Origin of the sequence: Ralstonia mojiangensis (genome assembly GCF_023955645.1) — a bacterium.
Taxonomy (GTDB): Bacteria; Pseudomonadota; Gammaproteobacteria; order Burkholderiales; family Burkholderiaceae; genus Ralstonia; species Ralstonia mojiangensis.
On record NZ_JAMXHU010000001.1, the window covers coordinates 452832 to 905854 of the forward strand.

Below are 453023 nucleotides of genomic sequence, written 5' to 3' on the forward strand. Positions count from 1 at the left end.
GCAAGGTCGTCCTGGCCGTGCCGGCAGCCGATGCCAAGGCGGCCGCCGTGGCCGCAGCGCGCGGCGCTGCCGTCGCCAACGGCATGGACCTTACGCGTGATCTGGGCAACCTGCCGTCCAACATCTGCACGCCGACGTACCTGGCCAACACCGCACGCCAGATCGCCAAGGACTTCAAGCTCAAGGTGGAAGTGCTCGGCCGCAAGCAGATCGAAGCCTTGAAGATGGGCGCCTTCCTGGCCGTGACAAAGGGCAGCGTGGAGCCGCCGGCCTTCATCGTGCTGCGCTACGAGGGTGGCCCGGCCAAGCAGGCCCCGGTGGTGCTGGTTGGCAAGGGCATCACGTTTGATACGGGTGGCATCTCGCTCAAGCCGGGTGAGGGCATGGACGAGATGAAGTACGACATGTGCGGCGCCGCTTCGGTGCTGGGCACGCTGCGTGCTGTGGCCGAAATGGGCCTCAAGCAGAACGTCATCGCCGTGGTGCCGACCTGCGAGAACATGCCTAGCGGTGTCGCCACCAAGCCGGGCGACGTGGTGACCAGCATGTCGGGCCAGACCATCGAAATCCTGAATACCGACGCCGAAGGCCGCCTGATCCTCTGCGATGCGCTCACTTACGTGGAACGCTTCAAGCCGGCAGTGGTGATCGACGTGGCAACGCTCACGGGCGCCTGCATCATCGCGCTTGGTCACATCAACACCGGCATGTACGCCCGCAGCGATGCGCTGGCGGGCGCGCTGGTGGCGGCCGGCAAGCAATCGCTCGATACCGCGTGGCGCATGCCGCTGGATGAGGAATACCAGGAGCAGCTCAAGTCCAACTTTGCCGACATGGGCAACATCGGTGGCCGTCCGGCCGGCAGCGTGACGGCTGCCTGTTTCCTGGCGCGCTTTACCGAAAAGTATGACTGGGCCCACCTGGACATCGCCGGCACCGCTTGGAAGAGCGGCGCGGCCAAGGGTGCCACGGGCCGCCCGGTGCCGCTGTTGACGCGCTTCCTGATGGACCGCGGTTGATTGGCAGAGGCAAAGCACCGTATGACTCGCGTCGACTTTCACAGCAACGTGCCCGGCAAGCTGGCGTATGCCTGCCGGCTGGTGCGCAAGGCCTACGGCGCGGGCCAGAAAGTGATCGTGGTCGGAGATCAAGCTGCGCTGCAAGCGTTCGACACGCAATTGTGGACGTTCAGTCAGCTCGATTTCCTGCCGCATTGCGGCCTGCGGCATCCGCTGGCTGCGCAGACGCCCATCCTGCTGGCCGATGCATCCGAGCCGCTGGACGACGCGCCACATCACGACATCCTGGTCAACCTGTCGCCCGAACCGCCGGCGCTGTTCGCGCGCTTTAGCCGATTGATCGAGATCGTTGGCGATGACGATGCCGATCGTGCCGCTGCGCGCGATCGCTTCCGCTTCTACCGCGATCGCGGCTATCCGATCCAACATCACGACGTGGGGCGCGCATGACCGACGGACGCTATCCCGGGTCCCACGCGGACAACAACATCCCGGTTCTGACGGAGATTGTCGAACTGGAGGACACAGCACCCGCGGCAGCGCCCGCCGCGACGCCGCCTGCGCCAGCAGAAACCCCCCACGTGGACGTCCCGCCCGCATTGCGCGAGCAAGGCCTGACGCCCACTTCAGCCATGCCTCCCGCAGGCACCGATGCCGCCCGCGTGATGGGCGACGTGATGTGGCGTTTCCAATCTGAGTGGCCGGCGTTGATCGAAGCGCAGTGCCGCGCAGCCATGGAATCGCGCCTGTCGCTGTTGAGCGAACAGCTTGCAGCTGAGCTGACCCGCACGCTGGAGGCCCGCCTGATGGATTGGCTGGGCGCGGCGCTGGACGATGCGCTCGCCGCGCAGCACAAGCCCCCGCAGCGCTGATCGCACAAAGAAAAACCCGCCGTCTGGCGGGTTTTTTGTGGGTGTCGCCAACTACTCAATCCGTCACAGCACCCTTGCTGGCCGTTGCCGCCAATTTCGCAAACTTCGCCAGCACGCCGCGCGTATAGCGCGGCGCCGGTTGTTTCCACGCGGCGCGGCGGCGGGCAAGCTCGTCGTCTGGCACGTTCAACTGCAGCAGGCGCTGGTGTGCGTCGATGGTGATCGAATCGCCTTCGTGCACCAAGCCGATCGTGCCGCCCACGTACGCTTCCGGCGCGACGTGGCCGACCACCATGCCCCACGTGCCGCCCGAGAAGCGTCCGTCGGTAATGAAGCCGACCGACTCGCCCAGGCCCTTGCCGATGATGGCTGAGGTCGGCGCCAGCATCTCCGGCATGCCGGGGCCGCCCTTCGGTCCTAGATAGCGCAGCACGAGGATGTCGCCGGCCTTGATCTGGTCGCTCAGGATCGCGCTCATCGCGCTTTGCTCGTCGTCGAACACGCGCGCCGGGCCCGTGATGACGGGGTTCTTCAGGCCGGTGATCTTCGCCACGGCGCCTTCCTCGGCCAGGTTGCCTTTCAGGATGGCGAGGTGGCCTTCCTTATAGAGAGCTTTGTCGATCGGCAGGATCACGTTCTGGTCAGCGCGCGGCTGGTCGGGCACGTGCGCGAGTTCTTCTGCCAGCGTTTTGCCGGTGATGGTGATGCAATCCCCATGCAGCAGGCCGGCATTGAGCAGCAGCTTCATCACCTGCGGGATGCCGCCGGCCTCGTGCAGGTCGGTCGCCACGTATTGGCCCGACGGCTTGAGATTGCAGATGACGGGCACGCGCTGGCGCACCCGCTCGAAGTCATCGATGGTCCATTCCACTTCTGCCGCGTGGGCGATGGCCAGGTAGTGCAACACGGCGTTGGTGGAGCCGCCGGTGGCCATGATCACGGCTACGGCGTTCTCGATGGATTTGCGCGTGATGATGTCGCGCGGCTTCAGGTCGCGGCGCACGGCTTCGACCAGCACGCGGGCGGATTCAGCTGCGCTGTCGACCTTCTCCTGATCGGGATTGGCCATCGTCGATGAATACAGCAGCGACATGCCCAACGCTTCAAACGATGAGCTCATCGTGTTGGCCGTGTACATGCCGCCGCACGAACCGCTCGACGGGCAGGCGTTTTTTTCGATTCCTTCGAAGTCTTCTTCGCTCAGGCGGCCTGCGGTGAATTCGCCCACGGCCTCGAACGACGAGACGATCGTCAAATCCTTGCCCTTCCAGTGGCCCGGCTTGATGGTGCCGCCGTACACATAGATGCCCGGCACATTCGTGCGCGCCAGGGCAATCATGCCGCCCGGCATGTTCTTGTCGCAGCCGCCGATGACGACGACGCCATCCATCCATTGGCCGTTGACGCAGGTCTCGATGCAGTCGGCAATCACCTCGCGCGAGATCAGCGAGAACTTCATGCCTTCCGTGCCCATCGACATGCCGTCAGAAATGGTGGGCGTGCCGAAAGTCTGCGGATTCGCGCGGGCGTCCTTCACGGCAGCCACCGCGGCATCGGCCAGCTTCTGCAGGCCCGAGTTGCACGGCGTGATGGTCGAATGACCGTTGGCCACGCCGATCATTGGATTGTTGAAGTCGTCTTTCGTGTAGCCCAGCGCGTAGTACATCGAGCGATTGGGCGAGCGCGCCACGCCCTGTGTGATGTGCTGGGAACGCTTGTTGTCTGGCATGAGGGTCTCCGTGGGGTCGCACTATCGTTGTAGTCAACAGCCTGGCGCCCAGCATGCGCTTGGCGAAATGGCGCGTCAAATATATTATTGACAGATTATTGAGTCGAAAAAAATATCAATCGCCGATATGGATCTGCGCCAGCTTCGCTACTTCGTGACCGTTGCCGAGGAACTGCATTTCGGACGCGCAGCCGAGCGGCTTTCGATGACGCAGCCGCCGCTGTCGCAGCAGATTCGCGCGCTGGAAGACGAACTGGGCGTCACGCTGTTCCATCGCACGCAGCGCTCCGTGGCGCTGACGGCCGTCGGCGCGCGCTGGCTGGTCGAGGTGCGGCGTGTGCTTGCCGATGCGAATGCGTTGCCCGGCCTCGCGCAGCGGCTGGCGCGCGGGGAGGTCGGCTCGCTGTCGCTGTCCTTCGTCAGCACCGCCGATTACGGCATCCTGCCCGCCTTGCTGCGGCATTTTCGCGACGCGCGGCCCGATGTGCAGCTTCTGCTGCGCGAGGCCACCAGCGATGTGCAAATCGAAGCGCTCCTGGCCGGCGACGTGGATGCCGGCGTCGTGATTGCGCATCACGCGGGCTCGGTGCCTGGAGAGTTGGAATACCGCCCGCTCGTACGCGAGCGCCTTGTGCTGGCGGTGCCCACATCGCGCGCGGCGCAATGGGGGGTGGCGCAGGGTCAGCCCATTGCGCTGCCGGATGCGGCAGCCGAACCGCTCATCATCTTCCCGCGCCGGTCCGCGCCCGCGCTGTATGACATCATTACCGGCTATCATGCCGCGCACGGCGGCCGGCCCGGAGAATCTGGGGCTGCCACGCGCATCGGCCAGGAAGCCATCCAGATGCAGACCATCGTCAGCCTGGTCTCCGCCGAGATGGGCGTCGCGCTGGTGCCGGCATCGCTATGCAACCTCCAGCGGACTGGCGTGGTCTATCTCGAACTCGCCGCGCCGAGCCCGATCATCGAGACCGGGCTGGTGTGGCGACGCGATGCCGCTTCGCCGGTGCTGCCGTGGTTCGTGTCCAGTGCCGAAGCCGTTGCCAAGCTGCAAGAAGACAACCAAACCTGAAACCCACAGGATTCATGCTCATCCATCCGCAATTCGACCCCGTCGCCCTGCATCTGGGGCCGCTCGCCATCCGCTGGTACGGCCTGATGTATCTGGCGGCGTTCATCATGTTCCTGTGGTTCGGGCGCCTGCGCACGCGCCAGCCACACATCGCCGCCGAAGGCTGGAGCGGCCGCGACCTTGACGACATGCTCTTCTACGGCGTGCTCGGTGTGATTCTCGGCGGGCGCCTGGGCTACGTGCTGTTCTACAAGCCCGACTGGTATTTCGCCCACCCGCTCGACATCTTCAAGGTCTGGGAAGGCGGCATGGCCTTCCACGGCGGCTTCCTCGGTGTGGTCGTGGCGATGATGCTGTATGCGCGCATGCGCGGTCGATCGTGGATGCAGGTGACTGATTTCATCGCGCCGATGGTCCCGTGCGGCCTCGCAGCGGGGCGCCTCGGCAACTTCATCAACGGCGAGCTGTGGGGCCGTGTGTCGTCGCCCAATCTGCCTTGGGCGATGATGTTTCCGCAGGCACAGGGCGAAGACCGGGAGTGGCTGCTTTCGCATGCGCAAGAAGCCGTCACCAGCGGCGTACAGGCTGTGTTCGATCAGTACCACATGCTGCCGCGCCACCCCTCGCAGATCTACCAGTTCCTCGGCGAGGGTGTGCTGTTCTTCATCCTGCTGTGGCTATATGCGCGCAAGCCGCGGCCGATGGGCGCGGTGTCTGGCGCATTCCTGCTCGGCTACGGCGTGTTCCGCTTCATTGCGGAATTTGCCCGCGAGCCGGACAACTTCCTCGGCCTGCTCGCAGCGAACCTGTCGATGGGGCAGTGGCTGTCGCTGCCGATGATCCTAATCGGCATCACCATGCTGGTCTGGTCCTATCGTCGCGCAGGCAACGGTACAAAAGACCAGGCACACGCCTGACGTTGCAACCGTGCAAAGAAAAAGCCACCGAAGTCCGGTGGCTTTTTTCATGGCGCGGCTCGCTGCTTATTTCAGCATCTGCACGGCGCCGGAAACGGTCACTGTCACTTGAGCCTTGCCGCCCTCGATGGGCACCGGCGCCGAATCGTAAGATGCGGGAGCCGCTGCCATGCGCATCATCGGACGCGGGCCCGGGTTGTTGCTGCCCTCGCTCACATGCACGTCGCGGATCGTGTAGCTCGTGTAGCCGAACAGCTTGGTGGTCGTCAGTGCCTTGTCACGGAACGAATTCACGGCTTGGTCGATCAGCTTGGCTTCCGCCGCCGTGCGCGCCTCGCGCGAGAGCGTGAAATTCACGTTCTGCACCTGCATCTGGTTGGCCAGTTGGCCCGCCAGCTTGGACGCCGCTGCAAAGTCCTTCGACGTGATGCGCACCTCCGCGCGGCCGCGCCAGACGCTGATCTTGCCGTTGCGATCGGTGTTCGGATAAATGTTGAAGCCACCCGTTTCTGCCTGCACGCCGGATGTGCGCTTTGCCTGGTTGATCACCTCATCGGCCTTGCGCGACAGGGCCGTGGAGATTGCGCCCGGGTCCGCGCCTTCCTGCTCGGCCCCCAGGGTGAGCGTGACGGTGTCGGTCGGCACTTCGGCCACGGCCTGCGCATCCAGCGACAGTACGCCCGAATGATTCGTTTCAGGAGCGGCTTGTGCGAAAGCAGTCGTCATCATTGCAGTCCCTAAAATAGTTGCGGCCAGGACAGATTTCATTGTGTTCTCCCAAAAAAGCAATGTGATGCGTCTGACTGGTCGTTACGCGCATCGTTCATCACGTTTGTAACAATTCCCTGCCGATGCCAACCATTCACTCAGGGTCACGCATCAATTTGGCGGTGATGTAACGCCACTGCGCGGGCGTGACGGGTGTGATCGACAGGCGATTGCCGCGTTGCAGCACCGTCATGTCGGCGAGCTGTTCGTGCGCACGCAATGTCGGCAGATCGATCAGCGCGCATTTGCGCACGAACTTCACGTCGACGAGCATCCAGCGCGGCGCTTCCGGCTTCGATGCGGGGTCGTGGTAATGGCTCTTGGCGTCGAACTGCGTGGGATCTGGATAGCTGGTCGAGCACACTTCCGCCAGCCCCGCGATGCCGGGCTGCGGACAGGACGAGTGGTAGAACAGCACGCCGTCGCCGATGCGCATACGGTCGCGCATGAAGTTGCGTGCCTGATAGTTGCGAACGCCCGTCCAGGGCAAGGTGCCTTCGGCGTGCAGCGTATCGATGCTGGCTTCGTCGGGCTCGGACTTCATCAACCAGTACTGGGTGGCCATCGTGTGGGCGCGCGGGCGACGTGCGGGGAAGTGACGGTGTGCGCAGCATAGCAACACGGCCACGGCCTCGCCATTGGCGGTGCGGTAATGACGGGTGTATGGAGGATCGGCAAAGAAAAAGGCGGTAGCGCACATGTGCACTACCGCCTTTTGTTGGGTCCCCACCTTGGCCGCTAGACCCGCATCCTGAACCCAAGTGAGGTTCAGAGTGGCAGCGGAAGCCGCATTTTGGGTACATCACCGGCGCAGGGAGCCCACGACTTGCGTCGCACGCTATGCACTGGAAGACGCGCTCGCCCACACGGCATATCCCGCACCAAGCAATGCTTATCGGTTCAAGGAATTAATGGCCATGGCGAACCAGGCAGGGAAACTGTCAGACGCATCATCACGCTGTGTTTTGAGCGCATGGCGATGCGTCTGAAAGATTCATCGCAGGCAACCGTTTTTCTCTACTCTGTAGTCGCTAAAGCCTTATGTTGTAAGGGTTTGCGGGAGATCTTGGAAGCCATTGGGTGACACTATACACCCGTTCGCATCCGAACCCAAGCCCGGATGCGATCCGGTTACAAACACATTTTGACCTTCGCTAAATGACTTCTCCGTACTGGCGCAGCGCCTCGTCAGTGCGGGCGTTCAGGTCGGCCAGTTTGGCGCGAATCGTGTCGATCGGCAGGGCGGAATCGGACGCGGCCTGGCGTTGCATCGACAGCAAATCCGACGCGATGCTGATGGCGGCCATCACGGCAACGCGCTCGATGCCCTTGGTGTTCGAGCCGTTCTTGATGCGCGTCATCTGGTTGTCGACCATGGCTGCGGCTTCACGCAGGGCTGCTTCGTTATCGACCGAGACGGCAAACTTGTAAGGCTGCCCGGCGATGTTCACTTCAATTTGCTTGCTGCTCATGCTTAGGTCTCCGAATGCGGGGCGGGGGCGGCCGTTGTTTCATCGGCGCCTGCGGCCTGGCCGAGGAGGTCAAGCTGGCGCGCGTCGGTGGCCGTGGGCAGCTTGTCGAGAATCGATTGGATGCGCAGTTGCGCTTCTTCGATCTTGGCATTGAGCACGCTGCGGTCGGCGACCATCGCGTCGCGCTCGGTCTTGGAGGCCTCGGCTTCCGCCTGAAGCCGCTCGACTTCGGCGCGCAGGCGCTGGTTCTCGGCGGCTAGCGCATCGGCGTGACGCAGCACGCGCGTGATCTTGCCGGCAAGTTGTTCGAGTTCGTTCAGCATTGGGTGTCAATCAGAATCGAGTGGGGGGATTTTAGCCGATCATGAGCGTCGCGCCTGTCCTCCATACGGATGCGCAATAGGCGGCGGCTTGAGGCGACGCAGCGGGCACAACGTGCGGAGGGTGTGTTTTTACCGCGACTGGGGCGGGTTTGGCGTGCCTTTTCCGTTAAACTTCGCGGCGTCCTGGTGCCCGCAGCACCATCTGCAGTTAAACGGGAAGCAGGGAGCGCGCGCCCCAAGCGATGCGCCAACCTGCGCTGCCCCCGCAACGGTAAGCGAACGCCGCGTGTACCCGCCATCTCGCAAAGAAGATGGGTGCCGCGCGGTCTGTCCATATGCCACTGTTCCTTTGGGAATGGGAAGGCGGACAGGCCGCTTCGCCAGCCCGGATACCGGCCAGGACGGTGGATCTCAGAGCCGATGTGAAACCCTGGAGGGAACCGCATCGAGATCCTGCTGCCAGCGACCCGCGGGGGAACGGGTCCGGCTGACGCTTCTTGTCTTTTCAACATGAGCTTGACTACAAAGCGGCCACTCCGGATGCCCCGGACGGCCATGCGCGCGCTTGCCAGCGCACTAACGGGGGTCATGGCAGGTGCAGTCGCGCCAGCCTGGGCACAAAGCAATACACCGGTAGCCAGCACGCCAGTGGGTGAACTGAATCCGACGGTGGTGACGGCCTCGCGCAGCGAGCAGCCCCTGTCGGATGCACTGCCGCACACGACGGTCATCAGCCGCGCCGATATTGAGCGCTCGCAGGCGCCGGATGCGGTGACGCTGCTACGCCGCGAGGCCGGCATCGAAATCACACAGAACGGCGGCCCCGGCACCAGCGCCAGTCTTTTCATGCGTGGCGCCAGTTCCAGCCAGACGCTGGTTCTGATTGATGGCGTGCGGGTGAGTTCCGCTACGCTGGGCGCCACGCAGATCGATCAACTGATGGCCGACCAGATCGACCATATCGAGGTCGTGCGCGGCAATGTGTCGGCGCTCTACGGTTCCGACGCGATTGGTGGCGTGGTGCAGATCTTCACGCGCAGCGGCAAGGGGCATGCCCCGTTGGCCAACGCAGAGATTGAGTACGGCGCACGCAACACCAAGCGCGCGCAGGCGGGTATCAACGGCTCGCTGGGCGAGCGCGGCGATACGTCGTTCGCGGTGTCGGTGTCGGAGTTCAAGACCGACGGATTCTCTGCAATCAATCCGCTGCAGGCCAAGAATGCCAACCCGAACGACAACCCCTACACGAACAAGAGCGTGTCGGCGCAGTTGTCGCATCGCTTTTCCGCGGATTGGCAGGCAGGGCTGACGTACTTCCAGACCTGGGGCGATGTCAGTTACGACAGCGGCTTCGGCAGCCCGACCGATATCAATATCGCGCATAACCAGGTGCGGTCGATGTCGGCGTATGTGGACGGCAAGGTGACGCAGGACTGGAAGACGCGCGTGACGCTCTCGCAAGGTGACGATAAAAACCTGAACTTCCTGAACGGCGCGCAGAACGGTCGTTTCAACACGCGCAACCAGCAGGCGAGCTGGCAGAACGATTGGGCCTTCATGCCGAATCAGTTGTTCAAGGTGGGCCTGGAGCATCTGCAGACCAGCATCGACAGCGATGCCTACAACGTGCCCACGCGCAACGTCGATTCCGCTTACATCGGTTACGAAGGCAAGTTCGGTCCGCACCAGTTGCAGTTGAACCTGCGCCGCGACCGCTACTCGGACTTTGGTGGCGCCAACAGCTATTACGCCGGCTACGGCTTCGCGTTCAACCCCCAATGGAAGGCAGTGGCGAGTGTGAGCAACGCCTTCCGCGCGCCGAGCTTCAACGAGCTTTACTACCCGTTTTTCGGTAACCCGAACGTGCAGCCTGAGAAAGCACGCTCGGTTGAGGGCGGCGTGGAATACAGCAGCGCGATCGGTTTGGTGCGCGTAACGGCGTTCGAGACGGACTACAGCAACCTGATCACGGCTGTATGCGACGCAGATTTCAATTGCTCCGCAGCCAACGTCAACCGTGCGCGTGTGAACGGGCTCGAGACGTCGTATCGGGGTTCGATCTATGGCGTGGACCTGCGTGCGAGCTTTACCATGCAGAACCCGCAGGACTTGTCGGCCAACCAACTGCTGTCGCGCCGTGCTCGGCATTTCGGCAGCGTTTCGGCGTACAAGACGTTCGGGCCGTTCTCGGCGGGCGTGGAGTGGAATGCGGCGGGTGATCGTCAGGATTCGACCAAGACGCTCGGCGGCTATGGCTTGCTGAACCTGGTCGGCCGCTACCAGATCACGCCTGACTGGGCGGTGTCGGCACGTGTTGAAAACGTGACGAACAAGAACTACCAGTTGATCTATCCGTACAACACGGCGTCGCGTGGGGTGTTCTTCACGCTGTCGTGGCAACAGCACGAACCGAAGCGATGACAACACCTGCACTGCCCGCACGCGGTTTTGCCTGGCGACTGTGGTCGCTGCTGGCGCTTGCGTGCGTGGTGGTGCTGGTGGCGTCATTGATGCTCGGCAGTGTGAAGCTGTCGCCCGCTGAAGTCTGGCGGGCCCTCTTTTTTGGCAATAGCGGTGGCGATGGCCTGGCAGCAGGCATCGTCAACGAATTGCGCCTGCCGCGTGCGGGCGCTGCATTTGCTGCCGGCGGGCTGTTGGCCTTTGCCGGGGCGCTCATGCAGATGCTGCTGCGCAATCCGCTGGCCGATCCGTATGTGCTGGGCGTGTCCGGCGGCGGGGCAGTGGCGGCCCTCACGGCGATGTTGTTTTCGCTGCCGTGGTGGGCGGTGCAGACGAGTGCCGGAGTCGGAGCCCTGCTGTCGATGGCGCTGGTGGCGGCGCTGGCGCGTCAGCACCTGTGGCGTGGCGAGCCCGGCGAGGCCAATGCCCGCTTGCTGCTCGGTGGCGTGGTGATGGCCTCCGGCTGGGTCGGTCTGATCACGCTTATCTTGACGGTTGCGCCTGAGAACAAGCTGCGCGGCATGATTTTCTGGATGGTCGGTGACCTGGGTGGCGCCGATCGTTATGCGGGTGCGTTGGTGGCGCTCGTGGCGGCGATTGCTGTGGTGTTGCCGCATGCGCGCGACCTGAACGTGCTGCTGACCGGTGAAACCCGCGCCCGCGCGCTGGGTGTGCCGGTGGCGCGTGTGCGCGCGTTGATCTACGTGGTAGCGTCGCTGTGTACGGCGGTGGCGGTCACGATTGCAGGCTCGGTCGCGTTTGTCGGCCTGCTGGTGCCGCACATGGTGCGCCTGGCGTGGACCCGCGACGTGCGCATCCATTTGCCCGCTACGGCGATGGCCGGCGGGGGCCTGCTGATGCTGGCCGACCTGATTGCCCGAACGCTGATCGCCCCAACGCAACTGCCCGTGGGCGTGATCACCACCCTGCTCGGGGTGCCGACGTTTCTTTACCTGCTGATGCGGAGCGCGCGATGAGTTGGTGGCGCCGCCCAAGTCCAGCACCGGATGCGTTTGCCCACTTGGACACAGCGCCGGAACTTGCGCTGCACGATCTGCGGGTGACCATCGATGGGCGCGTGCTGATCGAGCGGTTATCGATGACGGCCACCGCGGGCCAACTCTGGTGCGTGATCGGGCCGAACGGCGCGGGCAAGTCGACATGGCTTTCCGTGCTGGCAGGCTTGCGCTTGCCGGACGGCGGCAGCGTCACGCTCGATGGTGTCCCGCTCGCCGATTGGCCGGCGCTGGCGATGGCACGCCGTCGCGCGTTTCTGCCGCAGACCTTGCATGACACCTTCCCCATCACCGTTTACGACGCCGTGATGACAGGCCGCCACCCGCATCTTGCACGCTGGGAATGGGAGGGCGACGCCGATGCCCGCGCCGTCGATGCGGCGGTGTCAGCGCTGCAGTTGCTGCCTCTGGCACAACGCGATGTGCGGACGCTTTCTGGTGGTGAACGTCAGCGCGTGGCGATGGCTGCCGTGGTGGCGCAGGAGGCGCGCGTGCTGCTGCTCGATGAGCCCGTCGCGCACCTCGATTTGCATCAGCAGGTTTCCGTGCTTCGCCTGCTGCGCGAGGGCTGCCGCAAACACGGCTGGCTGGTCGTGCTGACCGTGCATGACTTGAATCTCGCGCGCCGCTTCGCTACGCACGCGCTGCTGATGGATGGCGCCGGGCACACCACCGCAGGCATCGCGGCCGATGTGCTCACGCCCGAGCACTGCGCGCGCGTGCTGCGCACCCCTATTGCCGAGGTGGCCGACGGCCGCCTTACGGCCTTGATTCCTGATGATTCCGATGACGACTGAAGACAACAATGACGCGCTGAACGAGCGCCACCGCTCGCGCATGCAGCGCAAGAAGGCCGTGGTGGATGCCAAGATCGCCGCCGCCACCGACGTGCGCGGCGTGCTGCTTGTCAATACCGGCAACGGCAAGGGCAAATCCAGCTCCGGCTTTGGCATGGTGATCCGCGCCATGGGCCATGACATGCAGGTCGGCGTGGTGCAGTTCATCAAGGGCGCGATCCCGACCGGCGAGGAGCGTTTCCTGCGCCGTTTTCCCGAACAATGCAGCTTTCACGTGATGGGCGAGGGCTACACGTGGGAGACGCAGGACCGCACGCGCGACGTTGAAAAGGCGCAAGCCGCATGGGCCTGCGCACGCGAGCTGCTAAGCGATCCGACCGTCGGCCTCGTGCTGCTGGATGAATTGAACATTGCACTCAAGTACCACTACCTTGACGTGCAGACCGTACTGGCCGATTTGCGCGCCCGGCCGCCAGCGCAGCATGTGGTGATTACCGGGCGCGGTGCGCCCCCTGAACTGATCGACGCGGCAGATACCGTGACCGACATGACGCTCGTCAAGCACGCATTTTCCCAAGGCATCCAGGCGCAGCCAGGAGTCGAACTGTGATGAATCAAGCCATACACATTCCGCCATTTGATGACGCGCTGCGCGTGCGTCTGCAGGCCGCAGTCGACAGCAAGACCAAGCCGCTCGGCGCACTGGGCCGGCTTGAATCGCTGGCCGTGCAGATCGGCCTGATCCAGAACACCGACACCCCGCAGCTGACGCGCCCCGCAATGGTGGTATTTGCCGCAGACCACGGCATCGCCCACGCTGGCGTGAGCGCGTTCCCTCAAGCGGTGACCGCCCAGATGGTGCTCAACTTCATCGCGGGTGGCGCGGCTGTCAATGTGTTCTGCCGCCAGCATGGGTTTGCATTGGAGGTGGTGAACGCCGGTGTTGCCGCACCGTTGTGGATGGCGGATACGCCGGGCCTGGTCGATGCACCTGTCGGTCCCGGCACGCGCAACTTTGCCGACGAGGGTGCTGCGCAAGCCGCCATGACCGCCGACGAGCGTGACCGCGCCATGGCCCTCGGCGCGCAGCGCGTGGCGCACCATGCGGCACTCGGCACCAACGTGATCGCGCTGGGCGAAATGGGCATTGCCAACACGGCGTCTGCCGCGTGTCTGATGGCGCGGTTATGCGATTTGCCGGTCGCGCAGTGCGTTGGCCGCGGCACTGGGCTTGACGATGATGGCCTCGCCCACAAGCGTGCCGTGCTGGAGGCGGCAATGGCCAAGCATGCAGATGTACGTGAGCCGCTGGACGTGCTTGCATGCTTCGGTGGCTTTGAGGTCGCGGCGATGGTGGGTGCGGTGCTTGAAGCTGCGCAGCGGCGCATGGTCATCCTTGTCGACGGGTTTATCGCGACGGCCGCTGTGCTGGTAGCGGCTCAGGTGGCGCCCGACGTGCTGCGCTATTGCGTGTTCGGGCATGTGTCGGACGAGCGCGGTCATCGTGCGCTGCTGGAGGTGCTCGATGCGCGGCCGCTGCTGTCACTGTCGTTGCGGCTGGGCGAGGGCAGCGGTGCGGTGCTGGCCTATCCGGTGGTCGTGTCGGCCGTGGCGTTCCTGCGCGAAATGGCGACCTTCGCCAGCGCAGGCGTGAGCGAGCGCGCATAGCCATGAACGCCTTGCGCGAACATTGGCAGGCGCTGTGGACGGCGGTCGGGTACTTCACCCGCGTCCCTGTGCCGGCGTCGGTCGGTTTCTCGCAGGCGGGGTTGAATCGCGCGGCGCGCTACTTTCCGCTGATTGGCTGGCTGGTGGGCGCCGTAGCAGCAGCGGTGTATTGGCTCGTGTCGCGCCCGGTGCCCGCGCCCGGTGTGGCGGTGGCCGTGTCGATGGTGGCCACGCTGTTGCTGACCGGTGCGTTTCATGAGGACGGTCTCGCCGATTGCGCAGACGGCTTTGGCGGGGGCTACACGCCTGAAGACCGGCTGCGCATCATGCACGATTCGCGCATCGGCGCCTTCGGGGCGATTGCCGTGTGCATGGCGTTGCTGCTGAAGTGGCAATTGCTGAGCGCGATGGCGCCGCATGGTATCGCCATCCTCGTGGCAATGGTGAGCGCGCATGCTGCAAGCCGCGCGGCGGCCGTCAGCTACCTGCTCACCCACGACTACGTGCGCGCTGAAGGCAAAGCCAAGCCAGTGGCGCAACGCATGCGATGGAGCGATGCGTTGTGGGCCGGCGTGTTCGGCATCGCCCCTCTTCTATGGTTCGGGCCGATGTGCACGGCGCTCGTTGTCGTCGGGTTGATCGTTGCGCGCTGGCTGCTGGGTCGATATTTCGTGCGCCGCATCGGCGGCATCACGGGTGATTGTCTTGGGATGGCGCAGCAGATGTTCGAGCTGCTGATTCTGTGGGGGTTGCTGGCATGGATGTCATCCTGATCCGCCACGCGCGGCCCGCCATGACGGCGGGTCTCTGTTATGGCCGCACCGATCTGGAGCTGGCTTCGCCGATAGACCCCGAGCCTTCGGCCATCGTCGAGAAACTCAGCGCCCACACCCCGCATCGCCTGCTGGCGAGTCCGTTGCAACGCAGTCGCCTGACAGCCGAAGCCTTAGCGCAAATAGCTCAACTTCCCACGATCGAAATCGATGCGCAATTGATGGAACTCGATTTTGGCGCCTGGGAAGGCCGCCAGTGGGAGGACATCCCGCGCGCGGAAATTGACCAGTGGGCGCGCGATCTTGTGCACGGCAATCCGCATGGCGGGGAATCTGCAGCAGATTTGCTGGCGCGCGTGACGACCTGGGCCGAGGCGACAAGCGCGACGCCCGCGTCTTGCGTGTGGGCGGTGACGCATGCCGGCTGCATGCGCGCCCTGGCGGCACACTGGTTGCAGCGGCCATTGGCCGAGACGCTGCAATGGCCGCTGCAATGGGGGGCTGCCTGCGGCTTTCGTGTGCAGCCCGACGCGTTGCCGGTGTTGCTGTTCTGGAACCGCTGACCAGCGACGCGATTCAGCGACCCAACCCGTTGGTGGTTTGAGAACCCAGACGCCGCATGCGGGCTTGCTCCAAGTCTTCGCACAACAGCGTTGCGGCTTCCACCAGGCGCGGTCCAAAGCGGTTGATCAGGTCGCCATTGATGCTGAAGAGGTTGCCGCGCTGCACGGCCAGCAATTGCGGCCAGCGCTTCCACGCGTCGAGCGTATCGATCGGGCGGCTGCCTTGCGTGGCCCCCATGCTGGCGGACAGCAGCACTTCGGGGTTGGCTGCAATCACGGCCTCGGGCGAAACGGTCGGCACCAGCAAGGGCTCGCCGGCAAACACATTGCGGCCGCCGCAAAGCGCCAGCATGTCAGAGAAGATGTGCTGGCCGTTGAGCGTCATCAGCGGCTGTTCCCATACCTGATAGAACACCGAAACCGGCGGGCGGCTGGCGTAGCGCTGGCGCAGCGTATCGGCGCGTTGGCGGAATTGCTGGGCCGCGTCGTGCGCGCTGGCACGGGTGTCGAGCAGCGTGCCGAGCGCCTCGATCGAGCGCGGAATATCGCTCATGCGATGCGGCTCGGAGAAGAACAGCGGAATGCCCAGCGCACGCAGCCGGTCGATCTGCTTCTGCGCGTTGCCGTGGCGCCAGACCACCACCAGATCGGGCTTGAGGGCAGCGATGCGTTCCAGATCGAGCGAGCGGTTATCGCCCACGTGAGGAATGTCGCGTGCGGGTGGCGGGTAGTCGCTGTAAGCCACGGTGCCGATGATGCGTGCACCGCCGCCGGCCGCGAACAGCAGCTCGGTCGCATGCGGGGCGAGGCTGACGATGCGTTGCGCGGGGCGCTGCAGCGTAACGGTGGCGCCGCTATCGTCCGTGACGGAAATGGTGGCAAATGCCGGTGCGGCTGCGATCGTGAGCGCAAGTGCGAAGAGGCCGCGTGCGCACAGGCGACGGGCGAGACAAGAGAGACGAACGGGCATCGGGGGGGAGGGCAGGTCAAGCGGAGTGCGACAGCGATGCTAGCGCATCGGCAAGACGTTGCCATCCGGTTTCATCCGGGGGCAGGCCGAAGCGCAAGCCGCTGAAGGGCGCATCAAACAGGCGGGTCCAGATGCCGAGGCGCGCTAGGCCTGCATGCAGCGCCCGCGCATGTGGGCCGTGTGCCCAGGCAAACAGCGGTGTGGCGGCATTCGGCAGGCCGTGGCGATCCAGCAACGCCGAGAGCCGCGCCCCCGCATGCCGCAGTTGCGCGCGCGTTGAAACTTGCCAGGCGATATCGGCCAGCGCTGCACGCACCACGGCACGGGCTGGGCCGTTGACTGTCCAGTGCCCCAGCGCCTCGCGCAGCGCAGACACCAGATCAGGCGCCGCCAGCGCAAAGCCGATGCGGGCGCCCGCCAGCCCGTAGAACTTGCCGATGGAGCGCAGCACCACGAGCCCCGGCACGCCAGCCAGGGGCGCCAATGTGGGGCCATCGTCGAACGCCTCAATAAAGGCCTCGTCCACGATCAACGTGCCGCCGCGTGCGTGCAGAAGCGTGTGCCAATCGCGCAGGGTCTCTGCGGGCAGCACGCGCGCCGTTGGGTTGTTCGGGTTGACGACAACCAAGTGCTGCACGTCGTTGGGCAGGTCACCGAGGAAGGCGGCTTCGGGCAGTGCCACGACGTCGTGGCCGGCGCGTGCAAAGGCGGGTGCGTATTCGCTGTAGCCGATCTGCGCGATGCCGGCACGCCCGCGCGGCAGCAGCGTCGGCAGCGTGCGGATCGCCGCTTGCGACCCTGCAACCGCCAGCACGGCGCGCGCGTCGATCACGCCGTAGTGCGCGGCGGCCAGCGCTTCGAGGCCGTCGTCTTCGGGCAGGCGCAACCAGGCGTCGGGCGGGATCGGCGGGATGGGGTAGCCGTGCGGGTTGATGCCTGTGGACAGGTCAAGCCAGCCGCCGGCAGGCTCTCCGTACAGCGCGCGTGCGGCCGCGAGATTGCCACCGTGGACGATGGCGTTCACGACAGGCCCCACGCCAACGCCCCGATCAGGCCCAGTACGCCGAGCCACAACCACAACGTGCGCGACACGAGCGTCAACGCCCGCGCGATATCTGCTGCGGTCGCCGGCTTGCCAGTGCCGAGCGAAGGGCGCGCTTCTTCCACGCCTTCGTAGCGTGCTGCTCCGCCGAGCTGAACGCGCAGGCTGCCCGCGCCCGCGGCCATCACCGGGCCTGCGTTCGGGCTCGACCATTGCGGAGCCTGCGTGCGCCAGCAGCGCAGCGCATCGGCGGTGTGGCCAAGCAGCGCGTAGCTGATTGCCGTGAGGCGGGCGGGAATCCAGTTGAGCACATCGTCGATGCGCGCAGCCGCCCAGCCAAAGCCGGTAAAGCGCGCATTGCGGTAGCCCCACATTGCATCGAGTGTATTGGCCAGCCGATACAGCACCACGCCCGGCGCGCCCGCCACCACAAGCCAGAACAGCGGCGCGAAGACGGCATCGCTGCCGTTCTCCAACGCAGATTCCACGGCGGCGCGCGCAATGGGCTCATCCGCGGCTTGTGTGAGGTCACGCGAGACGATGCGCGAGGCGAGGGTGCGTGCACGGGGCAGATCCGCATCGCGCAGCGCAAGCGCGATCGGCGCGATGTGGTCATGCAGGCTGCGCGCTCCGATAGCGAAATAGAGCGCGATTGCATCGAGCGCAACCACCAGCCACGGCGACACATCACGCGTCATGACGGCGAGCCATCCCGCCAGCAGCGCGAACGGCAGCACGGCGCCAGCCCATGCAACGAGACCGACGATGCGCGACCACGCCAACGCAGCCGGTGTGCGGTTCATGCAGCGCTCAATCGCTTTGGCGATGCGTCCGAAGCCAACGAGCGGATGCCAGCGCGGCACCTCGCCGAAGAGCCGATCGAGCAGCACGCCCGCGATCGCGGCCAGCGTCACGAGCGGCCAGCCAAGATCGAATACGCCACCCGACGACACGCTCACGTGGCAGCGCCGAGTGACGGCCCTTTCACCGCCATCGGAATACCGGCCACCAGCAGATGCACGTTGTCGGCCAGCGCGGCTAGACGCTGGTTCAGCCGGCCCAGCTCATCCACGTAGAAACGCGTGACGGCGCCCATCGGCACCACGCCCAGGCCGATCTCGTTGCTTACGAGGATGACCTCGCCAGGCAGCAGCGGCAGCGCGGTGAGTAGCGCATCGATCTCGGCGGTCCAGGCTTCGGGTGGCGTGACGAGGCCTGTCTCGGGATATTCGTGGTGCTCTGAGAAGAGCAGATTGTTGAGCCACAGCGTCATGCAATCGACCAGCACGCAGCCACCGTGCTGCGCGTGCGTGTAGAGCGCTTCGGCCAGTCGCACGGGCTCTTCGACCAGCCCCCAGTTGGCTGGGCGTCGCGCGCGGTGGAGGGCCACGCGCAATTGCATCTCTTCGTCGCCCTCGCCGGCGGTGGCGACGTACGTGACCGGCCCCGCGCATTGCAGTGCGAGCTGTTCGGCGTGGTGGCTTTTGCCCGAGCGGGCACCACCGAGGACGAGGGTGAGGTGGCGTGACATTCCAGCATTTTAGCGAGGGCGCGGCGGTCAGGCGCGACAAGGTGGGTGCGATAATCCGCGCATGTCGAAAGCTCCATTTCCTGTGCCGCCGGACTCGCTTCGGGGCACGCTGATGATCCAGGGCACCACGTCCGATGCCGGCAAGAGCACGTTGGTGGCCGGCTTGTGCCGCGTTGCGCATCGTGCGGGTGTGCGCGTGGCGCCGTTCAAGCCGCAGAACATGGCACTCAACAGCGCCGTCACCGCAGACGGTGGCGAGATCGGCCGCGCCCAGGCGTTGCAGGCGCAGGCGGCGGGCGTTGCCCCCACGGTCGACATGAACCCCGTGCTGCTCAAGCCCAACAGCGACACCGGCGCGCAGATCATCATCCACGGTCAGCCGCGCTTCGACCTCGATGCCCGCGCGTATCACGACTACAAGCCCACCGCCATGGCCGCCGTGCTCGAATCGCACACACGGCTGCGCGCGCAGTACGACCTCGTGCTCGTGGAGGGCGCCGGCAGCCCGGCGGAGGTCAACCTGCGCGACCGCGATATCGCCAATATGGGCTTTGCCGAAGCCGTCGATTGCCCCGTCGTGCTCGTTGCCGACATCGATCGCGGTGGCGTGTTCGCCCACCTTGTCGGTACGCTCGCCTGCCTGTCCGAGAGCGAGCGCGCACGCGTGGGCGGGTTCATCATCAACCGGTTTCGCGGCGATATTTCACTGCTGACGCCCGGGCTCGACTGGCTGACCGCGCAGACGGGCAAGCCGGTGTTGGGTGTGCTGCCGTATCTGCACGGCTTGCATCTTGACGCGGAAGACGCGGTGCAGACCGCGCAGCGCGCAGCCTCAGCCGATGCGCTGCGCGTCGTCATTCCAGTGTTGCCGCGTGTGTCCAACCACACCGATTTCGACGCGCTGCGCGCGCACCCGCAGGTGGACGTTCGACTGGTCGGCCCCGGCCAGCCGATTCCGCCTGCCGACCTCATCATCCTGCCCGGCAGCAAGAGCGTGCAGGCCGATCTCGCCTGGCTGCGCGCCAATGGCTGGGAAGCGGCCATCGCACGGCATCTGCGCTACGGCGGCAAGCTGATCGGCATCTGCGGCGGCATGCAGATGCTGGGGCGGCGTTTGCATGATCCGCAGGGGCTGGAAGGCGCAGCTGGCAGCGTCGAGGGTTTCGGCTATCTCGATTTCGAGACCACGCTTGAGGCCGCCAAGCAGTTGCGTCAGGTGCGCGGCACCCTGGCGGAGGGCGGTGCGGCCATCGCCGGCTATGAAATCCACATGGGCGTGACCGAGGGGGCAGCTCTCGCACGCCCCGCCGTGCAACTCGACGATGGCCGCACAGATGGCGCGATCTCCGCCGACGGGCAAATCCTCGCGACTTACCTGCACGGCTTGTTCGACGCGCCCGAGGCGTGCCGCGCGTTGCTTGCCTGGGCCGGTGTGCGCGATGCGCAGGCGCAGGACTACGCCGCATTGCGTGAGGCATCGCTCGAACGTCTTGCCGACACGTGCGAAGCGCATCTGGATCTCGCCACGCTGTTCCGAACGCTGCCACGTGCAGGCTGAGCCATAATTACCGGATGGACAGATCTGCCGAGTGACTAATTCGGCACACATGATTCGACGAGCGCAAGGAGGCAGGCATGCCGGTGGCCGTTGTAGCGAATCCGAAGGGCGGAGTGGGCAAAAGCACGCTGGCCACCAATCTGGCCGGCTACTTTGCGGCGCGGGATCACGCCGTGATGCTGGGCGACACCGATCGCCAGCAGTCGTCACGCGAGTGGCTGGCCTTGCGCCCGGAAACCGCCAAGCCCATCCGCACGTGGGAAATCAACGCCGACCACATCGCCAAGCCGCCCAAGGGTACGACGCACGTGGTGCTCGATACGCCGGCGGGCCTCCACGGCTGGCGGCTGGGGGATCTCGTCAAGATGTCCGGCTACGTGATCGTGCCGCTGCAGCCTTCCATGTTCGACATCCTCGCCACGCAGGCCTTCCTGCGCAAACTGGCTGATGAAAAGCCGGTGCGCCATGGCGAGGTCAAGCTGGGCGTGGTCGGCATGCGCGTCGATATGCGCACGCGTGCCGCTGAACAGCTCCAGCGTTTCGTGCAGGGGCTGGAGGTGCCAATCCTGGGTTATCTGCGCGATACGCAGAATTACGTGCAACTCGCCGCGCACGGCCTGACGCTGTGGGACGTGGCGCCCTCGCGGGTGGCCAAGGACGTGGAGCAGTGGAGTGGCATTCTCGACTGGCTGGGTGAATCGCCCACGCAGGCGAGCGTTACCGACACGTCGGCGGCGGCATGAAAAAAGCCCGGCAGTGCCGGGCTTTTTCGCGGGACGAGGCTGCGTCGCTCAGATTTCGAGGTTATCGATCAGGCGCGTCTTGCCGAGTTTGGCGGCGGTCAGCACGACCAGCGGCTCGCCTGCTGCGATGTTCTCGGGCGTCGGCTTCTGCAGGTCGGAACGGCGGCGCACGGCCACGTAGTCGGGCTGCCAGCCGCGGCCACGCAGGTACTCCATCGCCTTGGTGGTCACTTCTTCGTGCGAAGCCTGGCCTTGCAGCACGGTTTCCAGCACGTCCTGGCGCACCTGGTGCAGCGTGCGGTACAGCTCGGGTGCTTCTGCGCGCTCTTCGTTGGTCAGATAGACGTTACGCGACGATAGCGCCAGGCCGTCATCCGCACGCACCGTTTCGGCGGGGATGATATCGACCGGCAGCGCAAACTGATGTGCCATGCGGCGTACGATCATCAGCTGCTGGTAGTCCTTCTTGCCGAACACGGCCACGCGCGGTTGCACGCAGCAGAACAGCTTCATCACCACCGTGCACACGCCCTTGAAGAAGCCGGGGCGGAATTCGCCTTCCAGCGTGTCGCCCAGGTCGTGCGGCGGGTCGACGCGGTATTCCTGCGGCTCGGGGTACATGTCGCGCTCGGTGGGCGCAAACAGCACGTACACGCCTTCTTTCTGCAGTTTTTCGATGTCGTCCTGCAGCGTGCGCGGGTATTTGTCGAAATCTTCGTTCGGGCCGAATTGCAGGCGGTTCACGAAAATGGACGCCACCACCGGATCGCCATGCTGGCGTGCCAGGCGCATCAGGCTCAGGTGGCCCTCATGCAGGTTGCCCATGGTCGGCACGAAGGCGACGCGGTTCTGGCCGCGCAACTGGTCGCGCAATTCCTGGATCGACGAGATGACTTTCATAGTTGTTGTGTGATTCGGCCCGGGTCAGGTCGGACGAATTACGTCGGAGAATAGGCGAGGCGCACGTAAATGGGTGCGTATGGTTCGGCCTGTGTGATTTCGAGCAGCGATTCGCGCGAAAGCTCGAGCATGGCGACAAAGTTGACGACCACGATTGGCGCGCCCTTGCCGGACTGGATCGCTTCTTCGAACAGCTCGGTGAACTCCATGAACCGCGCGTGCTGCAGGCGGCGCAGGATCTGGCTCATGTGCTCGCGCACCGATAGCTCTTCGCGCGAGATCTTGTGGTGCTGCGTGAGCTTGGCCCGGCGCAGCACGTCGGCCCAGGCGACACGCAGGTCGTCGGAATTGACGTCGGGGTAGCGCGGCGCGAGGCTTTGCTCGATATAGACCTGCGCGCGCAGGAAATCGCGGCCAAGTTGCGGCACGGTATCGAGCTTCTGCGCGGCGAGCTTCATCTGCTCGTACTCGAGCAGGCGCCGCACCAGTTCGGCGCGCGGGTCTTCGGGCTCGGTGCCTTCGTCGGTCTTCTTGACCGGCAGCAGCATGCGCGACTTGATCTCGATGAGCATGGCCGCCATCAGCAGATATTCAGCAGCCAGTTCAAGATTCGTCGTGCGGATCTGCTCGATGTATGCCAGATACTGCCGTGTGACTTGCGCCAGCGGAATGTCCAGCACATTGAAGTTCTGGCGGCGGATCAGGTACAGCAGCAAATCCAGCGGCCCTTCAAATGCTTCGAGAAAGACCTCGAGCGCATCGGGCGGGATGTAGAGATCCTGCGGGAGCTTGAACAGCGGCTCGCCGTAGAGCCGCGCAAAGGCGAGGCCGTCGACCTGCGCGGGCGTGGAATCCTGATCGGGCGCCACGCTTGGCAGCTCGACGGGCAGTGGCAGCTTGTCCTGCGCGGAAGTGGTCATGCGGCGGTGAGCCTGGCGGGCCGAGGGCCGGTCGGCCGATCAGTCCAGCGAGTAGACGTACGGCTTTTGCGGCACGCGGGCGGACTTGGCACGCGCGCGCTCTTCCAGGTCGATCGGGTCCTTGTCCCACAGCAGGGACCGGCCTTGGCGCTGCTGCGCTTCCAGGTCGGGCTTCTGGGTCTTGAGTTCTTCCAGGAACTGGGTGATCTCGGACTTGTAGAGGGCCATGGCGGTATGTGATGTTGGATGATCTTGCCCGCACGGAAAGCTCCCGGGCGGAAAACCGGCGCATTTTACCGTATTGGCCGGCGTAAAGGCCTTGGGCACGGCACGTGCGAAACCCTGTCGGCCGATTCGGAAGGCCGCGTTCGTTGCAATTGCCTGGGCACCGGCGGGGGGCGGTATGGTCAAATACGCCTTTCCTTCGACTCAGCCTGCCCGTGGGGCGGCGCCACGCTTGCCACGATGACCGGCTCCAATCGACCATCGCGACCGTCACGACCACCACGCTTTTGTTTCCTGGGTTTGCCCGCCGCCGCGCTGGCGGCCGGCTTTGTGCTGTCCCTCGCCTGCGTCCCGGCGCACGCTGAATACGATGTCAAGATCGATGCGCCGAAGTCCATTCGCGACTTGCTTGAGCGCCATCTGGACCTGTCGCGTTACAAAGACCGCAAGGACATCACCGACGACCAGCTCCAGTACATGGTCGAGACCATTGGCGACCAAGTCACCAAGCTGACGGCCACCGAGGGCTATTTCGTGCCGAAGGCGACCGCGAAGTTGGACGGCCCGCCGGACCACCGCGTGGTCAACGTGAAGGTCGAGCCCGGCCCGCGTACCACCATCGATACCGTGGCGCTGGACTTTACCGGCGCCATTACGCAAGACGCCAAGCGCATCGACGAATTGAAAAAGTCGTGGAGCCTGCAGCACGGCATGGCGTTCCGCCAAGCGGGCTGGGACAAGGCCAAGGACGACGGTCTGGCCGCGCTGCAGAGCAAACGTTATTACGCGGCCAAGCAGATGTCGTCGCAGGCGCGTGTCGATCCGGATGAAAGCAAGGCGGACCTGTCGGTGGGCTATGACAGCGGTCCGGCCTACACGCTGGGGCCGCTCGATGTGCAGGGTTTGTCGCGCTACCCGATCAGCATCATCAATCACGTGAATCCGCTGCGCGTGGGTGAGGACTACTCCGCCGATCGTCTGCAAGCGTTGCAGGCCGCCATCCAGGGGCAACCGTATTTCTCCAACGCCATCGTTGACCTGGGCGACGACCCGAAGAACCCGGTCAACGCGCCGGTGCGGGTGCGCGTGCGGGAGTACCCGCCCAACCGCATCACCAGCGGTGTGGGTTACGGCACGGACACAGGCGCCTCGCTGGAAGGGCGTTATCAATATCTGAACCTGTTCAGCAAGGCTTGGGTGCTCGACACGCAGGCCCGCATCGAACAGCGCCGCCAGTACCTGTTTGCCGGCGTGACCGTGCCGCCCGACGACAAGCAATACGTCAATAGCCTTTACACCAGCATGGACCGCACCGACACCTCGGGCACCGAGACGCGCAGCTATCGGTCCGGCTTCAAGCAGACGCGCGTGCGCGGCATCTATGAGACGTCGTTCACCGTTGATTTCTACTACGACGACCTGCGGCCCGATGGCGCCGAGCGCCAGTTGAGCAAGGCGCTCGTTCCGGGTTTCGCCTGGACGCGCCGCGATGTGGACGACCCGCTGTTCCCGCGCCGCGGGAACATCATCACCACCCAGATCGGCGCGGCAGTCAAGGGCGTGCTGACGGACCAATCATTCGTGCGGTCTTACAGCCGCATTCGCCAGTTCGTGCCGGTGGGGCAGCGCGATATCTTCGTTGCGCGCGGCGAGTTGGGCGCGGTCATCACGTCCGGTTCCGGCGATGGCGTGCCGGCCACGCTGCGCTTTCGCACGGGCGGCACGCAGTCGGTGCGCGGCTACGACTTCCAGAGCATCGGTAACGACGTCAACGGCAGCACCTTGCCGACCAAGTTCCTCGTCACGGGCGGGCTGGAGTATCAACGCTGGTTTCTGCCGCAATGGGGTGCCGCCGTGTTCTGGGATACCGGCACCGCCACCGACAACTGGTCGGAGCGCCGCTGGTTCAACGGTGTGGGTGTGGGCGTACGTTGGAAGAGCCCCGTGGGGCCGATCCAGCTCGACATGGCCTATGGCATCCAGCAGAAGCAGTTCCGGCCGAGCGTCTCGCTGGGCATCGCGTTCTGAATATGACGATGACCGATCAGCAAACGCCTGAACCCAAGCAACCCAACGCACCACGCTCCGAACGTGCCAAGCGCGGCTGGGGCCGCCGCACGCTGCGCTGGTTCGGCGCCTTTGTTGCCCTTGTGCTGGTGATCGTGCTGGGGCTGGCCGGTTGGCTGGTTTGGGCCATCCATTCGCAATCGGGCACGGCGCAGTTGTGGTCGCTCGCTACGCGCTTTGGCAACGCTTATGTGTCGGGCAAGCTGGAAGGCGGCACGGTGCGCGAGGGCCTGTCGCTGCGCGATCTGCACGTGCGCGCCGGCAGCACGGAAGTGCGCATCGACCATGTGGAGGGCCGCTGGGCCATCACGCGTGGCCCGTGGCATGCGCACTTCGCGTATCTCCGTGCCGGCAATGTCGAGGTAATCCTGCATCCGACGCCGCCCACACCGCCGAGTGGTCCGCCCAATTCGCTGGTGCTGCCGCTGGCACTGGATGTGGACCGCCTCGCCGTCGAGCGGCTTGCCATCCGGCAGGGCACGTCGACCACCGAACTGAAATCGATTGCCGGCAGCCTGCACACCGATGGCACGCACCACAACGTGCTGCTCGACGGCATGGAGACGCCCGCAGGCAAGCTCGCGGCCACGCTGCGTATGACCGGTACGCGCCCGTATCCGCTTACCGGGGCTGCCACGCTGGCCACGCAGTTCGAGGTGAACGGGCAGAAGCAGGATGCGTCGGTGTCGGCGCAACTGTCGGGCTCGCTGGAAGCGCTGCATATCGAGGCGACCGGCACAGGCGCCAAGCTGACCGCGCAGGCGCTGATTGACGCCACGCCGTTCGGCGCGTTGCCGTTGTCGCGCGCAGTTGTGTCAGCGGAGCACGTGAACCCGCGTGCGTTTGCGCCGGGCGCGCCGGAAGCATCGTTGTCGATCCATGCGGACCTGCGCCCCGACGAGAAGGCCAAGACGCTGACGGTCGCCGGCCCCATCCAGATCGACAACGCGCAGCCCGGCACGCTCGACAAGCAGAAACTGCCGCTGCAATCGCTGCGTGCACAGGTGCGGCTGAACGAAAACGATCAGCAACTCACCGGGCTGGATGTGCGGCTGCTGGGCGGCGCGGTGCTCACGGGTGGCGCCGATGTGCAGAAGGGGCATGGCGCACTGCGCGTGGATGTGCGCCAGCTCGATCTGCAGGCGCTGCACGCATCGCTGGAGAAGACGAAACTCGCTGGCCCCATCACCGTCGATTTTGCGGGCGGCACGCAGCATGTGGCGCTCGATCTGGCGGGCGGGGACATGCGTGCGCAAGCGAAAGCCGTGCTGGATGCGGCGCAGGTTGCGGTGGAGAGCGCCCAGGTGTCGCTGGGGCGCTCGCGGCTGACGCTGGCGGGCACGCTCAAGCACGACGATGCGCAGTCGTTCGCCTTCAAGGGCAACCTGGCGGAGTTCGATCCGTCGCGGCTGGCCAAGGTGGCCAAGGGCCGCATCAATGCCGAGTTCGATGCGCGCGGCACGCTCGGTGAGCCGATCGACGCCGCCGTCAAGTTTGCAGTGCGCGATAGCGATTACGCTGGCTTGCCGATGACCGGCGACGGCAACGTCCACGTGCGCGGCGAACGCCTGCTGCCCAGCGACGCCAAGCTCGACGTGGCCGGCAACAAAGCCAGCCTGCGGGGCAGCTTTGGCGGGGCGGGCGACCGCATGCATGTCGACATCGATGCGCCGCAGCTCGCCCGCCTGCAGCTTGGGGTGAGTGGGGCGCTCACCTTGTCCGGCGATGTCTCCGGCACGATCAAGCGCCCGCAGGTGGATGCCACGTTCCGCGCCAATCAGCTTGCCTATCAAGGGAACAAGATCGACACCGCCAACGGCCGTGCGCAGATCCGCGACGGGCTCGATGGCCCATTGTTGTTCGAGCTGACCGCGCAGCGTGTGACGGGGCCGAGCCTGTCGTTGCGAGAAGTGCATGCCACGCTGGACGGCACGCGACGCGCCCACCGCTTCCGCGCCGACGCCGACGGCAACGTACGCAACCAGCCGTTCAAGTTCGCGCTGGCAGGCGACGGTGCGCTGACACCCGGCAAGGATGGTGATGGTTGGGATGGCACGATCTCCACGCTGTCCGCGCAGGGCGAGCCCAACCTGCAGCTCAAGGCTCCGGTGAAGCTTTCGGTGGCACCGGGCCGCCTGATGATGGGCCGTGCAGACCTGACGCTGGACCAGACGCCCATCCACGTCGAGCGTGTCGAATCGGCCCAGGGCCACGTGCGCAGCGCCGGCCGCATTGACGGTTTGCAGATTGCGAGGGTGCTGGAGCTGGTGCGCACATGGACGGGCCAGGCTCCGCCGGTGCGCACGGATCTCGTCGTCGACGGCCAGTGGGATCTGGATCTCGGCAGCACAGCCACCGGCACGGCGCGCATCGCCCGGCGCAGCGGCGACCTGTCGATCAACGCCGGCCGTGGTTTCACGCCGCTAGGCTTGACCGAAGCGACCGTCGAAGCGCGCGGCGAAGGCATGCGCCTCGGGCTGCGCGGCACTGTGCAATCAACGCGCGTCGGCAACCTTTACCTTGATGCGGGCGTCGGGCTCGTGCGTGATCCTGGCCCGGGCACGTTGGCGCTTATGGCGCCCTCGTCGCCGCTTTCCGGCGGTTTGACGATCAGCCTGCCGCATCTCAAGAGCATTGGAGATCTGCTTGGGCCCGACGTCGCAACGGACGGGCAGCTTGCGGCCAGCCTGACGTTTGCGGGCACCGTGGGCGCACCCAAGGTGAGCGGCTTCATGACCGGCCAGGACGTCGAGGTGGCGCTGTATGACCAGGGCATCCGCCTGACCAAGGGCGTCGTGCGTGTGGCGCTCGACCAGAACGTGGTCGACCTACAAGAGGTGGTGTTCCACGGCGGCGACGGCACCGTGCGCGCGCAGGGCCGCGTGCAGCTTGGCGAGGCGAACCCGAATCTGGCAGGCTCCATCGTTGCCGACAAGCTGCAGCTCTTTGCCGATCCGGATCGCACGCTGGTGCTGTCGGGTCAGGCGCGCATCGCCAACGACAATGACCGCGTGGCCATTACCGGCAAGTTCAAGGTCGACCGGGGCCTGTTCGATTTGCCGAAGGACGGCGCACCGTCGCTTGGCGACGATGTGGTCATCGTTCGTCGTGCCGACGCCGCCCGCAACCAGGCCGAACGCGGCGTCAAGCGCGAAGAAAAGCCGGCTGGCCGCTTCAGCCCGGTGGTGGATGTCGATGTCGATTTTGGCGACAACTTCCGCTTCAAGGGTGCCGGTGCAGACCTCTCACTTGGCGGCCAGATGCACGTGCACAGCGAACCGCTTGTGCCCCTGCGCGGCACCGGCACGATCTACGTGCGCGAGGGCAGCACGTACGAAGCGTTCGGCCGTAAGCTGGCCATCGAACGGGGCGTGCTGAACTTCGTGGGGCCGATCAACAACCCGTCGTTCAACATCACCGCAATGCGGCGTAACCAGGAAGTCGAAGCCGGCGTGCAGGTGACCGGCACGGTGCGCCAGCCGCGCGTCAAGCTCGTCTCCGAGCCCAACGTGCCCGATGAAGACAAGCTCTCCTGGCTGATGTTCGGCTACAGCGCATCAAACGCTGGCCTAGGCCAGCAGCAGGCGATGTCCGGTGCGGCACTCGGCCTGCTGGGCAACGTGGCAGGCAAGAATGTGGCACGGCGCTTCGGGCTCGACGAGTTTTCGATTGGGCCATCCACCGCTGGCCTGACCGACCCGCAGGTGGTGAGCCTGGGCAAGGCAATCTCGGAGCGCATCACGGTTGGCTACGAGCAGAGTCTCTCGACGGCCGATTCCATCGTCAAACTGACGTGGCAGTTTTCGCGGCGGTGGTCGGTGGTGGCACGCGGCGGTACGATCAACGGCGCGTCGGTCCTGTTCAACAAGCGTTGGTAATCGGTTGGCCCGGCTGCCAGAATGGCGGCGGATACATGTTTCGCACGAGGAGTTCCATGCCGCATCTTCGTCAACTCGCACAAGTGGGAGTCACCATGGGCGTTCTGGCTTCATTGCTGGGGCTGTTCGGCTGTGATCAGCAGAAGGTCGACCAGGCTGTGGATCGCGTGGGCGATGCCGCCAAGCGGGCATGGCAATCGGCCAAACCGGACAACCTGCTGTTTAAGGGCATCGTGGCAGGGCAATCCACCGAAGACGATGTCAGGGCCACCGCCGGTCAGCCCGAGATGATTTGGGAGAACGAAGGCGGCACGCGGCAGCTTGAGTATCCGCGCGGGCCGGAAGGGACTTCAACGTGGATGGTGACGATCGGGCCTGACGGGCACGTGCAGAAGATCGAGCAGGTGTTGACTGCCGAGAATTTTGGGCGCGTGCGGGTGGGGCAAACGAAAGACGACATCCGCCGGATGCTGGGCAAGCCGGGGAAGGTTGAGGTGTTTAAGCTGAAGCAGGAAGAGGTTTGGGGGTACCGGTGGATGGAAAGTGTCACCGAGCGGGCGTTCTTCAATGTGCACTTTGGGGCGGATGGAAGGGTGACTACGACGTCGCGGAGTGATAATCGGTTGAACGGGGCGTAGCTGATTGCGGTTTGGGCCTTCGCCATGAGGATGTTCTTGTGGTGCATCTCTTGTTTCATCCCCTGCCGGGGCTGACTCACTTTCTTTGGTCTTGCCCAAAGAAAGTAAGCAAAGAAATGCGCGCCCAAGATGGCGAAAGACTCCTTGAATTTATGTCGCAGGGAGGGGAAGGGAAAAACTCGCTTCGCTCAGACAGTTTCCCTTCCTTTTTCCTCCCTGCAACAGAAATTCAAGGCGCCATCTAGGGCAGGAAAGTCAAAAGACAGAAGCCAAACCTTCTGGGTGCCAGCCCAAACGACAAAGGCCAACCATGCGACGGGTTGGCCTTTTTCTTTTGACGTTGAGCCCTTGATGGCGCCTTGAATTTTTGTGAGCGGGCGGATCAAGGAAGGAGGCTGTCTGAGCGCAGCGAGTTTGCCTCCTTCCCCGCACGGTCACACAAATTCAAGGGGAAGTCGCCATCTCGGGCGCGCCTTTCTTTTGCTTACTTTTCTTTGGCAAGACAAAGAAAAGTAAGTCGGTCCCGGCAGGGAACGAAAGGGAGGTGGACCACCAAGCCCAACTCCCCATCAAACCAAATCAACGCACCCGCATCCCCGGCACCGCCCCAGAATGCGGCTCAAGAATATAAAGCCCAGGCTGAGCCTTCTCATCAGCAGCCGAAGCCGCCAACACCATCCCTTCCGACATCCCGAACTTCATCTTGCGCGGTGCCAGGTTGGCAACCATCACGGTCAGCTTGCCCACGAGATCTTCCGGCGCATATGCCGACTGGATGCCAGAAAACACATTCCGCGTCTGCCCTTCACCCACATCCAGCGTGAGCTGGAGCAGCTTGTTTGATCCCTCCACGCGCTGGCAGGCGACGATCTTGGCCACACGCAGGTCGATCTTGGCGAAGTCGTCGATGGTGATGGTCTCGGCCATCGGCTCGATGGCGGCAGCGCCGTTGGCGGTAGCAGCCGGGGCATCGGCGGTGGCCTGCAGCGACTGGCGATTTGCCTCCACCAGCGCATCCACCTGCTTCTTGTCCACGCGCGTCATCAGGTGCGAGTACGGCTGGATCGGCTTGGCCGACGAGAGTTGCGAATCGATCGAGCGCCACGTCAGCGGCTCAACGTTGAGGAACGCTTCGATGCGCTCAACCGTGGTCGGCAGAATCGGCTTGAGATACACGGCCAGCAGGCGGAACGCTTCCAGCGCGACCGAGCACGCGGCGTGCAGCTTTTCGCGGTTGGCTTCGTCCTTGGCCAGGTCCCACGGCTTTTCGGTGTCGACAAACGCGTTGACGGCGTCGGCCAGTTCCATCACGGCACGCAGTGCCTTGCTGTACTCGCGCTTTTCATACAGATCGGCGATTTGCGGGGCCGCTTCGCGCAGTTGCACCATCAGCGGGTGGCCCAACGCGGCGTCGCTCACGCGGCCTTCGAAACGCTTGACCAGGAAGCCCGCCGAGCGGCTGGCGATGTTGACGAACTTGCCCACCAGATCGCTGTTCACACGGGCGATGAAATCGTCCATGTTCAGGTCCAGATCTTCCATCGTCGCGTTCAGCTTGGCGGCGAAGTAGTAGCGCAGCCATTCCGGATTCAGGCCGGTGTCGATGTAGCTCTGTGCGGTGATGAACGTGCCGCGTGACTTGCTCATCTTGGCGCCGTCCACGGTCAGGAAACCGTGCGCGAACACGTTGGTCGGCGTGCGGTGGCCCGAAAACTTCAGCATCGCCGGCCAGAACAGTGTGTGGAAATACAGGATGTCCTTGCCGATGAAGTGGTACTGCTCGGTGGTCGAGTGTTCGTTGATCCACGCGTCGAAATCGAGACCGCGCTTGGCGCACAGGTTCTTGAAGCTGGCGTAGTAGCCGACCGGCGCATCCAGCCACACATAGAAGTACTTGCCCGGCGCGCCCGGAATCTCGAAGCCGAAGTACGGCGCATCACGCGAGATGTCCCAGTCCGACAGCTTGGCCTCGCCTTCGTCGCCGAGCCATTCGCGCATCTTGTTGGTCGCTTCGGGCTGGGCCAGGTCGGCCACCCACTCACGCAGGAAGTTTTCGCAGCGCGGGTCAGACAGCTTGAAGAAATAGTGCTCCGACGACTTGCGCACTGGCGTCGCGCCCGACACCACGGAATACGGATTCTTCAGATCGGTCGGCTGGTACGTCGCGCCGCACACTTCACAGGAGTCGCCGTACTGGTCTTTCGCGCCGCACTTGGGGCATTCGCCCTTGATGAAGCGGTCCGGCAGGAACATCTCCTTGACCGGGTCGTAGAATTGCTCGACCTCGCGCACGTCGATCAGACCGGCGTCCTTGAGCTTGAGGTAAACGCTCTGGCACAGCTCCTTGTTTTCGTCGGAGTCGGTGCTGTAGTAGTTGTCGAACGAGACGAGGAAGTTGTCGAAGTCGCGTTTGTGTTCCGTCCAGACGCGTTCGATCAGTTGGCGCGGTGTCAGGCCTTCCTTCTCGGCGCGCAGCATGACGGGCGTGCCGTGCGTGTCGTCGGCACCCACGTAGTAGGTCTCATGCCCCCGCATGCGTTGGAAGCGCACCCAGATATCGGTCTGGATGTACTCGACCAAGTGGCCGATGTGAATCGGCCCGTTGGCATAGGGCAGGGCGGAAGTGACGAGGATGCGACGTTCGGACATGGGCAGGCCAGAAAAGTGCGGGCGGGCCGCAAACAATGCGCGGCGCGCGGAGAAACGCATATTTTAGCGCGCCCGGCGGCGGCGAGCCTGTCCGGGAGCAATCTGCGGAATCGCGGGTGTCATCGTTGGATTGGCCCATGCGTCACGATGCCGCGCCTGGTGTGACCCAAAAAAAAGCGCCGGTCAGAGCCGGCGCAGCTTTCCACAACGGAAAAGGAGGAGAAATCAGGTACCGCCCGGGAGGTCAGCCACGCATCGCGAGCCAGCAACGTGTGGCAAGCGGCACCTGTTTTCTATGACAGGGTTAGCCCTGAATTGGTTTCAAATAAATTTCGACGCGGCGATTTTGGGCGCGGCCGGCCTCCGTGGCGTTGTCGGCAACGGGCTGGTTCTGGCCGCGGCCTTCAGACGAGAGACGGTTGCGGGCCACGCCACGGTCGGTCAGGTAGCTCGCCACGCTCTGCGCACGCTTTTGCGACAGCGTCATGTTGTAGTTCGGGTTGCCGGTGCTGTCCGTGTGCCCGACCACATTGGCGGCCAATTCCGGATGTTGCGTGAGCGTTTGTGCCACGCTATCCAACGGGCCGCGGAACGACGGCTTGATCACCGCGCTGTCGGTGTCGAACGAAACCTGGCTCGGAATGTTCAGCTTGAGCGAGCCGTCGGGCTGCTCCGAAATTTGCGTGCCGGTACCGGCGGTATCGCCAGCCAGCTTGGACTTGATGGCGCCCCAGTTGTAGCCGACGGCTGCACCGGTTGCCGCGCCCAGCGCACCGCCAATGGCGGCGCCCTTGCCGTTGCCGACCAGCGCGCCGATGCCAGCGCCCACGGCCGCGCCAACGCCGGTGCCCATGGCGGTCTGGTTCTGCTGTTCGGTCGCACAGCCTGCGGCCAGCAGGGCGATCAGCGAGACGGAAATAAGCTTGGCTTTCATGGTTTCTCCTACGGGTAACGGGATCGGTTCTTGTGAGTTTGCCGATATCCGGCGCATCAGAGGGATATTGGGGGAGGAATCGGACGAACGACGCGCCGGCAAAATACAATAGCAAAACAGTACGTAGAGTGGCCAGGGCGCCGCAAAGTTCATGCCGCGTCACCGTTGGCCCGTCCCCCATTCGCATTAGATTTGTGGAGCAAATGTTGAGCGTAACCATCGAACAGATCACCGAAGCGCTGCGCGGCGTGGTGGATCCCAATACCGGGCGCGACCTCGTGTCGTCCAAATCGGCGCGCAACATCCGGGTCGATGGCGGCGAGGTGTCGCTCGACGTGGAACTCGGCTACCCCGCCAAGAGCCAGTTCGAACCGATCCGCAAGCTGGTGATCGGGGCGCTGCGCCAGGTGCAAGGTGTCGAAAATGTGAGCGTGCAGGTGTCAATGAAGATCGTCGCGCACGCGGTGCAGCGTGGTGTGCACCTGATGCCGAATGTGAAAAACATCATCGCCGTGGCTTCGGGCAAGGGCGGGGTGGGCAAGTCGACGACTGCCGTGAACCTCGCGCTGGCGCTGTCGGCGGAAGGCGCCAATGTCGGTATTCTGGATGCCGATATCTACGGTCCGAGCCAGCCGATGATGCTGGGCATCCAGGGCCAGCCCGAGTCGGCCGACGGCAAGACGATGGAGCCGATGGAAGGGCACGGCCTGCAGGCCAATTCGATCGGTTTCCTGATCGAGCAGGACAACCCGATGGTCTGGCGCGGCCCGATGGTGACCTCGGCGCTCGAGCAACTGCTCAAGCAGACCAACTGGCGCGACCTGGATTACCTCATCGTCGACATGCCGCCGGGCACGGGCGACATCCAACTCACACTGTCGCAGAAGGTGCCTGTGACGGGCGCGGTGATCGTCACCACGCCGCAGGACATCGCGCTGCTTGACGCCAAGAAGGGCCTGAAGATGTTCGAGAAGGTGGGCATTCCCATCATCGGCGTGGTCGAGAACATGGCGGTGTACTGCTGCCCGAACTGCGGCCACACCGAACACATTTTCGGCGCCGGCGGCGGCGAGAAGATGTGCGAACAGTACAACGTGCCGTTCCTGGGCAGCCTGCCGCTCAATCTGTCCATCCGTGAGCAGGCCGATTCGGGCCGTCCGACCGTGGTGGCCGACCCCGACGGCGCAATTGCTGGCGTCTACAAGCAGATCGCGCGCCGCGTCGCCATTGCCGTGGCCGAGAAGGCGAAGGACATGACGAGCAAGTTCCCGTCGATCGTCGTGCAGAACACCTGAGCGAAAAACCATGGATGCCAGCGAGCCGTTGCCCAACGATTGTCAGACGGAGCGCCCGTCCGTACGGGTAGCGGTGGTGCTGTGCCGCCGCCCGACGGCCAACCGCTGGCAGCCGTTCCAGTGGCGGCTGGAGGCTGTTGTGCCTGACCTGGGCGAATACGGCACCGCACCGCGCTGCCTGGATCACGCCGACGATGAGAAGGGCGACGAGCGTTGGCTTACGCCCGGCTTCTCCGTCACGCTGTTTCGCGACGAGGCTGAGGGTTATTACTTGAACGTGACCTCCGCCGCGCCCTGCTGGTTTGTGCTGTGGCGCCTGGGCGAATCGGGCACCGCTGACGAAGGCCGCGCGATTCCGCATACGGTTTCGCTGAGCTACAACGAGGCTGGCCGCTGGCTCGACGGTGGCGAGACGGTCGAAAACGTGCCGTTGGACGCCGCGGCGCTGGAGTGGCTGCAGGCGTACGTGGCCGAAAACTACCGGCCCGAGCCGAAGAAGCGGCGCCGGCCGGAGTCGTTCCTGCCGCCGGAAGACCGCGCAAAGTTCTGAGCGAAGCTGCCGTGAGCGACGAACCTTTCCTCTCGCGCTGGTCACGCCGCAAGGCCGCCGAGCGGCGCGGCGAACCCGAACCGGAAACGGCCCCGCCCGCAGAGCCGGCGCCCGCCGTCGTGCCCGAAGTGTCGCCGCCCGAACCCACGCCCGAGGCGCCACCCCCGCTCACGCTGGAAGACGCCGCCAAGCTGACGCCATCCGATGATTTCGCGCCCTTCGTCGCGCACGGGGTGGACGAAACCGTCAAGCGCGCCGCGCTCAAGAAGCTCTTCGCCGATCCGCACTTCAATGTGATGGACGGGCTCGATACCTACATCGACGACTATTCGCAGCCCGACCCGATCCCACCTGAGATGTTGCGCGAACTGCGCCATACGGCGGGATTGCGGTTGTTCGAGCCGCTGGAAGAGGATGTGGCGACGCCGACAGGAATCGAACCGGTGTCGGACGCTTCGCCCGCCTCGCCCGCTGTGACCGGCGAGATTCCGCGGGAACCTGCCGATGCCGAATCGCCCCTCCTGGACGACCCCGCCCAGGCAACCCCGCATGGCGGTGCTAAGCCGCCGTCCGTAGAATAAAAAAGAAGACCGCGCGGCAAAGACCGTGCGGCCATGTCTCCACAGCCCGCGCCATGCACGTGGGCGCTCACGCACAAATCCATGCCGACGCTGCTCTGCAGTTGCAATCACACCATGCCGATCGATGCCGATGCGGTGGGCGACGCCTTGCGCGCGTCCGACGCCGCCATCGATGCGCCAGGCAAGACGCACCACCTGCTGTGCCGCCGCGAGATCGGCGCGTTCACACAGGCGCTGGAGGGCACGGAAGACGTCATCGTCGCCTGCACGCAGGAAAAGGCGCTGTTTGCAGAAGTGGCCGCGCAGCACGAGGGCGTGACCGCGCCGATCCATTTCGTCAACGTGCGCGAAACGGGCGGGTGGTCGGCGGGGGCCAAGCGCGATGCGCACGGTTTCCGTGCCAAGACTGCGGCGCTGCTGGCCGTGGCAGGGTTGCCGGCGCCGGACCCGGTGCCCGTGGTCGACTACCGCTCCGACGGCAACGTGTTGATCGTCGGTCCTGCCGAGCGTGCGATGCCGTGGGCCGAACGCCTGGCCGACCAACTGAGCGTGACGGTGCTCGTCACCGGGCGTGATCGCGCAAAGGGTCTGCTTGTCCCGCCGATGGAGCGCCGCTGGCCCGTCCACGCGGGCGAACTGCAGGAGGTGAAGGGCTGGCTTGGCACGTTCGAGGTGCAGTGGCGCAACCGCAATCCGATCGATCTTGACCGCTGCACTCGCTGCAACGCCTGCATCGATGTCTGCCCCGAAGGCGCCATCGACGCGCTTTACCAGATCGATCTGGACGCATGCCGCGACCATCGCGCGTGTGTAAAAGCATGTGGCGATGCGATGGCCATCGATTTCAGCCGCCTGGAAGCGCCGCAGGCGTTATCGGGCCAATTTGACCTGATCTTCGATTTGAACGATGCGCCAGCGTTTGCGCAGCATCAGCCGCCGCAGGGCTATTTCCACGCCGGCGCAGACGCAGGTCGTCAATTGACGGCATCGCTGGCACTGCTGCAAATGGTGGGCGAGTTCGAGAAGCCCAAGTTCTTCCAATACAAGGAATCCATCTGCGCGCACGGGCGTAATGGCCAGGTGGGCTGCGATGCTTGCGTGCAGGTATGTTCTGCGTCGGCTATTGCGTCGCAGTGGAAGGATGGCCGCGGCAGCGTGCACGTCACGCCCAATCTGTGCGTGGGCTGCGGTGCGTGTACGACCGCGTGCCCGACCGGCGCGATCACCTATGCGTATCCCAGCGCGCCGTACCAGGGACGCAAGCTGAAGACGCTGCTGAGCACCTATGCATCGGTGGGCGGGCGTGATGCCGTGGTTCTGCTGCATAACGGTGGGCGCGGCCGCACGCTGATCGAGCAACTTGGCCGGGCCGCCCGTATCGGCAAGGCGCAGGGCGTGCCGGTGAATGTGCTGCCGGTCGAGGTCTTCCATGCGGCATCGACGGGATTGGACCTGTGGCTTGCTGCGTTGGCTTACGGCGCCGCGCGCATCGCCATTCTGCTGACGGAAGACGACGCACCGCAGTACCGCGCGATGCTCGCCGAGCAGGTTGCCGTGGCGCAGGCCCTGCAGCAGGGGCTTGGCGAGCCGGCGGACGAGGCGGGCGTGGTGCTGATCGACGTGGCGGATGCGGCTGCGCTCGACGCGCGCTTAGGCCGCGCTGACGTGTCGGGCCCGCTGCGCGGCTTTCGCCGTGACATGCCGGCCGCCACGTTTGCGGTGGCCGCCGCCAAGCGCGAGACGCTGGATTTCGCGCTCGACCATCTTGCGCGTCACGCCAAGGCCACCGAGGCCGTCATCCCGCTGCCGGCAGGGGCACCGTTTGGCGCCATCACCGTGAACCGCGAAAGCTGCACGCTTTGCATGGCCTGCGTGGGCGCGTGCCCGTCGCAGGCGCTGCGCGATCAGGCCGAGCGCCCCGTGCTGGCCATGATCGAGCGCAACTGCGTCCAGTGCGGCCTGTGCGAAACCACGTGCCCCGAAAGCGCCATCGCCCTCGTGCCGCGTCTGAACCTGTCGGCCGAAGCTCGTCAATCGGTCACGCTTAACGAAGCCCAGCCGTTCCACTGCATCCGCTGCAACAAGCCGTTCGGCACCGCGCAGATGGTCACGACGATGCTGGCCAAGCTGGGCGCGCACCCGGCGTTTTCGGGCGCCGCCGCCGAGCGCCTCAAGATGTGCAGCGACTGCCGCGTGATCGACATGATGCAGCACGGCGAACGCCCCGGCGCCCCGCACTGAAAACCGCGCATTGAAGCCGCGCATTCAAGCCGATCTCTGATCCCATGACCGACGCCCAGCCCCTGCAATTCCAGCCCGCCGCCACGCCTGCCGACAGCGCCGAGGATCTCGCCCGTGCAGACCTGTACGGCCTGCTGGCCACGCTGTTCTTCCAAGCGGCAGACGCCGATTTGCTGCAGCGCATTGCCGCCGCGCCGCTGGACCCGATAGGTGACGACGATATCGCCCCGGCAGATGCGGAAGCCGCCGCCAGCAGCGCACTCACCCAGGCGTGGCGAAAGCTTGTCGCCCGCGCCGGCAAGACGACCGCCGTGCAGGCCGACGACGAATACACCGAGCTCTTCATCGGCGTCGGCAAGCCGGAGGTGTTCTTGTACGGCTCGTACTACCAGGCCGGTTTCATGAACGAAAAGCCGCTCGTTGTGCTGCGCGATGATCTGCGCCGCTACGGCCTGGCGCGCGCCGAGGGCGTCACAGAGACGGAAGATCACCTCGCTACGCTGTGCGAGGTCATGCGCTACCTCATCGCCGGGGACGATGTTGCCGTTGCGCGCATCGAAGAGCAGCGCGCTTTTTTCCAGCGCCATCTGGCCCCGTGGGTCGATACGGCTTGTGATGCTGTATTGCACCATCCGCGCGCCGCGTTTTATGCCGACGTGGCGGGATTGGCAAAAGCGTTTTTTGACGTCGAGCGGCTCGCGCTTGAATTGGCGTGAAGCCATCCCTTGGGTGCCTAAAAATCAAGCGGCAGGCCAAGAGCCACGCCCCGTCGGCGTCATGGCGGACCGGTTCAAACCGTACTCATTGAAAAAATTCATCGGTAAATCGTCAGGAAAATCCCGCGGTGAGGGGTTTTGGGCATGGTTTTCTCATGCCGTTACTCCTAAAATGTGTTCAAAAATTCCTATTACATTCGGTCATCGGTTTGAATGAGCCGGGGAGCATCGAAATGCCAGGTCCGAACACCGTCCCTCACGCCCGCCCCGAGGCAGATTCCGCTGAATCCGCCCCCACACGCCGCCGCTTCCTGATGGGCGCCGCCGTGGCCGCTGCCGCCGCAGGCACAGCCGCCACGGCCGGCCATCTGGTGCAAGCGCCCGCCGCCAGTGCCTCGCCCCCGGCTGACACCGCGGATGACGGCGCCACCGGCTACCGGCTGAGCGAACACATCCGCAAGTACTACAAGACGACGTGGATCTGATGCGGCTGCACGCGCGCCGCTCCTGCTCCATCGTCATTGCACGCACCCCACATCCTCAGGTGACCTCATGCTTCTGACCCGCAAACCGGCGGTACAGGACACCAAAGCCGCACTCGGCCGACGTTCAAACGGCCAGGGCGCCGCATCGCTTGCCGGCAGTCTGGCGCGCAGCCTGGCCGGCGCACTGCCGACCATGGACCGCCGCACCTTCCTCAAGCGCTCCGGCATCGGCGTGGGCGCAGGGCTGGCCGCGACGCAACTCTCGCTGGTGAAGAAATCGGTGGTGGGCGAGGCCCAGGCCGCCGAAGGCAAGGGCGACATCGTCGTGCGCCGCACGGTGTGCTCGCACTGTTCGGTCGGCTGCTCGGTGGATGCCGTCGTGCAGAACGGCGTGTGGGTGCGGCAGGAACCGGTATTCGACTCGCCGATCAACCTGGGTGCGCACTGCGCCAAAGGCGCTGCCCTGCGCGAGCACGGTCACGGCGAATACCGCCTGAAGACGCCAATGAAGCTCGTCGACGGCCGCTACCAGCGCATCAGCTGGGAGCAGGCGCTCAACGAGATCGTTGCCAAGATGAACACGATCCGCCAGGAGACCGGGCCGGATTCGTTCTTCTTCGTCGGCTCATCCAAGCACAGCAACGAGCAGGCGTACCTGCTGCGCAAGTGGGTGTCGTTCTTCGGCACCAACAACTGCGACCACCAGGCACGCATCTGCCATAGCACCACCGTCGCCGGCGTGGCCAACACGTGGGGCTACGGTGCGATGACGAACTCGTACAACGACATGCAGAACGCCAAGTGCGCGTTGTACATCGGTTCGAACGCGGCCGAGGCGCATCCGGTGTCGATGCTGCATCTGCTGCATGCCAAGGAAACGGGTTGCAAGGTCATCGTCGTCGACCCGCGCTATACGCGTACGGCCGCCAAGTCGGATGAATACGTGCGGATCCGTTCGGGCACCGACATCGCCTTCCTGTTTGGCGTCCTGTATCACATCTTCAAGAACGGCTGGGAAGACAAGCAGTACATCCACGACCGCGTCTACGGCATGGACAAGGTGCGCGAAGAAGTGCTCGCCAAGTGGACGCCGGACAAGGTCGAGGAAGTGTGCGGCGTGCCTGAGGCGCAGGTGCACAAAGTCGCCGAGATGATGGCGATGAACCGTCCAAGCACGCTGGTTTGGTGCATGGGCCAGACGCAGCACACCATTGGCAACGCCATCGTGCGAGCCTCGTGCATCGTGCAACTGGCATTGGGCAACATCGGCAAATCGGGCGGCGGCGCCAATATCTTCCGGGGTCACGACAACGTGCAGGGCGCGACCGACGTCGGGCCCAATCCGGATTCGCTGCCCGGCTATTACGGCCTCGCTGCGGGTGCGTGGAAGCATTTCGCCTCCGTGTGGGGCCTTGATTACGACTGGATCAAGGGCCGCTTCGCCTCGCAGGCGATGATGGAAAAGTCGGGCACCACCGTCTCGCGCTGGGCCGACGCGGTGCTCGAGAAGAATGACCTGATCGATCAGGACAACAACGTTCGCGCGGTCTTTTACTGGGGCCACGCACCGAATTCGCAAACGCGCGGGATGGACATCAAGCGAGCGCTCGACAAGATCGACCTGCTCGTGGTGATCGACCCATACCCATCAGCCACGGCGGCCATGGCCAACATGCCCGCCGCCGACGGCACGCCGCCCAATCCAAACCGTGCCGTCTACCTGCTGCCGGCCGCCACGCAGTTCGAAACGTCGGGTTCATGCACGGCATCGAATCGGTCGCTGCAATGGCGCGAGAAGGTGATCGAGCCGCTGTTCGAATCGCAGCCCGACCACGTGATCATGCAGGCGTTTGCCGATCGCCTCGGCTTCGGCAAGGAGCTGTCGAAGAACTACAAGATCACCGAATACAAACGCGCCGGCATGACGTGGCGCGAGCCGGAGATCGAATCGATCCTGCGTGAAATCAATCGCGGCAACTGGACGATCGGCTACACCGGGCAATCGCCGGAACGCCTGAAGGCCCACATGCGCAACATGCATCTGTTTGATGTGCGCACGCTGCGCTGCAAGGGCGGAAAGGATGCCGAAACCGGCTACGACCTCACCGGCGATTACTTCGGCCTGCCTTGGCCGTGCTACGGCACGCCGGAACTCAAGCATCCCGGCTCGCCCAACCTGTACGACACCAGCAAGCATGTGATGGAAGGCGGCGGTAACTTCCGCGCCAACTTTGGCGTGGAGCGCGACGGCGTCAACCTGCTGGCCGAAGATGGCTCGTTCTCGCTCGGCTCGGAGTTGACCACCGGCTACCCCGAGTTCGATCACGTCTTCCTCAAGAAACTGGGCTGGTGGGACGACCTGACCGACGCCGAGAAGAAGGCCGCTGAAGGCAAGAACTGGAAGACCGATTTGTCCGGCGGCATCCAGCGCGTGACGATGAAGCACGGCTGCCACCCGTTCGGCAACGCCAAGGCCCGCGCGATCGTGTGGAACTTCCCAGACGGCATTCCGCAGCACCGCGAGCCGCTGTATTCCACACGGCCCGACATGGTCGCCAAGTACCCCACGCACGACGACAAGAAGGCCTTCTGGCGCCTGCCCACGCTGTACAAGACAGTGCAGCAGCGCAATATCGAAAACAAGGTCTACGAGAAATTCCCGATCATCCTCACCTCCGGCCGCCTGGTGGAGTACGAGGGCGGCGGCGAGGAGACGCGCTCCAACCCGTGGCTTGCCGAGCTGCAGCAGGAGAACTTTGTCGAGATCAACCCAAAGGCCGCAGCCGACCGCGGTATCCGTCACAACGACTTTGTCTGGGTCAAGACGCCGACCGGCGCCCAGATCAAGGTGCGTGCGCTGGTGACGGAGCGCGTGGGCGTCGACCACGCCTTCATCCCGTTCCACTTCTCAGGCTGGTGGCAGGGCAAGGACCTGCTCGATTACTACCCGGAAGGCGCCCACCCGATCGTGCGTGGCGAGGCTGTGAACACGGCCACGACCTACGGCTACGACTCGGTGACGATGATGCAGGAAACGAAAACGACGGTCTGCCAGATCGAGCGGTTCGCATAAGGACGGGGAGATCAACATGGCACGCATGAAATTCATCTGTGACAGCGAGCGCTGCATCGAATGCAACGCCTGCGCCACTGCCTGCAAGAATGAACACGAGGTGCCCTGGGGCGTGAACCGGCGCCGCGTGGTCACGATCAACGACGGCATGATCGGCGCGGAGAAATCCATCTCCGTGGCGTGCATGCATTGCTCCGATGCGCCGTGCATGGCGGTCTGCCCGGTCGACTGCTTCTACCGCACCGAAGATGGCGTGGTGCTGCACGACAAGGACGTCTGCATCGGCTGTGGCTACTGCTCCTATGCCTGCCCGTTCGGCGCGCCGCAGTTCCCGAGCCAAGGGACGTTTGGCGTGCGCGGCAAGATGGACAAGTGCACGTTCTGTGCTGGCGGCCCCGAGAAGAACGGTAGCGAGGAAGAATTCGAGAAGTACGGTCGCAACCGCCTGGCCGAAGGCAAGCTGCCGCTGTGCGCGGAAATGTGCTCTACGAAGGCGCTGCTGGGCGGAGATGGCGATGTGATTTCCGACATCCTGCGCAATCGCGTCATGAAGCGCGGGAAGGGCGCGGAGTTGTTCGGGTGGGGCACGGCTTATGGCGGTGCGCAAGGTAAGGGCAGCCAAGCAACGCCGGCTACCCCGGCCGCGCCCGCCGCGCCTGCTTCAACGCCGGGAGCGCAATCATGACCGCCCGAGCCCGATCGACCAGTCTGCTGATCGCCCTTGGCGCTGCGCTGTTGCTCGGTGCCTGCGGTGAACGCTCGCAAACCGCATTTGCCTCGCACCGCAAGGACGATGCGCCAGCCTACAAGGGTGCGGAAGGCGATCCGTTCATGGCCAAGAACTGGACACCCGGTGACCGCACGAGCTGGGAAAACCAGATCCGCGCGCGCGGCCAGTACCAGAACGAGTACAACAAGACGCCGTGACGCCATGACACGTACGAGCGGAGGTTCGTCCATGGGCACTTCCTGGAAACATCTCGTGATGGCCGTGTTGCTCGGCGGCGCAGCAGCGTTGGCGAGCGCGCAGCAGCCGGCCAGTGCGCCGGTAGCCAACAACGCGCCCGTCAATCCGGCCGTACAACCGGCGCAGCCGTTCTCCAACATCGTCTCGGAGAACGTGTTTGATCTGCAAAAGCGCGATCTCGCCAAGGAGGCGCACGACCAGACCGGCCGCCGCACCACGCAACCCGGCAACAACGCGCCTGTCTGGCGTGAGGTGAACTCTGATCAGGCGCATTACGCCAGCATTCCCGGGCTGGAAGCCGGCGTGCTGATCCAGCGCACCGGGCAGAAATGGCGGCTGTTCCGCAATGGCGTGATCACCGTGTGGGGCGGTTGGCTCGTGGTGCTAGTGCCGCTGCTTGTCCTGGGGTTCTTCCTGTGGCGGGGCACGATTCCACTGAAGGAAGCGCCCACCGGCCGCAAGATCGAGCGCTTCACACCCACCGAACGCTATGTGCACTGGACGATGGCCATCTCGTTCGTCACGCTGGGCGTGTCAGGCATCGTCATGCTGTGGGGCAAGCATTTTCTGCTGCCTATCCTCGGTCACCAGTTGTTCGGCTGGCTGACGTACGTGCTGAAAAATCTCCACAACCTGGTGGGGCCGCTCTTTACAGTCAGCATCATCGTGGCCTTCGTGATGTGGGTGCGGGACAACCTGCCGCGCAGCGGTGATTTGAAATGGCTGCTGAGCCTGGGTGGCATGTTTGCCGGCGAACACGGCGCCGAAGTGCCGTCGCACCGTTTCAACGCCGGCGAGAAACTCTGGTTCTGGGGCGGGCTCGTCGTGTTTGGCCTAATCCTGTCGGCCTCGGGCTGGACACTCGATCGCATCGTCCCGGGCGTGGATTACTACCGCAGCACGATGCAACTCGCCGAGGTCATTCACGCGATCGCGGCGGTCGGCATGATCTGCATGTCGCTGGGCCACATCTACATGGGCACGATCGGCATGGAAGGCGCTTACCGCGCCATGCGTGATGGCTATGTCGACGAGGCCTGGGCGAAGGAGCACCACGAGCTTTGGTACGACGACGTCAAAGCCGGCAAGATCCCCGCGCAGCGGTCGCAACCGCCAGCGCCGCCAGCGCCGAGCGAGCAGCCCGCCAAGTCATGACGCCATCGACCGCCACCGATTCAAGGAATCTCACCATGCATGCATCCGCTCTGAGCCGCGCCGCAGGTATGGCACTTGCTGCCGCCATGCTGAGCCTGACAAGCGGACTGGCCAGCGCCAAGCTGCCGGCACCGACGGAAGAACAGAAGGCACAGGCAGACCTGGCGAAGGCCAAGGCAGCCTGGGGTGACAAGGTGGCCGCGTTCCAGACGTGCAAGGCCCAGGACAAGGTGGCGGCGTCCTACCAGGCCGGCGGCAAGGCTGCGCATACGCAACCGGGCGCGCCGTGCGTTGATCCGGGGCCGTTTGTTGCGCCGGTGCGTCCAGCATCTGCACCGGCGGCCAAAGGGTGAACCGTTGTTGCCAATGTTGCGTGTTCATCATCCGGCAGTACAATCGTCCGCTCCCCGAGTGAACCCTGACTGGAGGTGACACATGAAGCAACTCGTGATTGCACTCGCCGCGATCGGCCTGATGGCTGGCTGCGCATCGAATACCGCATCGACGGCCAAGGCGGCCGATTCGGGCATGGCGGCCTCGGCCGTGCTGGCGCCCAAGAGCGGCAGCACCGTGCAGGGCAGCGTGAAGCTGGCGCAGCAGGGCGACAATCGGGTTGCCATGGCTGTGGATATTTCGGGCCTGCCGGCCAACGGCATGTTCGGTTTCCACGTGCACGAGAAGGGCGATTGCTCGTCGGCGGATGGCAATAGCGCCGGCGGCCACTTCAACCCGACAGGCCAGCAGCATGGCGATCCGCGTAGCGGCGCGCACCATGCTGGCGATATCCCGATGCTGCAATCCGATGCCAACGGCAAGGCCGTCGGCTCGATCGTTCTTTCCGGCGTGACGCTGTCGCCTGGGCCTACCAGCCTGGTCGGCCATGCGCTGATCGTCCACGCAGGCAAGGACGACTACATGACCCAGCCCACCGGCAATTCCGGCGGGCGCATCGCCTGCGGCGTGATCGTGGCGAACTGATCGCCCGCACGCGGTACCTGCTCTGCGCGGGTACCGGCCGCACCATGCGCACGCTTGCCGTGCGCATTTTTATTTGAACGAAGACATTGATGCCGCTGCGCCCCGAACTGACCAACGCTTCCGTTCCACTGCTCGACGAGGTTGAAGTGCTCGACGAGCTGGGCCGCGCACGCAATGTCTACATCCCCGGTGAACGCCCGCTCACCGTCTACCTCGACAAGCGCGAACTGGTCACGCTGATGACGCTGGGCGGCGCGCCTGAAGCGCTCGTACTCGGTTATCTGCGTAACCAGCGCCTGGTCAGCAGCATCGACGACATTGCCTCCATTCAGGTCGACTGGGAAACCGAATCCGCTGCCGTCACCACGCGCGGCGGCATTGCAGACCTGGATGAGAAGACCGCCCGCCGCACCGTGACCACCGGTTGCGGGCAGGGCACTGTGTTCGGCTCGCTGATGGACGAAATCGACGCCATCTATCTGCCACCCGACGCGCGCATGACGCAGACCACGCTGTATCGCGTGGTCGACACCATCCGCCTGCAGCAGTCGATCTACAAGCAAGCGGGTTCCGTGCATGGCTGCGCGCTGTTCGATGCGCAGGGCGGGCTTCTGCACTTCATCGAAGACGTGGGCCGCCACAATGCCGTGGATGCCATCGCCGGTCTCATGTGGCTTGAGGGAATGGGCGGCGGTGACAAGATCTTCTACACCACCGGCCGCCTGACCTCCGAGATGGTGATCAAAGGCGCGCAGATGGGCATTCCGTTCCTGCTGTCGCGCTCGGGCGTCACGCAGATGGGCCACCAGATGGCGCAGCGGGTCAACCTGACGCTGTTTGCGCGGTGCACTGGGCGGCACTTTCTGCTCTACACGGGGCGCGACCGTTTTGTGGCGGAGCCGGAGGTGGCCGGCGCGGTCGGGCCGCGCGGAGAACTGCCGCAGCCAGCGGAATCCGGCCGCTAATCTGCCCGGTTTGTTCGGATAAAGGCCATCGCAAGCCATCGGCCGCCACGGGGTTTTCCGTCACAGGTTTGGGAGTACAATCCGCGTTCCAAACCGGCCCCAGCCGCGGGCTGGCCCGCTGGCGTGACCAAATGGGGACAGTTTTCGCATCGCGAAGGCTGCCCCCATTTGTTCATCCAAGGTATCTGGACGCTCCATGAGCATCAAATCCGACAAGTGGATCCGCCGCATGGCCGAGCAGCACGGCATGATCGAGCCGTTCGAGCCCGGCCAGGTGCGTGAATCCGACGGCCGCCGCATCGTCTCCTACGGCACGTCGAGCTACGGCTACGACATCCGCTGCGCCGACGAATTCAAGATCTTCACCAACATCAACAGCACCATCGTCGATCCGAAGAACTTCGACGAGAAGTCCTTTGTCGACTTCAAGGGCGATGTGTGCATCATCCCGCCGAACTCGTTCGCGCTGGCCCGCACGATGGAGTATTTCCGCATCCCGCGCACCGTGCTGACCGTGTGCCTGGGCAAGAGCACGTACGCGCGCTGCGGGATCATCGTGAACGTCACGCCGTTCGAGCCCGAATGGGAAGGCTACGTGACGCTGGAGTTTTCCAACACCACGCCGCTGCCCGCCAAGATCTACGCCGGCGAAGGCTGCGCGCAGGTGCTGTTCTTTGAGAGCGACGAGGAATGCGAAACCTCGTACAAGGATCGTGGTGGCAAGTATCAGGGCCAGCACGGTGTGACGCTGCCCAAGACCTAGTTTTTGTAGTCCGTTTCCGCGCGTTCAGGCGTATCCGGAGCGGTGCCTTTAGCTTCATCCATAAGGAACCACGATGAAATTCCGTTTTCCCGTCATCATCATTGACGAGGACTTCCGCTCCGAGAACATCTCCGGGTCGGGCATTCGCGCGCTGGCCCAGGCCATCGAGCAGGAGGGGATGGAGGTGACTGGTCTCACCAGCTATGGTGACCTGACCTCGTTCGCCCAACAGTCGAGCCGCGCGTCCACCTTCATCGTTTCGATCGACGACGATGAATTCATCAACCCGGACAACGACAAGCCCGAACCGGAGGCGGTTGAAAACCTGCGCGCCTTCGTGGCCGAGGTGCGTCGCCGCAACGCCGACATTCCCATCTTCCTGTACGGCGAAACGCGCACCTCGCGCCATCTGCCGAACGACGTGCTGCGCGAGCTGCACGGCTTCATCCACATGTTCGAGGACACGCCCGAGTTCGTGGCCCGACACATCATCCGTGAAGCGCGCAACTACCTGGATTCACTGCCGCCGCCGTTCTTCAAGGCGCTGATCGACTACGCGCAGGACAGCTCGTATTCGTGGCATTGCCCGGGGCACTCGGGCGGCGTGGCGTTCCTGAAGAGCCCGGTGGGGCAGGTGTTCCACCAGTTCTTCGGCGAGAACATGCTGCGCGCCGACGTCTGCAACGCTGTGGAAGAACTGGGCCAGTTGCTTGACCACACGGGCCCGGTGGCCGCGTCTGAGCGCAACGCCGCGCGCATCTTCGGCTCCGATCACATGTTCTTTGTGACCAACGGCACGTCGACGTCGAACAAGATGGTGTGGCACGCCAACGTGGCGCCCGGCGACATCGTGGTGGTGGACCGCAACTGTCACAAGTCGATCCTGCACGCGATCATGATGACGGGCGCGATCCCGGTGTTCCTGATGCCGACGCGCAACCACTTCGGCATCATTGGCCCGATCCCGAAGAGTGAGTTCGAGCCGGAAACGATCGCCAAGAAGATCGCGGATCACCCGTTCGCCAGCCAGGCCAAGAACAAGAAGCCGCGCATCCTGACCATCACGCAGGGCACGTACGACGGCGTGCTGTACAACGCCGAGATGATCAAGAACATGCTGTCGACCGAAATCGACACGCTGCACTTTGATGAAGCGTGGCTGCCGCATGCGTCGTTCCACCCGTTCTACGAGGACATGCACGCAATTGGTCACGGTCGCCCGCGCAGCAAGGACGCGCTGGTGTTTGCCACGCAGAGCACGCACAAGCTGCTGGCCGGCTTATCGCAGGCCTCGCAGATCCTCGTGCAGGACTCCGAGACGCGCAAGCTCGATACGTATCGCTTCAATGAGGCGTATCTGATGCACACGTCGACGAGCCCGCAGTACTCGATCATTGCTTCGTGCGACGTGGCCGCGGCGATGATGGAAGCGCCGGGCGGCACTGCGCTGGTGGAAGAAAGCATTGCTGAAGCGCTGGACTTCCGTCGCGCCATGCGCAAGGTGGAGCAGGAATACGTCGGTACGAATGGCGGTAATGGGCGCGGCGACGACTGGTGGTTCAAGGTCTGGGGCCCGAACGACCTGTCCGACGAAGGCATCGAAGACCGCGAAGCGTGGATGCTGAAGGCCAATGAGCGCTGGCACGGCTTCGGCAACCTGGCCGAAGACTTCAACCTGCTTGATCCGATCAAGGCCACCATCATCACCCCGGGCCTGGACGTGGACGGCAAGTTCAGCGATTCAGGCATCCCGGCCGCCATCGTGACGCGTTATCTGGCTGAGCACGGCATCATCGTCGAGAAGACCGGTTTGTATTCGTTCTTCATCATGTTCACCATCGGCATCACCAAGGGCCGTTGGAACTCGATGGTGACCGAGCTGCAGCAGTTCAAGGACGACTACGACAACAACCAGCCGTTGTGGCGCGTGTTGCCGGAGTTCGTGCGTCAGTATCCGCAGTACGAGCGCATCGGGCTGCGTGAGCTGTGCGACAGCATCCACAGCGTCTACCAGGCCAACGACGTGGCCCGCGTGACGACAGAGATGTATCTGTCGAACATGGAACCAGCGATGAAGCCGTCGGACGCCTGGGCCAAGATGGCACATCGCGAAACCGAGCGTGTGGCGATCGACGACCTGGAAGGCCGCATCACCGCCATCCTGCTGACGCCGTACCCCCCGGGCATTCCTCTGCTGATTCCTGGTGAACGCTTCAACAAGACGATCGTGCAGTACCTGCAATTCGCACGCGAATTCAACAAGCTGTTCCCAGGCTTCGAGACTGACATTCACGGTCTGGTCGAGGAAGAAGTCGACGGCAAGATGGGGTATTTCGTCGACTGCGTGCGCTGAGTTTCAGTCACACAAAACAAAAACGCCGCACTGAATCAGCGCGGCGTTTTTGTTTTCTGGAGCGTGCGGCAAACTACGCTTCGTCTACCCGCCCGAGTTGCGGCGCAGGCTTCTTCTGCTTCAGTGGTGCTTGACAGGGTTGTCTACCTACTAGTAGATTGGCGTCTGCTCGCAGCGTATTGCAGAGCGCGCTTGAGGATGCCTAAATTTTGCCGGTCGGTTTGATGCAACCCTGTTATGAACGTTGAGCTCTCCCCGAAGGCTGCTGAAATCGTCGCACATGCACGATCATTGCTTGAAGCTGGCGGTTACAACAGCTTCAGCTATGCCGATATCTCTGCTCGGGTGCATATCAGCAAGGCGAGCATTCATCATCATTTCCCGAGCAAGACAGAGTTGGTGCGGGTTGTGGTCGCGCGGTATCGCGAGGAAGCGCGGGAGGGCATGGCGGCACTCGAACAGCAGCTTGCTGATCCATTGGCAGAACTCAATGCCTACGCGGATTATTGGTCTACGTGTATCCGTGGGGGCACGTCTTCGTTTTGCATTTGCGCGATGTTGGCCATGGAGTTGCCGACAATCCCCAGCGAGATTGCCGATGAAGTTCGGCAGCATTTTCAGGATCTGACTGCGTGGCTCACCACCGTCCTTAAGAGGGGGAAGGCTAAGGGTCAATTCCACCTGCAAGGTAGTCCAGCGATCGAAGCCAAAGCTTTCATGGCGGCAGTGCATGGAGCAATGCTGGCTGCGCGAGGTTCCGATGATCCCCAAGCCTTCGAGACGCTCGTTCGATTGTCGATCGACAAGTTGACCTCGGCAGCCTGAGCTGCCTTGGGGAGTTCAATGAGACCGAGGGTTGTCTCATTTTTTTGGATCACGTTGTCTACCAACTAGTAGATAGAATTTTGCCGCATGGAGGCCGGTTCGCGACATCCGAACTGCGACCAGTTTTCCGGCACCGCGGACACGGTGCTGATTTTTTGTCAGCGATTTTTGAGAGAGGTATCCCATGACGCATCCCATCTCGCCTCTAGGCGCGGTCCATACCGTTATCAGCTTGGTTCCCATCATTGCGGGCATCTATAGCTTTGTCTGTCATCGCAAGATCGACACGACGACGCGCTCCGGCAAGATTTACCTCATAGGTTTAGTGCTGTCGGTAATCACGTCCTTCGGCGTGTCGAGCACGGGTGGCCTGAATCCCGGACACGCGTTTGGCATCGTGATTCTTCTTATCGCCCTCGGCGGCATATTCGCGACCAAACGAACCTTCCTGGGAAGGCTTCGCCCGTATCTGTCTGTATTCGGACTCTCTTTCAGCTTTCTCTTATCGCTGGTTCCTGCCACAAACGAAACGCTGACCCGAGTGCCGTTCTCGCACCCACTCGCCGATGCGCCTCTGTCGCCACCGGTACTGCACACCTTGCTGGTCTGGTTTGGACTTTTTCTGGTGGGATTTGCCGCGCAATGTTGGTTGATCTATTCGCGCAACCGGCGCATGGCGCCCACATCCATCTAGTTGAACCGGGTTACTGAATCGCTCCAAACTGGGTGATGTGCTACGTCGGCACAATGTCTGCGCCCCTCCCGACAGGGCTCGTTGGGAGGCAGCGGCCGCCACAAAGCAAAAACGCCGCGCTGGGTAGCGCGGCGTTTTTGTTTGAAGCGTGCAGCCGATTATTCAGCCAGCGCGGCCCGTGCGAACGCAATGGCTTGCTTCACCTGCTCCGGCGCTGTTCCGCCGATATGGTTGCGCGAGGCGACCGAGCCTTCCAGCGTCAGCACGGCGTGCACATCGTCGCTAATGAGGTCGGACTTGTCGCCCAGGCCGCAGATGTCACGCAGTTGTGCGACGGACAGGTCTGCCAGATCACAGCGCAGGTCGTCGCAGGCGCGCACGGCGTGGGCCACGGCTTCGTGTGCATCGCGGAAGGGCAGGCCACGCTTGACCAGGTAGTCGGCCAGATCGGTGGCGGTGGCGTAGCCTTGCAGCGCAGCTGCACGCATGGCGTCGGCCTTGACGGTGATGCCCGGCACCATGTCGGCAAAGATGCGCAGCGTGTCGACCACGGTATCCACGGTGTCGAACAGCGGTTCCTTGTCCTCCTGGTTGTCCTTGTTGTACGCCAGCGGTTGACCCTTCATCAGCGTGAGCAGACCGATCAGGTGGCCATTGACGCGGCCGGTCTTGCCGCGCGCCAGTTCCGGCACGTCGGGATTCTTCTTCTGCGGCATGATCGAGCTGCCGGTGCAGAAGCGGTCGGCAATGTCGATAAAGCCCACGCGCGGGCTCATCCACAGCACCAGCTCTTCAGAGAAGCGCGAGATGTGCGTCATGACGAGCGCGGCGGCGGCGCAGAATTCGATGGCGAAGTCACGGTCGGACACGGCATCCAGCGAGTTGCGGCACACGCCGTCAAAGCCGAGTTGCTGCGCGACGAATTCGCGGTCGATCGGGTAGCTCGTGCCAGCCAGCGCGGCGGCGCCCAGCGGCAGGCGGTTGACGCGCTTGCGGGCGTCGAGCATGCGCTCGGTGTCGCGGGTGAACATCTCGACGTAGGCCAGCAGGTGATGGCCGAACACCACCGGTTGCGCGACCTGCAAGTGCGTGAAGCCCGGGACGATGGTGTTGGTGTGCTGCTCGGCCAAGTCCAGCAGCGCGCTGCGCAGGGCCTTGAGCAGACCGACGATGTTGTCGATCTCGCTGCGCAGCCACAGGCGGATGTCGGTGGCGACCTGGTCGTTGCGCGAGCGGCCCGTGTGCAGGCGCTTGCCGGCGTCGCCCGCCATGGCAGTCAGGCGCGCTTCGATGTTCAGGTGCACGTCTTCCAGGTCCAGCTTCCACTCGAACGTGCCGGTCTCGATCTCCTGGCGGATCTGCGCCATGCCCTTTTCGATGGCGGCGCGGTCGGCTTCGGCGATGATGCCCTGCTTGGCGAGCATGGCAGCGTGCGCCAGCGAGCCCTGGATGTCGAACAGTGCGAGGCGCTTGTCAAAGAACACCGACGCGGTATAGCGCTTGACGAGATCGGACACCGGCTCGTTAAAGCGGGCGGACCACGCTTCGGCCTTCTTGGCGAGTTGGGAGGTCATGGGCGGACAGCTGGAGGAGCGCGGCCGGCGAGGGTGCCAGCCGCAAATTCAGGAAACCGCGATTATATCGCCCGCCGGGCCTTTCAGCCCCCGCGCCAGGGCCGGCTACAGCGTGCTGTCGATCAGCGCGCCCTTGAAGACCACCGGCCCGGTCGGCCCCTCGGGGTTGGGTGAGCCGCCACGCGGTTCCACGCTGATGGCCAGCGCCGGCACCTGCCGCAACGGCTGCGCCACCGTCAGCCGCACCGCGCGCTGGTGCCCGATCACCCCAAGTGACTGAGGATGCCCGCCCGGCGGCAGCGCCCAGAGCTGCAAGGCCTGTTCAGTGTTGAGAGGTGTTGCGTCCAGCCGCTTGAGCGATAGCGTGCCGGTACGCGCATCCCAGGTGACGAGGACGGCCGCCTGGGCTTGCGCGTCCTGCAGCACGGCCACCGCGTTGGCGACAGGCGCCTCGCGCAATTGCTGCGCCAGCCGCAGGTTCAGCCCGATCGCCACCGCCGCAACCACCGCCGCGACTGCTGTGGCGCCGCGCCAGAAGCCCGCGCCTTGCCAGAGCCGCTGCCAGAGCGCTTTTCGCGGTGGCGCCGGCTCGCGCCAGCCGAGTTGCACTTCAACGCGGCACAAAATCTCCGGCAGAGGCGCCGTGGCAGGCTGAAGCGCGGGCAGGTCGGCCAGATAGCGTTGCCAGCGTTCGACCGTGGCGCGCACGGCGGCGTCGTGGCGAATGATCTGCTCGAACCGGCGGCGTGCACCGGCGCGCAATGTGCCGACCGCATATTCAGCGGCCAGCTTGTCGACGAGTTCGGGGTGGCGGCGCGGGTCCATCACGGTGCTCCGAGGCATTCGCGCAGGCGGTCCAATCCGCGCCGCATCCAGGATTTGACGGTGCCCAGCGGCAGTGACAGCGCTTGCGCCAGCTCGCTATGCGACAGGTCTCGCAGATAGGCGAGCGATATGACTTCGCGCTGCTTCGGGTCCAGGCGCTTGAGGCATTCGGCCAGCGCGCGGGCTTGCTGGCCGGCCAGCGCGAGGTCGGCGGGGCCAGGGGCGTGGTCGGCCAGGACATCGGCGTAGGTGTCGTCCAGCGGCACGGATTCCTGCACGCGCTCGGCATGCTGCCGGCGCAGGCAATCGAGTGCACGGTTGCGCACGATCGTGGTCATCCACGTCATGGGGGCGGCCATGTGGGGGCGGTAATCGCCGGCATGGCGCCAGATGTTGACGAAGCTTTCTTGCAAGACGTCCTCGGCCCAGTCCTTCCTGACCAAGATACGCAGCGCGAGCCCAAACAGTTTCGGTGCACAGCGCGAATACAGCGCACGCAGGGCGTCGCGGTCGCCCAGGCCGATGCGCTGCAGCAATGCCGCCAGCTCTTCCGCGTCGGCGCTTTGAGGGCGAGCCGCCGCGGCCGCCGTCGGCGGATCGGTGTCTTGCGCGGCGTGGTCGTCGGCGGTGCGCTGGAAGGTGAGCACGTGGGCAGTTTTTTGTGGACGGTTCTGCCCAAAGTGTAGGTAGAAACCGTGGTTGCCGGGGGAATTCACGTGAAAGGTGCTGAGGTATTTGCATCCAGTTGGATGCGCCCTTCGTATAAGCGGTCAGGCGCTGAACAAACGCCCGCGATTCGCATCACGCACCGCACGGATCGCGCTCTTCCCCACATATGCAAGGAGACCGACGATGGACACAACCAAAGAGATGGATCAGTTGGAGAATGACGGCCCGCGCATCGACGCGCGCCGCCGCGTGCTGCTGCGCGCGCCGGGGCTGATGGCGCTGGGCTCGCTGGCGGCGGTGTCGTTGGGCCAGTCGATGCCGGCCTGGGCGCAAACCCAGTCGGGCAGCGTGAAAGACGACATCAACATCCTGAACGTCGCGCTCGGGCTGGAGTACCAGGCCATCGCCGCCTATCAGGTGGGCGCAGAAAGCGGCTTGTTGCAAAAGCCCGTGCTGGCGACGGCCGTGAAGTTCCAGGGCCACCACAAGGCACACGCGTCGGTGCTGGCGGGAACGGTGTCCAAGCTGGGTGGAACGCCGGTCATGGAGAAGACGGTGGCGGAATACAACTTCCCGGTCAGCCAGCTCAAGACGCAGGCCGACGTGCTGCGTTTTGCCGCCGGGCTGGAAAAGGGCGCCACTTCGGCCTACTTGGGCGTGCTGCCGAATTTCTACACGCGCGACCTGACCAAGGCCGCCGCCAGCATCCTGGGCGACGAGGCGATGCATTGGGCGGTGCTGCTCTCGGTGCTGGGCGAGGACCCGGTGCCTGTGGCGTTCATCAGCTGACGGGTTTGTTGGGCCGCCACACCGGCCGCTCGTTTACGGTGTGGCGGTTTTTTTGTGCGCGTCGAACGCTTCGACGATGCAATCGAGCAAGGCCCGCACGCGCGCGGTCTTGTGCAGATCGGCGTGCGTGACGAGCCAGACGTCTTGCATGCTCCGGCGGTTTGGCAGTACGCGCACCAGTTGTGGATACGCTTGCGCGCGGCGGCAAACCAGTTCGGTGATCCCAATGCCTGCGGCCACCGCCTCGAACAGCGCTAGCGCCGAGTTGCTCTGCAAGACGACACGCCCGCGCGTGATGGGCTCTCCGCAAAGGTCTTCCCACATCCATGGCACTTCATTGCGCGGATACAGCACGAGGTCGTGCCCCGCAAAGGCCGTCCCTTCCTCCGGCTCGCCGCGCGCCGCAACGTAGCTGCGGCTCGCATAGATGCCCGTTTCCATTTGTCCGATGCGCCGCGCAATGAGGTCCGGCGAATCCGGCCGCAGCGTGCGCACGGCCACGTCGGCTTCGCGCTTGGTCAGGTTGGCAATGCTCTTGGACGCCATGCAGACAACGTCGATGCCGGGATGCCGTTGCCGCAGCGTCGCGATAGCCGGCAACACAAAGGTGGCCGCCATGGTGTCGGTCGTGGCCAGGCGGATCGTGCCGGCGAGTTGCTCGTCGATGCCGGCCACGCGGCGCTCGATGGTGTGTGCCGCCTGCTCCATCGCTTCTGCCGGGCCGATCAGCGCTTCGCCGGCAGGTGTGAGCACCAGCGCGGTCGACGTGCGCAGGAAGAGCTTGGCCGATAGCTCGTCTTCCAGCGCGGCGATGCGGCGGCCCACCGTGGCCTGATCCACGCCCAGGCGCTGTGCCGCGCCGCGCAGCGTGCAGGTGCGCGCCACGGCCAGGAAGAAGCGTCCGTTGTCCCAGTTCACATCGGGCTCCGAATATTTGTAGATGAGTGATGCAAATTTGCAGCGTTGCAATGCAAAAACGCTGCTTTTTTGCATGCGCTCTCCAGCCTACACTTGGCTGCATGAAATTGCCAAACGGTTCCGCCATGTCTTCCTGCCACGCCAATACCTTGGGCGCCAGTCCCCGAGCTGACTTGCAACCCGATCTCAGCCGGTGGCGCCGCAACGCCACGCTGGGCATTCTCACGTCGGGTGTGTTCATGGCGGTGCTCGATACGACCGTGGTCAACGTGGCGCTCATCGCTATGCGCGACAGCCTGCACAGCAGCGTCGCAGAACTCGCCTGGATTGTTGACGCTTACACGCTGGCCTTTGCCGCTTTCATCCTCACAGGCGGTTTGCTGAGCGACCGCATTGGCGCTCGCACCGTGTTCATGGCGGGGATGGCGGTGTTCATCGTGGCCTCCGCCGGCTGTGGGCTGGCGCCTTCAGTGACCACGCTGATTGCCGCGCGCATTCTGCAAGGCGTGGGCGCGGCGATGTTTCTGCCGAGTTCGCTATCGCTCATTCGCTGCACGTTTGAAGACCCGCGTGAGCGGGCCTGGGCCATTGGCCTGTGGGGCGCAATTGTCGCGACGGCTGCGGCCGTGGGCCCTGCGCTCGGTGGCGTCCTGGTTGACACATATGGCTGGCGCAGTGCCTTCCTGATCAACGTGCCGCTGGGCGTGGTCGGCATGCTGGGCACGTGGGTCATCGTGCGTCACGTGCAGCCTGCACGCGCCAAGCCGTTCGACTGGGCAGGGCAGGTGACGAGCGCGGTGATGCTTGCGGCGCTGTGTTTTGCCGCGATTGAATGGCCGGTGCGCGGTGCGCAATCGCCGTGGGTGTGGGGTACCGCGCTGCTGACGGTGGTGGCCGGGGCGCTGTTCGTTGTGGCCGAACGCCGTGCACGTGCGCCGCTGGTGCCGCTGGCCTGGCTGGGGCATCGCACGCTGGGCGCGGTCAACGGCGTGGGGTTCCTGCTGAATTTCGGCTATTACGGTGCCCTGTTCGTGCTGAGCCTGCATTTGCAGAACGTCGAACATCTCAGCGCGCGCCAGACCGGCCTGGTCATGCTGCCAATGGCGGTGAGCCTGTCGGCGGGCAACATCTTCGCGGGCAAGCTGATGGCACGTTTTTCTACACCGACGATGATGCTGAGTGGTCTCTTGATCGGCGCCGCGGGTTTGCTGGCAACGTCGGCTGCGCTGACCGGGCAAGTGCACATCTGGGTGGTGAGTGCAACGATGATGGCTTACGGCGGCGGCACCGCGCTGGCGATCGCGCCCATGACGTCGACCATCCTGTCTGCGGCACCGGGCGAATTGGCCGGCACGGCGTCGGGCTTGCTCAACGCCGCTCGGCAGACCGGCAGTTTGCTGGGCGTGGCAGCGGCGGGCGCGGTCGTTACGGTGGTGCCCGGTCTGGCGCATGCCTCGCCGCTGGTATTTGGCCTGATGACGCTGTCGTACGCCGGCGCGATGGCGATGGCGTGGATCAGCCGTCGCCCGGCCGCCACCGCGCTGGCTGCCTGATCAGCCGCTGTTGCGAAGGCCTGCGGCAATCCCGTTGATCGACAGGTGGATGCCGCGTCGCACGCGCGCATCGTCACTGCCGGCCTTGCCCGAGCGGAAGCGCTTGAGCAGTTCGACCTGCAAGTGATTCAGCGGGTCGAGATACGGGAAGCGGTTCTTGATGGAACGCGCCAGCAGCGGGTTGTCGGCCAGGCGCTCCGATTGTCCCGTGATGGCTGCCAGCATCTGCTCGGTCAACGTGAACTCCGCCGAGATGCGCGAGAACACCGCGTTACGCAGCTTGCGATCGTCGCAGAGCTGCGCGTAGCGCGACGCCACGTTCAGATCGGCCTTGGACAGCACCATGTCCATGTTCGAGAGCAGGTTCGCAAAGAACGGCCACTGCTTGTGCATGCGCTTGAGCGTGGTCAAGCGCGCGGCGCGGGCCTTGGCGTTGCCAGCGTCATCGAGCCAGCGCTGCACCGCGCTGCCAAAGCCGAACCAGCCCGGCAGCAGCAGACGGCATTGGCCCCACGAGAAGCCCCACGGAATCGCGCGCAGGTCTTCAATGCGGCGGTGCTTCTTGTCCATCAGCTTGCGCGAGGCCGGGCGTGAACCGAGGTTCAGATCGGCAATCTCGGTGATTGGCGTGGTGGCGAAGAAGTAATCCTTGAAGCCAGGGGTTTCGTAGACGAGATTGCGGTACGCGGCAAAGGCGTTGTCCGACAGCGCCTGCATGGCAGCTTCGTAATCTTCCAGGCCCTTCGGACGGTTGCGCGTGGGCAGCAGCGTCGCTTCCAGCGTGGCGGCGACGATGGTTTCCAGATTGCGCCGGCCGATCTCGGGATTGGCGAACTTGCTGGAGATGATCTCGCCCTGCTCGGTCAGGCGGATCTGCCCGTTCACCGTGCCCGGCGGCTGCGACAGGATGGCCTGATAGGTCGGGCCGCCGCCTCGGCCCACGGTGCCTCCGCGGCCGTGGAACAGGCGCAGGCGCACGCCCTTGCGCTCGAACAGCTCCACCAGCGCCAGCTCGGCCTTGTACAGCTCCCAGTTGGAGGTGAGGAAGCCGCCGTCCTTGTTGGAATCCGAATAGCCGAGCATCACTTCCTGCTCGTTGCCCTGCGCTGCGAGCACGGCATCGAAGCCAGGCAGGGCAAGCAGGTCGCCCATGATCTCGGGGGCGTTGCGCAAGTCTTCGATGGTTTCGAACAGTGGGATCACCATCACGTCCAGCGCGGCGCCGCCGGTGCCGCTGCCATTGGCGCCCGTGCGGAACATGCCGGCTTCCTTCTGCAGCAGCATCACTTCCAGCAGGTCGGATAGCGTCTCAGTGTGCGAAATGATGTAGTTGCGCACGATGCGGTTGCCGTAGCGGGCACGCACTTCGCGGGCGGCGCGGAAGATGTCGATCTCCGACGTGGTCTGCTCGCTGTATGCGTGGAACGGCAGCGTCAGCACGCGCGGCTGTTGCAGCTCGCGCAGCAGCAGCGTGCGCTTGTCGGCTTCGGACAGCGCCGCATAGGCGCCTTCGACACCTGCCACCTTCAACAACTCGGCGACGGTCGCTTCGTGCACGTCCGACACCTGCCGCAGGTCGATCGATGACAGGTGGAAGCCGAACACATCAATCGCGCGCGCCAACGATGCCAGTCGTGCATCGGCCAGCACCTCGCCGTGGTGCGCCGCCAAGGAGTCGATCACGATCTGGATGTCGGCACGCAGTTCTTCTGCATTGTTGTAAGCCGGAGCGGGGCCGACGGCGTGGCGGCCTGCGTCTTCGCCTGTCAGCTCATGGCACGTGGCAGCCAGGCGCGCATAGACGCCAATCAGCGCGCGGCGGTACGGCTCGTCCACGCGGTGTTCGGAATGGTCGGGCGAGCGCTCGGCCAGCGCTTGCAGCTCCGCGCTCACATCCACCAGCGACGTCGACATCGACAGTTCCGCACCCAGCGCGTGGATTTCTTCCAGGTACCACGCGAGGATCACGCTCGCCTGCTTCCGTGCAGCGTCGCGCAACGTCGTTGCCGTGACGAAGGGGTTGCCGTCGCGGTCGCCGCCGATCCAGGAGCCCATCTGGAAGAAGGGCGGCAGCGGTGTCGGTTCGCCGCGTGCGCCGCGACGCGGGAACGCGGTCGCGATGTCTTCTTCAAGCTCGCGGTACAGCGCGGGAATTTCGCGCAGGAAGGTGGTTTTGTAATACGACAGCGCGTTCTCGATCTCGTCCGCCACCATCAGACGCGTGGTGCGCAGCATGCGCGTTTGCCACAGCTTGGTGACATGGGCACGCAGCAGCGCGGTGTTGCGCTCGCGCTCGCGCGTGGTGAGCGGCGCGTCGCGCTCGGCCAGCAGGCGGGCGATTTCACGTTGTGCGTCGAGCGTGCTCTTGCGCTGCACCTCGGTCGGGTGGGCGGTCAGCACCGGCACGATCAGCGCAGTTTCGAAGAATCGGCGCAGCACGTCGCCCGACAGGCCTTCATCGGCGGCCGACAGCAGCGCGCGCATCAGGCTGCCCGGCTGCGGCGGCGATCCGGCCAGCGCATGCACGCGGCGGCGGCGATTGTGGTGCTGGTCTTCAGCGATGTTCGCCAGGTGCGAGAAATAGCTGAAGGCGCGCACCACCGACGTGGTTTGGTCGCGCGAGAGGGTTTTCAGCAGCCGGTCGAGATCCTGCTCGGCCTGGCGGTCGCCGTCGCGGCGGAAGCGCACGGCGGTCTGGCGGATGGTCTCGACCGTTTCGAAGACGGTGCCGCCTTCCTGGTCACGCAGCACGTCGCCCAGCAGGCGCCCGAGGAAGCGGATGTCTTCCTTCAGCGGCTGATCCTTGGCCGCGGCGCTGCCCGACGAGCGTCGGGAAGTGGGGCCGAGTGATGCGCCGTTGGCTTCGTCCGCCCCATTGGCCTTGACCACCGGTTTGGCGGCGGGCTTGGCAGTCTTGACTGCCTTCGAGGTTTTGCTGGTCTTGGCGGGGGCGGCTGAAGCCTTGCGGGCGGGGGTCGCGCGCGAGGAAGCGCGGCGCGCGGCGGGCTGCGTCATGGTGTCTCCTAGATTGGGTAGGTAAGGTGCCTGAACGGCCCTCTTTTCTGCATCACTTCAACGTGATAGCCGGACTGTCGCGAAAATGCTGCGTGCTACCATTGCCGCATGCCTTCCAACGCCCGCCCGACTTCCCGTCAATCCCAGCTTGCAACGACTCCTGCAGCCCAGGCGCCGACCAAGCTGGTCATTGCCTCGCGCGAAAGCCGGCTTGCCCTCTGGCAGGCCGAACACGTGCGTGCTGCATTGCAAAAATACTATCCCGCGTGCGACGTGTCCATCCTTGGAATGACCACGCGCGGCGACCAGATTCTCGACCGCTCCCTCGCGAAGGTGGGGGGCAAAGGTTTGTTCGTAAAAGAACTGGAAGTCGCGTTGGCCGAGGGGCGCGCCGATCTCGCCGTGCATTCGCTCAAGGATGTGCCGATGGAATTGCCGGAAGGCTATGCGCTTTCGGCCATCCTCGAACGCGAAGACGCGCGCGACGCCTTTGTTTCCAACGACTACGCCGATCTGGCCTCGCTGCCGGCCGGCGCCGTTGTGGGCACGTCCAGCCTGCGCCGTGAGGCTTCGCTGCGGGCGCGCTTCCCGCATCTGGTCATCCAGCCTCTGCGGGGCAACCTCGATACGCGCCTCGGCAAGCTCGACCGTGGCGACTACGCCGCCATCATCCTGGCTGCTGCCGGGCTTAAACGCCTTGGCCTGGCTGATCGTATCCGCTCGACCATCGCGCCGGAAGAATCGCTGCCAGCAGCAGGGCAGGGCGCGCTCGGCATCGAGATTCGCGCCGATCGTGCAGACGTGCGAGCGTGTCTTGCGCCGCTGCACGATGAGCCCACAGCGCTGGCCGTGACTGCTGAACGCGCTGTTTCGCGCATTCTGGGCGGTTCCTGCCAGGTGCCACTGGCCTCGTTCGCGCAGTGGTCGGACGCCGGCACGCTGCGCCTGCGCGCCTTTGTCGCTTCGCAGGATGGCACGCGTAAACTTGCTGCAGATGGCGAGGCCACGCCATCCACGCTGGCCGAAGCCGACGCACTGGGCGTGCACGTCGCCCAGCAGATGCTGGCCGGCGGCGCGCGCGACATCCTTGCCATGCTGGGCGCCGACGCCCCACCCGCTACCTAACTCCCACGGCTCGCCATGGACGACCACTTGCCACCGCGCTTGTCACCATCGTCGCCCGCATCCAGCACGCCGCCTGCTCAACCGGCAACCCCGCCCGTGGTGGTGGTGACGCGTCCGCGCGCGCAGGCGCCCATGCTGGTGGCGGCGCTTGAGCGCCACGGCCTGCGCACGCACCAGTTTCCGCTGCTCGACATTGCACCGACGCCCAATCTTGACGACTTGCGTGCCGCGTTGGGCGATCCTTCGCGCTATTCGCTGGTCGTGTTCGTTAGCCCCAATGCCGTGCAGCAGGCATTTGCCGCTATGCCGGAAGGCTTCCGCTGGCCGCAGGAGGTGCCTGTAGCGGTGGTGGGCCCCGCGAGCGCACTGGCGCTTGCCCAGCACGGCGTTGCGCCGCCCGCGCACCGTGTGATCCAGCCTGACACGCATGCCGACGACGCTCGCCAGGATTCCGAAGCGCTGTACGCGAGGCTGGATGTGCCGTCGTTGAGCGGTCGTGAAGTTCTGATCGTGCGCGGCAATGGCGGCCGCGAATGGCTGGCCGATCAACTGCGCGAAGCCGGTGCATCGGTCCGTACAGTGGAAGCGTATCGCCGCAGCGTGCCGGTGCCCGATGCCGCCGCGTGGCTCGCGTTGCGTGCCGTGCTTCCGGCCCGCCATGCCTGGACGCTCACCAGTTCCGAAGCTGTCCGCAATCTCGATGAGCTGGCCCGCGCCAATCTGTCGCCCGCCGATCTCGACACGCTGCACGGCGCGCCATGCTTTGCTTCGCATGCCCGCATCGTCGAACAGGCCAAATCGCTGGGCTTTCGCGACGTGACGCTCACTGGCGCCGGCGACGACCGCCTCCTCGCCAGCGTGCTCGCGTGGGCCGGGCCGGTATCGGCGCCCGAGCATGCCCCGGCAGCGGTGTCGGCTGAATCAAAATCGTCTACTTCTTCTTTCACCGTGACGCAGACTCCTGTTCCCTCGGCGGCTCCCGCTTCTGCCCCCGCTTCGACACCAGCGCCCGCATCTGCGGCAGCCAAGCCGAGCCCGGCCCCTGCGCCTGCTGCTCCGCCGGCTGCGTTTGCGCCCACCATGACGGTCAACCATGCGCCGCGCCGTGGCGGTTGGCTGATCTGGGTGGTGCTGGTTGCGGTCGTGGCGGCGGTGGCCGCGCTGCAGGTGCGCAATGAGCGCCTGGCACGCGAGATCCGCCAGCATGCCCAGACAAACGAAGCGCTGGCGCAGGAGATGCGCGTGCTGTCCCGTGCAGACCAGGATTCGGTTTCCCAGCTGCAACAGAAATTCGGGGCGCTGGACGCCCGCACCGCTGAAACGCGCGATCGCCAAGCCGCGCTGGAGCAGGCCAACCAAGACCTTCTGCGCAACCGTGATGACTGGCAGCGCGCCGAGATCCAGCGCTCGCTGGAGGTCGCCGCCGAGCAACTGCAGCTGACCGGCAATGTCGCCGGTGCCCTGGCTGCGCTGCAAACGGTCGACGCGCGCCTGGCCACGCTCGACAAGCCGCAGTTCAACGCCGTGCGCCGGGCGGTATCGCGCGACATGGCCAAGCTCAAGGCGATGCCGTCGTTTGATCTGGCCGGTGCGGCGCTGCGGTTGGATGACGCCATCAACGCTGTAGACACGCTGCCGCTCATCTCGTCGGCCCAGCCGCTGGAGGCGGAACAGGCTGCGCAGGCGCCGCATGCTGCCGCAAAGCCCACGAAGAATGCCAAGGCGCATGCTGCGGCCGCGTCGGCGCCGGCTGCATCGACGCCGCCAAACGCCGGATGGTCGGTGGGTGTGCGCGCCTGGTGGGCCCGCCTGTGGAACGACGTTCGCGACGAGCTCGGCCAGATCGTACAGGTGCGCCGCGTCGATCAGACCGAAGCGCTGCTGCTGTCTTCCGACCAAGCGTGGTTCCTGCGCGAAAACCTCAAGCTGCGCTTGATGAATGCGCGCCTGGCATTGCTCTCGCGCAATGACGCCGTGTTCCGTGCCGACCTGGGGCGCGCCGATACGCTGCTCGCGCGCTACTTCGATACGCAGTCTTCGCGCGTGACCACGGTGCAGAATCAACTGTCGCAGGTGCGCGCGACGGCCGGCACGCTGCAGGTGCCGACGCTGGCTGACAGCCTTGCCGCCGTGCGCGGTTCGGGCAAGGAGTGAGCATGCGCTGGGTATTCTGGGTCGCGCTCCTGTTTGCCGCCGCCGTTGGGCTGGCGCTGTTCACTGAACTCAACCTGAGCAACGTCGTGCTGTTCTACCCGCCGTACCGGGTCGAGATGTCGCTCAATTTCGTGCTGGCTGCGCTGCTGGCGACGTTCGTGGTGCTGCATCTTGTGATGCGCCTTTTCCACCACGTAGCCGGCATGCCGGCGCGTGCTGCGGCGTATCGCGAGCGCAACCGCATCCTGAAGGCATCGGCCGCGCTGCGTGAGGCAATGGAAAGCCTGTTTGCCGGCCGCTTCGGTCACGCGGAGCGCCAGGCGCGCGAAGCGCAGGCCTGGGAGCCGCAGCGCGAGACGGCCGCGCTGATCGGCGCCCGTGCCGCACACCGCATGCAGGAGACCGAGCGCCGCGACGCCTGGATGGCCGAAGTGTCTTCGCCCGATCGTGAACAGGCGAAACTCGTGTCGATGGCCGAATTGCTGGTCGACGCCCGCGATGCGGAAGGTGCGCTGGAGAAGATCGCGCAGCTGCAATCGCAGGGCTCGCGGCAGATTCAGGCGCAACGCATTGCCCTGCGTGCGCATCAGCATCTGAAGAACTGGAGCGAGGTGCTGCGCCTCACGCGCGCCCTGGAAAAGCGCAACGCCATCCATTCTGTGCTGGCCGCGCGTCTTAAGCAGATGGCGTGTGAAACGCTGCTGGCCGAGCGCCGCCACGACGCCGATTCGCTGAACAGCTTCTGGCGCGAACTGACCACGGAAGAGCGCCGCTCGCCGCGCATTGCCTCGCAGGCAGCGCTGTATTTCGCGCAGCTTGGCCGCACCGATGACGCCAAGCGCATCGTCGAAGACGGTCTGAAGACGCATTGGGATAGCCGCCTGATCCGCCGCTACGCCGATTGCGCAGTGCCGGGCAAGGCGCTGCCGCTGATCCAGCAAGCCGAGAAATGGCTCGCCCAGCATCCGGTGGATGCCGACCTGTTCTACACGCTCGGCATGCTGTGCTTCAAGGAGCAGCTCTGGGGCAAGGCGCAGTCGAACCTGGAGTCGGCATTGAAGTACGCCGATGCCGATCACTCCGGCAACCTCCGCGCCCATGCGCATCTGGCGCTTGCACAGATGTTCGAGCAGACGGAGCGCATGGAAGACGCGCAGCGCCACTACCGGCAAAGCGCATTGCTTGCCGTGAAATGAAAAAGGCCGGGATGATCCCGGCCCTTTTTTTCTTGGCGCTGACGGCGCCTATTTGTTCACCATCCGTGCCGGCACGGAAAGCGTGAGGATCGCACCCAGCACCATCGACGCGGCCAGCATGTACATGCCCGAATCGGTGCTCTGCGTGGCGTCTTTCAGCCAGCCGACGGCGTAGGGGCTCAGGAAGCCCGCGAGGTTGCCCAGCGAATTGATGAGCGCAATGCCGGCGGCGGCGCCGGTGCCGGCCAGGAATGCAGTCGGCAGGCTCCAGAACAGCGGCAATGTGGTCAGGATGCCCATGGTGCCGAGAGTGAGGGCGGCCATGGCCAGTGTGGTGTCGGTGTGCCACACGGCCGACAATACGAGCCCGACCGCGCCCACCACCGCGGGAATCGCGATGTGCCAGCGACGCTCACGCAGGCGGTCAGCGCTGCGGGCCACCAAGACCATGGCGACGACTGCCGCGCCGTACGGAATCGCCGTCAGCAAGCCCACCGAGAACGGATCGGCGACGCCGGTCTGCTTGATCAAGGTCGGCAGCCAGAAGCTCACGCCATACAGACCCATCACGAAGGTGAAGTAGATCAGGCTCATCAGCCACACGCGCGGGCTGGCCATGACGGTGCGGATGGGCGGGTCTTCCTTCTCGGCGTCTTCGGCGGCGATGTTGCGGGCGAGCAGGGCTTTCTCTTCGTCCGTCAGCCACTTCGCGTGGCTGATGCGGTCGTCCAGATACGCCAGCACGAAGATGCCGACGATGATCGACGGAATGCCTTCGATCAGGAACATCCACTGCCAGCCGGCCAGGCCGTAGACGCCGCCAAACGCCTTCATCGCCCAGCCCGAGATGGGGCCACCGATCACGCCCGACAGCGCAATCGCCGTCATGAAAAAGGTGGTGGTGCGCCCGCGCCGCTGCGCCGGATACCAGTACGTGAGGTACAGGATGATGCCCGGGAAGAAGCCGGCCTCTGCCAGGCCCAGCAGAAAGCGCATCACGTAGAACATGGCCGGCGTGGTCACGAACATCATGGCCGCCGAGATGATGCCCCACGAAATCATGATCCGCGCGATCCAGATGCGCGCGCCCACGCGGTGCAGAATCACATTGCTCGGCACTTCAAAAAGGAAGTAGCCGATGAAGAAGATGCCGGCGCCAAGGCCGTAGATGGTCTCGCTGAACTTGAGATCGTTGAGCATCTGCAGCTTGGCAAAGCCCACGTTGACGCGATCGAGATACGCAACCACGTAACACAGCAGCAGGAACGGAACGAGACGCCACGTCACCTTGCGGTAAGTAGCTTCTTCAAATGCGCTTGTGGACTGTGGCGGCAGCGTGCCTGCGCCGCCAACCGGTGAGGTGGGAGGGGTGGTGATGGCCATCGGGTCTCCAGAGTTATTGTGAGTTCAGGCCGAGTGCTCCTCGTTACCTACCTCGGCCTGGAAAACCGCCACAGCATTCTGCGCTTCTCAGGCGGGCGCGCCAAGACGCCCGCCGGCAGGGTTTATACGCAGCGCCCGCCGTCCACTTCCAAACACGTGCCGGTAATGAACTCCGCTTCGTCCGATGCCAGATACAGGCATGCGTTGGCCACATCCTGCGGCGTGGAAAGCCGCCCCATCGGGATCGTCGCCAGGAAGCGCGCGCGGTTCTCGGGGGTGTCAGGTACGCCCATGAACTGCTCGATGAGGCCCGTGGCACCCATCACCGGGTTCACGCAGTTCACTCGGATCTTGTCTGGGCCCAGTTCGGCCGCCATCGCCTTGCTGGCCGTGATGACGGCGCCCTTGCTGGCGTTGTACCAGACGAGCCCCGGCCGCGGCCGGATGCCCGCCGTGGACGCCACATTGACGAACACGCCGCCGCCGCGCTCCCGGAAGTGCGGGACGATGTGATGCGCCGTCCAGTAAATGCTCTTCACGTTGACGGCCATCACGCGGTCGAACTCGTCCTCGGTGATCTGCAGCAGCGGCTTGTTCTTGTGCGTGGTGCCGGCGTTGTTCACGACGATGTGCAGATCGCCATAGCGCGCCAGCGTGGCGCCCAACAACTTGGCGACGGAGTCCCCATTCGACACGTCGGCGTGCACGAAATGCGCATCGCCGCCGGCCACGCGAATGGCGCTGGCCACGCGTTCGCCGGCCTCCGCATTCAGGTCATTGACGACGACGCGCGCGCCTTCGCGAGCAAAGGTGTTGGCGATGCCTTCTCCAAAACCCGAACCCGCGCCCGTGACGATGGCAATTTTGCCGGCAAGCCGCATGGTGTCTCCTCGTGTTGTGGGTGGATGTTGCGTTGTGCCTTAGCCGTGACGGATCGCGATGGTCTTGAGCGTGGTGAAGCCGTAGAGCGCTTCGAAGCCCTTTTCGCGCCCGTGGCCCGATTGGCCCGTTCCGCCGAAGGGCAGTTCAACGCCGCCGCCAGCGCCGTAATTGTTGATGAAGACCTGGCCGGCCTTGAGCTTGCGCGCGAGGCGCATCTGGCGGCCACCGTCGTTCGTCCACACGCCGGCCACCAGGCCGTACGGGGTGCCGTTGGCCAAGGCCAGCGCCTCGGCTTCGGTATCGAATGGCATGGCGGCCAGCAGCGGGCCGAACACTTCCTGCTGCGCGAGGCGATGCGTGTGCGGCACGTCACGCAGCAGCATCGGTGCCTGGTAGTAGCCTGTCTCGGGCGCCTCGGGCACCACCTGGCCCTGCGCCATCACCGGAATGTTGGCGTGCTGCGCATCCGAGACGAAATCCCATACGCGCTGCTGCTGCTTGGGGTTGATGAGCGGGCCGCAATCCAGATCCAGCGACGAGGGTCCGACCCGGATGGATTCGAACACCATGGCCAGCCGGTCCAGCATCGCCTCGTACACGCTGCGCTCAATCAGTACGCGGCTGCCGGCGGAGCACGTCTGCCCCGCGTTCTGAATGATGCCGTTCACCACGGCCGGAATGGCCGCTTCCAGATCGGCATCGGCAAACACGATCTGCGGAGATTTGCCGCCCAGTTCCAGCGTCACGGGCACGTGGTTTTCAGCGGCCGCTCGCACAATGGCCTTGCCCGTTTCCGGTGACCCGGTGAACGACACATGATTGATCCCGGGATGCGCCACCAGGGCGGCACCCGCTTCGTGGCCATAGCCGGTCACGATGTTGAGTGCGCCATCAGGCAGGCCCGCCTCGGCGGCCAGCTCGGCCACGCGCAGGACAGACAGGCACGCGTCTTCCGCCGGCTTGACCACGCACGCGTTGCCCGCTGCCAATGCAGCCCCCACGCTGCGCCCGAAGATCTGCATCGGGTAGTTCCACGGGATGATGTGCGCAGTCACGCCATGCGGCTCGCGCACGGTCAGCACGGTGGTATCGGCCGGATAGGGGATGGTTTGCCCGTGCAGCTTGTCGGCCGCACCGGCGTAGAACTCGAAGTAGCGGGCCACGGCGCGGGCGTCGGCGCGCGCCTGGCGCATGGGCTTGCCGGTGTCGCGGGCTTCCAGGCGGGCGAGCTCTTCTTCGTGATCGGCCAGGCGCAGGGCCACACGCATGAGCACACGGCCGCGCTCGGCTGGCGGCAACTGTCCCCAGACGCCCTCGAACGCACGCCGGGCTGCGTGCACGGCCACGCTGATGTCGGTGGCGTTGCCGCGCGCAATCTCGGCAAAGGATTGGCCGTCGGACGGATCGAACACCTTGATGCGCATCCCCGAGTCGGGCGACATCAGACGGTTGGCGATGAAGTGCTGGGCATGCATGGGGGGTTCCTGCAAAAGATCGGCAACGCGCGATTTTCGCACGGCTGCGGGGCGGGTAGAGCAAGCGGCCTGATGTGAGGGCTATAATGCCCGCCGACAGTTTTTCACGCTTCTTTCTAACCATTTGCGTCGCGTTTTTACGCACTTCGCGCATTCCGGAGCATTTCCATGAGCTTCAACAACGTCTCGCCGGGCAAGGACATCCCCAACGACTTCAACGTCATCATCGAGATCCCGGCGCAGAGCGACCCGGTCAAGTACGAAGCCGACAAGGAAACCGGTCTGCTGTTCGTGGACCGCTTCGTTGGCACCGGCATGCGCTACCCGGCCAACTACGGCTTCATCCCGCAGACGCTCTCGGGCGACGGTGACCCGGTCGACGTGCTGGTCGTCACGCCGTTCCCGCTCATCCACGGTTGCGTGGTGCGCTGCCGTGCTCTGGGCATGCTGAAGATGACGGACGAGTCCGGCGTGGATGCCAAGCTGGTTGCCGTGCCTGTCAACAAGCTGAGCCCGGCCACGGCCCATATGGCCGACCTGTCGGACATCGGCCAGAACCTGCTGGATCAGATCAAGCACTTCTTCGAGCACTACAAGGCGCTGGAAGCCGGCAAGTGGGTCAAGGTCGAAGGCTGGGGCGGCATTGAAGAAGCCCACAAGGAAATCGCCGACGGCGTTGCCAACTATAAGAAGTAAGCAATTTCAGGATTTTGCCGTACGGCATGTCTGACAAATCCCGGCCTCCGGATGGAGCGCCGGGATTTTTTCTTTGCGGCGAGGTCATGAGCGTCATGCGCGCGGATTAGTCGACACGCGTCAGAGCGCCATCTGCTCTGTTGTATGCGTTTCATGATGTTTTTCATGAATTTCGCATACTTACCGCCCGGTAGTTCTGCTACACAGAGATTTAAGAAACGCTCATTTGCCCACCGGAAACGACCCCTCTAGACTCCCCGTCAAGTTTGACTCCACCCCTTGGTACTGCGATGTTGAACAAGACCGTTGTCGTTCCCGTGCTTTCCGCTGTGGCCATGGCTGCATTCACCGTGTGGGCGCTGCTGGTGGGGCCGCCGGACGCAGCTCACGCTGGCGAGCGTGCCGTCGCATCGGCCACCGTGGCTGTCGATTCGAACGCCGCACACTGCGTGATCGCCCAGCAGCAGCCTCCCGCGCACTAAGCTTCACCTCCGCGTCCGCCGGTCGTGCGGACGCTGTCTTTCCCGCCTCCGCTGCTTCCCACTGCTAATCCGATTCGGGTCGTTGCCTGAACGGCGAGCGCTCTGTCAGTTCGTCGAGATACGCTTCCATGCCGGCCGTTTCCCGATCGAGAAACCTGCCTACCGCATCGGCAAATGCCGGGTGCGCCAGCCAGTGCGCCGACAGCGTCGCCACCGGTTCAAAGCCGCGCGCCATCTTGTGCTCGCCTTGCGCCCCACCTTCGAATGTGCGGATGCCGTGCGTGATGCAGTACGTCAGCGGCTGGTAATACGCCGTCTCAAAGTGCAGGCAGGGGTGATGCTCGATCGCGCCCCAGTAGCGGCCGTACATCACGGACGCTTCGGGCCGCGTGTCGATGACCAGCAGCGCGCTGGCGATGTCGTTGCCCTCGCGCGAGGCGATCACCAGCAGCAGGTTTTCCGGCATCGTCTGGCCGATCTGGCGGAAGAACTCCAGGTTCAGATACGGCGACGAATGATGCTCGCGGTAGGTGGTGCGATAGCAGCGGTGGAAGAAGCGCCAGTCCGCGTCCGTGGCCGCTGCGCCGGGCACGTGGCGGAACGTAATGCCAGCCTCGTGCACGCGACGGCGCTCGGCGCGGATATTCTTGCGCTTCTTCTGTTCCAGCGCGGCCAGAAAGTCGTCGAAGCTGGCAAAGCCTGGATTGCACCAGTGGAACTGCACCCCTTGCCGCAGCAGCATGCCAGCCGCATGCATTTGCTCGGCCTCGCCGGCGGTGGGAAAGAGCACATGCAGCGATGACAACTCGCTCTGCCGCGCAACCGCCAGCAACGTGTCGAGCAGCGCCGCGCGCGCAGCCGCATCCCGCGCCAGCAACCGCGCGCCCTGCACCGGCGTAAAAGGGATGGCCGACAGCCATTTCGGGTAGTACTCGAGCCCGTGCTGGGCGTACGCATTGGCCCATGCCCAGTCGAAGACGTACTCGCCATAGGAGTGGCCCTTCACATACAGCGGTACGGCCGCAGCGAGCACTTCGCCATCGGGGCCGTCTTCCCACAGCGTCAGGTATTGCGGCGTCCAGCCGGTGTCGGGCGATGCGCTGCCGCTCTCATGCAGGGCGTGCAGGAAATCGAAGCGTAGGAAGGGCGTTGCCTCGGGCTGCAGGGCGAGCAGGGCGTTCCACGCATCACGGCCGATGTCGCGCAGATCGGTCACAAGTCGCGTGCGATAATCGGCCAATTCGTGTCGCGAACCAGCGCGCGCTTGGGGCTCGGGAACAAGGGGGCGAGAGGTCATGCCGCCGATTCTAATTCCAGCTTCGGATGCCGCGCTTGCAATCCACATTGCCCCCATGACCGTCTCTGTCGCTCTCGCCCAGATCAACTGCACCGTCGGCGATTTCGCCGGCAATGCTGCCCGCATCGTCGCCGCCGCGCGCGAAGCGCACCAGGCTGGTGCGCGCATTCTGCTCACGCCCGAACTGTCGCTCACGGGCTATCCGCCCGAAGACCTGCTGCTGCGCCCGGCCTTTATCGATGCCAGCGCGCGTGCGCTCGACGCGCTTATTGCCGAGTTGGCGGCCTTCCCGGGTTTGCACGTGCTGATTGGGCACCCGCAACTCTCGCTGGAAGCCCCGGCGCCCGGCCTGTTGCCCAAGCCCACGAACAGCGCCACAGTGGCCGCGGACGGCCGCGTGGTCGGCCGGTACAACAAGCTCGAACTGCCCAATAACGAGGTCTTTGACGAGAAGCGCTACTTCCAGCCCGGCGCCGAGCCCTTCGTGTTCGAGGTGGACGGCACGCGCTTCGGCGTCGTCATCTGCGAAGACGCCTGGTACGCCACGGCCACGGCCTATGCCAAGGCTGCCGGCGCGCAGGTCGTGCTGATCCCCAACGCCTCGCCGTATCACCTCGACAAGGAAGACCTGCGCGAGCGAATCATCGGTGACCGTGTAAAGGAATCGGGCTTGCCGCATGTGTATGCGAACCTCGTCGGCGGGCAGGATGAGCTCGTGTTCGATGGCGGCTCGTTCGTGCTTGATGCCGAAGGCAACGTCGTCGTGCGGATGGGGCAGTTTGTGGAGGGCGTCGGCTACGTGCAGTTCGACGGCGGCCGCGCACTGCCGGGCGCGATCGTGCCGGAGCCTTCGCTGGAAGCCCAGGTGTACGAGGCGCTCAAGCTGGGCGTGCGCGATTACCTCGGCAAGAACGGCTTCCCGGGCGCGATCATCGGCTTGTCGGGCGGTGTCGATTCAGCGTTGGTGCTGGCGATTGCCGTCGACGCGCTGGGCGCGGATCGCGTGCGCGCGGTGATGATGCCCTCGCGCTACACGGCCGACATCTCGTGGGTTGACGCGCGCGATATGGCGGCCCGCCTGGGCGTGCAGTACGACGAAATCGCCATCAGCCCGATGTTCGACGCCTTCAAGGGCGCGCTGGCGGAGGAGTTCCGCGGGCTGCCGGAAGATGCGACGGAAGAAAACATCCAGGCGCGCATTCGCGGCACGTTGCTGATGGCGCTGTCGAACAAGAGCGGTCGCATCGTGCTGACGACCGGCAACAAGAGCGAAATGGCGGTCGGCTACTGCACGTTGTACGGCGACATGGCGGGCGGTTTTGCCGTCATCAAGGACATCTTCAAGACGCTGGTCTACAGGCTGTGCCGCTATCGCAATACGTTGTCGGAAGTGATTCCCGAGCGCATCCTGACCCGCGCGCCGTCGGCCGAGCTGCGCGAGAACCAGACCGATCAGGACAGCCTGCCCGAATACGATGCGCTCGACGCAATCGTGCAGCGCTACATGGAGCAGAACCAGCCGGTGGCCGACATTATCGCGGCCGGGTTTGCCGAGGCCGATGTGCAGAAGATCGTGCGCCTCATCAAGATCAACGAATACAAGCGGCGTCAGGCGCCAGTGGGCATTCGCGTGACGCAGCGTGCGTTCGGGCGCGACTGGCGGTATCCGATTACGTCGCGCTTCAAAGAGTAAGCCGCCGCCATGCTCGACTACTACGCCAAGCGCGCCCCCGAATACGAGCGCATCTATACGAAGCCCGAGCGGCAGGGCGATCTGGCGTGGTTGAAGGCGCGTGTGCGCGATCTGACGCGCGGCGCGCGGGTGCTGGATTTGGCGTGCGGCACCGGTTTCTGGACCGAAGCGATGACGGACGCGCGCAGCGTTGTCGGCGCGGATTTCAACGACACCGTGCTGCGCATCGCGCGCGACAAGGGCATCCCCGGAGCATCGTTTGTGCGTGCCGACAATGACGCGCTGCCGTTCGCGCCGGGCACATTCGACGTGATGACGGCAGGGTGCTGGTGGTCGCATGTGCCGCTGCAGGGCTTGCGCCAGCACGTCGAAGGTCTGCACCGCGCGCTCGGGCCCGGCGTGCGTGTCCTGTGGTTCGATAACCAGTATGTGTTCGGCTCAAGCACGCCCATTGCCTACAACGACGAACATGGCAATACGTGGCAGCGCCGCCCCCTGCGCGACGGCAGCGAGCACGATGTGCTGAAGAACTTTCCGGACGATCCGACGCTGCTGCAAACGGTGGCCGGCATCGCCCAGGATGTGCGCATTAACCGGCTCCAGTATTATTGGACGCTTGAATACTTCACCAACTAGTGAGCGAGACACCCATGAAACAGATCACCGCCATCATCAAGCCCTTCAAACTGGACGAAGTGCGCGAGTCGCTCGCCGACGTGGGGGTGACCGGCCTGACCGTCACCGAGGTCAAGGGCTTTGGCCGCCAGAAGGGTCACACCGAGCTGTATCGCGGTGCGGAATACGTGGTCGACTTCCTGCCGAAGATCAAGATCGAGGTGGTGGTCGCCGAGAGCCAGGTCGAAAACGTGATCGACACCATCGTCAAGGCCGCCAAGACCGGCAAGATCGGCGACGGCAAGATCTTCGTGATGCCGGTGGAGCAGGTGATTCGCATCCGCACCGGCGAGAAGGACGAAGCAGCGGTCTGAAGCCGTTGTCGGCGGCCGGCGCACTCGCGCCGGTCAGCGCTGATCAACGCGGCAGGGTGATGTTCCAGCGCAGCGTTGCCAGCCGCCCGATCACAATCGCCAGCGTGGCGATCACCACGGACACGCTCGGCAGCAAGTCCGTTTGCGTCAGCCCGACGTAAAGGAAGCACCCGAGAAACGCGCACGTTGCGTACGGGTGATTGTCCCGCAGCAGCATGGGCACTTCATTACAGACCACATCGCGCAGCAGGCCGCCAAAGGCCGACGTGATCACGCCCATCATCACCGACACGAAGATCGGCATGCCTGCATCGAGCGCCAGTTGCGTGCCGAGCACGCCAAAGAGCCCCATGCCGATGGCGTCGGCCACGATCAGCACGCGATCGGACACCAGTTGGCTCACCAGCCGGATCACCCAGTTGGCGAACAGGCTCATCACGAACAGCGCGAGCAGGTATTGCTCGTGCTCGATCCAGTAGAAGGGCCGTCGATCCAGGAGCAGATCGCGCAGCGTGCCGCCGCCGAACGCGGTCAGGAACGCGACGATGAACGCGCCCACGGCATCGAGCCGACGCCGTTTGGCCTCCGCCAGCCCTGAGATGGCAAACGAGAAGACCGCGAGGATCTCCACCCAGTGCATCACCAGCTGCAGGCGGGTCACGTGCATATGCGTGTTGTTCTTGTGATAAGCGGGCGAATGGAAGGACAGCGCTTCAGGAACCGTGTGGCTGGCGCAGCAGCACCAGTACCGCGCCAGCGCCGCCGGCCGTGTTGCGCGGCTCGACAAAAGCGATCACTTCTTCCTTCTGCACCAGCCACGAGCGCACCTTGCCCTTGAGCACGGGCGTTTTGTCGGGCGAGCCTAGGCCCTTTCCGTGGACCACGCGCACGCAGCGGATGCCACGCTGCACGGCACGGCGCAGGAAGGCGGCCAGCGCCTCGCGGGCTTCTTCGCGGCGCATGCCGTGCAGGTCGATCTGGTCTTGCGTGGCCCACTCGCCGCGGCGCAGCTTCTTGAGCACGTCGTCGCCAATGCCGGGGCGACGGTAGGAAAGCGTGTCGTCGGTTTCCAGCAGGTTGTCGACGTCGAATTCATCCGATAGCGAATCGCGCAGCACGGTTTGCTCTTCGGCACGCGAATGCACGGGGTCGGGCGCGGGCGGATTGCGTGGATGCTCGACGCGCTTGTTCTGGCGCAGCGCGCTTACCTCGCCGATGCTGGCACGAAACACGTTGGCTTCTTCTGAGGCCTTGCGTGCCGCGGCTTCGGCGCGCTGGCGTTCGGCTTCGCGTGCTTCTGTCTCGTGCTTGAGCTGGTCACGCAGGCTGGCCAAGTCGGTCAGGCTGAGCTTGTTGGCGGGGGAGGGGGCGCGTTTCATGGTGAAGGGCAGGCGAGCACATCGAGGTGGAGCGTGTGTCGATTATACGAAGGTGCCGCACATGACAAAACGGCCGATGGTCACCCATCGGCCGTGTTCTTTGCGCCCGGAAGCCCCGGCGCGATGACGCTTATTCCAGGCTTTCCAGGTAGCGCTGGGCATCCAGCGCGGCCATGCAGCCCGTGCCGGCGCTGGTGATGGCCTGGCGGTAGATGTGGTCCTGCACGTCGCCCGCGGCAAACACGCCCGGGATGTTGGTGGCCGTGGCCATGCCATCCAGGCCGCTCTTCGTGCGGATGTAGCCCGTGTCGTTCATGTCGAGCTGACCGCGGAAGATGTCGGTGTTCGGCTTGTGGCCGATGGCGATGAACACGCCCGCTACCTTGAGCTCTTCGGTCTTGCCTTCGTTCTCGTTCGTGCCCTTCAGGCGGGCGCCCGTTACGCCGGAGTCGTCGCCCAGAATCTCGTCAAGCACCATGTTGGTCTTGATCTCGATCTTGCCTTTCTTCTCCTGCTCATGCAGGCGGTCGATCAGGATCGGCTCGGCGCGGAACTTGTCGCGTCGGTGGATGAGCGTGACCTTGCTGGCGATGTTGGCCAGGTACAGCGCTTCTTCCACGGCGGTGTTGCCGCCACCCACCACGGCCACTTCCTGGCCCTTGTAGAAGAAGCCGTCGCACGTGGCGCAGGCAGACACGCCGCGGCCCGCGAAGGCTTCTTCCGACGGCAGGCCCAGATATTGGGCCGAAGCGCCGGTGGAGACGATCAGCGCATCGCAGGTGTATTCACCCGAATCGCCCACCAGGCGGATCGGCTTTTCATTCAGATGCGCGGTGTGGATGTGGTCGAACAGCACTTCGGTCTTGAAACGCTCGGCGTGCTCCAGGAAGCGCTGCATCAACTCGGGGCCTTGCAGGTGCTCCTTGTCAGCGGGCCAGTTTTCCACGTCGGTGGTGGTCATGAGCTGGCCGCCCTGCGCCAGACCGGTGACCAGCACGGGGTTCAGGTTGGCCCGGGCAGCGTAAATCGCGGCCGTGTAGCCGGCGGGGCCGGAGCCAAGGATCAGCACTTTTGCGTGTTTTGCCATGATGCGTTCTGTGTGTGCGCGGCACGAGGGGTGTAGCGCCGTCGTGCAGGCTAGGTGAGGGTGATGGGCGCCATTATAAAGTGGCACCCCCTCGTCCGCCCGGTTGTAAATTCCAATGGCGATGATAGGGCCGCGTTACAATCCTCGGCATCGTATTTGTGCTGTCCCAAGCCGCGCGGCCTTGCCCAAGCGGCGCACCCGTCTCCCGCATGGCTCGAGCTTCCACCACTCCGACAACCCGTACCGATCCCTCCGCACTGCCGTCCCGCATTGGCCGGCTGCTGGGGGAGGTCCGCTGGTTCCTGTTGCTGGCGGTGACCATCGCCTTCCTGATCATTCTTCTGTCATACAACCGGGCCGACCCCGGTTTCACCCACGCCAGCCAGGTCGACGAGATCCGCAACCTGGGCGGCCGCGTGGGCGCGTGGCTGGCCGATCTGCTGCTGTTTGTCTTTGGCGCGTCCGCCTACTGGTGGGCGGTGCTGCTGGTGCGCAAGGTTTGGCGCGGCTGGCGCGAGCTGATGTCGGACGAGCGCCTGCCGCGCACGGCCATGCCGCGCGTTGACGCCAGTGTCACGTGGATCGGCTTTGCACTCATCTTGGCTTCCAGCATGGGTCTGGAAGCCATTCGCATGTACTCGCTGCACATGAAGCTGCCGCGTGCGCCTGGCGGCGTGCTGGGCGACGTGATCGGCGGGGCGATGCAGCATTCGCTGGGCTTTACTGGCGGCACGCTGGCGCTGCTGTTTACGTTCCTGGTCGGGCTGTCGCTGTTCTTCCATTTTTCGTGGCTGAATTTGGCCGAGCAGATCGGCGGCGGGGTCGAGATGCTGTTCGTCGGCTTCAAGACGCGCCGCGAGAGCAAACAGGACCGGGCAATTGGTGAGGCAGCCAAGGTCGAGCGCGAGGAAGTGGTCGAGACCCGCCGTGTGCGTATTGAAGAATCGCCGCCTGTGCAGATCGTGCGCCCGACCGCCGTGGTCAAGAGCGAGCGCGTGGAGCGCGAGAAGCAGCAGCCGCTGTTTGTCGACATTCACGATTCCGACCTGCCGCCGCTCGCGCTGCTCGATCCGATCCCGCCGGTTGTAGAAACCGTGAGCGCCGAGACTCTGGAATTCACCTCGCGCCTGATCGAGAAGAAGCTGAAGGACTTCGGCGTGGAAGTGCAGGTGGTGGCGGCCTATCCGGGGCCGGTCATCACGCGTTACGAGATCGAGCCCGCCACAGGTGTGAAGGGCAGCCAGATCGTCAACCTCGCGAAGGACTTGGCGCGTTCGCTGTCGCTGGTGTCGATCCGCGTGGTGGAGACGATTCCGGGCAAGAACTGCATGGGTCTGGAGCTGCCGAATCCGAAGCGTCAGGCGGTGCGCCTGTCGGAGATTCTCGGCTCGCAGGTCTACAACGAGAGCGCTTCGCAGCTCACGCTGGCGCTGGGCAAGGACATTGCCGGCAAGCCGGTCGTAGCCGATCTGGCCAAGATGCCGCACTGCATGGTGGCCGGTACCACGGGTTCCGGTAAGTCGGTCGGGATCAACGCGATGATCCTGTCGCTGCTGTACAAGGCCAAGGCCGACGCGGTGCGCCTGATCCTGATCGACCCGAAGATGCTGGAACTGAGCATCTACGAAGGCATTCCGCATCTGCTGTGCCCCGTCGTGACCGACATGCGCCAGGCCGGCCACGCGCTGAACTGGGCCGTGGGCGAGATGGAACGCCGCTACAAGCTCATGAGCAAGATGGGCGTGCGGAACCTGGCGGGCTTCAACAAGAAGATCGAAGAAGCCGCCGCGCGTGAAGAGAAGATTCCCAACCCGTTCAGCCTGACGCCGGACGCGCCGGAGCCGCTCGACAAGCTGCCGATGATCGTCATCGTGATCGACGAACTGGCCGACCTGATGATGGTGGTCGGCAAGAAGGTCGAAGAGCTGATCGCGCGGATTGCGCAGAAGGCGCGTGCGGCCGGCATCCACCTGGTGCTGGCGACGCAGCGTCCGTCGGTCGACGTGATTACGGGCCTGATCAAAGCCAACGTGCCGACGCGGATCGCGTTCCAGGTCAGCAGCAAGATCGACTCGCGCACGATTCTCGACCAGCAGGGCGCCGAAGCGCTGCTGGGCATGGGCGACATGCTGTATCTGGCGCCCGGCACGGGCTTGCCGGTGCGCGTGCACGGCGCGTTCGTGTCGGACGAGGAAGTCCACCGCATCGTCGATAACCTCAAATCGCAAGGCGAGCCGAACTACATCGAAGGCATTCTCGAAGGCGGTGTGGCCGATGGCGAGGGTGGCGGCGATGGCTTTGGCGGCGGAGCGGGCCTTGTCGGTTCCGGTGGCGGCGAGGCTGACCCGCTGTACGACCAGGCTGTCGACGTGGTGCTCAAGAACCGCCGGGCCTCGATCTCGCTCGTGCAGCGTCACCTGCGGATCGGCTACAACCGCGCCGCACGTCTGCTCGAGGACATGGAAAAGGCAGGCCTTGTGTCGGCCATGTCCGGCAACGGCAACCGCGAAATCCTGGCGCCCAACCGCAACGGCAACGTCGTCGAAGAGGAATGACGCTGCCCGCACGCTGCGCGTATTTGCCGTTACATCGCGTTACCGCGCCGGCGGAATGTTCCGGCGCGGCCGGCCACTAACAACAAGATCAACTGAAACCGGAATTCCTATGTTTGTGTTGAAAGCACGTCACCTGATGGCCGCCGGGCTGGTCTCGCTGGCGGCGTGGTCTGCCGGCGCCTATGCGGGCGCCGTCGAGCAGCTCAACGCCTTCGTGAGCAACGTCAGCACCGCGCGCGGCGAGTTCGTGCAGCGACAAGTGAAGGGCGGCACCAACGGCAGCCCGCTGCGGGTGGCCGGTACCTCCAGCGGCGATTTCGTCTTCTCGCGCCCGGGCCGCTTCGTCTGGCGCTATGTGAAGCCGTACGAGCAGCAGCTCTCTGCCGATGGCCAGACGCTCTACATCTTCGACAAGGACCTGAACCAGATCACGGAGCGCAAGCTCGATGCGTCGCTGGGCTCCAGCCCCGCCGCCATCCTGTTTGGCAGCAACGATCTGGCCAAGAACTTCACGCTCAAGGAAGGCGGGACCAAAGACGGCATCGACTGGGCCGAACTCACCCCCAAGGCAAAGGACACCCAGTTCGAGCGCATCGCCATCGGCTTTCGCAGCGGCGAGCTGCAGGGGATGGAGTTGCGCGACGCCTTCGGGAACACCACTTTGCTGACGTTCTCGAACATTCAGAAGAATCCGCAACTGCCGGCCAACGTGTTCCGCTTTACGCCGCCCAAAGGGGCCGACGTAATCAAGCAATGACGCGTGCAGGCCGGTTTTCGACAAGGAGACCGACCATGCCTTTGCCGTTCACCACGTCGCTGCACCGAGCAGCCGCTGTTGCTGTCGCAGCGTCAGCGGCGGCCGTTTTTGCGGGATGTGCCTCCACTGGTGCGTCCCGTTTTGATGTTGATTCCTTCCTCACCGCGCCAGACACCGTGCTGGCCGAAGCCTTGGTCAACAAGGATTTCCTGCACGCGACCGAGCTGCCTGGCGCCGAGTGCAGCGCATTGGTGAAGGGGCACGCCGGGCAGGTTGTGCCGATCCAGGCGCCCGCTGATCCGCGCCTGCCCGAGGCTTCCGCGCGTCAGCCGTTCGTGATTCAGCCGCCAGCCAGCGAGAACGTCTGGCTGCTCCTGCGCGCGTCCAACGGTGCGCAGTCGTGCCATGGGCCGTTGCCGGCCAAGGCGTTCATGGGATTGGTGCAGCGCGCGTCAAATTGACCGCGCGTCGCGCAGAGGGGCGCCAGGGTTGCGCCCGGTTTCTGCGACAATCCCCGGATGAACGCTTCCGCCTCTCTCTTCCCGGACGCGCCCGCCCACATGCCGCTGGCCGAGCGCCTTCGCCCGCAGTCTGTCGACGAAGTGATCGGCCAGCAGCATCTGCTGGGGCCGGGCAAGCCGCTGCGCGTGGCTTTCGCTTCCGGCGAGCCGCATTCGATGATCCTCTGGGGCCCGCCCGGCGTTGGTAAAACGACGCTGGCCCGATTGATGGCCAATGCGTTCGATGCGGAATTCATCGCGCTGTCGGCTGTGCTCTCCGGCGTCAAGGACATCCGGGAGGCCGTCGAGCGCGCAGAGCAATTCCGCGCCAATGGTCGCCGCACGCTCGTGTTCGTCGACGAAGTTCATCGCTTCAACAAAAGCCAGCAAGACGCATTTCTGCCGCACGTGGAAAGCGGGCTGTTCACCTTCATCGGCGCAACGACGGAAAACCCCTCGTTCGAGGTGAACGGTGCATTGCTGTCGCGGGCCGCGGTGTACGTGCTCAAGAGCCTGTCGGATGACGAGTTGAAGCAGCTTGCCGAACGCGCACGCCAAGAGCTGGGCGGGCTGGAATGGAAGCCCGCCGCACTCGACGCCATCGTCGCCTCGGCCGATGGCGACGGCCGCAAGCTCCTCAACAACATTGAAATCGTCACCCGTGCCGCGCGTTCGCAGGCCGAGGGCGATACCGTTCCCGTGGTCGACGAGGCGCTGCTGGCATCGGCGTTGTCGGAAAACCTGCGCCGCTTCGACAAGGGCGGGGACGCGTTCTACGACCAGATCAGCGCACTGCATAAATCCGTGCGCGGTTCCGATCCCGACGGCGCGCTGTACTGGTTCTGCCGCATGCTCGACGGGGGTGCCGACCCGCGCTATCTCGCGCGCCGCATTGTCCGCATGGCGTGGGAAGACATTGGGCTGGCCGACCCGCGTGCTGGACGCATCACGCTGGATGCAGCGGAAACGTACGAGCGCCTGGGCTCGCCGGAAGGCGAGCTGGCGTTGGCCCAGGCCGTGATCTACCTCGCCATCGCGCCCAAGTCGAATGCCGGCTACAACGCGTACAACGCAGCGCGCGCCTTCGTCAGCCAGGACAAGTCGCGCAACGTGCCCGTGCATCTGCGCAATGCGCCGACCAAGCTGATGAAAGAACTCGGCTACGGCCACGCCTACCGCTACGCGCATGACGAGCCCGAGGCCTACGCCGCTGGCGAAACCTACTTCCCCGACGATCTGCCTGCGCAGAACTGGTACGTGCCAACGCCGCGTGGCCTGGAAGGCAAGATCGGCGAGAAGCTGCGGCACCTGCGCGAGCTGGATGCGCAGTGGCACGCCGAGCAGGACAAATCCTCCCGCAACAAATAAGCCCCACGGGGCCGGTGCGATAAAATCGGCCTTTTCGATCATTCAGATCGCTCGCAATCTTCGGTTTTCCCTTTTTTTCCCACCATGCTTGATATCCAACTGCTGCGCAAAGACATCGACGCCGTCGCTGCGCGCCTCAAAGATCGCGGCTACGTGCTCGACGTGGCCGGCTTTGCCGCGCTCGAAGCGGAACGCAAGGCCATCCAGACCCGCACGGAAGAGCTGCAGGCGCGCCGCAACAGCCTGTCCAAGCAAATCGGCATGCTCAAGGGCAAGGGCGAGGATGCATCGGGCGTGATGGCTGAGGTGTCGGGCATCGGTGACGAGCTGAAGGCGTCTGCCGCGCAACTCGACGTGGTGCAGGCCAAGGTGCAGGAGTTGATGCTGTCGATCCCGAACCTGCCGCACGAAAGCGTGCCGGCCGGTCGCGACGAAACGCAGAACGTGGAAGTGCGCCGCGAAGGCACGCCGCGTACGTTCGACTTCCCCGTCAAGGATCACGTGGACCTGGGCGCCGCGCTGGGGCTGGATTTCGATGCGGGCGCCAAGCTGTCGGGCGCGCGATTCACCGTCCTGAAGGGGCAGGTGGCGCGTCTGCATCGCGCACTCGCGCAGTTCATGCTCGACACGCACACGCTGGAGCACGGCTACACCGAGGCGTACGTGCCGTACATCGTCAACGCAGCGTCGATGCGTGGCACCGGCCAGTTGCCGAAGTTTGAGGAAGACCTGTTCCGCGTGCCGCGCAAGATGGGGCACAGCGCAGAAGAGGAAGACGGCGAGCGCGTCGAAAACTTCTACCTGATCCCGACCGCCGAAGTGCCGCTCACGAACCTCGTGCGCGATGAGATCGTTGCCGCCGATGCGCTGCCGATGATGTTCGCCGCGCATTCGCCGTGCTTCCGTTCGGAAGCCGGTTCGTACGGCAAGGACACGCGCGGCATGATCCGCCAGCACCAGTTCGACAAGGTTGAGATGGTGCAGATCGTGCAGCCCGAGACCTCAGCCGCCGCGCTCGACGCCATGACCAACTGCGCCGAGAACATCCTGCGCAAGCTCGAACTGCCATTCCGCACCGTCGTGCTGTGCACGGGCGACATGGGCTTCGGCAGCACCAAGACGTACGACATTGAGGTGTGGATTCCGGCGCAGAACACGTACCGCGAGATCAGCTCGTGCTCGAACATGGGCGACTTCCAGGCGCGCCGCATGCAAGCGCGCTTCCGCAACGCACAGGGCAAGCCGGAACTGGTGCACACGCTCAACGGTTCGGGCCTGGCCGTGGGCCGTACGCTGGTCGCCGTGCTGGAGAACTACCAGAACGCGGATGGCTCGGTCACGGTGCCGGCGGTGCTGCGCCCGTATCTGGGCGGCCAGGAAGTGCTGAAACCGGCAGTTTGACGAGTTGTGCCGGCCCTCTTGATTTGGCCGGAAAAATTCTGTTATAGTCGCGGTTTCGCGATTCAGCGACCCAGTTACCGGAGAGGTGGCAGAGTGGTCGAATGTACCTGACTCGAAATCAGGCGTACCGGCGACGGTACCGTGGGTTCGAATCCCACCCTCTCCGCCAGCAGTAGCAAAAGCCCCTTGGTTTTACGACCAAGGGGCTTTTTGTTTGGCTTAGATTTTGTCTGGCGAAAAAACGTCGACACCGGCGGTCACGCCGCGCGGCTGGCCGCCCGCGCCAACATGTTTTCGATCTGCTGATCCTTCTCTTCCCAGAGCTGGGCGAGCCAGCGGTGGAAATCGCTACGGAAGGCGGCATCGGTGCTGTAGTCGTGCGTGCAGAAGTCCGGCGGGATCGGCAGCTCGCGGATATGCACCATCACCCGGCCGGCTTGGCCGCTGGCCAACTGCCAGAAGCTTGGTGTGCCGTCTGGGTAGGCAATGCTGATATCGAGCAGCGATTGGAACCGCCCACCCATGGCATTGAGCGTCAAGGCCAGCGCGCCGGCCTTTGGCTTGAGCAGATGGCGATAGGGCGACGACTGCTTCCGGTGTTTTGCGGGGGTGTACCGCGTGCCTTCGGCAAAGTTCATGACGCTGGTCGGCACGTGGGCGAACTTGGCGCAGGCGCGACGCGTGGTTTCGCGGTCTTGATTGCGCAACTCGGGGTGTTTGCGCAGCGCTGCTTTGGAGTGCCGACGCATGAACGGGAAATCCAGCGCCCACCAGGCCAGGCCGATGACCGGCACGTAGATCAACTGCTGCTTGAGGAAGAACTTCAGCAGCGGGATGCGTCGGTTCAACACCCGCTGCAGCACAAAGATGTCCACCCACGACCGATGGTTGCAGTTGACCAGGTACCAGCCCGCGTAGCGCAGGTTGTCGGCACCTTCAACGCTCCACGGCTCGCGTTGCAGCACGCCGATCCAGGCGTTGTTGCAACCGATCCAGCACGTGGCGACCCAGTTGAGTATGGGATCGATCCGGCGGCGGACTGCCGCTGCCGGCACCAGCAGCTTGAACGCCGAGAGCGTGAACAGCGGCACGCTCCAGAACAGTGTGTTCAGGGCCAGCAGAATTGAGCTAAGCGTGCCCAGTACAAAGGCAGGCAGGACGCGAATCAAGGCTCCTCCAATGAGCGCCCCCGGGTGGTCCCGGCAGGCAGAAATCGTGATGTTGACGATACGCGAGCGTAGCGCGGATCGGCCGTCCAGACCATGCGTTGCGTCAGGATTCATGCTTCGCATCTGAGGGGCGTAAAAAAACCCTTGGTGTGGGCCAAGGGTTTTTCTCTGCTCAGGTACGGCTCAGAACGAATGCTTCAGCCCCACACCCGCCAGCACCGTCTTCGCGCCCGGCGCCGTGCCGCCCGCAACGATGGACGTCTTGAGGCTCTCCAGCGGATCGGCCGTGCCCACCGCGCCCGCATTCACGTACACGAGCTGCGCATACAGTGTGGTCCGTTTGGAAAATGCGTAGTCGTTGCTCAGCACGACCGACTTGGTGGAGCTGTCGTGCGCGCTGCTTTCGTACTTGCTGTAGTAGCCGGCCAGCGAGGCAGTGTTGGCGGGGCTCCACTTGTAGTCGAGCCCGACGCCGATCGATTTGACGTCCGACACGCGTTGGCCGCTCGGCGCGTTGTTGGTCACGCCAATGTAGTTCACTCGGCCCGTGAAGGCATCGAACGGCACGGCCACGCCTGCGCTCCACAAGCGGCTGAGGGTCTCGCCCGTGCCGCTGTCCGCCGTTGACTGATAGCCGAGGCCGACTGTGACCGGGCCCGTGTACGTGGCGCCCAGCGAGAGTTCGTTGCCGCGCTTGAAGCTGCCGGCGGTCTCGCCAAATGAGTACGCAACGCCTAGCCACACGGGGCCGAAGTTGTTGGAGTACTGCAGTGCATTGCCAATGAACACGCCGACGTCGTTGCCGGGGTTGGTGCCGGCGCCCATCGCGTTGCCCGGTGCGGGCAGTTGGTTGTAAGCCCAGCCGTACAGATTCGAGAACTGCTCCTTGAAGCCGCGCGCTTCCGTGCCGATCGTGCCGATGAGCGCAGGGCTGTACTGGCGCCCCAGCGTGACCGCGCCCCAGTTGCCGCTGAGCCCGACGTTCGCCTGCCGGCGGAACAGCTCGGAGCTGAAGCCGGGGCCGGTGGTGAGCGTGCCGGTGTCGCTGCTGAAATGCCCTTCGAGGTTGAAGTTGGCCTTCAAGCCGCTGCCCAGGTCTTCCGATCCCTTGAGGCCCCAGATGCTTGGGCTGATGCCGCCCGAATGCATTTCCGTGATGCTGCCGCCGGCTGCGCTGCGGTTTTGATACTGGAGTCCGGCATCGACTGTGCCGTAGATCGTGACCGACGATTGTGCGATGGCGCCGCTCGCTGCGCAGCCGAGGGCGGCTGCAATGGCGGTCAGGACGCAGGGTCGAAGGCGTGTGTTCTGCATGTTGTCTCCGTATTGTCGTTGTGTGATGCGTCCATTGAATTGGCTCGAACGCATGCGGTGTTGGCGCTAAACACGCAGGGCGCGCGCTCAACGTCGGCGGGACTTTGCAATATGCATACCACGGCGTTCGCGGCGCATTGCACGCAGTTGCAAGCAGTTGATTAACGTTTGCGGACGCAGGCACCTGTGCCGGCGATGTGGCGTGGCGGGACAGTTGATGCAACACATGTCCGCCGTCTGTTCAGCAATGGAGCAGCGGCGATCAGGCGCTCGGCGCGCTTTGCATCCAGCGATCTTCGAGCTCGCGCCACGCACGTCCGACGTTCAGCGCATGGCGGGGGTGGAAGTTGCGCCAGTCGCGATAGGCGTCGCCCGGGACGTACGCGAGCGCGCGAGCTGCATCGCCACCGGCTTCAATGGCGCGCGTGATCGCGCTGTCGAGCATGTCGAGATAGGCCAGCGTCGGTTGCAGCATCTGCGCCGGTGTGCCGATGGCGGTGCCGACGACGATGTTGGCCGGCAGTTGCGCAAGCGCCTGCAATGCTTGGCGCCAGCCAAGCAGCGACCCGTCCTGCAGGTCTGGAATGCGCTGCCGATATGCGAGGCCACCGGTGCACAGCACGCCGCGTTGCGGCGCGTACAGCACCGTGTCCGATGCGCTGTGCGCCGCCGTGCAGACGTGGACTTGCCAGGCTGTCTTGCCGGTGTGCAGCCAATCGCCATCGCGCAATGCGGGCTCGGGATAGACGATCTGCGTTTCGTGCATGACGCGCGCACCGAGCAGGGCAGTCAACCGTGCCAGGCAGGTCTGGCAACGCTGGCGCATGAGGTCGGCGGTGGCGGCCGATGCCAGAAAGGCAGGGCGCGGCTGCAGTTGCGCGAACGCCGCGTTGGCAAGCACGTGCTCCGGGTGCGCATGCGTGTTGACCACCCAGCGGATGGGTTCCGCCGTGATGTGCCGGATGGCCGCGATCAGATGGTGTCCCCATCGCGCGTGCGGGCCAGGGTCCACCACGAGCACGCCGTTGCCGGTCGTGTGCACCAGTGTGGGCACAACCTCTCCGGCATTACCCCGCGAGGCTTCTGCGTTGACGGCGCGCGCAGCGTACAGGCCATCCTGCAGGCGCAACAGCGTAACGCGGGCAGGTGCCGCAGATGTCGTCGGCGCCGGATTGATCAGGGTCGCGAGCATGATCCGCATCCAGCGTCGCCGCACGGGGTCTGGCGCCATGTCAGGGCGCCAGCGCGGCGTTCTCGTAGCGTGGGTAGAAGCGGGTCACGTTGCGCACGTACTCCGCGGGCATTCCGCCCCATTGCGCGTAGGGCGCGTCAACCGGCATCGCAATCACCTCGGCCAGGTCGCGTCCTTCCGCCGCAGCGCGACGCATGCGCGCATCGAGCCACTGCAGGTACTGGCGTGTCTGTGCGATGGCGTCTGCGTGGCCGAGCGCGGGCCCGTGGCTGGGGATCAACACGCGCGCCCTGCTATCCGCAACGATCTTCTGCAAAGCGTCCAGGCTAGCCAGCCAATGCGCAATGTTGGCGTGCGGCGTGGTGGGGATCCGGTCTCGAAAGGCAATGCCGCCGGCGAAGACGACACCGCTGGTCCGGTCCACCAGGACGAGATCGTCGTCGGTATGCCCGTCGAGCCGGATGAGGTCGATGCGGTGGCTGCCCATGGTGCGTGCGCCGGGCGTCAATGGCACGCCGGGCGGTGTGGATACCGTGTTCTGCATCCACGCGCCGCAGATGCGGTAGAGATTGTCGGCATAGGCCGCGCCTTCGCGTTGCGCGCCGGCAATGGTGCCGGGCAGCGCCTGGGCGCCGACATCCGCATAGGCCTGGTTGCCGAAGAAATAGTCGGGATGCAGGTTGAGGTTGAACACCCAGCGCACCGGCGCCGATGTGACCGTGCGGATGGCCTGGCGCTGCTGTTCGCCGTACAGGAGCGACGGCCCTGTGTTAATGACGAGCACGCCGTCGCCCGTATCGATGAAGCCGGTGTTGATGATGTTGCAGCCGTTGCGCGCCGAGAAATCTGCGTTGGCGCCTTCCAGCACCCAGACGCCGGGCGCAATTGCGTGCGGTACGAGGTGGTAGTCGGGGCCCTCTGCGCGTGCGAGGCCGGCCAACATCGCGAGGCAGAGCAGGAAGCCAAACCGTTGGTGCCGTCGGCTCATCGTGTCACCTGTGCGCGGATGCGGTTGCCGTTGTTGTCGACGCCGGCCACGCTGATGCCGCGTTCAACAGGGCCATCCAGATCGAACGAGAAGATCGGGTTTTCAGCCACGGGTTCGTACAGCTTCAGTTCAAGCATGGGCTGACGCCGGGCATCGAGCAGATTGAGCTGCTCGATATGGAAGGACGGAATGCCCGCCACCAAGCCCGTGTCCATCGGATGCATCACGCGCAGGCGGATGCGGCTGCCCGCGCCGTTGAAGCCCGGAAACACGCGCGACTCGACCTGGTTCAGCGTGGTGCTCCACGTGGCGTCCTGGCGTGTGGCCCCGGGCAGCGTGCAGCCGCCGCCGGTGGCATCCACCTGGAAGGTACCGACATGCCAGACACCGTCCTGCGTGCGCGCCGCCACGCGCACCGCAGAGGCCTCCTGCAGCTTGAACCGGAACGACAGCGCCGGGCGCACGTGCATGGGCGCGAATTCCAGCACCTTGCGGATCGGGTTGCGGTCGACCACGACGACGATGCGCTCCACCTTGCCGAGCGCTGACGCGTCAAACGCAATCGGCACCTGCATCGGGTCTTCCGCAAATGCCGGCCCGGTGATCCTGATGCGGCTGTCGAACGTTGTCCGCGCCGCGCCAAACACCTCCTGCTGAATCGTCGGCCAGAGCGGCGAGGCCGCCGGGTCGATATTCGTATCGGCGCAGGCCGGCCAGGACAGGCACGCGACGGCCAGCGCGGCAGCGGCAGCATGGAGTGAAGCCGTTCTCATCGTGTGCCTTGGCAGGTTCAGATGAAAGGCCCGTGTTGCGAAAGTCATGCCATGCGTGCTTGGTGTCCGCACGCGCGTCCATCGGGTGTTCAGGTGATGGGGCGTTGAGCTTTGCAACACCTGTTGTTCCATTCTGGAGCACTCTCGCAAGCCGATTGGCGTGAACAGTCGATGCGGAGTGGATGCAGCATCCGCCGCAGGGGATGGCCCGGGTTTTGCAGATGACGACCGGACACAGCGCAGACAACGACGCTGCGGTCATCACTCAAACATCAGGAGACAACCCATGCGTTACGCTCATCCCGGCACTCCCGGCGCCATCGTTTCGTTCAAGCCGCGCTATGGCAATTTCATCGGTGGCGAATTCGTGTCGCCGGTCAAGGGCCAGTACTTCACCAACACCACGCCGGTGACGGGCGAGGTGATCGGCGAGTTCCCGCGCTCGACCGCGGAAGACATCGACCGCGCGCTCGACGCCGCCCATGCTGCCGCTGACGCCTGGGGTCGTACCTCAGTGCAGGACCGCTCGCTGATCCTGCTGAAGATCGCCGACCGCATCGAGCAGAACCTCGAGCTGCTGGCCGTGACCGAAACGTGGGACAACGGCAAGCCCGTGCGTGAAACGCTGAACGCCGACATCCCGCTGGCTGTCGACCACTTCCGCTACTTCGCTGGCTGCATTCGCGCGCAAGAAGGTTCCGCTGCCGAGATCAACGAGCACACCGTGGCGTATCACATCCACGAGCCGCTGGGCGTGGTCGGCCAGATCATCCCGTGGAATTTTCCGCTGCTGATGGCTGCATGGAAGCTGGCGCCTGCACTGGCTGCCGGCAACTGCGTGGTGCTCAAGCCGGCTGAGCAGACGCCGCTGGGCATCTGCGTGCTGATGGAACTGATTGGCGACCTGCTGCCGGCGGGCGTGCTCAACGTCGTGCATGGCTACGGCAAGGAAGCCGGCGAGGCCCTGGCTACCAGCAAGCGCATCGCGAAGATCGCCTTCACGGGCTCGACGCCGGTGGGCTCGCACATCATGAAGTGCGCGGCGGAAAACATCATCCCGTCGACGGTGGAGCTGGGTGGCAAGTCGCCCAACATCTACTTCGAAGACATCATGCAGGCCGAGCCGAGCTTCATCGAAAAGGCTGCCGAAGGCCTGGTGCTGGGCTTCTTCAACCAGGGCGAGGTGTGCACGTGCCCGTCGCGCGCGCTGGTGCAGGAATCCATCTACAGCCGTTTCATGGATGCGGTGATGACCAAGGTGGCCGCCATCAAGCGCGGTGACCCGCTCGACACCGACACGATGGTTGGCGCGCAGGCTTCGGAGCAGCAGTTCTACAAGATCCGCAGCTACCTGGAGATCGCGCAGGAAGAAGGCGCCGAATGCCTGGTCGGCGGCGACGTGGAAGTGCTGCCCGGCAATCTGTCGAAGGGCTATTACATCAAGCCGACGCTGCTCAAGGGCGACAACAGCATGCGCGTGTTCCAGGAAGAGATCTTCGGCCCGGTGATTGCCGTGACGACGTTCAAGGACGAAGCACAGGCGCTGCAGATTGCCAACGACACCGATTTTGGCCTGGGCGCCGGTCTGTGGACGCGCGACATCAACCGCGCGTACCGCGTGGGCCGCGCCATCAAGGCGGGGCGCGTGTGGACGAACTGCTACCACCTGTATCCGGCGCACGCAGCGTTCGGTGGCTACAAGAAGTCGGGCGTGGGCCGCGAGACCCACAAGATGATGCTCGACCACTATCAGCAGACCAAGAACCTGCTGGTGAGCTACGACACCAAGCCGCTGGGCTTCTTCTGATGGTGTAGCAGGACGGCTGGCGCATGGTCATCGACACCCGTGCGCCAGCCGCTGACCTGCGAGGCAAAGACCTCGCCGGCGAAAAAAGAAGAGGAGACATGGCCGTGTGCCAACCATTTGCCCTGCCGCAACGCGCGCAGGTGTCTTCCCCATTGCCGCTGACTCCCTGCCGGGATTAGCCACCGCCACGCCGTTCTCCGGGATGCGTCATCGAGACCCGCGCCCCGAGAACCGCGAGCGAGAACATCAGGGAGACACTTCGTGCATTCGAATACCAGCCGTTCGGGGAAGGGCGCCCGCCGTGCGCGCAATGCCGCGCTGCGCCTTGCTGGCGGGGTCGCTGCGCTCGCTGCCGTGGGCTCTTGCTCGCCCGCGTTGGCCGAAGACCAGATCGTGGCGGTGGCATTGCCGACCGCGCAGGTCGTGGGCTCTACCCCGATCGACAGCATTGGCGTGCCGCTGTCGCAGTTCCCTGCCAATGCGCAGCGCATTAGCGCAAAGGATGCGCGCGAGCAACGCAGCTCGAATCTGGCGGACCTGCTGAACGACAACCTCGGCCAGGTCAGCATCAGCAATGGGTCAGGCAATCCGTACCAGAACGACATCAACTACCGCGGGTTTCAGGTGTCGTCGCTGCTGGGTGTGCCCATTGGCGTGTCGGTCTACTTTGACGGCGTGCGGATGAACGAGCCCTTCGGCTCCATCGTGAACTGGGATCTGATTCCCATGAACGCGATGTCCAGCGTCAACATCCTGCCGGGCTCCAATCCGATGTTCGGCCTCAACACCCTGGGCGGCGCGCTGGTCGTCAACACGAAGAACGGCAAGGACAACGCAGGCACGTCGATCGAGGCACTGGGCGGGTCGTTTGGCCGCCGTGCGCTGAGCTTTGAGACCGGTATCGTCGACAAGGCACACGGCACCGATTACTTCGTCGCCGGCAACGTCGACCGGCAAGACGGCTTTCGCGATCACTCGGGTTCGAACGTCAAGCAACTGTATGGAAAAGCGCGGTGGCACGGCAACGACGGCGCTACCCAGCTGGAGCTGTCGGCCGCACTTGCAGATACTTCGCTGAGCGGCACGCAGTCGTTGCCGATGGACATGATGGCCAACCGCAGTGCCGCCTATACGTGGCCCGACACCATCTCAAACCGGATGGCGCTGCTGAACCTGAAGGGCAGCCATTGGCTGAACGACACCAACCAACTGGCCGGCAGCGTCTACTACCGCAAGGCCAGCCTTCACAACGTCAACAGCAATGCGCAACTCGACGACGGCTGTTTCAACGACGACGGCTCGCTGGCAACGACCACCGCAGGCGGCATCACCACGTACAAGTGCGCGAACAAGGCGCCCAATGGCACGGCAGTGAATGCCGTGACGGGCGCGAATGCCCTGGCGCTCGGCTACGGCCGCTGGACCAACGCCATCAACACGAGCATCGTCGATTCCGCCACGCATGAAGACACGGTAGGTACGTCCCTGCAGTGGTCGAATTTCAGCCAATTGGCGGGACGCAACAATACGTTCACCTTCGGTGGTGCGTTCGACCATTCGCGCATCACGTACGACCAGACCACATATCTGGCACGTTTGATCAACTATCAGGCGGTGGTGATCCCGAATCAAACGTACGGATTCACCGCCGATGGATCGGCGCCGTCGGCATCGAACCCGGCTTTGTTCACAGGCAGCAACGTGATCGGTTCGGTCAACCTGTCGTCCAACGTCAACAACTTCAGCGCGTACTTCACCGATACGTTCAGCGTGACGGACAAGCTGAGCGTGACCGCATCCGGAAGCTTCAACTACACCACGCTCAACCAGGGCGGTGCCAACAACAGGTATCTGAACGAAGACGGCGGTTACGCCTGGACGGACGACGTATCGGGCGTGTCGTATTACAACCCCGGCTACGCGAACGCCTACCGGTATTCGAACGCCGGATCGGGTGCGGCATCCGCCCCTAACGGTGTGCCGGCCGGCGCAGTGGCCGGCCCGGAAACCAATAGTCTGGCCGGCTCGCATCACTATCACCGGTTCAACCCGGCATTGGGATTCAACTACGACCTCGGGGCCGGGCAGGGCATCTTCGGCAGCTATAGCGAATCGATGCGCGCGCCGACATCGATCGAGCTGTCTTGCGCCGATCCAAACAGCCCGTGCTCGCTGCCGACCGGGTTCAACGGCGATCCGGACCTGAAAGCCGTGGTGGCCAAAACCATCGAGTTTGGCGGTCGCGGAAAGCTGGGCAAGTCCACCTACTGGAGTGCGTCGGTCTATGACTCGCGCCTCAGCAATGACATCCAGTTCATCGCCACGTCAAACACGTACGGCTACTTCGCCAACGTCGGCAAGACGGAGCGGCGTGGCTTTGAGCTGGGCGCCAGCACGAAGATCGACAAGTGGTCGTTGTCGGCCAACTTTGGTTATGTCGATGCGATCTACAAGTCGGCATTTACCACGGCCAGTGGGCAGAACGTGGTCAGCGGCAACAAGATCCCTGGCATCCCCGCAAAGACGCTCAAGCTTGGGCTCTCGTACGCCTTCAGCCCGAACCTGTCGATGGGCGGGAATGTGATTCTGGTCAGCAAGCAGATCGCGCACGGCAACGAAAGCAATGCCGACCCGAACGGCCAGGTGGCCGGCTACGGCCTCGTCAATCTGAACCTGCACTACAAGCCGACAAGCAACCTCGAAATCTCGGCGTACATCAGCAATCTGTTCAACAAGCGCTATTCCACGTATGGCCTGTCGGGCATGCGGAGCATCTACACGCTGGCGACGCAGCAGTTCATGACGCCTGCGCCGCCACGCGCAATCTGGATTGGCCTGACGTATTCGTTTGGAGGCAAAGCCTCCGGTGCCGACAAGGACTGAGCCCCCGTAGAAGAGACGATCATGAATGCATTGACCTACTACATCCGGATTGCCACGTTGATCAGCGTGGGTTTGGTATCCACCCTCCAGGCGGTAGCAGAGGTGCCGGACCCCGTCGCCTATGTCACGAATCAGGGCGGCGGCGTGACCGTGCTGAATGCACGCACGCTCAAACGGGTTGACGAGATTGCCGTGGGCAAGGACCCGCGCGGCCTTGCCGTCACCCCCGATGGCCGCTGGCTGCTGACGGCCAACCAGGGCAGCGCCGATGTGTCGGTGGTTGATACGGCCACACGCAAGGAGATCAAACGCATCGCAGTCGGCAGGAATGTCGAATTCATGCGCATCTCGCCCGACGGGCGCCGGGCGTTCGTCACCTACGAGCCTTCGTCGGAAGGTGGGCCGCCGGCCAAGAACGACAGTGCCCGGAAAGACGAAGGCGAGAAGGACGAAGCCCCCGCCGAAGTCGCGATTATCGATCTCAGCCAGTGGGCCGTGGTTGGCCGCATCAAGGCTGCACGCGAGACCGAAGCCATCGAGTTTTCACCGGAGGGCAAGTTGCTGCTGGTGGCGAACGAGGGTGACAACACGGTCGGTGTCTATGAGTTGTCCACGCTCAAGCAGATCCGGCGGGTGGATGTTGCGCCGTTCGGCAATCGGCCGCGCGGCATCAAGATCGCGCCGGATGGCAAGACCTATGTGGTGACACTCGAAAACTCGAACAACCTGTTGTTGCTCGACCCCGCTTTCAAGCCGATCAAGACTGTGCCCACAGGGCAGGGACCGTACGGCATCGCGTTTGACCGCGAGGGCCGATACCTCTGGGTGGCCGCCAGCCGCGCAGATCAGCTGCAGGTGTTCGATGCCCGCACCTTCGCGCCGGTGGCCGCCATTCCGGTCGGCAAGCGTTGCTGGCATTTCAGCTTCACGCCCGGAGAGCAGAAGCTGCTGCTCGCCTGTGGCCGGTCGAACAGTGTGCAGGTGATCGACGCGCAGAAGCGCGAGGTCGTCGATACGCTCCCGGGCTACAAGCTGCCCTGGGGTGTGGTGACCTATCCAACTTCAGTGGGCACTCTTGATGCGCCGCGCTGATCGCCCCTCCGCCGCACCGGCGCCGGCCTACGCGGGCCTGCCGATCGCTTTGCATTGGGCGAGCGCCTTGCTGCTATGCGGGCTGTTTGCGCTGGGCTACTACATGACGGGCCTGGCCAAGGGCGCGCCCGGAAAGGCCGCCTGGGTGAATCTGCATAAGTCGCTCGGCCTGACGGCGGCGCTGGTGATTGCGTGGCGCGTGGCCGTGCGCATACGCCGTGCTGCGCCCCCGTCAATTCCGGGGCTGCATTGCTGGGAGGCGGAGCTGGCGCGTATCACCCACCGCCTGCTCTACATGTGCATGGTCGTCATGCCGCTGTCGGGTTACGTCGGGTCTTCTTTCAATCAATACGGAACGCGCTTCTGGGGCGTGCCATTGCCGCGCTGGGGTTGGGTCGACAGCGCGCTGCAGCACATGTTCTACACGGTACACAGCACGACGGCCGACCTGCTGCTCTGCTTGGTTGCCTTCCACGTTGCCGGGGTGATCAAGCACCAATGGCTCGACGCACAGCGGTGCGTGCAGCGCATGTTGCCGGGCCGGCGCTCGCGCGCGCTGTAAGCCGCGGTCGTCGCGTGCTGCGTTCATTGCGCTGCTCCATTTCGCAACAGAACACACGATGTGTTGCGGTATGGCACGCAACACCGCACTGCAAGCTGGTTGAAACCGTGATTTCACGGTGTTTTTTGATGGCACGGGATTTGCCCTGAGTCCCACCGGTGTGACATCACACTGCCGGACCTGGACCATAAATAGAGGTAGAGGAGACAAGAATGAGGACACTACGAGTGATTGCACTTGCGGCTGCCATGGCGGCAGCAAGTGTTGCCGTGCACGCGGCAACGCCCCCCGTTACCGATGCCATGATCGAGAACGACGCGAAATCGTCGAACGACGTGCTGACCTGGGGCATGGGTACGCAAGGGCAGCGCTTCTCGACACTCACCAAGATCAACACGAAAAATGTCGGCCAGCTCGTGCCGGCTTGGTCGTTCTCGTTTGGCGGTGAGAAGCAGCGCGGGCAGGAAGCCCAGCCGCTGATCTACAACGGCAAGATGTTCGTCACGGCGTCGTACTCGCGCATCTATGCGATCGACCTGAAGACCGGCAAGAAGCTGTGGAAGTACGAGCAGCGTCTGCCCGAGGGCATCATGCCGTGCTGCGACGTCGTCAACCGCGGTGCTGCGCTGTACGACAATCTCGTCATCTTCTCTACGCTGGATGCGCAACTGATCGCGCTCAATCAGGACACCGGCAAAATCGTCTGGAAAGAGAAGATCGAAGACTACGCCGCCGGCTACTCGACGACCGCCGCACCGCTGATTGTGAAGGGCATGGTGCTGACGGGCGTGTCGGGTGGCGAGTTTGGCGTGGTAGGTCGCGTGGAAGCGCGCGATGCCAAGACTGGCCAGTTGATCTGGTCGCGTCCGACCGTCGAAGGCCACATGGGCTACAAGTACGACAAGGACGGCAACAAGACCGAGAACGGCATGACGGGCACGCTCAACGCGAGCTGGCCAGGCGAGACGTGGAAGACCGGTGGCGCATCGACGTGGCTGGGCGGCACGTATGACGCGCAGACCAACCTCGTCTACTTCGGCACCGGCAACCCGGGGCCGTGGAACAGCCACCTGCGCAAGGGCGACAACCTGTATTCATCGTCGACGCTGGCCATCGACCCAGACACTGGCAAGATCGTCTGGCACTACCAGAACACCCCGAACGACGGTTGGGATTTCGACGGCGTGAACGAGTTCGTCACGTTCGACTTGGACGGCAAGCGCGTCGGCGGCAAGGCTGACCGCAACGGCTTCTTCTACGTGAACGACGCAAAGACCGGCAAGCTGCTCAACGCGTTCCCGTTTGTGAAGGTCAACTGGGCCACCAGCATCGACCTCAAGACCGGCCGCCCGAACTACGCACCGGACCACCGCCCGGGCGATCCGGCGCAGGCCACGGGTGAAGAGAAGAAGGGCAAGGCGGTGTTTGCCGAGCCCGGCTTCCTTGGCGGCAAGAACCAGATGCCGATGGCATACAGCCCGCAAACCGGCCTGTTCTACGTGCCCGCCAACGAGTGGGGCATGGACATCTGGAACGAGCCCGTCAGCTACAAGAAGGGCGCGGCCTACCTGGGTGCCGGCTTCACCATCAAGCCGCTCAATGAGGATTACATCGGCGCACTGCGCGCGATCAACCCGAAGACCGGCAAGATCGAATGGCAGATCAAGAACAACGCGCCGCTGTGGGGTGGTGTGATGACGACTGCCGGCGGCCTGGTGTTCTGGGGCACGCCCGAGGGTTACCTGAAGGCGGCTGATGCCAAGACCGGCAAGGAGCTTTGGGAATTCCAGACCGGCAGCGGCATCGTTGCGCCCCCCGTCACCTGGGAAGACAACGGCGAGCAATTCGTGGCCGTGGTGTCGGGCTGGGGTGGTGCAGTGCCGCTGTGGGGCGGTGAAGTGGCCAAGCGCGTGAACTTCCTGGAGCAGGGCGGTTCGGTTTGGGTGTTCAAGCTGCACAAGAACTGACGTGCTGAGTTGAGCGCTGTGCGCCCCGTGCGGCGCACAGCCTCTCGCACAGCTTCATGGAGTTTCAGATCGTGATCATGCGTAATGGAGTGTTTTCGTTGCTGGCGGTAGCGTGCGCAGCAATTGGAGCGGCGCCCGCCCAAGCCGCGCCCGACATGCAGGCCCTGGCCGACAAGAGCGGCTGTTTCTCGTGCCACAGCATGCATGCCAAGATCGTCGGCCCAGCCTTTGCCGACGTGGCCGCGAAGTACAAGGGCGATGCTGATGCGCCGACCAGACTGGCGCAGAAAGTACGCGACGGCGGCAAGGGCACGTGGGGCCGCATTCCAATGCCTCCGCATCCCAATCTCAAGGAAGACGAGGCGAAGCAATTGGTGGCCTGGGTGCTAAGTTCGGGCTCGTAAGTTTCTACGTTGCTTGCAAGGGAAGAGGGCCGGCATTGTCCGGCCCTTCTTTCTTCTATGACCGCGCTCTACGGCTGTGTGAGCCGGCGCGAATTAGCATCGGTCCGGAACATGATCGGCACTTCACCGGTACGGGTGTCCCGCATCTGCCCGAAGCCGTTCATCGCAGCCATCCGGCCTTGCAGCACCACCTTCTGCAGCGCGCCGTGATCTGCAGACTTTCCGCACACCGGGTCGGTGCGCGTCGCATCGCCCGTCAGCAGATACGCCTGACAGCGGCAGCCGCCCGCATCTTCTTCGCGCGATTCGCATGACTGGCACGGCTCCGGCATCCAGTGCGTGCCGCGAAAGCGCTGAAAGGCGTCGCTGCTTCGCCAGATGTCGCGCAGCGGCTGGCTGAGCACATTGGGCAGCTCCAGCCCCGGCAACATGCGCGCGGAATGGCAGGGCAGCGCAACGCCATCCGGCGCGATGCCCAGGAATGTTGTGCCCCAGCCGTTCATGCACTTCTTCGGGCGCTGCTCGAAGTAATCCGGCACGACGTAAAGCAATTGGCATCGGTTGCCAATGCGGGTCCGGTAGTCATTTACGACGGCCTCGGCATCGCGCAGTTGCTCCAGGGTCGGCATCAGCGCCAGGCGGTTCTCCCATGCCCAGCCGTAGTACTGCGTGTTGGCAAGCTCCAGGTATTCAGCGCCGATCTCCAGCGCCATGTCGATGATGGCGCCCACGTGCGGCAGGTTGTGCCGGTGCATCACGCAGTTCATCACCATCGGATAACCATGAGCCTTGATGAGATCGGCCACGCGGCGCTTCAGGTCGAAGGTGCGCGTGCTCGACAGAAAGTCGTTCATCTCGCGCGTGGAGTCCTGGAACGACAACTGAATATGGTCGAGCCCCGCAGCGCGCAACGCCCCAAGACGCGCGTCGGTCAGGCCCACCCCGGACGTCACAAGGTTCACGTAGAACCCGAGCCCATGCGCATGCGCCACCAGCGTTTCAAGATCCTTGCGCAATAGCGGCTCGCCGCCCGACAGGCCAAGCTGCACCGCGCCCAGCGCGCGCGCCTGGGTGAATACGTCGCACCACTGCTCCGTGGTGAGTTCCTGATTGTGCCGTGTGTAGTCGACCGGGTTGGAGCAGAAGGCGCAATGCAGCGGGCAACGGTAGGTCAGCTCGGCCAGCAGCCAGAGCGGCGGACCAGGCATCGGCGCAGCTGCCGGCGCCAGCAGCGATTCGGCTTCAAACGAGCCAGCCGCGTTCAAGTGCATGTTTGACAAAGGCGTGGACCTCCGGAGCGATGCCCTGCACGCCAAAGGCGGATTGCAGGTCATCGATCAGCATGTCGAGGGTATGGGCGCCGTCGCAGCGCTGCAGGATTGCGGCCGCGCTGTCATTGAGCGTGACCATGCCCTCGGGATACAGCAGCACCCAGCTCTGCTGCATGTCTTCCCATTGCAGCCGGAAGGTCCGGTGCAGCATGGGGTGGGCCGGATCAGGCAAGGGAGGGCTCATGTGCGTGGGCCTGTTGGATGGCATCGAGCATCGACCAGAGGATGTCGAGCTTGAACTGCAGGATGTCCAGCGCACGCTGTTGTTGCTCGGGCGTGCGGAAGTAGTCGAGGGTCACGCGCAGGCCGTGCTCGACATCGCGCGAGGCCAGCGGAATGCGCGAGCGGAAGTACGCCAGCCCTTCTGGCTGCACCCACGGATAGTGATCGGGCCAGCCGGCCAGCCGCTCCTTGTGGATGTCCGGCGCGAACATCTCCGTGAGCGAGGAGCACACCGCCTCCTGCCACGGCGCTCGGCGCGCAAAGTTCACATACGCATCCACCGCAAAGCGCACGCCCGGCAGCAGATACCGGTGAGACCACAGTGCGTCGCGCGTCAGCCCCACGGCTTCGCCCAGCCGCACCCAGCTTTCGATGCCGCCAGGGCGTGTCTCGTCACCGTCGTGATCATGAATGCGGACGATCCACTCGCGCCGCGTCGCCCGGTCAGGGCAGTTGGACAGGATGGCGGCATCCTTGAGCGGGATGTTGACCTGGTAGTAGAACCGGTTCGCAACCCACGTGCGGATTTCCTCCGGCGTGCATTCGCCGGCGCGCATGCGCAAGTTGAACGGATGATGGATGTGATAGCCCGCCTGCTTCGCGCGCAACCGCGCTTCGAAGTCTTCGGCCGTCCACGCAACAGGATGTGTCATAGCGAGATTTCCATGCCGTCGTAAGCCACCTCGATGCCGTGCGCCTCCAACTCGCGGCGCTGCGGCGAGTCTTCATCGAGGATCGGGTTGGTGTTGTTGATGTGGATGAGCACCTTGCGCGTTGCCGGCAACTGGTCGAGCACTTCAATCATGCCGCCCGGGCCCGATTGCGCGAGGTGGCCCATGTCGCCTGCCGTCTTGGTGGAAAAGCCAAGGGCGAGCATCTCGTCGTCCTGCCAGCAGGTGCCGTCCACCAGCACCACGTCGGCCGCGCCCATCTCGTCGAACACATGCGGTTCGACGCGCGCGAGACCCGGCGCGTAGAACGCCCGCCGACCGGTCTTTCTGTCGACGATGCGCAAGCCGATGTTGTCGCCCACGCGGCGCGCGTTGCGGCTGGGCGAATAGGGCGGCGCCTTGCTCTCCAGCGGGATTGCCGTCAACGCCACGTCGTCGAGCGGAGGCACTGAGAACGCCGTGCCGTCCAACGCGAGCGCGCGCGTGTCGAGACCGCAGTAGTGCGACAACATGCGTGTGAGCGGGAAAGCGGTGGACAGATCGCTGATGACCGCCGCGCTGGCATAGACGGGCAGCGCTTGCCGATGCTCGCGCAGCATCAGCAGGCCGGTCACGTGGTCGATCTGCGCATCGATCAGCACGACGCCAACGATGCCCGTATCACGCGGCGCGCGCGCGGGTTGCAGCGCCGGTGAACTGCGCAGCTGCGCGAGGATGTCCGGCGAGGCATTCACCACGATCCAGTTGTGTTGGCCGTCGCCGAGTGCGATGGACGACTGCGTGCGCGGGGTGGCACGCACGGTGCCGCGCCGCACGCCATCGCAATTGCGACAGTTGCAGTTCCACTGTGGGAAACCGCCGCCGGCGGCCGAGCCGAGAACCCTGAGTATTGTCATGATGCAGATCCAACGTGTCGGGCGGATTGAGCAAGAAGTCGGCCAGGGGATAGCGAGAAAGCCTGCGAGCCGCGAGCCGAAAAAAAACCCGCCGTGAAGAACCGGCGGGCCTGTGGAGCCTTGCGTGCTCAGCCGTGCAGCATCAGCGGTTGGCGATGTACATGGTGATCTCGAACCCGAGTCGCAGTTCGGTGTAGGCGGGCGTTGTCCAGTTCATGTCTCCTCCTTGAGGGTTGGCATAGTTAGTGAGTGCACTGCATTGTTCAGCGATTGCGCAGGCGTTTGCCGAACGCAGCCGCATCGTCATCAAGGCAACATCCATGCCCACTTCCGACTGGCCAACCACATCCGCCCGCTTCAATCTGCGCACGCCGGACGGCCATTGCCTGCATGTGAGCCAATGCGGGCCCAACAGCGGCGAACCATGGCTGGTGCTGCATGGCGGCCCCGGCAGCGGCTGCGCGCCTTCAATGGTCGCGTGGTTCGATCCGCTGCTGCATCGCGCCGTGCTGCCGGACCAGCGCGGTGCCGGGCGTTCACGGCCGGCCGGCACGCTACGGCGGAACACGGTAACGGCGCTGCTGGCTGATCTTGAGCAACTGCGCATTGCGCTCGGCATTGAGCGTTGGGGCGTGGTCGGCGGCTCATGGGGCGCAGCGCTGGCGCTGGCCTACGCCGATCGTTTCCCCGATGCCGTATCGGCACTCGTGCTGCGCGGCGCTTTCCTCACCGGTTTCGACGATGTGCAGGCGCTGTTCAACGCGCGCGGCCCCGGCCGTGATCTCTTGCGAAGCATCGACGGGCGAGTCGAGGGTTTTCCCGCGGCCCGTGGTCGCCTTCTCGTTGCAACAGACATGTTGCAGCTTGGTACAACTGTTCAGAAATTGAACATCGCCAGGGCGTGGCAGCGTGCGGAACATCGTTTGTTGGGTCTGCAGCCACAGGCACGTCGCCAAACCTGGCAACAGCGCATGGCCCTGGTGCGCAAGTACCGCTTGCAGGCGCATTACCTGTATCGGCGGGCGGGGCTTGGGAAATCAGCGTTGCTGCGGGCGGCTGCGCGTATCGGCGCGAGGGGATTGCCGGTGACGCTGCTGCATGGGCGGGAAGACAACGTTTGCCGCCCCCGGAATGCGCTGCGATTGTCTGCAGCGATACCGCATGCGCGGTTGGTGTGGGTGCCGGGCGGGCACTTGGCGGTGGGGGAGATGGCCAAAGCGCTGGGCGCCGCCATCCGTGCGTCGGCGTGGTCAGTCGGTGTCTGAGGGCAAGCCGCCTGCCTCATCGATCCTGCGGTAGATCGTGTTGCGTGAAATGCCGAGCGCCTTGGCAGCGGCGGAGATGTTGCCGTTGTGCGCCTTCACGGCCGCCATGATGGTCATGCATTCCACATCGGCAAGCCGCTTGGGCTGCGTGCCGCCACCGGCTTGATGCGTGGCAGGCGGCACAGCTACTGCCGGCGCCACGACATTGTTCGCAGCCGGCTGGTCGCCATGGCGCGCCTGCCAGTCTTCAAGAAAATCGTCCGGCAGATGGTCTTCGGTGATCTCCGGCGCGCCTTCGGCCATCAGCCGTGCGGTGCGCAGCAGATTGCCGAGCTGGCGGATGTTGCCGGGCCAGTGATAGCTGCGGAACATCTGCATCACGGCTTCGCTGATGGGGGGCGCGTCGGCCTGTTCGAGCTTCAGCAGCTTGTCGGCCACGACGTCCAGGTCGGTGCGCTCGCGCAATGCGGGCAGGCGCACGACCAGGCCGTTCAGGCGGTAGTAGAGGTCTTCGCGGAACTGTCCGCTGGCGACCATCTCGCGCATGTTGCGGTGCGTCGCGCACACGACCGTCACATCCACCTGGATCAGCTTGTTGCTGCCCAGCGGCGAGACTGCCCGCTCTTGCAGGGCGCGCAGCAGCCGGGCCTGCAGGTGCAGCGGCATGTCGCCGATCTCGTCGAGGAAGAGCGTGCCGCCGTTGGCCAGCACCATCTTGCCGATGCCGCCCTTCTTGCGCGCGCCCGTAAAGGCGCCTTCTTCGTAGCCGAACAGTTCAGATTCAATGAGCGCTTCCGGAATCGACGCGCAATTCACGGCGATGAAGGGGCCGGCGTGGCGCGGGCTGTCGGCGTGGATGGCGCGCGCGAGCAGTTCCTTGCCGGTGCCCGTTTCGCCCAGGACCATGACAGGGATGTCCTTGCCGATGACCTTGCGCAGCTTGCCGATCACGGTCTGGATCTGCGCGTCGCCGGTATCCAGCGCCTCCAGGCTGGCCGGTTGCCGGGATGGCTCGATGTAGGCCCGGCGCGGTGCCGTGTCGCGGTCGATCGAAAGATCGGCGCCCATCGCGCCGCCCACCATGTGGTTGGCCGGCCGTTTCCATTCGACGCGCGCAAACACCTTCACGCCGCTGGGCAACTGCAACTGCACGATGCCTGCCGCTGCGGTGCGTTCCCGGTCGATCAACTGCGACATCGACAGCCCGAACAGCGAGGAAAAGGTGTGTGCATGCAGCGCGCGGATCGACAGGCCAAGCTGGAATTCGCCGCTGCGGTTGGCCGACAGGAAGCGCCCCGCTGGGGTGAACGCCGCAATGCCCTCGACCAGCGTGCCGATGAATTCAGGGCGCGAGTGGAAGTGGATGCAGACCACGTCCTGGAACGTGTTGGCAAACAACTGGTTCTCGATCATCTGCGCCGACATGCGCACCAGCGCCATAGTGTGCTTGTGGAAGCCACGATGATCACCCGTCACATCGAGCGCACCCACGGTGGCGCCGTACGGATCGAAGATCGGCGCACACGAGCAGGTGAGGAACTGGTTGGCCTGCAAGTAATGCTCGGAGCCGTGGACCAGCGTGGGTTTGCTCTCGGCCAACGCCGTGCCGATGGCGTTGGTGCCGCGGCTCGCTTCCGACCACAGCGCGCCGGGCTGCAGCGCCACCTTGCTGGCCTGAGCGAGGAAATCATCGTCCCCCATCGAATGCAGGATCAGGCCCGACGTGTCGGTCAGGATCACCATGCTCTGCGTGTTGACGATCTGGCTGTAGAGCGTCTCCATCACGGGCAGCGCATGCGTGAACAGCGACTGGCTGCGCTCGATCTCGGTTTTTAGCTCGTTGTGCAGCACCGGGCAAAAGTCGGGCGACTCATAGGGCCGCAGGCCGTACGACTTGGATCGCTCGTGGGACTGCGCGATCAGTTCGGGCTGATCGTTCGGGGCATCACCGAGCGCGGCTGAGGCGTTCTCGGAAGCGCGCGGGTCGGCTGCCGCGTGAGGGGTCATGGTGTGTCTCCTTAAACCTCGCCCGCAATCTGTGTGCGGGTCGCCCGGATCGCCTCATTTGAGCAGGATGCGAACCGGAAGTGTTGCGCCATGAAGCAAGACCCTTGCCAGGGTGTTGCATTCCTGAGCACCTGTGCCAACCGATGCATCCGAGATCCGGAGCGTTTGGCGGATGTTGGCCGTGTCCTCCGGCAGGTTTGCGCCTTGGTATGGCTCTTGCAGAAATGCCTCCCAAAAATCGTTTCAACGACAACAAGGAGACACTCTTGAAAACGCCTCGCAACTTGCTCGCGCTGCTTTCTGCCTGCGCACTTCTGGCCGGGGGATTGCCCACAGCCACATCCGCTCACGGCGATGTCACGCCTCAGGCCGTAGACACGCACACCTTACCGCAACTCGGCGCCGATTGGCGTCAGGACAATCCATACCGGACAAGTCCCGCACACGACGAAGCGCTGCGCATCGGCTCCTCCGCGTTCAACCAAAACTGCGCCCGCTGCCACGGGCTGGAGGCCATCTCCGGCGGGATCGCGCCCGACCTGCGCAAGCTCGACACCGACTGCATGTCGTTGGCCGACGCCAAGAAGAAGGAAGCCTGCTATGGCGAGGTGTCGCAGTACTTCACCGCCACGGTCCGCCACGGGCGCACCCGCGATGGCCGCGTCTACATGCCGCCGTTTGAAGGCGTGCTGACCCAGGAAGCGGTCTGGTCAATCAAGACGTACTTGGAATCGCGCCGCGTACAGGAGTAGGTCGGCCTGCCACAGTTGGCAGCTTGGCGAGCCGGTGCTGTCGCTGCCTTCGTGTGCATCGGCTCGCTCATTTTTTTCCGCCTGGAGATGTCTCATGAACGCCCGTTCTCGGTTGGCCGCGGCCGGAGCTTTTCGCCGCCTTGCCAGCCTCCTGCTTGCCGCGACAGCCATGGTGGTGAGCGCCGTGCCCGCACACGCCGACATGGCGAAGATCCGCCAGAGCGGCGCCCTGAAGGTCGCGCTGTACAAGGGCCTGCCGCCGTTCTCCGACAACGTTGGTGGGCAATTCAGCGGCATCGACGTGGCGCTCGCCAATGCGCTCGGCAAGCAGATGGGGCTGTCGGCATCGCTGCTGCCCTTTGATGCGGATGACGACGGCATGTCGGGCGACCTGCGCAACATGGTCTGGAAGGGGCATTACCTCGGGTACGGCCCGGCCGACGTGATGCTGCATGTGCCGGTCGACCCGAATTTCATTCGCCAGAATGGCCAGGTGCTGATCGTCGCGCCGTACCTTCGCGAAGGCTATGTGCTGGTGTATGACAGCGAACGCGTCCACAGGGTCAGCAGTTTCGAAGATCTCGCCGGCCAGGCGACCGGCGCCGAGCAGGGATCGGGTGGTGCGAGCGCGCTGCTTTCCAGCGCCAACGGTGCCCTGCGCGACAAGGTGAAGATCTATCCGGAGGCCAACGAAGCCCTGCGCGCGCTGTTTTCCGGCCAGATTGCCGCGGCAATGGTGACGCGGGCGCAATATGAAAGTGCGCTGAAGGCGCAGAACCAATCTGCCACACGCTTTGTGGCGACCGAACTGCAGTCGCCGCTGCTGCCAGCACGTGGCTGGGCGATCGGCATGGCCGTCAAGGCGGATCAGCGTGAACTGGCGCAGGCGCTGGAGAGCGCGCTCAATGCACTGCGCGCCAGCGGCGAGCTGCAGCGCATCTTTGCGCAATACGGCGTGTCGATGGTGGCACCGTAGGCGCCACCACCTGCCCACGGAGTCGAACGTGTCGACGTACCTGATGCGCTGGCGGTGCGGGCTGGCCGCCCCGGCCAGCTCCCGTGCTACGCCTTCTCCGCCGCGGCGTGCTTGGAGGGCAACGCGCTCACGTTGTCATCAAACTCCGAATCCACAGGGATCTTCGAGAAGTGGTGGATCTTCGGCGCGTGCGAGTCGTCGACCTGCGCGTCGTGCGGGTCGATGAACGACATTGCGGTGCGGCGCTTGAGCAAGTGTGAGTCGCGCGATTGCGATTCGCGCCACAGCTCGGCCGTGAACTTGAGGCCGGCGCGCAATGCGTGGGCGCTTTCCTGCTTGCCCTTGCGCTGGTCGGAGACGCGCTCGATGCCCTTCTTGACGACGTCTTCCAGGAACGTGATACGGGCGCGGTAATAGTCCGCGTGCATTTGTGCATCCATCACGCGCTGCTCTGCCTGGTACAGCTCCATGCGCAATTCGCTTAGCGCGCGTTCGGCCTGCTTCTCGGGAGAGGGTGCGTGGCTCAAGGCCCAGTTTGCAATCCACCGCAACATGGTCAAGCCCTCCTGTCTTGCGGTGTCCGCCGCCGGTGGGAAGACACCGTTCACTGCCCGCGCATTGATCGGAAGTGATCGCCGCTTGCCAAACAGACTAGCAAAAAAACCAGGGCGATTGCGCTAGTCCACGTGCATGCCTGTTGTGAAAAGGAAGCATGGTCCGTTTGGCTGAGAGGCGCGCAGGCCAAGTTCTGGTCTTATAGGCGGATTGCCTCGTGCATACAGTTTGCGAGGCAAACGTCACCTGCCTGCGCAAGCGATTGCGCACATGGCGGCGCCCTTTTTTTGCGCGCGACGTCAGCGGAACCGGTACGTAAGCGAAGCCATGGCCGTGGTCTGCTGGCGGCGCTGCGTGATTGGGCTGTCGGCAGCATCTCCTTGCAACCGCGCAACCGTGAGCGAGCCATTGGCCGTCCACCGGTCATCCAGCTTGCAGGTGACGATGGCATTGAAGTGGATGTCGCGCAGCCCCGCATGCGTGGCAAATACCGGCAAGCCCGAACGGGCGCTCTGCCCATCGTCCACGCCAAAGAACGTACGCATGTACTGACCGTTCGTCCATGACACGCCGGTGCCAAGGCTGAACAGCCAGCGGCCGAGCGGCGCGCTTGCGTAGACATCGGCGTTGGCGATCAACCCCTGGCGGTTACCGAGGATGTCCTGCTCCGCATCGGTGGACAGCGTGAGGAACGACACCGTGTACTGCGCGAATGCCTTTGCGCGCACCGTGGCATTGACGTTGCCCAGACCGTTCAGGCGCGCGTCGTCATGCGCATGGCGCCAAGTCGGGTCGAACTGGAAGTTGCCGCCCACCTGCCACGTGTCGTTGTTAGCCAGGTACACGCCCGCAAAGTCCATCCCCTTGGAAAAGAACCGGTGCTTGTATTCGATCTCCTGATCGATCCACGGAAACACGAAGCTCGATTTCGCGCCTGGGTACTTGGGCGACATGTAGATCGCTGGGCCGACAGCAATGCTCCAGTCGCTGGCTTCGGCGCTGTTTTTTGCGCTGACGGCAGGTGCGGTCTGTGCCTGGGCAGCGCTGGTTAACCACCCGCTAACCACGACCAAAGAAAGACGGACCAGAAGGTGGAGCAGGGCACGCGAAGGCAGCGGCATGAGCGAACGGAAATCGAGAGAAAAGCGATTGGATGGAACGGCGGGCACGCCATTCTAGTGGAACCGCCCGAACGGTTGACGATGGTGCAAACGTTGGCTCATCCGGCCAGCGGATCGAGCGTTACATTTGTCATGCAAGCGACACGGGTGGGTCGTCGAGCAGACATACAGCGAGGCTAGCGTGACCGGGCCGCCTGATGGCGGTAACCCAGAGGAGAAGCCCGTGTCCCCCCAGAAAACTCTTGCTGTTGCCGTGCTTTCCACGCTGGCATGTGGTCTGTCGACGCATGCTTACGCCGATGACGATGATGCGCACCACGCGCACGCCAGGCATGTCCTGCTGATCTCGGTCGATGGCTTGCATCAGGCGGATCTTGACTGGTACGTCGGCAACCATCCGGGCTCCACGCTGGCGCGCCTCGTGCGCCAGGGCGTGAGCTACCGCAATGCCCGCACACCGTTTCCGTCTGACTCGTTTCCGGGCATGGTCGGCCAGGTGACCGGCGGCAACCCCAAGACCACCGGCATCTACTACGACGACGCTTACAGCCGCAGCCTGCTCCCGGCCGGCACGACGGCCGCCAACTGCCACACCACCAAGCCGGGTGCTGAAGTTTTCTATGCCGAAGTCATCGCGAAAGACCCGAGCCGCCTCGACAGCGGCCAGGGCATCGCGGGCCTGTATGCTGATCTCTCGAAGATCTCGCAGCTGACGAGCCGCGCGCAGGACGTGATCGATCCGGCTCTTCTACCGGTATCGCCCGTTACCTGCGCGCCGGTGTATCCGCACCAGTATCTGAAGGTCAACACGGTGTTCGAAGTGGCGCGCAAGCATGGCTTGCATACGGCCTGGTCGGACAAGCATGCCGCGTACGAAATCCTCAACGGACCGAGCGGCCAGGGTATCGATGATCTGTTCGCGCCGGAGATCAACAGCTCCGTGACCGACCCGTCGCTGCCGGCCGGCCCAGGAGCCGACTGGACGAAAGACAATACAAATACGCAGCGTTACGACAGCTTCAAGGTGCAGGCCGTGTTGAACTGGCTCGCCGGCCACGACCACGCCGGCAACGGCAAGCCGGGCGTGCCCGCCATTCTAGGCATGAACTTCCAGGCCGTATCGACCGCGCAGAAGCTGAACAAGTCGGCGTATTACCCGGACCCATCCAATACTGCCAACAAGGTGTCGGGCGGCCTGGGTGGCTACACCAACAATGGCACGGTGCCGGGCGTGGTCCTGCAAAGCGCGCTCACCTTCGTCGACAACAAGCTGGGCGAGCTGGTCAAGGCGGCCGACCCATCCAACACGGTGGTGATCGTTTCGGCCAAGCACGGCCAGTCACCTAACAGCCGCGCAGACCTTACGATTGTCAACGACGGCGACATGATCGACGCGCTCAACTGCGCTTGGGAAAAGTACGCCGCGACCTGCAAGGATGCGACCAAGCCGCACCTCGTGGCACACGCGATGGACGACGACGGCATCCTGCTGTGGTTGAACGACCGCTCTGCGGCCGCGCTGCAGTTTACGAAGCAGTTTCTGCTGGGCTACTCAGGTACAGGCGTGGGTTCGGATGCGGCGGGCAATGCCGTCGCCAAGCCTTTTACGCAGGCCGGCGCGAGCCGCTTTGTGGTGGGCGAGGAAGTGGCCGACTTCTTTGGCGTGAAGCCCAGCGATGACCGCGATCCGGATGTCGTCGGTATCGCGCAGCAGGGCACGGTGTGGGCCGGCAGCAAGCTGTCGAAGATCGCGGAGCACGGCGGCTTCCGTCCGGAAAATCGGCACGTCCCGATCGTGGTGTGGGGTGCAGGTGTCAACGCTGGCATCGTGGACGAACGCGTCGACACCAACCAGATCGCCCCGACGATCCTCAGCGAGCTGGGTCTCAAGCCGCACGAACTGCAAGCCGTGCAGATCGAAGGCACGAAGCGTCTGCCGCATCTGCACTGATTCGGTTCGCGCTAGAAAAAAACGCCGGGAGTGTCCCGGCGTTCTTTATGGCGCGACTGCCTTATTGCTTGGCGGGCGCATCAGCCTTCGGCGCCGAAGCGTCGGTCTTGGCTTCCGACTTGGCTGCAGCCTTGTGGGCCTTCTTGTGAGCGTGCTTCTTCTCGTGCTTGGCTTCAGCCTTCGGTGCCGAAGCGGCATCGGTGGTCGTCGCTGCAGCGGTCGCAGCCGGTGCAGGTGCCGCGGCCGGTGCGGAGGCGGTGCCAGCTGCGAACACGGGGGCTGCGAAGGCACCAGCAACGATCAGAGCGGCCAGAGATTGAGCGACTTTCATGTGAGACTCCTTAATCAGATACAAGCGGGATGTTGGGACTCCAGATACATGGATCTCGTCCCATTTGCGATCCATGCCTCCAAAAACGTCTCACATTGAGAGCGCGCTGACCGCCGTTTGTAAGCGTTCTGCCCACGGTGTAAGCGCGCGTAACAAGGCACGTTTCGCGGCTACCGAAAAGTCTGTTGCGATTGGGTTGAGACACATCAAGGCCATGCCGCGCGCATGGGCGTACTGTCAGGCTTCGGGTGGACAACCGGTAGGGCCTACACCACACTGCGTGGTGATGCGCGGATCATTTCGATGTCGAGCCGCGCATTGCACAGCAGGCGTGGGAGCGCATTGGGTCCCGCTCCACCCGATACCGGAACGCGCCACAAACCAGTCTCTTCTATAAGGACAACACGATGAACAAGCTCCTGGCTGCCCTCGTGGCTACAGTCTTCAGCGCCGGCGCATTTGCGCAGGCTTCCGCTCCGGCGGCATCCGCTGCGCCGGCCGCCGCTGCGCCGGCACCTGCAGCATCGGCACCGGCCGCAGGCGAGAAGAAGGCACAGCACCACAAGAAGAAAAAGAAACGCGACCACCGTCCGAAGCAGCAGGACAAGAGCGCGTACGGTGTGGGCGGCTGATCCACGGCGGTCCGCCAGTTTTTCTGCACACCACGGCGCCGGCCTCTCACAAGGGGGTCGGCGCTTTGTTTTGTGCGGTCCGGAAAAAGTCGCGTAAAGTCGCTTGACTTAGAGTGCACTCTAACTTCTAAGCTCCGTTCATGACCACATTCCTGACCATCGCCCAAGTTGCAGAAGCCACTGGCCTGTCGACGCATACGCTGCGCTATTACGAGCGCATCGGCCTGCTCGACAGCGTGCAGCGGCGCGATAACGGCCATCGTGTCTTCCGCGCCGAAGACATGACGTGGCTTGAGTTCCTGCTGCGTCTGCGCGATACCGGCATGCCGATCGCGCAGATGCAGGAGTACGCCGCGCTGCGGCGGCAGGGCGACAGTCTGGAGAGTGTGTCGGCGCGCCAACGCCTGCTGGAATTGCATGCTGCGGCGCTGGAAGCGGAGCTGCGCGCGCGGGCCGAAACGCTGGCCGTGCTGCGCGTCAAACTCGTCGTCTACGACGGCATCCGGGCTCGGATTGAAGCCGTGGAAAACGCGTCAGGCTCTGCTTCCTCATCTTCCAAATCGAAACGCCAGCCGAAACGCCAACCGAACGAGGACGCGCATGACACCGAACACGCACACCGCACAAGCCGCAAACCACGCCAACCTGCAGGACGACCGTTACGCACGGGGCTGGCAAAAGCTGAAGGAAGTCGATGATGTGGCCGGCGAACGCGTGGTCGAGGCCATGGCCGACATCTCGCCCGACCTCGGCCGCTACATCGTCGAATTCGGGTTTGGGGATGTGTACTGCCGTCCGGGCCTGACGCTGCGCGAGCGCGAGATCGCCACCATTGCCGCGCTCACGGCGCTGGGCAACGCGGCACCGCAGTTGAAGGTGCACATTGCGGCCGGGCTCAACGTGGGGCTCACGCGCACGGAAATTACCGAGACGATCCTGCAGATGGCGCTATACGCGGGCTTTCCGGCGGCGCTCAACGGCATGTTTGCCGCCAAGGAAGTATTTGCCGCTCACGACGCCGAGGGCACGGCCCCTGCCGGTGGATCGATGCGTCGCGACACCAGCAACTGATCGATCCGGTGGTTGTCGATATCGAGCACTTCAATATGCAGCGGCCCGATGTCGACGGTTTCACTCTTCTTGGGAATGCGCTTGAGGGCGTAGATGACCAGCCCGGCAAGGGTTTCAACGTGGTGTTCGCCGGGCAGGTCGTCGAGGTCGAAGGCGCGTTTGACGTCGCCCAGCGGCGTGACACCATCGATCAGGCATGAGCCGTCATCGCGGCGCACGATCTGCTCGTCTTCGCCCAGATACAGGATGTCGCCCATCACCGCACCGACAATGTCGTCGAGCGTCACCACGCCCACCACCAGCCCGTATTCGTTGACCACCGCGCCAAAGCGCTCGTGCATCTCGCGAAAGCGCGTGAGCGCCTGAGACAGGTTGAGCGTGTCCGGCAGCACCAGCAGATTCTTGTCGTAATGCTTGCTGATGTTGCGGATCACGGCGGAGGACTCTTCCGACAGGATCTGCTGCAGGATGTCCTTGGACGCGATGAAGCCGAGCACCGAGTCGATGTCTTCGCGGCAGACGAGATATTCCGCGTGCGGCTGCGCGATGATCTTCATCTTGATCGACTCCACCGGTTCGTCCACCGTGAAGTAGATCACCTCGTCGCGCACGGTCATCACTGAGGTGATGGTGCGCGATTCCAGCTCGAATACGTTTTCGATCATGGCCAGTTCGTGCTTGCGCAGCACGCCGGCTTCGGCACCTGCGCCCACCATGGCGGCGATGTCTTCGGTGGTGATCTGGTCGACGCGGTGCGTTGGCACGCCAAACAGCTTGAGGAACATGTCGGCCGCCCCATTGAACAGCCACACCACCGGCCGCAGCGCGCGCAGGCACGACTGCATCGGGCCGATGATCGACATCGCGCAGCGCTCGGGGTAAAGCACGGCCAGGCGCTTGGGCAGCAGGTCGGCAAAAAGAATGAACAGCCCCGTCACGATGATGAAGCCGACGATGCTGGCGATCCGTTCCGCGCGGGCAGCTGGCAGCCAGTCGCTCAGCGCCGCGGCGAGCGGCCCCGAGATCTGGCTGTCGCCGATGACGCCGGCCAGGATGGCGACCGCATTCACCCCGATCTGCACCACGGTAAAGAAGTTGCCCGGCATGTCCTTGAGTTGCAGCACGCGCAGGGCGCGGGTGTCCCCGTCGTCGGCCAAGGTTTGCAGGCGCGTGCGCCGCGACGCCGTGAGGGCGATTTCGGAAGCGGAAAAAAAGGCGCTGATCAGGATCAGCAGGGCAAGGATGAGGGCGGACATGGTGGCGGGGCCGTCCGGGCAAGTCGCGGCGTTGCGCAGCGACAACTGCCCGGTCGCGTGAAATGTGGCTTCAACTGATCATGGTGCAGCCCCAATCGCTTTGTCAAACCACGGCGTGCGCGGCTGATCTCAAACAATTGTTTATGTCCGAGGGGGGTGGGCGGCCATCAAAAATGTGGTTTGCCGTGTACCCATGGCATCGGCGATACTTCACCTTCGGACACATTGTCTCGGTATGCCTTGCGGGGCCTGCGTTTGCGGGCGGCGGCCGGGAAGAAAAATAGCGGTTCCGTACGGCGTTATGAGAGGCGCCGATCTTCAGTGCCGGCGCAGATCGGCCTAATTAATGCACATAGTTGCATAGCGGAGTGCCAGTTCATGTGGGTTCTCAGCCGTTTACAGCGGCGCACCGGGGGGAAACGGGGGAATACGGCAGGGACGATCGCACGGTTGGCAGGGCTTTTTGTCGCCGCCATCGTGTCGATGCCTTGTACGGCGTTTGCGCAGCAAACGTCTGCCACCACCGGGTCCGGTGTGTCTGCGGTTGCATCTTCGGTCTCGGCCAGCGCGCCGAACATCGCGTGGTACTACGGCGACAAACCGCCCGTGGCGCAGTTGCGCGCCTTCGATGCGGTCGTCGTGGAGCCGGGCCACGGCTTCGACCCGTCGCAATTCAAGACGCCCAGCACGCAATGGTTCGCCTACGTGAGCCTGGGCGAGGTCACGCCCGACCGTAGCTGGTTCAAGGAATTGCCCAAGTCATGGTTGCTTGGCGACAACGCCGCGTGGGCCTCCCGCGTGGTCGACCAGGCCCAGCCCGAGTGGCCGGCATTCTATGTCGAACACGTTATCAAGCCGCTGTGGGACAAGGGCTACCGCGGCTTTTTCCTCGATACGCTCGACTCGTACCAGCTCGTAGCCAAGGACGACGCCTCGCGCGCGGCCCAGGAAGCCGGCATGGTGCGCGTGATTCGCGCGATCAAGGCGCGCTACCCCGACGCCAAGCTGATCTTCAACCGCGGCTTCGAGATCCTGCCGCAGGTGCACGACCAGGCGTATGCAGTAGCGTTTGAATCGCTGTATCGCGGCTGGGACCAGGGCGCCAAGCAATACAAGGAAGTGAGCGACGCCGACCGCGACTGGCTGATGGGGCAGGCGCGCAAGATTCGCGACGAATACCACCTGCCCGTCATCTCGATTGACTACTGCCCGCCGGCTGACCGTGCCTGCGCGCGCAATGCCGCCAAGCGGATCAAGGCGCAGGGCCTGATCCCCTACGTGACCGATCCGGCGTTGTCGACCATCGGGGTGGGCCGGATCGAGGTGCTGCCGCGCAAGGTGCTGATCCTGCAGGAGCGTGCCCCGCGCACCACCATCGAGACCAGCGAGGGCGTGCGCTTTGTCGCCATGCCGCTCAATTTTCTTGGCTACGACGTCGAATACGCCGATATCAATCAACCGTTGCCCGCCGACGTGCCGCCCGACCGCTATGCCGGGGTGGTGGTGTGGGTGAACACGAGTCCGGTCAAGCAGGTTGCGGCGCTCAATGCGTGGGTGCGCGCCCGCATGCGCGACGGCGTGCGCATTGCCTTCATGAACCGCTTTGGCCTGCCGGTGGACGGCAGCCTGGCCGACATGCTGCACCTGCAGTACGTGCGTGGCATGGCCAATACCGGCAGCAGCAATGGCGGGCCGGTGTCGGTGGTGTCGCAAGACAGGATCATGGGCTTCGAGATGCCGCCTCGGCCGCTGGCGCGCGAGACGGTGCCCATCCGGGCCGGTGCCACCGCGCAGTCGCTGCTGCGCTTGAAGTCCGGCAATCAGGAGTTTGACGCCGCCGCCATCACCGACTGGGGCGGCTACGTGATGTACCCGTTCGCGGTGTTCTCGCTGGAGACCATCGACCAGGCGCGCTGGGTGGTGCAGCCCATCGAGTTCCTGCGCCGCGCGCTGGCGTTGCCCGACATGCCTATCCCCGACGTGACCAGTGAAAACGGCCGCCGCCTGATGCTCGTGCATGTGGATGGCGACGGGTTTGCCTCGCGTGCGGAATTCCCGGGCCCCGAATATTCGGGCGAGGTGCTGCTGCAGGAGGTGTGGGACAAATACCGTATTCCGACCACGCTTTCCGTCATTGAAGGCGAGGTGGGCCCGACGGGCCTGTATCCGAAGATTTCGCCGCGGCTGGAAGCCATTGCCCGCAGGATGTTTGCGCTGCCGTATGTCGAGCTGGGCTCCCATACGTATTCGCACCCGTTCGACTGGAGCCGCACGGTGCAGAGCCCGACGGCGGGGCCTGGCAAGGACGCGGGCGGCGGCGATACCGCCTTCGCGCTGACCATTCCCGGCTACAAGTTCAGCCTCAACCGCGAGATCGCCGGCTCCATCCGCTACATCGACGAGCGTCTGGCACCCCCCGGCAAGCGCGTGAAGGTCTTGCAGTGGTCGGGCGACTGCCGCCCGCCCGAAGTGGCCGTGCGTATGGCGTGGCAGGCCGGTGTGGTCAACATCAACGGCGGCGATACCGTCATCACGCGCAGCTCGCCATCATGGACGGACATTGCCTCCATCGGCATCGACAAGGGCCCCGGCGCTTACCAGGTGTTTGCGCCCAATCAGAACGAAAACGTCTATACCAATGACTGGACCGGGCCTTACTACGGCTTTGAACGCTTGATTGAAACGATGCAGATGACGGACGCGCCGTACCGATTCAAGCCCATCAACATCTACTACCACATGTATTCGGGCACCAAGCTTGCGTCGCTCAAGGCCTTGAAGAAGGACTACGACTATGCGCTCTCGCAACCGGTGTTTCCCATCTACTCCACGGAATACGTCGCCAAGGTGATGGACTTTCGCGACATGGCCGTCGCCCGCGATGACGACAACTGGATCGTTCGTGGCAACGGCGACTTGCGCGAACTGCGCTGGATGACACCCGGCACGCCCCGCCTGGCCGATGCCCAGGGCGTGGTCGGCTACGACAAGGCGCCCGGCGGTATCTACATCCACCTGGACGATGGCGCCGCACGCTTTGCCATGGCGCCCGCCGGCGAGCCCGCCAAGTCTGCCTACATTGCTGAAGCCGCGGCCTTTGTGCGTGATTTCACGCGCAGCGGCAACGGCCTGTCGTTCGAAGCCGGTGGCTATTACAAGCCGTTTGTCCGTCTGGCCAACGTGGGCGCCTGCCGCGTGAAGGTCAACGGCGCGCCGGCCCATACCACCCGTGCACAAGGCGATACGGTGCGCGTTGACTTGAACGGCGCTGCCGCCCAATCCGTGACCTACCAACGTATCGATGTGGTCTGCTGACCTGACACCGCGCGAACGGCTGCTTCCGCCCTGGCTGATCGGCACGCTTGGCGCGCTGATCGGGCTGGCGCTCGCCCTGATGTTCCCGCGCGAGCGGCTGGAAGCACGCCTGCTGGAAGGCGGCAAGGTCGATGCCCTGTCGGTGGCGTACCTCGAAGCCTGGCTACGCGTGCGCCCGAACGACGGCGAATTCCTGAGCGTGCTGGCCGCGCAATACGTGCGCACCGGCCGCCTGGAAGAAGCCGAGGCCATGCTCAACCGCATGCGCGCGCTGCACGACAAGTCGCTCGAACGCGAAGCGCTGCTGCTGGATATTGCGATTCGCGAGCAGCGTGCCTATGCGTTGCAGCCGAACGACCCGCGGCGCGCGTCGATCCTGAATGACTTGCGCGGCTTGCTCAAGCAGGCGCTCGACTACCGCTGGACCGCCGCCGAATTGGAGATCCTGGCCGGCAAGGCGCGTGCGTTGGACCAGGGTGCGATTGCCGTGCAGTTCTATCAACGCCTGGCCAGGCAGGACGTGGCACGCGCCGCGCAATGGCAGGCGCGCACCGCCGAGATTGCGCTCGGCGTGGGCGAATACCGCGCTGCGGCCGCGGCCAACTTTGCCGCGCAGGCCAGCGCCAAATCGCTCGACGAACAACGCCGCTACTTCATCGCCGGGCTCAAGGCGCTGCAAGGCGGCAACCTGCTCGACGATGCCATGACCGAAGCGCAGCGCCGCGCGGGTCCGCTCCTCGACGACACCGAAACGCTGCGTTTCCTCACGCGCCTGGCCCTGGCGTGCAACCGGCCCGATCTGGCCGATCAGTACGCGCGCCGCCTGCTGCATCTGTCGTGGCGGCAAATGGGGGAGGGCACTGCCCTGGCCGCAGGCGCAACCCGGCAGGACTGGACATTCGCGGGCCGGCCCGAGCCGTTGCCATCCCCGGCGGACGCGGTATTCATGGATGGGCCCGAAGGGCTCGCTCGGCGTCAGCGCCACGCTGCACGCATCCGGCGCGTGGCGGACAAGGTGAACGATTCGGCCGCACCCGCTGCACCCGCCGCCCAGCCCACCGGCACCGAAGCCATCGCGCGCGGTATCGCGCCGTTCAATGCGGACGATTACGACCTCGCATACCGCGTCTTCATGAGCAGCGGCAACCTGAACGACGCCATGCGCGTGGCCGAGGCCGCCGTGCGCCAGCGCCCGGACCTGAAGATCTGGACCGAGCGCGCCGCGCAGGTATCGGAGTGGAACCGCCAGCCGATGTCTGCGCTGAAGTACTGGCTGGCCTACGCGCAGTCGACCGGCGACGATGCGGCCTGGCAGAACGTGCTGCGCCTGGCGCCCGCGCTCAACGAAGACCACGCCTATCTGGCCGGCCTGCGCTATCAGGCCAGCCGCCAGCCCGGCGACATGAAGCTGCTCGATCAGGTGATTGCCGCGTACGAGCGGTTGGGCGAGCCGGTGGAAGGCCTGGCCTATCTGAACAGCATTGCGCGGGGCCCGCATCGTCAGGCGATTCTCGAGCGCTACGCCATGCTGGCCGAGCGCGCCGGCAAAGACGACCAAGCCTACGACACGTACGTGCGCCTGCAGAAGGAGTTCGGCCCGAACGCGCGCTACGCGCTCAAGCTCGCCAACATGCTCTACGTGCGGGCGCAGTTCGAGCAGGCGCTCTCTGCCATGGAAGTCGCCAGCAAGGTGGCGTCGCCCACGGACGATCTCTACTGGCGCACGTTCGCGCAGCTCGCACGCCTGAACCAGCGCGACGACCTCTCTCGCGAGGCATATCGCCAGCTGCTGATCGGCGGCAATGCACAGCCCGACGACCTGTCGGCCATGATCGATTTCTACGATGCCAGCCCGATCGACGCCGGCCGCCTGGCCGAACTGGCCTTCCGCAAGAGCGGCACGATGGCCTCGTTGCAGCAGGCCATCTACTACTACACGCGCGCCCGTGCCTTCCGCCGCATCGACGGGCTGCTGGCCTCGCTGACGCTGGAACAACGCCGCGCCGCCGAGCAATCGCCCGGCGTGCTCGGCGCCCGCGCCGAGTACTACCGCCAGAGCGGCCAGTGGGATCTCGGCATGCGCGATCTGCGCCGCGCTGTCTCGTTGCCCGATGCCGGCAGCGACGTGAAAGCCGCCTTCCTGTGGGGCCTGCTCGATTCCGGCCAGAACGATGAACTCAAGCGCGCGCTGACCCTGTGGCGCGGCGAGGCCGAAAACGATTCCGCGTACTGGAGCGCGTACGCTGCCGCCGGTCTGCAACTCTTCGATGCCAATCTCGCGTTGCGCTTCCTGGGCCGCCAGGGCAATTCGATGCGCAACGATCCGCTCTGGCTGCTCGCCTATGCCGATGCGCGCGAAATGGCCGGGCAAGCCGACGCGGCCTGGCGCCTGCGCCGCGAGGCTTGGTGGCTGCTGTGGCGTGCCGAGGGCGCTGACGGTGCCGACGGTGTGGATGCTGCAACCGGCAAGGACAAGGCCTCGGCCAACCGCCGCGTTGGTACGCGTGTCGTCGTGGGCAGTAACGCTGCAAACAACGACGCCTTACCGCTTGAAGATGGCGCTCGCACTGAACTGCGCGCCCGCCGCATCGCGCTGGCGCAGACGTTTGGCTCGGGCGATCTCGCGCAGCGCTTGCTGATCGAACTGCTGCGCGATGACCGCCGCGCCACACAGCAGGCCCGCGAAGGCGGCAGCGCCACCGTGCACAAATCGGAGCTGGGCGACATCGATACGTTGCCACCGGAGCCGCCCGAAGCCCCCGCAGACAAGCGCAAGAACGCCCGCGTGAGCGACCAGCTTGTCTCTGCCGTGGCCAAGGAAGCGGCGCTGGGCTGGGCGCTGTCGCGGGAGGCGAACGATCTGGCGCGCGCGTGGCTGCTGCAGCAATACACACGCCGCATGACGCGGCCGGCCTATGCCGAAATCTCCATCGCCCTGGCCGAGCGCGACCTGCAAACGCTCAACCGCCTGCTGGACGACACGCCCGACCGCATCCCGCTCTACAACCGCATCGATGCAAACACGCTCACCGACCGCCTGGGTGAGGCGCAGCGCCTGTCGTTCGAAGGCCTGACGACCGCACCCGACGACGAGCAGATCCACCAGCGGCTGCAGGAAACCCTGCTGACGAACGCGCAGGCGCTGGAGCCGCGCGAAACCTGGTTCAAGCAGGCGCCGCTCACTTACTTTGAAAGCAGCGCTGCCGCCGGTATCCGCCTGACCGATCACTACAGCATGCTGGTGCGCGCCACGCAGCGGAACCAGCGTTCGACCGATGAGACGCAACTGACGGGCGTGCCCGCGCAGGACCGCCGCGTCGACTGGATCTCGCAGTACCAGACGCAAGACAGCCAGTGGAAGGGCACGGTGGGCTGGCGCCAGGGGCTGGCGTCGTTCTACGCGTTCCGGCTGGATGGCTTGCTGGGGCAGACCGGCCCGTTTGGCACCGAGCTGTCGGTCGGTCGCAACCAGCCGGCCGACGAAACCACGCAATTGCGCGTGGGCGGCGTGAAGGATCTGGTGTCGATCGGCGGCAACTGGCGCCTGACGCAGCGTGAATACATCCGCGCGCGCATCGAGGGCAACCGCTTCTACGGTCAGGACCGTTCGTTCCTCGGCAGCGGCATGGTGTTCGACGCCGAAGCCGGCTACCGCTTCCGCGTGGAGTACCCCGATTACACGATCCGCGTGGTCGGCACGCGTGCGAACTACAGCGCCTCGGGCTCGCCAAGCGCGTTGCTGGGACGGCTCTTGCCTGCAGCGGCCACCGGCGATACGGCGCCCGATGCCACCGCCTTCATGCCGCAGTCGTTTACGCAGTTCGGGCTGCTGTTCGGCTTTGGCACGGACTACCTTGATCGCTATACGCGTGCGTGGCGCCCGTTCATGGATGTCGGGCTGCTGCACGACAACCGCGAAGGGTGGGGCACGCAACTCCAGCTGGGGGTGGCCGGCAGCGTGTTTGGCAACGACCATCTGGCGCTGGTGTTCAGCCATGCCTCCATCACGCGCGCCGGTACCGCGCCCATGACGGAGATCGGCCTGCGCTACCGCTGGCTGTACTAACGACAAGCAAGAACAAGACAACGGGGAAGAAACGACATGAAGCACACAACGGAAGACTCCAGGGAGAACGCGATGACACCCTTGATCAACAAGATGAAAGCCGGCCGCCGGCGCTGGCTGGCGCTGGCAGCGGGCGTTGGTGCGGCGCTGGCGTTGTCCGCCTGCGCGGTGGTCGACAGCGCACGTGCGCCGGCGACCAGCGCGTCGGATGCGTGGGTGGTGCTGCCCATCGTCAACTACACCGAAACCCCGCAGGCCGGCCTGCGTGCGGAGACGATTGCCGCAAGCATCCTCAAGGCGCGTGGTTTCACCAACCTGAAGCAGTATCCGGCCAACCTGAACAGCGAGTCGCTGTTCGAGCCCGCCGAGCGCGAGGCCGTATCGCGCGCGCTGGATTGGGCGCGCGGCGAGAAGGCCCGCTATGCCCTTACCGGCGCCGTGGATGAATGGCGCTACAAGGTCGGCGTGGATGGCGAGCCCGCCGTCGGCATCACGCTGCAGGTGATTGACGTGCAGACCGGCAACGTGATCTGGAGTGCAGCGGGCAGCCGCACTGGCTGGAGCCGCGATGCCGTGTCGGCGGTGGCGCAGAAGCTGCTGCGCGAGCTGCTTTCGCCGCTGGGCCGAGGCTGATGAAAACCGGGTCGGCAGGATCCGCTCAATCGGCCGGCCGCGCCGCCGCCGATACGCGCGGCCAGGGTGGGCGAACCGAGCGCCGGCGCAACGCGCAGGGCATTGGCGCGTCGACCTGGTATGGGCGCCTGATTGCGCCCGCCGTGTCCAGCCCGAGCGCGGTGCTTGAAACGCTGGGCGCGGTGGTGGTGGCCATTGGCGTCGTCTGGTTGTTCGTGCCGGACAACCCGCTGCTGCTCGGCCATGGCTTTCCGTGGATCTGGCTGGTGCCGCTCATCCTGGCGCTGCGCTACGGCACGCTGCTCGGCGCGCTCGCAGCGCTGGTAGTGCTGGGCGCCTGGGCCGTGTTCTACGGACAGACGGCCGCTGCCGGCAGTTTCCCGCGCATGTACTTCCTGGGCGGGCTGATGCTCGTGCTGATCGGCGGGCAGTACGGCGACATCTGGGGTGCGCGGTTGTCGCGCGCTCGCACCGTCAACGGTTACCTGAACGACCGGCTGTCGGCGCTCACCAAGAACCACTTCCTGCTGCGCCTCTCGCACGAGCGTCTGGAGAACGACCTGCTGGCCAAGCCGACCACGCTGCGCGACACGCTCACGCAGCTGCGCAATATCGCGCTGGCCGCGCGCGAGCACGGCACGGGCGACAACGCGCCTGACGTGGCGCAACTGCCCGGCGCCGAGCCGTTCCTGCAATGGACGGCGCAGGCTTGCCAACTGGAAGTGGCGGCCATGGTGCGCGTAACGGGCAACCGCATCGATACCGAACCGGTGGCCCGCGTGGGCACGCCGTTCGACATCGTTGCCGATGATCCGTTGATCCGCCATTGCATCGACACCCACACGCTGGGCCACCCACAGGCGCCCGAGCTGCGGAATGTGAACAACCCCGAAGACGGCTCACGCTACGTGGCGTGCGCGCCGGTGCTCTCGGGCGCGGATGAGCTGATCGGCCTGGTGGTCGTACAGCAGATGCCGTTCCTCTCGCTGTCGTACGAAAACCTGCAGTTCCTGCTTGTGCTGCTTGGCTACTACGCCGACGGCGTGCGCCACCTCACCGTCAGCTCCGAGATTCTGGATCTCGTGCCCGACGCGCCGTACGAGTTCGCGCTCGATCTCGGCCGGCTGGCGCGGCTGCATCGCGATACCGGCATCGATTCGTCGGTGGTGGCGCTCATCTTCGATCAGGACGAGACCAGCGACGCGCTGTTCGAGAGCGTGGTGCGCAGCCGCCGTGCGCTCGACGTTGTGTGGCAGGCGAGCGGCAAGAACCGTCGCGCCATCATCACGCTGATGCCGCTGTCGGGCGCGGGTGCCGTGTCGGCGTATCTGGTGCGTATTGAAGACAGCTTGCGCGCGCAGTTTGGCGTGGATTTCGAGGGCGGGCGCATCAGCGTGCAGACGTTGCATGTGACCGGCGAGCATCCGGGCGAAGCGCTGCAGCGCTTCCTCGCGCGCTGCCATCTCGAGGGATAGGGGCGGACGGCCATGCAGGTTGACCATGTTTAAGCTCACGCTCGGCGGCATCTCGGCCCAGATCGCGGCAGTGGTGATGGCACTGCATGCCGGCAACAGCCTTGCGCTGCTGCTGTCGTGCCTGATGCTGCAGGGCACCGCCGCGGCGCTGATTGGCCTGGCAGCCTGGCGCCTGCTGCCGCGCCGCTACCGCGTGCCGTTCGTGTGGACGTATGGCTACCTGACGGCGCTGTGCTTTTTCGTGCCGGTGGCGGGTTCCCTGCTGGTGCTCGGCAGCCTGCTGCTCGCCAAGCTGTTCCCCAGGCCCGAAGACGACAAGGACATCGCCGATGTGGGCCTGCCGGTGTTTGTTGCGCATTTGATCTCGCGCGTAACGCATGGCGGCGGCGCGCGGCTGCGTGCGCAGCTCAACAACGAGCGCGCGCCGGTGCAAAGCCGCATGACCGCGCTGGTGGCCATGCAGTCGATGCCCACGCGCACAGCCAGCCCCGTGCTGCGCGACCTGCTGGCCGATCCGGTGGACGATATCCGCCTGCTCGCCTACGGCATGCTCGACAACGCCGAGAAGGTGCTCACGCAAAAGATCCTGGCCGAACTGCCGCGCCTGGAAGAAGCCACCACGCCCGAGGCGCGTTACGACATCAACAAGCGCCTGGCCGACCTGTATTGGGAACTGATCTACCAGAACCTCGTGCAGGGCGACGTGTACCGCTACACCGCCGAGCAGGTCGAACGCTACGCCAGCGCCGCGCTCGATATCCAGCCCGACAACGCCGCGCTGTGGTACATGCGCGGCCGGCTTGCCCTGTCGCGCCGCGAGCCCGATGTGGCCGAGTCCCACCTGCGCCGTGCGCAATCCCTCGGCTTCCCGCGTGACCGCCTGCTGCCTCCGCTGGCCGAAGCCTGCTACCTGCGCGGTGACTATGCCGGCGCGCGTGCGGCGCTGGCGCAGTTCTCCAGCCGTTCTCCGCTGCCGTTGCTGCGCCCGCTGTTGCGCTACTGGACATCATGAGCAACGACCACTTTCCGCGCGCCCAGTCTGCCGACGTTGCGCTGCTGCTCGAAGGGACCTTTCCCTACGTGAGCGGCGGGGTGTCGAGCTGGGTCAACCAGATGATCCGGGCGTTTCCGGACATCCGCTTTGCCATCGTCTTCATCGGCAGCCGCCGTGAGGATTACGGCAAGCCCGTCTACGCCATTCCCGACAACGTGGTGCACCTGGAGTGCCACTACCTGTACGACTTTCCGCCGCCGCCGCTGGTGCAGGCCAGCGGCGGTGATACCGCAGCGTTCGAGCGCTCGCGCAAGCTGCACGACGCGTTGCGCAATCCGGCCAACAAGGAAGAGACGGCCGAGTTGATTCGCGCCTCGATTGCCGACCTGCGCGACGATGGCCCGCTGGCCGAGGAACAGTTCCTCTACAGCCACCGCGCCTGGGACATGATGACGGACTACTACCGGCGCTATTGCACCGACCCGTCGTTCACGGACTACTTCTGGACCGTGCGCATCATGCACAAGCCGCTGTGGCAGCTCGTGCGCATTGCCGAAAACCTCATCCCGGTGAAGGTGTTCCACACCATCTCGACCGGCTATGCGGGTTTCCTGGGCGCGCTGCTGCGCTACAGGCGCGGGCGTCCGCTGCTGGTGTCGGAGCACGGCATCTACACCAAGGAACGGAAGATCGACCTGTTCCAGAGCCAGTGGATTCGGGACAACCGCAGCATCTTCGAAAAGGACATCGCGCAGATCAGCTACTTCCGCGATCTGTGGGTGCGCTTTTTCGAAACCATGGGCCGTGTCTGCTACGACGCGGCCGAAGACATCGTCGCGCTATATGAAGGCAATCGGCAGCGGCAGGTCATTGACGGCGCACCGGCAGAGAAGACGCGCAGCATCCCGAACGGCATCAACCTGCCGCGCCTGGCTGCGCTGCGCGAGAAGCGACAGGTCAGCGTGCCGCGCGTGATGTGCCTGATCGGCCGGGTGGTGCCGATCAAGGACGTGAAGACGTTCATCCGCGCGATGTTGACCATCACGCGCGAGATGCCCGATGCGGAAGGCTGGATTGCCGGCCCGGAAGACGAAGACCCGGAATACGCGCAGGAATGCCACAGCCTGGCCGAGAGCCTGGGCCTGGGCGACCGCATCAAGTTCCTGGGCTTCCAGAAGATCGACGACATCCTGCCGAAGGTGGGCGTGCTGGTGCTGAGTTCCATCAGCGAGGCGCTGCCGCTGGTGGTGCTGGAAGGGTTTGCCGCGGGCGTGCCGTCCGTCACCACGGATGTGGGTTCGTGCCGGCAACTGCTGTTCGGCCTGGACGGTGAAGACGCGGCATTGGGCGCGGCCGGCGCCGTGGTGCGCATTGCCGATCCGGCCGCCCTGGCGGCTGAAGTGCTGACGCTGCTGCGTGATGAAACGCGCTGGCATGCAGCGCAGGCAGCCGGCATCGCTCGCGTCGAGCGCTACTACACGCAAGAGATGATGGTCGGCAGCTACCGCGAGCTGTATACGCGCCTGCAGACGTTGCCCGACCTGAGTACCGAGCACGGCGCCAAGGCCGCTTCTGTCGCTGCGGCGGCCTGCCCGCACCACGCTCAGCAGAACAAGCCAGATGAGGGAGCCCGCTAATGGCCGGCATTGGTTTTGAGCTGCGCAAGATGCTCAAGCGCGACAGCCTGCTCGGGCTGCTGCGCGCCTACACCTACGCCGGCATCATCAGTTCCGGGCCGTGGATTCTCTCCATCGTCGGGATTCTGCTGATCGGTATCCTGAGCCTGCCGTTCGTGATTCCCGGCTCGCTCATCACGCAGTTCCAGGTGTCGGTCACCTACCTGATTGCGGTCAGCCTGATCCTGACGGGGCCGCTGCAGCTTGCCTTCACGCGCTTTACGTCCGACCGTCTGTTCGAGAAGCGCGACGACCTGATCCTGCCCAACTACCACGCTGTGTCGCTCGTGATGACGCTCGTCGCGGGCGGGTTGGGGCTGCTCGTCATCGTGTTTGCGTTTCCGCAGCAATCGGCCATCTACCGGCTGCTGATGCTGGCCGGTTTCGTGGTCATGGCCAACATCTGGATCGCGGTGATCTTCTTGTCGGGCATGAAGCAGTACAAGGCCATCGTGTGGATCTTCCTCGTCGGCTACACGCTCACCGTGCTGCTGGCGCTGCTGTTCAACCGGCTGGGGCTGGAAGGGCTGCTGCTGGGCTTCGTCACGGGGCAGCTGTGCCTGCTGATCGGCATGGCCGCGCTCATCTACCGCAACTTCAGCGGGCGTCGCTTCCTGTCGTTCGAGGTGTTCGACAAGCGGTTTGCGTATCCGTCGCTCATGTTGATCGGGTTGCTCTACAACCTCGGCATCTGGCTCGACAAGTTCATGTTCTGGTACGCACCGGGCACGGGGCAGCAGGTGATCGGGCCGCTGCACGCGTCGGTCATCTACGACATTCCAGTGTTCCTGGCGTACCTCGGCATCATTCCCGGCATGGCGGTGTTCCTGGTGCGCATCGAGACCGACTTTGTCGAGTACTACGACGCCTTCTATGACGCCGTGCGGGGCGGGGCATCGCTTGAGCACATCGAAGACATGCGCAACACGATGGTGCAGACCATTCGCGCCGGCCTGTACGAGATCGTGAAGATTCAGGCGATGGCCGCACTGGTGCTGTTTGCCGTGGGTGCGTCGGTGCTGCGCGCGCTGCAGATTTCCGAGCTGTATCTGCCGCTGCTGTATGTCGACACCATTGCCGCGAGCTTGCAGGTGGTGTTTCTGGGCGTGGTGAACATCTTCTTCTACCTGGACCGGCGCCGCGTTGTGCTGGCGCTGACGGCGGCGTTTGTGGCGCTCAACGGCGTGTTGACGTGGATGACGTTGCAGCTCGGGCCGGCCTGGTACGGATACGGATTTGCCGTGTCGCTGCTGTTGGTTGTGATGGCGAGCCTGGTGATCCTCGACCGGAAGCTGGATCGGCTGGAGTACGAGACGTTCATGTTGCAATAAGGCTGGCCGACAGCCTCCGCTGCCGTCCGGAACCCGGCCCGCGACACCTCAACCCCCGTTCACGACCCTTCAAGCCTCGCGCACCGCGCCCCAAGCGCCAGCCGCGAGGCTTTTTGCTCTGCGCGTGCTGCTTTTTGCAGCAACACCATGAAGCTTTTTGCTCGGCGGATGGAGCTTTGAGCTCGACGGCTGAAGCTTTTTGCTCGGCGGATGGAGCTCTGAGCTCGACGGTCGGAGCTTTTTGCTCGGCGGATGGAGCTCTGAGCTCGACGGTCGGAGCTTTTTGCTCGGCGAATGGAGCTCTGAGCTCGACGGTCGGAGCTTTTTGCTCGGCGGATGAGGTTCTGAGCTCGACAGCCCGAGCCTTTGACTCGGGCGATGGAGCTCTGGAACCGGCGGTCGGCAGCCGCACTCAGTGGCGTGGCTCAAACGCGAGTTTCAGCCCCAACCCGATCATGACGATGCCGCTCGTCCGGTGCACCCGTGCAAGGAACCGCGGATTATGGCGAAACCAGTTCGAGAGCAGCCCCGCGAATATCGCCACCGGACCTTTGACAAGAAATGTCAGGCACGCAAACGCAAGACCCAGCGTGAAGACGGAAAGCGTTGGTTGTGCCGCATCGGCGGGAACGAACTGCGGCAGGAAGGCGAGATAGAACAGCGCGATCTTGGGATTCGACATGTTGGATAGCGCGCCTTGAGAGAACGCGCGCAATGCCGATTCCGGCGCACCGTGACTGTGCGCAAGCGCAAGCTCGCCCGATGAGCGGAACAGCGCGATACCCAGATAGAGCAGGTAGAGCGCGCCGACCAGCTTCAGTGCGGTAAATACCCATTCGGATGCCTGGAGCAGGGCGCCCAAGCCAAGCGTGGCCAGCACGGTGTGCACCGTCAGCCCGACGCTGACACCCGCTGCGGTGACAAGGCCGGACCGTGTTCCGTGGGTGAGCGTGCGTGACATCACGAGCACCATATCCTGCCCCGGCGTCAGGATGATGAGCAGGGATGTTGCCACGAACGGCAGCCATGACAGATGCGACATAAGCAGAGCTCCTGAGTGAAGTAGGCAGACGTTGCGCCGCGCATGTCTGCGACGTGGCCGTGCTTGCGGGCCGTCCGCGCCCTCAAATTATGGGGACATCGCGGTAGAGATTGGCTGCATATCTAGCTATTCTTGCCAACCAAATTGGAGTAAATGTCTACAAAAAAGGTAATAGATAGCCAAATATGGAAGCCAAGCTTGATGCGATCGACAAACGCATTCTTCGATCTCTGCAACGCGATTCGAACCAGACGAATGCCCAGCTCTCAGAACAGGTGGGGCTCTCGGCAACGCCCTGCCTGCGCCGGGTTCATCTGCTAGAACAGCACGGTGTCATCGCCGGCTACGTTGCACTGCTGAACCCGGCAGCCGTCGATCTGAAGTTCACGGCGTTTGTCAGAGTCACCCTGGAGCGTCAGGACAAGGCAACGGTTGAGCACTTCGCACGCGAGATCGAGAATGCGCCCGAGGTGCTCGAATGCCATTTGATGGCGGGCAGCTATGACTATCTCTTGCGCGTGATCGCCCGGGATCTCGATGACTATCAGCGCTTCCAGATGGAGACGCTGACGAAGATAAAAGGGGTGCGCAACGTGGAAACCGAGATCCCGCTCAAGCGCATCAAGCAGACGACGCGTCTGCCGATCTAGGCGATCTGTCGTGTCCCGGGCATCTCCCCGAAGTTGTCTGAGCGGACACCGTCCGCTAGACGTGGGTTCAGATTCTCCACTTCGATCCGATAGAGAGAAGGGCCGCTTTGAGGGGATGGTTGCTCGCGGCCCTCAGCCCGATCAAGATTTCTTGGCCGATTTGTTTTCTCTATTGCGCATCGCTTGGCTGCCGCTCCGGCGCTGAATTCACCACCGGACTGCTATACAGCTGACGAAGCATCGGCGGAGAGCGTCAGCAGACCAAGTGGCCACGCGGGTGGCGAAGGGAACGGAACAGAATGCAGCTCATCAGGAACATGGGAATCGGCAAGCGCCTTGCCTTCGGATTTGCCGTTGTGCTGGCGTTTTCCGTCGCCATCACCGCCATTGCCATCTGGCGTCTGGACAATGCCGCGACAGCCACGCGGGCCATGATGAATGAGCCGCTGCTCAAGGAACGCCTGATTGGCGATTGGTATGCCAATCTGGTCGTCGGCATCCGCCGCACGATTGCGGTTGCCAAGAGCGCCGACCCCACACTGGGGCCGTATTTTGCGCAAGAGGCGGCGGCTTCATCAAAGGCATCGGGCGAGTACCAGAAGAAGGTGGAAGCGCTGCTGTCCACCGAGGAAGAGAAGACGCTGTTTGCCAAGATCGGCGAGCTGCGCAAAGGCTATCTGACCGCGCGGGATGCCATCAACGCGGCCAAGGCGGCGGGCAATCCAGACGAGGCTCAGCGGGTGCTTGACCAGGTCTTCGTGCCAGGTTCCAACGCGTACCAAGACATCATGCGTCAGCTGCTGGAAGTGCAGCGCCGCACCATCGACGATATCGCGAAGGACATCGACGCCAGCGCCGCAAAGAGCCGCACGTTGCTGATGGTGCTGGAAGGGCTGATCTTGGTGCTTGGCCTTGTCTTTGCCTATTTCCTGACCGTGAGCATCACGCGGCCATTGCATGTGGCGGTTGGTATCGCAAGCCGTGTGGCAGCAGGGGATCTGTCGAGCGTGGCCGCTGCCAACTCGAAGGATGAGACGGGCAAGCTGTTGCAAGCCCTGGCTGACATGACGCAGCAACTGGTGGGTACGGTGGGAAGTATCCGCAGTGCAACCGAGTCGGTGGCGGGCGCCGCAGGCCAGATTGCGGCAGGCAACATGGATCTGTCCACGCGCACCGAGCAACAGGCGGCTTCGATCGAGGAGACGGCAGCCAGCACGACGGAGCTGACCGAGGCAGTCAAGCGGAACGCCGATAACGCGCGTCAAGCCACGTCGCTCGCGGCAAGCGCGAGAGAGATGACGGAAGCCGGACGCGCTGAAGTCACCGCGATGGTGCAAACGGTTAGCGAGGTCAGCACGGCCTCCAAGAAGATTGCCGAGATCACCGGCTTGATCGAGGGTATTGCGTTCCAGACCAACATCCTGGCACTCAATGCCGCCGTGGAGGCCGCGCGTGCCGGCGAACAGGGCAGGGGGTTTGCCGTGGTGGCAGGCGAGGTGCGATCGCTGGCGCAACGCGCATCAGGGGCTGCGAAGGAAGTGAAGGAGCTGATCGAGGCATCCACCGGAAAAGTTGAACTCAGCTCCGAGCAGGCGTCGGGCGTGAATGCCGCGATGGCCCGCGTGAGTGTGGCCATTGAAGGCGTGTCGAGCATCATTGCTGAAATTGCGGTGGCGTCGGACGAGCAAAGCCAAAACCTCGAGCAGGTGAGCCAGGCAATCAGTCAGATTGACCAGGTGACGCAGCAGAACGCAGCGCTGGTGGAAGAGTCCGCCGCCGCAGCGCAAGCGATGCAGGAGCAGTCCGGGAACCTGCGCCGCGCAGTGAGCGTCTTCAGGCTCGGGGCGAGCTAGCGGCAAGCAAGCGGCGCTGCGTCACCCGCCGCTCACGCACGGAACTTCGCCCGGCGGACAAATCAATCCCCGCATCCGGCGTGCGTTGCCTACCACGCACACGTCGGCCCACCGCCGGTTTGGCCTTTGACGTTCCTGCCCTAGATGGCGCCTTGAATTTCTGTTGCAGAGAGGAAAAAGGAAGGGAAACTGTCTGAGCGAAGCGAGTTTTTCCCTTCCCCTCTCTGCGACAGAAATTCAAGGAGTGGGTCGCCATCTCGGGCGCGCCTTTCTTTTGCTTACTTTTCTTTGGCAAGACAAAGAAAGGTGAGTCGTGCCCGGCAGGGTACGAAACCGGGATGGACCACCCAGTCCAAAAAAAAACCCAACCAAAAACCCATAGCCCCACAACATCCCCCCCAACAACTCCGCATTTGCCCAACCCCTGCCGGGCTCCTTAAGCTGCACCGACATTCCAAAATACGCAGCTTCTTCATGCAAATAGCAGTAGTCGGCGCCGGCATCATCGGCATCAGCACGGCCTATGCGCTGGCTCAGGAAGGCCATCAGGTCACCTTGGTCGAGCGTCATCCAGGCCCGGGCGAGGGCACCAGTTACGCCAACGGCGGCCAGTTGAGCTACAGCTATGTGGCGCCGCTGGCGGGCCCCGGTGTGCTGTCGCATGTGCCGGGCTGGCTGCTGCGCCGCGATTCGCCGCTGCGGCTGAAGCCATCGCTGGACCCGGCGTTGCTGCGCTGGGGGCTGCGCTTTATTGCAGCTTGCAATCGTGACCGCGCCGACCGCACCACGCGTGAGCTGCTTGCGCTGTCGTTCTACAGCCGCGCACGCATGGAAGCGCTGCGGGATGCGCTGCCGGACTTGGCGTTCAGCTTTGCGCGTCGCGGCAAGCTGGTGGTGCATCGCGATGCTGCGGCGTTTGAATCGGCCCGCGCGCAGGTCGGCTATCAGGCCACGCTTGGGTGTGAGCAGCATGCGTTGTCCGCCGATGAGGCGGTCGCCCACGAGCCTGCGCTTGCCGGCGTGCGCCACCAGATCGTCGGCGCCATCTACACGCCCGACGAAGACGTGGCCGATTGCCACCAACTTTGCGTCGGCTTGTTCAACCGTCTGCGCGCGATGCCGAACGTGACGCTGCGCTCCAATACCGGCGTTGAAGCGTTGTGGACCGAAGGGCGCCGTGTGCGCGGCCTCAAACTGGCCGATGGCGAGCAAGTTGCCGCCGATGCGGTGGTGATGGCCGCGGGCGTGACCAGCGCCAGGCTGCTCAGCCCATTGCGCATCGACCCGGGCCTGTATCCGCTGAAGGGTTACAGCATCAGCCTGCCGCTGGGCGAGGGCGATGTTGCCCCCGTGATCAGCGTGACGGATGCTGCGCGCAAGATCGTCTATGCGCGCATCGGGCAGACGCTGCGTGTGGCGGGCATGGCTGACCTGGTGGGCTGGTCGACGGCGCTGGACACGCGCCGTGCGCAGACGCTGTATGACGAAACGCGCGCGCTGTTTCCGGGCGCCATGCGGGCGAATGATGGGGGTGCAGATGCCGCCCCCTGGGCTGGCATGCGGCCTGCGACGCCTACGGGCGTGCCCGTGGTGGGCGCATCGCCGGTGGAAGGGTTGTGGTTGAACGTGGGCCACGGCGCACTGGGCTTTACGCTGGCGCTGGGTAGTGCAGGTTTGTTGACCGATCTGATTGCCGGCCGCAAGCCCGCGATTTCCCCAGTGCCGTATGCGCTGGCCGTGTGACACAAGAACAAGATTCAAAAGACCGAGCGCGCTGGCTTGATGATGCGTATCTGGCCCGTGCCAACTGGTAACCCAAGCAGTCTGGAGCGAACACACCCATAGGAGGGGAAGCATGAAGACCTTGCATTCGACCAAACGTATTCTGTGTGGCCTGACGCTGGCTGCGGCCGGCGCGCTGGCAGTGCTGTCGACCGGCGCCCAGGCGCAGTCGAACGACACGCTGGCCAAGATCAAGCAATCGGGCGTGATCTCGGTGGGCTATCGCGAGTCATCGATTCCGTTCTCGTACCAGGCTGACGCCAACACGATCACGGGCTACTCGCAAGAGATCTCCAACATGATCGTCGCGGGTGTGGAAAAGACGGTGGGCAAGAAGCTGCAGGTCAAGCTCACGCCGATCACGTCGCAGAACCGCATCTCGCTGTTGCAGAACGGCACGATCGACTTCGAGTGCGGCTCGACCACCAACAACCTTGAGCGCCAGAAACAGGTGGCGTTCTCGAACAACATCTTCATCTACGGCATGCTGATGCTGGTGAAGAAAGACTCGGGCATCAAGGACTTTCCCGATCTGAAGGGCAAGACCGTGGTGACTACCGCCGGCACGACCGAAGACCGCATCCTGCAGAAGATGAACGGCGAAGCCAAGGACGCCGACAAGATGAACCTGATCCTCGCGAAGGATCACGGCCAGGCGTTCCTGACGCTGGAATCGGGCCGCGCTGTGGCCTTTGTGATGGACGAGCCGCTGCTGTATGGCGAGCGCACCAAAGCCAAGAACCAGGCTGACTGGGTTGTCACGGGCAAGCCGCTGCAGACTGAAACCTACGCTTGCATGATGCGCAAGGACGATCCGGCGTTCAAGAAAGTGGCCGACGACGTGATTGCCGACCTGATGAAGTCGGGCAAGGCGAACGATCTGTACAAGAAGTGGTTCCTGTCGCCGATTCCGCCGAAGGGCCTGAACCTGAACTACCCGATGACGGCCGGCATGAAGGATCTGTACGCACACCCGAGCGACAAGGCGATCCAATAACCCTGCCCACGATCCTACTGCGCGGTCCGATCTTGGTCCTGTGATGCTCGCCGTACCCATGTACGGCTGCGCTTCTCGGGCCAACCCCGGACCGCTCGCTACGGATCGTGAACAGGGTTAAGCAAGCGGCAAAGAAAAGCGGGGGACATCGTCCCCCGCTTTTCTTTGCGCGCCGCCTTGGTTCAGGCCGGTTCGCTCCACGGCGAGCGGATGTCTGCCAGGAAGCGCTGCGCTCGCGGGTGCTGCGGGCGCTGGAAGAAATCTTCGGGCGTGGCGCGCTCCAGCACCTGTCCCTGGTCCATGAACAGGACGCGGTCGGCCACCTCGCGTGCGAAACCCATCTCGTGCGTGACGCAGACCATGGTCATGCCGTCGCGGGCCAGGTCCTTCATCACCAGCAACACCTCGTTCACCATCTCCGGGTCCAGCGCGGAGGTCGGCTCGTCGAACAGCATGACGGGCGGCTTCATGGCCAGGGCACGCGCAATGGCCACGCGCTGCTGCTGGCCGCCCGACAGCTCGCCGGGGTAGGCGCCGGCCTTGTGCGGCAGGCCCACGCGTTCGAGCAGGCTCATTGCAAAGTCCTTCGCTTCCTGCGGCGCCATGCGCTTGAGTTGCACGGGCGCGAGCGTGCAGTTCTGCATGACGGTCAGGTGCGGGAACAGGTTGAACTGCTGGAACACGAAGCCGATGCCGCTGCGCAGCAGGTTGACGTCCACGCCGGGCGCATGCACCTCGTGTCCGTTCACGACGATGCGGCCTTTCTGAATGGCTTCGAGCCGGTTCAACGTGCGGATGAGCGTCGACTTGCCCGAGCCCGACGGGCCGCACACGACCACCACTTCGCCCTTGGCAACGGTTTCGTTGATGTCGACCAGCGCGTGGTAATCGCCGTACCACTTGTCGACGTGTTCGATCGTGATCATGTTCATGGTTTGGTCGGGGCGCTAGCTGCAAGGCGGCGCTCAAGGTAGAACGCCACGCGCGTGAGGCTGAAGCACATGATGAAGTAGCTGATGCCGAGCAGGCCGTACACCTCGGCGGACTTGACCATCACGGCGGTGCTGATCTGCCCCGCCACGAACGACACCTCGGGCAGGCTGATGATGTAACCGAGCGAGGTTTCCTTGATGGTCGAGACAAGCTGGTTGACCAGCGACGGCAGCATGTTGCGCAGCGCCTGCGGCAGGATCACCCGGCGCATGGCCTGCATGTACGACAGACCGAGCGAGCGGGCGCTCTCCATCTGCCCGCGCGGCAACGCCTGGATGCCCGCGCGCACGATCTCCGCCAGATATGCGCCGTCGAAAATCACCAGCGCGGTCAGCATGGTGCTGAACTGATCCGTGCGCTGGCCGGTGACGGAAGGCAGCAGGAAATACGCCCAGAAGATCACCATCAGCAGCGGCGTACCGCGCACCACGTAGACGAGCGCGGTGGCCGGCCAGCGCAGCGCGGCAATCGGGCTCACGCGGCACAGACCCAGGATGATGCCCATCGGCAGCGCCAGCACGAGGCCGGCGGATGCCAGCAGGAACGTCAGCGCCAGCCCGCCCAGCGGCCCGTTCGGGTACTGGCCGATCAGGTAATAGATACCGTAGGTTTGAATGAGATCGAGCATGGCTACAGCGTCCGGACGGGGTAGCGATGCTGATACCAGGCGGAGAACACCGTGATCGCAATCGAGATGGTCAGATAGGCGGCAGTGGCAAACGCAAACGCCTCAAAGCCGCGGAAGGTGGCGGACTCCACCTGCTGCGCCTGGTACATCAATTCGGCCACGCCGATCACCATGGCGATGCTCGAGTTCTTCCACAGGTTCAACGTTTGGCTGACCAGCGGCGGTACCGTCACGCGCAGCGATTGCGGCAGCACCACAAGGCGCATGGCCTGCAGGAACGAGAGTCCGAGCGCGCGGCTGGCCTCAAGCTGTTCCTTCGGGATCGAACGGATGCCGCTGCGGATGTCTTCCGCCATATACGCGGCCGTGTAGAGCACGAGCGCAATGACGGCGCTGGCGGCCTCGTAGTTCATGCTGTAGAGCCAGTCCCGGATGAACTCCGGCAGGATCTGCGGCGCGCCGAAATACCAGAACAGCATGTGGGCGAGCAGCGGCACGTTGCGGATGGCTTCGACATAGGTCTGGCCAATGCCGCGCAGCGGCGCGGCGGGCGCCAGGCGCAGCAGCGCCACGACGATGGCAAGCGGCAGCGCCAGCACGAAGGCCAGTACAGAAAGCTTGATCGACAGGAAAAAACCGCTGACGAGCCATTGGTGATACTGCCCAGAGAGCAGCATCGACAAATCAAAATGGGGCATGGAGATTCACCGCCCAGAACGGCGTCTGGGCGGCCCGACCTTTAACGATTAATCGATCTTGTCGGTGGAAATCTTGAAGGTACGCTGCGGGAAGGCCATCTTTGTATTCGGGCCGAACCACTTGTCGAACAGCTTCTGCGCCTCGCCGCTCTTTTCCATGCCGAGCAGCACGTCGTCGACCTGCTTCTTGAAGGCCGGCTCGCCCTTGCGGATGCCCAGTGCGAGGTGTTCGGTCGACAGGTTTTGCGGCAGGAGCGCGTAATCCTTGGCTGCCGGGCCCATCTTGGCCATGTTGCCGATCAGCGTGGTTTCGTCGTTCACGTAGGCGACGCCCTTGCCTTGCTGCAGGGCCAGCAGCGCCTGCGGGCTGTTGTCGAACGAGACCACATCGGCGTTCTTGATGGTCTTGGCAATGTTGGCTTCCATGGTCGAACCCTTGACCGTCAGGAGCTTCTTGCCATCAAGCTGGGCGAGCGACGTGATACCGCTGCTCTTCTTCACCATGGCCTTCTGGCCGGTGATGAAGGTCGACACCGAGAAGTCGATCTGCGCTTCGCGTTCCTTGTTGTGCGTGAGCGAGGCGGCCAGCAGATCGACACGGCCTTGCTGCAGTTCTGGCAGGCGCGCGGCCACAGCCAGTTGCTTGAGCACGGGCTTGACGCCCAGGCTCTTGGCGATGGCGTCGCACATGTCGACGTCATAGCCGACGATCTCGCGGCTCATCGGGTCTTTCAGGAAGCTGAACGGCTCGTCGGTGCCGAGCACGCCGCAGACAAGTTCGCCTTTCTTCTTGATGTCGGAAACTTGATCGGCGTGCGCAGTGGCGGCGACCAGGGTGGCTGCGGCCAGGATGGCGGCACCCGCAAATTGCGTCAGACGTCGGTTTGTTTTCATCGGATTTCCTCCTTGACGACTTGGGTGGTGAACAGTGTGCGAATCGAGATCGGATCGGGGATCGCCCGCGAGCATACCGGTGTATGCGCGATCTGCATGCGCGGACTTCGGATAACCATATGACGGCGAGCGGAACGCCCAACTATAGTCCATGCCGACGCGGCGCAGATGGCGGATGGCAAGCAGGGCGGGGTGCAGTGCACGGGCGGGATGTTGGGGTTGCCGGGTTGCGCGCGTGCAGCCCGGTAAGGCTGGCGCAGCAAGGCGGGGGCCCGGCAGACGTTGGACGAAATGAGACTTTGTCTGCCATTAATGACATGGCAGCCGACTGCACTCCATCAGGGGATTCCCGGGGCAGGGCGTGGGCTTACAGCGCGCCGCAGATCGATTCGTTAATGGGCACGTCGCCCACGGTCTCGTGATCGTTGCCGCGATAGCGGTAGACCAGGCTGAGGCCGAGGCGCGTGAGGATACGCACGTCGCCGTTATTGCAGATGTTCTTCTGCAGGATCGGCACGAAATTCAGCCGAAAGCCCTGCGAGGCGGCCGAGTGCGCTGCGTAGTTGGTCAGCGTGATGACGAAGACGAGGTTCTTCTTCTGCGCCAGCGAGCATTGCGCCAGGGAGGTTTCGCGGTCGAGCGGGACGGGGGTGAAGCGGTTGATTTCAGCGCAGGCCTGCGCGAGGGCACGGTCTGCATTGCGGGCAGGGCCCGTGAGGGCAGGCACACCGGCTGCGGCCGTGCTGCGACCCGTGGCGGCGCCCACCAGCATGCGGGCCAGTGGCGTCAATTCCTGCATGGCCGTCGCCAGCGACGTCGATTGGGCCCACACAGGGCAGGACAGCAACGGCAGGGCAAGCGCCAGGATGCACGAAGCACGCGCCCGGCGTTGGCGGCCTTTCACATCCAGACCGGTGTGAATGGCGGTGTGTTGAGTCACAGACATCCTCTTTGCCCACGGAGCCACAATTTTATTGAAAAAACTGTCGGGATGCGAGGCGCGCAGCGCACTGGGCGCTGCCGCCTTTAACTCAGGTCAGGTCCGTACCCGCACCATGGCAGAAATGCGCTCGGCCGCCTGCTGCAGCGGGCCGAGAAACTGCTTCGTCATCTGTTTGCCGGAAGTCCGGTTGGCCTGGCCGCTGATGTTCATGGCGGCGATGATATCCCCCGCGCGATTGCGGATCGGCGCCGACAGCGAAATCAGCCCTTCCTCAAGCTCCTGGTCGACCAGCGCCCAACCCTGTTGGCGCACGCCGGCAATGATCTCCTTCAGTGCGTCGACGTCCGTAATGGTGCGCTGCGTGCGCGCCCGCCGGTCCGACTCGCGCAGTGCAATGTCGAGCTGGTCCTCGGGCAGGCCCGACAGCAGCACGCGGCCCATCGATGTACAGAACGCCGGCAGGCGGCTGCCGACCGACAGGTTCAGCGCGATGATTTTCTGCGTGGGCACGCGCAGAACGTAGACGATTTCAGTCCCATCCAATACCGAGGCAGAGCAACTTTCGTGCACCGTCTGCACGAGTTCTTCCATCACCGGCTCGGCCAGGTTCCAGAACGGCATCGACGTGAGATAGGCGAACCCGAGATCGAGGATCTTGGGCGTGAGGCGGAAGAGGCGGCCCTCAAAGCTGACATAACCCAGGCTGACCAGCGTGAGAAGGATGCGGCGGGCGCCGGCGCGGGTCAGCCCCGTGGCCTCGGCGACTTCGGAGAGCGTTTGCTCGGGACGCTCGGCATTGAACGCGCGGATGACCGACAGGCCCCGTGCAAAGGACTGGACGTAGGAATCGCTGGGTTTTTCGGTGGGCAGTTCGGCAGCGGACATGCAAAGAAAGATGAAAGCGGTGCAGTGGCCTCAAGCCTACTGGCATTACCCCGATTTCGCTACTCGAACGCTTGATCGGTATGCGTACGCCTTGACACGCTCAGGAAGGCAGGCGTAGATTAGTTCTTGGATCGAACTTGAGTTCGCGTAGCGAACAAACATAGAAAGATAAGCGTGGGCCGGACAGCAAAGGCCTGTGTCGATCCGATCGTCAAACAGGAGACTCGCACGCCGCCCGGTTGCGGCTCGGCCATGTCCGGCCCCCGCGATGCTCCGAACCGCGCCAGCCATCGAGAATGTGTGGCGCCCTTGCCGGAGAATGCACGTGATCAACAAGCTTTGTTCGTCTGTGGAGGCCGCCCTGACCGATATCCCGGACGGTGCCACCATCATGATTGGCGGGTTCGGTACTGCCGGCATGCCATCGGAACTCATCGACGGGCTCATCGCGCATGGCGCGCGTGAGCTGACCATCATCAACAACAACGCCGGCAATGGCGAGACGGGCCTGGCCGCGCTGCTCAAGGCCCGCCGCGTGCGCAAGATCATCTGCTCGTTCCCGCGCCAAGCCGATTCGTATGTGTTCGATGCGCTGTATCGCGCCGGCGAGATCGAGCTGGAACTGGTGCCGCAAGGCAACCTGGCCGAGCGCATCCGCGCCGCAGGTGCCGGTATTGGCGGCTTCTTCTGCCCGACTGCCTATGGCACGCAATTGGCCGAAGGTAAAGAAACGCGCATCATCGACGGCAAGCCGTACGTATTCGAATTGCCGCTGACCGCCGACTACGCCCTCATCAAAGCCCTGCGTGCAGACCGCTGGGGCAATCTCGTCTATCGCAAGACCGCTCGCAACTTCGGGCCGGTGATGGCCATGGCGGCCAAGTGCACCATCGCACAGGTCGGCGAGACGGTGGAGTTGGGCGAGCTGGACCCCGAGCACATCGTCACGCCCGGCATTTTTGTGAAGCGCGTCGTGAAGCTCGTCTCCGCGCAACCCGCTAAGGAGGCCGCATGAGCGCCGAAACCACCACCAAGATTCACCGCTGGACGCGCGATCAGATCGCTACCCGTGTGGCACGTGATATTCCCGACGGCTCGGTCGTCAACCTGGGCATCGGTCTGCCGACGCTGGTGGCGAACCAGCTGCCGGCCGATCGCGAAATCATTCTGCATACCGAGAACGGTCTGCTTGGCATGGGCCCGGCGCCCGCTCCCGGGCAAGAAGACGAAGACCTCATCAACGCCGGCAAGCAGCCGGTCACGGTCAAGCCTGGCGCATCGTTCTTCCATCACGCCGATTCGTTTGCCATGATGCGGGGTGGCCATCTCGACTATTGCGTGCTCGGCGCCTTCCAGGTGTCGGCCACGGGTGACCTGGCCAACTGGCACACCGGAGCACCGGATGCGATTCCCGCCGTGGGCGGCGCGATGGACCTGGCTATTGGTGCCAAGCGCGTCTTCGTCATGATGGAGCACCAGACCAAGCAGGGCGAAAGCAAGATCGTGCCGTCGTGCACGTACCCGCTGACGGGGATCGGCTGTGTCGATACCATCTACACCGACCTTGCCGTGATCGACATCACGCCCGAAGGACTGGTGGTGCGTGAGATGGCCGACGGCCTCGATTTCGATACGCTGCAGTCGATGACGGCGGCGCCGTTGCGTCGAGCCTAGAACTATTGGAGACAGAACAATCATGACCGAAGCCTTTATCTGCGACGCCATCCGGACCCCCATCGGCCGATACGGCGGCAGCCTGTCTGCCGTGCGCGCGGATGACCTTGGCGCGGTGCCGCTCAAGGCGCTGATGGCGCGCAACCCGCAGGTCGACTGGTCGGCCATCGACGACGTGATCTTCGGCTGCGCCAACCAAGCAGGGGAAGACAACCGCAACGTGGCGCGCATGTCGCTGCTGCTGGCCGGGCTGCCCGACAGCGTGCCGGGCTCCACCATCAACCGCCTGTGCGGCTCGGGCATGGACGCGACCGGTACCGCCGCGCGCGCCATCCGCTCGGGGGAGACCGCGCTGATGATCGCGGGCGGCGTGGAGAGCATGAGCCGAGCGCCGTTCGTAATGGGCAAGGCGGCCAGCGCCTTCTCGCGCGATGCCGCCATCTACGACACCACCATCGGCTGGCGCTTCGTCAACCCGCTGATGAAGGCGCAATATGGCGTCGACTCGATGCCTGAAACCGCCGAGAACGTCGCCACCGACTACAAGATCAACCGCGAAGACCAGGACCGGTTCGCGCTGCGCAGCCAAGCCAGCGCCGCGCGTGCGCAAGAAGACGGCACGCTCGCTCAGGAAATTACTCCGGTAACGATCCCGCAGAAGAAAGGCAATGCCATTGTGGTGGACCGGGATGAGCATCCCCGCGCCACCAGCATGGAAGCGCTCGCCAAGCTCAAGGGCGTGGTGCGTCCGGACGGCACCGTGACCGCCGGCAATGCGTCGGGCGTAAACGATGGCGCCTGCGCGCTGCTCCTCGCCAATGAAGACTCCGCCAAGCGCTTTGGCCTGACCCCGCGTGCGCGCATCGTCGGCATGGCCACCGCGGGCGTGCCGCCGCGCGTGATGGGCATTGGCCCTGCACCGGCGTCGCAGAAGCTGCTCAAGCAACTGGGCCTGACGATTGATCAGATGGACGTGATCGAGCTGAACGAGGCGTTTGCTGCGCAGGGATTGGCAGTGACGCGTCAACTGGGCGTGCGTGATGACGACCCGCGCGTCAATCCGAATGGCGGTGCCATCGCACTTGGCCACCCGCTCGGCATGAGCGGCGCGCGCCTGGTGACGACGGCGATGTATCAGCTGCAACGCACGGGCGGACGCTATGCACTGTGCACGATGTGCATCGGCGTGGGGCAGGGCATTGCGCTGGTGATCGAACGCGTTTGATACGGCCATGACCAGCGGACTGCTCGATCGCGCATTCTCCACACCGGCCATGTTGGCGGTGTGGTCCGATGCGGCCACCGTGTGCGCGATGCTCGATGTGGAGGCCGCACTCGCCCAGGCCGAGGGCGCGGTTGGCGTGATTCCGGCGCAAGCCGTGGCGCCGATTCGCGCGGTGTGCGCCAACGTTACGTTGGACTTGGATGCGCTGGGCGCCGCCGCTGCCAGCGCTGGCAACCTGGCGATCCCGCTCGTCAAGCAACTGACCGCCGCCGTCGCGCAGCACGATGAAAACGCCGCGCGCTACGTGCATTGGGGCGCGACCAGCCAGGACATCATCGATACCGGTCTGATGCTGCAGTGGCGGCAATCGGCGGAGTTGATCGAAGCGGATTTGCAGAAGCTGGCGGATGCGCTTGCCGCGCTGGCGCAACGTCATCGCAATACGCCGATGGTGGCGCGCACATGGTTGCAGCAGGCGCTACCGACAACGTTCGGGCGCAAGGTTGCGGGCTGGCTGGAAGCGGTGCATCGCGCGCAGGATCGTTTTGCCGCGTTGCGCGCGCATGTGCCCGCGCTGCAGTTTGGCGGAGCGGCAGGCACGCTTGCCAGCCTGGGCGAACATGCACGTGCCGTCGCTCAGACGCTGGCGCACGAGCTTGACTTGCCGCTGCCGGCGCTCTCCTGGCACGGCGAGCAAGATCGAATCGCCGATATTGGCACCACGCTCGCACTGCTGACCGGCGCGCTGAGCCACTTCGCGCGCGATCTCTCGCTGATGATGCAGACCGAGGTCGGCGAGGTTGCCGAGCCGTCCGGTGCAGGCAAGGGCGGCTCTTCCACCATGCCGCATAAACGCAACCCGGTCGGTTGCGCGACGGTGCTGGCGGCGGCCACACGGATGCCGGGGTTGGCGAGCACGCTGCTGTCTGCGCTGCCGCAGGAGCACGAACGCGCGCTCGGCGGTTGGCAGGCGCAATGGGCGACGTTGCGCGAGATGGCTTGCCTCGCGGCCGGCGCGCTCGATCGCATGCGCGAGATTGTTGAAGGTTTGCATGTTGATGCCGCTCGCATGCGCGCGAATCTGGACCTCACGCACGGCCTGATCCTTGGTGAAGCCGTGATGCTGGCGCTCGGCGCAGATCTTGGTCGCCTGCAAGCGCACCATGTGGTCGAAGCGGCCAGCCGCAAAGCCGTACAAGAGAGCAAAACGCTGCATGACGTGCTGGCCCAAGACGCCGACGTCCTGCGCATCTGGGGCACCGCCACGCCGCAACGGCTGAGCGCGCTGCTCGATCCCAATCATTATCTTGGCGATGCGGGCGCCGCAGTCGACCGCGTGCTTGCGGAACACGCTCGCCGCCATCCCTGAACCCGCATTCCACGGAGATACCATGCCCTGGCTTGAACACGACAACGTCCGCCTGTATCACGAATTCGATGATGGGCCCGCCACGGGTAAGCCGGTGCTGGTGCTGTCGAACTCCCTGGGCACCAACCTGGGTATGTGGGAGCCGCAGCTCGAAGCGCTGCGTCAGCACTTCCGTCTCTTGCGCTATGACCAGCGCGGCCACGGCCAGTCGAGCGTGCCCGACGCGCCGTTCGGCGTCGCGCAGCTTGGCGGGGATGTGCTTGCGTTGCTCGACCACTACAACATTGATCTTGCGCTGTTCTGCGGCCTGTCGATGGGCGGCCTGACTGGCCTGTGGCTGGCCGCGTATCACGGCGAGCGCTTCCCGCGCATGGTGGTGACGAACACTGCCGCACTGATCGGTACGCAGCAAAGCTGGAATACCCGCATCGCGCAGGTCGACCAAGGCGGGATGGCCAGCATTACGGAAACCGTGCTGGAGCGCTGGTTCACGCAGGGCTACCGCGATACCAACGCAAGCCGCGTCGACATCGTCAAGGCGATGCTGCTGTCGACGCCGGACGCGGGCTACAACGGCAACTGCGGCGCGATTCGCGATGCGGATTTGCGTGCGCAATTGCCGAGCATCCGTGTGCCGATGCTGGTGATTGGCGGCACGCACGATATCTCAACCCCCGCCGCGCAGACCAAACTCATTGCGGACGGTGTGCCCGGTGCGCAATACATAGAACTTTCCGCCGGCCACCTCGCCAACTGGGAGCAGGCTGACGGCTACACAGAAGCGTTGGTCAGCTTTTTGACGACCGGCGTTGCGCGCGAGGTCGCTCATGGATGATCGCGAACGTTACGCTGCGGGCATGGAAGTGCGGCGCGCTGTGCTGGGCGATGCCCACGTCGACCGTGCCAACGCCGCGCAGACCGAGCTGACCGCTCCGTTTCAGGATCTCATCACGCGCTATGCCTGGGGCGAAATCTGGACACGCCCCGGTTTGCCGCGCCACACGCGCAGTCTGCTGACGATCGCCATGATGGTCGCCCTGGGCCGCGACGGTGAGTTGCGCCTGCACCTGCGCGCTGCCGCCAACAACGGCGTCACGCGCGACGAGATTCAGGAAACGCTGCTGCAGACCGCCATCTACTGTGGCGTGCCGGCAGCCAACCATGCGTTCCATCTGGCGCAGACGGTGTTTGCGGAGATGGACGCGGAGGCAGCTTCCAAGACGTAGACGCAGGATCCACCGTCTCCGGGAGACGCCACGCAACACACCGGGCAAACCGGCCGCCGAGCTGGAAAAGGAAGCCCAAGGAGGAGACCCATGCTCAGCGCATTGGGTGTGTTGTTCGACGGGCTGGCCTACGGCAGCCTGCTGTTCCTGATCAGCATCGGCCTGTCGGTCACGATGGGTCTGATGAACTTCATCAACCTCGCGCACGGCGCGTTCGCCATGGCGGGCGGCTATGTGTGCGTGGTGCTGATGAACCGCTTCGGCGTGCCGTTTCTGGCGACGCTGCCCATCGCTTTCATCGTCACCGCGGGTATTGGCTTTGTGCTGGAGCGCACGCTGTACCGGCGGCTCTATCGCGCGAGCCCGCTTGATCAGGTGCTGTTCTCCATCGCGCTCGTTTTCATGGCGATGGCGGGCGCGACTTACGTGTGGGGGCCGTCGCAGCAACCCGTTGAGCTGCCGGAGATGCTGCGCGGGCAATGGCGGGTGTTCGATAGTGCGTTGGAGGTCGGGCGCTACCGGCTCTTCCTGATCGGCGTGGTGATTGCGCTGACGGCGCTGCTGGCGTGGCTGATCGAGCGCACGCGCTTTGGCGCCCAGGTGCGCGCGTCGGTGGATCACCAGCAGGCGTCTGCAGGGCTGGGCATCAACGTAAGTCTGGTGTTCTCCGTAACGTTTGCGCTGGGTTCAGGGCTGGCAGGATTGGGCGGCGGATTGGGCATCGATGTGCTCGGGCTCGATCCTGCGTTTCCGATCAAGTACATGGTGTACTTCCTGCTGGTGGTGGCAGTCGGGGGCGCGGGCTCCATCAAGGGCGCGTTGCTGGCTGCGCTTGTGTTGGGAGTGTTCGACGTGGCGGGCAAGTACTACGTGCCGGACGTGGGCGCGTTCGTCATCTACGGGTTGATGGTGGTGCTGCTCGTGTTTTTCCCGAGCGGTCTGCTGGGGAGGCGCGCATGAGTGTGCTGCAGCAACTGAGGCGGGCTGCGCAACCGGTTGAGCGCTCGCCCGCGCATGGCTTGCCGGGCGCGCGCTGGTCGCTGTTCGAGATCGTGTTCTGGTGCATGCCGATCGCGGTGTTCTTTCTTCTTCCCGATTACCTCGTCTTTGGCAGCCAGGTGCTGATCGTCGGGCTGTTTGCGTTGTCGCTGGATCTGGTGCTGGGCTATGCGGGCATCGTGTCGCTCGGGCATGCAGGTTTCTTTGGGCTCGGCGCTTATACCGCCGGACTGCTCGCGGCGCATGGCTGGGGTGAGCCGCTCACCGGCCTGGCGGCGGCCGCCATCGTCGCGGCGCTGGGCGGTTTCTGTGTGAGTTTCCTCGTCGTGCGCGGGCAAGATTTGACGCGATTGATGGTCACGCTCGGCATCGGCCTGATGCTGTATGAAGCGGCCAACAAGATGGCGTTTCTTACGGGCGGTGTCGATGGCCTCTCCGGTGTGACGATGCACAACCTGCTCGGCACCTTTGAGTTCGATCTGGAGGGGCGCACCGCGTACGTTTACAGCTTGGTCGTGCTCTTCTTGGTGTTTGTGGCGCTGCGTTGTCTGGTGCGCTCGCCGTTCGGGCTGTCGCTGCGCGGCATTCAGCAGGGGCCGAAACGCATGCCGGCCATCGGTGCGGATGTCCGCATGCGGCTGGTGGCGGCGTTCACGGTGAGCGCAGCGATTGCCGGGGTTGCAGGCGGATTGCTCGCGCAGACCACGCAGTTTGTCGGGTTGGATTCGCTGGGTTTTTCGCGCTCTGCAGAGCTATTGATCATGCTGGTGCTGGGCGGCGCAGGCCGGCTGTACGGTGCGCTGATCGGCGCGGCGGTATTCATGGTGGCGCAGGACGTGTTGGCCGGCATCAATCCCGTCTACTGGCAGTTTTGGATCGGCCTGTTGCTGATGGTGATCGTGCTATTTGCGCGTGGCGGAATTCTCGGTGGGCTGGAAGCTGCCGTATCCGCGGTCAGAGCGCGTGGTGCTCGCAAGGGAGGTGCGGCATGACTGTGCCGACGATGCATCCAGCGCCCACATTGAGCACGCGAGGCCTGTCCAGACGCTGGGGCAGCTTTCACGCCAATTCCGATATCTCGCTGTCTTTTGCGCCCGGTGCGCGCCACGCATTGATCGGTCCCAACGGCGCGGGCAAGACCACCTTCATCAACTTGCTCACCGGCACGCTGGAGCCCACTGCGGGCCAGGTGCTGCTGGACGAGGAAGACATCACCCGGCTGCCCGCACACCAGCGCGTCAAGCGAGGCATCACGCGCACATTCCAGATCAACACGTTGTTTCCGGGATTGACGGTGCTGGAATCGGTGATGCTCGCGATCTTCGAACGCACCGGCGCGTCGTGGCATTGGCACCGCACCGTCGCATCGCACAAGGATGCACGCGACGAGGCGATGGCGTTACTGTGCCGCTTGCAGCTCGGCGACGATGCGCTGTCGCCGACGCATGCGTTGCCGTACGGCAAACAACGGCTGGTGGAGATCGCCTTGGCGCTGGCCACGCAGCCTCGCATCCTGCTGCTCGACGAGCCAGCCGCCGGTATCCCGAGCGGAGAAAGCACCGAGCTGTTCGAGGTGATCGCCAGCCTGCCGCGCGATATCACCATCCTTTTCATCGAGCACGACATGAACCTCGTCTTTCGCTTTGCCGAGCGGATCAGCGTGCTGGTGGCTGGCCGCGTGCTGGCCGAAGGTACGCCGCAGGAGATCGCGACTGACCCACGCGTGCGCGAGGTCTACCTCGGGGAGACGGAGCATGCCTGAACTGTTGTCGTTCGAGAACGTCACGGCCGGCTACGGCAACGCCGTGGTGCTGGACGGCGTGTCGTTCGCGCTGGAGGCAGGTGGCAGCCTCGCGCTGCTGGGGCGCAACGGCGTTGGCAAGACCACGCTCCTGACCACGCTGATGGGCTTTACGCGCATGCATGCCGGGCGTATCCGCTGGCAGGGCGCGGACATCGCGAAGGTGCCGCCGCATCGACGCGCGAGGGCTGGGCTTGGCTGGGTGCCGCAGGAACGGTGGATGTTTCCCTCGCTGACGGTGGAGGAACACCTGAGCGCCGTGGCGCGACCCGGCCCCTGGGATGTGGCGGGCGTCTACAAGACGTTTCCGCGCCTGCAGGAGCGGCGCCGCAACCTTGGTAATCAGCTGTCGGGTGGGGAGCAGCAGATGGTCGCCATCGCGCGCGCGCTGATGACAAATCCCGCGCTGCTGCTGTTGGATGAACCGATGGAAGGCCTCGCGCCGATCATTGTGCAAGAGCTTGGTCGTGCCATCCGCGCGCTCGTTGATGAAGGCGGCATGGCGGTGATCCTGGTGGAGCAGCATGCGCGTCTGGCGCTGCAACTCACACAGCGCGCGCTGGTGCTTGATCGAGGGCGGATCGTGCATGCATCGGCCAGCGCGGATTTGCTGGCCGATGCGCCGTTGCTGCAGCGCCTTGTGGCGGTTGCGTAGGGCTTATTTGCCTGGGTCCTTCACGTCGGCAAATTTGTCGAACTCGACGTTGTACAGCTCGTTGCCAACCTTCTCCACCTTGCGGATGTAGACGGTCTGCACCACATCACGCGTGGCCGGATCGATGGTGATCGGCCCGCGCGGGCTGTCGATCTTCATGCCCTTGAAGGCCGCCATGGCTTTTTCCCCGTCGATCTTGCCGCCGAGCTTGTTGATCACGTTGTAGATCGCACCGATGCCGTCATACGCGGCAACCGCCATGAAGTTCGGGCGGCCCGCACCGGGGTTGGCCTCGGCAAAGGCTTTCAGGAAGGCCTTGTTCTGCGGCGAGTCGTGCGCGGCCGAGTAGTGGAACGACGTGATGACACCCAGCGTCGAGTCGCCCATGGCCGGCAGCACGTGGTCGTCTGTCAGGTCGCCCGTCGCGATGACCTTGATCCCGGCCTGCGCCAGACCGCGCTCACGAAAACCCTTCATGAACGCCACGCCTTGCTCGCCAGCCGGCAGGAAGACGAACACGGCTTGCGGCTTGCTGTCTTTCACGCGCTGGATGAACGGCGCGAATTCAGGATTGCGCAGTGGCACGCGCACGGCTTCAACCACCTGGCCGCCGCCGGCAGTGAACGTCTGCTTGAACGCGTTTTCTGCATCGAGGCCGGGCGCGTAATCGGCCACCACGGTCGCCACCTGCTTGATGCCGTTCTTCAGGGCCCACGAGGCGATGGGCGTGGAGACTTGCGGCAGCGTCATCGATACGCGCGTCACATAGTCCGACTTGGTGGTGATCGACGACGATGCTGCATTGAAGATCACCATCGGCTTCTTGGCCTGCTGCGCGATGGGCGCCACCGCCAGTGCTTCTGGCGTGAGGCCGAAGCCCGCCAGGAAATCCACCTTGTCTCGCACCACCAGTTCCTGTGCGAGACGCTTGGCGACGTCCGGCACGGGGCCAGTCGTGTCCTTCACGATGATCTGCACCTGGCGCCCACCGGCGGTCGTGCCGTGCAGCTTCTGATACGCCTTGATGCCGTCTTCCATCTGCTTCCCATAGTCGGCAAAGGGGCCGGAGAAGGGCGCGATCAGGCCGATCTTGATCGGCTCGTCCGCAAAGGCGGGCAGGCCGGTCATCAGCGCACCAGCAACGGCAGTCAGCAGCAGCACACGACGTTTCATGAAGGTCTCCAAAGGTTGATCGGCAAGCGTGAGCCGAAAGAAACCACAACGGCGTCGCCTGCGCGTGCCGACGATCCTAAAGGCTCCGTGTTCGCATTGCAATCGAGTGTTCGGATTGTGAACATTCGGGGTGGGTCGATTACTTCGTGTTCTTGCGTTTCGCGGGCCGATGGCCGGGTTCGCGCCATTCATCCGCCTCGTCGTTGAACAGCGACGACACCAGCGCGCGGAACCATTGGCTGCGTGTGTCGTTATGGAATTTGCGATGCCAGTGCTGCTTGAGATCGAAGCTCGGCAGCTCCAGGGGCGGCTGCATCACGCAGATGTTGGCGTGCGACTGCATGAACGACAGGCCCACCGCGTGCGGCACCGTCGCAATCAAGTCCGTGCGTGCGAGGATGAATGGAATGCTCATGAAATGCGGCGTGAGCAGCGTCGGCGTACGTCGGATGCGCTTGCGTTCCAGAAAGCGCTCGTACAGTTCCTGGCTGCGTCCCTCCGCGCGCACCACGGCGTGCCCGTATTCCAGAAACTGCGCCATCGACAGCTTTGTGTTGCCGCCGTGCGTGACGGGATGATCGGCGCGCACGATGCATGTGAAGTAGTGCGTAAACAACCGCTGCTGGAAGAAATTGTTCTTCTTCAGGTCGGGGAAGTAACCCACGGCCAGGTCGAGCGAACCGGTTTCCAGCGCACGTTCGATCTGCGCCGGGGGCAGGGAGACGGATTGCACCGATGCCCGCGGCGCCTGCCGCGCCATCGCCTCGACAATGCGCGGCAAAAACACCATCTCGCCCACGTCCGACAACGAGATCGAGAACGTGTGCGTGGTCGTGGCCGGGTCGAACGCGCCGGTTTCCAGAATGCCCTGCTGCACACGCGCCAGCACATCGCGTGCTGCAGGAATGAGCGCCAGCGCTCGCGGCGTCGGCTCCATGCCGCGCGAGGTGCGTACGAATAGCGGGTCGTCAAACGCAGCACGCAGCTTCCCCAGCGCAGTGCTCACGCCAGGCTGGCTCATACCAAGCTGTTGCGCGGCCATGCTTACGCTGCGCGCGTCATGCAGCGCCAGCAGGATCGGCAACAGGTTCAGGTCAAAGTCGGGCAGGGTCGACATGGCAAACGCACTATCTCAATTAGCGATAAAGTTTATCGCCAATATTGCATTGTGCGATATCAAGGCACGCGCCAACAATGGTTGCCAGAACGATTCCAAATCATCTGGAGACAACCACCATGCGCACCCAGGTCGCCATCATTGGCGCAGGCCCGGCAGGCCTTCTGCTCGGGCAGCTTCTGCACCGCAACGGCATCGATGCCGTCATCCTCGAAACCAAGAGCCGTGCGTACGTTGAAGAGCGCATCCGCGCCGGCGTGCTGGAGCAAGGCACGGTCGACGTGCTCAACGAAGCGGGTGTGGGCGAGCGGATGCGCCGCGAAGGGCTGGTGCACCACGGCATCGACCTGCTGTTTGGCGGCAAGCGCCATCGTATTGACCTGACGGCGATGTCGGGCGGCCGCTCAATCACCGTGTATGGGCAGCACGAGGTGGTCAAGGATCTGATTGCGGTGCGCGTGGAGCAGGGTGCGCCGCTGTTGTTCGATGTGAGCGAGGTGTCGGTGCACGACATCGAGTCCGCCACGCCTTCGGTGCAGTTCGTCCACGACGGCGTGCCGCAGACATTGCAATGCGATTACATCGCCGGGTGCGATGGCTTTCACGGCATCTGCCGGCAGGCGATTCCGGCACAGCGGCAAGCGGTGTTCGAACGCGTGTATCCGTTTGCCTGGCTTGGCATCCTGGCGGAAGCCGAGCCGGCGGCGGAAGAGCTGATCTACGCGAGCCACGATCGCGGCTTTGCGCTGTTCAGCATGCGCTCGCCCAAGATCACGCGCCTTTACCTGCAATGCAAGCCCGATGAGAACCTGGCCGAATGGTCCGATGCGCGCATCTGGGATGAACTCCACACGCGACTGGAGAACAACGACGGCTGGCGCCTGAAGGAAGGCACGATCCTACAGAAGAGCGTTACGCCGATGCGCAGCTTTGTCTGCGAAACGATGCAGTATGGCCGCCTGTTCCTGGCGGGGGATGCCGCGCACATCGTGCCGCCCACCGGCGCGAAAGGCATGAACCTGGCCGTGGCAGACGTTCGCGTGCTGGCTCAGGCGCTGACCGCGCGCTACAAGCAGGACGACACCGCCCAGCTTGCAAGCTACTCCGAACGCTGCCTGCAACGCGTCTGGCGCGCCGAGCATTTCTCGTGGTGGATGACGTCGATGCTGCATCGCTTTGACGACCACACGCCGTTCATGCAAAAGCTGCAGCGCGCCGAGCTGGACTACGTGACCAGCTCGCCGGCCGGGGCCCGCGTGCTGGCCGAAAACTACGTTGGCCTGCCGTTTGTCGATGCGCCAGCCGGTGCGTCGTTGAGCGTGGTCAGTAACTCCAAGGCGGCGTAGTCGTCGGCTTGGACAGCGCAATGCGCGAGACCAGCGGGTGGAAACCTTGTCCACGCGAAGCCGTGTAGACCTTCTGCGCGTTGGTGGTCTTCAACGCGTAGTCGATCGTGAAGACGGGTACGTTTCCGGCACAGTATTTCTGGAGTTGGTCGATCGTCCATTGCGTGTCATCTGCGCTGGCGGCCTTGTCGCCGCCAGAGGCGCTGCCCCATGCTGCGCCGGCACTGCCGCCGAACCACGTGTCTTCCTGCGAGATGCCATCGATCGTTGCCAGCAGCGTTGATCCACCGCCGTCGTCAATCAACGAGGGTGCGTTTTGCTGGATTACCGCGAACTGCGGATTGATGGCGCGGCCCGCCGCGCGGATCTTGGCGATGAAATCCACCATGGCCTTGGCCGGATCGATGCCAGCCGCCTGGGCCGCGTCTGCCACAGAAGGCTCGGCGTACGCCTCGACCCAATCCAGATAGACGCCATCGAACCCTTCGCGCGCCAGTTGTGCGATGGCGCCATTCGGCCCGAGCCAGAGCGCTTGCCAGCGCGGATCCCAGAACGCGACGGGGTAGTCACCGGCCCAGCCATCGGGGTCAGCCTTGATGATGAAGTCGGGCGTGCCGGGGCCATCGGCTGTCGGTGCCTTCCAGCTCGACGTCCAATAGGTGCGGAAGTCTTCGGCCTCGCCAATGTCGATGTAAGCGAGCACCTTGCGCGCGGAGCCGTCGGGCTTGGTGCGCAGGCGCGTCACCATGTCGACGGTGTTGAAGTTCTCCAGCCCCTTGACGGTGTTGTTGGCCTCGATGACCAGCATGTCGTACGGCTGCGCGTCCAGCGCTTCGATCTGCGCGCTGGTGGTCATGCCTTGCAACTGATACATCCACGTTTGCACGCCTGCCAGCGGTGAAGCGCCGTTGAGACCGCACGCAGGTGTGGTGGCCGCGGCAGTAGTAGCTACCGTTTTCGACGCAGTCGCGGTATCGGAAGCAGCGCCGGCTTGCGGGCTCAATGAGGAACCGCCGTCGCCACCACCACAGGCAGACAGCATCAGCCCGGCGCACGCCAGGGCAATCGGAGAGATCAGGCGCATCGTCATTCTTGAAAAGGTTGGGGTTGGGTGCTTTGCTCAGCGCGTACGCATCCGTTTGGATGCCACGGCAAGCATCAATCCACGCTAGCACAATCGGATTGCGCTGCACCCTGCCGAGGAGGGGTGACGTTCTGAAACTTCTTTAGACCAGCATTCGTCACCGCTCCGGAAGTCTTTGCGGCGGCGACGTGCCCGCGCCCGCTGTGCCGTGCCCGAAGTCAAACGTTGCCGTCGCTTTCATCGCCATGCAAAACACACGGGTGTATAGTCAGACAGCACTCGACGTTCAAGAAGGGGGCATTTCAGATGGACACTTCGCCGGCGGGCCAATACAAAGGCTTTGACATTTATCCGTTGGCTTTCCAACATGAACGCACGGCACGCTGGCCCGAGGCCAGGGAAGACCGCAGCTACAACGCGGCCGTGATGATCTGTCGGGCGGGGGAGTCGCCCGAGCCGGGGCAGACTCAGGTCTTCCGCCTCTCGGGGGACCGCCAGTTCAGCAATGTGGGTGCTGCGCGCATTGCAGCCCTGCGCTTCGCTGAGAGCATCATCGATGGCGACGTGCCTGAACTGTCGCTTCCTGCCGACGGCGCCTGAAACCGCGGAATCTGCCCGTGGTAGAATAGCGGGCGAATCCGGCTCGCCGCCGCGCCAATCATGGCCGGTGGCGGCTGAGTCCAGCACCGGGGAATACCCCGCGCCGAGTCGGGCGGCGCGCATCTGCGACCGCCACCCATCCTCGCTCTCGCTTGCACGAAACGGCGCGCGCCATTGGCGGGCGCGATTTGTGTTTCGTGCAACTCGGTACCCCCCCAGGCCCGCTGTCCGGGCAGATGATCGCGGCGCACTGCTGCATGCCGCTCAAGGCGTGTGGCGTGGTTCGGGTGGGTCATCACATCATTGCAACCATCGGCGCAGCCGCGTGCTGCATACAAAGGAACGAGTTTGGCCAAGGAAGAACTGATTGAATTTGAAGGGGTGGTGTCTGAAGCACTACCCGACAATCGTTTTCGCGTGCAGTTGGAAAACGGCGTGGAAATCTGGGCTTACGCATCGGGCAAGATGCAAAAGCACCGCATCCGTATTCTCGCGGGCGACCGTGTGAAGCTGGAAATGTCGCCGTACGACCTCACGAAAGGTCGCATCAACTACCGGCACAAGTAAAAACGGCTGTGCCGCCAAGACGTCCATCCCGTGGGCGTTTCGAAGAAACCGCGTGTCCGCTCGACCCGCGGTTTTTTTATTATTGCTGCGTAAGCAGCATTAAATTTCGTTGATCTCCCGGCAACATCCGGTATCATGCCGCTTGGCTGCCAACGGGGGGAACGCGGTTGGCAGTCAACTGAAGTGCAGGGCTTGTCACATAGTTCAAGCCGCGTGCTGCCCTCGGGCGAGCTCGCGCCAGCTGTACCAGTCCACTCAATAAGCGCACGGCCGTTGATCGATCCATCGACTCAGCAGGACCTCTAATCGCGCATCCATTCGCCGACCGGGGCGTCATCTGACGCTCGCACCCGTTCGGTGTTCAGTGTGTCAAAGGAGTCACACCACATCGGGATACCGCACAGGTAGGACGGCGCTTGTCCATCGCAGTACTGGGCGTAACGTTTTTTGCGTCCGAGGGAATAGAAAATCACAATGTTGGAAACCAAAAAAGCAGCACAGAGGGCGGCGCGCATGAGCCTGCGCGCTTTGGTGGGTCTGGCGGCAGCAACAACGCTGACAGGCCTGGGAATACAAACCGCCTCGGCGCAGGCCACGCGCCCGAAGGCTCCCATCTACGGCGTCACACTTGATGACGTCAGCAAAATCAATGCGATCGTGGCGTCGCTCACGCACCTGCCGTACAAGCCGACCGTGCGCGTGGTCTTTGACCCGGGTACATCAGCCGCCGACTATTACGCACCGCTGGTCAAGCTTCATCAAGTCGCCTACGTGATGGGCGAAGTGATGGATTCGTACTATTTCCCGGTGGACTCGACGACCTACAGCGCACGCACCAACGAGTTGGTGAGCACGCTGAAGAATGTCGTGGACGTATGGGAAATCGCCAATGAAATCAACGGCGAATGGCTGCGTGCCAATCCGAGTGGTCCGACCACGACGGCGACGTCGCAGGAACAGCAGATCGGTCAGATGGTGGGCAACGCCTACGACATCGTGAAGGGCGCGGGCGGTCTTGTGTCGGTGACGATGTACTACAACGACGACGGCAAGGGCACCAACTGCTACGAGTTGCCGATGGATTCGTGGCGGACCTGGGCGACCAACTTCCTGCCCTCGCGTGTGCGCCAGGGTGCGGACTACGCGTTGTTCAGCTACTACCCGTACCAGGACTGCCCCGGTTTGAGTCCGTCGTGGGCAAACGATTTCAAGTTGCTCGAAAGCATCTTCCCGGTGGCAAAGGTGGGCTTTGGCGAGATCGGTACGTCCAGTACGTCGGCGCCGCTGTCGGTGCAGCAGAATCTGATCAAGTCGTACTACCCGATGGGTACCACCTCGATGGCTGCGGATCCGCGGTTCATCGGGGGTTACTTCTGGTGGAATTACGTTGAACAGATGCTGCCGTACAGCACGAGCTCGTACTGGAGCCTGCTGAACAACACCATCAAGCCGTTGGCAGCTCCGCAATAAGAAGAGGCCGCAGCCTCTCCTCGCAAAAGGGTGGGACTCCGCGCCGGACGGACGGGACACGATCCGGCAACAAAAAACCCGCGTCAGCTCACGCTGCGCGGGTTTTTTCTATAGCGACGCGCCTATTGGCTCAGCCGCGTGCAGCCAGATAGGCTCGGAAGTCGTCAGCGACTTCCTTGTGCTTGAGCGCCAACTCCACCGTTGCCTTCAGGTAGCCCAGCTTGCTGCCGCAGTCGTAACGCACGCCCTTGTAGCGGTAGGCCAGGACTTGTTCGGCAGACAATAGCGATTGGATGGCGTCCGTCAGTTGCAGCTCGCCGCCCGCGCCCGGTTTGAGGTTGCGGATGTGATCAAAAATGCGCGGCGTCAGGATGTAGCGGCCGACCACGCCGAGGTTGGACGGCGCGTTCTCCGGCGACGGCTTCTCTACGATGGCCGACATCTTGATCACGCTGCCGTCTTCTTCCCACGGGCGGCCGTCGACCACGCCGTATGAACGACTCTGCTCGCGGTCGATCTCTTCCACGCCGATCACCGAGCAGTTGTAATGGTCGTACAGGTCGACCATCTGCTTCATCACGGGCGGCTCGCCGTCCAGCAGGTCGTCAGCCAGGATGACGGCGAAAGGTGCATCGCCGACGAGCTTTTCAGCGCATTGCACGGCGTGGCCCAGACCCAGCGCTTCAGGCTGGCGCACGTAGAAGCAATCCACGTGCGACGGCTTGATCGAGCGCACGACTTCGAGCAGGGCGGTCTTCTGCTTGGCTTCGAGTTCAGCTTCCAGCTCGTAGGCCTTGTCAAAGTGGTCTTCAATTGCGCGCTTGCTGCGGCCGGTCACGAAGATCATCTCCGTGATGCCGGCGGCCATGGCTTCTTCCACCGCGTACTGGATCAGCGGTTTGTCCACGACCGGCAGCATTTCCTTCGGGCTGGCTTTGGTGGCCGGCAGAAAGCGGGTTCCGAGCCCCGCGACGGGGAAAACGGCTTTGGTGACGCGTTGCATCGTGGTTTCCTTGATATCGATTGTTCTGGGCGCTCAGGCAGCCTGTACCGGCAGCCGTGCAATTTGGGCTTCCAGTTTGGCCAGCGTGGCTTTGAAATCGGTCACACGCTTTTGTTCCTGTTCCACCACGGCAGCCGGCGCGCGGGCGACGAACGATTCGTTGCTGAGCTTGGCTTCGCACTTGGTGATCTCGCCGCGCAGGCGGTCGATTTCCTTCGACAGGCGCGCATGCTCGGCAGCCACGTCGATCTCGATTTTCAGCAGCAGCTTGTTCTCGCCGATGATCGCGACCGGTGCGCCAGCGCCATCCTGCTCCATGGCAGCGGCATCCGTGTAGACCTTCACCTCAGACAGCTTGCCCAGCGCTTGCACGTACGGCGCCGCCACCTGCAGGAACTCGGCTTCGCCGTTGGCGTACAGCGGCACGCGTTGCGCGGGGGAGATGTTCATCTCGCCGCGAAGATTGCGGCAGGCGTCCACCAGTGCCTTCAACTGCTGAACCCATTGCTCGGCTTGCTCGTCGATCTTGGAAAGCGCGGCGCGCGGGTACTCCTGCAGCGCGAGGCTTTCGGTGCCGTCGCCCTTGGCACGGCCGGCCATCGGTGCAACCTTCTGCCAGAGCTCTTCGGTAATGAACGGAATGATCGGATGGGCCAGGCGCAGCACGGTTTCCAGCACACGCAGCAGCGTGCGGCGCGTGGCGCGCTGCTGAGCCGGCGTGCCGGTCTGGATCTGCACCTTGGCCAGTTCCAGATACCAGTCGCAGTACTCGTCCCAGACGAACTTGTAGATGGCGTTGGCGATGTTGTCGAAGCGGTAGTCGGCAAAGCCTTTCTCCACTTCGGTTTCCACGCGCTGCAGCAGCGAGACGATCCAGCGGTCAGCCTGCGAGAAGTGCAGGTAGCCTTCGGGGCCGCAATCGCCGACGCATTCCTGCATGCCGCAGTCCTGGCCTTCGGTGTTCATCAGCACGAAGCGCGTGGCGTTCCAAAGTTTGTTGCAGAAGTTGCGATAGCCCTCGCAACGGCCCGGGTCAAAGTTGATGCTGCGGCCCAGCGTGGCGAGCGAGGCGAACGTGAAGCGCAGCGCATCGGCGCCGAACGCGGGAATGCCTTCGGGGAATTCCTTGCGCGTGCGCTTTTCGACCTTGGGTGCGTCTTTCGGGCGGCGCAGGCCGGTCGTGCGCTTGGCCAGCAGCGGCTCCAGCGCGATGCCGTCGATCAGGTCCACCGGGTCAAGCGTGTTGCCCTCGGACTTGCTCATCTTCTTGCCTTCCGAATCACGCACGAGGCCGTGCACGTAGACAGTGTGGAAGGGCACTTCGCCGGTGAAGTGCAGGGTCATCATGACCATGCGCGCCACCCAGAAGAAGATGATGTCGTAGCCCGTGACCAGCACGGTCGACGGCAGGAAATGCTTGAGTTCTGGCGTATCGGCCGGCCAGCCCAGCGATGAGAACGGCACCAGCGCCGACGAGAACCACGTGTCGAGCACGTCGTCGTCACGCGTGAGTGTGCCGGTGTAGCCCTTGGCCGCCGCTTGGGCTTTGGCTTCCTCTTCCGTGCGGCCGACGTAAACGTTGCCCGCTTCGTCGTACCACGCCGGAATCTGGTGGCCCCACCACAGTTGGCGCGAGATGCACCAGTCCTGGATGTTGTTCAGCCACTGGTTGTACGTGTTGACCCACTGCTCGGGCACGAGCTTGATCTTGCCGCTCTGCACGGCGTCCAGCGCGACTTCAGCAATGGAGCGGCCCGGGAAGCGCGTGCCTTCCGGCGCCGGTTTGCTCATGGCGACGAACCACTGATCCGTCAGCATCGGCTCGATGACGACGCCGGTACGGTCACCGCGCGGCACCATCAGCGTGTGTTTCTTGACTTCAGCCAGCAGGCCCTGCGCTTCGAGGTCTTCGACCATCTTCTTGCGCGCGTCGAAGCGGTCCATGCCGGCATAGGCGGCCGGCGCATCGGCAACGATCTTCGCGTCGAGCGTCAGGATCGACAGCTGGGGCAGCTTGTGGCGCTGGCCCACGGCGTAGTCGTTGAAGTCGTGGCCCGGGGTGACCTTGACGACGCCGGTGCCGAATTCGCGGTCGACGTATTCGTCTGCAATCACCGGGATCTTGCGATCGGTCAGCGGCAGGTGAACGAACTTGCCGATGAGGTGGGCGTAGCGCTCATCCTCGGGGTGCACCATCACGGCCGTGTCGCCGAGCATCGTCTCAGGACGCGTGGTGGCAACCGTCAGGTGGGTCAGGCCGCCAACGGCGTCCGGTTCGGCCAGCGGATAGCGGATGTGCCACAGCGAGCCTTCTTCCTCTTCGCTAACCACTTCCAGGTCGGATACGGCAGTGCCGAGCACCGGATCCCAGTTGACGAGGCGCTTGCCGCGGTAGATCAGGCCCTGCTCATACAGTCGCACGAACACGTCGCTGACTGCGCGCGACATCTTCGGGTCCATCGTGAAGTATTCGCGCTCCCAGTCGATCGAGGCGCCCATGCGGCGCACCTGGCGCGTGATGGTCGAGCCCGATTGCTCCTTCCATTCCCACACCTTCTCGACGAATTTCTCGCGGCCCATGTCATGGCGCGACACGCCTTGGGCATCCAGCTGGCGCTCGACGACGATCTGCGTGGCGATGCCGGCGTGGTCGGTGCCGGGCACCCACAGCGTATTGGCGCCGGCCATGCGGGCGTGGCGCGTCAGGCCGTCCATGATGGTCTGGTTGAACGCGTGGCCCATGTGCAGCGTGCCCGTCACGTTAGGCGGCGGGAGCTGGATACAGAAGTCGGGCTTGCCGGCTTCGAGCGTCGCGCGGGAGACGCCCATCGCTTCCCACGCCGCGCTCCACTTCTGCTCGATGGTGGCGGGTTCGAAACTCTTGGCGAGGGACTGGTTTTGATCGGTCATGCTGACAGGGCGCGCAATCGGCGTAAAAAGGCGTTTGGCCCAGGAAAATGGCGGGCGAAAGCTTGGAATTATACGGCGTGTCGATGTCCGGCACGGGCGAAGCGGCGAATGCGGCCGGTATAATTTCGGGATTCTGCCGAGGCTCCTCCCGCATGTCCGACCTGCTCGCCAATCTGAACCCCGAACAACGCGCTGCCATCACGCTTCCCGATGAATCGGCGCTGATCCTGGCGGGGGCAGGCAGCGGCAAGACGCGCGTGTTGACCACCCGCATCGCGTGGCTGATCCAGAGCGCTCGGGTATCGCCGTCGGGTGTGCTGGCCGTCACGTTTACGAACAAGGCGGCCAAGGAAATGACGGCCCGCCTGCAGGCCATGCTGCCGATCAACACGCGCGCCATGTGGATCGGCACGTTCCACGGTTTGTGCAACCGGTTACTGCGCGCGCATTTCCGGGATGCCGGCCTGCCGCAGACGTTCCAGATTCTGGATACGCAAGACCAGCTCTCCGCCGTCAAGCGCCTGCTCAAGTCGCTCAATATCGACGACGAGAAATTCCCGCCCAAGAACGTCCAGTACTTCATCAACGGGGCCAAGGAGCAGGGCCTGCGCGCGGGCGATCTGGAAATCGCCAACGAGTACGACCGCCGCATGGCCGACCTCTACGCCGCTTACGACGCGCAATGCCAGCGCGAAGGCGTGGTCGATTTTGCTGAGCTGCTGCTGCGCTGCTACGAACTGCTGCGATACAACGACGCCATCCGCGCGCACTACCAACGGCGCTTCAAGCACATTCTGGTCGACGAGTTCCAGGATACGAACAAGCTGCAGTACGCCTGGCTGAAGATTCTGGCCGGCCTGGGCGAGCCCGGTGTCACGCCCAACGCCATCTTTGCCGTGGGCGACGATGATCAGAGCATCTACGCGTTTCGTGGTGCCAACGTTGGCAATATGGTCGACTTCGAGCGCGAATTCCGCGTTGAGCACCGGATCAAGCTGGAGCAGAACTATCGTTCGCACGGCCACATCCTCGATACCGCCAATCACCTGATTTCGCACAACACGCGTCGGTTGGGCAAGAACCTGCGTACCGATGCCGGCCATGGCGAGCCGGTGCGTGTCTACCAAGCCGCGACGGACGGGCAGGAGGCCGGTTGGATCGTCGATGAGATCCGCGACCGCATTGCCACCGGCATGTCACGCTCGGAAATCGCCATCCTGTATCGCAGCAACGCGCAGTCGCGGGTGATCGAGCACGCGCTGTTTTCGGCCGGTATCGCCTACAAGGTGTACGGTGGCCTGCGCTTCTTCGAGCGCGCGGAAATCAAGCACGCGCTGGCGTACATCCAGCTGCTGGAGAACTCGGATAACGATGCTGCGTTTGGCCGCGTGGTGAATTTCCCGGCGCGTGGCGTGGGGGCGCGTTCACTGGAGCAACTGCAGGATGCGGCGCGGCTGTACGGAATTTCGCTCGCGGCGGCGGTGCCGTATCTCACGGGCGCGGCGGGCACCAAGTTGTCGGCGTTTGTGCGCCTGATCGAACAGATGCGTGCGGACACGCGCCAGATGACGCTGCCCGAAATCGTCCAGCACGTTATTCACGCCAGCGGCCTGATCACGCATTACCAGGGCGAGAAGGAAGGCCAGGACCGCATCGAGAACTTGCAGGAACTGGTAACCGCTGCCCAAGCCTTCGTTGCCGAAGAAGGCTACGGTGTCGACGCGATTGCAACCGCGCTGCCGGTGCGCCACGACGCCATGCTGCGCATCGAAGGCGGCGAGATCGATACCGCCTCTGAACTCGTGACCGACGAGACACCCGCGGAGATGACGCCGCTGGTCGCGTTTCTTACGCACGCCTCGCTGGAAGCAGGCGACAACCAGGCCCAGGCCGGCCAGGATGCCGTGCAGATGATGACCGTGCATGCGGCCAAGGGGCTGGAATTCCACGTCGTCTTCATCACCGGGCTGGAAGAGGGCCTGTTCCCGCACGAAAACAGCCAGATGGAGAAAGACGGCCTGGAGGAAGAGCGCCGCCTGATGTATGTGGCGATCACCCGTGCGCGCGAACGGCTGTATCTATCGTTTGCGCAAAGCCGCGTGCTCCACGGCCAGATCCGCTACCACATCCGCTCACGCTTCTTTGATGAACTGCCCGAAGAAACGCTGAAGTGGCTGACGCCCCAGCACTCGGGCTACCAGGCGACGCGCCGTGTGCAAGGCGATTCCGCCTGGGGCAAGGACTGGTTCAAGCGTCCCGAGCGTGGTGATGATGACGCCTACACTGGCCGCCCGACCGGCGGCATGGACACCGGCAAGAATTACGCCGATGCCAAGCGTGCAGAGGCCACGGGCTTCCGCGTGGGCCAGTCGGTGTTCCACAACAAGTTCGGGGAAGGCGTCATCACGACGCTGGAAGGCGAGGGCGCCGAGGCGCGCGCCCAGATCAAGTTCAACCGCCACGGGGTGAAAACGCTGGCGTTGGGTATCGCCAAGCTCGACCCAATCAACTGAGCGTCGATCGGGCCATCGGGCCGATCAGGCCGCCGTGTCAGTCGTCTGGCCGGCGGCTTGCGTCACGTTGAAGCAGCCGCGGTACGTGGCGTAGAACGAGCAGTACAGCACCGCCATCACCAGAATCCGGTACGGCGTGGCGATGATCGGGGCGATGTTGTTGGCGCCGCTCGATGCGAACAGCGCATCGATGAACAGCGGCACGGCGATCAGCAGGATTGCAACCAGCACGCCATACACGATGAAGGCCGCCCGGTTGCGCCACACGACCATCCAACTGAAGAACAGCGCCTTGCCCACCGGGACACCGTGCCATGCCACCAGCAACGGCGCAAACCAGAACAGCACTGCCACCGGGATGTACAGCACTGAGCCCATCACCATGGCAAGGTAGAACTCGCGGATGGCCTCGGTCGTGAGCGGCTTGTCGCTGACCACGGTCATGAGCGTATCAACGTCCACCATCGTCATCAGCACGCCGCTGACCACCAGTACCAGCGCGCCATAGATGCCGCCGAGCTTGAGCAGGCCGCGCATTGCGTCCTTGCCGTAGGCGCGAAAACCCGCGATGAGCGATGCCGGGCCGACGCGCTTGCCCGCTACCGTATCGCGGCAGGCCGACATGAAGCCCACGAAGATGGCCGGATTCACCAGCAGGATGGCGAACACGCCAATCGGCGGCACCAGCAGCATCAGCAGGTTGACCGCGAACAGATAGATGAACAGCAGCAGCAAGAAACCAATCGGGTTCTTGCGAAACAGCCACGCACCCTGGCGCAGCCAGACGTAGCCTTGCTTGGCCGGTACTTCAATCAGTTGCATGGTTGGGGAAGATCCAGAGTCAGGGCGCCCGCGCCAACCCGTTCACGGAGCACGCGCTCGAAGTGGGTGGGGTCATGCGGCTTGAGCAGTTCGGCGTCGCGCGGCAGATAGAAATCCCACAGGCGCGAGACCCAGAAACGATAGGCTGCGGCACGCAGCATGTCTTGCCAGTGTCGCGATTCGGCGTCTGTGAACGGACGCACGGCGTGATAGGCGTGGAGCATGGCCTGTGCCCGCTCGGCATCCAGCGCGCCCGTGGCCAGGTCGATGCACCAGTCGTTCACGGTGACGGCCACGTCGAAGAGCCACTTGTCGACACCGGCAAAGTAAAAATCGAAGAAGCCGCCCAGGCGTTCCGGCAGGCCATCGGCCGCTGGCTCGAACAGCACGTTGTCGCGGAAGAGGTCGCAATGGCACGGGCCTTCGGGCAGTGCGGCGTAGTCGGCGCTGGCGAAGAAGCGTTGCTGATGCGCGAGTTCGTTTTCCAGCAGCGTGCGTGTGTCGCCGTGCACGAAGGGCACGACGTCGGGCACGACTTCGTTCCACCATGGCAGGCTGCGCAGGTTCGGTTGATGGCGTGGATAGTCACGCCCCGCCAGATGCATGTGCGCGAGCATGTCGCCGACGATGCCACATTCCGACACCGTGGGCGCCAGGTTTGAGCGACCCGCCAGACGCGTCACGATGGTCGCCGGCTTGCCGTTGAGCGTGCGCAGAATCTCGCCGTCGCGTCCCGGAATTGGCGCCGGCACGCTGATGTCGTGTTGCGCCAGATGCTGCATCAGATACAGGTAGAACGGCAGTTGCTCGAACGTCAGCCGCTCGAACAGGGTGACGACGTATTCGTGCGTCTGCCCATCCTTTTCCGTGGTCAGGAAGAAGTTGGAGTTTTCGATCCCGGAGGGGATGCCGCGAAATGCGCGCACGGCGCCCACATCGTATTGATCCAGCCAGAGAGCGATCTCTGCGTCGGAGACCGGGGTGAAAACAGCCATGCTTCAGGAACGGGAAACGGGTGGAGGGAAAGCTGGCCGGTCCACCGAGGAGCCGGCCTGCAGGCGCCGCGGTTGCGGCACAGGCTTAGAACTTCAGGACGTTGACCGACGGCACCCGGTCGATATCGCCACGCTCGCGGATACGAGGCGAGCTGTCTTCCGGCTTGCTCAGGTTGTAGGACGTGCCCATGCCGGACTTGACATGGATATCCGGCGCCTGGCCCTTCTGGAACCGGTATTCCTCGACCTGCGTACCGTCGTTGTCGCGGTAGTCGAAGCTCGGCTTGACGCGCTCGTTGTGGATCGCGCCGCGGGTCGGCTTGGAAATCGGCTGATTGTTGATCGCCTTGACGTCCGGCAGGTCCAAGCCGGCGCTGTCGGAGGTCACCTCGGCGTGCGCGGGCAGGGCGAGGCAGAAAACGGCGCCTGCCAGCAGCCCAGCGTGGCGCATCAGGCGCGCGGCATTGGCAAAGCCGGAGTGGACGGGGGCGGACGGGTGAAGCAGCGAATCCATCATGGACTCCGGCGGGTGATCTTAGACCCTACATTCTAGCAGTCCAGCCTCCCGCCATCGTCCGTTCGCGTGGCGCCAAATGCCACACCCAAGATTACAGATAGAACATTTCTTCCTTGGGCGGAATCGGCGAGGTGCCTTCGCGCTTTTCGTAGAACTCGTAGACGGCATCGAGCGCGTCCTTGGGTTCGTCGACGATGCGCATGATGTCCAGGTCGTGCTCGGCAATCAGGCCCATCGGCAGCAGCGTAAAGCGGAACCAATCCAGCAGGCCCTTCCAGAAATGGCTGCCGAACATGACCACCGGCACACTGCGCGACTTGCCCGTCTGGACGAGCGTGAGCACTTCAGCCAGTTCATCGAGCGTGCCAAAACCGCCGGGCATGACGATGAACGCATCCGAATTCTTCACGAAGGTGACCTTGCGCGTGAAGAAATGGCGGAAGCGCATCGAGATGTCCTGGTATCGATTGCCTTGCTGTTCGTGCGGCAGTTCGATGTTCAGGCCGACGCTGGCCGACTTGCCGGCGTGCGCCCCCTTGTTGGCCGCTTCCATGATGCCGGGGCCCCCGCCGGAGATGACGGCGAAGCCCGCATCCGAGAACAACCGGGCGATTTCGATGGTGCGTTCGTAGTACGGCGAATCCTCGCGCAGGCGCGCGCTGCCGTAGATCGAGACGGCCGGACGGATCTCTGAAAGGTACTCCGTCGCCTCGATGAACTCTGCCATAATCGTGAACATCTGCCAGGAGGCGCGCGCTTTCTTTGCGGTGGCGCGTTCTTCGTCGGCGAGTGCCCGCAAGCTGGGGATCATCTTGCGCTCGGTACGGCCGTGTGCCGCGTCAGCTTTGGGCTCGTGTTCAACGCCCACCGTCACGTTGACGTCCATGTCGGCCGTGGTGGCCTGGCGCGAGGGGCTCACTCCGGTCAGTTCAGCCGCCGAAATCTCCGTCGCGGAAGCACCTGCAGCCTGCTTTGCCACGCCGTCTTCAGCAGAAGCGCCATTATCGGAAACGCCTTTTGGCGTTCCAGTCACTTTAGAGTCCATGGGAATGTCGGAAAGTCAAGAAACGCTGTTGCTCGTCGATGGCTCGAGTTATCTGTACCGTGCCTATCACGCACTGCCCGACTTGCGAAACGGAGAAGGGTTTCCTACGGGGGCCATCTACGGCATCGTGAACATGCTGCGCAAACTGCGCAACGACTACCCGGCCAAGTATAGCGCTTGCATTTTCGACGCCAAAGGCAAGACCTTTCGCGACGACCTCTATCCGGCCTATAAGGAGCACCGCGCACCCATGCCCGATGATCTGCGCGCGCAGATCGAACCGATCCACGAAGCCGTGCGGGCATTGGGCTGGCCCATTCTGGTGATCGAGGGTGTCGAGGCCGACGATGTGATCGGTACCCTGGCTGAACGGGCTGCTCGCGAAGGCGTCCGGACCATCGTCTCAACGGGTGATAAGGACCTCGCCCAACTGGTGAATGACCACGTCACGCTGGTCAACACCATGACCAACGAAACGCTCGACCCGGCCGGCGTGCAAGCCAAGTTTGGCGTGCCGCCCGAGCGCATCGTCGACTATCTCTCGCTGATTGGCGACACCGTGGACAACGTGCCAGGTGTGCCCAAGGTCGGCCCGAAGACCGCGGTGAAATGGCTCACGGAGTTCGGCTCGCTCGACAACGTCATCGCGCGTGCAGGCGAGATCAAGGGCGTGGTGGGCGACAACCTGCGCAACACGCTTGAGTGGCTACCCAAGGGCCGCGAGCTGCTGACCGTGAAGCTCGACTGCGACCTCAGCAAAGAAGTGCCGGCATTCGATGCGCTGATCGACGGCGGCGAAGATAAATCCAAGCTCGTCGATTTCTTCTCGCGTTACGGTTTCAAGACGTGGCTGCGCGAGGCTTCCGGGGAAGCGCTGCCCGACACGCGCAGCGTGGGCGCCGCGCGCAAGGCCGCGACGCCAGTGAAGAATTACGCCGGCGAGGCTGCGCAACTGCAAGCCCAAGCCAACCTGTTCGATGTGGAAGCGCCGCCCGACGAGATCAAGTATGAGACGGTGACGACCGAAGCGCAGCTCGAATCATGGATGCAGCGCCTGGATGAAGTGGACCTCGTCTGCATCGATACCGAGACGACATCCATCGACCCGATGCTTGCGCAATTGGTTGGCATTTCGCTGTCGGTCAAGCCGGGCGAGGCTTGCTACATTCCGGTGGCGCATCGCGGCCCCGATGTGGCCGGGTTTGATGCAGCGGCGCAGCTCTCAAGGGACACCGTGCTCGCGCGCATGAAGTTGTGGCTTGAAGATGAATCGCGCAAGAAGGTCGGCCAGCATCTGAAGTACGACGCGCATGTGTTTGCCAACCACGGCATCGCGCTGCGCGGCATCGAGCACGACACGATGCTCGAATCGTACGTGCTCGAATCCCACCGCAATCACGGCATGGACGCCCTGGCTGAGCGCGTGCTGCACTTGAAGACGATCACCTACGAAGCCGTGTGCGGCAAGGGTGCATCGCAAATCGGCTTTGACGAGGTGTCGCTCGATCGCGCGACCGAATACGCGGCGGAGGACGCCGATATTACGCTGCGTTTGCATCGCACGCTGTTCCCCAAGGTGGCCGAAGACGACAAGCTGCGCTACGTCTACGAGCAGATCGAAATGCCGACGTCCATCGTGCTGCAGAAGATGGAACGCAACGGCGTGCTGATCGATGGAGACCGCCTGGCCAAGCAGAGCAACGAGCTGGGCCTGCGCCTGATCGATCTGGAAGCCGAGGCGCACAAGCTTGCCGGGCAGCCGTTCAATCTTGGCTCACCCAAGCAGATCGGCGACATCTTCTTCAATCAGATGAAGCTGCCGGTCATCAAGAAGACCGCGAGCGGCGCGCCGTCGACCGACGAAGAAGTGCTGCAGAAGCTGGCCGAAGACTACCCCCTGCCGAAGCTGCTGCTCGATTACCGGGGCCTGGCCAAGCTTAAGTCCACCTACACCGACAAGCTGCCGAAGATGGTCAATCCGCGCACTGGCCGGGTCCACACCACTTACGGTCAGGCGACGGCAGTGACGGGGCGTCTAGCCTCGACCGATCCGAACCTGCAGAACATTCCAGTGCGCACGGAAGAAGGGCGGCGCATCCGCGAAGCGTTCATCGCGCCGGAGGGCAGCGTGATCGTGTCGGCCGACTACTCGCAGATCGAATTGCGCATCATGGCGCATCTGTCGCAGGACGAAGGCCTGATGCGTGCGTTCCGTGAGGGTCAGGACGTGCACCGCGCTACGGCCGCCGAGGTGTTCAACGTGACGCCGCTGGAGGTGTCACCCGACCAGCGCCGCGTGGCGAAGGTCATCAACTTTGGTCTGATTTACGGCATGAGCGCGTTCGGGCTGGCCAGCAATCTGGGCATCGGGCGTGACGCTGCCAAGCTTTATATCGATCGCTACTTCGCCCGCTATCCCGGCGCCGCGAGCTACATGGAAGAAACCCGCCAGAGTGCGCGCGAGCAAGGCTATGTGGAGACCGTCTTCGGTCGTCGCCTGTGGCTGCCCGACATCAATGGCGGCAACGGCCCGCGCCGTCAGGCTGCCGAGCGCGCCGCCATTAACGCGCCGATGCAAGGCACGGCGGCTGACCTGATCAAGCTGTCGATGCTGGCTGTGCAAGGCTGGCTCGAAGCCGAAGCGATGCGCTCGCGCCTGGTCATGCAGGTGCACGATGAACTGGTGCTGGAAGTTCCGCAGGACGAACTGGCCGTGGTGCGCGAGCGCCTGCCGGAGTTGATGTGTAGCGTGGCAACGTTGCGCGTGCCTCTGGTGGCCGAAGTTGGCGTGGGTACCAACTGGGAAGAGGCGCACTGACGCAATCGCTTGCCGCGTGCGCGCCACACCGCAAAACAACGCGTGGCGCCAGTTTGCCTGCCGAGGCAGCCTGCGGATGGCCTTGGCATGCGCCTGTCATGATTCGCCATATCCATGCGTGCGGGGTTGCGGTGAATTTTGCGTTGCAGCAGACTGCACCTGACAGATCACGTGATCGAAAAGATTCAACGGCTCCAGGAGAGGCACATGGCAGGGCAGACGGATGGCGCAGGCGCGGCGAACGGGCCGCGCATTGTGGTGGTCGGCGGGGGCGCCGGCGGGTTGGAACTTGCAACGCGGCTGGGCGACAAGCTCGGCAAGCGCGGCGCAGCGCAGGTCATTCTGGTCGACCGTAACCCCACACACATCTGGAAACCGCTGCTGCATGAAGTTGCCGCCGGCAGCATGGATCCCAACACGCATCAACTCGAATATGCGGCGCAGGCGCGCTGGCATGGCTTCGAATTCCAGCAGGGCGAGCTGAAGGGCCTCGATCGCGTCGCCAAATCCATCATTGTTTCCGGATGCGTTGACGCCGACGGCACCGAGGTGCTGCCCGAGCGCGCCATTGCGTACGACACGCTGGTGCTGTCAATTGGAAGCGTGACGCATTTCTTCGGTGTGCCGGGCACGGCCGAGCACGCCATCGCCCTCGACACCGCATGGCAGGCCGAGCGCTTCCGCCGCAAGCTCATCGCAGCGTGCATGCGCGCACAGAACGGTATGGGCGATGCGCGTCCGCAGGTGGATATCGCCATCGTTGGTGCGGGTGCCACGGGCGTGGAGCTCTCAGCAGAGTTGCGCAATACCGCCCACGTGTTGGCCGCTTATGGGCTGCACAAGCTGGACCCGCGCCACGACATCCGCATCCATTTGATCGAGGGCGGCCCGCGCATTTTGCCGGTGCTCAAGGAGCGCATTTCGGCTGCGACCACCGAGCTGCTGCACAAGCTCGACGTCGACGTCATCACCAGCGAACGTGTGACAGAAGTCACCGCCAGCGCTGTCAACACGGCCAGCGGCAAGTCCATTCCGGCAGATCTGACCGTGTGGGCTGCAGGCATCCGTGCACCGTCGGTGCTGGGCGAGTTGGGGCTGCCGGTGAACAAGCTGGGGCAAATTGTCGTCTCGCGCACGCTGCAGGTGGAAGGCGACGATTCGGTCTACGCCTTTGGCGATTGCGCAAGCTGCCCGTGGCCCGAGGCGTCGACCAGCGTGCCGCCGCGTGCGCAGGCCGCGCATCAGCAGGCCACTTATCTGTTTGACGCGTTGCGCAAGCGCATGGATGGCAAGCCGGTCCAGCCGTTTGCGTTCAAGGATCTCGGGTCGCTGGTGTCGCTTGGCCATTTCAGCGCGGTCGGCAGCCTGATGGGCGGGCTGATCGGCGGATCGATGTTCATCGAAGGCCTGATGGCACGGCTGATGTACACGTCGCTGTATCGCATGCACGTGCTAGCGCTGCACGGTTGGGTGCGCATGTCGGTGGATACGGTCATGCACTGGCTGCGCAGCAAGACGAATCCGCGGGTCAAGCTGCACTAGACGGTTCCTCGTACTTGCGCCGGACGCCTGGCTCGGCAGCAATGCATCCGCTTCGGTAGACTAGCCGCTTCGTTCACCGTAACCGCCCGTGGGCGCGAGGAGAGTGCGATGCAGCTTGATGCAGAAGTGGAGAGCCTGGTGCCCGGCCGCAGCTTTGACCGTCGCGGCTTCATGAAGACGGCACTGGGCTCGGCCTTTGCGGCGGCGGTGCTACCGGTGTCGGCGCAGACCATCCATACCGATTTCAACGGGCTGACGGCTGGCGAGGTGACGGTGCCCGTGGGCGATTTCAAGATGCCGGCCTATCGCGCCCAGCCGGAGGGCAAGACGAAGCTGCCGGTGGTGATCGTCGTCAGCGAGATCTTTGGCGTACACGAATACATTGCCGATATCTGCCGACGCTTTGCCAAGCTCGGGTATCTGGCGATCGCGCCTGAGTTGTTTGTGCGCCAGGGCGATCCGCGTGCTTACGGCACGGTTCAGGAAACCGTCGCCAACGTGGTCTCCAAGGTGCCGGATTCCCAGGTGGCGGGCGATATCGACGCCACGATCGCCTGGGCCAAGGAGAACGGCGGAGATGCGGCGCGTATCGGCATCACCGGTTTCTGCTGGGGTGGGCGTCAGGTCTGGTTTGCCGCGGAGCGCAATCCCAGCATCAAGGCTGCAGTCGTGTGGTACGGGCCGCTGAAAGGCAATCCGAATCCCTTGCAACCGGTTTCGCCAATCGACAAGGTTGAAGAACTGAAGGCGCCCGTGCTGGGCCTCTACGGCGCGAAGGACACCGTGATTACGGAGGACGTGCGCGACACGATGAAAACTGCGTTGGAAAAATCCAAGAACCCCAAGGCGCACGCATCGCGCATCATCGTGTACCCGAATTCCGGCCACGCGTTTCATGCCGATTACCGCCCAAGCTATGTGAAGGCTGACGCGGAAGATGGCTGGAAGAAGTGCCTCGCCTGGTTCAAAGACCACGGCGTGGTGTAGCGGCTCAACGCGTCGAACACAAAAGGCCCCCAGTAACGACCTCGGGCCTTTTCTTTTTGCCTGTACTGGCAAAGGTTGATAAAGCGGCATACAATTCGCCCTTCTTGCAACTCTGTTGCGTTTATCGGCTTCCGCTGCGTCACCTCCGCATGACCTTCGATACCACCTTGTTAGGCATCCTTCTCGCCACCGCGCTGTCCGGCATCGGCAGCATGGCGGGCGCCGCCGTGCTGTCATTGACGGTGCTGTCGCGCATGGTCGATCGGATGGTCAGTTTCTCTGTGGGCGTGCTGCTGGCCACGTCACTGCTGCATTCATTGCCGGAGGCGTTCGAAGCGCATCGAGGCATCGAGCCCAATACGCATGCGCTGTTCGCCACGTTGCTGGCCGGGTTGCTGGGTTTCTTCCTGCTGGAAAAGATCTCGCTGATCCGCCATTCACACCACCACGAGGGCGATGGTCACGGACATCACCATGGCCATGACCGACAGGAAGCGGGCCGCAGCGGCCTGATGATCCTGGTGGGTGACGGCCTGCATAACTTCTCGGACGGCATCGTCATTGCCGCGGCGTTCCTGGCGGACACGAAGGTTGGCATCGTCACCGCGCTGGCGATTGCTGCACACGAGATTCCGCAAGAGATCGGCGATTTCATGGTGCTGCTCAACGCCGGGTTCTCCAAGACCCGAGCCTTTGTCTACAACCTGCTCTGCAGTGTTTGCGCGCTGGTGGGCGCGGTGCTTGGCTATTACTTGCTGGACCGCCTGACGTCGTGGATTCCATACGTGCTGGTGGTGGCGTCGAGCAGCTTCATTTACATCGCGGTGTGCGATCTGATGCCGCAGATGAAGCGCCGGCCACGCTGGCAGGAATCGGCGGTGCAGGTCGCGTTGATTGCAGCGGGCATCGCGATGATCTTTTTGCTGACCGAAGGTTTGCACGGTCACGCCCACTGAGGCGCCGCATCCGCTTCAAGAAAAAAGCCCGGTCGATGCCGGGCTTTTTGCTGAGCGTCAGATTCGCGGATTACGGATTCGGTCCAGTCGCCACGGGGCGCGATGGGTCGCTGCACCACTCGCTCCATGAGCCGGCGTAGAGCGCTGCGCCCGTCAGGCCAGCGATCTCCATGGCCAATGCGTTGTGGCAGGCGGTCACGCCAGAGCCACATTGCAGCGTCGCGTCTTGCGGTCGGGCTCCGGCCAGCACGCCATCAAACTCGGCGCGCAACTGTTCCGCAGGCTTGAACGTGCCGTCAGCCTGCAGGTTGTCGCGGAAGAACCGGTTGCGCGCGCCCGGGATGTGGCCGCCGACGGGATCGAGCGTTTCATTCTCGCCCCGGTAGCGGTCGGGGGCGCGGGCATCGACGACGGGTTTGTCGGCGTGGCCCAGGTATTTCTGCACGATATCCGCAGTCACCATCTGCACAAGCGAAGGCTTGCGCGTGATGTTGCCGGGCGTGGCGTTGAGCTGCGGTTCTTCGGGCACGACCTGTTCGACGGGGAAGTGCGCGGCTTCCCACGCCTGCAGGCCCCCATCGAGCACGGCCGCATCGGTATGGCCGACCCAGCGCAGCAGCCACCACAGGCGCGCGGCATACATGCTGCCCTGCCGGTCATATGCGACGACTTGCGTGTCATCGTTGACGCCCAGTGCCTGCAGGCGCGCGATCAAGGCCTCTGCATCGGGCAGCGGGTGGCGGCCGTTCGTGCCGGTTTTCGGGCCGGATAGCTCGTTGTCGAGATGCATGTAGAACGCGCCGGGCACATGGCTGGCGTGGTATGCATCGCGCCCAGCGGCAGGGTTGGCGAGGTCAAAACTGCAGTCAATGACGACCACCGCATCGGGCGCGCTCTGCTGCAATGCGGCCAGTTGCGGTGCGGTGATGAGGGTGGCGTAGTGAGCGTGTTCGCTCATGGCGGAAATCTCCAGGGTCGATCAAACTTCTGGGTGAATCTCGGCTTCCGGGCCGGACACGGCTGTCTGCGGCGTCGGATGCTCGGTGCCCGACTGACGGGCGCGCATGACGGTAGTCACGATGCCGCTGCCGATAATGAGCGCCATGCCCGCCCACGACAGCGCGTTCAGGTGGTCATTCCACAGCAACATACCCCACCCGCTCGCAAAGACAATGCCGGTGTATTGCAGGTTAGCAGTCAGTAGCGTGTTACCCCGCTTGTAGGCGCGCGTCATGGCGGTCTGGCCCAGCGTGGCCAGAAGCCCGACCGCCAGCAACAGGCCAGCGCTGTGCCACGTATGCGGCTGCGCGCCGCCGATCAGCATCCAGACGCCGCCGGCAATTGCGCTCACCAAAGAAAAATAGAACACGATGCGTGCCTCGTTCTCGCCCAGGTCGCCCAGTTGGCGGACCTCCACATAGGCGAGGGCGGTGAACACGCCGGAGACCAGTCCGACCATGCCTCCGGCCAGCTGAGATGGCCCGCTACCCACGCTGGGCTGCAGCAGGCACAGCACGCCGACAAACGACATCAGGATCGCCGCCACCATCTTCTTGTCGGCACCCGCTGCCTTGCCGGCCATTGCCGCGCCCGCGCCGATGATCAGCGCAATCCACACCGGTGACATGTAGTTCAGCGTCATGGCGGTCGCCAGCGGCAGCAGGCTGATCGACGTGAACCACAGCAGGAGAGACGTCACGCCGAACACGCTGCGCTTGATGTGCGCCATGAGGTAGGGCGTGCGGATGCCCGCGCCGGTCTTGGCCAAGATGGCGCCCATCAGCGTCATGCCGATCACGCTGCGGTAGAACACGATCTCGCCGGTGCTGTAATGCGCCGAGGCCAGTTTTACGCACACGCCCATCGCCGAGAAGGCAAAGGCAGCGAGGATCATCCACAGCGATTGGCGGGAAGAGCTGTCGGCCGTCTGGGCGGCAGTCTGAGCAGCAGTTGCAGTGTCGGCAGGCATGGCGAGGGAGGGGCGAGGGCGAAAAAAAAACGGTGCGGCCTGTGAGGGCTGCACCGTTCCTATTGTGACGCGGAAGGCGGCGGATGCCTACCTTCAGCCGTCGCTTAGTAGTCCATCACGCGTCGATACCACTCGTGGAAGTGCTGCATGCCGTCTTCCATGGGCGACTGGTACGGGCCGACTTCGCTCGTGCCGCGCTTGAGCAAGGCGAGGCGCCCGGCATCCATGCGTTCGGCAATTTCGTCGTCCTCGATGCACGTTTCCATGTAGGCGGCGCGCTCGGCTTCAACGAATTCGCGCTCAAACAGCACGATCTCTTCTGGGTAGTAGAACTCGACCACGTTGCGCGTCTTGGTCGGGCCCAGCGGATGCAGCGTCGACACCACAAGCACGTTCGGATACCACTCGACCATCACGTTCGGGTAGTACGTGAGCCACACCGCGCCGTACTTCGGCATCTCGCCGTTGTTGAAGCGCAGTACGGCGTCATGCCACTTCTGGTAAGCGGGTGTACCAGGCTTGCGCAAATTGGCGTGGATGCCGACGGTCTGCACGCTGTGCCACTCGCCAAATTCCCATTCCAGGTCGTCACACGAGACGAACTGGCCGAGGCCGGGGTGGAAAGGCACGACGTGGTAGTCCTCGAGGTACACCTCGATGAACGTCTTCCAGTTGTAGTTGCAGTCGTGCACCTCGACGTGATCGAGCATATAGCCCGAGAAGTCGAGATCGCGCGCCACGCCCAGGCGGGCAAGGTCTTCGCGCACATCGCGCTTGCCCTCGAACAGCAGGCCGTTCCAGTTCTGCAGCGGCGAGCGCGACAGATGCACGCACGGTTGCTTCTCGAAGTGCGGAGCGCCCAGCAGGTCGCCCTGCAGGTCGTATGTCCAGCGATGCAGCGGGCAGACGATGTTCTGGGCATTGCCGCGCCCATTGAGCATGATTGCCTGCCGGTGTCGGCACACATTGGAGAGCAGTTCGACGCCGTTTGGATTGCGCACCAGCACGCGGCCTTCGGCCTCGGCAGCAAGCGTGTGATAGTCGCCCACTTCCGGGACCATCAGCTCATGGCCGACGTAACCGGGGCCATGTTTGAACAGACGTTCGATTTCAGCTTGATACAGCGCCTCGTCGAAATAAGCAGAGACGGGCAACTGGGTTTCAGACGGCACTAGATTCAGTGCAGCGCTGAGATTGGACATTATCCCCACTCCCAATAACGGTGAAAGCAGTGAACAACCCAACCATCGACAAGATCGATTTGGGAAAGGACGCCATCGGCAGGTGGCCTAGGGTCTGTTGAGGTAGGAAACGAGCGCTTGCTGGCCCCCGCTTGGGCCAACGACCATACGTTCAATGGGCCAACAGACCCAAACCATCGTGCGGAGCGGCGTAAGCCGGCCCGGCCTTTGGAGGAAAGGGGGGGATTGTACCCCAGGGGAATTGATAAGTCCCTGATTTTCGAACCCTTTCCGCCGCCTTCCATGGGGCCTCCGAGCGGATGATGCCCGGCCCGGCGGCCGCGCACCGCTACCCCACAGCTTGCGGGATGTGCGCAGAGCGCATGCGGAATTGCCGTAAAATGCCAGATTGTCCTTTTCTGACCGCAACCGGCATGCCCCGTGCCTCAAACGACGCCTCCAGCAGCGCGTCTGCCACTCCCTCTGCTACGCCGGCTTCCTATGAAGCGGCCATGGCGGAACTCGAAACCCTCGTCGCTAGCATGGAATCCGGTGAATTGCCGCTGGAGGCCTCGCTTGCGGCGTATCGACGCGGAGCCGAGTTGGTCAAGTATTGCCAACAGGTGCTGGAGCGCGTCGAGCAGCAGGTGCGCGTGCTTGATGGCGATGCCCTGAAGCCGTTGGGCGACGACGGCAACGCGAACGAGCAGGGCGACGCATGAGTGATTTCGCCCAGTGGATGGCGTCCGTCGTCACGCGGACGGAAAGCGCGCTCGAGCGCGGGCTGCCTGCCGATACCGTCTCGCCACAACGTCTGCATGCCGCGATGCGCTATGCCACGCTGGGTGCGGGCAAGCGTGTGCGCCCATTGCTGGCGCACGCCGCCGGTGCGCTGGGTGACGCCTCGGGTGAGGCGCTCGACGGCGTGAGCTGCGCGGTGGAGATGATCCACGCCTATTCACTCGTCCATGACGACATGCCTTGCATGGACGACGACGACTTGCGCCGAGGCCGCCCCACCGTGCATCGCGCCTATGATGAAGCGACGGCCCTGCTCGTAGGTGACGCCTTGCAGACGCAGGCGTTCATCGTGCTGGCTGAGTTGGGCGCGGTGAATCCGGCGACGCGTGCAGTGTTGGTGGCTGAATTGGCGCGCGCTTCCGGTTCGCTCGGCATGGCGGGCGGCCAGGCGATCGATCTGGAAAGCGTCGGTATTGCGCTGTCTCAGGACGAATTGGAGGCAATGCATCGCATGAAGACCGGTGCGTTACTGCGGGCCAGTCTGCGCATGGGCGCGCTCTGTGCTGGCGTGAATGCCGCTGCCTTGGAGCATGTCGATATTTATGCGGGTGCTGTCGGACTCGCGTTCCAAGTGGTCGACGACATCCTCGACGTGACGGCCGATACTGCAACGCTGGGCAAAACTGCCGGCAAGGATGAGGCCAACGACAAGCCGACTTACGTGTCGATCCTCGGGCTGGACAAGGCCAGGGCACTGGCGGATGAACTGCATGCCGCAGCGGGTGCGGCGGTCGCGCAACTTGCCCGCGAACTGGGCAAAGCCCGTACCGATCGATTGGTCGACATGGCCGACCTGATCGTGCGGCGTGGCCACTGAACAACATTGCATAGACGGTAGAAGTCTTTGCCAAAACGCCTGAGCGGCGGTCCCACATGACGTACGAACTTCTGAACACCATCGACGATCCGGCCGACCTGCGCCGACTGGACCGCCGCCAACTCGGGCCGCTGGCCAACGAGCTGCGCGCCTTCGTGCTCGATTCCGTCTCTCAAACGGGCGGCCATCTGTCGTCGAACCTGGGTACGGTTGAACTGACAATCGCGCTGCATTACGTCTTCAACACGCCGGAAGATCGCATCGTGTGGGACGTCGGCCACCAGAGCTATCCGCACAAGATCCTGACGGGCCGCCGCGACCAGATGGGCTCGCTGCGCCAATTGGACGGCATCTCCGGCTTTCCGCGTCGTAGCGAGAGCCCGTATGACACCTTCGGCACCGCGCACTCGTCCACGTCGATTTCGGCCGCGCTGGGCATGGCCCTGGGCGCCAAGACCAACCATGAAGACCGTGTCGCCATTGCCGTGATCGGCGACGGCGCGATGAGCGCCGGCATGGCCTTCGAGGCGATGAACAACGCGGGCGTCTATAAAGACCTGCCGCTGGTGGTCGTGCTGAACGACAACGACATGTCCATCTCGCCGCCGGTGGGGGCGCTGAACCGCTACCTTGCGCGGCTGATGAGCGGGCAGTTCTACGCAGCCACCAAGAAAGGTGTGGAAAAGCTGCTGTCGGTGGCGCCGCCGGTGCTCGAGTTTGCCAAGCGCTTCGAAGAACACACCAAAGGCATGTTCGTGCCGGCCACGATGTTCGAGGAGTTTGGCTTCAACTACATCGGCCCGATCGACGGACATGATCTCGAATCGCTCGTGCCGACGCTGCAAAACATCCGCCAGCGTGCACGCGAAGGCGGCGGCCCGCAGTTCCTCCACGTCGTCACCAAGAAGGGCCAGGGCTACAAGCTGGCCGAGGCTGATCCGATCCTCTATCACGGCCCGGGCAAGTTCAATCCGCAAGAGGGCATCAAACCATCCGGGCGCCCGGCAAAGGTCACGTACACGCAGGTGTTCGGCCAATGGCTGTGCGATATGGCGGCGGCCGACAAGCGGTTGGTGGGCATTACGCCGGCCATGCGCGAAGGCTCCGGCATGGTGGAGTTCGAACAGCGCTTTCCGGACCGCTATTACGACGTCGGCATCGCCGAACAGCACGCCGTCACCTTCGCAGGCGGCTTGGCGTGCGAGGGGCTGAAGCCTGTTGTGGCCATCTATTCGACGTTCCTGCAGCGCGGCTACGACCAACTGATTCACGATGTGGCGCTGCAGAATCTGCCGGTGGTGTTTGCGCTGGACCGCGCCGGTCTGGTCGGCGCAGACGGCGCCACGCACGCCGGTGCCTACGACATTGCCTACCTGCGCTGCATCCCCAACATGATGGTGATGACGCCGGCCGATGAGAACGAATGCCGCCAACTCCTCAGCACAGCCTTCGCACAGGATTGCCCGACAGCGGTCCGCTATCCGCGTGGTGCCGGCACGGGCGTGGCGGTGCAGCCGACGCTGGAGCCGCTGCCGCTGGGCAAGGCCGAAGTTCGCCGCGCTTCCACGGCCCCGGCTGGCCAGCGTGTGGCGATTCTGGCATTTGGTTCGATGGTTGCCCCGGCTTCAGCAGCGGCTGAGCGCTTGGACGCGACCGTCGTCAACATGCGCTTCGTCAAGCCGCTCGACGTGGCCTGCGTGCTGGAAATGGCTCGCACGCACGATTACATGGTCACGGTAGAGGAAGGCTGCGTGATGGGCGGTGCCGGCAGCGCTTGTTTGGAAGCTCTGGCTGCCGCTGGTGTCGCAACGCCGGTGCTGCAGCTCGGTCTGCCCGACCGCTTTATCGATCATGGCGATCACGCTGCGCTGCTGGCGCAATGCGGGCTCGATGCCAACGGCATCCTCGCCTCCATCCGCGAGCGCTTTGCCGTACAGCCGCGCGCTGCAGCCCCGCGCGTCGCCTGAGTCACCTGTGGCTTCGGGCCATAGGCAGAATCAATCACCCGTATTGCATCCACGGGTATGAGTAGTTGACTGCAGAGGTAGGAAATTTCTTTTACACTCCGCCAGTCTTATTTCTGAATTGTGTGCGCAGTCGCGGGATGGGCCGATTCGATCACTTGAGGGGTGGTCACCGTCAGCCAGGTTCCGCGGTTTCACACTCGTTGCGTACCGGCCGACTGCGATGGCCGGGCGACCGTAGAGGAAACCGATCATGAACGATATGAACCCGGCTTTTGCGATGCCGGACGTGCAGTCCAGCCACGATACCCGCCAGATTCCCATTCAGCGCGTTGGCGTGCGCGGCGTGCGTTACCCGATGTCGCTGCAGACCCCCTCGGGCGTGCAGAGCACCGTTGGCACGTACAACCTCGATGTGCATCTTCCGGCCGACCAGAAGGGCACGCACATGTCGCGCTTCGTGGCGCTGCTCGAAGAAGAGCGCGAGCCGCTGAATCTGGCGCAGTTCCAGTTGCTGCTGGAAAAGATGCTGGAGAAGCTCGAAGCCGACGCCGGCCGCATCGAAGTCCACTTCCCGTATTTCGTCAGCAAGACCGCTCCGGTGTCGGGCGTGCAGTCGCTGATGGACTATGAAGTGACGATGATTGGCGAAGTGCGCGACGGCCACACCAAGGTCCGCGTCAAGGCGCTGGTGCCCGTGACGAGCCTGTGCCCGTGCTCGAAGAAGATCTCGCAGTACGGCGCGCACAATCAACGCTCACACATCACGATCGACGCCGAGCTGGCGGCCGATACGCCGGTCGAATCGCTCATTCGCATGGCCGAAGAAGAAGCATCGTGCGAACTGTGGGGCCTGCTCAAGCGCCCGGACGAAAAGTTCGTGACCGAGCGTGCGTACGAAAACCCGAAGTTCGTGGAAGACCTGGTGCGCGATATCGCCATGCGCCTGAACCAGGACGACCGCATCGTCGCCTACACGCTGGAAGCCGAAAACTTCGAGTCGATCCACAACCACAGCGCCTATGCGCTGATCGAGCGCGACAAGCGCACCGATAAGTAGTCGACGCTGCGTCCAAAGAAAAAGCCGCTCAACCGAGCGGCTTTTTTCATGCTGGCTGGATACGGATGTCTTCGAGGTCCCAGCGTGGCGTCACGCCGTAGCCGTAGCCGTCCTGCACCTGAGTGGGGTCTGCCTGCAGCCGCATCGCGCCGGCAAAAGCGATCATCGCGCCGTTATCGGTGCAGAACTGCAGGTCGGGGTAATAGACGCGCAAGCCGCGCTTTTTGCCCTCGGCGTTCAGGCCATCGCGCAACTGGCGGTTGGCGCCCACGCCACCGGCTACGACGATGCGCTTGAGGCCATGCTCGCGTGCCGCGCGCAGCGTCTTCTTGACGAGCACTTCAACGATGGCGTCTACAAACGCGCGAGCAAGGTCGGCGCGTGGCTGGTAGCAGGTCTCGCTGTCGGTCAGGTTGAGCTTGCGCACCTGCGTGAGCACCGCGGTCTTGAGGCCCGCGAACGAGAAATCGAAGTTGCCCGAATGGAGCATCGGCCGAGGCAGGTCGAATACGCCCGGGTTGCCGAATTCGGCCAAGCGCGACACGGCAGGGCCGCCCGGATAGCCGAGGCCGAGCAGCTTGGCGGTCTTGTCGAAGGCTTCGCCGGCGGCATCGTCGAGCGTCTCGCCGAGCAGCGTGTACTGGCCGACGGCATCGACGCGCATCAGCTGCGTATGCCCGCCCGAGACGAGCAGTGCCAGGAACGGAAACTCGGGCCGCTCTGCCTCCAGCAGGGGCGAAAGCAGATGCCCCTCCAGGTGATGCACGCCTACCAGCGGTTTGCCGAGCGCAAATGCCAGCGCATTGGCCACCGAAGCGCCCACCAGCAGCGCGCCGGCAAGTCCTGGCCCTTTTGTATAGGCAATGGCGTCGATGTCCGCGCGCGTGGCGCCGGCGTTGCCGAGCACCTCTTCGAGCAGCGGAATTACGCGGCGGATGTGATCGCGCGAGGCCAGCTCGGGCACCACACCGCCGTATTCGCGGTGCATGGCGATCTGCGAATACAGCGCATGCGCACGCAGGCCAGCCGCCGTGTCGTACAGGGCGACGCCGGTTTCGTCACAGGAGGATTCGATGCCGAGGACCAGCATGGCAAGCGGGAGTGAGGAATTGCAATGGGAAGGCCGCCGAAGATAGCACAAGTTAAAATGCGCGGTTTCTTCAAGAATAAGGCGGCGCAGCCATCATGATGCGGTGCGATGTAGCGGTGATCGGCGCGGGCGCGGCCGGGATGATGTGCGCGGCTGTGGCCGGGCAGCGCGGCGCCCGCGTTGTGCTGATCGATCACGCAACGAAACTGGCCGAGAAGATTCGCATCTCTGGCGGCGGCCGCTGCAACTTCACCAACATCAACGCGGGGCCGGCCAACTACCTGTCGAACAATCCGCACTTCAGCCGTTCGGCGCTGGCGCGGTACACGGCCCAGGATTTCATCAGTCTCGTTTCCAGCTACCGCATTCCGTATCACGAGAAGCACAAGGGCCAGCTCTTCTGCGACGACAGCGCGGAAGACATCATCCGCATGCTCGAAACCGAATGCGAGCGGGGCAACGTGATCTGGCGAACCGGCTGCTCCATCGCTGAAATCGGCAAGGACGGCGAGGCATATCGTCTGTCGACCAGCGCAGGCGAGATCATCGCCAACAAGGTGGTGATCGCCACGGGCGGCCTGTCGATTCCGAAGATCGGTGCGACGGATTTCGGGTATCGCATTGCGCGGCAGTTTGGCTTGAAGATCGTTGAGACGCATCCGGCACTGGTGCCGCTCACCTTCAATGCCGAGCATTGGGCGCCATTCTCGGCATTGTCCGGCGTGTCGATGGAGGTGGACGTGACCGTGGCGCAGCCGTCGGGCAAAGCTGGTCGCAAGGGGGGCGCGACGACGTTCCGCGAAGACTTGCTGCTGACCCATCGCGGGCTGTCGGGACCGGCCATTCTGCAGATCTCCAGTTTCTGGAATTCGGGCCAGCCGCTTGTCGTCGATCTGCTGCCGGACGCTGACGCGGCGCAGTGGCTGTGCGGTGAGAAGTCGGGTTCACGCAAGCAGCTCGGGACGGTGCTGGCGCAGCGCTTGCCGGAACGCGTCGCGCAGGCCTGGTGCGCCACGCACGGTGCCAACCCGCATACGCCGATTGCCGAGTTGCCGGACAAGGTGCTGCGCGTGCTGGGCGCCGCGCTCAACCGCTGGGAGCTGACACCGTCCGGCAGTGAAGGCTATCGCAAGGCTGAAGTCACGCGCGGCGGGGTCGACACGCGGGCGCTGTCATCGGCCACCATGGAGGCCCAATCGGCGCCCGGCCTGTACTTCATCGGCGAGGTGGTCGACGTGACGGGCTGGCTTGGCGGCTACAACTTCCAGTGGGCGTGGGCGTCTGCCGTGGCGGCAGGCGAGGCTGCCTCCGCCTGCTAATCCCCCACGGATCGGTCCTGGAACTGTTTGGGTTCTGTGCTACGATCAGTGATCCATTTTTCAAAGTTTGCAACCCGCTGGGCCCACCGTCCAAGCGGGTTTTGCCGTTTATCGGAGTTCGGAATGTCGCAGTTGTCCCTCAAGGCACAGATCACGGAAGACATGAAGGCCGCAATGCGCGCCAAGGAAACGGATCGTCTGGGCACGATCCGCCTGTTGCAGGCCGCCATCAAGCAGCGCGAGGTGGATGAGCGCATCGAACTGGATGACGCTGCCGTGCTGGCCGTGATCGACAAGATGCTGAAGCAGCGCAAGGATTCCATCACCGCATTCGAGCAAGCCGGCCGTGACGATCTCGTCGCCAAGGAAGCGGCAGAGGTGGCCGTGCTACAGGTCTATATGCCTGCACAACTGTCGGAAGCCGAAGTCGACGCCGCGGTGCGTGACGCCGTGGCCAAGGCCGGCGCAACTGGCCCGCAAGACATGGGCAAGGTGATGGGCATCCTCAAGCCGGCCCTGGCCGGCCGCGCCGACATGACGCAAGTCTCGGCACGCGTGAAGGCCGCCCTGACCGGCGCCTGAATCCCCTCCACACTCGTAGCATCCAAGGGGCGCACCCCGCGTGATCCCGCAGCCGTTCATTGACGACCTGCTCAACCGCGTCGATATCGTCGACGTGGTGGGCCGTTACGTGCAGTTGAAGAAGGGCGGTGCCAACTTCATGGGGCTATGCCCCTTCCATAACGAGAAGTCGCCGTCGTTCTCGGTGTCGCCCACCAAGCAGTTCTATCACTGCTTCGGCTGCGGCGCGCACGGCTCGGCCATTGGCTTCCTGATGGAGTTTTCTGGGCAGTCGTACGTCGAGGCCATCAAGGACCTCGCGCAGTCCGTCGGCATGGTGGTGCCCGAAGAACGCGGTGGCTTGCCGCCCGCTGCCCGCGCCGAGCAGCAAGCCAAGACCGTCGCACTGGGCGACGTCATGGCCCGCGCCTGCGAGCACTACCGCAAACAATTGCGAAGTGCACCCAACGCCATCCAATATCTCAAAGGCCGGGGCCTGACCGGCGAGATCGCCGCGCACTTTGGCCTCGGCTATGCGCCGGACGACTGGCAATCGCTCGAAGCCGTGTTCGGTCCGTATCGCGAAGACGCCACCGCTGGACCGCTCATTGAGGCCGGGCTCGTCATCGAAAGCGAAAAGACCAGCGCCGATGGCTCGCACCGCCGGTACGACCGCTTTCGCGATCGCATCATGTTCCCCATCCGCAATACCAAGGGCGTGGTGATCGGCTTCGGCGGCCGGGTGCTGGGGCAGGGCGAACCGAAATATCTCAACTCTCCCGAAACGCCGCTGTTCAGCAAGGGAACCGAGCTGTACGGCCTGTTCGAGGCGCGCAACGCCATCCGCGAGTTCGACTATGTGCTGGTCGTGGAAGGCTACATGGACGTCGTCGCGCTGGCGCAGCTCGGGTTTGCCAATGCGGTGGCGACGCTGGGCACGGCCTGCACGCCCGTCCACGTGCAGAAGCTGCTGCGGCAGGTCGATACCGTCATCTTCTCGTTCGACGGGGACAGTGCGGGGCGCCGCGCTGCACGTCGTGCGCTCGAAGCGTGTCTGCCGCACGCTACCGACAACAAGACGATCAAGTTCCTCTTCCTGCCCTCCGAACACGATCCGGACAGCTTCGTGCGGGAAGAGGGCACCGAAGCCTTTGCCCGTGAAGTGCACAACGCCATGCCGCTGTCGCGCTTCCTGCTGCAGGCCGTGACCGAAGACCTCGACCTGCGTCAACCCGAGGGTCGTGCTCGCGCCCAATACGAAGCCAAGCCGCTGCTGAGCGCCATGCCCGCCGGCGGCCTGCGCCTGCAGATCGTGCGTGGCTTGGCCGACATGACCGGCACCACGCCCGCCGACATCGAAGCGCTATGTGGCCTTCGCAGCGACCCGGCCCAAGCAGGCCGCATGACGCAGAAGCGACCCCGCGTGGCGCGCACAGCACCCACTGCGCTGGAGCAGAAGGTGCTGCGCCTCCTGATGCGCTATCCCGCACTGGCCGCACGGCTCGACGCTGATGCCCGCACCCAGTTGACTGCGCCGCAATTGCCCCAAGGTGAGGTATTGGCGGGGCTGCTGGCAGAATGCGACGCTGTGGGTCCGGAAGTGCACTTCGGAGCCTTTGTCGAGCGCCTGGAACAGACGCCCTATGCCGAAGCTTTTGCCGGGCTGCGCACCGCCGTGCTCCAGGATGACATCGAGCTGGAGCCGGCCATTTCCGAATTCGATACCGCCGTGCAAAAGATGCTGGCCGAGCCACTTAAGCGCGAGCTGGAATTGTTGCAGCGGAAGATGGAAGCCGGCCATGCCGGCGATGACGACAAGGAGCGCATGCGCTGGCTGGTGGGCGAAATCAGCCGCCGTCGGCAGCTTGTGTAGCGCATAAGCCGCAGCGCCAAGCTCCAAGCGGGGCGGGCAATTGCGGGTAGCCCCTTGATTTTTCAGGCGAAAACCCGATTTTCGTTTAGACCGGCTTGGTCTGGCGTGCTAGAATAGCCGGTTTGGATTGCAAGTCCTTTTTCCCATTTTTGGGGGAGTGAGCGTGCCCATGGTGAAGGTGAAGACCTCCGCGAAGGCCGGTTCCAAGGCCAGTCCTGCTTCTGTTTCTGCCAAGCGATCCTCATCGGCGCGCGGCTCCGGAGGAGGAAAGACACCAGCGGGAACGGCGAAAGTCGCGAATGGTCGGACCCATATAGGGCAGGCAGGATCGACAGGGGTGAAGGCCACTGCGCCGGCAAAGACGGGGAAAACCCAGCCGCGCCAGACCGCCGATATCGCCGTCGCTGCCAAGACTGTCAAACCGACAGCGCGCACAAAGGGCGCGATCCAATCTTCAACCTCAGGCAAGGTCTCGACGTCGATGAGCACGAGCGCCAGACCTGGCGGCACAGCCGCTTCCGTCGCACTCAAGGGCAAGACAACCACCGTGGCGAAATCGAAAGTTACCGAAGTCGAGAGCAAGCAGACCACTGCCAGCGCAAGCGCAACCAAGACGGGTACCGCTCGTACCAGCACCGCAGCCAAGCCAGCTAAGGCAACCGCGGAAGACACCAAGCGCACCGCCCAGGCAGAGGCCACCCCCACAACTCCTCCTGCGCCCCGCGCCGAGGCAGCAGCCGAGCCCAAGAAGCGCGGCCGCAAGCCCAAGGCAGAGACGCAGGCAGACGACGACAGCAGCACGGACGTGACTGAAGAATTTGACACCCCCGCCGCTCCGGCACCGAAAACCGAAAAGCTGAAGGCCCGTGACCGCAAGGCCAAGGAAAAAGCCCTGCTCAAGGAATTCGCTGCCTCGCAGCAAGGCGGTTCGGAAGAAGAGCTCGAGGCCCGCCGCCAGAAGCTCAAGGCGCTGATCAAGCTGGGCAAATCGCGCGGCTACCTGACCTACGCCGAAATCAACGACCACCTTCCCGACGACATGGTCGACGTGGAGTCGCTGGAAACGTTGGTCGCCACGCTCAACGACATCGGCGTTGCCGTGTACGAGCAGGCGCCGGACGCTGAAACGCTGCTCCTGAACGACAACGCACCTTCCGTGACCACGGAAGAAGAGGCTGAAGAAGAAGCTGAAGCCGCGCTGTCGACGGTTGATTCCGAATTCGGCCGCACGACCGACCCGGTCCGCATGTACATGCGCGAAATGGGCACGGTCGAGCTGCTGACGCGCGAAGGCGAAATCGTGATCGCCAAGCGCATCGAAGCCGGCCTGAAGGACATGGTCATGGCGATCTCGGCGTGCCCGGTCACCATTTCCGAAATCCTCGCCATGGGCGAGCGCGTGGCCAACGACGAAGCCAAGATCGACGAGTACATCGATGGCTTGATCGACCCGAACGCTGAAGCCGATGCAGCCGCTGCTGCTGAGGAAGAAGAGGAATTCGAGGAAGAGGAAGCCGCAGAAGAGGGCGACGAAGAGGAAGACGAGGACGATGAAGGCGCCGGCGCTGCCGCAGCCTCGGCCCGTCAACTCGAAGAGCTCAAGCAGGCTGCGCTGGTGAAGTTTGGTGTGATCGGCGAGCAGTTCGACAAGATGCGTCGTGCTTTCGAGAAGGAAGGCTACAAGTCCAAGCCTTACGTGAAGGCACAGGAAGCCATCCAGGCCGAGCTGATGACGATCCGCTTTACGGCACGTAACGTCGAGCGCCTGTGCGACACGCTGCGCGGCCAGGTGGACGAAGTGCGCAAGCTCGAGCGCGCCATCCTGAACATCGTGGTCGACAAGTGCGGTATGCCGCGCGGCGACTTCGTTGCGCGCTTCCCGGGCAACGAGACGAACCTGAAGTGGATCGAGACCGTGGTGGCTGACGGCAAGCCGTACAGCACCATCGTTGAGCGTAACGTGCCGGCCGTGCACGAACTGCAGCAAAAGCTGATCGACCTGCAGGCGCGCGTGGTGCTGCCGCTGACCGAGCTGAAGGACGTCAATCGCAAGATGTCGGAAGGCGAGCGCCGTGCCCGTGAGGCCAAGCGTGAGATGACCGAGGCCAACCTGCGTCTGGTGATCTCGATCGCCAAGAAGTACACGAACCGCGGTCTGCAGTTCCTCGACCTGATCCAGGAAGGCAACATCGGCCTGATGAAGGCCGTGGACAAGTTCGAATACCGTCGCGGCTACAAATTCTCGACGTACGCCACGTGGTGGATCCGCCAGGCCATTACGCGTTCGATCGCCGATCAGGCGCGCACCATCCGTATTCCGGTGCACATGATCGAGACGATCAACAAGATGAACCGCATCTCGCGTCAGATCCTGCAGGAAACCGGCAACGAGCCGGATCCCGCAACTCTGGCCGAGAAGATGGAGATGCCGGAAGACAAGATCCGCAAGATCATGAAGATCGCGAAGGAGCCGATCTCCATGGAAACGCCGATCGGTGACGACGACGACTCCCATCTGGGCGATTTCATCGAGGACACGAACACGCTGGCCCCGGCCGAAGCGGCGCTGCATGGCTCCATGCGCGGCGTGGTGAAGGACGTGCTCGATTCGCTGACGCCGCGCGAAGCCAAGGTGCTGCGCATGCGCTTCGGTATCGAAATGAGCACCGACCACACGCTGGAAGAAGTCGGCAAGCAGTTCGACGTGACCCGCGAGCGTATCCGTCAGATCGAAGCGAAGGCACTGCGCAAGCTGCGTCATCCGAGCCGTTCCGACAAGCTGAAGAGCTTCCTGGAAGGCAGCTGATTCTGTAGCGAAGCAGGCGATTTTCCGAGTGGGCTTGCGCCCACTTTCAGGTAAAATCCCGCACCAGGCCCGGCCTAAGCGCCGGGTCTCTTTTTTTTCCCGTTTCACGGGGCCGGACGCCGTGCTGGTTGCAGGCAGCGGACTCATAATCCGCCTCCGAAAGGACACCGTGGGTTCGAATCCCACCCGGCCCACCATCTTTTCCTTTCCCGCCTTTTTCCCTTCATCCGCGTTTGCGTGCCGTTTTTTATCTGGCGGCTTTCTCTCGCCTTTGCGCGCGCTATTGTCGCGGGATCGTATTTTGCTACCTAGGTGGGTTTTGGCGAAATATATTCATTTCGAAATAATTGAATAACGCCGTATTGCGCCGTCATTCCCCCCAACCGGAGGGGGGAGTTTAAAACGCTTCAAACGAAACCGTTTCATTCCCTCGTTTGAAAAACCGTCAGACCGCGCCGCGCCTGCTTGCGCGGGGGATTGCAGCCGCTGTTTTGAATGAAATCTCTATTTACTTCATACTCTGAGCGGACCATAGTTTCGGCCATAACGATAAGCAAATAGCCAGTAGCGTATCCTTCGGAGACACAGGATGTTACGCATTCAAAACGGGCCCTTCCAGCATTCCGCTTCTGCGCGTGCCCCCGCGCGTCATCGCCATCGTTGTCACTGCAGCAGCGGTGGCGCGGCTCGTTCACGCTAGCAGCGTTACCTCGATTTCTTGGGATCGGCACCCAGCCGATCTGCGTGATACCCGGCAAACCATCGGGTAACGCAACCAAAGCTCGTCCGTCGCTTTTGTAGTTCGCAAGTCGATCTGCCGACGGGGCAGGTCGTGCGCTGTCGGCTGTCGTTTGCCGACAGGCGGGGGTATTGACCGGCTGTTGCACACATTCGCCGGCCCAAAACACAACAAGTTCCAAAACGTGAGGAGACAACCATGGGTAGTCGACGTCATCTTTTTGTTGTCATGGCAACCAGTTGCATAGTGGCCATGCCATTCATTGGCGGGTGCGGTGGGGCGGACGACCCCGGCTCGTCGGATGTTGCGCAGTGTTCGGGCAGTTCCTGCCCGCCTAGTGGAGCGGTCACCACACCCAGCACGCCGACCAGTCTGTGCCCGGCGGCGCTGGACTACACGACCACGTACACCGGCGGCTCGGGCAGCGGTGAGTACATCAAGGTCAAGTTCGACACGAGCAAGAACACGTACCAGATGCAGTTCCTGGAGTCGTCGGTGCCCACATCGGCGGGCCAGGTCAATACGACGCGCAAAGGGTTGACCATCGACGGTACGTTCGTCCATCCGACCAACTTGCCGACCCCTGAGCAGAACCGCTGCGCTTTCGTGCTCCAGTCGGGCAAGACGGCCGACAACAGCTACGCGATCACCGTCAATCCGCAAGACCCGCCGATGCTGTTTGTTGGCCAGGGCATTGTGGGTGGCGGCATTCCGGGGGCCACCATCCAATTTGCCGGCATTCAGCCGATTCCAGGCGTCGTGATTGGCGCAGTGCCGTCGCGCACGTTCGATTTCTATCCGTTCCTGGGCTTCTCCGAGACAGTGACGGATTTCTCGCAGGTGGCGGGGCGCTACAACCAGGTCGGTGTGCATGTCACGCCCACGGGTTCGGGCAGCCAGACCTCGGCGCCGCAAGGCTGGCAACCTGATGCCGTCAACTGGACGCAAACGTTGAATGCCGATGGCACGTGTACTGCGGAAGGTATCGATTACTCCTGCCATACGACGGGCACCCCATGGACGCTGCGTCAGAACGCCGACGGCTCGCAGGACAACGTGTTTGTCAGCAACCCGACGAGCGGCAGCGTGCCGTATCCGTATGTCGGCCAGGTCTCGCCGCTGGTGCTGCTGGCGCCAAGCCAGGCCAAGGGCATTCTCATCGCAGGCAAGCTGAACGGGCAGGTGGTGCCGGTGGTGATCCGTGTCGGCTACTCGCATAGCGATGCGACGAACCTGCTGGCTTCGGTGGCGGATGACCAGATCGGTATCTCGATCCTTTCGCCCGCGACGGCGATCCCGGCCAACGCGCTCAAGGGTGGCTATGTTGGGGCGACCAGCGGCTCGGCTTGCGGCGTGGTCACCAACAATGGTCCGAGCGGTGCGCCTGCCAGTGGCAACGGCTTGAACGCGACGATCGATCACCCGGAACTGTCGGGCTCATTTAGCGGTGGCTTCTTCCACGCCAATGCCGGCAACTGCAGCGATGGCACGGCCGTGTCGACGCTGGCCGCCAACTACACCTCCACGCTGTTCCAGAACGGCACCGCGGCCTTCATCAACCCGCTCACCTCGCGTGTGACGGCGCAGTTCGGCCTGGACTACACGCAAACCTCGCCGGGCAAGCTGATCGTGACCGCGCAGAACGACTTCAACGCGCAAGGCGCCAGCGGCAACGTCGCGTTGTTCAAGGCGGGCGACACCGGCGTGGCCGTCAAGGTGGGCAACGTGTACGCAATGCTCATGAACAACAACAAGTACAACCCGTTCTTCACGGTCGGCGCATTCGTCCAGTGAAGCGCGCAGCTACGAAACCACATGCGGCGGCGTGCGTGACGTGTGCACGCTGCGCTGCCGCGGCTGAACAACAACATGGAGGAGACGCAAATGCAATGGCGTAAATGGTTGGTCGTGCTCGCGTGCGCGCCGATGGTGACAGCTTGCGGAGGTGGCGGAGATGATTCGCCGGCTCCGGTGATCCAGCGCCTGTGTCCGCAGGCCATCGACTACAACACCGTGTTCACCGGTGGGTCGGGCTCGGGTGAACTGGTGAAGGTGCAGCTCGACACGACGAAGATGACGTACCAGATCACGTATCTGGCCTCGCCGATTCCGGTCAAGACGGGCACCGTCGCTCCCACGCGCGATACGGCCCCCAACAACGTGCAGACCGGCACGCTCACGCAAGAGACGGCGCTGCCCACCGAGAAGCTGAACCAGTGCGCATTCCGCCTGAATAACGCAAGCCTTGATCCGAGCCGGCCTGCACGGTTCTTCCTCGGTCAGGGCGTGCTGGGCGGCACGATCCCGGGAGCGACGATCCAGTTCGACGGCATCGTTGGCGTGGGCAAGATTCCGCAAACTACGTTCCCGTATTACCCGTTCATCAGCTTCTCGAACACCGAGACCGATCTGAACAAGATCGCGGGCAACTACAACCAACTCGGCTACCACCAGGTGCCGTCGCAGAGCTTCTCGCAGCAGGCGGTCGACGCGCGTTTCACCATCAACGCGGACGGCACCTACACCGAGTGCGACAACCTGGGCGTGAAGAATGGCGGGGCCTGCCTGACGTCAAGCGCGACGGTCAACCAGAAGCTGACGCTGCGCGGCGATGCGCCGGCCTTCACCACGCTGAACTATCAGCCGCAGGTGCCGGCAACGGTGTCGTCGCTCGATCCGGCCAAAGCGGGCAAGGGCGTGATGATCGTGGGCAAGTTGTATGGCCAGCTTGTGCCGATCTTCATTCGCGTGGGCGCAGCCAACTCCGATCTGACGGCTGGTCCGCCGGTGGCGGACGACGAGTCCGGCATCTCGATGATGGCGCCGGTCGGCAACATCGCGCAGGGCTCGCAAGACGGCGAATACACCGGTGTGGACAGCACGTTCAACTACCGCGCGACGGCGCTGGTGGGTGCGCAGGCCACGATGCTCGATCCGTTCAACGCATCGCAGGCAGCGCTGACGCGACCGCTAAACCTCGACTTCACGCAGACCGTCCTGGGCGTGATCCGCACCACGCAGACCAGCGCACCGGCCGGCTCGGCCCCGACGGGCAAGCTGATCTTCACCGGCAAGACCTTCGGCTTCCTGGATATGAGCGATACGAAGAACCCGTACTTCACGGTGGGCGCCTTCGTGCAGTGACGTTTTCGGAATAACACGCCACGGGGCGCGGCACAGACCACCGCGCTCCGCTCAGAACAACAGGAGGAAGCATCATGAAGAAACTGACTGTCGCATTGGTGGCGGCCTGCGCATCCGCAGGGGCCATGGCGCAGCAGGCCGGTGACAACGTGGCGACGGTGGGCTGGTTCCACATCATGCCGCAGGACTCGAGCAACAACCTGACCACCAGCGTGATCAATGCGCCGATCAATGATCCGCTGCGCTTGCCGGGTAGCTTCACGTCGCCCAACAGCGGGCTGCGGGTGAGCAACGCCAACACGCTGGGCCTGACGCTCACGCATTTCTTTACCGACAACATTGCGCTGACGACGATTGCCGGCGTGCCGCCCGAATTCAAGCTGACCGGGCACGGCGTGATCCGCGCGCCCGGGCCCGCAGGCGCACTCGGTCACGTCGATCTGGACGATCCATCCAATCAGCCGGCCGTGCGCAAGGCGCGCCAATGGAGCCCGGGGGTCATCCTGCAGTGGTACTTCGGGCACGCGCAGTCGACGTTCCGTCCGTTCGTTGGTGTGGGTGTGGTCTACAGCTTCTTCACCAACATCGAGCTGAATCCGTACTTTGCGGCGGCGGTGAATCGCGAACTGGGTAGCGTGCTGGCAGCGGGGGCGGGCAAGCCGGGGCCGACGTATGTGGAAGGGAAATCGTCGTCGTCGTGGGCGCCGATCTTCAACCTGGGGGCGAGCTACGCGATCAACAAGCAATGGGCATTGACGGCAACGGTCTCGTATCTGCCACTCAAGACCGAAGCGGCAACCGTCATCAAGGCGGCGGACGGGACCACGCTGGCGACCACCAAGACCACGCTCAAGGCCAATCCGATCATCACGTTCGTCGGGGTGTCGTACAAGTTTTAGCTGGGTGTCGGCTGTCTGCGCCTGGCTAATTGGCGCGGCGTGAATCGAGCGGGAACCGGTTTGCGCCGCATTCTTAAGGCGGTTTCTACCGTCAGTTCTAGTGAGGCAATAAATGAGCACACGTAAAGTCGTATCTCTTGCAGTTGCACTCGCACTTGCCACCGTAGCAGCCACACCCGCACTTGCCGTCACCGTTTCGCGTGTCGATGGTCAACCGATGAACCCGAATGGCGAGCCATTCTCGGTCACCGGCCAGACCACGTTGTCCAAAGGCTCCATCAGCGCCAATTGCACAGCGACCTTCACCGGTACGATCACGCCTTCGGGCATCGTCAACATCACGTCCACATCGTTTACCGGCGGTGGGACGTGCGGCCTTATCTCGGGAACGACCCCGTGGACCGGCCAGGCCGACAGCACCACCCAGCTGTCGATCAACAACGCAGGGGTCAGCGTGTTCCTGCTGGGCAGCTGTGGCCCCAGCAAGGTCGTGACCGCCTGGAATGACCCGAACTCGTCGCTCACGTTCACCAACGCACTGCTCACACCGGACTGCACGGTGAGCGGCACGGTGGTATCCACGCCGAAGTTCCACGTGCAATAAGCACGTACCCGGTTAACGGCCGGTTGCGCAGCCGCCGTCGATTGGTCTGAAGCATGGGCCCGGCATGTCGGGCCTTGTTTCTTTTGGGGCACGTATTTCTCTCTGGGCAATACCCCTGTCGCCAATGGCGGCAATGCAAAGTGCTGCGGCGGTGGCATGATCCGGCTTTTGCCGCTGCACCGGGGCAGCGGTCTTTCCCAGGAGCCAAGACATGCGTTTGCTCACCTCTGCCGCCGTGGCCGCCGCGATGGCGGCGTCTATCGGATTTGCCCACGCCCAATCTGCATCAGGCGTAGCCGCCCCCGCTACGCAACAACGCACCCAGGTGCCCGGCTATTACCGCATGGCGCTGGGCGATGACGTTGTGACCGCCCTCTACGACGGCTACACCGATCTGCCGGCCAAGACCTTGATTGGCCTGAATGCGCAATCGGTGCAGAGCCTGCTGGCGCGGATGTTCGTATCGAATACGCCGGGCATGCAGACGGCGGTGAACGGCTTCCTGATCGACACGGGCGCCAAGCGCATCCTTGTCGATACGGGTTCTGGCACGTGCTTTGGCCCGACGATGGGCGGCCTGGCGGGCAACGTCCGTGCGTCCGGTTACCAGCCGGAGCAGATCGACGCCGTGCTGCTGACGCACTTGCATCCGGACCACGCGTGCGGCCTGTTGACGCCGCAAGGCCAGCCGGCCTTCCCGAACGCGCAGGTGTATGTGGCCGCGCCGGAAGCCGATTTCTGGCTGAGCGAAACGATTGCCGCTTCCAAGCCGACCGACATGCAACCGTTCTTCAAGATGGCGCGCGACTCGGTGGCGCCATATGCCGCCGCGGGTAAGCTCAAGCAATTCAAGCCGGGCGACGAGGTCGTGCCGGGCGTACGCTCGGTGGTCGCCAACGGGCATACCCCAGGGCACAGCGGTTACCTGTTTGCATCAAAGGGACACAGTCTGCTAGTGTGGGGCGACATCGTGCACAGCCACGCCGTGCAGTTCCAGCACCCGGAGGTCGCGTTCGAATACGACGTCGACAAGAAAGCTGCTGTTGCCTCGCGCCGCAAGCTGTTTGGGGAAGCCGCGCGGGACAAGCTTTGGGTGGCAGGCGCACATCTGCCGTTCCCGGGCCTGGGGCACGTGCGCCGCGACGGCAACGCCTTCGCCTGGGTGCCGATCGAGTACGGTCCGCTGCGCACGGACCGCGCTGACTGATCGTCGATTGGTCCGTCAGGCGCCTGCCGGTCGCTTCATCTTGCAAGTGGTCGGCAGGTCCAGGTCTTTGGCCGGGGTTGCGCTCTCGGTTTTGTGGCCCCATTGGGTGCCGTCGTAGCCAACCTTGACGGTCTTCCCGTCCACCGGTGCGATCGTCGATACCACCTGCGGCAGCAGCAACTGGTGATCGACCTTGCGCATCGTGACGTCGCCGAGAAAGCTCTGCTTCTGCATGCCTTCCAGCGCGAGCGCAATCTTCAGCGGATCGGTGGAATTGGCTTTGCGGATGGCGTCCGTCAAGAGTTCGACGGACAACACGGTGCGCGGGGCGAAGTGTTCGCCGGCGGGCGTCTGCCGCACGCGCGCATCCATCTGCATCAGTTGCGCGTTGCCGTTGCCGGGCGTCCATTCCGAAACCCACGTCACCTTGCCGATCTTGGCCTGCGACACTGCCAGCACGGTGCCCGGGGCGCCCGCGCCGCTGTGGTTCAGATAGCGCACGTCGTAGCTCATGTCGCCAGCAGCCTTGATGAGCAGGTTCAGGTCTTGCCCCCAGTTGCCGGTGAGGAGTGTGTCAGCGCCCGTCGCCTTGGCCTTCGAGACGTAAGGCGCGAAGTCCTTCACCTTGCCGATCGGGTGCAGCGTCTCTCCGGTGAACTGCACGTCGGGCCGCGCGGCCGAGATCATCTGCTTGCCCAATGATGCCCACAGCCGCCCGTGCGCGTAGTCCTGGTTCAGCGAGTAGACCTTGCGGATATCGGGCTGCGTTTTCACAAAATTGGCCAGTGCGCGCATCTTCATCGCGGTGTTGGCTTCGGTGGCGAAGTGCCAGAAGCTGCAATGCGCGCCGGTCAGGTCGGGATCGATCGACGCGTAATTGATGATCAGCACGCGCTTGGTTGGATTGCGCTCGTTGTGCTTGGTGGCGGCATCCACCATGGCGGCCACCACGGATGAGCCCGAGCCGCCGGTGAAGACGATCTTCGCCCCCGCGTCGATGGCGCTCTGCAGGGCCGACAAACTGTCTTGCGCCGACAGCTTGTTGTCATAGGTCGACAGCTCGTAGCGGGCACCGTTCAGCACGCCCTGCGGTTGTGCGTTGGCGTCGTCGATGCCGAGTTTCAGATTCGCCAGAAACTGCTCGCCCACATTCGAGAGCGGCCCGCTCAGTTGATCGATGAACGCTACCTTGATCGGGGCCGGGTCGACGGCGTAGGCCAGTGGTGCGCACGAGAGCGCACCTGCACAAGCCAACGCGGACAAGGGACGGGCAAAGCGGATCACTGCGGGCATGTCTCCTCCTTGTGTGTGTTCTCGTCTACCAGGTGTCGATGAAGCGGCGCGTGGCTGGGTCGCGCGCGTGCCGCGGCTGCGCAGGCGGTGTCGATTGCAGCCCGCGCAACAGCCAGCGACGCGTATCGGCCGGGTCGATCACGGCGTCGATTTCGAGATAGCTGGCGATGTTGAGCGCACGGCCTTCCTCGTAGGCGGCATCGACCATCTTGCGGAACAGCGCCTCGCGCTCTGCCAGGTCTTCCACCGCTTCCAGCTCTTTGCGGTAACCCAGCCGGATGGCGCCTTCGATGCCCATGCCGCCAAACTCGCCGCTGGGCCACGACGCGGTGAAGAACGGCGCGTGGAAACCACCTGCCGCCATGGCCATCGCCCCCAGGCCGTAGCCTTTGCGCAGCACGACGGTGAAGAAGGGCACGCGCAGGTTGCCCGCCGTCACGAACATGCGGCTGACGTGGCGTACGGTGGCCGTCTTTTCCGCCTCCGGTCCGACCATGAAACCTGGTGTGTCGCACAGCGAGACGATGGGCAGGTCGAATGCGTTGCACAGCTGCATGAAGCGCGATGCCTTGTCCGCCGCTGCAGAATCAATGGCGCCGCCCAGGTGGCGCGGGTTGTTGGCGATGCAGCCGAAGGCGCGGCCTTCGATACGGATCAGCGCGGTGATGATGCCCACGCCAAAGGCTTGCCGCAATTCCAGAACCGAACCTGTGTCGGCCAACGCATCGATCACGGAGCGCATGTCGTAGCTGCGCATGCGGTTTTCGGGAATCGCGTGGCGCAGGTGGCGCACGTCGCCGGCTTCCCAGTGGGCGAGCGGGCCCTGGAAATAGCTCAGGTAACGGCGTGCGACATCCACGGCTTCGGTTTCGTTTTCGACCAGGACATCGATCACGCCATTGGGCGCCTGCACGCTCACGGGGCCGACCTCTTCGGGCGCATAGACACCCAGGCCGCCGCCTTCGATCATGGCCGGACCGCCCATGCCGATGGTGGCGTCGCGCGTTGCGATGATCACGTCAGCGCAGCCCAGCAGCGCGGCATTGCCCGCAAAGCATCGGCCCGACACGATGCCGACCGTCGGTACCAGCCCCGAGAGGCGCGCGAAGTGAATGAAGGTGGGGCAGTCGAGGCCGCTGACGCCGCGCTTTTCGGTGTCGCCCGGCCGGCCGCCGCCGCCTTCGGCAAACAGCACAACGGGCAGCTTCCATTGCTGCGCCAGCTCCAGCGCGCGGTCGGTCTTCTTGTGGTTGAAGGTGCCTTGCGTGCCGGCCAGCACGGTGTAGTCGTACGCGAGCACCATGCAGCGCGCGTCCTGATCCGGGAAGTGCGCGCCGTTGACGGTGCCAATGCCGGTGATGATGCCGTCAGCCGGTGTGGCGCGAATCAAGTCATCGAGCGCGCGGCGTTGACGTTGCGCGGCGATGGCGAGCGCGCCGTACTCGATGAATGAGCCGGCGTCGCACAAGTGGTCGATGTTCTCGCGCGCGGTGCGCTGGCCGGTCTTGCGACGGCGGGCAACGGCATCCGGGCGGTTCGCGTCGAGGCCGAATGCATAGCGGTCGATGACGGCCTGCAGGTCGGGGCGAATGTGGTCGAGGTCGATCTCTGCGTCGGCTGCGGCGTCGTCGTGTTGGGCTTCGCCAAGCTGGAGCACGGCCAGCGGCTGGCCCTCGCGCACCGTTGCGCCCGGCTGAGCGCAGACCTGCAACACGCGTCCGGCCGCGGGCGCGATGATGACGTGCTCCATCTTCATTGCTTCGATCACGGCCAGCACGTCACCGCGCGCAACCACGGCGCCGGCTTCCGCGTGGATCTGAATGAGCGCGCCATCCATTGGCGCGGTGAGGATTTCCGCATCGTCAGGAAGCTCGTCGACGAATGATGTTGAGGGCGTGAGGTCGGTGGTTGCGACCGATGTGGCGTGCAGCGCGGGATGGGCTTCGCCATTGCCAGCGGCCAATTCGGCGAGCTTCGCATCGAGGAACTGTGTGTGCACAGCGTTGGCCTGCACGTCGGCGTCGCGCAGCAAGTCTTGCAGCAGCCGCTTGTTGGTGGCCAGCCCTTCGATGCGGAATTCGCACAGCGCGCGATACGTCTGTGCCAGCGTCTGCGCATATGTGCCGTGCGGCGCGTGGACGATCAATTTGGCCAGCAGCGAATCAAAGCGCGGGTTCGGACGGTAGCCCGCATAACCGCAGGTGTCGACGCGCACGCCAGGGCCATTGGGTGGTTCGAATGCGGTGAGCGTGCCGGTAGACGGATGCGGCTGTCCGGATGCATCAATCGTCTCGGCATTGATCCGCACTTGCACGGCGTGGCCGCGAGGGGCGATCGGCCGGGCAAGCCCCAGATCGGCGAGCGAAGCACCTTGCGCCAGGGCCAGTTGCGTCATCACCAGGTCGACGCCCGTCACCATCTCCGTGACGGTGTGCTCGACTTGCACGCGCGGGTTGGCTTCCATGAAGTAGAACGTGGCGTGCGGCGTGCCCGCGCCTTCCACGAGGAACTCGAATGTGCCAATGCCGGTGTAACCCGCCGCTTTGGCGAGCGTGACGGCAGCGTCAGCGATGCGCGTGCGCAGGGCCTCGTCCAACGCGGGGCTGGGCGCGATCTCGATCAGCTTCTGGTGACGGCGCTGCAGGCTGCATTCACGCTCACCGAGGTGCACAACGTGGCCATGTGCGTCTGCAACGATCTGGATTTCGATATGGCGCGGTGCGGGCACGAGTGCTTCCACATAGACGTCGCCGCCACCACCCGCGGCGGTGGCTTCCGAGACGCAGCGGGCATACGCGTCGGCAATCGCTTGCGCATCGTGCACGGCGCGCATGCCGCGTCCGCCGCCGCCGGCCACGGCCTTGATCATCATGCCGTGCGAGGGCGGCAGCGCGGCGAAGAAGGCGCGCGCATCTTTAAGCGTGGTCGCGCCTTGCGTGCCGCTGACGACGGGAACGCCGGCCTCGTGCGCAAGTGCCCGCGCGCGTGCCTTGTCGCCAAAGAGATCGAGCACGCGCGGTGACGGTCCGATGAACTGCATGCTGGCCTGCGCGCACTGGCGTGCGAAGGCAGCGTTCTCGCTCAGGAAGCCATAGCCGGGATGCACCGCATCGGCGCCGACAGCGCGTGCAGCAGCGAGGATGTCCGCACCGTCGAGATATGCGCGCGGACCGGTGCCGGGCAAGGGCACAGCTTCATCGGCGCGCAGTGGATGCAGCGCGTCGCGATCGTCTTCGGAATAAACAGCGACGGACGGCAAGCCTATCGTGGCGGCTGCGCGGGCAATGCGAATGGCGATCTCGCCGCGATTGGCGATCAGCAGTTTGCGAAACGTCATGGAGCGGGCGTGGGTTAGAGCTGTTCAGCGAGTGGTGCGAGGTCCTGCTTGCGCACCTTGCCGGTGGCCGTGAGTGGCAGGGCGTCGACGATGCGCACGATGGGCACCTTGTAGACGGCCATGTTCTCGCGGCACCAACTGGTGAGGGCGGCGTCATCCAATGTGCCGACGGCCTCGGGCCGCAGCATCACGAAGGCGACGGGAAGCTGGCCGCGTTGTTCGTCGGCGCGGCCCACCACGGCAGAACCGAGGATGGCCGGATGCTTGCCGAGCATGGCTTCGATCTCGGCCGGAAACACGCTCATGCCATTGACCTTGAGCATCTCCTTGCGGCGGCCCAGATAGTGGACATAACCCTGTTCGTCGATGCAGCCGATGTCGCCGGTGTGGAACCAGCCGTTGCGCAGGGTTTGCGCGGTGGCGTCTGGCTTGTTCCAGTAGCCTTTGAGCAGCGTCGGCGTGCGCACGCAGAGTTCGCCTTCGGCGCCGATCGGCATCAATTCGTGCGTGTCGAAATCGCAAATCTTGAAGTCGGTGCCCGGCACCGGCAACCCGACGAAAATCGGTTGCGATCGCAGGTCGAAATCGTCGTCCTGCATGCCGACCGTGAAGCTGTTGCAGGTCTGCGTTTCCGTCATGCCCCAGGCGCTCTCGGCCATCATCGAGCCGGTCAGTTCACGCCACGCTCGGCGGTATTCGGGGTTGAGCTTTTTCACGAATGACGACACGCCCGTATGCCGCAGCGAGCGTAAGTCGTACGCATGCACACGCGGATGTGCCATCACCTCGGCCGCGCTGTCGACAAGCATCGAGCCATTGGTCACGCGGTAGCGCTGCACGCCAGCCATGAAGGCCTTCGCATCCCATCGAGCGAGCAACACCAGCGGCACGCCAAGGAAGGCAGGGAAGATCAGCCCCGTGTTCTCACCGGCAATCCAGAATTGCGGATAGAAGCTGAGCATGACGGTGTCGGCATCCGCGCGCAGCGACACGGCTGAGAACGCGGCAGCCATATCCACCATGTCGCCCTGCGTATGGATGCAGCCCTTGGGCAGCCCCGTCGTGCCGCCGGTGTAGTTGAGCGCGGCAACTGCATCGAGTGAGGCAGGAGGCAAGGGGATCGGCGTGGTCTGTGCCAATGTGGGCAACAAGTCGATTGCATCGTCGCAGGCCAGCGGCGGCTCGGTCAGCATTGCCGGGAGCGGCAGCGTCGGCTGTACGGGCAGCACGTCTGCGTAACGGGTGACGAAGATGTGCTCGATCGATGTTTCGGCGCGCACGTCACGCACCAGCGGCATGAGGCGATCGAGCGTGACGATGGTGCGCGGTGTCGCGTCGCTCAGCGCATGCATCAACTCCGCCCGCTGCGACAGGGGGCTGATCGGCACATACACTGCGCCCAGCTTGAGAATGCCGAAAAACACCGCATTGAATTGCGGGCAGTTCGAAAGGAACACCGCAACGCGGTCGCCCGCGCCAATGCCGTGTTGCGCGAGCAGCGCGGCGAAGCGGTCGGAGAGATCGTCGAGCTGGGCGAACGTCGTGTCGTGCCCATAGAAGTGGATGGCCGGCTTGTCTGGCGTGGTGCGCGCCCAGTGCCGTAGATAGTCGGTGAGGGCGGCGCGCCCGATCGGGTAATGCGGCTCGCGGGGGGTATCGACCGGCCATGCGCGCGCCCAGAGCGCGCGAACGCGGCCGAGATACTCGGACTCGTCCATCGCCAAAGCTTGTCTCCGTTGGGTTGTGCAGTGCGTGCGCACGGCGGCGCCGCACTATCTATACTGGAAAGTAATTTTTTATACCAACGGGTAAGAATATAGAAAGCGTTCTTTGATGCGTCAAGCATTTGAGACAGTGATGTCGCCAAGATGCGTGTATGCGACGGCGCATACGCGGGCGACATGCGAAAATATGCGCCATGTCCACCGTCCGCAAACCTGCCGTTCCCGACGTGCAACCGCCTGCTGAAACCGAGGCGCCCGAAGCTCCCGGCGTCACACCGCCGGCCACGCGCCCGCACATCGCCGAGCGGCAAGAGGCCCGCCGCCGGCAGATTCTCGACACAGCCGCGCAGCTCTTCTTCACCAAGGGCTATGCCGGCATGACGATGAGCGACCTGTGCAACGCGCTCGGCGTGACCAAACCGGCGGTGTACTACTACTTCACCGACAAGTACGAGATCTTCGACATTCTGTGTCGCGAGGCCGCACAGGTGTGCCTGTCGGCCATCCGTGAGACCGCCGACCCGGCTCTACCCGTGCGGGAGCGTCTGCAGGCGTGTCTGCTGGAAATGGCGCGTCGTTGCATCGACTGCCACTACGCCGCGGCGCTGACGTATCGCGATCGGCAATACCTGCGCCCCGAAACGGTGGAGTGGCTGCACGGCATGTCGCGGGCGTATTACCGCGATCTCTATGCGCTGCTCGACGAGGGAAAACGCGCCGGCGTGTTCGACTTTGGCGATGCGCGCGTCGCGGCGCACTCGATGGGCGGCGTGATGGGGTTCATGTATACGTGGCACGATCCGTCGCGCATCGACGCCGGCGTGCTGGCGCACGAGCTGTCGAGCGCCATGATGAAGATCATTCTGCCGGCCGCTCCGGCATCTGGCGTTAAACGCGCGTCTTGAGCGTCGCGCCGGCCGGCGCCTTCGGTAACGCAGGCAGGCGGAAGACTTCGGGCGTCATCAAGTCGATGCCGCAGTCGAGCGTCTCAACCCAGTCGATGAACCGGTTGACCATGGCTTTGCCATGGAAGGCTTGGCCATGCTGCGGCACGATCCATTCAATATCGAGCCCCCGCACCATCTGCGCCCACAGCCGGCACACGCGGTTGCCGCTCATGTAGCGACGGTGGAAGGGCGCCATCAGCGGCAGGTGCGCATCAAAATCTTCCACGGGCTTGGCGGCCACATTGGCGTGCACCATCGACGCCCCCAGATCGCCTGAGAACAGGATGCGCGACACCGGATCGTAGAACTGGAAATTGCCTTCCGAATGCAGGAAATGCGCCGGCACCGCCAGCAGATGCGATTGCCCCAGCGGAATCGCCATGCCCGTGTCCGGAATCGGCACGATGCGGCCTTCGGTCTTGCCGACGCTGCAGAAGTGGGGCAGAAAGCGTTCCCACACGCGCGAGATCAGGATGTCGCAGCTCGAGCTCGTTAGCCACCTGCCCGCCGAGGCGACGATGTCCGGGTCTGCATGCGAGGCCAGCACGTAGTCGAGCTGCTTGGGCGGAAAGTACCGGTTCATCGCCAAAAACAGCGCGTTGTAGGTCATCTGACCGCCCGGATCGATCAGCGCGCCGTGGCCGTGATCGACGATGAGGAACTGGTTGGTCTGCACAGGCAGGTCATCGTGATCGTCGACCAGGTCAGAAAACATCAGGCAGACGTGCTCGGGCGTTTCATAGAGCGTGGTGACCATGGGAGAGCGCAGCCGAGGTTGGAATGCTCCGATGGTCGCGCAGTGCGGGGCGGCCACACTTGATCCGTGTCAAGGCAGGTGTGACGCCGGGGTTGGCCTGGGTGGCCGATCATCCGGCCCGGGCTGAGTCTCACGTGATAAACTCTTGATCTTTAACGCTTTGCGCGAGCCGCACGCGGGTTTTCCGCTTGGGTCTGGCGCGCCGCCATGCCAACCGGCATGCCGCATCTCCCCCTATGAATACTGCAACGATGTCTGAAGCGTCAGAAGCGCCGGCCAATGAATCGGTGACATTCGACAGCTTCGGCCTGCATCCGGACGTCCTCCGCGCGCTGACCGAAAGCGGTTACACCAAGCCCACGCCCATTCAGGCGGCCGCCATTCCGGTGGTAACTGCCGGTCGCGACGTCATGGGCGCGGCGCAAACCGGCACCGGCAAGACCGCCGGTTTCTCGCTGCCGATCATCCATAACCTGCTGCCCGACGCCAACACGAGCGCGTCGCCGGCGCGTCATCCGGTGCGGGCGCTGATTCTCACGCCTACGCGCGAGCTTGCGGACCAGGTGTACGACAACGTTGCCAAGTACGCGAAATACACGGCGCTGCGCAGCGCCGTCGTGTTCGGCGGTGTCGACATGAACCCGCAGACGGAGCAACTGCGCCGCGGCGTGGAAATCCTCGTTGCCACGCCGGGCCGCCTGCTCGACCACGTGCAGCAGCGCAGCGTGAACCTGTCGCAGGTGCGCATGCTGGTGCTGGACGAAGCCGACCGCATGCTCGACATGGGCTTCCTGCCCGACCTGCAGCGCATCATCAACCTGCTGCCGGCGCACCGCCAGACGCTGCTGTTTTCGGCGACCTTCTCGCCCGAGATCAAGAAGCTGGCCGCGAGCTACCTGCGTCATCCGCAAACCATTGAAGTGGCACGCAGCAACGCCACGGCAGAGAACGTCCGCCAGGTCATCTACACGGTGCCGGACAACCACAAGCAAGCGGCGCTCGTGCATCTGCTGCGCCAGCGAGCAGAGCAAGGCCTGCCGCGCCAGTGCATCGTGTTCTCCAACAGCAAGATCGGCTGCTCGCGCCTGGCGCGCGCGCTGGAGCGCGAAGGCATCAACGCCAACGCCATCCACGGCGACAAGACGCAGACCGAGCGCATGCAAACGCTCGAAGCCTTCAAGCAAGGTACCGTGGATGTGCTGGTCGCCACCGACGTGGCAGCGCGCGGTCTCGATATCTCGCAGATGCCGTGCGTGATCAACTTCGACCTCCCGTTCAACGCAGAAGACTACGTGCACCGTATCGGCCGCACGGGCCGTGCCGGTGCTTCGGGTGATGCGCTGTCGCTGTTTGCGCCGGGTGATGAGCGTTTCCTGGCCGACATCGAAAAGCTGATCAAGCGAAACCTGCCGCGCGAGCAACTGGCTGACTTTGATCCGACCGGCGAGCAGGCGCGTGACCGTGAACGCCGTGAGCGCGACGAAAAGCGTGCCCGCGGTGAGGTCCGCCGCGCCCGTGAGCGGGACGACCGCAACGGCGCCCGCGTGTTGGATCACACGATCGTGCGCCCGCCTTTCCGGCCATCGGACGACCCGTTCTTCAATCGCCCGTACGAATCGTCTCTGCCAGCGGAATCGGCAGAAGCCGCCAAGCCGGCGCAAGCGACCGGGCATCCGCGTACCGCCAAGCGCCCGATTGCGGCGCTGCTCGGTGGCGTGCCGCGCAAGCGTTAAGTCAGTCTGCTGAAAACGGCGGCAACTATGCCGCCGTGGTCAATCGTGCAAGACGATTGGCCCAGGCCGGGACTGCGTCTCGGTAGAACTCATCTACATCGCCCGCACGAATGTCCAACCCGAGGTGCCGTGCCGCTTCCGTTAGCGCGGCCAGCGGTTGACTGCGGTTGATGGCGCGCGCGCCTGTCTGCTTGCTCAGTTTCTCGCCCTCGGGGTTCACCACCACGGGCACGTGCAGGTAGCGCAACGCGGGCAGCCCGAGCAACTGCTGCAGATAGATCTGGCGCGGCGTCGAGTCGAGCAGGTCGGCGCCCCGCACGACGTCCGTGATACCTTGCGTGGCATCGTCTACCACCACCGCAATCTGGTACGCCCACATGCCGTCCGCGCGCTTGAGCACGAAGTCGCCTACGGCTTCAGCCAGGTTCTGGCATTGCGTGCCTTGCCAGCGATCGTTGAAGCAGATGGTGGCGGCATCGGCATCCGGCACACGCACGCGCCAAGCGCGCGGCGGACGGCCGTGCAGCCCGTTGCGGCACGTGCCGGGATAGATCAGGGTCTGGTGACGCACATGCCCATTTGCGTCGATGCTGGTGACGGAGTCCGCAATCTCGCGGCGCGTGCAGCCGCACGGGTAGAGGCTGCCGTTCGCCTGCAGTTGCTCCAGCGCCTGCTCAAAGCGTGACAGGTGCGTGCTTTGCCACTGCGGCGCCTCGTCGGGAATGAGTCCGAGCACATCAAGTGTGGTGAGGATATCGCGGTCGGCGCCGGGCACGTTGCGCTGGAAATCGATGTCTTCAATGCGCACGAGCCATGTGCCGCCGTGCACGCGCGCATCCAGCCAGCTCGCCAGCGCAGTGACCAGCGAGCCGATATGCAGCGGCCCCGTTGGCGAGGGCGCAAAGCGGCCGCGGTATTGGCCGCGCGATGACGTAGTGGATTCCGGGAAATCGAGATTGGCTTGGGACAACGCAACGCTCCAGGCGCAGAGGTCGATGGCGCTATTGTGCGCGATTTATCAGCCCCGGGGCGCCTACTGCATCATCAGGGCCTGCCCCAGACGCGGGTCTTCCAACTTGTCGACCCACCATTGCAACGCCTTGCCGCGCATGTTGTTGCGCCAGGCAACCTGAAACGTGCCGGCGCGCTTGTCTTCGGTGGTTTCCTTGGCGATCAGCACGCCGGAATCCAGATACGGCTGCGCCAGTGGCACGGGCAACCAGCCGCAGCCCAAGCCTCGAATCTGCGCCTGCACCTTGTCAGCCATGGACGGCACCACCAGCGTGTCCTGCCCGGCCATCACGCCGATGGTGCGTGCGGGCAGATTGCGAGACGTATCTCCCACAGCAACGATGCGATGTCGCGTGATGGCGGTGGCAGGCAATGGCTCCTCCATTTGCGCCAACGGATGATGTGCCGCCACCGCAAACACAAAGGGAATGCTGCCTACCGTGCGCGTCTGAATGCCCTGCACCTGCATCACCTGCGCGGGCCCAATCAGGAGATCCGCGCGGCCGGAGAGCAGTGCATCCCACGTGCCGGCTAGCACCTCGCGGCAAAAGCGTAGTCGCGTGGCGGTATTTTCGGCGTAGAAATCCTGGATGACGGGCATGAGTGCGCGAAAGTGCACGAGATCGTCAACTACGATGGTCAGCGTGGCTTCCCACCCGGTGGCGAGGCGCTTGACGCGGCGCGCGAGTTCGTCGGCGGCCTGCAGCAGGTGGCGGCCTTCGTCGAGCAATGCGCGGCCGGCGGGCGTGAGTTCCGCTCGATGGCGGCGGCGGTCAAACAGCAGGACATCGAGGTCGTCTTCCAGCTTGCGCACCACATATGTGAGCGCCGACGGCACTTTGCCGAGCTCGTGCGCCGCGGCGGCAAAGCTGCCCTTGCGTTCAATCGCGTCGAGTACTTCGAGAGATTCCAGCGATAGCGCCATATTCAGAATTTTTGATGTATTGAGTCAAAGCCGTACCCCGAAACTATAGCCAATCTGCGTACCATTCACACATCGACGCAGTAATTTGGATAGGAGATTCATCAAAATGATTGAAATCCGCCCCTCTCAAGATCGCGGCTACGCAGACCACGGCTGGCTCAAGTCGTATCACAGCTTTTCGTTTGCCGATTACATGGACCCGGAACACGTTCAGTTCGGGCCGTTGCGTGTCATCAATGAAGACCGCGTCGCCGCTGGTATGGGTTTTGGCACCCATGGCCACCGCGACATGGAAATCATCAGCTACGTGCTGGATGGCGAACTGGCGCACAAGGACAGCATGGGCAACGGCAGCGTGCTGCGCCCGGGCGACGTGCAACGCATGACGGCTGGGACAGGTGTGCGTCACTCCGAGTTCAACCACGCGCAGGACCAGACCACGCATTTCCTGCAGATCTGGGTGCTCCCCGCGCAGTTGAATCTCACGCCGGGCTATGAAGAACGTCATTTCGACGAGGCTGCCAAGCGCGGTAAGCTCGCCCTGATCGCCAGCACCGATGGTCGTGACGGTTCGGTGAAGGTGCACCAGGACATGGCGCTCTACGCCGGCAAGTTTGATGGCGCAGAAACTGCGTCCTTGGCCATCGCAGAGGGCCGCCGTGCTTATGTGCACGTGGTTCGCGGCAAGGTGAGCGTCAACGGTCGCACGCTGGTTGGCGGCGACGCAGCCAAGCTGACGCAAGAAGAGGCGGTGACGCTCTCTGGCGGCGAAGACGGCGAAGTGCTGGTGTTCGATCTGCCGTAATGTTCGTGGCGCACCCTGTGTGCGCCATTTTTCTTTTCCGTTGTTCCCTGCGGTACCCCAACCCCAAGAGGATTCCCATGGCACGAGTTGCAGTCGTTTATCACAGCGGTTATGGCCACACCAAGAAGCAGGCCGAGGCCGTGTTTGCAGGCGTGCAAGGCGCCGGCGCCGAAGCACACCTGATTTCGGTCACAGACGTCAACGATGACACCTGGGCGCTGCTGGCGGGCGTCGACACAATCGTCTTTGGCGCGCCGACCTACATGGGCGGCGTTTCGGGCGACTTCAAGAAGTTTGCCGATGCATCGTCCAAAGCATGGTTCACCGGCGCGTGGAAGGACAAGATCGCCGCGGGGTTCACGAATTCCGCATCGATGAATGGAGACAAGTACGCGTCGATCCAGTACCTGTGGACGCTGTCGCAGCAGCACGGAATGATCTGGGTCGGCACGGGCATGATGCCGGCCAACAGCAAGGCCGCCACGCGCAACGACGTGAATTTCCTGGCGGGCTTTGGCGGCGCGCTGGCGCAATCGCCGTCTGATGCGAGCCCTGAAGAAGGCCCGCTGCCTGGCGACCTGGAAACCGCCAAGCTGTTCGGCGAGCGCATTGTTGCCATCACCAATCAGTTCGTGCGCGGCCGTCAGTAAAGCGAGTCGGTCAAAGAAAAACGCCGGCATGTCCGGCGTTTTTTGTTGGTGCGCTGTTAGGGCTCAGAAGCGCGTGCCTGCTCCGCAGAAGACGCCGCGGTTCGAGCCACCCTCGCAGCTCGTCGCGCAAGCAGCCAATGCGACAAGGCATAGCGTGCCGACGAGGATGGCGGCCGCAAGGCGTTTCATGCAGCGGCCCGCGTTTGGCTGCCCGCGCAATGCGGGCAGCGCTGGCCGGGGATGTAGTCGGGTGACTGCTGTTCTTCCGGCGTCACCACAGCGCGGCATGCAAAGCACTGCTTCGGTCCCGCCGGCAGCAGTTCGGGGTTGAGCGCTGTGCGGTGGTCGAACACGAAGCAATCCCCGTCGTAATGGGCTCCGCCCACTTCCTCGAAATATTTGAGGATGCCGCCTTCGAGCTGATAGACGCGCTCGACGCCGATCTCCTGCATGTGGATCGCCGCCTTTTCGCAGCGGATGCCGCCGGTACAGAACGACACGACCGTCTTACCGGCAAAGTCGTCCTTGTGCGCGGCAATGGCGGGCGGGAATTCGGTGAATTTCTTGAGGTTGTATTCGACGACGTTCCTGAATGTGCCGACGGCGACTTCATAGTCATTGCGCGTGTCAACCATCACCACGGGGCGGCCCTCGTCGTCGTGGCCCTGATCGAGCCAGCGCTTGAGGTCCGGCGGCGCAACCGAGGGCGCGCGGCCGTCTTCGGGGCGGATCAGAGGGTGGCGCATGGTGATGATTTCTTTCTTCATGCGCACCAGCAAGCGGCGGAATGGCTGGTGGTCTGACAGGCTTTCCTTCGGTGCCAGGTCAGCAAAACGGGGGTCGGCACGCAGCCAGCCGACGATGCCATCAATGGCTTCACGCGAGCCGGCCAGGAAGATGTTGATGCCCTCTGGTGCCAGCAGCACGGTGCCCTTCAGCTCGCGCGCTTGGCACTCGGCCAGCAGGGCGGGGCGCAGGGTCTCGCGGTCATCGAGGGTGACGAATTTGTAAGCGGAAATATTGACGATCTGCATGTGCTGCCGCGCCGTTTTTGGCGCCTTGGGTAACCCGTTGATTCGTAAGCCGAAATTATAGCCGCCCGAACAGCCGCGCGGGGTTGTCGATGGTCAACCGGACGCGCTCGGAATGCTTTACGGCAGGTGTCACCCGGTACAATACGCGGATGAATTCGCCGCGCTTCGTCCACCTCCGTCTCCACTCCGAATATTCCGTCGTCGATGGCAACGTCCGTCTGGACGATGCGGTCAAGGCTGCCGCCAAAGACGGCATGGGCGCCTTGGCGCTGACCGATCTCGCCAATGCCTTCGGGCTGGTGCGCTTCTACAAGGAAGCGCGCGGCAAGGGCGTCAAGCCGATCGTCGGCGCCGACGTGTGGATCACCAATCACGACGAACGCGACAAACCGACACGCTTGTTGTTGTTGGTCCGTGACAAGCAGGGTTACCTGAACCTGTGCCAGTTGCTGGCCCGTGCTTGGCTCTCCAACCAACATCGCGGCCGCGCGGAAATCGCCCCGGAATGGTTCGACGAGCCGGGCGTGGAGAATGCCCCATTGGCCACGGGCCTGCTGGCGCTTTCCGGCGCCATGGGCGGCGATATCGGCATGGCGCTGGCCAATGGAAACGAGGCGCTGGCGCGCAAGCTGGCGACGAACTGGTCGCGCGTGTTTCCGGGCGCCTTCTACATCGAACTGCAACGCGCCGGGCAGACTGGTACCGAGGCCTACATCCAGCAAGCCGTGAAGCTCGCATCGGCCATGCAGTTGCCGGTGGTTGCCACGCATCCGGTGCAGTTCATGACGCCGGACGATTTCACGGCCCACGAAGCACGCACCTGTATTGCGGAGGGCGAACTGCTCGCCAATCCGCGCCGTGCCCGCCGTTTCACGACCGAACAGTATTTCAAGACGCAGGACGAGATGTGCGCGCTGTTTGCCGACATCCCGTCCGCGCTGGCCAACGCGGTGCAGATCGCGCAGCGCTGCAACCTCAAGCTGGAACTGGGCAAGCCCAAGCTGCCGCTGTTCCCGACGCCCGATGGCATGTCGCTGGATGACTACCTCGTCCAGCTTGCCAAGGAAGGGCTGGAAAAGCGCATGGAAGTGCTGTTCCCCGACGAGGCGGTGCGCGAATCCAAACGCGCTGAGTATTACGCCCGCCTGGAATTCGAGACCGGCACCATCATCAAGATGGGCTTCCCGGGCTACTTCCTGATCGTTGCGGACTTCATCAACTGGGCCAAGAACAATGGTGTGCCGGTGGGGCCGGGCCGGGGTTCCGGTGCCGGTTCGCTGGTGGCGTACGCGCTCGGCATTACCGATCTGGATCCGCTCAAATACAACCTGCTGTTCGAGCGTTTCCTGAACCCGGAGCGGGTGTCGATGCCCGACTTCGACATCGACTTCTGCCAGCACGGCCGCGACCGCGTCATCCAGTACGTGAAAGAGAAGTACGGCAAGGACGCCGTCTCGCAGATCGCCACCTTCGGCACCATGGCTGCCAAGGCTGCGGTGCGCGACGTGGGCCGCGTGCTCGATCTCGGCTACAACTTCGTTGACGGCGTGGCCAAGCTGATCCCGTTCAAGCCGGGCAAGCTCGTCACGCTGGAAGAGGCCAAGAAGGAAGAACCGCTGCTGGCCGAACGCGAAGCCAACGAAGAAGAGGTCAAGCAGCTCCTGGAGCTCGCCCAGCGCGTGGAAGGCATGACGCGAAACGTCGGCATGCACGCGGGCGGTGTGCTGATCGCCCCGGGCAAGCTGACCGACTTCTGCCCGCTCTACACGCAAGGCGGCGAAGATGCCGGCGTCGTCAGTCAGTACGACAAGGACGACGTGGAAGCCGTCGGCCTGGTCAAGTTCGACTTCTTGGGCCTGACCACGCTGACGATCCTCGACTGGGCCGAGCGCTACATCCGCATGCTCGATCCGTCCAAGGCGGATTGGAACTGCAGCCACATTCCGCTGACGGACAAGAAGGCGTTCGACATCCTGAAGACGGCCAACACGGTCGCTGTGTTCCAGCTGGAAAGCCGCGGCATGCAGGGCATGCTGAAGGACGCCAAGCCCGACCGCTTTGAGGACATCATCGCCCTGGTGGCGCTGTATCGCCCGGGCCCGATGGACCTGATCCCCAGCTTCTGCGCGCGTAAGCACGGCCGCGAGAAGGTGGAATACCCCGACCCGCGCGTTGAGCCGGTGCTCAAGGAGACCTACGGCATCATGGTCTACCAGGAGCAGGTGATGCAGATGGCGCAGATCGTGGGCGGTTACTCGCTTGGCGGCGCTGACTTGCTGCGCCGCGCGATGGGTAAGAAGAAGGCCGAAGAAATGGCCGAGCACCGTGCGCTGTTCCGCGCGGGCGCAGCCAAGGACGGGCTCTCCACCGAAAAGGCCGATGAAATCTTCGACCTGATGGAGAAGTTCGCGGGCTACGGCTTCAACAAGTCGCACGCGGCCGCGTATGCGCTGCTGGCGTACTACACGGCTTGGCTCAAGGCGCATCACCCGGCCGAATTCATGGCAGCCAACATGTCGCTCGCCATGGACGACACCGACAAGGTGAAGATCCTCTACGACGATGCCCGAGGCAAGAACGGCCTGACCGTACTGCCGCCGGATATCAACGCGAGCCAGTATCGCTTTGCGCCAACCGACGCCAAGACCATCCGCTACGGCCTGGGTGGCGTGAAGGGCAGCGGTCAGGGTGCGATCGAAGACATCCTGCGCGCACGCGAAGACGGGCCATTCAAGGACTTGTTCGATTTCTGCGAGCGTGTTGACCGCCGCCAGGTGAATCGCCGCACGATCGAAGCGCTCGTGCGTGCCGGCGCCTTCGACAGCCTCAACGACAACCGCGCTCAGCTGCTTGCCTCGATCGGTTTAGCCATGGAAGCCGCCGAGCAGAAGGCAGCGGCAGCCAACCAAGTGTCGCTGTTCGATCTGATGAGCGGCGACGACGCCGAGCAGCATCGCCCCGAACTCATCGACGAGCCGGCGTGGTCGACCAAGCGCAAGCTGCAGGAAGAAAAGCAGGCGCTGGGTTTCTACCTTTCTGGTCACCTGTTTGATGAATGCCGTGACGAGGTGCGCCGCTTTGCGCGTACGACGCTGGCCGACCTGGCTCGCGAAGTGACCGACAAGGGCAATGGCGGCGGCTACGGCAATCGCGACGCGCGTAACAAGACGGTGGCGGGCGTGATCGTCGGCCAGCGCACCCAGATGACGCAGCGCGGCAAGATGCTGATCGTCATGCTCGACGACGGCTCCGCCAGCGAAGCCACCGAAGTGACGGTCTTCAACGAAGTGTTTGAAGCCAACCGCGCGCTGTTCAAGGAAGACGAAGTGCTGATTGTGCAGGGAAGTGCCCGGCACGACATGTTCACTGGCGGCGTGCGCGTGACAGCCGAGTCGGTCATGGACATGACGCAGGCGCGCGCCAAGTTTGCGCGGGCGATCCGTCTGTCGATGAATGGAGATTCAACGGCGGCCAAGCTACGTGACTTGCTCTCGCCGCATGTAGCGGCGGATGGCAATGGCGTCTCGGTGCGCATCAGCTACGTCTGCGAGCAGGCCCGCTGCGAAGCCGTGCTTGGCGACGCCTGGCGCATTGTCCCGAGCGAAGCGGCAATCGCCGCGCTGCGTCAGGCGCTGGACGCCGAGAACGTGGCAACGGTGTACGAGTAGTTCGAAGATGGCGCAGGGGGCGCCATCGCCGGGCAGCACAGGCTCGGCACGACTGCAGTCTCAATACGATTATTACTAGAGCATCCATGAACGTCGGAATCTCGTGCAACGCGCTGGGCTACAGCGGCGGCAGCGAGCGCTACGCGATGGACCTGGTGCGCGGCCTGCATGAGCGCGACATCCGTCCCGTGTTCTTCGCCAAGATGGTGGACAAGGCGCTTCCCGAATACCGCCAGGTCAAGGCCGTTGCATTGCCCACACGCAAGCTGCCGGGCAAATTGAACGACCACGCGTTTGGCTGGCTGGTGCGCTATCTGGCCAAGCGTGAGCACATCGATCTGATGATCGGCTGCAACCGCACGGGGGCATCGGATATCGCCATTTGTGGCGGTACGCACGTCGGCTATCTCAAGAGCTTTTCCAAAGAGGCTGCCTTCTGGGACCGCCAGCAGATCGCGCTGGAGCGCCGGGACTACGTACGCTCGCACGTTGTCGTTGCGCATTCGCGGTTGATGGCGCAGGAAGTGCTGGACTATTACGACATTCCGGCGGCCAAGGTGAAGACGGTGTACCCGCCGGTGAGCGAGACGAAGTTCTCGCCGGTGGACGAGGCCGAGCGTCAGCGCCTGCGCGATGAGCTGGGCTTTGCGAAGGATCGCGTCACGTTTGTGTTCCCATCGTCAAGCCACAAGCGCAAGGGCTATCCGCTGCTGGAGGCGTTTTTCTCTAAGACGGATTTGCCTGTGCAGCTGGCGGTGATTGGACGGCCGGTGTCGTCGTCCTCGCCCAACATCCGCTACCTGGGATACCGCAAGGACATCGAGAACGTCTACCGCGCGGCGGACTACACGATTCTCGCTTCGCACTACGAGCCGTTCGGGCTGATCGGGGTGGAGTCTGTGCTGTGCGGCACGCCTGCCGTACTGGCAGCCAATATCGCCTGCACCGAGGTGATCTCGGAAGAAGGTGCGCCCACCTTCGATCTGAACGATCCAGCTACGCTGGCACGGACGATCGAGGCGGCTGTTGCCCGCGCGCAGGCCGGCCAGGCGCGCCTGGCGAATCCGCGTGAACACCTGCGCTATGACCCGAGCATCGCTGCGCACATTGATGCACTGCTGGCGCTTGCACCTGGCGCGGGGACATTGCGATGAGTGGCTTGATGCAACGTGGCCGGACGCTGATATCCAGTGCGCCGGCGGCCCTGGCCGTGTTTGGAATTGCCATCCTCCCGGCTTTCATGCTGTCGGTGCGCGGCGCAGCATTCCTGTCGTTCTTGCTCTTACTTGTGTCCGCGATCTGGTCGATGCTGGCCGCGCCTGCGGAGGTTATGAACCGACTGAGAGCGATGTGGCGCGAATATCGCTGGCTGATTCTGGCAATGGCCGCCATGCCGACTGCGATGCTGATCAGTGCGCTATTGAATCCTGCCGCGCCGCGCAATGTGCCTTTTGCCTATGGGAGGCTCTGGTTGTTCGGCTTGGCGCTGTTTGCGCTGTTGCAATTGCGTCCTAAACAGTTGGAAAGTGTGCAATGGGGTTGTGTTGCGGGCGCGCTGGCCTCGGTAGTGTGGGCTTATCTCGAACTGCGTATCGGACGGCCAGACAAGATCGGCGCATTTGCCAATACCATCCCCTTCGGCAATCTATCGCTGTTGATGGGCTTGTTCTCGCTGATTTCCATTGGTTGGTCCAATCGTGACGGCTGGCCGCTTATCATTTTACGCCTGGTGGCAGGCGGCGCGGCACTCTATGTGTCGTATCTGTCGCAGTCGCGGGGCGGCTGGATTGCAATCCCCATACTGCTGCTGATCGCCGTGGCGACGCTACGGCATGTGAGCTGGAAGAAGCGAGCGACTGCCTTGCTGGTGTTCTTAGCGCTGTTGGTGACCGTATGCGTGTCGTCGAGTATGGTGCGCACCCGCTTTGGTCAGGCGATGGAGGACATCCATGCCTATCGGGCTGGTCAGACCAACACCTCGGTCGGCATCCGCTTCCAACTTTGGAAGGCGGCCACGCTAATGTTGACGCGCCACCCACTAGCCGGTGTGGGAAGAGGCCAATTCGAGCCCGCTCTCAAGGCGATCCACGCGGAAGGATTGATCACACAGGAAGCGACTGCCTTCGAGCATGCCCACAACGAGTTTCTATACAATGGCGCCACGCTTGGCGTGTTGGGCATAGGCGCATTACTGGCGCTGTATCTGGTGCCTGCCGTGTACTTTCTGCGAGCCGCCTTGTGCGACGATCGTGTTCTCCGTACCACGGGGGCGATGGGCCTCACGTTATGCGTCGGCTTCGTACTGTTCGGTCTGACCGAGGTGATGCTGATCATCGCGCAGACGGTCGTGTTCTACAGCGTGATGGTGGCCGTATTCACCGCGCATATTCATCGACGCCGGCAGCAGCTTGGCGCCGCTCCTGTTCTCTAAGATCGCTTTCGCATGTCCGCATCCAATCGAGCAACGCTCGCTGTCATCATCGTCGCCAAGAACGAAGCCGCTGATATCGGTGACTGCATCCGTTCCGTGCGCGACTGGGCGGACGATGTCATCGTCTTCGATTCCGGCAGCACGGACGGCACGCAGGACATCTGCCGCCAACTCGGTGCGCGCGTGTTCGAGACCGACTGGCCCGGCTACGGCGAGCAGTCCAACCGCGCTCTGCGCGAAGCCCGTACCGACTGGGTGCTCTCGCTGGATGCCGACGAGCGCATTAGCCCCGAATTGCGTGCCGAGATGATCGCCGTACTCGAATCGGGCAGCTCGCACACTGTCTATTCCATGCCGCGCAGTTCCAGTTTTTGCGGCCGCTTCATGAAACACTCGGGCTGGTGGCCGGACCGCATTCGTCGTTTTTTCAAGCGTGAGCAGGTCACGTTCTTCGACGCACCGGTGCACTCGCACCTGGTCTTCGAGGGGACGGTGGGCGACTTCCGCGCGCCGATCATTCACTACTCGATTCCGGATCTGCGGGCTGCGCTCGATAAGGCCAACGATTATTCGACCGCCGGTGCGGCCGCAGCCTATGCCAAGGGCAAGCGCGCGTCGCTGGGCAGCGCGATTGGTCATGGGTTGTGGGCGTTCATCCGTACGTACATCATCCAGCGCGGCTTCCTCGATGGCGCGGAGGGCTTCATGCTCGCCGTGTCGAACGCCGAAGGCACCTATTACCGCTACATCAAGCTGATGATGCTGCATCGTCATGGCAAGCGCTGAGCAGCCGCGTCGCATCGCCCTCATCGTTACGACGTATAACCGCCCGGACGCGCTGGCTCGCGTACTGGCCGGCTGTGGGGCACAGACCGATCGCGCATTTGACGTCATCGTCGCCGACGACGGTTCGCGCGATGACACACGCGTGGCGGTCGAAGCCGCTGCCAAGGTCGCGCCGTATCCGCTGCGCCATGTCTGGCACCCAGATGACGGCTTTCGTGCTGGTGAGATCCGCAACCGCGGCGTGCTGGCGACGGATGCCGATTACCTTGTTTTTCTCGATGGCGATTGCGTGCCGCGTCCGGATTTTGTGGCCCGCCACCGCGCGTTGGCCGAGCAGGGGCGCCTAGTGTCTGGCAGCCGTATCCTGCTGAATGAAACGATGACGCATGAAGTCGTTACCCGGCAGATCGATATCCACCTGAAGGACCGCGCGTATTGGTTTGCCGCTTGGCGTGCGGGCCGCATCAACAAGTTCCTGCCGCTATTGGTGCCAGGTTTGCCGGTGCCGCGCACGTTCAAGGACACCAGCCTGCGCGGCATCAAAAGCTGCAACCTCGGTGTGTGGCGCAGCGATTTCGAGCGCGTGAACGGCTTCGATCAGAGCTTTGTCGGGTGGGGCCATGAAGACGCCGATCTGGCGGTCCGCCTGTACAACGCCGGCGTGCGGCGCAAGCGCGGCTTCTGTGCGACCGAAGTCTTCCACCTATGGCATCGCGAGCAATCGCGCGAGCAGGAAAGCCCCAACTATCAACGCATGATGGCTCGGCGCAATACCGACATCATCCGCGCAGACGTCGGGCTTGCAGAACTGCGAGAGCAGGGCGCCTGAGCGGGCGCTGCCTGCTCACCAAGTCTTCTTCTGCTTAACGATGCCGAGGAATGGCCGCACGAAGATCTGATAGAGGAACTTGCGCACAAAGATCTGGTGCAGATGGTGGCCGATACCGAGTCGGTTGTCGGCTTCGCGGCTTTTGATGGCGCGATCGGCTTCCAGGTTTGAGCCGCTATCGAAGTTCTGCACCCCAATCACATAAGGTACGACTGCACGCATCTGCACGATGCCTTCACGCTCGAACTTGTACCAATAGTCTGCGGCCAGCCACACGGGATAGAGCTGCTCGACCATCCGTTTGGCTGCGGCGTGCGTGACGAAATAACCATGCGCGAGCCACTGGTAGTTGGCAAGTTTGACCGTGCGGTGCTCAGCTGTCAGTTGCCGGGCGCTACGTTTGTAATAACGGTCGATGTGCGTGAGCAGCGTGACGACCGGTTCGTCGGGTGACACGCTCTGTGCCAGCGCGTCGAGCACGGCGGGCACATCTGGCCCGAGTTTCGCGTCGTCTTCCAGAATGAGCGCGTAGGGCAAGTCCTGCTCGATCATTGCTTGGTAAACGCCAAGGTGGCTCAGCGCGCAGCCGACTTCACCGACGGTCAACTCTCGGCTTTGGCTCGTAGCGCGTGCGTGGTCATAGTGGCGCGCAAGTTCGTCGGCGGGAAGTGTCTTGCCGTACACACCGGGGAAGCGGCTATGCGGCAGGCCAAGCGCATCGAGCTGGCGTTCCAGTGCCTCGCGGCGACCGGCGTCGTGGTCAAGATTGATGAAAAACGTGGGAACGCGCGAACTCATTGCGGAAGCGTCAGATGATGCGTCGGTCCGTCTTGACCGGGGATTGCGCAGCAGGATGGGCCGGGTGGTGGATTGCCGCTAAAATGCCGGGTCGCCCGTCTGTCGGATGACAGCCGCTGCAACGCACTTGATGTCGGCAGAGCCGATCGCCATGCGACGCAAGCTGCCCACCCTCATTTGAAAACGCCGTGAGTATACAAGCAAAGTCTGATCACCCAGCGCCCGCCAAGCCGATGCTCAAGCGGTTGTGGGGCTACCTGCGCCCCGAATTGACCGCTTTCATCCTGGCAATGGTTGCCATGGGCGTGGTGGCAGCCACGGAGGGGATCATCCCCAAAGTCGTGAAGGATTTGCTGGATCAGGGCTTCGGCGGCGAATACGCCGGCAAGCTGTGGCAGGTGCCTGCCATGTTGGTGGGTATTGCCGTGGTGCGCGGCATCGCGCAATTTGCATCGACGTATCTGTTGAGCCTCGTGTCGAACAAGGTGCTGCTGAATCTGCGGATGAAGATGTTCGAGCGCCTGCTGCAGGCGCCGGCCTCGTACTATCAGCGCAATACGGCGGCGTCGATCATCAACGCGGTCATCTTTGAGGTCAACCAGGTGCTGCAGGTGCTGACCGGTGTGTTCATCACGCTGGTGCGCGATTCAATGACGGTGCTGGCGCTGTTGATCTTCCTCTTCTACACCAACTGGCGCCTGACGCTGGTGGTGGCAGTGATCCTGCCGATCATCGGGCTGCTGATGTCGCGTATCAACCGCCGCCTGCGCTCGCTCAACCGCGAGAGCCAAAACCTGACCAACCAGGCCGCCTATGTGGTGGAAGAGGCCGTGGGCGGTTACAAGGTCGTCAAGCTGCACGGTGGCGAGGCGTATGAATCGCTGCGCTTCAATGCCATGACGAATCGTCTACGTGGTTACGCCATGCGCGTGGCCGTGGCCGGTGGCCTGAACCAGCCGGTGACGCAGTTTCTGGCCGCGCTGGCGCTGTCGATCATCCTGGCCATTGCCATGATGCAGGCGCAGGCCAATCAGACCACGGTCGGCGGCTTTACCGGCTTTGTGATGGCGATGCTGTTGCTGATTTCGCCGCTCAAGCACCTGACCGACGTGAATCAGCCGCTGCAGCGGGGCCTGACCGCCGCCGAGTTTATTTTCGGCCTGATCGACACGCCGATTGAACCGCAAGAAGGCGGCAAGAAGATCGATCGCGCCCGCGGCGATGTCCGCTTCGATAACGTCACCTTCCGTTACGGCGAAGATGGTCGGGCGGCGCTCGACAACGTGAATCTGCACGTCAAGCCGGGCGAGGTCGTCGCGCTGGTCGGGCCGTCGGGCAGCGGCAAGACCACGCTGGTGAACCTGCTCCCGCGCTTCTTCGATCCGACCTCGGGCACGATCTCGCTCGATGGCGATGCGCTGGCGGATCTGGCGCTGTATGACCTGCGCCGTCAGATCGCTTTTGTGAGCCAAGATGTGGTGCTGTTCAATGACACCATTGCTGCCAACGTGGCCTATGGCGCGCGCGACGCCTCTGAGATCGACATGGCCCGCGTGCGCCGTGCGCTGGAAGCGGCCTACCTGACCGATGTGGTCGACAACCTGCCCGAGGGCATCGATACCAATGTCGGCGACAACGGTTCGAAGTTGTCCGGTGGCCAGCGCCAGCGCCTGGCGATTGCCCGCGCGATCTACAAAGACGCGCCAATCCTGATCCTGGATGAAGCGACTTCCGCGCTGGATTCGGAGTCTGAGCGCCAGGTGCAGGCCGCGCTCGAACGGCTGATGGAAGGCCGTACGACGCTGGTGATCGCGCACCGTCTGTCGACCATTGAAAACGCCGACCGCATCATCGTGCTGGAGCACGGCAAGATTGCCGAAGCCGGAACGCACCGCGAACTCATCGAGCGCGATGGGTTGTATGCTGGACTCCATCGCATCCAGTTCGCTACCCAGTAAGCCTTGCCTTTCGGGCGGCGTGCTCAGGATGCTCAAATCAAAGGAGACATCGTGACGACCACCACGCCGCCCATTAGCCGGTTCCCTGTTCCTGAGCTGGCCGACATTCCCGAAGACATCCGTGCGCGCATCCTGGAAGTGCAGGAGAAGAGCGGCTTTGTGCCGAACGTCTTCCTGGCGCTTTCACATCGGCCCGACGAATGCCGCGCCTTCTTCGCGTACCACGATGCGCTGATGCTGCGCGAAGGCAGCAGCCTCACCAAGGGCGAGCGCGAGATGATCGTGGTCGCCACTTCCGCCACCAACCAATGCCTGTATTGCGTGGTCGCGCACGGTGCCATCCTGCGCATCTACGAGAAGAATCCGCTGGTGGCCGACCAGGTTGCCGTCAATTACCGCAAGGCCGACATCACGCCGCGCCAGCGCGCCATGCTCGACTTTGCGATGAAGGTCTGCACCGCTTCGCACACCGTCAATGACGCCGACTATGAAGCGTTGCGCGCGCACGGTTTCGATGACGAGGACATCTGGGACATCACCGGCATCACCGCGTTCTTTGGCCTGTCGAACCGCATGGCGAATGTAATTTCGATGCGGCCCAATGACGAGTTCTTCCTGCTCGGCCGCTTGCCGCGCGAGAAGAAATAGGGCGCAACGGGCCTACGCCGTCAGCTCGCGCAGCGCTTCGAGCAGCTTGACGGCGGGACTCGGCAGGATGCCGTGTCGACGCCGGAACGCCGTGAGGGTGCGGCGCGCCACCAAGCCGGGAATCGGCAGCGGCTCGATCACGCCGGCGCGGCGCTCCGCATCGATCATCGGTTCTGCCATCCAGCTCAGGAATCCGGAGCGCGCCACGAGGCTCTTGAGTGCCGTCACCGAGCGCGTTTCCACCACGATGTTCGGCAAGCCAAGTCCGGCTGCCTCGAATATCTGACGCATGTGCTCGTACGGGCCGGTGCCGCGCGGCGGAACGGCCCAGAATGCCTCCAGCGTATCGGCCAATGTCAGGCCAGGGCGATGGCGTAGCGAATGCTCCGGCGATGCGACCACGAAACTCGCATCCTCCCAGCGGCAATCCGCGATAGCGATGATTTCGTCGGTATCTGGCATCGCCATCGACAACGCGAGATCGATTTCGTGCTTGACCAGTCCTTCGGCCAAGCGATCCCACACGCCTTCGAGAATTTCCACGCGCAGGTTCGGCCACCGTGCGACCAACGTGCCGACGGCCAGCGGCAACACATAGCTCGCAATGCTCCCGACCGCGCCCACGCGGATGGTGCCCTTGGCAAGCCCACGCATCGCGTCGATCTCTTCCTGTGCGTAATCGGCCTCGCGCTGCAGCAGCGACGCGTGCGGCAGGAGCGCCTGCCCGATGGCGGTCAGTTGCATTCCCTTGGAATGCCGCTCGAATAGCGGGGCGCCCACTTCGTCTTCCAGCCGCTTGATGATGCGGCTGAGCGCCGGCTGCGTGACGTGGAGAACCTCTGCCGCACGCCCAAGGCTGCCCGCAGAAACGATGGTGGTAAAGGCGCGTAACTGGCGCAGATCGAAAGTCATGCCAAAAGGTAATGACTTTGGCGAAATAATTCAATATCGCGTTAAGAACTACGGGTTCCATACTGGCAGCCTGTTCCAAGGAGGCTGCCCGTATGACCCGCACTTCGCTCGCGCTGACCACCGTGCGCGACGCCACCATCGAGCTGCTGCGCCGGCTCGGCATGACCCACGTGTTTGGCAATCCGGGCTCGACCGAGCTGCCGATGTTTCGCGATTTTCCGGAGGATTTTCGCTACATCCTGGGGTTACAGGAAGCCGTGGTGGTGGGCATGGCGGACGGATTCGCACAGGCCACAGGCAATGCCGCGCTGGTGAACCTGCACTCGGCGGCCGGTGTTGGCAACGCCATGGGCAACATCTTTACGGCCTTCAAGAATCGCACGCCGCTGGTGATCACCGCCGGACAGCAGGCGAGGTCGATCCTGCCGTTCGACCCGTTCCTCGCTTCCAACCAGGCGACCGAGTTGGCCAAGCCGTACGTCAAATGGAGCATCGAGCCCGCGCGTGCGCAGGACGTGCCGCTGGCGCTGGCTCGTGCGTATCACATCGCGATGCAGGAGCCGCGAGGCCCCGTTCTGGTGTCGATTCCGGTGGATGACTGGGATCAGCCGACGGAGCCCGTTGCCGTGCACGAAGTTGCCACCGCGGTGCGGCCCGATCCTGCCACGTTGGCGCGTATCGGCGACCTGCTTGACGCGGCGCAGCGGCCGGCGTTCGTGGTGGGGGCAGCAATTGACCGCGCTGGCGCGTGGGACGCCGTCGTGCAACTCGCCGAGAGGCACAACGCGCGCGTGTTCACCGCACCAATGGCCGGGCGTGGCGCGTTTCCCGAAGACCACCGCCTGTTCGCCGGTTTCCTGCCCGCGATGCGTGAAAAGATCGTCAGCCTGTTGCAGGGGCACGACGTGGTGTTTGCACTCGGCGCCCCGGCGTTTACGTATCACGTGGAAGGCCATGGGCCGCATGTGCCGGTCGGTGCGAAGCTCGTGCAGTTGATCGACGATCCAGCGACCGCTGCGTGGACGCCTGAGGGCATTTCCGCCGTTGGCAACATCCGCTTGGGTGTGCTGGATCTGCTCGCCCGCCCAGCGCCACCGGCACGGCCGCTGCCTGCGCCACGCGTCAAATCGCCGCGAGCCGAGCCGGGCTCGCCCATGTCGGCTGCCTTTGTTCTGCAGACGCTCGATACGGTGCGCGGCCCGGCAGACATCGTCGTCGAAGAGGCTCCGAGTGCGCGCTCAACCATGCAGGCTTACTTGCCGATGCGACGTTCGGGAGCGTTCTACACGATGGACAGCGGCGGCTTGGGCTACGGCATGCCGGCCGCGGTCGGCGTGGCACTCGCCAAACCTGGCGCTCGCGTGATCGGCCTGATTGGCGATGGATCCAGCATGTATTCCATCCAGGCGCTGTGGAGCGCAGCGCTGCTCAAGTTGCCCATGACATTCGTGATCCTGAACAACCGCCGCTATGCTGCCCTGCAGGATTTCGCGCCGGTGTTCGGCTTTGCGCCGACCGACGCCGTGCAGGGCACGGATCTGCACGGCATCGATTTTGTCGGCCTGGCCCGCGCGATGGGCTGCGCAGGCGAGCGCGTGAGCGACCCGCATGCGTTGGAAGCCGTACTGCGTACAGCCCTGCATTCCGCCGGACCAACCTTGATTGAAGTGGAGATCGCTTGATGACAAACACGAACATTGCCCCGTCGGATGCGGTTCAGTCCATCTCGATGCTGATCAACGGCGAGAGCGTGCAAGCCGCCAGCGGCGCCGTCTTCGAGCGGCGTAACCCGCTCGACGGCACCGTGGCTACGCGTGCACCCGCCGCCACGCCGGACGATGCGCGCCGCGCCGTCGATGCCGCTGCAGCCGCATTCCCGGCCTGGGCGGCGATGGGCCCGACTGAGCGCCGTGCGTTGCTGATGCGCGCTGCGCAAGCGCTCGAAGCCAAGGGCGATGCTTTTGCTGCGGCGATGGCCGCGGAGACGGGCGCCTCCGCGCTGTGGGCGGGTTTCAATGTGCATCTCGCTGCGAATGGTTTGCTGGAAGCCGCCGCCATGGTCACGCAGATTGCGGGCGAGATCATTCCATCTGACGTGCCGGGCAGCCTCGCGATGGGCGTGCGCCAGCCGGCAGGCGTGGTGCTGGGCATTGCACCGTGGAACGCGCCAGTCATCCTCGCTGTGCGCGCGATTGCGTTGCCGCTGGCATGCGGGAACACCGTCGTATTGAAGGGCTCGGAAATTTCGCCCGCCACGCACGGGCTCATCGTCGAAGCCTTGCAAGAGGCTGGCTTGCCAAATGGCGTCGTGAATTTCGTGACGAATGCTCCGGCCGATGCGGGCGCGGTAGTGGAAGCGATGATCGCGCACCCGGCTGTGCGGCGCGTCAACTTTACGGGTTCCACGCGTGTGGGTCGGATCATCGCGCAGACCTGCGCGACGTATCTGAAACCTGTTGTGCTGGAGTTGGGCGGCAAGGCGCCGCTGCTGGTGCTGTCGGATGCGGATATCGATGCCGCGGTCGATGGTGCGGCGTTTGGCGCATTCGCCAATTCTGGCCAGATCTGCATGTCCACCGAGCGCATCATCGTCGACGAAGCCATCGCCGATGCGTTTGTCGCCAAGCTGGCAGCCAAGGCTGCAGCGCTGCCGCTGGGCGATCCGCGCAAAGGGCCGGCGGTGCTTGGCTCAGTGGTCGACATGAGCACAGTCGACCGCTGCAATCACCTTATCGACGACGCCCTCGCCAAGGGCGCGAAACTGCTGTGCGGCGGCAAGGCCACCAGCACGTTGATGCCCGCCACGCTGCTCGACCACGTCACGCCTGACATGCTGATCTACGCGGAAGAATCGTTCGGCCCGGTCAAGGGCATCGTACGCGTGAGCGGTGACGATGCCGCCGTCGCCTGTGCGAATGACAACGCATATGGTCTGTCGTCCGCCGTGTTCAGCCGCGATGTAGCCCGCGCGATGAACGTAGCCCGCCGCATCGAATCCGGTATCTGCCACATCAATGGCCCCACCGTGCACGATGAGGCGCAGATGCCGTTTGGTGGCGTCAAGGCAAGCGGCTTCGGGCGCTTCGGCGGCCGCGCTGGCGTGGCGGAGTTCACCGAGTTGCGTTGGATGACGGTGCAGACCACGCCGCGCCATTACCCGTTCTGAGCTGAGATGCCAATGAAGATCGCGATCCTCGGCGCGGGTGCGATGGGCTCGTTGTTTGGCGGGCTGCTGGCCGAAGCCGGCCAGCACGTCACGCTGCTCGACATCAACGATGCGCATCTGCACGCGATTGCCGCACACGGTTTGCGGCTGGAAACCGACACCGGCGACCGCCACGTCCGCAATCTGCAGGCCCTGCGTCCAGGCGACGCGACAGACGTACCTGACTTGGTGATCGTCTTTACCAAGTCGATGCACACGCGCGCGGCACTTGCGAGCGTGCGTCACCTGATGGGTGAATCGACGCATGTGCTGACGCTTCAGAACGGGCTGGGCAACGTGGAGGCGCTGGCTTCGTTGGTGCCGCGAGCGCGCATCTTTGTTGGCGTCACGACGTGGCCCGCAGATTTGGCTGGCCCGGGTCACGTGTGTTCTCACGGCGCGGGCGTGATTCGCCTGATGAGCGCAGACGGCGAGCGGCCTCCGATACTCGCACGCGTGGTGGATACGCTATCCGCCGCCGGTCTGAACTGTCAGGCCGATGACAACGTGTGGGGCGCCGTGTGGGAGAAGGTCGCCTTCAATGCCGCGCTCAATCCGCTGTGCACGGTGCTGAACCAGCCAGTCGATGCGCTAAGCGCGGTGGAGGACGGCCCAGCCTTGGCGCTGACCATCGTGGACGAAGTGCTGGCCGTGGCGCGCGCCAGCGGCATCAACGTCGATGTCACCAAGGTGAGCGACAACGTGCGACACGCCATCGTCGCGCATCGCGGACACAAGCCGTCGATGCTGCAGGACATGCTGGCCGGGCGGCCGACCGAGATCGAATCCATCAATGGCGCCGTGGTGGCAACAGCGCGGCGGCATGGCGTGCCCGTGCCGCACACCGAAACGTTGATGCAATTGGTGCGGTTGGTGCAGGCGCGGTCCGTGCCTCAGCAAGCCCCCTAGCTGGCGGAGATACCCAGGGTTTTATTCGATGGCGCGCAGACGCCACCTCAACGGAGACAACCACATGAAGTGCAATTCCAGATTACCGAGCGCGGCGTCCAAACGGGGGCCGGTATGAACGGAAACCAGACCACGGTCGATATCGGCACGGTCCTTGATGATGGGCCGTTTTCCCTCGCACAGAAGATGGCGGTGCTGCTTGCGGCCTTCGCCATCGTCATGGACGGCTTTGACGGCCAGTTGATCGGTTTCGCCATCCCCGTGCTCATCAAGGAGTGGGGCATCACGCGCAATGCGTTCGCCCCAGCGGTGGCGGCGGGCCTCATCGGCATGGGGCTGGGCAGCGCGTTGGCGGGCCTGTTTGCCGATCGCTTTGGGCGACGCTGGGCGTTGATCGGCAGCGTGTTCGTGTTTGGCGTAGCGACGTGCTCGATCGGTTTCGCACCCAATGTGGCGACGATTGCCGCGCTGCGATTTATCGCAGGCCTGGGAATTGGTGGCGCGCTGCCAAGCTCCACGACGATGACGGCGGAGTTCACGCCTGCGCGTCGTCGCACGCTGGCCGTGACGGCCACGATCGTATGCGTGCCGCTGGGCGGGATGCTGGCAGGCCTGTTTGCCGGCCACGTGCTGCCACTTTATGGCTGGCGAGGGCTGTTCTGGATTGGCGGTGCGCTGCCGCTCGTGCTTGGATTTGTGTTGGTGGCCGCGCTGCCTGAATCGCCGCGCTTCCTGGCGCGACGTCAATCGCACTGGCCGCAACTGGCGCATCTGCTATCGAAGATGGGGCGCGATGTGCCCGCCAATACCGCGTTTGCCGATGTCGCTGGCCAGAAGGTCATTCAGCACGCGAGTTTCCGCTCGCTTTTTTCCCCCGGGCAGGCGCGCGATACGGTGGCGCTTTGGGCGGCCTTCTTCATGTGTCTGCTCGCCGTGTACGCGGCGTTCAGCTGGCTGCCGACGATGCTGGCTTCAGAAGGTTTGAGCGTGAGCGTGGCGGGCTCGGGGCTGACGGCGTACAACCTTGGCGGGGTGATCGGCGCGTTGGTCTGCGCGGTCACCATCGCGCGCTGGGGTTCACGTTGGCCAATGGCGCTGTGTTGCGTGGGCGCTGCCGTGAGCGCCTTTGCGTTGCAGGGTGTCGATGCCAAGCTCAACACGAACTTGCTGATCGTCGGCCTTGGGCTGCACGGGCTGTTCGTCAACGCAGTGCAATCGACGATGTATGCGCTGTGCGCCTACGTTTATCCGACGGCCGTGCGCGCGACAGGCACGGCATCGGCGGTGGCATTTGGGCGGCTGGGGGCCATTCTCAGCGCGTTTGCCGGCGCAATCGTCATCACCGCTGGCGGCTCCGTGGCCTATCTGGCCATGCTCGGAATCGTGATGTTGGTGGTGTTGGCCGCGCTGCTCGCCATGCGCGAGCAAATTCCGCGTCTGACGGAGCGTGCGCGAGCATCCATGGCAGCCGCGCCGGTTTCGCACGGCAGCCCGGCCAAACCGTAGCTGCCGCGCTGGGAGCAGTGCTACATCAGGATGATGTCGTATTGCTCCTGGCTGGCCGCCGACGATTCCACCTGCAGCGAAATCGGCTTGCCGATGAAATCGCCCAGCATCGCAAGGTGCTGGCTTTCTTCTTCCAGGAACAGATCAATCACCGATTGTGAAGCGAGGATGCGGAATTCGCGCGGATTGAACTGCCGCGACTCACGCATGATTTCGCGCAGGATGTCGTAGCACACCGTGCGCGGCGTCTTCACCTGACCCTTGCCTTGGCACACCGGGCATTGCTCGCACAGCACATGCGCGAGCGACTCCCGCGTGCGCTTGCGCGTCATCTCCACCAGCCCGAGCTGCGAGAAACTGTTGACGGTGATGCGGGTGCGGTCGCGTGACAGCGCCTTGCGCAGTTCTGCCAGCACCGCGTCGCGATGCTCGGCCGACTCCATATCGATGAAGTCGATGATGATGATGCCGCCCAGGTTGCGCAGCCGCAGTTGCCGCGCAATGGTGTGGGCCGCTTCCAGGTTGGTCTTGAAGATCGTGTCGTCGAAGTTTCGTGCGCCCACGTAACCGCCGGTGTTGACGTCGATCGTCGTCATCGCCTCGGTCTGGTCGATCATCAGGTAGCCGCCCGATTTCAGGTCGACCCGGCGCGATAGCGCGCGCTCGACTTCCGCCTCGATGTTGTACAGATCGAAGATCGGCCGTTCGCCGGTGTAATGCGTCAGGCGCTCGACCACGGCGGGCGTGTATTCCTGCGCAAACTCGACGAGCTTCTGGTGGTTCTCGCGCGAATCGACCTGGATGCTGCGCGTTTCGTCCGTCACGAAATCGCGCAGCACGCGCTGGGCGAGGTTGAGGTCCTGATACAGGATCGACGGGGCGGGCAGGGTGGTCGCGTTGTGACGGATGGTCGCCCAGATCTTGCGCAGGTAAGCAACGTCGTTGGCCAGTTCTTCGTCGGTCGACTCTTCGGCGATGGTGCGCACGATGAAGCCACCGCGTTCCTCAGTGGGCACCATGGCGGTCACGCGCGCGCGCAGCGCCTCACGCTCGGCCTCGTTGCCGATCTTCTGCGAGATCCCGATGTGCGGGTCTTGCGGCAGATACACCAGCGTGCGGCCGGCAATGCTGACTTGCGTGGACAGCCGAGCGCCCTTGGTGCCGATCGGATCCTTGATGACCTGCACCATCAGCGCCTGGCCTTCGAAGAGCGTCTTCTCGATGGCGACCTGCGGTGTGGGCGGCGCGTCCTTGGCGTCGCGCGGGTGCCAGATGTCGGCCACATGCAAAAACGCCGCACGCTCCAGCCCGATATCGATAAAGGCCGATTGCATGCCGGGCAGCACGCGCACCACTTTGCCAAGGTAAATATTGCCGACCAAGCCGCGCGTCAGTGTGCGCTCGATGTGAAGTTCTTGAACGGCGGCTTGCTGGACGATGGCCACGCGCGTTTCTTGCGGCGTGATATTGACGAGGATGTCTTCGGACATGGAGAGGTACCAAGAGAGCGGGTTTCAGCACCCGCCTCAGGGCTTGATCGTATGCGCCCGAAGCGTGTCTTGAAACCGGCCCTCGCACGCTGTCCGGTGCGTGCTTCAGCGGCCGGTCAGGGGCGAGTTATAGCGTGATGCTCGCCTGTGCGAGCAGTGCGGCGGTCTCGAACAAGGGTAGACCCATGATACCCGAATAGCTTCCCGAAATATGGGCCACAAAGGCGGCCGCGCGACCCTGGATGCCGTACGCGCCCGCCTTGCCGAAGGGCTCGCCGCTGGCGATGTAGCGGGCGATGTCGTTGTCCGTCAGCACGGCAAAGCGCACGTCCGAAATGGACAGCGCATGCATGGGCGTGCCGTCGGCCTTGACGACGGTGACGGCGGTCAGCACCCGGTGTTCGCGGCCCGACATGGCGCGCAGCATGCGGTGGGCATCGGCGGCGTCGGTCGGTTTGCCGAGGATCTCGCCGCCCAAGCAGACCGTGGTGTCAGACGTGAGGATCGGCAGGGCAGGGAGGTTGCGTGCAATGCGGCGGCGCACCGCGGCCTGTGCCTTCAATGCGCAGACACGCTGGACGTAGTCATCGGGCGTCTCGCCCGGGAGCACGGCTTCCAGCGCTTCGGCATCTTCATCGTCGTTGGCCAGCAGCAGATCGAAACGCGCGCCGATCTGGCGCAACAGTTCCTGCCGGCGCGGGCTCTGCGAGGCGAGATAGAGGTGTGGCGCGCCGGGTGCATCCATGGTCATACGCGGTGGTACGGGTGGTTTTGCGTGATGCTCCACGCGCGGTAGAGCTGCTCGGCCAGCAGCACGCGCACCATGCCGTGCGGCAGCGTCAGGCTCGATAGGCGGATCAGCGTACGAGCCTTGGCCTTGAGCGCCGGGTCCAGCCCGTCCGCGCCGCCGATCACGAAGGCGATGTCGCCGCCTTCCTGTTGCCATCCGGTGAGGGATTCTGCGAGTGCGACTGTGGTGAGGTCTTTGCCGCGCTCATCCAGTGCGATCATCCGGCAGCCCTTCGGCAGCGCGGCTTCAATGCGCGCTGCTTCAAGTTGCATGACGGTGGCGGCGGTGCGGCTGCCGGAGCGCTGCTCAGGCTTGATTTCGCGCAGTTCGATGCGCAGTTCGGGCGGCATGCGCTTGGCATATTCAGAGAAGCCGTCCTCGATCCAGGACGGCATCTTGTGCCCCACGGCAACGATCAGCAACTGCATGGCGAGACTGCGTGCTCGACGTTACGCTGCGCGTTTCTTGGCCGGAGCGCGCTTGGCTACCGTCTTGGTTGCCGTTTTTGCGGCGGTCTTGGTGGCGGTCTTGCCAGCACCGGTTGTCCGCTTGGTGGCGGGTTTCTTGGCGGGAGCCTTCTTGGCCGGTGCGGCGGCCTTGGTCGGGCGTTCGCCTGCCAGCTTCGGCTTGGTGGTGCGGCGCTTGGCCGGCGTGACCTCTTCGGCCTCGTCTTCCTCGTCGTCGTAACCTTCGCTGGCCTTGGGCAGGCCGCGCTTGCCGGTGCCGCCCAGTTCGATGCGCACCGGCTTGTCGCCCCAAATCTCTTCGAGGTTGTAGTACTGGCGAAGTTGCGGCTGCATGATGTGGACCACGGCGTCGCCGCAGTCGACCAGCACCCATTCGCCCACGTCTTCGCCTTCCACGGCGATGATGTGGCCGCCGGCTTCCTTGACGGCGTCACGCACCGATGCGGCGAGGGCCTTCGTTTGGCGATTGGACGTGCCGCTGGCGATGACCGTGCGGTCGAACAGTTCGGTCAGATGGGTCGTATTGAAGACCTTGATGTCTTGCGCCTTGACGTCTTCGAGCGCGTCGACGATCACGCGTTGTAGTTTGCGAATATCCATACTGAGTGAGAAGAACGTTTAAAGGGCGAGAAAAAAGGTCAGAAAAAGCGCGTGAATGTGGTCAATCACGCGGTCAAGCACTGACCGTGCCATTGGCACGGCGGTACAGCGAATGCGATTGGATCAGGTCGGCCACACCAGCGGGCAGGTCGGCGTCGCAGCGCGCACCAGTGGCAAGTTGCTGGCGCAGGCGGGTGGATGACAGGTCGACAGCCAGGGTCTGGTCGATCCACATATGGCCGGCGGGTGCGCATTGTATCAATGCTGTGTCGCCCCGGCGCACATCGAGTTCGCGTTGCACCGGCGCATGCAGCGCCTGAAGGTCGAAACCGGGGCGCGTGGCGACGCACAAGTGGACGTATTCGAACAGGTCCTGCCAGCCGTGCCAGGTGTCCAGGCCGACAAGCTGGTCGGCGCCCATGAGCCACGCCATGGAGGTATCCGGGCCGTAAACACCGCGCAATTCACGCACGGTGTCGATGGTGTAGCTGGGGCCGTGGCGGTCGACTTCCATGCTGCTCGCGTGGACTCGGGCGCGGCCGCCGCGGACCGCGTTGGCGGCCAGTTCGGTCATGGCAAAGCGCAACGGCGCGGGTGTGATGTCAGCGGCTTTCTGCCAGGACACGCCGGTCGGAATCCACAGCAGCTCATCCAGGTCGAGGCGGGCAATGCACAGCTCAGCCAGGGCGATGTGGCCGACGTGCGGCGGATCGAACGTGCCGCCCAGCAAGCCAAGCCGGTAGGGGCGATCGAGATCGGGACGCGCGAACGTGGGAAGCGTCATACCCAATCGCGCGCCGGCAGGAAATCGGTGTACAGCGCGGCCTCCGGCGAACCCGGTTCCGGCTGCCAGTCGTAACGCCAATTCGCCACCGGCGGCATCGACATCAGGATCGATTCCGCGCGGCCGCCGCTTTGCAGGCCAAACAGTGTGCCGCGGTCGAATACCAGGTTGAACTCGACATAGCGGCCACGGCGATAGGCCTGGAAGGCGCGCTCGCGCTCACCGTAGGGCGTGGCGTGGCGTTGCTCGGCGATGGGCAGCCAGGCCGGCAGGAAGGCGTCACCCACCGAGCGCATCATCTCGAAGCTGCGCTCGAAGCCCAGCTCGGCAAAGTCGTCGAAGAAGATGCCTCCGACGCCGCGCGCTTCCTTGCGGTGTTTGAGATAGAAATAGTCGTCGCACCATTGCTTGAAGCGGGGGTATAGCTCATCGCCGTAAGGTGCAAGGGCGCCCTGGCAGGTACGGTGGAAGTGAGAGGCGTCTTCGGTGAAGCCGTAGTACGGCGTGAGATCCATGCCGCCGCCGAACCACCAGACGGGCTCGGCGTCGGGTCGCACGGCGACGAAGCAGCGCACGTTCATGTGCACCGTCGGCACGTACGGGTTGCGCGGATGGAAGACCAGCGACACGCCCATCGCCTCGAACCCGCGCCCGGCCAATTCGGGCCGGTTGGCGGTTGCCGACGGGGGGAGGGTGTCGCCCATCACGTGCGAAAAACCGACGCCGCCGCGTTCAAGCAGCGCGCCGCCTTCCAGAATGCGGGTGCGACCGCTGCCGCGCAGGCGCTCGGTGGGCGGCTTCTCCCAGGCGTCGGTGACGAACGTGCCGCCGTCCAGCGCGCTGGCGGCAGTGGTGATGCGGTCCTGCAGGTCCAGCAGGTAGGCGCGGACGGCTTGGGTATCCATGCGATCAGAAAGGGGCCGCTCGTAAGGGCGAGTCGTGCCGAGTCATACGGTTGTCACCATTGTAGCGGGCGGGCCGCCGGGGCAAGTTGGGGATCACCCGGGGTGACGGATGCCGCGCCTGCCCCATGGTGGGGCACCAGCGCGGCTGGCTGTCGCTCAATGGCGGATGGCGCGATGGCCGATATCGGTCCGGTACTGGGCGCCGTCGAAGTGGATCTGCTCGATGGCGTTGTACGCCGCACGCTGGGCCGCTTTGACGGTATCGGCCAGGCCAACCACGCACAGCACACGGCCGCCGTTGGTGGTCAACATGCCGTCCTTGAGTGTGGTGCCGGCGTGGAAGGTGACGCTGTCTTCGGTTTCCTTCGGGATGCCGGTGATGACGTCGCCTTTGCGCGGCGTGTCCGGGTAATTGTGCGCGGCCATGACCACGCCCAGCGCGGTGCGGCGGTCCCAGTCCAGCTCCATGCCGTCGAGTTTGCCGTCGATGGCGCGGTCGAGCACGTCGTACAGGTCGGTCTTCATGCGCGCCATGATGGGCTGCGTTTCCGGATCGCCCATGCGGCAGTTGAATTCGAGCGTCTTGGGGTTGCCTTCCGCGTCGATCATCAGGCCGGCATACAGGAAACCGGTGTACGGAATGCCGTCCTTTTCCATGCCGCGGATGGTCGGCATGATGATCTCGCGCAGCGCGCGGGCGTGCAGCGTGGGCGTGACCACCGGCGCGGGCGAGTAGGCGCCCATGCCGCCCGTGTTGGGGCCGGCGTCGCCGTCGAGCAGACGCTTGTGGTCCTGGCTGGTGGCCAGCGCCACGACGTTCTTGCCGTCGCACACGACGATGAAGCTGGCTTCTTCGCCAGCGAGGAATTCTTCGATCACAACGCGTGCACCGGCGTCACCCAGGCGGTTGTCGGCCAGCATCATGTCGATGGCGTTGTGCGCTTCTTCGGCGGTCATTGCCACGACCACGCCCTTGCCGGCGGCCAGGCCATCGGCCTTGATGACGATCGGTGCGCCTTCCTGATCAACGTACGCATGTGCCTGCGCAGCATCGCCAAAGGTCTGGTACTTGGCGGTCGGAATGCCGTGGCGGTGCATGAACGCCTTGGCGAAATCCTTCGACGATTCGAGCTGCGCGGCGGCCTTGGTCGGCCCGAAGATACGCAAGCCTTTGGCGCGGAACAGGTCGACGATGCCGGCGGCCAGCGGAGCTTCCGGACCGACCACCGTGAAGTGGATGCCTTCGCGCTCGGCAAAGGCGGCCAGCACTTCCGGATCCGTGATCGGGAGGTTCTGCAGGCGCTTGTCGAGCGCCGTGCCGCCGTTGCCGGGGGCCACGTATACCACCTGCACCTTGGGCGAGCGTGCCAGCTTCCATGCCAGGGCGTGCTCTCGACCGCCCGAACCGACCACCATCACTTTCATGCTGTACCTACTCAAAAATTCGAAATCTGGAAAACAAAAACGGCGATCGTGAGGTCGATCGCCGTTATGCGCGTGTCCGGGACTTACTCCCCGATGACCGCGTTGGTGAAGACTTCCTGCACGTCGTCCAGGTTTTCCAGGACGTCGAGCAGCTTCTGCATCTTGACCGCGTCTTCGCCGGTGAACTCGACTTCGGTCTGCGGCTTCATGATGACTTCGGCCAGTTCCGCCTTGAAGCCGGCGGCTTCGAGCGCGGTCTTGACCTTGGTGAAATCGTGCGGCGGGCAGATGACTTCGAGCGAGCCGTCTTCATGCGTGACGACATCGTCGGCGCCGGCTTCCAGCGCGGCGTCCATCAGCTTGTCTTCGGGCGTGCCGGGGGCAAAGATGAACTGGCCGATGTGGTCGAACAGGAACGCGACGGAGCCCGATGTGCCCATGTTGCCGCCGTACTTGTCGAAGCCGTGACGGACTTCAGCCACGGTGCGCGTGCGGTTGTCGGTCAAGCAGTCGACGATTATGGCTGCGCCGTTGATGCCGTAGCCTTCGTAGCGGATTTCTTCGTAGTTCGCGCCTTCCAGGCCGCCCACACCGCGCTGGATGGCGCGGTTGATGTTGTCCTTGGGCATGTTCGCGTCGGTGGCCTTGTCCATGGCCAGGCGCAGGCGCGGGTTGGAGTCGGCATCGCCGCCGCCCAGACGGGCCGCCACGGTGATTTCCTTGATCAGGCGCGTCCAAACTTTGCCGCGCTTGGCGTCGGCAGCGGCTTTCTTATGCTTGATATTGGCCCATTTGGAATGACCGGCCATGAAACTCTCCGAGCGGAATGCAGTGGAATCTGGCGCCCAGATGGCGGTTTGACGCCACCTGCACGCTCTATAATCAGTCGCGGATTTTAGCATGCTGCACACGCCCGCCGCCCCGTCCATCCGGTCGACTTGCTGGTGTGTCATCCCCCCAGATTGATCCTCGTCCAAACGCCATGACCGATCCCATCCTGATTGCCAAGAACGCCAAAGCGGGGTTGGTGCTGCTGCCCCAGCTCGCCAACCGGCATGGCTTGATCACCGGCGCCACCGGCACCGGCAAGACCGTCACCCTGCAAACGATCGCGCAGGGCCTGTCGAAGATCGGCGTACCGGTTTTCCTGGCCGACGTAAAAGGTGATCTGACCGGCATTTCGCAAGCTGGTCAATCCAACGACAAGCTCAAGGTCCGCCTGCAGGAACGTGGCCTGGAAGAGCCGCAATGGGCTGGTTGCCCCGTCACGTTGTGGGATGTGTATGGCGAACGCGGCCATCCCGTTCGTGCCACCGTGTCCGACATGGGCCCGCTGATGCTCTCGCGCATGCTGGAGTTGAACGACATCCAGACCGGCGTGCTGAACCTCGTCTTCAAGATTGCGGACGACTCGGGCCTCGCGCTGCTCGACATGAAAGATCTGCGCGCGATGCTCCAGCACGTTGGCGAGCACTCGTCGGACTACACGAACAAGTACGGGAATATCTCGTCGGCCAGCATCGGGGCCATCCAGCGCAACCTGATCGCGCTGGAAGAGCAGGGCGCCGACCAGTTCTTCGGCGAGCCGATGCTCGACATCAATGACCTGATGCAGACGGTGCGCGGCCAAGGCGTGATCAACATCCTGGCGGCCGACAAGCTGCTCAACGCGCCCAAGTTGTACGCGACGTTCCTGCTGTGGATGCTCTCCGAGCTGTTCGAGCATCTGCCCGAGGTGGGCGACGTGGACAAGCCCAAACTCGCTTTCTTCTTCGACGAAGCGCACCTGCTGTTTAACGATGCGCCGCCGTCGCTGCTGCAGAAGGTGGAACAGGTGGTGCGGCTGATCCGCTCCAAGGGCGTGGGCGTTTACTTTGTGACGCAGAACCCCGCCGACGTGCCGGACACGGTGCTCGGCCAGCTCGGCAACCGCGTGCAGCACGCGCTCCGGGCGTTCACACCGCGTGACCAAAAGGCCGTGAAGGCGGCGGCCACCACGATGCGCGCGAACCCGGAGTTCAGCATCGAAGAGGCCATCGGCGAACTGGCCGTGGGCGAGGCGCTGATTTCCATGCTTGACGAGGGTGGTCGCCCGGAGGTTACGCAGCGTGCGTTTGTCGTGCCGCCCGCATCGCGTATCGGCCCGATCTCGGATGACGAGCGCCGCGAACTGATGAGCAATTCGCTGGTGGCGGGCCGCTACGACACAGCAATCGACCGTGAATCGGCGTACGAGATCTTGAGCGGCCGCGTGGCGAAGGGCGGGGCGGCATCCGTGCCCGCACCGGGTTCCATCGGTACGGATTTCGGTGCATCGACAGGTTCAGCACCGGCGCCAGCGCCAGCGCAACAGGAGAGTGGCGGCTGGCTTGGCGATGTCGGCGCAATCCTCACGAAGGGTACGGGCCGCAGCGGCCGTGGCGATTCGATTGTCGAAACGTTGGCCAAGTCGACGATGCGCACCATCGGTTCGACGGTCGGGCGCGAAATCGTGCGCGGCGTGCTGGGCAGCATTCTGGGCGGGTCGAAGAAGCGCTGAGCGCCTCCGACGTACCAAAGACAACAGCCGGCATTGCCGGCTGTTTTTGTTTGCGCTGAGCGCTTGCGCGATCAGTTTTTCGTGCCGAACAGGCGGTCGCCTGCATCGCCCAGGCCCGGGATGATGTAGGCGTTTTCATCCAGGTGCGAATCGAGCGACGCGACGAACAGCTTCACGCCCGGATGTGCCTGCTGGAACACCTCCACGCCTTCGGGCGCCGCGACGAGCGCCAGGAACAGGATGTTCTCGTCGGGCACGCCGCGTTTCTTCATCACGTCGACAGCGTGGACGGCCGAGTAGCCGGTCGCGACCATCGGATCGCACAGGATGAAGGTGCGGTCTTCCAGGTCCGGCAGGCGCACGAGGTATTCCACCGGGCGGTGTTGCTCGTCGCGGTACACGCCGATGTGGCCGATACGCGCCGACGGAATCAGTTCCACCAGCCCGTCGCTCATGCCCACGCCCGCGCGCAGCACCGGCACCACGGCCAGCTTGCGGCCCGCGATGACGGGCGCTTCCATCGGGCCCATCGGCGTGTCGATATGGCGGCTGGTCAGCGGCAGGTTGCGCGTGATTTCATAGCCCATCAGCAGCGTGATCTCACGCAGCAGCTCGCGGAACGTGCGCGTGGACGTGTCCTTGTCGCGCATGTGCGTGAGCTTGTGCTGGATCAGCGGGTGATTGAGGATGAACAGGTTCGGAAAGCGCGGATCTTGTTTCATGGCGGCAAGGGATTCTCAGATGGGGCGCATTGTACCGGCGCGCCCCGTGCCGATTGTGGAGGCGCTCAGCGGCGCCCGCGCATCAGGATCACGTACACGACGGCCGAAATCGCGAGGCCCACGAACCATGCATACGTGTACAGCGCTTCGAATACGCTTGGCACGCTGGCGACAAACCCGGCCTGCTTGAAGAAACCCGGCAGATTGGGCAGCACACCGATGATGAGCGCGACGATGGCGCGGCCGTTCCAGCCGTTGCCGTAACCGTACGGGCCGTCTACGCGGAACAACTCGCCGGTCTTGAGTACTGTGCGGCGCACGAGGAAGTAATCGACCATCATGATGCCGGCCACCGGGCCCAGCAGCGCGCCGTAACCGACCAGCCACGTGAAGATGTAGCCCTTGGTCGTTTCCAGGATCTTCCACGGCATCATCGCCAGGCCGATGCCCGCCGTGATGTAGCCGCCGATGCGGAACGAGATGCGATGCGGCGCCAGGTTCGAGAAGTCATACGCCGGCGAAACCACATTGGCGGCGATGTTCGTCATCAGCGTGGCGGTGATCAGCGCCAGCAGGGCCACGATGACCGACGGGCCGGTCATCTTGCCGGCCAGCGTGACCGGATCCCAGATGGCCTGACCGTAGATGACCACCGTGGACGACGTGACGAGCACGGCCACCAGCGCCAGCAGCCCCATCGGCAGCGGCAGGCCGATCGCCTGTCCGACGAGCTGATCGCGCTGGCTGCGCGCGAAGCGGGTGAAGTCGGGAATGTTCAGCGCGAGCGTGGCCCAGTAGCCGACCATGGCGGTGAGGGACGGCCAGAAGAAGCCCCAGAACTCGCCGGCGCGCTTGCCGCCTGCCGAAAACGCCGACGGCGCCGACAGCATCGGGCCAAAGCCGCCCGCATTGATATACGCCCACCAGACCAGGCCAAATGCGGCGAGGATCAGCAACGGGGTGGCCAGCGCCTGGAAGCGCTTGATCGATTCGAGCCCCTTGGTGATCAGCCAGATGTGCAGCGCCCAGAACAGCAGGAAGCAGAATCCCTGGCCCGGGTTGATACCCAGCCCCGGAATGTTGCTGCCCACCAGCATGTTGTCGGTGACGACGTTGAGGATCGTGTAGATCGCCTGACTGCCCAGCCACGTCTGGATGCCGAACCAGCCGCACGCCACGATGGCCCGCAGAATGGCCGGCAACTGCGCGCCGCGCACGCCGAACGAGGCCCGTACCAGCACGGGGAAGGGAATACCGTACTTGGTCCCCGCGTGGCCCACCAGCACCATCGGCACCAGCACGATCAGGTTGCCGAGGAACACCGTCAGCACGGCCTGCCACCAGTTCATGCCCTCGCTCATCAGGCCCGACGCCAGCATGTATGCCGGCACCGATACCACCATCGACACCCACAGCGCAGCGTAGTTGGTGGCTGTCCAGGTGCGGGCGGCGGGCGGGGTCGGGTTGAGATCTTCGTTCCAGAGGGTCGGGTCGGGTGCCCCGGCGGCGTCCGCAGAGAACGCGGAAGAGGTGGTTTGGCTCATGTCGATGTGGAATCCGTTGTCGTTGTAGATATTCGGAATGCAGGCGCGATTGTACGGCGGTCCCGTGCGCCCCAAAGCGAAACCCGTGCCACGTGCGGCGCACCCTGCATCGGAACGTTTTCTTGAATTCCAATACAATCGACGACGCTCTCCAACGCTGCCCGCATCTCCCTCGCGCCCCGCTGTGACCACCGCGTCCTCTGCGTCTTCCACGCCCGCAAGAACCACCGACACCGGCGGTTTGCTGCTTGCTTCCGCGGGCGCCGTCCTGTTTTCCGCCAAGGCCATCGTCGCCAAGCTGATGTACCGCTATCAGGTGGACGCGGTCATGGTCATCACTCTGCGCATGCTGCTGGCCGCCCCGCTGTTCATGGCGATGGGGTGGTGGCAGTCGCGCCGTGCGGAGCCGCTGACCGTGCCAGACCGCTGGCGCATCGTCGGCTTGGGGCTCATCGGTTATTACCTCTCCAGCTTTCTCGATTTCCTCGGCCTGCAATACATCACGGCGGGGCTGGAGCGGCTGATCCTGTTTCTGACACCGTCGTTCGTGCTGCTGATTACATCGACAGTATTCAAGCGGCGCATTACCGGCTTGCAGTGGGTGTCGCTGGCGCTGGCCTACGCCGGCATCGTGCTGGTGTTCGCGCATGACCTGAACCTGGGCGGCAACAACGTCTGGCTGGGCGGCGGATTGGTGCTCGCCAGCGCCATCAGCTACGGTATCTACCTGCTGGCCAGCGGTGAGCTGGTCAAGCGTGTGGGTTCGATGCGGCTGGTTGCCTATGCGATGTGCGTGTCGACCGCAGCCTGTATCGTCCAGTTTCTCGTGTTGCGGCCGGTGTCGGCGCTGGTGTTGCCCTGGCAGGTGTATGGGCTGTCGGCCATCAACTCGGTGTTCTGCACGGTGGCGCCGGTCACGATGACGATGATGGCCGTGGCGCGCGTGGGTGCGCCGGTGGCGTCGCAGGCCGGCATGATCGGTCCGGTGTCAACGCTGCTGCTTGGCTGGTGGCTGCTGGGCGAGCCGATCACGATTTGGCAGATTGCCGGCAGTGCGCTGGTGCTTGCAGGGATGGCGCTGCTGTCACGCCGTCGCGGCTGACAGGCGGCCAATCCAGATAACAATCACAAGGAGTCAGACAGGATGGACTTGGGGCTGAAAGGCAAGCGTGCGCTGGTGTGCGGCGCAAGCAAGGGACTGGGCTTTGCGTGCGCCGACGCGCTGGCCGCCGAAGGCGTGGACGTGGTGATCGTCGCGCGCGGTGCCGAAGCGTTGTTGGCAGCGGCCGAGCGCATCCGCACGGCGCACGGCGTGCGCGTGGAAGCCGTCGCCACCGACATCACCACGCCGGAAGGCCGCGCCGAGGCGCTGCTCGCATGCGAGCGACTGGGCGGCTCGCCCGACATTCTCGTCAACAACGCGGGCGGCCCGCCACCGGGCAACTTTCGCGATTGGGACCGCGACGCGTGGAATGCCGCGCTCAACGCCAACATGCTCACGCCCATCGACCTCATCAAAGCCACCGTCGACAAGATGATCGAGCGCCGCTGGGGCCGCATCGTCAATATCACCAGTGGTGCGGTGAAGGCTCCGATTGACGTCCTGGGTTTGTCCAATGGCGCGCGCTCTGGGCTGACGGGCTTCGTGGCGGGTCTGGCGCGTGAAGTCGCCAAGCATGGCGTGACCATCAACAACCTGCTGCCGGGCCAGTTCGAGACCGACCGCCTGACCAAGACGCTGGAAGCGGGCGCCAAGGCTGCCGGCATCAGCGCAGAAGAGAATTTCGACCGCAAGCGGCAGGGCAATCCGGCCCGACGCTTCGGCCAACCGGCCGAGTTTGGCGCCGTGTGTGCCTTCCTGTGCAGCCAGCATGCTGGCTACGTGAATGCGCAAAACATCCTCATGGATGGCGGCAGCTTCCCTGGCACCTTCTAAGCCAATCACGATGACCACTCTTACGCCCGAAAGCGCAGCCCGCAAACGCCGCGTCGCCCTGATCGCACACGATCACAAGAAAGACGACATGGTCGCTTTCGCACAAACGCACCAGGCCTTCCTGTCGCAATGCGACCTGCTGGCGACCGGCACCACCGGTGGCCGCTTGGAGAAAGAAGTCGGCCTGACCGTGCAGCGCATGCTGTCCGGCCCGTGGGGCGGCGACCTGCAGATTGGCGCGCAATTGGCCGAAGGCCGTGTCGACGCCGTCATTTTCCTGCGCGACCCGATGACGCCGCAGCCGCACGAACCGGACATCAACGCGCTGGTTCGCGCCTGCGACGTCCACAACATTCCCTGCGCCACCAACCTGGCGACCGCCGACCTGGTGATGTCCGCCCTGCAACGGGTGGCGCCCGATCCGAAGGAGATCCACGCATGACACAAGCGAAAGCCATCCGCATCTTCGAGACAGGCGGTCCGGAAGTGATGCAGTACGTCGATGTCGACGTGCCCGCGCCCGGCCCCGGCGAGGTGACGGTCAAGCAGCACGCCATCGGTCTGAACTACATCGACGTCTATTTCCGCACCGGGCTGTATCCCCAGCCGCTGCCGGGCGGCATCGGCATGGAAGCGTCGGGTGTGGTGGAAGCAGTGGGCGAGGGCGTGACGCACGTTAAGCCCGGCGACCGCGTTGCCTATGCCGGCCGCCCCACCGGCGCCTACGCTGCGGTGCGCACGATGCCGGCCGACATTCTCGTGCGCCTGCCGGATGCGATCGACTTTGAGACCGGCGCAGCGATGATGCTGCAGGGCATGACCGCGCAATACCTGATCCGCGACAGCTACCGCGTGCAGCCCGGTGATACGGTGTTGTTTCACGCAGCCGCTGGCGGTGTGGGTTTGATTGCGTGCCAGTGGCTCAAGGCGCTCGGCGCCACCGTGATCGGCACCGTCGGCAGCGATGCCAAGGCTGAACTTGCCCGCGCGCACGGCTGCGATCACATCATCGTCTACACGCGCGAGAACTTTACCGAGCGCGTGCGCGAAATCACGGGCGGCAAGGGCGTGCCGGTGGTCTACGACGGCATTGGCAAAGATACGTTCACGGGCTCGCTGGATTGCCTCGCACCGCGCGGGATGATGGTCACCTACGGCAACGCATCGGGCCCGGTACCGCCGGTTGACCTCAGCGTGCTGAGCGCGAAAGGCTCGCTCAAGATCACGCGCCCGACGCTGATGACCTACACGGCGCGGCGCGAGCTGCTGGAACCGATGGCGGCTGAGTTGTTTGATGTGGTGAGCAGCGGCAAGGTGAAAATCGAAATTCACCAACGCTACGAACTGCAGAACGCGGCGCAGGCGCACCGCGATCTGGAATCGCGCAAGACGACCGGGTCGACGATCCTCTTGCCGTAAGGCGGAAAGTTACCGCCCGGTGGGCTTCACACGCCGGGCGGCGGCAAAGCGTGCATCCTCGCGCACACGGTCGGGCAGGCCACGCAGCAGCATGTGCAGCGCCAGCGGCACCAGCACGATGTCGTCCACCCAGCCGATCACCGGGATGACATCCGGAATCAGATCGATCGGCGATACCACATAGCCCACCAGCAGCAGCGCGGCCGGCGCGAGCCACCACGGCTTGTCCGGATGGCGCAGCGCAAACCACAGCAGGCGCGCGTCGTTGCGCACCACGCTCCACAGGCGGAAAAGTCGTCCGAACATCGTGGGCTCCCCTTGATGAAAAGCCGGCGTCACATGAAAGCGGTTGACCGGCAAACCATCGTATCAGCTTGGGGAAACGGCCCGGTTTTCAAGGTGAGGTGTGATTGCCCATGAAAAAAGCCGGCCCTCTTGCGAGGTGCCGGCTTTTTGCCGAGGCGGGGTGAATTTAACCCGGAATCTTGCCTTCCACGCCTTCTACGTAGAACTTGATGCCATGCAGGAAGCCGTCGTCGGCGACCTTGTCGGCGGGCAGGACTTCCTTGCCGGTGTTGTCCTTGAGCGGACCCTTCCAGATCGGTGCCGAGCCGTCGATGATGCCCTTCTTGCGGGTCTCGACCAGGGTCTTCACGTCTTCCGGCACCACGGTGTTGTACGCGCCCAGATCGATCGCGCCTTCCTTCAGGCCCCACCACACGGTTTCCGGCTTCCACTTGTTTTCAAGCACGTCGCCGATGACCTTGGTGTAATACACGCCCCATTTGTTGATCGAGGCAGCCAGGTGGGCCTTCTCGCCAAACTTGGTCATGTCGCTGTCCCAGCCGATTGCGTAAACGCCTTTCTCTTGCGCGGTTTGCACGACGGCTGCGGAGTCGGTGTTCTGCATCAGCACGTCAACGCCTTGGCCGATGAGGGTGGTGGCAGCCTCGCGCTCCTTGCCTGGATCGAACCACTTGTTGACCCACACCACGCGGGTGGTGGCCTTCGGGTTGACGCTGCGCGCGCCCAGCGTGAACGAGTCGATGTTGCGGATCACCTCGGGGATGGGCACCGAACCCACCACGCCAAGCTTGCCCGACTTGCTCATCTTGCCGGCCACAACGCCTGCCAGATATGCGCCTTCATACGTGCGCACGTCGTACTGGCCGAGGTTGTCGGCAGTCTTGAAACCCGTGGCGTGCTCGAACTTCACGTCCGGGAATTCCTTGGCGACCTTGAGCATCGATTCCATGAAACCGAAGCTCGTGCCGAAGATGACCTTGTTGCCTTGAGTGGCCAGGTCGCGGAACACGCGTTCGGCATCCGCGGCGCTTTCGGGAACGCTTTCAACGAAGCTGGTCTTCACCTTGTCGCCGAACTTGGCTTCGACTTCCTTGCGGCCGTCGTCGTGAGCGTGGGTCCAGCCTGCGTCGCCCACAGGGCCGACGTAGACGAACGCGATCTTCAGCGGCTCATTGGCCGGAGCCGGTGCGGCAGCGGCGGGGGCCGAGGATGCGGCCGGCGCGGCATTGCCGCCAGCGTTGTCGTTGGACTTGCCGCAACCCCAGAGGGTCAGGGCAGCGCCGGCGGCCAGGGCGGCCAGCGTGATCCTGCGGGTAACGTTCATCGATTTCTCCTGTTGTGTGGCTCGTTGACTGTTTTGAAGCTTGAAGCAAAAGACGGGAATGCAGAAGGCTCACGCTGCAGTTTAGGCAGCCCCGGGGCGGAACGGCTTGCCAAGCGACGCGGGCATGTTCAGGCGAATCCAATCCGGATTGCGCGAGATGATGGCCAGCACGACGATGGTGGCGGCAAACGGCGCCATCGACAGAATCTGCGACGGCACCGACACGCCCATCCCCTGCAGGTGGAACTGCAGAATCGTTACGCCGCCGAACAGCAGCGCACCGAACAGGATGCGCAGCGGGCGCCAGGTGGCAAAGGTGGTCAGGGCGAGGGCAATCCAGCCGCGGCCGGCGACCATGTTTTCGACCCACATCGGCGTATAGACCAGCGACAGGTACGCGCCCGCCAGCCCGCAGCATGCGCCGCCAAACAGCAGCGCGCCAAAGCGGATGGTGCGCACCGGGTAGCCTAGCGCGTGCGCCGATTCCGGCGATTCACCGATCGCGCGCAGCGTGAGGCCCGCACGCGTCTTGAACAGAAACCAGGCAATCACGCCGCAAAGCAGCAGGCTGAAATAAACCATCCAGTGGTGCGCGAACAAGGCGGGGCCGACGAACGGAATCGACTCCAGCCCCGGGATGCCGTGCGCCTGCGCCGGCAGCGACATGCCGACAAAGCGCTGGCCCATGAAGGCCGACAGCCCGGTGCCGAAAATCGACAGGGCGAGGCCCGTGGCGACCTGGTTGGTGACGAGCACCAGCGCGAGCCATGCAAACAGCGACGCCATCACCATGCCGGCAATCGCTCCGGCAGCAAAACCCAGCAGCGGAATCTGCGTCTGGTAGCCGACCATGAAACCGACCACGGCGGCCACCAGCATCATCCCTTCGGCACCGAGGTTGAGCACGCCGGAGCGCTCGTTCATCAAGAGGCCAAGGGCGGCCAGCAGCAGCGGGGTGCCGGCGTTGATCGACGCGGCGATCAGGGGAGCAAGACTTTCCATGTGTGCGGCCTGATCAGTGATGCGCGCGCCAGCGCAGGCGGTATTCGATGAGCGTGTCGCAGGCGAGCAGGAAGAACAGCAGCATGCCCTGGAACACCCCGGTAATGGCCGACGGCAGGCCCAGGCGCGATTGCGCAAGCTCGCCGCCGATGTAGAACAGCGACATCACGATCGCACCCAGCACGGTGCCGACCGGATTCAAACGCCCGACGAATGCCACCACGATGGCGGCAAAGCCGTAGCCAGGAGAAATGGACGGCAGCAGTTGCCCAATCGGCCCCGTGACCTCAAAGGCGCCCGCAATGCCCGCCAGGCCGCCCGACACCAGCAGCGCCGTCCAGAGCGCCGCACGCGACGAGAAACCCGCGTAACGGGCCGCTTGCGGCGCCAGCCCGCCCACTTGCAGGCGGTAGCCGGCGAAGCTGCGGAAGACGAACAGCGTCATCGCCGCGGTCATCACGAGCATGAACAGAAAGCCGACGTGCAGACGCGTGCCGGCCACGAGCGTCGGCAGAACAAATGCACTGTCGAACACGATCGACTGCGGGAAGTTCATGCCGTTCGGGTCCTTCAACGGCCCGTTGACCACGTACAGCAGCAGCAACTGCGCGATGTACGTGAGCATGAGCGAGACAAGGATCTCGTTGGCATGAAAGCGATCGCGCAGCAGCGCCGTAATCGCCGCCCAAAGCGCACCACCGATGACGCCGGCGACGACGGCCAGCACCAGCGCAAAGCCGCCGGGGATGGCGGGCGCGGGCGTATCGAAGTAAATGATCGTGGCCGCCGCGAAAATGCCGCCCACGATCAGTTGCCCCTCCGCGCCGATGTTCCACACGTTGGCGCGATAGCACACCGACAAGCCGAGCGCGCACAGCACCAGCGGCACGGTCTTGAGCAGCACTTCGCCAATCGCCCGCTTGCTGACCAGCGGTTCGACCAGGAACACGCGCAGGCCCGCCACCGGGTCTTTGCCCAGCAACGCGAACAGCAGCAGACCGAACACCATCGTCAGCACCAGCGCGATGAGCGGCGAAGCGTACGCCATGGTGCGCGACGGGATCGCACGCAGCTCCAGCGAAACCGGCAGCGCCAGGCGGCTGCCATGCATGACGTCAGCCATGGGCCACCTCCGAGGTTGCTGCTGCCGAAGCCGCTGCTTTGTCCCACATGCCGCTCATCCACAGGCCGATCTGTTCGCGGTCGGTGGCGTGCGTGGGCGTGGAGGGGGAGAGGCGCCCGTTGGCGATCACGTGCAGGCGATCGCACAGCGCAAAAAGTTCGTCGAGTTCTTCCGACACGATCAGGATGGCGCAGCCCCCGGCCTTGAGCGCGAGGATTTCATTGTGGATCTGGGCCGCCGCGCCCACGTCCACGCCCCAGGTCGGTTGCGCGACGATGAGCACGCGCGGCGCGCATTCGATTTCGCGGCCGACGATGAATTTCTGCAGGTTGCCGCCCGACAGGCTCTTGGCCAAGGCATCCGGGCCACCGGCCTTCACGCCAAATCGGCTGATGATGCTGGTGGCCAGTTTGGCCGCAGCCTTCTTGTCGATGAGCCCGCCACGCACCTGCGGCGCACGCTGATGCGTCAGCAGCGTATTGGCGGCCAGCGACAGCGATGGCACAGCGCCGCGCCCGAGGCGCTCTTCCGGTACGAAAGAGAGCCCTCGCTTGCGGCGCGCACGCGGGTCGAGCTTTGCAACCGGCTCCTTGCCGATGCTGATGGTCTGTGCGGGCGCGCGGGTGTCTTCGCCAGACAGGGCGGCCAGCAGTTCCTGCTGCCCGTTGCCTGACACGCCCGCGATGCCCACGATCTCGCCGCTGCGCAATTGCAGTGCGATATCACGCAGCTCCGTCGCAAAGGCGTGTGCCTTGGGCAGCGACAGGCCGGCCACTTCCATGCGCACCTCGCCCGGTGTGGTCTGCGGGCGCAACTCGCGCGGAGGCTCGCCGCCGATCATCATGCGCGACAGCGACGCCGCCGTTTCCCGGCGCGGGTCGCACACGCCAGTGACCTTGCCCATGCGCATCACCGTGGCGGTGTGGCACAGGGCCTGGATCTCGTCGAGCTTGTGGCTGATGTAGAGGATGCTCGTGCCTTCTGCCGCCAACTGGCGCAGCGTCACGAACAGCTTTTCGACGGCCTGCGGCGTCAGCACCGAGGTCGGCTCGTCAAGGATCAGCAGACGCGGCTTGGTGAGCAGGGCGCGCACGATTTCCACGCGCTGGCGCTCGCCCACGGAAAGCGTATGCACATGGCGATGCGGCTCCAGCGGCAGGCCGTATTTCTCGCCCGTGCTGCGCACCTGGTCAGCCACGTCGCGCAAATCGGTGCCTGCGGGCAGGCCGAGCAGAATGTTCTCGGCCACCGTGAGCGTGTCGAACAGCGAGAAGTGCTGGAACACCATGGCGATGCCCAGCGCGCGGGCCTGGTGCGGATTGGCGATCTCGACGCGCTGGCCGTCGAGCAGCATCTCGCCAGCGTCGGGCTGCACGGCGCCGAAGATGATCTTCATCAGCGTCGACTTGCCCGCGCCGTTTTCGCCCAGCACGGCATGGATCTCGCCCGGCGCGACAGTCAGGCTGACGCCGTCGTTGGCGACCACGCTCGGGTAGCGCTTGGTCATGCCCGTCAGCGACAGGCGTGGTGGGAGTGGTGTCACAACAGTTGGCTCGTGGTTTCCGTGCCGCTCACCGTGCAGGGTATGCAGCGGAGGCGGTCTCTTTTTGGGTGTTGACGACACTTCACAGCAGGTCACGCCGACGCAGATTCGCGCCGACGCATCGCAGCAATCATCATGGGTGGCTGATGCTCGCCATCAAATGGGAATTATATCGTTCGACATTCGTGCCAAACCGCGATTTCGGCCCGCTGGCGACTGCCTCGTACGAGGGGTGGCGGAGTGCAAATCCCGTGCCGGGCCCATCGGGGCCATTTGCCGGTTCCAGCTTGTCATGCCGACGTATGCAGGTGGCACGCGCAGCCCTTGGGTGGGGCGCTCGGACTGTCTTGCACCGGGCCGGTGCGCACGCGTGGTTTGCCGCTTTGCGCTAAAGTTCTCGGTTTGCTCCGGCGCGGGCAGCACGTCAGCGCCGCGTCTCGTTCTCCCTTCATGACTGCTCCCGCTCCCGCACGATCCCGCATGCCCGGCCCGATTCCAGGCTGGCTCCTGTTGCTTGGCGCGCTCACGGCCATTGGCCCGCTGTCGGTCGACATGTATCTGCCCAGCCTGCCGACCATCGCGCGCGATCTGAATACGTCGTCGGCCGCGGCGGGGCTCACGCTGACCGTCTTTCTGATCAGCCTGGCGATTGGCCAACTGATCTACGGCCCCGCCAGCGATCGCTTCGGCCGCAAGCCGCCGCTTTATATCGGTCTGGCGATGTACGTGGCTGCATCCATTGGTTGCGCGTTTGCCACGGATGCCACGATGTTGACCGTGCTGCGTGGCGTGCAAGGGTTTGGCGGCTGCGCAGGCATGGTCATCGCGCGTGCAGCCGTGCGCGATCGCATGGACCCGGGCGGCGCCGCACAGGCGTATTCGACGCTGATGCTGGTCATGGGTGTAGCGCCCATCCTGGCGCCGATGATTGGCGGCGCAGTGCTGCAGTTCGCAACGTGGCGGGTCATCTTTGCCTTGCTGACGGCATTTGGCGTGCTGTCGCTGGTGGCGGTGCATTACCTGATGCGCGAGTCGCTGGCGCCCGAGCAGGCGCGCAAGCTGGCAGTCAGCCACGTGCTGCGCGACTACTGGGAACTGCTGCGCGATCACCATTACGCCGCCTATATGTGGTGCGGCGCGGTGTTCCTGTCGGGCATGTTTGCGTACATCACCGTGTCGTCGTTCGTGCTGATCGATGGTTATGGCCTGACGCCGTCGCATTACGCCTGGGTGTTCGGCAGCAACGCGGCCGGGATGATCGCAGCCTCGCGCGTAAATGTGCGATTGGTGCGCAAGTACTCGCCGGCGCGCGTACTGCGGCGCGCGCTGTGGGTGCCAGCCATCACCAGCGTGCTGGCTGCTGCGGCCGCCGCTGCGGGTTTTACGCCGCTGCCGCTCGTGCTGGCAGCGCTGTTCTGCTACGTCGCGTCGATCGGCTGCATCTCGCCCAACACCGGCGCGCTGGCAATGGCGGGGCAGGGCGCGCGTGCGGGCACCGGTTCGGCGCTCATGGGCGCTATGCAATTCGGTCTCGGCATGGTGACCGGTACGGTGGTCGCCGCCATCGGCCAGACCGCGCTACCGCTGCTGAGCATGATGGCCGTATGCGCTATCGCCGCGCTTGTTCTCGGCCTGCGCATCACGCGCGAAGAGCCCGCCGCCTGACCCCTCCGTTTCCGGTCTCCTCTACGCCTCTTGTTCTAGAGGCGTCTTCATCCTTTCATATGCCTTTGGCATAACATGCCTGTCACGCTGATCGTGTCCGGCACCTATGATTGGTGCAGTTGGACCGCGTTCGGCCGCGACTTGGCCCTGAGCGACTAAGGGTTACTTCTTATACAGAATTTATCGACAATTTATTAACGTATCGCTTTCATTTTCAATCGCGCATCGTTTTGCCGGGATCTCCCCGCCAACGGTGCACCCGAGACGGGGGGTTAAGTTGCAGTGCACGATTCACCGGCTGGGCGAACTGGCGCTGTTGTGCGAAGTGCCGCCGCCGGCCACCCTGAATTGCCAGCAGCGCATCTGGGCGATGGCTTCGCGTGCGTCCAACTGGGCGGGCGTGGTCGACGTGGTGCCCGGCATGAACAACCTCACGCTCGTGTTTGGCCCGCTGGCCGATGCGCAGCGGTTGACCGCCCAACTGCGCGAGGCCTGGGAAGAAAGCCAGGCGCTGGTGGCCGACGGCAAACTCGTCGATATCGAAGTCGCCTATGGCGGTGACGAAGGTCCCGACCTGCGCGAAGTCGCCAAGCACACCGGCCTGAGCACGGCCGAAGTCGTGCGCCGTCACACCGCGCCCGAATACATCGTCTATTTCCTAGGCTTCCAGCCCGGTTTTGCCTACATGGGCGGGCTCGACAAGTCGCTCGCTACGCCGCGCCGCGCTGAGCCGCGCATGGCCGTGCCGGCCGGTTCGGTCGGCATCGGCGGCGAGCAGACCGGCATCTACCCGGCCGCGTCCCCCGGTGGCTGGCAATTGCTGGGCCGCACAGACGCGGCGCTCTTCATGCCGCAGCGCAATCCCCCCACGCTGCTCTCGCCTGGAGACCGCATCCGATTTGTTGCCTCGAAGGTGCGCGCATGAGTTCGAAACCCCAACCCATGATCGAGATTGTGCGGGCCGGCGTGCTGGCCTCCGTGCAAGACCTGGGCCGCACCGGCTATCGCCGCTTTGGCGTGTGCACCTCCGGCGCGCTCGATCCGCTGTCGCTGTATGTGGGCAACCGCCTGGTTGGCAACCGCAGTGATGCCGCGGGCATCGAGTTCACGCTGGGCAACGCCACGCTGCGCTTCCACGCCAATGGCTTGGTCGCGCTGACGGGCGCCGATTGCCGCGCCACGCTTGACGGCGCGCCGGTGCATGCATGGCGCGCCATCCCCGTGCAGCGCGGTCAGACGCTGACCTTGCGTGTGGCGCAGGGCGGTGTGCGCGCGTATCTGTGCGTGGCCGGCGGCGTCGATGTGCCCGAGATGATGGGCTCGCGCAGCACCGATCTGAAAGCCGGCTTCGGCGGCCTCGAGGGGCGCCCGCTGAAGGACGGCGACAGGTTGTCGGTGTTGCCAGCAGACACGACGTACGCTCCCGACATCAGCGGCGACACCGTTGCCGTGAAGGCGGCCCGCTGGACGTTCGATCGCGCGCAGAAGGACACGCCCGTCATGCGCGTGCTGCCTGGTCCCGAATACGACGATTTCGTTGCCGACGCACAAGCCGCGTTCTGGGAATCCGACTGGACGCTTACGCCCAACAGCAACCGCATGGGCTTTCGCCTGCAAGGGCCGGAACTCAAGCGCAAGAAGCAGCGCAGTGGCGATCTGCTCTCGCACGGCGTGGTGCCGGGCGTGATCCAGGTGCCGCCGTCGGGCCAGCCCATTGTGCTGATGGCCGATGCGCAAACCACGGGCGGCTATCCGAAGATCGGTTCGGTCATCCTGGCCGACCAATGGCGGCTGGCGCAGATTCCACTCGGCACGCGCGTGCGCTTCGAGCGCGTGACGCTGGAGCAGGCCGAAGCCGCCCGCGCCGACGTGGCACGGTATCTGCAGCAAATTGAAACCGCGCTGGATTGGCAGCGCCAGGGCATTCTGTCGAGCGCGCACCGCACCGCCAAGACGCGACTGAACGCCTGATGCACCGGAAGACAACACCATGACTGCAATTGATCTGAACGCCGACCTTGGCGAAGGCTGCGATACCGACGAGGCGCTCCTTACGCTGGTGAGTTCCGCCAACATCGCCTGCGGCTGGCACGCTGGCGACGTCAACACGATGCGCCAGACCGTCGGCTGGGCGCTGCGCCAGGGTGTGTCGATCGGCGCGCATCCGAGCTTTCCCGATCGCGAAAACTTCGGCCGCACCGAGATGCACCTTCCGCCCGATGAAATCTACGCGGGCGTGCTGTTCCAGATCGGCGGCCTGTCTGCCATCGTGCGTGCGCAGGGCGGCAAGCTGGCCCACGTGAAGGCGCATGGCGCGCTGTACAACCAGGCCTCGCGTGACCGGCCTCTGGCGGTCGCCATCGTGCGCGCGATCCGTGATTTCGATCCTTCGCTGGTCGTGTTCGGCCTAGCCGGCGGTGAACTGGTCAAGGCAGCGCGCGAACTTGGTCTGCAGGCCAAGGAAGAGGTGTTTGCCGATCGCGGTTACAACGCAGACGGCTCGCTCGTCAAACGCGGCACCCCGGGAGCCCTGATCGACAGCGAGGAGGCTGCGCTCGACCAGACGCTGACGATGGTGCGCGAGCAACGCGTGAAGGCCATCGATGGCACGTGGGTTCAGATCCGCGCGGAAACGGTTTGTCTGCACGGCGACGGCGCGCATGCGCTGGCGTTCGCGCGACGCATTCGGGAACGGCTTGGCAGCGAGGGCATCGCTGTTCGCGCCGGCGCCTGAGCCATGGCCCCGTTTTCCAGCGGGGCTTTTTATTAACTTGGGGGGAAGCACCACATGGGTACGGCAGTGAATCTATGGCCGCTGATCGGGGTGGTCGTCATCATCGCGGGGTTCATCCTGCGATTCAATCCGATGCTGGTGGTGGCTGTGGCCGCCATCGCTACCGGCTTTGCGGCATCGATGTCCATCGACCAAATCCTGACGGCGATCGGGACGGGCATCATCAAGACGCGGACGTTGCCGCTGATCATCCTGCTGCCGCTCGCGGTGGTGGGTTTGCTCGAGCGTCACGGCTTGCGTGAACACGCGCAGAACTGGATCTCGCGCATTCAATCGGCCACGGTGGGCCGCCTGCTGATCGTCTACCTCGCCGTGCGCGAGCTGACGGCTGCTGCAGGTCTGACGAGCCTCGGCGGGCATCCGCAGATGGTGCGTCCGCTGCTGGCCCCGATGGCCGAAGGCGCCGCTGAAAACCGCTTCGGCAAGCTGCCGGCGCCGGTGCGCGAACGCCTGCTGGCTTTCTGCGCCGCCACCGACAACGTCGGCCTGTTCTTCGGCGAAGACATCTTCGTGGCCTTCGGCGCCATCGCGCTGATGCACACGTTCCTGCTCGGCTCGGGCATCGACGTGGAACCGCTGCACATCGCGGTGTGGGGCATCCCGACGGCGGTCTGCGCGTTCCTGATCCACTCGGTGCGCCTCAAGCGCCTGGACGGCTGGCTTGCCCGTGAGATGGGCACCGCCGCAAACACCAACGCCGCCACGGCCAAGCAGGGGTAAGCCATGATTCTGTCGATCAACTATCTGTACTGGCTGGCCGGGATCATCCTGACGATCACCGCGCTGATGACCTTTGCCGACAAGAACCACCCGCGCCGCTGGACCACGGGCCTGTTCTGGGCGATCTTCGCCGTCATCTTCCTCGTTGGCGACAAGCTCCCGCCGATCGTGGTGGGCGTGGGTGCCGTGGTGATGGCACTGCTGGCTGGGACGGGCGGCGTGACGCTGGGCAAGCACGGCGAACTGCCGGCAGAAGAGCGCCGCGCATCCGCCAAGCGCCTGGGCAACCGCCTGTTCATCCCGGCGCTGACCATTCCGCTGGTCACCGTCATTGGCAGCGTGTTCCTGAAGGACATCAAGATCGGCGGCGATTTGCTGCTGGATCCGAAGAACCAGACCTTCGTCTCGCTGGGCCTGGGCTGCATCATCTCGCTCGCGCTGGCATGCTGGTTGACGCGCGACACGCCGGTGCAAGCCATGCGTGAATCGCGTCGACTGACGGAGTCGCTCGGCTGGGCCCTGGTGCTGCCGCAGATGCTGGCCATGCTGGGTCTCGTCTTTGCCGATGCCGGTGTGGGCAAGGCCGTGGCGCACCTGACTACCGCTTACATCAACATGGACTATCGCCTCGTTGCGGTCGTCGTCTATTGCGTGGGCATGGCGCTGTTCACCGTCATCATGGGCAACGGCTTTGCGGCCTTCCCGGTCATGACGGGCGGGGTGGGGGTGCCGATCCTGGTGGGCGTGTTCCATGGCAATCCGGCGGTGATGGCGGCCATCGGCATGTTCTCGGGCTACTGCGGCACGCTGATGACCCCGATGGCGGCCAACTTCAATATCGTGCCGGCTGCACTGCTGGAGCTTTCCGATAAGAACGCTGTGATCAAAGCGCAAGTCCCCACCGCGCTGCTGTTGCTTACAGCCAATATCGTGCTCTTGTACTTCCTGATGCTGCACTAATCGTGTTTAATGCGTCGCGTGCGGTGTGCGCCACGCCGGCGGGTCTTAGCCGGTGGACGCCACCCAGCGCGATCGCTGCCCGAGAGACAAGGGTATGTGGTCGTGTCGACCTCGCATCGTGCTCTTCTCCGGGGGGATTCATGAGCAGCCAGATGACGAGCGGCCGTTCCATGTCGGGACGCCGCTTTTTTTGTGTTCTCGCAGCCAGCGCGCTGTCGTTGATTTCCGCCGCGCAAGCCAGCGCGGAAACGCTCCGAGTGGCCACGCCGTATCCGGCCCTCAATTTCCATACGCAAAACCTGCAGGCCTTTGCCAGCGCTGTCAGCAGCGCCACCAATGGCGGGCTCAAGCTCGAGGTCTATCCGAACGGCACGTTGCTCAAGCCGGCCGCCATCTTTGACGGCGTCAAAGACGGCAAGGCCGAAGCGGGCGAAGTGATGCTGTCGACACTGGCCCAGCGCGATCCGCTGTTCGGCGTGGATTCGATTCCCTTCGTGGTATCGGGCTACAACGATGCGCGCCTGCTGTGGGACGCCTCGCGCAGCCACATCGAAGCGCTGATGAAGGCCAACGGATTGCGTCTGCTGTACGCCGTGCCCTGGCCGCCGCAGAACCTGTATTCCGAAACACCGATTGCCCGTTTGTCCGACCTGAAGGGACATCGTTTGCGCACGTATAACGCGGCGCAAAAGCGCATTGCCGAGTTGTATGGCGCGCAGGCCGTGCAGGTGGAAGCCGCCGATCTGACCGCGGCGATTGCCGGCGGCCGGATCGACACGATGGTCACCTCGCCGTCCACTGGTCTGGAGACGAAGGCTGGCCAGCGCATGACCTATTACTACAAGGTCAATGCGTGGATCCCGAAGAACGCCGTGTTCATCAACGAGGCGCGCTTCGCCAAGCTGCCGCCCGCGATGCAGCAGACCGTGCTCAAGCTCGCCAAGGATTACGAGACGCGCGGCTGGGATTCGAGCCGCCAGACCTACGAGCGCGATGAAGCCGAACTCGCCAAGACCGGCGTGCGCGTGCTCAATCCCGACGTGACCCTGCAGGGCGACATGCGCCGCCTGGGCGAGCGTCTGACGCGCGAATGGCTGCACACCGCGGGCACGGAAGAAGTCGACATCCTGTTGAACTTCGAGAACAAGCGCAGCAAGGCAAACTGACGCCGCAACGCGCTTGGGCATGATGTTCGACGGACGTTTATCATCGTTTTTGTCTTACGCAGCACGCAGGAGAACGTCATGCCTACCGTCCTCGTCACCGGTTTCGATCCGTTCGAGAACGAACCCATCAATCCGTCGTGGGAAGCCGTGCGCACCCTCGACGGGCAGGGAATCGCAGGCGCCGATATCGTCGCGCGCCAGTTGCCGACCATCTTTGGTGAATCCAACAAAGTGCTCGGCAAGTTGCTGCAGACGCTGAAGCCGGATGTGGTGATCGCCGTCGGGCAGGCCGGTGGCCGTGCCGAGATGGCGATCGAGCGCATCGCCATCAACGTCGACGACGCACGCATTGCCGACAACGCCGGCAAACAGCCCATCGATATCGCCATCGCGAGTGACGGGCCGGCCGCGTATTTTTCAACGCTGCCGATCAAGACCATCGTGCGTGAGTTGCGTGCGGGTGGTGTTCCTGCGTCCGTCTCGCAGACAGCGGGCACCTTTGTCTGCAACCACGTCTTCTATGGGTTGATGCATGCCATCGCCCGTCACAAGCTGCCGACGCGCGGCGGTTTTATCCATATCCCGTATCTGCCGTCGCAGGCTGCCAAGCATCCGGGGCAACCGAGCATGGCGCACGACACCATCGTCACCGGTCTGCGCATCGCCATCGAAACAACGTTGCGCACGTTGCACGATGTACGCGAAACGGGCGGCCAACTGCACTGAGCCGGCGTGGCGACACGCGCTCTGGTCAGTCCGTGAAGCGCGTATGCCGTTGCAGCTCGATGCGCACCGGCGTGCCCGGGGCCGCATAGCCTGAAGCGATTGGCGCCGTGTAGATCGGTGCCGGCTCGAATTCGATGAACGCAGATTCCTCGTCGAGCAGTACGGCCGGCCTTTCCAACGCGTGCGTCGGTGCTGGCTCGACGGCCCGCACAGGCATGCGCGTCCGGATCGATTTCGCCGGCAATTGCGTCACCACCGGCGATGCAGCAGCAATGACCGGCCTAATGACTTCCGCATCGTCCAACGCCATGTCGCGAGCACGCGCGACCGCCGTTGCGGCTGCGATAACGGTTTCGGATTCCTCGGGCTCTTGGGTTTGCGCTGACGCGACGGGCTCGGCAGGAGGGTTCTCGAGCAGAACGATCGGTGTGGTCGGCTGGGCGACGGCGGCCACGATGGCCTGATCCGGCTCCACCGCCTGCTGCCGATGCTGGCCAGTCTGCCAGCCAAGCAGCGCAGCGGCCAATGTGCAGGCCGCGCCAGTTGCGAGCGCGGTCATGCGTTGACGCCATTGCCCACGGGTGGCTGTGCCGGCCACTCCGCACGTTCTGGCGGCAGGATCGACGGACGCACTTACCTGCGTGTCAACACTGGTCTGCGCGCTGTCGAGTGGCAGCCCGAAAGGCGGCGGCATACGCACCAGACCTGGTAGGCGCAGGTGTCCGTCGATGATGAAGTTGGGGGATTCCAAGTCCGTCTCCGCTGATGGCCGCAGCGGACGTCAAGGCAAAGCCGGCCGCGCAAGCAGGCGCCATGCTAAGCGGTGGATGGACGGTGGTCGATCAGATTGCTCTTAAGCCGAAGCGGGCTGCATCGAAGGCAGGGAGGTCGCTGGCCTGCCGCTTTTGCGCCAGGCCAGGAAGGTGAATGTCGCGGACCTTTACGGTGCCGGCGACCAGTGCGGATCGTTGAGCTGCTTTTCCAGCAGGCGGATCTGCTGCTGCAGCGATTCGACCTGGGTTTGATACGCGCGGCGCTCGATGTCCAGCGCCTTCGTCTCCTGACGCATGGTCTGCTGTTCGGTCAGCATTTTCTGGCGCTGCGCCTGCATGATGCGCACTTCCTGGCTGAGCGATGCGGCGCGCTGCTGAGCTGCCTGGGCTTCGCGCTCCAGTTGTGCCTTCTGGCCCGCCGTGACGGCGCGGCGCAGATCATCTTCAGCCCACGTCCGGGTCTGACTGGCCAGCGTCTCGTATGCGCCTTCGGCCGGAGCGACCGACGCAAATTTGTACACACGCCACAATTCTTTGCGATACGACAGCGCGACGTAGGCCGTGGTGTCTTCGTTGACCAGCAGCAGGCTCGTGCCGTAGTCGCCGTTGTAGGTCGTGCGCAGTTCTGTCAGGCGCTTCTGCGCCAGCAACTGCTGCAGTTCAGCGACGGTGCCGCCCGATGCAGCCGTGGACGCTGCAGGGGCTTGCGGCGCACTGGCTTGCGCGTGGACGAGGCCGGCGCCCGCAACCGAAGCTGCGGCAACGAACGTGAGAACGGTTCGGCGGAGTACGAGAGACATCGCAAAGTTCAGAAATCGGAGGCGACGCGACTATATCAGCTTTGTGCGCCCGGCCCCGCAGCGAGCGTACCGATTTGACCTTCCGTCGCCTTTGAATCATGGCGGCGTCGCGCCTCGGCCACGATGCACTGCCATTCGCTGAAAGAAACGCGCTCGCGGAACATCTCGATCAGAAAGTCGCCGACGTCCTGATGCCGCTTCGACGTGCCAAGCGCGGCTTTCAAGCGGCGCAATTCTCTCTGCAAACGCGTGACACGGGCCCGCGCGTTGGCCTGTCGCAATGAGCCAATGGGAAATGTTCTTACGGATGCTTCGGCCGCTGCCAACGCTCCCACAAGATCAGCACGCTGCTGTTGAAGCGATTCAAGTCCGTGCTTGCACTTGGGGGTCGTGTCTGAGTCTGAGGATTGCGTCTGGTCAACGCGAGCGGGCGCTTGGCGCACAGTGCACCTCCTTTGTCGGGTTTGGTTAACCCGGCGCCCGACGCCAATCGGGTGGCCGGGCACATGGCAAGGTTGGCGTACCGGTGACAAAGGAAACCGGCGAGCGCAAGCGCTCCCCCACCAAGGCCCGACCGTAAGGGCACTTGATACGGGCGTAAAAAAACCGCCGGTCGGCGGTTGCCCGCCTTTGTCATTCTCGGACGCCAATCCGAGGTCACGTTGTGTGCGTGACGGGCGGCAGTATAGCGCAGGGGGCACGCGCTATTTGTGCCAGATGGTGATGCGACGGTGCTGTGATGCAGAGCGGGTATCAGCGGCTTTGCATCTCTTTGAGCCAGAGGCTCATCAGCCCAGCGCGGCCACGCACGCCGAACTTGCGATAGACGTTCGTGATGTAGGAATGCGTGGTTGAAATGGCAAGGCCGAGCTGTTCCGCAATCTGTTTTTCTGCGGCTTCAGTCAACAACAACTGCAAAACCCTGGATTCGTGAGGCGCCAGACGCGCTTGCAGTTGCGCCAAGGGGCTCAGTTCTGCCAGCGTTCTCGTTGCGGTGACGTTACGGGCCACGCCGATGCGCAATCGGTGCTCGACGCTCCACTGTGCCGACCATGACAAATGCACATCGCTGCCAAGCTGGTGCCGATAGCGATTCTCGAATCCGGTGCATTTTCCACCTGCCTGAACGCGACCCGCTTGCCTTTGCGTTCTGTCGCGGTCGTCCGGCGCCACGAGTTCGAGCATGGATTGCCCCAGCAGCTCGGACGGCCGATAACCGAGAATGTCTTCCCACGCTGCATTGGCGTGACGGATCCGCCCACGCTCGTCGACCAGAAAGACGCCATCTGGAAGACTATTGGCCAGAGCGATCGCGCTCACATCATTGAGGACTTCCATGGTCTGCCGCGTTTAGTTGCAATACAAAAGACCCGGTGGCCAGGCGCCGCACGCGCATTACCGATGCTTGGTCGCAATCCCAGATTGCGACGAACGGTTGCACACGGTTGTGATCATGACAACGCTGCCAGCAACTTGCCGCGCCCGCTGCACCAAAAGGCAGCCTGCACGAATGGCGTCTGCTGGCGGGTTCATACCTCTAATTAGCAGGGTGCCAGTCAGAATAGCGTCTGCTATCGTTCCCGACAATATGCGGTGTCAGCATCATGCCTAATAAGAATGTTCAGCACCTGTGCGGTCCCATGGGGCTAGCGCGGGGCGAGTAACGGGGAAAACAGCAAGTCGTCTGGCCGTCTCTGGCCAAACCCGATTCGTAGACACGGGGTGAGCGGATTCTCCCTGGCCTTTGCGAGTCGGCGTTCCGTGACATTGCTTCGGCGTTGATGCGCAGGCCCTCACCAATAAGATCGGTGAGGGAACAACATAAAAACGAGTCGTACCTTTTTTGAAGAGCGGGAAAGAGTCTTCATGCGCTCGACCAACCCCAAGCCCGGGGGGGCTTGGGGCGGCGCTTGCGTCCTTGGCTTGGGAAGCGACGCGCAGCAGAGGCTGTCAGTTATTCCATTCGAGAAAGGAATAATCAATAAGCCGGTTTCGATTTAGCGCCCGAATAATATGGATTTGATTTGCAAGGTAAGGTTGTATCAAGATCGCGGACGCTATTTCGCGGTGTTGGTCGCGCCGGACACGATGTGCTCCAGCACAGGGCGAGACGCAGCCGAAGCTTTGACAAACCTAGGCCGGTCAATGGCCGAGAATCCTCTCCCTCAGTCTGCCGATTTCCCGGTAGAGCCGAAGGAGGGCAAGACGAAAAGTCCGGTCGCAGGCCCCACGCCCCATCCGCGCGAATTTCCCCGCACCGTACCCACCGTAAAACGCCTACTCAACGAGCGTTTCGGCAAGGCCACCTTGCGCGAACTCTCAGAAAAGCTGGGCCTGGACGACGTCACTCCGCAATTGCTGTCTTCTTCCATCGCGGGCAATGGGGCAAAGCGCGTTCGGCTGGCCATTGCAAAGGCGCTTGGAGAAGATCCTGATGCGCTTTGGCCAATGGCGCGGCACTAACACAGCATGCGCTGTTGAAGACCTGGAACTGGCAAAAGCGGAAATGCCCGCAGAACGGCGTTGTTATTCGACGCGGCGAGGGAGTGCGGGGGAAATTGGGAGTGCCTTGGAACAAGGACTGGCGGAAGCGGTGAGATTCGAACTCACGGATGGGTCACCCCATCGGCAGTTTTCAAGACTGCTGCCTTAAACCACTCGGCCACGCTTCCTTCGTGCTGCGCTGCTCGTTGCGAGCAAGGGCGCCATTGTAACGGCACATGGCGCACTTTGGCACCGGTTACCGTCAGTTTTCGTCGTCGGCCAAGAACAATTCCTGCAAATCGTTGAGGAATCGCTGACCCAGCTCGGTGGGCCGGATGGCGACATGGTCGCGCGTCAGCAGGCCGCGCTGCTCGGCGGCGTCGAGTTGTCGCTCAATGGAGCGCAGCGGCAGGCCGGTGCGCTCCTGGAACAGCGTGACCGGGAAACCGTCGGTCAGACGCAGCGCATTGAGCATGAATTCGAACGGCAGGTCGGCGACGTCGACTTCGCGCTGCTCCTGCATGACCGCCGCACCGCCGGCCGTCTCGGCCTGACGCAGATACGTGTCGGGATGCTTGTGCCGCATCTCGCGGATAACCCGGTGCGGAAAGCTCAGCTTGCCGTGCGCGCCTGGCCCGATGCCCAGGTAATCGCCGAATTGCCAGTAGTTCAGGTTGTGCTTGCAGCGCTTGCCCGCCTTGGCATACGCCGATACCTCGTAGTGCTCGTAGCCTGCTGCTGCCAGCCGCGCGTGAATCCAGTCCTGCATCGCAAATGCGGCGTCGTCATCCGGCAGCGCGGGCGGGTACTTGGCGAAGTACGTGTTCGGCTCCAGTGTCAGGTGGTACAGCGACACATGGTTCGTATCGCACGACAACGCGGCCTCCACATCAGCCTCGCATTCGGCGAGTGTCTGGCCCGGCAGGGCGAACATCAGGTCGAGGTTGATGTTGTCGAAATGCGCGCGGGCGATGTCGATCGCGGCGCGCGCTTCGGCGGCACTGTGGATGCGGCCAAGCGCCTGCAGGTGCACGTCGTTGAAGCTTTGGATGCCAATCGACAGGCGGTTCACGCCGCTGGCGCGGTAGCTGCGGAAGCGTTCTGCCTCAAACGTGCCCGGGTTGGCTTCCATCGTGATCTCGGCATCGGCGTCGACCGGCAGCAGCATGCGGATGTCCGACAGCAGGCGGTCCAGCCCTTGCGCCGATAACAAACTGGGCGTGCCGCCCCCGATGAAGATCGTATGCACATGCCGGCCCCACACCATCGGCAGCGCAGCTTCCAAATCTTGCCGCACGGCAGCGAGAAAGCGCTCTTCCGGGATGCCCTGTTCCGGCTCCGCATGCGAGTTGAAATCGCAGTACGGGCACTTGCGCACGCACCACGGCACGTGCACGTACAAGGACAGCGGCGGCGAGGCGGGCAGGCTGATCTTGCCCGGCTGCAGGAAGACGGAGGTGACCTTGTCACCGGTCTCAGCGGCGGTCGCGGAAGGCGTCTTGGCTGCGCCGGCGGGGTGAATCGGGATCATCGAAACTTCAGGCTTTTTCAAAGGTGCGCAGCCGTTCGACGAGCTGCGCAAGGGCTTGTGCACGATGGCTCACGCTGTTCTTCTCGGCTTTGGTCAGCTCGGCGGCGGTTTTGCCGAGACCAGGTAGCAGGAAGTGTGGGTCGTAACCGAAGCCGCCGTCGCCGCGCGGTGTGTCGATCACCTCGCCAAACCAGTTGCCTTCGGCAATGATCGGCTGCGGGTCATCGGCATGGCGCACGTAGACGAGCACGCAAACATAGTGTGCGCCGCGATCGGCCTTGCCGGCCAGTTCGCGGACGAGGCGGGCGTTGTTGGCGGCATCCGATTTCGACTCACCCACCAGTTGCGCATAGCGCGCGGAATATACGCCCGGCGCGCCGCCCAACGCATGCACGCAGATGCCGGAGTCGTCTGCCAGCGCAGGGAGGCCGGACGCGCGGCTCGCATGGCGTGCCTTGGTGAGCGCATTTTCAACGAACGTCGCATAGGGCTCTTCCGCCTCGGGAATGCCGAGCTCGCCTTGCGGCGTCACGTCGAACCCGAGGGTGCCCAGCAACGCGTTGAACTCGGCCAGCTTGCCGGCGTTGTTCGATGCGAGAACGATCTTGCGCATAGCAATGCCGATCACAGGCCCAGCGCTTGTTTCTGCAGGCCGATCAGCGTGCGGATGCCTTGGTCGGCCAGGTTCAGCAGTGCATCCATTTCGGCGCGCGAGAACGGCGTGCCTTCCGCCGTGCCTTGCACTTCCACAAAGCCGCCGCTGCCCGTCATGACGACGTTCATGTCGGTATCGCAGGCGGAGTCTTCGGGGTAGTCGAGGTCGAGCACCGGTACGCCATCCACCACGCCCACCGATACGGCAGCCACGAAGTCGCGGACCGGGTTGCCCACCAGTTGGCCCTTCTCGCGCATGACAGAGACAGCGTCATATGCCGCGACGAACGCGCCGGTAATGCTGGCCGTGCGTGTGCCGCCGTCGGCCTGCAGCACGTCGCAGTCGAGATGCAGCGTGTGCTCGCCCAGCGCGCGCAGATCGAACACCGAGCGCATTGCGCGGCCGATCAGGCGCTGGATCTCCTGCGTGCGGCCGGTCTGCTTGCCGCGCGCCGCCTCGCGGTCGGAGCGCGTGTGTGTCGAGCGCGGCAGCATGCCGTATTCGGCGGTCACCCAGCCCTCGCCGCTGCCTTTCTTGTGAGGCGGCACCTTGGGCAGCACGCTGGCCGTGCAGAGCACTTGCGTGTCGCCAAAGCACACCAGCACCGAGCCTTCGGCGTGGCGCGTGAAGTTGCGGGTGAGGGTGACGGGGCGGAGTTGGTCGGGCTGGCGGCCGCTGGGTCGCATGTGGGGTCTCGCTGAAGAAAACGGATAGCCCGACATGATACCGGCCCGCGCTGCGCTTAGCAGGGCGGGCCGGATGGAGACGGTGTGACGGCGTTTAGCGCGTCAGATTGCTTGTCTTGTCGATAGCGGCGCGGATTTCAGCGATGGAACGCTCGATTTCCTCTTCCGACATCAGCCCCGATTCGCTTTGCGGTGCGTCCAAGATGGACGTGGTGAAGGCGTTCAGGGGGAGGGTGTCAGTCTGCACCGAATCCTGCGTGGTGGTCACCGCGTCCAGCTCCCACATCATGGAGATGGCGGTGGTGTTGTCGGCGGTGTCGCCGGCATTGCGCAGCGCGCGGGCAATCAGTTCAGGAATCGCCTGCGTGACCGAGAAACTGGTGCAGGTGTCGACCAGCTCGTCTTCCTGCACACTGCCCCACAGGCCGTCGGAGCACAGCATGGCAACGTCGCCCGGCTCCAGGTTGACCGGTCCGCCGATATCGATCAGCGGCAGATTGGGCGAGCCCAGGCAGTTGTAGATCTTGTTGCGCTCCGGGTGGTGCGCGACCTGCATTGGCAGCACACGGTCCTGTTGCAGCAGGTTCTCGATCTTGGAGTGATCGCGCGTGCGCGTCACCAGTTCGCCCTTGCGCATCAGGTACATGCGCGAATCGCCGGCGTGCGCCCAGTGCAGCGAGCCGCGCTGGGCCAGCGCGCAGACGATGGTCGTGCGCGGCGCATCGGGCAGGCCGTTCGTCTCGGCATAGCGATGGATGTCACGGTGCGCGAGCATGATGCTCTCGTGCAGGAAATCACGCGGATTGCGAATCGACGGACGTGCGTGGCGCTGGAACTGGCGCGCCATGGTCTGCAGCGCTTGTTGGGCGGCAACTTCGCCCAGGGAATGCCCGCCCAGGCCGTCGCACAGCACCATCAGCATGGCATCGCGCGTGAAGCAGTAGCCCATGCGGTCCTGGTTGACGCGTCGCGCGCCTTTTTTGCTTTCTTGATAAACCGAGAATCGCATTGCGGCTAGATGAGTATTCGATGTGGAGATGCGGTGCAGCGGCAAGTCCTGCCTAGTGTTGCACCGTTTTGAAATCATACTCCGCCTATCGGCGGCGACTTGGCTGTCAACTGTCCCGGCGGCGCAACAGGCGGCTCATGAAACGTGTCGTCAACGCCTCTTTTTCTTCAGGCACCGGGCCACCCTGGGTGATGGCGGTCAACGCCTGCAGTTCGGTCAGCGCGTTGCTTTCTTCACGCAGCACTTTTTGCAGGCGGAACACGCTCTGGGGGCGCTCTTCCGGCTTCATCTTCAGGCACCAGCCAACCAGATCGATCAGGCTGGCCGTATAGACCTTGCGCAGGCGCTCCAGGCCTTCTTCCAGCTTGTCGTCTTTCTCACGCTGCGTGGCTTCCTGGGGCGGCGTGCCGGCCATGCAGGCATAGATGGTGGCGCCGATGCTGTAGATGTCCGTCCACGGGCCCAGCTCGTTGTGCTTGCGGTACAGCTCCGGCGCGGCAAAGCCCGGCGTGTACATCGGCTGGAAGCGCGAGGCCTCGGCGGTGAGCGTCTGCCGCGCGGCGCCAAAGTCGAGCAGGATCGGCGAAAAGTCTTCGCGCAGGTAGATGTTGCCGGGCTTGATGTCGAGGTGCAGCAGCTTGTGGATGTGGACTTCGCGCAGCCCGCTCATCAGGTCATGGAAGACCTGGCGAATGAAGCGTTCACGCAGCATCTTCAGCTTGCCTTGCTGACGCGCGGTGAGGATGTGCTCCTGCAGCGTTTTACCCTGCTCATACGTCATCACCATGTAGACGGTGCCATTTTCCCGGAAGAAATTGAGCACGCGCACGATGGCAGGGTGGGAAATCTTGGCCAGCGACCGGCCTTCTTCAAAGAAGTATTTGAGCCCGAGCCGGAATGCACTCGCGCTTTCTTCGGGGACGACCGGAATCAATTCGCCCGGCGCACGACGCGCCAGCGAAGACGGCAGGTATTCCTTCACGGCCACCGGCGTCCCATGTTCGTCGGTCGCAAGATAGACGAAGCTGAACCCCCCGCTGGCCAACTTCTTTACAATACGATAATTGGACAGCAAGGTGCCGACCGGCAACGGGGCACTGCGTGGCTGTCCTGAGCCTTTTGACTCTGTCATGGGTTTGTGTGGCGAAATGGCTGTCGGATTCTCCCTGACCAGTCCACACGTTGTAAAGCGACAAAAGGTGGGGGATTCCCCGCCAATTCCGGGCGTTAAATAACCGCCGCCGGATTTCCTGATTCGATCAAGAACAACACACCACGACTCCATGATCTACAGCATGACCGGCTACGGCGTTGCGACGCGCCAGGCAGCCTTTACCGATGCCCATGGCGCACCCAGCGGGAGCGTCGCCACTGTCTCGGTCGAATTCCGCACCGTCAACTCGCGCTTTCTCGATCTACTGTTCCGGGCGCCGGAAGAGTGCCGCGCCTTCGAGCCGGCCCTGCGCGAAATGCTGATGAGCGCACTGTCGCGCGGCAAGCTGGAGTGCCGGATTAACCTGCAGCGACAGGAAGCCGCCAGCGATGTTGCGGCGCTCAATGTGGACCTGCTGCAACAACTCGCCAAGCTGGAGCAGGCGGTCACGCGCCACCTGCCGGCATCGGGTTCGCTGCGCATGGGCGAAATCCTGCGCTGGCCCGGCGTCCTGGCCGAGCCACAACTGACACAGGACGCGCTGCGCGATGCCGTGATCGAGGCTGCCAAAGAGGCGCTCACGCAACTTCTGGAATCACGTCGCCGCGAAGGCGATGCGCTCAAGGCCGTGCTGCTTGACCGTGCTGACGCAATGCTCGCCATCGTCGACAAACTCACGCCGATGGTGCCGGTCCTGATCCAGCAGCATCAGGACAAGCTGACCGAGCGCCTGCGCGAGGCGTTTGGCCTGGCTGCGCCGGAAGGCACGCCGGCATTGACGCGCGACGAACTGTCCGAGCGCATTCGCCAGGAAGCCACCGTTTATGGCATCCGCATCGATATCGCAGAAGAACTCTCGCGCCTACAGGCACATCTGCGCGAGACGCGCCACATCCTGGAGAAGGGCGGCCAGATCGGCAAGCGCCTGGACTTCATGATGCAAGAGCTGAACCGCGAGGCGAATACGCTCGGCTCCAAGGCGGCCGCCAAGGAGTTGGCGGATGCATCGATGGAACTCAAGCTGCTCATCGAGCAGATGCGCGAACAGGTCCAGAACCTCGAATAACTCGAAACCATAGAACTAGAACATGCCATCCTCTCAAGCGCACTCTGCCGTCGATACGCCCATCGAGAATCATTTTCCGGGCAGCCTGTTCATGGTCGTGGCACCGTCCGGCGCCGGTAAGTCGACGCTGGTGAATGCGCTGCTGGCGCAGGATTCCTCGATCCGCCTGTCGGTCTCCGCCACCACGCGCAAGCCGCGTCCGGGCGAGCAGCACGGCCGTGAATACAACTTCATGACCGTCGAGGAGTTCAAGGCTTGCCGTGATCGCGGCGAGTTTCTCGAATGGGCCGAGGTGCACGGCAATTACTACGCCACTTCACGCGTGTGGATCGAAGAGCAGATGCGTGCCGGCACCGACGTGCTGCTCGAGATCGACTGGCAGGGCGCTCAGCAGGTGCACCAGCGTTTTTCCAATGCTGTCGAAATCTTCATCCTGCCGCCATCGCTCACAGCGCTGGAAGAGCGCCTGAAGAAGCGCGGCCAGGACGAGCCCAACGTGATCGTGCGTCGCCTCCTCGCGGCCGGCTCCGAGATGGCGCACGCACCCGAAGCCGACTACGTGATCATCAACGAAGTGTTCGATACCGCATTGGCCGAGCTGCGCACCGTGGTGCAGGCAACGCGTCTGCGCTTCGGTGCTCAAAAGGCGCGCCACGGCGAGCTGTTCGTCGAGCTGGGCATTCATTGAGCAAGCAGCGCATTCGCGTTTTTCAGCGCGATTGCGAAAGTGTGGTAGCGCCTGTGCCCCAGTGTTGTCCGAAGTGAGTGCTGCGCTGCTGCTAAAATATCGAGATCAACAAGATTTGCCACCAGGTGGAGTTTTCATGGCGCGTATTACCGTCGAAGATTGCTTGAAACAGATTCCGAATCGCTTCGAACTGGCATTGGCCGCAACGTACCGCGCCCGTCAGTTGGTGCAGGGCCACACGCCCAAGGTCGATGCCAAGGACAAGCCGACCGTGACCGCATTGCGCGAAATCGCATCGGGCCAGGTCGGTATCGAGATGCTCAAGAAGGTTCCGTCCTGAGCTGAGGCGCGTTACCTGGCATTACCTGGCGTGGTACGCTGCCTCGGTCATTGATCGTTCTGGCGATCTTTCATGGATTTGAAAGCCGCGAACGCACTAGACCCCGGCATGCCTACCTCGCCCGCTTCTTCGCCCAGGACCCAACATTCCGCCACGCACGGCAACAACGTGCCGTCGGTGGAATCGTCCGCGAGGTCGTCCGGTTCTGCGCCGGGCGTCTCCACGGGTCCTTCTGGGTCTTCCACCGTTTCCATCGTTTCCATGCCGTCCTCCGCTTCCGGCTCCGGCCCTGCGTCGCCTCGTACGGGCGCGCCGAACTTGCCTGATCCGCGTGGTGCCGACCTAGTAGGGGAGCGGGCAGCCCTGCCGCCAAAATCGCACAAGGGCGCAAGCGCCGACGCGCCCGAGCAGACAGCGATGCCCGAGGGTGCCGACACGCTCTTTATCGATGCGGTGTTGGAGCAGACCTATCGGCATCTGTTTGGTCCGACCTCGCAGCCCGCGGCACCGCCTCGCCAGCAGGTCGTTTCCATTTCGGGGCTGACCGAAAAGCTCTCGTATCTGAAGCCGGCTGATCTCAAGCTGGTGAAGGAAGCGTTCCACTTCTCCGATGAGGCGCACCTCGGGCAGTACCGCCAGAGCGGCGAGCCTTACATCACGCATCCCGTGGCCGTGGCAGAGATCTGCGCAGGCTGGAAGCTGGATGTGCAGTCGATCATGGCGGCGCTGCTGCATGACGTGATCGAAGACCAGGGCGTGACAAAGAGCGAGCTGGCCGAGAAGTTCGGCCCCAAAGTCGCAGAACTGGTCGACGGCCTGACCAAGTTGGACAAGCTCGAATTCCAGAGCCGCGAGCAGGCGCAGGCGGAGAGCTTCCGCAAGATGCTGCTCGCGATGGCGCGCGATGTGCGCGTGATTCTCGTCAAGCTCGCCGATCGTACGCACAACATGCGCACGCTCGACCACGTGCCGCCGGAGAAGCGCCGGCGCATTGCGGGCGAGACGATGGAGATCTACGCGCCGATCGCGCACCGCCTCGGCCTGAATACGACATACCGGGAGCTGCAGGAGCTGAGCTTCCGCATCGGCTCACCGTTCCGGTACGCTACGCTTGAGAAGGCGGTGAAGGCCGCGCGCGGTAATCGACGCGAGGTCGTGAGCCGCATTCTTGAAACGGCCCAGCGTGCGCTGACCGATGCGGGCATCCCGGCCGAGATGACCGGCCGGGAAAAAACGCTGTACAGCATCTACCGCAAGATGCACGACAAGCAGTTGTCGTTCTCGCAGGTGCTGGATGTGTATGGCTTCCGTGTGGTGGTCGACACGCAGATGCAGTGCTACATGACGATGGGTGCGCTGCACAGCTTGTACAAGCCGATGCCCGGTAAGTTCAAGGATTACATCGCCATCCCCAAGATCAACGGTTATCAGTCGCTGCACACGACGCTGGTGGGCCCGTTCGGCACACCGGTCGAGTTCCAGATCCGCACGCGCGAGATGAACCAGATTGCGGAAGCCGGCGTGGCCGCGCACTGGATGTACAAGCAGCACCACGACGAGCCCGATCGCGCGCAGCAACAAGCGCATCAGTGGCTGCAATCGCTGCTCGATATTCAAAGCCAGACGGGGGATTCGCAGGAGTTTCTTGAGCACGTCAAGATCGATCTGTTTCCGGATGCCGTCTACGTGTTCACGCCCAAGGGCGAGATCCGTGCTCTGCCGCGCGGCGCCACGGCGCTGGACTTCGCCTACGCGGTGCACAGTGACCTGGGCAACCAGTGCGTGGCGGTCAAGATCAACAACGAGCTGCTGCCGCTGCGCACGGAGCTGAAGAACGGCGATATCGTCGAGGTGGTGACGGCGCCGTATTCGAAGCCGAACCCGGCGTGGCTCACCTTCGTACGCACCGGCAAGGCGCGTGCGGCGATCCGACATTTCCTCAAGACGGCCAAGCTGGATGAGGCGATCCAACTTGGCGAGCGTTTGCTCGAGCAGGCGCTGCGTCAGATCGGCATCGACATGAAGGCCGTGTCTGCCCAGGTGTGGGAACGCATCGTGCAATGGACAGGCAACAAGGCGCGTGAAGACGTCTTCGCGGATCTCGCACTCGGCCGGCGAGTGGCCGCCGTGGTTGCGCGCCGCCTCGAAATCCTTCTGCAGGAAGGTGGCCACGACGGCGACGAGGCGTTGATGGCGGCCGTACACACCTTTGCTGGCGAAGAAGCGCCCGCCGTCACCGTCAGCGGCGACGAAGGCATGGCGATGGTGTTCTCGTCATGCTGCCGCCCCATTCCCGGTGACCCGATCGTCGGCTATATCGGCAAGGGCGAAGGCTTGCAGATCCACGTGCAGGAATGCCGCGTGGCCAAGCGCCTGCATGGCAAGGATCCGGAGCACTGGATTGACGTCATGTGGGCTGAACATACGACGCGTGCGTTCGACGTGTCGATCAAGGTGCTGGTGCGCAATACGAAGGGCATTCTTGCGCGCGTAGCAGCGGATTTGACTTCGGCTGACGCCAACGTGGCCCACGTATCGATGGAGCAGGAGGGCGATCAGGAGGCGACGTATATGACGTTCCTGATCCAAGTGCACGACCGCGTGCACTTGGCCGATGTGATGCGCGCGCTGCGGCGCAACCCGGATGTGATTCGCATTGCGCGAGATCGCGGCGGAGATTGATGCTCCACGCAAAAACAAAAAGGCGAGGCCAGAGGGCTTCGCCTTTTTTGTTTGTGGTCCGCTTGCCGCGCACACACTAGAGCGCTTTGACGCAGCGCTGCATGCGAGTTCGGCACGGACAAAAGAAAAGGGCTTCCATTTCTGGAAGCCCTTTTCGTTCTCGTATTAGGTTGGCGCGGCTGGCAGGATTCGAACCCACGACCCCTTGGTTCGTAGCCAAGTACTCTATCCAACTGAGCTACAGCCGCAACCGAGAAATGAGATTATACAGAGATTTTTCGTCTTGTGAACCCCCTTCTTCACTTTTTCTTCGAGAGGGACCAACTTTCTATAATGGAGCCTTGATCCACCGTGGCTTCCATCATGAACAAGGCTTTCGTCCGGGAAGATTCCGGCGATGACGAAGACGACCTGCCCGAGGGCGCTGCGCCCTTGCCGCCGGGTTCCAAGAACTACATCACGCCAGCGGGCTACGAGCGCTTGCGCACTGAGCTGATGCACCTCATCGACACCGAGCGGCCTGAGGTGGTCGGCATCGTGTCGTGGGCCGCATCCAATGGCGATCGCTCTGAAAACGGCGACTACCTTTACGGCAAGAAGCGCCTGCGCGAGATCGATCGCCGCATCCGCTTTCTCACGCGCCGTATCGAGAAGGCCGAGGTGGTCGACGCCAGCTTGCAGGGCGACAACGATCAGATCTTCTTTGGTGCGACAGTCACCTACGTCAACCAGCGTGGTGATGAGACTACCGTCACCATCGTCGGCATGGATGAGGTCGATCTGGACATCGGGCACGTGAGCTGGATCTCGCCGATTGCGCGTGCGCTCATCAAGGCGCGCGAGGGGGACACTGTGCCCCTGCGCACGCCGACGGGCGTCGAGCAGATCGATATCCTCGAAGTCAAATATCCGCCGCGCGCAGCTTGAGTGTGGACTCAGGCCGGGTGCCCCAGACAGTAAGCACCGAAGGCGATCACTGAGCAGGCCGACAGGCGCCGCGCTGTGAGTGACTCCTTCAGGAACAGTCGGCCTAGCAGCGCGGCAAACACCACCGACGTTTCGCGCAGGGCTGAGACGGGCCCCATCGGCGCGAGCGTCACAGCCCAGATGACGATGCCGTAGGCGATGAGCGAGACCACGCCGCCGCCAAACGTCTTGAGCGTGTTGGCGTCGCGCAGGTCGATGTTCAGCGGGCCTTTCCACGCGCGATAGAGCAGCACCATCGGCAAGCCGTCGAGCATGAACAGCCATGCCGAGTATGCATTTGCATTGCCTGCCGCACGCGCGCCGATACCATCGCACACCGTGTAGCACGCGATGAATACGCCCGTGGTGAGTGCCGCCAGCGTCGAACCAAGGTCGGCCTTGCGGCCCCGCGCCAAGCTGAGGATGCCGCCGCTCACCAGCACCACGCCCGCCAGCGCAATCACACCCGGCATTTCGCCCGCAAACAGCGCGGCGCCCATCGTTACCAGCAGCGGCGATGATCCGCGCGCAATCGGATACACCTGCCCGAACTCGCCAAACCGATACGCGCGCGCGAGGAATACGTTGTAGCCGACGTGCAGCACCGCGGACAGCGCCACATACGGCCAAGCGGCCGGCGCGGGCAACGGCAATGCAATCGCCATCGGTATTGCTGCCGCGCCTGAGGCCAGCGTCATCAACGTGATGGCGCGCAGGCGATCGGAGCCGCTTTTCAGCAACGCATTCCATGAGGCATGGAGCAGGGCGGCGCAGAGAACCAAGGCGATGACGGCGGGGGTCACGGTGACGATGTGCGTGAAGTGAGAGTCGGGTCGATTTTTCTCACTCGATGCTGTGTCAGTGAGAGCAAGAAGGTGCCAGCGTAGCGCTGCAAAGTGTGATCAACAATCGATATATACTGACTCGATCTGTGCAAAAAACTCACGCGAGATGCGCCAGTTGCCCCCTCTGAATGCCGTGCGTGCCTTTGAATCTGCGGCGCGCCATCTGAGCTTTACGCGTGCGGGCGAGGAGCTGAATGTCACGCATGGCGCGGTCAGCCGCCAGGTTCAGGCACTGGAGGCGTGGCTGGGTGTGTCGCTGTTTCGCAGGCTGAATCGGCGAGTGGAACTGACCGATGCGGGCCAGCGCTACCTTGCCGAGATTGGCGTAGCGCTTGATCGCATCAGCACGGCCAGCCAGGCGTTGCGCGACCGGGATGCTGTACGCATCCTTCGTGTGAACAGCATCCCGACGTTCACGATGCGCTGGCTGATTCCACGGCTCTCGACGTTTCAGATGCGCTTTCCGCGCGTGGAGGTTCGGCTGACCACCTCCATTGAAGAGATCGAAGACTTGCCCGACCATTTCGACGTGATCATTCGCGGCGGGCCGGAGGTTCATGCGGGCTTTCAGTCAGGACGCTTTCTGGACGAGAGCCGCTTTCCGGTGTGCAGTCCGGTGTTGCTGGAGCGCTTGCCGTTGTTGAGCCCATCCGACTTGCGGCATCACACGCTGCTGCATTCGGATACGCTGCCCTCGGTGTGGCCAAGCTGGCTTGTGCTGGCCGGCGTGCCGAACCTGCGGCCCGCACATGCGCTTACGTTTGAGCATTTCTATCTGTCGATTCAAGCCGCCATCGATGGCCTGGGTGTCGCGATGGGTCCATCTGCACTCATCACGGATGATTTGGAGGAGGGGCGTCTTGTGGCGCCGTTCCCGAATCTCGCGCTGGTCGCACGCAGTTACTACTGGTACAGCCCTGCGCGCAATCTTGGTGACGAAGTGGTGCAGGCGTTTTGCGCGTGGCTGGGCGAGGAACGACCGCAACGTCACGCAAACGTGAACACATTTCCGCCCTCCGGTAACGGAGGTAACGCCGCGTAACACCCTAGAGGCGACGGCGGAACACGATGCTACGATCCATTCAAGTTCGATTGGTTTGAGAAGGAGGTCCTCACATGAAGAAGAACGCATGGATTCTCGCTGCATGCCTGGCGGCCGCCGGTGCGGCCGGTTCGATCGCTTTGCCTGCACAGGCACAAGTGTCGATCGGTGTGCAGATCGGCCCGACCTACGCGCCACCGGCGCCTCAGTACGAGCCTGTGCCGGTCTTGCAGCCGGGCTACGTATGGGTGCCGGGTTACTGGCAATGGCGCGATGGCCGCTATGTATGGCGTCGCGGCTATCGCGAACATGGCCGGCCGGGTTACCACTGGCGCGAGCCGCGTTGGGAGCAGGGTCCGCACGGCTGGCAAATGCGTGACGGTGGTTGGGATCGCGGCGACGACGGCCGCTGGCGTGGCCGCGATCGCGACTGGGATCACGGTCGCGATCGCGACGACCGTTACCACTGCCCCCCGGGCCACGCGCGCAAGGGCGAATGCTGATGATGTAACGACGGGCCGGTCATGTACCTGCCTGTTTTTTGCGGGCAGGTCTGTCGACGCCGCAGCCGCCGGATAAGAGGCCGCGGCGCTTTCCGGGAGGCAACATGACAATGGAATCGAACTGGCGCACCGAGCTGTACAAAGACTTCGACGTCTACGTACTGGCCATTCCCCGTGCCGAGCGCAAATCCGACAAAGGCGGGGAGGGACCCACGCAGTGGGATTTTGTCGTGCGCATCTGCGAGTCCGGCGCAGACCCGACGGCCGTCGAAACGCTCGTCGCCCATTCGCATGACGACCGCCCGCTGCCCACGCGGGAAGCCGCCGAAGATGCCGGGCTCACGCGCGGCTATGGCTTGATCGATGAATTGCTGGGACGCAACCCCGTCCAGCAGTCGATCGATCTCTGACGTGGGTTACGCCGCCAGCGCTGTGTCGCGAACGTGCCGGCGCGCGAATTGCCACCACAGCCACGTCGAGTCGGGACCCGGCGCGTGGAATGCGTAGCGCGGGTCGCCGCCGCTCCAGGCGTGGCCCATGGTAGTGAGTTGGCACAGGCTGACGACGCATTCGCCGTCGCGTATGTCGTTGCGCAGGACATAACCCTCGCCTCGCGTCGTTTCGCGTAAGACGTTGGCCCCCTCGCCCAGATGGTTCAGTGCGCGGAATTGCGCGGCCAACTGCGCCTGGTTGGCCGGGTTGACGGCCTCATCGCGCAGGCCGTGCAGAAGCATCGTCGGCATGCCGGGGTAGGTGGCCACGTTCACCACGCTTGAGAGCGCATCGACGGCGTCGACGCGTGCCCCGCGACGCATCAGGTTCAATGCAGACGCTGGCGAGCGTGCGACACCCAGGGCCGGCCCCGAATGCAGCGCCAGTGCGGCGAACAGCCTCGGATGGCGCAATGCCATCAGGCCGGCCAATCCCGCGCCAGCTGACAAACCTGCCAGATACACGCGCGAGGGGTCTGCGCCGGTTTGTGCCAGGGTTTGTTCGATCAGTTGAGCAATGCCGTCGGCCTCGCGCGCGCCGGCGTGCTCCGGGTCATACCAGTGCCAGCAGCATTGCGGATGCGCGCGGCGCGGCTGCTCCGGATACAGCACGATAAAACCCTCGCGATCTGCCAGTGCGTTCATGCGCGTGCCATGCGCCAGTACTTCTGCCGATTGCTTGCAGCCATGCAGCATCACCATCAGTGCAGGGGGTTTGCTGCCGCGTGTGGGCGGCGTGTAGAGCCAGTATTCAGGGCGGCGCGCCACCACGGCGGGCGACTCGGGTTCGTAGATGAATTGTTCGCGCACGAAGGTACCCTGGGTGGGCGTCGGGCGTATGCGGCGCGGGCTATCGCGGCGTGCGGTTGGCTTGAGCGGCTTAACCGGTTTGGGCGGCCATGACTGGCGGCCAAAGCCCGGCGTGGTCAGGGCGTCGACTAGCCGGGTGATGGATTTCATCCAAGTACGGTGCATGGCGGCGGAAATGGGCGCGGATGAGGACGATGGTGCCCGTGCTCTCCGAAGGGCCGCAAGTGGTTTCGATATTGGTAAGACAGTGTGCCAGTGATTTTGTTGCGTTGCAGCATTCAAAGTGGGTGAAGCGCCTCTTGAACGCCTCATCGCGGCTCAAAGTTTGCAATTGCGCCTGAGACTGTCATGGAGACACCGCAGGTGAGCGGCTACACTGCCGCGACGGGCCAGGCCCCCAGGGCATGCCCTTCAGCTTTCCCGTTCCCCGTTGTGTACTTATGGAGGTCGTTATGGGTTTTTTTGACTTCATCAAAGAGGCTGGCGAGAAGCTTTTCCACGGCAGCGCTGCGGCCGCGCCGGCCGATGCATCGGCGGATGCCGACGCCGCCAAGGCAGCCGACGATGCCAAGGGCCAAGCCATCCAGGACTACATCGCGCAACAGGGCCTGAGCGCCACGGCGCTTTCAGTGCAGGTTGAAGGCGATGCTGCCAAGGTATTTGGCGTAGCGCCCGACCAAGCCACGCGCGAAAAGATCATCCTGTGCTGCGGCAACGTCGAGGGCATCAAGTCGGTGGATGACCAGATGTCGGTCAATACCGAGTCGGAAGAATCGCAATGGCACACGGTGGAGCGCGGCGATACGCTTTCGGCCATCGCCAAGAAGTTCTACGGCGATGCCAACAAGTACCCCGCCATCTTTGAAGCCAACAAGCCGATGCTGTCGAATCCGGACAAGATCTATCCGGGGCAGAAGCTGCGCATTCCGGCGGTGTGATCTGTCTGGCGGTTGCATCAAGACAAAGGGCCTTCGGGCCCTTTTTTCTTTTGCTCACGCATGACGGCTGAGTGAGACACCTGTCGCATGCACTGCGACGTCTGTCTCGTTCGGCAGCGCTTTGCCGAGACGTCTTCAGGTGCCTGTCCATCTGCGGTTGCGATACCGCAATCCCTTGCGCCGAAAGGCTTTGCTGGCATTTTCCATGCACGCGTGCTGCTTGCCATCGCAGCTGGCACCCCTCTTGCAATTCCCGATCAGCCGGCACAGCAGCCGGACACCGATACGAAAGCAAGAGGAGACTTTGCATGGACCCCACACCGCAACATCTTCTGTGGATGTACGAGAAGATGATCGAGATTCGCCAGTATGAAGAGGCCATGGCGAAGGTCTATCTGGAAGGCAAGCTGCCGCCGAAAATCCAGAAGGGACTGGCCTTTGATATTGGCGCAGGCCCTGTGCCTGGCGAGATGCACCTGTCGGCGGGGCAGGAGCCGGTAGCGGTGGGCGTGTGTGTGCATCTGCGGCCCGAAGACACCGTGGTCGGCCCGCACCGCGCCCACCATTTCGCCATCTCCAAGGGCGTGCCCCTGGATGAAATGACCGCCGAAATCTTCGGCAAGGCAACCGGTCTTGGCCGCGGCAAGGGCGGCCACATGCACCTGTTTCACCCGGAGACCAAGTTCTCGTGCAGCGGCATCGTTGGCGCGAGCATGCCGCAGGCCTGCGGCGCTGCGCTGGCCGCGCGCAAGCTGAACAAGGACTGGGTGGCCATCGCGGTGTTTGGCGAGGGCGCGGCCAACCAGGGCGCGTTTCATGAATCGCTGAATCTGGCCGCGCTTTGGAAGCTGCCCGTCGTCTTCATCTGCGAAGACAACAAGTACGGCATTTCTGTCGAGAAAGCCGATTCGACGTCCGTGCCTTCCAACGATGTACGAGCTGCCGGCTACGGCATGCCTGGCGTGCTGGTGGACCGCAACGACGCCGTGGCCGTGTATCACGCGGCCGGCGAGGCCATCGCGCGAGCGCGTCGCGGTGAGGGCCCGACGCTCATTGAGGTCAAGACCGACCGCTACCTCGGGCACTTCCAGGGCGATCCGGAAACCTATCGCCCGAAGGACGAAGCGAAGCATCTGCGCGAGTCCGATCCCATCAACCTGCTCGGCAACAGTCTGCGCGCTTCGGGGCTGCTCGATGACAACGCAGATACCGCGCTGCGGGCCGCCATCGCGGCGCGCATTGATGCAGCGTACGACTTCGGTCGCAACAGCCCATACCCCGATCCGAGCGACGCGCTGAATCACGTTTTCGTTCACTAAGCAGCCCCTGCGGCCATCACAGGAGACTCACCATGCAAGCCTCACACGGCGCGGCGCAGGGCGCGCGCACCCTCACCATGGCGCAGGCCATTTCCGAAGCGATCGGCCAGGAAATGGAACGCGACCTGCGTGTCTTCGTCATGGGCGAAGACATCGGGAAATACGGCGGCATCTTCAGCGCCACCACCGGGCTGCTCGACCGCTTCGGGCCGGATCGCATCATGGACACGCCGATTTCAGAAACGGCGTTTATCGGCGCTGCGCTCGGCGCGGCAGCAGAAGGGTTGCGCCCCATTGCCGAGCTGATGTTCGTGGATTTCTTCGGTGTGTGCTTTGACCAGATCTACAACCACCTGGCGAAGAACACCTACATGTCCGGCGGCCGTGTTGCGCTGCCGGCGGTCATCACGACCGGCATCGGCGGGGGCTATAACGATGCGGCCCAGCACTCGCAATGTCTGTACGCCAGCTTTGCCCACCTGCCGGGCATGAAGGTGGTCGTGCCGTCCAACGCGTATGACGCCAAAGGCTTGATGATCCAGGCCATCCGCGACGACAACCCCGTCATCTTCTGCTACCACAAAGGCATCATGGGCCTGTCGTGGATGTCCTATTTCGAGGGCAGCACGAACGCGGTACCCGAAGAGGCCTACGCGATCCCCTTCGGGCAGGCCCGCGTGGCACGCGAAGGCCGCGACGTGACCATCGTCACGCTCTCGCAGATGGTGCAGAAGTCACTGCTCGCGGCCGAGCAACTGGCCGCCGAGGGCATCGATGTCGAGGTGATTGACCTTCGCACCATCGTGCCGCTCGACCGCCAGGCCGTGCTGCGCTCGGTGGCCAAGACCGGCCGTCTGCTGGTGGCAGACGAGGATTACCTCAGCTTCGGCCTGTCGGGCGAGATTGCCGCCATCGTGGCGGAGAACCTCGACACCGTGGCATTGCGCGCGCCCGTGCGGCGGCTCGCGGTGCCGGATGTGCCCATCCCGTATTCCCGTCCGCTCGAGCAGTTCGTCATTCCACAGGTCGACAGCATCGTCGCCCAGGCGCGTGCACTGGTGCAGCACCAACCCGTTTCCTATTCACTCAAGCGAGAAGCAGCATGATCGACATCGTGATGTCCGACGCCGTCTGGCAGGACGTTGAAGACGGCACCGAGGCCCTGTTGCAGGATTGGCTCGTCAAGCCCGGCGATGCGGTGAGCGCGGGGCAGGCATTGGCGGTGGTCGAGCTGGTCAAGACGACGCACGAGGTGGCAGCGCCTGCAGATGGTGTTGTTGCTGCGCTGGAGGTGGCGGCGCAGGACACCTTCGCTCGCGGCGCTGTGCTCGCGCGGCTGGAGCCGAAAGCATGAGTCAAGCCCTGGCTTTCGTGCCTGATGCCGGCGAGCGTCGTGTCGTGCCGCTTGCCGGCATGCGCGGTGCCATCGCCCGCACCATGAGCGCTGCCTGGCAGGTGCCACGCGTGGCGCAGGCGATCGAGGTGGATGCGTCACGGCTGGAGGCGGCAGTGCAGGCTCTGCAGCAGCAACTCGGGCCGCAGTGCAAGGTCACGCTGACGGCCTTCGTGCTGCGTGCGGTGGCATTGACGCTGCGCGAGCATCCGCGCCTGAACGCACGCCTGCAGGAGAAAGAGATCGAGCTGATGCCGGAGGTCAACATCGGCTTGGCCGTCAGCCTGGACGAAGGACTGATGGTGCCGGTGCTGCGCAATGTCGATACGCAGTCAGTTGCCGACATTGCCGCCGAAAGCCGCCGTCTGGCGGCGGGCGCCCGTGCTGGCACGTTGTCGGCCGGCAGCTATCAGCACGGCACATTCACCGTGACCAATCTCGGCATGACGGGCATCGACAGCTTCACGCCCATCATCAACGTGCCGCAGGTTGCCATCCTCGGGGTGACGCGTGTTGCCAAGCGGGTGGTGGTCAAGGACGACTGCATCGTGATCGCGCCAATGATGGGCTTGCATCTCATCTTCGATCACCGCGCGGTGGACGGCTACCCGGCCGCACGCTTCCTGACCGATCTGAAAACACGGCTGGAAAGCCTCGAAGGCCTGTGATGCTTGCGCCCGACTTTCTCTCCGACGGAATCCACTGCGCAGAAGAGCAGGAGTGGAACCGCGCGCAACTTGCGCAACCGGTCCTGCGGCCCGCGGTACGGCTGTGGTCGTATGCGGGGCCCGGCGTCGTCCTGGGCCGTGCGCAGGCGGCCTTGCATCCGGGCATGGCAGGCGGTGCCACGCCGGTGGTTGTGCGCGACGCTGGAGGTGGCGCCGTGCTGGCCGGGCCCTGGATGTTGTCGGCGTCGATCGTGCTGCCAGCCGATCACCCGCTGGTGGCGGGTACCGGCACGGTGTCGAGTTACCGATGGTTGGGCGTGCTGCACGCAGGGCTGCTGCGAGACCTCGGCATTCCCGCCTACGCGGTGCCGCCCGAGGAACTGCAGATGACGCCGCCGGCCCGATCGCTCAAGTGGGCCTGCTTCGGTTCGCTCTCGCCATGGGAGGTGGTGGTCGGACAACGCAAGATCGTCGGCCTCGCGCAGGTACGTCGGCGCACGGGTGTGCTGCTGACGTGCGGCACGCTCATCTCGCCGCCCGACTGGCCGCTGCTGTGCGCTGCATTGGGGGCGAACCCTGCGGATGCGCAGCGCCTGCGGGCCTGCACGACGTCCTGCACCGAGCAGTTGGGTGCGCCGCTGCTGGCGACCGTACTGGCCGAAGGTCTGCACCACATGCTCGTCGATGTGCTTGGCGAGCATGAGCCCACGAATGAATCCCGTCATTCCCGCCGCGAGCCGCATCCGACGCAGGTAACTCGGTCCGCCACAGCAGGCCCGTGAGCTGGCGGTCAACGTTGTGCATTTCAACAAGATAAGGCGCGCGCTGTGCTCGCCCGATAACGGAGGCAACCAACATGAAACCCACGCCAGCCGCTGGCTCTGCCATGCGTGTTTTGGACAAGCAACCCAAGGTGTCGCGACGCGGCTTTCTGCGCGGTGGCGGCCTGGCCGCCATCAGCGTCACGGTCGTCCCGGCGGCCATGGCGGTCACCAAGGATGTGGTGGTCGAGCAGAGCTTTCCTCGTCTGGGCACGGTCACTGGCAAGACGCTGGTGCGCATGGCGCGCGACATCTATCCGCACGACAAGCTGGCCGAGAAGTTCTACGTGGAGGCAGTCGCGCCCTATGACGCCGCTGCAGGTAAGGAGCCCGCAGTGAAGGCGCTGCTGATCGATGGCGTGCACGACCTAGACCAACGCGCCAGGCAACGCTATGGCGTGCCTTATGCCCAGGTGAAGACCGAGAGCGAACGTGTGGCGTTGCTCAAGGACATTGAATCCACGCCTTTCTTCAAGAGGGTCCAGGGGGATCTGGTCACCGGTCTCTACAACAACAAGAAGCTCTGGCCTCTGTTCGGCTACGAGGGTTCGTCGTGGCAGAAGGGCGGCTATCTGCACCGCGGCTTTGACGACATCGACTGGCTATAAGCCTCGGCACATAAAAAAACGGAGACAACCATCATGACGGATCAGGCAAAGTTTTCCCTCGACGACGACAGCGTCGTCGTGATCGTCGGCTCGGGCGCGGGCGGCGGCACGCTTGCAAACGAGCTGGCGCAGCGCGGTGTCAAATGCGTGGTGTTGGAAGCGGGGAAGCACTACACGCAGGCCGATTTCGAGAACGACGAATGGGCCATGTTCAACAAGATTTCGTGGCTCGACAAACGCATCTCGGCGGGCGGTTGGCACCACACCAAGACGTATCCGAACCTGCCCGCCTGGATCGTGAAGGGCGTAGGTGGTTCCACGGTGCACTGGTCGGGTGTGGCACTGCGTTTTCAGGAACACGACTTCCACACCAAGACCACTTACGGCGCCATCGACGGGGCCAACGTGTTGGATTGGCCCATCACGCTGTCCGAGCTTGAGCCGTACTACGAACTGGCCGAGAAGAAGATGGGCGTGTGCGGCACCAAGGCCAGCGGCTTGCCCCCCATGCCGCCCAACAACCACTACAAGGTGATCGAGGCGGGGGCAAAGAAGGTCGGCTACAAGCACATCGTGCGTCCAGCTGCGTCGAACTCCGAACCGTACGACGGTCGCCCGGGCTGCATGCAGATCGGTTTCTGCATGCAGGGCTGCAAGATCGGCGCGAAATGGTCGACGCTCTACACCGAAGTGCCGCGCGCCCAAGCCACCGGCAATGTCGAACTGCGGCCCGAGTCGATGGTGCTGCAGATCCAGCATGACAAGCAGGGCCGTGCCAATGGTGTGCTCTATGTCGACAGCAAGGGCCGCAAGCAGCTGCAGAAGGCGCGGGTGGTCTGTGTGGCGGGCAACTCCATCGAATCGCCGCGGCTGCTGCTCAACTCGGCGTCAAGCATGTTCCCCAATGGGTTCGCAAATTCGTCAGGCCAGGTGGGCAAGAACTACATGAACCACGCCACGGCTGCGGCGGTGTCGATCCACAAGAAGCCGGTCTACATGTATCGCGGTTTTGACATTGCGGCGGTGGTGGCTGACGAGGTCCCACTCAACACCAAGCGCGGGTTTGTCGGCGGTTATTACCTCGAAGGCCTGGCCATCCATCTGCCGTACACGGCCGCGTTCATGAAGCCGGGCGGCTGGGGGCGCGATTTCACATCGGCCATGGAGATGTACGACCACATGAGCTGCGTGTGGGTCTGCGGTGAAGATATGGCCCGCGAGCAGAACACCATCACGCTGCATCCCACGGAGAAAGATCAGTACGGTCTGCCCATTCCGATCGTCACCAAGACCTATCACGAGAACGACGAAAAAATCACCGCGCATGGCCTGGTGCAATGGCGCAAGGTGTCCGAAGCGGTGGGTGCGACGCGCGTGATCGACATGCCCGCCTATCCGGCCAGCCACAACATGGGCACCAACCGCATGAGCGCGAAGGCCAGCGACGGCGTGGTCAACCGCTGGGGGCAGGCACACGATGTGAAGAACCTGTTCATCTCCGACGGCAGCCAGTTCACGTCGAGTTCGGCGGCCAACCCCACGCTCACCATCGTGGCCCTCGCGATCCGGCAGGCCGAATACATTGCCGGGGCATTGAACCGGAGGGAAATCTAAGCCAGCCAATCCGGTTGACCTTGCGTTGCCGTTACGTTGCGACAACTGGGTAAATCGATTAGCGTAGAACCGCATGTGCCCTCGCGCCCATGCCGGCAAAGACCGGCAGCGCGGGCTTTGTACCCTTCAAATGCGGCGGCTAAGGAGACAGTCGTGCAGCAAAAAGCACACCGCGCACATATCGAGCGGCTGCTCGCCTTCTCGCAGCAGCCGGGCGAGGCGCAGGGCGTCATCGAGCGCTCATGGCGGCGCTGCCTGGACGACTACGGCCGCGATCCGAGCCGCCCCACACCCGCCTACATCGTGGAGGCGCAGCGTCTGCGCGAGCACAAAGATCAGATCGAAGACTTCCTGAGCGTCGCGCGTACCGGCATGGAGCAGCTCTATAAGCGTGTCTCCGGCCTCGACTATGTGCTGCTGCTGACCGATGCCTACGGTGTCACGGTCGACTTCATCGGCAACGACAATCTGGATCGTGAACTCAAACGTTCAGGCCTGTACCTGGGCGCCGATTGGAGTGAGTCGCGCGCCGGTACCTGTGCGGTCGGCACCTGCATCGTCGAGCAGGCCCCTGTGACGTGCCATCAGACCGATCATTTCGACGCGTGTCACATCACGCTCACCTGCAACAGCGCACCTTTGTTTGATCCCACGGGCAACTTCCTGGGCGTGCTCGATGTGTCCGCTCTCAGTGCGCCTGCGCCGCGCGAAGGGCAGCACCTCGCGCTGCAGATGACGGCCATGTACGCACAGAAGATCGAAGACGCGAACTTCCTGCGCTACTTCCGCGACCAGTGGATCCTGCGGCTTGGGTCAACGTGGTCGCTGGTGGATGTGGATAGCGAAATCATGATCGCCTTCGATGCCAACGGGGTGATTCGCGGCATCAACAGCGGCGGCCGGCGCAAGCTGCGGCTCGAGAGCGATCCGCACGCCGATGTGCGTGGCCATCTGCTGACCGAAGTGTTTCGCGAAAACATGAGCGAGCTGTGGCGCATCGCCCGCGCGGGCACGTCATCCGAGCGCACGGCGATTCGGATGTTCGACCACGGGCTGTATTACGCGACGGGGATTCCGCCGCGCGGCGCGGCCAGCAAGCCGTCTATGCCGTCTGCGGCGGCAGCTCAGCCGGTGTTGCCCAGCCCCGAGGCCAGTGCTGCCCTGGAGGCTCTGGGCGCCGACGACCCACAGATGCAGCGGTTGATTTTGCAGGCCAAGCGCCTGGCCAACAAGCCGCTCAACATCCTAGTGCAAGGCGAGACAGGTACCGGCAAGGAAGTCCTGGCCAAGGCTCTGCACACCGCGAGCGAGCGCCGGGGCAAAGCGTTTGTCGCGGTCAATTGCGCCGCCATTCCCGAATCGCTGATCGAGAGCGAGCTGTTCGGCTACACGCCTGGCACCTTCACCGGCGCACGCAGCAAGGGCATGCGTGGCCTGATCGCGCAGTCAGATGGCGGCACGCTGTTCCTCGACGAAATTGGCGACATGCCGCTCCATCTGCAGAGCCGGCTGTTGCGTGTGCTGTCCGAACGCGAGGTGATGCCGCTGGGCTCGGAAAAGCCGACTCCGGTCGACCTGCGCGTGATTGCCGCCTCGCACCGTGATCTGCGCCAACTGATTGCCGAGCAGCGCTTCCGCGAGGATCTCTACTACCGGCTATGCGGCGCAACGCTGCACCTGCCGACACTGCGCGAGCGCTGTGACAAGGACTACCTGATCGCTCGTATCGTCGAGGAAGAAGCACGCCAGCTCGACATGCACGCGCAACTCGTGCCGGCCGCGCTGGCGGTGCTGCGCAGCTACCCGTGGCAGGGCAATGTACGGCAGTTGCGCAACGTGCTGCGTTTTGCGCTTGCCATGAGCGACGATGGCCTGATCGACGTTGACGCCTTGCCGCCGGAAGTTCTCGAAAGTACGACGGACGGCGCGGCAGGCCAAGCTTCAACCGTGGCTGATGTCGCGCCCGACAACGAGCGGGAAGTCCTGTTGGCTGCGCTGCGTCGGAACAAATGGCGTATCACCCACGTTGCGCAGGAGCTTGGCATCGCCCGCGCGACGGTCTATCGGCAGATGGACCGGTTCGGGATTGTCGCGCCGAATCAGCAATAGGCTGATAGGCCGGGCACTGGAAAGCCAAGGACGCTTGTTGCCGGGGTGGGGCGAATCGGCGCTTTGTTGGGGGGGGGAGGCGGGTTGAACACCCATCTGAGAAGCCAGAAATGCCAAAAGGGTTACAGGCAGAACCTGTAACCCTTTTTTATTCTGGTGCCGCTGACCGGAACTGCGTCGTTTTTCCGAAACATCCGCAAAAATCGACGATCCACCGCAAAGCCGCACCACGTAGCCATTTGTGACTGTTTTGAAGGGCAGGTAGGGGCCTGAAATTCGGCGTTCTGGTGTAAAAAGCCAGCAGTAATTACGCCAAATTTACGCCCGCTACCATGGCTACATTCACGAAGCGCAAGACCAAAGACGGCACTGTCTGGAAAGCGGAGATTGCCCGCCTGGGCGTGCGCGACAGCCGCACGTTCGACACCAAGGCTGAGGCCGCTGCGTGGGCGACGGAGCGCGAGGCGGACATCTTGGCCAACCACGGGCGCGGTGGCAAGCCGGCCAAGCGCACGCTGCGCCAGGTTGTCGAACGCTACACCGAAGAGGTGGCGCCCACCAAGCCAGGCGCGCGGTGGGAGCAAATTCGGCTCTCGGCGTTCTTGCGGGACACACCTGACCTCGCTGACCTCCTGGTCGGTGACATTACCAGCGACGATATGGGGAAGTGGCGCGATGCGCGCCTGGCGGGCAAGGTGGCCGGCCGCTTGGGCAAGCCTGTCGGGGCCAGCACGGTCAACCGCGAGCTGAACCTGCTTTCGGCCGTGTTCGAGGTTGCGCGGACGGAGTGGAAGTGGGTCCGCGACAACCCGACCCACGGGCTGCGCAGGCCAATCGACCCGCCACCACGGAACCGGCGCGTGTCTCCAAAGGAGCAGGCCGCCATGGTGAAGGCGCTGGATTTTCAGGATGGAGTGACGCCCACGTCCATGCAGCAGGAACTGGCGATTGCGTTCCTGGTGGCGCTGGAGACGGGGATGCGAAAGGGCGAGATTCTTGGCCTGACGAAGACGACGGCCCGCTTGGGTGAACGGCACGTCATTCTGCCCAGGACCAAGAACGGTGACCGCCGCGAGGTGCCGCTTACGGCGCGCGCCATTGAGCTGCTGAAGCTGTTGCCTGGCGATGAGGCAGGGCGGCTCTTTCGGTTGAGTGTTGGCACCGCTGACACGCTGTTCCGGCGCGCCGTGGGGAAAGCCGGCCTGAATGACCTACATTTTCATGACACGCGGCACGAGGCGTGCACGCAGTTGGCCAAGCGGGTGGATGTGCTGTCCCTGGCGCGCATCATCGGGCATCGGGACTTGAAGAGCTTGATGGTGTACTACAACCCGACCGCCGAAGAGCTGGCGGACCAGCTCGACGGCGTCGTGAAGACAGCTTAAGCGCGGCGCGGGCGGCCGCGTCCTTTGGGTAGACGGCCGCGATTGGCACGCGCCCACTGGATGACCTCGTCGGCAAACCAGAGGCGTTTGCCATGGCGGGCGTCGGTCGGCTGCACCGGCGCGGGAAAGCCCTCGCGCACCACCACCGCATCGGTGACGGTGTCGGGCGACAGGCCCATCCAGTTGCCAATGGCTGCAGCGTCCCACAGTTGATCCGATACCGGCACGGCCTGCAGGACGTTGCGGAGGTCTGACAGCAGGCGAGCAATGTCTTCCGGCGTGACGTTGCTTACTGCATATGGGGTCATGGTGGTCATGCTTTGGCTCCATTCGTATTGCATTCAAACACCCAACACTTCACCGTTTCCGGCCGCTTGGGCTGCGTGATGTATTCGCGGTTGAAGTGCGCATTGATCGCGCTGTTGACGGCGCGGATATCGACAAACTTGCGTTGGCGCGAGGTCTTGAGCACGCGCTTGAGGTCCGCGATCGGGGGCCGCTCGATGCGGCGTTCGCCGGCGACTTGTTCCATGTGCTGCAGGTTGATGGCGATGAGGCCGTCGCCGCGTGCGTGGTTCAGGATCGGGCGGTCGTCGTCGGCTGACTCGATGTAGTCGTAGACCTCCCAGAACTGCTGCACGTGCTTGTGATCCGCGCTGATCGCCTGTTGGCGCGCTGCGGCCATGCGGCCCAGCTCGTCGAGGGCGGCGGCGTGCTGCTCGTCGGAGAGCGGCAGCACGTGGCGCATGCTGTCGACCATGGCCATGATTTGCGCGTGGTTCTTGGCGATACGCACGGTCTTGATGTCGGGGCGGGCCATTAAGGCCTGCTCGTGCACGGATACGCGGGCGGCGAAGGTTTCCAGCACTTTCGACTCGGCCATGACGGTGGCCAGCAGAAACGCCGATACATCCTCGACCGGGATGCGCTCCAGCGCTTCGGCTGCGGCGCGTGTGGCTGAGGTCTGTGCCGAGCGGTCGCAGTAGATATGGACGATCCGCTGCAGCACGGCGTCGCTGGCGCTGACTTCTGCGTTTTGGCTGATGACGATGGCGCCACGGAAGGGCGGTTCATACGTCTCGTTGCCGCCGTTCTTCATGCCCCGCGCGCGGGTGCTGCGGCCGTTGTAGGCGGTCTTCAGCTCGTCCCAATCGAAGCCGCGCTGCTTGGCGCCTTCGTCGCCGCGGTCGCCCTCGATGAGCACGACGGGCAGGTTGGCCACCTGGGCGAAGTTCCGGGCCCGGGCGGCGAGCGATGACTTGCTCGGGTCGAAGCCTTCGTAGTCACGGCGGCCGCAGAGCTTCCAGAGGAATTCGATCAGCGTCGTCTTGCCGGCGCCTGGCTCGCCCACCAGCTCCAGGAACGGGTAGCTCTTGTGCTCCTGGCGGATCTGTTCTGCGAACAGGCTGCCGAACCAGAACGCCAGCGCGGCCAGGCCCTTGGCGCCGAAGGCCTGCCACAGCAGCGGCAGCCAGGTCGTCTGCAGGCCCTGCACGTCAGTGGAGAGGGACAGCGTTGCGGCCTGGCTGATGGTCTTGAGGGATAGCTTGCCGATGTCGAAGAAGTCTTCGTCGTTGAGCTGGTATAGCTTGCCGTTCTTCACCGCCACATCGCCGTAGACGTAGGTGCCGTATTCCTTCGTGTAGCCCACAAAATCGATGGTCTGCACCGTGGGAATGTGCGCGAGCTGCTTCTCCAGGTATTCGTCGAGCTGCTGGCCGGTGCCTGTGTACATGGCGCCGGGTGCCACGCCCAACAGGCGCTTCTTGAACTCGCTGCTGCTGGCGATTTGCGCGCTGGTGAAGGTGGCCTTGATGGGCTGGCCATCGTGCGGGAAGGCGACGCGGAAGTAGTACCAGGACTCGTCTGTCTGCGGGCTGGCCTGGTAGTAGAGCGCCGTGGGCAGGCAGTTGGCGATGGGCTGCACGATGCAGGCGCGCTGCAGGGCGTGCTCGCGCACTTCGTCTTCGGCCATGTCTTCGTGCACTTCGCGGACGGTGGTGCTTTCGCGCTGGAAGGCGTCCAGGTCGAGCTTGAACGAGTACAGACGGTTGCGGTGCTCGAACGGAAACTTCGCGTCGCCCGTGCGGCGGTACATCAAGCGGGCCTTGTCCGATGGCGTGGCGGCGGTGAAGAGGTCGCCCAGGTAGCGATATTCGTCCAGGTCTCGTTTGGAAAGGCGGTCGCGCACATGCAGCTCGTTCCAGTCGAGCTTGATCTTGCCGGCCTGCTTCGGCAGCGCGGCGGAAGCGGACCAGCCGTCGTTTTGGACGCGCTCGATGTGCTTGAGCGCGTACCGCCGGCCGGCGGGGTCGTTGTCCAGGGCGAACACCAGGTGCGGGCGACGGTGGCCGCCGGCGGCGCATTGCTCGGCCAGCGCGGCCAGTGCGGCGGTCGGGTAGTGCGAGCAGGAGAACGTCGCCACAGCCGCCACGTCGTGATGCATCAGCGCGATGGCATCAAAGATGCCTTCCACTAGCCACAGCTCCTTTGGCTGGGACGGCAGGGTGGGCGGTTGCCACCAGGTGCCCGCGTACGAGCCGCTGAAGGTGGCCTTGCGGTCCCCAAAGCGCTCGGGCTGGTCGATGATGCGTTCCCAATAACGGCCCTCGCTCAGGGGGAAGCGGACGGTGGCGCTGCCAATCTTCAGCTCGTGGCTGTAGTAGCTCTCTTGCGTGTACCAGCCGGCGACGCGCGCCAGGTCAAAGCCGCGTGCATCGCGCATGTAGGCATCGGCTGCAGCGTGGGGCGCTTCGGGCGTTTTGACGTAGCGGTCGCTCCAGGAAGCGAAAAGATCGGGGTACAGCTCTTTGGCGTGGAATTCAGCCGCGCAGTTGTTCAGCCGGTTGCAGCGCACGACCCAGGGCGCATCTGCAAAGGCCCACAGCGAGCGCTTGCCGCACGAGGGGCACGTGCCGTTCTCCAGCTTGTTCGATCGTTCCTTGAAGCCGTAGTCGTGCACCAGGCGCGACGCAAGGGCGGAGGAGAGGTCGAGGTTCATTGCGATCAGGGGGGATGGGTCAGTCGCCGACATCGCCGGCGGCGCGGCGTTTGAGGTCGACGGTGGATCGGTTGGCGCGGCGACGCTCGCGCACCGTTGCCATCGCCTTTGCGGCGGCGGTGACAGCGGCGCGCAGCGGCGGCGGCATGGCGTCGTATGGGGTGGTCAGGCGCAGGAAGCGGTGCATCCGGCGCACGTCCACATCGGTGACGACAGGCTCAGGCATGGCGGGCGCTCCTGCAGAAGAAGCCGAGCCACACGCCGCGCCCGTAGCAGACGACAAAGAACACCGACGCGGTGAACATGCCGGCCTCGCCCGTGACATGCGTGAGGTACAGCCACGCTGGCTGCCCGAGCAGGCCGACGACAGCGCCCCAACGCTGCGTGCGCGGGCTGTAGTTGAGCAGCGCCACGGAAACGAAAGCCGTGACCAGCATCCAGAGATTGACCAGGGCGAGCATTACGCGGCCTCCGCCAAGACGCCGTAGGCCATCAGGCCCGTGGTGACAAACGCACCGCCGATGCACACCACAGCAAGCCACAGCAGCACACGCGCAAGCCCGTTGAAGGGCTTCGGCTGCGCCGTGTCGCCGTTGACGGTCGGGTCGTTCTTGCTGCGCCAGGCGAAGAGGAAGCCCACGGCAGCGGCTTGCACGGCGAGGGTGGCGAACATGGCAGCGAGCTGCAGGACGTTCATGCTGGCCTCCCAACCAAGCGGGCCGAGCCGGCGCGTGCGGCCAGGCCGAGCGCTTCAGCCGTGCGCATGACGGCCATGAGCGCATCGGTACTGGATGCGGCGATGGTGTGGAACGAAAGGCGACGGCCGCCGGCGGCGACGCGGACGAGGTAGGTTTTCATGCTGGCCCCCTCAAACAATGCCCTGCAGGCTGTTCTGGCGCGCGATCGGCGCGAGTACGCCGATGGGCTGCGTTTGCATGCCCAGCAGGCGGGACACGTGCTGCAGGTTGGCGTACAGCTCCACCGCCAGCGAAGCCGTGCGGGCGTTGGCCAGCTCTTTGGCGAGGGTGCCGCGATAGCGCAGCGCTGCCAGCCGCTGCGGCACGGTCATGCGGCCGGTCTCTTGCGGCACCAGGCGGCCTTCCAGCACGTCGAGCACCCAGCGGCGGAACGCCTTGGCGCGCTCGGTGCGGGCCAGCATGCCGAGCAGGTAGCAGCCGCGCGGGCTGAAGATGCGCACTTGCTGACGGCCGCCGGCGGTGTCCAGTTCGACGAGGTGGGTCATCTCGTCGGTGAATTCATCGGCATTGCGGTCATAGAGTTCCGCGATGGCAGTACGGTGATTCTTGTAGCCCAAGGCGCTCGCAACTTGCGAGCCCCTTAGCCATGGCGTGTTGTGGATGTCGACTACCTCGAAGTCGACGTTCTCAAAGGTCAAGACAGCGTTGGTTTGCATACGGGCCTCGAAAAAGTGGGCAAAAAAAGCCCCCCGCACCCCGGACGGGGAGCGTGCAAAAGTGGGTGCGGGGGGAAGGGGGTAACTGAAGCTGCTGGCGCCTACTCGGGCAGCAGGCTCAATTGGCCGGTGCCGTTGGGCAGCACACGCGTGCGGCCAACGGGGAGATAGGCCAGAGGGTTCGGGTTGATGCTGGGTGCAATCGTGCTGATGATCGACAAGATGGCCTTGCCGGTATAAGCGCAGTGCTCTTCAGGGCAGCGCACGTAAAGCTCGCGCGACGTGAGCGACACGGCGCGGCTGGTGCGGATATGCAGGCGGGTGCCGCAGTGGGGGCAGAGGTGCTTCATTTCCCACCCCCTTGCGGGCGACCGCATTCGCCAAGGCCTTCGCGTGCGCATTCACAGAACATGCCGACCTCGCCCAGCGTGGCGACGGCATCCATGTACTTGCGCGTAACAAGCACGTAGCCGCACACGCCAACGAGCGTATCCAGCTTGTCGATCAGCACGCCTTGCTCGCCGCTCAGGAAGCGGCTCATGGCGCCTTTGTCCCAGCCCATGGTCTGCTGCACGTCTTGCCGCGATGGGCCGGAGAGCTTGCGCCGCAAGGCGTGTTCGATTCGGTGTTGGGTGTGCATGGTCAATCCTCCACAACGGATGTTGCGTGCCGTTGGGGCACGTCTTGCTTAAGCTTGTTGGGGCTCGGCTGGGCTAGCGCGCTGAGGATGAGAACGCGGCCCATGTTGCCGAGCGACCGGCCTTCAGTGGCGGCGCGCGCTTTGAACTTCAGAAGCTCCTCGGGCCGAAGGCGGATATAGACAGGCTTGTCAGTTACGACGCCAATTGGCGCGCGACGTTTCGCGACATTTCCACGGGGCATGGTCGATATACTCGTGAAAGAGAATCTTGCATATGAAATTCGATGATACGCAGAAATCTGCGCATATAACGCATGGGTAGCAGAACTTTGCATTTCGGAGAAAGGCTCGCCGAAGAGCGTTTGCGTCTGGGCCTGTCACAGGCCCAGATGGCGGCGCTCGGCGGAGTCGCGCTGAGGACTTACTCAAACTACGAGACGGGAACAAGCGAACCGGGCGTAAGAATCCTGGCCAACTGGCATAAAGCAGGAGCTGACGCGCTGTATTTGGTTACGGGGCAACACGTATCGGCGTTTCTGTCCCCCGAGGAAGACGTGTTGATCGCCGGCATTCGGAGACTGGATGCGCGTGGGCGCGCAGGTGTCCTTGCATTGATCGGTGGGCTGTCGGTCGGCGCCACTGAGGCCCAGCCTGTGAAGGCGGGCAAGCGCTCTCAGATCATTGTTGGTGGGTCGAACAACGTGCAAGTGGGCGCCGTACGGAAGCCGGCCAAGGGAAAGGCAAAGCGCGATGCCGAATAGCCTCTACGTTCCCCTCGATCAGCTGCCGGACACGCTTGCAGAGCTGCAATCGATTGTGGGCGCACCGCTTGCGGAGTTCGGTTTACCGCCTGCTTCCGTCGCGTTCGACAGGGAAGGAGCGGATGCCACGCTTTTGCAGGCGTTCGCCCAAGTTTCAGGAGAACGGCTAGAACATGCGTGCTGGCTGTCCTTCACTGAGCAGGCTGGCGGGCGCGAGGTGAGCGAGGGCCGCCCGTTCATGGTTGGCGTTCAAACGCGTGACTCATGGACCTTCGCGGGCATTGTCGCCCTTGGTCTATGTCGGTACGCCGGCAGCCTGGTGTTCGATGATGCAGGGGTGTTGGGTGAATCGGAAAGCTACTCCGCAGACGCGCTTCACGCCGCGTTGACTACCCTGAGCGCCAAGGATCAGTCGCATCAAACCAGGCGCGCCGCCTGTGACCTAGCGCTTGACCAAGATTTGGACGCATGCGGAGTCGTGGACGCAGAAATATTTGACCTGCTCGATTTGTCGTACTGGTACGACTCTGCTGCAACGGTCGGATGGGTTGAGCAAAGGTTGCGGGTACTTGCTGCGCGTCTTGATCGCGGTGAAGGGCTGTCGCTGCTCGACCCGGCGACGGGGCTTCAGGTTGAAGTGGCGGACCGGGCGCAGTTCAAAGAATGGGTTGAGAGGCATTTTCCGGTGTTGGGCAAGTTGGTGCGTGAAGAGTAATTGCCTGGTGAGTGATCCCGAATCACGATCGGGGACGCTGGATTACTTGGCGGATAAAAAGGGGAGAGGATGGAAAAAGCACCGCGCTATAAATGGCCAGTCGCAGTGTTGTACGTCGCGCCGTTGATCTTGTTTGTGGTGGTCCTGTACTTCCCCGCGTTGCTCGACAATCTCGGAGCTTGGCCCAAGCCACCTGCCGAGTGGCAGTTTCGGATGATGAGGCTGTGGTTCTGGATCGCGGGGGGCGCGCCTATTGCCCTTCACATGTGGCTGGCACGCGCAATGGGGGCACGCCGCCATCTTTGGCGTTTGCTCGCCATGCTCGTGGTGCTTCACTACGTGCTGACGCTGATACCAGTCACGGTCGCGCTCAGTGGCGGCGGGCAGCTCTCTTTTGGCGGATTGGGCCAGGTGAGTCTGATGCAGGTTGGCCTGCAGGCCATGGTCGCGGTTGCGTGGGCTTTGTTGATCGGGGTGGTGTTGCTGATTGAGCGAGCAGTGCTGTCAATTGCTCGATCCTGATGTACGGCCACGGCTGACCGTTGATGTGGCGCGGCATACGGTCTTTCTACTTCAGCGCCATAAAGAAGGAGAACTGATTTGAAACGATTGATTGCTCTCGCAGTGGTTACGTCGATGTTCAGCGCCGCACCCGCCTTTGCGAAGAAGAGCGGCCAGCACGCCAGCAAGCCGCATGCATCAAAGTCGAAGAAATCGCGCGGTGAAACCTGCTGGCGGACCAATCGCCACACTGGGCAGCGGTTCCGCATCTGCTGATCGATTGGCACTTTCTGAATCAAACTTAGAGCAGTAGCCACGCGGGGGGCGCGGCATACAGCCTTTTTATCAATCCACACAGACGGGAAGGTAGAAAGGAGCAGTAATGAAAGTAGTGAAGTGGCTGTTTGGTCTTGCGGTTGCCGCCATCGTGATTGGCATTCTCAGTGACCTGACTGACCCGAAACCGAAGTCGACGAGCGCATCCACAGCGGGCAGCGCGATAGAGACAGCAGAAGCGGCCGAGCCACCGTTGCCAGTCAAGGCAGATGCGCTGTTCCGTGCGTATGACGAGAACGAGGTGGCCGCCGATCAGAAGTACAAGGGTAAGAGCCTACTGGTGACCGGCACGGTGCAGAGCATCGACAAGGACTTCACAGACAGCATCGTTGTGCAGCTCGCGTCTGGTAACCCGTTCATGGCGGTGCATGCGTATCTGGATGATCAGCATGCGGCGATGGCGGCTTCGCTGAAGAAGGGGGCGAAGGTGGCTTGGGTGTGCCGAGGGGATGGGCGGATTGTGGGTAGCCCGATGTTGCGGGGGTGTGCGCCGAGGGCTTAAAACAGAAGCCCCGCACGAGCGGGGCAGTTCGGTAGCGCGGGTGACGTGCCCTGCAAGAGCGGTTCTAGGCGGTCAAAGCTCCCATTGCTCTGACCGCGAGGGAGTTTAGCTGCTGGCATGCGCTGCTCACTATGACGAAGTATTGGGTAAAGCCGGCTTCCCGGGGATTCTCCCGGCGGCGCACGGTCTCCGTTAGGAGTCCAATGTTCTTCAGCTTCAGCGCGAAAATACCGATATCTTCGCCAACATCCATGGGTACGTCGTCTAGGCCAAGATGTGCCATATCAAGAGATAGGCCTGGAGGCAGTTCAGGACCTCCTTTTACGAGGACGCTTCGGCGCTCGAATTCACTGGCTAGATGGTAGTCCGGGGGCGATTCATCGTCGACGTAGACATACTCAAGCCATGTCTTAAGATCCGAGAAGTCACGATCGTTGAGAGTCTCCGCAGCAAAAAAAATCAGTTCTTCGTCTGCGGTAGCGTCTCGATCCTCCAGAACAATGTGGGCCGTTTGCATTCCTATGACCATGGGGCCGATCTTCTTACTTGAAGATAGCGCAACCCTTCTATAAGCATCGAAGAGTGCCGTGGTTTGTTTGTCGGATTGAGATACCAACTTCAGCAAGTCGTTCAAGTCAGCCGACTGATGCCGAACATCTTGCTGCTTGCGAAACTCTTCCAGGAATGCCGACAGGAAGGCATGGGCGCGATACTCGCTCCATTTTGCAATTACCGTGTCCTTAAGGTACTTGGCCGCAGCCTTGACTACCTCCTTTTCGGCAAGGTGTTCGGCTGCTCCGATTACGATTCCTGTACTTAGCGGCATATCCCCTCCGGGCTGAAGAACGAAGCGATGGCCATACCGATTCGGAATGGTTACACCGAGGCAATCTGTAGCGAGCCTTCCATTAGGCGCTGTACCCGCTGCCTCCCTGAATACATGATCTATTCCAGCACGATCGCCAGTCTGCGACCGTTATCCAGAGCGCCGCCCTCAGTTCAGTATCAGTTAGCTCGTTCAACGTTGTCTTGTTGAAGCGCACGTCGCACAGCGCCATTGTGGAGGCTCGTAGCCCACCCCGAATACCCCACATCCGCATGATCTCCCGAATCATGCCGGTACGCGGCAGGTTCTCACCACGCGCGCAGGACAACCAGCCGTCCAGGTAAGACCGAGCCGCCCAATACTGCTCGTGCGACAACTCGGTGTTATCTCGCACATCCTCCAGGCCTCGCCCGTTGAGGTGGTTGCAAAGGGCCTTCCAAACGGTGCCGGCGTCTACGGCGCCTTCCTCTGCCAATTCGATCTGCAATGCGATGTGAGTGAGTTCTGCCCGGTGCTCGATGGTCATGCGTTCTTTGGCTGGCGCCGGCGGAGTGGGGCAGCGTGAGCGAGCGGCCGACCCGCATAGGATGACCTGGCCGATTTGCACGTTGCCATTGCCGGCGGAAATGCTCTGCTTGATGTTCGTCTTGTTGCTCACTTACGTATCTCCCACAGCGGCGCGCGGGCCGCGTGGTGAGACTACGGCGCGGTGGCGGGGCTGTGGGTTAACGAGTGTGGCAACGCGTTAGACGTTGAGCTTAGTGCGGGGGTAGGCGGAGTTGAAGGGCGGAGGAGGTGGCGTGACGATGATTTGCGATTGGAGGGCCGGTCTTGGCCGGAAAACGATGGCCCGTCTGCCGCAGTCACTGTGGCGTTTGCATTGCCGTAGTCGCAATGCCGCCCTCAAATACGTCCACCGCGACCACCTCGCCGGTGTAGGCATTCACCCTCGTCTGGGTCAGCACGACTGCGTCCTGGGGACGTTGACGAGCTAGGTAAAGCTTGAAGATAACGAAATCGCCTTCCCAAAACGTCCCGAGCGTGAGGTTTTCAGTGGACGGAAAAGGAGGGAACGCTTTCAGACGCTCCCTGGTGGCGACTCTGGCAAGTTCCTGCAGTTCATTGAGCGGAATTTTTCTCGGCCTATTCATTGCATATCCCTAAGGTGCGAATCGAACAGCAGCGCTTGGCCGATAGGGGGCTATCTCCATTCCTCGGCCTGCTTACGAGAGTCCTATAAGGCCAAGGTGTAATCGGTGATTCCAGCCTCCAGAGCCCACGGTTGCCATTCCCCGTCCGGACTGACTTCGCCGTACCGCTGCCCCACAAGGTCATAAGCAAAGCAGCGCCCGGCAAAATCGTCGCCAAGTATGACTAAGCCTACGCGCTCCAATTCGTGCCCGTAGATTTCGGTGGGCGAGACCGGGGCACTGTATATCATGCGGCCATTCTCGGTGCCCCCGTATCCCACGTTGCTCATGTACTGGATGTAGTCGCCCGGCAGACGAGGGTAGAGCTTTAGTACGTTAAGACAATCCGTCGCGGATAGGGGAGTCTTCTCGTTGTTCATGTTGCCAACTGCCGAAGATGACGGTGTACCTGATTGGGAGCGTCGGCTTCTGCCCGGAAGTGGCCCACGCCACATCATTCAGTCTTGGTCGAGTAGCGCCTCACCCCAAATCCTGATGACAGACGAAAACTGCCCTGGGTTGCTAGCTTCGACCTTGATAGCTTTGGGAATAAAGCTTGCCCCCTGGTACTCCGGTGTCGCAGCATATCTAGTAACCTTGCCCGACGCGACCATAGGAGCGATAACGTTGCGGTCCATAGACTGCTTCAGGGCCACAATATCGACCGGTACGTAGACGACGTTTAGCCCAAAATCCGGCCCACCGAACTCGCTAGGCATGAGCAACACTTTCCCAAGTGCTCCGCTTTTATATAGGGCTTCCGCTTTCTCGAGAGAGTCGACCTCCGAAAAGTCTGGACCCGCCGGCTTCCTCTTGCTCTTGAGCCAATCAAAAATCACTGCTTCCTCCAAATGTTGGATGGCCGGTTTTGGCCGGAAGCGGTCGTTCAACTGCACAAGCGCTCCAAGTAATACGGGGGCCAGCCAAGGCCAGTCATGAACCGCGACAATCGATTCTTCATTCGCCTAGTGAGCCGGGGGGCCACCGGGAAAGAGTGCGAGTGACCGCCTCTGCAAGTTGCATGATGGGTGGCGGAGCACATTCAAAATGGTCGCTGAAAGCCTTGGCCAACTGATGAAACTGGGACTCCGAGAGATTAGCCAAGCTAGAAGGTGCGACATCCCGACCGAGGGCACGCCTGATGGCCTCGCAGCATTCATGAGGGGATGCCTCTAAGGTCGGCACCGGGGGGCTGACGAGGTCGCCAAACTCTTCTCCCATGGCCGTCTCAAAATCCGGTCGAAAGTTGTTCTTTGTATTCATATGCTCTCCAGCTACCGGAACGTCCGCTTCTGGCCGATAGCGGACGGCGGCTAACGGTCTCCGTGCCGTCCGCAATTCTGTACCCTTGAGGATTGCAGCCCTAGGAGCAGTCAGTTCTATCAGCAGGATACGCCCCAATGAACGAAAAGCACCTGATTGCTATTGCAAGCCTCCTTTCAGACTCTGAGCGATCTTGGAGTTGGTACAAGATTGACAGGGCATTGTCACGACAACCCGCGTATGAGTGGTTCAACGTCATTGAAGCTGCGGACGTACTTGCCAGCGAAGGATTGATTCAGATGGTGCCAGGTGATGATCCCGGAATGCCTACATACAGGTTGACTGATAAGGGCAAGCAGTGGCTCGATGATCGGCGGTAGCTTGTGGTCGCTGTCTGGCTCTCGGTGCTTTGGCTCACGTGAGTGGCTACAATTGGCCGAGAGCGGACTGCCAACGGCTGCGGGTCAGCACAACATTGGCACGCCGCTGTAGCTGAGCTTTGGCATCTCAGGCAGCCGCTGTAGATAAATGCCAACCAGTTGGTTGTCCCCCATCACGCCGGACGCAGGTTCGCTGCTAAGCAAGGTGACGTGATAGAAGCCGTCATCCAGCTCAATCGACTGGCCTGGCGGACACGTGGAACGCCAGTCCATCAAATCGTAGAGGTCTCTGATGCAAAGCATCCTGTCGCGCACCTCAATCCCCAACCGCAGTTTGTAGTCGTGCTTTTCGACGACGGCCTCTTCCGGGTAGCCCCTGAACACGTTCATCAAGAACCGACCTGGAGTGCCTGTGCTCACACCAACTATCCGGCCTTCGACGGCTTGCGCCGCAACCAAATCGGGGTCAAAAAATTGACTCTCGAGATAGTCGTCACCCTCAGCAATGGAAGCCGTGGCGAACGGTGAGTAGAAGATTATTCCAAGCCCCTCAACATCCAAGCTAAAGCTCTTGATTGGGTTCATGTTCTTCGCAGTGGGATTGCCATTTTTCTATCACGCCAATATGCCCGGAGATAGGAACGACTGCATTTGGCCGGAAGCGGACGATTGATGCCTATGGAACCGGAGCGGCATTTTTGCATCCGCGCAGATGCTGTTCCGTCCCCAAGTCAGCAATGCTCCGATCCAGCCGAGAAACCTCTTCGTCAGGAACCTTGCCGGGCGGTGAAACCGCATCTTCCAATTCTGCCCGCAATGCGTTTTTCTGGCGCTTGAGGGCTGCACATTCGGGCGGGTTCGGCCGCTCCTTGAACGGTGGCGTGATGCCCCGCTTGATAGCGTCTTCGCAGGGCATGCTGACATAAAAGGTCTCGCCGTTGTAGCTGCATTTCCACGCTACCGTGGCGAACGAGGGGGATGCCGTCAGGCATGCAGTGATGAGCAGCAGTGGGCGCATGGCTGGCCTATCGAGCGACTATGTGCCGGGGGGGCTGGAATCCTGTCGACTGGCTATGGTATCGCCAGACGTTGTCTACGACTTCTTCGCCTATTTGGACGGCCACGATTGGATGTCGGTGATATAGCGGCGTGAGGGCCCGATCATGGCCGGAAGCGGACGGCGGCTAAAACCCCGGCGCCCGACGCCAACTGACGTAGCTCGGAAATCGCGCAGCAGCGTGGAACGCAAGAAAGATTTCGACCACCTGATTCGCCATGAACCACTCATCGGAGCGCAACGGAATGTTGCCGGCTCCAAAAACCAGGATGGTTCCATCAGGGCGGGCAGCGTTAGGTTTGTCATGGAAGGCCCTGGAGCGAACCGCAGTCGGCGTGTCGAATAGCTCCACCATGCAACTCACGCCGCCACCGGCCACCTGGACATAGCTACCTGACTCATTCGTCAAAGAGGCATAAGAGGACCGCCCATAGCTTTTGAGCGACCGAATCGCTCTAGCGACCTGCGCCGCAGTCGGGTTGCTGATGCCGGCTTTGCCTTCGACTTCGAGTTTCATTCGATGATTTGCTGCCATCTGGCGCCTATTGTGTGCCGGTATCTTCCAACTTTTCCGGCTTGATTTCCAGCTCAAGCGCGGTCGTAAAACCGCCATCGTTCAGGCTGTGAACAACACGGCCAACCGACCAGCCCGTCCCATCAATCTGAGGCTTCCACCCGCTCACCTTCGCATGCAGCGAGGGAAACAGCTCCGCCCGCCCACGCGCCAGCGTAATGTTGAACGTCGCGACGCCGCGCTGAATCTTCTGCCACTCCGCCCGCGCCGCTCGCTCGGCGTTGGACCGTGATGCGTACGTGTGCCGCAGCACCTTCACGTTGTCCGGGTTCGGGCTGGCCTGCACCGTCTCCGGCTTCTTCTTTTTCTTTTTCCCTTTGGCGGTCCGCTGCTCCTTCGTCGCCACGGCGTTGGAAGCATCGATAACCACCTCGCCGCGCACGCCGGCGCGTGTGTCCTGGTAGTGCGCTTTCACTCCGTTGTAGTTCTCCCGATCGGCAACGCTGAAGGTATGGGTATCGCCGGTCGCGCGGGTGATGCTGACGGTGGGCAGCGGCAGGCCCGACCCGCTGGTCGGCTCGCCGGCGGGGATGAATAGCAGCGTGCCGTTCTTGACGGTGGCAATGGCGTCGAACTCTTTCGCCAGGCGCGAGAGAAAGTTGGCGTCTGACTCGCCGGTCTGGTCGACGTGGGTGATGACCTGGCCGGCCAGCTTTTTGCCCACCAGCCAGGTGAACTTGTTGCGCAGGGCGATGGCCTGGACGACTTCAGCGACGGTCTTGCCGGCGTAGGAGTCTTCGCGGCGGGTGGTGAGACCGCCGTCCATGTCGGCGCTGCGGGCGCGGATGACCAGGCGATCCGGCGGGCCGGTGTGTTCCAGTTCGTCGACCTTGTAGGTGCCTTTGTCGACCAGGCCGGCGCCTTCCCAGCCGAGCGAGAGCGACAGGCGTACCCCTTTCTCGGGCAGGTCGAGCTTGCCGTCGCTGTCGTCCAGCTCGATGTCGAGCTGGTCAGCCTCGAAGCCGCTGTTGTCAGTGAGCGTGAGCCCGATGAGTCGGCCCTGGAAGCGGCCGGTGATGTCTTTGTCGCCGACCTTGATGCGGTAGGCCGGGCGCGGCGACAGCTCGGCAGCGGTGTTGTCCGTCATTGCAGCAGGCCCGTTGCAACGCTGGCGACCTTGGAGAGCAGACCGTCATCCACGCGGGTCAGCTTGAGGGTGAAGTCGCACGCGCGGGCGGCGCCGTCCTGGAAGAAGTAGGTACGGGTGGTGTCCAGGTTGTTGATGACGAACTGGCCGTAGTAGTGGCCGGTGCCCTCGATGAGGGTGTAGGCATCGCCGCTGTCGGCCATCAGCTCAAGGGCAGAGAGGGTCCATTCGCCGCCGGTCAGCTCGGGCAGCAGCTTGCCGGACAGGGTGATGGTTTCCTCGTCTGGCCCGAGAAATTGGTACGACGGCCGGCGGCCGACGCGGTTGTTGCTCGGGTGGCGCCAGCCGACCTGGCGTTGAAATTCAGAATAGGGCGCCGTGTCCAGGCTGAACACGAACAGGCCCAGGGCCATCATCATGGTCAGTCCCTGTCGGTAAGGCGCGAGCGTTGGCGGGCGGCTCGCTGGTTTTCGATCTGGCGCAGCTCGTCGCGCACCAGGCGGGCGATGGCCTGCGGGTCTGCGCCGGCGGGTGGGTGGATGTGGATGGTGATGGGCGCGGCTGCAGCAGCCGGCGCCGCGGCCACCGAGCTGGTGGTGAGCGGCGGGCGCGTGTCGAAAGATATGGGTGCGGCCACCGCTGCCGTGCTGCCGATGGCGATGCCTGCGCCGATGCCGGTGAGCTTGGTTGCCAGGCTGTGCACCGCCTGCAGTGGGCCGTTTTGGCCGTCTTCCAGTCCTTGTGAGAGACCAGCCATGGTGAAGCCGCCCAGCAGCGCGAAGACGCGGCTGGGGCTGTGAATGCCGAGCTTTTCTTTGAAGAGGCCGATGGTGCGGTCTGCAACGCCGCTTACCGCATCCACGACCCACCCGATGGCGCCCTTGATGCCATCGGCCAGCCCCTGAATGATGTTGGCGCCGAACTCGGTGAACTTGGTCGGCATCTCGAACCCGAACCAGTTCATCACCGCAGCGAAAGCCGAGTAGAAGAGGCCCAGCGGTGACCAGTTCATGATCAGCTTGGCGACGCCGCCGATGCCGCCATTGAAGGCCTCCTTTACCTGGCCCCACAGCCCCGAGAAGAAGCCCTTGATGGGCTCCCAATATTTGTAGATCAGGAAGGCTGCCACGGCGATGGCCGTTACCGCCAGACCAATGGGGTTCATCAGCAGCGCGCGGCCGATCCACATCAGCACCTTGCCGACGCCACCGACGCAGCGCATGAGCAGATTGAAACCGCCGGCGAGCAGCCGCATGGCGCCTGCGCCCAGGCGCGCGCCGCCCGTCAGCGCTGCGAAGATGGTGCGCAACTTGGCGAGCGGCCACATTACCGATGCAATGGTGAGTAGGATCGGGCCAATGGTGAGCAGTGTGGCGGCCAACACACCCACCCCTACGGCCATCGCCTTTGCTACGCCGGGGTTCTCCTGCATGAACTTCGTCACGCGGTCGGCCGCATTGGCGACCCATTCCAGCGCACGCGCGTACAGCGGCATGACCTTCTCGCCAATCTCCTTCTCCAGGTCGTGCACCTTGGCGAGCATTTCCAGTTCTTTGCCCTGCGGCAGGCCCTTGGCTGCGGTGTCGAGCTGGTCGATGCCGGCAGCGCCCTTGTTCAGCCGCATGTTCTTGTGGATCTGGTCGCGCTGCAGATACATCTGCGACATCAGGTTCGACGCCGTGCGGTTGGAGAAGATGCTGCCGATGGCGTCCAGCACCTGGTCTTTCTCGGTGATGCCCTTTTCCTTGAGGGTAGGGAGCAGCACCTGCTCCAGCCAGGCGAATTGATCCTTGCGGAAGATATCGGCGCCCTTGAGCGCGCCGGGGTCCATGAATGAGACCTGGCCGGCTTTGTCTTCCTTGACCTTGCTGCGGTCTGCGATGAGGCCGAAGCGGTCCAGATTGCCGAGCGTGCGCTTGGTGGTCTTACCTTGGTAAAGGTTTTGGTACGCGCTCATCATGGCGGTACCGACCGTGTTGCCGCCCATTTCCTGCACCAGCGGTTCCAGGGTGTAGTAGAAGGCTTCGCTCTCCATGCCCTTGGCGGCCAGGCCGCCGCGCTTGATGACGTTGAGCCATTCGTCTGCCTGCACGCGGCCGCCGGTGGCGGTGATGACGCGTTGAACCATGTCCGCCTGGTTGCGGAATTCCTCCTCGCTGGCCAGGCCGCCGCGCAGCTCGATGACCTTGAGCAGGTCCATGAACATGCGCTCGTTGTCTGCCCCCTGCGCTTGGCCGATGACGGCCTTGTTGGCGAACTTCATTTTGGCGAGGGTGGGCAGCACCATTTCTGCATGGTGCGCATCGGCAAACGTGCTCAGGGCGTCGCGCATCAGCTCGGCCTTGTCGACCTGGCTGACGCCGTAGGCCTTCATCTGCTTGGCGAACTCGATGGATTCCTTGGTGGCGGTGTCGCCCAAGCCGAGCGCGCCTATGCGGGTCTTTTCCAGCTCGTAGTGTTTGGATTCGCCTAGGCCTTTCCAGATGGGGGCAGCAGTGGCGGCGCCCGCAACGGACGCGCCGGCGCCAGCGGCGGCCAGGTTGCCGGCGTGCGTGCGCATGCGGTCGGCCGCTTGTTGGCTGGCAGCCATTGCCCGTGCCCGCGCGTTGTGGGTCTTCAACTGCGCGTCCTGCTTGGCAAGCGCCTGTGTCGCTGCCGTCGTGGCCCGCTGTAGGTGCTCCTGGTACTGCGCCATCGTCATGGAGCCACGACCGGCCTGCTGAAGCTTCTGGCGCACCTCCGCGAGCTGCGTCTGCTGCGTGCGAAACTTGTTGGTCAGCCTTTCCGCCGTGGCAGAAGCACGCTTGAAGTTCTCCGCGAGCTGCCCGCTTGGCGCCTTGGCGTTCTTCAGCGCCTGCTCCAACCGCTCCACGCGCTCGCGCGCCCTGCGCATCTCGCCCACGGTTTCGCGGATGCTGCCGCGCAGCCCATCAAACTGACCTGTCAGACCCTTGGCGCGCTCCAGCGCTTTGAGCTGGTCGCGCGTTGCCTTGACTGTGCGGGCCAGGTCTTTGTTCGTGTTCAGCAGGCGTTGAAGCGGCCGGGTGGCCTTGTCGACAGCCTGCAGCACGACCTCCAGGCGCAGGCGGCGGGCGTCGCTCATTCCTGCGCCTCGCTGCGCTCACGCGCGCGCTCGCGCCACTCCATCAGCTCGGTAATGCTCATCGCGTACAGCTCCTCCAGGCGGAAGCCAAAGATCACTGCAACGTCTGCGGCGGCGTTTTCGACTCGGTCAGGAAGGCGTCTTCCCGATCCTGCTTCGAGAGCAAAAAACCGGTCACTTCAGTGGCGATCTTGACCAGGTCGGCCAGGTCCAGCTTGCTCACGTCTGCGGTGGTGAGGGTGGGCGCGGTGATGCGCGGCAGAACGGTATGCAGGGCGGAGACGTCCATGCGCATGAGGTCCATGAGGCTGACGCCGCGCAGCTCGCCGCTGCCGGGCTTGCGCAGCGTCAGCACGCTGATGACCTGGTCGCCGCGCTTGATGGGGGTGTCGAGGGTGATGTTGGTGGTGAGTTGTTCCATGGTGACGGCTCAGAAAGTGGAGGGTGCCGCGTTGTGCGGCAGGTGAAGGATCAGAGGCCGATGGCCTTGCGCTGCTCGGCCAGGCGGTCGACGCCGAACACACGCTCGATGAAGTTGACGTGGTCGATCTCGATCCAGTCTTCGCCGTTGACCGTGAGCTTGTAGTACGAGAGCGACGACTTGACCTTGAAGGGCTCTTTGCCGCCAGCCTTGGCGTTGCCGAATTCAAGTTCGGTATGGCGGCCGCGCACGGTGATTTCCACGGCATCAACGGCGCCGGTGTCTTCGGACTGATAGGCGCCAGCGAAGCGCACCAGGGCGCCGTCGACGGTGGTGGTGCCGTACTGCTTAAGGATGTCGCGCATCAGGCCACCGTATGTGGTCTCCAGCTCCAGCTTTTCGCTGCCGAGGTCGACATCGATGGGGCCATTCATGCCGCCGGCACGGTATTCCTCCAGCTTGCGGGTGAGCTTGGGCAGGGTGATTTCTTCCACCTCGCCGGCGTGCGAGTTGCCGTCGGCAAAGACGTTGAAGTGTTTGAGGATGCGAGGGAGTGCCATCGTGATTCCTTGTCAGTGTGGTGCGCCGTTCAGGCCGCGTTGACGGCGTCGGCGAACTGCATGAGGTAGCGGTCTGTGATGCGCTGGCGGAAGGTGAGGTCTTCCAGCGGCGGGACGGGCGTGTAGTCGTAGTCGATGGCGAGCTGCCCGGCCTTGAGCGTGTCTTTTTGGTTGGCGGCGGGGTCGAACCACGCTTCGCCGCCGAGCAGGTAGCCGTTGCGCACCAGGTTGCGCAGCTTGGCGTTGACGCCGGCCAGGATGTCGCGCACCAGGGAGGGCGTCATGGGCAGGTCGTTGGCCCACATGTGCGCCTCGGCCATCGTGTCAGCCAGCACCTGGGCGGTGCGGGTGTAGTTCTCGAACGCGAAGAGCTTGTCGGCGCTGCAGGTGCGCGAGCCCCAGAAGCGGAAGCCGTTCTGGTGGACGAGCGTGGTGACATCGTGCGAGTTGAGGTAGCCGGCGTCGGTAGCGGGGTTCTGCAGATCCCAGTACACGTCGCGCGAGAGGCCCGTGACGCCGTTGACGGGCACGTTGGAGAGCGTCTTGTGCCAGCCGGTCTCGTTGTCGATCTTGGCGCGCAGGCCGACGGCGCGGGCGGTGGCCCAGAGCGTGCGTTCGGCGTTGGCGGCGCTGTCCCAGCCAACGAAATCCGGCCAGAGCACCATGAGCTCGCGTGCGCCGAAGTTCTGCCGGTAGGCGACGACGTCTTCCTTGGTGTTGCAGCCGGCGCCGTTGACGTAGGCGAAGGCGCGCAGCTTTTGCGCGATGCTGGCCAGCTCGGACGCGACGGGCAGCGAGTCGAGCCCCGGCGCCGCGAGGATGCGAGGAGTGACGCCGAAGCGGTTGCGCGCGGCGAGCAGCGCTTTCATGCCGGTGTAGCGGCCTTGATCGTTGGTGGTGCCGATCAGGTTGCTGGTGGTCTCGCCTTCGGCCTTGCCTTCAGCCACACGCACAACGACGGTCAGCGGGCTCGTCTGGTCGGCAATGGCCTGCAGCGTGCGGGCAAGCGTGCCCTTGTCGCCGGCCTTGCCAACGCTGCCTTGCACGTCGGTGAGCAACACGGGGGTGTCGAGCGGGAAGGCGTTCGCATCCGCATCGTTGGCCGTGCACACCACGCCGACGACGGCGGTTTCAATGGTGCGGATGGGGCGTGTGCCTTCGTTGATTTCGATGACACGGACGCCGTGGTGGTAGTCGGTGGGCATGCATTCCTCCGGGGTGAGCCGACGTTGGATCAGACCCGGCAAGGATGCGGCGCGCGCGCGAGCGTGTCGCGCGCTGGGTGTTGTGGGGGAGGGGGTTACAACAGAACTCAGGCTTTGGCGGCGGCTGTCGCGGATTCGCCGCACTCATGCCCGTCAGAAGAGGGGAGTCACGCGGAAGCTTGCCCAGTGGACTTTGCGTCGTTGCACTATGCTGCTTGTCTATGACATCTGCCAAATAATGCAACGTATGGCCAACCGCATATTCAAAAAAATCGCTTTGCTGGCCGCACCTCTTGCGCTCCTGGCGAGTAGCTCTGCCTTTGCGGCCGACAGATCCGTCTCGGTTGATGGCGCCAATGTCGTGATACCTGTCCCCAACGGCTTTACCGACATCACTGCAACCCCGAAAGGTGTCACCCTCAGTTCACTTCCTACCGATACCGTCACCCGTGTGGTTGCTGTCCTGGTAGCTGCTAACAGGGCGACGGGCACCATCTATGTCAGGGTGCCCCGTCAACCGGGGGCATCAAAGCTTCTTTCGGACAACTTCAGTAAGTTCACTGACCATCAACGCCATCTCGTTGGCAACATGACCGCGCTGACGGAATCCGCGAACAAGGACTTCGAAAAAAAGCAGCAGCAGCTAAAAGCGGCGTCTGGGGGCTCGCTAGACGGGCTGAAGATTGGTACGCCTTTGCTTGTCGCCGTAGAGCGAGACGACGAAGCAGCATTTGGATACACGTCGATTATCCCGATGAGTGTCGACATAAATGGCAAGACTGAGCCTAACTCCCTCTTGATGTGTATGTACGTCGTTCGGGTGAATGGTGCCGTTGTGTCGCTCCAGGTTGACGCACCACGTAAGCAAGACGGGGACCTCGACTGGGTGCGAGAGCAATGCCGAAGCTACGTCGAGGCATTCATCACGGCCAACCGAGGCGGCTAAGTTCCCCCGCGCGGGAGCGCGCCCCAGGCGCTCAGACGTTGGCAAGTGGCTTCGTGACGAACCGTTCCGGCACCGTTGGCCAGGCGAAGTCGAGCGGAAAGCCCGGCAGCGATGTCACGTCGCGCAGCGCCTGGCGGTACTGGCCGGCCAGCCGCATGGCTTCCATATCTCCCGCATCCATTGCCTTGTAGACCAGCGCGTCTGCCTCCTGCAGGCGCCGGTCGCGCCCGATGCGCGCGTCGCGTGCGGCAATGTGGATGCGAGCTGCCTCGCCATGTTTGCGCACCAGCGCCTGCAGCTCTTCGTCGGTGGGCTCTGGCTCCGGGGCCTGCCAGGCGGCGATGCGTGCGGGTTCAATCTGCGCGCCTGTCTCGCGCGAGACGGTGTGGCAGACCCAGAAGTGGGCGCCGTGGGTGAGGTGCGGATACTGCTGAGAAATGCAGAAGCTGAGTTCGTCGTGCGTGAGCATGGCGTTATTGCTGGGTGAGGTAGGTACCGCGCAGGTAGATGATGGTGGTGTTGCCGACGTTGCGCAGCCCGCACATGACGTAAGGGGCTGGCAGGTCCAAGGTCTGGTTTCCACCCTTTGAGATGTCGATGTAGCTGAATTCGGTAACGGCGTTCACTTGGGCGGTTGCGCCTTTGGTGGCCTTGCCGTTGTTCAGGTTGGTGAGGTAGTCAGAAAGCCATTGTCCAGCCCAGGACATGTAGACGTTCCCATTGCTAGCGAGGATGCCGCCACCGCTGCCAGCGTGGATGTCGCCTTGAGCGACCAGGGTGCCGCTGCCGCCGAAGGTGAATGCGTTGACACGGCCTCCAACGTGCATGGAGATATAGGGAACGGTTGCGTCACTACCGCCGGCAAAGCAGTCAATTGCCGCAAGGTGCCGCATGCCCCACTGTGTCCAGCGGATGCCCATGTAGGCGCCTACGTTGCTGGGGCAGTCGATTTGCAGAGCGGCCGTTCGGGAGGCGTTCCACTCGGCAAAGGCGCCACCGATTGAGTCGGTGCCGTTTGACGAGACCGTCAGCGCGCCTCTACCGTATCCAACACCGAAGTAGAGACCGCGGTTTGCGTTCAGCCAGCCGCCGTCTGTCGTGAGCGGATTGGGCAGGTTGGCTGAATCCCATGGCGTTGCGCCGTTAAAGGATGGACGCGTCGCAAAAACAAACTTGCCCGACACGTAGTCGATATAGAACGGCTGGTGCCTGTTTGTCCCATCTGTGTTGTAGCTGTTGAGGATGAGATTGCCGCTGGGGCCAGGCATGAACAGGCGCCAGATAACGGTATCGCCACCGAACTCCAAGAAGCCCCGTCCGTCGTCGTTGTGAGCCGGCAGGTTGACGTTGGCCCGCGTCTTGAACAGATCGGCGACGATGCCGGCCGGCGTAGACATGTTGCCGTTGCCGTCGATGGTGCACACGCGCACGAACTTCGAGAATGACCCGTCGCCTGCGGTATTGCGGTCGACGATGAACTGGCCGCCGCTCGATACCAGGCGGAAGCGCCCCAAGGTGATGGGCTGCTGGTTGTCGGTGAAGCGCAGCTCGTTGGACGGCCCCGTCATGTCGATGATGCCGGTCATGGCACCGCCAGTGCGCGGAAGCGCGGCCTTGGCGGTGGCCAGGGCATCGGTGGCTGTGTCCTTTGCATCTTTGACGGATGCGGGTGTTGCATAGCGCTCGTCAGCCTGGCCGAGTGGCACGGCATGCTCGGTTGCCGTCGCCGGCGCCACTGAAAACACCTGTTTGGGCGAGCCGGTAAGGTCGGCCTTCTTGGCGAGCCGCTGCGCCAGCTTCCGGGGTGTGACAGCCTTCCCGTCATCCCTTCCGCTCACGACTTCCGCGTCGGTGGCGAGCTGCACGAGGCCGGTACGGTCTTCGGTGCCTGTGCGGGCGTTTAGGCCTGCCGGCGTCACTGCGCGCTGCGCGTCGGCGCCTTCTACCGTCTCCGCAGCGGTTGCCAGCTCAACGACGCCTTGCCGTTCGGTTGTGGCCGGCGGGTTGGTGAAGGCGGCGTCGCCAAACGAAAGCGCGGTCACATCGAGCTGCTTGAAGACCATGTCGACGGCGAGCAGCAGGATGGCCACGGGCGCCTTTTCCATGATGGGCGTGGGCTGGCAGTAGGTGCCGAGCAGCACACCGTTGTCCAGGTACAGGCCGAAGCCGTAGGTGGTGTACTGGTCGGCGCTGTCGTCGCGGATGGTGGCGTGGACGGTGTCGGCGGCGATGGTCTCGCCGGAGATGGTGGCGAGGCGCTTGTGCTCGTTGGGTAGCGCCTGCAGGCCTGCGTCGAATGTGAAGGGGGCGGTGGCGATGCCGGCCTGCACGATCTTGCGGGCGGCGGTGCCGGTGTGGTCTGCGTTGACCAGGGCGGCGCGGCCGGCGTCGGTGATGTTGATGGTGGTTCCAGCCATGTCAGACGTCCGAAAGTGAGAGGCGGGTGAAGAGCGCGGGGCGGATGGCGGCAGCGATGCCGATGCCGCCGACCTGGTTGAAGCCTTGGGTGAAGGTGTAGTGCGCGCGTACGGGCTTGGTGCGGTCGATCTCGGCAACGATGTCTCCGATAAATTCCGCGGTCGGAGGGTTGCCGTCGCGCGCGCTGACGGTCATGACCAGGTCGAAGGTGCCCGGCGGCCCGGGCGGGTCCATCTGCCACCACTCACGCAAGGCGATGTTGGCGCCGAAGGAGGCGACCACGGCGCGCACGGCTGCTGCCGTGCCCTTCTTGCGGGCGATGGGGATGGCTGCCTTTACGCGCGCGCGCTTGATCTGCTCGGGCCAGTAGTCCTTCCAGGTATCAATGCCGAGATGCCAGGCGAGCCAGGGCAGGAGGCGAGCGGGGATGGCGTCCGGGTCGATGAGGGTGCGCAGCGGCACGGGAAGGTCGCTGATGGCGCTGTTGGTTTCTGCGAGCCGGCGTTCCAGCGGGGTGGCGTTGGGCGGCAGGAGGTTAGCCACGGATGCCCCCGTGCTTGATGTCGGTCGCCGTGCAGTACGGCGCCTGTGTGGCATCGGCAGTGATGTTGGCGGTGGGCGACCGCAGCTCGACGCGTTCCACGCCTTCCACGTGCAACGCTGCGTAGACGCCGGAGATGGTGACTTCTCGGCCAAGGCGGTGGCAGGCCTCGACGTAGGCAGCGAGGCGCTTGTTTGCGAGCTGCAGCACGACGCCGGAATCGGGGCCGGGGAAGGTGTAGATGGTGGCGTCGACCTGGTAGCGCAGGATTTCTGCGCCGCGCACAGTGACCAGGTCGGTGAGCGGGCGCACGTCATCCGCGCGCAGGCTGGCGGCCACACGGTCGAGAAGCTCTGGCGGCGCGGTGCCGTCGCCTTCGCGCGAAAGCACGGTCACCAGCACTTCGCACGGGCGCGGGCTGGTGGCGGAGGCGTCGAGCACGCGGCCGTCTGAGTTGAGCGCGTGCGAGCGATAGGCGCCTTCCGGCCCGGCGACGGAGAGCGACTGCGGCGCGAGCTGGACGCGCATGCGCAGGTCGGCGTCGTCTTCCATGACCGCCGGGGTGCCTGTGACGGGATCAGCCGGCTTGACGACCAGGCGCTGCAATTGGAAGAGGGCGGCGACGTGTTCCAGGTCGTTGCCCTTGGCGTAGGCCAGCATGACGGCCTGCGCTGCCTCGTTGATGCGCTGGCGCAGGACCAGCTCGCGGTAGGCGTTTTCCTGCAGGGCCTTGGTCAATGGCTCGGATTCCAGCTCCAATACTGCTGCAACGGCACCCCGCTGTGCAGGCGGGTGCAGCTCGATGAGCCGCGCCTTGCGCCCGGCAAACAGGGTCTCGAAGTCCAGGCTTTCCACCACGTCGGGCGGTGGGAGCTGGGAGAGGTCGATCAGGCTGGTCATGTTCACACGCTCCGCAGCGGCACGCTCAGGGTGCCCAGCGCCTCGCCGCGCGGGCCGTCGACTCGGTCGGCCTCGATGTCGAGCGCTGCGCTGCCATCGGCGCCCACCGAGAAGCGAACGGAGCTGATGCGGATGCGCGGCTCCCAGCGCACGAGGGCGGAGACCGAGGCGGACATGAGGCGCAGGCGGGTGGCAGGGTTCGCGGGCTGGTCGATCAGCTCAGGAATGAGCGAGCCGTAATCACGGCGCATGACGCGTGAGCCGATGGGCGTGGTGAGGATGTCGCGCACGGATTGGCGGATGTGCGCCACGTCGCCCAAGGCGCGGCCGGTGGTGTTGTTCATGCCGGTCATCGCGTGCCGTCCGTCCAGCTTCCGCCTTGCTTGATGCCGCCGTGGCCGTGGTCGTCGAGCACAACGCCATTGGACGAGAGCTTGCCGTCTTGGTGCGTCAGGTCGCCGGTGATGACGTTGCCGTTGTCGCCGCCCTGGCCGGCAATGCCGTTCATGAAGGACAGCAGGCCCTTGACCGTAACCGAGCCGTCGAAGGTGGTGTCCGGACACTTCACCAGCACGCTGGTGGCGGCTTCCAGGAAGACGGTTTTGACGCCCTGCACGGTGAGCAGGCCGGCGGCGTGGTCGTACTTGGTGAGGGCGCCGTCCGGGTAGAGCGTGACGGTCTCGTTGGGCGAATGGCTCGGCACGTCGTTCGCGGCCGATGGGATGGCGCACAGGATGATGCCGTTGGATGGGTCGCCGCTGGGGCAAAGCAGTACGACCTGCTCGCCCTTGGTGGGTGGGCTCCAGGTGCGGGTGGTGCCGGCTCGGCGTTCGCACCACGGGCGCCAGGTGGTGGTGATGCCGCCGGTGCGCACGCGTACGGCCGGTGGGTTGCCGTGGCGCACGTCGGCCACGGTGCCGATGCGGATCAGGTTTTCGATGAGGCGGGCGAGTTCTGCGAGGTCCATGCCTGCAGAGTGCCGTGCGCGCGCGTGGGGGTCACGCAGGCATTGTTGTAGTAACCAACACCACAACAATGCCCCTCTCGCAGATAACTCCCGGAATTCGCATCTCTAAATTCAGATGTTCAGCTTTCTAAGATCTGGTTTTCAGATTAATGCTTCTGTGGGGTGGTAAGCGAGGATAGTGGTGCACTAGATTAAAAAAAACGTGACCATCTGCGCACGGCAGTGGTCAGGAAAAAAGAGATATTTTGGAGGGGGTATGGAGGCGACGAAACTCGTTGCATTTTTTTTCCTTGTCTCTCTGGCGGGTTGCGCGACGAGCCCATCCAATCCCAATTTTCAGCTCATCAAGAAGCAAGATTTCAGCGCGGTCAAGCAGGAGGTCGAAGCCAAACAGACCGCCCTCCAGGTGGCCTTGAAAGCAAACGGATCGAACCCCGATGCCCCAGCGGTCAAAGCGGCTGCTAGCGAAAATGCAAATGCGAAGAAGGGTCTTACGGACCAAGAAAACGAGGATCTGCGCAAGCAGATGAATGCGGTTCTAACTGGTTGCAACGCGGTCGTTTCCCACATGCAGGCCACGGCGGAGGGGCAAGAAAAAGGGGCATTCTGGCTGTCGATGTCGGGAATGATCGCCGGCTCGGTATTGGCGCCGGCAGCAATAGCGAGTTCTGCTGCGGCCCACCGGGTGTTTATTGCTGCAATGAGCGGGTGGGCGGGCGCGACCAATACCGCGTCGCAGACGTTGAGAACGGCAGGGCTTGCAGGCGACGCAATCGCTACGACAAGAAACAGTATCGTGAGCGCAATGAACACCGCCGTAGCTGCAGCGACAAACACCGACAAATCGTATGACGAACGATTTGCGGCGTTGGAGCAGGTGCAGGCGGCCTGCATCACATACTCCATCACTGTTCCAGGTGTGGCGCCGACGATCTCTAACCCGAGTGCCAAATAGCTTGCTAGCTCTTGTCAACTCGAAGAATGGTCAACGTGTTTGTGGCGCTCTACAAGTAATTAGGTGTTGTCTGAGGACTCGACATGGACGCATACATTGTTATTGGTGATGCTGACTCGTTTAAGTCATCCACCGTTCGATCGCTGACGGGGTGCCGTGTCCGGGGCATGCGCAATCTGGTGCGAGGTGGGGTAGTGCTGCCCACGTATGTGCAACTTTCCTCCCTTCAAGAGGGGGATCGGCCGATTGGACCGCGAGACTTCATTGCAACTGTGAACAATGCGGGAGCAAAGGCCGCGATCTTTCCTCTTCGCGCCAATCCGCATCGTGGCCGCCTTGATGCGAATGCATACATCCATGAATTCATCAAAGCAGGTTGGAAGATGAAAGGAATTGCCCTTTTGCATTCCCCCGGCTTTCAATTGACTGTACCCAAGGTGCCGAAAGCGGCGGTCTTCAGTTATCCGTCAGCGGGAATCCCCCACTACTTTGCAAACGACTTGGCGTCGAAAGTTCGGTCGGATTTTGGTTGGAGATGAGTCGGAACCTCCGCTCGACGCTAGCCGTATAGACGACTGAGCACCAAGTCAGTGACGCGACCGACGTCTCCATCATCAAGGCCAAGTAGCCCTCGTGCCGCGTATTGCGCGGTCAGGCCGTTCTTGTTTACGCGATCCCGCAACCCAAAGTGATGCACCGTCGCAATGCGCCGCACCTTGCCGGCGAACGTAATGACAGCCGCGTTCGGACTCGCCTCGATGCGCATGTACTTCGCCATCCGCAACCGCGTGAACATCGAGCGCCGGATGCCGCCGCGCTTGTGCCGTAGCTGCGGCTTGCGGGGCTCGTAGGCGGTGCCATCCGGGTTCCGCTGCGCGGCGATGCGGGTCGACTGCCGGCGTCGCAGCTCCACCGCAATGGCGCGGGCCAGCGCGCGGCGCTGCGGCGCTTCCAATTTCCCCAGCAGGCCGACCAGGTAGGCGTCCAGCTCGTGCAGGTTGCTCACGCAGGACTCCACGTCGCAGGGTCGTCGTATTCATTGACCGGTTCCGGGTGGTGTTCCACCTGGTAGCCCTTGCCATCCACCTTCACCGTGACCCGTTCGGTCAGCTTCAGCTTGACCGAGATATCGGCCGTGGAGTGGTTCAGGATCTCGGCCTCGAACTTGAAGGCGTCCTCGCGCTTGTCGGGGTTGGTGAAGGTGTCGGGCTGATTGGTGCGCAGCCAGGCCAGGACGGGTATGACGACGGTGTCGGAGCTGTCGGGGTAGTCGGTCACGATCAACGTGAGCGTGTACCGGTATTCGAAGCTGAGCGACCGCGCGCCGGTACCGACCACGTTTCCCTCGTCGACAAAGACATGCAGTGCATCGGGGTGCGCAGCCAAGTAGGGCACGGCGGCCGTCAGGGCTTCGCGCAGGCTGTTGGGCTTCATCATGGCGCGGCAGGCTCCCCGATGATCGTCACACCCTGATCGCGCAACGTCTGCTGCAGGCTGGTCAGTCGCGCGGCGTCGACGTGGCAGTCGGTGTAGTTGGCTGCGACGGTGCTGGCGACGGCAGAGAGCGCAATGCCTGCGGGGGCCGCATCAGCATCTCCGGTATCTGGATTTGGCACGGTGCCGGCTGCTGCGGCGTCGTGCAGGCGCACAAAGCCGCGAGGGACAACGCAGGCAGCGTCAGCTTGAACGGGGACATAGCGGGGGACTTCCTTGATGATGGTGTCGCCCTTGAGGCGGATGACGCGCTCGCGGTCGACGTATTGCGTGACCGTCACGGTGCCGGCCTTGGCGTTGTCGAGCTGCGTGCGCAGGGTGGCTGCGGTGGTCTCGGCCTGGTCGGCGCGTCGAACTGCGGCGGTGTAGCGGGTCGTGGCCCACCAGGCGAGGCCTGCAGCGACGGCGAGCAGCGTGAGGAGGGTGGCGGCGGGCTTCATGCCGCGACCTCCGCTTCGGCCTGGTAGCGGTCAAACGCGCGGGCGAGCTTGACGTCGTAGAGGTTGGCTTCGTAGGCGGGGCCGTTGTACAGCCTGGCAAAGGTCGGCCATTTGCGGGCGCGCAGCGCCTTGAGCAGGGTGGGGTCGGCTTTGACGAAGCGCACGAAGGCATCGAGCTGCGCGGCTTCGCTGGTGCGCATGGAAGCGACGAAGTGCTGCACGCTGGGGTAGTCGAGCAGGTTCCAGTGAAACCCCATGATCTGGAAGGCGCCCCAACTGGCTGAGGCGAGGGCACAGTCTTCGTCGATCTGGATGGCGCGCGCAAGGCGCATGTGTTCGCCAGCGTTGCCCACGTAGCCGCCGCGCTTGGGGTTGACCAGGTTGGGGAACTGCCGCGCGAGGGCGTCTGCGTCTTTGCCGGCGCGTGTGAGCTGGCGATGCATGATGTGCCGCTCGAACAGGATGACGGGGCGGCCGTCTGGCAGGAAGCCGTTGCCAAGGCTTTCGACCTCGTTGACGGCGCGGATGGCGGCCAGGGGCACGTCGAGCGTTTCAGCGGCGGCCTGCAGGTCTGCGGCGGTGAGGTGGCGGATGTTGCGCGCGCCAGACTGCAGCGCGGTCATGGTCTTGGGGCCGGCAATGCCGTCGACGACCAGGCCGAACCGGATCTGTGCAACGCGCACGGCGGCGGCGGTGTCTGCGCAGTAGACGGCGGTGTCCGGGGCAGTGAAGCCGTTGGCGGAGAGCAGCCGCTGCAGCTCCAGCACGGCTGCGCCGACCATGCCTTCTCGCAGGATCGTCATGCGCACCTCCGCAGGATGCGCACTAACCAGCCCTGGCGCGCGCCGCCCATGCGGAACAGCTCGACCACGTTGCCGCGCACGGCGTAGACGGCGACGCACAGCACGGCGGTGATGCCGTTCTGTGCGGCGAGCGCCCAGTCATACCGACCGAAGAGCACGCTGATGGTGACGGCGCCGGCGAGCACGACCAAGCCGTACGCCAGGCGGGATGCCCAGGGCCGGTGCGCGGCGCCATCGCGCTTGAACAGCAGCAGGCGCAGCGCGATCAGCGCACACAACGCGGCCTGCACGATGAAGAGCGTTTTCATGGTTGCTTGCCTCCCTTGTCTGCGCCGCCCTTGAGTGATGCGAACAGGCGGTCGCTGTTGTCTGCCAGGCGGATGAGGGCCAGGAGCAGCTTGACCACGACGGTGGAGGCGACCAGCGCGCCTACGGCGTGGCTGACTTCGGTGTTGGTGGGCAAGGCCTTGGCGATGAGCGCGGCGGCGAGCGGGGCGGACAGCAGGCCGGCGACGATGGAGGCGGCGAGGAAGCCGAGTTTTTTGACGGTGCCAAGCTCGCCGCTGTTGAGCACGAAGACGGCGGCGCCGGCGAAGGCGCCCAACACGGTGCCCGGGTCGACGCCTGGCAGTAATGACAGTGCGCCCACGCCTGTGACAGCGAGGGTGGCGGTGGAGCCGGTGGAGATGGGTTCAGCCATTGGGTTCCTTGTGGTCAGTCCCAGAGCTGGACCATTTGCATGGGCGGCTGCGGGGAGATATCGGGCATGACGAGTTCGGTGCCGTGCGGCAGGACGGGGCCAAGGTCGGCAATGCCCGGGTTGGCGGCCAGGACGGCCTCTGTGACGCCTGCGGTGCGGCCGTAGACGCGGTGGCAGATGGCGTCGACGGTGTCGCCCTGGATGGCCCGTACGCGCATCAGATGAGTTCGACGGTGGTGCGGGCGGCGCCCTGAATGTCGTTGATGGCCCAGCGGGCGTCGCGGCGCAGGTCTTCAACGCCGAGGTTTTCGGCTTCGGCCTTGCGGTCGCCGGCGGCGGTGGCGTCGATGGTGCGGTAGCGCTCGATGAGCCAGGCGGCGGCCAGGCAGTGCACCGCGCGCTCGTACCGGTGAAGGTGAGCGCTGCGGCCGTCGATCTTGGACGCCGGCACGTCGGCCAGCGTGTTGCGACCAAACGAGACCTGCGCGACCTTCCAGGCCTCCAGCTCGTCATTGACGGAAATGACCGCCTCGACCAACGCGGCGCGCATGCGCTGCTGTGTGACCGTGCCGTCCAGGCGCATGGCGGCGTAGGCCTGGTCGACGTCGATATCGGGGAAGAAGCCGTCGTTGCCGATCGGCTCCCCGCTGGGTTGTGCCTGCGCGGGCACGGATGCGGCTGCGATGAAGGAAGACATGGTTTCAGTAGGCTGGGAGGCGGTGGACGGGGCGAGGCTTCGCGGCACGCCGGAAGGCTGCCCCGTGCCGCCTGATGCGCGGGGTCACGCTCGGTGTCAGCTCTTCCCGTCGCCGGGCTTGGCTGCGTTCTTGATGTCGCGCTCGATGCGCTCGATGTCTTTTTTCACGCCGGATTTGTCGTGCAGCTCCAGCGCGCGGCGCAGGTGCGCGAGGGCTTCTTCGCGGCAGGCGTTGGCGGTGGCCTGGTCGTGACCGGTGGCCACCGCTGCAATGACGTAGCCCAACGCCTTGTGCAGCTTGGCGCGGACTTCATCGGGCATGTCCTGGTCGCGCACGAGCGCTTCTACCTCGACGAGCGCTTCAACGTCGGCCGACTGGATGGCGGCCGGGTCTTTCAAGACCATGTTGGCGAACTCTTCCGCGATGAGGCAGGCGGTGGTGCGCTGGTACTGGTCGGGCATCGCCAGCTTGTGGCGGATGGCGTAGTCGGCCAGGGGCAGGGCGCCGGCGAAGTCGCCCACGTCGATGCGCCAGACGAGCACGGTCATGAAGATGTCGTCTTGCGTGCCGCTGTCGGCCTGCAGGACGCCTTCCACCCACGCCGCGTACTCGGGGAGCATGCGGCGTTTGGTGTCCGCCTTGCGCTCGACGGACTGCACCTGTTTGAGCTGGCGCTTGTGCTCGGCGAGCTGCGCGAGCATGAGTTCGTAGCCGTTGGCGTGGCGCAGCGGGTTGGCTTCCTGCTCGGCCTGCGCCGCCAAGGCGGCGGAGGCCCGCAGGAAGTGGTTGCGGGCGGGGCTGGTCATTTCTCGCCCGCCTTTGGCGACGCGCCAGTGATATGGACGTTCTCGGCCATTGCGACGCAGCCCAGTTCTTCCACGACATACGCGTCGTTGCTCGATTCGTAGTTCTCGATGCGGTCGCGCTTGGCGTTGTCGACGATGGTGCGGCGGCGGGTGCCTTCCTGGTAGTAGATGGACAGGTTGTCGAGCCGCGTCAGCAGCAGGCCGTTGGCCGGGAAGTAGGGCACACGCACGGCCGGCAGGTTGCCGATGCGTTTCTGGCTAACGATCATGTCCAGCGCGAGCGTCTCTGTTGGGCGGTTGGGCTGGTTGATGATGGGGAAGTACTTGTCCGCCAGCAGCTCCCGGCCGCACACGACGACCAGCTCCGGGTCTTCTGCGTACCAGGGCTCCATGAGGTTGCCGGCCATGTCGAAGACCAGCGCATCCAGGTTCTCGTATGCAGAGCCTTCACCGCCGATGACGATCTTGTCTGCGTTCTTGCCGTCGTGCGTCATCACGCGCTGCGGGGCGCCTTCACGGATGTGCTGCAGCCAGCCTTTGTTGACGTCCTGCAGCAGCGGGTTGGCCGCACGGTCGGATGTGGGCACGCGCTTGATGCCGTGGAAACCAATCACCATGCGGTCCAGCGCCTGGCGCTTGATGATGGCGTCGCGGATGCGGGTCTGGAAGTCCTTGAACTTGGCCCAGGCGTCGAGCTTTCGGTACGTGATGTGGGTATCGGAGTTGGTCTGCTCGCAGCGGTAGCCGATGGCGTCCAGCGTCGACAGGTCCGCCGTTTCGCGGTCTTGCTTGGTGGTATCGGTCGTGCTGGCGATGGGGCCGGACACACCCAGGCCGATCTTTTCGCCTTCCTGTTCCGAGACGCCATGGATGTTCACCTTGGATAGGAACTGGCTCGATTCCTGAATCTTTGTTTCCAGGCGCTGCTGCACGGTCGGATTGACCGAGAACTTGGTGTCGACGCGGCTGACGCCATTCAGTTTGGCGACTTCGGCCGTGTAGGCGTCGTAGAGGCGGCGGGTATCGTTACGCATGTGGTGCTCCGGGTGTTTGTCGGGGTTGAGCGGGGCAGGCCGGGTCAGCAGTCGGTCTTGATGTCGGCGGTGCTGTCGCCGCCGGTGGCGGGCGGCCGGGCGCTGAAGGCGGGCGTGTTTTCCAAGCCCTGCTTAAGGGTGTTGAAGGCCTTGTCGCGTTCGTCGGCTTGGGCCTTGAACTCGGCCAACTGGTTGTTGATCGTGTTGAGGCCTGCGGTGAACTGGTCGCCCAGCGACTGCACCTGCGTGGCGATGATCTGCACGGCGTCCTGCACATCGGAGAAGCGGGCGTCGTTGCCCGTCTCGGCTTTGGCCTGGCGCGAGAACAGGCGCTTGATGCTGTCGGCGAAACCTGCGGTGGCGCTGGGCTGCTCGGGGGTGAAGTCAAGGTCGACCTCCACGGCTTCGGTGAAGACGTTGTCGGGGTCTTGCTTGCGCGCGGCGAGCGGGTTGACCTTGGCGGTGGCGCTGAACTGCAGGACTTCGCAGCCCAGGCTTGCAGGGTTGTCGGTGACGGCCAGGCCGACGAGGTAGGCCTCTTTGGTGTCGGCGAAGCTTGGCTGCACTTCCATCGACGAAAAAATCTTCTGGCGTGCCTTGGTGAGCGCGATGAGTTCGTCGGTGGGATCGAGCTGCGCATACAGGCCCATCTTGCCGTCCTGCTCTTCCGCCTTCAGCGCAACGACATCGCCGTACGCCTTGAAGGGGCCGGCCGGGGAGTAGCCGCGGATGTGCTCCATGTTGATGCGTGCGGAGTACGTCTTCGGGTCGTAGTTCTTCGCCATCTGCACGAGCATGTTGCGATCAATGACGCGGCCGTCGCTGGTGGCGCCTTCGGTGGCGATGCGGAAGAACTTGGTGGCCTTGGTGCCCATGTTGTCCTCGTTGGTCTGGGGTTCGTTGGTGCTGTCATCTTCAGCGCCCCGCATCGCGCGGGCAACGCGTTGGTGTTGTGCGAACCCGCGCCACAACAGGCAGCGCGTGGCACGCGCGCGCGCGGCCGGTAGCGTTGCGGCATGACTACGTTGCCGCCTATCGCATCTCTCTCGATCGACCCGGAAATGGACCCGCGCCGCGTGGCGCGTTCGCTCTATTGGCAGGGCTACCGCGTTGCGCGCATCGCGGAAATGCTCAAGGTGAAACCGGTCACGGTGCACAGTTGGAAGCGCCGCGATGCATGGGCGGACACGACGCCGGATGAACGCGTGGCGCTGACGATTGAAGAGCGCTTGATGCGCCTGGTGACGAAGGAGCAGAAGGAAGGGCGCGACTTCAAAGAGATCGACCTGCTGAACCGCCAGCTCAACAACGTCGCGCGCCGCGAGCGGTACCGCGATGGCGGCAACGAGACCGACCTCAATCCGAAGGTGGCGAATCGCAATGCGGGGCCGCGCAAGAAGGCGGAGCGCAACGCGATGAGCCCGGAAGAGCAGGCGCAGTTGCAGGAGGCCTTCCGCGATTCACTGTTTGGGTATCAGGAGGTGTGGCTGCGCGCGGGTGAGGCGGAACGGATTCGCAACATCCTGAAGTCTCGCCAGATTGGGGCGACCTGGTATTTCGCGCGTGAGGCGCTGATCGATGCGCTGACGACGGGGCGCAATCAGATCTTCCTGTCGGCCAGCAAGGCGCAGGCGCACGTGTTCAAGCAGTACATGGTGCAGTTTGCCAAGGACGCGGCGGGCGTTGAGCTGAAGGGCGATCCCATCGTGCTGCCGAACGGCGGCACGCTCTACTTCCTGGGCACGAACGCGCGCACGGCGCAGAGCTATCACGGCAACCTGTATTTCGACGAGTACTTCTGGGTGCCGCGCTTCCAGGAGCTGCGCAAGGTCGCGTCAGGCATGGCGATCCACAAGCACTGGCGGCAGACGTATTTCTCGACGCCTTCCAGCCTGGCGCATGACGCGTATCCGTTCTGGTCGGGCGCGCTGTTCAACCGGGGGAAGGCGAAGGACAAGCAGGTCAAGATTGACGTGAGCCATGCGGCGCTGCGCGATGGCGTGCGCTGCGCGGATGGGCAGTGGCGCCAGATCGTGACGGTGGAAGACGCGCTGCGTGGTGGCTGCAACCTGTTCGACCTGGACCAACTGCGCCTGGAGTACAGCGAGCCGGACTACGCGAACTTGCTGATGTGTCAGTTTGTGGATGACACGGCGTCGGTGTTCCCGCTGTCGATGCTGATGCGGGGGATGGTCGACAGTTGGGAGCTGTGGCCGGACTTTCGGCCGTTTGCGCCGCGTCCGTTTGGGGCGCGCGAGGTGTGGCTGGGGTATGACCCGAACGGGGGCGGGCCGACTGGTGACAGCGCGGCGATTGTGGTGCTGGCGCCGCCGGCGGTGCCGGATGGCAAGTTCCGCGTGCTGGAGAAACACCAGTTCAAGGGGATCGATTTTGAGGAGCAGGCGCGCGGCGTCCTGCGTGTATGCGGCCGCTACAACGTCACCTTCATCGGCATCGACCGCACGGGCGTGGGCGATGCCGTCTACCAGCTCGTAACGAAGTCACGCCCGGATGCGCGCGGCTTCTCGTATTCGGTGGAAGTGAAGACCGCCCTGGTGCTGAAGGCGTTCGACGTCATCAGCAAGGGCCGGCTGGAATTCGACGCAGGCTGGACAGACTTCGCCGCGTCGTTCATGTCCATCAAGAAAACCGTTACCGCCTCCGGCGCGCGCGTCACCTACCAGGCGGGCCGCTCGGAGGACACCAGCCATGCCGATCTGGCGTGGGCCTGTATGCATGCGCTTTCGCACGAACCGCTCGAAGGCGCGACCTCGACCAATTCAAGCATTCTGGAGTTTTCATGAGCCGCAGGAAGAACCGCCGCGCCGCTGGCGCAGCCACGCCCGTCAAACAACACAGCAGCCAGGCGCCCGTTGCGGAGGCGTTTTCGTTTGGCGACCCGATGGAAGTGCTCGACCGGCGCGAGCTGCTCGATTACGTGGAGTGCATGCGGATGGCGAAGTGGTTCGAGCCGCCGTTGCCATTGGATGGCCTGGCGAAGTCGTTTCGGGCCGCTGCGCATCACAGCTCGGCGATCTATGTGAAGCGCAACATCCTGGTGAGCACGTTCATTCCGCACCCGCTGTTCTCGCGTGCGGCGTTCGAGCGCTTTGTGCTGGATTGGCAGGTGTTTGGCAATGCGTATCTGGAGAACCGGTTGAGCTGGGCGGGCTCCAGCATGGGCTTGGCGCCTGCGATGGCCAAGTACATGCGGCGGGGTGTGGATCTGTCGACCTACTACTTTGTGCAAGGCGCAGGGGAACCGCATGAGTTTGCGCGGGGTACGGTGTTCCATCTGCAGGAGCCTGACATCAACCAGGAGGTGTATGGGCTGCCGGAATACCTGTCGGCGCTCAATGCGACCTGGTTGAACGAGTCAGCCACGCTGTTCCGCCGGCGGTATTACAAAAACGGATCGCATGCGGGATTCATTCTGTACATGACCGACGCGGCGCAGAGCCAGGAGGACGTTGACCGGCTGCGCGAGGCGATGAAGAACGCCAAGGGGCCGGGCAACTTCCGCAACCTGTTCATGTATGCACCCGGCGGCAAGAAGGAGGGGATTCAGATTCTGCCGGTGTCGGAGGTGGCAGCGAAGGATGAGTTCTGGAACATCAAGAACGTGACGCGCGATGACCAGCTCGCGGCGCATCGCGTGCCGCCCCAGCTCATGGGGATCATTCCGTCTAACACCGGGGGCTTTGGGGATGTGGAGAAGGCGGCGCTGGTGTTCGCGCGGAATGAAGTTAAGCCGCTGCAGGATCGGCTGTTGGCGATTAATGAGTGGGTGGGGGAGGAGGTGGTGAGGTTTGAGCCGTATGCCCTTGATACAGAAGAACGGAATTCTGACGCTCCGACGAAGTGACGGCACGCTGACCGCAGCGCTGCGCGATATGCAAAAAAAAAAGCGCCCCTGCACACACGGGCGCTGACGACCCTACCGTCGTAGGAGGTGTCGGAAAACGCGGCAGACGCAAGAGGAGGGACCAATGTGCTGCGCGCGTATCGTCATTTTCGACAGAGAAGAAGAAAGCTGAACCGCCCATTAGGAGGGGGAATTCACTTTTTATCTCATCGTTATGCGCATGAACTGGATTTGCGTTAAAAGCGAACTGGGACCGAGTTTAAATTAAGCGCCGCAGTGCCGTTGAAGCAGTTCCGCTTCTGCTAGCCTGACCTCAACTGGAAATTCAGTGGCGCCAGCGAATGCCATGTAGCGTGCGCGGTGTTCCCCGTTGATGAACCTGACGACGGGTTCTTTGTTGACTCCCATCAAGCCGAGCAGCGTATGTCTGCGCCGCATGCTGACGGTGACCCGGGGCATTTCCGGCACACGCGCATGGCCAAGCCTCAGAAAGTCTTCCATGCCATACATCTTTCCTACGTACCACTGTGGCACATCTTTCAGCTCAGTTGTGTAGAGAGCTCGCTCGGCGCATGCGATGAGATCGTCAGCCTTCACTACCAGTACACAATACTGCTCCGGGTTCGGGCAAGCGGCCCGTGTAAGGCGAGTGGACCCATAGGGCGACAAGGCCGGCACTCGAACATCCCAGTATGCGGCGGCTGTGCAAGAGGATTGTCCGAAGGTCATATCAACAAGGTTCCCGTGCAACTGGTTGGTCATAGATTCGAATGCCTCCACGCCCTTTGTATCGCGCCGCATATGAGCGAAATATGTGCTATCCGTCTAAAAAGGGACGGGAAGCCGACTTAACGACTATTACCGATGCGGAAATGAGGCTAGGCAGCTTTCGCCTAAACGGATGAATTTTCGAAGTCTTAACCCAATTGGGGTGGGTCACGGGTAAACCATTGCCCATGGCCGTTCTTGGCTACGAGCGTAGTGACGGCATCACCACAAGTCGTCCCCTTGCAACACATGTATTAAATAAAATACATGTGCTCGTGTTCGTGGTAAGTTTGCTTCGGAGGGCCGCCCGCCCTCACTCTCTCTTGATATTGCAAAGGCGGCCCTTGGTCGCCTTATTTTTTTGTCGTTATTCGATCACTTGCTACGAGAATTCGTAGTTTGTGAAAAGGCTTTGTTTAAGAGCGTTCAGATTCAGTCCAGAGTGCCGATCGGTTGAAGACCACGTCGGCGCGATATAAAGGAAGCCCCATGCCAAAGCAAACGGAGTTCAGCGATGATCTGCTCGAACTCAAAGCTGCTCTGCGGAAAAACTTGGATGCCATGGGCGCTATAGCGGCCCGTATGGTGGTGCTAAAGCAGTTTCGTGAAGCTGTGCTTCCACACCTTCCGCCGAGTGCAGCGATGGCCGCGCTAAAGGCTTTCGAGTGGAGTTTGGAAGAATCACTGCCGATTGCGGCCGACTTTGCGTCGCTGCCCGCATACAGTGATGCATTTCTGGAGGAGGCTGCGGCGACGCGCATGGCAATTCTGCGTCAACAGGCACACCCGAAGTTGTAGGGGTCAAATCGAACCTGTCGCGTAGCTCTGGGACGAGGTTAGGGTACGGAAGTTGCTGGCCTGTTCGAGAATTGCCCAGAATTTCGAGCGTAATCATGGCTACCGCGCAGCACCATACGCCCCACCAAGCGGCCGCCTTCAGTGCGGGGCTTCCAACCCCTTTTTTGGCGTGTGCCGACGCGTGTGAACGCCTGGCACGGTCGGCGGGTATTTCAGAAGAGATTGCCGTTGCTGCCCTGGAGTGTAGCCATGCGTGCTACCTAGCGGCCGCATTGCAGGCGCCTGACGAGAGACGGGTTGCAGACTTGGTTTTTCGCCAATGTATGCAGCGTTGCGTCGCATTGGCGTTGGCATGCGCTTTGGTCAGCGACGCTGCCCCGTGCGTTGCGCTGTGTCGGGAATGCGAGGCGCTCTGTCGCCAAGGTTGTCAGCCTACGAAGCGCTGAGCCTAAGCCGCGTACATCAATGCGGCCATCGCGGAGCAGAGCTAGGCCCTGCGGCGACATTCAAGAAGTTACCTGCCGATGTGCGTAATGCGGCCGCAGCTTGTCCTCAAGAATCGCGTCTGACGCATCGAGGTCGCGCGGCTCCGGGTTCAACCACGCATCAATGTTCTCCGGCTTGATCGGGACCGGGCAGCGGTCGTGCCCGGCCTCGGCAATTTCCGGCGGCGGGTCGTCGGTGATGATGGCGAACGACAGTAGATCCTTTTCGCTGGGCTTGGTCGCGCGCCAGTGTGACCACACGCAGGCGACGAGTAGCGTCTGCGGTGGGTCGGGGCGGAATTCGACGATGGCGTTTGTGCCGTCTGGCTGGACAACGTATTCGTAGAACGCGTCGACCAGGACGAGGCCGTGCGTGTGGCCGTATTGGCCTTTCCAGAAGCCGCGCAGGTTGTCGCGGCGGGCGTTGTAGGTGCCGGGGTACTGTTCGTCGTAGAAGGCCGGCTTGCCGGCGGGGCGGCACTGGTAGCGCATCGGTTTGACGACGCGCCGGCCGTTCTCCATGACCATCACGGGCGCGTACCAGCCGGGGTAGATGCGCGAGTCGCGCGGCTTGAGTTCGGTGCTCTTCAGTTCTTCGAGCTTGCCTTTGGCGGCCGCAATCTTGTTGGTGGCGATGCGGACGTCTTCAGCGGCCTTCTTGGTGGCCTTGGCGGCGAGGGATTGCTGGGCTTTCTCCAGCCGTTCGGTCTGCTTGGCCAGCTCCTGCAGCAGCGCGATCTCGTCTGCAGCCATGCGCGCGCGGATGACCTCGGCGATCTTCTTTTCTTCGTCGGTCTCGGGCGATTCGAGGAAGTGCGCGGTCATCGCCCTCGGGACGCGCATCTTCGGGTTGGCGAAGTACTCCATCACCATCCGCGTGAAATCGTCGAGCGACATGATGGCGCCGTACTCGTGTACGAACCGTCGATAGTCGGCTTCGATTTGGGCGGAGTAGCACATGGGCGGCTCCCGTCGATGTGGCCATGATAGATCAGCGGCGTGCTTTGGCGAGTCGCTTTAGGAGGACTATCTCGGCGCTGCTCCATTCCAGGTCGGCCGAAGAAGGATGGCTGGTAAGCGCCATCTGCAGCGCTGTGACGCGCCGGTCAAACGGTGGGTCGATATCGATGTTGTCCACCCACGCGGCGACGTAGCGGGCGTATTCCACGGTGCTGCGGAGATACCAGATCTCCCAGATCAAGCGCCGGACGTCTGGGCATTTGTTCCGCTCCCATATCGCGCGCACCTCCTCGACCTTCAGCCGTTGCGGAGGGGGCGGGGCGCTCTTGGGCGGATGGCAGTCGATGCCCTTTCCCTGCATTGGAAGACCATCGCCGCGATCCTCGCGCGTGGCTTCAACCGGCTCCCATTTCTCTGCTCTGAAGTGTGTCGAAGCGCCGGGCGCAAAAAACTCCTCGGCCGCCTCCGCGCTCATGTGGTGCCGGGTCATTTTCCAGCGACCGGTCTTGGCGTCTAGGTAGCGGTATTTGTGGACGATGTGCGGAGGTGCGGGGGATTCCATGGCTGCAGAGACTGTATGGATATACAGTATCCGAGGCACGATCCTACGAGTCAACGTAGACAATGCAGACGTGGACGGAGAGGCTCCTAAGGGGCTGTGGAAGCGCTTCCTCGCGCACGGGTTGCTCCGGGCCATCCTGTTGGCGATTGTGCCGCTAGGCGCGCTCTGCGCGAGCTGGAGGGGTGCCGGTGCGCTAGGGGAGGAGGCGGGCGAGGCTGGCGCGACGACCCGGCGCGCGCCGTTGGGACCCCGCCTCACCTGCGCTCTTCATGTTGTTGTTTTTATGCAGGTGCATAAGCGCCAAGAATTTGGCCGCAGCAAGCGCGGACGACCGCTCACAAAGGCAGTGGACGTATGCAGATTTATGCACCTAGAGTATGCAGGTGCATGAAAACACTCTTACCAGAAGGGGGCGTTATGTGGGGGCTTGAAGGAAAGCGGTTCTGGTGGCTGCTCGCGATTTTTGTGGTGGGACTCGGGGCTCTGATTTGCTATCGCGGCCTGCCGGATACCGTTTACGGAGCACTTGTCGCTCTCGGGGGGGTGATCCTCACAACCTTGCATGGCGGAGCAATGCGGAAGGCAGACCTCGACAATACGGTGCTTCAGAAAAGAACTGAGCGTGAAATGGCGCTTCGGAGGGAGGTGTTCCTTCCTGCATTTGAAGGCGCGACTCGTGCCTTAAATGCGATAGGTCTGCTCTTGGAAAGTGGCAAGCAGCGAGAGGATATCTCCTCGGCTTTTGCTGACGGCATCGCGGCCCTAACGAAGGCAATGCTCGTGGCGTCTCCACCGACCATCGCTCGGATACAAAGCTTGGCCGGAGAGCTGAGTTTTGTGTGGAGTGAGACCGTTGGGCACCGCGTTATCCTGGATCAGATTGCACATCGTGCAAAGGGGGTCGAGAGGGAGCGCGACCTTGAAATCGAGTTGCGTCAGACAGCAATCAAGCATCTGCAGTCAATCCACGTGCAGTCGAACTCCAATTCAGAGGCGGGCCGACGGGCACATGAAGCCATCCAGGCACATGAGCAGCGGATTGCCGCCATGAACACCAAGCTAGACGAATTCGGCATTGAGCGAGATAGGCTGTATCTGAACGGCCTAAAGCCGCTTATCAATCGGCTTTCCGACCTAAGACCTATGTTTCCTCCGGTCCTCGCAGAGTTGCGGAAGGAAATGGAGTTGCCCTTTGAGCAGGAGGCCTTTGCCAAGGCTCAAGAGGCAATCACGACGAAAATTCTCGTTGCTTTGCAAAGCCGGATTGCAGAAGCAGAGCAGCGGTTAGCCGCCCTACAGGCGTCACGGCATCCAACAGCTACCGGCCCCCAAGCAGGCAACGGTTGACCCTCACCGCATGAGCGGCGGGGTTGCTTATGGCATCGTTTTCTGTGTACTACACGTGTACTTTGCGTGGACTTTCAAAGATCACCAAAGACCACAGAGCACAGTCTAATGCCAATGAAAAACGGGCCAGAAGGCCCGTCAAATCAACAGCTTAGATTGTCTTTCGTAATCTTTGGTACTGCGGTGTATTGGTGGAGCCGGCGGGAATCGAACCCGCGTCGGCGCAGATCAATCCTAAAGAAGACAGGCTCTACCGCCTTATTCCTTTGCCGCAGTCACCGATGGGGCGGGAGGCGGTTCTGTTTTGCCTTTTGACGGCGAGATTGCGTTGATGGCTGTGGTCGCCAGATCTTTTACTTGATCAGCAAATCCGGGCACCGTTTTGAATGCCTGTTTCACGTTATCGGACGAAAACAGTTCGTGCCAAGGGCTGCCATGGCTTTCGGTTTCGACAAGGCGAAGTGGAAGCTCGTCCAGCCGATTCAACGCGGACGCTAGCACTCGGCCTTCCATGTCCGTATCGAGCCTCGCGGCCTCCCGGCGGAAGCCTTCATAGGCACGCGAGATTGAAGCCTTGAACGCATAGTCTTCAGACAAGCGGAATCGTTGTCCGATCTGCTTTGTCGCGAGCCAGGAGAACCACACCGGCGCACCTACAGAAAGCAGAGAAAGCGCGAGGTTCAGGACCAGGACGGAAGTCGGCGCGCCCGGTTGTTTGAACAAATCTGAAAGCGAGTGAAGCTGCTGTGACCCAAAGTAGCTGCCGGCGCCAAGAGCTGCAACAAGACCCCCGACCCAGAACCACATTGACGTGGAAAGCGAGTCTGACCGCTCGGTGAAAGCTGCCGCGAGTCCGACGCTTGTGGCTGCTGAGTAAGCTGTTTCGCAGCGGGTCAACACGGACTCTGCGTTTCCCTTTATTTGCGTGAGCTTTCCGTCAGTCTCTGTTGCGGCCTCACGAAGGCCCACGATGTTCTTACTTTCTTCCTTTGATGCTTCTAACAGGCTGGCAATTGTTTGCCGTGCTTCGGCGAGGGATTCGAGATCGGTAGGAAGTTGATCGGCTGCGTTGTATGCCTTTTCGATTCGTTCCACCATTGTGGCGAGTGCGGCCGTTCGCGGTTCCAAGCTCGTGAGCCGGGATTCCATACCTCGCAGTTGTGTTGTCACCGCGCGTAGAGCTGCTGCAGCCTCCGACGTGGTGTCACGTGACAAGGCTGGAGCCAAGGCTTTCCGCAATCCCTCTAGCGTAAGCAGGTAAGCGGAAACCCCATTAGCTGGACTGCCCCAGAGGTTTGGAATTGTTTGAGATTGCAGCAATGCCAATCGCCGCAGGTAATCGCGAAGCCGTGCGTCGGCATCCTCCCGTATCTGGTCCGCTCCGCGTTCTCTGATCAGATCGATGATTGACTGGGCCTCCTCGACCAATTCTGTCCTCGTGAGGCCCGGGAAGCTCCAATTGTTGTGAGCGTTACCGAAAGGCTCGTTGCTTGGTATCGCTGTCTGCAGCTGGTTGATAACGGCCACCAACTGCTTTTCAATCTCTTCCAGAGTTTGATGCACTGAGATCCCCCTCGTCTGTTTTTGTTCGCGCCCATCAGTTCGTTAGCGGTGTGCGACCACGCGCTCGCGGCTTTGCAGCTTCGGAGCAGCATCGGAAAAAGGTAATTTCCGTAACTGCATCCAAAAAAGCAACGTATCTATTTGATTTAGCACCGCTTTTCGGATTACCCCTAGAAGGTAATGTTGGGTAATCGAAAAGGTAATCCCATCGTAAGTCCTTGATTATTATAGGCCTGCGCAAGGCGAGAGGTGACTCTCTACAAAGGTAATGAGATTACCTATAGGTTACCAAGAAATTACCTTTGCTCGATGACGTGCAAAGCCTTGTCCCACAACGGTTTGCAGTCGAAGCGACGTGGGGGATTACCGGGATTACCTTTTCCCGATGCCGGCCTGGGGCGGATGAGGGGAGAGGGGGGGCGCGCTGGGCGTGTACTACCGGGCTAGCTACCGATGTTGACTGTGCCGAGCTGGCAGTACGCCAGATTTACGCCAAAAAAGACAAAACCCAAGCACAGGCTTGGGTTTTGTGTGATGTCCTGGTGCCGCTGACCGGAATCGAACTGGTGACCTTCGCATTACGAATGCGCTGCTCTACCGACTGAGCTACAGCGGCGTCGGAAACAGCGATTCTAACAGAACTTTTTGTCGCTCTGCAAGAACCGCTGGAACAACAGTCTTACGTGGTGTCGTTACGCCGTTTTCTTGGCGTCGAGGTGATATTGCGTGACGCGATCCACCTCGTTTTTCGACCCCAGGACCACCGCCACGCGTTGGTGCAGCTGTTCGGGCTGGATGTCCAGAATGCGTTGCTCGCCGTTGGTGGCCGCGCCGCCGGCCTGTTCCACCAGGAAGGCCATCGGGTTGGCTTCGTACATCAGGCGCAGCTTGCCGGCCTTGCCCGGCTCGCGCTTATCCCAGGGGTACATGAAGATGCCGCCGCGCGTGAGGATGCGATGCACGTCCGCCACCATCGAGGCGATCCAGCGCATGTTGAAATCCTTGCCGCGGGGGCCTTCGGTGCCGGCCAGGCATTCGTCGATGTAGCGGCGCACGGGCGGGGCCCAGTGGCGCATGTTCGACATGTTGATGGCGAATTCCTTTGTATCGACCGGAATCTTTACGTCGCGGTGGGACAGCACGAAGCTGCCGACTTCGCGGTCGAGCGTGAACATGTGCACGCCGTTGCCGACGGTCAGCACCAGCGTGGTCTGCGGGCCATACACGGCATAGCCGGCGGCGACCTGTTTGGCGCCGGGCTGCATGAAATCGGTTTCGGTCACGGCCTCGCCGGCCTTGGGCATGTGCAGCACCGAGAAAATTGTGCCGATCGACACGTTCACGTCGATGTTGGACGAGCCGTCGAGCGGATCGAACAGCAGCAGGTATTCGCCCTTCGGATAGCGGTGCGGAATCTCGTAAAACGATTCCATCTCTTCCGAGGCCATGGCGGCCAGGTTGCCGCCGTATTCGTTCGCTTCGAGCAGGACTTCGTTGGCGATCACGTCCAGCTTCTGCTGGGTTTCGCCTTGCACGTTGCCGGTGCCAGCCGAGCCGAGCACGCCGGCAAGGGCCCCCTTGTTGACGCTGTGCGAGATCGCCTTGCAGGCGCGCGCCACGACTTCGAGCAGCAGACGCAGCTCGGCCGGGATGGTGTTGTGCTCGCGCTGCTCTTCGATCAGGTAGCGGGTGAGGTTGATGCGCTTCATGGGTTCTCCTGAGACGGGCGCGATTTTACGATACAAGCGGTGACATTCAGGCCAGCGCCTTGCCGACGATCTCGCGCACGTCGCGCGAGAGGCTCGGATGTGCCGCCACGCGCTTGAGCGCGTCCTGCATGGCGTCGCGCAGCGTGGGCACGTACTTGCGCCAGCGGTCCAGCGCGCGTGCCAAGCGGGCGGAAACCTGCGGGTTGATGGCGTCGAGCGCCAGCACCTGCTCGGCCCAGTAGGCGTAACCGGAACCATCGGCGGCGTGGAACTGCGCGGGGTTGCCCGAGCAGAAGCTGAAGATCAGGGAGCGCGCGCGGTTCGGGTTGCGCAGCGTGAAGGCCGGATGGGCCATCAGCGCACGCACGGTGGCCAGCGTCGGTTTACCGGCGGCGCCCGGCTGCATGGCCTGCAGCGAGAACCACTTGTCGATGACGAGGGCATCGTCGGCAAAGCGCGTGTAGAAATCGGCCAGTGCGGCTTCGCGGCCCGGGGCATAGCTGGTGACCATCGCCGAGAGAGCGCCCATGCGGTCGGTCATGTTGGTGGCGCGGGCATATTGCTGTTCGGCCAGGGCCAGCGCCTCGGGGGCTTCGGTTTCCACCAGGTAGCCGAGGGCGATGTTCTTGAGTGCGCGCTTGCCTGCAGACACGGCGTCAGGCGAGTAGGCGCCTTCGGTCTGGTTGTCTTGATAGGCGCGCAGCAGCTCCGCGTTGAGCTTTTCTGCCAGCGTGCGGCGCAGCGTGCGGCGGGCGGCGTGGATGGCAGCCGGGTCGGCCACGTCCATGCGCTCGGCCAGATAGCCTTCGGCCGGCAAGATCAGCATCTGTTCGCGGAAGGCCGGATCAAGCGAGGTGTCGGCGACCACGGCACGCAAGGCTTCAACCAGCGCCGGATCAACCACCGGCGCGCGGCCGTGCTGGATGTCCGTCACCATGCGCAGCAGCGTGTCGGTGGCCAGGCGCTGGCCGGCTTCCCAGCGATTGAACGGGTCGGAATCGTGCGCGAGCTGGAACGTGAGCTGCTCGATCGTATAGCCGTATTCGACGATCACCGGCGCAGAGAAATTGCGCAGCAGCGAGGGCAACGGCGCTTCGGCCACATCTTCGAAGACGAAGGTCTGCTTGGTTTCAGTGAAGTCCAGCACGCGCGTGGTCACGGGCGAGGGCGATGCGGCTTCACCACGCAAACGCAGCGGCAAATCGCGGCCTTGTTTGTCGATCAGGCCGATTGCAAACGGAATGTGGAACGGCTGCTTCTGGATGCCGCTGGTGGTCTCGATGCCGACCGGCTCACAGCGCTGGCGCAGCGTGAGCGTGTAGGTGTGCGTGGCCGCATCGTGGTGACCGTCAACGGCCACGACCGGCGTGCCGGCCTGGCTGTACCAGCGGCCAAATTGCGTGAGGTCGCGGCCGTTGGCATCGGCCATGGCAGCGCGGAAGTCGTCGCAGGTGACGGCATGACCATCGTGACGCTGGAAGTACAGGTCCATGCCTTTGCGGAAGCCGTCGCGGCCGAGCAACGTCTGGTACATGCGCACAACTTCCGCGCCTTTTTCGTACACCGTGACGGTGTAGAAGTTGTTGATTTCTTCGTAGCTGTCGGGCCGCACCGGGTGCGCCATCGGCCCCGCATCTTCGGGAAATTGCGCCTGGCGCAGCAGGCGCACGTCTTCGATGCGCTTGACGGCCCGGGCGCTGGCAGCAGCGGCTTCGTTGCCGGCAAGCGCCGCCATGTCTGCGGAGAACTCCTGGTCGCGGAACACCGTCAGCCCTTCTTTCAGGCTCAGCTGGAACCAGTCGCGGCAGGTGACGCGGTTGCCCGTCCAGTTGTGGAAGTATTCGTGGCCGACCACCGATTCGATGTTGGCGAAGTCCACATCGGTTGCCGTCTCGGCATTGGCCAGCACGTACTTCGTATTGAAGATGTTCAGGCCCTTGTTCTCCATCGCGCCCATGTTGAAGTCGCCCACGGCGACGATCATGAAGCGGTCGAGATCCAGTTCCAGGCCGAAGCGGCGTTCGTCCCAATGGATCGAGTGGATGAGCGAGTCCATCGCGTGGCGCGTCTTGCCCAGGTCTTGCGCTTCCACCCACACCTGCAGCAGCTTCTCTTTGCCCGAAGCCGACTGGATGCGTTCTTCAATGCACTCGAGCTTGCCCGCCACCAGCGCGAACAGGTACGACGGCTTCTTGAACGGGTCGTGCCACACCGCTTCGTGGCGGCCGTCCGGCAGGTCGCGCTCCGACATAAGGTTGCCGTTGGACAGCAGCACCGGGTAGTCCGCTTTCGATGCGCGCAGCGTGACGGTGTAGACCGTCATCACGTCCGGGCGGTCGAGGAAGTAGGTGATCTTGCGAAAGCCCTCTGCCTCGCACTGCGTGAAGAAGTTGCCGTTGGAAACGTACAGACCCATCAGCGAGGAGTTCGCTGCGGGATTGCAGTACGTCGTGAGTTCCAGCGTGAAGCTGGTGCCGACATCGGCCGGTACGGCATCGATGGTGAGTGTGTCGCCGGAGGCCTGCAGGCCGGACAGCGCTTTGCCGTCGACGGTTGCGCCCGCCAGCTCCAGCCCTTCACCCGCCAGCACGAGGGGCTTGCCGGCGTCCGTGCGCGTCATGCGCATGCGGTTGATGACGCGGGTGCGCTCGGGCACGAGATCGATCTCCAGGGCCACTTCGTCAATGCGGAAAGCGGGCGCGGAGTAGTCCTTGCGGTAAATCGTGACGGCGGTATCGGTGCGCAACATCGGTAACATCCTCGTAGCGGTACGCAAAAGGCCATTGTACTCAGGCCCTTGGCGGGAATCTTCCGCGCGGGGCGTCACTCTGAGTAACAGAGCGCGCGCAGCCCCGCTTCCGGGGCCCGCGACCATCTGTCTGATTGAGAGTAGGGGGGATTTTCTATGTGGAAATGGATCAAGACATCGGGCGTCTGGCCGATGGCCGGCGCGCTGATGGCGGCCAGCCTGCTGGCCGGCTGCGCGAGCACGGTTACCAGCCAGGTGACCGCGTTCCGGCAACCCGGCTGGACCGACAACCCGCCGCGCACCTATGCCTTCGAGCACACCGCACCGCAGCAAAATGATCTGGAACGCCAGACCTACGAGGCGTGGACATCTGACCAACTGGCTTCCCACGGCTTTACCAGCGTGCCGCGTGCCAGCGCACGCTATCTGGTTCGCCTGGACTACTCGACCGCCATGCGCCTCGTGCAGGTGCGCCAGCCCGTGTATCCAGACCCATATTGGGGTCCGGGGCCCTGGGGGCCATGGCGCAGCCCTTGGGGGCCCTGGGGCCCATGGGGGCCGCAATATGTGGATACCAACGTGCAAGTGCCGTTCTATGCCTACCACGTGGAAATTGACGAGGCAGCTACCGGTAAGCGCGTCTACCAGGTGACGGCGCAAACGCAGGGCGGGGACGGATCGCTGACGGCTGTGATGCCGTACCTGGTACGCAGCGCCTTTGCCAATTTCCCGGCGCCGAATGCGCAGCCGATCCTCGTGGAACTGCCGGTTGATCCATCGGTGAAACCGGCGGCGAAACCAGCATCCGGGCCGGCACCTAAGTAGTGCGCCCGGGTGGGTTTTGGCGGGCGGTCTACGTTAGAATGCGGGACCTAATCTGTAGGCCGCCAGCCGTACCCCGCTTGAGCGTTGTCACTTCATCCCGTCTTGCGCCGACCGCCACCCCTGGCCGGCGCTGCCTCAGCCCCGTCGCTACCCTCTTGACGGTGCTCCGCAACGCGTGCTGCCTCACCCCCGGTTTCTCTCTGTTCCCACTGTTTTTTGCCATTTCGTCTCAGGGAGTTTCTGCCTGAGCGCATGTGCGCCATCTGCGGAACTCCCCATCAGGATTCATTGCTATGAACGACAAGCTTCACGACGCCTCGCCGGATTCCCAAGACCAAGGGGCCGAGGCCGAACTGCGCCGCGCGGCGTTTGAATATCACCGCGCTCCGACGCGCGGCAAGATTGAAGTGCGCCCGACCAAGGCGCTGATCAACCAGCGCGACCTGTCGCTGGCGTATTCGCCGGGCGTGGCGTATCCGTGTACCGCGATTGAACAAGACCCGTCGCTGGCGGCGGAATACACCTCGCGCGGCAACCTTGTCGGCGTGATCACCAACGGCACCGCGGTGCTGGGCCTGGGCGACATCGGGCCGCTGGCCAGCAAGCCGGTGATGGAAGGCAAGGGCTGCCTGTTCAAGAAGTTTGCCGGCGTGGATGTGTTCGATATCGAACTGGCCGAGCGCGATCCGGACAAGCTCGTCGACATCATTGCCTCGCTGGAGCCGACGCTGGGCGGGATCAACCTCGAAGACATCAAGGCGCCGGAGTGCTTCTACATCGAGCAGAAGCTGCGTGATCGCCTGAACATTCCCGTTTTCCACGATGACCAGCACGGCACGGCGATCATCTCGTCGGCGGCGCTGCTCAACGGCCTGAAGGTCGTCGGCAAGGACATTGGCAGCGTGAAGGTGGCCGTGTCGGGCGCGGGCGCCGCGGCCATCGCTTGCCTGGACGTGATGGTGGGTCTGGGCGTCAAGCGTGAAAACGTCTACGTGGTCGATTCGAAGGGCGTGATCTATGTTGGCCGCGACGCCAAGATGGAGCCGAACAAGGCACGCTATGCGCAAGACACGTCGGCCCGTACGCTGGCCGACATCGTGCGCGATGCAGACGTGTTCCTCGGTTGCTCGGCCGCCGGCGTGCTGACCGCCGACATGGTCAAGACCATGGCTCCGAAGCCGATCATCCTGGCGCTGGCCAACCCCGAGCCGGAAATCCGCCCGGAAGTGGCCAAGGCCGCGCGCCCGGACTGCATCATCGCCACGGGCCGTTCGGATTACCCGAACCAGGTCAACAACGTGCTGTGCTTCCCGTACATCTTCCGTGGTGCGCTCGACTGTGGCGCCACCAAGATCACGGAAGAGATGAAACTGGCATGCGTGAAGGCCATTGCGGAACTGACGGAAGCCGAAACGAACGACGCAGTGGCACAGGCTTATGCCGGCCAGGACTTGACCTTCGGCCCGGATTACATCATCCCGAAGCCGTTTGATTCGCGCCTGATCGAGAAGATCGCGCCGGCTGTCGCCAAGGCCGCGGAAGAGTCCGGCGTGGCTACGCGCCCGATCAAGGATCTGGATGCCTATCGCGCCCAGCTGAGCGACTTCGTGTACCACACGGGCCTGACCATGCGCCCGGTGTTCTCGGCCGCCAAGGCCAACCCGAAGCGCGTCGTGTATGCCGAAGGTGAAGAAGAGCGCGTGCTGCGCGCCGTGCAGACGGTGGTGGATGAAGGCTTGGCCAAGCCGATCCTGATCGGCCGTCCGCACGTGATCGAAATGCGTATCCAGAAGGCCGGCCTGCGCCTGAAGCCGGGCGTGCATTTCGAGCTGGTGGATCCGGAAGACGATCGCCGCTATCACCAGTACCACACCGCTTACCACGAGCTGATGGGCCGCAACGGCGTGACGCCGGACATGGCCAAGTCGGCGCTGCGCCGTTCGAACACGCTGATCGGTGCACTGCTGGTGCGCCTGGGTGACGCCGACGCGCTGCTCTGCGGCACGGTTGGCCGCTTCGACGCCCACCTGGAACACGTGCGCGACGTGATCGGTCTGGCGCCGAACGCCAAGGTGTTCGCCGCCATGAACGGCCTGATGCTGGAGAAGCACACGCTGTTCATCACCGATACGTTCGTCAACGAAATGCCGAGCGCTGAAGAGCTGGCCGACATCACCAAGCTGGCGGCGGAAGAAGTGCGCCGTTTCGGCCAGGAGCCGAAGGTGGCGATGCTGTCGCACTCGATGTTCGGCTCGTCGAAGAACGCCTCGGCCCGCCGCATGCGCGCTGCGTATGACCTGCTGAAGGCCGAAGCGCCGAATCTGCAAGTGGAAGGCGAGATTCAGGGTGACGCGGCGTTGTCGGAAGACATCCGCCACCACTTCCTGCCGAAAAGCGCCTTCTCGGGCAGCGCAAACCTGCTGGTGATGCCGTCGCTTGATGCCGCCAACATCGCGTTCAACCTGCTCAAGATCACGGGCGGGCAGGGCGTGACGGTGGGCCCGATCCTGCTGGGCGCGGCCAAGCCGGTGCACATCCTGAACCCGTCGGCCACATCGCGCCGCATCGTCAACATGACGGCGCTGGCTGTGGCGGATGTGTCGGCTACGCGTTGATCGGTTGATCCGAATGTTGGGCCGCTGAAGGTTGGCGGTCCAAATGAAAACGGCGCCTGGGGAAAGTCCAGGCGCCGTTTTTCTTTGCTGCCGACTGCTTAGAACTTCGCGCGGATGCCCACGCCGAAGGTGTCTGCCGAGCTCAGGTTCGTCACCTTGTCGCGCATGTACGCGGCATACACATCGGTACGCTTGGACAGCGAGTAGTCGTAGCCGACCGCCCACGTGTTGCGCTTCACGTCAGCCGCGCCCGAAGTCTTCGTGTACGCGTACGACGCCAGGATGCTGCCCGGGCCGGCCGGCACCGATACGCCCAGCTGGCCGCCGTTGCTCTTTGCATCGCCCGAGTTGATGGCGTTCTTGATGTACTGGTATTGGCCGTACAGCTTGACCATGCCAAAGTCGTACGTGGCGCCCAGTTGCGCGGCCGTCTGGCGCGAGAAGCCTGCCACCAGCGCGTTGAGGTCACCCGGGGCGGAGTCGAATCGCACTTGCTGGAAGGCTGCCGTGGCCGCGAAGTTGCCATGGAAGTACAGGAAGTTGCCGCCCCACTTGTTCTGGCCATTGTGGCCAGCTTGCTCGCCCGCGCCGTAGATGAAGTTGGCGGTCAGACCGTTGAAGTCCGGCGTGGAATACATGATCGAGTTGTTCCAGCCCGAATCGCCCACCAGACCCGAGATGCCGCCGGGGCCGCTCAGGCCGTTGCCGAGGTAGGTGTGGAACACCATCGGCGAGAACGTGTACGAATCGATGAACGGGTTGAACAGGATCGTCGAGACGAAGTACGGCGGCGTCAGGCGGCCGAGCTTGATCGAGCCCCAGGAGCTCGATTGCAGGCCGACGAACGAGTTGCGGGCGAAGAACGTGTCGCCGTCGAAGCGGCCGTACTTGCCGGTGTCGGGGCGGAAGAACGCTTCCAGCGTGAAGATCGCCTTCAGGCCGTTGCCGAGGTCTTCGCTGCCCTTCATGCCCCAGTACGACGTAGACATCCCGCCCGAGTTGACGCCCCAGGCGCGGTCCGATGCGCCCAGGCTCTTGGTGGCGCCGGCCCAGGCATCCACCTGGCCGTACAACGTGACGGACGATTGCGCTTGCGCACCGGCACTTGCTGCCCCCAGTGCCGATGCCACTGCCAGCGCGGCCACGCCACGCTTGAATTTCGACTGCATTGCTACCTCCTTTGTTGTTGAAGATCACTGCGGGTTGCGCCGCATTCTTTGATGCGATCGCAGGCCGGCTGGTCAGGCTCCATGCCGATCGGTGTCCCATGCCCCATGACACCGCGCCCACAGCGTTGTTTTTGCTGATGAACCTGAAAAATCAGTTTGCTGCAATCAAATCGGTCAGGCGGAAACCCGCGATGCGATGAATCTGTTCGAGCGACGTACGCAGCTCGGTATCGCGATCGTTTTCCACGCGCTTGCTGAAGTTCTCGATGATTCCGTGGCGGTCATAGCCGCGCACCGCCAGGATGAACGGGAAGCCGAACTTCTCGTTGTACTGGGTGTTGAGCGCCTGCAGGCGCGCAAACTCTTCTGGCGTGCACAGGTTCAAGCCCGCGCCGCTTTGTTCGCGCGTCGACTCGGCAGTCAGTTCACCGCGCACGGCAGCCTTGCCGGCCAGCTCCGGGTGGGCGCGCACCAGCTTGAGCTGAGGGTCAATGCCGGCGGTATCCACGGCATTGCGCATGGCGGTTGCGAGCGCCTCGGCCGAGGCGAACGGGCGCTGCGTGGCGGCCTGTTCGGCAACCCACGGCGAGTGCTCGTAGATGCCGCCAAGGACCTGCACGAACTGCGCTGCGTCCATGCTGTTGAGTTGCGAGAGGTTGTAGGTGGTCTGACTCATGCTGTGGTGCTCAAAACGGGTTGCTTTGCATACGGATGGTTCTGGATCCAGTGCTGCGCGATGTCGATACGGCGGCAGATCCAGACCTTGTCGTGCGATTGCACGTAGTCAAGGAAGCGTTGCAGCGCACGGAAACGTCCCGGACGGCCCAGCAGGCGGCAGTGCATGCCGATCGACAGCATCTTCGGCTGCGCCAGGCCATTGGGATCGCCTTCTTCGTACAGCACGTCGAAGGCGTCCTTCAGGTACTGGTAGAAGTGGTCGGCTGTGTTGAAGCCTTGCGGGCTGGCAAAACGCATGTCGTTTGTGTCGAGCGTGTACGGCACCACCAGGTGCGGTTTGGCCTCGCCGGACGAGGTTTCGACTTCGGTCCAGAACGGCAGGTCGTCGCCGTAGTAGTCGGCGTCGTAGGCAAAGCCGCCGTGCTCGACCACCAGGCGGCGCGTGTTGGGGCTGTCGCGGCCGGTGTACCAGCCAAGCGGCGCATTGCCGGTCAGCTCGCGAATGATCTCGACGCCGATGCGCATGTGCTCGCGCTCGGTGGCTTCGTCGATGTTCTGGTAGTGGATCCAGCGCCAGCCGTGACAGGCGATTTCGTGGCCCAGGTCAACGAAGGCTTGCGTCACGTCCGGATGCCGTTGCAGGGCCATCGACACACCGAAGATCGTCAGCGGCAGGCCGCGCTTTTCAAACTCGCGCAGGATGCGCCACACGCCCGCCCGCGAGCCGTATTCGTAGATGCCCTCCATGCTCATGTGGCGGTCGGGGTAGGCCGCGGCGCCAATGATTTCGGAGAGGAACTGCTCGGAGCCGGCGTCGCCGTGCAACACGCAGCTTTCACCGCCTTCCTCGTAGTTGAGGACGAACTGCAGGGCTACGCGCGCGCCGCCCGGCCAGTTGGCGTTGGGCGGGTTCTTGCCGTAACCGATGAGATCGCGCGGATAGTTATTGTTTGTCATGGTTTTTTCATGTCGAGGAGACTTCATACAACACCGGTCAGACAGTGGAATGCGGCTTTCCAAATTCACGACATCACAGCGGCGTCATGAACCAGGCAAGGCGCCATCGCGTCAGGCCGGGACTGCCCGGGCAGCCTGCGCCAGTTCCAGCGCGAGCCTCCGGTGAACCGTGAGATGGGCGTCGAGTTCAAGCGTGGTCAGGCGGCCGTCTTCGACGACCACGCGCCCGTTGATCACGCTGTGCGCCACGTTGGACGGGGCGCAGAACACCAGCGCCGCGACCGGGTCGTGGTCGGCGCCGGCGAAGCTGACCTGGTGGCGATCGAAGCTGACAAAGTCGGCCGACATGCCGGGTGCGAGCGCGCCGATGTCGTCGCGGTTGAGCACGCGCGCGCCGCCGAGCGTGGCGATCTCCAGCGCCTCGCGCGCGCTCATCGCCGCGGGGCCAAAGCCGACACGCGCGAGCAGCATGGCCTGCCGCGTTTCGCCGAGCATGTGCGCCCCATCGTTCGACGCGCTGCCGTCCACGCCCAGGCCGACCGGCACGCCGGCATCGCGCATGGTGCGGATGGGCGCAATGCCGGAAGCCAGCCGCATGTTCGAGCACGGGCAATGCGCTACGCCGGTGCCGGTGCGCGCGAAGACGTCAATGCCATGGGCGTCGAGCTTCACGCAGTGCGCATGCCAGACGTCGCGGCCGACCCAGCCGAGGTCTTCCGCATACTCGGCCGGCGTCATGCCGAACTTCTCGCGTGAATACGCGATGTCGTTATCGTTCTCGGCCAGGTGCGTGTGCATCGACACGCCGTAGCTGCGCGCGAGCTTGGCCGACTCGCGCATCAGGTCGCGCGAGACGGAGAAGGGCGAGCACGGCGCCACCACCACACGCAGCATCGAATGGCGATCGGCGTTATGCCAGGTTTCGATCAGGCGCTGCGTTTCCTTCAGGATGGCCTCTTCGCCTTCGACCACGCGGTCCGGCGGCAAGCCGCCCTGGCTGCGGCCGACGCTCATGCTGCCGCGCGCGGCGTGAAAGCGCATGCCGATCTGCTGCGCGGCTTCGATGGAATCGTCGAGCCGGCTGCCGTTCGGATAGAGGTACAGGTGGTCGCTGGAGGTCGTGCAACCGGAGAGCAGCAGTTCCGCCATCGCCGTGAGCGTGGACACGCGCACCATCTCCGGCGTGAGGCCGGCCCACACCGGATACAGGTTGGTCAGCCAGCCGAACAGTTCGGCGTCTTGCGCTGCGGGCAGGGCGCGCGTCAGGCTCTGATACATGTGATGGTGCGTGTTGACGAAACCCGGCGTGACCACGTGGTCGCGCAGTTCCATCACACGCACGTTGGGTTGCCCGATGGCCTCGCGGTACTGCGACGGCAGATCGGCCGTGGCGCCAACCCATTCGATCACGCCACCGCGCGCAATGAGGGCGCCGTCCGGGATCTCGCGGCGTTGCGCATCCATGGTGACCAGCACGTCGGCATGACGGGCGATCAGAAGCGGGTCGTTGTGCGCGACAGTGGCGTTCATGCAATTACTCCGTGCCGTGGGTGTTGGCAGCAGCGTCGCGCATTGCGTGCTCGGCCGACTGCATGCCGTTGTAGTAAAGGTTCAGGATGACCGCGACGAGCGTGCCCAGCACGATGCCGCTGTGCGTGACCGGTTCAAGCCAATGCGGCAGGTACTGGAAGAAGGTCGGTGCCAGCGTCGGGATCATGCCGAAGCCGATCGAGATCGCCACGATGAACAGGTTGTGGCGGTACTTGTTGAAATCGATCGAGCCGAGAATGCGCACACCCGTGGCGGCCACCATGCCGAACATCACGATGCCCGCGCCGCCCAGCACGAAGGAGGGAACCGACGCCACGATGTGCGCCATCTTCGGGAACAGGCCCAGCGCAATCAGGATCAGGCCGCCCATGGCTGCCACGAAGCGCGAACGCACACCCGTGACCGTCACCAGCCCAACGTTTTGCGAGAACGACGTGTACGGGAACGTGTTGAACAGGCCGCCGATCACGGTGCCCAGGCCATCGGCGCGCAGGCCGCGCGTGAGGTCATCGGTGGAGAGCTTCTTGCCGGTGATTTCTGCCAGCGCCAGGAACATGCCGGTCGATTCCACCAGCGTGATCATCATTACGATGCACATCGAAGCGATGGCGCCGAAGTGGAAGGTCGGCATGCCGAAGTGCAGCGGCGTGATCACGGCCACCCAGTCGGCTTCGGTGATGCCGGCAAAGCTCACCTTGCCGAACGCCATGGCGATGAACGTGCCGATCACGATGCCCAGCAGCACGGCGATGTTGCCGATCAGGCCGCGGCCATACTTCGTCAGCAACAGGATGATGACGAGCACTGCCAGCGCAATGCCTAGGCCGCTCAGATCGCCGTAGGCCGGATTGGGCACGGTCTTGAGCACGCCGTCCACCATGGTCTTCATGGTCGGCTGGCCGCCCGCTGCCCAGTTGATGCCCACGCCCATCAGCGACATGCCGATCAGCGTGATCACGGTGCCCGTCACGACCGGCGGGAAGAGCCCAAGCACGCGTCCCATGAGCGGCGCGACGATGATGCCGAATATCCCCGCCGCAATCACAGCGCCGTAAATGCCCAGCAGGCCGATGCTCGGGTCGGTGCCGATGGCGATCATCGGGCCCACCGATGCGAAGGTCACGCCCATCATGACCGGCATGCGGATGCCGAACTTCCACACACCGAAGGCTTGGATGAGCGTGGCAAGGCCGGCGGCGAAAAGATCTGCGTTGATCAGGAAGGCGAGTTGTTCCTTGGGCAGATGCAGTGCACCGCCCACAATCAGAGGCACTGCCACGGTGCCTGCATACATCACCAATACATGTTGAAGGCCCAATGCGAGCAGGCGTCCGTACGCCACGCGCTCATTGGTCAGGTCCGCCGTGGGGGCGGCGATGGTGCTGCTTGCCATAAAGGTCTCCTTTGGGTGGTAAGCCGGACGACGTCCGGCTTGGAGCCTGCCCACGTTCCTGCTGCGCGCCCCGGTTCTGGCCTTGTGACACGTGCCGTCCTGATGTCGGACGGTGTATCTCGGGCCAACCTTCGGCAGGTCGCTACGGATCGTGGACAGGTTCTTGGGCGGCCGGCCTCTGTCGTGCCGGCTCGCCCCATACAGCTAAACCGGTCCTAGACTTTGTCCTTCCCGCCGCGCGGGCCCAATACCGAACGCAGATCGAAATCAGCGGGCGCTTCGGGGCGCACGCGATCGGCGCAACATTGCAAGTGCTGGGCCATGTGGGCCTGGGCAGCGCTGGCGTCGCCGCGCTCCAGTGCATTGAGGATGTCGAGGTGTTCGTCGAACGAGCAGGCGTTGTTGCCCGGGGCCTCGACGCTGGCGATCATCAGGGTGGTGCGCGACACCAGCCGGCGCATCATCTCGACCACCAGCGGGTTACCAGACTGCTCGGCCAGCGCCACGTGAAACTCCGCAGACAGGCGAATCCAGCGCGGGCGATCCTGCGTGACAAACGCCTGGCGTTCCTGCTTGACGAGTTCCATCAGGGGCGCAATGGCCGCCTTGGGGTTGCTGCTATGGCCAACCTTGTCGAGCACCGCGCGCTCCAGGATCTGACGCAGCTCGAACATGGCATGGGCTTCGTCGATGGAGGGCGCCGCGATGAACGCGCCGCGATTCGGCTCCAGGTCAACCAGACCGTCGGCGGCCAGTTGCGAGAAGACCTTGCGCACCGTATGACGGGCGGTGGCATAGATTTCGCAAAGCGCATGTTCCGTCAGCTTGGTGCGCGGGGGCAGGCGGTGTTCCATGATCGCGTCGTAGATCTCGTGATACATCCGTTCTTCGACCGACATGCGTGTTGCCCCCGATGCTTTGGCGCCCGACTTCGACACCACTTCCGTGGAGACCAGCTTGAGATTCTTGGACATGGCAGACCTGCCTTTCATTAGTGCGCCGCAGCATGGGCCGCCGCGAAAACCTGTTGACAATTATTCATAGCCGCCTTCAATATTGTCAACAAAATGCGTTCGGGAATCCGACAAACTAGGGAAATCCCTGTTTCGAGCCTGGTCTAGGGACACGGCAGAGACACGGCGTCGGACCCAGAGCGAGCGACGGCTTTGCCGGTTTGGCATGCCCCTCCCCATATGGAGGGCAGGCGTAAACCGGCTGGACGCGCGCCGGGATGCGTGCACAGCACGTACCGAGCGGGCCCCGACGCCAGCCCTTGTCACACAAGGGTTTGGCGCGAGGTGCAAGTGGAGGCAGCGGCGCTTCTGAAAATTCGAACTACAGAGGAAGACAAATGGGACGCTTGACCACCCATGTGCTCGACACCGCTGCAGGCACGCCGGGCCAAAACCTGGCGATCGCACTGTTCAAAATTGTCGACAATCAACGGCAACCGATCAAATCGGTTCGCACCAATCACGATGGCCGTTGCGATGCGCCGCTGCTGGAAGGCGACGCGCTGCAGGCTGGCGTGTATGAACTGGACTTCGGCGTGGGCGAGTATTACCGCGCCGCCGGCGTCAAACTCCCCGAGCCCGCGTTCCTGGACGTGGTGACGCTGCGCTTTGGCGTGGCCGATACCAGCGCGCACTACCACGTGCCGCTGCTGGTATCGCCGTGGTCGTATTCGACCTATCGCGGCAGCTAACAGGGCAGGGAGTCATCATGGAAGGCTATATCCTCGACTGGGCCAACTTGCTCTTGCGTTGGCTGCACGTGATCGTCGCGATCGCGTGGATCGGTTCGTCGTTCTACTTCGTCTGGCTCGATAACAGCCTGACCAAGCCGAGCGCACCGGACCTGAAGGACAAGGGCGTCGATGGCGAACTGTGGGCCGTGCACGGCGGCGGGTTCTACAACCCGCAGAAGTACCTGCTGGCACCGAAGCAATTGCCCGACCATCTGCACTGGTTCTACTGGGAGTCGTACTCGACCTGGATGTCGGGCTTTGCCCTGCTGACGGTGGTGTACCTGTTCAACGCCAACGTCTACATGATCGATCGCAGCGTGTTCGACATGACGGCGACGACGGCCGTGCTGCTGGCGCTGGGCTTCCTGGTGGTCGGCTGGCTGGTGTACGACACGATCTGCCGTGTGTTCGGCAAGAACGACCGCGTGGTGGGCATTCTGGTGGCGATCTACGTGGTGATTGCAGCGTTTGCGGCATGCCACCTGTTCTCGGGCCGTGCAGCGTTCCTGCTGATCGGCGCGATGATCGCGACCATCATGAGCGCCAACGTGTTCTTCTGGATCATTCCGGGGCAACGCAAGGTGGTCGCTTCGCTCAAAGCGGGCGAGAAGCCGGACCCGATCCACGGCAAGCGCGGCAAGCAACGCAGCGTGCACAACACGTACTTCACGCTGCCTGTGCTGTTTGCGATGCTGTCGAATCACTACAGCATGACGTACGCCGCCAAGTACAACTGGGTTGTGCTGGTGCTGATCATGCTGGCCGGCGTGCTGATCCGTCAGTTCTTCATCCTGAAGCACAAGGGTGTCGTGAACTGGGGCTATCCGGCAGCAGGCGTGGCAGTGCTGCTGGGGGTTGCGGTGTGGCTCGCTCCGGTGTCGCGTCCGGCAGCGCCTGCCGCCGAAAGCACGCCTGCTGCGGCAGCGACGGGTACGGCCGCGGCGGCCACCCCGACAGCCGCTGCCGGCTCGGATTTCGCCAAAGTACAGGCAGTCGTTACCGCACGGTGCTACCAATGTCACTCGGCTCATCCTACCCTGATGCCTTCGCCGGCTAAGGGCGTGTTGCTCGATACGCCGGACGAACTGGGCAAGCATGCGCAGCTCGTCTACCAGCAGGTCGTGCAGCAGAAGCTGATGCCGCTGGGCAACGTGACGCAGATTACCGACGACGAGCGCACGATCATCGCCAAGTGGTTCGAAGGCGGCGCCAAGACGAACTGAGGCGCACGCTGAGCAACAACGGAAAGGTTTATCGGAGCATGCCATTCGTTCCCTAGCGGGTGGCATGACCGGTGAGGGTTGAACGGGGCTGCGGCCCCGTTTTTTTTCGTTTCGCCTGAAGCGTCTGCAGCGATGTGTCCTTGGCTGGGCCCGATTCGCCTCTGCCTCCCCGGCCGCAAGGGGCGCCGGCAGGGCAGCCCCAGAGCCTCGGATTGACGACTTACTTCCCGACGCCCAGCAACGCCAGTACACCGAGCACCAGGAAGATCAGCGCCGCAATCCGATGCACCAGCGTGATCGGCATGCGTGCGGCGAACTTATTGCCCATTAGCACGGCCGGCACGTTCGCCAGCAGCATGCCGACGGTCGTGCCCGCCACGACAGAAAACACGTCGTTAAAGCGTGCGGCCAGTGCCACGGTCGCGATCTGTGTCTTGTCGCCCATCTCGGCAAAGAAGAACGCAACGATGGTGGTGCCGAGAATGCCCAGACCGCGCTGGGCTGTGGAGGGCGCCTCGTCGTCGTCGAGCTTGTCTGGGATCAGCATCCACCCGGCCATGGCGATAAAGCCCACGCCCAGAATCCACCGCAGCACGTTCTCGCCAAGCATGTGCGTGATCCAACCGCCGACGGCGCCGGCCAGGGCATGGTTGACGAGGGTGGAGATGAAGATGCCAAGGATGATCGGCACTGGTTTGCGGAAACGCGCAGCCAGCAAGATCGACAGCAATTGCGTCTTGTCGCCGATTTCAGCGAGCGCGACGATGCCGGTGGAGACGAGAAAGGCTTCCATGTTGTTGTGGTGTCCGGGCCGTATGCGAACCAATGACGCGCCACTGCCGGCCCTGTCCGCAGTGGGTTGTCATCGGTCTCGCCAGGCGCGTCACCGGGTGCCGGGGTGGCACCCTGAGTGCGGCTGACCACGCCATAACCACCTGTCGTTGCGACGGCGGTCAAGTCTGTTGACGTGGCCCTCGAAGTGACGACTTCGAGCGGCTACTCCCCAATGGAAGCCGCGATTATAAGTGCATCAAGCGTTGGCGCCAACCGCAAATTTCGCGGGTTCGCCCTGCACGTAAGTGGCGGATACAGCACGGTCCTCGCCCAGCAGGGCCAACGAAAACAGCAGCTCTTCCAATGTTTCCGAGCGCGCATTGCGGCGGGCCAGCAGCGGTGTGGCAGCCGGGTCCAGCACGATGAAGTCGGCTTCCGCGCCCGGCACGAAGCTGCCGATGCGGTCTTCCCAACCGAGTGCTTCGGCGGCGCCGCGCGTGGCCAGGTAGAACATCCGCAACGCCGTCAGGTGATACCCGCCCATGCGTGCGACCTTGTGCGCCGTGCCCATCGTGCGCAGCATCGAGAACGAGCTGCCGCCGCCCACGTCGGTCGCCAACGTAAGCGCCAGGCGGTACGCGTCGTTCTTGTGGAAGTTGTAGAGGCCGCTGCCCAGGAACAGGTTGGAGGTGGGGCAGTGCGCCACGGCTGCGCCGGATTCCGCCATGCGTTGGCGGTCGCTGTCATCCAGCCAGATGGCGTGGCCGTAGAAGGCGCCCTTGCGCAGCAGGCCGTAGCGATCGTAGACGTCCAGGTAGCTGCGCGCATTCGGGAACAGGTCGGCCACCCATTTCACTTCGTCGGGGTTTTCTGCGACGTGCGTCTGGATGAAAACGTCCTTGTATTGCTTGGCGAGTTCTGCGCAGGCTTGCAGTTGCGCTTCGCTCGAGGTGGGCGCAAAGCGCGGTGTGATGGCGTAGGCCAGCCGGTCCTTGCCGTGCCAGCGCGAGATCAGGTCAGCCGTGTCACGCGCCCCCGATTCAGCCGTGTCGCGCAGGTATTCCGGGCAATTGCGATCCATCATCACCTTGCCGGTGATCATGCGCATGCCGCGTTGCTGTGCTTGCGTGAACAGCGTTTCGGCCGAGCCGCGATGCACGGTGCTCCATACCATCGCGCTGGTCGTGCCGTTGCGCAACAGTTCGTCGAGGAAGAACGAGGCGACGCCGGCGGCGTACTGCTCGCTTTCGAAGCGGCGCTCTTCCGGGAACGTGTACGTCTCCAGCCAGTGCAGCAGGCCCGGCGAGGGCGACGCGATCATGTCCGTCTGCGGGAAGTGGATATGCGTGTCGATGAAGCCCGGGACGATCAGCTTGCCGCTGTAGTCGTGCAATTGCGTGCCGGCGGGCAGGTCTTCGCGCAGCGCGGCATAGTCGCCGGCCTGCACGACCTTGCCGCCGGCGACCACGAGCAGGCCGTCTTCCCAGTACTCATAAGCATCGCGCTCGCGATACTGCGGATCGTGCAGGAAATGCAGCACGCGGCCGCGGTAAGCGTGAACGGTGTTGGAAGTCGGAGGCATCGTGGTCATGTCGTCTCGTGGATTTTTAGTGTGTGGCTTTCCAGTGGTCGTCAACCTTGGCAAGCCACAGGGCTTTGTCCTGTTCGGGCAGGAAGGACGCCTCGAAGCTGTTGCGTGCGAGCGCATGGGCATCGGCTGCAGACAAGTCAAGGGCGTTGAAGGTGGCGAGCCAGTTGGTGTTCATGTAGCCGCCAAAGTAGGCTGGATCGTCGGAATGCAGCGTCACAGCGCAGCCGGCGTCCAGCAGTTGCTTGAGCGAGTGGTCGCGCAAGTCAGGGTAGACCTTCAGTTTTTCGTTCGACAGCGGGCAGACCGTCAGCGCGATGCGTTCGGCCGCGAGGCGCTTGACGAGCGCGGCATCGTCGATGGCGCGTACGCCGTGATCGATGCGCTCCACCTTCAGGATGTCGAGCGCGTCGATCACGTATTGCGCCGGGCCTTCTTCACCGGCGTGGGCGACGAGGCGCAGACCGAGTTCCTTGCAGCGTGCGAATACGCGTGCGAATTTTTCCGGCGGGTTGCCGCGCTCGGATGAATCCAGCCCCACACCGATGATGCGGTTGGCCGGGTCCTGGATGTAGGGCAGGGCCGCTTCGAGCGTGTCGAAAGCGTCTTCCTCGCTCAGATGGCGCAGGAAGCAGAGGATCAGCGCGCTGGAGAAACCGTGCTCGCGCTCGGCGTCATCCAACGCGCGGACGATGCCGTGAATGACCACATGCATCGGCACGTTGCGGGCGGTGTGCGTCTGCGGGTCGAAGAAGATTTCGGCGTGGTGGACGTTGTCGGCAAGCGCGCGTGCCACGTACGCGGCGGTCATGTCGTAGAAATCCTGCTCGGTGAGCAGCACGCTCGCGCCGGCGTAGTACAGATCGAGAAACGATTGCAGATCGTCGAAGGCGTAGGCCGCACGTACTTCTTCAACGGATGCATACGGCAGCTTTACGCCGTTGCGCTCGGCCAGCGCGAACATCAGTTCGGGTTCGAGCGAGCCTTCGATGTGGATGTGCAGTTCAGCTTTCGGGCTGGTGGCAATGCGTTCTGCAAGCGCGGAGGAAATCGGCATGATCAGACAGGCGTGGGGACTCGGTAAGGGACCGCCGCGCCGCTGCTGGCGCTGGTGAGCGCATGCTGTTGCAGCTCTCGCACCTGCAGCAGTTGCGCGACGACGGATACCGCAATGATATCCGGCGCCTTGTCCACGATGCCTGCCACGCCAATCGGGCACACCATTTCCGGCAGGCGGGCCGGGTCCACGCCGTGCTCGACCATGCGATGCTCGAAGCGCGCGCGCTTGGTCTTGGAACCGATCAGGCCGAAGTAGGCAAAGTCCGTGCGGCGCATGATGCGTTCGCACAGCATGAGGTCCAACGCGTGGTTGTGCGTCATGACCAGGAAGTAGCTGCCGGCGGGCGCGTGATCGATCACGGCTTCCGGCGTATCGGTGGATTCGATGACGACGTTCGGCGGCACTTCCGTGGGGAACGGGAACATCGCATCGCGCTCATCCACCCACGTGACGCGGCAAGGCAGATTCGCCAGCGCGCGCACGATGGCGTGGCCGACATGGCCAGCGCCGCAGAGCACGATCGACATGTCGGGCGGCAGCATGGTTTGCGTGAAGCCGCTGGCGTCGAGTTGCACGCCGGCCGCGGCTGCGTCACCTACGCTTGCTTCAACCGCCACAGCAGGATCAGCGCAGACGACGCGGCGCAGGCTGCGGCGTTGACGCATGGCGTCGTCGGCCAGCGCGATCCACTCCACATCCCGCGCGTCGAGTCGTTCAAGCGACAGCCGCACCACGCCGCCGCAGCATTGGCCGAGTGCCGGCCCCAGCGGAATGCGCACGAACTGGCGGCGCGCTTCGCCGGTGGCCTCGGGCGCGGCCATCATCGTCTGGGCGATTTCCATCGCGCGCCACTCGAGATGGCCGCCGCCGATGGTGCCGAAGAAGCCGTCCGTGCACACCAGCATGAGCGTGCCCGGTTCGCGCGGCGCCGAGCCCTGGACGTCCGTCACCGTGACCAGCACGCACGGCTGCCCGGTCTGCACGGTGGCAAGCACGTCGGCGAAGCGGAATGGGCGCAGTTGCGTGTGGTCCATGATGTGGTTCCGAACTCAGGCGGTCAGCGGGGCGTTGCGGATGGCGTCCACAGCCTTGAGGATTTCTTCGCTGGTGGCCGGCGCATTCAGCGGCGGGTTGGTGCGGCCATCGCCAACCGCAGCCACCGCATCGCGAATGGCGAAGAACACCGAGAACGGCAGCAGCAGCGGCGGCTCACCCAGCGCCTTGGAGCGGTGGATGCTGTCTTCCACGTTGGCGTTGTTGAACAGGTGCACGCGGAAGTCCGTCGGACAATCGTTGACCGTCGGGATTTTGTAGGTGGACGGGGCGTGCGTCATCAGCTTGCCGTTCTTGTTCCACCACAGCTCTTCGGTCGTCAGCCAGCCCATACCCTGGATGAATGCGCCTTCCACCTGGCCGATGTCGATGGCCGGGTTGATCGAGCGGCCGGCGTCGTGCAGCACATCGGCGCGCAGCAGACGCCATTCGCCGGTGAGTGTGTCGACCACAACTTCCGACACCGCGGCACCATAGGCGTAGTAGTAGAACGGACGGCCTTTGAGCTTGGATTGATCCCAATGCAGCTTGGGCGTGGCGTAGAAGCCGTCGGACCACAATTGCACCCGGGCAACGTAGGCTTTGCCGATCAGCTCATCGAACGGCACGCGGCGTGCACCGATTTCCAGGTGGTCGCCCAAGATTGCTACCGTCTCGACGGGCACTTCGTAATGCTCGGCGGCAAACGCGATCAGGCGCTGGCGGATCTGGCGTGCGGCGTCTTGCGCAGCCTTGCCGTTCAGGTCGCTGCCTGTGGATGCAGCCGTGGCGGATGTGTTGGCCACCTTGCTGGTATCCGTGGCCGTCACGCGGATGCGCGCGAACGACACGCCCAATTCGTGCGCCACGACCTGCGCGACCTTCGTGTTCAGGCCCTGGCCCATTTCGGTGCCGCCGTGGTTCACGAGGATCGAACCGTCGTTGTAAACGTGCACCAGCGCGCCGGCCTGGTTGAAGTGCTTCACGTTGAACGAGATGCCGAACTTCACCGGCGTCAGCGCCAGGCCGCGCTTGAGCACGGGGCTCGTCGCATTGAATGCGCGAATCGCTTCGCGGCGGGCGCGGTAATCGGATGTCGCTTCCAGCTCGTCGAGCAGTTCATGGATGACGTTGTCCTCCACGGTCTGCCCGTACGGCGTGACATTGTTCTTGTCCTTGCCGTAAAGATTGGCGCGGCGCACGTCGAGCGCGTCCTTGCCGACCGAGCGCGCGATGTTGTCCATGATGTACTCGATGGCAAACGCGCCTTGCGGGCCGCCAAAACCGCGGAAAGCGGTGTTCGACTGCGTGTTGGTGCGCGCGCAGAAGCCATCGATTTCGACCTCGGGCAGCCAGTAGGCGTTGTCGAAGTGGCAAATGGCGCGCGTCATCACGGGGCCCGACAGGTCGGCCGAAAAACCGGCGCGCGACGTCATGTCCACCTTGACGCCCTGGATGCGTCCGTCGTTGTCGTAGCCGGCTTCATAAGCGAAGCGGAAGTCGTGCCGCTTGCCGGTGATCATCATGTCGTCGTCGCGGTCCGGACGCAGCTTGACCGGGCAGGCGAGTTTCCATGCCGCCAGCGAAGCGCAACAGGCAAACAGGCCAGACTGCGATTCCTTTCCGCCGAAACCACCGCCCATGCGACGGCATTCCACCAGCACTTGGTTGGCGTGCCAGCCCAGCATGTGCGACACCATGTGTTGCATCTCGGTCGGATGCTGCGTCGAGCACCACACGTGCATGCCGTTGTCTTCCTTCGGCACAGCGTACGAGATCTGGCTTTCGAGGTAGAACTGCTCCTGGCCGCCCAGCGACATCTTGCCGGCTTCAGAGTGGGGTGCTGCGGCGATGCGCTCAGCCGGTTCGCCGCGCTTGAGGTGCATCGGCGGCAGCACAGACTTGCCGGCGGCGCGCGCTTCTTCAGGCGTCAGCAGCGGGGGCAGGACTTCGTATTCGATATTGCCCAGACGCGCCGCGCGGCGCGCCGCATCGTGCGACGTCGCCACCACGATGAACATCGGCTGGCCGATGAAGTGCACCGTGTCGGTTGCCAGGATCGGATCGTCGTGGATGATCGGGCCGCAATCGTTCGTACCGGGAATGTCGGACGACGTGAACACTGCCACCACGCCGGGCGCGGCCTTCACGCGGTCCAGATCCATGTTGACGATGCGCGCGTGCGCCTGCGTGCTCATCCCGAGCGCTGCGTGCAGCGTGCCGGCCAGCTCTGGAATGTCGTCGGTGTACGTGGCGGTGCCCGCAACATGCAGATGCGCAGATTCGTGCGGGCGCGAAATTCCCACCACAGCACCGCGCTGGCCAGGCATGGCCGCAGCAATATCAGCTTCAGCCAGCAGGAAGGCTTCGGTTTGCTTGTTCATGTTCTTACGCTGCTGTGAGGGTATTCAATTCGACCGCGCGCACATTGATCTGTTCGGGCGCGAGCGGCGCATCGGTGCGGGTTTCCAGCCAGAAGCGGTACACCGTGTTGGCAGCCGATATGCGGCGGTAGTTGTCGGTTGCGCGCATGTCGCTCAGCGGGGTGTAGTCGCGCGACATGGCTGCCATGGCAGCACGCACGGTCGCTTCATTCCAGGGCTGGCCGACGATGGCGTTTTCCGTCTCCGTCGCGCGCTTGGACGTTGCTGCCATGCCGCCGTAAGCGATGCGTGCGCTGCGGACGCGGGTTTCGCCATCCTGGCCGTCCAGTTCGATGGCCAGCGCCGCGCACACGGCAGAAATGTCTTCGTCAAAGCGCTTGGACAGTTTGTACGTGCGGAAGCGCAGGGCATCGCGGCCCTCACGCGCGGGGACGCGCAGGCCTGCAACGAATTCGCCTTCTTCCATCGCGTTCTTCTGATAAGCGAGGTAGAGGTCTTCAAGCGGCAATTCGCGGCGGACTTCGCCACGCTGCAGGACGACGCGCGTGCCGATGGCGATGAGCGCGGGCGCGGAGTCACCAATCGGCGAGCCGTTCGCGACGTTGCCGCCCAGCGTGCCGGCATTGCGGATCGGCAGCGACGCAAAGCGCTTCCACAATTCGGTGACTTCGGGGTAGTCCGCGGCCAGGAATTCGTAGGCCTTTTCCAGCGAGACGGCAGCGCCGATCTCAATCCAGCCGTCGCGCTTTTCCAATGCGTACAGGTCGGCCACTTGGCCGATGTACAGAATGTCGCCCAGATCGCGGAACTGCTTGGTGACCCACAAGCCGACGTCGGTGCTGCCGGCCAGGATGCGGATGTTCGGATGCGCGGCCTTGATGGCGGCAAAGGCCGATGCGGTGCGCGGTGCGTAGAAGCGCGGTGCGTTCTCGGTGCCGACCGGCGCATAGCTGAAAGTGTCCTTGCGTTGCAGCTTGCGCAGCGTGTCGGCCAGTTGCGTACGGTCGATGCCGGCTGGGGAGGGCAGCTCGAACATGCGTTCGCCGGCGTCGATGATCGGGCGGTAGCCAGTGCAGCGGCACAGGTTGCCGGTCAGCGAATCGCAGATGGTCTGGCGCGAAGGAATGGGCGCCTGATTGTCGGTGTTCTCATACAGGGCGTACAGCGACATCACGAAGCCCGGCGTGCAGAAGCCGCACTGCGATCCGTGGCACTCCACCATGGCTTCTTGCACGGGGTGCAGCGTGCCGTCCTTGCCGCGCACATCTTCCACGGTGAACAGCGCCTTGCCGTCGAGCGTGGGCAGGAACTGGATACACGCGTTGACGGCCTTCAGGCCGACGCTGCCGTCTTCCTGCAGTTCACCGAGCACGACGGTACAAGCACCGCAATCGCCCTCGGCACACCCTTCCTTGGTGCCGGTGCAGTGTGCGTCTTCACGCAGGTATTGAAGCACCGTCCGGGTGATCGGGGCGTCCGTGACGGTGCGGACCTGACCGCGGTGGAAGAAGCGGATGGGCTGAGTCTCCATGGGGGTTCTACGCCTGTTTGTGTGTGTAACGGAACCATAGCACCGGGCCAGGAATGCAATATTTGGCCCATGTGATAACCCGCATCGGAAAGCCAAAATCCGGGGTATACCCGCCAGGAGCGGTCTGGCGGCGCGGTGTGCAAGTGACATACACTGACAGCGTCCCCAAGCACGTTTTTTAGAAGGGTCGGCGCAGCCGATACCCGCCTCCAGATGCACGGCAAAGATCACCTCGATACCTACCTCCTGCGCGTTCTCTATACGCTGCTCACCGAGCAGAGCGTCACGCGTACGGCGGTCAAGCTCGGCCAGTCGCAGCCGGCCATCAGCAATACGCTCAAGCGCCTGCGCGAAATCACCGGCGACGCCATCCTGGTGCGCGGCAAGAACGGCATGGTGCCAACCGAGCGCGGCCACGATTTGCTGGCGCTCGCGCAGCAGAGCCTGGAGGCGATGGAGCGCATCGCGCGCCCGTCGCAAGAGTTCGACCCCGGCAACACCACCCGCACGTTTCACCTCGGTGCGCCGGATTATCTCGACGCCTTTTTCCTGCCCAACATCGTTGAGCGTCTGCGCAAGCAGGCGCCGCAGGCCAAACTCGTAGTGCATCCGCTCAATGCCGGCGTCGATTACCTCGCCGCACTGGAGCAGGGCGGCATGGACCTCGTGATCGGCAACTGGCTGTCGCCGCCCGAACATCTACACATTTCGCCGCTGTTCGACGATGAAGTCGTCTGCATGCTGGGCGCACAGCACCCGCTGGCGCGCAAGGGGATCTCGCTCAAGCACTATGTGGAGATGCCGCATCTTGCGCCGGCACCTTACGCCGTCATGCAGCGCAGCATGATCGATCAGGCACTTGCGGAGCAGGGCCTAAAGCGGCAGATCCAGGTGTCGCTTCCCTATTTTGGACTGGTGCCGTATGTGCTGATGCGCACCGATCTGGTCTTCACCACCGGCCGCCAGTTCGCCGCGCATTGCGCCCAATATTTGCCGATCCGCATCTTGCCGACGCCCATGGCGTTCCCGAAGATGCGCTTCTACCAGCTCTGGCACGAGCGCAGCCATGCCGCGCCCGATGTGATGTGGCTGCGCCGCATGATTGGCGAGGTGGCAGCCGAGTTGCCGCAGCATTCGCAGTTGGAATCGGCGGTGGCTTGAAGCGGCACCGCCGCTGCGTTGCCATGCCGCTGGGCGGCGTTACTTTCCGCTTGCGACGGCCTTCCCGTAATCAGGGAAAAACACCTGTTCCCCGTTGACCTTGAAGTCGGCAATCACCTGCTGACCGGCCGGTGACGTGATCCATTCGATCAGCTTGGTCGCGTCGGTGTAATTGACGGCCGGATATTTCTTTGGATTGACCGCGATGATGCCGTAGGGATTGAACATGCGCGGGTCACCGGCCAGCACGATGTCGAGGCCCGTCTTGGCACGGTAGGCGCCGTAGGTTGCGCGGTCCGAGAGCGTGTAGGCGGTCATCTGCGCGGCCATGTTCAGCACTTCGCCCATTCCAAGCCCTGCGCTGACGTACCACGGCTTGCCCTTCGGGTCGATGTTGGCCGTTTTCCAGTAAGCCTTTTCCATGACGTCCGTGCCGGAGTTGTCGCCGCGCGAGATGAACTTGGCGCCGGCTTTCTCGCCTGCCGCGGCGATGGTCTCCATCCCTTGGATGACGTTCCTCTGGCCGCGTACGCGGGCGGGGTCTGCCTCAGGGCCGACGAGGATGAAATCGTTGTACATCACGTCGCGGCGGTCGATGCCGCCGCCTGAGGCGACGAAGGCGTCCTCCAGTGGGCGCGCGTGAACGAGCACCACGTCCACATCCCCCGATTCCCCCAGCTTGACTGCCTTGCCGGTGCCAACGGCAATCACGTGCACATGGATGCCGGTGGCTGCTTCGAACTTCGGTAGCAGGACTTTCAGCAGGCCTGAATTTTCTGTGCTGGTGGTGGTAGCCATGCGGAGATCGCCAGCATATGCAGCGGTGGCGACCGCGAGTGTCATACAGATGACAGCAGGCAGCCGAAGGGTTCGGGACAATCCGGGCATGTTGTGGGGTCAGCGGGCAGGCGTGGACGCTTTATGTCGGATGCTGCATGATGGCGGCAACGTCGGGGCGGACAGCGGCCACGATGTGCCCGCCCCCGGGGATGAGCAGGATTGTTCTCCCGGGTCACGGCAGAAGTAAATAGGAAACCATAAACATAATGACATTCCAGTTCGAAGTATTTCCGGTGGTGGGGCCGGACGACAACCCACGTGCCAACGGCAAGGTGTTTCAGTTGCTGCGGGCGGTGCGCGAGACGGGGTCGCTGCATCGCGCGGCCAAACAGGTGGGTTTGTCGTACCGGCATGCCTGGGGGGTGATGCGGTCGTGGGAAGAGATGCTTGGCCGCTCGCTGCTCGACATGGAGCGCGGCCGGGGGGCGTCGCTCACGCTCTTTGGCGAGCGCATGCTGCGCGCCGAGATGCGCCTGCGTGAGCAGCTCGATCCGGCCTTGCACCAAGCCATGGGGCAATTCCTCTCCGAGCTGGAAGACGCATCCCAATCGCAGGCGCGCATCCGTTTCTCGGGCAGCCACGACCCGGCCGTGGAAGTGCTGGCCGAGACGTTTGCGCGGCAAAGCCACGGGGCACACATCGATACGGTGTTCTGCAGCGCCGTTGAAGGGTTGATCTGCCTGCAGGAAAAACAATGCGAGGTGGCCGGCTTCTATGTGGCACCGCAGCAGGGTGCAGGCTCGATCGCGCACCAGACCTTGCGTAAATGGCTGCGACCGACCGCCGTGCGCCTGATCGCCCTGGCCGATCGCGAGCAGGGGTTGATGATGTCGGGCGAATGGGCCGGGCGGGTGCAGTCATTGGGCGATCTTGCGCGCACACAGGCGCGCTTCATCAACCGCCAGCGGAGTTCTGGCACGCGTTTGCTGTTCGATCAACTGCTGGTGGCTGCGGGTCTGTATCCCGATCAGATCAACGGGTATGACGAGCAGGAATTCTCCAGCGACAAGATCGCCCTGGCCGTGCAGGAAGGGCGCGCGGACGTCGGCTTCGGCCTGCGCCCGGGCGCCGAAGCCCATGGCCTGCACTTTGTGCCGCTGACGCGCGAAACGTATTACCTGGCGGTGCGCCGCAATGACGCGCTGTCGCCCTGGGTGCGCGAGCTGATCGAACGTATCGGTCAGCCCGCCTTCCGCGAAGGCCTGGGCCACCTCGCAGGCTACCGGCCGACCGAGCACGTTTCGCTGCTCACCGCAGAGCAGGCGCTGCCCTGGCACGCTGACGAGGCCCGCGCGCTGGCCCGCTGAAGTCGTGCGAACATGGCGGGGTTTGCGCCATTGCGCGCCTCGTCCATGTTCCCCCCCATGTCACGTTTCTCCGTCTGGAACCAAGCCCTGCGCATGCTGCGCCGCGACTGGCGCGCCGGTGAACTGAACCTGCTGCTCGTCGCGCTGGTGCTGGCTGTGGCCGCGCTGGCGTCCGTCAGTTTCCTCGCCGATCGCATGCACGCCGGCCTGGAGCGCGACGCCCGTCAACTGATTGGCGCGGATGTGCTTGTCGTGTCCGATCAGCCGCTGCCGCCCGACATCGAGACACATGCGCGCGCGAGCGGCCTGCAGGTCACGCACACCGCCACCTTCCCCAGCATGGCGAGCACGTTGACCAAGGGCGCGTCCGGCGAACCTGCTTCGCAACTCGCCGCCATCAAGGCCGTCGACGTGGGCTACCCGTTGCGCGGCACCCTCAAGGTGAGCGAGGACGGGCGCGATACCGTGGGCGCACCCATCCAGGGCATTCCTGCTGCAGGCACGGTGTGGGTGGACGCGCCGCTGCTCGAAGCGCTCGGCATTCGCGTGGGCGATGCGATGCGTCTGGGCACGCGCACGTTCAAGGTCGCCCATGTCATTACCCAGGAACTTGATCGCGGCGCGGGCTTCATGAATTTCGCCCCCCGGGTGATGCTGCCGATATCGGACCTGGGTTCGACGGGTCTCATCACCTATGGCAGCCGGGTCACGTATCGCTTGCTGGTGGCGGGCCCTGACGCCGCTGCCAGCGCGTTCCACACCTGGGCGGAGAAGGAAGCGAAGACGCGCCAGTTGCGTGGCGTGCGCGTGGAATCGTTGCAGAACGGCCAGCCGCAGATGCGCGAAACGCTCGATCGCGCGGAGCGCTTCCTCTCGCTCGTCGCCTTGCTGGCCGCGATGATTGCCGCCGTGGCAATCACCATGGCCGCGCGCCGCTACACCGCGCGGCATACGGATGCGGTGGCCGTCATCAAATGCCTGGGCCTCAAGCAAGGGCAGATTCTCGGCACGTTCGCGCTGGAGTTCTTGCTGATCGGCGTGCTAGGTTCGGCCGTCGGCGTGGCGCTAGGTTATGGCGCGCACTGGTTATTGCTGGCGTCGCTCGGTGATCTGGTCACGGTGACATTGCCCGCGCCATCCATCTGGCCTGCGGTCGTGGGTGTGACGGCGGGGCTGGTGCTGCTGATCGGCTTTGCCGTGCCGCCGTTGCTAAGCCTCGTGCGCGTGGCGCCGCTGCGCGTGCTGCGGCGCGATGTGGCCGAGCGCGCGGTTGCCGCATGGATCGGCTATGCGCTGGGCGCTGCGGCGTTCTTTGCCCTGCTGGTCGTGTCTGCGCGCGACGTGAAGCTTGGAGCGCTGACCGCTGCCGGGTTTGCCGGCGCCATCGTTGTGTTTGCGCTCCTGGCTGCCGGCGGATTGCGCGCGCTGGCGGTGTCACTGGGCCGTGGTCGTGCCTTGAGCGTGGGCTGGCGCTTTGCGCTGGCCGTGCTGGAGCGCCGTCGCGGCGTCAGTGTGCTGCAGACCGTAGCGCTTGCGGTTGGCCTGATGGCGCTGCTGCTGCTTGCCATGACGCGCAATGACCTGATCCGCTCATGGCACAACGCCACCCCGGCCGATGCGCCCAACCGTTTCATCATCAATATCCAGCCTGACCAGATGCAGGCGGTGGCGCAGGCGCTCGCCCAAGCTGGCGTGGCGGATCCGAAGCTCTACCCGATGGTGCGGGGGCGCCTGACGCAGGTGAATGGCCAGGTGATCGATCGTCAAACCTATGCTGAATCGCGCGCCCGCAATCTGGTCGAACGCGAATTCAACCTGTCGTACGCGACCGGGCAGCCGCCCGAAAATCGCATCGTCTCCGGCCAATGGTTTAGCGGGCAGAAGCCCGAGGCCTCGGTGGAGGAGGGCATTGCCAAGACGCTCAACCTGCACCTGGGCGACGTGCTGCGTTTCGACGTCGCCGGGCAGACGGTGGATGCGCCCATCACGTCATTGCGCAAGCTCGACTGGAGCTCGATGCGCGTGAACTTCTTCGTGATCCTGCCGCCCGTGGCGCTGCACGACATGCCGCAGACGTATGTGACCGCGTTCCGCATTCCTGCCGGCCAGGCCGATCTGCCGGCCAAGCTCGTGCGCGAGTTTCCGAACCTCACGGTCGTCGATACCGAACTGATCCTGCAGCAGGTGCAGGGTGTGCTGGATCAGGTCACGGCGGCGGTGGAATTTCTCTTCGTCTTTACGTTGGCGGCGGGTGTGCTGGTGTTGTATGCCGCGCTCTCCGGCTCGCGGGACGAGCGCTTGCGCGATGCCGGCGTGCTGCGCGCGCTTGGCGCGGGCTCCGGCGTGGTACGCCAGACGCAGTATGCAGAAGTGCTGATCGTTGGCGGCCTGGCCGGGCTGATGGCCGGCGTGGGCGCAATCACCATCGGCTGGGTGCTCTCGGCGCACGTATTCGATTTTCCGTATCGTTTCAACCCGGCGATCCTGCCGGTGGGCATCGTGAGCGGCATGGCGTGCGCCTTCATCGGTGGCTGGCTGGGCTTGCGCGACGTGCTGCGTCGCCCGGCCATGGCAACGCTTCGTGACGCATGACGACGCCCGAATTTTTTGATGTGACTGACGCTGTATGACTAACGCAACTTCCGGCCAGGAACCCCTGGCGTTTGACCTCATTGGCGGCGAAGCGCGTGTGCGCGAACTCGTTGACCGTTTCTACGACCTGATGGATCTGGAGCCCGAGTTTGCCGTGCTGCGCTCGCTGCATCCGCAAAGTCTGGATGGATCGCGCGACAAGCTGTTCTGGTTCCTGTGCGGCTGGCTGGGCGGCCCGAATCATTTCATCGAGCGCTTTGGCCATCCGCGCTTGCGCGCGCGCCATATGCCGTTCGAGATCGGCACGCAGGAGCGTGATCAGTGGATGCGCTGCATGGCACTGGCCATGCAAGATATTGGCTTGGACGAAGCCCTACAGATGCGCCTGATGCAGGCGTTCTGGCAGACCGCGGATTGGATGCGCAACGTGCAGCGCTAAGGTGCCAAGCTAAAGCGCACCCTACAAGAACAAATTCAAGGAGACCCCGATGATCGGTTTGCCCACCGCCGACGACGTGCTCGCGTTCTGGTTCGGCAACGCGCCGCTGGTCGACGCACGGCCGGAGTGGTTCACCAAATCCGACGCGTTCGATGCCGAGATCCGCGCGCGCTTCTTGCCGCTGTGGGAAGCGCTTTCCACGGGCGACGCCGACACCTGGATGGATACGCCGCTCGAAGCCATCGCGCGCATCGTCGTGCTCGATCAGTTCTCGCGCAACATGTTTCGCGGCAGTGCGCGCGCTTTTGCAAGCGACGCGGCAGCGTTGCACACCGCGCAGATCGTCGTGGCCGCAGGATGGGATGCGCAATTGCCGACGCGCCATCACCGTGTGTTCTGCTACCTGCCTTTCGAGCACAGCGAGGTGATGTCTGCGCAGAACGAATCGATTCGCCTCTACACACGCCTGCGCGATCAGGAAGGCGATGCGGACCCGCTCATCTGGGCGGAGAAGCACCGCGAGATCGTGGCACGCTTCGGGCGTTTCCCACATCGCAACGAAGCCCTCGGGCGCGTTTCCACACCCGAGGAAGTTGCGTTCCTGACACAGCCAGGGTCGTCGTTTTAGGCCAAGGGCGCTTTTCCGTTCAACGGCTCAGCACCGAATACATCAGCGTTCCCGAGAAGGTAAGCAGTACGAGCGCTGCACCGCGCAACAATTTGGGCGTGTGAGAAGCCCATGCGCGCCGAGCCGTGAGGAGCATGCCCAGATACGACCAGCCGATAGCAATGGGCACCAGCACGACCAGGAATGTGGCGATGGTCCGCCCAAAATCGGCTGCAGACTGGAATGCTGCGAGCGGAAAGAGTGTGCTTGCAAACAGCAGCGCCTTCGGGTTCATCAACGTGGTGACGAACATGTCGCGCAAGCTGACAGGATTCGCCGCAACGTGCTGCAGTGCCCCGCTTTGTCGCCAGATCTTTGCGGCCAAGTAGAGGATGTACACGGAACTCAGCAGCTTGACGACGGCTACCAGCCACGGCTGACTGACCGACAGCGCGGTCAGAAAGAATCCCCACAGCGAGATTGAAGTGACATAGCCCAGCGCCTCAGCGGCAATGAGCGGGCTCGTCCGTCGCATGCCCACCTTGAGGCCGGACGAGAGCAGCAGCGTGTTCGTCGGCCCCGGCATGATCAGCACCAGGGACGCGTACAGCGCCATCGTAAGCAACGAATCTTGCATGTCGCCCTACGTGCGCTCGCGACGTTCCGACCACTTGTCGACCGTCTCGCGCGGCGCACGCGCCAGCATGTCGATCAACGCGGCAGGGTCGTCGCTCACGTGCAGCAGGTCAGCGTGGTGGCGCTTGAGGAAGCCTTCCTGCACGGCGTGGTCGATGAAGGCGAGGAGCTTGTCGTAGAAGCCCGCCACGTTCAGCAGGCCGATCGGCTTGTTGTGATAGCCGAGCTGCAGCCACGTGAAGGTCTCGAAGAGTTCTTCGTACGTCCCGACGCCGCCGGGCATGGCGATGAAGGCATCTGCACGGTCAGCCATCATTTGCTTGCGCTGGTGCATGCTGTCGACGATGTGCAGCTCGGTCAGATCTTTATGCCCGACCTCCTTGCGCACGAGCGATTTCGGGATGATGCCGATCACCGGGGTGCCGCCTTGCAGCACGGCGTCGGCCACTATGCCCATCAAGCCAACGTTGCCGCCGCCGTAGACGAGCGTCAGGTCACGCTTGACCATCTCGTTGCCCAGCGCGATGGCGTTGGCTTTGTATTCCGGGCGCTCGCCCGGGCTGGAACCGCAATAGACGCAGATCGATTTCATTGAGCAGGAGTGTTGTTGCCGGGCTTGCCGATGGGCGGATCGTTGCTGCGGCTCACCGCCAGCAAATCAAACGCCCGCCGCGGCTTGCCGCGCAGGTAAGGCGCGAGGATCGACAGGATGTGGTAGCTAGCGCCGTGCAGGTGGTCACGGATCGCGTTCTGGTCGTTGTACTGGCGCGGGTGCTGCACGAACTGGAACGACAGCCAGTAGGTCGCAATCACGACGATGTTGGTGCAGATGACGTCGACCTGCTCGGCCGTGGCTTCCATCTCGCCGTCTTCGATGAACTGGTGGCAGATGTCCATAGCGAAGTGGCGCTTTTGCTCGACGATGCGCTTGAAGTTCAATTCAAGCATGCGGTTGCGCGCGAGCAGATCGTTGATGTCGCGGTACAGGAAGCGGTAGTTCCACAGGAACTCCGACATGTACTGCAGGTAGCCCCAGGTCTCGTCGAGTGTGGCCTTGTGGTCGTCCGGCAGCTTCAGGCGACGCGCGATCTCCTGCTCGAACTGCACGAAGATCGAGTTGATGATGTCGTCCTTGTTGCGGAAGTGGTAGTACAGGTTGCCCGGGCTGATCTCCAGCTCTTCGGCGATCGTCGTGGTGGTGACGTTGGGCTCGCCCAGTTCGTTGAACAGGCGCAGCGACACTTCGAGGATGCGATCGCGCGTGCGGCGCGGGCCGGTGGAATGCTGCTTGGTTTCCATTGACTGCCAAGGCCGGTGGCCCTGTCTCCGTGGCGTATTGGTGCCCGGATTATAAGAGATCGTGCTTGTGCAACGACCCCCACATGCTGCGGGGCAGACATTGCCAAACGTTGTCGCCGGCTTTTCGCTGGTGTTCCTAATGCAACAGCGACGCCACCCACGGCCAAGCGATCGCTACCCACGTCCCCACGCACAGCAGCAGGGCCAGCATGACGGCCGCGCTGCCGAAATCCTTGGCACGCTTGGAAAGCCCGTGCTGCTCGAGCGAGATGCGGTCGACCGCCGCTTCCACGCTCGAATTGAGCAGCTCGACGATGAGCACCAGCACCAGCGTGCCCAGCATCAGAATGCGCTCGACCACCGTGGCGGGAATGACGAACGCGCACGGCAGCAGGATCGCGCACAGCGTCAATTCCTGGCGGAATGCGCTTTCCTCATCGATGGCGAAGCGGATGCCGCTGATGGAGTTCTTGAGCGCAAACCACGCCCGCGTGATGCCGCGATTGCCTTTATGCGGATTGTCCGCCGGCGAGTACGCCCCAGCAGCAGCCGGCGGTGCGGGCGGATTTTCCAGTCGCTGATCTGGCGGGGTGGTGGGCTTCATGGAACGCAAGGCTTAGGCACCCGCGGCGGTGGACGGCTCGGCGGCCTTGGTGTTGTCGGCGGAGGCTACGGGCATCGGACGCAGGTGCGCCAGGAATTGCTCCGAGGCGGCGCGCCACGAGAACTTCTCGGCATGCGCACGCGCCGTGGCGCGGTCGATGCGCAGCGCTTCCAGGCAGGCTTCGCGCAGGTCTTCGCGCAACGCACCGGCTGGCGAATCGCCCAGCACGTCGATCGGGCCCGTCACCGGATACGCGGCAACCGGCAGGCCGCTGGCCAGGGCCTCCAGCAATACCAAGCCGAACGTGTCGGTGCGGCTCGGGAAGACGAACACATCGGCCGAGGCATACACCTTGGCGAGCTCCGGTTGCTTGAGCACGCCAAGGTAGCTGGCGTTCGGGTACTTCGCTTTCAACCCGGCCAATGCAGGGCCTTCACCCACGATCCATTTGGAGCCCGGCAGATCCAGTTCCAGGAAGGCTTCGACGTTCTTCTCCACGGCCACGCGGCCGACATACAGGAAGATCGGATGCGCTGTGTTCAGCACGTTGCTGCGCTGGGCGGTGAAGATGTCCAGATCCACGCCGCGCGTCCACAGCACGCCGTTGGTGATGCCGTAGTCGGCAAGGTCTTTCAGCACCACGGGCGTCGGTGCCATCACGGCCTGGGCAGGGCTGTGGAACCAGCGCAGGAAGCGATACGTCCAGGCCAGCGGAATGCCGAAGCGCGCCTGCACGTACTCCGGGAAACGCGTGTGGTATGCCGTCGTGTAGGGTAGTTTGTTGCGCAGCGCGTAGGCGCGTGCAGCCAGGCCCAGCGGGCCTTCGGTCGCGATGTGCAGGGCCTGCGGGGCGAACTTCTCGATGCGCTCGCGCACGCGCTTGGACGGCAGGATCGACAGGCGGATTTCCGGATACGTCGGGCACGGCACCGTCTTGAATTCCAGCGGCGTGATCATGTCGACGATGTGCCCCATGGCTTCCAGTTCGCGGCGCGTCTGGGTGAGGGTGCGGACGACGCCGTTGACCTGGGGTTCCCAGGCATCGGTGACGATCATGACTTTCACGGGCTCTCCTTGGGGGGTAGGGTGGGCGGCAGCGGGCTGCACGAGGTCGATGCTGGTGTTGGTCATAGAGGCTTCCATCAGGCGGCGGCCGCAGCGGCACGGCGTGCGCGGCGGGAGGTGCGCGGCGCATCGAGCAGATGCGTCCAGTAGACGATCTGCAGTTCGCCTTCCATGGTTTCGACCAAGGCAGAAAGGCTCTCCACCCAGTCGCCGTCGTTGCAGTAAAGCTGGCCGTCGATCTCGCGGATCTCGGCTTTGTGGATATGCCCGCAGACCACGCCGTCGCAGCCGCGGCGGCGCGCTTCGTCCGTCATCACGCGCTCGAACGAATTGATGAAATTGACTGCGTTTTTGACCTGATGCTTGAGGTATTGCGACAGCGACCAATACGGAAAACCCAGCCGCACGCGGATGCGGTTGAAGTGCCGGTTCATCGCCAGGATGAAGGTGTAGAGCGAGTCGCCCACGTACGCCAGCCAGCGCGCATGCTGCATCACGCCGTCGAACAGGTCGCCGTGGACGACCCACAGGTGTTTGCCTGTGGCGGTCACATGCACTGCATCCTCTGCGACTTCGATATCGCCAAAGTTCAGGCCGTGGAACTGGCGCGCCATCTCGTCATGGTTGCCCGGGATGAACACCACGCGCGTGCCTTTGCGCGCGCGGCGCAGCACCTTCTGCACCACATCGTTGTGTGCCTGGGGCCAGTACCAGCCCTTGCGCAATTGCCAGCCGTCAACGATGTCGCCCACCAGGTACAGCGTGTCCGATTCGTGGTGCTTGAGAAAGTCGAGCAGGTAATCGGCCTGGCAGCCCGGCGTGCCGAGATGGATGTCCGACAGCCAGATCGTGCGGTAGCGCTGGACCTTTTCGGGGGGCGGGTCAGTGTCCGAATCAGCCGAGTGGTCCGGCGCCAACGTGGAAGCCGGCGTGGCGACCGGTGCTTCGTGCTCGCGCACATCGCCGCGGCCCGCCGGCACAGCCGAGCCCAGCGCACCCGCGGCGGCGAGTCCGGCGGCCATTTGCATCAGCGGCGGTGGAGCGTTCCAGTCGGAACCGGTGAGGGGAGCAGCGCGAAAGCGTTGCGCGAGGCGGCGGAGAAATCCAGGGCGCGATGGCAGATTTGGCAGGACCATGTCGGCAACAGAGGCTGCGTTGGACGGATTTCGCCATCGCCGCATGAAGAAGCCGTGTCAGAAACATGACCGTCACATGACGCGGTTGCCGAGAAAGAGAGAGGCGTGCGCCGAAGAACTGCGCCCAGCGCGCGTTTCAGGCAGACGCCGTCGCAGCGATGCCTTCAATCCGTGCGAGTTCTGCCAGTACCGCGTCGCGCACGCGTGCGTCGCATAGCAGCGACACATGACCAACGCCCGCGAACGGAACGTGCCGCGCGCCTTCCAGCCAAGACGCACCGGACGGCCCAACAATGGAGTCGTGCCACGAAAAAATCGACGTGATGCTCGCTCGCACGGCTGGCGTTTCGGACGCTGCAAGCTGCCGCAGCCAAGGGCTCGCCCAAGCCATCTGGCGCACGTTGTGGCCGCGCCCCGTACGCGCCATTGCCGTGCCCCGATGCGGCGTGCCGAGTGTGATGACGTGGGCAACAAGGCAGGGCTCCGATTGGCGCAGCAGCGCTCGGGCGGCGAGCCCACCCATGCTGTGGCAGAGCAGGACGGGCGCACGGCCATGCATGCGCGTCAGGCGCTCAACGGCGGCCGCAATGTCGCGGGCGTAGTCGTCGATATCGCCCAGCAGCGGCATGAGATCGACGGCGTCGACCGGATGCCCTGCGGCGGCCACGTGCTTCTGCATTGGCAGCCATACCGCACGATTGCAGCCATAACCATGGATCATCAGCACGGGCACGCGCTTGCCATCGCCTGACGGCGAATCGAACGGCGCGCGCGGTCGGAACGGTTGCAGCACGTTGAACATCCACGCCACGGATACACATTCGCGCAGCCAACACCCGATAAAGCCGGCCACGCCGATGCGGTGCTCGCGCGGCACGGGCATTCGGTCCCATACGGGGTCGTCCGGTATCGCGGTGCCCAGGCTCTTCAAGGACACCAGGAACGCCCATCCGACAGAAAGGAGATAACCCAGCACCAGCGCCGCGCCCGCGAGCACACTCGCCGCCGGCCAACTCCATCCGCCCCACCGATGTGCCGCCCAGCCAACCGCCAGCGTCGCCGCACATTGCAGCGCCAAGGCAATGCGGCGCGCTGTGGCCGCGGTCAGGGAGGCGAAGGGAACAGGGGAGGAGGGAAGATCGGCGCGCGTCATGGTGGAGGTCGCCGCCGAGCGTGCAGCCGATCAGTCGCGCACCAGCCGCGTGCCGGCCAGGCGATCGTGCAGGAATTGGCGCTGCGGATCGAGCCACGCCAGCGCGCCCCAGGCCAACAGGCACGCCAAAGCGACGCCCGCGCCGGCCCAGCGGGACGCCCCGCTCAGGTGGATCACGCCGACTGCCGCGGCCACCCATACCCACGCCAGCAGATAACGCGCGACGGCGCGACCCAACGAAATACGCGAGCCATCCGCGTTGACCACGCGCATGCGCCATGTCTGCATTGCCAGCGTCTGGCCGCGTTTGCGCCAGAACCAGACGAAGTACAGACCGAGTGCCAGAAAACCCCACACCTGCAGCCCTACATCGCCTGTGCGCGCCAGCGGCGGCACGATCAGGCGCAGCAGCAGAAAGACAGCCGTGGCGCCAAACATCACGCCAAACAGCAGCAGGCCCTCGTAGAGCATCGCGGCAAGACGGCGGCGCTGCGTGGGCGCTGCAAGCGGATCAGGCGTCGCAACGGGGGAAGGCGAGGAAACGGAGGTGGCCATCGAACAGAGTATGAGCGCCGTAAGGGCAGTCCATCAGATGCCGGCGCGCAGGGTCGCGCGGCACGTGGTTCGGATTATGCCAAACGGTTTGCCGGCCTCAGCCGCCAAGCACCGTGGAGGGCGGCGGATTGCCCGATTCTCCGCCGGTGGTGGTGGGCGGTGCAACAGGGTGCGCGGGTGTGACTGGCGCGCTTGCAGGTGCAGGTGCGGCAGTGGCGGATTCGGGCGCGGGAGTTGCGGCCGGTGCGGATGCGGTGGCGGTCGGCTTGCTCGTCGGCGTCGATTTGGTCGTGCCGGGCTTGGTGCGCGCACCGTGATGGATCGATTTGGCCGCGTCTTTCGCCAGGCCAGCGCCGCCCGGCAGCGCCGTCACTGCAGACGGATGCTTTTGCGCCTTGGCCGCGGCAGCCAGCGCTTTCTTCTGCTCTTCCGTCAGTTGCTGGTAGCTCTGCCAAGCCTCGCTTTTCTTCTGCACAGGCAATGACTTGGTGGTCTGGAAGTTTTCGCGCGCGCGGTGGCGTTGCTCCGGCGTGAGCTTGACCCAATCCGCCATGCGTGTTTGCAGGCGCTGCTGCTGAGCCGGTGTGTACTTCGGATACGCCTGGGCGATCTGCAGCCACTTTTTGCGGGCCAGTTCCGGCATGCCGTTCCATTCCGGGGCCAGCGGCGCGAAGATGCGCTGCTGCACGATGGTCAATTCGGCCCAGTTCGGGTGGACGGCGGGCCGCGGATTGGTCGCGGGCGGTGTCGGCAGATCAACCGGCGCGTTGACTGTCACGCCTGGTGTCGCCGCAGGTGCCGAAGCGGCTGGTACCTGCGCGATCGCAAGACTTGTCGCCAGACCGGCGGCACCGATCAACGCAACGAGGCTGGTGTGCAGACGCGAGGTCTTTGCGCCTCGCGGTGATTGGCCGTGGGTGTGCTGGAAGTTGCTCATCGATCAGCCTTTCACTGATCGTGCTTCAGATACTGATGGAAGCCTTGATCGGCGTAAGCGGCCAGTGGCAGATCGTCGAGCAGCATTGCGGCGTCGACCTCGGCGAGTTCGTCCACGCGTTGCTGCTGTTGCCACTGATAGATGCCTGCGAGCCCGGCCACTAGTGCGATGGTCGGCCACAGGAGGCCAAGGCGGCGCAGGACTGCGGCGGCGCGCTGCAGCGGCGACGGTGCTTCGCCTTCCGTGTCGAAGGACACCGAGCCGACGCCCGGCATTGCCAAGGCAGGCGAGCGCACCGTGCTCGGCACTTCCGCTTTCTTGTGCGCAAGCGCCGTCCGGCGCGCCGCTGCGAGGCGGTCGCGCACGTCGGGCGGCAACTGTCCTGCCGACTCGTTCAGAGCGGTTCGGACGGCATGCACAAAACGGCGTTCTCGGAGTTCTACCTTGTTCATAGTCGGATCCCTCGCGCCCGCAGCGCTTGGGCCAGGGCGTGTGTTGCCCGCGAGCAGTGCGTTTTTACGCTGCCCTCGGAACAGCCCATCGCCTGGGCTGTCTCGGCAACATCCATGTCCTCCCAGTAACGCATCAGGAAGGCCTCCCGTTGACGCGTGGGCAGCTTCTCAATTTCGCGTTCCAGGATTTCCAGCATCTGCGAGCGCTCGACTTTGTCGGCGCTGCTCTCCGCTGCTGTGGTGCCGGCTTCGCTTTCTATGAGTTCAAGCGGGTCAGTGTCGTCGCCCTCGGCGTCCGTGCGAAAGCTTGAGAACAGGCTCACCCACGTGTTGCGCACCTTGGAGCGGCGAAACCAGTCGTGAATCGTGTTCTGCAGAATGCGCTGAAACAGCAGAGGCAGCTCGGCGCTTGGCTTGTCGCCGTATTTCTCGGCCAGCTTGATCATGGCGTCCTGCACGACGTCGAGCGCGGCATCGTCGTCGCGCACCGCGAAGACCGCCTGCTTGAAGGCGCGTTTCTCGACGCTTAGAAGAAAGGCCGACAATTCCTGTTCAGAGGCCATACAACGGCGGGTGCGAATCCTGTGAGGCAGCCGCGCGAAAATTCACATACTGAAGATGTGATGATCACGCCGCGTGGCGTCAACGGCCTTGGCCGTGAAAAATGTTGCGATGCTAGCAAAAATGCGGCTCTACGGACAGCCCGACTGCCGGGCGGGCCGCCAAGAGCTGGGAATCGCGCCGGTGCTGGACCGCCATGCGGCATTGCAGTATTATCCCCGGTTCACAACATCTGTGGTTTGTCTCATCTGGCCGCCCATCAGGCGGACCATCCATGCAGACGCGCACCGCTCAAATCCGCGCCACAAGCCCGGTAGAGAGCATCCAAACAATTTTTTGCCGAAAATTGCAAAGGACTGACATGAATATGCCAAGCGCGGAATTTTCCCACGCCAATAGCGGTTCATCTGCCGACATGATGGGGGCTGACATCCTCGTCAATGCGCTCGCGGCAGAGGGCGTCGAGTTCGTCTGGGGTTACCCCGGCGGCGCGGTGCTCTATATCTACGACGCGTTCTACAAGCAAAACAAGATCGAACACATCCTGGTGCGCCATGAACAGGCGGCAGTCCATGCGGCTGACGGCTATGCGCGTGCCACGGGCAAGGTCGGTGTCGCCCTCGTGACGTCCGGCCCGGGCGTGACCAATGCCGTGACCGGCATCGCCACCGCTTACCTGGATTCGATCCCGATGGTGATCATCACTGGCAACGTGCCAACGCACGCCATCGGCCAGGATGCCTTCCAGGAGTGCGACACCGTCGGCATTACCCGCCCGATCGTCAAGCACAACTTCCTGGTCAAGGACGTGCGCAATCTCGCCTCGACCATCAAGAAGGCGTTCTACATCGCCGCAACGGGCCGTCCGGGTCCGGTGGTGGTGGATATCCCCAAGGATGTCTCGCGTGAACTCTGCAAGTACGAGTATCCGAAGACCATCGAGATGCGCTCGTACAGCCCGGTCAACAAGGGCCATTCCGGCCAGATCCGCAAGGCGGTAAGTCTGCTGCTGCAGGCCGAGCGTCCGTACATCTATTCGGGTGGCGGCGTTGTGCTTGCCGAGGCAAGCGAAGAACTGCGCCAACTGGCTGCTCTGACGGGCTACCCCGTGACGAACACGCTGATGGGTCTGGGCGCTTTCCCAGGTACCAGCAAGCAGTTCGTGGGCATGCTGGGCATGCACGGTACGTACGAAGCCAATATGGCGATGCAGAACTGCGACGTTCTGATTGCCATCGGCGCGCGTTTTGATGATCGCGTGATTGGCAGCCCGGCACACTTCTCGTCGCAGCCGCGCAAGATCATCCACATCGACATCGATCCGTCGTCCATCTCCAAGCGCGTGAAGGTCGACATCCCCATCGTCGGCAACGTCAAGGACGTGCTGCAAGAGATGATCGCCCAGATCCAATCTGGCGAAGCCAAGCCCAACAAGGCGGCGCTGGCCAAGTGGTGGGAACAGATCGAGCAGTGGCGCAGCGTCGATTGCCTGAAGTACGACCGCACGTCCGAGATCATCAAGCCCCAGTACGTGGTCGAGAAAATCTGGGAACTGACCAATGGTGACGCCTTCGTCTGCTCCGACGTCGGTCAGCACCAGATGTGGGCCGCGCAGTTCTACAAGTTCAACGAGCCGCGCCGCTGGATCAACTCCGGCGGGCTGGGCACGATGGGCGTGGGCTTGCCGTACGCAATGGGCATCAAGAAGGCATTCCCGGACAAGGAAGTCGTCACCATCACCGGTGAGGGCTCGATCCAGATGTGCATCCAGGAGCTGTCGACGTGCCTGCAGTACGACACGCCGGTGAAGATCTGCTCGCTCAACAACGGCTATCTGGGCATGGTGCGCCAGTGGCAGGAAATCGAGTACGACAACCGTTACTCGCATTCCTACATGCAAGCGCTGCCTGATTTCGTGAAGCTGGCCGAATCGTATGGCCACGTTGGCATGCGCATCGAGAAGACGTCCGACGTCGAACCCGCGCTGCGCGAAGCCTTCCGACTCAAGGATCGCACCGTGTTCCTCGACTTCCAGACCGACCCGACAGAAAACGTCTGGCCGATGGTCCAGGCGGGCAAGGGTATTTCTGAAATGCTGCTCGGCGCGGAGGACCTCTAATGCGCCACATCATTTCCGTCCTGCTGGAAAACGAACCGGGCGCGTTGTCGCGCGTGGTCGGCCTGTTCTCTGCACGCGGCTACAACATCGAGACGCTGACGGTCGCCCCGACTGAAGACGCTTCGCTGTCGCGCATGACGATCGTCACGACCGGCTCTGACGACATCATCGAGCAGATCACCAAGCACCTGAACCGCCTGGTGGAAGTCGTCAAGGTCGTCGACCTGACCGAGGGTGCGCACATCGAGCGCGAGCTGATGCTCGTGAAGGTGCGCGCAGTCGGCAAGGAACGCGAGGAGATGAAGCGTACCGCGGACATCTTCCGCGGCCGCATCATCGACGTGACCGAGAAGACCTACACGATCGAGCTGACCGGCAACGGCAGCAAGCTCGACGCGTTTCTCGATGCCATCGATCGCACTGCCATTCTTGAGACCGTCCGTACGGGCGGCTCGGGCATCGGCCGCGGCGAGCGCATTCTGAAGGTTTGAACCGGCGCGTGCGTGCTGCCGGACTCCATCGATATTTGAAAATTAGGACATCACCATGAAAGTGTTTTACGACAAGGACGCCGACCTCTCCCTGATCAAGGGCAAGAACGTCACCATCATCGGCTACGGCTCGCAAGGCCACGCCCACGCCCTGAACCTGAACGACTCGGGTGTGAAGGTGACGGTCGGTCTGCGCAAGAACGGCGCGTCGTGGAACAAGGCCGTCAACGCCGGCCTGCAGGTCAAGGAAGTGGCCGAAGCTGTGAAGGAAGCCGACGTTGTCATGATCCTGCTGCCGGACGAGCAGATCGCCGACGTGTACAAGAACGAAGTGCACGGCAACATCAAGCAAGGCGCCGCACTGGCATTCGCCCACGGCTTCAACGTGCACTACGGTGCCGTGATCCCGCGCGCCGACCTGGACGTCATCATGATCGCCCCGAAGGCTCCGGGCCATACCGTGCGTGGCACGTACACGCAAGGCGGCGGCGTGCCGCACCTGATTGCTGTGCACCAGGACAAGTCGGGCGCTGCGCGTGATATCGCTCTGTCGTACGCTACCGCCAACGGCGGCGGCCGTGCCGGCGTCATCGAGACGAACTTCCGTGAAGAAACCGAAACCGACCTGTTCGGCGAGCAGGCCGTGCTGTGCGGCGGTACCGTCGAACTGATCAAGGCTGGTTTCGAGACGCTGGTCGAGGCTGGTTACGCTCCGGAAATGGCGTACTTCGAGTGCCTGCACGAGCTGAAGCTGATCGTCGACCTGATCTATGAAGGCGGCATCGCCAACATGAACTACTCGATCTCGAACAACGCCGAATACGGCGAGTACGTCACTGGCCCGCGCGTCGTGACGGAAGAGACCAAGAAGGCCATGAAGCAGTGCCTGAAGGACATCCAGACTGGCGAATACGCCAAGAGCTTCCTGCTGGAGTACAAGGCAGGCCAGCCGACGCTGATCTCGCGCCGCCGCCTGACCGAAGAGCACCAGATCGAACAAGTTGGCGCCAAGCTGCGCGCGATGATGCCCTGGATCGCCAAGAACAAGCTGGTTGACCAGACGAAGAACTGATCGGTTGCATCCTGTGCAAGAAAGCCGGCCTTCGGGCTGGCTTTTTTTTATGCTGATTCCAGGGCGCCAAACATTGTTTCAAGTGCTGGCGCGGCCCCGTGTCGGCTAGAATGCCGCATTTCCTTCAAGACGCTGTCGAGGTCTGATTTGAACAACACGTATCCGCATCCCATCATCGCCCGCGAGGGTTGGCCGTACCTGGGCGGGATTTTCATCGTCACGCTCATCGTGCAGGCCGCCGCCGGCTTCGGCTGGGCTTGGCCGTTCTGGGTGCTGACGCTGTTTGTGCTGCAGTTTTTCCGCGATCCGGCCCGCGTCGTGCCCACGCAGGCCAATGCGATTCTGTCGCCGGCTGATGGTCGCATCGTCGCCGTCGAGCAGGTGCGTGACCCGTATGCCGATCGCGACTCGCTGAAGATCAGCGTGTTCATGAATGTGTTCAACGTGCACTCGAACCGTGCGCCGGTCGACGGCACTGTGCAGCAGGTGCAGTACTTCCCGGGCAAGTTCGTCAATGCGGACCTAGACAAGGCGTCGCTTGAGAACGAGCGCAACGCCATTGTGCTGCGCCGCGCTGATGGCCAGCTCGTCACTTCGGTGCAGGTGGCCGGATTGATCGCGCGGCGCATCCTTTGCTATACCAAGGCAGGGGAAGTGCTCACGCGTGGCCAGCGTTATGGCTTCATCCGCTTTGGCTCGCGCGTTGACGTGTACCTGCCGCTGACGGCGCGCCCGCGCGTGACCATCGGCGAGAAAGTATCCGCCACGCTTACGGTGCTTGCAGAGCTGGACTGATCCGGAGGCCGCCATGCCCGCGTTCAACCGACGCAAGAAGCGTTTTACCGCCGGCAACGTGACGCACTTGCGTCCGCTGCGGCACAATCAGCCGCGTTCGGATGACGACGATCTTGAAATCGTGCGTCCGCGCCGTCGCGGCATCTATCTGCTGCCCAACGCATTCACGACCGCGGCGCTGTTCGCCGGCTTCTTCGCCATCGTGCAGGCCATGAACCTGAACTTTGAGACGGCTGCCATCGCTATCTTCGCGGCGATGGTGCTCGACGGCATGGACGGCCGTGTCGCTCGCATCACCAATACGCAAAGCGCGTTCGGCGAGCAATACGATTCGCTGTCGGACATGGTGTCGTTTGGCGTTGCGCCGGCATTGGTCATGTACGAATGGATTCTGCGCGACCTGGGCAAGTGGGGCTGGCTTGCGGCGTTCGTGTATTGCGCTGGCGCTGCGCTGCGCCTCGCGCGCTTCAATACGAACATCGGGTCGGTCGACAAGCGCTTCTTCCAAGGCATGCCGAGCCCGGCAGCCGCAGCGCTCATCGCGGGTTTTGTCTGGCTGGCGATCGACAACAAGCTGCCGGTCAAAGAACTGTGGATGCCGTGGGTGGCCTTCGGGCTGACGCTATATGCGGGGCTCTCGATGGTGTCGAACGCGCCGTTCTACAGCGGCAAGGCGCTCGACGTTCGTCACCGCGTGCCATTTGGCGTGATGGTGCTCGTCCTGGTGCTGTTCGTTGTGATATCGAGCGATCCGCCAGTCGCGCTTTTCGGCCTGTTTGTTGGTTACGCGGTATCGGGCTATCTGCTCTGGGGCTGGCGTGCTCTGCATGGGCAACAAGGGAGCCCGCGCTTGCCGAAACAGGCATCCGGCGACGCACATGAGTGACCGATGCGCTGCACCAATGTGCGCTTGCGCCGATTTTTGAATTCGTCTATAGTCATTCGCATGCTTTCGCGCCCGATTTCCATTCTGATTACGCTAGTCTCGATTGATGACCTACTAGGTCGTCAGGTCGGGACACGCGCATAGGAAATCGCAAGACAAGGCAAGCAGAAACCGCCAAGTTTTCGCGAACCAGAATTCACAGCGCCCCGGCCTGCAACCATGCACGCCGGGGCGTTTTGCATTCTGCGCCGCAAAAAACCATTCGAGACACCCACTAAGACCGACGCCAAAAACGTCACCCCCCCACCAAGGAGCCGCCATGAGCGACAAACTCATCATTTTCGATACCACCTTGCGCGACGGCGAGCAGTCCCCTGGGGCGTCGATGACTAAGGAAGAGAAGATCCGCATTGCCAAGCAGCTTGAGCGGCTCAAGGTGGACGTGATCGAAGCCGGCTTCGCGGCCAGCTCCAATGGTGACTTCGAAGCGATCCGCGCGATTGCGCAGTCGGTCAAGGATTCGCGCATTTGCTCGCTGGCCCGTGCGAACGACCGCGATATCTCGCGCGCTGCCGAGGCGCTCAAGCCTGCCGGCCAGTTCCGTATCCATACGTTTATCGCCACGTCTGCGTTGCACATGGAGAAGAAGCTGCGGATGTCGCCGGATCAGGTGTATGAGCAGGCACGCCTGGCGGTACGCTTCGCGCGCCAATTCACCGACGACATCGAATTCTCGCCGGAAGATGGTAGCCGCTCCGACATGGATTTCCTGTGCCGCGTCTTGGAAGGCGTGATCGCCGAGGGTGCCACGACCATCAACCTGCCGGATACGGTGGGCTACGCGGTGCCGGAAGGTTATGCCGCGTTGATCCGCTCGGTGCGCGAGCGCATCCCGAATTCCGACAAGGCGGTCTGGTCGGTGCATTGCCATAACGACCTGGGCATGGCGGTCGCCAACTCCCTGGCCGCTGTCAAACTGGGCGGGGCACGCCAGATCGAATGCACGATCAACGGCCTGGGTGAGCGTGCCGGCAACACCAGCCTCGAAGAGGTGGTGATGGCAGTGAAGACGCGTCGCGACTACTTCAATCTCGACGTTGGTGTCGATACCACGCAGATCGTGCCGGCGTCCAAGCTGGTTTCGCAGATCACCGGTTTCGTCGTGCAGCCGAACAAGGCGGTCGTGGGCGCCAACGCGTTCGCGCACGCTTCGGGCATCCACCAGGATGGCGTGCTCAAGGCGCGCGACACATACGAAATCATGCGTGCCGAAGACGTGGGCTGGACAGCCAACAAGATCGTCCTGGGCAAACTCTCGGGCCGCAATGCGTTCAAGCAGCGTCTGCAGGAACTGGGCATTGAGCTCGACTCGGAAGCCGAGCTGAATGCGGCCTTCACTCGTTTCAAGGAGCTGGCTGATCAGAAGGCTGAGATCTTTGACGAGGACATCGTCGCCATCGTTTCGAACGAAGCACAGCACAGCGAGGGTGAGCACTTCCGTTTCGTGTCGCTGGCCCAGCGCTCGGAAACTGGCGAGCGTCCGCACGCGCGCATCGTCTTCGTTGCGGACGGTAAGGAAGTGATGGGCGAAGCGGAGGGCAATGGCCCGGTTGACGCCACGCTCAATGCGATTGAGAGCAAGGTCGCCAGCGGCGCCGAGCAGTTGCTGTATTCCGTCAACGCCATCACGACGGGCACGCAGGCGCAGGGCGAAGTGACGGTGCGGCTCTCCAAGTCGGGCCGTATCGTCAACGGCGTAGGTACTGATCCGGACATCGTCGCGGCTTCGGCCAAGGCCTACCTTGCCGCACTGAACAAGCTGCAGGACAAGAGCAGCGAAAAACTCAACCCGCAGATCTGATCGCGGGTTCTACCAACACACGCAGGAGTCAGCCCAGACCCCAACACGATCACCACTGAGCGCGCACCCGGTTATCCACCGGAACGCGAAGCGGGTGCGGCGGCACCGGACACGTCAGGAGCGTGCGCCATGCCAGCCGTCTTTGAGAGCGATGTCTGTGCGATCCACGACATGGCCGACCCGAATGTCCACGCCAGGCGACGCGCCTCGCGTGGATGTTGCCGTTCTGGCGTTGAGCCCTGGCTTACCGGCTGGAATCGTGATCGTGGTCGTACATCGGGTCTGGGCTGATCTGCGTGAGGCGCACGATGCCGTCGCGATCGAAATAGAAGTTCATCAGCGATGGCCACACGCCCTCGTGCCTAAAGCGATACGACCACACCTGCCGATGCATCAGCCGGAAATAGGCGGTCTCCTCCGGCTTGCCGAACGTCTGCAACACATCATTCTGCGTTGCCGTGCCGACGCGGATCTGCGCAAAATCCATCGTGGTCAGAATCTGCCGGAACGAGATGAGCTTGCCGCTCGCATCGAAATCAGCGGCATACGTGAATTGTCCATAGGGCTGCGTCGGATATAGCCAGCGCGTGCCGCCATCCGCACGCGGATACCGTTCGGGTGGTTTGCCAAAGCGGGCTTCCACGGCCGAAGCGGGTTGGCCGAGCAGCGCTTCGCCCGTTTGCACGGGCGCCAGCACGGTACACGCGCACATGGATATGAGCGCTACAGCGAGGAGCGCCGCGCTCCGCCACATCGATCGAATGCTCACAATGACTCTCCCGGGGCTTTCAGTGTAGGAGCCCGTGCGAGTGGTGCTGGCTTGTGCCGATATGCGACGGCGCTTTACCATCCGCGCTTCACGGAGATTTGCCATGGTGTTTCGTTGGTTTGTGGCCGCGCTGGCGGCGATAGGGTTGTGTGGCGCAGCGGTTGCTCAGCCCCAGGCCGCGCCGATCCGGCTGGCGCTGATTGAAGGTCTTTCCGGCCCGTTTGCCAATGCGGGTGAGGCAGTGGATCGCAATCTGCGCATGGCCATTGAGAACGTCAATGCGCGCGGCGGGGTGAAGCTGCCCGACGGCCGCCATCCGCTTGCGCTTGTGCGCTTCGATAGCAAGAACACCGTCGACGAATCGTTGCTGCAATTGCAGGCCGCAACGGATGCGGGTATCCGTTTCGTTCTGCAGGGCAACAGTTCAGCGGCCGCGGCGGCGTTGTCGACGTCGATTTCGCGCTACAACGATCGTCATCCGGACGCGCGGGTGCTGTTTTTGAACTACGCCGCCGTCGATCCGGTGCTGACCAACGAGGCGTGTAGCTTCTGGCATTTCCGCTTCGATGCGTCGGCCGACATGCGTATGCACGCGCTGACGGAAGTGATTCGCGCGGACAAGGCCATCAAAAAGGTCTACCTGATTGGGCAGGACTACACATTCGGTCGCCAAGTGGCGCAATCGGCGCGTCAGCAGTTGGGCGAGAAGCGGCCGGACATAGCGATCGTTGGCGAGGTGCAGCACCCGATCGGCAAGGTGAAAGATTTTGCGCCGTATGTGGCGCGCATCGCCGCATCGGGTGCAGATACGGTCGTCACCGGCAATTGGGGTAACGATCTGACGCTGCTCGTCAAGGCCGCACGGGATGCCGGGCTCAAGGCGCGCTTTTTCACGTTCTACGGCAATTCGCTCGGCGCACCAGGCGCGATGGGCGAAGCCGGCGTCGGTCGTGTGGTGGCTGTGGCGGAGTGGCATCCGAACCTGGGTGGAGCGAAGTCCGATGCGTTCTACAAGGCCTTCCGCGCCCGTTACCCGGCGCCCGCCGACGATTACCCGCTGCTACGCGACCAGATGATGGTGACCATGCTGGCCGCGGCCATCGAGCGGGCCGGCTCTACGGAAGCTGCGGCCGTGGCGCGTGCGCTGGAAGGCGCATCACTCGACAACGGCTTCCACCGCATCACGCTGCGGGCCGAGGATCACCAGGCCATCCAGCCGCTTATCGTTACGCAGATGGAGCGGGCGGGCACGCCCGGCACACCCTTCGATATTGAGGGCTCAGGCTACGGCTTCCGCACGCTTAAAGTGATTCCAGCTTCGCAAACCGCTTTGCCGACCACCTGCAAAATGGAGCGCCACTGAGCAGCGGTGACACAGAACTGTCGTCACGGCGGGGTTCTGGGCTATAATCGCGGTCTTGCTGTCCAGACCGCTTTTGGATGGGACGGCAAGATCATTGTTCAACACGGCACCAACGGCGACTGTTCAGGCGCTGCAGTGTCCGCAAGTCAAAGGAATCAAAATGTCCGTCGCTGACATCAAGAAGCAAGACATCGTCAAAGATAACGGCCGCAGCGCCAACGACACGGGTAGCCCGGAAGTGCAGGTTGCACTGTTGACCGCCCGCATCAACGAACTGCAGCCGCACTTCAAGGCGCACATGAAGGATCACCACAGCCGTCGGGGCCTGCTCCGCATGGTGAGCCGTCGTCGCCGTCTGCTGGACTACCTCAAGAGCAAGGACGCTGACCGTTACACCGCGCTGGTTGCGAAGCTGGGTCTGCGTAAGTAATGGTGGGTATCACGCACTGCGCGTGATGAAAAGTGCCTGCGTCAGCGTGCTGATGCAGGCATTTTGTTTTTGGCGGCCGTGTTTGTGGCCGCACCGGGCAACCGGTGAGTGATGGCAGCCGGCCACTTCAAGATGAAGCGGCTGCCATGGACCGGAGGCGGCAGGGAGCGGGGCCTTGTGTCATTCCAGCGCGGCGTTGGTGCCAGCGCTGCGCTGGAATGGCATAAAACACACCTCTGCAACCGCACCGTCTTCCGGAACGTGTTTGTCGCGGCGTAATGAAATCGACTTTGAATCGTCGGCGCCGCGAATACCGAACAGGAGAAAACATGTTCAACAAAATCGTCAAAGAATTCCAGTGGGGCGGCCATAAGGTCCGCATGGAAACGGGTGAGATCGCCCGCCAGGCGAGCGGCGCTGTGCTGCTCGACATGGACGACACCGTCGTGCTCGCTACCGTGGTGGGCGCCAAGAACCCGAAGCCGGGTCAAGACTTCTTCCCGCTGACCGTCGATTACCTCGAGAAGACCTACGCTGCCGGCAAGATTCCGGGTGGCTTCTTCAAGCGTGAGGGCCGTCCGTCGGAAAACGAAACGCTGACCTCGCGCCTGATCGATCGCCCGCTGCGTCCGCTGTTCCCGGAAGGCTTCTACAACGAAGTCCAGGTCGTCATCCACGTGCTGTCGATCAACCCGGAAGTGCCGGCCGATATCCCGGCGCTGGTCGCTGCTTCGGCTGCGCTGGCTGTGTCGGGTCTGCCGTTCAACGGCCCGGTGGGTGCTGCCCGCGTGGGTTACAAAGATGGCCAGTACCTGCTGAACCCGAACCGCGCGCAACTGGCGCACTCGGATCTGGACCTGGTTGTGGCCGGTACCGAGCGTGCCGTGCTGATGGTCGAATCCGAAGCGCAGCAACTGTCGGAAGAAGTCATGCTGGGCGCCGTCGTGTACGGCCACGAGCAAATGCAGATCGCCATCAACGCGATCCACGAGCTGGTGCGCGATGGCGGCAAGCCTGAGTGGGATTGGCAAGCGGCTCCGAAGAACGAAACGCTGACCGCCAAGGTGTCGGAGCTGGGCCTGGCCGATCTGCAAGCCGCTTACCAACTGCGCCAGAAGTCGGCCCGCAGCCAGAAGCTGAAGGAAGTCTACAAGTCGGTTGCCGCCAAGCTGGCCGAAGCCGGTGTGGAAGCCGACGGCGTGGAAGTCGACAACATCCTGTTCGAGCTCGAATCGAAGATTGTGCGCGGCCAGATCCTGAACGGCGAACCGCGTATCGACGGCCGCGACACCCGCACGGTGCGCCCGATCGAGATCCGTTCGTCGGTGCTGCCGCGTGCGCACGGCTCGGCCCTGTTCACGCGTGGTGAAACGCAAGCGCTGGTGGTGGCCACTCTGGGCACCAAGAGCGACGAGCAGATCATCGACGCGCTGCAAGGCGAGTACCGTGACCGCTTCATGCTTCACTACAACATGCCGCCGTTCGCCACGGGCGAAACCGGCCGCGTGGGCAGCCCGAAGCGCCGCGAAGTCGGCCACGGCCGTCTGGCCAAGCGCGCCCTGATCCCGGTGCTGCCGAAGGATGATGAATTCGCTTACACGATTCGTCTGGTGTCGGAAATCACCGAGTCGAACGGTTCGTCGTCGATGGCTTCGGTGTGCGGCGGCTCGCTGTCGCTGATGGACGCTGGCGTGCCCATCAAGGCGCACGTGGCCGGCGTGGCCATGGGCCTGATCCTGGAAGGCAACAAGTTCGCCGTGCTGACCGACATCCTGGGTGACGAAGATCACCTGGGTGACATGGACTTCAAGGTTGCTGGTACCGACGCTGGTATCACCGCGCTGCAGATGGACATCAAGGTGCAGGGCATCACCAAGGAAATCATGCAAGTGGCACTGGCGCAAGCCAAGGAAGGCCGTCTGCACATCCTGGGCAAGATGCAGGCTGCCATGGGCGGCGCACGCACCGAGCTGTCGGAGCACGCTCCGCGCATGATCACGGTCAAGATCAACCCGGAGAAGATCCGCGACGTGATCGGCAAGGGCGGTTCGACCATCCAAGCGTTGACCAAGGAAACCGGCTGCACGATCGACATCCAGGAAGACGGCACGATCACCATCGCGTCGACGTCGTCGGAAGGCATGGCAGAAGCCAAGCGCCGCATCGAGGGCATCACGGCAGAAGCCGAGGTCGGCAAGATCTACAACGGCACCGTGCTCAAGCTGCTGGACTTCGGCGCAATCGTGAACATCCTGCCGGGCAAGGACGGTCTGCTGCACATCTCGGAAATCGCCAACGAGCGCGTGAACCAGGTTTCCGACTATGTGAAGGAAGGCCAGGCTGTGCGCGTGAAGCTGCTGAGCACCGACGAGAAGGGCCGCATGCGTCTGTCGATCAAGGCTGCCAAGGCTGAAGAGGGCGACGTGCCGGCCGCTGCACCGCAAGCACCGGGTGCTGGCGACGCTGCCTCGCAACAACAGCAGCAACAACAGCAGTAAGCGAGGGGTTTTCGCTATGAAAAACGGCTGGACGATGTCCAGCCGTTTTTTTGTTTACACTGCGTCGCGAGTTCCTCCCACTGCCTCTTCGCGCCCCATCATGAGCCGCCTGTTCGAGCAAAACCGCATCGCCATCGTCTGGGATTTCGACAAGACGCTGATCCCGCGTTACATGCAAGTGCCACTGTTCGACCGCTTCAACATCTCCGAGCAGGCTTTCTGGGACGAAGTGGCTGCAGGCTCGCGCGAAATCGAATCACGCGGTCAGAAGGTCAACCACGAAACGTTCTACCTCAATGTGCTGCTGCGCCATGTGCGCGACGGCCGCATGGGGGGTCTCGACAACGCCACGCTGCGCGAGCTGGGCGCCGAACTTGAGTTCTTCCCCGGCGTGACCGATTTCTTCGAGCGCAGCAAGGCGTGGGTGCGCGACAACGCAACCTACCAAGCGTTCGACATCAAGCTTGAGCACTACATCGTCAGCACAGGTCTGACGGAGATGATCAAGGGCTCGCCCATCGCCCCATACATCGATGGCGTGTGGGGCTGCGAATTCCTGGAGGCGCCCGACGCCAACGCGGATGGCCGGGCGGTCGTCTCGGAAATCATCTACGCCATCGACAACACCACCAAGACGCGCGCACTGTTTGAGATCAACAAGGGCGTCAACAAACACCCGGAAGCGGTGAGTGTGAATTCGTCGATTGCCGAGGACGAACGCCGCGTGCCGTTCGCCAACATGATCTACGTGGCGGACGGGCCGAGCGATATTCCGGCGTTTTCGGTCGCCCGCAAGGGCGGGGGGCGCACCTATGCGGTCTACAACCCGGAGAGCCCTCGCTCGTTCGAGCAGGCCGACAACTTGCGTGCCGATGACCGCGTCGACATGCTCGGCCCGGCCGATTATCGCGCTGGCTCGCCGACGGAGATGTGGCTCAAGTTGCATATCGGCAAGATCGCCGACGGCATCGTCCACGGCAAACAAGAAATCATGCGCGAGACCACGCGCGGCATTCCGCAGCACTTTGTCGAACCGAAGCGTAGCGTCTCGTAACGCGCGCACAGCGTCGTAACCCTCATCGATCCGATTCCCATGAAAGCGATTGAAATCACCCAATACGGTGGCCCTGAAGTCTTGAAGCTTGGCGAGCGCCCGACGCCGGAAGCCAAGGCCGGCGAGGTGCTGATCCGTGTGCGCGCAGCGGGCGTGAACCGGCCCGATGTGTTCCAGCGGACGGGCAACTATCCGGTGCCGCCAGGTGCCTCCGATATTCCGGGGCTTGAAGTTGCTGGCGAGATTGTCGGTGGCGATCTGGCGCACGCCGACAATCGCTTCGGCTTGAAGGTGGGTGATCGCGTCTGCGCGCTGGTGCAAGGCGGTGGCTATGCGGAGTTCTGCACGGCGCCGCTGGGCCAAGTGCTGCCCGTGCCGGCTGGCTTGTCCGATGTCGAGGCCGCAGCATTGCCCGAGAACTATTTCACCGTATGGTCAAACGTGTTCGACCGCGGCTTGCTGGGGCAGGGCGCGCACGGCGTCGACGAAACGCTGCTCGTGCAAGGTGGCTCCAGCGGCATCGGCACGACTGCGATTCAGATCGCGTCTGCATTGGGTCACCGCGTGTTCGCCACCGCGGGCAGCGCCGACAAGTGCAAGGCCTGTGTCGACCTCGGGGCCACGCGCGCCATCAACTACAAGACCGAAGATTTCGTCGAGATCGTCAAGGCTGAGTCAGGGCGCGGCGCCGACGTGGTGCTCGACATGGTCGGCGGCAGCTATGTCGCGCGCGAAATTGCCTGCACTGCTGATGACGGCCGCATCGTATTGATTGCGTTGCTAGGCGGTGCCAAGGCCGAGGTGCCCCTGGGCGACATCCTTCGCCGTCGCATTATGCTCACCGGTTCGACGCTGCGTCCGCGGCCGGTCGCGTTCAAGGCGGCCATCGCGGCCAATCTGTATAAAACGGTCTGGCCTTTGTTGGCGTCCGGGCGCATCAAGCCGGTCGTCCACGAGGTCATGCCAGCCGCGCAAGCGGCGCAGGCGCATGCGTTGATGGAATCGAGCGCCCATATCGGCAAGATCATGTTGGTTTGGGATTGATTCCAAGACGTCGAAATTGACCCTGTTTTTGCCACCGCGGTAGAATGCCGGGTTTATTTGACAGTCGACCGGGCAAAACGTGAACGCAAGACCGAAGCTGGTGGTGGGCAACTGGAAGCTACATGGCAGCCTGAGCGCGAACGCTGCGCTGCTTGAGCAGATCAAGGCGGCAGGTAAAACCAACGCCACGCTGGCCGTATGTGCGCCATTCCCATACCTGGCGCAGTGCCAGTCCTTGCTCATGGGTTCTGTGGTGGGCTGGGGTGCGCAGGATGTGTCGGCTGAAACGCGAGGCGCTTTCACTGGCGAAGTCGCGGCGTCGATGCTGTCGGAATTCGGTTGCGGCTACGTGATTGTCGGTCACTCCGAGCGTCGCTCGTACCACGGCGAAACTGACGTGCAAGTGGCGACCAAGGCGCTGCGCGCATTGGAACATGGCATCACGCCAATCGTCTGTGTGGGTGAAACGCTCGCACAGCGCGAGGCTGGTGAGACCGAGCAGGTGGTCGGCCGCCAACTGGATGCGGTGCTGGAAGCGCTGTCGGCCGAGCAACTGGGTCATATCGTCGTGGCGTACGAACCGGTTTGGGCGATCGGCACGGGCAAGACTGCCAGCAGCGAGCAGGCGCAGGCTGTGCACGCATTCCTGCGCGCACGTGTTGCTGCCCGCGACGCTGGCGCGGCGCAGCGTCTGGCGATTTTGTACGGCGGCAGCGTCAAGCCGGACAATGCCGGCGAGTTGTTTGCAATGGCGGACATCGATGGCGGCTTGATTGGCGGCGCATCGCTGAAGGCAGAAGATTTCCTGGCGATCGGTCGCGCATAAGCGACGGATCGAGTTGCCATGTCACCCATGTGCGACTGCAACATATTATTGAGAGAAACGAAATGGCAATTCTGAAGACTCTGCTGCTGGTGGCGCAAATTCTGAGCGCGCTCGGCGTGATCGGCCTAGTGCTTTTGCAGCACGGCAAGGGTGCGGACGTGGGAGCGGCGTTCGGCTCCGGCGCATCGGGCAGCCTGTTTGGCGCCACCGGTTCGGCAAACTTCCTGTCGCGCACGACTGCTGTGCTGGCCACTGTGTTCTTCATTGCCACGCTGGCGTTGACGTTGATCGGCACCAGCAAGGGCAGCGTGTCAGCGGGTGTGATGGGTTCAGTCGCGCCTGTCACGTCTACGGCCTCCGCTCCTGCGGCTTCGGCTCCTGCTGCCGCTCCGGGCGCGGCTTCGGCGCCGGCTGTGCCCAAGTAATTTGATGTAACGATCGCGGCGTGCCGTTGACGTTTTCCGGTGCGTCGCGAGGCATAAGATTTTTGTTTGTGCATTGAACAAAAGCGTTGCTTTGCGGTAGAATGCAAGGCTTGAAACAACACGGGGAACGGCAAGGGCGTTAAGTCTCAACCGGGTTCCTGATAGAGTTTCTTCCCCCAGCCGACGTGGTGAAATTGGTAGACACGCTATCTTGAGGGGGTAGTGGCGAAAGCTGTGCGAGTTCGAGTCTCGCCGTCGGCACCAATCAAATTCGGGGTCTGTTCAACGGGATGTTCCGCGCAGGCCCCTCCGCAAGACGACGCGCAGTTGAAGCGTCGTAAGGCTGCGGACCCGGCGCCTTCGATGGGGCGACAAGGCGCCGCCTGCGGGCTGTGCTGTTGCAACCATTCAAAAAGGCGGGCGTCCCTTGAACCTCGAAGCCTATTTCCCCGTACTGTTGTTCATCGTTATCGGCGTTGGCCTCGGCCTTGCTCTGATGACCATCGGCCGAGTCCTCGGTCCGAACAATCCCGATCCTGACAAGCTCTCGCCGTACGAGTGCGGCTTCGAAGCATTCGAAGATGCGCGCATGAAGTTCGACGTGCGCTATTACCTCATCGCCATCCTGTTCATCCTGTTCGATCTGGAGACTGCGTTCCTCTTTCCTTGGGGCGTGGCGCTGCGTGAGATTGGTTGGCCGGGGTTCTTTGCGATGGGCGTGTTTCTTCTCGAGTTTCTCGTGGGCTTCGTCTACATCTGGAAAAAAGGCGCGCTCGATTGGGAGTGATGTGAAATGGCGATCGAAGGCGTACTCAACGAAGGCTTTGTCACGACCACCGCTGACAAGCTAATCAACTGGACCCGTACCGGGTCACTCTGGCCGATGACGTTCGGCTTGGCCTGCTGTGCTGTGGAAATGATGCACGCCGGCGCATCGCGTTATGACTTGGATCGTTTCGGCGTGGTGTTTCGCCCGTCGCCGCGTCAGTCTGACGTCATGATCGTGGCCGGCACGCTGTGCAACAAGATGGCGCCTGCGCTGCGCAAGGTGTACGACCAGATGGCCGAACCTCGATGGGTCATCTCGATGGGTTCGTGCGCGAACGGCGGCGGCTATTACCACTACTCGTATTCCGTTGTGCGAGGCTGCGATCGCATCGTGCCGGTCGACGTGTACGTGCCGGGCTGCCCGCCCACGGCTGAAGCACTGATCTACGGCATCATCCAGCTGCAGGCTAAGATCCGCCGCACCAATACCATTGCGCGCAAGGCCTGACATGACCGACAAGCTTGCCACCCTGAAGGCCGCGCTGGAAAAGGCGCTGGGCAGTCGCGTTCAAAGCCTGACCGAATCGGTCGGTGAACTCACCCTCGTGGTGAAGGCTGCCGATTACCACGAGGTCATGCGCACCTTGCGCGATGACGCTTCGCTCAAGTTCGAGCAGCTCATGGACTTGTGTGGCGTCGATTACGCCGACTACGGTGACGGTGCCTGGAACGGCCCGCGTTTTGCCGCTGTGTCCCATCTGCTGTCGATCACGCACAACTGGCGCGTTCGCGTTCGCGTGTTCGCGCCGGACGACGACCTGCCGGTGGTGTCGTCTGTGACTACGATCTGGAGTTCCGCTGACTGGTTCGAGCGGGAGGCGTTCGACCTCTATGGTCTGGTCTTCGAAGGCCATCCGGACCTGCGTCGCATCCTGACCGACTATGGCTTCATCGGCCACCCGTTCCGCAAGGACTTCCCCGTGTCGGGTTACGTTGAAATGCGCTACGACCCGGTGCAGCGCCGCGTGGTCTATCAGCCGGTAACCATCGAGCCGCGCGAGATTACGCCGCGTGTGATCCGCGAGGATCAATACGGTGGTCTGAAGCACTGAAGGGCGCCCGATCATGGCAGATATCAAGAACTACACCCTGAACTTCGGTCCGCAACATCCGGCCGCGCACGGCGTGCTGCGCCTTGTGCTTGAGCTGGACGGCGAAGTCATTCAACGTGCCGACCCGCACATCGGCCTGCTGCACCGCGCGACTGAAAAGCTCGCCGAGCAAAAGACTTGGATTCAGAGCGTGCCGTACATGGACCGCCTCGACTACGTGTCGATGATGGTCAACGAGCACGCCTATGTGATGGCAATCGAGCGCCTGCTGGGTCTCGAAGTGCCGCTGCGTGCGCAGTACATCCGCGTCATGTTCGACGAAATCACGCGGATCATGAACCACCTGATGTGGATCGGTTCGCACGCGCTGGACGTGGGTGCCATGGCGGTGTTCCTGTACGCCTTCCGCGAACGCGAAGACCTGTTCGATATGTACGAGGCGGTTTCGGGCGCGCGTATGCACGCAGCCTACTACCGCCCGGGCGGTGTCTACCGCGACCTGCCTGACACGATGCCGCAATACAAGGCATCCAAGGTGCGCAACGAGAAGGCTCTGGCCGCCCTGAACGAAACGCGTTCGGGTTCGCTGCTGGACTTCATTGAAGACTTTACCAACCGCTTCCCGAAGTATGTTGATGAGTACGAAACGCTGCTGACCGACAACCGGATTTGGAAGCAACGTCTGGTGGGTATCGGCGTGGTAAGCCCGGAGCGCGCCCTGAACAAGGGTTTCTCCGGTGCGATGCTGCGTGGTTCGGGCATCGAATGGGATGTGCGCAAGAAGCAGCCGTACGAGGTGTACGACCGCATCGATTTTGACATCCCGGTTGGCGTGAACGGCGATTGCTACGACCGTTATCTGGTGCGCGTGGAAGAAATGCGCCAGAGCAATCGCATCATCCGTCAGTGCATCGAGTGGCTGCGCAAGAACCCGGGTCCGGTGATCACCGATAACCACAAGGTGGCGCCGCCGTCGCGCGTGGACATGAAGACCAACATGGAAGAGCTGATTCACCACTTCAAGCTCTTCACCGAAGGTATGCACGTGCCCGAAGGCGAAGCATATGCCGCCGTTGAGCACCCGAAGGGTGAGTTCGGCATCTATGCAATCTCCGACGGCGCCAACAAGCCGTACCGTCTAAAAATTCGCGCACCGGGCTTCGTTCATCTGGCCGCGCTCGACGAAATGGCGAAGGGTCACATGATTGCCGATGCGGTGACGATCATCGGCACGCAGGACATCGTGTTTGGCGAGATTGACCGCTGAACGCCAAGGAAACAACGGTTTGACGCGCAGGCAAGCGCGGCTGTGAAACGAGGACGCACGCCGGGGTAAGGCTGCTAGGTAACACGCCCCGCGTCCCGCACCAATCGCAACGAACATGCTATCAGCAGAAGCTCTCAAGGAAATCGACCGGGCGGTCGCGAAGTATCCCGCCGACCAGAAGCAGTCCGCCGTGATGGCGGCGCTGGCGGTCGCGCAGAGCGAGAAAGGCTGGGTCTCGCCCGAAGTTATGCAGTTCGTGGCCGAGTACCTCGAAATGCCGCCGGTGTGGGTCGAGGAAGTGGCGACGTTCTACAACATGTACGACACCAAGCCGGTGGGTCGCTTCAAGCTGTCGGTGTGCACGAACTTGCCGTGCGCGCTGTCGGGCGGCGAGCGCGCGGCCGATTACCTGAAGAAGAAGCTCGGCATCGGTTTCAACGAAACCACGGCCGACGGCAACTTCACGCTGAAGGAAGGCGAGTGCATGGGCGCGTGCGGTGATGCGCCGGTCATGATCGTCAATAACACCCACATGTGCAGCTTCATGAGCAACGAGAAGCTCGACGCGCTGATCGCCGACCTCCAGTCGAAGGCGCCGACCAACGGAGCAGGCAAGTAAATGACCTCCCTGCACGATCGACATATCCAGCCGTTGATTCTCGCCGGCCTGAACGGCGACAACTGGCACCTCGAAGATTACGTCAAGCGTGGCGGCTATCAGCAGCTCAAGCGCATCCTTACCGAGAAGATCACCCCCGAACAGGTCATTGCTGACGTGAAAGCGTCGGGCCTGCGCGGCCGTGGTGGTGCAGGCTTCCCGACTGGGCTGAAGTGGAGCTTCATGCCGCGCCAGTTCCCGGGCCAAAAGTATCTTGTCTGCAACACGGACGAAGGCGAGCCGGGTACCTTCAAGGATCGCGACATCATCCGCTACAACCCGCACGCGTTGATCGAAGGCATGGCCATCGGCGGTTACGCGATGGGCATCACCGTGGGCTACAACTACATCCACGGTGAAATCTGGAACGAATACAAGATCTTCGAGCAGGCGCTTGAAGAGGCACGTGCGGCGGGCTTCCTGGGTGACAACATCCTGGGCTCCGGTTTCAACTTCCAGTTGCATGCGCACCATGGCTATGGCGCGTACATCTGCGGCGAAGAGACCGCGCTGCTCGAATCCCTGGAAGGCAAGAAGGGCCAGCCGCGTTTCAAACCGCCGTTCCCGGCGAGCTTTGGTCTGTACGGCAAGCCGACCACCATCAACAACACCGAAACCTTTGCGGCAGTGCCGTTCCTGCTGGCCATCGGTCCGGACAACTACTTGAAGATGGGCAAGCCGAACAACGGCGGCTCGAAGATATTCTCCGTGTCCGGCGACGTGGAGCGTCCGGGCAATTACGAGATTCCGCTCGGCACGCCGTTCTCCAAGCTGCTGGAACTGGCCGGCGGCATGCGCGGCGGCAAGAAACTCAAGGCGGTCATCCCGGGTGGTTCGTCGGCGCCGGTAGTGCCGGCCGACCTGATGATGGCCTCCGACATGGACTACGACTCGATCGCCAAGGCTGGCTCGATGCTGGGCTCGGGCGCTGTGATCGTGATGGACGAAACGCGCTGCATGGTGAAGTCGCTGCTGCGCCTGTCGTACTTCTATTTCGAAGAGTCGTGCGGCCAGTGCACGCCGTGCCGCGAGGGCACCGGCTGGCTGTATCGCGTGGTCGACCGCATCGAGCATGGCAAGGGCCGCCAGGAAGACCTGGACCTGCTGAACAACGTGGCCGAAAACATCATGGGCCGGACTATCTGTGCGCTCGGCGATGCCGCTGCGATGCCGGTCCGCGGCATGCTCAAGCACTACTGGGATGAGTTCGCGTATCACGTCGAACACAAGCAGTGCATGGTGCCCACCTACATTTAAGCGTGGCAGAACATGGTTGAAATCGAAATCGATGGCAAGAAAGTCGAGGTTGCCGAAGGCAGCCTGGTGATGGAGGCGGCTCGCCAGACGGGCACCTACATTCCTCACTTTTGCTATCACCGCAAACTGTCGGTCGCGGCCAACTGCCGGATGTGCTTGGTCGAAGTCGAGAAGGCGCCCAAGGCGCTGCCCGCCTGCGCCACGCCTGTCACCGCGGGCATGAAGGTCTTCACAAACTCCGAGAAGGCGGTGAAGGCACAGAAGTCCGTGATGGAATTCCTGCTGATTAACCATCCTCTGGATTGCCCGATCTGTGACCAGGGTGGCGAGTGCCAACTGCAGGATCTGGCCGTAGGCTATGGCAAGTCTGAATCGCGTTACCAGGAAGAGAAGCGTGTGGTGTTCCACAAGAATGTGGGCCCGCTGATCTCCATGGAAGAGATGACGCGGTGCATTCACTGCACGCGTTGCGTCCGCTTTGGTCAGGAAATTGCCGGCGTGATGGAACTGGGCATGCTCAACCGCGGTGAGCATTCCGAGATCACGACGTTCGTTGGGCAGACCGTTGACTCCGAGTTGTCGGGCAACATGATCGACCTGTGCCCGGTCGGCGCGCTGACCAGCAAGCCGTTCCGCTATTCGGCCCGTACGTGGGAACTGGCACGCCGCAAGTCGGTGTCGCCCCACGACGGCCTGGGCGCGAACGTGATCGTCCAGACGAAGAACCAGCGCGTGATGCGCGTTCTGCCGCTGGACAACGAGGCCATCAACGAATGCTGGCTTTCCGACAAGGACCGCTTCGCCTATGAAGGCGTGAACAGCGACGATCGTCTGACTCAGCCGATGCTCAAGCAAGGCGGTCAATGGAAGGCTGTCGACTGGACCACCGCGCTGGAATACGTTGCTAACGGCCTGAACGAAATCAAGCGCGACCACGGCGCTGAGCAGATCGGTGCATTAGCCAGCCCGCACAGCACGCTGGAAGAGCTGTTCTTGCTGCAAAAGCTGGTGCGTGGCATTGGCAGCGACAACGTCGATTTCCGTCTGCGCCAATCCGATTTCTCCGTCAAGCCGACGGGCGCTCCGTGGCTGGGCCTGCCAATCGCCGATGTGTCGCTGCTGCAGCGCACGCTGGTGGTGGGCGCCTTCCTGCGCAAGGATCATCCGCTGCTGGCTGCGCGTTTGCGGCAGGCTGGCAAGAAGGGTGCGCAACTGAACGTGATCGGTGCCGGCGGCGAAGATCTGCTGATGCCCGCCACGCAACTGTTGGGTGCACCGTCGCAATGGCTGTCGCTGCTGTCGCAAGTGGCGGTGGCCGTGGCTGCTGCCAACAACGTTGCTCGTCCGGGCGGCACCGATGGTATCGAAGCCGGTGACGTGGCCAAGCGCATCGCCGCAAGCCTTGCTTCGGGCGAGCGCAAGGCTGTGTTCCTCGGCAACGCTGCTGTGGCGCATCCGCATTTCTCGCAACTGCACGCGCTGGCTCAGTGGGTCGCGCAGCAGACCGGCGCGACGCTCGGCTTCTTGACGGAAGCGGCCAACACCGTTGGCGGCTACATTGCCGGTGCGTTGCCGCAAGGCAACGGCCTCGACGCTGCCGCCATGCTGGCGCAGCCGCGTCGCGCATACGTGCTGCTGGGCGCTGAACCCGAATTCGATACTGCGAATCCCGTGCAGGCTCGTGCGGCACTGGACCAGGCTGACACTGTGATCGTGCTGGCGCCGTTTGCCTCCCGCGCCGCACTCGAGTACGCCGACGTGCTCCTGCCGACTGCACCGTTCACGGAAACTTCGGGCACGTTCGTCAACTGCGAAGGTCTGCCGCAAAGCTTCAATGGCGTTGTGCGTAGCCTGGGCGATTCGCGTCCTGCCTGGAAGGTCCTGCGCGTGTTGGGCAACCTCCTGAACGTGTCGGGCTTTGAATACGACAGCTCGGAAGTGGTGCGCGATGAAGTTCTGGCCAAGCCGGTCGCCGACCGCTTGTCGAATACGACGATCGCGCAGACCGTTGCTCCGGCTGCCACCACTGCCGGCGTCGAGCGCCTGGCTGATGTGCCGATCTACCGCGCCGACCCGATCGTCCGCCGCGCTGGTTCGCTGCAACTGACGGCTGCAGCACGCGCTGCCGTGCGCGCTGGCTTGCCGGCTGATCTTTACGCGCAACTGGGCCTGACGAATGGTGACGCCGTGCGAGTGACGCAAGGGCAGAGCAGTGTGGTGCTGCCGGCCGTGCTGGACAAGTCGCTGACTTCCGGCGTGATCCGGGTGTCCGCTGCCACCGAAGCTTCGGCTCAGCTGGGTGCCATGTTCGGCGCGGTAAGCGTTGAGAAGGTTGAATCGTCCGCGCTGGCGGCTACGGTGTAAGGGTCAACATGATCGAGTCGATTACTTCTTTTGGTACCGCCACCTTCGGTGGATGGTGGCCGCTGATCTGGACGCTGGTCCGCGCGGTCTGCATCATTCTGCCGTTGCTGCTGTGCGTGGCTTACCTGATCCTGTGGGAGCGCAAGCTGATCGGCTGGATGCACGTGCGTCTGGGCCCGAACCGCGTGGGCCCGATGGGCCTGTTGCAGCCGATTGCCGACGTGCTCAAGCTGCTGCTCAAGGAAGTCATGGTGCCGAGCGCGGTCAGCCGTGGCATGTATATCATCGCGCCGCTGATGGTGCTGATGCCCGCTGTGGCGATCTGGGCGGTGATTCCGTTCCAGGCTGAAGCCATGGTGTCGAACATCAACGCCGGCCTGCTGTACGTGATGGCGATCAGCTCGGTGGGTGTGTATGGCGTGATTCTGGCTGGCTGGGCGTCGAACTCGAAGTACGCGTTCCTCGGTGCGATGCGCGCCTCGGCGCAGATGATTTCGTATGAAATCGCCATGGGCTTCGCGCTCGTGACGGTGCTGATGGTAACGGGCAGCCTGAATCTGTCGGACATCGTTAACTCCCAGAACCGCGGTTTCTTTGCAGGACACGGGATCAACATCCTCTCGTGGAACTGGCTGCCGCTGCTGCCGATGTTCGGTGTCTACTTCATCTCGGGCGTGGCCGAAACGAACCGCCACCCGTTTGACGTGGTGGAAGGCGAATCGGAAATCGTGGCCGGCCACATGATCGAATACTCGGGCATGGCGTTCGCGCTGTTCTTCCTGGCCGAGTACATCAACATGATCGTGATCTCGGCGCTGACGGCTACGCTGTTCCTGGGCGGCTGGGCTTCGCCGATCGATGCACCGGTCCTCAACTGGATTCCGGGCTTCTTCTGGCTGCTGATCAAGGTTTTCCTGCTGCTGTCAGTCTTTATCTGGCTGCGTGCATCGTTCCCGCGTTATCGCTATGACCAGATCATGCGTCTGGGCTGGAAGATCTTCATTCCGCTCACTGTGGGCTGGCTTGTCGTCGTCGCCATCTGGTTGGTGTCGCCGTGGAACATCTGGAAGTAACGGGACAATAGGAAGGCACCATGTTGCTTGCCATCAAGGAATTTTTTAACAGCCTGCTCCTGAAGGAACTCTTCAAGGGGCTGGCGCTGACGGGGCGCTACCTGTTTGCGCGCAAGATCACTGTTCTCTTTCCGGAAGAGAAGACGCCGTTGTCGCCGCGTTTCCGCGGTCTGCATGCACTGCGTCGCTATCCGAACGGCGAAGAACGATGCATCGCTTGCAAGCTGTGCGAAGCCGTTTGCCCAGCTCTGGCCATCACGATCGAGTCGGACCAGCGCGACGATGGCACTCGCCGCACCACGCGCTACGACATCGACCTGACCAAATGTATTTTCTGCGGCTTCTGTGAAGAGGCTTGCCCGGTGGACGCCATCGTCGAGACGCACATCCTGGAATACCACGGTGAAAAGCGCGGCGACCTGTATTTCACCAAAGACATGCTGCTGGCCGTGGGTGATCGCTTCGAGCCGGAAATTGCGGCCAACAAGGCGGCCGACGCAAAGTACCGCTGATTCAGAACGCCCGCCATGCGGTTGGCGGGCGGTGCAGTTGACATCCCGGTTGGACAACGGCTCTTCGAGAGCCAACCAGTTGCGATGGCATCACGCCATCGCGGCTTTGGACAAGCGCGTGCCGCAAAACGGCCCGTGCCAGGATCATGGAAATCACGACGATCATCTTCTACTGTTTCGCGCTCGTGCTGGTGCTCGCAGCGCTGAAGGTCATCACCGCGAAGAACCCGGTGCACGCGGCGCTGTTCCTCGTGCTCTCGTTCTTTACCGCGGCGGCGATCTGGATGCTGCTGAAGGCGGAGTTCCTCGCCATCACGCTGGTGCTGGTCTACGTGGGGGCAGTGATGGTGCTGTTCCTGTTCGTGGTGATGATGATCGATATCGACATCGAGCACCTGCGACGTGATTTCTGGACCTACGTGCCGATGGCAGCCTTCGTGGGCGTGGTCATCATCCTGGAAATGGCCGTCGTGCTGACCAAGACCTTCATGGGTCGCGTACAGCCGGTGCAGGAGCTGCCGAAGGGATTTAACGGCCCGAACACGCAGGCGCTCGGGAAGCTCATCTATACCGATTACATCTATGCCTTTGAAGTGGCCGGCGCAGTGCTGCTGCTGGCCATTGTTGCGGCAGTGGCTCTGACTGCCCGCCGCCGCAAGGACACCAAGGCCCAGAACGTGTCCGATCAAATCCGCGTGAAGCGCAAGGACCGCGTGCGTCTGGTCTCGATGCCGTCTGAGAAGTCGGCTGGCGCAGCTTCGGCTGAATCCAAGAGCTGAGCCCCGGGAGAACTCATATGTCTTCGCTGTCCCTTGCCCATTACCTCGTGCTCGGCGCGGTGCTGTTTGCCATCAGCATCGTCGGCATCTTCCTGAACCGCAAGAACGTCATCGTGCTGTTGATGGCGATCGAACTGATGTTGCTGGCGGTTAACCTGAACTTCGTCGCGTTCTCCCATTACTTGGGCGATCTGGCGGGGCAGGTGTTCGTGTTTTTCATCCTGACGGTGGCTGCGGCGGAATCCGCGATTGGTCTCGCCATTCTGGTGGTGCTGTTCCGTAATCTGGACACCATCAACGTCGACGATCTGGACAGCCTGAAGGGCTGACCTCCGCATCCACCTATAAGAAGCGTTCCATGGCTACCACGCTCAATCCCAACCTGCTGCTGGCGATCCCGCTCGCGCCGCTGGCCGGCGCGGCGATCGCCGGGCTGTTCGGCACCAAGTTCTTTGGCGAGAAGATCGGCCGCACGGCATCCCACAGCGTCACCATCCTTGGTGTTGCGATCGCCTTCATTCTGTCGGCGCTGACGCTGTCCGACGTTATCAATGGCGCTGGTTACAACGGCACCGTCTATGAATGGATGACGGTGGGCTCGCTGAAGATGGAAGTCGGCTTCCTCATCGATTCGCTCACGGCGATGATGATGTGCGTGGTGACCTTCGTCTCGCTGATGGTGCACATCTACACCATCGGCTACATGGCGGAAGACGACGGCTACAACCGTTTCTTCGCGTACATCTCTCTGTTCACCTTCTCGATGTTGATGCTCGTGATGAGCAACAACTTCCTGCAGCTGTTCTTTGGTTGGGAAGCGGTGGGTCTGGTGTCGTACCTGCTGATCGGCTTCTGGTTCAAGCGCCCGACGGCCATCTACGCCAACATGAAGGCGTTCCTGGTCAACCGCGTGGGTGACTTCGGCTTCGTGCTGGGCATCGGCTTGCTGCTTGCCTACAGCGGCAGCCTGAGCTACGCCGACGTGTTCGCCGCCCGCGATAACCTGGCGACGATCGGCTTCCCTGGCACCGATTGGCACATGCTGACGGTCGCCTGTATTTGCCTGTTCATTGGTGCGATGGGTAAATCGGCGCAATTCCCGCTGCATGTGTGGCTGCCGGACTCGATGGAAGGCCCGACCCCGATTTCCGCACTGATTCACGCGGCCACCATGGTGACCGCCGGTATTTTCATGGTCGCGCGCATGTCGCCGCTGTTCGAGCTGTCGGACACCGCGCTGTCATTCGTGCTGATCATCGGCGCCATCACTGCGCTGTTCATGGGTTTCCTGGGCATCATCCAGACCGACATCAAGCGGGTGGTGGCGTACTCCACGCTGTCCCAACTGGGCTACATGACCGTCGCGCTGGGCGCGTCGGCTTATCAAGTGGCCGTGTTTCACCTGATGACGCACGCCTTTTTCAAGGCGCTGCTGTTCCTCGGCGCCGGCTCCGTGATCATCGGCATGCACCACGATCAGGACATGCGCAACATGGGCGGCCTGCGCAAGTACATGCCGATCACATGGCTGACGTCGTTGGTGGGGTCGCTGGCGTTGATCGGCACGCCGTTCTTTGCAGGTTTCTATTCGAAGGACTCGATCATCGAAGCGGTGCGTGAATCGCATCTGCCGGGCGCCGGTTTCGCTTACTGGGCGGTACTGGCCGGCGTGTTCGTGACCGCGTTCTATTCATTCCGCATGTACTTCCTCGTGTTCCACGGCGAAGAGCGTTTCGGCAAGGCCCACGCTCATCACGACGACGATCACCATGAAGAGGAAGAGGGCGACCACGATCACCACCATGGTCTGGCTCCGGGCCAGAAGCCGCACGAGTCGCCTTGGGTTGTGACGGTGCCGCTGGTGCTGTTGGCGATTCCGTCGGTCATCATCGGTGCAATGGCGATCCAGCCGATGCTGTTCGGCGAGTTCTTCAAGCACGGTGTGGTGTTTTCGGAAGTCATCTTCAATGCTGACAACCACGAAGCAATGAAGGTGTTGGCCGAAGACTTCCACGGCTGGGTCGAGATGGCGCTGCACGGCTTCACGTCGGCACCGTTCATCCTGCTGCTGGCCGGTGTCGTGTTGTCGTGGTTCTTCTACCTCAAGCGTCCGGATATTCCGGCAGCAATTGCCAAGCGCTTCTCCGGCGTCTACAAGCTGCTGGACAACAAGTACTACATGGACAAGATCAACGAGATCGTCTTCGCCAACGGTGCGGTCAAGTTTGGCCGTGGCCTGTGGAAGGGCGGCGATCAGGGTGTGATCGACGGTGTTGTCGTCAACGGCAGCGCGCGTCTGGTGGGCTGGTTCGCGACTGTCGTGCGCCTGCTCCAGTCCGGCTTCATCTATGACTATGCGTTCGCGATGATCATCGGCACGGTTGGGCTGCTGACGTATTTCGTGTTCCTGGCAGGCAAATAAGGGATTACAAAAATGGTTCTGTCTTTTGCGATCTGGCTGCCGATCTTCTTCGGCGTGCTGGTGCTGGCCTCGGGCTCAGACCGCAATCCCGGTTATGTCCGCTGGATGTCGCTGATCGGCTCGCTGATCAGCTTTGTGATGACGCTGCCGCTGATCACGCGTTTCGATAAGACGACGGCTGCAATGCAGTTCGTCGAGAAATCGTCGTGGATCGAGCGCTTCCACATCAGCTACTACCTGGGTGTCGACGGCATCTCGATGTGGTTCGTGGTGCTGACCGCATTCATCACCGTCATCGTGGTGATTGCCGCCTGGGAAGTGATCACCGAGCGCGTGGCGCAGTACATGGCTGCGTTCCTGATCCTGTCGGGCCTGATGATCGGCGTGTTTGCGTCGCTCGATGGTCTGCTGTTCTACGTGTTCTTCGAAGCCACGCTGATCCCGATGTACATCATCATCGGCGTGTGGGGCGGTCCGAACCGCGTCTATGCGGCATTCAAGTTCTTCCTGTACACGCTGCTTGGCTCGTTGTTGACGCTGGTTGCGCTGCTGTATCTGTACTTCCACAGTGGCACGTTCGAGATCCTGCAGTGGCATCAGGTCAAGCTGTCGATGAACGAGCAGATCTTGATCTTTCTCGCGTTCTTCATGGCCTTCGCCGTGAAGGTGCCGATGTGGCCGGTGCACACTTGGCTGCCGGACGCTCACGTGGAAGCACCGACCGGTGGTTCCGTGGTGCTGGCCGCCATCATGCTGAAGCTGGGCGCCTACGGTTTCCTGCGGTTCTCCTTGCCGATCGCCCCAGATGCCAGCCATAGCCTGTCTGCATTCATCATTGCGATTTCGCTGGTCGCCGTGATCTACATCGGTCTGGTGGCGCTGGTGCAGGCCGACATGAAGAAGCTGGTCGCATATTCGTCGATCGCGCACATGGGCTTCGTCACGCTGGGCTTCTTCATCTTCAACGAGATCGGTGTTGAAGGCGGTATCGTTCAGATGATCTCGCACGGCTTCATCTCCGGTGCGATGTTCCTGTGCATTGGCGTGCTGTATGACCGCGTGCACTCGCGCCAGATTGCAGATTACGGCGGTGTTGTGAACACGATGCCGAAGTTTGCGGCGCTGTCGGTGTTCTTTGCGATGGCCAACTGCGGCCTGCCGGCAACCTCGGGTTTCGTCGGCGAGTTCATGGTGATCCTGGGTTCGGTCAAGTTCAATTTCTGGATTGGTTTGCTGGCCGCCACGGCACTGATCTTTGGTGCAGCGTATTCGCTGTGGATGGTCAAGCGCGTGATTTTCGGTGATGTGACCCACAAGCACGTGGCCGAGTTGAAGGACCTGAATTGCCGCGAGTTCTTCATGCTGGGCGTGCTGGCAATCGCCACCCTGTACATGGGCCTGTATCCGAAGCCCTTCACCGATGTCATGCATGCGTCCGTGGTCAACCTGCTGACCCACGTGGCTCAGTCGAAGCTGTAAGCAGCGAGAAGAAACTATGCAATCGTCCTCCTCTATTGCGGCTTTTGCCCCAATCGTTTTTCTCGCGCTGGGCATTGGTGCCGTCAACTGGATTGACTTGGCACGCGGCCAGAAACGAAGCAGCGTGGCGTATCCGGTTTCGTTGGTGATTACGCTGGTGCTGGCCGTTTGGTTCGCGTTGAACGCTGCGAACGGTGAGACGCACTACGTCTTCGGCAACATGGCCGTGATCGATCCGATGGCCAACGTGCTGGCGTCGTTCTGTGCGCTGACGCTGTTTGCCACACTGGTGTACACCCGCCGCTATCTCGCCGACCGTGACATGTACGCGGGCGAGTTCTACATGTTCGCCCTGTTCACACTTGGCGGCCAGGTGGTGATGATCACCGGCAACAACTTCCTCGTGCTCTATCTGGGCCTGGAACTGCTGTCGCTGGCGTCGTACACGCTGGTAGCGCTGCGTCGCCGTTCGAACGTGTCGTCCGAATCGGCCATGAAGTACTTCATCCTGGGCGCGCTGGCATCGGGTCTGCTGTTGTACGGCATGTCGATGCTGTACGGCGCAACCGGCTCGCTGGAGCTGGGCAAGGTGTTTGACGCGATCAAGAACGGCGAGATCAACAAGACGATCCTCGTGTTCGGCGTGGTGTTCATCGTCGCTGGTCTGGGCTTCAAGCTGGGTGTTGCGCCGTTCCACATGTGGGTGCCCGACGTGTACCAAGGCTCGCCGACGGCCGTGACGCTGCTGATTGCCGGCGCACCGAAGGTCGCTGCGTTTGCGATGACGTTTCGCATTCTGGTGGAAGGCTTGCTGCCGCTGGCATTCGACTGGCAGAACATGCTGATCGTGCTGGCCGTCGTGTCGCTGGCTATCGGCAATATCACGGGCGTTGTTCAGACCAATTTCAAGCGTCTGCTGGGCTATTCCACCGTCTCGCACATGGGCTTTCTGCTGCTGGGCTTGGTGTCGGGCGTCAGCTCCGGCAAGCCGGATTTGACGGCCCAGGCCTACAGCGCGTCGATGTTCTATGCGATCACCTACGTGCTGACCGCATTGGGTGGCTTCGGCATGATCCTGCTGCTTGCACGCAAGGGCTATGAGGCGGAAGAGATCGCCGACCTGAAGGGCTTGTCGAAGAAGAGCCCGTGGTTTGCGCTGCTGATGCTGTTCATCATGATGTCGCTGGCCGGCTTGCCCCCGACGGTTGGCTTCTACGCCAAGCTGTCGGTCCTGGGTGCGGTGGTCGATGCCGGCATGCCGTGGCTGGCCATCGTGGCGGTGCTGTTCTCGCTGGTGGGTGCGTTCTACTACCTGCGCGTCATCAAGGTCATGTACTTCGATGCTCCGACTGACGAAGGCCCGGTTGAAGCGTCGTTCGGCCTGCGTTCGCTGCTGTCGGTCAATGGCTTGCTGGTGCTGCTGCTGGGTATCTTCCCGGCGGGCCTGATGGCCATGTGCTATCAGGCGATCCGCCTGACGCTGGCCTCGTAGTAAGCCGAGCGCCATGAGCACCTCGACGGGCGGTCTGTTTGTCATCGTGTTGGCACTGATCTGTGCCAACCTGCCGTTCGTCAACCAACGCGTGCTGGCGCTGGTGCCGGCACGCTGGCCGCGCAAGCCGTTCTGGCTACGCGGCACCGAGCTGATTGCCATGTACGTTGTGGTTGGGCTGATCGGCTTTGGTATCGAATCGAGCCAGGGCAATGCGTTTCCGCAGGGCTGGCAGTTTTATGCGATCACTGCTTGCCTGATGCTGGTGTTCGCGTTTCCCGGCTTTACTTGGCAATACCTGGTTCGCCATCCCCGCGATTCCCGTTAAATCCCGCCGGGCAGGTCCTCGCTGTCTCGGCATGAGAGAGCGCCATGTCCGATCACACCCCGCTGAATGCCACCCCTGATGCGACGCAGGACCCGGATGCCGGTCTGCGCGAGACGCAGGTCGCCTCTGCGTTGATGCACCAGGGCAAATTTCTCACGCTCAAGCAAGACATCGTTCGCCTGCCGGATGGCCGCAATGCCAGCCGCGAATACCTCATCCATCCGGGCGCGGTAATGATGATTCCGCTGTTCGATGACGGGACCGTGCTGATGGAACGTCAGTTCCGTTACCCGGTCGGTAAGGTGATGATTGAATTCCCGGCCGGCAAGCTCGATCCGCAGGAAGGCGCGCTCACATGCGGTAAGCGCGAACTGCGCGAGGAAACCGGCTACACGGCCGAACGCTGGGACTACCTCACGCGCATTCACCCGGTCATTTCGTATTCCACCGAGTTCATCGACATCTATCTCGCCCGCGATCTCAAGCAGGGTGTGGCAATGTTGGATGAGGGCGAATTCCTCGAGACCTTCGTCACTCCGGCCGGGCAATTGATCGATTGGGTGCGCGAAGGCAAGATTTCCGACGTGAAGACCATTATCGGCACGTTCTGGCTTGAGAAGATTTTGTCAGGTGCCTGGGTGCCGGGTGCCGTCTGATGCGCTTATAGCCGTCGCTTGAACACACCGTTTTCCTGCCGTTGTTACCATAGTGAACGGTCGTGCGAAAAAATTAGCACGACCGTTCACAAATTTTCGAATCGGGGATACACTCATCCCCATGCGCTGGACCGATCATGAAAGTGCTGGACCTCCGCTGTGCCAATGACCACCGTTTCGAAGGCTGGTTCGGCTCCGATGCCGACCTGCAATCGCAGCGGGAGCGCGGGCTATTGACGTGCCCAGTTTGCGGCCATAACGAGGTTGAGCGCTTGCCGAGTGCGCCGCGCCTGAATCTGTCGTCGTCTCGTGCGGAGACCGCCCAGAAGAGCGGTGCCGACAAGACAGGCGAAAGCGATGGCGGAGCGCCCGCGGCCCTGCAACAACTCTATCTGAAGGCTGTGCGCCATGTCCTTGCCAATACCGAGGACGTCGGCGCGCGGTTTGCAGAAGAGGCGCGCCGCATGCATTACAACGAGGCGCCGGAGCGGGGCATTCGCGGGACGACGTCTCGGGAGGAAGCGCAGGAACTGGCGGAGGAAGGCATCGACGTGATGCCGCTGTTGGTGCCCGACGCGCTCAAGCAGCCCGTGCACTAGCAGCCTCGATTCAGGTCCGCGCCGGTCCGACAGAACGTTCTCCACCGATTTGCCACGGTGGGGAGCCAACCACAGGAGACAGGCATGGATCTGAACTACTCGGCGGCCGATGAAGCATTCCGCCAGGAAGTCCGCGGCTGGCTGGAAGCCAATCTGCCCAAGGACATCCAAGACAAGGTGTTGAACCACCGCCGCCTGAACCGCGACGATTTCGTTCGCTGGCACAAGGCGCTCGCGGCCAAGGGCTGGTCGGTGCCTCACTGGCCGGTCGAGTGGGGCGGCACCGGCTGGTCTCCCATCCAAAAACACATCTGGGACGAAGAATGCGCGCAGGTCGGCGCGCCTGGCGTGCTGCCGTTCGGCGTCAGCATGGTCGCGCCCGTGATCATGAAGTACGGCAATGAAGCGCAGAAGCGTTACTTCCTGCCGCGCATCGTTGATTGCACCGACTGGTGGTGCCAGGGCTATTCGGAGCCGGGTTCCGGTTCCGATCTGGCCTCGGTGAAGACGCGTGCCGTGCGCGAAGGCGATCACTACATCGTTAACGGCCAGAAGACGTGGACCACGCTCGGCCAACACGCCGACATGATCTTCTGCCTGGTTCGCACCGACCCCGATGCGAAGAAGCAAGAGGGCATCTCGTTCCTGCTGATCGACATGAAGACGCCGGGTATCACCGTGCGCCCGATCATCATGTTGGACGAAGAGCACGAAGTGAACGAGGTGTTCTTCGACAACGTCAAGGTGCCGGTTCAAAACCTGATTGGCGATGAGAACCGCGGTTGGACGTACGCCAAATACCTGCTCGGCCACGAGCGCACGGGCATTGCACGTGTGGGCAATTCCAAGCGCGAACTGGCGTTCCTCAAGCGCGTCGCGCTGCAACACCAGAAGAACGGCAAGCCGCTGCTGCAGGATCCGGTATTCGGCGCCAAGGTGGCCTCGCTGGAAATCGAGCTGCTGGCACTGGAGATGACGGTGTTGCGCGTGGTGTCGAGCGAGAACGCCGGCAAGGGCCCCGGCCCCGAGGCGTCGCTGCTCAAGATCAAGGGCACGCAGATCCAACAAATGTTGACCGAGCTGATGGTCGAGGCCGTAGGACCGTATGCCCAGCCGTTCGATCCGAGCTACCTGGAAGGCGACACCTTGCAGGCCGTGACGGGCGACAACGATGCCGCGCCGCTTGCGCCGTACTACTTCAACTATCGTAAGACCTCGATCTACGGCGGGTCGAACGAGATCCAGCGCAACATCATCTCGCAGATGATCCTTGGCGTCTGAGCAGAACGGCGACAGAACACATAGCGGAGACAAACATGGATTTCTCGTTCACCGACGAACAGAAGCAACTGGCTGATGCAGTGCGCCGCTTCATCGACAAGGACTACGGCTTTGAGGCGCGCAACAAGGTGGTGTACTCGCCGGAGGGCGTGTCACAGGGTCATTGGGATGCGTTGGCCGAACTTGGCTTGACCGCATTGCCGGTGCCAGAAGCACAAGGCGGTTTTGACGGCCGCGCAATGGACTTGCTGGTGGTGATGCAGGAACTCGGCCGAGGCTTGGTCGTGGAGCCGTATCAAGCTACCGTGCTGGGCGCCCAGGCGCTCAAGCTTGCAGGCGGGCAGGAAGCGCTGCTGGAAGAAGTCGCAAGCGGCGCCGTGAAGCTGGCCATTGCATTCGGCGAGCCCCAATCGCGTTACGAACTTTTCAATGTCACCACGCGTGCCGCGCAGCAGGGCAGTGGCTGGACGCTCACGGGGGAGAAGGCGGTTGTGGTGCATGGCGCGCAGGCAGGCAAGCTGATCGTCTCGGCGCGCACGGGCGGCGAGGCGCGCGATACGTCGGGCCTGTCGCTCTTTGTGGTCGACCGCGATGCCGCTGGCGTGACGGTCAAGGACTACCGCACGATCGACAACCTGCACGCTGCGGACATCCGCTTCGACAATGCACCGGCGACGCTGCTTGGCAAGGCTGGCGAAGCGTGGGAGGCCATCGACGCCGTGGCCGATCTTGGCTGCGTGCTGTTGTGCGCTGAAGCCATCGGCCTCATCGATGCACTGAACGCAGCAACGCTGGAGTACACCAAGACCCGCCAGCAGTTTGGCGTGCCCATCGCGCGCTTCCAGGCATTGCAGCACCGCATGGTCGACATGTTCATCCATGGCGAGCAGGCGCGTTCGATCACGTACTTGGCCGCTGCGCACTTTGAAGATGGCGATGTCGAGGCACGCCGGCGGTATGTGTCGGCGGCCAAGGCACGTGTCGGTCAGGCCGCGCGTGACGTTGGCCAGGAAGCCGTGCAACTGCACGGCGGCATGGGCGTCACGAACGAGCTGCCCGCCGCACACATGTTCAAGCGGCTGACGATGATCAACACGACGCTGGGTGATGTGGATCATCACCTGGCACGCTTCGCATCGCTGCCCGGCTTCCAGCAGGCGGCGTAACGGCAAACCTGAACGCCCCGCATTCGTGCGGGGCGTTGTCATTTGGAGGAGACGACATGGCGGAGAATGAAAAGGCAGCAGCACCACGATCGTACGAGTTCTACTTCGACGATTTCGAGGTCGGTCGCACGCTGCAGATGGGTACCTACACCGTCACCGAAGAAGAGATCCTGACCTTCGCGCGACAGTACGATCCGCAGCCGTTCCACATCGATGCAGAGGCCGCCAGGCACAGCATCTACGGCGGCATTATTTCGAGCGGCTGGATGACCTGCTCGATCATGATGCGGCTGATGGTGACCGGCTTTCTGGGCAAGGCGGCCAGCATGGGTTCGCCCGGCGTGGATGAAATCCGCTGGATGAAGCCGGTGTATCCGGGCGACACGCTGTCGGTGTCGAGCACGTGCATGGAAATACGTCCGTCGCAGTCGAAGCCGGACCGCGGCGTGGCCGTCAACCGCTGGGAGGCACACAATCAGCGCGGCGAACTCGTCTGCACGGTAACGGGCATGGGCCTGTTTGGCCGGCGCCCGAAGGCTTGATTCCACGTCATCGCATCACAACAAGGAGACGACCCAGATGCGCATCATCGAATCGCTCGACGAGCTGAAAGGTTTGATCGGCCAGGAAGTTGCCGTGAGCGACTGGACAGAGATCACGCAGCAGCAGGTGAACCTCTTTGCCGAGGCTACGGGCGATCACCAATGGATTCACGTGGACGTTGAGCGCGCCAAGCGCGAGTCGCCGTTTGGCGCGCCGGTGGCGCACGGTTTTCTGACGCTGTCGCTGCTGCCGATGCTGATGGCCAATGCGATCGAGATGTCCGACGTGAAGATGGGCGTGAACTACGGCTTGAACAAGGTCCGATTCACCGCACCTGTGCCGGTGGGCAGCCGTGTGCGCGCCCGCGTGAATCTGGTGGAAATGGAAGCGCTGCCGCCGTTGCCCAATGCTCCCACCTTGACCGGCGCGCAAATGACGTGGGCTGTGACCATCGAACGCGAAGGGCAGGAGCGCCCGGTTTGCGTGGCCGAATCGATTTCGCGCCGCTATTCCTGAGTCCCGCTTTCTCGTACGTTCACCAGGCCGGCGCAATGCCGGCCTTTCTTTTTGCCTTGGCTTTCTCTTGCGTTCAGCTTGTTTTGTGCTTGTCTGCGCGCGCCCCAAGCGGGCGCATCCTGCGGACAAAATGCGCGTTCTTGGCGCGGCTTTGGCACCGTTTTGGCGCGGATTTCCCTTCGAATGAGCCAAATGCGATGGCACGGTAGTTGCACTTTTGGGCCCCGGGGAGTCGTTCTCGCCACCAATAAACCCAAGGAGCCGCAATGAAACGTCGTGAGCTGTTGAAGCTGTCTGCCGTCGCCGCCGCAACGCTGTTGTCTGTGTCGAACTTCGCGTTTGCTCAGGCAAAGGACCCGATCAAGGTCGGTATCCTGCATTCGCTGTCGGGCACCATGGCCATCTCCGAAACGTCGCTGAAAGACGTGGCGCTGATGACGATCGACGAGATCAACAAGAGTGGTGGCGTGCTGGGCCGCAAGCTGGAACCGGTGGTGGTGGACCCGGCTTCGAACTGGCCGCTGTTTGCCGAGAAGGCGCGCGGGCTGCTGACGCAGGACAAGGTGGCCGTCACGTTCGGCTGCTGGACGTCGGTGTCGCGCAAGTCGGTGCTGCCGGTCTATGAAGAGTTGAACGGCCTGCTGTTCTACCCGGTGCAGTACGAAGGCGAAGAGATGTCGAAGAACGTCTTCTACACGGGCGCGGCGCCCAACCAGCAGGCCATTCCGGCGGTGGAATACCTGATGAGCAAGGAAGGCGGCGGCGCCAAGCGCTTCTTCCTGCTCGGTACGGACTATGTGTACCCGCGCACGACCAACAAAATCCTGCGCGCCTTCCTGCACAGCAAGGGCGTGAAGGACAGCGACATCGAAGAGGTCTACACCCCGTTCGGTCACTCCGACTATCAGACCATCGTCGCCAACATCAAGAAGTTCTCGCAGGGCGGCAAGACCGCCGTCATTTCCACCATCAACGGCGATTCGAACGTGCCGTTCTACAAGGAACTCGGCAACGCTGGCTTGAAGGCCAAGGATGTACCGGTGGTGGCCTTCTCGGTGGGTGAAGAAGAACTGCGCGGCATCGACACCAAGCCGCTGGCCGGCCAATTGGCAGCGTGGAACTACTTCATGTCGGTCAAGAACCCTGTCAATGACGACTTCAAGAAGAAGTGGGCTGCGTGGGTCAAGTCCAACAACCTGCCGGGTGGTGACAAGCGCGTTACCAACGACCCGATGGAAGCCACCTACGTCGGCATCATGATGTGGAAGCAGGCCGTGGAAAAGGCCGGTTCCACCGACGTGGACAAGGTCCGCAAGGCGATGTACGGCCAGCAGTTCAAGGCACCGTCCGGCTTCACGCTGGTGATGAACAACAACCATCACCTGAGCAAGCCCGTGATGATCGGCGAGGTGCGCGGCGATGGTCAGTTCAACGTCGTGTGGAAGACGCCGACGGTGATCCGCGCCAAGCCGTGGAGCCCGTACATCCCCGGCAACGAGGGCAAGCCTGACATGGTTGCAAGCAAGTGATGTGGTCAGGCGGGCCGGCCATGTGTCTAACGTAGCCGGTCCTTTGAACGACGCTGTACGACGTGGCGGACCGGTTTCGACATCGGCCGCCACGTATCGGATTGCCATGATGCGCTTGTCCCGATTCTTTGCCGCGCTGCTGTGCGCGGTCTGTCTGGCTGCGATGCCCGCGGTATCTGCGTGGGCGGCCGGACAACCTTTGACCCAGGCGGATCTCAAGCCCCTGGCCGAAGACGATTTCGACGCCAAGGTAAAGACGCTCAACGCGCTCACCGCAGCGCCTGCCGAACAGGCCGGCCCGATTCTGCAAGCGTTGCAGAACGACGCGCTGTTCTTTGCGCCTGCCACCGGCATGGTGCGCCAGGACGGCGAGCGCTATCTCGATGCGATCACTGGCCAGCCCGTGACCGTCAAGGCCGACGACCTGCAGTCCCTGACTTTGAATAACGCCCTGCGTGCCCAGGTGGACAGCGCGGCGAGCGGCTTCGTGCTGCAATCGCCCGACCGTGCCGTACGCGCGCAGGCCGTCGACACCTTGCTCGCGCATCCGGAGACGGCGTCGCGCCCCATTGTCGACGCCGCACGCAAGCATGAGACCGATCCGGAGCTGCGCAGCAAGCTGCATCTGCTGTGGGCCAATCTCGCACTCGACGACGGCACACATGCCGAGAAGCTCGAGGCGCTGAAGCTGCTCGCGGGCGACACCAACCCGCAGACCCGGCAACGCATTGCACCGCTGCTCGCGAAAGACAGTGGGGCGGATGGCGAGCTGCGTGCTGCCGCACAGCAAGCGCTCGATAGTCTGGCCGCACAGGAACGCAAATCTGAACTGATCGGCAACCTGTTTGCCGGCCTGAGCCTGGGCTCGGTGCTGCTGCTGGCGGCCCTCGGGCTGGCCATCACGTATGGGCTGATCGGCGTCATCAACATGGCGCATGGCGAGTTCCTGATGATCGGCGCGTATGCCACGTATGTGGTGCAAACGATCTTCCGCAATTACTTTCCGAACGCCTTCGACTGGTATCTCCCGGCAGCGCTGCCTGCGGCCTTCCTGGCGGCCGCCGTCGTCGGCTTTGCGCTGGAGCGCTTGGTGCTGCGCCATCTGTATGGCCGCCCGCTTGAGACGCTGCTCGCCACGTTCGGGATCAGCCTGCTGCTGATGCAGGCCGTGCGCTCGATCTTCGGCGCACAGAACGTAGAGGTAGCCAACCCGAGCTGGATGAGCGGTGGCGTTGCGCTTACGCCGGGCCTTGTGCTGCCGTATAACCGGCTCGTCATCCTGCTGTTTGCGTTGGCCGTGGTGGCGATTGCGTGGGCGGTGCTCAACCGCACGCGCCTGGGATTGTTCGTACGTGCCACCACGCAGAACCGCACGATGGCCGCCTGCGTTGGCGTGCGCACCTGGAAGGTCGACAGCTACGCGTTCGCGTTTGGCGCGGGCATTGCGGGACTGGGCGGATGCGCGCTTTCGCAGATCGGCAACGTCGGGCCGGACCTTGGCCAGAGCTACATCATCGATTCGTTCATGGCCGTGGTGCTGGGCGGGGTGGGGCAGTTGGCGGGCACGATCATCGGTGCGTTCGGGCTCGGCCTCATCAACAAGTTCATCGAGCCGTTCTATGGCGCGGTGCTGGCGAAGATCATCGTGCTGGTGCTGATCGTGCTGTTCATCCAGAAGCGTCCGCAGGGCCTGTTCGCCCTCAAGGGCCGCAGCGCCGAGGCCTGATATGACGACGACCAAGTTCTCTCTCGATATTCCGGCGCGCATGCCGCTGCTGTCGCGGCGCGGGTGGTCCGCGCTCGTTCTCGTGTCGCTCATCGTGTGCATTGGCGCGCCGGTGTGTGCGCTGCTCGTGCCGGAGGGCAGCCCGCTGCATCTGTCGGCGTATGCGCTCACGCTCGTCGGCAAGATCATGTGCTACGCGCTGGCAGCGCTGGCGCTCGATCTGGTGTGGGGCTATTGCGGCATCCTGAGCCTCGGTCACGGCCTGTTCTTCGCATTGGGTGGCTACGGGATGGGCATGTACCTGATGCGCTCCATCGGCCGCGAAGGCGTGTACAAGAGCGATCTGCCGGACTTCATGGTCTTCCTCGATTGGAAGGAACTGCCCTGGTTCTGGCACGGCACCGAGCACTTTGCCTGGGCCGCGCTGCTGGTGGTGCTGGTGCCCGGCGTGCTCGCGTGGCTATTCGGCTTCTTCGCGTTCCGCTCGCGTGTGAAGGGCGTGTACCTTTCGATCATCACGCAGGCCATGACGTACGCGGCCATGCTGCTGTTCTTCCGTAACGAGACGGGCTTCGGTGGCAACAACGGCTTTACGGATTTCAAGCGCATCCTCGGCTTCCAGATCTCCGCGTTGCCAACCCGCACGGTGCTGTTTGTCGCTACGTTCGTCGCGCTGGTGCTGGCGTTCATTGCTTGCCGCGCCATCGTCACGTCCAAGTTCGGCCGCGTGGTCACGGCCATCCGCGATGCCGAAGCACGCGTGATGTTCTCCGGCTACAACCCGCTCGGCTACAAGCTGTTCGTGTGGACGTTCTCGGCCGTGCTGTGCGGTATTGCGGGCGCGCTCTACGTGCCGCAGGTCGGCATCATCAACCCGGGCGAGATGTCGCCGGGCAACTCGATCGAGATGGCCGTGTGGGTGGCCGTGGGCGGGCGCGGTACGTTGATCGGCCCGATCATCGGCGCGTTCCTCGTCAACGGGGCCAAGACGTTGCTGACGGCATGGGTGCCGGAATACTGGTTGTTCGTGCTCGGGGCGATCTTCGTGCTGGTGACGCTGTATCTGCCGAACGGTGTGCTGGGGCTGGTGGGCAAGCTGCGGATGAAGAAGCGCGCGCCCACGCAAGCCAAGGCGCATGAAGCCGCGACCATTACCGGAGACCACGCATGAGCACGTTCACCGAACTCCCCGACCGGGCGGAGACCGGCACCGCAACGGGCATGGGCCACCTGGTCGAGCCGGACACGATCGACGTCTCGCACGGCGCCATCCTGTATCTCGAAGACGTGACGGTGCGCTTTGGCGGCTTTCGCGCACTGAACGCGCTCACGCTGTCGATCGACCACGGCGAGCTGCGCTGCATCATCGGCCCCAACGGCGCGGGCAAGACCACGATGATGGACGTGATTACCGGCAAGACCGGGCCGCGCAATGCGGACGTGACCGGCCGTGTCTTCCTTGGCCAGACCATCGACCTGCTGCGCCTGACCGAGCCGCGCATCGCGCAGATCGGCATCGGTCGCAAGTTCCAGAAGCCGACCGTGTTCGAGCAGCACACCGTGTGGGAAAACCTGGAACTGGCCATGAAGGCCGACAAGCGGTGGTGGGTCTCGCTGCGCGCGCGTCTGCTGAACGACGGCCGCCAGCGCATCGAAGAAACGCTCGGCCGCATCCATCTGGAAGCGGAAGCCTATCGGCCCGCGGGGCTGCTCTCGCACGGCCAGAAGCAGCGGCTGGAGATCGGCATGCTGCTGATGCAGCAGCCGCAACTGCTGCTGCTCGACGAACCCGTCGCCGGCATGACGGATGAAGAGACGATGCAGCTCGCTGCGTTGCTCAACGGCCTGCGCGGCACGTGCTCGATCATGGTCGTGGAGCACGACATGGAGTTTGTCGCTGCGCTGGCGGGGGCAGAAGGGCGCGTGACCGTGCTGGCCGAAGGCAGCGTACTGGCCGAAGGCACGCTCGACGCCGTCAAGCGCGATGAGCGAGTGATCGAGTCCTATCTGGGGCGTTAGAAGGCTCCGCAAAACTACTGCGCGTCCCGATCTTGCCCCTGTGATGCTCGCCGTACCCGTGTACGGCTGCGCTTCTCGGGCCAACATCGGACCGCTCGCTACGTTTTTCAGAGCCTTCTCAAGGCAAAAGGAAAGAACGCGATGTTGCAGGTCCAACAACTGAACCAGTACTACGGCGGCAGCCACATCCTGCGCAACGTCAGCTTTGACGTCCCCACAGGCAAGCTCACCACGCTGCTTGGCCGTAACGGCGTTGGCAAGACGACGCTGCTCAAATGCCTGATGGGTGTGGTGCCCGCTGCCAGCGGTGCAATCGATTGGGAAGGGCGCACCATCCAGAAGCTGCCCGCGTACGAGCGCGTCTCGCAGGGCCTTGCCTATGTGCCGCAGGGCCGTGAGATTTTCCCGCGCCTGACGGTGGAAGAGAACCTGCTGATTGGCGCGGCCGCCAAGCGTGCGCCGTCCAAGGTGCCCGATTCCATCTACGAGCTGTTTCCCGTGCTCAAGGAGATGAAGGGCCGGCGCGGCGGCGATCTGTCCGGCGGTCAGCAGCAGCAACTTGCCATCGGCCGCGCGCTGATGAGCGAGCCGCGCCTGCTGATCCTGGACGAACCAACCGAAGGCATCCAGCCGTCGATCATCCAGGAGATCGGCCGCACGCTGCGGCGCCTGGTGGACGAGTTCGGCATGTCGGTGCTGCTGGTCGAGCAGTACTACGACTTTGCCCGCAGCATTGCCGACCGCTACGTCGTCATGAGCCGTGGCGAGGTGATCGCCCAGGGCGACGGCGCCAACATGGAGGCCGATGGCGTACGCGATCTGGTGGCGGTTTGACGCACAGGAGTCGTGTGAAAAAGTCGGGTGCCAAATGTGCGGCATCTGGCTATGATGGAAAACCTTTCCGTTTGCTTAGGGTAGGGCCCGGCATGAAGCGCGCAGCCGCGTTTCATGGGGGACATCTCCCGTTTGCATGACCGATGCGCCATCCCGACTTTCCTGTTCCGCCGCAGGCCACTGCATTTGCGTCCTGGGAGGCCTCACTGCACCTGGCGTTTGCGCGGCGCGGTGAGCGCACCGTGCTGGCCACGTGCCGGCATCAGGGGCCCCTGCGGGTGCAGAAGGCCCTGTATCCGGAAGGCGAGGGCGTCTGCCATGCCGTCATGCTGCATCCGCCCGCAGGCATTGCCGGCGGAGACGTGCTCGATATCGACATCGAACTCGGTGCCGATGCGCATGCCGTGCTGACCACGCCCGGCGCCACCAAGTGGTACAAGTCGCTCGGCCGCACGGCCACGCAGCGCGTTGCCATCCGGGCGGAGGCCGGCGCGCGGCTCGACTGGCTGCCGCAAGAGAACATCGTCTTCAACCAGGCCTGCCCGATCATCGACCTGACGCTGGACCTGGCACCCGGTGCCACCGCCATCGGCTGGGACACCACCATGCTCGGCCGCCATGCCGCCGGCGAATCCTGGGCCGAAGGCCGCATCGCCATGCGCACCGCCTTGCGTTGCAACGGTCAGCCGCTGTGGATCGAGTCTGCAGCGTTCGACCCGCAATCGCCCATGTTGAATGCGACCACGGGCATGGCCGGCTTCCACGTCGTCGGCACGCTGTGGGCCGTGGGCGAGGGCGCGACCGATGCCCTGGCCGAATCGATGGCCGAGCACCTGCCGTACAACGACGACCTGCGCGCGGGCGTCACGTGCCTCACGCAAGATGCGCCCGGCCTGCCAAACGTTTTGCTGCTGCGCGTGCTTGCACGCCGGCCCGAAGATGCGCGCGCGTTGCTGTCACAGACGTGGCTGGCGCTGCGCGAACCGATGCATGGCGTAGCGGGCCGTCCGCTGCGCCTCTGGTCTACATGACGGCGACATGATGGCGACGTGACCTCGCATCGTCCGATCTGAACTGAACTGAATTGACCCTCACCGAAGAGAGCCCCTCGTGGAACTGACCCCGCGCGAAAAAGACAAGCTGCTGATCTTCACCGCCGCCTTGCTGGCCGAGCGCCGCAGGGGCCGCGGCCTCAAGCTCAACTACCCGGAAGCCGTCGCCTTCATCAGCGCCGCCATCATGGAAGGCGCACGCGACGGCAAGACCGTGGCCGAGCTGATGCACTACGGCACCACGCTCCTCACGCGCAATGACGTGATGGACGGCGTGGCCGAGATGATTCCCGACATCCAGGTTGAAGCCACGTTTCCGGACGGCACGAAGCTCGTCACCGTCCACCACCCGATCGTTTGAATTTTGAATTTTGAATTTTCAAGTTTGAAGTCCGCACGCCACTCACCACTACGAGTCCTGCCATGACGCCTACCCTGTCTCGCTTCGTCCGGCCCGCTGCGGCCATTGCGCTCACGTTTGGCGCCTCCGTTGCTTTCGCTCACCCGGGGCATCCGGGCCATACCGCCGAGGGCAGCCTGCTCGCGGGGTTCCTGCATCCGCTCACGGGTGCAGACCACTTGCTGGCGATGGTGGCCGTGGGCGTGTGGAGCGCACTGGCCTCGCGCTCGGTGCGCGACGCGCTGTGGGCGCCGGTCGCCTTTGTCGCGTTGATGATCCTGGGCGCGCTGCTCGGCGCAGGCGGCGTGGCGATGCCGATGGCCGAGCCGATGATCGCCGCATCGCTGCTGGTGTTCGGCCTGCTGATTGCCGCACGCGCCCAGCTGCCGACCTGGGGTGGTGCGCTGCTGTGCGGCGGGTTCGCGCTGTTCCACGGCTATGCGCACGGCACGGAATTTCCCGCAGGCGCGCAAGCCATGTTCCCGACCTTCGTTGGCGGCTTTGCCGTGGCGACGGCGCTGCTGCATACCGCTGGTATCGGCGCGGGTTTTGCGCTGAAGCCGCGTCTGGCATGGCTGGCGCGTCTGTCGGGTGTGGGCGTGGCGCTGTACGGTGCCGGCCTGCTGGCGGCGGCTGTCTGAAGAGGCGCGACATGATCCCCGGTGAACTCCTGCCGCAAGACGGCGATCTGGAACTCAACGCAGGCCGACCCACCGTGACAGTCACGGTGGCCAACACGGGCGACCGCCCGGTGCAGATCGGCTCGCACTACCACTTCTATGAAGTGAACGACGCGCTGCGCTTTGACCGCGAAGCCGCGCGCGGCTTTCGGCTGAACATCGCCGCCGGCACCGCCGTGCGCTTCGAGCCGGGGCAGGAGCGCACGGTCGAGCTCGTGGCGCTGGCCGGTGACCGCGTGGTCTACGGCTTCGCCGGCCGTGTGATGGGCAAGCTTTGAACGAGGCACGGACATGACATTGAAGATTGATCGCCGCGCCTATGCGGAAATGTTTGGCCCCACAACCGGCGACCGCCTTCGCCTGGCCGACACCGAACTCATCGTCGAAGTCGAACGCGACTTCACCATCTACGGCGAGGAAGTGAAATTCGGCGGCGGCAAGGTCATCCGCGACGGCATGGGCCAGAGCCAGCGCGAATCGAAAGACTGCGCCGACACCGTCATCACCAACGCGCTGATCATTGACCACTGGGGCATCGTCAAGGCTGACATCGGCCTGAAGCACGGCCGCATCTCGGCGATCGGCAAGGCGGGCAATCCGGACATCCAGCCCGGCGTGACGATCGTCATCGGCCCCGGCACTGAGATCATCGCGGGCGAGGGCATGATCGTCACCGCCGGCGGCGTCGACACGCACATCCACTTCATCTGCCCGCAGCAGATCGACGAAGCGCTCAACAGCGGCGTGACGACGATGATCGGCGGTGGCACCGGCCCCGCCACCGGCACCTACGCCACGACCTGCACGCCGGGCCCGTGGTATATGCAGCGCATGTTGCAGGCCGCTGATGCGTATCCGATGAACATCGGCTTTCTTGGCAAGGGCAACGGCAGCCTGCCAGGCGCGCTGCGCGAGCAGATTGACGCCGGCGCCATCGGCCTGAAGCTGCACGAGGACTGGGGCTCCACACCGGCCGCCATCGATTGCTGCCTGGGCGTGGCCGACGACACCGACACGCAAGTCGCCATCCACACCGATACGTTGAACGAATCGGGCTTTGTCGAGGCCACCGTCGCTGCATTCAAAGGCCGCACGATCCACACGTATCACACCGAAGGCGCGGGCGGCGGGCACGCGCCCGACATCATCCGCGTGTGCGGTGAATCGAACGTGCTGCCGTCGTCCACCAACCCGACGCGGCCGTTCACCGTCAACACGCTGGACGAGCATCTGGACATGCTGATGGTGTGCCATCACCTCGATGCGTCCATCGCTGAAGACATCGCCTTTGCCGAGAGCCGCATCCGCCGCGAGACGATTGCGGCTGAAGACATCCTGCACGACCTGGGCGCCTTCTCGATGATCTCCAGCGATTCGCAGGCCATGGGTCGCGTGGGCGAAGTCGTGCTGCGCACGTGGCAGACCGCGCACAAGATGAAGGTGCAGCGCGGCAAGCTGGCTGGTGACCCGAACGATTCGCGCGGTGGGCATGACAACTTTCGCGTGAAGCGCTACGTGGCCAAGTACACGATCAACCCCGCGCTTACGCACGGCATTGCGCACGAAGTCGGCTCGGTTGAAGTCGGCAAGTGGGCCGACCTCGTGTTGTGGAAACCCGCGTTCTTTGGCGTGAAGCCGAGCCTGATCCTGAAGGGCGGGATGATTGCTTCTGCGGCGATGGGGGATGCGAATGCGTCGATTCCGACACCGCAGCCGGTGCACTATCGGCCGATGTTTGGGTCGGCGGGTGGGGCGCTGGGGCGGACGTCGCTGAGCTTTTTGTCGCAGTCCGCGGCTGCTGCTGGGGTGGCGGAGCAGTATGGGTTGGCCAAGACCACGGCAGTCGTCAAGGGCACCCGGACGGTGACCAAGGCGCACATGATCCATAACGACTGGCAGCCTGACATTACTGTTGATCCGGAGACGTATCAGGTGGTGGCGGATGGGACGGTGCTGACTTGTGAGCCGGCGGAGGTGTTGCCTATGGCGCAGAGGTATTTTTTGTTTTAGCTGGTGGGGTGGGGTTGGGCTCTGTTTTTTTGTTGTTGGTCCATCCCTGTTTCGTACCCTGCCGGGCACGACTCACTTTTCTTTGTCTTGCCAAAGAAAAGTAAGCAAAAGAAAGGCGCGCCCGAGATGGCGAAAGACTCCTTGGATTTGTGTCGCGGGGAGGGAAGGGAGGCAAACTCGCTGCGCTCAGACAGGCCTCCCTTCTTGATCCTCCCCGCAACAAAAATCCAAGGCGCCATCTAGGGCAGGAACGTCAACGGCCACACCGGCGGGGAACTGAAGTGGGCGCCGGGGCTCGGCGAGTGCAAGTGCAAGTGCAAGTGCAAGTGCAAGTGCAAGTGCAAGTGCAAGTGCAAGTGCAAGTGCAAGTGCAAGGGCAAGGGCAAGGGCAAGGGCAAGGGCAAGGGCAAGGGCAAGGGCAAGGGCGTGCGATGGTTCCAGTCGTACAACGGAGTGGCGCACGGGCAGAAGATTGTGTGCTTTACCCCTTGCCCTAGATGGCGCCTTGAATTTCTGTTGCAGAGAGGAAAAAGAGGGGAGGCCTGTTTGAGCGAAGCGAGTTTGCCTCCCCTCCCTCTCTGCGACATAAATTCAAGGAGTCTTTCGCCATCTCGGGCGCGCCTTTCTTTGCTTACTTTCTTTGGCAAGACAAAGAAAGTGAGTCGCCCCCGGCAGGGGGTGAAACAGCAGCAAACCACCAAGGCCCCGCCCCGGCAGAAAAGAAGAAAACGAGCCTCGAACCTCGAACCTCGAAGTCCCAGCGTCAGACCCCCAACCACGACCCTCTGACCCTCAAATTCGATACTCCAGATATCGAATAAGAGCCAACGAAGCAAAGCAATTCGGCCACAGGCCCCAATCTGGACAAAACGAGACGCAACCGAAGCAAAAATGGTGATTTTTTCGAGCCTCCGAGGGCCACGCTTGATGCAAAAAGCCTCGTGCTCCACCCTCCGAGCCCGACGTTCGACCCTCAAAGCTCGAGATTCGAAACCAAAAGTGTGAAAGTCGGAGTTCAGAGCCCCACCGTTGAGTGTCAGAGCTTGGCAATTGAGCCTCAGAGCCTGACGATTGAGCCTCTGAGCCTGGCGATTGAGCCTTTGAGCCTGACGGTTGAGGCTCAGAGCTCGACCTTCGAGGCTCGGATCCTGGTATTTGACAGACTCAGCTCCAAGCTGGGCCGTCATGAGATTGTGAATAGGCCCCAACGATGCTTTCCATCACTAAACATCTCCCCGCGCCGCATGGCCTGGCCTCCGTGCTGGTCAAGCGCGCACCCAAGCTGGTGTTGCTATTCCTGGAGCGCAGCCGCAGCCGCCTGCGCGCCACCCTCGACGATGGCCGTGACGTGGCCGTCGTGCTGCCGCGCGGCACCGTCATGCGTGGCGGTGACGTGCTGGTCGCTGAAGACGGCACGCTGGTCGAAGTGCAGGCCGCACCTGAGCAGGTCCTGCGCGTGACGAGCGACAACCGTCTTGCGCTGATGCGCGCTGCCTACCACCTCGGCAATCGCCACACACCCGTGCAGGTCAGTGCAGATGCACTGCAGCTCGAAGCCGATCCGGTGCTCGAAGACATGCTGGTCCGCCTGGGCGTGACCGTCGCGCATGTGGAGGCGCCATTTGAGCCCGAGGCAGGCGCCTACGGCGGCGGCCATCGTCACGGCCACGATGCGACGTTCGAAGAGGACTACGCAGCCGCGCAGGCGCTGTACCACGAGCATCACGGGCACGATCACGGGCACTCGCATGATCATGACCATGCCCACGCGCATAGCCACGATCACGCACACGACCACGCGCATGGGCACGACCACGGTCACGACGACGGCCATGTCCACGGGCCCGGCTGCGGCCATCATCACCATCACCATGACTAACGCGGCGCAGCTCACCGCCTTGCTGCATCTCGCGTCCCCGGCGCTGCCGGTGGGCGCGTTCAGCTATTCGCAGGGGCTGGAAGCGGCGGTGGACGCCCGGCACGTGGCCGATGAAGCGTCGGCTGCGGCGTGGATTGCCGAGGGCCTCGACGTGTTGGCCGCCTGCGAGGCGCCGTTGTGGTTGCTGCAGTTTGCCGACTGGCAGGCAGGCCGCTTCGATGCCGTGGCCGAGCGCGATGCGTGGTTCCTCGCTACGCGCGAGACGCGCGAGCTGCGGCTCGAAACGTCCCAGATGGGCTGGTCGCTCAATCGCCTCATCCAGCAGATGGAATGGGGCGATGCCGCACTGCGCAGCGCATTGGCCGCGCGTGCCTCCGTGACCTTTCCGACGGCCTTTGCCGCTGCCGCTGCCGCGCTGAATGTCGACCCGCACGACGGCGTGACGGCGTACTGCTTTGCTTGGGTGGAAAACCAGATGGCGGCGGCGGTGAAGGCCGTGCCGCTCGGGCAGGCTGCGGGGCAGCGCATTCTCTTCGGTCTGCACACTGCGGTGGCGCGTGCGGTGGAAGAGGCCACGCGCCGTGCGGCATGTCATCCGCCTGAACTCTCTACGTTTTCACCGGGGCTGGGCGTGTTGTCCGCCCGGCACGAAACGCAATACTCACGACTCTTTCGATCCTGAACCTGAACATCATGCGAACCAAGAAACTTCCTGCTCTGCGTGTTGGCGTGGGCGGCCCAGTGGGCTCCGGCAAGACCACGCTGCTCGAAATGCTCTGCAAGGCCCTGCGCGAGCGCTATGACCTGGTGGCCATCACCAACGACATCTACACGAAGGAAGATCAGCGGCTGCTGACCATCTCCGGCGCGCTGCCCGCCGAACGCATCATGGGCGTCGAAACGGGCGGCTGCCCGCACACGGCCATCCGCGAAGATGCGTCGATTAACCTGGAAGCGGTGGATCGTATGCTCTCCAAGTTTCCGGATGCGGATGTGGTCTTCATTGAATCGGGCGGCGACAACCTCGCGGCGACGTTCAGCCCCGAGCTGTCGGACCTGACGATCTACGTGATCGATGTGGCGGGTGGGGAGAAGATTCCGCGCAAGGGCGGCCCCGGCATCACCAAGTCGGACCTGCTGATCATCAACAAGACCGACCTGGCGCCGTACGTCGGGGCGTCGCTGGAAGTGATGGAAAGCGACACCCGCAAGATGCGCGGCGATCGTCCGTTCGTGATGTGCAATCTGCGGGCGCAGGGCGGGTTGGATGAAGTGATCCGCTTTATTGAGAAGCAGGGGATGTTGACGGCGGCTGCCTGATGTTGCGGCACTTGCAGTCGCCGCGCTGAGTCAAAACACTCACGCGCGCGTTGCGGAGGTGAGTGATGAAGACGCTGCATGCTGCGGTGCTGATGACGGTGGTCTTGGGCGCAGCCGCCTGCGCGCCGACCATCGTCGGGCCGTATTACACGATGGATGTGCGGCTGGCGGACGGGAAACCCGTGCGGTGTGCGGTCAATCAACCGGTGCGCTTGCCGAGCCCGCCGCCGGAGCCGCTGACAGTGCGCGAGCGTAACGAAGCCGAGGTGCTGGCGACGCAGCCTCTGCGGTTGCAGACGGGGCCGCGGTCGCCGTATCCGACGGTCTACACCGCGCCGGATGTGCAGTGCTTTGCGTTGCCCCGGTAAGGCGATGCGGTTGCGTTTATAAGGTTGCGCGGCATGGCGCGCCACTTGATTAACCGGTGGCGCAGGCGTCAGTAGAGCCCCGGAATCAGGCGCCACGTCCGGGCACGGTAGGCCTCGTATTCCGCGCCGAACTGCGATTGCAGAAGGGCTTCTTCGGCACGCATGCGCGCCACCAGTGGCGGAATCAGCAGGAGCGTTAGCACCACACCGGCCAGTGCCCGGAAGGCCAGTCCCCAGCCCAGCGTGCCGATCAGCAACCCCAGGTAGCTCGGGTTGCGCACGTATTGGTAGATGCCGCCGGTTGCGAGCGTATGGCCGGGCTGGATCGCGACCAGTCCGCTGAAGCGATTGCCCAGCACATACACCGGCCACACACGCAACGCGCCGCCTGCGGCGTAGAGCACGACGCCCAGCCAACGTACGGCATCGCCATCGATGCACCAGAGGTTGAGCCGGTCCGTGTACGCCGGTAGCCACGCACTGGCGAAGCCGATCACGCCAAACACCGGCAGCACCCAGCGGTTGGATCGATCTTCGCGTTCTCCGGGGCTGAGGTTGCCGCCGGCAAGCAGTGCAGCGATGGCCAGCAACACCGTGATGACCACCAGCGCGACGCGTGCGGGGTGGGCCAGGAACGCGCCCACGCCACCCCAACCGAGCGCGGCAAGGCCGAGATAAACCACGATGGACACCGCAGCCGCGAGGCCCATTTTGAGTGAGGCTGCCATAGCGTTTGTGCACGAACGCGTGAGTGAGGTGAAGCCAGTGTAGGCCGCTCGCCAGCGCGCCGCATTGACGACTTCCAAAAGAAAAAGGCCGCATCACGCGGCCTGTTTTCCGATGCGAAGAAGCGGAATCAGCGCCGCTCGTACTGCGTCGCTCCGAAGAGGATTTCCTTCGCCTTGTCGTCCTGCACAGCAGACCGTTCGTTGGCCAGCACCTTCACCGCGCGCTGCACGGCGGGGCGTTGTTCAATGGCTTCGAACCAGCGCTGCAGCTTCGGGAAATCCGACAGCTCGATCCCCTGGTTCTTCCAGCTGCGCAGCCAGGGCCACGTCGCCATATCGGCGATGGAGTAATCCGCGCCACCCAGGAACTTCGATTCGCTCAGGCGCTTGTCGATCACGCCGTACAGGCGCTTGGCTTCGTTCGTGTAGCGGTTGATCGCGTACTCGATCTTCTCGGGCGCATAGATGCGGAAGTGGTGCGCCTGGCCGAGCATCGGGCCGACACCGCCCATCTGGAACATCACCCATTGCAGCACTTCATATTTGCCGCGCACATCGTCGGGCATGAACTTGCCCGTCTTGCCCGCGAGGTACAGCAGGATCGCGCCCGATTCGAACAGCGAGATCGGTTTGCCGTCCGGGCCGTCCTGATCGACGATCGCTGGGATCTTGTTGTTGGGGCTGATCTTGAGGAAGTCGGGTTTGAACTGGTCGCCGGCGCCGATGTTGATGCCGTGAACGCGGTAAGGCAGCCCGCATTCTTCCAGCATGATGTGCACTTTGTGGCCGTTGGGTGTGGCCCAGCTATAGACGTCGATCATCGAGGTGGCTCCTTGGCTTCTGGCCGGGAAGAGAGGTGCAGGCCACCAGCAGCCCGCAAAGTGTTCCATTCCAGCACAGAACCGAAAAACGCGCAGACGCCGCGCCGAGGCAAAAAAATCCCCGCTCAAGGCGGGGTTAAGGAGTGAACGGTACAGCCGTGCCGCAGCTCAGGAGCCGCGTGTGACCGGCATGTCGACAACGTCTTTCAGGTGCAGATGCTTGGCCAGTTCAAGCTTGGCGATGGCTGCGCGGTGAACTTCGTCCGGGCCGTCAGCCAGGCGCAGCGTGCGCTGGTGCGCGTAGGCCGAAGCCAGCGGGAAATCACCCGACACGCCGCCGCCGCCGTGTGCCTGGATCGCCCAGTCGACGATCTGGCAGGCGATGTTCGGGGCCACGACCTTGATCATCGCAATCTCGGCCTTGGCGACCTTGTTGCCGACGGTATCCATCATGTACGCGGCCTTGAGCGTCAGCAGACGGGCCTGCTCGATCATGCAGCGGGCTTCGGCAATGCGTTCGTGCCAGACGCTGTGCTGTGCGATGGCCTTGCCGAATGCGATGCGCGACGACAGGCGCTTGCACATCAGTTCGAGCGCGCGTTCGGCCACGCCGATGCTGCGCATGCAGTGGTGGATACGGCCCGGGCCCAGGCGGCCCTGCGCGATCTCGAAACCGCGGCCTTCACCCAGCAGGATGTTGCCCACCGGCACACGCACGTCTTTCAGGTCGACTTCCATGTGGCCGTGCGGCGCGTCGTCGTAACCGAACACGCTCAGCGGGCGCATGACGGTGATGCCCGGCGCGTTGGCCGGCACCACGATCATCGATTGCTGCTCGTGGCGGCCGGCATCGGGGTTGGTCTTGCCCATGACGATGTAGACGGCGCAGCGCGGGTCGCCTGCGCCCGACGACCACCACTTGCGGCCGTTGATGACGTATTCGTCGCCCTGGCGCTCGATGCGGCATTCGATGTTGGTGGCGTCCGACGAGGCCACGGCCGGCTCGGTCATCAGGAAGGCCGAGCGGATCTCGCCGCGCAGCAGCGGCTCCAGCCAGCGGTCTTTCAGTTCTTCAGACGCGTAGCGCTCCAGCGTTTCCATGTTGCCGGTGTCGGGCGCGGAGCAGTTGAACACTTCCGGTGCCCAGGGCACGCGGCCCATGATCTCGCACAGCGGTGCGTATTCGAGGTTCGACAGCCCTTCGGGCGCGCGCGGCGAACGCGGCAGGAACAGGTTCCACAGCCCGGCCTTGCGCGCCAGCGGTTTGAGTTCTTCGATGACCTTGGTGGGAATCCATGCGTTGCCGGCACGGCGGTTGGCTTCGATTTCCTCGTGGAAGCGGTGCTCGTTCGGGTAGATGTGCTGGTCGAAGAATTCGAGCAGGCGTGCCTGCATTTCCTTGACCTTGGGCGTGTAATCGAAATTCATGGTGTCTCCTCAGTACATCGAACAAGCGCCTCGAACGGGCAACCATCAACTCAGTTCAGACCGGCTCGGCCATCCGTCAAATACGTCCGCCGAGCACGGCAAATACGGCACTCGCGCGCGCAATCAACCGGTCGCCGCGATGGAAGAGCGCCTGCGCAAAGGCCAGCTTGCTGCCCGTGCGCAATCCCTCCGGGGTGATCTCGATCCAGTCGCCTTCTCCGGCAGAGGCGATGAAATCCACCGTCAGGCTGGCGGTCGACATGGCCAGCGCGCCGCCCGTGCCTTCGCCAGGCTCGGCCAGGCAATAACCGAGCGCCGCATCGGCCAGCGATGCCACCACGCCGCCATGCAGGATGCCGCGCCGGTTCAGATGATGGTGGCCGACATGAAAACCCATCACCATCGACGCGCCCATCCCCTTGGCATACACCGGCCCCAGCATCGTCAGGAAAGGGCTCGGCTTGTTCAGCAGAACAAAGCCCGGGGGAACGGCGAGATCGGGGGATGTGGTCATGGCGCGTGGCGCAACTCCCAAGTGGTGTCCGCAGAATAAGCCTTCGCCTACAATAAGAGAAATGAATTTAGTGGATTACGGTCCATCAATACCATGCATATCTCCCGGGTCGACCTGAACCTGTTTGTCGTCTTCGACGCCATCTATACGGAAGGTGGGATCACGGCGGCCGCGCGCACGCTCAACCTGACGCAACCCGCCGTGAGCCACGCGCTCGGGCGGTTGCGCGAGCTGTTTGACGACCCGCTGTTCGAGCGCCGTGGGCAAGGCATGGTGCCGACGCCGCTGGCGCGCACGCTCATCGCCGAGGTGCGCAGCGCACTGCAGGGCTTCGAGCGCACGTTGCGCGAAGGCACGCGCTTCGACCCCGCCACGAGCGAGCGCCGCTTCACGTTGTCGATGCGCGATGCGCTGGAAGCCACGTTGCTGCCGCCGCTCATGGCGGCCATCGCCAAGGAAGCGCCGCGCATTGACGTGACGACCGTGCGCGGAGACCGCCGGCAGCTCGAAACCGAATTGCTGGCCGGCACCATTGATGCGGCTGCGGACATTCTGCTGCCGGCATCTCCGGCCATTCGGCATGCGCCGCTGCTGACCGACCCGATGGTGGTGCTGGCGCGCCCGGGCCACCCCATTGCAAACGCGCCGTTGACGCTGGAGCGCTATCTGGCGTGCGAGCACGTGCATGTGTCGTCCCGGCGCCGCGGGGCGGGGCTGGAAGATGTGGAACTGCGCCGGCTCGGCCATGAGCGGCGCGTGCGACTGCGTTGCCAGCATTACCCGGCCGCCTGCCGCGTGGTGAGCTGCACGGACCTGCTCGCCACGTTGCCGATCCGCTATGCGCGCATCGCCAATGAACCGTATGGCAACGTGATGTTGCCGCTGCCGTTCAACGTGCAGCCGCTTGAGCTGTACCTGTACTGGCACACCAACAGCGACCAGGATGCCGCCAGCCGCTGGCTGCGCGATCACGTATTCGACGCGATGGCAGAGGTGGCCCTGGACGACGCCGTAGCGGCATTCGCCGACGGGCAGTGACGAACGCCAAGGCGGACGCAATCAGCGCCGCCGCTACAACCAACAAGCACGCCTACGTATTCGCGGCGACGGCCGATTTGGCTTTGGTCGATTTGGTCGACTTGACCGGTTTGGGCGATGTCGTTGCCGCCGTTGCCGACGAGAACGGGTAACGCGCGCTGAACTCCGCGAAGCGCGCGGCAAGAAAGTCTGCGCAGGCCGTCAGCCGTGCTGGTCGATGGCGGCGCGCAAGGGCGACAAGCTGCAGCGGCGTGGGTGCATGGCTCCATGCCGGCAATGCCACCTCCAGCCGGCCGGCGCTTACGTCTTGCGCGACATCCAGCCACGACTTGAAGGCCAGGCCGCGCCCGGCGATCGCCCAGTCGCGCACCACGGCGCCGTCGTCGCATTGGAAATCACCGCGCACGTCGATCGGGGCAGGGCCGCTGGCGTGCGTGAGTTGCCAGCGCGTGACGGGCTCGCCGTTGCGCAGCAGAATCAGGCAGCGGTGGTCGGCGAGGTCGCTCGGGTGTGCGGGCCGGCCATGCTGCTTGAAGTACGACGGCGCACCCACGATCACGCGTGGATGCGACGCCAACGGCCGCCGCACGAGCGCCGAATCCTGCAGATGCCCGTAGCGCAGCGCGAAGTCGAGGTCTTCGCGCATCAGATCGGCAAGGCGGTCACCGAGCACCAGCGTGATGCGCACGCCGGGGTGCTCATCGCAGAACGCGTCGAGCCATGGGCGCAGGATGTGTCGCCCCAGGTCTGATGTGGCTGCAATGCGGATGGGGCCAGACAGCTCGGTGCGATCCTGCCCCAGGCTTTCTGCACCTTCGTCCAGCGCCTCAAGCGCCTGTCTTGCATACCCCAGATAGCGCTGACCGGCTTCGGTCGGCCGCATGCTGCGCGTGGTGCGCTCGAACAGGCGTGCGCCGAGTTCGGTCTCCACGCGCTTGAGCGCTGCGCTGGCGGTGGCGGGCAGCCAGCCGAGCTGACGCGCGGCGGCGGAAAGGTTGCCGGCGTCGGCAATGCGCACCAGCAGGCGGAGGTCGTCGAGGGCGATCATTGTCAAAGCAGATTTGGAGAATCATCAAAGCATAGCCAGATTATCTTGCTTTTGTTTGATGAAAGAATGGCCCCAATCGATTGACGGTTTTTTCTTTCTCTTCTCAAAGGAGCATTGGCATGACTTCAAAAACTCTGCGGGACAAGTCGGTGGTGGTGTTGGGCGGCACGGCCGGTATTGGCCAGGCGGTGGCACGCGCGGCGGCAGCCGAGGGCGCGCGCGTGACGGTGCTGGGGCGCTCGGCCAAAGCGGCGGACGGTGTGCATGGCATTGCCGTTGATGCGAACGACACGGCATCGCTGGCGGGCGCGCTGGCGCAGGCGGCCCAGTTGTCGCCCAGCGGCAAGATCGATCACCTTGTCATCACCATCGGTTCGCGCACGAGCCCGCCGCCGTTTGCTTCGCTGCAGCGTGCCGACCTTGAGCAGGCCTTCGGCACCAAGTTGTTTGCCGCTTTGATGGCTGTGCAGGCTGCGTTGCCGTATCTGGCGGAACGCGCATCGATTACGCTCACCTCCGGCCTGCTTTCTCGCAAGGCAACGGCGACCGGCTTGCTGCGTGGCTCGATCAATGCTGCAGTGGAAGCCGCCGCCAAGAATCTGGCGAAGGAACTCGCACCGCGCCGTGTCAACGTGATCAGCCCTGGCGTGGTCGATACGGAAGTGTGGGGCGTGCCAGCCGATCGGCAGGCCATGCTCGCGCGCATCGGCAGCGGCTTGCCGGTCGGCCGTGTCGGCACGCCGGAAGACCTCGCCCAAGGCTACCTGCTGGCCATGACCAACGGTTTCATGACCGGCGCCATCATCGACATTGAAGGAGGCGGTTTGCTATGACACCTGACAGCGATTGGACCTTCGACCACGTGAACTTTCACGTGGCAGGAGATGCGCCCATCCTGAAATTCTTCGCCGATGTGCTGGGCTGGAAACCGGGGCCGCGTCCGGCGTTCCCGTTTCCCGGCACGTGGCTGTACCAGAACGACGATGCGCTGGTCCACCTCGTGACGCAGGAGGGCGACACGCCGGAACTGGTGTTCTCGCATATCGCGTTTCGCACCGGGAAGGACGCGGCCGATGTGCTGGCCGCCGTGCGCGAAAGCGGCGTGCCGCACCAGGTAAGAAAACACCCCGCGCGGCCTGCCGCACAGATCTTCGTGCAGTTGCCGGGCGGGGTGGTGCTGGAGCTGGAGGCGCCAATGTCCGGTCCGCTGGACGCAGCGCGCGAGTACGAGTAATGCCGCAGCGTCAGGCGCCTGCCTGCTGGGCGTATTTCCAGCCCAGTTCGGCCATCGGGCGGGCGCGTTTGCCTGCCTCCAGAGCCTGCGCCGAAGACGCCGTGCCATCCACCACGCGCTTCATGATCCCCTGCAGGATGCCGGCAATGCGGAACATGTTGTAGGCAAGGTAGAAGTTCCAGTCGCCCGTGATACGGCGGCCGGTGCGTTCTTCGTATTGGCGGATGTACTCGGCTTCGGTGGGAATGCCGAGTGCGGCGAAGTCCAGACCCGCCACGCCGCGGAACTGCCCCGGCTCGATGTGCCAGCTCATGCAGTGGTAGCTGAAATCGGCGAGCGGGTGGCCCAGCGTCGACAGCTCCCAGTCGAGGATGGCCAGCACGCGCGGCTCGGTCGGGTGGAAGATCAGGTTGTCGAGCCGGTAGTCGCCGTGAACGATGCTGGTGATTTCGTCGGCTTCTTGCGGTACGTGCTTCGGCAGCCATTCGATCAGGTTGTCCATAGCCGGAATCGATTCGGTTTCCGACAGCTTGTACTGCTTGCTCCAACGCTCGATCTGGCGCGCGAAATAGTTGCCGGGTTTGCCGTAATCGGCCAGGCCGATGGCGGCGTAGTCGACGGTGTGCAGTGCGGAGATGACGCGGTTCATCTCGTCATAGATGGCGGTGCGCTCGGCGGGCGCCATGCCGGGCAGGGCCTGATCCCACAGCACGCGGCCCTGCACGAATTCCATGATGTAGAAGGCGCGGCCGATCACGGCTTCGTCTTCGCAGAGTGCATACATCTTCGCGACGGGCACGTCGGTCTTGGCGAGCGCATCCATCACCCGGTACTCGCGTTCGATCGCGTGTGCGGAAGGCAGCAGCTTTGCCTTCGGCCCGGGCTTCGCGCGCATCACGTACGTGCGCGACGGCGTGATCAGCTTGAACGTCGGGTTCGACTGACCGCCCTTGAACTGCTCAACGGTGAGCGGGCCGGCAAAGCCTTCAACGTGTTCGTGCATCCACGCTTCCATCGCGCCGATGTCGAACTTCTGCTGATCCGCTACCGGGCGCGTGCCCTCGAAGGCCGAGAAATCCTGCTGGTCCGTTTGTGGCATGGGTGTGTCTCCGAATCTTGTTGGGTATCTGGAAAGTTCAGGCAGCCGGCTGGCGATGCTGGAGGTATTGCTGCAGCAGCACCTCCATCGTCGTCAGCCGCGAGCCGAGATGCGTCGGCGAGGGCGCCGAGAAATTGCTCATGCGCAGCACCCAGTCGGTCGGGGCATCGCCAACATCGAGCACGTTGATGCAGCCGGCGGTCTGCGCCAGGCTGCCGAAGAACACGCGCTCGCCGCCGGTGATGGCGTGCGAGAGGATCGCGCGGTTGGTGCCGCCATGCAGCACCAGCAGCACGGTGTCCCAGTCGGTTTGCGCGCGCAACTGGGCGATTGGCGGAATCACCCGGTCAAGAAATTCGCCGATGCTCTCACCGTTGAGGAAGCGCCGGTCTTCCGACACCGTGCCTTCAAACGCGCCGATGAACGCTTGCGCGAGTTCATGCTCGGGAATCTCCGCCAGCTTGCCGCCGCGGATTTCCTGCAGCTCGGGCCAGTGTTCAAGCGCGATGCCGCGTTCCTGCATCGCGGGCATCTCGGCCAGCACGCGCTGGGCGGTTTCGACCGTGCGCGGCAGGCCGCTGACGATCACGCGGTCGAAGACGATGTTTTCAGCGGCGAAGACCTTGCCGGCAGCGGTGGCTTGGCTGCGGCCAAGTTCGTTGAGCGGTACGGCTTCGGGCGACGGAACGGGGCGGCCGGTTTCGTCGAAGTACGTCACGGCGCCATGACGCATCAGATAGACGCGCCGGCGCTGGGGTGTCGGGAAGGGGACCATGCGAGCCGGAAATTAGCGGTATTGAGGTTTGCGCTTTTGCAGGAACGCCGAGATGCCTTCGTTGCCGTCGGCGTGGTGCAGCGCTTCGACAAAGCTGTGCTGCTCGGCCTTGAGGTGATCGTGCAGCGAGGCGTCTTCAGCGTGGGTGATCAGGCCCTTGATCCGGCCTACGGCGTGCGGTGATTGCGCTGCGAGTTTTTCCGCCAGCGCCAACGCCTGGTCCAGCGCCTCGCCGGGTTTGACCACTTCGTTGATGAGGCCGAAGTGCGCCAGCCGCTCCGCGCCAACAGGCTTGCCGAGCATGATGATTTCGCTCGCCAGCGGGCGCGGCAGGAAGCGCGCGATGTGCCACGAGCCGCCGCCGTCCGGCGTGAGCGCCACGTTTACGTACGCCATCACGAACTTTGCATCCGACGCGGCAATCGCAAAGTCGCACGCCAGCACCAGCGAGAAACCCGCGCCGGCTGCCGGGCCTTCCACTGCGGCAATCACCGGCTTGGGAAACGTGCGGATCGTCTCGATCCAGTGGTTGAGCGCGTCGATGCCTTCTTCTTGAACGCTTCGCGGCTTGCTCCGGTTTTCCAGCAGGCGGTTCAGGTTGCCGCCCGCGCAGAAGGCATTGCCGGCACCCGTGAAGATGACGGCGCGGATCTCGTTGTCGGTGACGGCGCGGTCTAGCGCTTCCATCGACGCGGTGTACATCACCGGGTCCAGCGCGTTGCGCGCATCAGGGTTGGACAGCGTAAGCACCAGCGTCGAACCGATGCGTTTGGAGAGCAATTGCGCGGTCATGGCAGCCTCGTCAGAGTAAGCGGCAATCAGGCATCAAGCGTGAGCAGCGACATGCCCAGACGGGCACGGCGCAGCAGCCACGGGCTCGGGCGATAACGCGGGTCGCCATAGAGCGTGTAGAGGTTTTGCAAGACTTCCAGGATGGCGTTCGCGCCTAGCGTATCGCCGAGTGCCAATGGCCCTTGCGGATAGCCGAGCCCCAGCGTGACGGCGAGGTCGATGTCGGTAGGCGTAGCAATGCGCTGCTGAGCGATGTCGCACGCGATGTTGACGATGCAGGCCACGATGCGCTGCGCGACAAAGCCACCCGAATCGCGGATCACCGTGACGGGTACGCCGTCGGAGGCCAGCAAGCCGTGTGCGGCATCGCGGTAGGCCGCATCTGTGGCGGGTGTGGTCATCAGCGTGCGGCGCTTGGTGGCGGCAAACGGATAGAGCGTGTCGAGCGCCACGGTGCGGCGCGCGTCAAGCCCCTCGGCGGCTACGCAGGCGGTGGCATCCAGCCCGCGCGGCGTGACGATGATCAGTGCATCGGCGGATGGTTTGGAACCGGCTTCGGGCGTGATGCCCAGATCAAGCAACAAGCGCTGCGCTGCGGCGTGGCCGGCGTCATGCGCGCGGCTGATCCACACCGAAGATGGACGCGCAGACGGTGCAGGCGTCTCAGCGGGAATCTGCTTCTGTCCTTCCGGATAGCGGTAGAAACCTTCGCCTGTCTTGCGGCCCAGAATGCCGCCGGCAAAGCGCACCGCGGTGATCTGCGATGGACGATAGCGCGGCTCGTCGTAGAACTGGCGGTAGACCGATTCCATCACCGGGTGCGAAACGTCCAGCCCCGTGAGGTCCATCAACTCGAACGGCCCCATGCGGAAGCCGGCCTGCTCGCGCATGATGGCGTCGATGTCCGCATACGCCGCCACCCTTTCCTGGGCCACGCGCAGGCCCTCGGTATTCATGCCTCGCCCGGCGTGATTGACGATGAAGCCCGGCATGTCGATGCAGCGAACGGCGGTGTGGCCCATGCGCTTGGCCAGTGCGGCCAGGGCGTCACCGGTAGCGGGCGCGCTGCGCAGGCCGTCGATGATTTCAACCACCTTCATCAGCGGCACCGGGTTGAAGAAGTGGAAACCTGCGACGCGTTCGGGGTGCTTGCATGTCGCGGCAATCGCGGTGATCGACAGCGATGATGTATTCGACGCCAGGATGGCATCTGAGCGGACGATGTCTTCGAGCTGACGGAAGAGGTCGCGTTTGACGTCAAGCTTCTCGACGATGGCCTCGACCACGAGGTCGCAGTCGGCCAGGTCAGTCAGGGCGCCTGCCGGAATCAGTCGGGCGATTGTGGCGTCTGCGTCATCCGCTGTGAGCTTGCCCTTGGCGGCCAACTTGGCCAGCGTGTCGGCCAGCGCCGTGCGTGCCGCTTCCACGGCTTGCGGATTGGCGTCGAACAGTTTGACGCGCAAACCGGCCTGGGCCGCGATCTGCGCAATACCACGCCCCATGGCGCCCGTGCCCACAATCCCGATAGTCTGCATATGAAATCCGCTGCGATCGAAAGAAGTCTGGCTAAAATAGCACGAGCGTGCGATTTCTGGCATCCGCACCGACCATAACGGACGGCCAAATTACCAAGGAGACGGCTTCATGCTGACGCTATACGGTTTTTCTGCGAGCAACTACTACAACAAGGTCAAGCTCGCGCTGATGGAGAAGGAGATTGCGTTTGAGGAATCGCTGCGCTGGCCGGACCAGACCGACGGCGAGGTTTCGCCGCTGCACAAGGTGCCGTATCTGGTGGGCGAGGATGGTGGGATGTGCGAATCGCAGGTCATCATCGATTATCTGGAAGCGCGCTACCCGCAACATCCGCTGATTCCAGCCGATCCGTTCAAAGCGGCCAAGGTGCGGGAGATCGTGACGTTTCTGGAGCTGCACCTGGAACTGGTCGCGCGCCAGCTGTTTCCCGAAGCGTTCTTCGGCGGCAAGATCAGCGACAACCTGAAGGTGAAGGTGCGCGAACAACTGCAGAAGAACATCCCGGCGGCGGCCAAGCTGTTCAAGTTCGCGCCCTACGTGGCGGGTGACACGTTCACCATTGCGGACTGCGCGGCCATCGTGCATTTCCCGCTAGTCAGCCAGGCCACCAAGATCATCTACGGTGAAGACCTGCTGGCGCAGGTCGAGGGCGTCAAGCCCTACCTGGCCCAGATGGCCGAGAACCCCAACGTGCAGAAAGTGCGGGCAGACAGCAAGGCCAATCTGGAGCAGATGCTGGCGCACTACGCCAGCAAGCGCTGATCGGCTCCTGCCTTACTTTCTTACACCTTCGACAAACGCTCCAGGGCAACTTGGAGCGTTTCGTCTTTCTTGGCGAAGCAAAAGCGCACCACGCCCGATTCGTGCGGCTGCGAGTAGAAGGCCGACACGGGAATCGCCGCCACGCCAATCTCGCTGGTGAGCCACTTGGCGAACTCGGCTTCGGGCAGATCGGAGATGGCGCTGTAGTCGACGCACTGGAAGTACGTGCCCTGGCAGGGCAGCAGCTTGAAGCGGGTCTTCTCGAGCCCCGCGCGGAACAGGTCGCGCTTGTGCTGGTAGAACGCCGGCAGCTCCAGGTACGGGCGCGGATCCGCCATGTAGTTCGCCAGGCCGTGCTGCATTGGCGTGTTGACGGTGAACACGTTGAACTGGTGCACCTTGCGGAACTCCGCCATGAGTGCGGCGGGCGCGGCCACATAGCCGACTTTCCAGCCCGTTACGTGATACGTCTTGCCGAAGCTCGACACCACGAAGGCGCGCCGCGCCAGCTCCGGAATGCGCGCGACGGACGCATGCTGCACGCCGTCGTACACCATGTGCTCGTACACCTCGTCTGAGAGCAGCAGCACGTTGGTGGGTGCCAGGATCTCGGCCAGCTTCTGCATGTCGTCCGCATGCCAGACCGTGCCAGTCGGGTTATGCGGTGTGTTGAGCATGATCAGGCGCGTGCGCGGCGTGATGGCTGCGGCGAGCGTGTCGAACGGGATGCGAAAATCCGGCGCGTTCAGCGTGATCGGCACGACCTTGCCGCCCGCCAGTTCAATCGACGGGATGTAGCTGTCGTACGTTGGCTCGAAGACGATGACTTCATCGCCCGGATGCACGCAGCACAGCACCGTCGTCAGCAGCGCCTGCGTGGCGCCGGCGGTGACGGTGATCTCGCGATCGGCGTCGTAAGCGTGGCCGTACAGATTGGCGACCTTCGCGGCGATGGCTTGGCGCAGTGCGGGTACGCCCGTCATCGGCGGGTATTGGTTGAAGCCCGCGCGCATGGCGTCGGATACCGCATCGACGATGCGCGGGTCGCAATCGAAATCCGGGAAGCCCTGGCCCAGGTTGACGGCCTGCTTTTCCACGGCCAGCGCCGACATCACGGTGAAGATGGTGGTGCCGACATTCGGCAGCCGCGACGGCGGCGGGGCGATGGGCGCGAGCGATTCAACAGTGGTCATGGCAATACGGCTTCAGGCTTGATTTTGGGCTTCAGCGAGGGGAGCGCTTTCCAACTGGACGGCTGCGACGAACTGCTTGGGCGGCAGCACCGCCACGTCGCAATACTTGGCCATGCGGCGCTTGAGCTTGAGCACGGCGCGGTCCTTGGAAACGAGATAGGCAACGTCGGCGGCATCGGCCAGCGCGAGGAACTTCTGGTCGTCGCGATCCTTGCAGCGCGGAACGAACGCTTCGCCTTGCACGCGGGCCGCATCTTCAGGATCGGCGACGGAGCGGGTCACGCGATCGACCCACGCCAGAGCGGCTTGCGCGTCGACGGCGTAATGCGCGAATTGCGGGTAATCCAGCACGCGGCGAAGCTCTTCGCGACATGCCGGGCTGATGATGGCGTCCAGCCGGCCAGCTTCCAGCGCAGCGCGGATGGGGCGCGCAACCGCATCGTCGAAGATCAGGATGTCGACCCAGATGTTGGAGTCCAGCACCACGCGCGGGGCCGGAGCCTGGGTGGAGTGGGTGAGGGCGGCAGCGTCTGCCATTCGATACAATTCCAGACTTGTGAACCGCGATTCTGACATGATCATCGTCCTCTCGCCGGCCAAGTCGCTCGACTACGACACCCCGCCGCGCACCAAGACCCACACGCTGCCCGATTTCATCGCGCGCTCAGCAGAACTCATTGAAGTGCTTCGCAAGCTGTCGCCGGCCCAGATCGGCACGCTCATGCACATCTCCGACCCGCTGGCTGCGCTTAATGCCACGCGCTATGCTGATTGGTCGCCCGAATTCAGTGTCGAGAACAGCAAGCAGGCCGCGCTGGCCTTCGACGGTGATGTCTACGGCGGGCTCGACGCCAATTCGCTGGCGGCCGACGATCTGCAGTTCGCGCAGAAGCATCTGCGGATTTTGTCGGGGCTGTACGGCGTGCTGCGCCCGCTCGACTGGATGCAGCCGTATCGCCTCGAAATGGGCACGCGTCTGGCCAATCCGCGTGGCAAAGACCTCTACGCTTTCTGGGGCGACGACGTAACGCTCGCGCTCAACAAGCTCTTCAAGCAGGAAGACGACCCCGTGCTCGTCAATCTTGCCTCGGAAGAGTATTTCAAGGTGGTGCGGCCCAAAGTGCTCAAGGCGCGCATCGTCACACCGGTTTTTGAAGACTGGAAGAACGGGCAGTACAAGATCATCTCGTTCTACGCGAAGCGTGCGCGTGGTCTGATGGCGCGTTATGCGATCGAGCACCGCATCACCGATCCGCGCAAGCTCAAGGCGTTCGATGTCGACGGCTATGCCTTTGCTGCTGCCGATTCCGACGACGAGCGCTGGGTCTTCCGCCGCAAGCTCACCTGATGACAGGATCCGACATGACAGCCACTCAACCGCACATCTCCAGCGCATTCGACAGCGGCGCCATCGAAATTGTCGATGCCGCACGGGCCGATGCCATTCGCCTGCGTATTCGCCGCGATTCGCATGCAGACTTCACGCAGTGGTTCCACTTCCGGCTGCAAGGCGTGCAGGGCCAAGCCTGCCGGCTCGCGCTGGAAAACGCCGGTGAATGCACCTACGCCGCCGGCTGGAAAGACTACCGCGCCGTCGCCTCGTACGACCGCGAGCACTGGTTTCGCGTGCCGACACGCTATGACGGCAAGACGATGACCATCGAGGTGACGCCGGAGCATGACAGCATCTGGTTTGCATACTTCGAGCCGTACTCGGATGAGCGCCACCTCTCGCTCGTGGCCGCTGCGCAAACGCAGCCGGGCGTGCGCACGCAACGCTTGGGGCAAACGGTCCGGGGCCGCGACATGACGAGCATCACCGTCGGCGAACCGGGCCGCGGCAAGAAGAACGTGTGGATCATCGCGCGGCAGCACCCGGGCGAGACGATGGCTGAGTGGTTCGTTGAAGGCCTGCTCGCACGTCTGACGCGCCAAGGTGTCTGGAGCGGCGATCCCATCGGCCGTGTGCTTGCAGAGCGCGCCGTCTTCCATATCGTGCCGAACATGAACCCGGACGGCTCGTCGCTGGGCAACCTGCGCACCAATGCGGCCGGCGCCAACCTGAACCGCGAGTGGATGGAGCCTGACGCCCAGCGGAGTCCCGAAGTTCTGGCGGTGCGTCAGGCCATCGAGCAGACCGGCGTCGACCTGTTCTTCGACATCCACGGCGACGAGGCGCTGCCCTATGTGTTCGTGGCGGGCAGTGAAATGCTGCCGGGTTTTACCGATGCGCAGCGTGCTGATCAGGACCGCTTTGTCGCGGCCTTCCTGCGTGCATCACCGGATTTTCAGACGCGGTACGGCTACGAGGCTAGCAAGTACAACGAAGACGCGCTGAAGCTCGCTTCCAAGTACATCGGCCATACCTACGGGTGTTTGTCGCTGACGCTGGAAATGCCGTTCAAGGACAACGCCAACCTGCCCGACGCACGCGTGGGCTGGGATGGCGCCCGCAGCGCCGCGTTGGGCGCGGCCATGCTGCAGGCGATCCTGGAGTATCTCGGCTGAAGATAAGCGCCGCGCCGCCTATGTGGGCGGCGCGTTGCGCTTAGTTGGAGGACGACTTCTTCGTCGTCTTCTTGGCTGTCGACTTGGCGGTGGATTTGCTTGCCGTGGTCGACTTTGTCTTGGCCGTGCCGCTGCTCTTGGCAGACTTGGCCGTCGCTTTTGTCGAGGCCTTGCCCTTGGCAGTGCTCTTGCCGTGTGCAGCCGCACTGGTCGTACAGCGATGGCCGCGGCGGCAGTGCGTGCGTGCTGTCGACGACGAGGGCGCAGCGGCCGGTGCAGCGAACGGCTGGCCATTGGCGTCGAGCAACTCATACGCCAGCATCATCCCTTCGTCATACCCGCAGCGCACGCGCACGGGCTCCCATTGGTCATTGCCCGTGCCGCGCTTGTGCACGGCGGCATTGAAGCTGACCACGCTCGACACCTTGATCGCGCCTTGCTTGCTGGACGAGAAGCGGGAGTCCCACGGCTCAACCTTGGCTTGGTCGCTGGAAAGCGCGCCCGTCGGCAGGCGGAACTGGTCGAAATTGGTCGAGCGCGGGATGATCCAGCTCGCATGCGCGGCGCAGTCCGCCACGTCGGGGCGGGCACCTTCCGATTGAATCAGGCGGTCACGGGTTTGTGCGCGGTATTCGGACAAGCTCATCTTGTCCTTGGAGGGCAGATTGACCGTCGTTGTGCCGCTGCTGTCGGTCGAGTCGAAGACGATGGGCGGCGCGGTCGGGACGGGCTGAGTGGCCGGCTTGGCTGACGCGGCCGGGGTACTCGGCGTGGCTTTGGTGGCCTGGGCCGACGCATCGGTCGGTTCAGTCTGCAGGTTGGAGCAGGCGGCCAGCAAAGCGACGACGCCGAGACAGAGTAGTTTGGGTCGCAACATCACGAGTGTTACAGGGTGTCGGCGTGGAAATCGCCATGATAGAGGAAAGCCAAGGATGAAAGTTCCTGCTAGTTACCCCAATGCGTCCCCAACGCGGCACTTCCGGCGGATTTGCTGTAACAGCGCGTTACGGCAAGGTGTTGGTTACCAAGTGATCATCATTGCTTGGTGAACAACCACGCGAGCGACCATTCGTCGGTGCGCGCCTCGTAGCGGATGCCCTTGCGCATGGCCCACGTGGCCAGTTGGTGATGCGACGGGATGATCGCGTAATCGGTCTGTGCAAAGCGCGCTGCAGTCTTGGCGGCCTGCTCGTGTGCTTGTTCGCTCGAGACCGTCGATAGCGACGTCTGCACCAGTTTGTCCAGCTCCGGGTTGCTGTAGCGGCCCCAGTTCCACGAGCCGTACCCGGTTTGCGCGTTGGGCGTGCCGAGAATGCTGCGCAGCGCCACATCGGCGGCCACCGAGCCCCAGCCGAGCATCATGAACGAGAACTCGCCCTGACGCGCGCGTGAGAAATACGCCGCCACCGGCAGCGTTTCCACCTTCGTCTGAATGCCGATGCGCGTGAGCAGCTGTGCGGTGGTTTGCGCGACCTGCGCATCATTCAGATAGCGGTTGTTGGTGGCGTGCAGCGTGAGTCCGAAGCCGTCCGGATAGCCCGCCTCGGCAAGCAGTTTCTTCGCGCGGGCCGGGTCATATGCAATCGGCTTGCCGCCCGGATGCCCGAAGATCTGCGGCGACACGATGCTCGATGCCACCACGCCCTGGCCCTCAAGCACGCGGCTGACGATGGCGTCACGGTTGATGGCCAGCGCGATGGCCTCACGCACGCGATGGTCCTTGAGCGGGTTCTTGGCCAGCGGCTTGCCAGACTTGTCGGTCACGAACGGCGACACATCGCGGCTCTGGTCCATCTGCCAGAAAATCGTGCGCCACGACACCTGCTGTTCGAGGTGGAACTTCGGGTCCTGCTTGATGCGCGGCACGTCCGCGGCTGGCACGGCCTCGACGACATCCACATCGCCCGAGAGCAGAGCGGCTGTGCGCGCCGCATTGTCGGTGATGATCTTGAACGTCACCTTGTCCCACTGCGGCACGCGGCCCCAATAGTGCGGGTTCTTCTTCAACACGATTTCCTGCCCGCGCGTGAAATGGTCGAACAGGAACGGCCCCGTGCCGATCATTGCGCGGCCCGCGTCAAAGTCCGCCTGCGCCGCGTTGGCCACTTTCTTCGGGATGATGGGAAGGCTGTTCAGATCGTTCGGGATGCTCGCGTAATTGGGCGTCGACAACTTCAGTCGCACCGTGAGCGGATCGACGATCTGTACGTCAGTAATCGACTTGGTGTAGCTCGTGAAGGGGCCAGGGCTGTTGGTCAGGCGTGCCGGACGCTCGATCGATGCCTTCACGTCTTCGCCGGTGAATGGCGTGCCATCACTCCATTTCACGTTGGGGCGGAGCTTGATCTCCCACGTGTTGGCGTCGACAGGTTTCCACGAGGTTGCCAAGCCGGGTGTGTAGCGGCCGTTCTTGTCGAGAAAGACCAGCGATTCGAAGATGTGCAACGCCATGGCGTTGTTGGGGCCGGCGTTGTTCCATTGCGGGTCCATCGACGTGACATCAGCAGACAGGCCGATACGCAGGTCGTCGGCTTGCGCGGCGAACGGCACTACGGCAGCCGCAGCCAACGCGCATGCGGCGAGGTTGCGGATCAAGGCGCGGATGGGAACACACAAGAGGGGACGGGTTGTCATCGGGGGGCTCCTGGGGTTCGGGCGGTGATGCCATGTGGCGGAAGACCGTCATTGTGCCGCAGCCCGGTCGGGCACGTGCGACGCAAACCAACAATCCATATGAACGCTTGTTGTAGGCGATTGTGGAGCAATAAAAAAGCCACCCGAAGGTGGCTTTGATGCTGCGCAGCGTGCATTAGTGGAACAGCGGCTGCTGTGTCGGCGCGTCTTCCGGCATTTCTGCGTGGACGATTTCTGCCGCGCGGTCTGCATAGAGCGGGGCGCCGCAGTCTTCGCAGTACTCCGGTTCGAAGAGCTGGCCGTGGCGGAAGATGTCTTCGATGCCGCAGGCGCGCAACTCGTCGCAGATCTGCTCCAGCGGGCTGCCCGGTTCGCCTTCTGCAGCGACATCCGTGGCGCCGCCGTCGCGGCCGTAGACAGGCCAGACGATGCCGTAAATGAGGTCTTTTTCGCCGCGCACCGTGAAGGCCACGCGGTATTCCTCGATCTGCTCTTCGCCGAATGCGCCGATGATGGCGCCGAAGCGGTTGGCCGGCATATCGAGCGCGCCCTGCAGGTAGTTGACGGCAGCGCGGACGGTCAGCGGGCGGATCTGCTTGTCGGACTCGCGGCAGGACAGGAAGAAGGCGTCCGGCAGCAGCAGATCGAACTCGCAGCCGGGCATCAGCGTTGAGATGGTCGGCGTGACTTGCTCGCGCCATTGCTCCAGGCAGGCGGAGCGCTCTGCGTGGTGCTCCTTGGCGTCTTCCTGCCAGCGGAACAGCGCTTGGCCGTGCTGCGCGACGACGATCGCCACCAGGTAGCGAGGGTCGGCCAGGATGGGCGCCGTCTCAGGCATGTCGCGCAGTTCGACCTTGGCGGGCTGGCCCGACAGCGCATACGCGGCCAGCTTGTGCGTGAGCGCAAAGGTGTCGGAATGCGTGCGCGGCAGCTGGTCGATGCTGTACAGATACGGCGCGAGCGCCACGCGAGCGTTTGAGGCCATCACGTGGGCCTGCAGGTGCACCTGTAGTGTCTGCGCCATCTCGGGCTTGATGGTGCCCGACGGGATCATGTAGCGCGTGTGTGCCAGGATGGGCGCTGCGATCAGCAACGCGTCATATTCGACGCCACCTGAGCTGAGGATGGCCGATTCGGCCAGTGTCTCGGCCTGTTCGGCCAGCACGTCGGAAGCTTCCTCGTTGTGTTTGAAAAGATGGTCTAGCGCGGCGTCGAGTGCGGTCTGGCTGCCGTTCTTGAGCAGCCGGGAAAGACGTTCGGACAGCCTTTGTTCCCAATAGACGTCTTCGATGCGACTGCCCGACGCGTCGAGCGCCAGCGCATCGGCCACCAGCCGTTCTGCATCGGGGGAAAGACGTTGGGGAGCCTTGGAGCGGAATCCTGCCATGCTGTGCCGTACCGTTCGTTGGAAGAATGAAGGGGCGTTATTTTACCCTTGTACGCTGCTGCGCGACGCCCATAGCGAAACCAATAGGGCGAAAACGTTAAGGCTTGGCTACGGGTATCGATGCTCCCGAGGCCACGCTGCTTGCCGCCGCAGGTACGGAAGCCGCTGTGGGTTCTGATGCGGCCGGCGTGCTCGCTGGTGCCACCTGAGCCTCGGCAACGGGCGCGGAGGCAGCCAGCGGTGGAGGCGGGGGCACGGGCGCAGCCGCCACAGCGGGCGCGGCCGAGGCCGGCGTCTGGGCGTCGGTCTGGGGTGCCTTGACCAGGATGTAGAACACGGCAGCCGCCACGACGATGAAGGCTAGTACCACTTGGGCCATGGGTGCGGGACTCCAGCAATGAAACGGTCAGGCGAGGGCGGATGGCAATTTCGCCGCCGGGGGGCGGCGAGCACATCACGCGGCCGATTCGGCACACTGTATCAAAGCCTGCGCGCGGATTGGAGCATCGTCACCTTGTTTGATTCGGCAGGCAATAAAAAAACCGGCTCCGAAGAGCCGGTTTCCGTCCTGCAACAATGCAGCGTAATGGCGTGAAGCTTAAGCCGCCAGCAGCTGACGCAGCACGAACGGCAGGATGCCGCCGTGCTTGTAGTAGTCCACTTCGATCGGGGTGTCGATGCGCAGCAGCACTTGCGCACGCGTGGTCTCGCCGTTGGCGCGATGGATGACCAGTGTGACGTCCTGTTGCGGCTTGATTTCGCCGTCCAGGCCTTCGATGTCGAAGGTCTCGTCGCCCACGATGCCCAGCGATTGTGCCGAGTCGCTGCCCTTGAACTGCAGCGGCAACACGCCCATGCCGACCAGGTTCGAGCGGTGGATACGCTCGAAGCTGCGTGCGATCACGGCCTTCACGCCCAGGAGCTGCGTGCCCTTGGCGGCCCAGTCGCGCGAGCTGCCCGTGCCGTACTCTTCGCCACCGAACACGACCGTCGGCGTGCCTTCGGCGATGTACTTCATGGCAGCGTCGTAGATCGACATTTGTTCGCCGCTCGGCTGGAACAGCGTTTCGCCGCCTTCCACGCGCGAACCGTCAGCCTTGGCCGGGATCATCAGGTTCTTGATGCGCACGTTGGCGAACGTGCCGCGCATCATCACCTCATGGTTGCCGCGGCGCGAGCCATAGCTGTTGAAATCGGCCTTGAGCACGCCGTTGGCCAGCAGGTACTTGCCGGCCGGCGACGTTTCCTTGATCGAACCGGCCGGGGAGATGTGGTCGGTCGTCACGGAGTCGCCGAACACACCCAGAGCGCGCGCGCCCGAGACCGATGCCGAGGCAGCAGCCGGCGTCATGCCAAAGCCTTCGAAGAACGGCGGCTCGGCGATGTACGTCGACTTCGGCCAGTCGTAGACTTGGCCCTTCGTGCCCTTGACGTTGGCCCACAGCTTGGACGGCTTCTTGACCTGTTCGTAGTTCGTGCGGAACGTGTCGGCGTTCATCGCGAACTTCATCAGCTTGGCGATCTCGTCCGAGGTCGGCCAAATGTCGCCCAGATACACGTCCTTGCCGTTCTTGCCTTTGCTGACCGGCTCGGTCATCAGGTCGCGCGTCACGTTGCCCGCGATGGCGTAAGCAACGACCAGCGGCGGCGAGGCCAGGAAGTTGGCACGAATGTTCGGGTGGATACGCGCTTCAAAGTTGCGGTTGCCTGACAGCACGGCGGCAGCAACGATGTCGTTCTTCACGATGGCTTCGTTCAGTTCCGGCGTCAGGTCGCCAGCGTTGCCGATACAGGTCGTGCAGCCGTATGCGGTCACGCCAAAGCCTAGCTTCTCAAGGTACGGCAGCAGCCCCGCGGCTTCCAGATACTTCGTCACCACGCGGCTTCCCGGGGCGAGCGACGTCTTGATGTGCGGAGCCACTTCCAAGCCGGCTTCGACGGCCTTCTTGGCCAGCAGGCCCGCCGCCAGCAGCACGCTCGGGTTGGACGTGTTCGTGCACGAGGTGATGGCCGCGATCAGCACGTCGCCGCTCTTCACGTCGACGCCGTTGGTGGTCGTGAAGGTCTTGTCGAGGTCTTCCGACTTCTTGTTAAAACCGTTTTCTGCGACCGGCTTCGAGAACAGCGACGAGAAGGTCGACTTCACGTTACCGATTTCGATGCGGTCCTGCGGGCGCTTCGGACCAGCCAGCGACGGGGCCACCGTGCCCAGGTCCAGCGTCAGCGTCTTGGTGTAGTCGATTTCGCCGGCCTTCGGCACGCCGAATAGCTTCTGCGCCTTGAAGTAGCCTTCAAACGCAGCGATTTCTTCCTGCGTGCGGCCCGTGCCCTTGAAGTAGTCGATGGTCTTTTCGTCAACCGGGAAGAAGCCCATCGTTGCGCCGTATTCCGGAGCCATGTTGCCGATGGTCGCGCGGTCCGGCAGCGACAGGCTGGCCGTGCCTTCGCCGAAGAACTCGACGAACTTGCCGACGACCTTTTCCTTGCGCAGCATTTCCGTGATCGTGAGCACCAGGTCGGTCGCGGTGCAGCCTTCACGCAGGCGGCCCTTCAGCTCAACGCCGACGACGTCCGGCGTCAGGAAGTACACCGGCTGGCCCAGCATGCCGGCTTCCGCCTCGATGCCGCCCACGCCCCAGCCCACCACGCCAATACCGTTGATCATGGTGGTGTGGCTGTCGGTGCCGACCAGCGTATCCGGGTAGAACACGCCGTCTTTCTTATGAACGCCGCGCGCCAGGTATTCCAGGTTCACCTGGTGGACGATGCCGAAGCCGGGCTGCACCACGCCAAACGTGTCGAATGCCTGCATGCCCCACTTCATGAACTGGTAGCGCTCGTTGTTACGCGAGAATTCCAGTTGCATGTTCAGGTCCAGCGCCTTCTTCTCGCGGAAGTGATCGACCTGCACCGAGTGATCCACCACCAGGTCAACCGGCACCAGCGGCTCGATCTTCTTGGGGTTCTTGCCCATGCGCTCGGCCACGTTGCGCATGGCGGCCAGATCGGCCAGCAGCGGCACGCCGGTAAAGTCCTGCAGCACCACACGAGCAACCACGAACGGGATTTCGTCGACGCGCTCGGCGTTCGGCTTCCAGTTGGCCAGTTGCGCAACGTGTTCTTCGGTCACCTTCTTGCCGTCGCAGTTGCGCAGCACGGATTCCAGCACGATGCGGATCGACACTGGCAGGCGCTCGATCGCCACGCCCAGTTCCTTGCCCAGTTGCGGCAGGGAGTGGAACTTGCCGGTCTGGCCGCCGTTGATCTTAAATTCCTTGAGTGTTTTTTTCAGATTGTGGGGCATGGCGTGACTCCAAGGCTTGAGGATTGCGCGGGGTGCCGGGGCGCCCCTTGCGGATACATCAAATCGACAAAATCAAATCAGGTACAAACCGACAAACGCGTTGACCGGCCTGGCTTCTGACCGGTCTGGTACTTCGCCACGACCCCGCTGAACGTCTTGCCGCCGTTGATGCGGACGGTGATGCCATGGGCGATCGGACGCTTCTTGGCGTCGTGGTCATTCGTGGTGAAACGCTGGTCTTCCACGCGGCAATGTTTGTGCGCAGCACATTGGTGCGCGGGCCGCGGGCGATGGCATCTTGGTGATCTTCGATTGCCTGGCGGCTGAAGAGGGGCGTGCCTGGAACCGTCGTCGTGCCATCTGGCAGGACGGTCCCAGGCACAAAAGGCCCGAGGAGCCCGGCGCATCCAGACAAGGTCACATCGTCGACGATGATCTTGTCCAGATTCGTGCGGAAGTTCGCAACCAGTGCGGACATGGGCTGTTCCTGTGGGCCTCTTGCGCTATCGCGTTACTGCTGGGCCGGTTGGGCTGCGCCCGGAGCGGGGGCCGGAGCTGGAGCCGGGCTGTCCGGCGTCATCAGCGGCAGGCCGGCCGGAGCGCGCAGGGCGCCGGCTTGCGTCGGAGCCGGTGCGCCCGCAGCCATTTCTGCGGTCTGGCACTCATCGGCCAGTCGGTGGCCTTCGTTGCGGTCGAACAGCATGGCCTTGGCCGGGATCACCACCAGATCCATACCGGTCTTCTGGTCGAAGTAACGGTCGGCGCCGGTGCGGGTCATCTGGCGCGGCAGCTGGTAGTTCTTGCCTTTCCAGTGCATCGTAATGATCTGGTCGCGCGCCATGTCGCCCTTGATGTACAGGTCGTTGCCAAGCTCGCACTTCCATTCGACGCCTTCCGGCTTGACGGCGGCAACAGGCGCAGCTTTCTTGGCGGCACGCTTCTTGGCCGGAGCCTTCTTTGCAGCCGGCTTGGCTGGGGCCTGGGCGGTTGCATATTGCGATGCAGCCAGCGAAAGAACGCCAGCACAGGCGCCCACGATGAATTTGTTCATAGGGTTTCCTTCGGTAAGACAGAGTGGGGGAGGCGGCTGCCAGGCCACGGAATGCCACGGCATTTCGCACACCGGCCGGTATTTTGACCGATTTGCCCGCCGTGCCCAACGTTCTGTTACATGCTTGCCCGACATCTCCGCCAAACGGGGGTATCGCGCTAGCATCAGCGTCGTTTTTCGGGGCGTTCCCGGGCAACTTACCCCCGCAGTTTTGCCTTCCGTTCTCCTTGTTTGCGTTGGTGTGGATCTTGGCCCGGCTCAACTGCGATTCTGTGCGAACAGCGCGTCCAGCTTGGCCTCGTAGTCGTGGTAACCGATGCTGTCGTACAACTCCATGCGCGTCTGCATGGTGTCGACCACATTTTGTTGCGTGCCATCGCGACGAATGGCGGCGTAAACGTTCTCTGCGGCCTTGTTCATCGCGCGGAATGCCGACAGCGGATACAGGATCATCGACACGCCTGCGGAGGCCAGCTCATCGCGCGTGAAAAGCGGCGTCTGGCCAAATTCGGTGATGTTGGCCAGCACCGGCACCTTCACCGCGTCGACAAACTTGCGGTACATCGACAGTTCCGTCATCGCCTCGGGAAAGATCGCGTCGGCGCCGGCTTCCACGCAGGCCACGGCGCGTTCAAGGGCGCGGTCGAATCCCTCGACGGCCAGCGCATCGGTGCGGGCCATGACGACAAAGCTGGCGTCGGTGCGCGCGTCGACGGCCGCCTTGATGCGATCGACCATCTCGTCCTTCGAGACGATCTCTTTGTTGGGTCGATGGCCGCAGCGCTTGGCGCCGACCTGGTCTTCGATGTGCATGGCCGCAGCGCCAAACTTGATGAGCGACTTGGTCGTGCGCGCCACGTTGAAGGCGGAAGCGCCGAAACCCGTGTCGACGTCCACCAGTAGCGGCACGTCACACACATCGGTGATGCGGCGGACGTCGGTCAGAACGTCGTCCAGGCCCGATATGCCGAGGTCAGGCAAGCCCAGCGAGCCCGCAGCCACACCGCCGCCCGACAGATAAATTGCGCGATAGCCGGCGCGCTTGGCCAGCAGCGCGTGGTTGGCGTTGATGGTGCCGACCACCTGCAGTGGCGATTCTTCAACCAGCGCCTGGCGGAAGCGTGCTCCTGCGCTGGCTTGGGTGTTTGCTGTCATGGCGAATCTCCTTTCTATGCCCGTCACGCGAAGAAGCGCGCGATGGCGTCAGCCGGCATCTCCACGCCGGTGGTGTGCGCGCGTTGCAGCACGGCCCACCAATAGCGATAGCTCGCGCGGTCATGCAGCCGGCCTTCATGCTGGATCGGGCCCCACGCGGCATCCTGCGCAGCCGCAAGAATGGCGCTCGCGTGTGTCACTTCTTCGTGCGATGGGCGGAACGCCGAAACGATCGGCGCGATCTGGTCCGGATGGATGCTCCACTTGCGCAGATAGCCAAACTCGTTGCGGGCGCGGGCGGCATCGGCGCCGGCGCGGTCCGGGTGCTTGATGTCGGTGCTGACGTTGTGCGATGGCACCTTGCCGTGCGCGTGGCACGCGGCGGAAATGTCGGTCAGTGCGCGGCGGATCAGCGGATGCTCGAACTGTTCAGGCGAGCCCATCGCCGCACCCGGAATCGCACCGTTGTGCGCCGAGACAAAATCCATCAGCCCAAAGCTCAGGCACTCCACCTGCACCAGCGACGCGATGTCGAACACCTGCGCCAGGGCGCCATGCGTTTCGATCAGCACGTGGATCGGCAGGTGCCGCGCAATGCCCGCAACCTTGGCGGCCTGGTTGATGCGATCGGTCACGCGCGCTACTTCCACCACGTCACGTACCTTGGGCACGGTCACGTAGGCGAGGCGGCGGCCGGCAAGGCCGACAAGGATGTCGACGTCTTGCGTCCACGCATCGTGGTTCGGATCGTGGATGCGCACGCCAACGCGGTTGAAACGGTTGTCGTCGCTGTTGATGAGCGCGGCGGCCAGTTCGGCATGTGCGCGTTCCTGGCCGACGGCGGCACCGTCTTCGCAGTCAAACGTGATGTCGAAAACGGGCCCAAGGGCTTGTTGCAGGGCGAGCGACTTGCGCATCAGTTTTTCTGCGCCCGCGTAGTGGTCGCAAACCGGCAATTGGGCCGGCAGGGCGTCGTCCTGGAACAAAACCTCGGTGGGGTGCACGGGTTGGTATCGGTTGGGCGGCGTGCGTAACGCCTGCGTTTTGTTCGAAATGCAGGTGTAAAAAAACCGGAGGGTTCGCTGCCGATCCGCTCCGGTTTCTTCTTTTAGATCATGCGGATCACAGCAGATGCTGTACGCCCGCACGCTCGCCTTCCAGCTCGTCGAGCGTGATCTTGATCTTGCCTTGGCTGTACTCGTCGATTTCCAGGCCTTCGACGATCTTGTACTTGCCGTTCTCGGTGGTGACCGGGAAGCCGAACATCACGTCCTTCGGAATGCCGTATTCGCCGTTCGACGGGATGCCCATCGTGACAATCTTGCCGTTGGTGCCGAGCACCCAGTCACGCACGTGGTCGATGGCGGCGTTGGCAGCCGAAGCAGCCGACGACAGGCCGCGCGCTTCGATGATGGCGGCGCCGCGCTTGCCAACGGTCGGCAGGAACACGTCGTTGTTCCACACCGGGTCGTTGATCATGTCCTTGACGCTCTTGCCGTCGATCGTGGCGTAGCGGTAGTCGGCGTACATCGTCGGGCTGTGGTTGCCCCACACGAACAGCTTCTCGATGCTCGACACCGGCTTGCCGGTCTTGGCTGCGATCTGCGACAGGGCGCGGTTGTGGTCCAGGCGCAGCATGGCGGTGAAGTTCTCGCGCGGCAGGTCCGGCGCCGACTTCATGGCGATGTAGGCGTTGGTGTTGGCCGGGTTGCCGACCACCAGCACCTTGACGTTGCGCGAGGCCACTGCATTCAGTGCCTTGCCTTGTGCCGTGAAGATCTGGGCGTTGGCCGACAGCAGGTCCGCACGTTCCATGCCCGGGCCGCGGGGGCGGGCGCCCACCAGCAGGGCCACGTCGACGTCCTTGAACGCGGTCATCGGGTCGGAATGCGCTTCCATGCCAGCCAGCAGCGGGAATGCGCAGTCTTCGATCTCCATCATCACGCCCTTGAGCGCCTTTTGGGCCTTCTCATCGGGGATTTCCAGCAGTTGCAGGATGACGGGTTGATCCTTGCCCAGCATTTCGCCGGCGGCGATGCGGAACAGCAGGGCGTAACCGATCTGTCCAGCAGCGCCGGTCACTGCGACGCGCATGGGTGCTTTTGCCATGAGAACTCTCCAAACGGTAGTGAAAGCGGATCGCACTGCGCGCGGCGCGCATCCCGGCAGGATGTCGGTGCAGCCTCGCAGGCATTGCCGGCAACGGTCGGCGCCTCGTGGGCGGTCGGCTCGGGAACGGCAAGAGCCTCGCAGTTTACTGCGTCCGCATGACGATGTGGAAACACACTTGCGATTGACCTTTGAGCCATCGTGGCGTGTGTGTGGGCCGTCGCCCGGAACAGGCGCGAGTGTAGGTCGGTGCCCGCGGGAAAGTCAATGAATCTTCTGTCTTATATAAGACATAAGACATTCTATAAACGGGCTGGACGCCCTTGTCGCTTTTGTGGTGAAATCGGCAGTTATGTCGAGCACACCCAGCCCTCTATCCGCTGCGATGCCTCCTCCGGGCGGCGAAGGCGGCGCATCGCCCGCTTCTGCGGGAGGCGGGGGCGGCTCTCCCACCTTCAGCCCGCTGTATCAGCAGATCAAGACCCTGATCCTGCAAAGCTTGCAGGCCGGCGAATGGAAGCCCGGCGAGATGATCCCGAGTGAGATGGAATTGGCCGCCCGCTACAAGGTCAGCCAAGGGACCGTGCGCAAGGCGATCGACGAGCTGGCGGCCGAAAACTTGGTCGCCCGGCGCCAGGGCAAAGGCACCTTCGTTACCACGCACTACGAAGAAGGGGTGCAATTCCGTTTCTTGCGTCTGATGCCGGAGCAGGGTGAGCAGCACTATCCGAGCAGCCGCGTGCTGGAGTGCAAGCGTATGCGCGCCCCGGCCGAGATCGCACGCCTGCTCGAGCTCAAGGCTGGCGACAGCGTCGTGCAGATCCGCCGTATCCTGTTTTTTTCGGGCGAACCGACCGTGCTGGAAGAAATCTGGCTGCCGGGGGCGAGTTTCAAAGGGCTGACGGCTGAAAAGCTGACCGAGTGGAAGGGCCCGATGTACGCCTTTTTCGAGGCGGAGTTCGGCGTGCGCATGTTGCGTGCCACCGAGCGCATCCGCGCAGTGGCAGCAGACGCGACCACTGCTGAATTGCTCTCGGTGGAGGCTCAATCGCCGTTGCTCTCGGTGGAGCGCGTGTCGCATACGTTCGGCGACAAACCGGTGGAGATACGTCGTGGCCTGTACGTCACGACGCGGCACTACTACCAGAACGAATTGAATTGACGACACGTCGATGGGCCCGATTCGTGCGGGCCACGGCCACTTCGGCGGCGTCTTGGTTTGTGCGTTGCGCAACAGTGTATTGCGCGTCTTGAAAGCAGTGTAGAGAGGACAATCGGCCCCCGTATCACGCCACTGGCAGGCGAGGGCAGGAAGCACAAAAGTGGAGCGCGTCGCATGGAATTAATGGTGCGCTGCGCAACAAAAGCGCGCTAGAATCTCGCGGATTTGTGCAAAGCTGTTTTGTTTGTTGATTAGCCAATTGGGGTCTGACCATGGCAGAAGCCATCAAGAAAGCCAGGCCGGTATACAGGAACATCGGTTTGGGCGATATCGCCCGTTACCGCTTGCCCTGGGCCGGTAAGGTGTCCATCTTGCACCGTGCCAGCGGTGCGTTGATGTTCCTTCTTCTTCCGTTCGTGCTGTACTTGTTCGAGCAAAGTCTCACGTCGGAAATCAGTTTCGCCAAGTTCTCGGCGCTTCTGTCCAACGGTTTTGCCAAGGTTGTCGTCCTTGCCCTCATCTGGGCATACCTGCACCACTTCTGCGCCGGCATCCGTTACCTGATCCTCGATCTGCATATCGGCATCGACAAGGCCTCGGCCTCCAAGTCGGCTGTGAGCGTGCTGATCGTCAGCCTGCTGCTGACCGTCGTGTTCGGCGCCAAGCTGTTCGGCCTGTTCTGAGGAGTCCGCAATGGCACAAAACAATATTGGTCCCAAGCGCCTGGTTGTCGGCGCGCACTACGGCCTGAAGGACTTCCTCGCGCAGCGCGTCACCGCCGTGATCATGGCGGTCTACACCGTCGTGCTGCTGGTCTCGTTCCTGCTCTCCAAAGACACGTCTTACCAAAGCTGGGCGGGGCTGTTCTCCAACCAGTGGATGAAGATGCTGACGTTCCTGGCGTTCGTGTCGCTCACGTATCACGCCTGGATCGGTGTCCGTGATATCTGGATGGACTACGTGAAGCCCGTGGCAGTGCGTTTGACGCTGCAAGTGTTGACGATTCTGTGGCTCGTTGGTTGTGCGGGCTACGCAGCTCAGATTCTCTGGAGGGTTTAAGACATGGTCGCAGTCAAGACTGGGCTGCCGCGCCGCAAATTCGACGTCGTGATCGTCGGTGCGGGCGGTTCGGGCATGCGCGCATCGCTGCAGCTGGCAGAAGCCGGCCTCTCCGTGGCCGTGCTGTCCAAGGTTTTCCCCACCCGCTCGCACACCGTTGCGGCGCAGGGTGGTATCGGCGCTTCGCTGGGTAACATGAGCGAAGACAACTGGCACTATCACTTCTACGACACCGTCAAGGGCTCCGACTGGCTCGGCGACCAGGACGCGATCGAGTTCATGTGCCGCCAGGCGCCGAACGTGGTCTACGAGCTGGAACACTTCGGCATGCCGTTCGACCGCAACGCCGACGGCACCATCTATCAGCGTCCGTTCGGCGGTCACACGTCGAATTACGGTGAGAAGCCCGTGCAGCGTGCCTGCGCCGCGGCTGACCGTACTGGCCACGCGCTGCTGCACACGCTGTACCAGCGTAACGTCAAGGCCAAGACCCACTTCTTCGTCGAATGGATGGCGCTGGATCTGATCCGCGACCAGGACGGCGACGTGCTGGGCGTGACCGCGCTGGAAATGGAAACCGGCGAGGTCTACATCCTCGAAGCGAAGACGACGCTGTTCGCCACGGGCGGTGCAGGCCGGATCTACGCAGCGTCCACCAACGCCTTCATCAACACCGGTGACGGCCTGGGCATGGCAGCGCGCGCAGGCGTTCCGCTGGAAGACATGGAGTTCTGGCAGTTCCACCCGACCGGCGTGGCCGGCGCGGGCGTGCTGATTACGGAAGGCGTGCGAGGCGAGGGCGGCATCCTGCGTAACAAGGATGGCGAGCGCTTCATGGAGCGCTATGCCCCGACGCTGAAGGACCTGGCGCCGCGCGATTTCGTGTCGCGCTCGATGGACCAGGAAATCAAGGAAGGCCGCGGCTGCGGCCCGAACGGCGACTACGTGCTGCTCGACCTGACCCACGTCGGCGCCGAGACCATCATGAAGCGCCTGCCGTCGATCCGCGAGATCGGCCTGAAGTTCGCCAACGTCGACGCCATCAAGGAACCGATTCCGGTGGTGCCGACCATCCACTACCAGATGGGTGGCATTCCGACGAACTATCACGGCCAGGTCGTGGTGCCGAAGAACGGCAACCCGAACGAGGTCATCAACGGCTTCTACGCGATCGGCGAATGCTCGTGCGTGTCGGTGCACGGCGCCAACCGCCTGGGTACGAACTCGCTGCTCGACCTGGTGGTGTTCGGCCGTTCGGCGGGCAACCACATCATTGCGCAGAACCTGAAGAACCGCGAGCACAAGCCGTTGCCGGCCGACGCAGCGGACCGCGCTCTGTCGCGCCTGGCCAAGCTCGATTCGTCCAGCTCGGGCGAGTATGCGCAGGACGTCGCCAACGACATCCGCCGCAACATGCAGTCGCACGCTGGCGTGTTCCGTACGCAGAAGCTGATGGATGAAGGCGTCGAGCGCATCCTGGAAGTGGCCGAGCGCGCAGGCAGCATCCACCTGAAGGACAAGTCCAAGGTGTTCAACACCGCGCGCGTCGAAGCGCTGGAAGTGGCCAACCTGGTGGAAGTAGCAAAGGCGACGATGGTGTCGGCCGCCGCCCGCAAGGAGTCGCGCGGCGCCCACGCCCACAGCGACTTCCCGAATCGCGACGACGAAAACTGGATGAAGCACTCGCTGTGGTACAGCGAAGGCAACCGCCTCGACTACAAGCCCGTGCAGTTGAAGCCGCTGTCGGTGGAATCGGTGCCGCCCAAGGCGCGTACGTTCTAACGGATAAGAAGGGCCCACAAAAATGAAGCGTATTTTTGAAGTCTATCGCTACGATCCGGACAAGGACGCAGCGCCCCGCATGCAGACCTACGAGGTTGAGCTCGACGGTCACGAGCGCATGCTGCTCGACGCGCTGGTCAAGCTGAAGAAGCTCGACGAGTCGATCGCGTTCCGTCGCTCGTGCCGTGAAGGCGTGTGCGGCTCGGACGCCATGAACATCAACGGTAAGAACGGTCTGGCCTGCTTGACCAACATGCGTGAGCTGCCCGAGAAGATCGTGCTGCGCCCGCTGCCGGGGCTGCCCGTGGTGCGTGACCTGATCGTGGACATGACGCAGTTCTTCAACCAGTACCACTCGATCAAGCCGTACCTGATCAACGACGAGCCGCCGCCCGAGAAGGAGCGTCTGCAGTCGCCGGAAGAGCGTGAAGAGCTCGACGGCCTGTACGAGTGCATTCTGTGCGCGAGCTGCTCGACGTCGTGCCCGTCGTTCTGGTGGAACCCGGACAAGTTCGTCGGCCCGGCCGGTCTACTGCAGGCGTATCGTTTCATCGCCGACAGCCGCGACCAGGCTACCAGCGAGCGTCTGGACAATCTGGAAGATCCGTACCGCCTGTTCCGCTGCCACACCATCATGAACTGCGTCGATGTGTGCCCGAAGGGTCTCAACCCGACCAAGGCCATCGGCAAGATCAAGGAATTGATGGTGCGTCGCGCGGTGTAAGCCGCGAGTCAGCGCACTTTGGCATTGTGTGTCGCCGGAGCGGTTTCTCCGGCGACGCATTTTTAGGAAGTATGGTTGCTGTGAACACTCCGACGTTCTCCCATCAGTCCGATCCGCACAAGCGAGCCCGTTTGCGCTGGCGTGCCCGACGCGGCCTGCTCGAGAACGACATCATCGTCGAGCGCTTCTTCAACCGCTACGAGACGGAACTGTCGGATGACGACGTTGCCGCACTCTCGCAGTTGTTCGAGCTACCCGACAACGACCTGATGGATCTCCTGCTTGCACGCAAGGAGCCGGAGGGCGAACTCGACGTGCCTCACATCCAGCACGTCCTGACCTTGCTGCGCTCGGTCTGAACCGGCGCGCGAGAGGTTGCCGCAAGACGAATCGTTCCAGCCGCCCCCGGCCGGCGCCCCTCGATCCGTCTGGCGGGAGTCTCCCGACTTCATTTTTATAAACAGCAGAGAAGGAAACCGACATGACGCCGTCCGAAGTGAAAGCCACCCTATCGTTTTCCGATGGCTCGCCCAGCGTCGAGCTGCCGATCTACAAGGGCACGGTTGGCCCGGACGTGATCGACATTCGCAAGCTGTACGGTCAGACGGGCAAGTTCACGTACGACCCCGGCTTCATGTCGACCGCGTCGTGCAATTCCAAGATCACCTACATCGATGGTGACAAAGGCGAGCTGCTGTATCGCGGCTACGCCATCGATGATCTGGCCAGCAAGTGCGATTTCATGGAAATCTGCTACCTGCTGCTGAAGGGCGAGCTGCCCAACGCCAAGCAGAAGGAAGAGTTCAACCACGTGGTGACGAATCACACCATGGTGCACGAACAGATGCAGTTCTTCCTGCGCGGTTTCCGTCGTGACGCTCATCCGATGGCCGTGCTGACGGGCCTGGTTGGTGCGATGAGCGCGTTCTACCCGGACGCCGCCAACATCAACGACCCGCGCGAGCGCGAAATCTCGCAGATTCGCCTGATCGCCAAGCTGCCGACGCTGGTGGCCATGGCATACAAGTACAACATCGGCCAGCCGCTCATCTATCCGCAGAACAACCTGTCGTACACCGGCAACTTCATGCGCATGATGTTTGCCACGCCGTGCGAAGACTACAAGGTGAATCCGGTGCTGGAAAAGGCACTGGACCGCATCTTCATCCTGCACGCAGACCACGAACAGAATGCGTCGACGTCGACGGTGCGTCTGGCGGGTTCGTCGGGCACCAACCCGATCGCTGCCATCGCTGCCGGTATCGCTTGCCTGTGGGGCCCGGCGCACGGCGGCGCGAACGAAGCTGCGCTGAACATGCTGGAAGAAATCGGTACCGTCGACAAGGTGCCCGAGTTCATCAAGCAGGTGAAGGACAAGAACAGCGGCGTGCGCCTGATGGGCTTTGGCCACCGCGTGTATAAGAACTACGATCCGCGCGCCAAGCTGATGCGCGAAACCTGCCACGAAGTGCTCGAAGAGCTGGGCCTGCACAATGACCCGCTGTTCAAGCTGGCCATGGAGCTGGAAAAGATCGCCCTGGAAGACGAGTACTTCGTCAGCCGCAAGCTGTACCCGAACGTCGACTTCTACTCGGGCATCGTGCAGCGCGCGCTGGGCATCCCCACCTCGATGTTCACTTGCATCTTCGCGCTGGCCCGCTCGGTGGGCTGGATTTCGCAATGGGAAGAGATGATCACCGATCCGGAATACAAGATCGGCCGTCCGCGCCAACTGTTCAACGGCGCCGCCACCCGCGAAGTGCCGTCGATCGACAAGCGCTAAGCCAAGCTGTTTGCCTTGCAGAAACCCCGCCCGGGAAACCGGCGGGGTTTTTTGTTGCGCGCCGCTTGAGGTACCCGGAAAGGGCCTTCGCGAAATGACGAAACCCCCTTTCGCCAGTCACGTCCGGTGCCCAATGCACCGGGTGGCATAATCGATCACTCCCCACGAAACTGCTCACGCAGCGGCCCAGAATTTCAAAATGGGTGCGTTGTGCACGGATCGCATCATGGCCAAGACGCTCTACGACAAACTTTGGGACGATCACGTCGTTCATACCGAGGAAGACGGCACGACCGTCCTCTACATCGATCGTCAACTGCTGCACGAAGTGACGAGCCCGCAGGCCTTCGAAGGCCTGAAGATGGCCGAGCGTCCGGTGTGGCGCATCAGCGCCAACCTGGCTGTGTCGGACCACAACGTGCCGACCACCGACCGCTCGCACGGCATTGCCGATCCGGTTTCCAAGCTCCAGGTCGATACGCTTGACGCCAACTGCGACAGCTATGGCATCACGCAATTTAAGATGAACGACAAGCGTCAGGGCATCGTGCACGTGATCGGGCCGGAGCAGGGCGCGACGCTGCCGGGCATGACCGTGGTCTGCGGCGATTCGCATACCAGCACGCACGGCGCATTCGGCGCGCTGGCGCACGGCATCGGCACTTCGGAAGTCGAGCACGTGCTGGCCACGCAAACGCTGCTCGCCAAGAAGAGCAAGAACATGCTCGTGAAGGTGGAAGGCACGCTGCCGCGCGGTTGCACAGCCAAGGACATCGTGCTTGCCATCATTGGCAAGATCGGTACGGCTGGAGGCACGGGCTATGCCATGGAATTCGGCGGCTCGGCCATCCGCGCGCTGTCGATGGAGGGCCGCATGACGGTGTGCAACATGGCAATCGAAGGCGGCGCACGCGCTGGTATGGTCGCCGTGGATGATGTCACGCTGGAATACATCAAGGGTCGTCCGTTCGCGCCACAGGGCGTGGAGTGGGATCAGGCTGTGACGTACTGGCGCACGCTGCATTCCGATGAAGGTGCGCATTTCGATCACGTGGTCGAGTTGCGTGCTGAAGAGATCCGTCCGCAGGTGAGCTGGGGCACGTCACCGGAAATGGTGGTCAGCATTGAAGACCGCGTGCCGGATCCCGACAAGGAGAAAGACCCGAACAAGCGCAACGCCATGGAGCGCGCGCTCGAATATATGGGTCTGCAGCCGAACGTCGCCATCAGCGACATCAACATCGACAAGGTGTTCATCGGCTCGTGCACCAACAGCCGCATCGAAGACATGCGCGCTGCCGCGTGGGTCGTGCAGAAGCTCGGCAAGCGCATTGCCTCGAACGTGAAGCTGGCGATGGTCGTGCCGGGCTCGGGCCTCGTGAAGGAGCAGGCCGAGCGCGAAGGGCTCGACAAGATTTTCAAGGCAGCTGGTTTTGAATGGCGCGAGCCAGGTTGCTCGATGTGTCTCGCAATGAACGCCGACCGCCTCGACCCGGGCGAGCGCTGCGCATCCACGTCCAACCGCAACTTCGAAGGCCGTCAGGGCGCGGGTGGCCGCACCCATCTGGTCAGCCCGGCGATGGCCGCTGCGGCTGCGTTGGAAGGCCACTTCGTTGACGTGCGCAAGCTCGCTTGAGCGGCAGGATAGAGAGAGCAATCATGGAACAATTCACCATCCACACCGGCCTCGTTGCCCCGCTCGACCGCGAGAACGTCGACACCGACGCCATCATCCCGAAGCAATTCCTCAAGTCGATCAAGCGCACGGGATTCGGCCCGAACCTGTTCGACGAGTGGCGCTACAAGGACGTCGGCGAGCCCGGCCAGGACAACAGCAAGCGACCGCTCAACCCCGACTTCGTGCTGAACCAGCCGCGTTACAAGGGCGCCTCCGTGTTGCTGGCGCGCAAGAACTTCGGCTGCGGCAGCTCGCGTGAACACGCGCCGTGGGCGCTGCAGCAGTACGGCTTTCGCGCCATCATCGCGCCGAGCTTTGCCGACATTTTCTTCAACAACTGCTTCAAGAACGGCCTGCTGCCGATCGTGCTGACGGAGTCGCAGGTCGACCATCTGTTCAACGAAACGCAAGCCTTTACGGGCTACCAGCTGACCGTCGATCTGGACAAGCAGGTCGTCGTCACGCCGGGCGGTACGGCGTATCCGTTCGACGTCACGGCGTTCCGCAAATACTGCCTGCTGAACGGCTTCGACGACATCGGTCTGACCCTGCGCTACGCCGACCAGATCAAGGCTTACGAATCGCAGCGCCTGGCCAAGATGCCGTGGCTCGCGCACAAGCTCGTCGGCTGAGCTGACGCTAGAACAACAAGGACAACCAAACACATGACCAAGATTGCAGTGTTGCCGGGTGACGGCATTGGCAAGGAAATCGTCGCCGAGGCCGTGAAGGTGCTCAAGGTACTGGGCGAACCGTTCGAGATGGAATTCGCCCCCGTGGGCGGCGCAGGCTACGAAGCCAAGGGCCATCCGCTGCCCGAAGACACGCTGAAGCTTGCCAAGGAGGCTGACGCTATCCTGTTCGGTGCCGTGGGCGACTGGAAGTACGACACGCTGGCGCGCGAACTGCGCCCCGAGCAGGCCATTCTCGGGCTGCGCAAGCATCTGCAGCTGTTCGCCAATTTTCGTCCGGCGATCTGCTATCCGGAGCTGGCCGGCGCATCGAGCCTGAAGCCCGAGATTGTCTCCGGCCTCGACATCCTGATCGTGCGCGAACTGACCGGCGACATCTACTTCGGCCAGCCGCGCGGCGTGCGTTCGGCCCCGGACGGCGCGTTTGCCGGTGCGCGCGAAGGCTTCGACACGATGCGCTACGCCGAGCCGGAAATCCGCCGCATCGCGCACGTCGCCTTCCAGGCTGCCGCCAAGCGCGGCAAGAAGCTGTGCAGCGTCGACAAAGCCAACGTGCTGGAAACCTTCCAGTTCTGGAAGGACATCGTCACCGATGTGCATAAGGAATATCCGGAAGTCGAGCTGTCGCACATGTACGTCGACAACGCTGCCATGCAACTTGTGAAGGCGCCCAAGAATTTCGACGTGATCGTCACCGGCAACATGTTCGGCGACATCCTCTCGGACGAGGCCGCTATGCTGACGGGTTCGATCGGCATGCTGCCGTCGGCGTCGCTCGATGCGAACAACAAGGGGCTGTATGAGCCGTCGCACGGCTCCGCGCCGGACATCGCGGGCAAGGGCGTTGCCAACCCGCTGGCCACGATCCTGTCGGCGGCGATGATGCTGCGCTACTCGCTGAACAAGGCCGAGCAGGCTGATAGCATCGAAACGGCTGTCAAGAAGGTGCTGGCACAGGGCTACCGCACCGGCGACATCCTGACGCCGGGCTGCAAGCAAGTCGGCACTGTGGAGATGGGCGACGCAGTGGTCGCTGCCTTGTAAATCAAAGCGTGCGTTGCGGTGCCGTCACATGCGGCGCCGCAATCGTCATTTTTTCGGCGGACACATGTTGCAGTGCATTGTGTGGCCGCCAAATCGTGTATATTTTTGCAGATGATCTCGATCGCGCTCCCCGTCCTCGTACTGGGCATTCTGGGCACCCTGGCTATCGCCGCCAAGGGCACCGCCGCGCGCGCTCGCATGACGCCTGTCGAGATTCGCACGACCACGAAAATCATTACCAAAAAAACGATCTCGTAGATCGTCCGTCGTGTCCGTTCGCCTTCCCCGCGCGGTCACGCCGGGCGACCGAGGCGGGGAAAATCACTAGAGGTTCACAATCATGAAGGTAGGTCTCGTCGGTTGGCGCGGGATGGTCGGCAGCGTGCTGATGCAACGCATGCAGGAAGAAAAGGATTTCGACCTGATCGACACCGTGTTTTTCAGCACCAGCAACGCCGGCGGCAAGGCGCCCGCATTCGCCAAGACGGATGCGCCCCTGGCTGACGCCAACGACATCGAAGCGCTCAAGGCATGCGACACGATCATCACATGCCAGGGCGGTGACTACACGACCGAAGTCTTCCCGAAGCTGCGCGCTGCCGGCTGGAACGGCTACTGGATCGACGCCGCTTCGACGCTGCGCATGGAAGATGACGCCGTGATCGTGCTGGACCCGGTCAACCTGTCGCTCATCAAGAATGCGGTGGCGGCCGGCACCAAGAATTTCATCGGCGGCAACTGCACCAACTCGATTCTGCTGATGGGCGTGGGCGGCCTGTTCCGCGAAGGCCTGGTCGAATGGGTCAGCTCGATGACCTATCAGGCAGCTTCGGGCGGTGGCGCAAACCACATGCGCGAACTGCTCAAGGGCATGGGCGTGATCCATAGCGCCGTGGCTGATGAACTGGCCAATCCGGCGTCCGCCATCCTGGACATCGATCGCAAGGTTGCCAAGACCATCCGCGAGGACGTGCCGACCGAATTCTTCCCGGCGCCGCTGGCGGGCGGTTTGATCCCCTGGATCGACAAGCAGCTCGACAACGGTCAGTCGAAGGAAGAGTGGAAGGGCCAGGCCGAGGTCAACAAGATCCTGGGCACGGCGCAGACGATTCCGGTCGACGGCCTGTGTGTGCGGATCGGCGCGATGCGCTGCCACAGCCTGGGCCTGACGCTCAAGCTTAAGCGCGACCTGCCGCTCGAAGAAATCGAGCAGATCATCCGCTCGGGCAACCCCTGGGTGAAGTGGGTGCCGAACGACCGCAGCATCACCGAGAAGGAGCTGACGCCGGCATCCATCACGGGTGGTCTGGAAATCGGCGTGGGCCGTGTGCGCAAGCTGAACATGGGGCCCGAGTATGTGAGCGCCTTCGTGATTGGCGACCAACTTCTGTGGGGCGCTGCCGAGCCGCTGCGCCGCACGCTGCGTATCCTGCTGGACAAGTGATTCGGGCTTTGCTTTCCTTGTCAGGCCGGCCGTCGGCAGCTGTCGTTGCGGCCTGACAACAGAAAGTGCGCTTTTTCTACCAACGCCGCGCGGCCTGCGCGGCGTTGTGCCATCTGGATGCCCACGGTCTGTAACGTTGGTACACAATAGCGGCCGGAACGCTGTCCGCCCATTCGTGGGGTGGACGGGGCACGGGGAAGGGTTAGCGCCACATGAAGCACGCGCATTCCGGGGGGTACGTCGGGTGCTTCAGAATCTCGCCAATTGTGTCGTTTTCATAAAGATTGACGGCGGTTCTTATCCAGCACTTCACTTTTTGGGTGAACTTGCTGCGCTAACTCGTTGATGTTAAGTTCGTTTGCACATTAAAAGATAACGGAGTCGAAGGTGAGGGTGAGCCAATACCGCCGGAGAGAATCGTCCCATCGCAGTCCTCGCTGGTCGGCCGTCGCGTTTGCTGCGGCGAGCCTGCTGCTGATTCAGCCCGCAGCGCAAGCGGCCGGTTTCGGCGCGCTGCACGTGCGTTCCAGCCTCGGCCAGCCGCTGCAGGCCGAAATCGATCTGACCGGCGTGACGCCCGAAGAGGCGCAAAACCTGGTCGCTAAATTGGCTGCGCCGGATGCCTATTCGCGTGCCGGTCTGACCTACAACCCGATCGTCTCCTCGCTGCGTGCCTCGCTGGAGCGCCAGTCGAATGGCAACTACGTGGTGCGTCTGCGCTCGACCCAGCCCGTCGCTGAGCCGTTCGTTGATGTCCTGGTTGACCTGAACTGGGCAAGCGGACACGTTTCGCGCGCTTATACGTTCCTGCTTGACCCGGTGGGTTCCAGCAATACCGCACAGAATTTTGCGCCGACGCCGGTGGTGCAGGCCACTACGCCTGGCGCCGCTGAATCGACGTCGGCTGCTTCGAGCGCCCAACCGCAAGCTGCGGCGCCCGCTGCCGCAGCGCCCGCACCGGCACGCCAGCCCCGTGCTGCTCGCCAAGCCGCGCGTGCCCAGCAAGCTGCTCCTGCTGCTGCCACCCCGGACGCTACGCCCGGTGGCTCGTACACCGTGCAGCGCGGCGATAGCCTGTACGACGTGGCATCGACAGCTGCGCAAGGCCAAGACGCCGTGTCGCTCGACCAGATGCTGCTGGCCCTGTATCGAAACAATCCCAACGCTTTCATTGGCGGCAACATCAACCGGCTGCGTACCGGCTCGGTGCTGAAAGTGCCGTCGCAGGCCGAAGCGCAGAAAACGCCGGCTCGTGAGGCGCGCCGCGAAGTCATTGCGCAGACGTCTGGCTTTGCCGGCTACCGGAACC

General features: G+C 63.5%; 431 protein-coding genes, 6 tRNA genes, 1 other RNA gene and 2 riboswitches (2 of these 440 cut by a window edge). Of the genes, 243 read left to right on the forward strand and 195 right to left on the reverse strand.

The features are described from left to right. The 3 genes in view from NG898_RS02140 to NG898_RS02150 are tightly spaced (at most 21 nt apart) and all read left to right on the forward strand, a layout consistent with a single transcriptional unit that may run on beyond the window. On the forward strand, positions 1-1019 hold the 3' portion of the coding sequence (locus tag NG898_RS02140) for a leucyl aminopeptidase (RefSeq protein WP_252690887.1). Its footprint begins 490 nt before the window's first position; 1019 of the gene's 1509 nt are visible here — the last part of the coding sequence; its start codon lies beyond the left edge, outside the window; the stop codon is at positions 1017-1019. A gap of 21 nt (positions 1020-1040) precedes the next feature. Next, the gene (locus NG898_RS02145) at positions 1041-1469 is read left to right on the forward strand and encodes a DNA polymerase III subunit chi (protein WP_024975014.1); all 429 of its coding nucleotides are present in this window, start codon (positions 1041-1043) and stop codon (positions 1467-1469) included. Continuing rightward, positions 1466-1891 (forward strand): DUF2486 family protein, encoded by a 426-nt coding sequence (locus tag NG898_RS02150; RefSeq protein ID WP_252690888.1) that lies wholly within the window; start codon positions 1466-1468, stop codon positions 1889-1891. The genes NG898_RS02145 and NG898_RS02150 overlap by 4 nt, the downstream gene beginning before the upstream one ends. Positions 1892-1946: 55 nt before the next feature. Here NG898_RS02150 and ilvD read toward each other — a convergent pair whose 3' ends face one another. Further along, positions 1947-3620, reverse strand: coding sequence for a dihydroxy-acid dehydratase (gene ilvD / locus NG898_RS02155; RefSeq protein ID WP_252690889.1), 1674 nt, complete (start codon positions 3618-3620; stop codon positions 1947-1949). 127 nt (positions 3621-3747) lie between these two features. Between ilvD and NG898_RS02160 the strand changes: the two genes are divergently transcribed. Continuing rightward, positions 3748-4692 carry a LysR family transcriptional regulator gene (locus NG898_RS02160; protein ID WP_252690890.1) on the forward strand — a complete coding sequence of 315 codons (945 nt, stop codon included), beginning with the start codon at positions 3748-3750 and terminating at the stop codon, positions 4690-4692. 14 nt (positions 4693-4706) lie between these two features. After that, positions 4707-5609, forward strand: coding sequence for a prolipoprotein diacylglyceryl transferase (gene lgt / locus NG898_RS02165; protein ID WP_252690891.1), 903 nt, complete (start codon positions 4707-4709; stop codon positions 5607-5609). A gap of 66 nt (positions 5610-5675) precedes the next feature. Here lgt and NG898_RS02170 read toward each other — a convergent pair whose 3' ends face one another. The 5 genes from NG898_RS02170 to NG898_RS02190 form a co-directional block, all read right to left on the reverse strand. Then, positions 5676-6377 carry an SIMPL domain-containing protein gene (locus NG898_RS02170; protein ID WP_092972872.1) on the reverse strand — a complete coding sequence of 234 codons (702 nt, stop codon included), beginning with the start codon at positions 6375-6377 and terminating at the stop codon, positions 5676-5678. A gap of 94 nt (positions 6378-6471) precedes the next feature. Continuing rightward, the gene (locus NG898_RS02175) at positions 6472-6942 is read right to left on the reverse strand and encodes an EVE domain-containing protein (protein ID WP_252691603.1); all 471 of its coding nucleotides are present in this window, start codon (positions 6940-6942) and stop codon (positions 6472-6474) included. A 154-nt stretch (positions 6943-7096) separates the two neighbouring features. Then, a non-coding RNA gene (ssrS, locus tag NG898_RS02180) (6S RNA) lies at positions 7097-7316 on the reverse strand. A 215-nt stretch (positions 7317-7531) separates the two neighbouring features. Then, positions 7532-7849 (reverse strand): cell division protein ZapA, encoded by a 318-nt coding sequence (locus NG898_RS02185; protein ID WP_092972874.1) that lies wholly within the window; start codon positions 7847-7849, stop codon positions 7532-7534. A 2-nt stretch (positions 7850-7851) separates the two neighbouring features. Then, the gene (locus tag NG898_RS02190) at positions 7852-8172 is read right to left on the reverse strand and encodes a hypothetical protein (protein ID WP_092972876.1); all 321 of its coding nucleotides are present in this window, start codon (positions 8170-8172) and stop codon (positions 7852-7854) included. 167 nt (positions 8173-8339) lie between these two features. Next, a riboswitch (cobalamin riboswitch) is annotated at positions 8340-8587 on the forward strand. Between the two features lie 125 nt (positions 8588-8712). Between NG898_RS02190 and NG898_RS02195 the strand changes: the two genes are divergently transcribed. From NG898_RS02195 to cobC, 7 genes are read left to right on the forward strand one after another with little or no spacing between them, the layout of a single operon-like run. Then, positions 8713-10593 carry a TonB-dependent receptor domain-containing protein gene (locus tag NG898_RS02195; protein WP_252690892.1) on the forward strand — a complete coding sequence of 627 codons (1881 nt, stop codon included), beginning with the start codon at positions 8713-8715 and terminating at the stop codon, positions 10591-10593. Beyond that, the gene (locus NG898_RS02200) at positions 10590-11609 is read left to right on the forward strand and encodes a FecCD family ABC transporter permease (RefSeq protein WP_252690893.1); all 1020 of its coding nucleotides are present in this window, start codon (positions 10590-10592) and stop codon (positions 11607-11609) included. Before NG898_RS02195 ends, NG898_RS02200 begins: the two co-directional genes overlap by 4 nt. Further along, the gene (locus NG898_RS02205; RefSeq protein ID WP_252690894.1) at positions 11606-12445 is read left to right on the forward strand and encodes an ABC transporter ATP-binding protein; all 840 of its coding nucleotides are present in this window, start codon (positions 11606-11608) and stop codon (positions 12443-12445) included. Before NG898_RS02200 ends, NG898_RS02205 begins: the two co-directional genes overlap by 4 nt. Then, a complete protein-coding gene (cobO, locus tag NG898_RS02210) occupies positions 12435-13055 on the forward strand; it encodes a cob(I)yrinic acid a,c-diamide adenosyltransferase (protein WP_252690895.1) in 621 nt (206 codons plus the stop codon). Before NG898_RS02205 ends, cobO begins: the two co-directional genes overlap by 11 nt. Further along, complete coding sequence (cobT, locus tag NG898_RS02215; RefSeq protein WP_252690896.1) at positions 13055-14113, forward strand: nicotinate-nucleotide--dimethylbenzimidazole phosphoribosyltransferase; 1059 nt, start codon at positions 13055-13057, stop codon at positions 14111-14113. Before cobO ends, cobT begins: the two co-directional genes overlap by 1 nt. Before the next feature lie 2 nt (positions 14114-14115). Then, positions 14116-14886 (forward strand): adenosylcobinamide-GDP ribazoletransferase, encoded by a 771-nt coding sequence (locus NG898_RS02220; RefSeq protein WP_252690897.1) that lies wholly within the window; start codon positions 14116-14118, stop codon positions 14884-14886. Next, positions 14871-15449 (forward strand): alpha-ribazole phosphatase, encoded by a 579-nt coding sequence (cobC, locus tag NG898_RS02225; RefSeq protein ID WP_252690898.1) that lies wholly within the window; start codon positions 14871-14873, stop codon positions 15447-15449. The genes NG898_RS02220 and cobC overlap by 16 nt, the downstream gene beginning before the upstream one ends. A gap of 13 nt (positions 15450-15462) precedes the next feature. On the opposite strand, the gene NG898_RS02230 is transcribed toward cobC, so the two are convergent. The 4 genes from NG898_RS02230 to cobU are packed head-to-tail and all read right to left on the reverse strand — an operon-like array spanning position 15463 to position 18992. Next, positions 15463-16419 carry a cobalamin-binding protein gene (locus tag NG898_RS02230; RefSeq protein ID WP_252690899.1) on the reverse strand — a complete coding sequence of 319 codons (957 nt, stop codon included), beginning with the start codon at positions 16417-16419 and terminating at the stop codon, positions 15463-15465. Positions 16420-16435: 16 nt separating this feature from the next. Continuing rightward, positions 16436-17443, reverse strand: a complete 1008-nt coding sequence (cobD, locus tag NG898_RS02235) for a threonine-phosphate decarboxylase CobD (RefSeq protein ID WP_252690900.1) — start codon at positions 17441-17443, stop codon at positions 16436-16438. Then, complete coding sequence (gene cbiB, locus NG898_RS02240) at positions 17440-18420, reverse strand: adenosylcobinamide-phosphate synthase CbiB (protein WP_252690901.1); 981 nt, start codon at positions 18418-18420, stop codon at positions 17440-17442. The genes cobD and cbiB overlap by 4 nt, the downstream gene beginning before the upstream one ends. Beyond that, on the reverse strand, positions 18417-18992 hold the full coding sequence (cobU, locus tag NG898_RS02245) for a bifunctional adenosylcobinamide kinase/adenosylcobinamide-phosphate guanylyltransferase (RefSeq protein WP_252690902.1): 576 nt from the start codon (positions 18990-18992) through the stop codon (positions 18417-18419). Before cobU ends, cbiB begins: the two co-directional genes overlap by 4 nt. 61 nt (positions 18993-19053) lie before the next feature. On the opposite strand from cobU, the gene NG898_RS02250 reads away from it, so the two are divergent. Beyond that, a complete protein-coding gene (locus NG898_RS02250) occupies positions 19054-20550 on the forward strand; it encodes a cobyric acid synthase (protein ID WP_252690903.1) in 1497 nt (498 codons plus the stop codon). 77 nt (positions 20551-20627) lie between these two features. Continuing rightward, positions 20628-21293 (forward strand): ParA family protein, encoded by a 666-nt coding sequence (locus NG898_RS02255; RefSeq protein ID WP_252690904.1) that lies wholly within the window; start codon positions 20628-20630, stop codon positions 21291-21293. A gap of 48 nt (positions 21294-21341) precedes the next feature. Here the strand turns inward: NG898_RS02255 and panC are convergent, their stop codons facing one another. The 3 genes from panC to NG898_RS02270 are packed head-to-tail and all read right to left on the reverse strand — an operon-like array spanning position 21342 to position 23341. Continuing rightward, positions 21342-22193 (reverse strand): pantoate--beta-alanine ligase, encoded by an 852-nt coding sequence (gene panC, locus NG898_RS02260; protein WP_045202854.1) that lies wholly within the window; start codon positions 22191-22193, stop codon positions 21342-21344. A gap of 38 nt (positions 22194-22231) precedes the next feature. Then, complete coding sequence (locus NG898_RS02265; protein WP_092972906.1) at positions 22232-23113, reverse strand: segregation and condensation protein A; 882 nt, start codon at positions 23111-23113, stop codon at positions 22232-22234. Positions 23114-23152: 39 nt separating this feature from the next. Beyond that, positions 23153-23341, reverse strand: coding sequence for a DUF3460 family protein (locus tag NG898_RS02270; protein WP_024975037.1), 189 nt, complete (start codon positions 23339-23341; stop codon positions 23153-23155). A 237-nt stretch (positions 23342-23578) separates the two neighbouring features. Here NG898_RS02270 and NG898_RS02275 point away from each other — a divergent pair, with 237 nt between their 5' ends. The 3 genes from NG898_RS02275 (at position 23579) to NG898_RS02285 (ending at position 29921) form a co-directional block, all read left to right on the forward strand. After that, on the forward strand, positions 23579-25366 hold the full coding sequence (locus NG898_RS02275) for an autotransporter assembly complex protein TamA (protein ID WP_252690905.1): 1788 nt from the start codon (positions 23579-23581) through the stop codon (positions 25364-25366). Between the two features lie 8 nt (positions 25367-25374). Further along, positions 25375-29283, forward strand: coding sequence for a translocation/assembly module TamB domain-containing protein (locus NG898_RS02280; RefSeq protein WP_252690906.1), 3909 nt, complete (start codon positions 25375-25377; stop codon positions 29281-29283). Between the two features lie 95 nt (positions 29284-29378). After that, positions 29379-29921 (forward strand): hypothetical protein, encoded by a 543-nt coding sequence (locus tag NG898_RS02285; RefSeq protein WP_252691604.1) that lies wholly within the window; start codon positions 29379-29381, stop codon positions 29919-29921. A 579-nt stretch (positions 29922-30500) separates the two neighbouring features. On the opposite strand, the gene metG is transcribed toward NG898_RS02285, so the two are convergent. Both metG and NG898_RS02295 read right to left on the reverse strand, forming a co-directional pair. Further along, on the reverse strand, positions 30501-32570 hold the full coding sequence (metG, locus tag NG898_RS02290; RefSeq protein ID WP_252690907.1) for a methionine--tRNA ligase: 2070 nt from the start codon (positions 32568-32570) through the stop codon (positions 30501-30503). 304 nt (positions 32571-32874) lie between these two features. Continuing rightward, the gene (locus NG898_RS02295; protein ID WP_154206677.1) at positions 32875-33504 is read right to left on the reverse strand and encodes a YiaD family glycine zipper/OmpA-like lipoprotein; all 630 of its coding nucleotides are present in this window, start codon (positions 33502-33504) and stop codon (positions 32875-32877) included. Between the two features lie 206 nt (positions 33505-33710). Here NG898_RS02295 and apbC point away from each other — a divergent pair, with 206 nt between their 5' ends. The 17 genes from apbC to NG898_RS02380 all read left to right on the forward strand — a co-directional run bounded on the left by apbC (position 33711) and on the right by NG898_RS02380 (position 51145). After that, positions 33711-34799, forward strand: coding sequence for an iron-sulfur cluster carrier protein ApbC (gene apbC / locus NG898_RS02300; protein ID WP_252691605.1), 1089 nt, complete (start codon positions 33711-33713; stop codon positions 34797-34799). Between the two features lie 10 nt (positions 34800-34809). Beyond that, entirely contained in the window at positions 34810-35349 is a 540-nt protein-coding gene (locus NG898_RS02305; protein ID WP_252690908.1) for a DUF3305 domain-containing protein, read from the forward strand. Between the two features lie 11 nt (positions 35350-35360). Beyond that, a complete protein-coding gene (locus tag NG898_RS02310) occupies positions 35361-35930 on the forward strand; it encodes a DUF3306 domain-containing protein (protein ID WP_252690909.1) in 570 nt (189 codons plus the stop codon). A gap of 81 nt (positions 35931-36011) precedes the next feature. After that, positions 36012-38171, forward strand: coding sequence for a 4Fe-4S binding protein (locus NG898_RS02315; protein ID WP_252690910.1), 2160 nt, complete (start codon positions 36012-36014; stop codon positions 38169-38171). 44 nt (positions 38172-38215) lie between these two features. After that, a complete protein-coding gene (locus NG898_RS02320; RefSeq protein WP_252690911.1) occupies positions 38216-38887 on the forward strand; it encodes a TorD/DmsD family molecular chaperone in 672 nt (223 codons plus the stop codon). A gap of 233 nt (positions 38888-39120) precedes the next feature. Continuing rightward, on the forward strand, positions 39121-39372 hold the full coding sequence (locus NG898_RS02325) for a ubiquinol-cytochrome c reductase iron-sulfur subunit N-terminal domain-containing protein (protein ID WP_252690912.1): 252 nt from the start codon (positions 39121-39123) through the stop codon (positions 39370-39372). Between the two features lie 67 nt (positions 39373-39439). Then, positions 39440-42445: a molybdopterin-dependent oxidoreductase gene (locus NG898_RS02330; RefSeq protein WP_252690913.1), complete on the forward strand. Its 3006-nt coding sequence runs from the start codon at positions 39440-39442 to the stop codon at positions 42443-42445. 16 nt (positions 42446-42461) lie between these two features. Further along, positions 42462-43130, forward strand: coding sequence for a formate dehydrogenase FDH3 subunit beta (gene fdh3B, locus NG898_RS02335; protein ID WP_092972929.1), 669 nt, complete (start codon positions 42462-42464; stop codon positions 43128-43130). Then, on the forward strand, positions 43127-43372 hold the full coding sequence (locus NG898_RS02340) for a hypothetical protein (RefSeq protein WP_092972931.1): 246 nt from the start codon (positions 43127-43129) through the stop codon (positions 43370-43372). The genes fdh3B and NG898_RS02340 overlap by 4 nt, the downstream gene beginning before the upstream one ends. A gap of 31 nt (positions 43373-43403) precedes the next feature. Next, the gene (locus tag NG898_RS02345) at positions 43404-44567 is read left to right on the forward strand and encodes a formate dehydrogenase subunit gamma (protein WP_252690914.1); all 1164 of its coding nucleotides are present in this window, start codon (positions 43404-43406) and stop codon (positions 44565-44567) included. A 35-nt stretch (positions 44568-44602) separates the two neighbouring features. Then, positions 44603-44920, forward strand: coding sequence for a hypothetical protein (locus NG898_RS02350; protein WP_252690915.1), 318 nt, complete (start codon positions 44603-44605; stop codon positions 44918-44920). Positions 44921-45002: 82 nt separating this feature from the next. Then, the gene (locus NG898_RS02355; protein WP_092972937.1) at positions 45003-45545 is read left to right on the forward strand and encodes a superoxide dismutase family protein; all 543 of its coding nucleotides are present in this window, start codon (positions 45003-45005) and stop codon (positions 45543-45545) included. A gap of 89 nt (positions 45546-45634) precedes the next feature. Further along, positions 45635-46510 (forward strand): formate dehydrogenase accessory sulfurtransferase FdhD, encoded by an 876-nt coding sequence (locus NG898_RS02360; RefSeq protein ID WP_252690916.1) that lies wholly within the window; start codon positions 45635-45637, stop codon positions 46508-46510. A gap of 196 nt (positions 46511-46706) precedes the next feature. Continuing rightward, entirely contained in the window at positions 46707-47273 is a 567-nt protein-coding gene (gene dcd, locus NG898_RS02365; protein ID WP_004632155.1) for a dCTP deaminase, read from the forward strand. A 73-nt stretch (positions 47274-47346) separates the two neighbouring features. Then, positions 47347-49626: an arginine/lysine/ornithine decarboxylase gene (locus tag NG898_RS02370; RefSeq protein ID WP_252690917.1), complete on the forward strand. Its 2280-nt coding sequence runs from the start codon at positions 47347-47349 to the stop codon at positions 49624-49626. Positions 49627-49863: 237 nt separating this feature from the next. Beyond that, positions 49864-50451 (forward strand): TetR/AcrR family transcriptional regulator, encoded by a 588-nt coding sequence (locus NG898_RS02375; RefSeq protein ID WP_252690918.1) that lies wholly within the window; start codon positions 49864-49866, stop codon positions 50449-50451. A gap of 184 nt (positions 50452-50635) precedes the next feature. Further along, positions 50636-51145 carry a hypothetical protein gene (locus tag NG898_RS02380; RefSeq protein WP_252690919.1) on the forward strand — a complete coding sequence of 170 codons (510 nt, stop codon included), beginning with the start codon at positions 50636-50638 and terminating at the stop codon, positions 51143-51145. Positions 51146-51303: 158 nt separating this feature from the next. Here NG898_RS02380 and argH read toward each other — a convergent pair whose 3' ends face one another. The 3 genes from argH to NG898_RS02395 all read right to left on the reverse strand — a co-directional run bounded on the left by argH (position 51304) and on the right by NG898_RS02395 (position 54191). Beyond that, positions 51304-52719, reverse strand: a complete 1416-nt coding sequence (argH, locus tag NG898_RS02385; RefSeq protein ID WP_252690920.1) for an argininosuccinate lyase — start codon at positions 52717-52719, stop codon at positions 51304-51306. A gap of 105 nt (positions 52720-52824) precedes the next feature. Then, positions 52825-53544, reverse strand: a complete 720-nt coding sequence (locus tag NG898_RS02390; RefSeq protein WP_252690921.1) for an anti-sigma factor — start codon at positions 53542-53544, stop codon at positions 52825-52827. Next, entirely contained in the window at positions 53544-54191 is a 648-nt protein-coding gene (locus NG898_RS02395) for an RNA polymerase sigma factor (protein WP_252690922.1), read from the reverse strand. The genes NG898_RS02390 and NG898_RS02395 overlap by 1 nt, the downstream gene beginning before the upstream one ends. A gap of 205 nt (positions 54192-54396) precedes the next feature. Here NG898_RS02395 and NG898_RS02400 point away from each other — a divergent pair, with 205 nt between their 5' ends. After that, positions 54397-55002: a ferritin-like domain-containing protein gene (locus tag NG898_RS02400; protein ID WP_252690923.1), complete on the forward strand. Its 606-nt coding sequence runs from the start codon at positions 54397-54399 to the stop codon at positions 55000-55002. A 33-nt stretch (positions 55003-55035) separates the two neighbouring features. On the opposite strand, the gene NG898_RS02405 is transcribed toward NG898_RS02400, so the two are convergent. Further along, complete coding sequence (locus tag NG898_RS02405) at positions 55036-55920, reverse strand: LysR family transcriptional regulator (protein WP_252691606.1); 885 nt, start codon at positions 55918-55920, stop codon at positions 55036-55038. A gap of 125 nt (positions 55921-56045) precedes the next feature. Here NG898_RS02405 and NG898_RS02410 point away from each other — a divergent pair, with 125 nt between their 5' ends. Then, the gene (locus NG898_RS02410; protein ID WP_420803684.1) at positions 56046-57473 is read left to right on the forward strand and encodes an MFS transporter; all 1428 of its coding nucleotides are present in this window, start codon (positions 56046-56048) and stop codon (positions 57471-57473) included. Here NG898_RS02410 and ppc read toward each other — a convergent pair whose 3' ends face one another. Continuing rightward, positions 57474-60488 carry a phosphoenolpyruvate carboxylase gene (gene ppc / locus NG898_RS02415; RefSeq protein ID WP_252690925.1) on the reverse strand — a complete coding sequence of 1005 codons (3015 nt, stop codon included), beginning with the start codon at positions 60486-60488 and terminating at the stop codon, positions 57474-57476. A gap of 108 nt (positions 60489-60596) precedes the next feature. On the opposite strand from ppc, the gene hemC reads away from it, so the two are divergent. From hemC to NG898_RS02430, 3 genes are read left to right on the forward strand one after another with little or no spacing between them, the layout of a single operon-like run. Further along, positions 60597-61613 carry a hydroxymethylbilane synthase gene (gene hemC / locus NG898_RS02420; RefSeq protein ID WP_252690926.1) on the forward strand — a complete coding sequence of 339 codons (1017 nt, stop codon included), beginning with the start codon at positions 60597-60599 and terminating at the stop codon, positions 61611-61613. Positions 61614-61628: 15 nt separating this feature from the next. Beyond that, on the forward strand, positions 61629-63767 hold the full coding sequence (hemDX, locus tag NG898_RS02425; protein ID WP_252690927.1) for a fused uroporphyrinogen-III synthase HemD/membrane protein HemX: 2139 nt from the start codon (positions 61629-61631) through the stop codon (positions 63765-63767). A gap of 2 nt (positions 63768-63769) precedes the next feature. Further along, a complete protein-coding gene (locus tag NG898_RS02430; RefSeq protein ID WP_252690928.1) occupies positions 63770-64963 on the forward strand; it encodes a heme biosynthesis protein HemY in 1194 nt (397 codons plus the stop codon). A gap of 48 nt (positions 64964-65011) precedes the next feature. Here NG898_RS02430 and NG898_RS02435 read toward each other — a convergent pair whose 3' ends face one another. The 3 genes from NG898_RS02435 to NG898_RS02445 form a co-directional block, all read right to left on the reverse strand. After that, positions 65012-66346, reverse strand: a complete 1335-nt coding sequence (locus NG898_RS02435) for an MFS transporter (protein ID WP_252690929.1) — start codon at positions 66344-66346, stop codon at positions 65012-65014. Between the two features lie 122 nt (positions 66347-66468). Then, positions 66469-67227, reverse strand: a complete 759-nt coding sequence (locus NG898_RS02440; protein ID WP_252690930.1) for an SDR family oxidoreductase — start codon at positions 67225-67227, stop codon at positions 66469-66471. A gap of 39 nt (positions 67228-67266) precedes the next feature. Further along, positions 67267-68703 (reverse strand): aldehyde dehydrogenase family protein, encoded by a 1437-nt coding sequence (locus tag NG898_RS02445; RefSeq protein WP_252690931.1) that lies wholly within the window; start codon positions 68701-68703, stop codon positions 67267-67269. A 168-nt stretch (positions 68704-68871) separates the two neighbouring features. Here NG898_RS02445 and ppa point away from each other — a divergent pair, with 168 nt between their 5' ends. Both ppa and NG898_RS02455 read left to right on the forward strand, forming a co-directional pair. Then, a complete protein-coding gene (ppa, locus tag NG898_RS02450; RefSeq protein ID WP_252690932.1) occupies positions 68872-69399 on the forward strand; it encodes an inorganic diphosphatase in 528 nt (175 codons plus the stop codon). 290 nt (positions 69400-69689) lie between these two features. Further along, positions 69690-69881, forward strand: a complete 192-nt coding sequence (locus tag NG898_RS02455; RefSeq protein ID WP_252690933.1) for a hypothetical protein — start codon at positions 69690-69692, stop codon at positions 69879-69881. Positions 69882-69945: 64 nt separating this feature from the next. Here NG898_RS02455 and NG898_RS02460 read toward each other — a convergent pair whose 3' ends face one another. Next, the gene (locus NG898_RS02460) at positions 69946-71178 is read right to left on the reverse strand and encodes a GNAT family N-acetyltransferase (RefSeq protein WP_252690934.1); all 1233 of its coding nucleotides are present in this window, start codon (positions 71176-71178) and stop codon (positions 69946-69948) included. A gap of 55 nt (positions 71179-71233) precedes the next feature. Here NG898_RS02460 and NG898_RS02465 point away from each other — a divergent pair, with 55 nt between their 5' ends. The 3 genes from NG898_RS02465 to NG898_RS02475 are packed head-to-tail and all read left to right on the forward strand — an operon-like array spanning position 71234 to position 73860. After that, positions 71234-72871 carry an NAD+ synthase gene (locus NG898_RS02465; RefSeq protein ID WP_252691607.1) on the forward strand — a complete coding sequence of 546 codons (1638 nt, stop codon included), beginning with the start codon at positions 71234-71236 and terminating at the stop codon, positions 72869-72871. A gap of 9 nt (positions 72872-72880) precedes the next feature. Beyond that, positions 72881-73507 carry a class I SAM-dependent methyltransferase gene (locus NG898_RS02470; protein ID WP_252690935.1) on the forward strand — a complete coding sequence of 209 codons (627 nt, stop codon included), beginning with the start codon at positions 72881-72883 and terminating at the stop codon, positions 73505-73507. Positions 73508-73521: 14 nt separating this feature from the next. Continuing rightward, a complete protein-coding gene (locus tag NG898_RS02475) occupies positions 73522-73860 on the forward strand; it encodes a P-II family nitrogen regulator (RefSeq protein ID WP_004631293.1) in 339 nt (112 codons plus the stop codon). Positions 73861-73903: 43 nt separating this feature from the next. Here the strand turns inward: NG898_RS02475 and NG898_RS02480 are convergent, their stop codons facing one another. The 3 genes from NG898_RS02480 to trxB all read right to left on the reverse strand — a co-directional run bounded on the left by NG898_RS02480 (position 73904) and on the right by trxB (position 76326). Then, positions 73904-74527: a trimeric intracellular cation channel family protein gene (locus tag NG898_RS02480; protein WP_252690936.1), complete on the reverse strand. Its 624-nt coding sequence runs from the start codon at positions 74525-74527 to the stop codon at positions 73904-73906. A gap of 46 nt (positions 74528-74573) precedes the next feature. Continuing rightward, positions 74574-75239 carry a Smr/MutS family protein gene (locus tag NG898_RS02485; protein WP_252690937.1) on the reverse strand — a complete coding sequence of 222 codons (666 nt, stop codon included), beginning with the start codon at positions 75237-75239 and terminating at the stop codon, positions 74574-74576. A gap of 130 nt (positions 75240-75369) precedes the next feature. Continuing rightward, the gene (gene trxB, locus NG898_RS02490; RefSeq protein ID WP_024975077.1) at positions 75370-76326 is read right to left on the reverse strand and encodes a thioredoxin-disulfide reductase; all 957 of its coding nucleotides are present in this window, start codon (positions 76324-76326) and stop codon (positions 75370-75372) included. A gap of 209 nt (positions 76327-76535) precedes the next feature. Between trxB and NG898_RS02495 the strand changes: the two genes are divergently transcribed. The 6 genes from NG898_RS02495 to NG898_RS02520 all read left to right on the forward strand — a co-directional run bounded on the left by NG898_RS02495 (position 76536) and on the right by NG898_RS02520 (position 83076). After that, entirely contained in the window at positions 76536-78881 is a 2346-nt protein-coding gene (locus tag NG898_RS02495; RefSeq protein ID WP_252690938.1) for a DNA translocase FtsK, read from the forward strand. Positions 78882-78990: 109 nt separating this feature from the next. Beyond that, positions 78991-79638, forward strand: coding sequence for an outer membrane lipoprotein chaperone LolA (lolA, locus tag NG898_RS02500; RefSeq protein ID WP_116575410.1), 648 nt, complete (start codon positions 78991-78993; stop codon positions 79636-79638). A gap of 35 nt (positions 79639-79673) precedes the next feature. Beyond that, positions 79674-80099, forward strand: coding sequence for a hypothetical protein (locus tag NG898_RS02505; protein WP_252690939.1), 426 nt, complete (start codon positions 79674-79676; stop codon positions 80097-80099). Positions 80100-80198: 99 nt separating this feature from the next. Then, on the forward strand, positions 80199-81506 hold the full coding sequence (locus NG898_RS02510; protein ID WP_252691608.1) for a replication-associated recombination protein A: 1308 nt from the start codon (positions 80199-80201) through the stop codon (positions 81504-81506). 84 nt (positions 81507-81590) lie between these two features. After that, on the forward strand, positions 81591-82907 hold the full coding sequence (gene serS, locus NG898_RS02515) for a serine--tRNA ligase (RefSeq protein WP_112183986.1): 1317 nt from the start codon (positions 81591-81593) through the stop codon (positions 82905-82907). 79 nt (positions 82908-82986) lie between these two features. Then, positions 82987-83076 (forward strand) — tRNA-Ser (locus tag NG898_RS02520). 88 nt (positions 83077-83164) lie between these two features. On the opposite strand, the gene NG898_RS02525 is transcribed toward NG898_RS02520, so the two are convergent. The 5 genes from NG898_RS02525 to NG898_RS02545 form a co-directional block, all read right to left on the reverse strand. Further along, positions 83165-84076, reverse strand: coding sequence for an acyltransferase (locus NG898_RS02525; protein ID WP_252691609.1), 912 nt, complete (start codon positions 84074-84076; stop codon positions 83165-83167). Positions 84077-84259: 183 nt separating this feature from the next. Next, on the reverse strand, positions 84260-85390 hold the full coding sequence (locus NG898_RS02530; RefSeq protein ID WP_252690940.1) for a porin: 1131 nt from the start codon (positions 85388-85390) through the stop codon (positions 84260-84262). A 262-nt stretch (positions 85391-85652) separates the two neighbouring features. Beyond that, a complete protein-coding gene (locus NG898_RS02535) occupies positions 85653-86582 on the reverse strand; it encodes an MBL fold metallo-hydrolase (protein WP_252690941.1) in 930 nt (309 codons plus the stop codon). Positions 86583-86622: 40 nt separating this feature from the next. Next, positions 86623-87570 carry a quinoprotein relay system zinc metallohydrolase 1 gene (locus tag NG898_RS02540; RefSeq protein ID WP_252690942.1) on the reverse strand — a complete coding sequence of 316 codons (948 nt, stop codon included), beginning with the start codon at positions 87568-87570 and terminating at the stop codon, positions 86623-86625. After that, on the reverse strand, positions 87567-88343 hold the full coding sequence (locus NG898_RS02545; protein WP_252690943.1) for a quinoprotein dehydrogenase-associated SoxYZ-like carrier: 777 nt from the start codon (positions 88341-88343) through the stop codon (positions 87567-87569). Before NG898_RS02545 ends, NG898_RS02540 begins: the two co-directional genes overlap by 4 nt. 286 nt (positions 88344-88629) lie before the next feature. Between NG898_RS02545 and exaC the strand changes: the two genes are divergently transcribed. The 6 genes from exaC to NG898_RS02575 all read left to right on the forward strand — a co-directional run bounded on the left by exaC (position 88630) and on the right by NG898_RS02575 (position 97058). Next, positions 88630-90150 carry an acetaldehyde dehydrogenase ExaC gene (gene exaC, locus NG898_RS02550; RefSeq protein WP_024972380.1) on the forward strand — a complete coding sequence of 507 codons (1521 nt, stop codon included), beginning with the start codon at positions 88630-88632 and terminating at the stop codon, positions 90148-90150. Positions 90151-90411: 261 nt separating this feature from the next. Next, positions 90412-93033 carry a TonB-dependent receptor domain-containing protein gene (locus NG898_RS02555; RefSeq protein ID WP_252690944.1) on the forward strand — a complete coding sequence of 874 codons (2622 nt, stop codon included), beginning with the start codon at positions 90412-90414 and terminating at the stop codon, positions 93031-93033. A 21-nt stretch (positions 93034-93054) separates the two neighbouring features. After that, the gene (locus tag NG898_RS02560; RefSeq protein ID WP_252690945.1) at positions 93055-94125 is read left to right on the forward strand and encodes a beta-propeller fold lactonase family protein; all 1071 of its coding nucleotides are present in this window, start codon (positions 93055-93057) and stop codon (positions 94123-94125) included. Continuing rightward, complete coding sequence (locus NG898_RS02565) at positions 94112-94687, forward strand: cytochrome b (RefSeq protein ID WP_252690946.1); 576 nt, start codon at positions 94112-94114, stop codon at positions 94685-94687. The genes NG898_RS02560 and NG898_RS02565 overlap by 14 nt, the downstream gene beginning before the upstream one ends. A gap of 212 nt (positions 94688-94899) precedes the next feature. Next, on the forward strand, positions 94900-96654 hold the full coding sequence (locus NG898_RS02570) for a PQQ-dependent methanol/ethanol family dehydrogenase (RefSeq protein ID WP_252690947.1): 1755 nt from the start codon (positions 94900-94902) through the stop codon (positions 96652-96654). A 71-nt stretch (positions 96655-96725) separates the two neighbouring features. Beyond that, entirely contained in the window at positions 96726-97058 is a 333-nt protein-coding gene (locus tag NG898_RS02575; protein ID WP_252691610.1) for a c-type cytochrome, read from the forward strand. Between the two features lie 68 nt (positions 97059-97126). On the opposite strand, the gene pqqE is transcribed toward NG898_RS02575, so the two are convergent. From pqqE to pqqA, 5 genes are all read right to left on the reverse strand, one after another. After that, on the reverse strand, positions 97127-98329 hold the full coding sequence (pqqE, locus tag NG898_RS02580; protein ID WP_252690948.1) for a pyrroloquinoline quinone biosynthesis protein PqqE: 1203 nt from the start codon (positions 98327-98329) through the stop codon (positions 97127-97129). Continuing rightward, positions 98301-98573, reverse strand: coding sequence for a pyrroloquinoline quinone biosynthesis peptide chaperone PqqD (pqqD, locus tag NG898_RS02585; RefSeq protein ID WP_045206002.1), 273 nt, complete (start codon positions 98571-98573; stop codon positions 98301-98303). Before pqqD ends, pqqE begins: the two co-directional genes overlap by 29 nt. Further along, the gene (gene pqqC / locus NG898_RS02590; protein WP_252690949.1) at positions 98554-99264 is read right to left on the reverse strand and encodes a pyrroloquinoline-quinone synthase PqqC; all 711 of its coding nucleotides are present in this window, start codon (positions 99262-99264) and stop codon (positions 98554-98556) included. The genes pqqD and pqqC overlap by 20 nt, the downstream gene beginning before the upstream one ends. Beyond that, positions 99261-100178, reverse strand: coding sequence for a pyrroloquinoline quinone biosynthesis protein PqqB (gene pqqB / locus NG898_RS02595; RefSeq protein WP_252690950.1), 918 nt, complete (start codon positions 100176-100178; stop codon positions 99261-99263). Before pqqB ends, pqqC begins: the two co-directional genes overlap by 4 nt. Before the next feature lie 142 nt (positions 100179-100320). Next, positions 100321-100395, reverse strand: coding sequence for a pyrroloquinoline quinone precursor peptide PqqA (gene pqqA / locus NG898_RS26065; protein WP_009277446.1), 75 nt, complete (start codon positions 100393-100395; stop codon positions 100321-100323). Between the two features lie 103 nt (positions 100396-100498). Between pqqA and NG898_RS02605 the strand changes: the two genes are divergently transcribed. Then, complete coding sequence (locus NG898_RS02605; protein WP_252690952.1) at positions 100499-101443, forward strand: alpha/beta fold hydrolase; 945 nt, start codon at positions 100499-100501, stop codon at positions 101441-101443. On the opposite strand, the gene NG898_RS02610 is transcribed toward NG898_RS02605, so the two are convergent. Then, positions 101429-103450 (reverse strand): sigma-54-dependent Fis family transcriptional regulator, encoded by a 2022-nt coding sequence (locus NG898_RS02610; protein ID WP_252690953.1) that lies wholly within the window; start codon positions 103448-103450, stop codon positions 101429-101431. The genes NG898_RS02605 and NG898_RS02610 overlap by 15 nt on opposite strands. A 266-nt stretch (positions 103451-103716) precedes the next feature. Between NG898_RS02610 and pedF the strand changes: the two genes are divergently transcribed. Together pedF and NG898_RS02620 are read left to right on the forward strand one after the other, a co-directional pair. Then, on the forward strand, positions 103717-104202 hold the full coding sequence (gene pedF, locus NG898_RS02615) for a cytochrome c-550 PedF (RefSeq protein ID WP_252690954.1): 486 nt from the start codon (positions 103717-103719) through the stop codon (positions 104200-104202). Positions 104203-104296: 94 nt separating this feature from the next. Further along, the gene (locus NG898_RS02620; RefSeq protein ID WP_252690955.1) at positions 104297-105178 is read left to right on the forward strand and encodes a substrate-binding periplasmic protein; all 882 of its coding nucleotides are present in this window, start codon (positions 104297-104299) and stop codon (positions 105176-105178) included. Between the two features lie 86 nt (positions 105179-105264). Here the strand turns inward: NG898_RS02620 and NG898_RS02625 are convergent, their stop codons facing one another. Next, positions 105265-105705, reverse strand: a complete 441-nt coding sequence (locus tag NG898_RS02625; protein WP_252690956.1) for a hypothetical protein — start codon at positions 105703-105705, stop codon at positions 105265-105267. A gap of 327 nt (positions 105706-106032) precedes the next feature. Beyond that, the gene (locus tag NG898_RS02630) at positions 106033-106854 is read right to left on the reverse strand and encodes a MipA/OmpV family protein (RefSeq protein WP_252690957.1); all 822 of its coding nucleotides are present in this window, start codon (positions 106852-106854) and stop codon (positions 106033-106035) included. 223 nt (positions 106855-107077) lie between these two features. Here NG898_RS02630 and NG898_RS02635 point away from each other — a divergent pair, with 223 nt between their 5' ends. Then, complete coding sequence (locus tag NG898_RS02635) at positions 107078-108805, forward strand: alkaline phosphatase family protein (RefSeq protein ID WP_252690958.1); 1728 nt, start codon at positions 107078-107080, stop codon at positions 108803-108805. Between the two features lie 61 nt (positions 108806-108866). Here NG898_RS02635 and NG898_RS02640 read toward each other — a convergent pair whose 3' ends face one another. Beyond that, positions 108867-109136, reverse strand: a complete 270-nt coding sequence (locus NG898_RS02640; protein WP_252690959.1) for a hypothetical protein — start codon at positions 109134-109136, stop codon at positions 108867-108869. A 407-nt stretch (positions 109137-109543) separates the two neighbouring features. Between NG898_RS02640 and NG898_RS02645 the strand changes: the two genes are divergently transcribed. The 3 genes from NG898_RS02645 to NG898_RS02655 all read left to right on the forward strand — a co-directional run bounded on the left by NG898_RS02645 (position 109544) and on the right by NG898_RS02655 (position 110839). Beyond that, positions 109544-109768: a signal peptidase gene (locus NG898_RS02645; protein ID WP_252690960.1), complete on the forward strand. Its 225-nt coding sequence runs from the start codon at positions 109544-109546 to the stop codon at positions 109766-109768. A 140-nt stretch (positions 109769-109908) separates the two neighbouring features. Further along, positions 109909-110466: a MerR family transcriptional regulator gene (locus NG898_RS02650; RefSeq protein WP_252690961.1), complete on the forward strand. Its 558-nt coding sequence runs from the start codon at positions 109909-109911 to the stop codon at positions 110464-110466. Beyond that, positions 110369-110839: a carboxymuconolactone decarboxylase family protein gene (locus NG898_RS02655; protein ID WP_252690962.1), complete on the forward strand. Its 471-nt coding sequence runs from the start codon at positions 110369-110371 to the stop codon at positions 110837-110839. The genes NG898_RS02650 and NG898_RS02655 overlap by 98 nt, the downstream gene beginning before the upstream one ends. Here NG898_RS02655 and paeA read toward each other — a convergent pair. After that, positions 110779-112095, reverse strand: a complete 1317-nt coding sequence (gene paeA / locus NG898_RS02660) for a polyamine export protein PaeA (RefSeq protein WP_252690963.1) — start codon at positions 112093-112095, stop codon at positions 110779-110781. The genes NG898_RS02655 and paeA overlap by 61 nt on opposite strands. A 483-nt stretch (positions 112096-112578) precedes the next feature. On the opposite strand from paeA, the gene NG898_RS02665 reads away from it, so the two are divergent. From NG898_RS02665 to pelG, 7 genes are all read left to right on the forward strand, one after another. Continuing rightward, entirely contained in the window at positions 112579-115410 is a 2832-nt protein-coding gene (locus NG898_RS02665; protein ID WP_252691611.1) for a bifunctional glycoside hydrolase/polysaccharide deacetylase family protein, read from the forward strand. Beyond that, positions 115397-119476: a tetratricopeptide repeat protein gene (locus tag NG898_RS02670; protein ID WP_252690964.1), complete on the forward strand. Its 4080-nt coding sequence runs from the start codon at positions 115397-115399 to the stop codon at positions 119474-119476. The genes NG898_RS02665 and NG898_RS02670 overlap by 14 nt, the downstream gene beginning before the upstream one ends. 72 nt (positions 119477-119548) lie before the next feature. Continuing rightward, positions 119549-120109, forward strand: coding sequence for a penicillin-binding protein activator LpoB (locus NG898_RS02675; protein ID WP_252690965.1), 561 nt, complete (start codon positions 119549-119551; stop codon positions 120107-120109). Further along, entirely contained in the window at positions 120109-121584 is a 1476-nt protein-coding gene (locus NG898_RS02680; protein ID WP_252690966.1) for a PelD GGDEF domain-containing protein, read from the forward strand. The genes NG898_RS02675 and NG898_RS02680 overlap by 1 nt, the downstream gene beginning before the upstream one ends. Before the next feature lie 25 nt (positions 121585-121609). Then, positions 121610-122596 carry a tetratricopeptide repeat protein gene (locus tag NG898_RS02685; RefSeq protein WP_252690967.1) on the forward strand — a complete coding sequence of 329 codons (987 nt, stop codon included), beginning with the start codon at positions 121610-121612 and terminating at the stop codon, positions 122594-122596. Beyond that, the gene (pelF, locus tag NG898_RS02690) at positions 122593-124215 is read left to right on the forward strand and encodes a GT4 family glycosyltransferase PelF (protein ID WP_252690968.1); all 1623 of its coding nucleotides are present in this window, start codon (positions 122593-122595) and stop codon (positions 124213-124215) included. The genes NG898_RS02685 and pelF overlap by 4 nt, the downstream gene beginning before the upstream one ends. After that, positions 124215-125585 (forward strand): exopolysaccharide Pel transporter PelG, encoded by a 1371-nt coding sequence (gene pelG / locus NG898_RS02695; RefSeq protein ID WP_252690969.1) that lies wholly within the window; start codon positions 124215-124217, stop codon positions 125583-125585. Before pelF ends, pelG begins: the two co-directional genes overlap by 1 nt. A 412-nt stretch (positions 125586-125997) precedes the next feature. Here the strand turns inward: pelG and NG898_RS02700 are convergent, their stop codons facing one another. Further along, on the reverse strand, positions 125998-126627 hold the full coding sequence (locus NG898_RS02700; RefSeq protein ID WP_252690970.1) for a LysE family translocator: 630 nt from the start codon (positions 126625-126627) through the stop codon (positions 125998-126000). A 185-nt stretch (positions 126628-126812) separates the two neighbouring features. Here NG898_RS02700 and NG898_RS02705 point away from each other — a divergent pair, with 185 nt between their 5' ends. The 4 genes from NG898_RS02705 to NG898_RS02720 all read left to right on the forward strand — a co-directional run bounded on the left by NG898_RS02705 (position 126813) and on the right by NG898_RS02720 (position 131909). After that, positions 126813-127277: an Lrp/AsnC family transcriptional regulator gene (locus NG898_RS02705; protein WP_252690971.1), complete on the forward strand. Its 465-nt coding sequence runs from the start codon at positions 126813-126815 to the stop codon at positions 127275-127277. A 299-nt stretch (positions 127278-127576) separates the two neighbouring features. Next, entirely contained in the window at positions 127577-129130 is a 1554-nt protein-coding gene (locus tag NG898_RS02710; protein WP_252690972.1) for a methyl-accepting chemotaxis protein, read from the forward strand. Between the two features lie 474 nt (positions 129131-129604). Next, entirely contained in the window at positions 129605-130873 is a 1269-nt protein-coding gene (locus NG898_RS02715; protein WP_252690973.1) for a D-amino acid dehydrogenase, read from the forward strand. A 112-nt stretch (positions 130874-130985) separates the two neighbouring features. After that, the gene (locus tag NG898_RS02720; RefSeq protein WP_252690974.1) at positions 130986-131909 is read left to right on the forward strand and encodes a glutamate/aspartate ABC transporter substrate-binding protein; all 924 of its coding nucleotides are present in this window, start codon (positions 130986-130988) and stop codon (positions 131907-131909) included. Positions 131910-132091: 182 nt separating this feature from the next. Here the strand turns inward: NG898_RS02720 and NG898_RS02725 are convergent, their stop codons facing one another. From NG898_RS02725 to NG898_RS02750, 6 genes are all read right to left on the reverse strand, one after another. Continuing rightward, entirely contained in the window at positions 132092-132841 is a 750-nt protein-coding gene (locus tag NG898_RS02725; RefSeq protein WP_282562349.1) for an amino acid ABC transporter ATP-binding protein, read from the reverse strand. After that, complete coding sequence (locus NG898_RS02730; RefSeq protein ID WP_252690975.1) at positions 132838-133530, reverse strand: amino acid ABC transporter permease; 693 nt, start codon at positions 133528-133530, stop codon at positions 132838-132840. Before NG898_RS02730 ends, NG898_RS02725 begins: the two co-directional genes overlap by 4 nt. A gap of 2 nt (positions 133531-133532) precedes the next feature. After that, positions 133533-134228 carry an amino acid ABC transporter permease gene (locus tag NG898_RS02735; protein ID WP_252690976.1) on the reverse strand — a complete coding sequence of 232 codons (696 nt, stop codon included), beginning with the start codon at positions 134226-134228 and terminating at the stop codon, positions 133533-133535. Between the two features lie 48 nt (positions 134229-134276). Beyond that, entirely contained in the window at positions 134277-135122 is an 846-nt protein-coding gene (locus NG898_RS02740) for an ABC transporter substrate-binding protein (protein WP_232040659.1), read from the reverse strand. A gap of 367 nt (positions 135123-135489) precedes the next feature. Continuing rightward, entirely contained in the window at positions 135490-136068 is a 579-nt protein-coding gene (locus NG898_RS02745; protein WP_252690977.1) for a hypothetical protein, read from the reverse strand. A gap of 90 nt (positions 136069-136158) precedes the next feature. After that, positions 136159-136950, reverse strand: a complete 792-nt coding sequence (locus tag NG898_RS02750; protein ID WP_252690978.1) for an IclR family transcriptional regulator — start codon at positions 136948-136950, stop codon at positions 136159-136161. Between the two features lie 325 nt (positions 136951-137275). On the opposite strand from NG898_RS02750, the gene NG898_RS02755 reads away from it, so the two are divergent. The 10 genes from NG898_RS02755 (at position 137276) to NG898_RS02800 (ending at position 145899) form a co-directional block, all read left to right on the forward strand. Beyond that, complete coding sequence (locus tag NG898_RS02755; RefSeq protein ID WP_252690979.1) at positions 137276-137965, forward strand: 3-oxoacid CoA-transferase subunit A; 690 nt, start codon at positions 137276-137278, stop codon at positions 137963-137965. Further along, on the forward strand, positions 137962-138624 hold the full coding sequence (locus NG898_RS02760) for a CoA transferase subunit B (RefSeq protein WP_252690980.1): 663 nt from the start codon (positions 137962-137964) through the stop codon (positions 138622-138624). The genes NG898_RS02755 and NG898_RS02760 overlap by 4 nt, the downstream gene beginning before the upstream one ends. Positions 138625-138646: 22 nt before the next feature. Beyond that, the gene (gene pcaF, locus NG898_RS02765; protein WP_252690981.1) at positions 138647-139849 is read left to right on the forward strand and encodes a 3-oxoadipyl-CoA thiolase; all 1203 of its coding nucleotides are present in this window, start codon (positions 138647-138649) and stop codon (positions 139847-139849) included. A gap of 7 nt (positions 139850-139856) precedes the next feature. Then, positions 139857-141218, forward strand: a complete 1362-nt coding sequence (locus tag NG898_RS02770; protein WP_252690982.1) for a 3-carboxy-cis,cis-muconate cycloisomerase — start codon at positions 139857-139859, stop codon at positions 141216-141218. Between the two features lie 22 nt (positions 141219-141240). Then, on the forward strand, positions 141241-142053 hold the full coding sequence (gene pcaD, locus NG898_RS02775) for a 3-oxoadipate enol-lactonase (protein WP_252690983.1): 813 nt from the start codon (positions 141241-141243) through the stop codon (positions 142051-142053). Further along, positions 142046-142444 carry a 4-carboxymuconolactone decarboxylase gene (pcaC, locus tag NG898_RS02780; RefSeq protein ID WP_045206037.1) on the forward strand — a complete coding sequence of 133 codons (399 nt, stop codon included), beginning with the start codon at positions 142046-142048 and terminating at the stop codon, positions 142442-142444. The genes pcaD and pcaC overlap by 8 nt, the downstream gene beginning before the upstream one ends. Before the next feature lie 90 nt (positions 142445-142534). Beyond that, complete coding sequence (locus tag NG898_RS02785; RefSeq protein WP_252690984.1) at positions 142535-143404, forward strand: branched-chain amino acid ABC transporter permease; 870 nt, start codon at positions 142535-142537, stop codon at positions 143402-143404. Continuing rightward, entirely contained in the window at positions 143401-144435 is a 1035-nt protein-coding gene (locus NG898_RS02790) for a branched-chain amino acid ABC transporter permease (protein ID WP_252690985.1), read from the forward strand. The genes NG898_RS02785 and NG898_RS02790 overlap by 4 nt, the downstream gene beginning before the upstream one ends. Continuing rightward, positions 144432-145205 carry an ABC transporter ATP-binding protein gene (locus tag NG898_RS02795; protein ID WP_252690986.1) on the forward strand — a complete coding sequence of 258 codons (774 nt, stop codon included), beginning with the start codon at positions 144432-144434 and terminating at the stop codon, positions 145203-145205. Before NG898_RS02790 ends, NG898_RS02795 begins: the two co-directional genes overlap by 4 nt. Beyond that, positions 145198-145899, forward strand: coding sequence for an ABC transporter ATP-binding protein (locus NG898_RS02800; protein ID WP_252690987.1), 702 nt, complete (start codon positions 145198-145200; stop codon positions 145897-145899). The genes NG898_RS02795 and NG898_RS02800 overlap by 8 nt, the downstream gene beginning before the upstream one ends. 3 nt (positions 145900-145902) lie before the next feature. Here NG898_RS02800 and NG898_RS02805 read toward each other — a convergent pair whose 3' ends face one another. Then, a complete protein-coding gene (locus NG898_RS02805; RefSeq protein WP_252690988.1) occupies positions 145903-147072 on the reverse strand; it encodes an ABC transporter substrate-binding protein in 1170 nt (389 codons plus the stop codon). A 139-nt stretch (positions 147073-147211) separates the two neighbouring features. Beyond that, positions 147212-148189, reverse strand: coding sequence for a LysR family transcriptional regulator (locus NG898_RS02810; protein ID WP_252690989.1), 978 nt, complete (start codon positions 148187-148189; stop codon positions 147212-147214). Positions 148190-148308: 119 nt separating this feature from the next. Between NG898_RS02810 and pobA the strand changes: the two genes are divergently transcribed. Beyond that, on the forward strand, positions 148309-149535 hold the full coding sequence (pobA, locus tag NG898_RS02815) for a 4-hydroxybenzoate 3-monooxygenase (RefSeq protein ID WP_252690990.1): 1227 nt from the start codon (positions 148309-148311) through the stop codon (positions 149533-149535). Here the strand turns inward: pobA and NG898_RS02820 are convergent. Continuing rightward, on the reverse strand, positions 149513-150619 hold the full coding sequence (locus NG898_RS02820; RefSeq protein WP_252690991.1) for a glycoside hydrolase family 191 protein: 1107 nt from the start codon (positions 150617-150619) through the stop codon (positions 149513-149515). The genes pobA and NG898_RS02820 overlap by 23 nt on opposite strands. Positions 150620-150925: 306 nt before the next feature. Between NG898_RS02820 and NG898_RS02825 the strand changes: the two genes are divergently transcribed. The 3 genes from NG898_RS02825 to NG898_RS02835 all read left to right on the forward strand — a co-directional run bounded on the left by NG898_RS02825 (position 150926) and on the right by NG898_RS02835 (position 153256). Continuing rightward, positions 150926-151219 (forward strand): hypothetical protein, encoded by a 294-nt coding sequence (locus NG898_RS02825; protein WP_004631110.1) that lies wholly within the window; start codon positions 150926-150928, stop codon positions 151217-151219. A 348-nt stretch (positions 151220-151567) separates the two neighbouring features. Further along, positions 151568-151786, forward strand: coding sequence for a translation initiation factor IF-1 (infA, locus tag NG898_RS02830; RefSeq protein WP_004631109.1), 219 nt, complete (start codon positions 151568-151570; stop codon positions 151784-151786). Positions 151787-152260: 474 nt separating this feature from the next. Next, the gene (locus NG898_RS02835; RefSeq protein ID WP_252690992.1) at positions 152261-153256 is read left to right on the forward strand and encodes a hypothetical protein; all 996 of its coding nucleotides are present in this window, start codon (positions 152261-152263) and stop codon (positions 153254-153256) included. Positions 153257-153386: 130 nt separating this feature from the next. Here the strand turns inward: NG898_RS02835 and galU are convergent, their stop codons facing one another. Together galU and NG898_RS02845 are read right to left on the reverse strand one after the other, a co-directional pair. Next, complete coding sequence (galU, locus tag NG898_RS02840; RefSeq protein ID WP_252690993.1) at positions 153387-154259, reverse strand: UTP--glucose-1-phosphate uridylyltransferase GalU; 873 nt, start codon at positions 154257-154259, stop codon at positions 153387-153389. Positions 154260-154292: 33 nt separating this feature from the next. Continuing rightward, on the reverse strand, positions 154293-157169 hold the full coding sequence (locus tag NG898_RS02845) for a valine--tRNA ligase (RefSeq protein ID WP_252690994.1): 2877 nt from the start codon (positions 157167-157169) through the stop codon (positions 154293-154295). A 152-nt stretch (positions 157170-157321) separates the two neighbouring features. On the opposite strand from NG898_RS02845, the gene NG898_RS02850 reads away from it, so the two are divergent. Next, on the forward strand, positions 157322-159682 hold the full coding sequence (locus NG898_RS02850; protein WP_252690995.1) for a UvrD-helicase domain-containing protein: 2361 nt from the start codon (positions 157322-157324) through the stop codon (positions 159680-159682). Positions 159683-159706: 24 nt separating this feature from the next. Here the strand turns inward: NG898_RS02850 and NG898_RS02855 are convergent, their stop codons facing one another. From NG898_RS02855 to NG898_RS02870, 4 genes are all read right to left on the reverse strand, one after another. Then, positions 159707-160504: a BPSS1780 family membrane protein gene (locus NG898_RS02855; RefSeq protein WP_252690996.1), complete on the reverse strand. Its 798-nt coding sequence runs from the start codon at positions 160502-160504 to the stop codon at positions 159707-159709. Next, a complete protein-coding gene (locus NG898_RS02860; RefSeq protein ID WP_252690997.1) occupies positions 160495-161499 on the reverse strand; it encodes a homoserine kinase in 1005 nt (334 codons plus the stop codon). The genes NG898_RS02855 and NG898_RS02860 overlap by 10 nt, the downstream gene beginning before the upstream one ends. Before the next feature lie 85 nt (positions 161500-161584). Then, on the reverse strand, positions 161585-162013 hold the full coding sequence (locus NG898_RS02865) for a hypothetical protein (RefSeq protein WP_252690998.1): 429 nt from the start codon (positions 162011-162013) through the stop codon (positions 161585-161587). A 94-nt stretch (positions 162014-162107) separates the two neighbouring features. Further along, positions 162108-163061: an LOG family protein gene (locus NG898_RS02870; RefSeq protein WP_252690999.1), complete on the reverse strand. Its 954-nt coding sequence runs from the start codon at positions 163059-163061 to the stop codon at positions 162108-162110. A 4-nt stretch (positions 163062-163065) separates the two neighbouring features. Between NG898_RS02870 and polA the strand changes: the two genes are divergently transcribed. The 4 genes from polA (at position 163066) to NG898_RS02890 (ending at position 169364) form a co-directional block, all read left to right on the forward strand. Further along, a complete protein-coding gene (gene polA, locus NG898_RS02875) occupies positions 163066-165879 on the forward strand; it encodes a DNA polymerase I (RefSeq protein ID WP_252691000.1) in 2814 nt (937 codons plus the stop codon). A gap of 207 nt (positions 165880-166086) precedes the next feature. Then, positions 166087-167421, forward strand: a complete 1335-nt coding sequence (locus NG898_RS02880; protein ID WP_252691001.1) for an NAD(P)/FAD-dependent oxidoreductase — start codon at positions 166087-166089, stop codon at positions 167419-167421. 108 nt (positions 167422-167529) lie between these two features. After that, complete coding sequence (locus NG898_RS02885; protein WP_252691002.1) at positions 167530-168408, forward strand: dienelactone hydrolase family protein; 879 nt, start codon at positions 167530-167532, stop codon at positions 168406-168408. Between the two features lie 149 nt (positions 168409-168557). Further along, the gene (locus NG898_RS02890) at positions 168558-169364 is read left to right on the forward strand and encodes a ZIP family metal transporter (protein WP_092969248.1); all 807 of its coding nucleotides are present in this window, start codon (positions 168558-168560) and stop codon (positions 169362-169364) included. Between the two features lie 70 nt (positions 169365-169434). Here the strand turns inward: NG898_RS02890 and NG898_RS02895 are convergent, their stop codons facing one another. The 3 genes from NG898_RS02895 to NG898_RS02905 form a co-directional block, all read right to left on the reverse strand. After that, the gene (locus tag NG898_RS02895; protein ID WP_252691003.1) at positions 169435-170322 is read right to left on the reverse strand and encodes a sulfurtransferase; all 888 of its coding nucleotides are present in this window, start codon (positions 170320-170322) and stop codon (positions 169435-169437) included. 21 nt (positions 170323-170343) lie between these two features. Next, on the reverse strand, positions 170344-171333 hold the full coding sequence (locus tag NG898_RS02900) for a DMT family transporter (RefSeq protein WP_092969254.1): 990 nt from the start codon (positions 171331-171333) through the stop codon (positions 170344-170346). 104 nt (positions 171334-171437) lie between these two features. Then, positions 171438-172535: an aromatic ring-hydroxylating oxygenase subunit alpha gene (locus NG898_RS02905; protein ID WP_252691004.1), complete on the reverse strand. Its 1098-nt coding sequence runs from the start codon at positions 172533-172535 to the stop codon at positions 171438-171440. Positions 172536-172948: 413 nt separating this feature from the next. Between NG898_RS02905 and NG898_RS02910 the strand changes: the two genes are divergently transcribed. The 4 genes from NG898_RS02910 (at position 172949) to folE2 (ending at position 177156) form a co-directional block, all read left to right on the forward strand. Then, positions 172949-173236, forward strand: a complete 288-nt coding sequence (locus NG898_RS02910; RefSeq protein WP_252691005.1) for an exodeoxyribonuclease VII small subunit — start codon at positions 172949-172951, stop codon at positions 173234-173236. Continuing rightward, positions 173233-174132: a polyprenyl synthetase family protein gene (locus NG898_RS02915; RefSeq protein ID WP_252691006.1), complete on the forward strand. Its 900-nt coding sequence runs from the start codon at positions 173233-173235 to the stop codon at positions 174130-174132. Before NG898_RS02910 ends, NG898_RS02915 begins: the two co-directional genes overlap by 4 nt. A gap of 56 nt (positions 174133-174188) precedes the next feature. Continuing rightward, positions 174189-176099: a 1-deoxy-D-xylulose-5-phosphate synthase gene (gene dxs, locus NG898_RS02920; protein ID WP_252691007.1), complete on the forward strand. Its 1911-nt coding sequence runs from the start codon at positions 174189-174191 to the stop codon at positions 176097-176099. 250 nt (positions 176100-176349) lie between these two features. Further along, positions 176350-177156 carry a GTP cyclohydrolase FolE2 gene (folE2, locus tag NG898_RS02925; protein WP_252691008.1) on the forward strand — a complete coding sequence of 269 codons (807 nt, stop codon included), beginning with the start codon at positions 176350-176352 and terminating at the stop codon, positions 177154-177156. Positions 177157-177202: 46 nt separating this feature from the next. Here folE2 and tsaD read toward each other — a convergent pair whose 3' ends face one another. Then, positions 177203-178246: a tRNA (adenosine(37)-N6)-threonylcarbamoyltransferase complex transferase subunit TsaD gene (gene tsaD / locus NG898_RS02930; protein ID WP_252691009.1), complete on the reverse strand. Its 1044-nt coding sequence runs from the start codon at positions 178244-178246 to the stop codon at positions 177203-177205. A 95-nt stretch (positions 178247-178341) separates the two neighbouring features. Between tsaD and NG898_RS02935 the strand changes: the two genes are divergently transcribed. From NG898_RS02935 to dnaG, 3 genes are all read left to right on the forward strand, one after another. Then, complete coding sequence (locus NG898_RS02935; protein ID WP_252691010.1) at positions 178342-179565, forward strand: BaiN/RdsA family NAD(P)/FAD-dependent oxidoreductase; 1224 nt, start codon at positions 178342-178344, stop codon at positions 179563-179565. Positions 179566-179697: 132 nt separating this feature from the next. After that, entirely contained in the window at positions 179698-180147 is a 450-nt protein-coding gene (locus NG898_RS02940; RefSeq protein ID WP_065859072.1) for a GatB/YqeY domain-containing protein, read from the forward strand. 40 nt (positions 180148-180187) lie between these two features. After that, positions 180188-181999, forward strand: a complete 1812-nt coding sequence (dnaG, locus tag NG898_RS02945) for a DNA primase (protein ID WP_252691011.1) — start codon at positions 180188-180190, stop codon at positions 181997-181999. 108 nt (positions 182000-182107) lie between these two features. Here the strand turns inward: dnaG and NG898_RS26165 are convergent, their stop codons facing one another. Further along, complete coding sequence (locus NG898_RS26165) at positions 182108-182488, reverse strand: hypothetical protein (RefSeq protein ID WP_252691012.1); 381 nt, start codon at positions 182486-182488, stop codon at positions 182108-182110. Between NG898_RS26165 and rpoD the strand changes: the two genes are divergently transcribed. The 7 genes from rpoD (at position 182481) to NG898_RS02985 (ending at position 191398) form a co-directional block, all read left to right on the forward strand. Then, positions 182481-184805 (forward strand): RNA polymerase sigma factor RpoD, encoded by a 2325-nt coding sequence (gene rpoD / locus NG898_RS02955; protein WP_235193145.1) that lies wholly within the window; start codon positions 182481-182483, stop codon positions 184803-184805. The genes NG898_RS26165 and rpoD overlap by 8 nt on opposite strands. 109 nt (positions 184806-184914) lie before the next feature. Next, positions 184915-185002: transfer RNA gene (locus tag NG898_RS02960), tRNA-Ile, on the forward strand. A 740-nt stretch (positions 185003-185742) separates the two neighbouring features. Continuing rightward, the gene (locus NG898_RS02965) at positions 185743-187338 is read left to right on the forward strand and encodes a DUF2957 domain-containing protein (protein WP_252691013.1); all 1596 of its coding nucleotides are present in this window, start codon (positions 185743-185745) and stop codon (positions 187336-187338) included. 90 nt (positions 187339-187428) lie between these two features. Then, positions 187429-188688, forward strand: a complete 1260-nt coding sequence (locus NG898_RS02970) for a DUF2957 domain-containing protein (RefSeq protein WP_252691014.1) — start codon at positions 187429-187431, stop codon at positions 188686-188688. Between the two features lie 74 nt (positions 188689-188762). Beyond that, entirely contained in the window at positions 188763-189587 is an 825-nt protein-coding gene (locus NG898_RS02975) for an OmpW/AlkL family protein (protein WP_252691015.1), read from the forward strand. Between the two features lie 112 nt (positions 189588-189699). Beyond that, positions 189700-190191, forward strand: a complete 492-nt coding sequence (locus tag NG898_RS02980; protein WP_092969277.1) for a hypothetical protein — start codon at positions 189700-189702, stop codon at positions 190189-190191. Between the two features lie 211 nt (positions 190192-190402). Beyond that, the gene (locus tag NG898_RS02985) at positions 190403-191398 is read left to right on the forward strand and encodes an MBL fold metallo-hydrolase (RefSeq protein WP_252691016.1); all 996 of its coding nucleotides are present in this window, start codon (positions 190403-190405) and stop codon (positions 191396-191398) included. A gap of 15 nt (positions 191399-191413) precedes the next feature. Here NG898_RS02985 and NG898_RS02990 read toward each other — a convergent pair whose 3' ends face one another. The 3 genes from NG898_RS02990 to NG898_RS03000 are packed head-to-tail and all read right to left on the reverse strand — an operon-like array spanning position 191414 to position 197746. After that, positions 191414-192691, reverse strand: coding sequence for a branched-chain amino acid ABC transporter substrate-binding protein (locus NG898_RS02990; RefSeq protein WP_252691017.1), 1278 nt, complete (start codon positions 192689-192691; stop codon positions 191414-191416). A gap of 25 nt (positions 192692-192716) precedes the next feature. Then, positions 192717-196028, reverse strand: a complete 3312-nt coding sequence (locus NG898_RS02995) for an acetyl-CoA carboxylase family protein (protein WP_252691018.1) — start codon at positions 196026-196028, stop codon at positions 192717-192719. 14 nt (positions 196029-196042) lie between these two features. Further along, on the reverse strand, positions 196043-197746 hold the full coding sequence (locus NG898_RS03000; protein ID WP_252691019.1) for an AMP-binding protein: 1704 nt from the start codon (positions 197744-197746) through the stop codon (positions 196043-196045). Positions 197747-197946: 200 nt separating this feature from the next. On the opposite strand from NG898_RS03000, the gene NG898_RS03005 reads away from it, so the two are divergent. Continuing rightward, on the forward strand, positions 197947-198657 hold the full coding sequence (locus tag NG898_RS03005) for a TetR/AcrR family transcriptional regulator (RefSeq protein WP_252691020.1): 711 nt from the start codon (positions 197947-197949) through the stop codon (positions 198655-198657). Here NG898_RS03005 and NG898_RS03010 read toward each other — a convergent pair. After that, positions 198641-199456, reverse strand: coding sequence for an oxygen-binding di-iron domain-containing protein (locus NG898_RS03010; RefSeq protein WP_045206072.1), 816 nt, complete (start codon positions 199454-199456; stop codon positions 198641-198643). The two genes, NG898_RS03005 and NG898_RS03010, sit on opposite strands and share 17 nt — an antisense overlap. A 251-nt stretch (positions 199457-199707) precedes the next feature. Here NG898_RS03010 and NG898_RS03015 point away from each other — a divergent pair, with 251 nt between their 5' ends. Then, positions 199708-201189: a DEAD/DEAH box helicase gene (locus tag NG898_RS03015; protein ID WP_392397858.1), complete on the forward strand. Its 1482-nt coding sequence runs from the start codon at positions 199708-199710 to the stop codon at positions 201187-201189. 25 nt (positions 201190-201214) lie between these two features. Here the strand turns inward: NG898_RS03015 and gluQRS are convergent, their stop codons facing one another. Then, positions 201215-202159 (reverse strand): tRNA glutamyl-Q(34) synthetase GluQRS, encoded by a 945-nt coding sequence (gluQRS, locus tag NG898_RS03020; protein WP_252691021.1) that lies wholly within the window; start codon positions 202157-202159, stop codon positions 201215-201217. A 63-nt stretch (positions 202160-202222) separates the two neighbouring features. Beyond that, positions 202223-203125, reverse strand: coding sequence for a LysR family transcriptional regulator (locus tag NG898_RS03025; RefSeq protein WP_252691022.1), 903 nt, complete (start codon positions 203123-203125; stop codon positions 202223-202225). Positions 203126-203231: 106 nt separating this feature from the next. Between NG898_RS03025 and NG898_RS03030 the strand changes: the two genes are divergently transcribed. Both NG898_RS03030 and NG898_RS03035 read left to right on the forward strand, forming a co-directional pair. Beyond that, positions 203232-203930: a pirin family protein gene (locus NG898_RS03030; RefSeq protein WP_252691023.1), complete on the forward strand. Its 699-nt coding sequence runs from the start codon at positions 203232-203234 to the stop codon at positions 203928-203930. A 77-nt stretch (positions 203931-204007) separates the two neighbouring features. Beyond that, a complete protein-coding gene (locus tag NG898_RS03035; protein WP_045206077.1) occupies positions 204008-204580 on the forward strand; it encodes a flavodoxin family protein in 573 nt (190 codons plus the stop codon). Between the two features lie 185 nt (positions 204581-204765). Here the strand turns inward: NG898_RS03035 and NG898_RS03040 are convergent, their stop codons facing one another. Beyond that, positions 204766-205614 (reverse strand): sulfurtransferase, encoded by an 849-nt coding sequence (locus NG898_RS03040; RefSeq protein ID WP_252691024.1) that lies wholly within the window; start codon positions 205612-205614, stop codon positions 204766-204768. A gap of 149 nt (positions 205615-205763) precedes the next feature. Between NG898_RS03040 and dnaE the strand changes: the two genes are divergently transcribed. From dnaE to NG898_RS03065, 5 genes are all read left to right on the forward strand, one after another. Further along, entirely contained in the window at positions 205764-209282 is a 3519-nt protein-coding gene (gene dnaE / locus NG898_RS03045) for a DNA polymerase III subunit alpha (protein WP_252691025.1), read from the forward strand. A gap of 86 nt (positions 209283-209368) precedes the next feature. Then, a complete protein-coding gene (locus NG898_RS03050; protein ID WP_252691026.1) occupies positions 209369-210436 on the forward strand; it encodes a glycosyltransferase family 4 protein in 1068 nt (355 codons plus the stop codon). Continuing rightward, positions 210433-211713, forward strand: coding sequence for an O-antigen ligase family protein (locus NG898_RS03055; RefSeq protein WP_252691027.1), 1281 nt, complete (start codon positions 210433-210435; stop codon positions 211711-211713). The genes NG898_RS03050 and NG898_RS03055 overlap by 4 nt, the downstream gene beginning before the upstream one ends. Before the next feature lie 12 nt (positions 211714-211725). Next, entirely contained in the window at positions 211726-212499 is a 774-nt protein-coding gene (locus tag NG898_RS03060) for a glycosyltransferase family 2 protein (protein WP_092969316.1), read from the forward strand. Continuing rightward, a complete protein-coding gene (locus NG898_RS03065) occupies positions 212486-213328 on the forward strand; it encodes a glycosyltransferase family 2 protein (RefSeq protein ID WP_252691028.1) in 843 nt (280 codons plus the stop codon). The genes NG898_RS03060 and NG898_RS03065 overlap by 14 nt, the downstream gene beginning before the upstream one ends. Before the next feature lie 15 nt (positions 213329-213343). Here NG898_RS03065 and NG898_RS03070 read toward each other — a convergent pair whose 3' ends face one another. Further along, the gene (locus NG898_RS03070) at positions 213344-214126 is read right to left on the reverse strand and encodes a glycosyltransferase family 25 protein (RefSeq protein ID WP_252691029.1); all 783 of its coding nucleotides are present in this window, start codon (positions 214124-214126) and stop codon (positions 213344-213346) included. 233 nt (positions 214127-214359) lie between these two features. Between NG898_RS03070 and msbA the strand changes: the two genes are divergently transcribed. Both msbA and NG898_RS03080 read left to right on the forward strand, forming a co-directional pair. Next, positions 214360-216084: a lipid A export permease/ATP-binding protein MsbA gene (msbA, locus tag NG898_RS03075; RefSeq protein WP_092969325.1), complete on the forward strand. Its 1725-nt coding sequence runs from the start codon at positions 214360-214362 to the stop codon at positions 216082-216084. Between the two features lie 51 nt (positions 216085-216135). Continuing rightward, complete coding sequence (locus tag NG898_RS03080; RefSeq protein WP_252691030.1) at positions 216136-216732, forward strand: peroxidase-related enzyme; 597 nt, start codon at positions 216136-216138, stop codon at positions 216730-216732. Positions 216733-216744: 12 nt separating this feature from the next. On the opposite strand, the gene NG898_RS03085 is transcribed toward NG898_RS03080, so the two are convergent. Next, positions 216745-217644: a LysR family transcriptional regulator gene (locus NG898_RS03085; protein ID WP_252691031.1), complete on the reverse strand. Its 900-nt coding sequence runs from the start codon at positions 217642-217644 to the stop codon at positions 216745-216747. Positions 217645-217736: 92 nt separating this feature from the next. Here NG898_RS03085 and mdlC point away from each other — a divergent pair, with 92 nt between their 5' ends. From mdlC to NG898_RS03105, 4 genes are all read left to right on the forward strand, one after another. Beyond that, the gene (gene mdlC, locus NG898_RS03090) at positions 217737-219326 is read left to right on the forward strand and encodes a benzoylformate decarboxylase (protein WP_252691032.1); all 1590 of its coding nucleotides are present in this window, start codon (positions 217737-217739) and stop codon (positions 219324-219326) included. Continuing rightward, entirely contained in the window at positions 219326-220810 is a 1485-nt protein-coding gene (locus NG898_RS03095; protein ID WP_252691033.1) for an aldehyde dehydrogenase, read from the forward strand. Before mdlC ends, NG898_RS03095 begins: the two co-directional genes overlap by 1 nt. Before the next feature lie 12 nt (positions 220811-220822). Further along, positions 220823-221758, forward strand: a complete 936-nt coding sequence (locus NG898_RS03100; RefSeq protein ID WP_252691034.1) for a ketopantoate reductase family protein — start codon at positions 220823-220825, stop codon at positions 221756-221758. 114 nt (positions 221759-221872) lie between these two features. Beyond that, positions 221873-223264, forward strand: coding sequence for an MFS transporter (locus NG898_RS03105; RefSeq protein ID WP_252691035.1), 1392 nt, complete (start codon positions 221873-221875; stop codon positions 223262-223264). A 20-nt stretch (positions 223265-223284) separates the two neighbouring features. Here the strand turns inward: NG898_RS03105 and rng are convergent, their stop codons facing one another. The 8 genes from rng to NG898_RS03145 form a co-directional block, all read right to left on the reverse strand. Continuing rightward, entirely contained in the window at positions 223285-224754 is a 1470-nt protein-coding gene (gene rng / locus NG898_RS03110; protein WP_004631026.1) for a ribonuclease G, read from the reverse strand. Between the two features lie 127 nt (positions 224755-224881). After that, the gene (locus NG898_RS03115) at positions 224882-225505 is read right to left on the reverse strand and encodes a Maf family protein (RefSeq protein ID WP_252691036.1); all 624 of its coding nucleotides are present in this window, start codon (positions 225503-225505) and stop codon (positions 224882-224884) included. After that, positions 225502-225972 (reverse strand): 23S rRNA (pseudouridine(1915)-N(3))-methyltransferase RlmH, encoded by a 471-nt coding sequence (gene rlmH, locus NG898_RS03120; RefSeq protein WP_027680941.1) that lies wholly within the window; start codon positions 225970-225972, stop codon positions 225502-225504. The genes NG898_RS03115 and rlmH overlap by 4 nt, the downstream gene beginning before the upstream one ends. A 21-nt stretch (positions 225973-225993) precedes the next feature. Beyond that, on the reverse strand, positions 225994-226611 hold the full coding sequence (gene rsfS, locus NG898_RS03125; protein WP_252691037.1) for a ribosome silencing factor: 618 nt from the start codon (positions 226609-226611) through the stop codon (positions 225994-225996). 73 nt (positions 226612-226684) lie between these two features. Beyond that, on the reverse strand, positions 226685-227395 hold the full coding sequence (locus tag NG898_RS03130; RefSeq protein WP_252691038.1) for a nicotinate-nucleotide adenylyltransferase: 711 nt from the start codon (positions 227393-227395) through the stop codon (positions 226685-226687). Beyond that, a complete protein-coding gene (gene hemF, locus NG898_RS03135) occupies positions 227392-228300 on the reverse strand; it encodes an oxygen-dependent coproporphyrinogen oxidase (RefSeq protein ID WP_045206093.1) in 909 nt (302 codons plus the stop codon). Before hemF ends, NG898_RS03130 begins: the two co-directional genes overlap by 4 nt. Before the next feature lie 156 nt (positions 228301-228456). Beyond that, positions 228457-229725 carry a phosphoribosylamine--glycine ligase gene (gene purD / locus NG898_RS03140; protein ID WP_252691039.1) on the reverse strand — a complete coding sequence of 423 codons (1269 nt, stop codon included), beginning with the start codon at positions 229723-229725 and terminating at the stop codon, positions 228457-228459. A gap of 83 nt (positions 229726-229808) precedes the next feature. Then, complete coding sequence (locus NG898_RS03145; RefSeq protein ID WP_045206095.1) at positions 229809-230534, reverse strand: YebC/PmpR family DNA-binding transcriptional regulator; 726 nt, start codon at positions 230532-230534, stop codon at positions 229809-229811. 173 nt (positions 230535-230707) lie between these two features. Here NG898_RS03145 and NG898_RS03150 point away from each other — a divergent pair, with 173 nt between their 5' ends. Continuing rightward, positions 230708-232264 (forward strand): helicase HerA-like C-terminal domain-containing protein, encoded by a 1557-nt coding sequence (locus tag NG898_RS03150; RefSeq protein ID WP_252691040.1) that lies wholly within the window; start codon positions 230708-230710, stop codon positions 232262-232264. 71 nt (positions 232265-232335) lie between these two features. Here NG898_RS03150 and upp read toward each other — a convergent pair whose 3' ends face one another. After that, positions 232336-232986 carry a uracil phosphoribosyltransferase gene (upp, locus tag NG898_RS03155; protein ID WP_154206554.1) on the reverse strand — a complete coding sequence of 217 codons (651 nt, stop codon included), beginning with the start codon at positions 232984-232986 and terminating at the stop codon, positions 232336-232338. Between the two features lie 65 nt (positions 232987-233051). Then, positions 233052-234530 carry an NCS1 family nucleobase:cation symporter-1 gene (locus NG898_RS03160; RefSeq protein WP_252691041.1) on the reverse strand — a complete coding sequence of 493 codons (1479 nt, stop codon included), beginning with the start codon at positions 234528-234530 and terminating at the stop codon, positions 233052-233054. A 184-nt stretch (positions 234531-234714) separates the two neighbouring features. Here NG898_RS03160 and NG898_RS03165 point away from each other — a divergent pair, with 184 nt between their 5' ends. The 4 genes from NG898_RS03165 to NG898_RS03180 are packed head-to-tail and all read left to right on the forward strand — an operon-like array spanning position 234715 to position 237885. Then, on the forward strand, positions 234715-235632 hold the full coding sequence (locus NG898_RS03165; protein ID WP_252691042.1) for a DMT family transporter: 918 nt from the start codon (positions 234715-234717) through the stop codon (positions 235630-235632). 42 nt (positions 235633-235674) lie between these two features. Beyond that, complete coding sequence (locus tag NG898_RS03170) at positions 235675-236466, forward strand: SDR family oxidoreductase (RefSeq protein WP_252691043.1); 792 nt, start codon at positions 235675-235677, stop codon at positions 236464-236466. Between the two features lie 10 nt (positions 236467-236476). Then, positions 236477-236908, forward strand: coding sequence for a methylglyoxal synthase (locus NG898_RS03175; RefSeq protein WP_092969383.1), 432 nt, complete (start codon positions 236477-236479; stop codon positions 236906-236908). After that, positions 236905-237885, forward strand: a complete 981-nt coding sequence (locus NG898_RS03180; RefSeq protein WP_252691044.1) for a quinone oxidoreductase family protein — start codon at positions 236905-236907, stop codon at positions 237883-237885. Before NG898_RS03175 ends, NG898_RS03180 begins: the two co-directional genes overlap by 4 nt. Before the next feature lie 9 nt (positions 237886-237894). Here the strand turns inward: NG898_RS03180 and NG898_RS03185 are convergent, their stop codons facing one another. The 5 genes from NG898_RS03185 to NG898_RS03205 all read right to left on the reverse strand — a co-directional run bounded on the left by NG898_RS03185 (position 237895) and on the right by NG898_RS03205 (position 243147). Continuing rightward, positions 237895-238191 (reverse strand): YkvA family protein, encoded by a 297-nt coding sequence (locus NG898_RS03185; RefSeq protein ID WP_045206101.1) that lies wholly within the window; start codon positions 238189-238191, stop codon positions 237895-237897. A gap of 166 nt (positions 238192-238357) precedes the next feature. Beyond that, complete coding sequence (locus NG898_RS03190) at positions 238358-239515, reverse strand: BMP family ABC transporter substrate-binding protein (RefSeq protein WP_252691045.1); 1158 nt, start codon at positions 239513-239515, stop codon at positions 238358-238360. 81 nt (positions 239516-239596) lie between these two features. Further along, positions 239597-240517 (reverse strand): ABC transporter permease, encoded by a 921-nt coding sequence (locus NG898_RS03195; protein ID WP_252691046.1) that lies wholly within the window; start codon positions 240515-240517, stop codon positions 239597-239599. 13 nt (positions 240518-240530) lie between these two features. Next, a complete protein-coding gene (locus tag NG898_RS03200) occupies positions 240531-241640 on the reverse strand; it encodes an ABC transporter permease (RefSeq protein ID WP_252691047.1) in 1110 nt (369 codons plus the stop codon). Further along, positions 241633-243147 (reverse strand): ABC transporter ATP-binding protein, encoded by a 1515-nt coding sequence (locus tag NG898_RS03205; protein ID WP_252691613.1) that lies wholly within the window; start codon positions 243145-243147, stop codon positions 241633-241635. Before NG898_RS03205 ends, NG898_RS03200 begins: the two co-directional genes overlap by 8 nt. A 486-nt stretch (positions 243148-243633) precedes the next feature. Between NG898_RS03205 and NG898_RS03210 the strand changes: the two genes are divergently transcribed. The 8 genes from NG898_RS03210 to pcp all read left to right on the forward strand — a co-directional run bounded on the left by NG898_RS03210 (position 243634) and on the right by pcp (position 251214). Then, on the forward strand, positions 243634-244848 hold the full coding sequence (locus NG898_RS03210) for a multidrug effflux MFS transporter (RefSeq protein ID WP_252691048.1): 1215 nt from the start codon (positions 243634-243636) through the stop codon (positions 244846-244848). A gap of 277 nt (positions 244849-245125) precedes the next feature. Continuing rightward, positions 245126-245773, forward strand: coding sequence for a 5-oxoprolinase subunit PxpB (pxpB, locus tag NG898_RS03215; RefSeq protein WP_252691049.1), 648 nt, complete (start codon positions 245126-245128; stop codon positions 245771-245773). Next, positions 245770-246819, forward strand: a complete 1050-nt coding sequence (locus NG898_RS03220) for a 5-oxoprolinase subunit C family protein (protein WP_282562352.1) — start codon at positions 245770-245772, stop codon at positions 246817-246819. The genes pxpB and NG898_RS03220 overlap by 4 nt, the downstream gene beginning before the upstream one ends. Before the next feature lie 19 nt (positions 246820-246838). Continuing rightward, the gene (pxpA, locus tag NG898_RS03225) at positions 246839-247582 is read left to right on the forward strand and encodes a 5-oxoprolinase subunit PxpA (RefSeq protein WP_252691050.1); all 744 of its coding nucleotides are present in this window, start codon (positions 246839-246841) and stop codon (positions 247580-247582) included. 54 nt (positions 247583-247636) lie between these two features. Then, positions 247637-248362 carry a DUF969 domain-containing protein gene (locus NG898_RS03230; RefSeq protein ID WP_252691051.1) on the forward strand — a complete coding sequence of 242 codons (726 nt, stop codon included), beginning with the start codon at positions 247637-247639 and terminating at the stop codon, positions 248360-248362. A gap of 3 nt (positions 248363-248365) precedes the next feature. Beyond that, positions 248366-249322 (forward strand): DUF979 domain-containing protein, encoded by a 957-nt coding sequence (locus NG898_RS03235; protein ID WP_252691052.1) that lies wholly within the window; start codon positions 248366-248368, stop codon positions 249320-249322. A 140-nt stretch (positions 249323-249462) separates the two neighbouring features. Then, positions 249463-250488 (forward strand): TRAP transporter substrate-binding protein, encoded by a 1026-nt coding sequence (locus NG898_RS03240; protein WP_252691053.1) that lies wholly within the window; start codon positions 249463-249465, stop codon positions 250486-250488. 78 nt (positions 250489-250566) lie between these two features. Beyond that, positions 250567-251214 carry a pyroglutamyl-peptidase I gene (gene pcp, locus NG898_RS03245; RefSeq protein ID WP_092969417.1) on the forward strand — a complete coding sequence of 216 codons (648 nt, stop codon included), beginning with the start codon at positions 250567-250569 and terminating at the stop codon, positions 251212-251214. 25 nt (positions 251215-251239) lie between these two features. Here pcp and NG898_RS03250 read toward each other — a convergent pair whose 3' ends face one another. The 4 genes from NG898_RS03250 to NG898_RS03265 form a co-directional block, all read right to left on the reverse strand. Next, positions 251240-251773 carry a ribonuclease E gene (locus NG898_RS03250; protein WP_252691054.1) on the reverse strand — a complete coding sequence of 178 codons (534 nt, stop codon included), beginning with the start codon at positions 251771-251773 and terminating at the stop codon, positions 251240-251242. A gap of 381 nt (positions 251774-252154) precedes the next feature. Further along, positions 252155-252787, reverse strand: coding sequence for a DUF2968 domain-containing protein (locus tag NG898_RS03255; RefSeq protein WP_252691055.1), 633 nt, complete (start codon positions 252785-252787; stop codon positions 252155-252157). 35 nt (positions 252788-252822) lie between these two features. Further along, positions 252823-253020 carry a hypothetical protein gene (locus NG898_RS03260; RefSeq protein ID WP_252691056.1) on the reverse strand — a complete coding sequence of 66 codons (198 nt, stop codon included), beginning with the start codon at positions 253018-253020 and terminating at the stop codon, positions 252823-252825. Between the two features lie 520 nt (positions 253021-253540). Then, complete coding sequence (locus NG898_RS03265; RefSeq protein WP_252691057.1) at positions 253541-254125, reverse strand: LuxR family transcriptional regulator; 585 nt, start codon at positions 254123-254125, stop codon at positions 253541-253543. 807 nt (positions 254126-254932) lie between these two features. Here NG898_RS03265 and NG898_RS03270 point away from each other — a divergent pair. Beyond that, positions 254933-255250, forward strand: coding sequence for a hypothetical protein (locus NG898_RS03270; protein WP_252691058.1), 318 nt, complete (start codon positions 254933-254935; stop codon positions 255248-255250). A 119-nt stretch (positions 255251-255369) separates the two neighbouring features. Here the strand turns inward: NG898_RS03270 and NG898_RS03275 are convergent. The 6 genes from NG898_RS03275 to NG898_RS03300 form a co-directional block, all read right to left on the reverse strand. After that, positions 255370-255459 (reverse strand) — tRNA-Ser (locus NG898_RS03275). Positions 255460-255533: 74 nt separating this feature from the next. Then, positions 255534-256802 (reverse strand): radical SAM family heme chaperone HemW, encoded by a 1269-nt coding sequence (hemW, locus tag NG898_RS03280; protein WP_252691059.1) that lies wholly within the window; start codon positions 256800-256802, stop codon positions 255534-255536. A gap of 7 nt (positions 256803-256809) precedes the next feature. Continuing rightward, positions 256810-257415, reverse strand: a complete 606-nt coding sequence (gene rdgB / locus NG898_RS03285) for an RdgB/HAM1 family non-canonical purine NTP pyrophosphatase (protein ID WP_252691060.1) — start codon at positions 257413-257415, stop codon at positions 256810-256812. Between the two features lie 11 nt (positions 257416-257426). Continuing rightward, on the reverse strand, positions 257427-258143 hold the full coding sequence (gene rph, locus NG898_RS03290) for a ribonuclease PH (protein WP_252691061.1): 717 nt from the start codon (positions 258141-258143) through the stop codon (positions 257427-257429). Positions 258144-258237: 94 nt separating this feature from the next. Further along, positions 258238-259152, reverse strand: coding sequence for a PP2C family protein-serine/threonine phosphatase (locus tag NG898_RS03295; RefSeq protein WP_092969438.1), 915 nt, complete (start codon positions 259150-259152; stop codon positions 258238-258240). Positions 259153-259258: 106 nt separating this feature from the next. Further along, complete coding sequence (locus tag NG898_RS03300; RefSeq protein WP_004630936.1) at positions 259259-260284, reverse strand: serine/threonine-protein kinase; 1026 nt, start codon at positions 260282-260284, stop codon at positions 259259-259261. Between the two features lie 151 nt (positions 260285-260435). On the opposite strand from NG898_RS03300, the gene NG898_RS03305 reads away from it, so the two are divergent. From NG898_RS03305 to rpoZ, 3 genes are all read left to right on the forward strand, one after another. Next, positions 260436-261371, forward strand: a complete 936-nt coding sequence (locus NG898_RS03305; protein ID WP_252691062.1) for a YicC/YloC family endoribonuclease — start codon at positions 260436-260438, stop codon at positions 261369-261371. 22 nt (positions 261372-261393) lie between these two features. Beyond that, a complete protein-coding gene (gene gmk / locus NG898_RS03310; protein WP_024975230.1) occupies positions 261394-262059 on the forward strand; it encodes a guanylate kinase in 666 nt (221 codons plus the stop codon). A gap of 136 nt (positions 262060-262195) precedes the next feature. Next, positions 262196-262399: a DNA-directed RNA polymerase subunit omega gene (gene rpoZ, locus NG898_RS03315; RefSeq protein WP_004630929.1), complete on the forward strand. Its 204-nt coding sequence runs from the start codon at positions 262196-262198 to the stop codon at positions 262397-262399. Between the two features lie 47 nt (positions 262400-262446). On the opposite strand, the gene NG898_RS03320 is transcribed toward rpoZ, so the two are convergent. After that, complete coding sequence (locus tag NG898_RS03320) at positions 262447-262662, reverse strand: hypothetical protein (RefSeq protein ID WP_252691063.1); 216 nt, start codon at positions 262660-262662, stop codon at positions 262447-262449. On the opposite strand from NG898_RS03320, the gene NG898_RS03325 reads away from it, so the two are divergent. Then, entirely contained in the window at positions 262661-265081 is a 2421-nt protein-coding gene (locus NG898_RS03325) for a RelA/SpoT family protein (protein ID WP_252691064.1), read from the forward strand. The genes NG898_RS03320 and NG898_RS03325 overlap by 2 nt on opposite strands. Before the next feature lie 171 nt (positions 265082-265252). Here the strand turns inward: NG898_RS03325 and NG898_RS03330 are convergent. After that, positions 265253-265329, reverse strand: a tRNA-Arg gene (locus NG898_RS03330). A 115-nt stretch (positions 265330-265444) separates the two neighbouring features. Here NG898_RS03330 and greB point away from each other — a divergent pair. After that, positions 265445-266008 (forward strand): transcription elongation factor GreB, encoded by a 564-nt coding sequence (gene greB / locus NG898_RS03335; RefSeq protein WP_024975233.1) that lies wholly within the window; start codon positions 265445-265447, stop codon positions 266006-266008. A gap of 8 nt (positions 266009-266016) precedes the next feature. Here greB and NG898_RS03340 read toward each other — a convergent pair whose 3' ends face one another. Beyond that, positions 266017-266850, reverse strand: coding sequence for a DMT family transporter (locus NG898_RS03340; protein ID WP_252691065.1), 834 nt, complete (start codon positions 266848-266850; stop codon positions 266017-266019). 148 nt (positions 266851-266998) lie between these two features. On the opposite strand from NG898_RS03340, the gene gcvA reads away from it, so the two are divergent. The 3 genes from gcvA (at position 266999) to NG898_RS03355 (ending at position 268847) form a co-directional block, all read left to right on the forward strand. Further along, positions 266999-267934, forward strand: a complete 936-nt coding sequence (gene gcvA, locus NG898_RS03345) for a transcriptional regulator GcvA (protein ID WP_252691066.1) — start codon at positions 266999-267001, stop codon at positions 267932-267934. A 74-nt stretch (positions 267935-268008) separates the two neighbouring features. Beyond that, positions 268009-268437, forward strand: coding sequence for a hypothetical protein (locus NG898_RS03350; protein ID WP_252691067.1), 429 nt, complete (start codon positions 268009-268011; stop codon positions 268435-268437). Between the two features lie 104 nt (positions 268438-268541). After that, positions 268542-268847 (forward strand): hypothetical protein, encoded by a 306-nt coding sequence (locus NG898_RS03355; protein ID WP_252691068.1) that lies wholly within the window; start codon positions 268542-268544, stop codon positions 268845-268847. A gap of 6 nt (positions 268848-268853) precedes the next feature. On the opposite strand, the gene NG898_RS03360 is transcribed toward NG898_RS03355, so the two are convergent. Beyond that, the gene (locus NG898_RS03360; RefSeq protein WP_252691069.1) at positions 268854-269888 is read right to left on the reverse strand and encodes an extracellular catalytic domain type 1 short-chain-length polyhydroxyalkanoate depolymerase; all 1035 of its coding nucleotides are present in this window, start codon (positions 269886-269888) and stop codon (positions 268854-268856) included. 302 nt (positions 269889-270190) lie between these two features. On the opposite strand from NG898_RS03360, the gene lysM reads away from it, so the two are divergent. The 10 genes from lysM (at position 270191) to NG898_RS03410 (ending at position 280593) form a co-directional block, all read left to right on the forward strand. Continuing rightward, the gene (gene lysM / locus NG898_RS03365; protein WP_252691070.1) at positions 270191-270676 is read left to right on the forward strand and encodes a peptidoglycan-binding protein LysM; all 486 of its coding nucleotides are present in this window, start codon (positions 270191-270193) and stop codon (positions 270674-270676) included. Positions 270677-270984: 308 nt separating this feature from the next. After that, entirely contained in the window at positions 270985-271995 is a 1011-nt protein-coding gene (locus NG898_RS03370; protein WP_252691071.1) for a thiamine pyrophosphate-dependent dehydrogenase E1 component subunit alpha, read from the forward strand. Positions 271996-272027: 32 nt separating this feature from the next. Beyond that, positions 272028-273101, forward strand: a complete 1074-nt coding sequence (locus tag NG898_RS03375) for an alpha-ketoacid dehydrogenase subunit beta (RefSeq protein WP_252691072.1) — start codon at positions 272028-272030, stop codon at positions 273099-273101. Then, entirely contained in the window at positions 273098-273349 is a 252-nt protein-coding gene (locus NG898_RS03380) for a lipoyl domain-containing protein (protein WP_252691073.1), read from the forward strand. Before NG898_RS03375 ends, NG898_RS03380 begins: the two co-directional genes overlap by 4 nt. Continuing rightward, complete coding sequence (locus tag NG898_RS03385; RefSeq protein ID WP_252691074.1) at positions 273346-274056, forward strand: dihydrolipoamide acetyltransferase family protein; 711 nt, start codon at positions 273346-273348, stop codon at positions 274054-274056. The genes NG898_RS03380 and NG898_RS03385 overlap by 4 nt, the downstream gene beginning before the upstream one ends. Next, entirely contained in the window at positions 274056-274838 is a 783-nt protein-coding gene (locus NG898_RS03390) for a lipoate--protein ligase family protein (RefSeq protein WP_252691075.1), read from the forward strand. Before NG898_RS03385 ends, NG898_RS03390 begins: the two co-directional genes overlap by 1 nt. Positions 274839-274912: 74 nt before the next feature. After that, positions 274913-275485 carry a gluconate 2-dehydrogenase subunit 3 family protein gene (locus NG898_RS03395; RefSeq protein ID WP_252691076.1) on the forward strand — a complete coding sequence of 191 codons (573 nt, stop codon included), beginning with the start codon at positions 274913-274915 and terminating at the stop codon, positions 275483-275485. A 33-nt stretch (positions 275486-275518) separates the two neighbouring features. Then, entirely contained in the window at positions 275519-277099 is a 1581-nt protein-coding gene (locus tag NG898_RS03400) for a GMC family oxidoreductase (RefSeq protein ID WP_252691077.1), read from the forward strand. Positions 277100-277252: 153 nt separating this feature from the next. Then, on the forward strand, positions 277253-279208 hold the full coding sequence (locus NG898_RS03405) for a sigma-54-dependent Fis family transcriptional regulator (RefSeq protein ID WP_252691078.1): 1956 nt from the start codon (positions 277253-277255) through the stop codon (positions 279206-279208). A gap of 332 nt (positions 279209-279540) precedes the next feature. Further along, entirely contained in the window at positions 279541-280593 is a 1053-nt protein-coding gene (locus NG898_RS03410; protein WP_252691079.1) for a tyrosine-type recombinase/integrase, read from the forward strand. On the opposite strand, the gene NG898_RS03415 is transcribed toward NG898_RS03410, so the two are convergent. The 9 genes from NG898_RS03415 to NG898_RS03455 form a co-directional block, all read right to left on the reverse strand. Next, positions 280590-280910: a hypothetical protein gene (locus tag NG898_RS03415; protein ID WP_252691080.1), complete on the reverse strand. Its 321-nt coding sequence runs from the start codon at positions 280908-280910 to the stop codon at positions 280590-280592. The genes NG898_RS03410 and NG898_RS03415 overlap by 4 nt on opposite strands. Continuing rightward, a complete protein-coding gene (locus NG898_RS03420; RefSeq protein ID WP_252691081.1) occupies positions 280907-283594 on the reverse strand; it encodes a toprim domain-containing protein in 2688 nt (895 codons plus the stop codon). Before NG898_RS03420 ends, NG898_RS03415 begins: the two co-directional genes overlap by 4 nt. A gap of 19 nt (positions 283595-283613) precedes the next feature. Next, on the reverse strand, positions 283614-283820 hold the full coding sequence (locus tag NG898_RS03425) for a hypothetical protein (protein ID WP_252691082.1): 207 nt from the start codon (positions 283818-283820) through the stop codon (positions 283614-283616). Beyond that, the gene (locus NG898_RS03430; RefSeq protein ID WP_252691083.1) at positions 283813-284055 is read right to left on the reverse strand and encodes a hypothetical protein; all 243 of its coding nucleotides are present in this window, start codon (positions 284053-284055) and stop codon (positions 283813-283815) included. Before NG898_RS03430 ends, NG898_RS03425 begins: the two co-directional genes overlap by 8 nt. After that, complete coding sequence (locus NG898_RS03435) at positions 284055-284291, reverse strand: hypothetical protein (RefSeq protein WP_252691084.1); 237 nt, start codon at positions 284289-284291, stop codon at positions 284055-284057. Before NG898_RS03435 ends, NG898_RS03430 begins: the two co-directional genes overlap by 1 nt. Then, on the reverse strand, positions 284288-284452 hold the full coding sequence (locus NG898_RS03440; protein ID WP_232040547.1) for a hypothetical protein: 165 nt from the start codon (positions 284450-284452) through the stop codon (positions 284288-284290). Before NG898_RS03440 ends, NG898_RS03435 begins: the two co-directional genes overlap by 4 nt. 10 nt (positions 284453-284462) lie before the next feature. Beyond that, positions 284463-285008 (reverse strand): BRO-N domain-containing protein, encoded by a 546-nt coding sequence (locus NG898_RS03445; protein ID WP_252691085.1) that lies wholly within the window; start codon positions 285006-285008, stop codon positions 284463-284465. 101 nt (positions 285009-285109) lie between these two features. Beyond that, positions 285110-285358, reverse strand: coding sequence for an Ogr/Delta-like zinc finger protein (locus NG898_RS03450; RefSeq protein WP_027681326.1), 249 nt, complete (start codon positions 285356-285358; stop codon positions 285110-285112). Beyond that, positions 285355-285648 (reverse strand): DNA-binding protein, encoded by a 294-nt coding sequence (locus NG898_RS03455; RefSeq protein ID WP_252691086.1) that lies wholly within the window; start codon positions 285646-285648, stop codon positions 285355-285357. The genes NG898_RS03450 and NG898_RS03455 overlap by 4 nt, the downstream gene beginning before the upstream one ends. A 314-nt stretch (positions 285649-285962) precedes the next feature. Between NG898_RS03455 and NG898_RS03460 the strand changes: the two genes are divergently transcribed. From NG898_RS03460 to NG898_RS03475, 4 genes are all read left to right on the forward strand, one after another. Further along, positions 285963-286409, forward strand: a complete 447-nt coding sequence (locus NG898_RS03460; RefSeq protein WP_252691087.1) for a helix-turn-helix domain-containing protein — start codon at positions 285963-285965, stop codon at positions 286407-286409. Then, positions 286399-287124: a hypothetical protein gene (locus tag NG898_RS03465; protein ID WP_252691088.1), complete on the forward strand. Its 726-nt coding sequence runs from the start codon at positions 286399-286401 to the stop codon at positions 287122-287124. Before NG898_RS03460 ends, NG898_RS03465 begins: the two co-directional genes overlap by 11 nt. Positions 287125-287193: 69 nt before the next feature. After that, positions 287194-287646, forward strand: coding sequence for a hypothetical protein (locus tag NG898_RS03470; protein ID WP_252691089.1), 453 nt, complete (start codon positions 287194-287196; stop codon positions 287644-287646). A gap of 361 nt (positions 287647-288007) precedes the next feature. Beyond that, complete coding sequence (locus NG898_RS03475; RefSeq protein ID WP_252691090.1) at positions 288008-288463, forward strand: OB-fold putative lipoprotein; 456 nt, start codon at positions 288008-288010, stop codon at positions 288461-288463. A gap of 64 nt (positions 288464-288527) precedes the next feature. On the opposite strand, the gene NG898_RS03480 is transcribed toward NG898_RS03475, so the two are convergent. The 5 genes from NG898_RS03480 to NG898_RS03500 form a co-directional block, all read right to left on the reverse strand. Further along, positions 288528-289289 carry a hypothetical protein gene (locus NG898_RS03480; RefSeq protein WP_252691091.1) on the reverse strand — a complete coding sequence of 254 codons (762 nt, stop codon included), beginning with the start codon at positions 289287-289289 and terminating at the stop codon, positions 288528-288530. Positions 289290-289371: 82 nt separating this feature from the next. Further along, complete coding sequence (locus tag NG898_RS03485) at positions 289372-289947, reverse strand: hypothetical protein (RefSeq protein ID WP_252691092.1); 576 nt, start codon at positions 289945-289947, stop codon at positions 289372-289374. A gap of 205 nt (positions 289948-290152) precedes the next feature. Further along, complete coding sequence (locus NG898_RS03490) at positions 290153-290440, reverse strand: hypothetical protein (RefSeq protein WP_252691093.1); 288 nt, start codon at positions 290438-290440, stop codon at positions 290153-290155. Positions 290441-290523: 83 nt separating this feature from the next. After that, positions 290524-290859, reverse strand: a complete 336-nt coding sequence (locus NG898_RS03495; protein WP_252691094.1) for a hypothetical protein — start codon at positions 290857-290859, stop codon at positions 290524-290526. 78 nt (positions 290860-290937) lie between these two features. Beyond that, positions 290938-291375, reverse strand: a complete 438-nt coding sequence (locus tag NG898_RS03500; RefSeq protein ID WP_252691095.1) for a hypothetical protein — start codon at positions 291373-291375, stop codon at positions 290938-290940. 504 nt (positions 291376-291879) lie between these two features. On the opposite strand from NG898_RS03500, the gene NG898_RS03505 reads away from it, so the two are divergent. Next, positions 291880-292122 carry a hypothetical protein gene (locus NG898_RS03505; RefSeq protein WP_252691096.1) on the forward strand — a complete coding sequence of 81 codons (243 nt, stop codon included), beginning with the start codon at positions 291880-291882 and terminating at the stop codon, positions 292120-292122. Positions 292123-292206: 84 nt separating this feature from the next. Here NG898_RS03505 and NG898_RS03510 read toward each other — a convergent pair whose 3' ends face one another. The 10 genes from NG898_RS03510 to NG898_RS03555 form a co-directional block, all read right to left on the reverse strand. After that, a complete protein-coding gene (locus tag NG898_RS03510) occupies positions 292207-292707 on the reverse strand; it encodes a hypothetical protein (protein ID WP_252691097.1) in 501 nt (166 codons plus the stop codon). A gap of 91 nt (positions 292708-292798) precedes the next feature. Then, entirely contained in the window at positions 292799-293140 is a 342-nt protein-coding gene (locus tag NG898_RS03515) for a hypothetical protein (protein ID WP_252691098.1), read from the reverse strand. A gap of 166 nt (positions 293141-293306) precedes the next feature. Beyond that, a complete protein-coding gene (locus NG898_RS03520) occupies positions 293307-293696 on the reverse strand; it encodes a hypothetical protein (protein ID WP_252691099.1) in 390 nt (129 codons plus the stop codon). Positions 293697-293721: 25 nt separating this feature from the next. Beyond that, positions 293722-294840, reverse strand: coding sequence for a phage late control D family protein (locus tag NG898_RS03525; protein ID WP_252691100.1), 1119 nt, complete (start codon positions 294838-294840; stop codon positions 293722-293724). Then, entirely contained in the window at positions 294837-295259 is a 423-nt protein-coding gene (locus NG898_RS03530; protein ID WP_252691101.1) for a phage tail protein, read from the reverse strand. Before NG898_RS03530 ends, NG898_RS03525 begins: the two co-directional genes overlap by 4 nt. Positions 295260-295261: 2 nt before the next feature. Then, positions 295262-297943: a phage tail tape measure protein gene (locus NG898_RS03535; protein WP_252691102.1), complete on the reverse strand. Its 2682-nt coding sequence runs from the start codon at positions 297941-297943 to the stop codon at positions 295262-295264. Beyond that, positions 297940-298041 (reverse strand): GpE family phage tail protein, encoded by a 102-nt coding sequence (locus NG898_RS03540; protein WP_037027209.1) that lies wholly within the window; start codon positions 298039-298041, stop codon positions 297940-297942. The genes NG898_RS03535 and NG898_RS03540 overlap by 4 nt, the downstream gene beginning before the upstream one ends. Next, on the reverse strand, positions 298038-298364 hold the full coding sequence (locus NG898_RS03545) for a phage tail assembly protein (protein WP_232040529.1): 327 nt from the start codon (positions 298362-298364) through the stop codon (positions 298038-298040). The genes NG898_RS03540 and NG898_RS03545 overlap by 4 nt, the downstream gene beginning before the upstream one ends. Before the next feature lie 50 nt (positions 298365-298414). Continuing rightward, positions 298415-298924, reverse strand: a complete 510-nt coding sequence (locus NG898_RS03550) for a phage major tail tube protein (protein ID WP_232040528.1) — start codon at positions 298922-298924, stop codon at positions 298415-298417. A 29-nt stretch (positions 298925-298953) separates the two neighbouring features. After that, positions 298954-300129 (reverse strand): phage tail sheath protein, encoded by a 1176-nt coding sequence (locus NG898_RS03555; protein WP_252691103.1) that lies wholly within the window; start codon positions 300127-300129, stop codon positions 298954-298956. Between the two features lie 208 nt (positions 300130-300337). Between NG898_RS03555 and NG898_RS03560 the strand changes: the two genes are divergently transcribed. Next, the gene (locus tag NG898_RS03560) at positions 300338-301075 is read left to right on the forward strand and encodes a hypothetical protein (RefSeq protein ID WP_252691104.1); all 738 of its coding nucleotides are present in this window, start codon (positions 300338-300340) and stop codon (positions 301073-301075) included. A gap of 31 nt (positions 301076-301106) precedes the next feature. Here the strand turns inward: NG898_RS03560 and NG898_RS03565 are convergent, their stop codons facing one another. From NG898_RS03565 to NG898_RS03590, 6 genes are read right to left on the reverse strand one after another with little or no spacing between them, the layout of a single operon-like run. Beyond that, positions 301107-301544 (reverse strand): XkdW family protein, encoded by a 438-nt coding sequence (locus NG898_RS03565; RefSeq protein WP_252691105.1) that lies wholly within the window; start codon positions 301542-301544, stop codon positions 301107-301109. A gap of 4 nt (positions 301545-301548) precedes the next feature. Beyond that, positions 301549-303492 carry a hypothetical protein gene (locus tag NG898_RS26170; RefSeq protein WP_252691106.1) on the reverse strand — a complete coding sequence of 648 codons (1944 nt, stop codon included), beginning with the start codon at positions 303490-303492 and terminating at the stop codon, positions 301549-301551. 1 nt (position 303493) lies between these two features. Next, positions 303494-304036, reverse strand: coding sequence for a phage tail protein I (locus tag NG898_RS03575; RefSeq protein WP_252691107.1), 543 nt, complete (start codon positions 304034-304036; stop codon positions 303494-303496). Further along, positions 304029-304934: a baseplate J/gp47 family protein gene (locus tag NG898_RS03580; RefSeq protein ID WP_252691108.1), complete on the reverse strand. Its 906-nt coding sequence runs from the start codon at positions 304932-304934 to the stop codon at positions 304029-304031. The genes NG898_RS03575 and NG898_RS03580 overlap by 8 nt, the downstream gene beginning before the upstream one ends. Before the next feature lie 2 nt (positions 304935-304936). After that, entirely contained in the window at positions 304937-305287 is a 351-nt protein-coding gene (locus NG898_RS03585) for a GPW/gp25 family protein (protein ID WP_252691109.1), read from the reverse strand. After that, a complete protein-coding gene (locus tag NG898_RS03590) occupies positions 305284-305901 on the reverse strand; it encodes a phage baseplate assembly protein V (protein WP_252691110.1) in 618 nt (205 codons plus the stop codon). Before NG898_RS03590 ends, NG898_RS03585 begins: the two co-directional genes overlap by 4 nt. Before the next feature lie 256 nt (positions 305902-306157). Here NG898_RS03590 and NG898_RS03595 point away from each other — a divergent pair, with 256 nt between their 5' ends. Both NG898_RS03595 and NG898_RS03600 read left to right on the forward strand, forming a co-directional pair. Next, positions 306158-306856 carry a hypothetical protein gene (locus NG898_RS03595; protein WP_252691111.1) on the forward strand — a complete coding sequence of 233 codons (699 nt, stop codon included), beginning with the start codon at positions 306158-306160 and terminating at the stop codon, positions 306854-306856. A gap of 83 nt (positions 306857-306939) precedes the next feature. After that, positions 306940-307395, forward strand: a complete 456-nt coding sequence (locus tag NG898_RS03600) for a hypothetical protein (RefSeq protein ID WP_252691112.1) — start codon at positions 306940-306942, stop codon at positions 307393-307395. Between the two features lie 20 nt (positions 307396-307415). Here NG898_RS03600 and NG898_RS03605 read toward each other — a convergent pair whose 3' ends face one another. The 11 genes from NG898_RS03605 to NG898_RS03655 all read right to left on the reverse strand — a co-directional run bounded on the left by NG898_RS03605 (position 307416) and on the right by NG898_RS03655 (position 313706). Then, on the reverse strand, positions 307416-307862 hold the full coding sequence (locus NG898_RS03605; RefSeq protein WP_252691113.1) for a phage virion morphogenesis protein: 447 nt from the start codon (positions 307860-307862) through the stop codon (positions 307416-307418). Further along, positions 307859-308293 carry a phage tail protein gene (locus NG898_RS03610; RefSeq protein WP_252691114.1) on the reverse strand — a complete coding sequence of 145 codons (435 nt, stop codon included), beginning with the start codon at positions 308291-308293 and terminating at the stop codon, positions 307859-307861. Before NG898_RS03610 ends, NG898_RS03605 begins: the two co-directional genes overlap by 4 nt. Further along, positions 308290-308790 carry a hypothetical protein gene (locus NG898_RS03615; protein WP_252691115.1) on the reverse strand — a complete coding sequence of 167 codons (501 nt, stop codon included), beginning with the start codon at positions 308788-308790 and terminating at the stop codon, positions 308290-308292. The genes NG898_RS03610 and NG898_RS03615 overlap by 4 nt, the downstream gene beginning before the upstream one ends. Then, the gene (locus tag NG898_RS03620; protein WP_252691116.1) at positions 308787-309593 is read right to left on the reverse strand and encodes an N-acetylmuramidase domain-containing protein; all 807 of its coding nucleotides are present in this window, start codon (positions 309591-309593) and stop codon (positions 308787-308789) included. The genes NG898_RS03615 and NG898_RS03620 overlap by 4 nt, the downstream gene beginning before the upstream one ends. Then, complete coding sequence (locus NG898_RS03625) at positions 309590-309901, reverse strand: phage holin family protein (RefSeq protein WP_252691117.1); 312 nt, start codon at positions 309899-309901, stop codon at positions 309590-309592. Before NG898_RS03625 ends, NG898_RS03620 begins: the two co-directional genes overlap by 4 nt. Next, a complete protein-coding gene (locus tag NG898_RS03630; RefSeq protein WP_232040515.1) occupies positions 309898-310293 on the reverse strand; it encodes a phage holin family protein in 396 nt (131 codons plus the stop codon). Before NG898_RS03630 ends, NG898_RS03625 begins: the two co-directional genes overlap by 4 nt. 14 nt (positions 310294-310307) lie before the next feature. Next, positions 310308-310511 (reverse strand): tail protein X, encoded by a 204-nt coding sequence (locus tag NG898_RS03635; protein ID WP_252691118.1) that lies wholly within the window; start codon positions 310509-310511, stop codon positions 310308-310310. After that, positions 310511-310990, reverse strand: a complete 480-nt coding sequence (locus NG898_RS03640) for a head completion/stabilization protein (protein WP_252691119.1) — start codon at positions 310988-310990, stop codon at positions 310511-310513. The genes NG898_RS03635 and NG898_RS03640 overlap by 1 nt, the downstream gene beginning before the upstream one ends. 96 nt (positions 310991-311086) lie before the next feature. Continuing rightward, positions 311087-311797 carry a phage terminase small subunit gene (locus tag NG898_RS03645; protein ID WP_252691120.1) on the reverse strand — a complete coding sequence of 237 codons (711 nt, stop codon included), beginning with the start codon at positions 311795-311797 and terminating at the stop codon, positions 311087-311089. After that, the gene (locus NG898_RS03650) at positions 311794-312831 is read right to left on the reverse strand and encodes a phage major capsid protein, P2 family (protein WP_252691121.1); all 1038 of its coding nucleotides are present in this window, start codon (positions 312829-312831) and stop codon (positions 311794-311796) included. Before NG898_RS03650 ends, NG898_RS03645 begins: the two co-directional genes overlap by 4 nt. A gap of 44 nt (positions 312832-312875) precedes the next feature. Further along, entirely contained in the window at positions 312876-313706 is an 831-nt protein-coding gene (locus NG898_RS03655; protein WP_252691122.1) for a GPO family capsid scaffolding protein, read from the reverse strand. A 141-nt stretch (positions 313707-313847) separates the two neighbouring features. On the opposite strand from NG898_RS03655, the gene NG898_RS03660 reads away from it, so the two are divergent. Both NG898_RS03660 and NG898_RS03665 read left to right on the forward strand, forming a co-directional pair. Next, positions 313848-315635: a terminase ATPase subunit family protein gene (locus NG898_RS03660; RefSeq protein ID WP_252691123.1), complete on the forward strand. Its 1788-nt coding sequence runs from the start codon at positions 313848-313850 to the stop codon at positions 315633-315635. Beyond that, the gene (locus NG898_RS03665) at positions 315632-316696 is read left to right on the forward strand and encodes a phage portal protein (RefSeq protein WP_252691124.1); all 1065 of its coding nucleotides are present in this window, start codon (positions 315632-315634) and stop codon (positions 316694-316696) included. The genes NG898_RS03660 and NG898_RS03665 overlap by 4 nt, the downstream gene beginning before the upstream one ends. Before the next feature lie 264 nt (positions 316697-316960). Here NG898_RS03665 and NG898_RS03670 read toward each other — a convergent pair whose 3' ends face one another. Further along, the gene (locus NG898_RS03670; protein ID WP_252691125.1) at positions 316961-317458 is read right to left on the reverse strand and encodes a plasmid fertility inhibition factor family protein; all 498 of its coding nucleotides are present in this window, start codon (positions 317456-317458) and stop codon (positions 316961-316963) included. Positions 317459-317953: 495 nt separating this feature from the next. On the opposite strand from NG898_RS03670, the gene NG898_RS03675 reads away from it, so the two are divergent. Next, positions 317954-318262, forward strand: a complete 309-nt coding sequence (locus NG898_RS03675) for a hypothetical protein (protein WP_252691126.1) — start codon at positions 317954-317956, stop codon at positions 318260-318262. 506 nt (positions 318263-318768) lie between these two features. Here the strand turns inward: NG898_RS03675 and NG898_RS03680 are convergent. Further along, on the reverse strand, positions 318769-319707 hold the full coding sequence (locus NG898_RS03680; RefSeq protein WP_252691127.1) for an SOS response-associated peptidase family protein: 939 nt from the start codon (positions 319705-319707) through the stop codon (positions 318769-318771). A 31-nt stretch (positions 319708-319738) separates the two neighbouring features. Further along, positions 319739-320269, reverse strand: coding sequence for a hypothetical protein (locus NG898_RS03685; RefSeq protein ID WP_252691128.1), 531 nt, complete (start codon positions 320267-320269; stop codon positions 319739-319741). Positions 320270-320656: 387 nt separating this feature from the next. Here NG898_RS03685 and NG898_RS03690 point away from each other — a divergent pair, with 387 nt between their 5' ends. Continuing rightward, positions 320657-321616 (forward strand): hypothetical protein, encoded by a 960-nt coding sequence (locus NG898_RS03690; RefSeq protein WP_252691129.1) that lies wholly within the window; start codon positions 320657-320659, stop codon positions 321614-321616. A gap of 258 nt (positions 321617-321874) precedes the next feature. On the opposite strand, the gene NG898_RS03695 is transcribed toward NG898_RS03690, so the two are convergent. From NG898_RS03695 to pepN, 4 genes are all read right to left on the reverse strand, one after another. Next, positions 321875-323179 carry a hypothetical protein gene (locus NG898_RS03695; RefSeq protein WP_252691130.1) on the reverse strand — a complete coding sequence of 435 codons (1305 nt, stop codon included), beginning with the start codon at positions 323177-323179 and terminating at the stop codon, positions 321875-321877. 540 nt (positions 323180-323719) lie between these two features. Then, positions 323720-323795, reverse strand: a tRNA-Thr gene (locus NG898_RS03700). A 76-nt stretch (positions 323796-323871) separates the two neighbouring features. Then, positions 323872-324888, reverse strand: coding sequence for a class 1 fructose-bisphosphatase (locus NG898_RS03705; RefSeq protein WP_252691131.1), 1017 nt, complete (start codon positions 324886-324888; stop codon positions 323872-323874). 46 nt (positions 324889-324934) lie between these two features. Then, positions 324935-327637, reverse strand: coding sequence for an aminopeptidase N (gene pepN / locus NG898_RS03710; RefSeq protein WP_252691132.1), 2703 nt, complete (start codon positions 327635-327637; stop codon positions 324935-324937). Between the two features lie 156 nt (positions 327638-327793). Here pepN and NG898_RS03715 point away from each other — a divergent pair, with 156 nt between their 5' ends. Both NG898_RS03715 and NG898_RS03720 read left to right on the forward strand, forming a co-directional pair. Next, a complete protein-coding gene (locus NG898_RS03715; RefSeq protein ID WP_252691133.1) occupies positions 327794-328462 on the forward strand; it encodes a DUF4136 domain-containing protein in 669 nt (222 codons plus the stop codon). Between the two features lie 293 nt (positions 328463-328755). Beyond that, the gene (locus NG898_RS03720) at positions 328756-331077 is read left to right on the forward strand and encodes an NADP-dependent malic enzyme (RefSeq protein WP_252691134.1); all 2322 of its coding nucleotides are present in this window, start codon (positions 328756-328758) and stop codon (positions 331075-331077) included. Positions 331078-331175: 98 nt separating this feature from the next. On the opposite strand, the gene NG898_RS03725 is transcribed toward NG898_RS03720, so the two are convergent. The 6 genes from NG898_RS03725 to NG898_RS03750 form a co-directional block, all read right to left on the reverse strand. Then, positions 331176-332246, reverse strand: coding sequence for a porin (locus NG898_RS03725; RefSeq protein ID WP_252691135.1), 1071 nt, complete (start codon positions 332244-332246; stop codon positions 331176-331178). Positions 332247-332397: 151 nt separating this feature from the next. Then, entirely contained in the window at positions 332398-332922 is a 525-nt protein-coding gene (gene uraD, locus NG898_RS03730) for a 2-oxo-4-hydroxy-4-carboxy-5-ureidoimidazoline decarboxylase (protein WP_252691136.1), read from the reverse strand. Further along, entirely contained in the window at positions 332919-333881 is a 963-nt protein-coding gene (gene puuE, locus NG898_RS03735) for an allantoinase PuuE (RefSeq protein WP_252691137.1), read from the reverse strand. Before puuE ends, uraD begins: the two co-directional genes overlap by 4 nt. Positions 333882-333992: 111 nt before the next feature. After that, the gene (locus NG898_RS03740; RefSeq protein ID WP_252691138.1) at positions 333993-335411 is read right to left on the reverse strand and encodes an 8-oxoguanine deaminase; all 1419 of its coding nucleotides are present in this window, start codon (positions 335409-335411) and stop codon (positions 333993-333995) included. 4 nt (positions 335412-335415) lie between these two features. Next, positions 335416-336825, reverse strand: coding sequence for a nucleobase:cation symporter-2 family protein (locus NG898_RS03745; RefSeq protein ID WP_252691139.1), 1410 nt, complete (start codon positions 336823-336825; stop codon positions 335416-335418). A 215-nt stretch (positions 336826-337040) separates the two neighbouring features. After that, positions 337041-337799 (reverse strand): GntR family transcriptional regulator, encoded by a 759-nt coding sequence (locus NG898_RS03750; RefSeq protein WP_252691140.1) that lies wholly within the window; start codon positions 337797-337799, stop codon positions 337041-337043. Between the two features lie 377 nt (positions 337800-338176). Between NG898_RS03750 and uraH the strand changes: the two genes are divergently transcribed. Continuing rightward, positions 338177-338530: a hydroxyisourate hydrolase gene (gene uraH, locus NG898_RS03755; protein WP_012762338.1), complete on the forward strand. Its 354-nt coding sequence runs from the start codon at positions 338177-338179 to the stop codon at positions 338528-338530. Positions 338531-338547: 17 nt separating this feature from the next. Then, positions 338548-339795: a urate hydroxylase PuuD gene (locus NG898_RS03760; protein ID WP_252691141.1), complete on the forward strand. Its 1248-nt coding sequence runs from the start codon at positions 338548-338550 to the stop codon at positions 339793-339795. Between the two features lie 220 nt (positions 339796-340015). On the opposite strand, the gene NG898_RS03765 is transcribed toward NG898_RS03760, so the two are convergent. From NG898_RS03765 to xdhA, 6 genes are all read right to left on the reverse strand, one after another. Continuing rightward, entirely contained in the window at positions 340016-340588 is a 573-nt protein-coding gene (locus NG898_RS03765; RefSeq protein WP_252691142.1) for a TMEM165/GDT1 family protein, read from the reverse strand. 54 nt (positions 340589-340642) lie between these two features. Further along, positions 340643-340812, reverse strand: a riboswitch (yybP-ykoY riboswitch). Between the two features lie 13 nt (positions 340813-340825). After that, on the reverse strand, positions 340826-342160 hold the full coding sequence (guaD, locus tag NG898_RS03770) for a guanine deaminase (protein WP_252691143.1): 1335 nt from the start codon (positions 342158-342160) through the stop codon (positions 340826-340828). 16 nt (positions 342161-342176) lie between these two features. Then, complete coding sequence (locus tag NG898_RS03775) at positions 342177-343214, reverse strand: adenosine deaminase (protein WP_252691144.1); 1038 nt, start codon at positions 343212-343214, stop codon at positions 342177-342179. A gap of 2 nt (positions 343215-343216) precedes the next feature. Beyond that, the gene (gene xdhC / locus NG898_RS03780; RefSeq protein WP_252691145.1) at positions 343217-344251 is read right to left on the reverse strand and encodes a xanthine dehydrogenase accessory protein XdhC; all 1035 of its coding nucleotides are present in this window, start codon (positions 344249-344251) and stop codon (positions 343217-343219) included. Positions 344252-344266: 15 nt separating this feature from the next. Then, on the reverse strand, positions 344267-346633 hold the full coding sequence (xdhB, locus tag NG898_RS03785; protein WP_252691146.1) for a xanthine dehydrogenase molybdopterin binding subunit: 2367 nt from the start codon (positions 346631-346633) through the stop codon (positions 344267-344269). 4 nt (positions 346634-346637) lie between these two features. Next, on the reverse strand, positions 346638-348164 hold the full coding sequence (gene xdhA / locus NG898_RS03790) for a xanthine dehydrogenase small subunit (protein ID WP_252691147.1): 1527 nt from the start codon (positions 348162-348164) through the stop codon (positions 346638-346640). Positions 348165-348377: 213 nt separating this feature from the next. On the opposite strand from xdhA, the gene NG898_RS03795 reads away from it, so the two are divergent. After that, positions 348378-349325: a LysR substrate-binding domain-containing protein gene (locus NG898_RS03795; RefSeq protein WP_024975264.1), complete on the forward strand. Its 948-nt coding sequence runs from the start codon at positions 348378-348380 to the stop codon at positions 349323-349325. 39 nt (positions 349326-349364) lie between these two features. Here NG898_RS03795 and NG898_RS03800 read toward each other — a convergent pair whose 3' ends face one another. Further along, positions 349365-350213 carry an ABC transporter substrate-binding protein gene (locus NG898_RS03800; RefSeq protein WP_252691148.1) on the reverse strand — a complete coding sequence of 283 codons (849 nt, stop codon included), beginning with the start codon at positions 350211-350213 and terminating at the stop codon, positions 349365-349367. Positions 350214-350371: 158 nt separating this feature from the next. On the opposite strand from NG898_RS03800, the gene NG898_RS03805 reads away from it, so the two are divergent. Genes NG898_RS03805 through NG898_RS03820 form a run of 4 tightly spaced genes read left to right on the forward strand, consistent with a single transcriptional unit; the run spans position 350372 to position 355131 of the window. Then, complete coding sequence (locus tag NG898_RS03805; RefSeq protein WP_252691149.1) at positions 350372-351472, forward strand: substrate-binding domain-containing protein; 1101 nt, start codon at positions 350372-350374, stop codon at positions 351470-351472. Between the two features lie 57 nt (positions 351473-351529). Then, positions 351530-354064 (forward strand): ABC transporter permease, encoded by a 2535-nt coding sequence (locus NG898_RS03810; RefSeq protein ID WP_252691150.1) that lies wholly within the window; start codon positions 351530-351532, stop codon positions 354062-354064. Between the two features lie 34 nt (positions 354065-354098). Continuing rightward, positions 354099-354503 carry a group II truncated hemoglobin gene (locus NG898_RS03815; protein WP_252691151.1) on the forward strand — a complete coding sequence of 135 codons (405 nt, stop codon included), beginning with the start codon at positions 354099-354101 and terminating at the stop codon, positions 354501-354503. Positions 354504-354552: 49 nt separating this feature from the next. After that, a complete protein-coding gene (locus NG898_RS03820; RefSeq protein ID WP_252691152.1) occupies positions 354553-355131 on the forward strand; it encodes a DUF924 family protein in 579 nt (192 codons plus the stop codon). A gap of 19 nt (positions 355132-355150) precedes the next feature. On the opposite strand, the gene NG898_RS03825 is transcribed toward NG898_RS03820, so the two are convergent. From NG898_RS03825 to NG898_RS03875, 11 genes are all read right to left on the reverse strand, one after another. Further along, positions 355151-355747 (reverse strand): LysE family translocator, encoded by a 597-nt coding sequence (locus NG898_RS03825; protein WP_252691153.1) that lies wholly within the window; start codon positions 355745-355747, stop codon positions 355151-355153. A 6-nt stretch (positions 355748-355753) separates the two neighbouring features. Continuing rightward, the gene (locus tag NG898_RS03830; RefSeq protein ID WP_252691154.1) at positions 355754-356338 is read right to left on the reverse strand and encodes an LOG family protein; all 585 of its coding nucleotides are present in this window, start codon (positions 356336-356338) and stop codon (positions 355754-355756) included. Next, positions 356335-357045: a TetR/AcrR family transcriptional regulator gene (locus NG898_RS03835; protein ID WP_252691155.1), complete on the reverse strand. Its 711-nt coding sequence runs from the start codon at positions 357043-357045 to the stop codon at positions 356335-356337. The genes NG898_RS03830 and NG898_RS03835 overlap by 4 nt, the downstream gene beginning before the upstream one ends. Before the next feature lie 136 nt (positions 357046-357181). Then, a complete protein-coding gene (locus NG898_RS03840; protein ID WP_252691156.1) occupies positions 357182-357649 on the reverse strand; it encodes a diacylglycerol kinase in 468 nt (155 codons plus the stop codon). Between the two features lie 12 nt (positions 357650-357661). Further along, the gene (locus NG898_RS03845) at positions 357662-358705 is read right to left on the reverse strand and encodes a glycosyltransferase family 4 protein (protein WP_252691615.1); all 1044 of its coding nucleotides are present in this window, start codon (positions 358703-358705) and stop codon (positions 357662-357664) included. An 86-nt stretch (positions 358706-358791) separates the two neighbouring features. Next, complete coding sequence (locus NG898_RS03850; protein WP_252691157.1) at positions 358792-359742, reverse strand: UDP-2,3-diacylglucosamine diphosphatase; 951 nt, start codon at positions 359740-359742, stop codon at positions 358792-358794. A gap of 244 nt (positions 359743-359986) precedes the next feature. Continuing rightward, positions 359987-361003 carry an esterase/lipase family protein gene (locus NG898_RS03855; RefSeq protein WP_252691158.1) on the reverse strand — a complete coding sequence of 339 codons (1017 nt, stop codon included), beginning with the start codon at positions 361001-361003 and terminating at the stop codon, positions 359987-359989. 30 nt (positions 361004-361033) lie between these two features. Next, positions 361034-361558: an RDD family protein gene (locus tag NG898_RS03860; protein WP_252691159.1), complete on the reverse strand. Its 525-nt coding sequence runs from the start codon at positions 361556-361558 to the stop codon at positions 361034-361036. A 97-nt stretch (positions 361559-361655) separates the two neighbouring features. Then, positions 361656-362495, reverse strand: a complete 840-nt coding sequence (locus tag NG898_RS03865) for a DUF3106 domain-containing protein (protein ID WP_252691160.1) — start codon at positions 362493-362495, stop codon at positions 361656-361658. Between the two features lie 11 nt (positions 362496-362506). Next, positions 362507-362947: a DUF3619 family protein gene (locus NG898_RS03870; RefSeq protein WP_092969543.1), complete on the reverse strand. Its 441-nt coding sequence runs from the start codon at positions 362945-362947 to the stop codon at positions 362507-362509. Next, complete coding sequence (locus NG898_RS03875; RefSeq protein ID WP_092969545.1) at positions 362944-363510, reverse strand: RNA polymerase sigma factor; 567 nt, start codon at positions 363508-363510, stop codon at positions 362944-362946. Before NG898_RS03875 ends, NG898_RS03870 begins: the two co-directional genes overlap by 4 nt. Positions 363511-363869: 359 nt before the next feature. Between NG898_RS03875 and NG898_RS03880 the strand changes: the two genes are divergently transcribed. The 6 genes from NG898_RS03880 (at position 363870) to NG898_RS03905 (ending at position 370732) form a co-directional block, all read left to right on the forward strand. Then, positions 363870-365627: an acetolactate synthase 3 catalytic subunit gene (locus NG898_RS03880; protein WP_092969547.1), complete on the forward strand. Its 1758-nt coding sequence runs from the start codon at positions 363870-363872 to the stop codon at positions 365625-365627. Further along, positions 365627-366118 (forward strand): acetolactate synthase small subunit, encoded by a 492-nt coding sequence (ilvN, locus tag NG898_RS03885; protein ID WP_004630835.1) that lies wholly within the window; start codon positions 365627-365629, stop codon positions 366116-366118. The genes NG898_RS03880 and ilvN overlap by 1 nt, the downstream gene beginning before the upstream one ends. 55 nt (positions 366119-366173) lie before the next feature. Continuing rightward, on the forward strand, positions 366174-367190 hold the full coding sequence (gene ilvC, locus NG898_RS03890; protein ID WP_252691161.1) for a ketol-acid reductoisomerase: 1017 nt from the start codon (positions 366174-366176) through the stop codon (positions 367188-367190). Between the two features lie 147 nt (positions 367191-367337). Continuing rightward, positions 367338-367985 (forward strand): phosphatidylserine decarboxylase, encoded by a 648-nt coding sequence (locus NG898_RS03895; protein WP_252691162.1) that lies wholly within the window; start codon positions 367338-367340, stop codon positions 367983-367985. A 13-nt stretch (positions 367986-367998) separates the two neighbouring features. After that, positions 367999-368871, forward strand: a complete 873-nt coding sequence (gene pssA / locus NG898_RS03900; protein ID WP_024975283.1) for a CDP-diacylglycerol--serine O-phosphatidyltransferase — start codon at positions 367999-368001, stop codon at positions 368869-368871. A gap of 319 nt (positions 368872-369190) precedes the next feature. Then, positions 369191-370732 (forward strand): 2-isopropylmalate synthase, encoded by a 1542-nt coding sequence (locus tag NG898_RS03905; protein WP_252691163.1) that lies wholly within the window; start codon positions 369191-369193, stop codon positions 370730-370732. A gap of 244 nt (positions 370733-370976) precedes the next feature. On the opposite strand, the gene NG898_RS03910 is transcribed toward NG898_RS03905, so the two are convergent. Further along, positions 370977-371486, reverse strand: coding sequence for a hypothetical protein (locus tag NG898_RS03910; RefSeq protein ID WP_392397859.1), 510 nt, complete (start codon positions 371484-371486; stop codon positions 370977-370979). A 118-nt stretch (positions 371487-371604) separates the two neighbouring features. Between NG898_RS03910 and NG898_RS03915 the strand changes: the two genes are divergently transcribed. The 43 genes from NG898_RS03915 to NG898_RS04125 all read left to right on the forward strand — a co-directional run bounded on the left by NG898_RS03915 (position 371605) and on the right by NG898_RS04125 (position 413230). Further along, the gene (locus NG898_RS03915) at positions 371605-372864 is read left to right on the forward strand and encodes a branched-chain amino acid ABC transporter substrate-binding protein (RefSeq protein WP_252691165.1); all 1260 of its coding nucleotides are present in this window, start codon (positions 371605-371607) and stop codon (positions 372862-372864) included. A gap of 160 nt (positions 372865-373024) precedes the next feature. Continuing rightward, positions 373025-373294 carry a 30S ribosomal protein S15 gene (gene rpsO, locus NG898_RS03920; RefSeq protein ID WP_012436069.1) on the forward strand — a complete coding sequence of 90 codons (270 nt, stop codon included), beginning with the start codon at positions 373025-373027 and terminating at the stop codon, positions 373292-373294. A gap of 329 nt (positions 373295-373623) precedes the next feature. Next, positions 373624-375792 (forward strand): polyribonucleotide nucleotidyltransferase, encoded by a 2169-nt coding sequence (gene pnp, locus NG898_RS03925; RefSeq protein ID WP_092969555.1) that lies wholly within the window; start codon positions 373624-373626, stop codon positions 375790-375792. Positions 375793-375892: 100 nt separating this feature from the next. Continuing rightward, positions 375893-376846, forward strand: a complete 954-nt coding sequence (locus NG898_RS03930) for an HAD family hydrolase (RefSeq protein WP_252691166.1) — start codon at positions 375893-375895, stop codon at positions 376844-376846. A gap of 39 nt (positions 376847-376885) precedes the next feature. Beyond that, on the forward strand, positions 376886-377890 hold the full coding sequence (locus NG898_RS03935) for an NAD(P)H-quinone oxidoreductase (protein WP_252691167.1): 1005 nt from the start codon (positions 376886-376888) through the stop codon (positions 377888-377890). Positions 377891-377969: 79 nt separating this feature from the next. Beyond that, positions 377970-378716 (forward strand): triose-phosphate isomerase, encoded by a 747-nt coding sequence (gene tpiA / locus NG898_RS03940; protein WP_252691168.1) that lies wholly within the window; start codon positions 377970-377972, stop codon positions 378714-378716. 62 nt (positions 378717-378778) lie between these two features. Then, the gene (secG, locus tag NG898_RS03945) at positions 378779-379141 is read left to right on the forward strand and encodes a preprotein translocase subunit SecG (protein WP_092969562.1); all 363 of its coding nucleotides are present in this window, start codon (positions 378779-378781) and stop codon (positions 379139-379141) included. A 179-nt stretch (positions 379142-379320) separates the two neighbouring features. Further along, positions 379321-379405, forward strand: a tRNA-Leu gene (locus NG898_RS03950). Between the two features lie 163 nt (positions 379406-379568). Then, entirely contained in the window at positions 379569-379928 is a 360-nt protein-coding gene (locus NG898_RS03955; RefSeq protein WP_252691169.1) for an NADH-quinone oxidoreductase subunit A, read from the forward strand. A 6-nt stretch (positions 379929-379934) separates the two neighbouring features. After that, positions 379935-380417 (forward strand): NuoB/complex I 20 kDa subunit family protein, encoded by a 483-nt coding sequence (locus tag NG898_RS03960; RefSeq protein WP_004630808.1) that lies wholly within the window; start codon positions 379935-379937, stop codon positions 380415-380417. A 1-nt stretch (position 380418) separates the two neighbouring features. Then, positions 380419-381021 (forward strand): NADH-quinone oxidoreductase subunit C, encoded by a 603-nt coding sequence (locus NG898_RS03965; RefSeq protein ID WP_092969564.1) that lies wholly within the window; start codon positions 380419-380421, stop codon positions 381019-381021. A 13-nt stretch (positions 381022-381034) separates the two neighbouring features. After that, on the forward strand, positions 381035-382288 hold the full coding sequence (locus NG898_RS03970; RefSeq protein WP_009241062.1) for an NADH-quinone oxidoreductase subunit D: 1254 nt from the start codon (positions 381035-381037) through the stop codon (positions 382286-382288). Between the two features lie 115 nt (positions 382289-382403). Next, on the forward strand, positions 382404-382907 hold the full coding sequence (gene nuoE / locus NG898_RS03975) for an NADH-quinone oxidoreductase subunit NuoE (RefSeq protein WP_004630801.1): 504 nt from the start codon (positions 382404-382406) through the stop codon (positions 382905-382907). After that, a complete protein-coding gene (nuoF, locus tag NG898_RS03980; protein ID WP_004630799.1) occupies positions 382908-384203 on the forward strand; it encodes an NADH-quinone oxidoreductase subunit NuoF in 1296 nt (431 codons plus the stop codon). It begins immediately after the preceding gene. A gap of 12 nt (positions 384204-384215) precedes the next feature. Continuing rightward, complete coding sequence (nuoG, locus tag NG898_RS03985) at positions 384216-386567, forward strand: NADH-quinone oxidoreductase subunit NuoG (protein WP_252691170.1); 2352 nt, start codon at positions 384216-384218, stop codon at positions 386565-386567. An 8-nt stretch (positions 386568-386575) separates the two neighbouring features. Further along, a complete protein-coding gene (gene nuoH / locus NG898_RS03990) occupies positions 386576-387640 on the forward strand; it encodes an NADH-quinone oxidoreductase subunit NuoH (RefSeq protein WP_009241059.1) in 1065 nt (354 codons plus the stop codon). 20 nt (positions 387641-387660) lie between these two features. After that, positions 387661-388152, forward strand: coding sequence for an NADH-quinone oxidoreductase subunit NuoI (gene nuoI / locus NG898_RS03995; protein ID WP_003261939.1), 492 nt, complete (start codon positions 387661-387663; stop codon positions 388150-388152). A 146-nt stretch (positions 388153-388298) separates the two neighbouring features. Further along, a complete protein-coding gene (locus NG898_RS04000; RefSeq protein WP_092969570.1) occupies positions 388299-388931 on the forward strand; it encodes an NADH-quinone oxidoreductase subunit J in 633 nt (210 codons plus the stop codon). Positions 388932-388948: 17 nt separating this feature from the next. Further along, positions 388949-389260 (forward strand): NADH-quinone oxidoreductase subunit NuoK, encoded by a 312-nt coding sequence (gene nuoK / locus NG898_RS04005; protein ID WP_004630788.1) that lies wholly within the window; start codon positions 388949-388951, stop codon positions 389258-389260. 29 nt (positions 389261-389289) lie between these two features. After that, positions 389290-391353: an NADH-quinone oxidoreductase subunit L gene (nuoL, locus tag NG898_RS04010; RefSeq protein WP_252691171.1), complete on the forward strand. Its 2064-nt coding sequence runs from the start codon at positions 389290-389292 to the stop codon at positions 391351-391353. A gap of 12 nt (positions 391354-391365) precedes the next feature. Further along, positions 391366-392832, forward strand: coding sequence for an NADH-quinone oxidoreductase subunit M (locus tag NG898_RS04015; RefSeq protein WP_024975298.1), 1467 nt, complete (start codon positions 391366-391368; stop codon positions 392830-392832). 16 nt (positions 392833-392848) lie between these two features. Next, positions 392849-394324: an NADH-quinone oxidoreductase subunit NuoN gene (gene nuoN / locus NG898_RS04020; RefSeq protein WP_252691172.1), complete on the forward strand. Its 1476-nt coding sequence runs from the start codon at positions 392849-392851 to the stop codon at positions 394322-394324. Positions 394325-394337: 13 nt separating this feature from the next. After that, positions 394338-394652 (forward strand): DUF2818 family protein, encoded by a 315-nt coding sequence (locus tag NG898_RS04025; protein ID WP_092969578.1) that lies wholly within the window; start codon positions 394338-394340, stop codon positions 394650-394652. 44 nt (positions 394653-394696) lie between these two features. Beyond that, positions 394697-395308: an NUDIX domain-containing protein gene (locus NG898_RS04030; protein ID WP_252691173.1), complete on the forward strand. Its 612-nt coding sequence runs from the start codon at positions 394697-394699 to the stop codon at positions 395306-395308. Between the two features lie 137 nt (positions 395309-395445). Then, positions 395446-395907: a DUF1178 family protein gene (locus tag NG898_RS04035; protein WP_252691174.1), complete on the forward strand. Its 462-nt coding sequence runs from the start codon at positions 395446-395448 to the stop codon at positions 395905-395907. Between the two features lie 84 nt (positions 395908-395991). Beyond that, positions 395992-397188, forward strand: coding sequence for an acyl-CoA dehydrogenase family protein (locus NG898_RS04040; RefSeq protein WP_252691175.1), 1197 nt, complete (start codon positions 395992-395994; stop codon positions 397186-397188). Between the two features lie 35 nt (positions 397189-397223). Beyond that, positions 397224-398354, forward strand: a complete 1131-nt coding sequence (locus NG898_RS04045; protein WP_252691176.1) for an acyl-CoA dehydrogenase family protein — start codon at positions 397224-397226, stop codon at positions 398352-398354. A gap of 56 nt (positions 398355-398410) precedes the next feature. Further along, positions 398411-398896 carry a MaoC family dehydratase gene (locus NG898_RS04050; RefSeq protein WP_252691177.1) on the forward strand — a complete coding sequence of 162 codons (486 nt, stop codon included), beginning with the start codon at positions 398411-398413 and terminating at the stop codon, positions 398894-398896. A 37-nt stretch (positions 398897-398933) separates the two neighbouring features. Continuing rightward, positions 398934-399413: a MaoC family dehydratase gene (locus tag NG898_RS04055; protein ID WP_252691178.1), complete on the forward strand. Its 480-nt coding sequence runs from the start codon at positions 398934-398936 to the stop codon at positions 399411-399413. 266 nt (positions 399414-399679) lie between these two features. Further along, positions 399680-400942 (forward strand): urea ABC transporter substrate-binding protein, encoded by a 1263-nt coding sequence (gene urtA / locus NG898_RS04060; protein ID WP_024975307.1) that lies wholly within the window; start codon positions 399680-399682, stop codon positions 400940-400942. A 106-nt stretch (positions 400943-401048) separates the two neighbouring features. Further along, positions 401049-402668, forward strand: coding sequence for an urea ABC transporter permease subunit UrtB (gene urtB / locus NG898_RS04065; protein WP_252691179.1), 1620 nt, complete (start codon positions 401049-401051; stop codon positions 402666-402668). Between the two features lies 1 nt (position 402669). Continuing rightward, positions 402670-403839 carry an urea ABC transporter permease subunit UrtC gene (urtC, locus tag NG898_RS04070; RefSeq protein ID WP_252691180.1) on the forward strand — a complete coding sequence of 390 codons (1170 nt, stop codon included), beginning with the start codon at positions 402670-402672 and terminating at the stop codon, positions 403837-403839. Beyond that, positions 403836-404687, forward strand: coding sequence for an urea ABC transporter ATP-binding protein UrtD (gene urtD / locus NG898_RS04075; protein ID WP_232040448.1), 852 nt, complete (start codon positions 403836-403838; stop codon positions 404685-404687). Before urtC ends, urtD begins: the two co-directional genes overlap by 4 nt. Before the next feature lie 141 nt (positions 404688-404828). Beyond that, a complete protein-coding gene (gene urtE, locus NG898_RS04080) occupies positions 404829-405521 on the forward strand; it encodes an urea ABC transporter ATP-binding subunit UrtE (RefSeq protein ID WP_232040447.1) in 693 nt (230 codons plus the stop codon). Between the two features lie 143 nt (positions 405522-405664). Next, positions 405665-406552 carry an urease accessory protein UreD gene (locus tag NG898_RS04085; RefSeq protein WP_252691181.1) on the forward strand — a complete coding sequence of 296 codons (888 nt, stop codon included), beginning with the start codon at positions 405665-405667 and terminating at the stop codon, positions 406550-406552. Between the two features lie 79 nt (positions 406553-406631). Continuing rightward, the gene (locus NG898_RS04090; protein WP_252691182.1) at positions 406632-406934 is read left to right on the forward strand and encodes an urease subunit gamma; all 303 of its coding nucleotides are present in this window, start codon (positions 406632-406634) and stop codon (positions 406932-406934) included. 62 nt (positions 406935-406996) lie between these two features. Next, a complete protein-coding gene (locus tag NG898_RS04095) occupies positions 406997-407614 on the forward strand; it encodes a HupE/UreJ family protein (RefSeq protein ID WP_252691183.1) in 618 nt (205 codons plus the stop codon). An 11-nt stretch (positions 407615-407625) separates the two neighbouring features. After that, positions 407626-407931: an urease subunit beta gene (locus tag NG898_RS04100; protein ID WP_004630755.1), complete on the forward strand. Its 306-nt coding sequence runs from the start codon at positions 407626-407628 to the stop codon at positions 407929-407931. Positions 407932-407944: 13 nt separating this feature from the next. Continuing rightward, entirely contained in the window at positions 407945-409663 is a 1719-nt protein-coding gene (ureC, locus tag NG898_RS04105) for an urease subunit alpha (RefSeq protein ID WP_252691184.1), read from the forward strand. A 1210-nt stretch (positions 409664-410873) separates the two neighbouring features. Further along, complete coding sequence (gene ureE, locus NG898_RS04110) at positions 410874-411542, forward strand: urease accessory protein UreE (protein WP_252691185.1); 669 nt, start codon at positions 410874-410876, stop codon at positions 411540-411542. Continuing rightward, a complete protein-coding gene (locus NG898_RS04115; protein WP_252691616.1) occupies positions 411535-412224 on the forward strand; it encodes an urease accessory protein UreF in 690 nt (229 codons plus the stop codon). The genes ureE and NG898_RS04115 overlap by 8 nt, the downstream gene beginning before the upstream one ends. A gap of 11 nt (positions 412225-412235) precedes the next feature. Beyond that, the gene (gene ureG, locus NG898_RS04120; protein WP_252691186.1) at positions 412236-412862 is read left to right on the forward strand and encodes an urease accessory protein UreG; all 627 of its coding nucleotides are present in this window, start codon (positions 412236-412238) and stop codon (positions 412860-412862) included. 65 nt (positions 412863-412927) lie between these two features. Continuing rightward, positions 412928-413230, forward strand: coding sequence for a hypothetical protein (locus NG898_RS04125; RefSeq protein ID WP_045206211.1), 303 nt, complete (start codon positions 412928-412930; stop codon positions 413228-413230). 68 nt (positions 413231-413298) lie between these two features. Here the strand turns inward: NG898_RS04125 and NG898_RS04130 are convergent, their stop codons facing one another. From NG898_RS04130 to NG898_RS04145, 4 genes are all read right to left on the reverse strand, one after another. Continuing rightward, on the reverse strand, positions 413299-413958 hold the full coding sequence (locus NG898_RS04130; protein ID WP_252691187.1) for a methyltransferase family protein: 660 nt from the start codon (positions 413956-413958) through the stop codon (positions 413299-413301). 128 nt (positions 413959-414086) lie between these two features. Next, positions 414087-414779, reverse strand: coding sequence for a glutathione S-transferase N-terminal domain-containing protein (locus NG898_RS04135; RefSeq protein ID WP_252691188.1), 693 nt, complete (start codon positions 414777-414779; stop codon positions 414087-414089). 168 nt (positions 414780-414947) lie between these two features. Continuing rightward, positions 414948-416207 (reverse strand): acyl-CoA dehydrogenase family protein, encoded by a 1260-nt coding sequence (locus NG898_RS04140; RefSeq protein ID WP_252691189.1) that lies wholly within the window; start codon positions 416205-416207, stop codon positions 414948-414950. Positions 416208-416283: 76 nt separating this feature from the next. Next, the gene (locus tag NG898_RS04145) at positions 416284-416721 is read right to left on the reverse strand and encodes a PaaI family thioesterase (protein WP_252691190.1); all 438 of its coding nucleotides are present in this window, start codon (positions 416719-416721) and stop codon (positions 416284-416286) included. A gap of 93 nt (positions 416722-416814) precedes the next feature. Between NG898_RS04145 and NG898_RS04150 the strand changes: the two genes are divergently transcribed. Then, complete coding sequence (locus NG898_RS04150; protein ID WP_252691191.1) at positions 416815-417759, forward strand: LysR family transcriptional regulator; 945 nt, start codon at positions 416815-416817, stop codon at positions 417757-417759. Positions 417760-417811: 52 nt separating this feature from the next. On the opposite strand, the gene NG898_RS04155 is transcribed toward NG898_RS04150, so the two are convergent. Next, positions 417812-418807: a LysR family transcriptional regulator gene (locus NG898_RS04155; protein WP_252691192.1), complete on the reverse strand. Its 996-nt coding sequence runs from the start codon at positions 418805-418807 to the stop codon at positions 417812-417814. Positions 418808-418926: 119 nt separating this feature from the next. Here NG898_RS04155 and NG898_RS04160 point away from each other — a divergent pair, with 119 nt between their 5' ends. Both NG898_RS04160 and NG898_RS04165 read left to right on the forward strand, forming a co-directional pair. Next, on the forward strand, positions 418927-419640 hold the full coding sequence (locus NG898_RS04160) for an SDR family oxidoreductase (RefSeq protein WP_252691193.1): 714 nt from the start codon (positions 418927-418929) through the stop codon (positions 419638-419640). Then, the gene (locus tag NG898_RS04165; protein WP_252691194.1) at positions 419637-420041 is read left to right on the forward strand and encodes a VOC family protein; all 405 of its coding nucleotides are present in this window, start codon (positions 419637-419639) and stop codon (positions 420039-420041) included. Before NG898_RS04160 ends, NG898_RS04165 begins: the two co-directional genes overlap by 4 nt. 10 nt (positions 420042-420051) lie before the next feature. Here NG898_RS04165 and NG898_RS04170 read toward each other — a convergent pair whose 3' ends face one another. From NG898_RS04170 to NG898_RS04185, 4 genes are read right to left on the reverse strand one after another with little or no spacing between them, the layout of a single operon-like run. Beyond that, positions 420052-421140 (reverse strand): phosphotransferase, encoded by a 1089-nt coding sequence (locus NG898_RS04170; RefSeq protein WP_252691195.1) that lies wholly within the window; start codon positions 421138-421140, stop codon positions 420052-420054. A 37-nt stretch (positions 421141-421177) separates the two neighbouring features. Then, entirely contained in the window at positions 421178-421915 is a 738-nt protein-coding gene (locus tag NG898_RS04175; RefSeq protein ID WP_252691196.1) for a histidine phosphatase family protein, read from the reverse strand. Between the two features lie 12 nt (positions 421916-421927). Beyond that, the gene (locus NG898_RS04180) at positions 421928-422707 is read right to left on the reverse strand and encodes an oxepin-CoA hydrolase, alternative type (protein WP_252691197.1); all 780 of its coding nucleotides are present in this window, start codon (positions 422705-422707) and stop codon (positions 421928-421930) included. 26 nt (positions 422708-422733) lie between these two features. After that, complete coding sequence (locus tag NG898_RS04185) at positions 422734-424305, reverse strand: 3-hydroxyacyl-CoA dehydrogenase (RefSeq protein WP_289812951.1); 1572 nt, start codon at positions 424303-424305, stop codon at positions 422734-422736. A 46-nt stretch (positions 424306-424351) separates the two neighbouring features. On the opposite strand from NG898_RS04185, the gene NG898_RS04190 reads away from it, so the two are divergent. Continuing rightward, entirely contained in the window at positions 424352-425005 is a 654-nt protein-coding gene (locus NG898_RS04190; protein WP_252691199.1) for a glutathione S-transferase, read from the forward strand. A 20-nt stretch (positions 425006-425025) separates the two neighbouring features. Here the strand turns inward: NG898_RS04190 and NG898_RS04195 are convergent, their stop codons facing one another. Together NG898_RS04195 and NG898_RS04200 are read right to left on the reverse strand one after the other, a co-directional pair. Beyond that, complete coding sequence (locus tag NG898_RS04195; protein WP_252691200.1) at positions 425026-426198, reverse strand: pyridoxal phosphate-dependent aminotransferase; 1173 nt, start codon at positions 426196-426198, stop codon at positions 425026-425028. 12 nt (positions 426199-426210) lie between these two features. Then, positions 426211-426735 carry a putative toxin-antitoxin system toxin component, PIN family gene (locus tag NG898_RS04200; RefSeq protein WP_252691201.1) on the reverse strand — a complete coding sequence of 175 codons (525 nt, stop codon included), beginning with the start codon at positions 426733-426735 and terminating at the stop codon, positions 426211-426213. 37 nt (positions 426736-426772) lie between these two features. Between NG898_RS04200 and yaaA the strand changes: the two genes are divergently transcribed. Both yaaA and NG898_RS04210 read left to right on the forward strand, forming a co-directional pair. Beyond that, the gene (gene yaaA / locus NG898_RS04205) at positions 426773-427546 is read left to right on the forward strand and encodes a peroxide stress protein YaaA (RefSeq protein WP_252691202.1); all 774 of its coding nucleotides are present in this window, start codon (positions 426773-426775) and stop codon (positions 427544-427546) included. A 14-nt stretch (positions 427547-427560) separates the two neighbouring features. Beyond that, the gene (locus NG898_RS04210) at positions 427561-428706 is read left to right on the forward strand and encodes a M14 family metallopeptidase (protein WP_252691203.1); all 1146 of its coding nucleotides are present in this window, start codon (positions 427561-427563) and stop codon (positions 428704-428706) included. A 40-nt stretch (positions 428707-428746) separates the two neighbouring features. Here NG898_RS04210 and NG898_RS04215 read toward each other — a convergent pair whose 3' ends face one another. The 10 genes from NG898_RS04215 to NG898_RS04260 all read right to left on the reverse strand — a co-directional run bounded on the left by NG898_RS04215 (position 428747) and on the right by NG898_RS04260 (position 440346). Further along, positions 428747-429583 carry a BspC domain-containing protein gene (locus tag NG898_RS04215; protein WP_252691204.1) on the reverse strand — a complete coding sequence of 279 codons (837 nt, stop codon included), beginning with the start codon at positions 429581-429583 and terminating at the stop codon, positions 428747-428749. 158 nt (positions 429584-429741) lie between these two features. After that, a complete protein-coding gene (locus NG898_RS04220; protein ID WP_252691205.1) occupies positions 429742-431340 on the reverse strand; it encodes an ABC transporter substrate-binding protein in 1599 nt (532 codons plus the stop codon). Between the two features lie 175 nt (positions 431341-431515). Next, positions 431516-432727: a DUF2863 family protein gene (locus tag NG898_RS04225; protein ID WP_252691206.1), complete on the reverse strand. Its 1212-nt coding sequence runs from the start codon at positions 432725-432727 to the stop codon at positions 431516-431518. A gap of 97 nt (positions 432728-432824) precedes the next feature. Then, positions 432825-433106 carry a hypothetical protein gene (locus tag NG898_RS04230; protein ID WP_092969640.1) on the reverse strand — a complete coding sequence of 94 codons (282 nt, stop codon included), beginning with the start codon at positions 433104-433106 and terminating at the stop codon, positions 432825-432827. Between the two features lie 219 nt (positions 433107-433325). Further along, positions 433326-436031 carry an aconitate hydratase AcnA gene (gene acnA / locus NG898_RS04235; RefSeq protein WP_252691207.1) on the reverse strand — a complete coding sequence of 902 codons (2706 nt, stop codon included), beginning with the start codon at positions 436029-436031 and terminating at the stop codon, positions 433326-433328. A gap of 77 nt (positions 436032-436108) precedes the next feature. Further along, the gene (locus NG898_RS04240) at positions 436109-436276 is read right to left on the reverse strand and encodes a hypothetical protein (RefSeq protein WP_252691208.1); all 168 of its coding nucleotides are present in this window, start codon (positions 436274-436276) and stop codon (positions 436109-436111) included. 266 nt (positions 436277-436542) lie between these two features. Further along, positions 436543-437082: a hypothetical protein gene (locus tag NG898_RS04245; protein ID WP_252691209.1), complete on the reverse strand. Its 540-nt coding sequence runs from the start codon at positions 437080-437082 to the stop codon at positions 436543-436545. Positions 437083-437340: 258 nt separating this feature from the next. Beyond that, positions 437341-438237, reverse strand: a complete 897-nt coding sequence (gene prpB / locus NG898_RS04250) for a methylisocitrate lyase (protein WP_045206235.1) — start codon at positions 438235-438237, stop codon at positions 437341-437343. 23 nt (positions 438238-438260) lie between these two features. Beyond that, on the reverse strand, positions 438261-439241 hold the full coding sequence (locus NG898_RS04255) for an HpcH/HpaI aldolase/citrate lyase family protein (RefSeq protein ID WP_252691210.1): 981 nt from the start codon (positions 439239-439241) through the stop codon (positions 438261-438263). A gap of 118 nt (positions 439242-439359) precedes the next feature. Then, entirely contained in the window at positions 439360-440346 is a 987-nt protein-coding gene (locus tag NG898_RS04260) for a malate dehydrogenase (protein ID WP_045206237.1), read from the reverse strand. 352 nt (positions 440347-440698) lie between these two features. Between NG898_RS04260 and NG898_RS04265 the strand changes: the two genes are divergently transcribed. The 13 genes from NG898_RS04265 to tapV form a co-directional block, all read left to right on the forward strand. Next, positions 440699-441508 (forward strand): GntR family transcriptional regulator, encoded by an 810-nt coding sequence (locus tag NG898_RS04265; protein ID WP_252691211.1) that lies wholly within the window; start codon positions 440699-440701, stop codon positions 441506-441508. Positions 441509-441780: 272 nt separating this feature from the next. After that, positions 441781-442191 carry a succinate dehydrogenase, cytochrome b556 subunit gene (gene sdhC, locus NG898_RS04270; RefSeq protein ID WP_252691212.1) on the forward strand — a complete coding sequence of 137 codons (411 nt, stop codon included), beginning with the start codon at positions 441781-441783 and terminating at the stop codon, positions 442189-442191. Positions 442192-442201: 10 nt separating this feature from the next. Then, positions 442202-442567 (forward strand): succinate dehydrogenase, hydrophobic membrane anchor protein, encoded by a 366-nt coding sequence (gene sdhD, locus NG898_RS04275; RefSeq protein ID WP_252691213.1) that lies wholly within the window; start codon positions 442202-442204, stop codon positions 442565-442567. Between the two features lie 3 nt (positions 442568-442570). Then, positions 442571-444349: a succinate dehydrogenase flavoprotein subunit gene (gene sdhA / locus NG898_RS04280; RefSeq protein WP_045206860.1), complete on the forward strand. Its 1779-nt coding sequence runs from the start codon at positions 442571-442573 to the stop codon at positions 444347-444349. A 22-nt stretch (positions 444350-444371) separates the two neighbouring features. Then, entirely contained in the window at positions 444372-445073 is a 702-nt protein-coding gene (locus tag NG898_RS04285) for a succinate dehydrogenase iron-sulfur subunit (RefSeq protein ID WP_009241007.1), read from the forward strand. Between the two features lie 71 nt (positions 445074-445144). Beyond that, positions 445145-445432, forward strand: coding sequence for an FAD assembly factor SdhE (locus tag NG898_RS04290; protein WP_009241006.1), 288 nt, complete (start codon positions 445145-445147; stop codon positions 445430-445432). A 122-nt stretch (positions 445433-445554) separates the two neighbouring features. Beyond that, positions 445555-446856, forward strand: coding sequence for a citrate synthase (gene gltA, locus NG898_RS04295; RefSeq protein WP_092969658.1), 1302 nt, complete (start codon positions 445555-445557; stop codon positions 446854-446856). A gap of 226 nt (positions 446857-447082) precedes the next feature. After that, on the forward strand, positions 447083-448492 hold the full coding sequence (gene leuC / locus NG898_RS04300; protein ID WP_252691214.1) for a 3-isopropylmalate dehydratase large subunit: 1410 nt from the start codon (positions 447083-447085) through the stop codon (positions 448490-448492). 23 nt (positions 448493-448515) lie between these two features. Beyond that, positions 448516-449166, forward strand: a complete 651-nt coding sequence (gene leuD / locus NG898_RS04305; protein WP_252691215.1) for a 3-isopropylmalate dehydratase small subunit — start codon at positions 448516-448518, stop codon at positions 449164-449166. A 33-nt stretch (positions 449167-449199) separates the two neighbouring features. Next, positions 449200-450270, forward strand: a complete 1071-nt coding sequence (gene leuB, locus NG898_RS04310; RefSeq protein WP_252691216.1) for a 3-isopropylmalate dehydrogenase — start codon at positions 449200-449202, stop codon at positions 450268-450270. 81 nt (positions 450271-450351) lie between these two features. Further along, the gene (locus NG898_RS04315) at positions 450352-450528 is read left to right on the forward strand and encodes a hypothetical protein (protein WP_155954077.1); all 177 of its coding nucleotides are present in this window, start codon (positions 450352-450354) and stop codon (positions 450526-450528) included. 82 nt (positions 450529-450610) lie between these two features. Continuing rightward, positions 450611-451714 (forward strand): aspartate-semialdehyde dehydrogenase, encoded by a 1104-nt coding sequence (gene asd, locus NG898_RS04320; protein ID WP_252691217.1) that lies wholly within the window; start codon positions 450611-450613, stop codon positions 451712-451714. A gap of 387 nt (positions 451715-452101) precedes the next feature. Then, a protein-coding gene (gene tapV, locus NG898_RS04325) for a FimV/HubP family polar landmark-like protein TapV (protein ID WP_252691218.1) crosses the window boundary here: on the forward strand, positions 452102-453023 show its 5' end (the start). The gene runs 1985 nt beyond the window's last position; the window shows 922 of its 2907 coding nt (coding positions 1-922); it begins with the start codon at positions 452102-452104; its stop codon lies off the right edge, out of view.

What these genes read in the sequence shown, in the direction of transcription:
- acnA (WP_252691207.1), bottom strand. Translation starts at nt 436,031, where the DNA reads ATGCCCCACAATCTGAAAAAAACACTCAAGGAATTTAAGATCAACGGC.
- NG898_RS04210 (WP_252691203.1), top strand. Translation starts at nt 427,561, where the DNA reads ATGACAGCCACTCAACCGCACATCTCCAGCGCATTCGACAGCGGCGCC.
- NG898_RS02470 (WP_252690935.1), top strand. Translation starts at nt 72,881, where the DNA reads ATGCTCGACTACTACGCCAAGCGCGCCCCCGAATACGAGCGCATCTAT.
- NG898_RS03230 (WP_252691051.1), top strand. Translation starts at nt 247,637, where the DNA reads ATGGGTACGGCAGTGAATCTATGGCCGCTGATCGGGGTGGTCGTCATC.
- xdhB (WP_252691146.1), bottom strand. Translation starts at nt 346,633, where the DNA reads ATGAACAAGCAAACCGAAGCCTTCCTGCTGGCTGAAGCTGATATTGCT.
- NG898_RS03025 (WP_252691022.1), bottom strand. Translation starts at nt 203,125, where the DNA reads ATGGCGCTATCGCTGGAATCTCTCGAAGTACTCGACGCGATTGAACGC.
- NG898_RS02570 (WP_252690947.1), top strand. Translation starts at nt 94,900, where the DNA reads ATGAGGACACTACGAGTGATTGCACTTGCGGCTGCCATGGCGGCAGCA.
- NG898_RS03220 (WP_282562352.1), top strand. Translation starts at nt 245,770, where the DNA reads ATGAGTTCGAAACCCCAACCCATGATCGAGATTGTGCGGGCCGGCGTG.
- NG898_RS02710 (WP_252690972.1), top strand. Translation starts at nt 127,577, where the DNA reads ATGCAGCTCATCAGGAACATGGGAATCGGCAAGCGCCTTGCCTTCGGA.
- nuoN (WP_252691172.1), top strand. Translation starts at nt 392,849, where the DNA reads ATGCAATCGTCCTCCTCTATTGCGGCTTTTGCCCCAATCGTTTTTCTC.
- NG898_RS03630 (WP_232040515.1), bottom strand. Translation starts at nt 310,293, where the DNA reads ATGGCTGAACCCATCTCCACCGGCTCCACCGCCACCCTCGCTGTCACA.
- NG898_RS03505 (WP_252691096.1), top strand. Translation starts at nt 291,880, where the DNA reads ATGAACGAAAAGCACCTGATTGCTATTGCAAGCCTCCTTTCAGACTCT.
- NG898_RS03465 (WP_252691088.1), top strand. Translation starts at nt 286,399, where the DNA reads ATGCCGAATAGCCTCTACGTTCCCCTCGATCAGCTGCCGGACACGCTT.
- NG898_RS03040 (WP_252691024.1), bottom strand. Translation starts at nt 205,614, where the DNA reads ATGCAGATCGTCAATATTTCCGCTTACAAATTCGTCACCCTCGATGAC.
- NG898_RS02380 (WP_252690919.1), top strand. Translation starts at nt 50,636, where the DNA reads ATGACGCATCCCATCTCGCCTCTAGGCGCGGTCCATACCGTTATCAGC.
- NG898_RS03425 (WP_252691082.1), bottom strand. Translation starts at nt 283,820, where the DNA reads ATGCCTGAGCCTGTCGTCACCGATGTGGACGTGCGCCGGATGCACCGC.
- NG898_RS03015 (WP_392397858.1), top strand. Translation starts at nt 199,708, where the DNA reads ATGTCTGAAGCGTCAGAAGCGCCGGCCAATGAATCGGTGACATTCGAC.
- NG898_RS03835 (WP_252691155.1), bottom strand. Translation starts at nt 357,045, where the DNA reads ATGGAAACCAAGCAGCATTCCACCGGCCCGCGCCGCACGCGCGATCGC.
- NG898_RS03210 (WP_252691048.1), top strand. Translation starts at nt 243,634, where the DNA reads ATGACTGCTCCCGCTCCCGCACGATCCCGCATGCCCGGCCCGATTCCA.
- NG898_RS02510 (WP_252691608.1), top strand. Translation starts at nt 80,199, where the DNA reads ATGCCGCTGGCCGAGCGCCTTCGCCCGCAGTCTGTCGACGAAGTGATC.
- NG898_RS04170 (WP_252691195.1), bottom strand. Translation starts at nt 421,140, where the DNA reads ATGCCACAAACGGACCAGCAGGATTTCTCGGCCTTCGAGGGCACGCGC.
- NG898_RS02735 (WP_252690976.1), bottom strand. Translation starts at nt 134,228, where the DNA reads ATGCCCCATTTTGATTTGTCGATGCTGCTCTCTGGGCAGTATCACCAA.
- NG898_RS02715 (WP_252690973.1), top strand. Translation starts at nt 129,605, where the DNA reads ATGCAAATAGCAGTAGTCGGCGCCGGCATCATCGGCATCAGCACGGCC.
- NG898_RS03235 (WP_252691052.1), top strand. Translation starts at nt 248,366, where the DNA reads ATGATTCTGTCGATCAACTATCTGTACTGGCTGGCCGGGATCATCCTG.
- cobU (WP_252690902.1), bottom strand. Translation starts at nt 18,992, where the DNA reads ATGTCACGCCACCTCACCCTCGTCCTCGGTGGTGCCCGCTCGGGCAAA.
- NG898_RS03085 (WP_252691031.1), bottom strand. Translation starts at nt 217,644, where the DNA reads ATGACTTTCGATCTGCGCCAGTTACGCGCCTTTACCACCATCGTTTCT.
- NG898_RS03970 (WP_009241062.1), top strand. Translation starts at nt 381,035, where the DNA reads ATGGCAGATATCAAGAACTACACCCTGAACTTCGGTCCGCAACATCCG.
- NG898_RS03395 (WP_252691076.1), top strand. Translation starts at nt 274,913, where the DNA reads ATGAAACCCACGCCAGCCGCTGGCTCTGCCATGCGTGTTTTGGACAAG.
- NG898_RS02785 (WP_252690984.1), top strand. Translation starts at nt 142,535, where the DNA reads ATGCTCAGCGCATTGGGTGTGTTGTTCGACGGGCTGGCCTACGGCAGC.
- NG898_RS02800 (WP_252690987.1), top strand. Translation starts at nt 145,198, where the DNA reads ATGCCTGAACTGTTGTCGTTCGAGAACGTCACGGCCGGCTACGGCAAC.
- NG898_RS03615 (WP_252691115.1), bottom strand. Translation starts at nt 308,790, where the DNA reads ATGAAGCCCGCCGCCACCCTCCTCACGCTGCTCGCCGTCGCTGCAGGC.
- NG898_RS03420 (WP_252691081.1), bottom strand. Translation starts at nt 283,594, where the DNA reads ATGAACCTCGACCTCTCCTCCGCCCTTGCGTCGCGCCTGGTGCACGAC.
- NG898_RS04140 (WP_252691189.1), bottom strand. Translation starts at nt 416,207, where the DNA reads ATGAATTTCGATTACACGCCCAAGGTCAAGGAAATGCAGGCACGCCTG.
- NG898_RS03825 (WP_252691153.1), bottom strand. Translation starts at nt 355,747, where the DNA reads ATGCAAGATTCGTTGCTTACGATGGCGCTGTACGCGTCCCTGGTGCTG.
- NG898_RS02900 (WP_092969254.1), bottom strand. Translation starts at nt 171,333, where the DNA reads ATGCCTGCCGACACTGCAACTGCTGCTCAGACTGCCGCCCAGACGGCC.
- NG898_RS03845 (WP_252691615.1), bottom strand. Translation starts at nt 358,705, where the DNA reads ATGATCGTCACCGATGCCTGGGAACCCCAGGTCAACGGCGTCGTCCGC.
- NG898_RS03660 (WP_252691123.1), top strand. Translation starts at nt 313,848, where the DNA reads ATGACTACGTTGCCGCCTATCGCATCTCTCTCGATCGACCCGGAAATG.
- NG898_RS02885 (WP_252691002.1), top strand. Translation starts at nt 167,530, where the DNA reads ATGCAGCTTGATGCAGAAGTGGAGAGCCTGGTGCCCGGCCGCAGCTTT.
- NG898_RS03965 (WP_092969564.1), top strand. Translation starts at nt 380,419, where the DNA reads ATGACCGACAAGCTTGCCACCCTGAAGGCCGCGCTGGAAAAGGCGCTG.
- NG898_RS03865 (WP_252691160.1), bottom strand. Translation starts at nt 362,495, where the DNA reads ATGAGCAACTTCCAGCACACCCACGGCCAATCACCGCGAGGCGCAAAG.
- mdlC (WP_252691032.1), top strand. Translation starts at nt 217,737, where the DNA reads ATGACCCGCACTTCGCTCGCGCTGACCACCGTGCGCGACGCCACCATC.
- NG898_RS04160 (WP_252691193.1), top strand. Translation starts at nt 418,927, where the DNA reads ATGACTTCAAAAACTCTGCGGGACAAGTCGGTGGTGGTGTTGGGCGGC.
- NG898_RS02835 (WP_252690992.1), top strand. Translation starts at nt 152,261, where the DNA reads ATGTTGGAAACCAAAAAAGCAGCACAGAGGGCGGCGCGCATGAGCCTG.
- lysM (WP_252691070.1), top strand. Translation starts at nt 270,191, where the DNA reads ATGGGTTTTTTTGACTTCATCAAAGAGGCTGGCGAGAAGCTTTTCCAC.
- NG898_RS02995 (WP_252691018.1), bottom strand. Translation starts at nt 196,028, where the DNA reads ATGACGTTTCGCAAACTGCTGATCGCCAATCGCGGCGAGATCGCCATT.
- rsfS (WP_252691037.1), bottom strand. Translation starts at nt 226,611, where the DNA reads ATGGATATTCGCAAACTACAACGCGTGATCGTCGACGCGCTCGAAGAC.
- NG898_RS03400 (WP_252691077.1), top strand. Translation starts at nt 275,519, where the DNA reads ATGACGGATCAGGCAAAGTTTTCCCTCGACGACGACAGCGTCGTCGTG.
- pcaF (WP_252690981.1), top strand. Translation starts at nt 138,647, where the DNA reads ATGACCGAAGCCTTTATCTGCGACGCCATCCGGACCCCCATCGGCCGA.
- NG898_RS03130 (WP_252691038.1), bottom strand. Translation starts at nt 227,395, where the DNA reads ATGACGCTTCCCACGTTCGCGCGTCCCGATCTCGATCGCCCCTACCGG.
- yaaA (WP_252691202.1), top strand. Translation starts at nt 426,773, where the DNA reads ATGATCATCGTCCTCTCGCCGGCCAAGTCGCTCGACTACGACACCCCG.
- NG898_RS02825 (WP_004631110.1), top strand. Translation starts at nt 150,926, where the DNA reads ATGGACACTTCGCCGGCGGGCCAATACAAAGGCTTTGACATTTATCCG.
- hemC (WP_252690926.1), top strand. Translation starts at nt 60,597, where the DNA reads ATGCCTTCCAACGCCCGCCCGACTTCCCGTCAATCCCAGCTTGCAACG.
- NG898_RS02990 (WP_252691017.1), bottom strand. Translation starts at nt 192,691, where the DNA reads ATGCCCGCAGTGATCCGCTTTGCCCGTCCCTTGTCCGCGTTGGCTTGT.
- NG898_RS02850 (WP_252690995.1), top strand. Translation starts at nt 157,322, where the DNA reads ATGTCCGACCTGCTCGCCAATCTGAACCCCGAACAACGCGCTGCCATC.
- NG898_RS03715 (WP_252691133.1), top strand. Translation starts at nt 327,794, where the DNA reads ATGTGGAAATGGATCAAGACATCGGGCGTCTGGCCGATGGCCGGCGCG.
- urtC (WP_252691180.1), top strand. Translation starts at nt 402,670, where the DNA reads ATGACGACGACCAAGTTCTCTCTCGATATTCCGGCGCGCATGCCGCTG.
- NG898_RS03490 (WP_252691093.1), bottom strand. Translation starts at nt 290,440, where the DNA reads ATGAATAGGCCGAGAAAAATTCCGCTCAATGAACTGCAGGAACTTGCC.
- NG898_RS04115 (WP_252691616.1), top strand. Translation starts at nt 411,535, where the DNA reads ATGACTAACGCGGCGCAGCTCACCGCCTTGCTGCATCTCGCGTCCCCG.
- NG898_RS04095 (WP_252691183.1), top strand. Translation starts at nt 406,997, where the DNA reads ATGACGCCTACCCTGTCTCGCTTCGTCCGGCCCGCTGCGGCCATTGCG.
- NG898_RS03095 (WP_252691033.1), top strand. Translation starts at nt 219,326, where the DNA reads ATGACAAACACGAACATTGCCCCGTCGGATGCGGTTCAGTCCATCTCG.
- NG898_RS03530 (WP_252691101.1), bottom strand. Translation starts at nt 295,259, where the DNA reads ATGATGATGGCCCTGGGCCTGTTCGTGTTCAGCCTGGACACGGCGCCC.
- ilvC (WP_252691161.1), top strand. Translation starts at nt 366,174, where the DNA reads ATGAAAGTGTTTTACGACAAGGACGCCGACCTCTCCCTGATCAAGGGC.
- NG898_RS04230 (WP_092969640.1), bottom strand. Translation starts at nt 433,106, where the DNA reads ATGGCCCAAGTGGTACTAGCCTTCATCGTCGTGGCGGCTGCCGTGTTC.
- NG898_RS04035 (WP_252691174.1), top strand. Translation starts at nt 395,446, where the DNA reads ATGAAAGTGCTGGACCTCCGCTGTGCCAATGACCACCGTTTCGAAGGC.
- NG898_RS03060 (WP_092969316.1), top strand. Translation starts at nt 211,726, where the DNA reads ATGTCCGCATCCAATCGAGCAACGCTCGCTGTCATCATCGTCGCCAAG.
- NG898_RS02665 (WP_252691611.1), top strand. Translation starts at nt 112,579, where the DNA reads ATGCCTTGTACGGCGTTTGCGCAGCAAACGTCTGCCACCACCGGGTCC.
- NG898_RS03460 (WP_252691087.1), top strand. Translation starts at nt 285,963, where the DNA reads ATGGGTAGCAGAACTTTGCATTTCGGAGAAAGGCTCGCCGAAGAGCGT.
- galU (WP_252690993.1), bottom strand. Translation starts at nt 154,259, where the DNA reads ATGCAACGCGTCACCAAAGCCGTTTTCCCCGTCGCGGGGCTCGGAACC.
- NG898_RS03255 (WP_252691055.1), bottom strand. Translation starts at nt 252,787, where the DNA reads ATGTCTCTCGTACTCCGCCGAACCGTTCTCACGTTCGTTGCCGCAGCT.
- NG898_RS03145 (WP_045206095.1), bottom strand. Translation starts at nt 230,534, where the DNA reads ATGGCCGGTCATTCCAAATGGGCCAATATCAAGCATAAGAAAGCCGCT.
- NG898_RS03115 (WP_252691036.1), bottom strand. Translation starts at nt 225,505, where the DNA reads ATGACCATGGATGCACCCGGCGCGCCACACCTCTATCTCGCCTCGCAG.
- NG898_RS03815 (WP_252691151.1), top strand. Translation starts at nt 354,099, where the DNA reads ATGACTAACGCAACTTCCGGCCAGGAACCCCTGGCGTTTGACCTCATT.
- pssA (WP_024975283.1), top strand. Translation starts at nt 367,999, where the DNA reads ATGCCCGCGTTCAACCGACGCAAGAAGCGTTTTACCGCCGGCAACGTG.
- NG898_RS03645 (WP_252691120.1), bottom strand. Translation starts at nt 311,797, where the DNA reads ATGACCAGCCCCGCCCGCAACCACTTCCTGCGGGCCTCCGCCGCCTTG.
- NG898_RS26170 (WP_252691106.1), bottom strand. Translation starts at nt 303,492, where the DNA reads ATGGCTGGAACCACCATCAACATCACCGACGCCGGCCGCGCCGCCCTG.
- NG898_RS02295 (WP_154206677.1), bottom strand. Translation starts at nt 33,504, where the DNA reads ATGAAAGCCAAGCTTATTTCCGTCTCGCTGATCGCCCTGCTGGCCGCA.
- urtB (WP_252691179.1), top strand. Translation starts at nt 401,049, where the DNA reads ATGATGCGCTTGTCCCGATTCTTTGCCGCGCTGCTGTGCGCGGTCTGT.
- NG898_RS02190 (WP_092972876.1), bottom strand. Translation starts at nt 8,172, where the DNA reads ATGCTGAACGAACTCGAACAACTTGCCGGCAAGATCACGCGCGTGCTG.
- NG898_RS03100 (WP_252691034.1), top strand. Translation starts at nt 220,823, where the DNA reads ATGAAGATCGCGATCCTCGGCGCGGGTGCGATGGGCTCGTTGTTTGGC.
- rpoD (WP_235193145.1), top strand. Translation starts at nt 182,481, where the DNA reads ATGAGCACGAGCGCCAGACCTGGCGGCACAGCCGCTTCCGTCGCACTC.
- NG898_RS04165 (WP_252691194.1), top strand. Translation starts at nt 419,637, where the DNA reads ATGACACCTGACAGCGATTGGACCTTCGACCACGTGAACTTTCACGTG.
- NG898_RS03385 (WP_252691074.1), top strand. Translation starts at nt 273,346, where the DNA reads ATGAGTCAAGCCCTGGCTTTCGTGCCTGATGCCGGCGAGCGTCGTGTC.
- NG898_RS02150 (WP_252690888.1), top strand. Translation starts at nt 1,466, where the DNA reads ATGACCGACGGACGCTATCCCGGGTCCCACGCGGACAACAACATCCCG.
- NG898_RS03375 (WP_252691072.1), top strand. Translation starts at nt 272,028, where the DNA reads ATGCAAGCCTCACACGGCGCGGCGCAGGGCGCGCGCACCCTCACCATG.
- pqqC (WP_252690949.1), bottom strand. Translation starts at nt 99,264, where the DNA reads ATGACACATCCTGTTGCGTGGACGGCCGAAGACTTCGAAGCGCGGTTG.
- dnaE (WP_252691025.1), top strand. Translation starts at nt 205,764, where the DNA reads ATGAATTCGCCGCGCTTCGTCCACCTCCGTCTCCACTCCGAATATTCC.
- hemW (WP_252691059.1), bottom strand. Translation starts at nt 256,802, where the DNA reads ATGATCCCGATTCACCCCGCCGGCGCAGCCAAGACGCCTTCCGCGACC.
- NG898_RS04225 (WP_252691206.1), bottom strand. Translation starts at nt 432,727, where the DNA reads ATGGCAGGATTCCGCTCCAAGGCTCCCCAACGTCTTTCCCCCGATGCA.
- pqqE (WP_252690948.1), bottom strand. Translation starts at nt 98,329, where the DNA reads ATGCACTTGAACGCGGCTGGCTCGTTTGAAGCCGAATCGCTGCTGGCG.
- NG898_RS03240 (WP_252691053.1), top strand. Translation starts at nt 249,463, where the DNA reads ATGAGCAGCCAGATGACGAGCGGCCGTTCCATGTCGGGACGCCGCTTT.
- urtD (WP_232040448.1), top strand. Translation starts at nt 403,836, where the DNA reads ATGAGCACGTTCACCGAACTCCCCGACCGGGCGGAGACCGGCACCGCA.
- NG898_RS03300 (WP_004630936.1), bottom strand. Translation starts at nt 260,284, where the DNA reads ATGACAGAGTCAAAAGGCTCAGGACAGCCACGCAGTGCCCCGTTGCCG.
- NG898_RS04290 (WP_009241006.1), top strand. Translation starts at nt 445,145, where the DNA reads ATGGTTGCTGTGAACACTCCGACGTTCTCCCATCAGTCCGATCCGCAC.
- NG898_RS02805 (WP_252690988.1), bottom strand. Translation starts at nt 147,072, where the DNA reads ATGAAACGTCGTGTGCTGCTGCTGACTGCCGTTGCTGGTGCGCTGATG.
- NG898_RS02980 (WP_092969277.1), top strand. Translation starts at nt 189,700, where the DNA reads ATGAGCACACGTAAAGTCGTATCTCTTGCAGTTGCACTCGCACTTGCC.
- NG898_RS03640 (WP_252691119.1), bottom strand. Translation starts at nt 310,990, where the DNA reads ATGTCTTCCTTCATCGCAGCCGCATCCGTGCCCGCGCAGGCACAACCC.
- NG898_RS04015 (WP_024975298.1), top strand. Translation starts at nt 391,366, where the DNA reads ATGGTTCTGTCTTTTGCGATCTGGCTGCCGATCTTCTTCGGCGTGCTG.
- NG898_RS04145 (WP_252691190.1), bottom strand. Translation starts at nt 416,721, where the DNA reads ATGACCACATCCCCCGATCTCGCCGTTCCCCCGGGCTTTGTTCTGCTG.
- NG898_RS02200 (WP_252690893.1), top strand. Translation starts at nt 10,590, where the DNA reads ATGACAACACCTGCACTGCCCGCACGCGGTTTTGCCTGGCGACTGTGG.
- leuC (WP_252691214.1), top strand. Translation starts at nt 447,083, where the DNA reads ATGGCCAAGACGCTCTACGACAAACTTTGGGACGATCACGTCGTTCAT.
- NG898_RS03905 (WP_252691163.1), top strand. Translation starts at nt 369,191, where the DNA reads ATGAGCGACAAACTCATCATTTTCGATACCACCTTGCGCGACGGCGAG.
- NG898_RS02650 (WP_252690961.1), top strand. Translation starts at nt 109,909, where the DNA reads ATGACCACATTCCTGACCATCGCCCAAGTTGCAGAAGCCACTGGCCTG.
- ureE (WP_252691185.1), top strand. Translation starts at nt 410,874, where the DNA reads ATGCTTTCCATCACTAAACATCTCCCCGCGCCGCATGGCCTGGCCTCC.
- upp (WP_154206554.1), bottom strand. Translation starts at nt 232,986, where the DNA reads ATGAAACAAGATCCGCGCTTTCCGAACCTGTTCATCCTCAATCACCCG.
- NG898_RS03760 (WP_252691141.1), top strand. Translation starts at nt 338,548, where the DNA reads ATGGAAGGCTATATCCTCGACTGGGCCAACTTGCTCTTGCGTTGGCTG.
- NG898_RS03360 (WP_252691069.1), bottom strand. Translation starts at nt 269,888, where the DNA reads ATGAAATCCATCACCCGGCTAGTCGACGCCCTGACCACGCCGGGCTTT.
- NG898_RS02275 (WP_252690905.1), top strand. Translation starts at nt 23,579, where the DNA reads ATGACCGGCTCCAATCGACCATCGCGACCGTCACGACCACCACGCTTT.
- NG898_RS03050 (WP_252691026.1), top strand. Translation starts at nt 209,369, where the DNA reads ATGAACGTCGGAATCTCGTGCAACGCGCTGGGCTACAGCGGCGGCAGC.
- NG898_RS02230 (WP_252690899.1), bottom strand. Translation starts at nt 16,419, where the DNA reads ATGCCCGTTCGTCTCTCTTGTCTCGCCCGTCGCCTGTGCGCACGCGGC.
- NG898_RS03270 (WP_252691058.1), top strand. Translation starts at nt 254,933, where the DNA reads ATGGCCGAGAATCCTCTCCCTCAGTCTGCCGATTTCCCGGTAGAGCCG.
- lolA (WP_116575410.1), top strand. Translation starts at nt 78,991, where the DNA reads ATGTTTGTGTTGAAAGCACGTCACCTGATGGCCGCCGGGCTGGTCTCG.
- NG898_RS03620 (WP_252691116.1), bottom strand. Translation starts at nt 309,593, where the DNA reads ATGACGATCCTGCGAGAAGGCATGGTCGGCGCAGCCGTGCTGGAGCTG.
- NG898_RS03720 (WP_252691134.1), top strand. Translation starts at nt 328,756, where the DNA reads ATGAACGACAAGCTTCACGACGCCTCGCCGGATTCCCAAGACCAAGGG.
- serS (WP_112183986.1), top strand. Translation starts at nt 81,591, where the DNA reads ATGCTTGATATCCAACTGCTGCGCAAAGACATCGACGCCGTCGCTGCG.
- NG898_RS04100 (WP_004630755.1), top strand. Translation starts at nt 407,626, where the DNA reads ATGATCCCCGGTGAACTCCTGCCGCAAGACGGCGATCTGGAACTCAAC.
- NG898_RS02195 (WP_252690892.1), top strand. Translation starts at nt 8,713, where the DNA reads ATGCCCCGGACGGCCATGCGCGCGCTTGCCAGCGCACTAACGGGGGTC.
- nuoH (WP_009241059.1), top strand. Translation starts at nt 386,576, where the DNA reads ATGATCGAGTCGATTACTTCTTTTGGTACCGCCACCTTCGGTGGATGG.
- NG898_RS03415 (WP_252691080.1), bottom strand. Translation starts at nt 280,910, where the DNA reads ATGACCACCATGACCCCATATGCAGTAAGCAACGTCACGCCGGAAGAC.
- NG898_RS03855 (WP_252691158.1), bottom strand. Translation starts at nt 361,003, where the DNA reads ATGACGCGCGCCGATCTTCCCTCCTCCCCTGTTCCCTTCGCCTCCCTG.
- NG898_RS03680 (WP_252691127.1), bottom strand. Translation starts at nt 319,707, where the DNA reads ATGTGCTACTCCGCCCAAATCGAAGCCGACTATCGACGGTTCGTACAC.
- NG898_RS03030 (WP_252691023.1), top strand. Translation starts at nt 203,232, where the DNA reads ATGATTGAAATCCGCCCCTCTCAAGATCGCGGCTACGCAGACCACGGC.
- NG898_RS02790 (WP_252690985.1), top strand. Translation starts at nt 143,401, where the DNA reads ATGAGTGTGCTGCAGCAACTGAGGCGGGCTGCGCAACCGGTTGAGCGC.
- metG (WP_252690907.1), bottom strand. Translation starts at nt 32,570, where the DNA reads ATGTCCGAACGTCGCATCCTCGTCACTTCCGCCCTGCCCTATGCCAAC.
- NG898_RS03850 (WP_252691157.1), bottom strand. Translation starts at nt 359,742, where the DNA reads ATGCAAATGGCCGCCGGACTCGCCGCCGCGGGTGCGCTGGGCTCGGCT.
- nuoF (WP_004630799.1), top strand. Translation starts at nt 382,908, where the DNA reads ATGACCTCCCTGCACGATCGACATATCCAGCCGTTGATTCTCGCCGGC.
- NG898_RS03480 (WP_252691091.1), bottom strand. Translation starts at nt 289,289, where the DNA reads ATGCCGCTAAGTACAGGAATCGTAATCGGAGCAGCCGAACACCTTGCC.
- NG898_RS03535 (WP_252691102.1), bottom strand. Translation starts at nt 297,943, where the DNA reads ATGAGCGACGCCCGCCGCCTGCGCCTGGAGGTCGTGCTGCAGGCTGTC.
- NG898_RS02220 (WP_252690897.1), top strand. Translation starts at nt 14,116, where the DNA reads ATGAACGCCTTGCGCGAACATTGGCAGGCGCTGTGGACGGCGGTCGGG.
- NG898_RS02700 (WP_252690970.1), bottom strand. Translation starts at nt 126,627, where the DNA reads ATGTCGCATCTGTCATGGCTGCCGTTCGTGGCAACATCCCTGCTCATC.
- NG898_RS04180 (WP_252691197.1), bottom strand. Translation starts at nt 422,707, where the DNA reads ATGACCGCGCAATTGCTCTCCAAACGCATCGGTTCGACGCTGGTGCTT.
- NG898_RS03805 (WP_252691149.1), top strand. Translation starts at nt 350,372, where the DNA reads ATGACATTCCAGTTCGAAGTATTTCCGGTGGTGGGGCCGGACGACAAC.
- NG898_RS02325 (WP_252690912.1), top strand. Translation starts at nt 39,121, where the DNA reads ATGCCAGGTCCGAACACCGTCCCTCACGCCCGCCCCGAGGCAGATTCC.
- nuoK (WP_004630788.1), top strand. Translation starts at nt 388,949, where the DNA reads ATGTCTTCGCTGTCCCTTGCCCATTACCTCGTGCTCGGCGCGGTGCTG.
- NG898_RS03370 (WP_252691071.1), top strand. Translation starts at nt 270,985, where the DNA reads ATGGACCCCACACCGCAACATCTTCTGTGGATGTACGAGAAGATGATC.
- NG898_RS02675 (WP_252690965.1), top strand. Translation starts at nt 119,549, where the DNA reads ATGACACCCTTGATCAACAAGATGAAAGCCGGCCGCCGGCGCTGGCTG.
- panC (WP_045202854.1), bottom strand. Translation starts at nt 22,193, where the DNA reads ATGAAAGTCATCTCGTCGATCCAGGAATTGCGCGACCAGTTGCGCGGC.
- NG898_RS03550 (WP_232040528.1), bottom strand. Translation starts at nt 298,924, where the DNA reads ATGGCACTCCCTCGCATCCTCAAACACTTCAACGTCTTTGCCGACGGC.
- cobT (WP_252690896.1), top strand. Translation starts at nt 13,055, where the DNA reads ATGAATCAAGCCATACACATTCCGCCATTTGATGACGCGCTGCGCGTG.
- NG898_RS03935 (WP_252691167.1), top strand. Translation starts at nt 376,886, where the DNA reads ATGAAAGCGATTGAAATCACCCAATACGGTGGCCCTGAAGTCTTGAAG.
- NG898_RS03655 (WP_252691122.1), bottom strand. Translation starts at nt 313,706, where the DNA reads ATGGGCACCAAGGCCACCAAGTTCTTCCGCATCGCCACCGAAGGCGCC.
- NG898_RS03555 (WP_252691103.1), bottom strand. Translation starts at nt 300,129, where the DNA reads ATGCCCACCGACTACCACCACGGCGTCCGTGTCATCGAAATCAACGAA.
- NG898_RS03150 (WP_252691040.1), top strand. Translation starts at nt 230,708, where the DNA reads ATGACCGATCCCATCCTGATTGCCAAGAACGCCAAAGCGGGGTTGGTG.
- NG898_RS03580 (WP_252691108.1), bottom strand. Translation starts at nt 304,934, where the DNA reads ATGACCAGCCTGATCGACCTCTCCCAGCTCCCACCGCCCGACGTGGTG.
- NG898_RS02540 (WP_252690942.1), bottom strand. Translation starts at nt 87,570, where the DNA reads ATGAGCCGACGGCACCAACGGTTTGGCTTCCTGCTCTGCCTCGCGATG.
- NG898_RS03750 (WP_252691140.1), bottom strand. Translation starts at nt 337,799, where the DNA reads ATGTCCAAGAATCTCAAGCTGGTCTCCACGGAAGTGGTGTCGAAGTCG.
- rlmH (WP_027680941.1), bottom strand. Translation starts at nt 225,972, where the DNA reads ATGCAGTTGCTGATCGTTGCCGTGGGGCACAAGATGCCGTCCTGGATC.
- NG898_RS04260 (WP_045206237.1), bottom strand. Translation starts at nt 440,346, where the DNA reads ATGGCAAAAGCACCCATGCGCGTCGCAGTGACCGGCGCTGCTGGACAG.
- NG898_RS02465 (WP_252691607.1), top strand. Translation starts at nt 71,234, where the DNA reads ATGACCGTCTCTGTCGCTCTCGCCCAGATCAACTGCACCGTCGGCGAT.
- NG898_RS02705 (WP_252690971.1), top strand. Translation starts at nt 126,813, where the DNA reads ATGGAAGCCAAGCTTGATGCGATCGACAAACGCATTCTTCGATCTCTG.
- NG898_RS03650 (WP_252691121.1), bottom strand. Translation starts at nt 312,831, where the DNA reads ATGCGTAACGATACCCGCCGCCTCTACGACGCCTACACGGCCGAAGTC.
- NG898_RS02730 (WP_252690975.1), bottom strand. Translation starts at nt 133,530, where the DNA reads ATGCTCGATCTCATTCAAACCTACGGTATCTATTACCTGATCGGCCAG.
- purD (WP_252691039.1), bottom strand. Translation starts at nt 229,725, where the DNA reads ATGAAAGTGATGGTGGTCGGTTCGGGCGGTCGAGAGCACGCCCTGGCA.
- NG898_RS03515 (WP_252691098.1), bottom strand. Translation starts at nt 293,140, where the DNA reads ATGCGCCCACTGCTGCTCATCACTGCATGCCTGACGGCATCCCCCTCG.
- NG898_RS04245 (WP_252691209.1), bottom strand. Translation starts at nt 437,082, where the DNA reads ATGAACAAATTCATCGTGGGCGCCTGTGCTGGCGTTCTTTCGCTGGCT.
- NG898_RS03450 (WP_027681326.1), bottom strand. Translation starts at nt 285,358, where the DNA reads ATGAAGCACCTCTGCCCCCACTGCGGCACCCGCCTGCATATCCGCACC.
- NG898_RS02560 (WP_252690945.1), top strand. Translation starts at nt 93,055, where the DNA reads ATGAATGCATTGACCTACTACATCCGGATTGCCACGTTGATCAGCGTG.
- NG898_RS02810 (WP_252690989.1), bottom strand. Translation starts at nt 148,189, where the DNA reads ATGTCGACCCTGCCCGACTTTGACCTGAACCTGTTGCCGATCCTGCTG.
- NG898_RS03350 (WP_252691067.1), top strand. Translation starts at nt 268,009, where the DNA reads ATGAAGAAGAACGCATGGATTCTCGCTGCATGCCTGGCGGCCGCCGGT.
- NG898_RS02820 (WP_252690991.1), bottom strand. Translation starts at nt 150,619, where the DNA reads ATGCGCCTGATCTCTCCGATTGCCCTGGCGTGCGCCGGGCTGATGCTG.
- NG898_RS02535 (WP_252690941.1), bottom strand. Translation starts at nt 86,582, where the DNA reads ATGCTCGCGACCCTGATCAATCCGGCGCCGACGACATCTGCGGCACCT.
- NG898_RS03035 (WP_045206077.1), top strand. Translation starts at nt 204,008, where the DNA reads ATGGCACGAGTTGCAGTCGTTTATCACAGCGGTTATGGCCACACCAAG.
- gcvA (WP_252691066.1), top strand. Translation starts at nt 266,999, where the DNA reads ATGCGCCAGTTGCCCCCTCTGAATGCCGTGCGTGCCTTTGAATCTGCG.
- NG898_RS04190 (WP_252691199.1), top strand. Translation starts at nt 424,352, where the DNA reads ATGCTGACGCTATACGGTTTTTCTGCGAGCAACTACTACAACAAGGTC.
- NG898_RS02340 (WP_092972931.1), top strand. Translation starts at nt 43,127, where the DNA reads ATGACCGCCCGAGCCCGATCGACCAGTCTGCTGATCGCCCTTGGCGCT.
- NG898_RS04045 (WP_252691176.1), top strand. Translation starts at nt 397,224, where the DNA reads ATGGATTTCTCGTTCACCGACGAACAGAAGCAACTGGCTGATGCAGTG.
- NG898_RS02435 (WP_252690929.1), bottom strand. Translation starts at nt 66,346, where the DNA reads ATGGCCATCACCACCCCTCCCACCTCACCGGTTGGCGGCGCAGGCACG.
- NG898_RS02480 (WP_252690936.1), bottom strand. Translation starts at nt 74,527, where the DNA reads ATGCACGTGACCCGCCTGCAGCTGGTGATGCACTGGGTGGAGATCCTC.
- NG898_RS03355 (WP_252691068.1), top strand. Translation starts at nt 268,542, where the DNA reads ATGACAATGGAATCGAACTGGCGCACCGAGCTGTACAAAGACTTCGAC.
- msbA (WP_092969325.1), top strand. Translation starts at nt 214,360, where the DNA reads ATGCTCAAGCGGTTGTGGGGCTACCTGCGCCCCGAATTGACCGCTTTC.
- NG898_RS03875 (WP_092969545.1), bottom strand. Translation starts at nt 363,510, where the DNA reads ATGGCCTCTGAACAGGAATTGTCGGCCTTTCTTCTAAGCGTCGAGAAA.
- ppc (WP_252690925.1), bottom strand. Translation starts at nt 60,488, where the DNA reads ATGACGCAGCCCGCCGCGCGCCGCGCTTCCTCGCGCGCGACCCCCGCC.
- NG898_RS04215 (WP_252691204.1), bottom strand. Translation starts at nt 429,583, where the DNA reads ATGTTGCGACCCAAACTACTCTGTCTCGGCGTCGTCGCTTTGCTGGCC.
- NG898_RS03685 (WP_252691128.1), bottom strand. Translation starts at nt 320,269, where the DNA reads ATGGAATCCCCCGCACCTCCGCACATCGTCCACAAATACCGCTACCTA.
- NG898_RS02720 (WP_252690974.1), top strand. Translation starts at nt 130,986, where the DNA reads ATGAAGACCTTGCATTCGACCAAACGTATTCTGTGTGGCCTGACGCTG.
- NG898_RS03180 (WP_252691044.1), top strand. Translation starts at nt 236,905, where the DNA reads ATGACACAAGCGAAAGCCATCCGCATCTTCGAGACAGGCGGTCCGGAA.
- NG898_RS02485 (WP_252690937.1), bottom strand. Translation starts at nt 75,239, where the DNA reads ATGAAACGCGCCCCCTCCCCCGCCAACAAGCTCAGCCTGACCGACTTG.
- asd (WP_252691217.1), top strand. Translation starts at nt 450,611, where the DNA reads ATGAAGGTAGGTCTCGTCGGTTGGCGCGGGATGGTCGGCAGCGTGCTG.
- NG898_RS03560 (WP_252691104.1), top strand. Translation starts at nt 300,338, where the DNA reads ATGCTGCTTGTCTATGACATCTGCCAAATAATGCAACGTATGGCCAAC.
- NG898_RS02935 (WP_252691010.1), top strand. Translation starts at nt 178,342, where the DNA reads ATGATGCGGTGCGATGTAGCGGTGATCGGCGCGGGCGCGGCCGGGATG.
- NG898_RS03740 (WP_252691138.1), bottom strand. Translation starts at nt 335,411, where the DNA reads ATGAACGCCACTGTCGCGCACAACGACCCGCTTCTGATCGCCCGTCAT.
- NG898_RS04125 (WP_045206211.1), top strand. Translation starts at nt 412,928, where the DNA reads ATGAAGACGCTGCATGCTGCGGTGCTGATGACGGTGGTCTTGGGCGCA.
- polA (WP_252691000.1), top strand. Translation starts at nt 163,066, where the DNA reads ATGTCGGAAAGTCAAGAAACGCTGTTGCTCGTCGATGGCTCGAGTTAT.
- NG898_RS02905 (WP_252691004.1), bottom strand. Translation starts at nt 172,535, where the DNA reads ATGTCCAATCTCAGCGCTGCACTGAATCTAGTGCCGTCTGAAACCCAG.
- NG898_RS02670 (WP_252690964.1), top strand. Translation starts at nt 115,397, where the DNA reads ATGTGGTCTGCTGACCTGACACCGCGCGAACGGCTGCTTCCGCCCTGG.
- NG898_RS04150 (WP_252691191.1), top strand. Translation starts at nt 416,815, where the DNA reads ATGCATATCTCCCGGGTCGACCTGAACCTGTTTGTCGTCTTCGACGCC.
- rdgB (WP_252691060.1), bottom strand. Translation starts at nt 257,415, where the DNA reads ATGCGCAAGATCGTTCTCGCATCGAACAACGCCGGCAAGCTGGCCGAG.
- pelG (WP_252690969.1), top strand. Translation starts at nt 124,215, where the DNA reads ATGGCCGGCATTGGTTTTGAGCTGCGCAAGATGCTCAAGCGCGACAGC.
- NG898_RS03725 (WP_252691135.1), bottom strand. Translation starts at nt 332,246, where the DNA reads ATGCAGTCGAAATTCAAGCGTGGCGTGGCCGCGCTGGCAGTGGCATCG.
- pelF (WP_252690968.1), top strand. Translation starts at nt 122,593, where the DNA reads ATGAGCAACGACCACTTTCCGCGCGCCCAGTCTGCCGACGTTGCGCTG.
- NG898_RS02175 (WP_252691603.1), bottom strand. Translation starts at nt 6,942, where the DNA reads ATGGCCACCCAGTACTGGTTGATGAAGTCCGAGCCCGACGAAGCCAGC.
- NG898_RS03160 (WP_252691041.1), bottom strand. Translation starts at nt 234,530, where the DNA reads ATGAGCCAAACCACCTCTTCCGCGTTCTCTGCGGACGCCGCCGGGGCA.
- leuD (WP_252691215.1), top strand. Translation starts at nt 448,516, where the DNA reads ATGGAACAATTCACCATCCACACCGGCCTCGTTGCCCCGCTCGACCGC.
- fdh3B (WP_092972929.1), top strand. Translation starts at nt 42,462, where the DNA reads ATGGCACGCATGAAATTCATCTGTGACAGCGAGCGCTGCATCGAATGC.
- NG898_RS02370 (WP_252690917.1), top strand. Translation starts at nt 47,347, where the DNA reads ATGAAATTCCGTTTTCCCGTCATCATCATTGACGAGGACTTCCGCTCC.
- NG898_RS02320 (WP_252690911.1), top strand. Translation starts at nt 38,216, where the DNA reads ATGACCGACGCCCAGCCCCTGCAATTCCAGCCCGCCGCCACGCCTGCC.
- NG898_RS02440 (WP_252690930.1), bottom strand. Translation starts at nt 67,227, where the DNA reads ATGCGGCTTGCCGGCAAAATTGCCATCGTCACGGGCGCGGGTTCGGGT.
- NG898_RS02505 (WP_252690939.1), top strand. Translation starts at nt 79,674, where the DNA reads ATGCCTTTGCCGTTCACCACGTCGCTGCACCGAGCAGCCGCTGTTGCT.
- NG898_RS03265 (WP_252691057.1), bottom strand. Translation starts at nt 254,125, where the DNA reads ATGGAAGTCCTCAATGATGTGAGCGCGATCGCTCTGGCCAATAGTCTT.
- NG898_RS02455 (WP_252690933.1), top strand. Translation starts at nt 69,690, where the DNA reads ATGTTGAACAAGACCGTTGTCGTTCCCGTGCTTTCCGCTGTGGCCATG.
- NG898_RS03495 (WP_252691094.1), bottom strand. Translation starts at nt 290,859, where the DNA reads ATGAACAACGAGAAGACTCCCCTATCCGCGACGGATTGTCTTAACGTA.
- NG898_RS04000 (WP_092969570.1), top strand. Translation starts at nt 388,299, where the DNA reads ATGGAAATCACGACGATCATCTTCTACTGTTTCGCGCTCGTGCTGGTG.
- NG898_RS03910 (WP_392397859.1), bottom strand. Translation starts at nt 371,486, where the DNA reads ATGTGGCGGAGCGCGGCGCTCCTCGCTGTAGCGCTCATATCCATGTGC.
- hemF (WP_045206093.1), bottom strand. Translation starts at nt 228,300, where the DNA reads ATGGATACCCAAGCCGTCCGCGCCTACCTGCTGGACCTGCAGGACCGC.
- sdhA (WP_045206860.1), top strand. Translation starts at nt 442,571, where the DNA reads ATGGTCGCAGTCAAGACTGGGCTGCCGCGCCGCAAATTCGACGTCGTG.
- ilvD (WP_252690889.1), bottom strand. Translation starts at nt 3,620, where the DNA reads ATGCCAGACAACAAGCGTTCCCAGCACATCACACAGGGCGTGGCGCGC.
- NG898_RS02890 (WP_092969248.1), top strand. Translation starts at nt 168,558, where the DNA reads ATGACCTTCGATACCACCTTGTTAGGCATCCTTCTCGCCACCGCGCTG.
- NG898_RS02495 (WP_252690938.1), top strand. Translation starts at nt 76,536, where the DNA reads ATGGCTCGAGCTTCCACCACTCCGACAACCCGTACCGATCCCTCCGCA.
- ppa (WP_252690932.1), top strand. Translation starts at nt 68,872, where the DNA reads ATGAGCTTCAACAACGTCTCGCCGGGCAAGGACATCCCCAACGACTTC.
- NG898_RS02750 (WP_252690978.1), bottom strand. Translation starts at nt 136,950, where the DNA reads ATGTCCGCTGCCGAACTGCCCACCGAAAAACCCAGCGATTCCTACGTC.
- NG898_RS03765 (WP_252691142.1), bottom strand. Translation starts at nt 340,588, where the DNA reads ATGGAAGCCTTTCTCGTCTCCACCGGCATCGTCGCGCTCGCTGAAATC.
- gmk (WP_024975230.1), top strand. Translation starts at nt 261,394, where the DNA reads ATGCCATCCTCTCAAGCGCACTCTGCCGTCGATACGCCCATCGAGAAT.
- pqqB (WP_252690950.1), bottom strand. Translation starts at nt 100,178, where the DNA reads ATGACAATACTCAGGGTTCTCGGCTCGGCCGCCGGCGGCGGTTTCCCA.
- NG898_RS03545 (WP_232040529.1), bottom strand. Translation starts at nt 298,364, where the DNA reads ATGGAACAACTCACCACCAACATCACCCTCGACACCCCCATCAAGCGC.
- paeA (WP_252690963.1), bottom strand. Translation starts at nt 112,095, where the DNA reads ATGTCCGCCCTCATCCTTGCCCTGCTGATCCTGATCAGCGCCTTTTTT.
- puuE (WP_252691137.1), bottom strand. Translation starts at nt 333,881, where the DNA reads ATGACAAACAATAACTATCCGCGCGATCTCATCGGTTACGGCAAGAAC.
- NG898_RS03410 (WP_252691079.1), top strand. Translation starts at nt 279,541, where the DNA reads ATGGCTACATTCACGAAGCGCAAGACCAAAGACGGCACTGTCTGGAAA.
- NG898_RS03585 (WP_252691109.1), bottom strand. Translation starts at nt 305,287, where the DNA reads ATGACCGGCATGAACAACACCACCGGCCGCGCCTTGGGCGACGTGGCG.
- gltA (WP_092969658.1), top strand. Translation starts at nt 445,555, where the DNA reads ATGACGCCGTCCGAAGTGAAAGCCACCCTATCGTTTTCCGATGGCTCG.
- pnp (WP_092969555.1), top strand. Translation starts at nt 373,624, where the DNA reads ATGTTCAACAAAATCGTCAAAGAATTCCAGTGGGGCGGCCATAAGGTC.
- sdhD (WP_252691213.1), top strand. Translation starts at nt 442,202, where the DNA reads ATGGCACAAAACAATATTGGTCCCAAGCGCCTGGTTGTCGGCGCGCAC.
- pobA (WP_252690990.1), top strand. Translation starts at nt 148,309, where the DNA reads ATGCGCACCCAGGTCGCCATCATTGGCGCAGGCCCGGCAGGCCTTCTG.
- argH (WP_252690920.1), bottom strand. Translation starts at nt 52,719, where the DNA reads ATGACCTCCCAACTCGCCAAGAAGGCCGAAGCGTGGTCCGCCCGCTTT.
- secG (WP_092969562.1), top strand. Translation starts at nt 378,779, where the DNA reads ATGGCAATTCTGAAGACTCTGCTGCTGGTGGCGCAAATTCTGAGCGCG.
- NG898_RS04085 (WP_252691181.1), top strand. Translation starts at nt 405,665, where the DNA reads ATGCGCCATCCCGACTTTCCTGTTCCGCCGCAGGCCACTGCATTTGCG.
- NG898_RS03870 (WP_092969543.1), bottom strand. Translation starts at nt 362,947, where the DNA reads ATGAACAAGGTAGAACTCCGAGAACGCCGTTTTGTGCATGCCGTCCGA.
- NG898_RS02280 (WP_252690906.1), top strand. Translation starts at nt 25,375, where the DNA reads ATGACCGATCAGCAAACGCCTGAACCCAAGCAACCCAACGCACCACGC.
- NG898_RS04285 (WP_009241007.1), top strand. Translation starts at nt 444,372, where the DNA reads ATGAAGCGTATTTTTGAAGTCTATCGCTACGATCCGGACAAGGACGCA.
- NG898_RS02860 (WP_252690997.1), bottom strand. Translation starts at nt 161,499, where the DNA reads ATGGCTGTTTTCACCCCGGTCTCCGACGCAGAGATCGCTCTCTGGCTG.
- pcaC (WP_045206037.1), top strand. Translation starts at nt 142,046, where the DNA reads ATGGATGATCGCGAACGTTACGCTGCGGGCATGGAAGTGCGGCGCGCT.
- NG898_RS02845 (WP_252690994.1), bottom strand. Translation starts at nt 157,169, where the DNA reads ATGACCGATCAAAACCAGTCCCTCGCCAAGAGTTTCGAACCCGCCACC.
- NG898_RS02330 (WP_252690913.1), top strand. Translation starts at nt 39,440, where the DNA reads ATGCTTCTGACCCGCAAACCGGCGGTACAGGACACCAAAGCCGCACTC.
- NG898_RS02655 (WP_252690962.1), top strand. Translation starts at nt 110,369, where the DNA reads ATGACACCGAACACGCACACCGCACAAGCCGCAAACCACGCCAACCTG.
- leuB (WP_252691216.1), top strand. Translation starts at nt 449,200, where the DNA reads ATGACCAAGATTGCAGTGTTGCCGGGTGACGGCATTGGCAAGGAAATC.
- NG898_RS03840 (WP_252691156.1), bottom strand. Translation starts at nt 357,649, where the DNA reads ATGAAGCCCACCACCCCGCCAGATCAGCGACTGGAAAATCCGCCCGCA.
- NG898_RS03430 (WP_252691083.1), bottom strand. Translation starts at nt 284,055, where the DNA reads ATGCTCGCCCTGGTCAATCTCTGGATGCTGGTCACGGCTTTCGTTTCC.
- NG898_RS03010 (WP_045206072.1), bottom strand. Translation starts at nt 199,456, where the DNA reads ATGGTCACCACGCTCTATGAAACGCCCGAGCACGTCTGCCTGATGTTT.
- guaD (WP_252691143.1), bottom strand. Translation starts at nt 342,160, where the DNA reads ATGACCACGATGCCTCCGACTTCCAACACCGTTCACGCTTACCGCGGC.
- NG898_RS02685 (WP_252690967.1), top strand. Translation starts at nt 121,610, where the DNA reads ATGTTTAAGCTCACGCTCGGCGGCATCTCGGCCCAGATCGCGGCAGTG.
- NG898_RS02865 (WP_252690998.1), bottom strand. Translation starts at nt 162,013, where the DNA reads ATGGATTCGCTGCTTCACCCGTCCGCCCCCGTCCACTCCGGCTTTGCC.
- rng (WP_004631026.1), bottom strand. Translation starts at nt 224,754, where the DNA reads ATGTCCGAAGACATCCTCGTCAATATCACGCCGCAAGAAACGCGCGTG.
- NG898_RS03595 (WP_252691111.1), top strand. Translation starts at nt 306,158, where the DNA reads ATGGAGGCGACGAAACTCGTTGCATTTTTTTTCCTTGTCTCTCTGGCG.
- xdhA (WP_252691147.1), bottom strand. Translation starts at nt 348,164, where the DNA reads ATGGAGACTCAGCCCATCCGCTTCTTCCACCGCGGTCAGGTCCGCACC.
- trxB (WP_024975077.1), bottom strand. Translation starts at nt 76,326, where the DNA reads ATGGCAAAACACGCAAAAGTGCTGATCCTTGGCTCCGGCCCCGCCGGC.
- NG898_RS03325 (WP_252691064.1), top strand. Translation starts at nt 262,661, where the DNA reads ATGCCGTCCTCCGCTTCCGGCTCCGGCCCTGCGTCGCCTCGTACGGGC.
- NG898_RS03590 (WP_252691110.1), bottom strand. Translation starts at nt 305,901, where the DNA reads ATGGACCTCGCAGAACTCGCCCGCCTCATCGAAAACCTGATCCGCATC.
- NG898_RS03250 (WP_252691054.1), bottom strand. Translation starts at nt 251,773, where the DNA reads ATGACCGCGCTCGCAACTGGCGCGGCCTGCACATTGGCCGCTGCGCTG.
- NG898_RS03185 (WP_045206101.1), bottom strand. Translation starts at nt 238,191, where the DNA reads ATGTTCGGACGACTTTTCCGCCTGTGGAGCGTGGTGCGCAACGACGCG.
- NG898_RS02740 (WP_232040659.1), bottom strand. Translation starts at nt 135,122, where the DNA reads ATGAAAACAAACCGACGTCTGACGCAATTTGCGGGTGCCGCCATCCTG.
- NG898_RS03175 (WP_092969383.1), top strand. Translation starts at nt 236,477, where the DNA reads ATGACCACTCTTACGCCCGAAAGCGCAGCCCGCAAACGCCGCGTCGCC.
- xdhC (WP_252691145.1), bottom strand. Translation starts at nt 344,251, where the DNA reads ATGGACCACACGCAACTGCGCCCATTCCGCTTCGCCGACGTGCTTGCC.
- NG898_RS03470 (WP_252691089.1), top strand. Translation starts at nt 287,194, where the DNA reads ATGGAAAAAGCACCGCGCTATAAATGGCCAGTCGCAGTGTTGTACGTC.
- NG898_RS02250 (WP_252690903.1), top strand. Translation starts at nt 19,054, where the DNA reads ATGTCGAAAGCTCCATTTCCTGTGCCGCCGGACTCGCTTCGGGGCACG.
- NG898_RS03445 (WP_252691085.1), bottom strand. Translation starts at nt 285,008, where the DNA reads ATGCAAACCAACGCTGTCTTGACCTTTGAGAACGTCGACTTCGAGGTA.
- NG898_RS02895 (WP_252691003.1), bottom strand. Translation starts at nt 170,322, where the DNA reads ATGAGCGAACACGCTCACTACGCCACCCTCATCACCGCACCGCAACTG.
- dxs (WP_252691007.1), top strand. Translation starts at nt 174,189, where the DNA reads ATGACGTACGAACTTCTGAACACCATCGACGATCCGGCCGACCTGCGC.
- NG898_RS03390 (WP_252691075.1), top strand. Translation starts at nt 274,056, where the DNA reads ATGCTTGCGCCCGACTTTCTCTCCGACGGAATCCACTGCGCAGAAGAG.
- NG898_RS03455 (WP_252691086.1), bottom strand. Translation starts at nt 285,648, where the DNA reads ATGCACACCCAACACCGAATCGAACACGCCTTGCGGCGCAAGCTCTCC.
- NG898_RS03510 (WP_252691097.1), bottom strand. Translation starts at nt 292,707, where the DNA reads ATGAACCCAATCAAGAGCTTTAGCTTGGATGTTGAGGGGCTTGGAATA.
- cobO (WP_252690895.1), top strand. Translation starts at nt 12,435, where the DNA reads ATGACGACTGAAGACAACAATGACGCGCTGAACGAGCGCCACCGCTCG.
- NG898_RS04135 (WP_252691188.1), bottom strand. Translation starts at nt 414,779, where the DNA reads ATGATCGACGTCTATAGCTGGGCCACACCCAACGGCCACAAAGTGCAC.
- NG898_RS04025 (WP_092969578.1), top strand. Translation starts at nt 394,338, where the DNA reads ATGAGCACCTCGACGGGCGGTCTGTTTGTCATCGTGTTGGCACTGATC.
- NG898_RS03475 (WP_252691090.1), top strand. Translation starts at nt 288,008, where the DNA reads ATGAAAGTAGTGAAGTGGCTGTTTGGTCTTGCGGTTGCCGCCATCGTG.
- NG898_RS02915 (WP_252691006.1), top strand. Translation starts at nt 173,233, where the DNA reads ATGAGTGATTTCGCCCAGTGGATGGCGTCCGTCGTCACGCGGACGGAA.
- prpB (WP_045206235.1), bottom strand. Translation starts at nt 438,237, where the DNA reads ATGACAGCAAACACCCAAGCCAGCGCAGGAGCACGCTTCCGCCAGGCG.
- urtA (WP_024975307.1), top strand. Translation starts at nt 399,680, where the DNA reads ATGAAACGTCGTGAGCTGTTGAAGCTGTCTGCCGTCGCCGCCGCAACG.
- tsaD (WP_252691009.1), bottom strand. Translation starts at nt 178,246, where the DNA reads ATGCTGGTCCTCGGCATCGAATCCTCCTGTGACGAAACCGGCGTCGCC.
- NG898_RS03625 (WP_252691117.1), bottom strand. Translation starts at nt 309,901, where the DNA reads ATGAAAACGCTCTTCATCGTGCAGGCCGCGTTGTGTGCGCTGATCGCG.
- NG898_RS03930 (WP_252691166.1), top strand. Translation starts at nt 375,893, where the DNA reads ATGAGCCGCCTGTTCGAGCAAAACCGCATCGCCATCGTCTGGGATTTC.
- NG898_RS04055 (WP_252691178.1), top strand. Translation starts at nt 398,934, where the DNA reads ATGCGCATCATCGAATCGCTCGACGAGCTGAAAGGTTTGATCGGCCAG.
- NG898_RS03170 (WP_252691043.1), top strand. Translation starts at nt 235,675, where the DNA reads ATGGACTTGGGGCTGAAAGGCAAGCGTGCGCTGGTGTGCGGCGCAAGC.
- NG898_RS03380 (WP_252691073.1), top strand. Translation starts at nt 273,098, where the DNA reads ATGATCGACATCGTGATGTCCGACGCCGTCTGGCAGGACGTTGAAGAC.
- NG898_RS02185 (WP_092972874.1), bottom strand. Translation starts at nt 7,849, where the DNA reads ATGAGCAGCAAGCAAATTGAAGTGAACATCGCCGGGCAGCCTTACAAG.
- ilvN (WP_004630835.1), top strand. Translation starts at nt 365,627, where the DNA reads ATGCGCCACATCATTTCCGTCCTGCTGGAAAACGAACCGGGCGCGTTG.
- NG898_RS04195 (WP_252691200.1), bottom strand. Translation starts at nt 426,198, where the DNA reads ATGACCACTGTTGAATCGCTCGCGCCCATCGCCCCGCCGCCGTCGCGG.
- NG898_RS03525 (WP_252691100.1), bottom strand. Translation starts at nt 294,840, where the DNA reads ATGACGGACAACACCGCTGCCGAGCTGTCGCCGCGCCCGGCCTACCGC.
- NG898_RS03745 (WP_252691139.1), bottom strand. Translation starts at nt 336,825, where the DNA reads ATGGCAAGCAGCACCATCGCCGCCCCCACGGCGGACCTGACCAATGAG.
- NG898_RS03295 (WP_092969438.1), bottom strand. Translation starts at nt 259,152, where the DNA reads ATGCGATTCTCGGTTTATCAAGAAAGCAAAAAAGGCGCGCGACGCGTC.
- pxpA (WP_252691050.1), top strand. Translation starts at nt 246,839, where the DNA reads ATGACTGCAATTGATCTGAACGCCGACCTTGGCGAAGGCTGCGATACC.
- NG898_RS02375 (WP_252690918.1), top strand. Translation starts at nt 49,864, where the DNA reads ATGAACGTTGAGCTCTCCCCGAAGGCTGCTGAAATCGTCGCACATGCA.
- NG898_RS03915 (WP_252691165.1), top strand. Translation starts at nt 371,605, where the DNA reads ATGGTGTTTCGTTGGTTTGTGGCCGCGCTGGCGGCGATAGGGTTGTGT.
- NG898_RS02855 (WP_252690996.1), bottom strand. Translation starts at nt 160,504, where the DNA reads ATGCAACTGATTGAAGTACCGGCCAAGCAAGGCTACGTCTGGCTGCGC.
- NG898_RS03600 (WP_252691112.1), top strand. Translation starts at nt 306,940, where the DNA reads ATGGACGCATACATTGTTATTGGTGATGCTGACTCGTTTAAGTCATCC.
- NG898_RS02475 (WP_004631293.1), top strand. Translation starts at nt 73,522, where the DNA reads ATGAAACAGATCACCGCCATCATCAAGCCCTTCAAACTGGACGAAGTG.
- NG898_RS02445 (WP_252690931.1), bottom strand. Translation starts at nt 68,703, where the DNA reads ATGCATGCCCAGCACTTCATCGCCAACCGTCTGATGTCGCCCGACTCG.
- NG898_RS02610 (WP_252690953.1), bottom strand. Translation starts at nt 103,450, where the DNA reads ATGACCCCTCACGCGGCAGCCGACCCGCGCGCTTCCGAGAACGCCTCA.
- NG898_RS03105 (WP_252691035.1), top strand. Translation starts at nt 221,873, where the DNA reads ATGAACGGAAACCAGACCACGGTCGATATCGGCACGGTCCTTGATGAT.
- folE2 (WP_252691008.1), top strand. Translation starts at nt 176,350, where the DNA reads ATGAACGATATGAACCCGGCTTTTGCGATGCCGGACGTGCAGTCCAGC.
- rpsO (WP_012436069.1), top strand. Translation starts at nt 373,025, where the DNA reads ATGTCCGTCGCTGACATCAAGAAGCAAGACATCGTCAAAGATAACGGC.
- NG898_RS02680 (WP_252690966.1), top strand. Translation starts at nt 120,109, where the DNA reads ATGAAAACCGGGTCGGCAGGATCCGCTCAATCGGCCGGCCGCGCCGCC.
- greB (WP_024975233.1), top strand. Translation starts at nt 265,445, where the DNA reads ATGAACAAGGCTTTCGTCCGGGAAGATTCCGGCGATGACGAAGACGAC.
- NG898_RS02355 (WP_092972937.1), top strand. Translation starts at nt 45,003, where the DNA reads ATGAAGCAACTCGTGATTGCACTCGCCGCGATCGGCCTGATGGCTGGC.
- NG898_RS02360 (WP_252690916.1), top strand. Translation starts at nt 45,635, where the DNA reads ATGCCGCTGCGCCCCGAACTGACCAACGCTTCCGTTCCACTGCTCGAC.
- NG898_RS03775 (WP_252691144.1), bottom strand. Translation starts at nt 343,214, where the DNA reads ATGCCGATTTCCTCCGCGCTTGCAGAACGCATTGCCACCAGCCCGAAA.
- NG898_RS02760 (WP_252690980.1), top strand. Translation starts at nt 137,962, where the DNA reads ATGAGCGCCGAAACCACCACCAAGATTCACCGCTGGACGCGCGATCAG.
- nuoG (WP_252691170.1), top strand. Translation starts at nt 384,216, where the DNA reads ATGGTTGAAATCGAAATCGATGGCAAGAAAGTCGAGGTTGCCGAAGGC.
- NG898_RS02270 (WP_024975037.1), bottom strand. Translation starts at nt 23,341, where the DNA reads ATGGCCCTCTACAAGTCCGAGATCACCCAGTTCCTGGAAGAACTCAAG.
- pcp (WP_092969417.1), top strand. Translation starts at nt 250,567, where the DNA reads ATGCCTACCGTCCTCGTCACCGGTTTCGATCCGTTCGAGAACGAACCC.
- NG898_RS02870 (WP_252690999.1), bottom strand. Translation starts at nt 163,061, where the DNA reads ATGGACTCTAAAGTGACTGGAACGCCAAAAGGCGTTTCCGATAATGGC.
- NG898_RS02565 (WP_252690946.1), top strand. Translation starts at nt 94,112, where the DNA reads ATGCGCCGCGCTGATCGCCCCTCCGCCGCACCGGCGCCGGCCTACGCG.
- NG898_RS02880 (WP_252691001.1), top strand. Translation starts at nt 166,087, where the DNA reads ATGGCAGGGCAGACGGATGGCGCAGGCGCGGCGAACGGGCCGCGCATT.
- NG898_RS04050 (WP_252691177.1), top strand. Translation starts at nt 398,411, where the DNA reads ATGGCGGAGAATGAAAAGGCAGCAGCACCACGATCGTACGAGTTCTAC.
- NG898_RS02645 (WP_252690960.1), top strand. Translation starts at nt 109,544, where the DNA reads ATGAACAAGCTCCTGGCTGCCCTCGTGGCTACAGTCTTCAGCGCCGGC.
- NG898_RS04220 (WP_252691205.1), bottom strand. Translation starts at nt 431,340, where the DNA reads ATGACAACCCGTCCCCTCTTGTGTGTTCCCATCCGCGCCTTGATCCGC.
- NG898_RS03205 (WP_252691613.1), bottom strand. Translation starts at nt 243,147, where the DNA reads ATGACCAAGCGCTACCCGAGCGTGGTCGCCAACGACGGCGTCAGCCTG.
- uraD (WP_252691136.1), bottom strand. Translation starts at nt 332,922, where the DNA reads ATGAGTCAGACCACCTACAACCTCTCGCAACTCAACAGCATGGACGCA.
- NG898_RS02630 (WP_252690957.1), bottom strand. Translation starts at nt 106,854, where the DNA reads ATGCCGCTGCCTTCGCGTGCCCTGCTCCACCTTCTGGTCCGTCTTTCT.
- NG898_RS03000 (WP_252691019.1), bottom strand. Translation starts at nt 197,746, where the DNA reads ATGGACGAGTCCGAGTATCTCGGCCGCGTTCGCGCGCTCTGGGCGCGC.
- NG898_RS02315 (WP_252690910.1), top strand. Translation starts at nt 36,012, where the DNA reads ATGCCGACGCTGCTCTGCAGTTGCAATCACACCATGCCGATCGATGCC.
- NG898_RS02795 (WP_252690986.1), top strand. Translation starts at nt 144,432, where the DNA reads ATGACTGTGCCGACGATGCATCCAGCGCCCACATTGAGCACGCGAGGC.
- NG898_RS03800 (WP_252691148.1), bottom strand. Translation starts at nt 350,213, where the DNA reads ATGCCCGGATTGTCCCGAACCCTTCGGCTGCCTGCTGTCATCTGTATG.
- NG898_RS02530 (WP_252690940.1), bottom strand. Translation starts at nt 85,390, where the DNA reads ATGCAGAACACACGCCTTCGACCCTGCGTCCTGACCGCCATTGCAGCC.
- NG898_RS02640 (WP_252690959.1), bottom strand. Translation starts at nt 109,136, where the DNA reads ATGAAAGTCGCTCAATCTCTGGCCGCTCTGATCGTTGCTGGTGCCTTC.
- lgt (WP_252690891.1), top strand. Translation starts at nt 4,707, where the DNA reads ATGCTCATCCATCCGCAATTCGACCCCGTCGCCCTGCATCTGGGGCCG.
- NG898_RS02285 (WP_252691604.1), top strand. Translation starts at nt 29,379, where the DNA reads ATGGGCGTTCTGGCTTCATTGCTGGGGCTGTTCGGCTGTGATCAGCAG.
- NG898_RS03670 (WP_252691125.1), bottom strand. Translation starts at nt 317,458, where the DNA reads ATGACCAACCAGTTGCACGGGAACCTTGTTGATATGACCTTCGGACAA.
- NG898_RS03195 (WP_252691046.1), bottom strand. Translation starts at nt 240,517, where the DNA reads ATGGAAAGTCTTGCTCCCCTGATCGCCGCGTCGATCAACGCCGGCACC.
- NG898_RS02305 (WP_252690908.1), top strand. Translation starts at nt 34,810, where the DNA reads ATGGATGCCAGCGAGCCGTTGCCCAACGATTGTCAGACGGAGCGCCCG.
- NG898_RS02725 (WP_282562349.1), bottom strand. Translation starts at nt 132,841, where the DNA reads ATGAACATGATCACGATCGAACACGTCGACAAGTGGTACGGCGATTAC.
- NG898_RS02985 (WP_252691016.1), top strand. Translation starts at nt 190,403, where the DNA reads ATGCGTTTGCTCACCTCTGCCGCCGTGGCCGCCGCGATGGCGGCGTCT.
- NG898_RS02460 (WP_252690934.1), bottom strand. Translation starts at nt 71,178, where the DNA reads ATGACCTCTCGCCCCCTTGTTCCCGAGCCCCAAGCGCGCGCTGGTTCG.
- NG898_RS03635 (WP_252691118.1), bottom strand. Translation starts at nt 310,511, where the DNA reads ATGCGCGTACGGGCCATCCAGGGCGACACCGTCGACGCCATCTGCCAC.
- NG898_RS02400 (WP_252690923.1), top strand. Translation starts at nt 54,397, where the DNA reads ATGGACACAACCAAAGAGATGGATCAGTTGGAGAATGACGGCCCGCGC.
- sdhC (WP_252691212.1), top strand. Translation starts at nt 441,781, where the DNA reads ATGGCAGAAGCCATCAAGAAAGCCAGGCCGGTATACAGGAACATCGGT.
- NG898_RS02620 (WP_252690955.1), top strand. Translation starts at nt 104,297, where the DNA reads ATGAACGCCCGTTCTCGGTTGGCCGCGGCCGGAGCTTTTCGCCGCCTT.
- NG898_RS03565 (WP_252691105.1), bottom strand. Translation starts at nt 301,544, where the DNA reads ATGCTCACGCACGACGAACTCAGCTTCTGCATTTCTCAGCAGTATCCG.
- NG898_RS02545 (WP_252690943.1), bottom strand. Translation starts at nt 88,343, where the DNA reads ATGAGAACGGCTTCACTCCATGCTGCCGCTGCCGCGCTGGCCGTCGCG.
- NG898_RS03065 (WP_252691028.1), top strand. Translation starts at nt 212,486, where the DNA reads ATGGCAAGCGCTGAGCAGCCGCGTCGCATCGCCCTCATCGTTACGACG.
- NG898_RS02345 (WP_252690914.1), top strand. Translation starts at nt 43,404, where the DNA reads ATGGGCACTTCCTGGAAACATCTCGTGATGGCCGTGTTGCTCGGCGGC.
- NG898_RS04185 (WP_289812951.1), bottom strand. Translation starts at nt 424,305, where the DNA reads ATGCCAGAAATCGCACGCTCGTGCTATTTTAGCCAGACTTCTTTCGAT.
- NG898_RS02350 (WP_252690915.1), top strand. Translation starts at nt 44,603, where the DNA reads ATGCATGCATCCGCTCTGAGCCGCGCCGCAGGTATGGCACTTGCTGCC.
- uraH (WP_012762338.1), top strand. Translation starts at nt 338,177, where the DNA reads ATGGGACGCTTGACCACCCATGTGCTCGACACCGCTGCAGGCACGCCG.
- NG898_RS03810 (WP_252691150.1), top strand. Translation starts at nt 351,530, where the DNA reads ATGTCACGTTTCTCCGTCTGGAACCAAGCCCTGCGCATGCTGCGCCGC.
- NG898_RS04200 (WP_252691201.1), bottom strand. Translation starts at nt 426,735, where the DNA reads ATGGCAGACGCTGCCGCCCTCACCCACTCCACCCAGGCTCCGGCCCCG.
- NG898_RS03690 (WP_252691129.1), top strand. Translation starts at nt 320,657, where the DNA reads ATGAAAACACTCTTACCAGAAGGGGGCGTTATGTGGGGGCTTGAAGGA.
- urtE (WP_232040447.1), top strand. Translation starts at nt 404,829, where the DNA reads ATGTTGCAGGTCCAACAACTGAACCAGTACTACGGCGGCAGCCACATC.
- NG898_RS03520 (WP_252691099.1), bottom strand. Translation starts at nt 293,696, where the DNA reads ATGAAACTCGAAGTCGAAGGCAAAGCCGGCATCAGCAACCCGACTGCG.
- cobC (WP_252690898.1), top strand. Translation starts at nt 14,871, where the DNA reads ATGGATGTCATCCTGATCCGCCACGCGCGGCCCGCCATGACGGCGGGT.
- NG898_RS02170 (WP_092972872.1), bottom strand. Translation starts at nt 6,377, where the DNA reads ATGAAATCTGTCCTGGCCGCAACTATTTTAGGGACTGCAATGATGACG.
- NG898_RS02265 (WP_092972906.1), bottom strand. Translation starts at nt 23,113, where the DNA reads ATGACCACTTCCGCGCAGGACAAGCTGCCACTGCCCGTCGAGCTGCCA.
- nuoE (WP_004630801.1), top strand. Translation starts at nt 382,404, where the DNA reads ATGCTATCAGCAGAAGCTCTCAAGGAAATCGACCGGGCGGTCGCGAAG.
- NG898_RS03005 (WP_252691020.1), top strand. Translation starts at nt 197,947, where the DNA reads ATGTCCACCGTCCGCAAACCTGCCGTTCCCGACGTGCAACCGCCTGCT.
- NG898_RS02770 (WP_252690982.1), top strand. Translation starts at nt 139,857, where the DNA reads ATGACCAGCGGACTGCTCGATCGCGCATTCTCCACACCGGCCATGTTG.
- nuoI (WP_003261939.1), top strand. Translation starts at nt 387,661, where the DNA reads ATGTTGCTTGCCATCAAGGAATTTTTTAACAGCCTGCTCCTGAAGGAA.
- NG898_RS02430 (WP_252690928.1), top strand. Translation starts at nt 63,770, where the DNA reads ATGCGCTGGGTATTCTGGGTCGCGCTCCTGTTTGCCGCCGCCGTTGGG.
- exaC (WP_024972380.1), top strand. Translation starts at nt 88,630, where the DNA reads ATGCGTTACGCTCATCCCGGCACTCCCGGCGCCATCGTTTCGTTCAAG.
- NG898_RS02410 (WP_420803684.1), top strand. Translation starts at nt 56,046, where the DNA reads ATGTCTTCCTGCCACGCCAATACCTTGGGCGCCAGTCCCCGAGCTGAC.
- NG898_RS04155 (WP_252691192.1), bottom strand. Translation starts at nt 418,807, where the DNA reads ATGATCGCCCTCGACGACCTCCGCCTGCTGGTGCGCATTGCCGACGCC.
- NG898_RS04130 (WP_252691187.1), bottom strand. Translation starts at nt 413,958, where the DNA reads ATGGCAGCCTCACTCAAAATGGGCCTCGCGGCTGCGGTGTCCATCGTG.
- NG898_RS03610 (WP_252691114.1), bottom strand. Translation starts at nt 308,293, where the DNA reads ATGATGAAGCCCAACAGCCTGCGCGAAGCCCTGACGGCCGCCGTGCCC.
- hemDX (WP_252690927.1), top strand. Translation starts at nt 61,629, where the DNA reads ATGGACGACCACTTGCCACCGCGCTTGTCACCATCGTCGCCCGCATCC.
- rph (WP_252691061.1), bottom strand. Translation starts at nt 258,143, where the DNA reads ATGCGACCCAGCGGCCGCCAGCCCGACCAACTCCGCCCCGTCACCCTC.
- NG898_RS03070 (WP_252691029.1), bottom strand. Translation starts at nt 214,126, where the DNA reads ATGAGTTCGCGCGTTCCCACGTTTTTCATCAATCTTGACCACGACGCC.
- rpoZ (WP_004630929.1), top strand. Translation starts at nt 262,196, where the DNA reads ATGGCGCGTATTACCGTCGAAGATTGCTTGAAACAGATTCCGAATCGC.
- NG898_RS03055 (WP_252691027.1), top strand. Translation starts at nt 210,433, where the DNA reads ATGAGTGGCTTGATGCAACGTGGCCGGACGCTGATATCCAGTGCGCCG.
- NG898_RS04175 (WP_252691196.1), bottom strand. Translation starts at nt 421,915, where the DNA reads ATGGTCCCCTTCCCGACACCCCAGCGCCGGCGCGTCTATCTGATGCGT.
- ureC (WP_252691184.1), top strand. Translation starts at nt 407,945, where the DNA reads ATGACATTGAAGATTGATCGCCGCGCCTATGCGGAAATGTTTGGCCCC.
- NG898_RS02605 (WP_252690952.1), top strand. Translation starts at nt 100,499, where the DNA reads ATGCCCACTTCCGACTGGCCAACCACATCCGCCCGCTTCAATCTGCGC.
- NG898_RS02910 (WP_252691005.1), top strand. Translation starts at nt 172,949, where the DNA reads ATGCCCCGTGCCTCAAACGACGCCTCCAGCAGCGCGTCTGCCACTCCC.
- NG898_RS03820 (WP_252691152.1), top strand. Translation starts at nt 354,553, where the DNA reads ATGATCGGTTTGCCCACCGCCGACGACGTGCTCGCGTTCTGGTTCGGC.
- NG898_RS03675 (WP_252691126.1), top strand. Translation starts at nt 317,954, where the DNA reads ATGCCAAAGCAAACGGAGTTCAGCGATGATCTGCTCGAACTCAAAGCT.
- NG898_RS03320 (WP_252691063.1), bottom strand. Translation starts at nt 262,662, where the DNA reads ATGGAAACGATGGAAACGGTGGAAGACCCAGAAGGACCCGTGGAGACG.
- NG898_RS02390 (WP_252690921.1), bottom strand. Translation starts at nt 53,544, where the DNA reads ATGGACCCGCGCCGCCACCCCGAACTCGTCGACAAGCTGGCCGCTGAA.
- NG898_RS03665 (WP_252691124.1), top strand. Translation starts at nt 315,632, where the DNA reads ATGAGCCGCAGGAAGAACCGCCGCGCCGCTGGCGCAGCCACGCCCGTC.
- NG898_RS03830 (WP_252691154.1), bottom strand. Translation starts at nt 356,338, where the DNA reads ATGAAATCGATCTGCGTCTATTGCGGTTCCAGCCCGGGCGAGCGCCCG.
- NG898_RS02965 (WP_252691013.1), top strand. Translation starts at nt 185,743, where the DNA reads ATGGGTAGTCGACGTCATCTTTTTGTTGTCATGGCAACCAGTTGCATA.
- NG898_RS03200 (WP_252691047.1), bottom strand. Translation starts at nt 241,640, where the DNA reads ATGGCTGACGTCATGCATGGCAGCCGCCTGGCGCTGCCGGTTTCGCTG.
- ureG (WP_252691186.1), top strand. Translation starts at nt 412,236, where the DNA reads ATGCGAACCAAGAAACTTCCTGCTCTGCGTGTTGGCGTGGGCGGCCCA.
- NG898_RS02745 (WP_252690977.1), bottom strand. Translation starts at nt 136,068, where the DNA reads ATGTCTGTGACTCAACACACCGCCATTCACACCGGTCTGGATGTGAAA.
- NG898_RS03795 (WP_024975264.1), top strand. Translation starts at nt 348,378, where the DNA reads ATGCACGGCAAAGATCACCTCGATACCTACCTCCTGCGCGTTCTCTAT.
- NG898_RS04265 (WP_252691211.1), top strand. Translation starts at nt 440,699, where the DNA reads ATGTCGAGCACACCCAGCCCTCTATCCGCTGCGATGCCTCCTCCGGGC.
- NG898_RS04030 (WP_252691173.1), top strand. Translation starts at nt 394,697, where the DNA reads ATGTCCGATCACACCCCGCTGAATGCCACCCCTGATGCGACGCAGGAC.
- NG898_RS02205 (WP_252690894.1), top strand. Translation starts at nt 11,606, where the DNA reads ATGAGTTGGTGGCGCCGCCCAAGTCCAGCACCGGATGCGTTTGCCCAC.
- NG898_RS03705 (WP_252691131.1), bottom strand. Translation starts at nt 324,888, where the DNA reads ATGAAGCGCATCAACCTCACCCGCTACCTGATCGAAGAGCAGCGCGAG.
- NG898_RS02145 (WP_024975014.1), top strand. Translation starts at nt 1,041, where the DNA reads ATGACTCGCGTCGACTTTCACAGCAACGTGCCCGGCAAGCTGGCGTAT.
- pqqD (WP_045206002.1), bottom strand. Translation starts at nt 98,573, where the DNA reads ATGAGCCCTCCCTTGCCTGATCCGGCCCACCCCATGCTGCACCGGACC.
- NG898_RS02160 (WP_252690890.1), top strand. Translation starts at nt 3,748, where the DNA reads ATGGATCTGCGCCAGCTTCGCTACTTCGTGACCGTTGCCGAGGAACTG.
- nuoL (WP_252691171.1), top strand. Translation starts at nt 389,290, where the DNA reads ATGGCTACCACGCTCAATCCCAACCTGCTGCTGGCGATCCCGCTCGCG.
- dcd (WP_004632155.1), top strand. Translation starts at nt 46,707, where the DNA reads ATGAGCATCAAATCCGACAAGTGGATCCGCCGCATGGCCGAGCAGCAC.
- NG898_RS03880 (WP_092969547.1), top strand. Translation starts at nt 363,870, where the DNA reads ATGAATATGCCAAGCGCGGAATTTTCCCACGCCAATAGCGGTTCATCT.
- NG898_RS03305 (WP_252691062.1), top strand. Translation starts at nt 260,436, where the DNA reads ATGATCTACAGCATGACCGGCTACGGCGTTGCGACGCGCCAGGCAGCC.
- NG898_RS03440 (WP_232040547.1), bottom strand. Translation starts at nt 284,452, where the DNA reads ATGAAAACCTACCTCGTCCGCGTCGCCGCCGGCGGCCGTCGCCTTTCG.
- NG898_RS04040 (WP_252691175.1), top strand. Translation starts at nt 395,992, where the DNA reads ATGGATCTGAACTACTCGGCGGCCGATGAAGCATTCCGCCAGGAAGTC.
- NG898_RS03860 (WP_252691159.1), bottom strand. Translation starts at nt 361,558, where the DNA reads ATGGCCACCTCCGTTTCCTCGCCTTCCCCCGTTGCGACGCCTGATCCG.
- NG898_RS02970 (WP_252691014.1), top strand. Translation starts at nt 187,429, where the DNA reads ATGCAATGGCGTAAATGGTTGGTCGTGCTCGCGTGCGCGCCGATGGTG.
- NG898_RS03190 (WP_252691045.1), bottom strand. Translation starts at nt 239,515, where the DNA reads ATGAACGTTACCCGCAGGATCACGCTGGCCGCCCTGGCCGCCGGCGCT.
- pcaD (WP_252690983.1), top strand. Translation starts at nt 141,241, where the DNA reads ATGCCCTGGCTTGAACACGACAACGTCCGCCTGTATCACGAATTCGAT.
- NG898_RS02255 (WP_252690904.1), top strand. Translation starts at nt 20,628, where the DNA reads ATGCCGGTGGCCGTTGTAGCGAATCCGAAGGGCGGAGTGGGCAAAAGC.
- NG898_RS03960 (WP_004630808.1), top strand. Translation starts at nt 379,935, where the DNA reads ATGGCGATCGAAGGCGTACTCAACGAAGGCTTTGTCACGACCACCGCT.
- NG898_RS02975 (WP_252691015.1), top strand. Translation starts at nt 188,763, where the DNA reads ATGAAGAAACTGACTGTCGCATTGGTGGCGGCCTGCGCATCCGCAGGG.
- NG898_RS03435 (WP_252691084.1), bottom strand. Translation starts at nt 284,291, where the DNA reads ATGAACGTCCTGCAGCTCGCTGCCATGTTCGCCACCCTCGCCGTGCAA.
- pepN (WP_252691132.1), bottom strand. Translation starts at nt 327,637, where the DNA reads ATGTTGCGCACCGATACCGCCGTCACGATTTACCGCAAGGACTACTCC.